The 352,695-nt window shown below is 56.5% G+C and carries 343 protein-coding genes, 6 tRNA genes, 1 other RNA gene and 3 pseudogenes (1 of these 353 running past the window's edge); 178 read left to right on the plus strand and 175 right to left on the minus strand.

The genetic code is table 11. The features are described 5' to 3' along the window. The 5 genes from AC2FLO_RS10565 to AC2FLO_RS10585 form a co-directional block, all read right to left on the minus strand. On the minus strand, window positions 1-1,087 hold the 5' portion of the coding sequence (locus tag AC2FLO_RS10565; RefSeq protein WP_496752856.1) for an HlyD family secretion protein. Its footprint begins 59 nt before the window's first position; the window shows 1,087 of its 1,146 coding nt (coding positions 1-1,087); it begins with the start codon at window positions 1,085-1,087; the stop codon falls past the left edge of the window. Window positions 1,088-1,108: 21 nt separating this feature from the next. Next, window positions 1,109-1,471, minus strand: coding sequence for a DUF3302 domain-containing protein (locus AC2FLO_RS10570; protein ID WP_480485873.1), 363 nt, complete (start codon window positions 1,469-1,471; stop codon window positions 1,109-1,111). A 35-nt stretch (window positions 1,472-1,506) separates the two neighbouring features. Further along, window positions 1,507-2,076 carry a disulfide bond formation protein B gene (locus AC2FLO_RS10575; protein WP_480583845.1) on the minus strand — a complete coding sequence of 190 codons (570 nt, stop codon included), beginning with the start codon at window positions 2,074-2,076 and terminating at the stop codon, window positions 1,507-1,509. 10 nt (window positions 2,077-2,086) lie between these two features. Continuing rightward, entirely contained in the window at window positions 2,087-2,242 is a 156-nt protein-coding gene (locus AC2FLO_RS10580) for a DUF5993 family protein (protein ID WP_480583848.1), read from the minus strand. A 107-nt stretch (window positions 2,243-2,349) separates the two neighbouring features. Beyond that, on the minus strand, window positions 2,350-3,111 hold the full coding sequence (locus AC2FLO_RS10585; RefSeq protein ID WP_496752855.1) for a DeoR/GlpR family DNA-binding transcription regulator: 762 nt from the start codon (window positions 3,109-3,111) through the stop codon (window positions 2,350-2,352). 179 nt (window positions 3,112-3,290) lie between these two features. Between AC2FLO_RS10585 and glpD the strand changes: the two genes are divergently transcribed. Next, a complete protein-coding gene (glpD, locus tag AC2FLO_RS10590; protein WP_496752854.1) occupies window positions 3,291-4,877 on the plus strand; it encodes a glycerol-3-phosphate dehydrogenase in 1,587 nt (528 codons plus the stop codon). Window positions 4,878-5,072: 195 nt separating this feature from the next. After that, window positions 5,073-5,618, plus strand: a complete 546-nt coding sequence (locus tag AC2FLO_RS10595; protein WP_496752853.1) for a DUF2087 domain-containing protein — start codon at window positions 5,073-5,075, stop codon at window positions 5,616-5,618. Window positions 5,619-5,661: 43 nt separating this feature from the next. Here AC2FLO_RS10595 and AC2FLO_RS10600 read toward each other — a convergent pair whose 3' ends face one another. The 11 genes from AC2FLO_RS10600 to AC2FLO_RS10650 all read right to left on the minus strand — a co-directional run bounded on the left by AC2FLO_RS10600 (window position 5,662) and on the right by AC2FLO_RS10650 (window position 19,455). Next, entirely contained in the window at window positions 5,662-8,799 is a 3,138-nt protein-coding gene (locus tag AC2FLO_RS10600) for an efflux RND transporter permease subunit (protein ID WP_496752852.1), read from the minus strand. Between the two features lie 3 nt (window positions 8,800-8,802). Continuing rightward, window positions 8,803-9,960 carry an efflux RND transporter periplasmic adaptor subunit gene (locus tag AC2FLO_RS10605; RefSeq protein WP_496752851.1) on the minus strand — a complete coding sequence of 386 codons (1,158 nt, stop codon included), beginning with the start codon at window positions 9,958-9,960 and terminating at the stop codon, window positions 8,803-8,805. A 249-nt stretch (window positions 9,961-10,209) separates the two neighbouring features. After that, window positions 10,210-11,928, minus strand: a complete 1,719-nt coding sequence (gene metG / locus AC2FLO_RS10610; protein ID WP_496811675.1) for a methionine--tRNA ligase — start codon at window positions 11,926-11,928, stop codon at window positions 10,210-10,212. Window positions 11,929-12,134: 206 nt separating this feature from the next. Then, window positions 12,135-13,355, minus strand: coding sequence for an MFS transporter (locus tag AC2FLO_RS10615; RefSeq protein WP_496752849.1), 1,221 nt, complete (start codon window positions 13,353-13,355; stop codon window positions 12,135-12,137). An 80-nt stretch (window positions 13,356-13,435) separates the two neighbouring features. After that, window positions 13,436-14,032 (minus strand): YceI family protein, encoded by a 597-nt coding sequence (locus tag AC2FLO_RS10620; protein WP_496752848.1) that lies wholly within the window; start codon window positions 14,030-14,032, stop codon window positions 13,436-13,438. Beyond that, window positions 14,029-15,243: an MFS transporter gene (locus tag AC2FLO_RS10625; protein WP_496752847.1), complete on the minus strand. Its 1,215-nt coding sequence runs from the start codon at window positions 15,241-15,243 to the stop codon at window positions 14,029-14,031. The genes AC2FLO_RS10620 and AC2FLO_RS10625 overlap by 4 nt, the downstream gene beginning before the upstream one ends. Window positions 15,244-15,305: 62 nt before the next feature. Then, complete coding sequence (locus tag AC2FLO_RS10630; RefSeq protein ID WP_267364161.1) at window positions 15,306-15,926, minus strand: ImuA family protein; 621 nt, start codon at window positions 15,924-15,926, stop codon at window positions 15,306-15,308. A gap of 48 nt (window positions 15,927-15,974) precedes the next feature. Beyond that, window positions 15,975-16,556, minus strand: coding sequence for a retropepsin-like aspartic protease family protein (locus AC2FLO_RS10635; protein WP_480583877.1), 582 nt, complete (start codon window positions 16,554-16,556; stop codon window positions 15,975-15,977). A gap of 42 nt (window positions 16,557-16,598) precedes the next feature. Further along, on the minus strand, window positions 16,599-17,219 hold the full coding sequence (locus AC2FLO_RS10640; RefSeq protein ID WP_209504138.1) for a MarC family protein: 621 nt from the start codon (window positions 17,217-17,219) through the stop codon (window positions 16,599-16,601). Next, a complete protein-coding gene (locus tag AC2FLO_RS10645; RefSeq protein ID WP_496752846.1) occupies window positions 17,216-17,608 on the minus strand; it encodes an ACT domain-containing protein in 393 nt (130 codons plus the stop codon). Before AC2FLO_RS10645 ends, AC2FLO_RS10640 begins: the two co-directional genes overlap by 4 nt. After that, window positions 17,605-19,455, minus strand: coding sequence for an ABC-F family ATP-binding cassette domain-containing protein (locus AC2FLO_RS10650; RefSeq protein WP_496752845.1), 1,851 nt, complete (start codon window positions 19,453-19,455; stop codon window positions 17,605-17,607). The genes AC2FLO_RS10645 and AC2FLO_RS10650 overlap by 4 nt, the downstream gene beginning before the upstream one ends. Window positions 19,456-19,562: 107 nt before the next feature. Between AC2FLO_RS10650 and AC2FLO_RS10655 the strand changes: the two genes are divergently transcribed. Both AC2FLO_RS10655 and ndk read left to right on the plus strand, forming a co-directional pair. Then, entirely contained in the window at window positions 19,563-20,765 is a 1,203-nt protein-coding gene (locus tag AC2FLO_RS10655) for a multidrug effflux MFS transporter (RefSeq protein WP_496752844.1), read from the plus strand. A gap of 115 nt (window positions 20,766-20,880) precedes the next feature. After that, window positions 20,881-21,303, plus strand: coding sequence for a nucleoside-diphosphate kinase (gene ndk / locus AC2FLO_RS10660; RefSeq protein ID WP_008757405.1), 423 nt, complete (start codon window positions 20,881-20,883; stop codon window positions 21,301-21,303). Between the two features lie 59 nt (window positions 21,304-21,362). Here ndk and AC2FLO_RS10665 read toward each other — a convergent pair whose 3' ends face one another. Next, window positions 21,363-21,710, minus strand: a complete 348-nt coding sequence (locus tag AC2FLO_RS10665) for a TfoX/Sxy family protein (protein WP_209504134.1) — start codon at window positions 21,708-21,710, stop codon at window positions 21,363-21,365. 573 nt (window positions 21,711-22,283) lie between these two features. Between AC2FLO_RS10665 and AC2FLO_RS10670 the strand changes: the two genes are divergently transcribed. Genes AC2FLO_RS10670 through AC2FLO_RS10680 form a run of 3 tightly spaced genes read left to right on the plus strand, consistent with a single transcriptional unit; the run spans window position 22,284 to window position 24,290 of the window. Then, window positions 22,284-23,444 carry a CHAD domain-containing protein gene (locus AC2FLO_RS10670; protein ID WP_496752843.1) on the plus strand — a complete coding sequence of 387 codons (1,161 nt, stop codon included), beginning with the start codon at window positions 22,284-22,286 and terminating at the stop codon, window positions 23,442-23,444. A 3-nt stretch (window positions 23,445-23,447) separates the two neighbouring features. Then, window positions 23,448-23,795 (plus strand): AAA family ATPase, encoded by a 348-nt coding sequence (locus tag AC2FLO_RS10675; protein ID WP_496752842.1) that lies wholly within the window; start codon window positions 23,448-23,450, stop codon window positions 23,793-23,795. A gap of 27 nt (window positions 23,796-23,822) precedes the next feature. Beyond that, window positions 23,823-24,290, plus strand: coding sequence for a CYTH domain-containing protein (locus AC2FLO_RS10680; protein WP_496752841.1), 468 nt, complete (start codon window positions 23,823-23,825; stop codon window positions 24,288-24,290). Here AC2FLO_RS10680 and AC2FLO_RS10685 read toward each other — a convergent pair. The 9 genes from AC2FLO_RS10685 to AC2FLO_RS10725 all read right to left on the minus strand — a co-directional run bounded on the left by AC2FLO_RS10685 (window position 24,287) and on the right by AC2FLO_RS10725 (window position 35,832). Further along, on the minus strand, window positions 24,287-25,657 hold the full coding sequence (locus AC2FLO_RS10685; protein WP_480565059.1) for a sensor histidine kinase: 1,371 nt from the start codon (window positions 25,655-25,657) through the stop codon (window positions 24,287-24,289). The two genes, AC2FLO_RS10680 and AC2FLO_RS10685, sit on opposite strands and share 4 nt — an antisense overlap. Beyond that, window positions 25,650-26,330, minus strand: coding sequence for a response regulator transcription factor (locus AC2FLO_RS10690; protein ID WP_496752840.1), 681 nt, complete (start codon window positions 26,328-26,330; stop codon window positions 25,650-25,652). The genes AC2FLO_RS10685 and AC2FLO_RS10690 overlap by 8 nt, the downstream gene beginning before the upstream one ends. Window positions 26,331-26,511: 181 nt before the next feature. Continuing rightward, complete coding sequence (locus tag AC2FLO_RS10695) at window positions 26,512-27,948, minus strand: DegQ family serine endoprotease (protein WP_496752839.1); 1,437 nt, start codon at window positions 27,946-27,948, stop codon at window positions 26,512-26,514. A gap of 749 nt (window positions 27,949-28,697) precedes the next feature. Further along, window positions 28,698-29,297 (minus strand): nucleotidyltransferase family protein, encoded by a 600-nt coding sequence (locus AC2FLO_RS10700; RefSeq protein ID WP_496752838.1) that lies wholly within the window; start codon window positions 29,295-29,297, stop codon window positions 28,698-28,700. 31 nt (window positions 29,298-29,328) lie between these two features. Further along, on the minus strand, window positions 29,329-31,746 hold the full coding sequence (locus tag AC2FLO_RS10705) for a GcvT family protein (RefSeq protein WP_496752837.1): 2,418 nt from the start codon (window positions 31,744-31,746) through the stop codon (window positions 29,329-29,331). 96 nt (window positions 31,747-31,842) lie between these two features. Next, on the minus strand, window positions 31,843-33,150 hold the full coding sequence (locus AC2FLO_RS10710) for an HlyC/CorC family transporter (RefSeq protein ID WP_480505427.1): 1,308 nt from the start codon (window positions 33,148-33,150) through the stop codon (window positions 31,843-31,845). 63 nt (window positions 33,151-33,213) lie between these two features. Next, entirely contained in the window at window positions 33,214-34,170 is a 957-nt protein-coding gene (locus AC2FLO_RS10715) for a site-specific tyrosine recombinase XerD (RefSeq protein WP_496752836.1), read from the minus strand. Window positions 34,171-34,172: 2 nt separating this feature from the next. Then, window positions 34,173-35,693 (minus strand): hypothetical protein, encoded by a 1,521-nt coding sequence (locus tag AC2FLO_RS10720; RefSeq protein ID WP_496752835.1) that lies wholly within the window; start codon window positions 35,691-35,693, stop codon window positions 34,173-34,175. Continuing rightward, the gene (locus AC2FLO_RS10725) at window positions 35,683-35,832 is read right to left on the minus strand and encodes a hypothetical protein (RefSeq protein ID WP_267363898.1); all 150 of its coding nucleotides are present in this window, start codon (window positions 35,830-35,832) and stop codon (window positions 35,683-35,685) included. Before AC2FLO_RS10725 ends, AC2FLO_RS10720 begins: the two co-directional genes overlap by 11 nt. Window positions 35,833-35,911: 79 nt before the next feature. Here AC2FLO_RS10725 and AC2FLO_RS10730 point away from each other — a divergent pair, with 79 nt between their 5' ends. Next, window positions 35,912-36,499 (plus strand): shikimate kinase, encoded by a 588-nt coding sequence (locus tag AC2FLO_RS10730; protein ID WP_480565040.1) that lies wholly within the window; start codon window positions 35,912-35,914, stop codon window positions 36,497-36,499. Continuing rightward, window positions 36,499-37,611, plus strand: coding sequence for a 3-dehydroquinate synthase (aroB, locus tag AC2FLO_RS10735; RefSeq protein WP_496752834.1), 1,113 nt, complete (start codon window positions 36,499-36,501; stop codon window positions 37,609-37,611). The genes AC2FLO_RS10730 and aroB overlap by 1 nt, the downstream gene beginning before the upstream one ends. 9 nt (window positions 37,612-37,620) lie before the next feature. Here the strand turns inward: aroB and AC2FLO_RS10740 are convergent, their stop codons facing one another. Together AC2FLO_RS10740 and ssb are read right to left on the minus strand one after the other, a co-directional pair. Then, a complete protein-coding gene (locus AC2FLO_RS10740; RefSeq protein ID WP_496752833.1) occupies window positions 37,621-38,691 on the minus strand; it encodes a site-2 protease family protein in 1,071 nt (356 codons plus the stop codon). A gap of 18 nt (window positions 38,692-38,709) precedes the next feature. Continuing rightward, entirely contained in the window at window positions 38,710-39,198 is a 489-nt protein-coding gene (gene ssb / locus AC2FLO_RS10745; protein ID WP_209504119.1) for a single-stranded DNA-binding protein, read from the minus strand. Window positions 39,199-39,400: 202 nt separating this feature from the next. On the opposite strand from ssb, the gene AC2FLO_RS10750 reads away from it, so the two are divergent. From AC2FLO_RS10750 to AC2FLO_RS10760, 3 genes are all read left to right on the plus strand, one after another. Then, the gene (locus AC2FLO_RS10750) at window positions 39,401-39,979 is read left to right on the plus strand and encodes a lytic transglycosylase domain-containing protein (RefSeq protein WP_496752832.1); all 579 of its coding nucleotides are present in this window, start codon (window positions 39,401-39,403) and stop codon (window positions 39,977-39,979) included. A gap of 96 nt (window positions 39,980-40,075) precedes the next feature. Then, the gene (locus tag AC2FLO_RS10755) at window positions 40,076-41,038 is read left to right on the plus strand and encodes a LuxR C-terminal-related transcriptional regulator (protein ID WP_267363905.1); all 963 of its coding nucleotides are present in this window, start codon (window positions 40,076-40,078) and stop codon (window positions 41,036-41,038) included. A 130-nt stretch (window positions 41,039-41,168) separates the two neighbouring features. Further along, entirely contained in the window at window positions 41,169-42,155 is a 987-nt protein-coding gene (locus tag AC2FLO_RS10760; RefSeq protein WP_496752831.1) for an MBL fold metallo-hydrolase, read from the plus strand. A 111-nt stretch (window positions 42,156-42,266) separates the two neighbouring features. On the opposite strand, the gene AC2FLO_RS10765 is transcribed toward AC2FLO_RS10760, so the two are convergent. From AC2FLO_RS10765 to miaA, 5 genes are all read right to left on the minus strand, one after another. Continuing rightward, window positions 42,267-44,354, minus strand: coding sequence for a dipeptide ABC transporter ATP-binding protein (locus AC2FLO_RS10765; protein WP_496752830.1), 2,088 nt, complete (start codon window positions 44,352-44,354; stop codon window positions 42,267-42,269). 94 nt (window positions 44,355-44,448) lie between these two features. Beyond that, window positions 44,449-45,912: an ABC transporter permease gene (locus AC2FLO_RS10770; RefSeq protein WP_496752829.1), complete on the minus strand. Its 1,464-nt coding sequence runs from the start codon at window positions 45,910-45,912 to the stop codon at window positions 44,449-44,451. 13 nt (window positions 45,913-45,925) lie between these two features. Continuing rightward, window positions 45,926-46,972, minus strand: a complete 1,047-nt coding sequence (locus tag AC2FLO_RS10775; RefSeq protein ID WP_209504113.1) for an ABC transporter permease — start codon at window positions 46,970-46,972, stop codon at window positions 45,926-45,928. Window positions 46,973-47,095: 123 nt separating this feature from the next. Next, entirely contained in the window at window positions 47,096-48,766 is a 1,671-nt protein-coding gene (locus AC2FLO_RS10780) for an ABC transporter substrate-binding protein (RefSeq protein ID WP_480583928.1), read from the minus strand. Between the two features lie 352 nt (window positions 48,767-49,118). Next, the gene (gene miaA, locus AC2FLO_RS10785) at window positions 49,119-50,012 is read right to left on the minus strand and encodes a tRNA (adenosine(37)-N6)-dimethylallyltransferase MiaA (protein ID WP_496752828.1); all 894 of its coding nucleotides are present in this window, start codon (window positions 50,010-50,012) and stop codon (window positions 49,119-49,121) included. A gap of 97 nt (window positions 50,013-50,109) precedes the next feature. Between miaA and pyrH the strand changes: the two genes are divergently transcribed. The 11 genes from pyrH (at window position 50,110) to AC2FLO_RS10840 (ending at window position 62,122) form a co-directional block, all read left to right on the plus strand. After that, window positions 50,110-50,862: a UMP kinase gene (gene pyrH, locus AC2FLO_RS10790; RefSeq protein ID WP_209504110.1), complete on the plus strand. Its 753-nt coding sequence runs from the start codon at window positions 50,110-50,112 to the stop codon at window positions 50,860-50,862. Between the two features lie 262 nt (window positions 50,863-51,124). Beyond that, complete coding sequence (locus tag AC2FLO_RS10795) at window positions 51,125-52,351, plus strand: aminotransferase class V-fold PLP-dependent enzyme (RefSeq protein ID WP_496752827.1); 1,227 nt, start codon at window positions 51,125-51,127, stop codon at window positions 52,349-52,351. 48 nt (window positions 52,352-52,399) lie between these two features. Continuing rightward, on the plus strand, window positions 52,400-53,824 hold the full coding sequence (locus AC2FLO_RS10800) for a cryptochrome/photolyase family protein (protein WP_496752826.1): 1,425 nt from the start codon (window positions 52,400-52,402) through the stop codon (window positions 53,822-53,824). A 69-nt stretch (window positions 53,825-53,893) separates the two neighbouring features. Next, window positions 53,894-55,105, plus strand: a complete 1,212-nt coding sequence (locus AC2FLO_RS10805; RefSeq protein ID WP_496752825.1) for a class I SAM-dependent methyltransferase — start codon at window positions 53,894-53,896, stop codon at window positions 55,103-55,105. 11 nt (window positions 55,106-55,116) lie between these two features. Next, window positions 55,117-55,557, plus strand: a complete 441-nt coding sequence (locus AC2FLO_RS10810; protein ID WP_480485825.1) for a TrgA family protein — start codon at window positions 55,117-55,119, stop codon at window positions 55,555-55,557. A gap of 27 nt (window positions 55,558-55,584) precedes the next feature. After that, window positions 55,585-56,700 carry an NUDIX domain-containing protein gene (locus AC2FLO_RS10815; protein ID WP_496752824.1) on the plus strand — a complete coding sequence of 372 codons (1,116 nt, stop codon included), beginning with the start codon at window positions 55,585-55,587 and terminating at the stop codon, window positions 56,698-56,700. Between the two features lie 68 nt (window positions 56,701-56,768). After that, window positions 56,769-57,803 carry a cysteine synthase A gene (locus AC2FLO_RS10820; protein ID WP_480583940.1) on the plus strand — a complete coding sequence of 345 codons (1,035 nt, stop codon included), beginning with the start codon at window positions 56,769-56,771 and terminating at the stop codon, window positions 57,801-57,803. Beyond that, the gene (locus tag AC2FLO_RS10825) at window positions 57,803-60,229 is read left to right on the plus strand and encodes a DUF3772 domain-containing protein (protein ID WP_480583943.1); all 2,427 of its coding nucleotides are present in this window, start codon (window positions 57,803-57,805) and stop codon (window positions 60,227-60,229) included. The genes AC2FLO_RS10820 and AC2FLO_RS10825 overlap by 1 nt, the downstream gene beginning before the upstream one ends. Window positions 60,230-60,372: 143 nt before the next feature. Further along, a tRNA-Ser gene (locus AC2FLO_RS10830) sits at window positions 60,373-60,462 on the plus strand. Window positions 60,463-60,698: 236 nt separating this feature from the next. After that, on the plus strand, window positions 60,699-61,067 hold the full coding sequence (locus AC2FLO_RS10835) for a group I truncated hemoglobin (RefSeq protein WP_209596705.1): 369 nt from the start codon (window positions 60,699-60,701) through the stop codon (window positions 61,065-61,067). Beyond that, window positions 61,064-62,122 carry an adenylate/guanylate cyclase domain-containing protein gene (locus AC2FLO_RS10840; protein ID WP_480583946.1) on the plus strand — a complete coding sequence of 353 codons (1,059 nt, stop codon included), beginning with the start codon at window positions 61,064-61,066 and terminating at the stop codon, window positions 62,120-62,122. The genes AC2FLO_RS10835 and AC2FLO_RS10840 overlap by 4 nt, the downstream gene beginning before the upstream one ends. Before the next feature lie 6 nt (window positions 62,123-62,128). Here AC2FLO_RS10840 and AC2FLO_RS10845 read toward each other — a convergent pair whose 3' ends face one another. The 9 genes from AC2FLO_RS10845 to guaA all read right to left on the minus strand — a co-directional run bounded on the left by AC2FLO_RS10845 (window position 62,129) and on the right by guaA (window position 71,551). Beyond that, window positions 62,129-62,743 (minus strand): TetR/AcrR family transcriptional regulator, encoded by a 615-nt coding sequence (locus tag AC2FLO_RS10845; RefSeq protein WP_209504101.1) that lies wholly within the window; start codon window positions 62,741-62,743, stop codon window positions 62,129-62,131. A 113-nt stretch (window positions 62,744-62,856) separates the two neighbouring features. Beyond that, on the minus strand, window positions 62,857-63,726 hold the full coding sequence (gene ppk2, locus AC2FLO_RS10850; RefSeq protein ID WP_480583952.1) for a polyphosphate kinase 2: 870 nt from the start codon (window positions 63,724-63,726) through the stop codon (window positions 62,857-62,859). Between the two features lie 49 nt (window positions 63,727-63,775). Further along, window positions 63,776-64,729: an alpha/beta fold hydrolase gene (locus AC2FLO_RS10855; RefSeq protein WP_496752823.1), complete on the minus strand. Its 954-nt coding sequence runs from the start codon at window positions 64,727-64,729 to the stop codon at window positions 63,776-63,778. Then, on the minus strand, window positions 64,719-65,636 hold the full coding sequence (metA, locus tag AC2FLO_RS10860) for a homoserine O-acetyltransferase MetA (protein ID WP_480583957.1): 918 nt from the start codon (window positions 65,634-65,636) through the stop codon (window positions 64,719-64,721). Before metA ends, AC2FLO_RS10855 begins: the two co-directional genes overlap by 11 nt. Before the next feature lie 36 nt (window positions 65,637-65,672). Continuing rightward, window positions 65,673-66,545 (minus strand): ATPase, encoded by an 873-nt coding sequence (locus tag AC2FLO_RS10865; protein WP_480583960.1) that lies wholly within the window; start codon window positions 66,543-66,545, stop codon window positions 65,673-65,675. Between the two features lie 46 nt (window positions 66,546-66,591). Then, window positions 66,592-67,488: a DMT family transporter gene (locus tag AC2FLO_RS10870; RefSeq protein WP_496752822.1), complete on the minus strand. Its 897-nt coding sequence runs from the start codon at window positions 67,486-67,488 to the stop codon at window positions 66,592-66,594. A gap of 99 nt (window positions 67,489-67,587) precedes the next feature. Then, window positions 67,588-68,751, minus strand: coding sequence for an OmpP1/FadL family transporter (locus AC2FLO_RS10875; protein ID WP_496752821.1), 1,164 nt, complete (start codon window positions 68,749-68,751; stop codon window positions 67,588-67,590). Between the two features lie 156 nt (window positions 68,752-68,907). Then, on the minus strand, window positions 68,908-69,780 hold the full coding sequence (locus AC2FLO_RS10880; protein ID WP_496752820.1) for a DMT family transporter: 873 nt from the start codon (window positions 69,778-69,780) through the stop codon (window positions 68,908-68,910). A 211-nt stretch (window positions 69,781-69,991) separates the two neighbouring features. Next, window positions 69,992-71,551: a glutamine-hydrolyzing GMP synthase gene (guaA, locus tag AC2FLO_RS10885; protein WP_267366260.1), complete on the minus strand. Its 1,560-nt coding sequence runs from the start codon at window positions 71,549-71,551 to the stop codon at window positions 69,992-69,994. A gap of 306 nt (window positions 71,552-71,857) precedes the next feature. Here guaA and AC2FLO_RS10890 point away from each other — a divergent pair, with 306 nt between their 5' ends. Continuing rightward, complete coding sequence (locus tag AC2FLO_RS10890; protein WP_496752819.1) at window positions 71,858-73,402, plus strand: trimethylamine methyltransferase family protein; 1,545 nt, start codon at window positions 71,858-71,860, stop codon at window positions 73,400-73,402. Here AC2FLO_RS10890 and AC2FLO_RS10895 read toward each other — a convergent pair whose 3' ends face one another. After that, window positions 73,403-73,702 (minus strand): DUF6477 family protein, encoded by a 300-nt coding sequence (locus tag AC2FLO_RS10895; protein WP_480583969.1) that lies wholly within the window; start codon window positions 73,700-73,702, stop codon window positions 73,403-73,405. It abuts the gene before it with no gap. A 241-nt stretch (window positions 73,703-73,943) separates the two neighbouring features. On the opposite strand from AC2FLO_RS10895, the gene AC2FLO_RS10900 reads away from it, so the two are divergent. Further along, window positions 73,944-75,026, plus strand: coding sequence for a DUF6456 domain-containing protein (locus AC2FLO_RS10900; protein ID WP_496752818.1), 1,083 nt, complete (start codon window positions 73,944-73,946; stop codon window positions 75,024-75,026). Between the two features lie 50 nt (window positions 75,027-75,076). Here AC2FLO_RS10900 and AC2FLO_RS10905 read toward each other — a convergent pair whose 3' ends face one another. Further along, window positions 75,077-75,625, minus strand: coding sequence for a peroxiredoxin (locus AC2FLO_RS10905; protein WP_496752817.1), 549 nt, complete (start codon window positions 75,623-75,625; stop codon window positions 75,077-75,079). Between the two features lie 260 nt (window positions 75,626-75,885). Between AC2FLO_RS10905 and lipA the strand changes: the two genes are divergently transcribed. Continuing rightward, a complete protein-coding gene (lipA, locus tag AC2FLO_RS10910; protein ID WP_496752816.1) occupies window positions 75,886-76,836 on the plus strand; it encodes a lipoyl synthase in 951 nt (316 codons plus the stop codon). Then, a complete protein-coding gene (locus tag AC2FLO_RS10915; RefSeq protein ID WP_496752815.1) occupies window positions 76,833-77,984 on the plus strand; it encodes an amidohydrolase in 1,152 nt (383 codons plus the stop codon). Before lipA ends, AC2FLO_RS10915 begins: the two co-directional genes overlap by 4 nt. An 11-nt stretch (window positions 77,985-77,995) precedes the next feature. On the opposite strand, the gene AC2FLO_RS10920 is transcribed toward AC2FLO_RS10915, so the two are convergent. Both AC2FLO_RS10920 and hpt read right to left on the minus strand, forming a co-directional pair. Continuing rightward, the gene (locus AC2FLO_RS10920; protein ID WP_496811676.1) at window positions 77,996-78,355 is read right to left on the minus strand and encodes a hypothetical protein; all 360 of its coding nucleotides are present in this window, start codon (window positions 78,353-78,355) and stop codon (window positions 77,996-77,998) included. A 117-nt stretch (window positions 78,356-78,472) separates the two neighbouring features. Continuing rightward, window positions 78,473-79,015 carry a hypoxanthine phosphoribosyltransferase gene (gene hpt / locus AC2FLO_RS10925; RefSeq protein ID WP_267365856.1) on the minus strand — a complete coding sequence of 181 codons (543 nt, stop codon included), beginning with the start codon at window positions 79,013-79,015 and terminating at the stop codon, window positions 78,473-78,475. A gap of 72 nt (window positions 79,016-79,087) precedes the next feature. On the opposite strand from hpt, the gene AC2FLO_RS10930 reads away from it, so the two are divergent. Further along, window positions 79,088-79,534, plus strand: coding sequence for a type II toxin-antitoxin system RatA family toxin (locus AC2FLO_RS10930; protein ID WP_496752814.1), 447 nt, complete (start codon window positions 79,088-79,090; stop codon window positions 79,532-79,534). 37 nt (window positions 79,535-79,571) lie between these two features. Further along, window positions 79,572-80,864, plus strand: a complete 1,293-nt coding sequence (locus AC2FLO_RS10935) for an MmgE/PrpD family protein (RefSeq protein WP_496752813.1) — start codon at window positions 79,572-79,574, stop codon at window positions 80,862-80,864. Here the strand turns inward: AC2FLO_RS10935 and pyrC are convergent. Beyond that, a complete protein-coding gene (pyrC, locus tag AC2FLO_RS10940; protein WP_267365858.1) occupies window positions 80,861-81,898 on the minus strand; it encodes a dihydroorotase in 1,038 nt (345 codons plus the stop codon). The genes AC2FLO_RS10935 and pyrC overlap by 4 nt on opposite strands. Before the next feature lie 163 nt (window positions 81,899-82,061). Between pyrC and AC2FLO_RS10945 the strand changes: the two genes are divergently transcribed. Continuing rightward, the gene (locus AC2FLO_RS10945) at window positions 82,062-82,970 is read left to right on the plus strand and encodes an AAA family ATPase (protein ID WP_480583993.1); all 909 of its coding nucleotides are present in this window, start codon (window positions 82,062-82,064) and stop codon (window positions 82,968-82,970) included. Window positions 82,971-83,028: 58 nt separating this feature from the next. Further along, window positions 83,029-84,288, plus strand: coding sequence for a vWA domain-containing protein (locus tag AC2FLO_RS10950; RefSeq protein WP_496752812.1), 1,260 nt, complete (start codon window positions 83,029-83,031; stop codon window positions 84,286-84,288). 4 nt (window positions 84,289-84,292) lie between these two features. On the opposite strand, the gene AC2FLO_RS10955 is transcribed toward AC2FLO_RS10950, so the two are convergent. Then, a complete protein-coding gene (locus AC2FLO_RS10955; protein ID WP_480481159.1) occupies window positions 84,293-84,799 on the minus strand; it encodes a hypothetical protein in 507 nt (168 codons plus the stop codon). A 224-nt stretch (window positions 84,800-85,023) separates the two neighbouring features. Between AC2FLO_RS10955 and AC2FLO_RS10960 the strand changes: the two genes are divergently transcribed. Both AC2FLO_RS10960 and AC2FLO_RS10965 read left to right on the plus strand, forming a co-directional pair. Next, complete coding sequence (locus AC2FLO_RS10960) at window positions 85,024-85,992, plus strand: XdhC family protein (protein ID WP_496752811.1); 969 nt, start codon at window positions 85,024-85,026, stop codon at window positions 85,990-85,992. Further along, complete coding sequence (locus AC2FLO_RS10965; RefSeq protein ID WP_496752810.1) at window positions 85,989-86,990, plus strand: molybdopterin-binding protein; 1,002 nt, start codon at window positions 85,989-85,991, stop codon at window positions 86,988-86,990. The genes AC2FLO_RS10960 and AC2FLO_RS10965 overlap by 4 nt, the downstream gene beginning before the upstream one ends. Window positions 86,991-87,033: 43 nt before the next feature. Here the strand turns inward: AC2FLO_RS10965 and AC2FLO_RS10970 are convergent, their stop codons facing one another. Continuing rightward, window positions 87,034-87,948, minus strand: a complete 915-nt coding sequence (locus AC2FLO_RS10970) for a MurR/RpiR family transcriptional regulator (RefSeq protein WP_496806708.1) — start codon at window positions 87,946-87,948, stop codon at window positions 87,034-87,036. A 71-nt stretch (window positions 87,949-88,019) separates the two neighbouring features. Here AC2FLO_RS10970 and AC2FLO_RS10975 point away from each other — a divergent pair, with 71 nt between their 5' ends. The 3 genes from AC2FLO_RS10975 to AC2FLO_RS10985 are packed head-to-tail and all read left to right on the plus strand — an operon-like array spanning window position 88,020 to window position 90,572. Then, on the plus strand, window positions 88,020-88,793 hold the full coding sequence (locus tag AC2FLO_RS10975) for a beta-keto acid cleavage family enzyme (protein ID WP_496752808.1): 774 nt from the start codon (window positions 88,020-88,022) through the stop codon (window positions 88,791-88,793). After that, a complete protein-coding gene (locus AC2FLO_RS10980) occupies window positions 88,790-90,106 on the plus strand; it encodes an aspartate aminotransferase family protein (RefSeq protein ID WP_480584013.1) in 1,317 nt (438 codons plus the stop codon). The genes AC2FLO_RS10975 and AC2FLO_RS10980 overlap by 4 nt, the downstream gene beginning before the upstream one ends. 7 nt (window positions 90,107-90,113) lie before the next feature. Further along, entirely contained in the window at window positions 90,114-90,572 is a 459-nt protein-coding gene (locus tag AC2FLO_RS10985) for a hypothetical protein (protein WP_496752807.1), read from the plus strand. A 57-nt stretch (window positions 90,573-90,629) separates the two neighbouring features. Here the strand turns inward: AC2FLO_RS10985 and infC are convergent, their stop codons facing one another. The 7 genes and pseudogenes from infC to cobA form a co-directional block, all read right to left on the minus strand. Then, window positions 90,630-91,220 carry a translation initiation factor IF-3 gene (gene infC, locus AC2FLO_RS10990; RefSeq protein ID WP_480492811.1) on the minus strand — a complete coding sequence of 197 codons (591 nt, stop codon included), beginning with the start codon at window positions 91,218-91,220 and terminating at the stop codon, window positions 90,630-90,632. 116 nt (window positions 91,221-91,336) lie between these two features. After that, window positions 91,337-92,170: a ferredoxin--NADP reductase gene (locus AC2FLO_RS10995; RefSeq protein ID WP_480537754.1), complete on the minus strand. Its 834-nt coding sequence runs from the start codon at window positions 92,168-92,170 to the stop codon at window positions 91,337-91,339. A 107-nt stretch (window positions 92,171-92,277) separates the two neighbouring features. Continuing rightward, window positions 92,278-92,685, minus strand: a complete 408-nt coding sequence (locus AC2FLO_RS11000) for a DUF934 domain-containing protein (RefSeq protein WP_267365587.1) — start codon at window positions 92,683-92,685, stop codon at window positions 92,278-92,280. Continuing rightward, entirely contained in the window at window positions 92,682-93,443 is a 762-nt protein-coding gene (locus AC2FLO_RS11005) for a phosphoadenylyl-sulfate reductase (protein ID WP_267365586.1), read from the minus strand. Before AC2FLO_RS11005 ends, AC2FLO_RS11000 begins: the two co-directional genes overlap by 4 nt. Continuing rightward, a complete protein-coding gene (locus tag AC2FLO_RS11010) occupies window positions 93,433-95,097 on the minus strand; it encodes a nitrite/sulfite reductase (protein WP_496752806.1) in 1,665 nt (554 codons plus the stop codon). The genes AC2FLO_RS11005 and AC2FLO_RS11010 overlap by 11 nt, the downstream gene beginning before the upstream one ends. Before the next feature lie 65 nt (window positions 95,098-95,162). Beyond that, the gene (locus AC2FLO_RS11015; protein ID WP_496752805.1) at window positions 95,163-95,477 is read right to left on the minus strand and encodes a DUF2849 domain-containing protein; all 315 of its coding nucleotides are present in this window, start codon (window positions 95,475-95,477) and stop codon (window positions 95,163-95,165) included. After that, window positions 95,477-96,223 (minus strand): annotated as a pseudogene (gene cobA, locus AC2FLO_RS11020) (uroporphyrinogen-III C-methyltransferase); the annotation flags it as partial. The gene AC2FLO_RS11015 and the pseudogene cobA, both read right to left, overlap by 1 nt. A gap of 174 nt (window positions 96,224-96,397) precedes the next feature. Here cobA and AC2FLO_RS11025 point away from each other — a divergent pair. Continuing rightward, window positions 96,398-96,880 carry an Lrp/AsnC family transcriptional regulator gene (locus tag AC2FLO_RS11025; RefSeq protein ID WP_267365581.1) on the plus strand — a complete coding sequence of 161 codons (483 nt, stop codon included), beginning with the start codon at window positions 96,398-96,400 and terminating at the stop codon, window positions 96,878-96,880. A 45-nt stretch (window positions 96,881-96,925) separates the two neighbouring features. Here the strand turns inward: AC2FLO_RS11025 and AC2FLO_RS11030 are convergent, their stop codons facing one another. Next, on the minus strand, window positions 96,926-98,107 hold the full coding sequence (locus AC2FLO_RS11030; RefSeq protein ID WP_496752804.1) for a cytochrome P450: 1,182 nt from the start codon (window positions 98,105-98,107) through the stop codon (window positions 96,926-96,928). Here AC2FLO_RS11030 and AC2FLO_RS11035 point away from each other — a divergent pair. From AC2FLO_RS11035 to AC2FLO_RS11065, 7 genes are all read left to right on the plus strand, one after another. Next, entirely contained in the window at window positions 98,106-99,887 is a 1,782-nt protein-coding gene (locus AC2FLO_RS11035) for a sensor histidine kinase (RefSeq protein ID WP_496806709.1), read from the plus strand. The genes AC2FLO_RS11030 and AC2FLO_RS11035 overlap by 2 nt on opposite strands. Beyond that, a complete protein-coding gene (locus AC2FLO_RS11040) occupies window positions 99,884-101,113 on the plus strand; it encodes a sigma-54-dependent transcriptional regulator (RefSeq protein WP_496752803.1) in 1,230 nt (409 codons plus the stop codon). The genes AC2FLO_RS11035 and AC2FLO_RS11040 overlap by 4 nt, the downstream gene beginning before the upstream one ends. Window positions 101,114-101,399: 286 nt before the next feature. Then, window positions 101,400-102,401: a DctP family TRAP transporter solute-binding subunit gene (locus AC2FLO_RS11045; RefSeq protein WP_209504066.1), complete on the plus strand. Its 1,002-nt coding sequence runs from the start codon at window positions 101,400-101,402 to the stop codon at window positions 102,399-102,401. Between the two features lie 116 nt (window positions 102,402-102,517). Then, a complete protein-coding gene (locus tag AC2FLO_RS11050; protein ID WP_496752802.1) occupies window positions 102,518-103,195 on the plus strand; it encodes a TRAP transporter small permease in 678 nt (225 codons plus the stop codon). Further along, window positions 103,195-104,571: a TRAP transporter large permease gene (locus tag AC2FLO_RS11055; protein WP_496752801.1), complete on the plus strand. Its 1,377-nt coding sequence runs from the start codon at window positions 103,195-103,197 to the stop codon at window positions 104,569-104,571. Before AC2FLO_RS11050 ends, AC2FLO_RS11055 begins: the two co-directional genes overlap by 1 nt. Before the next feature lie 153 nt (window positions 104,572-104,724). Beyond that, window positions 104,725-105,036 (plus strand): DMT family transporter, encoded by a 312-nt coding sequence (locus tag AC2FLO_RS11060; RefSeq protein WP_480481130.1) that lies wholly within the window; start codon window positions 104,725-104,727, stop codon window positions 105,034-105,036. Further along, window positions 105,033-105,548: a nucleoside deaminase gene (locus tag AC2FLO_RS11065; protein WP_496752800.1), complete on the plus strand. Its 516-nt coding sequence runs from the start codon at window positions 105,033-105,035 to the stop codon at window positions 105,546-105,548. The genes AC2FLO_RS11060 and AC2FLO_RS11065 overlap by 4 nt, the downstream gene beginning before the upstream one ends. A 9-nt stretch (window positions 105,549-105,557) precedes the next feature. Here AC2FLO_RS11065 and tpiA read toward each other — a convergent pair whose 3' ends face one another. Both tpiA and AC2FLO_RS11075 read right to left on the minus strand, forming a co-directional pair. Then, window positions 105,558-106,307 carry a triose-phosphate isomerase gene (gene tpiA, locus AC2FLO_RS11070; RefSeq protein WP_496752799.1) on the minus strand — a complete coding sequence of 250 codons (750 nt, stop codon included), beginning with the start codon at window positions 106,305-106,307 and terminating at the stop codon, window positions 105,558-105,560. Window positions 106,308-106,456: 149 nt separating this feature from the next. Beyond that, window positions 106,457-106,822, minus strand: coding sequence for a HesB/IscA family protein (locus AC2FLO_RS11075; protein ID WP_496752798.1), 366 nt, complete (start codon window positions 106,820-106,822; stop codon window positions 106,457-106,459). A gap of 217 nt (window positions 106,823-107,039) precedes the next feature. On the opposite strand from AC2FLO_RS11075, the gene AC2FLO_RS11080 reads away from it, so the two are divergent. Beyond that, window positions 107,040-107,228 carry a hypothetical protein gene (locus tag AC2FLO_RS11080; RefSeq protein WP_496804324.1) on the plus strand — a complete coding sequence of 63 codons (189 nt, stop codon included), beginning with the start codon at window positions 107,040-107,042 and terminating at the stop codon, window positions 107,226-107,228. Window positions 107,229-107,612: 384 nt separating this feature from the next. On the opposite strand, the gene AC2FLO_RS11085 is transcribed toward AC2FLO_RS11080, so the two are convergent. The 3 genes from AC2FLO_RS11085 to AC2FLO_RS11095 form a co-directional block, all read right to left on the minus strand. Beyond that, complete coding sequence (locus tag AC2FLO_RS11085; protein WP_267364500.1) at window positions 107,613-107,975, minus strand: SUF system Fe-S cluster assembly protein; 363 nt, start codon at window positions 107,973-107,975, stop codon at window positions 107,613-107,615. A gap of 94 nt (window positions 107,976-108,069) precedes the next feature. After that, on the minus strand, window positions 108,070-108,348 hold the full coding sequence (locus AC2FLO_RS11090) for an NfeD family protein (protein ID WP_480831017.1): 279 nt from the start codon (window positions 108,346-108,348) through the stop codon (window positions 108,070-108,072). Beyond that, complete coding sequence (locus AC2FLO_RS11095) at window positions 108,348-109,238, minus strand: SPFH domain-containing protein (RefSeq protein WP_496811677.1); 891 nt, start codon at window positions 109,236-109,238, stop codon at window positions 108,348-108,350. The genes AC2FLO_RS11090 and AC2FLO_RS11095 overlap by 1 nt, the downstream gene beginning before the upstream one ends. Window positions 109,239-109,413: 175 nt before the next feature. Between AC2FLO_RS11095 and AC2FLO_RS11100 the strand changes: the two genes are divergently transcribed. From AC2FLO_RS11100 to lon, 3 genes are all read left to right on the plus strand, one after another. Then, on the plus strand, window positions 109,414-110,325 hold the full coding sequence (locus AC2FLO_RS11100; RefSeq protein WP_496752795.1) for a nucleoside hydrolase: 912 nt from the start codon (window positions 109,414-109,416) through the stop codon (window positions 110,323-110,325). 63 nt (window positions 110,326-110,388) lie between these two features. Then, window positions 110,389-111,519, plus strand: a complete 1,131-nt coding sequence (gene tgt / locus AC2FLO_RS11105) for a tRNA guanosine(34) transglycosylase Tgt (protein WP_496752794.1) — start codon at window positions 110,389-110,391, stop codon at window positions 111,517-111,519. A gap of 279 nt (window positions 111,520-111,798) precedes the next feature. Next, on the plus strand, window positions 111,799-114,207 hold the full coding sequence (lon, locus tag AC2FLO_RS11110; protein WP_480485761.1) for an endopeptidase La: 2,409 nt from the start codon (window positions 111,799-111,801) through the stop codon (window positions 114,205-114,207). A gap of 97 nt (window positions 114,208-114,304) precedes the next feature. Here the strand turns inward: lon and AC2FLO_RS11115 are convergent. Further along, a tRNA-Val gene (locus tag AC2FLO_RS11115) sits at window positions 114,305-114,379 on the minus strand. A 181-nt stretch (window positions 114,380-114,560) separates the two neighbouring features. Here AC2FLO_RS11115 and AC2FLO_RS11120 point away from each other — a divergent pair. From AC2FLO_RS11120 to uvrA, 3 genes are all read left to right on the plus strand, one after another. Continuing rightward, window positions 114,561-114,637, plus strand: a tRNA-Asp gene (locus AC2FLO_RS11120). A gap of 45 nt (window positions 114,638-114,682) precedes the next feature. After that, window positions 114,683-114,759, plus strand: a tRNA-Asp gene (locus AC2FLO_RS11125). 177 nt (window positions 114,760-114,936) lie between these two features. Beyond that, window positions 114,937-117,795: an excinuclease ABC subunit UvrA gene (gene uvrA / locus AC2FLO_RS11130; RefSeq protein WP_496751948.1), complete on the plus strand. Its 2,859-nt coding sequence runs from the start codon at window positions 114,937-114,939 to the stop codon at window positions 117,793-117,795. 16 nt (window positions 117,796-117,811) lie between these two features. Here uvrA and AC2FLO_RS11135 read toward each other — a convergent pair whose 3' ends face one another. The 5 genes from AC2FLO_RS11135 to AC2FLO_RS11155 all read right to left on the minus strand — a co-directional run bounded on the left by AC2FLO_RS11135 (window position 117,812) and on the right by AC2FLO_RS11155 (window position 122,536). After that, on the minus strand, window positions 117,812-118,135 hold the full coding sequence (locus tag AC2FLO_RS11135) for a hypothetical protein (RefSeq protein ID WP_209504052.1): 324 nt from the start codon (window positions 118,133-118,135) through the stop codon (window positions 117,812-117,814). A 108-nt stretch (window positions 118,136-118,243) separates the two neighbouring features. Next, on the minus strand, window positions 118,244-119,116 hold the full coding sequence (gene mmsB, locus AC2FLO_RS11140; protein WP_496751947.1) for a 3-hydroxyisobutyrate dehydrogenase: 873 nt from the start codon (window positions 119,114-119,116) through the stop codon (window positions 118,244-118,246). A gap of 3 nt (window positions 119,117-119,119) precedes the next feature. Further along, window positions 119,120-120,160: a 3-hydroxyisobutyryl-CoA hydrolase gene (locus tag AC2FLO_RS11145; RefSeq protein WP_496751946.1), complete on the minus strand. Its 1,041-nt coding sequence runs from the start codon at window positions 120,158-120,160 to the stop codon at window positions 119,120-119,122. 7 nt (window positions 120,161-120,167) lie between these two features. Next, complete coding sequence (locus AC2FLO_RS11150; RefSeq protein ID WP_496751945.1) at window positions 120,168-121,310, minus strand: acyl-CoA dehydrogenase family protein; 1,143 nt, start codon at window positions 121,308-121,310, stop codon at window positions 120,168-120,170. 110 nt (window positions 121,311-121,420) lie between these two features. Beyond that, window positions 121,421-122,536: a carboxylate-amine ligase gene (locus tag AC2FLO_RS11155; protein ID WP_267363447.1), complete on the minus strand. Its 1,116-nt coding sequence runs from the start codon at window positions 122,534-122,536 to the stop codon at window positions 121,421-121,423. Window positions 122,537-122,673: 137 nt separating this feature from the next. Between AC2FLO_RS11155 and AC2FLO_RS11160 the strand changes: the two genes are divergently transcribed. Both AC2FLO_RS11160 and AC2FLO_RS11165 read left to right on the plus strand, forming a co-directional pair. Further along, window positions 122,674-123,525 carry a class I SAM-dependent methyltransferase gene (locus tag AC2FLO_RS11160; protein WP_496751942.1) on the plus strand — a complete coding sequence of 284 codons (852 nt, stop codon included), beginning with the start codon at window positions 122,674-122,676 and terminating at the stop codon, window positions 123,523-123,525. A gap of 71 nt (window positions 123,526-123,596) precedes the next feature. After that, complete coding sequence (locus AC2FLO_RS11165; protein ID WP_480485754.1) at window positions 123,597-124,073, plus strand: fasciclin domain-containing protein; 477 nt, start codon at window positions 123,597-123,599, stop codon at window positions 124,071-124,073. A 68-nt stretch (window positions 124,074-124,141) separates the two neighbouring features. Here the strand turns inward: AC2FLO_RS11165 and AC2FLO_RS11170 are convergent, their stop codons facing one another. Together AC2FLO_RS11170 and AC2FLO_RS11175 are read right to left on the minus strand one after the other, a co-directional pair. Then, complete coding sequence (locus tag AC2FLO_RS11170; RefSeq protein WP_496751990.1) at window positions 124,142-124,687, minus strand: L,D-transpeptidase; 546 nt, start codon at window positions 124,685-124,687, stop codon at window positions 124,142-124,144. A 239-nt stretch (window positions 124,688-124,926) separates the two neighbouring features. Beyond that, a complete protein-coding gene (locus AC2FLO_RS11175; protein ID WP_496751940.1) occupies window positions 124,927-126,426 on the minus strand; it encodes a CoA-acylating methylmalonate-semialdehyde dehydrogenase in 1,500 nt (499 codons plus the stop codon). Between the two features lie 125 nt (window positions 126,427-126,551). Between AC2FLO_RS11175 and AC2FLO_RS11180 the strand changes: the two genes are divergently transcribed. The 3 genes from AC2FLO_RS11180 to coaD all read left to right on the plus strand — a co-directional run bounded on the left by AC2FLO_RS11180 (window position 126,552) and on the right by coaD (window position 128,508). Beyond that, window positions 126,552-127,433, plus strand: coding sequence for a LysR family transcriptional regulator (locus AC2FLO_RS11180; protein ID WP_496751988.1), 882 nt, complete (start codon window positions 126,552-126,554; stop codon window positions 127,431-127,433). Between the two features lie 60 nt (window positions 127,434-127,493). After that, the gene (locus tag AC2FLO_RS11185; RefSeq protein WP_267363439.1) at window positions 127,494-127,931 is read left to right on the plus strand and encodes a CBS domain-containing protein; all 438 of its coding nucleotides are present in this window, start codon (window positions 127,494-127,496) and stop codon (window positions 127,929-127,931) included. An 85-nt stretch (window positions 127,932-128,016) separates the two neighbouring features. Next, window positions 128,017-128,508, plus strand: coding sequence for a pantetheine-phosphate adenylyltransferase (coaD, locus tag AC2FLO_RS11190; RefSeq protein WP_496751938.1), 492 nt, complete (start codon window positions 128,017-128,019; stop codon window positions 128,506-128,508). Here coaD and gap (AC2FLO_RS11195) read toward each other — a convergent pair. The 3 genes from gap (AC2FLO_RS11195) to gap (AC2FLO_RS11205) form a co-directional block, all read right to left on the minus strand. Further along, the gene (gene gap / locus AC2FLO_RS11195) at window positions 128,500-129,504 is read right to left on the minus strand and encodes a type I glyceraldehyde-3-phosphate dehydrogenase (protein ID WP_496751936.1); all 1,005 of its coding nucleotides are present in this window, start codon (window positions 129,502-129,504) and stop codon (window positions 128,500-128,502) included. The two genes, coaD and gap (AC2FLO_RS11195), sit on opposite strands and share 9 nt — an antisense overlap. Before the next feature lie 82 nt (window positions 129,505-129,586). Further along, a complete protein-coding gene (locus AC2FLO_RS11200) occupies window positions 129,587-129,730 on the minus strand; it encodes a hypothetical protein (RefSeq protein WP_209596120.1) in 144 nt (47 codons plus the stop codon). A gap of 71 nt (window positions 129,731-129,801) precedes the next feature. Continuing rightward, on the minus strand, window positions 129,802-130,803 hold the full coding sequence (gap, locus tag AC2FLO_RS11205) for a type I glyceraldehyde-3-phosphate dehydrogenase (RefSeq protein ID WP_267363431.1): 1,002 nt from the start codon (window positions 130,801-130,803) through the stop codon (window positions 129,802-129,804). 181 nt (window positions 130,804-130,984) lie between these two features. Here gap (AC2FLO_RS11205) and AC2FLO_RS11210 point away from each other — a divergent pair, with 181 nt between their 5' ends. Next, complete coding sequence (locus AC2FLO_RS11210) at window positions 130,985-131,944, plus strand: DUF808 domain-containing protein (RefSeq protein WP_496751934.1); 960 nt, start codon at window positions 130,985-130,987, stop codon at window positions 131,942-131,944. Window positions 131,945-132,001: 57 nt separating this feature from the next. Here AC2FLO_RS11210 and tkt read toward each other — a convergent pair whose 3' ends face one another. After that, complete coding sequence (tkt, locus tag AC2FLO_RS11215) at window positions 132,002-134,026, minus strand: transketolase (protein ID WP_496751932.1); 2,025 nt, start codon at window positions 134,024-134,026, stop codon at window positions 132,002-132,004. 236 nt (window positions 134,027-134,262) lie between these two features. Between tkt and AC2FLO_RS11220 the strand changes: the two genes are divergently transcribed. The 3 genes from AC2FLO_RS11220 to AC2FLO_RS11230 are packed head-to-tail and all read left to right on the plus strand — an operon-like array spanning window position 134,263 to window position 135,745. After that, a complete protein-coding gene (locus AC2FLO_RS11220) occupies window positions 134,263-135,006 on the plus strand; it encodes a coiled-coil domain-containing protein (protein ID WP_480481109.1) in 744 nt (247 codons plus the stop codon). Then, window positions 135,006-135,401 carry a cell division protein ZapA gene (locus tag AC2FLO_RS11225; RefSeq protein ID WP_480481107.1) on the plus strand — a complete coding sequence of 132 codons (396 nt, stop codon included), beginning with the start codon at window positions 135,006-135,008 and terminating at the stop codon, window positions 135,399-135,401. Before AC2FLO_RS11220 ends, AC2FLO_RS11225 begins: the two co-directional genes overlap by 1 nt. Further along, window positions 135,398-135,745 carry an MliC family protein gene (locus AC2FLO_RS11230; RefSeq protein ID WP_480481105.1) on the plus strand — a complete coding sequence of 116 codons (348 nt, stop codon included), beginning with the start codon at window positions 135,398-135,400 and terminating at the stop codon, window positions 135,743-135,745. The genes AC2FLO_RS11225 and AC2FLO_RS11230 overlap by 4 nt, the downstream gene beginning before the upstream one ends. Window positions 135,746-135,751: 6 nt before the next feature. Here AC2FLO_RS11230 and grxD read toward each other — a convergent pair whose 3' ends face one another. From grxD to AC2FLO_RS11260, 6 genes are all read right to left on the minus strand, one after another. Continuing rightward, window positions 135,752-136,114: a Grx4 family monothiol glutaredoxin gene (gene grxD, locus AC2FLO_RS11235; protein ID WP_209596128.1), complete on the minus strand. Its 363-nt coding sequence runs from the start codon at window positions 136,112-136,114 to the stop codon at window positions 135,752-135,754. Then, complete coding sequence (locus tag AC2FLO_RS11240; protein ID WP_496751929.1) at window positions 136,101-136,391, minus strand: hypothetical protein; 291 nt, start codon at window positions 136,389-136,391, stop codon at window positions 136,101-136,103. The genes grxD and AC2FLO_RS11240 overlap by 14 nt, the downstream gene beginning before the upstream one ends. Window positions 136,392-136,626: 235 nt before the next feature. Beyond that, window positions 136,627-136,863, minus strand: a complete 237-nt coding sequence (locus tag AC2FLO_RS11245) for a BolA/IbaG family iron-sulfur metabolism protein (RefSeq protein WP_267363417.1) — start codon at window positions 136,861-136,863, stop codon at window positions 136,627-136,629. 135 nt (window positions 136,864-136,998) lie between these two features. Then, the gene (purL, locus tag AC2FLO_RS11250) at window positions 136,999-139,158 is read right to left on the minus strand and encodes a phosphoribosylformylglycinamidine synthase subunit PurL (RefSeq protein ID WP_496751925.1); all 2,160 of its coding nucleotides are present in this window, start codon (window positions 139,156-139,158) and stop codon (window positions 136,999-137,001) included. A 180-nt stretch (window positions 139,159-139,338) separates the two neighbouring features. Next, window positions 139,339-141,585, minus strand: coding sequence for a mechanosensitive ion channel family protein (locus AC2FLO_RS11255; RefSeq protein WP_496751923.1), 2,247 nt, complete (start codon window positions 141,583-141,585; stop codon window positions 139,339-139,341). Between the two features lie 272 nt (window positions 141,586-141,857). Then, entirely contained in the window at window positions 141,858-142,766 is a 909-nt protein-coding gene (locus AC2FLO_RS11260) for a LysR family transcriptional regulator (RefSeq protein ID WP_480481095.1), read from the minus strand. A 169-nt stretch (window positions 142,767-142,935) separates the two neighbouring features. On the opposite strand from AC2FLO_RS11260, the gene AC2FLO_RS11265 reads away from it, so the two are divergent. The 10 genes from AC2FLO_RS11265 to AC2FLO_RS11310 all read left to right on the plus strand — a co-directional run bounded on the left by AC2FLO_RS11265 (window position 142,936) and on the right by AC2FLO_RS11310 (window position 154,349). After that, window positions 142,936-146,355 (plus strand): indolepyruvate ferredoxin oxidoreductase family protein, encoded by a 3,420-nt coding sequence (locus AC2FLO_RS11265; RefSeq protein ID WP_496751921.1) that lies wholly within the window; start codon window positions 142,936-142,938, stop codon window positions 146,353-146,355. 78 nt (window positions 146,356-146,433) lie between these two features. Then, window positions 146,434-147,312: a lysophospholipid acyltransferase family protein gene (locus tag AC2FLO_RS11270; RefSeq protein WP_496751919.1), complete on the plus strand. Its 879-nt coding sequence runs from the start codon at window positions 146,434-146,436 to the stop codon at window positions 147,310-147,312. An 8-nt stretch (window positions 147,313-147,320) separates the two neighbouring features. Next, window positions 147,321-148,130, plus strand: a complete 810-nt coding sequence (murI, locus tag AC2FLO_RS11275; RefSeq protein ID WP_209596136.1) for a glutamate racemase — start codon at window positions 147,321-147,323, stop codon at window positions 148,128-148,130. A 94-nt stretch (window positions 148,131-148,224) separates the two neighbouring features. Then, window positions 148,225-149,253 (plus strand): N-acetyl-gamma-glutamyl-phosphate reductase, encoded by a 1,029-nt coding sequence (argC, locus tag AC2FLO_RS11280; protein ID WP_480584115.1) that lies wholly within the window; start codon window positions 148,225-148,227, stop codon window positions 149,251-149,253. 7 nt (window positions 149,254-149,260) lie between these two features. Beyond that, window positions 149,261-149,707 (plus strand): cytochrome c maturation protein CcmE, encoded by a 447-nt coding sequence (gene ccmE, locus AC2FLO_RS11285; RefSeq protein ID WP_209504023.1) that lies wholly within the window; start codon window positions 149,261-149,263, stop codon window positions 149,705-149,707. Window positions 149,708-149,823: 116 nt separating this feature from the next. After that, complete coding sequence (locus AC2FLO_RS11290) at window positions 149,824-150,435, plus strand: holin-associated N-acetylmuramidase (RefSeq protein ID WP_496751917.1); 612 nt, start codon at window positions 149,824-149,826, stop codon at window positions 150,433-150,435. Then, window positions 150,426-151,004: a holin family protein gene (locus AC2FLO_RS11295; RefSeq protein ID WP_496751915.1), complete on the plus strand. Its 579-nt coding sequence runs from the start codon at window positions 150,426-150,428 to the stop codon at window positions 151,002-151,004. Before AC2FLO_RS11290 ends, AC2FLO_RS11295 begins: the two co-directional genes overlap by 10 nt. 75 nt (window positions 151,005-151,079) lie before the next feature. Beyond that, a complete protein-coding gene (locus AC2FLO_RS11300; RefSeq protein ID WP_496751913.1) occupies window positions 151,080-153,044 on the plus strand; it encodes a heme lyase CcmF/NrfE family subunit in 1,965 nt (654 codons plus the stop codon). Continuing rightward, window positions 153,041-153,496, plus strand: a complete 456-nt coding sequence (locus tag AC2FLO_RS11305; protein WP_480481083.1) for a cytochrome c-type biogenesis protein — start codon at window positions 153,041-153,043, stop codon at window positions 153,494-153,496. The genes AC2FLO_RS11300 and AC2FLO_RS11305 overlap by 4 nt, the downstream gene beginning before the upstream one ends. Before the next feature lie 76 nt (window positions 153,497-153,572). Beyond that, window positions 153,573-154,349 carry an enoyl-CoA hydratase-related protein gene (locus AC2FLO_RS11310; protein WP_496751911.1) on the plus strand — a complete coding sequence of 259 codons (777 nt, stop codon included), beginning with the start codon at window positions 153,573-153,575 and terminating at the stop codon, window positions 154,347-154,349. A 6-nt stretch (window positions 154,350-154,355) separates the two neighbouring features. On the opposite strand, the gene bmt is transcribed toward AC2FLO_RS11310, so the two are convergent. Beyond that, a complete protein-coding gene (gene bmt, locus AC2FLO_RS11315) occupies window positions 154,356-155,369 on the minus strand; it encodes a betaine--homocysteine S-methyltransferase (protein ID WP_496751909.1) in 1,014 nt (337 codons plus the stop codon). Window positions 155,370-155,493: 124 nt separating this feature from the next. Beyond that, the gene (locus AC2FLO_RS11320) at window positions 155,494-155,814 is read right to left on the minus strand and encodes a DUF1476 domain-containing protein (RefSeq protein ID WP_267364605.1); all 321 of its coding nucleotides are present in this window, start codon (window positions 155,812-155,814) and stop codon (window positions 155,494-155,496) included. Window positions 155,815-156,000: 186 nt separating this feature from the next. On the opposite strand from AC2FLO_RS11320, the gene purC reads away from it, so the two are divergent. The 7 genes from purC (at window position 156,001) to AC2FLO_RS11355 (ending at window position 165,457) form a co-directional block, all read left to right on the plus strand. After that, complete coding sequence (gene purC, locus AC2FLO_RS11325; RefSeq protein ID WP_209504015.1) at window positions 156,001-156,756, plus strand: phosphoribosylaminoimidazolesuccinocarboxamide synthase; 756 nt, start codon at window positions 156,001-156,003, stop codon at window positions 156,754-156,756. 285 nt (window positions 156,757-157,041) lie between these two features. Next, window positions 157,042-157,272 carry a phosphoribosylformylglycinamidine synthase subunit PurS gene (gene purS / locus AC2FLO_RS11330; protein ID WP_117872765.1) on the plus strand — a complete coding sequence of 77 codons (231 nt, stop codon included), beginning with the start codon at window positions 157,042-157,044 and terminating at the stop codon, window positions 157,270-157,272. Between the two features lie 3 nt (window positions 157,273-157,275). Beyond that, on the plus strand, window positions 157,276-158,319 hold the full coding sequence (locus AC2FLO_RS11335; RefSeq protein ID WP_496751907.1) for a zinc-dependent alcohol dehydrogenase family protein: 1,044 nt from the start codon (window positions 157,276-157,278) through the stop codon (window positions 158,317-158,319). Between the two features lie 11 nt (window positions 158,320-158,330). After that, complete coding sequence (purQ, locus tag AC2FLO_RS11340) at window positions 158,331-158,999, plus strand: phosphoribosylformylglycinamidine synthase subunit PurQ (RefSeq protein ID WP_480505287.1); 669 nt, start codon at window positions 158,331-158,333, stop codon at window positions 158,997-158,999. Window positions 159,000-159,068: 69 nt separating this feature from the next. Next, complete coding sequence (locus tag AC2FLO_RS11345; protein ID WP_496751986.1) at window positions 159,069-160,814, plus strand: sensor histidine kinase; 1,746 nt, start codon at window positions 159,069-159,071, stop codon at window positions 160,812-160,814. Window positions 160,815-160,826: 12 nt separating this feature from the next. Then, entirely contained in the window at window positions 160,827-162,161 is a 1,335-nt protein-coding gene (locus AC2FLO_RS11350; protein WP_267364599.1) for a sigma-54-dependent transcriptional regulator, read from the plus strand. Window positions 162,162-162,664: 503 nt separating this feature from the next. Continuing rightward, window positions 162,665-165,457 (plus strand): Rne/Rng family ribonuclease, encoded by a 2,793-nt coding sequence (locus AC2FLO_RS11355; protein ID WP_496751906.1) that lies wholly within the window; start codon window positions 162,665-162,667, stop codon window positions 165,455-165,457. A gap of 43 nt (window positions 165,458-165,500) precedes the next feature. Here AC2FLO_RS11355 and AC2FLO_RS11360 read toward each other — a convergent pair whose 3' ends face one another. Beyond that, window positions 165,501-165,734 (minus strand): sulfurtransferase TusA family protein, encoded by a 234-nt coding sequence (locus tag AC2FLO_RS11360; protein WP_480481072.1) that lies wholly within the window; start codon window positions 165,732-165,734, stop codon window positions 165,501-165,503. A 106-nt stretch (window positions 165,735-165,840) separates the two neighbouring features. Between AC2FLO_RS11360 and AC2FLO_RS11365 the strand changes: the two genes are divergently transcribed. The 4 genes from AC2FLO_RS11365 (at window position 165,841) to AC2FLO_RS11380 (ending at window position 170,159) form a co-directional block, all read left to right on the plus strand. Then, window positions 165,841-166,593: a cytochrome c biogenesis CcdA family protein gene (locus AC2FLO_RS11365; RefSeq protein ID WP_496751904.1), complete on the plus strand. Its 753-nt coding sequence runs from the start codon at window positions 165,841-165,843 to the stop codon at window positions 166,591-166,593. 62 nt (window positions 166,594-166,655) lie between these two features. Then, window positions 166,656-167,858 (plus strand): hypothetical protein, encoded by a 1,203-nt coding sequence (locus tag AC2FLO_RS11370; RefSeq protein ID WP_496751903.1) that lies wholly within the window; start codon window positions 166,656-166,658, stop codon window positions 167,856-167,858. Further along, window positions 167,855-169,204: a cytochrome P450 gene (locus tag AC2FLO_RS11375; protein WP_496751901.1), complete on the plus strand. Its 1,350-nt coding sequence runs from the start codon at window positions 167,855-167,857 to the stop codon at window positions 169,202-169,204. Before AC2FLO_RS11370 ends, AC2FLO_RS11375 begins: the two co-directional genes overlap by 4 nt. 73 nt (window positions 169,205-169,277) lie before the next feature. Beyond that, the gene (locus tag AC2FLO_RS11380; RefSeq protein WP_496751900.1) at window positions 169,278-170,159 is read left to right on the plus strand and encodes a fructose bisphosphate aldolase; all 882 of its coding nucleotides are present in this window, start codon (window positions 169,278-169,280) and stop codon (window positions 170,157-170,159) included. Window positions 170,160-170,162: 3 nt separating this feature from the next. Here the strand turns inward: AC2FLO_RS11380 and AC2FLO_RS11385 are convergent, their stop codons facing one another. Genes AC2FLO_RS11385 through fumC form a run of 4 tightly spaced genes read right to left on the minus strand, consistent with a single transcriptional unit; the run spans window position 170,163 to window position 172,613 of the window. After that, entirely contained in the window at window positions 170,163-170,765 is a 603-nt protein-coding gene (locus AC2FLO_RS11385; protein WP_496751898.1) for a DNA-3-methyladenine glycosylase I, read from the minus strand. Window positions 170,766-170,824: 59 nt separating this feature from the next. Beyond that, a complete protein-coding gene (locus tag AC2FLO_RS11390; protein ID WP_267364385.1) occupies window positions 170,825-171,046 on the minus strand; it encodes a ribbon-helix-helix domain-containing protein in 222 nt (73 codons plus the stop codon). Continuing rightward, a complete protein-coding gene (locus tag AC2FLO_RS11395) occupies window positions 171,043-171,219 on the minus strand; it encodes a DUF4169 family protein (protein WP_496751896.1) in 177 nt (58 codons plus the stop codon). The genes AC2FLO_RS11390 and AC2FLO_RS11395 overlap by 4 nt, the downstream gene beginning before the upstream one ends. Further along, a complete protein-coding gene (gene fumC / locus AC2FLO_RS11400; RefSeq protein ID WP_496751894.1) occupies window positions 171,219-172,613 on the minus strand; it encodes a class II fumarate hydratase in 1,395 nt (464 codons plus the stop codon). Before fumC ends, AC2FLO_RS11395 begins: the two co-directional genes overlap by 1 nt. A 206-nt stretch (window positions 172,614-172,819) precedes the next feature. Between fumC and AC2FLO_RS11405 the strand changes: the two genes are divergently transcribed. Beyond that, window positions 172,820-173,383: a hypothetical protein gene (locus AC2FLO_RS11405; RefSeq protein WP_480919515.1), complete on the plus strand. Its 564-nt coding sequence runs from the start codon at window positions 172,820-172,822 to the stop codon at window positions 173,381-173,383. 27 nt (window positions 173,384-173,410) lie between these two features. Here the strand turns inward: AC2FLO_RS11405 and AC2FLO_RS11410 are convergent, their stop codons facing one another. The 9 genes and pseudogenes from AC2FLO_RS11410 to AC2FLO_RS11450 form a co-directional block, all read right to left on the minus strand. Next, entirely contained in the window at window positions 173,411-173,872 is a 462-nt protein-coding gene (locus AC2FLO_RS11410) for an SspB family protein (protein WP_480481054.1), read from the minus strand. Between the two features lie 76 nt (window positions 173,873-173,948). Next, a pseudogene (gene chrA / locus AC2FLO_RS11415) lies at window positions 173,949-175,201 on the minus strand (chromate efflux transporter). Further along, window positions 175,198-176,013: a chromate resistance protein ChrB domain-containing protein gene (locus AC2FLO_RS11420; protein ID WP_496751890.1), complete on the minus strand. Its 816-nt coding sequence runs from the start codon at window positions 176,011-176,013 to the stop codon at window positions 175,198-175,200. Before AC2FLO_RS11420 ends, chrA begins: the two are co-directional and overlap by 4 nt. Before the next feature lie 131 nt (window positions 176,014-176,144). Next, the gene (locus AC2FLO_RS11425; RefSeq protein WP_267364373.1) at window positions 176,145-176,576 is read right to left on the minus strand and encodes an ester cyclase; all 432 of its coding nucleotides are present in this window, start codon (window positions 176,574-176,576) and stop codon (window positions 176,145-176,147) included. A 99-nt stretch (window positions 176,577-176,675) separates the two neighbouring features. Beyond that, window positions 176,676-177,022: a transfer-messenger RNA gene (gene ssrA / locus AC2FLO_RS11430) on the minus strand. Window positions 177,023-177,058: 36 nt separating this feature from the next. Beyond that, window positions 177,059-177,421, minus strand: coding sequence for a DUF4345 family protein (locus AC2FLO_RS11435; protein WP_480537818.1), 363 nt, complete (start codon window positions 177,419-177,421; stop codon window positions 177,059-177,061). A 65-nt stretch (window positions 177,422-177,486) separates the two neighbouring features. Next, window positions 177,487-178,137: a hypothetical protein gene (locus AC2FLO_RS11440; RefSeq protein WP_496751889.1), complete on the minus strand. Its 651-nt coding sequence runs from the start codon at window positions 178,135-178,137 to the stop codon at window positions 177,487-177,489. Window positions 178,138-178,150: 13 nt separating this feature from the next. Further along, window positions 178,151-179,551: a selenium-binding protein SBP56-related protein gene (locus tag AC2FLO_RS11445; protein ID WP_496751888.1), complete on the minus strand. Its 1,401-nt coding sequence runs from the start codon at window positions 179,549-179,551 to the stop codon at window positions 178,151-178,153. 115 nt (window positions 179,552-179,666) lie between these two features. Continuing rightward, complete coding sequence (locus AC2FLO_RS11450; RefSeq protein ID WP_267364368.1) at window positions 179,667-180,398, minus strand: FadR/GntR family transcriptional regulator; 732 nt, start codon at window positions 180,396-180,398, stop codon at window positions 179,667-179,669. Between the two features lie 115 nt (window positions 180,399-180,513). Between AC2FLO_RS11450 and AC2FLO_RS11455 the strand changes: the two genes are divergently transcribed. The 19 genes from AC2FLO_RS11455 (at window position 180,514) to AC2FLO_RS11545 (ending at window position 197,042) form a co-directional block, all read left to right on the plus strand. Then, a complete protein-coding gene (locus AC2FLO_RS11455; RefSeq protein ID WP_496751984.1) occupies window positions 180,514-181,278 on the plus strand; it encodes a DUF2182 domain-containing protein in 765 nt (254 codons plus the stop codon). Window positions 181,279-181,282: 4 nt separating this feature from the next. Continuing rightward, window positions 181,283-181,987 carry a DUF1326 domain-containing protein gene (locus tag AC2FLO_RS11460; protein ID WP_496751887.1) on the plus strand — a complete coding sequence of 235 codons (705 nt, stop codon included), beginning with the start codon at window positions 181,283-181,285 and terminating at the stop codon, window positions 181,985-181,987. Between the two features lie 132 nt (window positions 181,988-182,119). Next, window positions 182,120-182,254, plus strand: coding sequence for a hypothetical protein (locus AC2FLO_RS11465; protein ID WP_480869273.1), 135 nt, complete (start codon window positions 182,120-182,122; stop codon window positions 182,252-182,254). Beyond that, complete coding sequence (locus tag AC2FLO_RS11470) at window positions 182,255-183,358, plus strand: dimethylsulfoniopropionate demethylase (RefSeq protein ID WP_496751885.1); 1,104 nt, start codon at window positions 182,255-182,257, stop codon at window positions 183,356-183,358. 106 nt (window positions 183,359-183,464) lie between these two features. Beyond that, complete coding sequence (acuI, locus tag AC2FLO_RS11475; RefSeq protein WP_496751883.1) at window positions 183,465-184,460, plus strand: acryloyl-CoA reductase; 996 nt, start codon at window positions 183,465-183,467, stop codon at window positions 184,458-184,460. Window positions 184,461-184,641: 181 nt separating this feature from the next. Further along, window positions 184,642-185,205 (plus strand): ribosome recycling factor, encoded by a 564-nt coding sequence (gene frr, locus AC2FLO_RS11480; RefSeq protein WP_480481034.1) that lies wholly within the window; start codon window positions 184,642-184,644, stop codon window positions 185,203-185,205. Window positions 185,206-185,214: 9 nt separating this feature from the next. Next, complete coding sequence (gene uppS / locus AC2FLO_RS11485; protein WP_480505250.1) at window positions 185,215-185,946, plus strand: undecaprenyl pyrophosphate synthase; 732 nt, start codon at window positions 185,215-185,217, stop codon at window positions 185,944-185,946. Further along, window positions 185,943-186,725, plus strand: coding sequence for a phosphatidate cytidylyltransferase (locus AC2FLO_RS11490; protein ID WP_496751880.1), 783 nt, complete (start codon window positions 185,943-185,945; stop codon window positions 186,723-186,725). The genes uppS and AC2FLO_RS11490 overlap by 4 nt, the downstream gene beginning before the upstream one ends. Next, the gene (gene dxr / locus AC2FLO_RS11495; RefSeq protein WP_496751878.1) at window positions 186,725-187,897 is read left to right on the plus strand and encodes a 1-deoxy-D-xylulose-5-phosphate reductoisomerase; all 1,173 of its coding nucleotides are present in this window, start codon (window positions 186,725-186,727) and stop codon (window positions 187,895-187,897) included. The genes AC2FLO_RS11490 and dxr overlap by 1 nt, the downstream gene beginning before the upstream one ends. 4 nt (window positions 187,898-187,901) lie before the next feature. Beyond that, the gene (gene rseP / locus AC2FLO_RS11500; RefSeq protein WP_480584175.1) at window positions 187,902-189,254 is read left to right on the plus strand and encodes an RIP metalloprotease RseP; all 1,353 of its coding nucleotides are present in this window, start codon (window positions 187,902-187,904) and stop codon (window positions 189,252-189,254) included. 79 nt (window positions 189,255-189,333) lie between these two features. Beyond that, window positions 189,334-189,462, plus strand: a complete 129-nt coding sequence (locus tag AC2FLO_RS11505; protein ID WP_267364732.1) for a hypothetical protein — start codon at window positions 189,334-189,336, stop codon at window positions 189,460-189,462. A 128-nt stretch (window positions 189,463-189,590) separates the two neighbouring features. After that, window positions 189,591-191,951, plus strand: coding sequence for an outer membrane protein assembly factor BamA (gene bamA, locus AC2FLO_RS11510; RefSeq protein ID WP_480584177.1), 2,361 nt, complete (start codon window positions 189,591-189,593; stop codon window positions 191,949-191,951). 6 nt (window positions 191,952-191,957) lie between these two features. Beyond that, window positions 191,958-192,536, plus strand: a complete 579-nt coding sequence (locus AC2FLO_RS11515) for an OmpH/Skp family outer membrane protein (RefSeq protein WP_496751876.1) — start codon at window positions 191,958-191,960, stop codon at window positions 192,534-192,536. 73 nt (window positions 192,537-192,609) lie between these two features. Further along, window positions 192,610-193,083: a 3-hydroxyacyl-ACP dehydratase FabZ gene (fabZ, locus tag AC2FLO_RS11520; protein ID WP_480481024.1), complete on the plus strand. Its 474-nt coding sequence runs from the start codon at window positions 192,610-192,612 to the stop codon at window positions 193,081-193,083. Further along, the gene (gene lpxA / locus AC2FLO_RS11525; protein WP_480584182.1) at window positions 193,080-193,865 is read left to right on the plus strand and encodes an acyl-ACP--UDP-N-acetylglucosamine O-acyltransferase; all 786 of its coding nucleotides are present in this window, start codon (window positions 193,080-193,082) and stop codon (window positions 193,863-193,865) included. The genes fabZ and lpxA overlap by 4 nt, the downstream gene beginning before the upstream one ends. A gap of 4 nt (window positions 193,866-193,869) precedes the next feature. Then, entirely contained in the window at window positions 193,870-194,664 is a 795-nt protein-coding gene (locus tag AC2FLO_RS11530; RefSeq protein ID WP_480584184.1) for an LpxI family protein, read from the plus strand. Further along, the gene (lpxB, locus tag AC2FLO_RS11535) at window positions 194,664-195,830 is read left to right on the plus strand and encodes a lipid-A-disaccharide synthase (protein ID WP_496751873.1); all 1,167 of its coding nucleotides are present in this window, start codon (window positions 194,664-194,666) and stop codon (window positions 195,828-195,830) included. Before AC2FLO_RS11530 ends, lpxB begins: the two co-directional genes overlap by 1 nt. Next, the gene (locus AC2FLO_RS11540; RefSeq protein WP_496751871.1) at window positions 195,823-196,398 is read left to right on the plus strand and encodes a hypothetical protein; all 576 of its coding nucleotides are present in this window, start codon (window positions 195,823-195,825) and stop codon (window positions 196,396-196,398) included. The genes lpxB and AC2FLO_RS11540 overlap by 8 nt, the downstream gene beginning before the upstream one ends. A 98-nt stretch (window positions 196,399-196,496) precedes the next feature. Further along, on the plus strand, window positions 196,497-197,042 hold the full coding sequence (locus tag AC2FLO_RS11545; protein WP_496751869.1) for a carboxymuconolactone decarboxylase family protein: 546 nt from the start codon (window positions 196,497-196,499) through the stop codon (window positions 197,040-197,042). On the opposite strand, the gene mnmA is transcribed toward AC2FLO_RS11545, so the two are convergent. Then, window positions 197,039-198,184, minus strand: coding sequence for a tRNA 2-thiouridine(34) synthase MnmA (gene mnmA, locus AC2FLO_RS11550; protein WP_496751867.1), 1,146 nt, complete (start codon window positions 198,182-198,184; stop codon window positions 197,039-197,041). The two genes, AC2FLO_RS11545 and mnmA, sit on opposite strands and share 4 nt — an antisense overlap. Before the next feature lie 128 nt (window positions 198,185-198,312). On the opposite strand from mnmA, the gene sciP reads away from it, so the two are divergent. The 5 genes from sciP to AC2FLO_RS11575 all read left to right on the plus strand — a co-directional run bounded on the left by sciP (window position 198,313) and on the right by AC2FLO_RS11575 (window position 204,106). After that, complete coding sequence (gene sciP, locus AC2FLO_RS11555) at window positions 198,313-198,600, plus strand: CtrA inhibitor SciP (protein WP_480472681.1); 288 nt, start codon at window positions 198,313-198,315, stop codon at window positions 198,598-198,600. A 91-nt stretch (window positions 198,601-198,691) separates the two neighbouring features. Further along, complete coding sequence (ctrA, locus tag AC2FLO_RS11560) at window positions 198,692-199,408, plus strand: response regulator transcription factor CtrA (protein ID WP_480584195.1); 717 nt, start codon at window positions 198,692-198,694, stop codon at window positions 199,406-199,408. A 123-nt stretch (window positions 199,409-199,531) separates the two neighbouring features. Then, window positions 199,532-201,784: an NAD-dependent DNA ligase LigA gene (ligA, locus tag AC2FLO_RS11565; protein WP_496751865.1), complete on the plus strand. Its 2,253-nt coding sequence runs from the start codon at window positions 199,532-199,534 to the stop codon at window positions 201,782-201,784. After that, the gene (recG, locus tag AC2FLO_RS11570; RefSeq protein WP_496751863.1) at window positions 201,781-203,871 is read left to right on the plus strand and encodes an ATP-dependent DNA helicase RecG; all 2,091 of its coding nucleotides are present in this window, start codon (window positions 201,781-201,783) and stop codon (window positions 203,869-203,871) included. Before ligA ends, recG begins: the two co-directional genes overlap by 4 nt. Window positions 203,872-203,983: 112 nt before the next feature. Next, on the plus strand, window positions 203,984-204,106 hold the full coding sequence (locus AC2FLO_RS11575) for a hypothetical protein (RefSeq protein WP_267366389.1): 123 nt from the start codon (window positions 203,984-203,986) through the stop codon (window positions 204,104-204,106). A 184-nt stretch (window positions 204,107-204,290) separates the two neighbouring features. On the opposite strand, the gene AC2FLO_RS11580 is transcribed toward AC2FLO_RS11575, so the two are convergent. Next, window positions 204,291-204,929 (minus strand): MarC family protein, encoded by a 639-nt coding sequence (locus AC2FLO_RS11580; protein WP_496751861.1) that lies wholly within the window; start codon window positions 204,927-204,929, stop codon window positions 204,291-204,293. 58 nt (window positions 204,930-204,987) lie between these two features. Further along, window positions 204,988-205,440, minus strand: a complete 453-nt coding sequence (locus AC2FLO_RS11585; protein WP_480584200.1) for an iron-sulfur cluster assembly scaffold protein — start codon at window positions 205,438-205,440, stop codon at window positions 204,988-204,990. 48 nt (window positions 205,441-205,488) lie between these two features. On the opposite strand from AC2FLO_RS11585, the gene hisI reads away from it, so the two are divergent. Beyond that, window positions 205,489-205,878, plus strand: a complete 390-nt coding sequence (gene hisI / locus AC2FLO_RS11590) for a phosphoribosyl-AMP cyclohydrolase (protein ID WP_496751859.1) — start codon at window positions 205,489-205,491, stop codon at window positions 205,876-205,878. A 3-nt stretch (window positions 205,879-205,881) separates the two neighbouring features. On the opposite strand, the gene gluQRS is transcribed toward hisI, so the two are convergent. The 4 genes from gluQRS to AC2FLO_RS11610 all read right to left on the minus strand — a co-directional run bounded on the left by gluQRS (window position 205,882) and on the right by AC2FLO_RS11610 (window position 209,793). Continuing rightward, the gene (gluQRS, locus tag AC2FLO_RS11595) at window positions 205,882-206,763 is read right to left on the minus strand and encodes a tRNA glutamyl-Q(34) synthetase GluQRS (RefSeq protein WP_496751857.1); all 882 of its coding nucleotides are present in this window, start codon (window positions 206,761-206,763) and stop codon (window positions 205,882-205,884) included. Continuing rightward, a complete protein-coding gene (locus AC2FLO_RS11600) occupies window positions 206,760-207,374 on the minus strand; it encodes a class I SAM-dependent DNA methyltransferase (protein ID WP_480505215.1) in 615 nt (204 codons plus the stop codon). Before AC2FLO_RS11600 ends, gluQRS begins: the two co-directional genes overlap by 4 nt. A 37-nt stretch (window positions 207,375-207,411) precedes the next feature. Continuing rightward, entirely contained in the window at window positions 207,412-208,752 is a 1,341-nt protein-coding gene (gene trmFO, locus AC2FLO_RS11605) for a methylenetetrahydrofolate--tRNA-(uracil(54)-C(5))-methyltransferase (FADH(2)-oxidizing) TrmFO (RefSeq protein ID WP_496751855.1), read from the minus strand. A gap of 255 nt (window positions 208,753-209,007) precedes the next feature. Next, the gene (locus AC2FLO_RS11610) at window positions 209,008-209,793 is read right to left on the minus strand and encodes an enoyl-CoA hydratase (protein WP_496751853.1); all 786 of its coding nucleotides are present in this window, start codon (window positions 209,791-209,793) and stop codon (window positions 209,008-209,010) included. 58 nt (window positions 209,794-209,851) lie between these two features. On the opposite strand from AC2FLO_RS11610, the gene AC2FLO_RS11615 reads away from it, so the two are divergent. Beyond that, window positions 209,852-210,295 (plus strand): PaaI family thioesterase, encoded by a 444-nt coding sequence (locus AC2FLO_RS11615; RefSeq protein WP_496751851.1) that lies wholly within the window; start codon window positions 209,852-209,854, stop codon window positions 210,293-210,295. Between the two features lie 60 nt (window positions 210,296-210,355). Here the strand turns inward: AC2FLO_RS11615 and AC2FLO_RS11620 are convergent, their stop codons facing one another. Beyond that, window positions 210,356-210,583 (minus strand): DUF1127 domain-containing protein, encoded by a 228-nt coding sequence (locus AC2FLO_RS11620; protein ID WP_496751849.1) that lies wholly within the window; start codon window positions 210,581-210,583, stop codon window positions 210,356-210,358. A gap of 99 nt (window positions 210,584-210,682) precedes the next feature. Here AC2FLO_RS11620 and AC2FLO_RS11625 point away from each other — a divergent pair, with 99 nt between their 5' ends. The 5 genes from AC2FLO_RS11625 (at window position 210,683) to AC2FLO_RS11645 (ending at window position 215,506) form a co-directional block, all read left to right on the plus strand. Further along, a complete protein-coding gene (locus AC2FLO_RS11625; protein WP_496751847.1) occupies window positions 210,683-212,086 on the plus strand; it encodes an aminotransferase-like domain-containing protein in 1,404 nt (467 codons plus the stop codon). Between the two features lie 161 nt (window positions 212,087-212,247). Then, window positions 212,248-212,706 carry a 50S ribosomal protein L13 gene (rplM, locus tag AC2FLO_RS11630; protein WP_209503960.1) on the plus strand — a complete coding sequence of 153 codons (459 nt, stop codon included), beginning with the start codon at window positions 212,248-212,250 and terminating at the stop codon, window positions 212,704-212,706. 6 nt (window positions 212,707-212,712) lie between these two features. Continuing rightward, a complete protein-coding gene (gene rpsI, locus AC2FLO_RS11635) occupies window positions 212,713-213,198 on the plus strand; it encodes a 30S ribosomal protein S9 (RefSeq protein WP_209503959.1) in 486 nt (161 codons plus the stop codon). Between the two features lie 167 nt (window positions 213,199-213,365). Then, window positions 213,366-214,001, plus strand: a complete 636-nt coding sequence (locus tag AC2FLO_RS11640; RefSeq protein ID WP_496811678.1) for a GIY-YIG nuclease family protein — start codon at window positions 213,366-213,368, stop codon at window positions 213,999-214,001. A gap of 5 nt (window positions 214,002-214,006) precedes the next feature. Continuing rightward, window positions 214,007-215,506: a tyrosine-type recombinase/integrase gene (locus AC2FLO_RS11645; protein WP_496811679.1), complete on the plus strand. Its 1,500-nt coding sequence runs from the start codon at window positions 214,007-214,009 to the stop codon at window positions 215,504-215,506. A 639-nt stretch (window positions 215,507-216,145) separates the two neighbouring features. Here the strand turns inward: AC2FLO_RS11645 and AC2FLO_RS11650 are convergent. The 3 genes from AC2FLO_RS11650 to AC2FLO_RS11660 form a co-directional block, all read right to left on the minus strand. Then, window positions 216,146-216,718 (minus strand): tyrosine-type recombinase/integrase, encoded by a 573-nt coding sequence (locus AC2FLO_RS11650; RefSeq protein WP_496811680.1) that lies wholly within the window; start codon window positions 216,716-216,718, stop codon window positions 216,146-216,148. A 134-nt stretch (window positions 216,719-216,852) separates the two neighbouring features. Beyond that, window positions 216,853-217,194 carry a DUF6626 family protein gene (locus AC2FLO_RS11655; protein WP_496811681.1) on the minus strand — a complete coding sequence of 114 codons (342 nt, stop codon included), beginning with the start codon at window positions 217,192-217,194 and terminating at the stop codon, window positions 216,853-216,855. Window positions 217,195-217,208: 14 nt separating this feature from the next. Next, on the minus strand, window positions 217,209-217,484 hold the full coding sequence (locus AC2FLO_RS11660; protein ID WP_496811682.1) for a hypothetical protein: 276 nt from the start codon (window positions 217,482-217,484) through the stop codon (window positions 217,209-217,211). Window positions 217,485-217,681: 197 nt separating this feature from the next. Here AC2FLO_RS11660 and AC2FLO_RS11665 point away from each other — a divergent pair, with 197 nt between their 5' ends. The 4 genes from AC2FLO_RS11665 to AC2FLO_RS11680 are packed head-to-tail and all read left to right on the plus strand — an operon-like array spanning window position 217,682 to window position 224,304. Continuing rightward, window positions 217,682-219,169 (plus strand): type I restriction-modification system subunit M, encoded by a 1,488-nt coding sequence (locus tag AC2FLO_RS11665; protein ID WP_496811683.1) that lies wholly within the window; start codon window positions 217,682-217,684, stop codon window positions 219,167-219,169. Then, window positions 219,159-220,361, plus strand: coding sequence for a restriction endonuclease subunit S (locus AC2FLO_RS11670; protein WP_496811684.1), 1,203 nt, complete (start codon window positions 219,159-219,161; stop codon window positions 220,359-220,361). Before AC2FLO_RS11665 ends, AC2FLO_RS11670 begins: the two co-directional genes overlap by 11 nt. Beyond that, the gene (locus tag AC2FLO_RS11675) at window positions 220,361-223,498 is read left to right on the plus strand and encodes a type I restriction endonuclease subunit R (protein WP_496811685.1); all 3,138 of its coding nucleotides are present in this window, start codon (window positions 220,361-220,363) and stop codon (window positions 223,496-223,498) included. The genes AC2FLO_RS11670 and AC2FLO_RS11675 overlap by 1 nt, the downstream gene beginning before the upstream one ends. Beyond that, on the plus strand, window positions 223,495-224,304 hold the full coding sequence (locus AC2FLO_RS11680; RefSeq protein ID WP_496811686.1) for a M48 family metallopeptidase: 810 nt from the start codon (window positions 223,495-223,497) through the stop codon (window positions 224,302-224,304). Before AC2FLO_RS11675 ends, AC2FLO_RS11680 begins: the two co-directional genes overlap by 4 nt. A 3-nt stretch (window positions 224,305-224,307) precedes the next feature. On the opposite strand, the gene AC2FLO_RS11685 is transcribed toward AC2FLO_RS11680, so the two are convergent. Then, a complete protein-coding gene (locus tag AC2FLO_RS11685) occupies window positions 224,308-225,198 on the minus strand; it encodes a hypothetical protein (RefSeq protein WP_496811687.1) in 891 nt (296 codons plus the stop codon). Between the two features lie 160 nt (window positions 225,199-225,358). Here AC2FLO_RS11685 and AC2FLO_RS11690 point away from each other — a divergent pair, with 160 nt between their 5' ends. The 3 genes from AC2FLO_RS11690 to AC2FLO_RS11700 all read left to right on the plus strand — a co-directional run bounded on the left by AC2FLO_RS11690 (window position 225,359) and on the right by AC2FLO_RS11700 (window position 227,439). Next, entirely contained in the window at window positions 225,359-226,159 is an 801-nt protein-coding gene (locus AC2FLO_RS11690) for a hypothetical protein (RefSeq protein ID WP_496811688.1), read from the plus strand. Continuing rightward, window positions 226,159-226,896: an ATP-binding protein gene (locus AC2FLO_RS11695; protein ID WP_496811689.1), complete on the plus strand. Its 738-nt coding sequence runs from the start codon at window positions 226,159-226,161 to the stop codon at window positions 226,894-226,896. The genes AC2FLO_RS11690 and AC2FLO_RS11695 overlap by 1 nt, the downstream gene beginning before the upstream one ends. Window positions 226,897-227,010: 114 nt before the next feature. Continuing rightward, window positions 227,011-227,439 carry a hypothetical protein gene (locus AC2FLO_RS11700; protein WP_496811690.1) on the plus strand — a complete coding sequence of 143 codons (429 nt, stop codon included), beginning with the start codon at window positions 227,011-227,013 and terminating at the stop codon, window positions 227,437-227,439. Window positions 227,440-227,609: 170 nt separating this feature from the next. Here AC2FLO_RS11700 and AC2FLO_RS11705 read toward each other — a convergent pair whose 3' ends face one another. The 9 genes from AC2FLO_RS11705 to AC2FLO_RS11745 all read right to left on the minus strand — a co-directional run bounded on the left by AC2FLO_RS11705 (window position 227,610) and on the right by AC2FLO_RS11745 (window position 236,400). Beyond that, window positions 227,610-228,770: an ABC transporter substrate-binding protein gene (locus AC2FLO_RS11705; RefSeq protein WP_496751845.1), complete on the minus strand. Its 1,161-nt coding sequence runs from the start codon at window positions 228,768-228,770 to the stop codon at window positions 227,610-227,612. Window positions 228,771-228,795: 25 nt separating this feature from the next. After that, the gene (locus AC2FLO_RS11710) at window positions 228,796-230,682 is read right to left on the minus strand and encodes an AMP-dependent synthetase/ligase (RefSeq protein ID WP_496751843.1); all 1,887 of its coding nucleotides are present in this window, start codon (window positions 230,680-230,682) and stop codon (window positions 228,796-228,798) included. Between the two features lie 5 nt (window positions 230,683-230,687). Beyond that, the gene (locus tag AC2FLO_RS11715) at window positions 230,688-231,461 is read right to left on the minus strand and encodes an ABC transporter ATP-binding protein (protein WP_496751841.1); all 774 of its coding nucleotides are present in this window, start codon (window positions 231,459-231,461) and stop codon (window positions 230,688-230,690) included. After that, window positions 231,458-232,222, minus strand: coding sequence for an ABC transporter ATP-binding protein (locus AC2FLO_RS11720; protein WP_496751839.1), 765 nt, complete (start codon window positions 232,220-232,222; stop codon window positions 231,458-231,460). The genes AC2FLO_RS11715 and AC2FLO_RS11720 overlap by 4 nt, the downstream gene beginning before the upstream one ends. Next, the gene (locus AC2FLO_RS11725) at window positions 232,219-233,316 is read right to left on the minus strand and encodes a branched-chain amino acid ABC transporter permease (protein WP_496751837.1); all 1,098 of its coding nucleotides are present in this window, start codon (window positions 233,314-233,316) and stop codon (window positions 232,219-232,221) included. The genes AC2FLO_RS11720 and AC2FLO_RS11725 overlap by 4 nt, the downstream gene beginning before the upstream one ends. Window positions 233,317-233,319: 3 nt before the next feature. Then, the gene (locus AC2FLO_RS11730; RefSeq protein WP_496751835.1) at window positions 233,320-234,195 is read right to left on the minus strand and encodes a branched-chain amino acid ABC transporter permease; all 876 of its coding nucleotides are present in this window, start codon (window positions 234,193-234,195) and stop codon (window positions 233,320-233,322) included. Window positions 234,196-234,270: 75 nt separating this feature from the next. Continuing rightward, the gene (locus AC2FLO_RS11735; RefSeq protein ID WP_496751833.1) at window positions 234,271-235,299 is read right to left on the minus strand and encodes an alcohol dehydrogenase catalytic domain-containing protein; all 1,029 of its coding nucleotides are present in this window, start codon (window positions 235,297-235,299) and stop codon (window positions 234,271-234,273) included. A gap of 207 nt (window positions 235,300-235,506) precedes the next feature. Continuing rightward, window positions 235,507-236,061: a hypothetical protein gene (locus tag AC2FLO_RS11740; protein WP_480545581.1), complete on the minus strand. Its 555-nt coding sequence runs from the start codon at window positions 236,059-236,061 to the stop codon at window positions 235,507-235,509. 249 nt (window positions 236,062-236,310) lie between these two features. Next, window positions 236,311-236,400, minus strand: a tRNA-Ser gene (locus tag AC2FLO_RS11745). Window positions 236,401-236,523: 123 nt separating this feature from the next. On the opposite strand from AC2FLO_RS11745, the gene AC2FLO_RS11750 reads away from it, so the two are divergent. From AC2FLO_RS11750 to AC2FLO_RS11790, 9 genes are all read left to right on the plus strand, one after another. Continuing rightward, entirely contained in the window at window positions 236,524-237,366 is an 843-nt protein-coding gene (locus AC2FLO_RS11750; RefSeq protein ID WP_496751831.1) for a DUF2059 domain-containing protein, read from the plus strand. After that, window positions 237,366-238,169, plus strand: a complete 804-nt coding sequence (locus AC2FLO_RS11755; RefSeq protein ID WP_496751829.1) for a DUF2059 domain-containing protein — start codon at window positions 237,366-237,368, stop codon at window positions 238,167-238,169. Before AC2FLO_RS11750 ends, AC2FLO_RS11755 begins: the two co-directional genes overlap by 1 nt. Before the next feature lie 219 nt (window positions 238,170-238,388). Continuing rightward, window positions 238,389-239,000, plus strand: a complete 612-nt coding sequence (locus AC2FLO_RS11760) for a 50S ribosomal protein L21 (protein ID WP_496751828.1) — start codon at window positions 238,389-238,391, stop codon at window positions 238,998-239,000. 11 nt (window positions 239,001-239,011) lie between these two features. Continuing rightward, a complete protein-coding gene (gene rpmA, locus AC2FLO_RS11765) occupies window positions 239,012-239,281 on the plus strand; it encodes a 50S ribosomal protein L27 (RefSeq protein WP_050602452.1) in 270 nt (89 codons plus the stop codon). Between the two features lie 96 nt (window positions 239,282-239,377). Beyond that, a complete protein-coding gene (locus AC2FLO_RS11770) occupies window positions 239,378-239,986 on the plus strand; it encodes a LysE family translocator (RefSeq protein WP_480584225.1) in 609 nt (202 codons plus the stop codon). Beyond that, the gene (locus AC2FLO_RS11775; RefSeq protein WP_480472732.1) at window positions 239,983-240,519 is read left to right on the plus strand and encodes a GNAT family N-acetyltransferase; all 537 of its coding nucleotides are present in this window, start codon (window positions 239,983-239,985) and stop codon (window positions 240,517-240,519) included. Before AC2FLO_RS11770 ends, AC2FLO_RS11775 begins: the two co-directional genes overlap by 4 nt. 37 nt (window positions 240,520-240,556) lie before the next feature. Then, the gene (obgE, locus tag AC2FLO_RS11780) at window positions 240,557-241,591 is read left to right on the plus strand and encodes a GTPase ObgE (RefSeq protein ID WP_496751826.1); all 1,035 of its coding nucleotides are present in this window, start codon (window positions 240,557-240,559) and stop codon (window positions 241,589-241,591) included. Further along, on the plus strand, window positions 241,579-242,685 hold the full coding sequence (gene proB, locus AC2FLO_RS11785; RefSeq protein WP_496751824.1) for a glutamate 5-kinase: 1,107 nt from the start codon (window positions 241,579-241,581) through the stop codon (window positions 242,683-242,685). The genes obgE and proB overlap by 13 nt, the downstream gene beginning before the upstream one ends. 32 nt (window positions 242,686-242,717) lie before the next feature. Next, window positions 242,718-243,980 (plus strand): glutamate-5-semialdehyde dehydrogenase, encoded by a 1,263-nt coding sequence (locus tag AC2FLO_RS11790; protein ID WP_496751822.1) that lies wholly within the window; start codon window positions 242,718-242,720, stop codon window positions 243,978-243,980. Here the strand turns inward: AC2FLO_RS11790 and AC2FLO_RS11795 are convergent. Then, window positions 243,977-244,573 (minus strand): histidine phosphotransferase family protein, encoded by a 597-nt coding sequence (locus AC2FLO_RS11795; protein WP_496751820.1) that lies wholly within the window; start codon window positions 244,571-244,573, stop codon window positions 243,977-243,979. The two genes, AC2FLO_RS11790 and AC2FLO_RS11795, sit on opposite strands and share 4 nt — an antisense overlap. A 42-nt stretch (window positions 244,574-244,615) precedes the next feature. Between AC2FLO_RS11795 and AC2FLO_RS11800 the strand changes: the two genes are divergently transcribed. The 5 genes from AC2FLO_RS11800 to tsf all read left to right on the plus strand — a co-directional run bounded on the left by AC2FLO_RS11800 (window position 244,616) and on the right by tsf (window position 248,399). Continuing rightward, window positions 244,616-244,798, plus strand: a complete 183-nt coding sequence (locus AC2FLO_RS11800; protein WP_267364751.1) for a DUF3553 domain-containing protein — start codon at window positions 244,616-244,618, stop codon at window positions 244,796-244,798. A gap of 102 nt (window positions 244,799-244,900) precedes the next feature. After that, window positions 244,901-245,656 carry an L-ornithine N(alpha)-acyltransferase gene (olsB, locus tag AC2FLO_RS11805; RefSeq protein ID WP_496751818.1) on the plus strand — a complete coding sequence of 252 codons (756 nt, stop codon included), beginning with the start codon at window positions 244,901-244,903 and terminating at the stop codon, window positions 245,654-245,656. Beyond that, complete coding sequence (olsA, locus tag AC2FLO_RS11810) at window positions 245,622-246,497, plus strand: lyso-ornithine lipid O-acyltransferase (protein WP_496751817.1); 876 nt, start codon at window positions 245,622-245,624, stop codon at window positions 246,495-246,497. The genes olsB and olsA overlap by 35 nt, the downstream gene beginning before the upstream one ends. A 166-nt stretch (window positions 246,498-246,663) precedes the next feature. Continuing rightward, window positions 246,664-247,446 (plus strand): 30S ribosomal protein S2, encoded by a 783-nt coding sequence (gene rpsB, locus AC2FLO_RS11815; protein ID WP_209503940.1) that lies wholly within the window; start codon window positions 246,664-246,666, stop codon window positions 247,444-247,446. 77 nt (window positions 247,447-247,523) lie between these two features. Then, a complete protein-coding gene (gene tsf / locus AC2FLO_RS11820) occupies window positions 247,524-248,399 on the plus strand; it encodes a translation elongation factor Ts (protein ID WP_496751815.1) in 876 nt (291 codons plus the stop codon). A 354-nt stretch (window positions 248,400-248,753) separates the two neighbouring features. Here tsf and AC2FLO_RS11825 read toward each other — a convergent pair whose 3' ends face one another. The 3 genes from AC2FLO_RS11825 to AC2FLO_RS11835 form a co-directional block, all read right to left on the minus strand. Next, window positions 248,754-249,509 carry an autoinducer binding domain-containing protein gene (locus tag AC2FLO_RS11825; protein WP_496751813.1) on the minus strand — a complete coding sequence of 252 codons (756 nt, stop codon included), beginning with the start codon at window positions 249,507-249,509 and terminating at the stop codon, window positions 248,754-248,756. Next, a complete protein-coding gene (gene aroQ / locus AC2FLO_RS11830; RefSeq protein WP_496751811.1) occupies window positions 249,506-249,955 on the minus strand; it encodes a type II 3-dehydroquinate dehydratase in 450 nt (149 codons plus the stop codon). Before aroQ ends, AC2FLO_RS11825 begins: the two co-directional genes overlap by 4 nt. A 123-nt stretch (window positions 249,956-250,078) precedes the next feature. Continuing rightward, complete coding sequence (locus AC2FLO_RS11835) at window positions 250,079-251,080, minus strand: NADPH:quinone oxidoreductase family protein (protein WP_496751810.1); 1,002 nt, start codon at window positions 251,078-251,080, stop codon at window positions 250,079-250,081. 151 nt (window positions 251,081-251,231) lie between these two features. On the opposite strand from AC2FLO_RS11835, the gene AC2FLO_RS11840 reads away from it, so the two are divergent. Next, window positions 251,232-252,050: an SDR family NAD(P)-dependent oxidoreductase gene (locus AC2FLO_RS11840; protein ID WP_496751808.1), complete on the plus strand. Its 819-nt coding sequence runs from the start codon at window positions 251,232-251,234 to the stop codon at window positions 252,048-252,050. A gap of 14 nt (window positions 252,051-252,064) precedes the next feature. Then, on the plus strand, window positions 252,065-253,099 hold the full coding sequence (locus tag AC2FLO_RS11845; protein WP_496751806.1) for a phosphotransferase family protein: 1,035 nt from the start codon (window positions 252,065-252,067) through the stop codon (window positions 253,097-253,099). A gap of 7 nt (window positions 253,100-253,106) precedes the next feature. On the opposite strand, the gene AC2FLO_RS11850 is transcribed toward AC2FLO_RS11845, so the two are convergent. Then, complete coding sequence (locus AC2FLO_RS11850) at window positions 253,107-253,730, minus strand: 2-hydroxychromene-2-carboxylate isomerase (RefSeq protein ID WP_496751804.1); 624 nt, start codon at window positions 253,728-253,730, stop codon at window positions 253,107-253,109. Window positions 253,731-253,947: 217 nt separating this feature from the next. Between AC2FLO_RS11850 and AC2FLO_RS11855 the strand changes: the two genes are divergently transcribed. Both AC2FLO_RS11855 and AC2FLO_RS11860 read left to right on the plus strand, forming a co-directional pair. Continuing rightward, window positions 253,948-255,162 carry a serine hydrolase domain-containing protein gene (locus AC2FLO_RS11855; protein WP_496806644.1) on the plus strand — a complete coding sequence of 405 codons (1,215 nt, stop codon included), beginning with the start codon at window positions 253,948-253,950 and terminating at the stop codon, window positions 255,160-255,162. Between the two features lie 51 nt (window positions 255,163-255,213). Continuing rightward, window positions 255,214-256,083, plus strand: coding sequence for an acyl-CoA thioesterase (locus AC2FLO_RS11860; RefSeq protein WP_496751982.1), 870 nt, complete (start codon window positions 255,214-255,216; stop codon window positions 256,081-256,083). Here the strand turns inward: AC2FLO_RS11860 and AC2FLO_RS11865 are convergent. The 11 genes from AC2FLO_RS11865 to AC2FLO_RS11915 all read right to left on the minus strand — a co-directional run bounded on the left by AC2FLO_RS11865 (window position 256,080) and on the right by AC2FLO_RS11915 (window position 266,516). Continuing rightward, window positions 256,080-256,847, minus strand: coding sequence for an SDR family oxidoreductase (locus AC2FLO_RS11865; RefSeq protein ID WP_496751801.1), 768 nt, complete (start codon window positions 256,845-256,847; stop codon window positions 256,080-256,082). The genes AC2FLO_RS11860 and AC2FLO_RS11865 overlap by 4 nt on opposite strands. A 178-nt stretch (window positions 256,848-257,025) precedes the next feature. Next, a complete protein-coding gene (gene phoB / locus AC2FLO_RS11870; protein WP_496751799.1) occupies window positions 257,026-257,715 on the minus strand; it encodes a phosphate regulon transcriptional regulator PhoB in 690 nt (229 codons plus the stop codon). A gap of 12 nt (window positions 257,716-257,727) precedes the next feature. Beyond that, window positions 257,728-258,429, minus strand: coding sequence for a phosphate signaling complex protein PhoU (gene phoU, locus AC2FLO_RS11875; RefSeq protein WP_496751797.1), 702 nt, complete (start codon window positions 258,427-258,429; stop codon window positions 257,728-257,730). Window positions 258,430-258,445: 16 nt separating this feature from the next. Beyond that, window positions 258,446-259,243, minus strand: a complete 798-nt coding sequence (gene pstB / locus AC2FLO_RS11880; protein WP_480584246.1) for a phosphate ABC transporter ATP-binding protein PstB — start codon at window positions 259,241-259,243, stop codon at window positions 258,446-258,448. A 12-nt stretch (window positions 259,244-259,255) separates the two neighbouring features. Further along, window positions 259,256-260,587 (minus strand): phosphate ABC transporter permease PstA, encoded by a 1,332-nt coding sequence (gene pstA, locus AC2FLO_RS11885; RefSeq protein ID WP_267366511.1) that lies wholly within the window; start codon window positions 260,585-260,587, stop codon window positions 259,256-259,258. Continuing rightward, on the minus strand, window positions 260,584-262,056 hold the full coding sequence (gene pstC / locus AC2FLO_RS11890; RefSeq protein WP_496751794.1) for a phosphate ABC transporter permease subunit PstC: 1,473 nt from the start codon (window positions 262,054-262,056) through the stop codon (window positions 260,584-260,586). Before pstC ends, pstA begins: the two co-directional genes overlap by 4 nt. An 88-nt stretch (window positions 262,057-262,144) precedes the next feature. Next, entirely contained in the window at window positions 262,145-263,185 is a 1,041-nt protein-coding gene (locus AC2FLO_RS11895) for a substrate-binding domain-containing protein (protein WP_496751792.1), read from the minus strand. 185 nt (window positions 263,186-263,370) lie between these two features. After that, a complete protein-coding gene (locus AC2FLO_RS11900) occupies window positions 263,371-264,417 on the minus strand; it encodes an ATP-binding protein (RefSeq protein WP_496751790.1) in 1,047 nt (348 codons plus the stop codon). Between the two features lie 28 nt (window positions 264,418-264,445). Continuing rightward, a complete protein-coding gene (locus AC2FLO_RS11905) occupies window positions 264,446-264,970 on the minus strand; it encodes a gamma carbonic anhydrase family protein (RefSeq protein ID WP_267365705.1) in 525 nt (174 codons plus the stop codon). Beyond that, window positions 264,967-265,608: a guanylate kinase gene (gene gmk / locus AC2FLO_RS11910; RefSeq protein ID WP_480584254.1), complete on the minus strand. Its 642-nt coding sequence runs from the start codon at window positions 265,606-265,608 to the stop codon at window positions 264,967-264,969. Before gmk ends, AC2FLO_RS11905 begins: the two co-directional genes overlap by 4 nt. A 17-nt stretch (window positions 265,609-265,625) precedes the next feature. Next, window positions 265,626-266,516, minus strand: a complete 891-nt coding sequence (locus AC2FLO_RS11915) for a YicC/YloC family endoribonuclease (protein ID WP_496751789.1) — start codon at window positions 266,514-266,516, stop codon at window positions 265,626-265,628. 245 nt (window positions 266,517-266,761) lie between these two features. Here AC2FLO_RS11915 and AC2FLO_RS11920 point away from each other — a divergent pair, with 245 nt between their 5' ends. Then, the gene (locus tag AC2FLO_RS11920) at window positions 266,762-267,436 is read left to right on the plus strand and encodes a PAS domain-containing protein (RefSeq protein ID WP_496804223.1); all 675 of its coding nucleotides are present in this window, start codon (window positions 266,762-266,764) and stop codon (window positions 267,434-267,436) included. 70 nt (window positions 267,437-267,506) lie between these two features. Here AC2FLO_RS11920 and AC2FLO_RS11925 read toward each other — a convergent pair whose 3' ends face one another. Then, on the minus strand, window positions 267,507-268,877 hold the full coding sequence (locus tag AC2FLO_RS11925) for a class II 3-deoxy-7-phosphoheptulonate synthase (protein WP_496751787.1): 1,371 nt from the start codon (window positions 268,875-268,877) through the stop codon (window positions 267,507-267,509). 169 nt (window positions 268,878-269,046) lie between these two features. On the opposite strand from AC2FLO_RS11925, the gene AC2FLO_RS11930 reads away from it, so the two are divergent. After that, entirely contained in the window at window positions 269,047-270,051 is a 1,005-nt protein-coding gene (locus AC2FLO_RS11930; RefSeq protein WP_267365697.1) for a GlxA family transcriptional regulator, read from the plus strand. Between the two features lie 2 nt (window positions 270,052-270,053). Here AC2FLO_RS11930 and AC2FLO_RS11935 read toward each other — a convergent pair whose 3' ends face one another. Continuing rightward, window positions 270,054-271,151: a PQQ-dependent sugar dehydrogenase gene (locus tag AC2FLO_RS11935; protein WP_496751786.1), complete on the minus strand. Its 1,098-nt coding sequence runs from the start codon at window positions 271,149-271,151 to the stop codon at window positions 270,054-270,056. A gap of 154 nt (window positions 271,152-271,305) precedes the next feature. Here AC2FLO_RS11935 and AC2FLO_RS11940 point away from each other — a divergent pair, with 154 nt between their 5' ends. The 7 genes from AC2FLO_RS11940 (at window position 271,306) to AC2FLO_RS11970 (ending at window position 278,220) form a co-directional block, all read left to right on the plus strand. Beyond that, entirely contained in the window at window positions 271,306-272,487 is a 1,182-nt protein-coding gene (locus AC2FLO_RS11940; RefSeq protein ID WP_209503916.1) for an ABC transporter substrate-binding protein, read from the plus strand. 106 nt (window positions 272,488-272,593) lie between these two features. Next, window positions 272,594-273,382 carry an ABC transporter ATP-binding protein gene (locus tag AC2FLO_RS11945; RefSeq protein ID WP_209596275.1) on the plus strand — a complete coding sequence of 263 codons (789 nt, stop codon included), beginning with the start codon at window positions 272,594-272,596 and terminating at the stop codon, window positions 273,380-273,382. Between the two features lie 8 nt (window positions 273,383-273,390). Beyond that, window positions 273,391-274,221, plus strand: a complete 831-nt coding sequence (locus AC2FLO_RS11950; RefSeq protein WP_267366696.1) for an ABC transporter ATP-binding protein — start codon at window positions 273,391-273,393, stop codon at window positions 274,219-274,221. 705 nt (window positions 274,222-274,926) lie between these two features. Further along, window positions 274,927-275,256: a hypothetical protein gene (locus AC2FLO_RS11955; RefSeq protein WP_480584262.1), complete on the plus strand. Its 330-nt coding sequence runs from the start codon at window positions 274,927-274,929 to the stop codon at window positions 275,254-275,256. A 207-nt stretch (window positions 275,257-275,463) separates the two neighbouring features. Beyond that, window positions 275,464-276,474 (plus strand): branched-chain amino acid ABC transporter permease, encoded by a 1,011-nt coding sequence (locus tag AC2FLO_RS11960; RefSeq protein WP_496751785.1) that lies wholly within the window; start codon window positions 275,464-275,466, stop codon window positions 276,472-276,474. After that, complete coding sequence (locus AC2FLO_RS11965; RefSeq protein WP_480919563.1) at window positions 276,471-277,784, plus strand: branched-chain amino acid ABC transporter permease; 1,314 nt, start codon at window positions 276,471-276,473, stop codon at window positions 277,782-277,784. The genes AC2FLO_RS11960 and AC2FLO_RS11965 overlap by 4 nt, the downstream gene beginning before the upstream one ends. A gap of 181 nt (window positions 277,785-277,965) precedes the next feature. Then, window positions 277,966-278,220 carry a hypothetical protein gene (locus tag AC2FLO_RS11970; protein ID WP_209503910.1) on the plus strand — a complete coding sequence of 85 codons (255 nt, stop codon included), beginning with the start codon at window positions 277,966-277,968 and terminating at the stop codon, window positions 278,218-278,220. Between the two features lie 32 nt (window positions 278,221-278,252). Here AC2FLO_RS11970 and AC2FLO_RS11975 read toward each other — a convergent pair whose 3' ends face one another. Continuing rightward, window positions 278,253-279,800: a helicase HerA-like domain-containing protein gene (locus AC2FLO_RS11975; RefSeq protein ID WP_496751784.1), complete on the minus strand. Its 1,548-nt coding sequence runs from the start codon at window positions 279,798-279,800 to the stop codon at window positions 278,253-278,255. Between the two features lie 431 nt (window positions 279,801-280,231). Here AC2FLO_RS11975 and AC2FLO_RS11980 point away from each other — a divergent pair, with 431 nt between their 5' ends. Further along, window positions 280,232-280,810: an invasion associated locus B family protein gene (locus tag AC2FLO_RS11980; protein WP_496751783.1), complete on the plus strand. Its 579-nt coding sequence runs from the start codon at window positions 280,232-280,234 to the stop codon at window positions 280,808-280,810. Between the two features lie 48 nt (window positions 280,811-280,858). Here the strand turns inward: AC2FLO_RS11980 and AC2FLO_RS11985 are convergent, their stop codons facing one another. Genes AC2FLO_RS11985 through AC2FLO_RS12000 form a run of 4 tightly spaced genes read right to left on the minus strand, consistent with a single transcriptional unit; the run spans window position 280,859 to window position 285,100 of the window. Further along, window positions 280,859-282,067, minus strand: coding sequence for a beta-ketoacyl-[acyl-carrier-protein] synthase family protein (locus AC2FLO_RS11985; protein WP_267366704.1), 1,209 nt, complete (start codon window positions 282,065-282,067; stop codon window positions 280,859-280,861). 9 nt (window positions 282,068-282,076) lie between these two features. Further along, window positions 282,077-282,334, minus strand: coding sequence for an acyl carrier protein (locus AC2FLO_RS11990; protein WP_171723262.1), 258 nt, complete (start codon window positions 282,332-282,334; stop codon window positions 282,077-282,079). Between the two features lie 32 nt (window positions 282,335-282,366). Beyond that, window positions 282,367-283,458 carry a UDP-3-O-(3-hydroxymyristoyl)glucosamine N-acyltransferase gene (locus AC2FLO_RS11995; RefSeq protein WP_496751781.1) on the minus strand — a complete coding sequence of 364 codons (1,092 nt, stop codon included), beginning with the start codon at window positions 283,456-283,458 and terminating at the stop codon, window positions 282,367-282,369. A gap of 34 nt (window positions 283,459-283,492) precedes the next feature. Next, window positions 283,493-285,100, minus strand: a complete 1,608-nt coding sequence (locus AC2FLO_RS12000) for a L,D-transpeptidase family protein (RefSeq protein WP_496751779.1) — start codon at window positions 285,098-285,100, stop codon at window positions 283,493-283,495. A gap of 353 nt (window positions 285,101-285,453) precedes the next feature. Between AC2FLO_RS12000 and mepK the strand changes: the two genes are divergently transcribed. Beyond that, a complete protein-coding gene (gene mepK, locus AC2FLO_RS12005; RefSeq protein WP_480584274.1) occupies window positions 285,454-286,023 on the plus strand; it encodes a peptidoglycan L,D-endopeptidase MepK in 570 nt (189 codons plus the stop codon). A 275-nt stretch (window positions 286,024-286,298) separates the two neighbouring features. On the opposite strand, the gene AC2FLO_RS12010 is transcribed toward mepK, so the two are convergent. The 10 genes from AC2FLO_RS12010 to iscR form a co-directional block, all read right to left on the minus strand. Continuing rightward, window positions 286,299-286,375, minus strand: a tRNA-Arg gene (locus AC2FLO_RS12010). A 77-nt stretch (window positions 286,376-286,452) separates the two neighbouring features. Then, complete coding sequence (locus AC2FLO_RS12015) at window positions 286,453-287,673, minus strand: cysteine desulfurase (RefSeq protein ID WP_480584276.1); 1,221 nt, start codon at window positions 287,671-287,673, stop codon at window positions 286,453-286,455. 13 nt (window positions 287,674-287,686) lie between these two features. Next, complete coding sequence (locus tag AC2FLO_RS12020; protein ID WP_496751776.1) at window positions 287,687-288,253, minus strand: YIP1 family protein; 567 nt, start codon at window positions 288,251-288,253, stop codon at window positions 287,687-287,689. Continuing rightward, the gene (locus AC2FLO_RS12025; RefSeq protein WP_496751774.1) at window positions 288,253-288,735 is read right to left on the minus strand and encodes a YIP1 family protein; all 483 of its coding nucleotides are present in this window, start codon (window positions 288,733-288,735) and stop codon (window positions 288,253-288,255) included. Before AC2FLO_RS12025 ends, AC2FLO_RS12020 begins: the two co-directional genes overlap by 1 nt. Then, window positions 288,735-290,015 (minus strand): Fe-S cluster assembly protein SufD, encoded by a 1,281-nt coding sequence (gene sufD / locus AC2FLO_RS12030; protein ID WP_496751772.1) that lies wholly within the window; start codon window positions 290,013-290,015, stop codon window positions 288,735-288,737. The genes AC2FLO_RS12025 and sufD overlap by 1 nt, the downstream gene beginning before the upstream one ends. Further along, on the minus strand, window positions 290,015-290,770 hold the full coding sequence (gene sufC, locus AC2FLO_RS12035) for a Fe-S cluster assembly ATPase SufC (RefSeq protein ID WP_267365769.1): 756 nt from the start codon (window positions 290,768-290,770) through the stop codon (window positions 290,015-290,017). Before sufC ends, sufD begins: the two co-directional genes overlap by 1 nt. A gap of 48 nt (window positions 290,771-290,818) precedes the next feature. Continuing rightward, entirely contained in the window at window positions 290,819-291,022 is a 204-nt protein-coding gene (locus AC2FLO_RS12040; protein WP_267365771.1) for a hypothetical protein, read from the minus strand. Then, window positions 291,022-292,542, minus strand: a complete 1,521-nt coding sequence (gene sufB / locus AC2FLO_RS12045) for a Fe-S cluster assembly protein SufB (protein ID WP_267365773.1) — start codon at window positions 292,540-292,542, stop codon at window positions 291,022-291,024. The genes AC2FLO_RS12040 and sufB overlap by 1 nt, the downstream gene beginning before the upstream one ends. An 18-nt stretch (window positions 292,543-292,560) precedes the next feature. Further along, on the minus strand, window positions 292,561-293,640 hold the full coding sequence (locus AC2FLO_RS12050; RefSeq protein WP_496751770.1) for a cysteine desulfurase family protein: 1,080 nt from the start codon (window positions 293,638-293,640) through the stop codon (window positions 292,561-292,563). 51 nt (window positions 293,641-293,691) lie between these two features. Then, complete coding sequence (gene iscR / locus AC2FLO_RS12055) at window positions 293,692-294,150, minus strand: Fe-S cluster assembly transcriptional regulator IscR (protein ID WP_209596301.1); 459 nt, start codon at window positions 294,148-294,150, stop codon at window positions 293,692-293,694. A gap of 179 nt (window positions 294,151-294,329) precedes the next feature. Between iscR and AC2FLO_RS12060 the strand changes: the two genes are divergently transcribed. From AC2FLO_RS12060 to AC2FLO_RS12085, 6 genes are all read left to right on the plus strand, one after another. After that, window positions 294,330-294,983: an alpha/beta hydrolase gene (locus AC2FLO_RS12060; RefSeq protein ID WP_170424714.1), complete on the plus strand. Its 654-nt coding sequence runs from the start codon at window positions 294,330-294,332 to the stop codon at window positions 294,981-294,983. Then, window positions 294,983-295,228, plus strand: coding sequence for a hypothetical protein (locus AC2FLO_RS12065; RefSeq protein WP_267366187.1), 246 nt, complete (start codon window positions 294,983-294,985; stop codon window positions 295,226-295,228). The genes AC2FLO_RS12060 and AC2FLO_RS12065 overlap by 1 nt, the downstream gene beginning before the upstream one ends. Further along, complete coding sequence (locus tag AC2FLO_RS12070) at window positions 295,225-296,394, plus strand: HD domain-containing protein (protein ID WP_496751767.1); 1,170 nt, start codon at window positions 295,225-295,227, stop codon at window positions 296,392-296,394. The genes AC2FLO_RS12065 and AC2FLO_RS12070 overlap by 4 nt, the downstream gene beginning before the upstream one ends. 362 nt (window positions 296,395-296,756) lie before the next feature. After that, on the plus strand, window positions 296,757-297,092 hold the full coding sequence (locus AC2FLO_RS12075; RefSeq protein ID WP_267366185.1) for an SMR family transporter: 336 nt from the start codon (window positions 296,757-296,759) through the stop codon (window positions 297,090-297,092). A gap of 76 nt (window positions 297,093-297,168) precedes the next feature. Beyond that, window positions 297,169-298,986, plus strand: coding sequence for a translational GTPase TypA (typA, locus tag AC2FLO_RS12080; protein WP_496751765.1), 1,818 nt, complete (start codon window positions 297,169-297,171; stop codon window positions 298,984-298,986). Window positions 298,987-299,621: 635 nt separating this feature from the next. After that, on the plus strand, window positions 299,622-299,984 hold the full coding sequence (locus tag AC2FLO_RS12085; protein WP_496811692.1) for a hypothetical protein: 363 nt from the start codon (window positions 299,622-299,624) through the stop codon (window positions 299,982-299,984). 159 nt (window positions 299,985-300,143) lie between these two features. Here AC2FLO_RS12085 and AC2FLO_RS12090 read toward each other — a convergent pair whose 3' ends face one another. The 4 genes from AC2FLO_RS12090 to recA all read right to left on the minus strand — a co-directional run bounded on the left by AC2FLO_RS12090 (window position 300,144) and on the right by recA (window position 305,337). Continuing rightward, window positions 300,144-300,728 (minus strand): transglutaminase-like cysteine peptidase, encoded by a 585-nt coding sequence (locus tag AC2FLO_RS12090; protein ID WP_496751761.1) that lies wholly within the window; start codon window positions 300,726-300,728, stop codon window positions 300,144-300,146. 410 nt (window positions 300,729-301,138) lie between these two features. Continuing rightward, a complete protein-coding gene (locus tag AC2FLO_RS12095) occupies window positions 301,139-301,426 on the minus strand; it encodes a DUF1330 domain-containing protein (protein WP_480485606.1) in 288 nt (95 codons plus the stop codon). Between the two features lies 1 nt (window position 301,427). Beyond that, a complete protein-coding gene (alaS, locus tag AC2FLO_RS12100; protein WP_496751759.1) occupies window positions 301,428-304,100 on the minus strand; it encodes an alanine--tRNA ligase in 2,673 nt (890 codons plus the stop codon). 169 nt (window positions 304,101-304,269) lie between these two features. Next, entirely contained in the window at window positions 304,270-305,337 is a 1,068-nt protein-coding gene (gene recA, locus AC2FLO_RS12105) for a recombinase RecA (RefSeq protein ID WP_267366220.1), read from the minus strand. 192 nt (window positions 305,338-305,529) lie between these two features. Here recA and AC2FLO_RS12110 point away from each other — a divergent pair, with 192 nt between their 5' ends. Further along, a complete protein-coding gene (locus tag AC2FLO_RS12110; RefSeq protein ID WP_496751757.1) occupies window positions 305,530-306,123 on the plus strand; it encodes a sulfotransferase family protein in 594 nt (197 codons plus the stop codon). A gap of 4 nt (window positions 306,124-306,127) precedes the next feature. Here AC2FLO_RS12110 and AC2FLO_RS12115 read toward each other — a convergent pair whose 3' ends face one another. The 3 genes from AC2FLO_RS12115 to guaB form a co-directional block, all read right to left on the minus strand. Next, window positions 306,128-308,419 carry an ATP-binding protein gene (locus tag AC2FLO_RS12115; protein ID WP_496751755.1) on the minus strand — a complete coding sequence of 764 codons (2,292 nt, stop codon included), beginning with the start codon at window positions 308,417-308,419 and terminating at the stop codon, window positions 306,128-306,130. 108 nt (window positions 308,420-308,527) lie between these two features. Beyond that, complete coding sequence (locus AC2FLO_RS12120; protein ID WP_496751754.1) at window positions 308,528-309,685, minus strand: RsmB/NOP family class I SAM-dependent RNA methyltransferase; 1,158 nt, start codon at window positions 309,683-309,685, stop codon at window positions 308,528-308,530. A gap of 93 nt (window positions 309,686-309,778) precedes the next feature. Next, window positions 309,779-311,227, minus strand: a complete 1,449-nt coding sequence (guaB, locus tag AC2FLO_RS12125; RefSeq protein ID WP_496751752.1) for an IMP dehydrogenase — start codon at window positions 311,225-311,227, stop codon at window positions 309,779-309,781. A 217-nt stretch (window positions 311,228-311,444) separates the two neighbouring features. Between guaB and AC2FLO_RS12130 the strand changes: the two genes are divergently transcribed. Continuing rightward, the gene (locus AC2FLO_RS12130; protein WP_496751750.1) at window positions 311,445-313,490 is read left to right on the plus strand and encodes an ASKHA domain-containing protein; all 2,046 of its coding nucleotides are present in this window, start codon (window positions 311,445-311,447) and stop codon (window positions 313,488-313,490) included. Window positions 313,491-313,543: 53 nt separating this feature from the next. Here the strand turns inward: AC2FLO_RS12130 and AC2FLO_RS12135 are convergent, their stop codons facing one another. The 11 genes from AC2FLO_RS12135 to AC2FLO_RS12185 all read right to left on the minus strand — a co-directional run bounded on the left by AC2FLO_RS12135 (window position 313,544) and on the right by AC2FLO_RS12185 (window position 322,554). Next, window positions 313,544-314,650: an alpha-hydroxy acid oxidase gene (locus AC2FLO_RS12135; RefSeq protein WP_496751749.1), complete on the minus strand. Its 1,107-nt coding sequence runs from the start codon at window positions 314,648-314,650 to the stop codon at window positions 313,544-313,546. After that, window positions 314,650-315,204, minus strand: a complete 555-nt coding sequence (gene comE / locus AC2FLO_RS12140) for a sulfopyruvate decarboxylase subunit beta (RefSeq protein WP_209503877.1) — start codon at window positions 315,202-315,204, stop codon at window positions 314,650-314,652. The genes AC2FLO_RS12135 and comE overlap by 1 nt, the downstream gene beginning before the upstream one ends. Then, window positions 315,201-315,707, minus strand: a complete 507-nt coding sequence (gene comD, locus AC2FLO_RS12145) for a sulfopyruvate decarboxylase subunit alpha (RefSeq protein WP_480517090.1) — start codon at window positions 315,705-315,707, stop codon at window positions 315,201-315,203. Before comD ends, comE begins: the two co-directional genes overlap by 4 nt. Window positions 315,708-315,753: 46 nt before the next feature. Continuing rightward, window positions 315,754-316,164: a universal stress protein gene (locus AC2FLO_RS12150; RefSeq protein WP_480505127.1), complete on the minus strand. Its 411-nt coding sequence runs from the start codon at window positions 316,162-316,164 to the stop codon at window positions 315,754-315,756. Between the two features lie 23 nt (window positions 316,165-316,187). Further along, window positions 316,188-317,168: an alcohol dehydrogenase catalytic domain-containing protein gene (locus AC2FLO_RS12155; protein ID WP_496751747.1), complete on the minus strand. Its 981-nt coding sequence runs from the start codon at window positions 317,166-317,168 to the stop codon at window positions 316,188-316,190. Beyond that, window positions 317,165-317,926: an SDR family NAD(P)-dependent oxidoreductase gene (locus tag AC2FLO_RS12160; protein WP_480472860.1), complete on the minus strand. Its 762-nt coding sequence runs from the start codon at window positions 317,924-317,926 to the stop codon at window positions 317,165-317,167. Before AC2FLO_RS12160 ends, AC2FLO_RS12155 begins: the two co-directional genes overlap by 4 nt. After that, a complete protein-coding gene (gene hisD / locus AC2FLO_RS12165) occupies window positions 317,919-319,226 on the minus strand; it encodes a histidinol dehydrogenase (protein ID WP_209503872.1) in 1,308 nt (435 codons plus the stop codon). Before hisD ends, AC2FLO_RS12160 begins: the two co-directional genes overlap by 8 nt. Before the next feature lie 12 nt (window positions 319,227-319,238). Continuing rightward, a complete protein-coding gene (locus AC2FLO_RS12170) occupies window positions 319,239-320,567 on the minus strand; it encodes a TRAP transporter large permease (protein WP_267366028.1) in 1,329 nt (442 codons plus the stop codon). A gap of 11 nt (window positions 320,568-320,578) precedes the next feature. After that, the gene (locus tag AC2FLO_RS12175; RefSeq protein ID WP_209503870.1) at window positions 320,579-321,091 is read right to left on the minus strand and encodes a TRAP transporter small permease; all 513 of its coding nucleotides are present in this window, start codon (window positions 321,089-321,091) and stop codon (window positions 320,579-320,581) included. A 108-nt stretch (window positions 321,092-321,199) separates the two neighbouring features. Further along, window positions 321,200-322,345: a TRAP transporter substrate-binding protein gene (locus AC2FLO_RS12180; RefSeq protein WP_267366029.1), complete on the minus strand. Its 1,146-nt coding sequence runs from the start codon at window positions 322,343-322,345 to the stop codon at window positions 321,200-321,202. 23 nt (window positions 322,346-322,368) lie between these two features. Then, window positions 322,369-322,554 (minus strand): hypothetical protein, encoded by a 186-nt coding sequence (locus AC2FLO_RS12185; protein ID WP_267366030.1) that lies wholly within the window; start codon window positions 322,552-322,554, stop codon window positions 322,369-322,371. A 134-nt stretch (window positions 322,555-322,688) separates the two neighbouring features. Here AC2FLO_RS12185 and AC2FLO_RS12190 point away from each other — a divergent pair, with 134 nt between their 5' ends. The 3 genes from AC2FLO_RS12190 to AC2FLO_RS12200 all read left to right on the plus strand — a co-directional run bounded on the left by AC2FLO_RS12190 (window position 322,689) and on the right by AC2FLO_RS12200 (window position 326,967). Then, window positions 322,689-323,711, plus strand: a complete 1,023-nt coding sequence (locus AC2FLO_RS12190) for a LacI family DNA-binding transcriptional regulator (RefSeq protein WP_480480847.1) — start codon at window positions 322,689-322,691, stop codon at window positions 323,709-323,711. Window positions 323,712-324,081: 370 nt separating this feature from the next. Further along, window positions 324,082-325,302, plus strand: coding sequence for an APC family permease (locus AC2FLO_RS12195; RefSeq protein WP_496751743.1), 1,221 nt, complete (start codon window positions 324,082-324,084; stop codon window positions 325,300-325,302). Window positions 325,303-325,350: 48 nt separating this feature from the next. Next, a complete protein-coding gene (locus AC2FLO_RS12200) occupies window positions 325,351-326,967 on the plus strand; it encodes an MFS transporter (protein ID WP_496751741.1) in 1,617 nt (538 codons plus the stop codon). Here AC2FLO_RS12200 and AC2FLO_RS12205 read toward each other — a convergent pair whose 3' ends face one another. Then, complete coding sequence (locus AC2FLO_RS12205; RefSeq protein WP_496751739.1) at window positions 326,968-328,560, minus strand: trypsin-like peptidase domain-containing protein; 1,593 nt, start codon at window positions 328,558-328,560, stop codon at window positions 326,968-326,970. 336 nt (window positions 328,561-328,896) lie between these two features. Here AC2FLO_RS12205 and AC2FLO_RS12210 point away from each other — a divergent pair, with 336 nt between their 5' ends. The 3 genes from AC2FLO_RS12210 to AC2FLO_RS12220 all read left to right on the plus strand — a co-directional run bounded on the left by AC2FLO_RS12210 (window position 328,897) and on the right by AC2FLO_RS12220 (window position 332,849). Next, window positions 328,897-330,096 (plus strand): tyrosine-type recombinase/integrase, encoded by a 1,200-nt coding sequence (locus tag AC2FLO_RS12210; RefSeq protein WP_496811691.1) that lies wholly within the window; start codon window positions 328,897-328,899, stop codon window positions 330,094-330,096. 384 nt (window positions 330,097-330,480) lie between these two features. Then, window positions 330,481-332,391 (plus strand): BTAD domain-containing putative transcriptional regulator, encoded by a 1,911-nt coding sequence (locus AC2FLO_RS12215; RefSeq protein WP_496806668.1) that lies wholly within the window; start codon window positions 330,481-330,483, stop codon window positions 332,389-332,391. Window positions 332,392-332,480: 89 nt separating this feature from the next. Then, entirely contained in the window at window positions 332,481-332,849 is a 369-nt protein-coding gene (locus tag AC2FLO_RS12220) for a nuclear transport factor 2 family protein (RefSeq protein WP_496751734.1), read from the plus strand. 457 nt (window positions 332,850-333,306) lie between these two features. On the opposite strand, the gene AC2FLO_RS12225 is transcribed toward AC2FLO_RS12220, so the two are convergent. Then, on the minus strand, window positions 333,307-333,993 hold the full coding sequence (locus AC2FLO_RS12225; RefSeq protein ID WP_496751732.1) for a FadR/GntR family transcriptional regulator: 687 nt from the start codon (window positions 333,991-333,993) through the stop codon (window positions 333,307-333,309). Window positions 333,994-334,217: 224 nt separating this feature from the next. Here AC2FLO_RS12225 and AC2FLO_RS12230 point away from each other — a divergent pair, with 224 nt between their 5' ends. The 11 genes from AC2FLO_RS12230 (at window position 334,218) to AC2FLO_RS12280 (ending at window position 344,913) form a co-directional block, all read left to right on the plus strand. After that, window positions 334,218-335,606, plus strand: a complete 1,389-nt coding sequence (locus tag AC2FLO_RS12230; RefSeq protein ID WP_496804196.1) for an ABC transporter substrate-binding protein — start codon at window positions 334,218-334,220, stop codon at window positions 335,604-335,606. Window positions 335,607-335,697: 91 nt separating this feature from the next. After that, window positions 335,698-336,576, plus strand: a complete 879-nt coding sequence (locus AC2FLO_RS12235) for a carbohydrate ABC transporter permease (protein ID WP_496804195.1) — start codon at window positions 335,698-335,700, stop codon at window positions 336,574-336,576. Further along, complete coding sequence (locus AC2FLO_RS12240; protein ID WP_496751726.1) at window positions 336,576-337,433, plus strand: carbohydrate ABC transporter permease; 858 nt, start codon at window positions 336,576-336,578, stop codon at window positions 337,431-337,433. The genes AC2FLO_RS12235 and AC2FLO_RS12240 overlap by 1 nt, the downstream gene beginning before the upstream one ends. Window positions 337,434-337,440: 7 nt before the next feature. After that, complete coding sequence (locus tag AC2FLO_RS12245; RefSeq protein WP_496751725.1) at window positions 337,441-338,484, plus strand: iron-containing alcohol dehydrogenase; 1,044 nt, start codon at window positions 337,441-337,443, stop codon at window positions 338,482-338,484. Further along, window positions 338,481-338,996 (plus strand): RidA family protein, encoded by a 516-nt coding sequence (locus tag AC2FLO_RS12250; RefSeq protein WP_496751723.1) that lies wholly within the window; start codon window positions 338,481-338,483, stop codon window positions 338,994-338,996. Before AC2FLO_RS12245 ends, AC2FLO_RS12250 begins: the two co-directional genes overlap by 4 nt. Then, window positions 338,993-340,045 (plus strand): ABC transporter ATP-binding protein, encoded by a 1,053-nt coding sequence (locus AC2FLO_RS12255; protein ID WP_496751721.1) that lies wholly within the window; start codon window positions 338,993-338,995, stop codon window positions 340,043-340,045. Before AC2FLO_RS12250 ends, AC2FLO_RS12255 begins: the two co-directional genes overlap by 4 nt. Beyond that, the gene (locus AC2FLO_RS12260; protein WP_496751720.1) at window positions 340,042-341,250 is read left to right on the plus strand and encodes an aminotransferase class V-fold PLP-dependent enzyme; all 1,209 of its coding nucleotides are present in this window, start codon (window positions 340,042-340,044) and stop codon (window positions 341,248-341,250) included. The genes AC2FLO_RS12255 and AC2FLO_RS12260 overlap by 4 nt, the downstream gene beginning before the upstream one ends. Beyond that, window positions 341,240-342,010, plus strand: coding sequence for an SDR family NAD(P)-dependent oxidoreductase (locus tag AC2FLO_RS12265; RefSeq protein WP_496804194.1), 771 nt, complete (start codon window positions 341,240-341,242; stop codon window positions 342,008-342,010). Before AC2FLO_RS12260 ends, AC2FLO_RS12265 begins: the two co-directional genes overlap by 11 nt. Before the next feature lie 23 nt (window positions 342,011-342,033). After that, entirely contained in the window at window positions 342,034-342,879 is an 846-nt protein-coding gene (locus AC2FLO_RS12270) for an SMP-30/gluconolactonase/LRE family protein (RefSeq protein ID WP_496751716.1), read from the plus strand. Window position 342,880: 1 nt separating this feature from the next. Further along, window positions 342,881-343,957: an iron-containing alcohol dehydrogenase gene (locus tag AC2FLO_RS12275; protein ID WP_496751715.1), complete on the plus strand. Its 1,077-nt coding sequence runs from the start codon at window positions 342,881-342,883 to the stop codon at window positions 343,955-343,957. Window positions 343,958-343,962: 5 nt separating this feature from the next. Beyond that, entirely contained in the window at window positions 343,963-344,913 is a 951-nt protein-coding gene (locus AC2FLO_RS12280; RefSeq protein ID WP_496751713.1) for a sugar kinase, read from the plus strand. Window positions 344,914-345,547: 634 nt separating this feature from the next. Here the strand turns inward: AC2FLO_RS12280 and AC2FLO_RS12285 are convergent. Next, window positions 345,548-346,717 (minus strand): alpha/beta hydrolase, encoded by a 1,170-nt coding sequence (locus AC2FLO_RS12285; protein ID WP_480608711.1) that lies wholly within the window; start codon window positions 346,715-346,717, stop codon window positions 345,548-345,550. Window positions 346,718-346,854: 137 nt separating this feature from the next. Here AC2FLO_RS12285 and AC2FLO_RS12290 point away from each other — a divergent pair, with 137 nt between their 5' ends. Further along, window positions 346,855-347,055 (plus strand): hypothetical protein, encoded by a 201-nt coding sequence (locus AC2FLO_RS12290; protein WP_170609149.1) that lies wholly within the window; start codon window positions 346,855-346,857, stop codon window positions 347,053-347,055. A gap of 176 nt (window positions 347,056-347,231) precedes the next feature. Here the strand turns inward: AC2FLO_RS12290 and AC2FLO_RS12295 are convergent, their stop codons facing one another. Beyond that, complete coding sequence (locus tag AC2FLO_RS12295) at window positions 347,232-348,098, minus strand: DMT family transporter (protein ID WP_496751711.1); 867 nt, start codon at window positions 348,096-348,098, stop codon at window positions 347,232-347,234. A gap of 388 nt (window positions 348,099-348,486) precedes the next feature. On the opposite strand from AC2FLO_RS12295, the gene AC2FLO_RS12300 reads away from it, so the two are divergent. From AC2FLO_RS12300 to AC2FLO_RS12310, 3 genes are all read left to right on the plus strand, one after another. Continuing rightward, window positions 348,487-349,395 (plus strand): DMT family transporter, encoded by a 909-nt coding sequence (locus tag AC2FLO_RS12300; protein WP_496751709.1) that lies wholly within the window; start codon window positions 348,487-348,489, stop codon window positions 349,393-349,395. Window positions 349,396-349,539: 144 nt separating this feature from the next. After that, window positions 349,540-350,070: a DUF6512 family protein gene (locus AC2FLO_RS12305; protein ID WP_496751707.1), complete on the plus strand. Its 531-nt coding sequence runs from the start codon at window positions 349,540-349,542 to the stop codon at window positions 350,068-350,070. Between the two features lie 301 nt (window positions 350,071-350,371). After that, window positions 350,372-351,217 (plus strand): universal stress protein, encoded by an 846-nt coding sequence (locus AC2FLO_RS12310; protein WP_496751705.1) that lies wholly within the window; start codon window positions 350,372-350,374, stop codon window positions 351,215-351,217. A gap of 60 nt (window positions 351,218-351,277) precedes the next feature. Here the strand turns inward: AC2FLO_RS12310 and AC2FLO_RS12315 are convergent, their stop codons facing one another. The 3 genes and pseudogenes from AC2FLO_RS12315 to AC2FLO_RS12325 all read right to left on the minus strand — a co-directional run bounded on the left by AC2FLO_RS12315 (window position 351,278) and on the right by AC2FLO_RS12325 (window position 352,209). Beyond that, window positions 351,278-351,631 carry a thioredoxin family protein gene (locus AC2FLO_RS12315; RefSeq protein ID WP_496806682.1) on the minus strand — a complete coding sequence of 118 codons (354 nt, stop codon included), beginning with the start codon at window positions 351,629-351,631 and terminating at the stop codon, window positions 351,278-351,280. 21 nt (window positions 351,632-351,652) lie between these two features. Continuing rightward, window positions 351,653-351,733 (minus strand): annotated as a pseudogene (locus AC2FLO_RS12320) (thiol reductase thioredoxin); the annotation flags it as partial. Between the two features lie 62 nt (window positions 351,734-351,795). Next, a complete protein-coding gene (locus AC2FLO_RS12325; protein ID WP_496751701.1) occupies window positions 351,796-352,209 on the minus strand; it encodes a c-type cytochrome in 414 nt (137 codons plus the stop codon). Window positions 352,210-352,695 lie beyond the last annotated feature (486 nt).

Below are 352,695 nucleotides of genomic sequence, written 5' to 3' on the forward strand. Positions count from 1 at the left end.
TCAGAAACTCAAAACTCTTGCCTTGACCTGTATAGATCGCCACAGCGGCATGGCCGCCCGCTGGGAAAATGTGGTCTTCCGGCACATCGACGGTGATCTGAACCGCAATCCGACCGGGCAGTTTGGGCAGCTCGAAACCGGGCAGGCGGCCCGACGGGATGAGTTGCCCTTGCCGGGTGGCCCACCAGATCGCTTCGACCTTGCCCGTCAGGATTTCGCCGGGATAAAGATCAAGCGCGACTTCGACCTCTTGTCCCGGTTCGACAAATTTCAGGTTCTGCTGGCGGAATGTGGCAAGGATATAAGGGCTTTCATCAGTCACAAAGCTGGCGATCGCACCCAACCGGACGTCACCGACCACCAATCCGGGGCGGGCCTGCTGTGAGACGATCATGCCATTTTCAGGCGCATAGATTGTTGTGTTTTCCAGAAAATACTCGGCCTCGGCCAATTGCGCCTGCGCCTGAAGGATGCCGGTGTTCACGCCGTCAATCTGCGATTCCAGCGCCAGTTGAGCCTTGGTCAGGTTGGCCCCAGCCTGTTTGACGGCGGCCTGGTCTTCGGTCACCTGTTCGTTCCATCGATCCAGATCGTCCTGACGGGCGCCTCCGGCCGGAACAAGATTCTCATACCGCGCCTGTTGGGTTTGCGCATAGGCCAATTGCGCATTGGCCCGTTCGACAGCTTCGGTCGACGCAATGACATCCTGTTCAAGGATTTTAGCATTCTGCTGTGCCGCCACCAACTGGGCCTGCGCATTATCGACCGCCAGCGAAAACACCGTGTCATCGAACCGATACAGCGGATCGCCCTTTGTGACCGGTGTATTTGGTTCGACAAGCACCTCGGACAGGATCGTTGGCTGTGTCAGCTTGGGGATGATCTGTATGGTCGAGCGTACCACGTGGCTGTCTGCCGAAAATGGTTGAAAGAAGCGAAGCGCCACAAGGAAGATCAGCAGCAGATGTGCACCCACCCAGAACGAAACAATGCCCCAGGCAATGTTGAACTTCAGCCATTCCAGCTTGAAGAAAATGAGCCAGACGAAAATGATGTAGAACAGCGTGATGCCGAGGGCGACGAACATAGGTATTAGGGTCCTTCGGTCTTAACTGGGTTGTGTGTCGTCTGTGTCCAGACGATCCTGGTATTCGGGTTTGACCTTGCCGCCCAGGCGTTTAATTTCATCTCGAATGGCATCTTTTTCCTCGTCCGGGCCCCGGCGAATATCGACCGTGACGCCATCGTGGAAAGCCCACATGAAGGCGTGAACCCAAGGCACGACAGCCAAAAACCCCATCCATCCCATGATCTTTACGGCTTCGGCATGGGGATGATTACGTTTGATCGCGATCCGCCCCGGAAGGCCCATAATGAACAGGAACAGCGCCATAACTGCTGCAAGCAGCAGGATCAGCGCGACCAATGTCAGATAGTCATAATAGCCCAGCGGCTGGCCCAATAGTCCCATGTGCGTGCCTCCATCAGGGGAAGGTTAGGGTATCCTCAATCATTCGTTTTCAGTTCGTCAATCAACTTGTAGTCCGTTGGCGGGTCATCACAAATGCCCGGTCCGCATTCCAGCAGAGTTGAACCGGCGTTCAGTACGGCAAGTGCCAGCATGACAAAGAAGGCGGTTTTGGCCAGCTTGTTTCCCCCAAAACGTACCTCGCTGGCCGCGCCCGAGTCATATTGGCGATCAAACAGCAGCATGAACGACGTACCCAGCAGGACAAGGAAAAAGGCGATGCCCGCCCAAGTGTAATAATGCAGCCCCAGAACGGGCGATCCGTAGTGGCCGGTTCCAGGCACAATGTGCAACAGGATTTGCCGGATCGAAACACTGCCGCCATACAAAGCGGCAATCAGCATGATGGCATAGTGCTGCGGTCGCGCGCCATAAAGCAGGTTCAGGCCCAGCCCGACGCCGACGGCTACAAAGCCGACACGCTGCAACAGGCAAAGCGGACAGGGCAGTTCGTAAAGGACAAGTTGATAGAAGAATGCCAGCGCCAGAACGAGACTGACGGCCAGCATTCCGATCGCGTTTAGTGTACGTGACAGTTCGGGTGTCATGATGAGGCCCTCAAAGCTGAATTGTCAGCTGACTGGTGGCGTGGAATTTCAACCAGTAGATACTGAGGGCAATTGTAAGGAAGAACAGCGCTTTGCCTGCCTTTGTCATGTTGAAATAGTTGAGCCCCATCGTGGCGGTAAGTAGTGCAAATAAAAGCGCAATCATGGCCCGGTGCTCCCCTCCCGTGCACATATCTTTATGAAGACGATAGTGTCAGGCCGGGTGGCATCTGGCAAGCGACGCGGTAATTTGGGGACTATTCTTAATGTCCGCTAGTTACACAGGACGATGTCCGTTTGCCATTCCTGACTGCGCAGGTGCAGATCGCCTGGTAACGGCGCATCCGTGTAAATTGCGTCGATTTCTGCCAAAGAAGTGATGCGGGCCGGGGCCGAGCGGTGAAACTTGGAATAGTCGGCAACCAGAAATGTGCGGCGTGCCTGCGCAATGATGGTCTGGCTGACTTGTACCTCCTGAAAGTCGAAGTCCAGAAGATCTCCGTCAGTGTCCAAAGCTGAACAGCCGATTACGGCAAGGTCAAATTTGAATTGCCGAATGGTCGAAACAGTCAGGTTCCCGATCAACCCGCCGTCGGTGCGCCGCAGAACGCCACCGGCCATGACGACCTCACAATCCGGGTTCTCAATCAGAATGTTTGCGACATTCATGTTGTTGGTCACAACCATCAGATTCTTGTGGTTCAGCAATTGCCGCGCCACGGCCTCGGTCGAGGTTCCGATGTTCATGAAGATCGATGCGCCGTCGGGGATATCGGTGGCGCAAGCCTTTGCAATACGGGTCTTGGCGTCGGCGTTCAGGGCACGGCGGTCTTCATATCCGATGTTGGACACGCCCGAGCGCAGCACCGCGCCGCCATGCACCCGATCCAGTTTACCTGCCTCGGCCAGCTCGGTCAGGTCGCGCCGGATCGTCTGGACCGTGACACCAAATCTTTCGGCCAACCCGTCAACGGTGACGCGGCCTTCGGCCCCGGCAATGTCCAGAATGTCAGATTGGCGAAAAGACAGGGACATGGTGTTTCCAAACTTGAAGTGCTTCTTTCGTTTTTGTTCTTTTTGGCCGGTTTTGCAAGGAAGGTGTTAGAAAATTTCAGGTTACTGTTACAAATCGAAAAAATTCGAACAAAAACATTGACCATACGAAGGATGTTCTGGCAAATGCCTGTCATCCATCCTGACAAGGAATCATTGGTATGCGGTCAGCGGACGTTCAGACAACGGACCTTTTTATCATCGGTGGCGGGATCAATGGTTGCGGCATCGCTCGGGATGCTGCTGGTCGCGGGCTGTCAGTTACATTGGCAGAGATGAATGATCTGGCCTCGGCCACGTCATCAGCCTCGACGAAATTGTTTCATGGCGGTTTGCGCTATCTGGAGTATTTCGAAATCCGTCTGGTCCGTGAGGCCCTGATCGAGCGTGAAACCCTGTTGCGCGCGATGCCGCATATCAGCTGGCCGATGCGCTTTGTGCTGCCATACCACAAGGACATGCGGTTTGACTCGGAAACGCCGACCTCTCGGCTGCTCAGTACGGTCATGCCGTGGATGCGCGGGCGGCGTCCGGCTTGGCTGATCCGGTTGGGTTTATTCATGTATGACAATCTGGGTGGTCGCAAAATTCTGCCGGGCACCACGTCGCTGAACCTGCGATCGGCTCCGGAAGGCGTCCCGTTACAGGACAAGTTCGAAACGGCTTATGAATATTCTGATTGCTGGATCGAAGACTCGCGGTTGGTGGTTCTGAATGCCCGCGACGCCGAGGCGCGCGGTGCGCAGATCATGGTGCGAACCGAGGTGATTTCGGCCGAGCGGGTGGACGACCTTTGGCAGGTATCGATTCGTGATCGCAGCAGCGGCGAAACCCGTCTTGTTCGGGCCAGAATGCTGATCAATGCGGGTGGCCCTTGGGTCGGGGACATCATCCAGACCAAGATCCGTGTGAACTCACGCGAGGGTGTTCGGCTTGTTCGGGGCAGCCATATTGTGACATCCCGGCTGTATGACCACGACAAGTGCTATTTCTTTCAGGGCGAAGACGGCCGCATCATTTTCGCCATTCCATATGAGCAGGACTTTACCCTGATCGGCACAACGGATCAGGATCACCCGGACCCTGACACGAAACCCGTCTGTACCGAGGCCGAGCAGGAGTATCTGTGCGCCTTCGCATCGAAGTATTTCAAGCGCGCTGTGACCCGCGAAGATGTTGTGTGGACCTATTCTGGTGTGCGGCCGCTTTATGACGACGGTGCCAGCAGTGCCACCGCAGCAACGCGAGATTACACGCTGAAAGTCGATGCGCAGGGTGGGGCGCCTGTATTGAACGTGTTTGGCGGCAAGATCACCACCTATCGCAGGCTCGCGGAAAGTGCTCTGGAGAAGGTTGGTGAATTCTTTCCAAATATGCCGGGCCCCTGGACCGCTGGTGTGGCGTTGCCGGGCGGTGACTTTCCGGTTGACGCTGTTGAAGCCCTGACTGACCAGCTTCAGGCCGCGTATCCGTTTCTGGGTGCCGCCTGGGCTGCACGCCTGATCAGGGCCTATGGAACCGAAGCAACAGATGTCCTTGGGGATGCGCAACAGCTGTCTGATCTGGGTGAGGATTTTGGCGCAACCCTGACCGCGCGGGAAGTCGCGTGGCTGATCGACAAGGAATATGCACGGACCGCCGAAGATGTCGTCTGGCGGCGCAACAAGCTGGGCCTGCGACTGAATGCCGAGCAGATCGCGCGGATCGACGGCTGGATGGCTGAACGGCTGGCCCCCGGCTCGACCTGATCCATCTTTCTATCCTCTTGGCGGGTGATGAGTGTTGTGCTAGCCGTTGGATACGGTCGGCAGACACCGAGGCGTCGCTGCTCTTACCCAGAGTGCTAAACCTGCCAGTGTATGTGAAACTATCGCAACCATCAGGGCGTTGTTTCGTCAAGTCAGCGACCAACGATCGCGCAAAACGCCCGATATGGATTTGTGATGAGCAAAACTCCTGTACCCTTGCACGCCGATGATCTGACCGGATTCGTGCGTATCCTGTCCCAACAACTTGGCGACTCCAGCCCGTCGCACCTGACCCTGATGAATATGGTCGCTCGTGCCGCCGGGTTTCAGAACGTGCAACATATGCGCGCCACCAGTGCCGCTGCCAGGCGGATCGAGGCTCGCCCGAAACAACCAGTTGCTGACATGCGCACGGTTGAGCGCACACTGCACCTGTTCGACGGGCAGGGCAGACTTCGGCAATGGCCGTCAAAACGATCGGTGCAGACTTTGTCTTTGTGGGGGCTCTGGTCTGCGGTACCGGCAGCCGTGGCGCTGCAAGAAGGTGCGGTCAACGTGTGCCTCAATGCCGAACATTGTTTTGATGACCCTGCAACCCTGCGCCGGACCATGATTTCCTGTGGGCTGCTGACACGGAACCGGGATGGATCGGATTATCGCCGGGTCGAGCAGGCGCCGACACCAGAGGCAAAGGTGGTGATCCGCGAACTCTCTGAACGGCGGCGGGAAAGATCAGACTGACACCAGAAAAAAAGCCCCGCTGATGGGCGGGGCTTTGATCGGATCAGGCCGCTTCTTCTGAAGGGCCGGGATCGTTTTTACTGCCTTTCAGCCACTCGCGCATGCTTTGCATCAGAGCGTAGAGGACAGGCACCACGATTACGCCAACCAGCGTCGCGGCCAACATGCCACCGAACACGGCGACACCGATGGCTTTTTGGCTGGCCGCACCCGCACCATTGGCAGCCAGCAGCGGTACGACTCCCAGCAGGAAAGACAGGGCGGTCATCATGACAGCGCGGAACCGCTGATGAGCTGCCTCGACGGCAGCTTCCTTGATCGAAAGACCCTTGGCGCGCTGTTCCATTGCAAACTCGACGATCAGAATTCCGTTCTTCGAAGCCAGACCCACCAGCATGATCATCCCGATCTGCGTATAGAGGTTTATGTCACTGCCAACGATGGCAACTGCCGCCACCGCCCCGAACAGGGCCACGACCACAGACAGCAAGATCGAGACCGGCATAGTCCAGCTTTCATACTGTCCAACCAGAAACAGGTAACCGAATAGGATAGCCAGCCCCAGAATGATGATCACGAGGCTGCCGGACGCCAATTGTTGTTGGGCCGTCCCCGTCCATTCGAACGAGTATCCCGGCGGCAGAGCCGAAGCAGAGACCTCTGTCATCGCTGTGATCGCATCGCCGCTGGACAGGCCCGGCGCTGGCACCGCTGTCACCGTTGCCGACCGGAACAGGTTATGCCGTTTCAGCAGAACCGGCCCCAAAACGTTTTCCACGTCAATCAGGGTACCCAGTGGCACCATGTCGCCCTTCTGTGAACGCACATAGAGGCTGGCAATGTCATCGACATTGTCGCGATAGCTGCCTTCCGCCTGGATCATTACGCGATAGACGCGACCAAACAGGTTGAAGTCGTTGACATAATACGACCCCAGCTGGGCTTGCATGGTCTGGAAAATCTCAGCCACCGAGACGTCCAGTGTCTTGGCTTTCTCGCGGTCCAGATCCACGAACAGCTGCGGAACGTTGGCACGGAATGTCGTATAGGCTTGCCCGATCTCGGGTCGTTGGTTGGCCGAATAGACAAACGACCCCACAGCCGATGCCAGATCCTGCGGTGAACCGCCACCGGTTTGCTGCACCTCCATCTCAACCCCGGCAGACATGCCGAGACCCTGAATTGGTGGCGGGTTGAAGGCAACGGTCGAGGCTGCGGTCTCATTATTCGCGATGGCCAGCACCTTGGCTAAAATGGCTTCGGCGCTCAGGTCTTCTTCCTGCCGTTCGCTCCAGTTGTCGAGGTTCACGAAGATCGCAGCGCCGTTGGTGATTGTGCCGTTCAGCAATGAGAAGCCATTGATCAGAACGGTGCTGGACACACCCGGGATCTCGCGTATCTGGTCATCGAGGCGCTTTGTCACGGCCTCGGTCCGTTCCAGCGTCGCGGCGTCAGGCAGTTGCACGTCGACAAAGAGATAGCCATTGTCTTCCAGCGGGATAAACCCGGCGGACGTGTTTGACATGATTGCCCCTGTTCCCATGCCGAGCCCAACCACGATGGCCAGCGCGATAGCCGGAAATACAAGCAGTTTGCGAACAATGGCGACATAGCCGTTGCGAACGCCACCAATGAAGTTTTCGAACAGTGCAAGCAGCCCTTTGGGCGGCCCTGAGCGGGCCTTAAGGACCAGCCCACACAGCGCGGGCGACAGTGTTAGCGCGTTGATCGACGAGATCACAACAGCGGTCGAGATCGTGACAGCGAACTGAGAGTACAGCCGCCCTGAGATGCCCGGCATGAAGGTCACGGGCACGAATACCGCCAGCAATACCAGCGTGGTCGCGATGACCGGGCCTGTGATCTGCCCCATCGCCTTACGGGTGGCTTCGGCTGGGGGCAGCCCCTCATCAGCGATGATGCGCTCGACGTTTTCGACCACGACGATGGCGTCATCAACCACGATCCCAATGGCCAGTACCAGCGCGAACAGCGAGATCGTGTTCAACGACATGCCGAAGGCCAGCAAGAAAGCAAACGTGCCGATCAGTGAGACCGGGATGGCAACCGCGGGGATGATCGTCGCACGCCAACTTCCCAGGAACACAAAAACGACCGAGATCACGAGGGTGAAGGTCAGGATCAGTGTCGATACGACGTCATTCAAAGAGGCTTCGACAAAGTCTGTTGTGTTGAAGGGTACTTCATATTCGACATCCGTCGGGAATGCGCGGGACAGCCGCTCCAGTTCCGCCTGCACGCGCTCTGAAACGGCCAGGGCGTTTGCGCCTGGGGCTTGATAGATGCCGATGACGGTGGCAGGCACGGCCTGAAAATAGCCGGATGCCGAGTAGAATTCTGCACCAAGCTCAACTCGGGCGATGTCCCTTACGCGGATAATTGCGCCAGCATCTCCGGTACGGATCACGATATCGCCAAATTCTTCGGCGGATGTCAGTCGCCCTTTGGACTTGATCGTGTATTGAAAGGTCTGGCCTTCGGGAACAGGTGGCGCACCGATCGAACCGGCGGACACTTCGATATTCTGTTCGCGGATCGCGTTGATCACGTCGCCTGGCGTGATGGAAAGGGCCGCCATCTTGTCAGGGTCCATCCAGACCCGCATGGCGTATTCCAAGTTGGTCAGAACATCAGCTTTACCCACGCCCTGCACACGCGCCAGCGCATCGCGCAGGTTGATCGAGGCATAGTTGGAAAGAAACACGCTGTCATAGGTGCCGTTGGGCGAGGTCAGCGTGACCAGCATCAGCATGTTGGTCGACGATTTTTGTGTGACAACGCCCGAAGATGTCACTTCGGAGGGCAACGACGACATTGCCTGTGCCACCCGGTTCTGAACGTTGACCGAGGCGATATCAGGGTCGGTGCCAACTTCGAAAGTTACGTCCAACGAATACGAGCCGTTGTCAGACGATCTGGACGTCATGTAGATCATGTCGTCCACGCCGTTTACCTGCGCCTCGATCGGAGCGGCAACGGTGTTTTCCACTGTTTCCGCATTTGCTCCGGTGTATTTGGTGGATACGTTGACCACGGGCGGAGTAATGTCGGGGAACTGCGCGACCGGCAGCACCAAATAGCCGATGCCACCCATGATGGTCAGCACAAGCGAAATGACTAACGCCAGCTTCGGCCGGCTGATGAACAGGGCTGAGAACATCGATTACTCTCCCGGCTGTTCAGAGGCGACGACCGCGTCAACAGCCACACCGGGACGGACCCGTTGCAGGCCCTCGACAATCACGCTTTCGCCCTCACGCAAGCCTTCGGTAACGATGATGGCGGTACCTTCTGTGTTGCCTGTGGTGATGTATCGCTGCTCCACCATCTGCTTGTCGTTTACAACCAGAACAAAATCACCACGCTGATCGCGTTGCAGCGCAGCTTGCGGCACCAGAACTTGCAAGGTCGGTTGCAACGCTTCGATCTGCACATTCACGAATGCACCGTCCAGGATCAAACGGTCGGCATTTTCGAACTGGGCGCGCATTGTGATCGCGCCGGTCAACGGGTCGATACGATTGTCAACGAATACGATCCTGCCCGTTTCATCCAACTTGGTTCCATTTGGCAGCGTGATATGCACATTGGGGCCTTGCGGGCTGTCCGCAAGAGAAGCTGAATTTGCGCCAACTGCCTGAAGAACCGAAGTGAAAAGTTTTTCGTTCAGAGAGAAATTCACATAGATCGGCGTCTCGCTGACAATGTTCACCAGCGGCGGGTTGGTCGGGCCTACCACATCGCCGACGCTGGTGGTGATGCTGCCGATACGCCCATCAAAAGGTGCGTGGATCTGCGTATAGCTCAGGTCCAGTTCGGCCTGCTGGATCGCCGCATTTGCGGCCTTGACCTCAGCCTCGGCGACCAGTTCGTTGGCCCGCGCGATGTCGCGTTCGGATTCAGGTGTCGCGTCGCGTTTGTAAAGCTCTTCCTTTCGCGCCAGATCGACTTTGGCCAGCTCAAGGTTCGCCTCGGCCCGGTTTAGATCAGCTTTTCGGGCCTCCAATGTCGCCTCGTAAAGGTCCGGCTCGATGGTGAACAACAGGTCTCCTTCCTTGACCGTAGCCCCATCCTCTACATTCCGGCTGTTGAGAAAACCGTTCACGCGGGCGACGATGTCGACCTTATTGATCGCCTGAGCGCGCCCTATGAAGGAAGCCTCGTCGGTGATTTCTTCGGTGTAGGCGGCCGCAATCGTAACTTTCGGTGCCGCTCCTTCGTCCTGTGCAGTTGCAGGTTGGGCCAGTCCCAGGGAAATCAGCAATAGTGCGGTGGCTATTGGATTGCGGGCCTGAGTTGGAAAAGGGAAAACTTGGGACATGGCGAAAGCCTCGTGCATTTCAGAAACAATTGGTGTCCATCCCGGCGGTCACAATCGCGCGAGTCGACAAAACTTGTTTGCAGGATGGCTTGTTTGCCACGAATTCTCAAGCGCGATGAGTCCCGCTGTGGTTTGCGATGACGCCAAAAATTTCAGCAACTAAGCTGGTTTAGGTGTTGGTCCGTTCCGAGGTGCCGAACGAAAACAGGGGCCAACGGCCCCCGTTTGAGCTGACGAATGTCAGGGTGGTCAGCTGCGTTTGCCGGCGAATTTTGCCTGCCATTCTTCGCGCTGTTCGTCTGTGATCTTGGCAAACAGAACGTCAGGAACGACAAAGTCGTGACCCGCTGGCAGGGCGTTCAACGCTGCGGCCACGTCCTTGGGCCAGCTGGTATCAAGCGTGTTCATGGCGCTTAGCATCTTGGCTGAGGTATCAGGGATGAACGGCGCGCTGAGCACGGCATAGAACCGGATCAGGTTCAGGCCCAGACGCACCTGCGCAGCGGCCCCTTCGGGGTCTTCCTTGAAGGTTGACCACGGCGCTGCAGCTTGCAGGTATTCATTGCCAGCCACCCAGATGGCCCGCAGTTCCTGAGCCGACTTGCGGACGTCCATTGCTTCCATATGCGCCTCATAAGCGCGGACGCGTTTGGTGAGTTCATCGATCAGAGCGTTCTCACGCTCGCCAAACTCACCGCCTTCGGGCACCACCTCACCAAATTTCGAGCGACAGAACTTGGTGATGCGGCTGACGAAGTTGCCCAGAACATCGGCCAGATCCTTATTCACGGATTGTTGGAAGTTATCCCACGTGAACTCGCTGTCGCTGCTTTCCGGCGCATGGCTCAGCAGCCACCACCGCCAGTAGTCAGCTGGCAGAATCTCGAGCGCCTGATCCATAAAGACGCCACGCCCCTGCGAGGTCGAGAACTGGCCGCCGTCGTAATTCAGGTAGTTGAAGGATTTCAGATGGTCGACCATCTTCCACGGCTCGCCCGACCCCAGAATAGTAGCGGGGAAAGAAAGCGTGTGAAATGGCACGTTGTCCTTGCCCATGAACTGGACATAACGCACATCGTCCGCACCCTTATCGGTGCGCCACCAGCGTTCCCATTCGGAATCGGGTTTCCCGGTCGAATCCGCCCATTCCTTGGCGCAGGCGATGTATTCAATCGGCGCATCGAACCAGACATAGAACACCTTGCCTTCCATACCGGGCCAGTCCTGTTCGCCTTTCTTGACCGGAACGCCCCAGTCCAGATCGCGGGTGATCCCCCGGTCTTGCAGCCCGTCGCCATCATGCAGCCATTTCTTGGCAATGGATGTGGTCAGGATCGGCCAGTCAGTTTTGCTGTCAATCCAGGCATCCAGCTGATCCTTCATCGCCGATTGGCGCAGATAGAGGTGCTTGGTCTCACGCACTTCCAGATCGGTCGAGCCCGAAATGGCCGAGCGCGGTTCAATCAGGTCGGTCGGATCCAACTGCTTGGTGCAGTTTTCACACTGGTCGCCACGTGCGTTCTCATACCCGCAATTGGGGCAGGTGCCCTCGATATAGCGGTCGGGAAGAAAGCGACCATCCGCGTTGGAATAGATTTGCTTTTCCGTGACCTCACGGATCAACCCGGCCGCATCCAGTTTTCCGGCGAAATGTTGGGTCAGCTTTTTGTTCTGATCGCTGGATGAGCGGCCAAAGTGGTCAAAGCTCATCCCAAAACGCTTGGCGATGTCGGCCTGAATTTCGTACATGTCCGCGCAATACTCGGCCACCGGCTTTCCAGCTTTGGCAGCGGCCAGTTCGGCCGGGGTGCCGTGTTCGTCGGTGGCACACAGGAACATGACCTCGTTCCCCCGGCCACGCTGGTAGCGTGCATACAAGTCGGCAGGCAGTTGCGAGCCGATCAGATTGCCGAGATGCTTGATCCCATTGATGTAAGGGATCGCCGAGGTGATGAGAATCCGAGCCATATTCCGTTTCCGCATATCTAACTGCGCGTTCGTCTAACCTAAGTCACTGCTCAGCAAAAGCCCGGTTTCGTAGATGACTGGAATAACTCTGATTTGTAACGCGCGCCTGATGGGACGACCAAGTCACCGATGGCCGTTGTAAACCGGTCAGAATGTGGTCAGTCAATATGCAGACTCTGCGCAATGCAGGGCTGCGGGTCCGCTATTCATTCCTCGCGGGCGCGTTTCAGCAACCTTCCGACCGTAAAGGATGTACGTGGTGCGTAGACGTAATTGGTTCTTTCCGCGGGTGTCGGACGCGACCGCATCCGGGCCAGGCCGAAACCGATCAGGAACACATGCCCAACCGCGACAAATGCAAACAGCGCGCTGGGTCCAAAATCCTGGATCAGTGTTGACGTGATATAGGGTGACGCAATAGCCCCCAGCGCGTACCAGAACATCAAGGCGGCAGATAACTCGACCCTTTGTTCGGTTGTCGCAAAATCGTTGGCATGTGCGGATGATACTGAAAAGATCGGGAATGTCGTGAACCCAAAAAGCGCCGCTGCAAGCATGACACCTACAGTTCCCGTGTCGCTTACCGCCATTGTGACCCCGCAGCTTAGTACCGCCGCGACCGAAAGCCAGATCAAGACCCAGCGCCGGTCGTATTTGTCCGCGAGCCATCCCATCGGATACTGCGCCAGCGCCCCGCCCAGAACGAAAGAGGCGAGGAAGAAGGCGATTTGATCCACTCCCAATCCGACTTCCTGACCGTAGACGGGCCCGACCATTCGGAAAGACGCTGAACTGAGTGCCGAAACAATGACACCCGCTACGGCCAACGGCGAACTGTGCCATGCCAGTTTCGGGCGCAGGCGGGGGGCGTCGGGCGTCTTCGGCTGACTTGCGCGTGTCAGTGTCAGCGGCAGCAATGAGGCGCAGCAAAGGATCGCCAAGAGGTTATAGGAAACATACGAGGCGGGTGGCAGGACGGCGATGATCAACTGAGCACTCAGCGAGGCACCCATATCGACGATGCGATAGGTGCCCATGGCTCGTCCACGTGTCTCATTGGTCACTTTTGCATTCAGCCACGCTTCGATGACAGTGTAACTACCTGCCACACATGTGCCCGAGGCGATGCGCAACGCCGCCCATACATAAGGATTGTCTGTCAGGGTGTGCCCGATCAACCCCATCGCGCCCAGCGCTGTGCATACGGCAAATGCGCGGGAATGCCCGACACTGCCCATCAGACGCGGCGCCCACCAGCAACCTATGAAAAAGCCAAGGAAATGCGCTGAACCCAGCATACCGATCTGTTCGGTCGAAAAGCTTAAGGTGATCCCGGAAATGGCATCAAGTGGCCCGACGCCGCCCGTTGAAAGCTGAAGCAGAATGACCGAAAGAAACAGGGCGGCAAATGAAATGATCGTGCGCATGGTTTTCTCAGATAGGCGGCGTCACCGGACAATGCGCGCAACTATTCGACTTTATCCAGTCGTTTTTTGCTTTTTGTCGATTAGGTTGCACGAATGATCTCGGCACGTATGTCCAGTCCGACGTTTTGTCCTACCAGATCGGGATAACCCGAGGCACCGAAATCGTGCCGGTTCAATGTCCCGGTCAAACCTATGGACAGGCGATTGAGGTCGTTCGCGGCTGTTCCGGGCTGGCGGTATAGGTTGGCATCCAAAGTTATGGGGTGCGTCACATCTCGGATACTCAGTTCCCCCGTGACACGAGCACCATTCGATATGCGCCCATCCGCCCCCAATTGAATGTCAGTCGATACGAATTGAATTATCGGGTAGGTTTCGGCGCCCAAAACACCGGGGCCGAGCATCGGCATGCGGGCAAAGGGCAAGCGTGTTCTGGCCTTGTTGACATCCAGCACCACCGTGACCCGGCTATTTTGCAGGCGGTGCATGTCAATCTGTACGTCCGCCTGCCGGATCGGCATTGATCCGGTCTGAGGGATACCTGACAGATCAAAGGTAAAACCAACCACGGTGGTTTTCGTTGACAAAATGTATGGCTGCAACGCGGCCTGCACCGTACGGGCCAAAGGCAGAGCCACCATCCCTGCAAGCACCAAGCGGCGGGTTAGGTGTGTCATGCCATGACCGTGTCCCGTCTGGGGCGGGATCTTTTGATCAACATCAGAACGATGGCAATGTTCAGACCGTTCCAAAGAATTCCGTTGACGAAGGCCAGTTGGTAACTTCCGGTGACATCGTAAATCCAGCCTGACATCCAGCCGCCAAGCGCCATGCCAAGGATGGTCATCATCAAGACGAATCCGACCCGCGCCCCGGCGTCCTGCGGCGGCATGTATTCACGGACAACCAAAGCGTAGCTGGGCACGATGCCACCCTGCGCCAGACCGAACAGAAAGCTGATCACATAAAGTGAGACCATCCCGTCATATGGCAGGAACAGGAACAGGGCGATGCACTGCAAGACTGAGCCGATCAAGAGCGTCATGACGCCGCCCAGACGGTCGGCCAACAGGCCCGAGAGAATACGGCTGGCGACGCCACCTAGCAGCATCAGCGATAGCATTTCAGCCCCCACTGCGGGGCCGTATCCCAGCCCGACGCAATACGACACGATATGGACCTGTGGCATGGACATCGCTACGCAGCATCCAATACCAGCCAGGCCAAGGATGTACTGTAACACGCGTGGTGAAACGCCGACAGTGCGCGCGTTGATCTGGGCTGTGGCCGCGGCTGTGCTGTGTGCTTCGACCGGGACCTGACGACGCAACAGCAAGGACAGGGGGATGACAATCAGCAGCGTCAATAGCGCCAATGTCAGGTAGACCTGTTGCCAGCCATCCCGTAACAGAATGCCGGACAGCAGGGTGGGCCAGATTGCGCCAGAGATATAGTTTCCGCTGGCCACCAATGCGACGGCGAACCCACGCCGCTTCATGAACCAGTGCGAGATATCGGCGATCAAGGGGCCAAACCCGATCGATGTTCCCAGCCCGACCAGCAGATGCGCCGCAGATAGTAGTGTTATATTCGGGGCCAGCGTTGCCAATAGATAGCTGAAGGCGCTTAATACAGCGGCGCCGATCAGGGCGCGTGTCACGCCCAGCCGGTCCACCAGTTGTCCTAGCCACATATTGCCCAGCGCAAATCCGATCATCGTAAGCGTATATGGCATCGAGGCTTCGGCGCGACTGGCGCCGAATTCTGCTTCGACAGTAGGCATGACCACGATGACCGCCCACATCCCTACATTCGCCACAGTTGCGATGGCGAGCGTGATCAGAAGGCGAATCCAGGAATAGCGGCTGTCATGGATCGGATGGCTCATGCGGCGACGCTAGGGTGCGATCCGGAGTTTGGCGAGTCACATCTTGCGTGATCCTTGCGGCTTCACGTCAGAATGTCCTCTGTTTCAATGCGTTTCAGGTGCAGACCGGTGCGGGCAGCGGTCTGAGTGGCCTGCCAGCTGACCGGGGGCAGGGCGCGGGCGCGGCGGCGGGTCAGGGTCCAGTGCCTGGCATCCCCCTGATGGGCGGCGGCCATGTGCCAGCGTGTCTCAACCCCTTGTGCGCCGCCATCACCGGGCGTCAGCAGCAAGCCAAGCGGGGCTTGGCCCATCGTACCGCCTTGTTCTGCGGCCAGATGCATCCGCCGCACCGGCGTCAGCCCCGGCGCGCCGGGCAGGTCGCCTATGATCAGCGGGATGGCCCCGCTGCGCAGCGCCTCTTCAATACACCATAGCAGATCTTCGGCGCGGGTGGGGTGGACGAACAGAAAACGCGCCGGATCAGCAAAGGCCATAATTCCGTCGGGGTTCAGTTGAGCGGGCTCCCACGCGGGGGAAATCCACAGCACGGGACCCTGTGTCTGACCGGCCAGCCAGATGGCAAAGCTGCGTCGGGCGGGTCCGCAAGCTTCATGCACGCGACCCGGTTGCAGGGTGATCTGGGAATGGAGATTTACCCCCGGGACCTGACGTGCAGGTTTGGGACCAAGAAGCTGAGCAGACATGCCCGCAAGCTATCATGTTCCACTTTTGTTCTCAAGAGGTGAGAGGCATCAACGGGACAGGATCAGCTTGCCATCCGCAAACTGAATGCTTGAAAAACGGTGCAGATATTCCATCCCCAAAAGCGATTTATCCAGCTCACCCTCGTTGACCCAGGCCGAAACGTTCTGATCCGTAATGGGTCCTATCGTCAGGGTCTCAAGCCGCACCGGCGCGGTACGCACCTCACCGTTTGCAGTCAAGGCGCGCCCGAAATAGTTCAGCTGATCGGGATCAATGCCTGCCCGTTTGGCATCCCGCGCGTTCAACACGATCTGGCTGGCACCGGTGTCGACAAGAAAGGTGATCAGCTCACCATTCACCAGAACCGGAAGGTAATAATGGCCATCATAAGCGCGGGGAACCTCAACCGAGTTACCGGTGACACTCATCTGCGGCGCGGGAGTGACCGAGGAACGAATATCCTCCCACAGACCGACCAGTGCAATGACCCCGACAAAAATGAACACCCATGCCATGACCTGCTGCAATGTCTTGCCAAGCGACTGCCGATTATGCGTGACAAACCACATCAGCAGCGCCGCCCCCAGCAGGGCCAGATAGATCAGGCGTCCAATATCGAAACTGTCCATGCGGTTACCCGGAAATCCCCTCAACCTTGTGAATATGGGGATTTAAGATGCGAATCCAAAGGCCTTGAGGCCATCAAGAATAAACTGAACAGACAATGCAGCCAGCAGCATCCCAAGAAGCCGGGTCAACACGTTCAGCCCGGTTTTCCCCAAAAGCCGTGCCACGGCCCCTGATGAAAGATACATCACAAAAACCATTGCCAGAACGACCAGCATAACGCCGATGACCACCGCCAGACCCTGAATGCCGGGATGTTGACCGGCCAGCAGGATCATGGTGGCAATCGCACCGGGTCCTGCAATCAGTGGGATGCCCAGCGGAAACACCGACGGGTCCGGATGTTCTTCTTCTTCGGCGCTGTTTTCACGACGTTTGGTCCGGCGTTCAAACAGCATGTCGAGCGCGGTCAGAAACAGAAGAACACCTCCCGCAACGCGAAACGCCTCCATCGAGATGCCGACAAAACCCAGCAACGCTTCGCCAAAGGCCGCGAACATGGCCAGAATGCCGCCTGCCGTCAGGCATGCGCGTATCGCGACAGAGCGGCGCGTGTGCCAATCCATGTTCTGGGTCAGGGCCACAAAAATCGGAGTTTGCGCCGGTGGATCAAGAACCACGAAAAGCGTTGTGAACGCAGTGATCAGAAATGCGGTGTCAATCACTCTTTGCTACTCTGTTGCAGATGTTTCAAAATTTTTAGGGCGTCTTCGGCCCGTCCGGAGGGAACATAAACATGATCGTGGTGATAGCCCGCAACCATGTTCGCCGGAATTCCGGCCTGTGCCAACACCCCCGAGACCGCGGCGGTCAGACCCACGCCTTCGAGCGAGGAGTGCACTTGAAGCGTGATACAACGCATAGCAACCGCCTCTTTTGGCGCGCAATTGATCGGAACGATTAAAGACAGCCCTTCGGCCTCGACGCAACTGGCGCGTGTCCCGTCGGGCCAGTCCATATCTTCGGGCCAGACCACAAATGCGAATTCGTCGGGTTGAATTTCGGGGTGCATTCCCGCGATCATCGCTTTGGTTTCAACAACGGGATCGCTCATACCGTTTCTGCCTGTTCCAGTCGCTCGGCAGCGGCGATCCAAAGCGCTTCTGCTTTTTGCATGGCCTCGACCACCTCGGCGAATTTGCGGTTCCAGGTTTCCAGATCGTTGATCTTGTCGTCTTCGTAAAGCGCCGGGTCGGCCAGTTTTGCCGCGAGCTTGTCGTGCATCTCTGTCAGTTTCTCGACCCGGTCCTCGCATTTGCGCAGGTCCGCCCGCAATGCCAGCATGGTATCGCGCGAGGCGCGTTTGGGCTTCTCTGTTTGCGGCTTTTCTTTCACCGGTTTGTCACGCGCCAGCAAAAGGGCCCGGTAGGATTCAAGGTCACCGTCATAAGATTTGACCGTACCGTCCGAGACCAGCCACAACCGATCGGCAACAAGCGACAGAAGGTGCATGTCGTGGCTGACCAGCACGACAGCGCCGGAATAGGCGGTCAGTGCTTCGACCAGCGCCTCACGGCTTTCGATATCCAGATGGTTCGTCGGTTCATCGAGGATCAGCATATGCGGTGCGTCGATGGTGGCCAGCAGCAGTGACAGGCGTGCTTTTTGCCCACCCGACAGGCGGCCAACCTCGGTTTCCGCCTGAGCCGCATTCAGGCCGAACCCCGCCAAACGCGAGCGCCACTTGCCTGGCGCCTCGTCCGGGCGCAGGCGGCGCAGGTGGTCCAGTGGCGTTTCGTTCACATAAAGCTCGTCCACCTGATGCTGAGCGAAATACCCGATGCGCAGCTTGTTGCTGCGGGCCATCTTACCCGCCATGAGGGGCAGGCGGTCTGACAACAGTTTGGACAGGGTAGATTTGCCCTGACCGTTCTTGCCCAACAGCGCGATACGGTCATCCTGATCGATGCGCAGATGCAGGCGGCGCAGTACTTCGATCTCGCCATAGCCGGTGACACCACCTTCGATCTGGATGATCGGCGGCGACAGTTCCTCGGGTTCGGGGAAGGAAAACGCGCGCAGCGCGGCCTCTTGCGGGGTTGAGACCAACTGGATGCGTTCGATCATTTTCAGGCGCGATTGGGCCTGAACGGCCTTGGATGCCTTATATCGAAACCGATCCACGAAGCTCTGCAAATGAGCGATGCGGGCCTTTGCCTTTGCATTCTCTGATTCCGCCTGCGCTAGACGTTCCGCCCGCCGTTCGGCGAATTTGTCATAAGGCACGGCGTAATAGGTGAGTTTGCGATCCTCCAGATGCAGGATCGACCCTACGGCACGGTTCAGCAAGTCCCGGTCATGGCTGATGATTATGACCGTGTGCGGATATTTCGCCAGATAGCTTTCCAGCCATAGCGCGCCTTCGAGGTCCAGATAGTTGGTCGGTTCGTCCAACAGCAACAAATCCGGTTGAGAGAACAAAACTGCCGCCAAGGCCACGCGCATCCGCCAACCGCCCGAGAAATCCGAGCAGGGGCGCAACTGGTCTGCGTCGTCAAACCCCAACCCCTTGAGGATCGAGGCCGCGCGGGCCTCGGCCGACCAGGCGTCGATATCGGCCAGCCGCGTCTGGATTTCGGCAATTCGCGTGGGATCTGTTGCGTTGCCAGCCTCGGCCATCAGGGCGCTGCGTTCGGTATCAGCGGCCAGAACAGTGTCGATCAGCGAAACGTTGGACGAGGGGACCTCTTGCGCGACCCCGCCAATGCGGGCGCGCTTGGGGACCGAAATATTGCCCGATTCCAGCGCCAGCTCCCCGCGGATCAGGCGAAAAAGCGTGGTCTTTCCCGTGCCATTCCGGCCCACAAGGCCAACCTTGTGACCGTCTGGTATGGTTGCACTGGCGCCATCAAACAATGGGCGGCCTTCAACGGCATAGGTGATGTCTTCGATCCGTAACATGGAGCGCTCTTAGCAGAGGTGTGATGCCGCCGCCAGCGGCTTGGCATTTTCAAGTGTCAAGCAATGTGTTAGCGCTGTCTCGTTTGCTTTTTGAAACGGTTTTCCACATGCGCGCGGCCCGGACGCCTCCATCCCTGATCACGTTGATCTATGCTACGGCGCTGTCTGTACTGACGCTCAACATGTTCCTGCCGTCGCTGGCACATATGAGTGAAGATTTCGCTGTGGATTACGGTCTGATGAACCTGTCGGTCGCGGGGTATCTGGCGGTTTCAGCAGTATTGCAACTGATTATGGGCCCTTTATCGGATCGCTTTGGTCGCAGACCTATCCTTTTGATTTGTATATCAATATTTGCCCTTGCGTCGATCGGATGCACGCTGGCTGGATCGATCTGGGTTTTTCTTGGCTTCCGTCTGCTTCAGGCTGCTGTTGTCGCGGGCTCGGTCCTGTCCAGCGCGTCGATCAGAGACCGTTACGCACCGAATGAGGCGGCAAGCAAACTCGGTTACGTCGCGATGGCTATGGCTTTGGCCCCGATGCTTGGGCCGATGTTGGGTGGGGCGCTGGATATGCTTTTCGGTTGGCGCTCGGGGTTTGTCCTGTACTCGTTGCTTGGGGCAGGGTTGCTGGTGCTGCTTTGGTTCGACATGGGCGAGACCAACACCAACCGCTCTTCCACATTTGGTGCCCAACTGCGCGAGTATCCACACCTGTTCCGTGCCCGCAGGTTCTGGGGTTACGCCTTATGCGCGGCGTTTTCGATTGGGGGGTTCTACAGCTTTATCACCGGTGCGCCGCTGGTTGCCGCAGCGTGGTTCGACCTGAGCCCAGCAACGCTGGGGCTGGGGATTGGCATCATCACCGGCGGGTTCATGGTTGGCAATTTTGTCACCGGTCGGATTGCGGCCCGGACGCGGCTGACGACGATGATCTTGTCGGGGCGGATCGTGGCCTCGACCGGGCCGTTTTGCGGATTGATGCTGTTTCTCGCTGATCAGGGATCGGTCTGGGTCTTCTTCGGCTCGGCAATCTGTGTCGGCTTTGGCAACGGTTTGACCAATGCCAATGCCGCGGCCGGTGTCATGTCGGTACGCCCCGGACTGGCAGGAAGCGCGGCAGGGCTGTCGGGGGCAATGATCGTGGCTTTGGGCGCTGTTCTGACCTCAATGACCGGCGCGTTCGTTAGCCCCGAAAATGGGCCGTATCTGGTACTGGGCATGATGTGGGCCTGTAGCTTTGCTGGCTTGCTGGCGGTGCTTTACGTCCGTCGACTGGACCGCGTCGACCCTTTGCCGGACACAATCTGAACTGCAAAGCCACGGGCAAGGCATCATTACACTTTTCATGGGCCAAAGTCCGTGATACCCGGCGCGCGATGGATTTCGGCGCGGGTCCCGCGTCACATTATAAGGAGAGGCCGACATGGCACTGGAACGCACATTCTCGATCATCAAACCCGATGCAACCCGCCGCAACCTGACCGGCAAGATCAACGCCAAGTTCGAAGAAGCTGGCCTGCGCATTGTGGCGCAAAAGCGCATTCACATGACCAAAGCTCAGGCTGGCAAGTTCTATGACGTTCATGCCGAACGTCCGTTCTATGACGAACTGTGCGAATTCATGTCGTCGGCTCCGGTTGTTGTTCAGGTTCTGGAAGGCGAAGGTGCCATTGCAAAGAACCGTGAAGTCATGGGCGCAACCAACCCTGCGGACGCAGCCCCCGGCACCATTCGCGCCGAGTTCGCGGAATCGGTCGGTGAAAACTCGGTCCACGGTTCGGACGCTCCGGAAACCGCAGCGGTTGAAATCGCATATTTCTTCTCGGGCATTGAGCTGGTCGGCTAAGCCACAGCCATTGCTGACAGATTGGGGCCGCATCCTTGGTTGGGTGCGGCCTCATTCGTTCAGACCTGCTTTAGGTCCTTTGGTGCAACACGAACTCCGATAGCGTCCAGATCTGCAATCATCTGATTTTCCGGAGCAGCCCCGTTACCGGCTTTGATTGCGTCGAACCTTTCGCGCAGAGCTTTTTTCTCGTCGCCCTTGCAGTCGTTCCACGGGCGGCCCTGCAATCCCATCACCAAAACATAGTATCCGATGAAATGTGCCCTGGTGCCGGCGCGCAACAGGCGAGCATAGGCTTCGTCCGGCCCCAGTTCACGCAGCGCCTCGGCCGAATGAATACCAGCGCGGGCGCAGGCCTGTTCAAAGGCGGGGCCAAGGTTTCGGATTGAAGATACTGGTTCGCTCATAGCGGTGTCTTACTTCGGCGCCCGGGGCCTGTCACCCCGTGAATACACTCGGTCGCAGTCATAATGCCTTGATGTCCTTTCGGGTTCCGCCGAGACTGAACAAGAAAACCCTGAATTGCGTTGGGGCAGCCCACCAAACAAAGGGGCGGGCGCGCAAATGACCGTTGAGAAACCTGTAAAGGGGTTTCTGAATTTGAACTGGAAAGGCCTATCATGACCAGATCGTCAGGCGATCAGTTCATTTTCCCAGCGAAGATTGACGAAACGGCACTGGAAAGTGCCATTGCCGGGTTTTCCCCAAAAGCTTCACCCGATAGCCCCGTCAAAGCTTTCGCATTGCTGGATTGTCACGATCAGTCATTGCGTGCCTCCGGTCGTGCTTTGATCCATACCAGCGGGGTGTTGCACCTGCTGCGGAAGAATCATGGCCCTTTGTCTCAGCAATACTCGGGGTATCTGCGGTTTGCGCGGGACTTGCCAGTAGGACCTGTGCAGAAGGCGCTAAGCGACTTTCCTGAACTACGGGCGCTGACGCAGATCGGTGTTGGAGAGATCGAGGCAAAGACCCTTGCCGTGCTTGATGATCAGCAAAAGATTCAAGTCAGGGGAACTTTAACGTACATGTCAACGCAATCAGGGCAGGCGACCATTGTACGAATTCAGCAGTTGCGCGGGTATAAGAAGGCCTATCAGTTGGTCCGTTCTGCTCTCGCCAACATTTCGGGCGGTGTTCGTGACATTGAAACCGTCTATTCCAGTCTGTTTCCAGACATGGTTCCCTATCAGGCCAAGCCTGAAATGAAGATTGGTCAAGCAGAACCTTCCTGCGAAGTCGCTGCAAAAATCATTCAAACATATCTGCGGGTTGCGCGGCAAAACGAAGAAGGCGTGATCGCTGATATCGACACTGAGTTTTTGCACGATTACCGGGTATCGTTGCGCAAGATCAGGTCAGTGATCAGCCTGTTCAAGGGTGTGTTGTCTGTAGCCCAGACGGCCGAGCTGAAGCGGGTCTTTTCCGACCTCATGACCTGTACTGGACCTCTGCGTGATTTGGATGTCTACCTTCTGGAAAAAGACAAGTATTTCAATCTTATCCCGCCGAACCTTCACTCAGGACTGTCCGAGATGTTTGATCAGTTTCAAACGGAACGTACACAAGAGCAATTGCGCCTGTCACGCTGGTTGCGCAGCGCCGACTACACGACGTCCATGACCGACCTGACCGCAATGTTTGCAAGTTCAGATCACTTGGACCTTGGGCCAAACGCGCATCTCGGTGCGTATGACTATGCCTGCGCGCTGATCTGGAAGCGCTATCGCAAGGTGTGCAAACTGGCGCGCGGCATAAGCGACGATAAACCAGACAGGACGGTGCATGACCTTCGTATCGAATGCAAAAAACTAAGATATCTGATGGAATTGTTTGCCCCACTATTCGACGGGAATGGATTTAGAGTGATCCTTAAGCCGTTGAAAAAACTTCAGGATAGTCTTGGTTTGTTCAACGACTATTCTGTTCAGCAAGATGCGTTGTTGACCTTTGTAGCGTCTCGCGCCGATACGCAAGGCCGCGTAAACGCGCAGATCGGTTTGTCCGTGGGCGGCCTAATCGCTGTGCTTGATCAACGCCAAAAGACGGAAAGAAAGCGCGTTGTCGCAAGTTTCCATCAGTTCGACGGGCAAGAAATCCGGCACATGTTCCGCAGTCTGTTTCACCACAAAAAGGAGTAAGGAATGAAGATCATTTCCTTTTACAGCAATAAGGGCGGTGTTGGACACACCGCGACTTCCGTGAACCTGGCCTATGTCTGTGTGCAAACCGGACGGCAGGTTTTGCTGTGTGATCTCGATTCTGGGGGTGCGTCTGGGGTCTATTCTCGAGCCGCCGATGAAATCCTTGTTCCTGCCATTCCCACAACCCTGTTCGAGCGGTTATTTGGTCAACTGATTAGCATTTCCGACAAACACAATATGCATCAGAAAAGCTGCGGGCGTTCTTTTCAATGGCGCAGCATCGGGCCTTTGCCAATACTTACGCAGGTCGCGGCGCGGCTGGCAAGCATACCGGGCGCTGTTCGATGAGCTGGAAGAAAGAGTGGGGGCGCTCCGGTGAGTACAGAAATTGAGCGCAAGTTTTTGGTGGCAAATTTACCGGACTTGAGCCGCGCAGAAAAAGCAATGGTGCGTCAGGGTTATCTTACCTCTCCGGAGGATTCGACCGAATTGCGCCTGCGGCAAAGGAACGATGTGTTTTTCCTGACCTTGAAAGGGGGAGGTGATCTTGTACGTGTTGAGCGTGAGACAGAGATAACCCGAGACCAGTTCGAAACTTTCTGGCCGGAAACCCAAGGACGCCGGGTCGAGAAGGTACGTTACACGGATCAAATGCCGGACGGCCACCAGTTCGAGCTGGATATTTTCTCAGGCGGCCTGGAACCCCTGCGTTTGGTTGAGGTTGAATTCCATACCAGTGAAGCCGCAAATGCTTATGTCCCACCGGATTGGTTCGGTGCGGAAGTTACAGGCGATAAACGGTATAAAAACACGATATTGGCGGTAAACGGACTGCCGGATTAACTCTGAATTGCCAGATTGATCGTGGTTTCCAGACCCGGGTCGCAGTTTCGGGCTGCGAATGTCCCGCCATGCATATGGGAAATCGCGGCAACCAGTGCGAGCCCCAATCCCGCGTTGCGTTCCGTCCGCGCCGGATCAAGCGTAACGAAGGGAAGCTGAAGGCGATCCAACTCTCCGGGCGGAACACCCGGACCACGGTCCCGAACCCGCAATTGGGCAAATCCGCCTTGGGTACCGATTGAGATCGTGATTGCGGTATCTGCCGGTGCATAGCGCATAGCGTTTTCCAGCAGATTGGAAAGAGCCTGCGAGAGGAGGGGCCGGTGCCCCTGAATAGCTGGGGCAGAGCCCGTAACCTCAAGACGGATGTCCTGATCCGCGGCTACCGGATCGTAAAGCTCTACGACATCGCCAACCAGTTGCTGCAAGTCAATGTCTTCGAATTGCTCGCGACCCAGACCAGCCTCGGCCCGCGAAATTTCGGTAAGCTGTCCCAAGACCCGCAAAACATGGTCGATTTCTCCCGTTGCCCGCGCAATGTCGATTTCGCGGTCCAGATCGCTTTTGCCGGGCTCGGAAAGGGACTCGACACGTTGACGAAGGCGGGACAAAGGAGAGCGCAAATCATGTGCGATCGAGTTCGAGGTGGTGCGCAGATTACTGACCAGCTCTTCGATCCTGTCGAGCATGTTGTTCAGCGTTCCAGAGACCTGATCGAACTCGTCCCCGGTTCCGCGCAGGGGCATCCTTTTGGAAAGATCGCCGGAAACGATGTTTTCGGCTGTGCTTGCAATGTCCGACAGGCGTGAAAACACCAGGCGTGTGAACAGCCAGCCGGTGATCACGCTCAGAACAAATGCTATCCCTAGCGCCAGTGCCAGAGATCGGAACAATACACGGTCGAATTGTTGACGGGCCGCCGCATCCCGTCCCACCAGAAGGCGTTCGCCACCGGGCAGGCGGATCGATGCCGCCGAGATAGGCACCAGTTGGTCATTGTCAGCCCTGCGCAACTCAAGGTCGACCCAACCGCTTCCGGCGGTCACATTGACCGGCCAGGTTTTCAGGTTACCCACAAGCTTGACGCCTTGCCGATCCGCCAGAAGATACAGCGCGTCTCGGTCGGGCGCGCTTGGAAGACGGCGTTCGATCGCTGTGATCAGCCCGATCAGCCCGCGCCGTTCATATTCATCTGCAAGCCCGGTCAGTTCGGCGGACACGACTGATCGGGTCTCGGATTCGATGCTTCTGTTGGCCGTCACATAGACCAATGCCAGCACGGACGCGGTCAGGAACGTGCTTAGCACCATGCTGGTGGCGACAAGTCTTGTTCGTGAATTATTAAGGGAAAGCCGAAGGTTATCCATCGGACATCATGTAACCTGCTCCGCGAACAGTTTCAATCAAAGGTGTGTCTCCGCCTTCATCCAACTGGCGGCGCAGCTTTGAGATGTGAACATCCACAACGTTGGTGTTCGGGTCGAAATGATAATCCCAGACGCCCTCAAGCAGCATGGTACGCGACACGACACGGTTCTTGCGGCGCAGAAAGAATTCAAGGATCTGGAATTCACGGGGCGTCAGCGTGATCTCATGGCCGTCCCGCGTAACCTTGCGGGTCAGAAGATCCATTTCAAGATCCCTGCAGGTCAGAGTCGGCGTTTCCTCGGATTCCTGCGGACGTCGCAACAGGGCTTCGATCCGTGCATGAAGTTCCTGAAACGAGAAGGGCTTGACCAGATAATCGTCGGCGCCTGATCGCAATCCTTTGACGCGCTCGTCTACTGCGCTCATGGCCGTCAACATCAAGACCGGTGTTTTCAACCCCGCCGCGCGGAGGGATTTGATCAGCGACAGCCCGTCCAGACTGGGAAGCATCCTGTCCAGCACAATGGCGTCAAACCCGCCATCCGTTGCATGGTACAATCCCTCTCGGCCATCAGCAGCCGTTTCGACCACATAGCCTTCTTCGCCAAACCCCTTGGCAATGAAATCCCTGGTGTCAGCGTCATCTTCGACGATCAACAGACGGCGGCTCATGATCTGGCTCCTTTTCCCTTGGGATTTAAACACATTATCCAAACAAAGCCCATGGAATGCAGAATATCTTGCCGGGTGCTGGGCACGCACCCGGCAAGCCCGACGGACAGCGGACAACTCAGGTCCGCCGGGTGAGGCGCGCGCCGGATCTCCCCATCAAGCGGCGCGCGCATAGTGTTGGTCAGACCAGTTCGACGGCAACGAAGATCTGGCTGCCGGCCCGATTGATCAATACCAGTGCCGGGTCTGTCTTTTCGCTGTCCAGTGCCGCCTTCAGCGCTTCGGGTGTGAACGTGTCTTGGTTGCCCAGTTTGACGATCACATCACCACGTTGCAGACCCGCCTGAGCCGCAGGGCTGTCCGGTTGCAGGTCTGTGACGACCACACCTTCGACGGCTTTAGCGATACCTGCCTCGGCCCGCACCTTTTCAGTCAGCGGGGTCACGGTGACACCAAGCGACGTGCCTGCCGCCTCGGATTCGACAGGGGTGTCGGACTGAGCCGCCGCTGCCTGATGCTGGCCAACGGTCAAAGTGACCGTTTCCTGTTTGCCATCGCGCAGAATGGTCAAATTACTGGCGGTGCCGACCTTGGTTGTGCCCACCAGAATGGGCAGGTCACCACTGGAGTCTACGGCTTCGCCGTTGAAGGACAGGATGACATCGCCTTGTTCCAGAACTCCGTCAGCGGGGCTGTCGGCGACAACATCTGCCACCAGTGCGCCCGAGGAGGCATCAATTCCCAGTGCCGCCGCAAGCTGCGGGCTGATATTCTGGATAGATACACCCAGCCACCCACGGCTGACCTGCCCGTCATCCTGCAGATCGGCCGCAATATGCTCAACGATGTTCGAGGTTACGGCAAATCCCAGTCCGACAGATCCGCCACTGGGGGAATATATGGCCGAGTTCACGCCAATCACTTCGCCGTCCATGTTGAAAAGCGGGCCACCGGAGTTGCCCTTGTTGATGGCGGCGTCCGTTTGAATGAACTCGGCATAAGGCCCGTCCGAGATATTGCGCCCTTTGGCCGATACAATGCCGGTAGTAACTGTCGAGCTCAAACCAAACGGGTTGCCGATCGCAACGACATCTTCGCCAACGCGGATTGCATCGCTGTCACCCAGTTCGACGGCTTGCAGACCCGGGCCTGCATCGATCTTCAAGACTGCGATGTCTGTCAGCGGGTCGGTGCCAACTACCTCGGCCTCAAATGTCCGGTCATCACTTAGGCGAACGGTTACAGTCGCGGCATTGTCCACCACATGGTGATTGGTGACGATATAACCGGCTTCATCCAGTACAAACCCTGACCCGAGCCCTTGTGCCGGCCCGCGTTGAGGCATGTTGAACCCTTCAGGCCCACCAAAGCGCTTGAAGAATTCCCCAAACGGATGACCGTCGAAATCATAATTCTGCCCCTGTGCGGGGCTTGGGCCGGCCTTTTGCTCGGCAATGATGGTTACAACCGAAGGGGAAACGGATTCGACAAGATCGGCAAGCGCCTCATCCGCCTTCGAAGGTAAAGCGGTTGTGGCCAGCATAGCTGCGCCCAATGCGCTGACCCCCATCCAGTTGGATGTGCGGGGAAGTAAAAGCGAAGATTTTCGGATGCTCATTTCTGTCTCCTGGTTTGATCACGCAATTTCCGTTGCGCGTTGAGACATGAGATGCACTGGCAGGATTGGGGTTTCCTGACTGATCAATTAATAAATCTTAATTTTGCCACAAAGCGGGTGTTTTGTGGCGAAGGACGTTGATCAGGATTCGCTGATTTAACCGGGTAGGTCGAAGGCGAATCGGAGGATTGTTGCCAAAACGGACGTCAAACTTTCAAAAAAGTTGAATTTTCTTTGTTTTGTTGACAATGCTTTCACTGAATAGTGGGGAAAAGTGCTGCTCTTCCAATGGTTGTGGGCGAGTCCGGGAGTCATCGGACTTGACGCTGTAACTTTGCTGACAGGCAGCTGAATGGGTGCATAAGTTTGCGCTTAATCCCGAATCGTTGATATGCGCACCGGACTTGGATCGCCTATAGGTTGAGCAGGCCGTGGAGCTATGTTGCCTAAAAGCCAAATCGAGGTGCGCGAAATTAACCTATTCTTCCAATTTTACGTTGTTTCTAAGGATCGGATAAGTGAGGATGAAATTGCCCAAGTGAGGGGAAGCCAAAAGCGCTAGGGGGCGCTGGCGGCTAACTCAGTTACCGGAAGTTTTAGCGGCGTGTTAACGAGGGGGTCTTGTTTAGGTTTAGCGGCTAGGGAACCAGAGCGTCTTTAAGACCTATTGGTCAAACTTTTGGAATTGTGGAAAGTGGTAGTCCTGTATTGGGCACCGGCCCGGTCGATATCGACCGGGCCGTGTTTATTCAAGAAGTGCGCTTCTTGCACCAAGCATCCCAATCTTCCGGCGTATCCAAATCCAAAACCGCGTTTTGACCGGGTAGGGCTTGCAGGAATACGCCACCCTGTTGTGACCGAACCACCGTCTGCGCGCCGTGATCGCCGTGCAATGCCAAGAGCTGACTGAAAAGCGTCCGATCGAAGATCACCGGGTGCCCGGGCTTTCCATCTGCGGTTGTTCCGCGCCAGATTACATTGTCGGGATGTAATTGACGTGCATTCAAGATCGTTCTCAGATCAGCCTGGGTCAGGTCAGGTAAGTCGGCCAGCAAAACCATGACTGCGGGTGCGTCTACAGGAAGGTATTCTATGGCGGTGCGCAAACTGGCGTTCATTCCCTCTGCCGCGTCCGGAACCGGAACGGTCTGAACATCCAGTCCCGCAAGTGCATCATATCTTGGGTGTGGACGCGGTGGCAGGGCGACAAGGACACGCGCCACACCACGCGCAAGGGTCGCAGTGCGGGTCAGCAGTGGAATGCCATCGATTTGCTGCAAAAGCTTGTCCAACCCGCCCATACGACTGGATTGACCGGCGGCAAGCAGGATGATTGGGATTTCGGTCATTGTGCCTCACTGCCGTCAGTCATGTGTGCTGTCATCCCCTCATGCGTGTGCCATCTGGGTCAAACAAAGGTGTCGAGATAACCTTCGCTTTGCGCATCTGCCCCAGAATCTCGATTTCAACCCCCAGACCATCTTCTATGCGCCCGGACGGCAGAAAGCCCATGGCGACGGATTTTTGCGCAAAATGAGAATAGCCGCCGGAGGTACAGAACCCGACAACCGAACCATCCAGCCAGATCGGTTCATAGGCGTTGACGTCTGCATCGTCTGTTTCAACCTCGAAGGCTGCCAGCTGGCGGGTGGTTCCGTTGGCCCGTTCTGATTCCGCTGTATCGCGGCCGATGAAACGGGTGTTTTTGTTGAAAGCAATGAACCGGTCCAACCCCGTTTCTGCGGCGGTGTAATCTGGCGAATATTCCCGCATCCATGAGCCAAAGAACTTGTCTAGCCGCAGGCTCATCATTGCGCGCATTCCGAACGGAACAATGCCGTGGGGTTGTCCGGCCTCCCACAGCGTCCACCAAAGCTGACGCTGCGCTAAGGGGTCGCAATAGATTTCATAACCAAGATCACCCGTATAGCTGACACGCTGAACGATACAGTCGGTCATGCCGACAGTCATCCGGCGCACGTTCAGGAAGTTGAAATCGGCCAAGTCGTCTCGGGTGCAGGCTGCCAGAACTTGCGTTGCCTTCGGGCCGGCAATCTGGAAGCCGTTCAACCGGTCGCTGACGTTTTCAATTCTCACGCCGTCCTGAGCGTTTTGCTGGAACCACCGCATGTGGAAGGCCTGACTGCCATAAGACGCCGTAAGCTGGAACTCGGTGTCAGTCAGGCAGGAAACGGTGAAATCACCGATTAGCTTGCCCTTGTGCGACAGCATCGGGGCCAAAGACAGCCGACCGGGTTTCGGAATGCGGCCAGCCATGATCCGGTCCAGCCAGTTCCGAGCATCGGGTCCGGTGATGCGGTATTTGCCGAAATTGTGGACTTCGTTGATACCCACAGCTTCACGCACCGCCCGCACTTCGCGCCCTGTCGCCGCGAACGCGTTCGAGCGGCGGAAGGATGGCGTTTCAAACCCCGGCTCATTTTCCTGAGCAAAATAGTTTGGGACCTCAAGGCCGTATTGCTGCCCCCAGACCGCGCCCAGCTCGCTGAAGATGTCATACATTGGTGTTGTGCGGTTGGGGCGCGCGGCAGGTAGTTCTTCGTTCGGATAGGCGACGCTGAAGCGTTTCTGATAATTCTCGATGACTTTGGGGCGGGTGTAACCTGGGCTGATCCAGTCTCCGAAGCGGGCAACATCCATGGCAAACACATCGCGCTCGGGCTCGCCTTCGATCATCCACTGCGCCAGCGTCAGGCCAACGCCGCCACCCTGACTGAACCCGGCCATGACACCGCAGGCCGACCAGTAGTTGCGCATTCCGGGTACAGGGCCGACCAGCGGGTTGCCATCAGGGGCAAAGGTAAACGGCCCGTGGATCACCGATTTTATCCCAGCCTCAGCCAGCACGGGAAAGCGGCGATATGCGAATTCGATACTGTCGGTGATCTTGTCATAGTCATCGGGCAGCAACTCGTGCCCGAAATCCCACGGGGTGCCGTCTACTGCCCAGGGCTTGCAGGGCTGTTCGTAGAACCCGATGCACAGGCCACGCCCTTCCTGCCTTAAATAGCTTTCACCTGCCGGATCCATGACATGCGGATGCTCGCCACCCGCATCGATAATTGCTTCGATCTGTGGGATCGCGTCGGTGACAAGATATTGATGCTCCATCGGGTGCAGGGGAAAATAGACACCGGCCATGGCGCCAACTTCACGTGCCCAAAGCCCGCCTGCATTAACAATGTGTTCGGCATGGATTGTGCCCTTGTCGGTGACGACATCCCAGCTTCCATCGGGGCGCTGGTTGGTTTCACGCACCATACAATGAGTTTCAATTGTGGCACCGCCCATTCGCGCGGCCTTGGCATAGGCATGGGTGGTGCCTGAGGGGTCCAAATGTCCATCCAGCGGATCATAAAGAGCACCGATAATTCCGTCGATATTTGTAATGGGCGCGATCTTTTTGATTTCTTCCGGGCCGACGATTTCTGTCTCAAGCCCCATGAACCGATGCTTGGCGCGTTCCGCCAGCAGCATATCAAACCGGTCCTGATTGTCGGCAAGTGTCACACCGCCCACGTGGTGCAGGCCACAGGACATGCCGGTGATCTGTTCCAGTTCTTTATACAGCCTGATCGTGTATCCCTGTAGCGCCGCCATGTTGGTGTCGCCGTTGAGGGTGTGAAACCCGCCTGCCGCATGCCAGGTCGATCCGCTGGTCAGTTCGGACCGTTCCAGCAACATGACGTCCGACCACCCGAGCTTGGTCAGGTGATAAAGAACCGAACATCCGACAACACCGCCACCAATGACGACCACCTGGCATGTGTTTTTCATCCGCTCCTCCTTTTCTGGTAGGACGGTGCAGATCAATGGCAAAGCATTCTGTCAAACGAGCGACAGAGCGCGTCGTTTTTGTCTAGCGTCCAAACCCTATAAGGGCCGCACTTTCAGGGCTGTGATACGATTGCCTTCGCGTGCTGTAACCTCGAACCGGAAGCCATGGAACGAGAACACTTGCCCAACAACCGGGATCATCTGGGCTTCGTGGATGACCAGACCAGCAAGAGTGTTGGCTTCTTCATCCGGTAGCGACCAGTCCAGCGCACGATTGACATCGCGAATGGTCATAGCACCTTCGACAAGGAATTGGCCATCATCCGTCCGCACGACCGGCACCTCTTCGGCGATATCGAACTCATCGGCGATTTCGCCCACGATTTCTTCCAGAATATCCTCAAGCGTGATCAGTCCACGCAATGAGCCGTATTCGTCCACCACCAGCGCAAAATGACCATGCATCCTCAGAAACTCGCGCATCTGGTCATCCAGAGTTGTGGTCTCTGGAACGAAGTAGGGGGCATTTGCGACCTTGCCGATGTCGAAGCTGGCCAGCCGGTCGGTGCCGCCATCGCTGCTGCCAGCCTGTGCATACATCGCGCGGAACAAGTCCTTGGCGTGAACAACGCCAACAATGTTCTCCTGCTCGTCCCTGAAAACAGGCAGACGAGTGTGAGGGCTTTCAAGGCATTGCCTCAGGATAGCTTCGGGTGGGGCGTTCGCATCTATCATCTCGATGTTGGAACGGTGGAGCATGATCTCTTCCACCGTGCGGTCGCCCAGGTCCAGCGCGCCGAGGATGCGGTCGCGATCTTCTTTTTCGACAACCCCTTCCGAATGGCCCAGTTGCAGGGCGCCTGCGATTTCTTCGCGCACGGCCAGAATATTGCTGTCAGGATCGATCTGAACTCCGAACAGGCGCAATACGCCACGCACCAACAATCGTACGGCCGCGACGACAGGTGAAAACACCGTCACGACCACGCTGATGATCGGCGCAACGGCCGCAGCGGCCTTTTCGGAATTGGTGATGGCGTATGTCTTGGGCAGCACTTCGGCAAAGATCAACACCAGAAAGGTCATGACCAGCGTTGCCAATGCCACGCCGCTTTCGCCAAAAAGACGTGTGAACAACGCCGTCGCCAGTGACGCGGCCAGAATGTTGACGAGGTTGTTGCCCAGCAGAACCGACCCGATCAGACGTTCGTTGTCGTCGGTGATTTCCAGAGCCTTTTTAGCCCCGCGCGATCCCTTGTCGGCCTGAGCGCGCAGTTTCCCCCTAGATGAGGCGGTCAGCGCCGTTTCCGAGCCCGAGAAAAATCCGGACAGGATAAGCAGGAACAGGATAGCGCCGGTCGTAAACCAGAATGCGCCGTCGATCATAGAAGGTAAGGGTTCCATTGGTCCTTGATAGGTTTGTGTACTGCATCCGTTATGGGGACGTCGCCCCGCTGGATCAAGGTCTTAGCCCTTGTCTCCATTGCGGTCTTTGCTCAGCGGGTGATGTTGCAACACCAGTTCCGCCAGACGTTCATCCAGAACATGCGTATAGATTTCTGTCGTCGCTACGTCTGCATGGCCCAATAACGTCTGGATCGATCTCAGATCAGCGCCGTTGGCCAGCAGATGCGTAGCGAATGCATGGCGCAGCGTGTGTGGTGTGACTTTTTCAGAAGAAACACCGCCGCGTACAGCCAGCTCTTTCACCAGCAAAAAGAACCTGTGCCGTGTCAGATGACCGGACTTGCCGCGTGATGGGAACAGAAAGCGCGAGCGCTGAGCGCCTTTTTCCGCGGCCAGGTCCTCGGCCTCGTCCCGCGCGGTCAACCAAGCGGCCAAAGCATCCCGGGCCGGCGGCGACAAGGGGACCATTCGCTCCTTCCCCCCTTTTCCCAGCACCAGCAGCATCCGGGGGTCGCCACGGGCCGAGGAGACGGGCAGGGAGACAAGTTCAGTCACCCGCATTCCGGTAGCGTACAAAACCTCCATCAGGCAGGTGTTCCTCAGCCTGTCAGATTCGGTTCGCCCGGTTTTTCGGGCAGCCTCCAGCAAACGATCAACTTCGGGCACATCCAGCGTCTTGGGCAGTCGTTTCTGCCGGCTGGGACCTTTGATCTGAATGGCCGGATTGGTCGCGCGCCAGCCTTCTTCGAAGGCAAACCGGTACAGCTGTTTGATAGCAGACAAACGCCGCGCGCGGGTTGAACGTGACAAGCCCTGTGCATCGCACTCGATCAGGTAGGCTTCGATCAGGTCGCGATCTGCCTGATCAAATCCGGATTTCTTGCGGTCCAGCCATTCGGCAAAATCTTTCAGGTCGCGCCCATAAGCCAGCAGCGTATTGGTCGCAGCGCCAAGCTCTGCCGCCTGCGCCTGCAAGAACGTTGAAATCCACAGCGAATCTAATGCCGGAGAGCCCATGATCAACGCTTTTGCAGGATCAAAAGGGACAGGGCCGCACGTCGCGCGGTGTCTTCCAGCCCAACGCGCCGGAATGTTGCAATTGCCGCTGTCAGGTCCACCAGATTGCCCCGTGCGCCATGTGCAAACAGTTGCATGGCTTCAATAATGGCTTCGCCCAATTGACCGTTGGCCAGCAGCGCATCAATGTCGCCCGGCACAGGCGCTGCCCATTCAAACCCCTGAGCGATAGCATCAGCCAAAGGGGACGGGGACACCGCGCGCCCGGGGTCACCTTGTGCCAAAGCGGCAAGAAATCGGGTTTCGTTGGATGTGTCGGGCGCTGCCAAGGCGGCCTGTTCGTAAAGCCCGGACAGCATCAGAATACGCCAGCGCAGGTTTTCGGTGGCGGCAACTGGCAATGTGAAAAGTGACAAGCGCTCGGCGAAAAGTTCGGCAAACGGAACCTCAAGCCCGACACCGCGCATCTGTTGCCAGACCGGCTGCAAAGTCTTTCCGATCGCTTCCGCATTCCCGGTTTCCAACGCGCTTTCAAAACGCTGAACGGCGGCCACCCGATCCCAGACAGCACCTGAGGCTGCCGGATCACGCTCGGTATAGAGGCCCAGCAGCTGATTGGGGGTTAATGCGCCAATACGGGTAAGCCGTTCCGCTGCTTCGATCTGTGCCTTCCAACCCGCGACATCGCGCAGATCCGCATTGGCAAACGCCCGCGGCAGCGGAGCGGAAGGAAGCCGTTCGCCAATTGCCTCAAACAAACGGAACGTCAGGGGATCAGGGTTTTCCGGCTGCGGCAGGTAAGCTGCGCCTTCATACAGTTCCGGGCTGAGGAAACGGTCCAGAACCGCCAGATCCTCGGGTGGAAGGATTTCAAGCGCATGTGCCGCCTCAAGCGTCAGCGCAGCCGAAGCCCAATCCCCGCGGCGGGCCTTGCAGAAGATCTGAGCCGCATAGTCCCGCGAAAGATACGGTTCGGCAATAAGGGCGGTACAACTGCGATCCTCATCCCCGGTCAAGAGCGTCGCATCGAACCAGCGCTTGAACCGGTCCTGCGTGTCAGTGGGTCCGGCCAGTTGAACAAGCGATTGTGCCGGATCAGCGGCACCCAGTTGCATCAACCGATCCAGTCGGGCCAGCAAAAGGGTTTCTTCGGCCAGTGGCCCCGACGGCGCGCGGGTTTCAGACAAGAGCAACGTGAACAACAAACGCTGCATGGCCGGGTTGTCACGCACGTGGACGTCGGCGATCAGTTCGGCCAGGCGATCCGCCTCGCTGCCCTGCCAAAGGTCGACGGGCAGACCGGTGACAGAGGACGAAACAAGGCCCAACGGCTGCGACAGTGCCTCAAGCGAAGTCACTTCAATTTCCGGCAATGCGCCATCTTGCGTAACCGGTGGTTCCAGCAGAACGGTTCCCGGCAGGTTTTCCGGCGGGTCTGTCAGCCATTCAATGGCGGATAAGGGTTCCTGCGCATGTGCCGACCCGGCCAGTGTGACTGCCAAAAGCAGTTGCTTAGTTGACATCCAGTACAACCGGCTCGCGAATTTCACTTTGAGGCGCAGAGAAATCCACACCAAAGAATGGACCGACATAGGCATAGGCAACCAGCCCGATGAATGTCAGGCACAGAACATATATCAGGAATTTGATCAGACGGCTCATGGCGTCACGCTGCCTCAATTTTTGATTTTGACCAAGTTATAACTGGCATTTTTCCCAAGATCACGTCATTCACGGTGAAATGAGCGAAATTAAGCATAACACGCATTCAGCGGACGCGCAGACCCGATTTGATCTGCACAAAACCGTGGTTTTGGTGGGCATGATGGGGGCCGGCAAGACGGCCGTGGGCCGCGCTTTGGCCGCGCGTCTGGGTGTTCCCTTTCTGGATAGTGATGCCGAAATCGAATCAGCCGCCAACATGACCATTCCCGAAATCTTTGAGCGGGACGGGGAGCCGTTTTTTCGCACCAAGGAAACACAGGTCATCAGCCGCCTGCTGGACGAAAAAAAAGGCATCCTTTCAACGGGTGGCGGGGCGTTTCTTCAACCCGACAACCGGCGTTTGATCACCTTGCGTGGGGCGTCTGTCTGGTTGCGGGCAGACCTGAAAGTTTTGTGGAGCCGAGTTCGCCACAAGGACACGCGCCCACTGCTGCGCACCGTTGATCCGTATGCGACATTGAAAGCCCTCTACGAGGCGCGTGTTCCGGTTTACGCCGAGGCAGATTTGATCGTGGATTCGGACGGCGAAACGTCGATCGAGAATATGGTGGACCGGGTTGTCGACGCCTTGTTGGCGCGCCCTGATGTTTTGGAAATCAGATAATGCATCAAACAGTACATGTGGAACTGGGTGACCGGTCGTATGACGTTGAGATCGGTCCGGATCTTCTGGCGCGAGCGGGCGAATGGATTGCACCACTATTGGCGCGCCCCAAGGTGGCCGTCCTGACAGATGAGAACGTTGCTGACCTACATCTGGACGCGCTGTGTGCAGGTCTGAAAGTCGCCGGAATCGAAATGTCCGCGCTGGCCTTGCCCGCCGGCGAGGCGACCAAAAGCTGGCCTCATTTCGAACGCGCGGTTGAGTGGCTGTTGGCTGAAAAGGTTGAACGTAGGGACGTTGTTGTGGCCCTTGGTGGCGGGGTAATTGGTGATCTTGCTGGCTTTGCCGCAGCCGTCCTGCGCCGAGGTGTTCGGTTCGTACAAATCCCCACGTCTTTGCTGGCGCAGGTCGACAGCTCTGTCGGAGGGAAAACAGGGATCAACGCCCCTCAGGGGAAGAACCTGATCGGCGCTTTTCATCAGCCATCGCTGGTTCTGGCAGATACATCTGTCTTGCAGTCCATGACCCAGAGGGACTTTCTTTCAGGGTATGGCGAGGTGGTGAAATACGGCTTGCTTGGGGATGCGGAATTCTTTGAATGGCTTGAGGTGAACGGGCAAAGCGTCTCCTCGGGCGACATGGCCGCACGTGTGCGTGCGGTAACCCGCTCGGTTCAGATGAAAGCCGATATCGTGGCCCGGGATGAAACCGAACAAGGTGACCGCGCCCTGCTGAATCTGGGGCACACCTTCTGCCATGCCTTGGAGGCCGCCACAGGTTATTCGAACCGTCTTTTGCATGGCGAGGGCGTGGCCATTGGCTGTGCACTTGCGTTCGAGCTTTCGTCCCGCCTTGGCCTGTGTTCGCAAGAAGACCCAAGCCGGGTACGCGCGCATCTGCGGGCGATGGGCATGAAAACGGACCTGGCTGATATTCCCGGTGACTTGCCAAGTGCCGAGGCGCTGGTGGATCTGATGGGGCAGGACAAAAAGGTTGTGGACGGCCAGCTGCGGTTTATCCTGGCCCGCGGAATTGGTCAGGCTTTTGTGACCTCGGATGTGCCGAAGGATGCGGTCTTGTCGGTTCTGTCGGACGCGCTGGCCCCGGTGTGACGCAGGGGATTAACGGCCCTGAATAACCATCAGCTCGCCAATGTTTTCGCGGGTTATGTAACCGATCATGTGACCGCCATGGGTCAGAACTGCAATGGCCGGAGCCCCATTGTGCAGGTGTTCCAGCACGTCCTCAAGGCCGGTTGTCAGCAAGACTGCGGGAACGTTGGCATCCATGATCGAGGTCGCGGGCGAAGTTCTGGGCTGGTCGCTTGCCAGGGCAGTGAACAGGCGATCGCGTGTCACAAAACCCAGCAAAGTGTGATTTGAGTCTAGTATCGGAAATTCGTGCTGCGTGGTGTGAATGACGGCTTGCGCAGCTGTGCTCAGCGTATCGCTGGGGGATAGGGCATGAAATTCGGTGATCATCGCGTCCCGGGCCAGAACGCGGCGGACCGCGGATCGCAAAGCGACTTCCTGGCTTTCTGCATTGGCCGCAAAGAACACAAATACGGCGATCAATACCAGAATTGGATTGCCAGAGCTCAGCCCTAGAAATCCAAACCCGATGGCGACAACCTGGCCACCAACGGCTGCAATTCGGGTGGCTTTGACACGATTCATGCGTAAACACAGAAGGGCGCGAAAGACGCGGCCTCCGTCCATTGGGAATGCCGGGATCAAGTTGAAGATGGCCAAAAGCAGATTGATATAGGCCAGCTTGTCCACAATCCTCACATTTGGTGACTCCAATTGCGCGAGGGTCTCAAGCGGCATCCCAGCGCCAAGCACGGCAAGGCCAATAAAGATTGCGATATTCACTGCCGGACCCGCAAGCGCCACCAGAACCTCTTGCATCGGTTTTTCCGGCATTCTCTCAAGCCGGGCCAGGCCGCCGATGGGCAGAAGGGTGATGTCGGGGGTTTTGATACCATAACGCCGCGCCATAAGGGCGTGACCGAACTCATGAGCGACAACGCAGGCAAACAGCGCCAGAACAAAGAGAAGGTTTTCTGTCGCGGCTGGCAGGCCACCGGCTGAGAATGCGGCAAAACCGACCCAAGCGAGCAGCAGAAAAAAGGTGACATGGACCCTCAATTCGGACCCGAGCAATCGGCCGAGAGAGAAGGACCATGTCATGTTGTTTCTCCGTTTTACTTAGAACGGAATCTCGTCGTCGTCGATTCCGCCCGATGCAGGCGCCGGAGAGCTGGATGGACCGCCATAGGGGTCACCGTAACCGCCACCGGCCTGGCCGCCACCATACCCGCCGCCGCTGCCGCCACCGCCTTCACTACGACCGTCCAACAGGGTCAGTTCCCCGCGATAGGGGCGCAGGACAACCTCGGTCGTATAACGATCCTGACCGGACTGATCCTGCCATTTGCGGGTTTCCAGCTGGCCTTCGATATAAACCTTGCTGCCCTTGCGCAGATATTGCTCGGCGATGCGGGCCAGCGGTTCCGAGAAGATGGCAACCGAATGCCACTCTGTCCGTTCACGACGTTCACCCGTGTTGCGGTCTTTCCAGTTTTCCGAGGTGGCAATGCGCAGGTTGCACACTTTGCCACCGTTCTGGAACGACCGGACTTCGGGGTCGCGGCCAAGATTTCCCACCAGAATGACCTTGTTGACTGAACCCGCCATGTAAATCCTCGTTCTGTTCTGCGTAAATGCGCCGAATCTGGCGCAATGAGTTTCGTGAGACCCTATACGGCCTGCATCATGGTTGAAAACAGTTGATACAACACTGTCGAACAAGAGTCTTACTGTACTATTTACCAAGCTTTCATTTTTTGCGGGAATACCTATACTCCCACTGGTTTTTGATCGAGCAGGATAAGCAAAGATGCGTTCTTGGGTTGCTGGGTTTTCTGTTGCCTGCCTAGTATTGGCCGTTGCGCCGGTGCAAGCACAAACCTTGTCCAGCAAAAGCCGCAAGGATATTTTCCTGAAACAGGCGAAGATTCTGGATTCTCGTGCGGCAACCCAGTACCGCGACTCGGCCCGGCTGAAACCCAAAACAACGCGCGATCAGGTCAGCAAACGATATTCAGGAAAATATCGCGGAGAATATCTGGAAATCGCGCGGCGCGTTGCCCGCCTTCACAACATCCCAGAAGATCTGTTTTTGCGTCTCGTGCAGCAGGAAAGTGGATGGAACCCTCAGGCGAAGTCACATAAAGGTGCGTTGGGATTGGCGCAGCTTATGCCACAAACGGCTGAGCTTTTGGGCGTAAACCCGCATGATCCCAAGCAGAACCTCGAAGGCGGTGCCAGATATCTGTCCTGGCAGTACCGCAAGTTCAAATCGTGGCCTTTGGCGTTGGCGGCCTATAACGCGGGGCCTGATGCGGTTGAAAAGCATGGTGGTATCCCGCCGTACAAGGAAACCCAGAACTACGTGAAGGTTATCTGGGGCGGCTGAAACTGATGCTGCGCCGCAGAGTGTCGTATTCTTGATTCAGTGTAACGCCTCCAACTAACCTGACAGGGTATCGCCCAGTAACTGGTGAGGCCCCTTATGCCTGCTGATCATCCGCAGATTCCCAAAGAAACGCTGGCAAACTGGCAGCAACTTGTTGATCTGGTCGCAGAACTGGCCGACGTGCCCGCAAGCCTGATCATGAAAACCGACGCGCCGGATCATGCGGTTTTGATCACATCCGATCACCCCGAGAATCCATATCCGGTCGGTCTGAGTTTCCAGTTGAACCCCAAGCTATATTGCCAGGGTGTTCTGGAGCGTGACGGAGAATTGGTGGTCGAGGACGCCAAATGTGATCCGGTTTGGGCGGACAACGACGACCTGGAACACGGAATGACCTTTTACATCGGCTTACCGCTGAAATGGCCCGACGGCTCGGTGTTCGGCACAATCTGTGTTCTGGACCGTAAACAGAACCGGCGGGCCTTGTTGTTCCGAGAGGGGCTGGCGCAGTTCGCGCGCATGGTCGAGTCGGATTTGGCTTTGTTGCAAGAGGTTTATCTGAGACGCGCGTTGGAGGAGAAACTGAACGAAACACTTGCCCAGCTTGAAACGCGTGTTTCGGATCGAACCCGAGAGTTGCAGGAGACGAACACAGCGTTGCGCGTATTGCTCTCAAGTCTCGACGATGACCGCAAGAACCGGGATCACGAAATCGTCGAGCAGGTTCGAAGCAGAGTTTTGCCGTATCTTGAAAAGGTTCGGGCGCAGCTTTCCGGCGACGAGGCGCAATTTGTCTATCTTGAGCTGGCCGAAAAGAACCTGAACGAGATCACGTCTTCGCTGTCTGACAAGTTGACGGATGCCTTCGCGGCAATGACCCCGACCGAAATGGAAATTGCACAGATGGTCATGTTTGGGAAAACCACGAAGGACATTGCCAAGGCCCTGTCCCGAGAGACGTCGACAATCGATTTTCACCGCAACAACATTCGTCGAAAACTAGGACTTGAGGGAAGGGATCAAAACCTGCGCAGTCATTTGCTCTCGATTTCGTGAATGTTGAATATGGGGAATGCCCCCATATTCCACCCCCATTTTTTCGGTCTGAGCTGATGTGCTTTGGCTTGCTACCCTCTGGGATGAGGTGCCGAAAAACGGCGCACGTCCAACAGAGAGGTACATAGATATGGATCGCAAGGATCTGAAACCGACCATCCTGAAAGGGGACAAGGATCATCTGGCACCGGGGTTGTCTCGGCGGTCATTTTTCATGGCGGCAGGTGCCGCCGGTGTTGGCGCGACAGCTTCAGTGCTTGGCGCGAAACCTGCCGAGGCGCAATCGCAGGCGTGGTTGCAACCAGGGAACAATAACCATGTGATCGACCTGCAGGGATCGACGGGGCAGGCCAGTGCCGGAGTTGTCAGTATCGACTATTATGGCCATTGCGCCATCAAGATCACCTCGCCCAACGGCGCAACGGTCCTGTTCGACCCCTGGCGTGATGACCCGTCGGGCGCGTGGGGGCTTTGGTTCCGCAATGAATTCCCCCAGATCCCGGTGGACATTACCTTGTCGACACATGCGCATTTCGATCACGACGCGATCGAACGACCAAGCTCGACCATGGTGCTGGACAGGATGGTGGGCAATTTCGAGTTCTCCGATATCAAGATCACTGGTTTTGCAGATAAACATGCCTGCGTGGCGCCGGGGTGGTACAACTGGACCAATGCACTGGCCGAGTTTGGGGTCGAAGCCTGCCCACCGAACAATGTGGGTCATATGGATATGGTGGTCTATCTGGTGGAAACAGGCGGCATTCGTACGCTGATCTGGGGTGATAATCGCCACAATCCGCCTCAGGAGTTTTGGGACGCCGTCGGACAGGTCGATGTTCTGACCCTACCGGTAGACGGGTCGCAACATATCCTGAGCTTCGATCAGGGTAATGACATCGTGGCCAAGCTAAAGCCCAAGATCATTATCCCAACTCATTACCTGAACGAAGTCACGTCTTATACGCTGACCACGCTGCAATCAGCAGACGAGTGGGTAAAGGGACAGCAAAGCTATCAGATGCTTGACAGCGCCAGCCTGAAACTGGAGGCTGGAGAGATTGCTGGTATGAACCAGGAGTTCATGCATTTCGGCAATAATGTCATGACCGGCTGAGAGTCTTACAGGGAACCACCACTCACAGGCGCCGCCAGTTTCCTCGTGAAACGCGGCGCTCACAGAAAGGGCCGGTCAACGACCGGCCCTTTCCAGTGAAGATCCGCAAACCTACTCGGCCGCGACTTTGATAACGGGTTGCATCCGTGCCAGCACCTCTTCGGACAAGTGGCACTTCACCTGATGACCCTCGGCCAATGTCTGCACCGGTGGCACATGTGACTCGCAACGGCCGTCAGGCACTTCGGATTTCCAGCGACACCGTGTCTGGAACGGGCATCCCGGTGGCGGGTTCATGGCTGAAGGAATATCACCCTCCAGTACGATGTGCTGCTTTTCGACCGATGTATCGGCGATGGGAACAGCACTCAGAAGCGCTTCGGTATAAGGGTGGTAGGGGGGTGCAAAAACCTGATCAGTAGTGCCCAGCTCGACCACGTGGCCCAGATACATCACCATCACACGGTCGCTGAGGTATCGCACGATGGAAAGGTCATGGCTGATGAACAGCAACGTGGTTTTGTGCTCGCGCTGAATTTCCATCAGCAGGTCGGTCACCGCAGCTTGCACCGAAACGTCCAGCGCCGATACGGGCTCGTCGGCTACCACGATGCGCGCATCGCCAGCAAAGGCGCGCGCGATACCTACGCGCTGCTTCTGGCCACCCGACAGCTGACGCGGCATCCTGTCGGCAAAGGCGCGCGGCAGTTTTACCAGATCCAGCAGCTCCAGCATCCGCTTCTTGCGCTCGGCCTCAGAATTGCCAACACCGAAGATTTCCAATGCCCGGATGATCTGGCGCCCAACGGTCATCGACGGGTTCAGCGTGTCGAACGGGTTCTGAAACACCATCTGAACTTCACCAACGGTCTTTGCGTCGCGCTCTTCTATGGGCACTTGTTCGATATTGCGGTTGTCCAGCAGAATCTGCCCGTCCGTGGCCGTCTCAAGACCCATCAAAACCTTGGCGAACGTGGACTTGCCGCAACCGGATTCACCCACGATGGCCAACGTCTCGGATTCATGCGCCTCGAAACTGAGCGTTTCGTTTGCCTTCACAACCTTCTTTTCGCCACCGCCGAACAGGGCATTTGCTGCAACCTCATAGTATTTCTTGAGGTTGTCCATCTTCAGAACGACCCTGCCGATCTCACCTTTCTCTTTCTGTTCACCCACCGTGATTGGTGCGTTCCAGTCAATCTCTTTGAATTTAAGGCAACGGGTATGGTGCCGGTCATTTCCGGGCACCGCCTCCATCAGGATGTCCTTGGCGTCACAGCGACCCTCTTCGAAATAGTCGCAGCGCGGACCAAAGTTACAACCATGGGGTCGCTCATGGGGTAGGGGAAAGTTCCCCGGTATAGCCACCAGCGGGCGCGAATTCTTGTCGGCCCCCGGCAGCGGGATCGACCGGAACAGGGCCTGCGTGTAAGGATGCTGCATCTCGTCAAACACATCCTTGATCGAGCCGCGCTCGACCGCCTCACCCGAATACATCACGCAAAGCCGGTCACAGGTTTCCAGAACCAGCCCGAGGTTGTGCGAAATGAACAGCATCGAGGTGCCGTATTTCTTGCCCAGATCCTTCACCAGCTCGACCACGGCAGCCTCAACCGTCACGTCAAGTGCCGTTGTTGGTTCGTCAAGGATCAGCAGCGCCGGTTTCGACATCAAGGCCATCGCGATCACGATGCGCTGCTGTTGACCGCCTGATAGCTGGTGCGGGAACGAGTTGAGCATTCGCTCGGGGTCCGGCAGGCGCACATCGGTGACAACTTCAAGCGCGCGCGAATACGCTTCTTCCGCGCTGACGCCCTCGTGAATCATGGGCACTTCCATCAGCTGCTTACCGATCTTCATTGCCGGGTTCAGTGAGGCCATCGGCTCCTGATAGATCATCGCGATCTCATTGCCGCGTATGTCGCGCAATTCATCTGAACTCATTTCCGCCAGATCACGCCCTTTGAACTTGATCGTACCACCAACGATGCGACCGTTCTTGCCAAGGTCCTGCATGACACCCAGCGCCACCGTGGATTTGCCGCAACCGGATTCACCGACCAGACCAACAGCTTCACCGGGTTGCACACTGACAGAGAAATCCATCACGGCCGGAATTTCCCGCAGGCGGGTAAAGAAGGAAATCGACAGCTTGTCGATCTCAAGGATCGGGCCGTCATAATCCGCCATCTTGCTCATCTTGTATCTCCTCACCAGATCGAGGGGATCCTCTTCATCTGGCTAAAAATATCTCGGGGGGTCCGGGGGGGCTGGCCCCCCGGTTGTTTTCACGTCAGTCTTTCAGGCTTTCTTCGCGCAACCCGTCGGCCAGCAGGTTCAGACCCAGAACCAGCGTCAACAAGGCCAGCGCGGGTGGCAGAGCAGGGTGCAAGTAGATCGACAAAAGCTTGCGCCCCTCGTTGATCGTCGACCCCCAGTCCGGGCTTTCAGGTGGCAGACCCAGACCAAAGAACCCTAAGGTTCCCAGAAGGATGGTGGTATAGCCAATGCGCAGGCAGAAATCGACAATCAGCGGGCCACGCGCGTTGGGCAGGATTTCCCACAGCATGATGTACCACGGACCCTCGCCACGGGTTTGTGCTGCCGCTACGTAGTCCCGTGTTTTGATGTCCAGTGCCAGTCCGCGCACGATGCGGAAAACGGTGGGCGAATTCACAAAGACCACCGAGACAAAGACCACCAGAATACCGCCTGGGATATCGAACAGATCCAGATAGGTTGGCAGCCCCCAGATACGATAGGCGTCGGTATTGATGATGTAGCCACCGGTCGAAATCAGAGACAGGTAGAACCAACCCGCTACTCCCAAAACTCCGATCAGCAGCGGTGTTCGGAAGTTCGGTCTGGTATAGTAGCGTGAGTTCAACAGCACGCCGAGGAATATGATCGGGAATACGAACAAGACGGCCGCCATGTAGTTCGGTACACCGGTCGCAACGATCTCGGGCGTGACCAGCAGATAGAACAGCAGGATCACCGGGAAGGCCAGGATCAGGTTCGCAAGGAACGACAGCAAAGTATCCAGCCGACCACCATAATAGCCTGCCGGCAGACCCAGCGTGATTCCAACCATGAACGCAAACATCGTGGCAAGCGGGGCGATCTGAACAACAATCCATGCACCTTTGACCATGCGGCTGAACACATCGCGGGCCAGATTGTCGCCACCCAGCAGATACCAGGCGTATTGACCGTCCTCCAGATTTGAAAGTGGCGTACCTGGCACTTTGTTCTTCATGCCCGAAATCTGCGACAGCGGGTCATGCGTGACGATCAAATCCATCGCGCCGAATACCCCGGTGAAAACCCAGAACATCACAAGGCCAAAGCCAATCATGCCGATGGGGCTGTCAAACAGTTTGCCGTAGAGGCCAAGCTTGCGTTTGAAGGCTATCGACATGGCATAAAGGATGATTAACGACACCCATACGGGCAAAAACTGCTGGGACATGGCGCCAATAATCCCGGCGCTGGTGCCCATTAGTACGCCCAGTACGATATAGGCGAGTGCGATTCCGACACTGGCCAAGAAACTGTAGCGCAGTGCAAGTTGTATCAGTGTCCGCAGGCCCGAGCTTGAGCTCAACGTACCGTCCGGGTTCACCGTCATCTGGTCTTCAGGCAGCACGATGCTGGCCAGCATCCAGATGGCAATGGACAAGACCATTAGCGCAAGGCCAAGGGCAAAAAGCGGGTTCAGGAAGGCGATAGAGCCGGTCCAGGTAAGTGGTTCCATGATCTAACCCTCCTTAAGAAATGCGGATGCGCGGGTTGAGGTAGACATAGCCGATATCCGAAATCAGCTGGGTCACCAGCACCACAAAGACCGAAACGACCGAAATCGCCAGCAACAGCTGAATGTCGTTATTGCCCGCGGCCTGAACCAGCGCCCAGCCGAAGCCCTTGTAGTTGAACAGTGTCTCGACGATCACTACACCATTCAGCAACCAGGGGAACTGCAGCATGATGACGGTGAACGGTGCAATCAGCGCGTTACGCAACGCATGCTTCATGACGATATTCGGGAACGAAACACCCTTCAGGCGCGCGGTGCGGATATATTGCGCGGTCATCACTTCGGTCATCGAGGCGCGGGTCATCCGTGCAATATAGCCCATCCCATAAAGCGCAATGGTCAGGACCGGCAGAAAGAAGTTCTCAAAGGTCGGGTTCTCCATCGCTTGCGTGGCCGTACCTTTAAACCACTTCAAACCAACTGCGGATGAGGTGAAGATGGCGATAAAGATCACGCCCGAGACGTATTCCGGTGTTGCTGTCGTTGTGATGGCGAAAGTCGACAACGTCCTGTCAGTGGCAGATCCTTCTTTCATTCCTGCCAAAACACCAAGGATCAACGCAGACGGAACCATCAGTAGCATGACCCAGAGCATCAGACGACCAGTCAGAGCCAACCGGTTCCCAACAACAGTCGAAACCTCTTCCTTGAAGACAGTCGAATAGCCCCAATACCCCTGCAGGATTCCGCAGAAATTCGGGGATTCTTCGGCGGTTTTGCCCGGCAGGATGCATCTTCCCTGAACGGTTCCGTCTTCATTCGTGTACCGATACGAGGGCAGGACACCCAGCCATTCGCCGTATTTTATCGGAGTGGATTGGAGGTAACCATTTTTGCTCAGGTAGCTCTCAACCTGTTCATCCGACATCCGAAAGTTGCCCTGCGTTTTCGCCAGCTTCTCGAGGTTCGGATAGAGGTTAGTTAAGAAGAAAACCAGGAATGTCAGACACAATGCCGTCAACAGCATGATGCCAACCCGCCTTAGAATGAAAAGTCCCATATTTGCCCCTGTGGGTCGGCTAGCGCGGGTTTCATGGAACGCCACGCTTAGCTGTTATTACTTGTTCGTCGCGTTCAGGACGAAGAGGCCGCGCCAGGGTGGCGCGGCCTTTTGCGTTTTGGCTCAGGACGTAAAGCCGAACTTATAAAGCTGCGGCAAGTCAGCGATATGCTTTTCAACACCCACCAAATTGTCGCGGTGATGGCGCATCGCTGTCCGCCAATAAGGCTGGATCGTGACACCTTCGTCGATCATGATCCCCTGCAGTTTGGCCATCACTTCACGACGTTTGTCGACATCTGCGATCGAGTTCGCCTCGGCCAGCAACGCATCAAACTCTGCATTGGCGAAACCGGATTCGTTCCACGCGACTCCCGATTTATAGGCCAGTGCCAGCACCTGAGTGCCCAATGGGCGGTGGTTCCAGTTCGTCGACGAGAAGGCGTATTTCGTCCAGTCGTTCCAGAAGGTCGATCCCGGCAGAACTGTGTGCTTGGCCTTGATACCCGCGTCGTTCAGCTGCGCTACAACCGCGGCCGTGGTGTTACGGCGCCAGTCATCGTCGATTGATTGCACTTCGTGCTCAAAATCACCCATACCCGCTTCGTCCATCAGGGCTTTCGCCCCGGCAGGATCATATGGGATACGAGTCACGGCCGAGTCATGTTCAGGGTGCATCGGCCCGACGTGGCAGTTGTCAGCCGGAATGCCGTAGCCCGACATGCCCAGCTCCAGGCACACTTCGTTGTCCACCGCCATGGCCAAAGCCTGACGAACGCGCTTGTCGCCGTAGATCTTGTTGCCGTTTTCGTCTTCGGCCAACTGGTTCGGTCGGATAACGATGGTAAAGCCCGACGGGATTTCCGAGCGCACAAGTCCAATGCCGTCAAAGATGTCGACGAATTCGCCAACAGATTCCCAGTTCATGTCGATCTCTTCGGCCTCATAAGCTGCAAGGAATGCAGCCGGGTCAGTGCCGTAGTCGATGAACTCGATGCGGTCGATATAGCCGCCTTTGCCAGCCTCATATCCCCACCAGTCGAAACCTTCGTTGCGCACCAGCACGCCTTTGACGCCAACTTCGTGGCTGTCAGGCAGCATGAAGCCCGTGCCGACAGGGTTTGAAAGCATGTCGTTTGCATCGAAGCTGCTGTGCACGATTGCGGCGGGATAGTCCGCCATACCCGGGATGATCGTGATGTCAGGCGCGTTGCACTTTAGTTTGACAGTATGGGAGTCAACCACAGTGATTGCACCGTCCGCAGCTTGCTGAGTGCTTTCGTCGATAAGCGACGCCATACGCGATGCCATCGAGTTGCCTTCCAGGCCAGCGTCACACCACCCTGCAATGTTACGGGCCACGTCTTCGGCCGTGAAATCGTCGCCATTGTTCCACTTTACGCCCTTGCGAACGTTCAATGTGTATTCAGTGGCGTCGTCATTGGCTTCCCAGCTTTCCAGCAGCATCGGCTTGAACGAGCCGTCGTTGTTGTATTCAACGAGGTACTCCAGCCAGCCTGCTGTGAAAGTGGCAATTTGCGTCCAGTCATAAGTTCGCGGATCTTTAAGCGCGCGCACTTCCATCTGATAGCGGATGGTACCACCGCGCTGCGGTTCTTGTGCCGCCGCAGGCGATTGCAGACCGATCAAACCATAGGCCGTCGGTACCGCGACACCCAGCGCCGTCGCGCGGACCAGAAATTCCCGGCGGCTAAGCTTGCCGTCACGGTATTCCTGCGCGTGCATCTCGGCCGCCCAGTGCACCTTGTCTGTGGTGATTGCCGTATTGGTCATAAATGTCTCCCTGTGACATTGATTTTGTTGATTTGTTCTTGTTCTAAGCGACACGGGTTAGTCGTGTCGAAAGAAAGAAGGATTCCGTTTTTTGGACTCTGTGCATCCCCATGCCGCCATTCGGCACCAGAAATCACTCAACGTCAACGTTCGGAATCGACATAAAATGCACAAAAGCGACGTTCCCGCAGTGTTGATATTTCGGTACGGATTTTGTCATTTGGCGCTCCTTCAGGAGAAATCCTTGCGGAGATTCTGCGTCAAATTACTGATAACAGACGAAAAACCAGTTAGTTTCCGTTGATCTGTTTGCTTTCGGTGTCAAATCCTGTGGAATGAACAACACCAGATATCACTTTGAGAAATAAACGTGATTCCATGTTTTCATTCTGGCCCGAAACCACGTGCGTTGACGTTTGGCAAATTGCCGGGTCGAGATTGTGGCCCGTTCACGGGCCTGATCCAAAGTCAGTGTTCCATCCAGATAGGCCATAAGCTCTGGCACACCAATGGCTTTACAGGCGGGAAGAGCGGGGTCGAAACGATCCCGCATGGCGCGTACTTCGTCGATTGCGCCCAGCTCCAGCATCTGATCAAAACGGCGTTCAATCCGATCCAGAAGCCACGTTTTGTCGACGTCAAAAACGATAGGAACCGCATCATCCAGCCGTAAAATTGGCGGTGGCGTATCGGCCTGCCAGGACAATAGGCTGCGACCAGTGGCGCGCTGCACTTCCCAAGCGCGCTGCACGCGCGCGCGGTTCTGTATATCCAGGCCTGACAGTGTCTGTTCGTCGACCCCGGCGACCAGCTCAGATACGGTCAGCAAGTCTGCTTCGGCCCGCACCTGCGCTGGGGTCGCAGGAATTTCGGCCATGCCTTCGGTCAGGGCCGTGAAATATAAACCGGTCCCGCCGACGATGATTGGCCGCTGGCCCCCGGTCAGCAGTGGCACCACTTCGCGCAGCCAGTGACCGGCTGAATATTCCTGATCATAGGCGATGTGACCATAGAGCAGATGCGGCGCGCGTGTATCTTCTTCGACAGATGGTCGGGCCGAGATCACTCGCCAGCAGTCATAGACCTGACTTGCGTCTGCATTGACGATGACGCCGCCATGCTGCTCGGCGATCTCCAGCGCCAGTGCTGACTTCCCGGATGCCGTCGGCCCTGCAATCAGGACAGGTATGTCATCGGGAATAGGGGGCAATTGCTGAAATATCGCGTCTGTTGATCGCTGGGTCATAGGCGGTTGCCTCAATCCTCACCAACCGCATTGAACCTGCGGAGCTTTTGCTTCATTTTGCGCCGGAAATTAACCCCGTGCCAGCCCGGAGCGCAACATGAGCCTTTCCCCGTCTTCTGAAACTGCCGAAACCCCGAAAACCACATACAAACGTGTCATGTTGAAAATTTCAGGAGAGGCATTGATGGGGGATCAGGGCTTTGGCCTGCACCCGCCAACCGTTCAGCGCATCGCGCAAGAGGTGAAATCGGTTCACGATCTGGGCGTTGAGATCTGCATGGTTATCGGTGGCGGAAACATTTTCCGGGGCCTGAGTGGGTCTGCTCAGGGTATGGAGCGGACCACAGCAGACTATATGGGGATGTTGGCCACGGTGATGAACGCACTGGGTATGCAATCTGCCCTGGAAGAAATTGGGGTGTTCACCCGGGTCATTTCGGCCATTCGCATGGATGAAGTGTGCGAGCCTTATATCCGCCGCCGCGCCGTACGGCACCTTGAAAAGAAAAGGGTTTGCATCTTTGCGGCCGGTACCGGCAACCCGTATTTCACCACCGACACCGCGGCGACCTTGCGCGCCAATGAAATGGCGTGTGAGGCGATTTTCATGGGCAAGAACGGTGTCGACGGCGTTTACGACAAGGATCCCAAACAACATGCCGACGCGGTGCGTTATGACACGGTCACCTATGACGACGTTCTAGCCAAGCGGTTGCGGGTCATGGATGCGTCAGCCATCGCGCTGGCGCGTGACAACAACCTGCCTCTGATCGTCTTTGGTCTGGATGAGCCCGGTGGTTTCCGTGGAATTCTTGCAGGCGAGGGGACATATACCAAAGTTCAGGGTTGAGGCCCGAACGAGACCCGCCCCAGAGTGTTGGAAATTCAGCCCCGGCAACCCCGCCGGGCTTTTTCTTTTGCTTCAGCTTGACGGTCGCGGATGGTGCTGTCTAAGTAGCGTTGTCCTTCCGAAGTGAAGGGCTGCCCGGTGTTTCGTCAGCTCATGGCGCGAGCACAGGCTGGGCTGGAAGACCTGCCATGATTTCTGAGATGTCCGGAAACATGAGCGGGCATCTTGTTGATATGGCAGCACAACTAAGGAGCAATGAGGCATGAGCCCTCTGGATATCGATTTCGTTCGGGCACAGTTTCCGGCTTTTTCCGAACCCAGCCTGAATGGACAGGCATTTTTTGAGAATGCGGGCGGGTCTTATACCTGCAAGCCGGTGATCGACCGGTTGACGCGGTTCTATACGCAGCGAAAGGTTCAGCCCTACGCCCCTTATGAGGCCAGCCGTCTTGCAGGTGCCGAGATGGATGAGGCACGCGCGCGCATGGCCGCCATCCTGGGTGTTGAGACCGATGAGCTGAGCTTTGGCCCTTCGACGACACAGAATACCTATGTTTTGGCACAGGCGTTCAGGCAATGGATGAAACCTGGCGGGGCGATTGTCGTGACCAATCAGGATCACGAGGCAAATTCGGGCCCATGGCGTCGTCTGGCCGAGGCAGGGATTGAGGTGCGGGAGTGGCAGATCGATCCTGAAACCGGATCACTGAACCCGCAGGATCTGGAAAACATGCTGGACGAAAAAGTGCGTCTGGTCTGTTTCCCGCATTGTTCCAATGTCGTGGGCGAGATTAACCCGGTCACCGAGATCACTGCGATTGCCCACGCGGCTGGTGCATTTGTCTGCGTGGACGGCGTATCTTACGCCCCGCATGGGTTTCCGAATGTTGGCGATCTGGGGCCGGATATCTATCTGTTTTCAGCCTATAAAACTTACGGCCCGCATCAAGGCTGCATGGTCATTCGCCGAACACTGGGAGAGTTGCTGCCCAACCAAGCGCACTACTTCAACGCCGACGTTCTTTACAAGCGCTTTACCCCGGCAGGCCCGGATCATGCTCAGATTGCGGCAAGTGCAGGTATGGCCGATTACGTCGAGCTCCTTTGCACGCATCACGGTGGGCCTGACGCCGGCGCAGCAGAGCAGGGTGCCTTTGCCCATGACCTGATGCGCGCGCATGAGGTGTCCTTACTTCAACCGGTTCTGGACGCGGTTAAAGACCGCAACGCGGTACGTCTGATCGGCACTTCAGATGCCACCCGGCGTGCGCCGACGGTAGCGCTGTCGCTGAACCGTCCCGCTGAGTCAGTTGCAGCAGAACTGGCGCAATACGATGTTATGGCGGGGGGAGGCGACTTTTATGCTGTGCGCCCATTGCAAGCGATGGGCGTGGATCCGGCACAGGGCGTTTTGCGGGTCAGCTTTACGCATTATACCTCGCAGCAGGAGATTGATCAGCTTTTGGAGGCGCTTGAACGCGTTTTGTGATCCACTCTGCTTGGGGCTTCGTAGACCGAAGAAAACCTCAGGGTGGATATGGAAAACGAGCCGTCTCCGATCATCTTATGGTTCCGACGGGATCTGCGCCTGTCGGACCATTCGGCATTGACTGCTGCTGTTGCAAGCGGCCGTCCGATCATACCAGTCTTTGTTCATGACCCTCTTGTGCAACACCTTGGCGCGGCCCCGAAATGGCGGTTGGGGTTGGGTCTGGAGGTCTTTTGCGACGCTCTGACGAGGCTTGGTAGCCGTCTGATCCTGCGGCGTGGCGATGCGCTTGAGCAATTGCGGACACTTGTCAAAGAGACGGGCGCAAAGGCTGTCTATTGGTCGCGGGTCTATGATCCAGCGTCGATCAGACGCGATACACAGATCAAAACGGCGCTGACCGAACTGGGTGTAAGCGCAAAGTCGTTTCCTGGTCATTTGCTTTTTGAACCCTGGACAGTAGCAACAAAGCAGGGCCAGCCGTTTCGTGTCTACACCCCTATGTGGCGCGCGGTTCAGCGGCGGGACGTGCCAGCGCCGGATGCGTTGGTGTCACGCTTGGCGGGGCCTGCAACCTGGCCTTCCAGTGATAAACTGAGCACCTGGCATATGGGTGCGGACATGTACCGAGGCGCTGCAATCGTGCGCCCCTATGTCCAACCCGGCGAGAAGGCCGCCCGCGATCGACTTGAGCACTTTCTCGACCAAGTCCCCCGTTATTCCAATGACCGTGACCGGTTGGATCTGGACGGAACATCAAACCTGTCAGAATACCTTTCATTGGGCGAGATCGGGCCACGCACGGTCTGGCACAGGGTTCAACAGGCTGCGATGACGGGAACCCCCGGCGCCGAGGCATTTCTGCGGCAGTTGGTCTGGCGTGAGTTTGCCTATCACCTGATGTATCACTCACCGCATCTGCTGACTGATAACTGGAAAGCGGAATGGGATGATTTCCCGTGGAATATCGATCCAGACCACCCTGAAGTTGCCGCCTGGAGGCAGGCCCGAACCGGAATTCCTGTCGTCGATGCTGGCCTGCGGCAGATGTATGTGACAGGCCGTATGCATAACCGGGCCCGGATGATTGTTGCCAGTTACCTGACCAAACATCTGATGACACACTGGAAAATCGGGATGAACTGGTTCGAGGATTGCCTGATTGACTGGGACCCAGCCTGTAACGCCATGGGCTGGCAGTGGGTTGCGGGATCAGGCCCGGATGCGTCGCCCTTCTTTCGTATATTCAACCCCGAAACGCAGGCGGAAAAGTTTGATCCGCAGGGGGCTTACATGCGGCGCTGGATCGCCGAAGGCCAGACGAAACCCAGTGACGTTGCACTTTCCTATTTCGCTGCGGTTCCCGGTTCATGGAACCTGTGTCCGCAGGCGGATTATCCCGAACCTGTCGTGAAACTGGCGGATGGACGAAACCGCGCCTTGCGTGCGTATGAAAGCCGAAAATCCCACTAAGGAACTGAAAACTTGCCAGAAACAAAATCGCGGCCTAGCCTGATACCTGTGCCGCAGAGGGGAGAGCGGATGGTGCTGACGACGATAGAGGGGCAGTCGGATCTGCCCAGGTATTTCGCCCAGGTCTTCAAGATGCTGGCCCGAATGGAGTCGGGGCGACTAGACATAACATTGCCTGATGGCCGCATCTTTCGCGCAGAGGGGCCAAAGGCAGGGCCTGTTGCTCAGATCGATATCCACGACGGAGATGTTTTTGCCCGTCTGATCCGCGAAGGCGAGCTGGGGTTTTCTGATGCCTACCTTGAAGGACATTGGAGCACGGCTGATCTGCGCTCATTCATGGATCTTGTCCATCTGGGGTCCGAAACCGTCTATGACGGGTTTACTGGAAAGTTCCTTGTCCAGGCCTATGAACGGCTGCGGTTCTGGCTTCATCGCAATAACCGGACGCAGGCGAAAAAGAATATCTCTTACCACTATGATCTGGGTAACGACTTCTACGGCTTGTGGCTGGATGACACGATGACTTATTCCAGCGCCATTTTTGAGACCGGGCAAGAAAGTCTTGAGAAGGCGCAAACTGCCAAATATGCCAGCCTTGTCGATGAAATGGGGGCCAAACCCGGTGACCACATTCTGGAAATCGGATGCGGTTGGGGCGGTTTTGCCGAATATGCCGCGAAAGAGCGGGGTTTGCATGTAACCGGCCTTACGATTAGTGAGGAACAGTTCAAGTTTGCTAATGAACGTATTGAAAAAGCAGGGCTTTCAGATCAAGTGACATTCAAGTTGCAGGACTATCGCGACGAGCGTGGACAATATGATGGCATAGCCTCAATCGAGATGTTCGAGGCGGTGGGTCAAAAATACTGGCCGGTTTATTTTGAAACCGTTCGTGAGAGGCTGAAGCCGGGGGCGCAAGCGACCTTGCAAATCATAACCGTAGGTGACCACCGCTGGGATTATTACAAGAACGGTGTTGATTTCATTCAGAAATACATATTTCCGGGTGGAATGCTTCCGTCGCCCACGATCCTACGGCAGCAGATCAATCAGGCGGGTTTGAATGTGGTGAAGTCGAAAGAATTCGGCAAAAGTTACGACCTGACGCTGCGGCGGTGGTATGAGACGTTCAATGCAAAATGGGAACAGATCGCAGACCTCGGCTTTGATGAGCGTTTTCGCCGCATGTGGAATTATTATTTGACTGCCTGTGGCGCAGCCTTTGACACGCGCAATTGCGATGTGACACAGATCACCGTATCAAAGCAAGTTAACTGACGGACCGTAACATGCCCACTGCCTCGCGTCTTGTAGCCGCCGTTTGTCTCATCGTGCTGGCATTCATTGTCTCTGGCATGATTATCGAAAACGGTGAAGAAGGTAAGGATTACGGGTACTTTACCCTGGTTAACATGGGCCTTGGCGCGGTTTGCGGGTGGGGAATCATGGGCAAGCGTGCAGGGCGCGGCTGGACTGCTGGGATCAATAACGGTCTGACTGGTGTCGCCTCGCTGATTTTCTGGGCGTTGTTCGTGCAGGGCTGTTACGAAATGTTCCGGCTTGCCATGCGCAATCGTTACGGTGGCCCATTTGAGGCCATTCTGGCCATTTTCAAGATCGGGATTGAGTACGGTAAGCTGTTGATTTACCCGGAAATCCTGATTGCATTCCTAATTGGGGCTGTTGTATCGGGACTGGCCACAGAACAGGCCGCCCGATCATGGCGCTGATCCGTTTCCCGACAAGAGAGATCGACTTTGTCTGATCTGTTTTTTTATGGAACGCTGCGACACTTGCCGTTGTTGGAACGCGTTCTTGGTCATCCTCTGAGCAAAACCAAAGCGCGGCCCGCCCAACTTCGAGGCCATGCTGTCCATTCTGTTCAGGGGCAGGATTTCCCAATGATCCTGGAAATGGAAGGTGCCAGTGCCGAAGGTGTACTGGTGCAGGAATTGTCGTCTGTGGATCTGGCCAGGCTTGATTATTACGAAGGGTCATTCGACTATGATCTGAAGCCGTTGAAGGTCGAATTGGAAGATGGGACCAATGCCCAAGCTCAGGTCTTTTTTCCTGCCCCCGGTGCCTGGAGGCCGGGTGATTTGTGGTCGCTTCAGGAATGGGCGGACAGATTGGGCGAACTTACAACGCTCGCCGCAGAGGAAGAGATGGCCTATTTCGGGAAGGTCGATCCCCGAGTCATGGCCCGCAGTGTTCGCGCCACTCAAACGCGTGCCTGGTCAAAGATTATGGCCGGGCAGCGGAGAACCGGTGATCCGCGGGACATTGCAAAAGATGTGATCGTGCATCGCCATGACCGGGTGTATCTTGATTATTTCGGGATGGAGGAAATCGACCTGCAACACCGGCGGCATGACGGCAGCATGGGTCCGGTGTTGCGCCGTGGAAGCTTGTTGCAGGGCAGTGCCGTTGGCGTTCTGCCCTATGATCCCGTCCGTGATACTGTTTTGATCGTGGAACAGTTCAGACCGCCGGTTTTCCTGAACAACGATCCGGAACCCTGGCTTTGGGAAGCGGTGGCCGGGATGATTGATCCGGGCGAGACACCCGAACAGGCCGCGCATCGCGAGGCGATGGAGGAGGCAGGTATTCGTTTTGACAGGCTGGAATATGCTGGCGGTGCCTACACCTCGAGCGGATCTTCCACCGGGTTCATGTATCTTTATGTTGGTCTTGGTGAGTTGACACACACCACAATCACCGGTGGCCTGGACACAGAAGGTGAAGACATCCGCAGTCAAATCTTGCCGTTCGACGAATTCATAGACATGACGGATCGCCATGTTTTCAAGGATCTACAATTGGTGTCTCTGGCTTATTGGCTGGCCCGCCACCGGGACAGATTGCGCGGGTGACTATCCCGCTTGTGGTCGCGGCGGTGCGGCTGTAAATCTTCGATGGTACAAAACGACAAGGGGCCATCATGCGCATTGCACGAGATCTTGCTGACGCAGTAGGAAAAACACCACTGATCCGGCTGCGCCGCATCAGTGAAGAAACTGGTTGCGAAATTCTCGGCAAAGCCGAATTCATGAACCCCGGTCAATCCGTCAAGGACCGTGCTGCACTCTATATTATCCGTGATGCCATTGCGCGGGGCGATTTGAAGCCCGGTGGCACCATTGTGGAAGGAACCGCAGGCAATACTGGTATAGGTCTGGCGCTAGTGGGTGCGTCAATGGGGTTCAAGACCGTGATTGTGATCCCGGAAACCCAGTCGGAAGAAAAGAAAGACATGCTGCGGCTGGCCGGTGCTCAACTGGTTCAAGTTCCGGCCGCACCTTATCGCAACCCCAATAATTTCGTGCATTATTCCCGGCGTTTGGCCGAGGAATTGGCGCAGACGGAACCCAATGGGGCAATCTGGGCCAACCAGTTCGACAACGTGGCGAACCGTCAGGCCCACGTTGAAACTACAGGACCCGAAATCTGGGAACAAACAGACGGTAAGGTCGACGGGTTTATCTGTGCTGTCGGGTCGGGCGGTACATTGGCCGGGGTTGCCGAAGCGCTGCGGCCCAAGGGTGTAAAAATCGGTTTGGCCGATCCCATGGGTGCGGGTCTCTATTCATATTACACCACCGGTGAAATCGCGATGGAGGGCGGATCGATTGCTGAAGGTATCGGACAGGTGCGGATAACAAAGAATCTGGAAGGGTTCACGCCGGATCATTCCTATCAGATCACTGACACCGAGGCGTTGCCCTATATCTTTGACCTGCTCCGCGAAGAGGGGCTGGTTATGGGCGGGTCAACCGCGATCAACATGGCGGGCGCCGTGCGTCTGGCCAAGGAAATGGGGCCGGGCCACACCATTGTGACTGTCCTTTGCGACTATGGCACACGGTATCAGTCCAAGCTTTTCAACCCGGATTTCCTGCGCGAAAAAGACCTGCCGGTACCGAATTGGATGACCGAAGCACCGCGCAGCATTCCTGGCGTTTTTGAGGACGTGTGATGCCTAAGCAGGTTCGCCTGTTTCTGACACTGGTTTTCCTGTGTCTTGTCGGGGTCGCAGGCGGTGCTGTTGCGCAGCTGACCGACAGGCAAAGTGAGTATTACCGGGGCTGGATAAAAACGGCGGACCGTGCCGAGTCGGTGATCGAAGCAAACCGTGCGTCAAACGCTGCGTTTGAGAATTTACGTTCTGAAATAAACGGTTACCGAGAGGACTTTAACAAGGCGCGAAGCGCCAACACGGATCGCATCGCAACGCTGGAAAGCCAGATCAAGGCGCTTGGTCCGAAACCCGAAGGGGACGCGACCGAACCTGAAGACATCGCTAAGTTGCGAACTCATCTTAATGATCAGCTCAACAGTTTGCGCGTGCCCCGCATCATTTCCGAAGAAGCGTATAGCCGCGCAAACGGATTGATCAGTGAAATCGATCGGATCATCCGGGCGCGGCAGACAAAACAATTCTTTGAGCGCGGTCCGTCACCGATCAACCCCGTATATTGGGGACCTGCATGGCAAGACGTAAAAGAGGCGCTTCTGAGCCTGACAAATGAAACACTTACCAACCTGCGTTCGGACGTAGTGAAAGAGCGTATCCGTGATCGTGGCTTGGGAATCCTGTTTCTCGTGAGTCTAGCGGCGGTTTTATTGATCTTCGGCAAACGTTGGTCCGAGCGGGGCGGCGACTATCTAAGATTGCTGGGCGGAGCGGGCACTGGTGTTTGGTCCTTCATCATTTCTCTGCTGCGGATTCTGTTGCCATGGATCGGTGTCGTTGCCGCCATCGCCGCGATCAGCCTGTCGGGTGTTCCGGGTCTGCGAGGCAGTTTGTTGCTGGAAAAAATCCCCTACTGGGCGGCAATTGCCTTCTTCTACGACTGGATTGGCCGACAGATTTACGTGATTGGTGCTTCACAAGGATTCAAGCGCCTGTCTGCTGCTCGGATTACCGAATTGCGGATACACATTGATCTGTTGGCTTTGATGTTGATCCTGCACGAACTGGCGCTTCTGTTCCAGCAGATCGAAAACGTTTCGGATGCGACCCGTGCGGTTATCAGCTTTCCAGTGATTGTCGGAACGGCATTGCTTTTGCTCCGCGTGCGGCAGATCCGGACGAACGACCGCCTGCTGGACCAGACGACGTCTACCCGGGCCGCTGGATTCAGCCAGTTGGTAGAATTCCTGCGCAAGGCCATGTTCCTGCTGGGGATCGCAACACCCGTACTGGCACTGGTTGGCTATACTAATGCGGCCGAAGCGATTGTGTTTCCGGCGGTAAAAACACTGGTTCTGATTGCCGCACTGGCAATTTTTCAACGGTTCGTCAGTCAGATATACGGATGGATCACAGGGCAGGGCGACGCTGCGCGCGACTCTCTTTTTTCAGTCTTGGTGGGCTTTGCACTGGCCATCGTCGCGCTGCCTGTTCTGGCGATATACTGGGGCGCGCGCGAAACGGATCTGCTTGAAGTATGGTCACGCCTGTTGCTTGGCTTTGACATCGGTGGTGTCACGATCTCACCCAGCAATTTCCTGACATTTATCGCCGTTTTCGCAATCGGTTATACGCTGACGCGGTTGTTGCAAAGCGGGCTGCGCAACTCGCTGTTACCCAAAACCAGTATCGATCCGGGCGGGCAGAACGCGATTGTCGCTGGCTCGGGGTATATCGGGATATTTCTGGCCGCGCTGGTCGCGATCATGGTCGCGGGGTTTGATCTGTCGTCTCTGGCAATTGTCGCAGGTGCACTGTCTGTCGGTATTGGCTTTGGCCTGCAAACGATTGTGTCTAATTTCGTGTCCGGCATCATCCTTCTGGTCGAACGGCCGATCTCTAAGGGTGACTGGATCGATGTGAACGGGATGATGGGCTACGTGCGTGACATTTCCGTTCGCTCGACCCGTATCGAGACGTTCGACAGAACGGATGTGATCATTCCAAACTCGGACCTGATCAGCGGCGTCGTCACCAACTACACACGTGGCAATACCATCGGCAGGGTGATTGTACCGGTCGGTGTCGCCTACGGAACAGATACACGGCTGGTCGAGACCATTCTGGGCGAGGTCGCAAACAACCACCCGATGGTTCTGGCCAACCCGGCGCCCAGTGTAGTGTTTCAGGGGTTTGGAGCGGATGCGTTGGATTTCGAGATCAGAGCGATCCTACGGGATGTGAACTGGGTTTTATCCGTCAAATCCGACATGAACCACGAGATCAATCGGCGCTTTCTGGAAGCGGGTATCGAGGTGCCGTTTGCACAGCGTGATATCTGGTTGCGCAATCCCGAAGCTTTGCAGACCTCGAACAAGGTTAAAGAGGCAGGCCTTGCGCCCAAACAAAACACAACCGATTCAACGGCAGGAAAGCCAGTTGAACTGACAGAATCTGATCTGGACCCTGACGCGGGCGATGAAATCTGACGACCAGTCCGACAGCTGAAAGGTCGCGTTTCTGGTTGCTTGACGCTCTGGGTAGACTACCGGATTTAATTGATCCTTTCCGGTGATTTCACCGAATTGGGGCCTTGCAAATCTCATGACATTGGTCCAAACATCGCCGGCACGGAGAGGTGGCCGAGTGGTCGAAGGCGCACGCCTGGAAAGTGTGTAGGCGGGGAACCGTCTCCAGGGTTCGAATCCCTGTCTCTCCGCCATTACCCCCTGAGACAGAAACCCAAACCAGCCCCGGCGTCTTGGCTGTGTACAACTTGGTTTCGTGTACCACGCCGGGTCTTCGAAAGCGCAGGATTTTAAATCCCGGACACTTTTGCTTGTCCTAAAATGAACGCGCGTTAAGCCGGAAAACGAAAAAAATACCATAAACATTAACAAAAATGTCCATTTGATATAGAATTACAGTGTTTTTGTTCGGTAACTCTTGGGTTTTCGTGTGGCGCAAACGCTTTATGATAAATACGGTGGCTTCAAAACGATCAGCCGTGTCGTGATGACCTTCTATGAAATGGCGTTGGATTCGGATGACATCGGCCATTATTTTGAAGATATAGATATGCCGCGGCTGATTGATCATCAGACGAAGTTTGTATCGTCCCTGATCGGCGGACCGGCGTCATTCAGTGATGACAGGATCGAAGCCGTACACAGGCATCTGAGTATCTCACATGACGAATTTGATGTGATGGCTGAGCTGTTTGGCGAAGCGCTGAGCGTGCATGGTATGTCCGATCAGGATATCAAAACCGCGCTGGCCGCAATTGAAGGGAAGCGTTCAATTATCGTCGCCCGAAACGCGGCATGAGCATTCATGCAATAAACGAACAGCTGTTACGCGCCATCGGTGTCGGCATTGCCGTGGTGCGCGCCTCGGATCTTCAGTTCGTTTTTCATAACGGACCTTTCGCAGAGTGGTTTGGAACTCCCGAGAACGGCAGTACTCTTACGGACATTCTGCCGGCCCTTGATCCCAAAGAATTGGAAGACGTCAAGCAATCGGGCTTGAGATATTCGGTTGAATTGCAAATCAAGCCGAAGCGGCGGACCTTGATCTTTGCAGTCGCAGTTTCGTTGGCCAAAGGGCTGTCCGAGCAGGTTCTGATTGTCGAATGCCAGAACATCACGCGCATTCGCGAGCTGGAAAGCATGATTGACAGCTATTCCACCATGGTCGAACGCAACACGCGAGAACTGGAGCGCGAGAAAGAACGGGTTGAACGGCTGCTTTTGAACCTGATGCCACGGGCCGTTTATGAAGAGTTCAAAACCTTCGGTGTTGTCACTCCGCAGCTCTACAAGCAGGTATCTGTTGTTATGCTGGACTTTGTGGGTTTCACGGATTTTGCAGCCAAGACCGACCCGACAGTGACCCTGAGTGAGTTGAACGACATTTTCACAGCGTTTGACAGGATCGTTGAGCAATTCGGGTGTGAAAGGATCAAAACAATTGGTGACGCATATCTTGCGGTCTCAGGCATGCCTGACCCGACACCCGATCACGCGACTGCAGTGGCCCATTGCGCGGTACGTTTCCTGCGTTATCTCGAACGCCGGAACGAAAGCCACCCGCACAAATGGCAGGCCCGGATCGGTTTGGGCATGGGGGCCGCGGTCGGGTCTGTCGTGGGTATTCAGAAATACGTCTACGACGTTTTCGGTCCGGCGGTAAATATCGCGTCCCGACTGCAAATTTTTGCCAATCCTATGAAAATCGTTGCGCCGGAAGAGATGAAATACGCCCTGATTGACGAATTTCAGGTCTCGGACTTGGGACGTGTTGACATAAAGGGAATGGGCGAGATGAATCTGATCAACGTAACGTCCGGGCTGAGCTTACCGCAAAGCAGCAGAACTTTTTGACAGGTGTCAATCGTCCTGCGGGATCAGGCCCAGCCCTCGCAGGTAGATTCCAATGCCGCTTTCCAGCAGGTCTTCCGGGGGGAAGGGAGACGTCGCGCCGGTATTGCGCGCGTATAATTCAACCACACCATGGCTCATCGCCCAGATATGTGCGCTGAACATCGACGCGGGCGGGCGCTTTTCTGGTGGAATATGTTGCGACAGGTCGTCGGCGGCTTTTTCAAGAACCGATTTGGCCCGATTGGCGGCCATTGATAGTTCGGGGGTGCGATTCAACGATATTCCACTTTCGAACATGGCGATGTAATGGCCGGGGTTCTTCCGCGCAAAAGCCAGATAGGCCCGCCCGGTTGCCTCGAAGGCCGCCAGGGCAGAGGGTTGGCCCTTGTCATAAGCGTATTGCATAAGGTCCGCGAACATCTCGAATCCCTGCCGTGCAGCTTCGGCGATAAGGTCTTCGCGCCCTTCAAAGTGGCGATAGACTGCGGCGGGTGTTACGCCAGCGGTTTTGGCGGCTTCAGATAACGTAAAACCTGTCGGCCCCTTTTCTTCGATCAGGGACAAGGCTGCCTCGATCAGGGCTTGCTTTAGGTTTCCGTGATGATAACCGCGTTTCGACATCCCGGCCTCAGGTTCTTTGATTAGGTATTGGAAGACAAGGGGATAGACCAAATACACACGGTCGTCCAACGCTTGCCCTTGAAATCCTTGGCCGGGCAGGGTGAAAACGCAACCTAGGCTTCCCAGACATCCGGACCACCGCAGATCAGGGGATCAATGTCGCCAATGCTTTTTGCGTCCTTCTCATCATAGTCCAGCGTGTGCAGAACCGTTTGAATTGCTGCAAGACGGGCGCGTTTCTTGTCGTCCGACCGGACAATTGTCCAAGGAGATACGTCTGAATGTGACCGGGTCAGAGTTTCTGAAATCGATTGTGTGTATTCGTCCCACTTGTCCAACCCAGCCACGTCAATCGGGCTGAGTTTCCATTGCTTTAACGGGTCGGTTTCACGGGCCAGAAAGCGATTCAGCTGCTCAGCCCGCCCGACATTGAGCCAGTACTTGAAGAGTTTGATGCCATCGTTGACCAAACCCGTTTCAAGCGGCAGAACCTGACGAAAGAACCGCTCGCGCTCTTCCTGGGTGCAGAAACCAAAGACGTTCTCGACCACGCCGCGATTGTACCAACTGCGGTCAAAGAACACGATCTCGCCAGCGGCAGGCAGGTGAGGGATGTAGCGCTGGAAGTACCATTGACTGCGTTCAGTTTCTGAGGGTTTGCTGAGCGCCACATTGCGCGCGCCGCGTGGGTTCAGGTTTTCGCGAAACCGTTTGATCGTTCCGCCCTTACCGGCGGCATCGCGGCCTTCGAAGATGATGGCGATCCGTTGCGCCGTGTCCTTGACCCAAGACTGCATTTTGACCAACTCGATCTGGAGCAGTTCCATCTGCTCATCATAGTCCTTGGTCTTCATCTTCTCGCTATACGGGTAGGTCGGGTTCAGGATTTCGCCTTTCTTCGAATTCTCTATCTCATCCCGCACAGCTTTGGGCGCGCTTTCCTGAAAATACTTCTCGATAGAACCTTTTTCGGTCCGGGCCATATGTCACCTCGCGATAAAACCCATATCCGACTATGGATTAGAGCTTGGATTAACGCAAACCTGCACGCCTCGCTGCACGATCAATTGCGGCGGCAACCTCGGGCGCTGCGACAACCTGCGGCATGTGACCGATCCCCGGTAACGCGACTAGTTCGGCCTGCGGGATTTGCTGGATCAGACGTTGGGAATGCCACTCGAGGCCGACAGTGTCGTCGGCGGTGCCGTGAACGATTTCGGTTGGCACTGAAATCTCACCGTATTTTGGCTGCAATTGGGTTATCTCATCCAATAGATTGGCCCGTTGCTTGGCATTTGCATGCATGGAACTGCGCCGGATGGTCAGGCCGGGTCCGAAATGCTGGGCATATCCAGCGGGGGCCGATTGGGGCGCAAATACAGTGTCCAATGTCCGTGTCACGTACCAATCGGGCACGAAGGAAGAGATCAGGGGCAGGGCGAGCGCGTTGCCGAGCGTGGTAGACGCCAATTGGTTAAACCCATCCAGCGGCGTTTCCCACGGAATGGCAGCAGGTGCGATCAAAACAAGCGCCGAGAGATCCTCGGGCCTTGTGACCGCCCATGCAAGTGCCACTGAACCACCATAGCTTTGGCCCGCAACGACAGGCTTTTCCGCCCCAAGTTGGGCAGCAGCTTTTTGCAGGATATCCGCTTGTTCCGTGATCGTTTCACCGTCTGGGTTGAAACTTTCTGAAAACCCCAGGCCGGGCCGGTCAAAAACGATGACGCGGTAGTTTTCCGCCAGAGTGGGTGCCAGCGCAAAGGTCATGTCGCGGGTGTTGCCGCTTGAGCCGTGAAGGAGGACCACATCTGGCCCTTTCCCCATGACAACCGCATGAACGGCGATCCCGTCGACATCAAGAATCTGGCCTTCGGGTGGGAAAGCCGCTTCTGCCTGTGCTTCATTTCGGGCGCTGCGCCACGCAGTCACAGCGGCAAGGCCCAGAACGATGAGGCCAAAGGATATCAATGTTTTAGCGGCCAATTTCGCTCATATCAAAAGGCGTCGTCTGATAGATTTCGTTTATCCAGTTCCCGTAAAGAAGATGCGCGTGGCTGCGCCAACGGTTTTGAGGTGTCTTGGATGGGTCATCATCCGGATAGTAGTTGATCGGCACGTTGATGGGCGTGTCATTGGCGACGTCGCGGTCGTACTCCTGTTTCAGCGTGTCGCTGTCGTATTCAAAATGGTTGAAGATATACAGCGCGCGATGGCTGGTATCTTCGACCAGACAAGGGCCCACATCATCGCTGCCAAGCAGGGTGGTCAAACCCTGCGCGGCGTCGATCTCATCTTGTTTCATTTCCGTCCAGCGGCTGACCGGGATAACGCAATCGTCAGAGAACCCACGTAAGAAAGGTGATGCAGGGTTCAGATTGCGGTGACGGAAACAGCCAAAGGCCTTGGCATCCAGCATGTGTTTTCGGACACCATGAAAATGGTTGATCATCGCCATCCCGCCCCAGCAAACGCCAAAGGTTGAATGAACGTTTGTCTGGGTCCAGTCGAAGACTTCGCTGATTTCATCCCAATAGGTGACGTCACCGAATTCCAGATGCTCGATCGGCGCACCAGTGATGATCAGGCCGTCGAATTTCTGGTCCTTAACCTCCTGAAAAGGCAGGTAGAACTCTGACATATGCTCGGCGGCGGTGGTTTTTGTCTGGTGTTCCGTCATACGGATCAAAGACAGTTCGATCTGCAACGGAGTTGCGCCGATCAGACGTGCGAACTGGTTTTCCGTCTGGATCTTCTTCGGCATCAGATTCAGCAGCCCAATGCGCAGGGGGCGAATATCCTGACGCATTGCCTGATCCTCGGACATGACCATAACGCCCTCTTTGTTCAGGACGTCGAAAGCGGGCAGATCTGAGGGGATTTTGATGGGCATGTGTCTGACTTCGAAGAGATTAGGGAAAACTGGTAGTTAGGCGTTATTGCGACTGGCCTCAAGGGTGCGTTCGATCAACTCGTCGAAATCAGCCGCATCGCGGATCTTGCCGATGTCGTTGGCATCAATCGTCACGCCCCAGTTCTTTGCCATCGCCTCGTACCGGGGCTGACGATGGGCCAGGGCTTGCGCATAGGTCCAGCGGACAAAATCATCGGGGTTGACCTCGGTCTCGGCACAGCCGTGTTGATCCAGATACTCTGTCCAGGAACGGGTCAGGAAATCGGCCTGATAGGACATGGGTTTCGGGGATTTGTCGAAACGGCGCACAAGATCGACCGTGTGACCCTCGTCACCCTTTAGCCAGATCATGAGGGTATGCCGTGCGAGTTCGGACAAAACCTGATCTCTTGGGTCTTCGGGGTCTACCCATTCGCAGATCGACCCACCCGTATCACAGATAAAATGGGGATATTTATATAAACGCTCGGCGCGGTCGATGAAGTATTCGGTGTCCAGCAGCGCATGAATTTCGGCCAAGCGAAACTGTTCCTGCCTGCGGCGGTATTCCGGCATGTCCAAGCCGCCCAGATCGGGGTTTCCCGGCTTGCCCAGATAAGCAGCAACAGGTGTCAGATTGGCGAATGAAATATTCGAACCGATATAGATCGAATCCGACAACAGCAGTTCACGCAAGAACGGAACTTTCATGGCCTCGGCCTTGGCATTGTCGGTGATGTACTCGCCCATATAGCGCGTTCCGATCCGGTAATCGATCGAGTAGTGGAACCAGTTCCCGGAATCTCTGAGGATGTTGGATACGTAGGTCTTGCCTAATCCTGACATGCCAAAGAACAGCACTTTCTTGCGGCTTGCGGTGCGCCAGTCATTGGCTGAGGTGTAGATCATTTTGCGCTGTCCTTTTTGCCCTAGCTAAATCGGGCAGCGCACGGCGTCAATTGGGCCGGGACGAACGATTCAGAACCAAAAGGCCAATCGCCAGAACGGCAAAGCCCAGAAAGGCGTTTGGGGACAGGGACTCTTCGCGCAGCAATGCGCCCAGAACAATAGCGACCGGGGGTATGACAAGCGTCACCAGCATAAGATTACCACTGCCGGCCATTGCCAAAACCCGATAGTAAAGCAGATATGCGCCGGCCGTTGCGACGATCGCATAGTACCCGATGGCCGCCCAGGTTATTGCGGGTAGCGCCAAGCTGGGTACTCCATCAACTGCAAGTGTTATTGGCAATACCAGCACTGTCGAAGCCGTCAGCATACCGGCGGCGGCAATCACCGGGGAAAGGTGCGATAACGTTTGCCTCGCCCAACCTGCGGCACATGCGTAGGAAACTGTTCCTGCCAACACTGCAAGCTGAGCGGTGCTTTGCAGTCTGAAACTCAAGAAATTCTGGACTCCGATCGCGATTGAGACACCAAGAAAGCCCAAGCAGACACCCAGTAGCCGGGTTTTTGTCAATCGTTCGTCGCGAAAAAACAGTGCTGCTATCAGAACGCCGAAGACCGCAGTCGCCGCGTTCAGGATCGCCGTCAGACCCGTGTCAATGTAAAGCTGCCCCCAAGCCATCAGGCTGAAGGGGATGACGTTGTTCAACAGCCCCATGGCCAGAAAAGCGCCCCAGATACGGGGCGAGTGCGGCACCTTGATCCCCTTGATCCAAGTCACCAGCCATAAGACCAGCATGGCCCAGAATGTGCGGTGCAAAACCGACGTCATCACGGGAAGTGTGTCCAGAGCGACCCGGATGGAAACAAAGGAGGCGCCCCAGATCAGTCCAAGCAACAAAAGCTCGGTCCACCCGCGGAGAGAGAGTTGTTTTTGTTCGTTCATGCGGGCACTGTTTCATTGAAGTTAACCAACGGTGACCCGGTTCATGCGAAAAAGCCCCGCAGAAACAGCGGGGCTTTGTGGGAACATATGATACTCAGATCAGTTCAGAGCGTATGTGATCTGGAAACCAACGCTCCAGGCGCTGTTGCCTGTGAACGTGCCACGTGCCGCTGGACCAGCGCCATTCGCGGTGGCATCTCCGATATCCGTGTAACGCACACCACCGGAAATTTTGGCATTCTCAAGAGAATAGGTGCCACCCAGACCGATGCTCCAGAACCCATCTGTCGGGCCGAGGTTCGACACCGGCGTACCTTGGGAAGATTCGTAGCCAAGTGTCACAGCACCAGAGAACTCTTCCGAGAACTGATAGCCCAAACCCAGCGAGTAGGTGAACGTGGCTTCGTCATAGTCAACCAGGTTGCTGGTCGCCGGATAGTTTGGCGGGTTATACACAAGCTGTGGCCAGTCGACCCAACGGATCGAGCCGAACAACAATGTCTTGGGCGCCACACCAGTCTGGAAATCCAAGTTGATTGACTGGGGCGTTTCAATCTCACTTGTTGTGTTGAACGTTGCAACAGTCCCCGGCGGAATTGGTGGGATAGGAGGCGGATTGAGCGATTCTGTCTGCGAAAGGTCGTGGCTGATCTTGGAGTTGTAAGTCAGCGATACACGTGCGGCGATTTCGGGTTTTTCCCACGCGACGCCAACGACATACCCAAATGCGGTATCAGCGCTGGTATCCACCTGATAGCCTGCGGTAATAGGAACAGTTATCGAAGCCTCGACGCGTTGCGCGCGAATACCGCCGATGGCACTGAATCCGCCATCGAATTTGTAGCGCAGCAGCGCAGTGATGGCATCTGTATCCGCTGTCGCCCTCAGGCTGTCGGTCCGACCGCCGGGAATTGGGTTGAAAGACAGGGGATACGTGCTCGCGTACTGAATATCGGCACCGTAGGGTTGATCATAGATCAGCGCGAAATCAAGCTTTTCCGTAAGCGCCGTTTTGTACCCCAAGTGTGGCGTAAAAAAATCGTTTGCAACTTCGCCGGAAGCAACGGGTTGGCCGCCGTTTGTACCAAAAATGTCTGGCATCGTGCCGGTCACGCTTGGGTCGGTGTACCCCAACCGAAACTGAACTGCAGAGCCTTCTTCAAAGATCAGGTTGATACCCTGACCGCTGCGGTCTAGGCCGCCTGCAAAACCAGCCGTTGCTCCAACGCACAAAGCGCACGTTGCGAGTAGTGTTGTTTTCATTCTGTCCTCCCGAACTTTTTCGAGTATTTGCCTGGCGAAGAATTGAGTGAGTCCAGCGCCAACTCGTGTGTAATGCGCGATACTTTCTTTTCAGTTAGTTTAAGGTCAACTGGTGACGGTGCGTTACTTGTTGCCACTACAGTTCTGAACTGTTGCTCAACTGTTACGATTTTCGGACCAGATGTTCAGGAAAATGCCTGCAAAGATGATAGCGGCGCCGATCAGCACCCAATGGTCGATGGGCTCGTGATAGAGGATCATTCCGATCACCGCGATTGTCGGAAGGCGTGCAAAATCAAAGGGAATGACGACGGTTGCCGGGGCGATAGACAGGGCATTGGTAATGCAAAAATGCGCCAACAACCCCGCCAACCCAACCAGAATCAAGTAGGGCGCGGTTTGCATTGTCGGAAGCACAATCTGACCGTCGATGCCAGCGGCTGTGGCCCCAAGGACCGCTTGCATTGCGGTCAGCCAGAAAACGATACACCCAATACTGACAAATCGCGTAAGCTTCTTGGTGGTAATCGTTGTAAACGCAAAGAAAACCGCTGATGCCGCTGCTGTTATTAAGCCGGGGCTCAGGGGGGCAGCGCCTGGGCGTGTGACGATCAGAACCCCTGAAAATCCAATTAGCGCCGCAATCAACTTGAGCGGCGTCAACCGTTCGTTCAGAAACAGCGGCGAAAGCAGGATCACCCAAAGCGGTTGAGTGAACTCCAGCGCGAAAACCTGTGCCAAAGGAGCCACTGCCACGGCGTAGAACCAGAGATTTTGCCCTGTAAAGTGTAAGGTGTTTCGTAAAGCATGCAATCCCAGCCGTTCGGCTGAAACCTGCTGCCAGTTGCGCGTTAAAGTCAGGACTGTTGCAACAACAACGAACCCCACGATGCTGCGATACATCATGATTTCAAAGGTATCATGCGCAGAACTCAGCTCACGCCCTGCAACCGCCATGGATGAGAATGAGGCGATCGCACCTGTCATCCATAGACCGGCCTTCAACACGTCTTTCTGCGCATGGCTCATTTCGGGCGTCCCTCAGGTTCGTCGCGTAGCCGCGCGGCCAAAAGACCGCAAGGCCAAGAGCTTATGATAAGCAGGCTAGGTTTGCCCGGCTATTCAAACGTCCAAGGTGCACCAGATTCAAGATCGTATAGGTGACTGCCCCGAACAAAGGCTTGAACGAGAAGGACGTTTTGCAGCTCAATCAGTTAAGTTTTACGCAGACACGCACCGGTTATTCCCACTCGATGGTGCCGGGTGGTTTCGATGTGATGTCATAGGTGCACCGGTTGATGCCCTTGACTTCATTGATGATCCGCGTTGCCGTTTCGCCCAGGAACTCATGGCTGAACGGGTAGTAGTCCGCGGTCATGCCATCGACGGATGTTACGGCCCGCAGCGCACAGGCATAGTCATAGGTGCGTCCATCACCCATGACGCCTACCGTGCGCACTGGCAAGATGGCGACAAAAGCCTGCCAGATGTCGTCATAGAGGCCGTGTTTACGGATCTGGTCGATATAGATTGCATCCGCTTCCCGCAAAATACCCAGTTTCTCACGTGTGATTTCACCGGGGCAGCGGATTGCCAGACCGGGGCCGGGGAAGGGGTGGCGTCCGATGAAGCTCTGCGGAAGGCCAAGTTCGCGGCCAAGCGCGCGAACCTCATCCTTGAACAGCTCTCGCAGGGGTTCGACCAGTTTCAGGCCCATCTTTTCAGGCAAGCCACCGACATTGTGGTGCGATTTGATGGTTACAGAAGGACCGCCCGAGAATGACACCGATTCGATTACATCCGGATAAAGCGTTCCCTGGGCCAGGAACTCGGCCCCTTCAATGGTGTCGGCGTGTTTCTGGAAGACGTCGATGAACAGCTTGCCGATGATCTTGCGTTTGGTCTCCGGGTCGCTTTGCCCTTCAAGCTCGCCAAGGAACAGTTCAGATTCGTCCGCGTGGACCAGTTGGATGTTGTAGTTGTCGCGGAACATGCCGACGACTTCTGTCGCCTCGTTCTTGCGCAACAGCCCGTGGTCGACGAAGACGCAGGTCAACTGGTCTCCAATCGCCTCGTGGATCAAGATTGCCGCGACCGAGCTGTCAACGCCGCCCGACAAACCGCAGATGACCTTCTTGTCGCCAACCTGCTCGCGGATCTTGCGGATCATCTCTTCGCGATAGGCCCCCATGGTCCAGTCGCCCTTGAAACCGGCCAGCTTGACGAAGTTCTCGTACAGCTTCGCGCCCTTGGGCGTGTGGTGCACCTCGGGGTGGAACTGCACGGCATAGAAATGGCGCGCTGGATCGGCTGTGATCGCAAAGGGCGCGTTGGGCGATGTGCCAAAGACCTGAAATCCCGGCGCGATTTCACTGACGTGGTCACCGTGGCTCATCCAGACCTGTTCATCCCCGTCGTCAAACCAGCCCTTCAGAATTTCCAGTTCGTCTTTTGGCGTGACAAAAGCCCGACCGAACTCGGCGGTGCCATGGCCACTTTCGACCTTGCCGCCAAGCTGGTGCATCATCACTTGCTGGCCATAACAGATGCCCAGAATCGGCACGCCGTAGTCAAAAATCTCTTGCGGAGCACGGGGCGACCCTTCGCGTGTCACACTGTCCGGCCCGCCCGAGAAGATCACGGCGCGCGGGGCCATTTCCCGCACGAAATCCATCGTGACATTCTGGTAGGGGTGAATTTCGCAATAGACATTCAGTTCGCGCAGGCGGCGGGCAATAAGCTGCGTAACCTGGCTGCCGAAGTCGATGATCAGAAGGCGGTCGTGGGATGTCTGGGTCATGTCAGCGCCTTAGGGCAAGCCTGCACATTTCGCAAGAGCGAGGTCCGATTCCGGCGCGGGATTAGATGAAGATCGCCACACAGGCCTTCGGCACTCGCGTTTCCCGCCGTTCGTGATCCGAAGTAGACAGGTGCGGTAACAATTGGGCCGCACTTTCCAAAATCCGATTATCCCCAATGGCAGCTCGTTGGCGGGATTGCAGAACGGCAATGTCGCTTTTTCCCCCAACGTGCCGCAATCCCTATGCTTGCGTTCCGGCAAACCTGTATCAAACGCTCAATCTAACCAACAACACGGGATCTTCTCATGACCGAGGCAAACACCCGGCGCAGGGCGAGAGGTGGCGGTGGCGCTGCCCGCCGTGCCGAGCGGACTGCAGTTCGTATCGAGACCGCGAAATACATCGAACGCAACATTCCGAACTTCGAAATCCTCAATGAAGAGGCACTGGAGATCATCGAAAACAATGCGGAAACCGTGTTGGAAGAGATCGGTGTTAACTTTGTTGATAATCCGGCTGCTCTGGAACGTTGGCGCGACGCCGGTGCGGATATCGACGGTGAACGCGTGCGCATTCCGCGTGGCCTGGCTCGCGAGCTGATCAAAACAGCGCCCAGCGAGTTTACCCAACATGCCCGCAACCCCGAGAAATCGGTCGTAATCGGTGGCCGAAACATGGTCCTGGCCCCGGTTTACGGCCCTCCTTTCGTGCGCGATGCACAGGGCGGTCGTCGTTACGCGACGATGGACGACTTCAACAAGTTCGTGAAACTCGCCTATATGTCCAAGTGGTTGCACCATTCGGGCGGCACGGTGTGTGAACCGACCGACATTCCGGTGAACAAGCGCCATCTGGACATGTTGAAGGCGCACATGACGCTGTCGGACAAGCCTTTCATGGGTTCTGTGACCGATCCCAGCCGGGCTCAGGATTCGATTGAGATGTGTGAAATCTTGTTCGGCAAGGAGTTCGTTCAGCAAAACACGGTGATGACTTCGCTGACCAACATCAACTCGCCGATGACATTCGACGATGTGATGATGGGCTCGCTGGAAGTCTATGCACGTAACAATCAGGCCTGCATCATCTCGCCCTTTATTGTGGGCGGCGCGATGGCGCCGGTCTCGGTGGCCGGTACTTTGACACAGGTTCTGGCCGAGGTTCTTGCCGGTGTGGCGTACAGCCAGATCGTCCGTCCCGGTGCACCCGCGATCTTTGGTGCATTCGTGACTTCGATCGACATGAATTCAGGTGCGCCGACTTTCGGAACACCAGAAGCTGCGCATATCACCTATGGCGCGGGTCAACTGGCGCGGCGTCTGAACTTGCCCTATCGGTCCGCAGGATCGTTCTGTGGCTCGAAACTTCCGGATGCGCAGGCGGCTTATGAAACAGCGAACTCGCTGAATATGGGACTATTGGCTGGCGTGAACTTCATGTTGCATGCCTGCGGCTGGCTGGAAGGTGGTCTAGTGGCCGACTTCGAGAAATTCGTTATGGATGCCGACCAGTTGGGTGTTTTGCATTCGCTGGCCAAGGGCGTGGCCTATGATGAAAACGCGCAGGCCATGGATGCGATCCGGGAAGTTGGCCCGGGCGGGCATTACCTAGGATGTGCCCACACGCAGGCGAACTTCAAGGAATCGTTCTGGAAGTCCGATCTGCTGGACTACAAGCCATATGAAACCTGGCAGGAAGAAGGCGCACGTGATACGCGGGCTCTGGCCTCTGCGCGGGTTGAAAACCTGCTGGCTAATTACCAGCAACCGCATATGGAACCGGATACAGCCGCAGCGTTGGAAGCCTATATCGCCGAGAAAAAGGCCTCCATGCCGGATGCGTTCTCCTGATTAATGAAGGACCGAGGCGCGGCTGGCCTGATACAGCCGCGCCTCACCCAACAGCGCGATAAGAATGTCGAGATGCCGGACCAGAGAGTATGCGGCATCATCTTCTTTGCGCAGTTCATTTACCTCTTTTTCCATCTCCATCAGTCGCAGCAGGGCCTGACCTGAACCCGGCAATGACCCGTATCCCAGAATACGTTGCAGATGCCTGTCCCGGTTGTACTCTCTCGCTCCGAAATTGGCGGCTCTTGCCAACGTGCGTGGGCGATGAAGCGTTGAGATCATTGTCATCAGGTCCTGCATCTTATGTGTCCTGTGTCTGAGGGTTTACGGGACCACTTAATGCACAACCTAAGCGGGTGTTGCCTGCGTGACAGCCTCTCCGAACGATGGTTTCACGACTGTTTATCTTTTTGAATCAAATCTGGTTCGTGCCTTGTGAGGTTAACGAACGAGTAACGAATGGACTTCTAGTTAGATTTGGTTAACCCGCAATCCGAGGGCGAAAAGTGACATCTTGTTTTGTCGACGAGGGCAAATAATCATGGAAAACAACATGGCTTTCACCATTCCGGCATGGGTTCCAGAGGGGGCGCAAAGATACCTTGCTCATACCGAAACCGGACGCTCGATCCGCGATATTGCGAGATCGGCAGGCTGCCATGCGTCAACCATCCTCCGGCAAATCCGGCGTATCGAGATGCGCCGGGACGACCCATTGGTGGATGCTGCTTTGCAATCGCTGGCAGAAACACATTTTTCCATGTCCGACGACGCAGGCGACGCGGTCGTGGTCGCGGATGAAGCTGCCCAGGAAGAAGCGTTCGAAAGAGAAGCATTGCGCATTTTGCGCCGCCTGAGTGAAACCGGTTCGGTTCTTGCCGTGGCTGAAGAAATGGACAAAGCGGTAGTCGTTCGCGACACCGGCAACGCCGGAGCGACCAGAACCGCGGTCGTCGATTGCGAGATCGCTCAGGCTCTGGCCTTAAAGGACTGGATTTCCTGCGATAACCCCGGTCGTATTTCACGGTATCGGATTTCTGCAGCTGGCCGAACGGCCCTGAGCCACCTGATTGCGAAAGCGGAAAACAAGGCGCGGGTGGGGACCGAATTTGGATTTGCCGAAGCCCAGTCGTTGTTTCAGTCTAAGACGTCGGCCGGGGCGGCTGACCGGATCAAGCGCATTCGCTATAGCGCCACGGAAAGCCCGTTGGTTGCCCTTGCACGCAGGCGTGACCGCGATGGCAAGCCTTTTCTGGATGAATCGCTTGTCAGCGCCGGAGAGCGTTTGCGCGAAGATTTCGAATTGGCGCAGATTGGCCCACAGGTTTCACAGAACTGGGACCGGTTTCTAACGGCTGGTGGCCGTGGCTGTTATGACAGTGAAAGCCACGGAGGAAAGGGGTCATCCGATGCGCGGGACCGCGTGGCGCGGGCCTTGTCTGATCTTGGCCCCGGGTTAAGTGACGTTGCCCTGCGGTGTTGTTGCTATCTCGAAGGGTTGGAACTGGCGGAAAAGCGTATGGGCTGGTCCGCACGATCCGGCAAGATTGTTCTGCGGATTGCGTTACAGCGTCTGAAACGCCACTATCAGGATCAGGCTGAACGCGACCGCATGATTGGCTGAAGGCACAAAAAAGGCCCGTCAAAACGGGCCTTTATTCGTCTTGTTAATACTCAGGCCAGTTCGGGCTCTGCCGTTGCCTGAAGATGTTTCATCAGGTTTTCAGGCGAAGACACGCCATAGGGATCTTCTGGGCAGTTATCCATCAGGCCAGGTTCTTCGAACCAGGCTTCGACAACGCCGTCGTTTACGATGGCCGCATAGCGCCATGACCGCATGCCAAAGCCCAGATTATCCTTGTCAACCAGCATACCCATTTTGCGGGTGAACTCGCCCGATCCATCCGGAATGACCTTGACGTTGGTCAGGCCCTGATCTTGCGCCCATTTGTTCATCACAAAGCTGTCGTTGACAGACATGCAGTAGATTTCATCGACACCCCGGGCAATGAAATCGCTATACCCGTTTTCAAAGCCGGGCAGTTGATATGTCGAGCAGGTGGGCGTGAACGCGCCGGGCAACGAGAACAGGATCACGCGTTTTCCGGCAAAATAGTCAGCGGTGGTCTTGTCTTCCCAACGGAATGGGTTTGCTCCTTCGATTGAGTCATCACGGACACGGGTGTGAAAGGTCACGTTGGGCAGAATTGCGCCGGATTTCATGGTCAAGCTCCTGTGATTCACTGGTGATTTTGTTGTGACTTAAAACAGTTCTAAACTACCTTCAATCGACGAAACGCCGCATTTTGAACTAATAACCTCTTCTCATTAGCATTGAAAACATGTGGTAAAACGGGAATTTTCAATCGCGCTCCTGCTTATGCACGACGGTGTTGCATAGCGGCTATGCGCCGCTGGTGTAACACTGCGCATCTGTCTATGTTATGAGCGACAGGATTGACCCAAAGTCAGGAAAATTGCCCGTGCGAGATCTGAAGATCCCCGAACAGCGCCACCCGGAAAAAGCGCACCGCCTGGATAATGCGCAGCCCAAGAAACCGAACTGGATCAGGGTCAAGGCACCCGGCGGCAAAGGTTATGCAGATACGCGCCGGATCATGCGCGACAACAATCTGGTCACCGTCTGCGAAGAGGCAGGATGCCCCAATGTCGGCGAATGCTGGAGCCAGGGTCACGCCACCATGATGATCATGGGCGAGATTTGTACCCGTGGCTGCACATTCTGCAATATCGCTACCGGTCGCCCAGACGACCTTGACGCCTTTGAACCCGGCCGGGTGGCACATGCAGTCGAAAAACTTGGCCTGAACCATGTGGTTATCACCTCTGTCGACCGGGATGATCTGAGCGATGGAGGAGCCGAGCATTTTGCGCAGACCATCCGCGCGGTGCGGCACCGCTCTCCCAAAACCACGATCGAGATTCTGACACCCGATTTTCTGAAATGCGATGCGGATGTTCTGGAAATTGTGGTTCAGGCGAAGCCGGATGTCTTCAATCACAATCTGGAAACCGTACCGGGTTTGTACCCCGAGGTTCGCCCCGGTGCGCGGTACTTCCATTCCCTGCGTCTTTTGCAGCGGGTGAAAGAACTTGATCCGTCGATCTTTACCAAGTCTGGCATCATGGTTGGGCTTGGCGAAAACGAACAGCAGGTGCGCCAGGTCATGGATGATATGCGCGCGGCGGATATCGATTTTTTAACGATTGGCCAGTATCTGCAACCAACGCCGAAACACCACGGCGTTGATCGTTTCGTTACACCCGACGAGTTCGCGTCATACGAAAAGGCGGCATACGGCAAAGGCTTTCTGATGGTATCTGCGACACCTTTGACCCGGTCTTCTTATCACGCTGGTGACGATTTCACCCGACTGCGCGCGGCGCGTCTAGAAAAGCTACAAAAAGCGTGACACCGGATAAGATCGCGCGACTGACTCGTCTGCGCCACGAGCTGCATCAACACCCCGAACTTTCGGGACAAGAAAAGAAAACCGCGGCGCGGGTGGCTGAATTTCTGCGCGACGCTGGTGCTGACCATGTTATGACCGGAATAGGTCGGCACGGGATCGCTGCTGTTTTCGAAAGTGGCCAACCCGGTCCCACGCTGGGCATTCGCTGCGAACTGGATGGGCTGCCGATCCAGGAGTTGGCGAACCATTCCCATGTATCACAGGTCGCGGGCAAAGGGCATTTGTGCGGCCACGACGGGCATATGACAATGGTTCTGGGCGTGGCAGACGTGTTGAATCATCAACGCCCCAAGAAGGGCCGCGTCGTATTGATCTTCCAGCCAGCCGAAGAGACCGGCCATGGTGCAGTCGCTTTCCGAGCTGATCCCCAATACGCCGAGGTTGCGCCCGACCTGGTGTTGTCTTTGCACAACTTACCGGGATTGGAGTTGGGGGCGGTCGAAATTTGCAGCGGTTCTGCCAATTGTGCCTCACGCGGGATGCAGATTGTTCTGACCGGAAAGACGTCACATGCTGCCGCTCCGCAAGATGGGGTGTCACCTGCCGGTGCGCTGGCACGCCTGATGCCGGCTTTGACCGTGTTAGGGGACGGCGGGGATCTGAATGACGGCTACGCGTTGACGACCGTCACACATGCCACGTTGGGTGAGCGCACAGTCGGAGTAGCACCGGGGCGGGCCGAGCTGTGGGTGACGCTTCGCACCGTCACGGACGCGAGAATGGCGCAACTGATCAGCGACGCTGAGTCGCTGGTCCGCGAAACGGCCAAAGCCGAAGGGCTGGCGGTCGAAATCAGTTATGACGAAGTGTTTGAGGCTTGTGCCAATCACCCGGAAGCAGTTTCGATCCTATCCAAGGCCTGCACGGAGCAGGGCGTTTCTTGCAGGTTGACCGATCAGCCACAGCGTTTTTCAGAAGATTTCGGCGAGTTTGGAAAAAGCGCGAAAACCGCCATGTTCTGGTTGGGGTCGGGGAGCGACCATCCCCAGTTGCACAACCCGGACTATGACTTCCCGGATGCGCTTATTCCGATTGGGACCGGGATATTTTTGAAGGCCATCGACGCTGTGTTAGGCCGCGACTGCTAGGACCGAGGCTTTCAGTTCATCAGATCGCCAACGATTCCAACAGCTTCTATTACAGTCTTCGTATCATCCGATATCGAGATTATTTCGTCGTCGACCCGAATATACCGTTGCCCTGGCTTCAGCGGTTTGAGCTTCCAGTTGTCGAGGTCGTCAATATAATCAAAACGCAGGTCGTTCGGCAATTTCTGACCTCGGGTGTATCGTTTGATTTGACCGGGCGGAACAGCTTTGCCGTTTGACTTAATGGATTTCTCTACTTTGGTTTTGTTGGCACCTTGCCCTTTGCCCTTGTTGTCTTTTGCATAAGACGCACCTGCAAGGGACACGATCACTAAAAAGACGCCCGCTATCGCGAAAAACCGCTTCATCATCAATACTCCTGCTATTTCCTGAAAGGTAAAGCGACGAGGCGATGATTGTCCAATGATATTCTAAAAATAGAATTTTTAAACGGGTCTGAGCACGTGATCTGTAAATTGCCCGCTCAGCTATTCGTCTGTAAAGCGGACTTTGCCAATATAGGGCAGGTTGCGATTGCGTTGGGCGTAGTCAATTCCATATCCCACGACAAATTCGTCTGGAATCTCAAACCCGATCCAGTCTGATCGGAAATCCACTTCACGGCGGCTCGGCTTGTCCAGCAGGGCAATGGATTTCAGGCGCGCGGGGTTACGGCTTTGCAGCAACTTGGTGACATGGTTCAACGTATGACCGGTGTCAACGATATCCTCGACAACCAGCACGTCGCGCCCTTCAATTGCGCCACGCAAGTCTTTGAGAATACGAACTTCCCGGCTGCTCTCCATCGCGTCTCCGTAAGAAGAAGCTTCAAGGAAATCCACTTCGATCGGAAGGTCAAGTTCGCGCACAAGGTCGGCGATGAATACAAAGCTGCCGCGCAGCAGACCCACGACCACCAGCTTGTCGGTGTCTTTGAACTCTGCCGAAATGTCGCGACACAGCTCCTCGATTCGAGCAGCGATGGCCTTTGCCGAGATCATCTCATCTATCACATATGCGCGGTCAGTCATCGCAGCCCCCTTGATCTTTGGCGCGCAACATACGACATGACGCGCCATTGTCACCTGCAAATACCGGACGTCATGCCTATCCATTCGGAAACCCGCCACCTGCCTTATACTGCCCAGCAGATGTACGACTTGGTTGCCGACGTGGCCAAGTACCCGCAATTTCTGCCGTGGTGCGCTGCTGCCCGCATTCGTAAGAACTATGCGCTGGAAGAGGCTGAGGTGATGGAGGCGGATCTGGTCATCTCGTTCAAGGTTTTCCGGGAACGATTTGGCAGCAAGGTAACCCTGTTTGCGGATCAAAGGAAAATCGACACCGAATACCTGGACGGCCCCTTCAAATACATGAAATCCGACTGGCAGTTCGAGGACGCGCCTGATGGGGGCTGCAACGTCTCGTTCCATGTGGACTTCGAATTCAAGAATGCCATCCTGCAAGGGATTATCGGCGTGGTATTCAACGAAGCCATGCATCGGATCGTGCGCGCGTTCGAGGCGCGTGCGCAACAACTCTACAGCTAGGTCTTTACCCTTGTCAGGCGCACGCTAGACTACGCGCATGACGGAATTTACAGTATCATTGGCCGCTTTTGCGGCAGGCCCGGTTTCTACGTCGTCTCAGGCAAGAATCGTCACGTCGCTTTCTGTTCTTGACTGGGTCGCTGTGGGCCGGGCAGGCGTGCGCGAACCCGTCTCAGCCACGGTTCGCGACATGATACTGTCCGAGGGCGGGAATCCTCAGGCACATCTCTTTGGCGGCGACTCGGCACCGCTGCGCGGTGCGGCTTTGGTCAACGGCACGGTGTCCCACGCGCTGGATTACGATGACACGCATTTCGCCCATATCGGGCATCCTTCCGTCGCCATTTTGCCCGCAGCCCTTGCTGTGGCCGAATGGGATGACCGTATTCTAGTCGACATGCTCGAAGCCGCTTTGGTGGGTATGGAAACCTCAATCCGAATTGGCTTGTGGCTGGGACGCGGCCACTATCAGGCAGGGTTTCATCAGACGGCAACATCCGGTGCCTTCGGGGCGGCAGTTGCTGTTGGCCGTTTGCTGGGGTTTAACGCAAACCAGATGCGAATGGTTCTGGGTCTGACGGCAACGCGTGCGGCGGGGCTGAAGGCGCAGTTCGGAACCATGGGCAAGCCGTATAACGCCGGACTTGCCGCCTCGGCAGGGGTCGAGACCGCCTTGCTGGTGCAGCGCGGTTTTCAGGCCAACGCCGACGCGCTGGAAGGTCCTTTTGGGTTTGGCGCAACGCATCAAGGCGCAGCAGACCAAACTGCTCTGGATGGGTTGGGCGATGAATGGCTGTTTGAAACGGTCAGCCACAAGTTTCACGCCTGTTGCCACGGTCTTCACGCCGCGCTGGAAGCTGCGCGGGAGTTGGACATAGCAGAACCCGAGGTCGCCGAGATCCAGATAAAAACGCATCCGCGCTGGATGAGTGTGTGCAATCAGCTGTCGCCGACAACCGGACTGGGAGCCAAGTTTTCCTATCGGACAGTGATCGCGATGCAGGCGCTGGGATATGATACGGCTTTGCCTGGCAGTTTCACTGACAAGGTCTGCCTTGACCCGCGTGTTACGTCTTTGCGCGACCGCATCACGGTCGAGGCAGATGACAGCCTGTCAGAAACGCAGGCGCATCTGTCCCTGTTGCGTCGCGATGGCATTCGCCGCGAAGCAACGCATGATCTGCTGAACCCGATGTCGCTGTCTGACCGCGAGGATCGCGTGCGCGACAAAGCGACCAAGCTGATCGGCGCGGATGAGGCGGACACGATCTGGTCGATGCTGCGCACCGGGGGGCGTGCCCGCGATCTGGCCAAACGAATGGCGGGTTAAGCCACGCGCCAGTGCAACGGAAAGCCCGGGTCAAACACAGTGACCGGTCCATCGCCTGTGTCAATCTTTGAGGGATACGAAACGGGCTCACCCTTGGTCAGGGTGATCATATCCTGGTTCACCGGCAAGCGATAGAAACCTGGCCCGTTGAGCGACACAAAGCCTTCCAGCTTGTCCAATGCATCTTCCCGGTCAAACATTTCGGCGACCAAAGACATGGTGTTGGTCGCTGTGAAACAACCGGCACAGCCGCAAGCCATTTCCTTGTTGGCATCCGTGTGCGGGGCGCTGTCCGTGCCCAGAAAAAACCGCGCATCGCCCGATGTCGCGGCGGATAGCAGGGCCAGACGGTGTTCTTCGCGCTTGGCAACAGGAAGGCAATAGTAATGCGGTTTGATGCCGCCAACCAGGATATGGTTGCGGTTGATAATCAGGTGATGCGCCGTGATCGTTGCACCCAGATCAACCGCGTTGGCTTTGACATAATCCACACCATTTGACGTGGTGATATGTTCCATCACCACACGCAGGCCTGGTGTCGATCTGCGGATTGGATCAAGAACACGGTCGATGAACACGGCTTCGCGGTCAAATATGTCGATCTCGGGATCCGTCACCTCGCCATGTACGCACATGGGCAAGCCGATTTCGGCCATCTTCTCAAGCACCGGGCGCACTTTGTCGAAATCGCACACACCCGAGGCAGAGTTGGTCGTTGCCCCGGCAGGGTACAGCTTGACGGCTTTGATCAGACCGCTGGCATGGGCTGCAGCGACATCTTCGGCATCTGTATCCTCGGTCAGATACAGGGTCATCAGCGGCTCGAACGTCATACCGTCGGGCAGGGCCGCCAGAATGCGGTCTCGATAGGCAGCGGCCTGGTCGCCGCGCACAACCGGCGGCACCAGGTTCGGCATAATGATCGCACGGGCGAAATGGCGCGCGGTTTCGGGCAGGACGGCCTGTAGCATCGCGCCATCGCGCAGATGCAGGTGCCAGTCGTCGGGGCGGCGGAGCGTAAGGGTGTCGGTCATGGCCTTCCGCTAGCATAGCTGTTGCGAAAGACCAACTGCGTCCGCGCAAGCCACAAAGAAAATCTTGTCAACCGACCTGAACGTCGTAGCTCTGACCAAGGTTGAGGCCTTGACGGCCAGACGGTTGCATGACCTGTTTATCCCTAAAGCAGAGAGGGGTTCCATGACACAGCCAGTTTCCATCGATGCCGTGCAGCAGATGCTGGGTCGTCAGGGCTATGTCTGCGGTCGCGCCCTTGCGACGGTTGTGTTCCTGTCGCTGAAACTTGGACGCCCGTTGTTTCTGGAAGGCGAGGCAGGGGTGGGAAAGACCGAGATCGCCAAGGCTCTGGCATCCGGGTTGAACCGGCGCCTGATCCGTCTGCAATGCTACGAAGGTCTGGATGCGTCTTCTGCCGTTTACGAATGGAACTTTCCGGCGCAGATGGTCGCGATCCGAACGGCCGAGGCCGCAGGTGGGGCCGACCGGGGCGCGTTGCAGACTGAACTGTTCTCGGACGAATACTTGATCGAACGCCCCTTGCTGCAGGCAATGCGCCCGGACGAAAACGGAGCGCCAGTTCTGCTGATCGACGAACTGGATCGGACCGATGAGCCGTTTGAAGCGTTTCTGCTTGAAGCGCTTAGTGACTTTCAAGTCACCATCCCCGAACTTGGCACGATAAAAGCCCCCGAACCGCCCATCGTGATCGTCACCTCGAACCGGACGCGGGAAGTGCACGATGCGCTCAAGCGCCGTTGCCTCTATCACTGGGTCGATTACCCCAACTTCGAGCGGGAGATCGAAATCCTGCACGCCCGTGCGCCTGAAGCCGCGGAAGCACTCAGTCGCGAGGTTGTAGCCTTCGTTCAACGTTTGCGCACCGAGGATCTGTTCAAGAAACCCGGCGTGGCCGAGACCATTGACTGGGCGAAATGTTTGTTGGCGCTGGATGTGATGAACCTGAGCCCCGAGGTAATCGGGGATACGCTGGGTGCGATCCTGAAATATCAGGACGACATTCAAAAACTTCAGGGGTCCGAGGCAAAACGCATCCTCGACGAGGCCAAGGCCACGCTCGAACCGGTTTGATGTTTCACCTTTTTTCAAATACTCCGGGGGTATGGGGGCAGAGCCCCCATAACGTCTGATGGCCGAACAACTTCCGCTGGATATCCCGGACAACCCAAAGCTGGCGCACAACATCACCCATTTTGCCCGCGCACTCAGAAAGGCTGGGCTGCCAATCGGACCCGGTCGTGTGATCGACGCAATTCGTGCCGTGCAGGCGGCAGGTTTTTCCGAGAAACAGGATTTCTATTGGACCTTACACGCCTGTTTCGTGAACCGCCCGGAACACCGCGTGGTTTTCGCGCAAGTCTTCCGAATGTACTGGCGAGATCCGCGTTACATGGAACACATGATGGCGATGATGCTTCCTGCAATTCGCGGCGTTCAGGAAGAACGCAATGCCGATGCCGGTGAAAAGCGCGCAGCTGAGGCGCTGCTGGACGGGGTTGAGCGTGATTTGCCGGACGCTGCAGGACAAGAGGAAGACGAAACCGAGATCGAAATCGACGCAACCCAGACCGCATCGTCCGAGGAGCGGCTGCGCAATCTGGACTTCGAGCAGATGAGCACGGCCGAAATCGCGCAGGCCAAGCGCGTTTTGGCGCGGATGACACTGCCAGTAAAGCCAATTGAATCACGCCGCGGGCAGACCAGTCATCTGGGGCACCGCATCGACCGTGCCCGCACCTTGCGCGCGGCCATGCGGCAAGGGGGTGAGTTGCGCGATATTGCCAGGCTACAACCCAAACCGCGCTGGCCAAATCTTGTCGCACTTTGCGATATTTCCGGCTCGATGAGCCAGTACAGTCGGATCATCCTGCATTTCCTGCACACGGTATCTAACGCCAAGGGTGCAGGTTGGGCCAAGGTCCATGCCTTCACATTCGGCACACGCCTGACCAACATAACGCGCCACCTGCACCAACGGGATGTAGACGCGGCACTTGCCGCCGCAGGGACCGAGGCACAGGATTGGGAGGGCGGCACTCGTATCGGCGAGTGCCTGCATCAGTTCAATCGGGACTGGTCACGCCGGGTGATGGGGCAAGGTGCGGTTGTTCTGCTGATCACCGACGGGCTCGAGCGAGGTGATCCCGAGCTCCTCAGGAAAGAGATTGAGCGTCTGCACCTGTCCTCAAAATGCCTGATCTGGCTGAATCCCTTGTTGCGTTGGGACGGGTTTGCGCCCAGGGCGCAAGGGGTTGCCGCGATGCTGCCGCATGTTGACAGTTTTCGCGCAGGGCATTCGATTGCCTCACTCGAAGACTTGGCCACAGCGATTTCACAACCCGACGACCAGGGGCAGAAAGCGCGGCTGATGGCCGCGCTTTCCGACTAGCAGCTTACGACAGCTGTTCTTCATTGCATTTGCGGGCCATCTCCATGGCTTTGTAAGTGCCTGTCAGATCGACCGTGAAGGCATAGGTTGTCTCGGGGAAAACGATCATGACCTTTTTCTTGGCCAGATCATCCGCGAACTGAGGGCTGTCCGACAGGACATATCCACCGGAATAGCCTTTGGTGATGTTACCTTTCATGCCGGTCGCTTCACCCAGATAGATGTTGTCGCCCAGCAGGATAGCAACTTCTTGCGTCTCGCCACGTTTGATATCGGTTTCAGCCTTGGTGAACACGCCGACATATCCGACACCGCGATCTTCTGTCAGGCCCATCTGAACGACGTTTTCCGCATCATCAACGGCCTCGATCAGGCAGGATTTCTTTTCATTGTCGATGAAGACTTTCCAGCCTTCAACCTCTCCATAGCGTTGGAATGTGTCAGCCCACGCTGCGGTTGAAGTCAAAAGACCAACTGCCGCGCCCAGTGCAAGAATTCGTTTCAACTGCATGTCTCCGATCTATGAATTGTTTGTTATGCAAGCCAGACCTGATGTCGGTTACCCGCACAGGCTAGAACTCGGGTCACAAACAATCAATGCTATGATTTGTTGAATATCTTTCAGGCCGTGGCGTTGCCTTATGGGGTTCAATATAGACCTTTTGGTAAGCTTGGTGCGCTTTTCATCCCGCAAATCCCGCTTATGTTGGTGTCATAGGTCATCCGGAGGTTCCGATGGAGCGATTCGACAACAGTCCTGAAACGGCGCTTGACTGGCACCGCAGCGGGCGCGGCGCGGCGCTTGCTACAGTTGTCGAAACCTGGGGCAGTGCGCCGCGGCGGGTGGGATCCCAATTGGTGATTGGCGGCGATGGTCGGATAGAAGGCTCTGTTTCTGGTGGATGTGTCGAAGGTGCTGTTATCGTCGAGGCGCTTGAAGCCATTGATGAAGGCGAAGCGCGTTTGCTTGAATTCGGGGTCAGTGACGACGATGCCTTCGCGGTTGGTTTGGCCTGTGGGGGGACCATACGCATTCTTGTCGAACCCATAGGACAAGTTCTGCCCGAACCTATGTTGGCGGAACTGGTTGCCGCTCGGGCCGCTCGTGCACCCATTGCCTACGAAGTCAATGTCGAGACCGGGCGCAAGGCGTTGCGCCGCAATGCTTATGCCGACAGGCTGCGCATGGATCGGTCAGGGTTCGAAGAAGATGGCCAGACCTTTGTCGCAGTGCACAACCCGCCGCTGAGGTTGCTGGTCGTTGGGGCGGTTCACATTGCGCAGGCTCTGGTGCCGATGGCGCGGATTGCGGGCTACGATCCAACCATCATCGACCCACGTGACGCCTTCGCGTCCAGTGCGCGTTTTCCCGGCGAAACGATCCTGACGGATTGGCCGGATGAAGCCGTTGCGAAGCTGGGACTGGACGCGCGGACCGCGATTGTCTTGCTGACACATGACCCAAAACTTGATGATCCGGCGCTACAAGCCGCATTGGACGCCGATGTGTTCTATATCGGTGCATTGGGGTCAACACGCACCCATGCCAAGCGCATTGAGCGTATGAAAGCGGCCGGTTTCACCGATGCGCAAATCTCAAGCATTCATGGGCCCATTGGCCTGGATATCGGGGCCGCCGGTCCCTCGGAAATCGCGGTTGCGATACTGGCGCAGATCACTGCAGTTCTTCGAGGGAAAGCATGAAATTTGGGCCTGTACCGGTGTCCCGGGCAGAGGGGGCCATTCTGGCGCATTCGGTTACAGCGGATGGGCGAAAGCTTCGCAAAGGGCTTGAATTGCGCTCGGAACATTTGGCGCAACTGGAAAAGGCTGGTTTAAGCGAGGTCATTGTTGCCCGGCTGGATACCGGTGATTGCCATGAAGATCAGGCGGCACGCAAACTGGCGTCTGCGCTGGCACCTGATCCAGCTTCAGCCAACTTGCGGGTAACCGAGGCATTTACCGGGCGGGTAAATCTTTTGGCCGATGGGCCCGGGGTTGCCGTGCTTGATGTTCACGCACTTGAAATGTTCAATCAGGTCAATCCGATGATTACCGTTGCGACCGTTCCCCAGTACCAGCAAATGGGGGCGAACGGCATGGTGGCGACCATTAAGGTCATCTCATATGCCGTGCCAGAGGCTGATGTTCAGCGCGCCGCCGGGCTGGCACAAGGAGCTGTGCGTTTGGCGCGGCCAGTTCATCGGACAGCCGGTCTTGTTGTCTCAGAGATACCCGGTGGGCCACCGAACGAAAAGGGGATTGCCGCCATTCGGGGACGGGTCGAGGCATTGGGAATGGAGCTTTCGGAGGTGCAGATTGTTCCGCATCGAACAGATTCCTTGACCAGCGCGATTTCTAAGGGGAAGGGTGATCTGCTAATGATATTGACGGGTTCGGCCACCTCGGACCCGAACGATGTCGCACCGTCGGCCGTTCGGCAGGCCGGTGGGACGATTGATCGCTTTGGTATGCCGGTTGATCCGGGAAACCTGCTGTTTCTGGGGGACCTGCAAGGCCGACCTGTGATCGGTTTGCCGGGATGCGCCCGCTCTCCAGCGTTGAATGGGGCGGATTGGGTGCTGTCGCGTGTCGCATGCGGGATTGAAACAACAGGCGCAGATATTGCCGGAATGGGTGTTGGCGGATTGCTGAAGGAAATCCCAACCAGACCCCAGCCGCGGGCGAAACGAAACGACTGACCGCCGCCAAGGTCCGCGATATTGCGTATGTACTATTGATATTCTAGGGTTTTCTCATCCTTGGCAAAACGCCGGGCCGCCAATACGCGCCGGTGTCCTCCCGCGCTTTTTGAAACTGTTCGACCCTATCCCGTGCAGCTTCGCCCCCTGCATCAAAGAGATGACCGAGCAGGCATTCCAGAACCGCCATCGCGCCGGAAAAGCTTGAAAACGGATGTAATGTGCGGGTGCTGACGGGCAGAACCACATCCGGGTTGACGCCGGGGGCAATCACCTCGCTATCCGACAGCAGTACAATCTTTATGGCCCTGTCGCGGGCAAAGCGCATCGACTGGATCGTATCTGCGGAGTAAGGATGGACCGTGATGGCAAACAAACAATCCTCGGACGTGGCCTCGACCAGGTCATCGATGGCCGAGCCCATGTGCCGAGGTATCAGCTGTAATCCGGGATGGGCCATGCGCCCCGCGTAGTGAAAATAATAGGCCAGCGCATGACTGGACCTTGTGGCGGTCACATAACAGTGACGTGCAGACACCATGTATTCAACGGCACGCTTGGCCAAATTCGGCTCCATCAGACGCAGTGAGCGGGACACAACATTCATCTCATTGCGCGCGAATCTGGCCTGTGCGCCGTGGAAAGGGTCTTGGCCGAGTGATGTGGTTAGCCACCCATGACCTATCCTGTCTTCGCTGTCTGTTGTGAGGGCAAGGCGAAATGGGTGGCGGAAGGCGTCAAAACTGTCGAAACCCATACGCTGCGCCAGTCGAACAAGAACACTGGTGCTGATGCCGATCCGGTTAGCGGTCACCCGGACCGGGTTCAGGCCGAAATCACCGGGATGGTCGATGATATATTTCGCCGCGACTTGCATCTGCGCAGGCATCTCGTCGATCTCGCGCCGAATTTGGCTGGTCAAGGCTGCAAGGGTGGGTGCCATACCAAAAAGAAACATATGTTTTCTTTAGTGTAAATTGAAAACGTCATCCAGCGAATCTAACTGAAGGCAAAGACTTGGGTGGTGCTATGACATCAAAAACAACTGACAGCTTGGACAGGCCCTACATTCTGGTTGCGCCAAACGGTGCCCGGCGGAACGCGTTGGATCATCCCGCCTTGCCGCTCAGGATTGACCAGATCGTCATATCTGCACGGGATTGCCATGCCGCAGGTGCGGACGGGTTGCATCTGCATATTCGGGATGCAGATGGACGGCATTCACTGGACGCCGGATTGTACCGGGAAACGCTTGCGGAATTGCAGCGCGAGGTTCCAGGAATGGAGCTACAGATCACGACCGAAGCCGTTGGGCAGTTCGACGTAGCATCGCAACTGGACTGTCTGCAAAAGGTGCAACCTGAATGGGCCTCAATCTCGGTGCGTGAAATCGCCCGCGACCTTAACCTTGCACCCAGGGTCTATGCACAATGCGCGGATCAGGGCACACGGGTTCAGCACATTTTGTATGATGCAGAGGACGCACGATTACTGGACCGTTGGCACGTTCAGGGCATCGTACAGGCGGATCAGACAGACCGTTTGCTTGTTCTGGGGCGATACAGGGATGGCCAGCAATCTATGCCATCCGATCTGGGTGCCTTCCCAGAAAGCCCGGCCCGTTGGATGGTGTGCGCTTTTGGTGCGCAAGAACATGCCTGTCTAGCCGAGGCTGCGCGACGCGGTGGTGACGTGCGGGTTGGGTTTGAAAACAGTCTGACCGGGCCGGATGGCAGACCGTGGGCAGATAACGCGGCTTCGGTCGCAGCATTAGTTGAATTGCTTGGAAGGGCAAAGAAATGAGTCATGTTTTCCCACGTCACACGAAATCGGACCTCCCCGTCGCGGTTGGCGGCGATGGCTGTTATCTGATTGATACAGAGGGCAAGCGATACCTGGATTGCGGTGATGCCGCAGTATCATGTCTGGGTCATTCGAATCAGGCTGTGATCCAAGCGGTACAGCAGCAGGTGGAACAGATCGCCTTTGCACATACCGGGTTCATGACATCGGAACCGGCCGAGGCTTTGGCCGAATTGTTGATCCGGCATGCACCGGGGGATCTGGACCGTGTGTATTTTGTTTCGGGCGGGTCCGAAGCGACCGAAGCGGCAATCAAACTGGCGCGCCAATATTTCCTTGAAATCGGACAACCTGAACGCCGTCACGTTATCGCGCGAAAGCAAAGCTATCACGGCAACACTTTGGGGGCTTTGTCCGCAGGGGGTAACGCATGGAGACGGGCACAATTCGCCCCGATGCTGATCGAGATGACCCATATCTCTGCCTGCTACGAATATGCTGAAAAACCGGAAGACGAGAGCAGTTTTGACTACGGCCAGCGTGTGGCGAATGAACTGGAAACCGAAATTCTGCGGCTGGGTCCCGATACGGTCATGGCATTTATGGCCGAACCAGTGGTCGGGGCCACCCTTGGCGCAGTTCCTGCGGTTGAAGGATATTTCAAGCGTATTCGCGAGATTTGCGACCACTATGGTGTGTTGCTGATCTTGGATGAGGTGATGTGCGGTATGGGCCGAACCGGTCACATGTTTGCCTGCGATCATGACGGCATTGCGCCAGATATTTTGTGTATCGCCAAGGGGTTGGGGGCTGGATATCAACCAATCGGGGCCATGCTGTGCACCGGCAAGATCTATGACGCGATCAGCGACGGATCAGGGTTTTTCCAGCATGGGCACACCTATGTCGGTCATCCGGTCGCCACAGCCGCCGCATTGGCGGTGGTCCGTGAGTTGACCGAACGGGATTTACCTGCGCGTGCCGGGGTCATGGGCAACAAGCTGCAATCCGCCCTTGAGGCAGCATTCGGACAGCACCCGAACGTGGGAGATATCCGTGGTCGTGGGTTGTTCCGAGGTATTGAACTGGTCGTTGACCGTGACACCAAGGAACCTTTTGATCCATCACGTGGCATCGCAGGTAAGGTGAAAAAGGCAGCACTGGCTGAAGGGTTGATTTGCTATCCCATGGCAGGCACGCGGGATGGCCGGAACGGCGATCATGTCCTGCTGGCGCCGCCTTTTATCATCGAAGAGGAACAGATAGGCGAACTCGTCAGCAAACTGGAACGCGCCATTTCCGCCGTGCTTTGACATTACCGTGAGCGCACTGTTCGCCCGCAGCTTATTTGTTAGTGTCGCGGGAGAAGTATCTAAAAAAGCGAAATCAATGGTGCTGGATATTTGGCGCAGTTTCCGCGCGCTTCCCCTTTGGGTGCAGATCTGGGTGGCCGTAATATTGGTGCCGGTTAATTTGGTTCCGCTTGCTTTCCTTGATCAGCCGCAGGGGATGCTCATCGCTGTTCTGGCGATGACCGGTATGGCGCTGAACATACCCATCATGGCGGTTGCGCGCGGGATGAGCGGCGCGATGGCTTTGCCGCACATTCTGTGCTGGGTTCCACTGGTTGTCATCGTAACGCTTTTGTTGTTTTCCGATGCGACCCTGAGCATTGCCTTTATCAAGTTTCTTTGGGTGCTTCTGATCATTGACATAGTTTCCTTGCTTTTCGACTTCAGAGATGCGGTCAACTGGTTACGAAGCAGACGCGCGACCTGAACAAAAAAGCCCCTTCGGCAGCGAAGGGGCTTTGATCGTTTCTGTCTTTTAAGCAGATTACTTATGCGGAAGCGGGCCGATCATCATGACCATCTGACGGCCTTCCATCTTCGGCATGTTTTCGATCTTGCCGACCTCTTTGATGTCTTCGGCCACACGTTCCAGCAATTCGCGACCCAGGTTCTGGTGCGCCATTTCACGGCCACGAAAGCGCAGGGTGACTTTGACCTTGTCGCCCTTTTCCAGAAACTTAAAGACGTTCTTCATTTTGACGTCATAGTCATGCGTATCGGTGTTCGGTCGGAACTTGACCTCTTTCACTTCGATGACTTTTTGTTTTTTGCGCGCTTCGTTTTCGCGTTTTTGCGTTTCGTACTTGTACTTGCCGAAATCCATGATCTTGCAGACCGGTGGGTTCGCATTGGGCGAGATTTCGACCAGATCAAGACCTGCATCTGCGGCCATCTGCATGGCTTTGGCGGGATGAACCACCCCGACGTTTTCACCTTCGGCGCCAATCAGGCGAATTTCGGGGGCACGGATCTTATCATTGACGCGCGGGCCGGTGTCTCTCTGTGGCGGCGCGTTGTGAGGTCTGCGAGCTATGGGTTCATTCCTTTGATGATTGCAGAATTTCGAGCCCGGAATTTAAACCGGGCAGAGCCGCACTTCAAGCGGCATAAATACAGGGTAATGCGAAAAAACTTGTTTTCTGCCGGTGTTTTTTGCGTTCAGGGTGGCAAAGCCCTGAACGCAGGGTTGCTTTAGCCGACAAAGGCTTTTTCGATCACGAACTCCTTGGGTTCCGAGTTGGCACCTTCACGCAATCCAAACCCTTCGAGGATTTCCTTGATATCCAGGTTGAAAGCCAACGAACCGCAAACCATTGCACGGTCGGTTTCGGGCTTGATGCCACCGTCAATACCCAAGTCGGAAAACACGGTGCCGTCCTGAAGCAAAGTGGTGATGCGACCCATCTTTGGGCTCTCTTCCCGTGTGGTGGTCGGGTAATAGCGGATCTTGTCGGCAAATCCTTCACCAATCAGTTCGGCCAACAGTTCGTCCTGACGGATGCTGTCGATCAGCTGGCGGCCATATTCCAGCTCTGCCACTTCGCGACAGGTGTGGGTGATGATGACCTCGTCATAGTCCTCATAGGTCTGCGGTTCACGCAGCAGCGAGGCAAAAGGCGCAAAGCCGGTGCCGGTCGCAAAAAACCACAGGCGCTTGCCGGGCAGCAGGGCGTCATGCACCAATGTGCCAACCGGTTTGGGACGCAGGATGATCTGGTCACCCGGTTTGATATGTTGCAATTTCGAGGTCAGCGGGCCGTTCTGAACCTTGATCGAATAAAACTCCAGCTCTTCATCCCACGAGGGCGAGGCGATGGAATAGGCGCGCAGCAACGGCTTGCCGTTGTCACCCAGCAGACCAATCATCACAAACTCGCCCGAACGGAAACGCAGCGAGGCCGGGCGAGACACCTTGAATGAAAACAGGCTGTCGGTCCAGTGTTTGACTTCGGTTACAGTTTGCGCATCCGGAAGGACGGGGACTTTTACGGCGGTTGCTTCGCTCACGGGCTTCATCTCTGTCATCGTTTACCTGCCGGTCTGCTAAACCGACATCTCCGTTTAATCTTTGATCCAAGTCAGGAAAAGGGGACAGATTGCCCCCTTTGCGTCACAGGCTGGCAATCGCGGGATCAGCCGCGCAGGCGGGCCTGATAGTTATTCTCTTTCCAGTTCGCGCGGGCCAGCCACTGATCCTCGGGTTGGCGGTCTGCCAGTTCTCCGTCGATCTCGACCTCGTCAAAGCCGCTGCGGCGCGCCATGGCGTATTGATCGGCAAGCACATGCCCTTTGGCGCGCAGCCGGCCTTTGTAGCCCTTCAGGCGCAATGTGCGGGCGATGGTAAATCCGCGACCATCTGCGAAAGACGGGAAGTCTACCCGAACCAGCCTCGTGCCGCCCAACCGGTCAAACAGTTCGTCCGGGTCTGTCTCCGAGCTCACGTCTAGCGCGACCACGTCATTGGCGGCGTCATCCAGAGTGACAAAGCCGTCGGTCCAGTCATCAGGCGAAAAGCCCTCATCCGTTACGATTACGTTCATGTTTTCTCTCCGATGCGCATCATCTTGCCATCGACAAAATGGATGCCGCATTCTTCCTTGTTCTGATCGCGCCACCGTCCGGCGCGGGGATCTTCGCCCTCTTTGACAGGCGAGGTGCAGGGCGCACAGCCGATCGAAGGGTATCCTTTGGCCACCAGCGGATGCCGGGGCAGGTTGTTTTCTTCCATATAGGCCCGCACATCCTCGGGCGCCCAATGGGCAAGCGGGTTGACCTTGATCCGACCTGTTCCGTCCTCGACCTCGAAGAATTCCAGCGCAGCGCGCGTGCCTGCCTGAAACCGCTTGCGTCCGGTTATCCAGCCATCGAACCCCACCAGCGCCCTTTGCAGCGGGAAAGTCTTGCGCAGGTTACAACATGCATCGGTGTCGCGCAGGCGCAATGCGCCGTATGGGTCTTCGCGTTCAACCTCTGCATCCTCGGCCCGGATGATGCGAATGTTGGTAAGCCCCAGACGCTCGCTCACCTCCTGCTGGTATTCCAGCGTTTCGGTGAACAGCATTTGCGTGTCCACGAAAAGAACGGGCGTTGCCTTGTTCACCACCGCCGCCATGTGCAACAGAACGACGGATTCCGCACCAAAGCTAGAGACCAGAGCAAGCTCATCGATCTCATCAATCGCTCCATGCATGACATCATGGGCGCTGTGGTGCCGGAACCGGGCATTCAGGTCTTCGACACGTTCAGTCAGTTCGCGTCTGTCCCGGCCCAGTTCCGTCTGGATCAGGTCAAGCGGCATTTGCGCGGGCCTCGGGGTAGAGGGCGTCTTTGAACGGCGCCATGCCCACCCGGCGATATGTTTCCAGGAATGTCTCCTCTGCGCTTGCACGCTGGTTCAGATAGGTGTCGACAATGCGCTCCACGGCAGGAACGATTTCGTCATAGGCAAAGCCCGGACCGGTGCGATCACCAATTGCCGCAGTTTCGGTCGCATCGCCACCCAAAGTGATTTGGTAGTTTTCGACACCTGCGCGGTCCAGACCCAGAATGCCGATATGGCCGACATGGTGATGACCACAGGCGTTGATGCAGCCTGAGATCTTGATCTTCAGGTGGCCGATGTCATGCTCGAGCTTCAGGTCCTCGAACCGCGTTGCAATTTCCTGAGCAACCGGGATCGAACGCGCCGTCGCCAGCGCACAATAATCCATGCCGGGGCAGGCGATGATATCGCTGATCAGACCGATATTGGCGGTTGCCAGCTCGTATTCCTTCAGCTTGGCGTGAATTGCAGGCAAGTCCGATTTGTGGACATGCGGCAGGATCACGTTCTGCTCATGGCTAATCCGCAGCTCGTCATAGGCGAACTCTTCGGCCAGATCGGCCATAACGCGCATCTGCTCGGCAGTTGCATCGCCCGGTGTTGCCCCATGCTTCTTGATCGAGATCGTTACAATCGCGTGGTCCGCATTCTTGTGCGGCGCGATGTTGGTGTCGACCCACGAGCGGAAGACCGGATCGTTGGTATAGGCGCTTTCAAACGACGCAACCGAAGCATGGCGGAAGGCAGGCGGTGCAAAGTGGCCCTTGATCTCTTCCAGCAGGTTCATATCCGCGCCTTTGAACTGCGGGCGGACCTTCAGGAAGCGTTCGTTGACCTTGGCGCGGATAGCGTCGATGCCATGCTCGTGCACGGTGATCTTGATACGTGCCTTGTACTTGTTGTCACGGCGACCAATCTGGTTCCAAACTGAAACGGTGGCTTCCAGATAAGCCAGCAGGTCGTCAAAGGCGACAAACTCGGACAATTCCTTGCCGATCATGGGCGTACGGCCAAGGCCACCGCCAACAATGACGCGCGCGCCAAGAACGCCGTCACGCTCAACCAGTTGCAGGCCGATGTCATGCGCCTTGATCACGGCGCGGTCGTTTTCACTGCCAGTGATGGCGATCTTGAATTTGCGCGGCATGAACTGGAATTCCGGGTGGTCGGTCGACCACTGGCGCAGCAATTCGGCGTAAGGGCGGGGATCAGCGACCTCATCTGCAGCGGCACCGGCAAAGTGGTCGGCGGTCACGTTGCGAATGGTGTTGCCCGAAGTCTGGATGGCGTGCATGCCAACCTTGGCCAGCGCGTCCAGCATATCCGGCACGTCGCTCAGCTTTGGCCAGTTGTACTGGATGTTCTGACGGGTGGTGAAATGGCCATAGCCTTTGTCCCACTTCTCGGCCAGCAGCGCCAGTTGACGCATCTGTGCACTGTTCAGCGTGCCATAGGGAATGGCGACGCGCAGCATGTAGGCGTGCAGCTGCAGATACAGCCCATTCATCAGGCGCAGCGGCTTGAATTCGTCTTCGGTCAACGAGCCGTCAATGCGGCGTTCCACCTGGGCGCGGAACTGCGCGTTACGTTCTGCCAAAAATGCTGTGTCGAACTCGGAGTAGCGATACATGTCTAGCTGTCCTTGTTTGCAGCCCCGAACCTAGGGGCCTTGAAGGGGAGAGAGATGGCCAGAGGTCAGGCCCGGAGCTGCGGGGAAGTTTCCTGTTTGCCGTGGGCATAGTTGGACGGACCAGTCCGGCGGAAATCTTCCCGAAAATGGGTGGGCTCGGGGCCTTTTTTGCCCGCAACGGCATCGGCCAGATAAGCGCCCACGACTTTATTTGCCTGACGCGCCGCATCCAGCAGACGCACCTGTGCATGTGCTTCGTCAGTGATCAGTTCCGCTTGCGACAGATCACGCGTCCAACTGTCATCTTCGGTCTGGTAAATGACGTCACCTATCAGCAAATCATTTGCGGTGACGACTTTGGGGGTAAAAGCGCGGGCCATCAGGCAAGCTCCTTATTGAATTCGGTTACGGCCTGCACCGCTTCGCGCGGGGCAAGGCCATAGAATGTGAGGGCCGGTCCGTCCATTTCGGCGGTGGCCAGGTCGGCGGGCAGTTGATCCAGTGTGGTGGCCAGAATCCGCTGGTTCGGGCGCGAGGCGTTTTCGACCAGTGTGACTGGAGTGGCGCGATCGGCACCGTGCATGATCAGGCGACCCTGGATAAAGCGAGCAGATTTCTTACCCATATAAATCGCAGCAACCGAACCGGCCCGTGCCAGTGCATTCCAGTCATGATCGGCAAAACCTTTCATGTCATGCCCGGTCAGGAACCGCACCGAGGAATTCCGGCCGCGTTGAGTCAGGCTTTGGCCGATACCAGCCACCGCGGCAGAGGCCGCCGTGATACCGGGAACGATCTGCCACGTGATTCCAGCCGCCTCGACGGCCTCAATCTCTTCATCCAGACGACCAAAGACAGTGGGATCGCCGGACTTCAGGCGGACCACGCGGTTACCTTTCAGGGCATATTCGACCAAAAGAGCGTCGATATCACTTTGCTTCCAGGATGGGCCGAACCCGACTTTGCCGACATCAACCAAAGCGGCGCTTTGACCGGCTATGTCCAGAACGGGTTTACTGATAAGGCGGTCATGCAGCACAACATCAGCCTGCTCAAACGCAGTCAGCGCCTTGAGTGTCAGCAACTCGGGGTCGCCCGGACCTGCGCCGACAAAGTCGACATGCCCTTTGGTGCCTGTTGTGCGAACGTCCTGCATCGGATCATCTCGGGTGTGGTTTGACTTGACCCTCAATATAGGAAATATTCCCACCAAAGCGCCATATGGGCGCTCAAATAAGGACAAACGTTCCATCCAAGCAAAATTTTGGAACGAAAGCTTCGATGTGGAAGGAATATTGGAATGTCGGTGCGGATAGATGATACGGATCGGAAAATTCTGGCCGAGCTGCAACGTGATGCAGGGCAGTCACTGGACGAAATAGCGGCTCGGGTCGGCAGTTCAAAGACGCCTGTCTGGAATCGTATTCGTAAGCTCAAGAGTGCGGGAATCATTGGTCAGCAAACGGTTTTGCTGGATGCCGAAGCGCTTGGGTTTGAGGCGACTTTCTTTGTTTTGATCCGCACGTCGGAACACGAGGCTGAGTGGCAGCGCAAGTTCCTTAAGGCATTGCGCGAACATCCCGAAGTGCAGGAGGCGCATCGGCTGGCAGGCGACATTGATTATATTCTCAAGGTTCGGGTCAAGAACGCGCGCGCCTATGATCAATTCTACCAGTCGCTGATTTCGGAAGTACGGGTGCACAACGTGACCGCGCTTTTGTCGATGGAAGAAATCAAGTCCACAACGATGCTTCCCCTCAACGCATTGGTTGAAGGGGCTTAGAAGGCAGGTGCTGCCAGCGCCGGATCGATCCGCGCCTTATATAGGTTAGACCTGAACCATTAACCGTTCCAGACCATGGAAGTGATAGCTGTCTGAATAGGCCGGCGGATCGGCAAGCCGCAGGTTCGGGCAGCTGTTGAACAGAATGGGCAGAGCTATGCGCATTTCCAACCTTGCCAAAGGGGCGCCGACGCAAAAATGGATGCCTCCACCAAAACTTGTGTTGACCTCAATCGAGCGCGTCGGATCAAACCTTTCGGGTTCATCCCAGACGGTAGGGTCGCGGTTTGCAGCGCCAAGCAAAAGTGCGACCTGATCACCGCGTCTGAACGAATGCCCAAACATATCAACGTCTTCGTACGCATAGCGTGTGAACATGTGTAGGGGCGGGTCATAGCGCAGGATTTCTTCAATCGTTGCGTCGATCTGGTCCGGGCCTAGAACGTCGGGGCTGGTATGTGTTTGCAACAGGGTTTTCACACCGTTCGCCAGCGAATGCACCGTTGCTTCGTGACCTGCATTCAACAGCAAGATGCATGTTGCGACCAGTTCGTCGATGGACAGCTTTTCGCCTTCCTCCTCGGCGCTGATAAGCCGGGTGATCAAATCGTCACGCGGATCGTTGCGTCGCTGGTTAATGTATCCCAACAGGAAATCCGTGAACTCCTGAGAGGACTTGGCGGCCTTATCCTCGGTCGCCTGTGTCCGGTTGGCCTGATACATCGCGACCATGTCATGCGACCACTGCAACAGGTTGGGCGCCATGTCTTCGGGAACGCCCAACAGTCGGCAGATAGTTACCACCGGGACCTGAGTGCAATAAGCACTCAGCAGATCGAAAGGTGTATTCGGAAACGCCTCGACAAGACTGTGGCATAGCGATTCTATGGAAGGCTGCAACGCAGATATTTCCCGCGACGTGAAAGCGCGCATAACAAGCGCCCTTAGGCGGGTATGTCGCGGGGGTTCAGCTTCAAGCAGCGAATGGGCTTCGATAGCCAGCCAGGGGGCCAAATGGGCGGGGCCCTGTGTCGCGCATTCAGGCGGAACTTCCCGCCCAAACCGGCGGTCGCGAAGAAGAGCCCGCACAGCACGGCAAGACGTCGCAGCAACCATATCGTAGTCGCGCCAGTAGAACAGATCACCAGCAGCGCGGGCCTGATCATAGAAAGGGTAGGGGTTCTGAACGAAAACCGGGTCTGTCGGGGATTGCGAGAATGACTTCATGCGACGCACACTTGCCACGAGCCGCGTTGAATGCAAGACCCTGTCTATGCAGAGAGTTTGGATCATTGTCGGTTTTTTGTCCGCTGTCGGGCTGCTGTCAGGTTTTGTTTGGTCTTATGGCTATCGTCAGGCGCTGTCTCAGCTAAGCGACAAGGCCGAAGCCGACCTTGAACTGGCGGCGGATCGGCTCAGCACCCAGATGCAGGTCTACCAGGAACTGGCGGTTCTGATGGCGACACATCCCGCCTTGCACGCGTTGGATACACCGATACAAGTACACGACGCGCAAGCGATGTTGTTGGACGTTGCTGACAAGACAGCGGCCGTCAACATGATGTACCTGGATCGCAGCGGTCGGGTTCTGGTCGCCGCACAGCCAGTGGCACAGCGAGACATGTCCGCACATCCAGCGTTCAGGCGCGCCATGCAGGGTGCGGTGGGCACCGCGCATGAGGTGGTTCCAGACAGTGGCGACCGGATATATTCCTATGCCGCTCCGACTTTTGCCGCCTCCGGGCAAGTCGAAGGTGCAGTGATGGTGGTTGCCGATGTCCAGGACATTGAACAAACTTGGCGGGGCAGTACCGAAGCCGTTTTCTTTGTTGATTCTGACGGCGTCGTCTTCATCTCAAACCGGTCGGACTTGCTGTTTTGGAGCCGCGAGGTTGGTCAGTCCGGGCTGACACCACCAGAGGGTGCCTCGGTGGATTTTGCCGCGACGCGGGTCGGCCAGCATGAATTGTGGCGGCTGAACTGGGGGCGGTATTTGCCACGCGATGCGTTGCACCTAACGCTTGAATTGCCTGTGATCGATATGACCGCCGAGGTTTTGGTGGACGTGGCCCCGGCCCGGCGACTTGCCGGGTTGCAGGCGGCGGCGGTCGCTGCGATCTGTCTGGCGTTTGGTGCGATGCTGTATCTTGCGATGGAACGGCGACGGACGCTGGCGAATGCCAACACGGTTCTGGAAAGCCGGGTGGCGCAGCGTACCCGTGCTTTGACCCAAGCAAACACCGCATTGCGCCGCGAAGTTGCAGAACGTCAGGAGGCCGAAGCAGCACTGAAAAAAGCGCAGGCAGAGCTGGTGCAGGCAGGTAAGCTCAGCGCGTTGGGGCAGATGTCGGCGGGGATCAGCCACGAACTCAACCAACCGTTGATGGCGATCCAGCAGTTCGCCGACAATGGTACGGCCTTTCTTGAACGCGGCAAAGGTGACAGGGCCAGCGAAAACCTTGGGCGTATTTCGGAAATGGCCGCCCGCATGGCCCGGATCATCAAGAACCTGCGCGCGTTTGCCCGCAATGAAAGCGAACCGATGGGCCGGGTCGATCTGGTGCAGGTTCTGAAAACTGCCGTCGAATTGACCGAAACCCGTTTGCGTGACGATGATGTGACGCTGGAATGGGAACCGGGACAGGCTGCGGTTTATGTTTGGGGGGGTGAAGTCCGCTTGGTGCAGGTCTTTGTTAATCTGATCAATAACGCGGCGGATGCGATGCTGGGGAGACCCAAGCGGTACATTTCGATTGTGATGCACGAAGAAGACCGGTTGCGCGTTTCTGTGCAGGATACCGGACCGGGGATTGAAGACCCCGACCGGGTGTTCGAGCCGTTTTATTCGACCAAAAGCGTAGGATCATCTGAAGGTCTGGGGCTTGGTCTTTCTATATCATATGGTCTTGTTCAAAGCTTTGGGGGTGAAATCCGCGGGGCAAACACGGCTGATGGCGCAGTGTTTACCGTCGAGCTGGAGCCCTACGGAAAAGAAGAGGCAGCATGATGCGCAGGGTTCTGTTGGTCGATGATGACGCAGCTGTTCGCGAGGCATTGGCGCAAACCATTGAACTTGCAGATTACGCACCGACAACAGCCGGTTCTTTTGTGGCGGCCAAGGATAATATTCGGCGGGATTTCCCCGGTGTGATTATTTCGGACATTCGAATGCCCGGGCGGGATGGCTTCCACTTGTTGGCGTATGCTCGGGACATCGACCCCGAGCTTCCGGTGATCCTTTTGACCGGAGAAGGTGATATCCCAATGGCCGTAGAAGCCATGGGAAAAGGAGCGTTTGATTTTCTCGAAAAACCCTGCGCTGCGTCTGACCTGATGGACGTTCTTGAACGCGCATTCGCAGCCCGCACCCAAGTGTTGGAACAGCGCGCCCTGAAATCCGAACTTGAAAAGGGGGACCCGGCCGCACGTTTGCTGTTTGGCCTGTCTCCGCAAGCTGAGGCGCTGCGGGATCGCGTGCGGACCGTCGCACCGACAGGGGCCGAAGTTCTTGTTACCGGCCCGCCGGGTAGCGGCATATCCAAAGTGGCCGAAGTGGTCCACCTGATGTCGCCCGCTGGTCAGGGGCCTTTTGTCAAACGTCCGGCTTCAAGCCTAAGCCCCGATGATCTTGCCCAAAGCTGCGGCGATGCCGCGGGTGGATCCCTGTTTCTGGACGAAGTGTCCGCCATGCCCCAAGCCACGCAGTTTGCGGCGTTGGAGATCATCGAGCGCGGTCCGGGGGGGCGCATTATTGCAGGAACAACCGGTGATCTGTCTGCTTTATGCTCAGAAGGGCGGTTTAACGCTGATCTGTTCTATCGTTTGGATGTGATGCGGGTGCGTGTTCCATCATTGGCGGAACGCCCCGACGACATTCCGGTGATTTTTCGCCACTATGTGGCGCAAGCGGCCGAGCAGGCAGGCATCGCAATTCCCGAGATTTCGTCCGAACATCTCGCGGCCTTGATGGCCAGCGACTGGCCGGGCAACGCCCGTTCGCTAATGTCAGCAGCAATGCGGTTTGTTCTTGGGATGCCTGAGGAGGTTGCGCAGGCAACGGATCTGGGGTTGAGCGAACAGATGGCGCGGGTTGAACGATCTTTGTTGATTGCAGCTTTGGGCCGCCACAATGGAAAAGCGTCAGATGCGGCCAAGGCGCTGAAGCTGCCGCGCAAGACCTTTTACGACAAGCTGGCGCGCTACCAGATTCGTCCCGAGGATTACCGCAGATAAGCAGGAACCGGATTGGCGCATCTGATTCGAAGAAGTGATTCGGAAATTGTGCGGAAATCCGCACAAGCCGCTCTGAGGATGTGCGAGTTTTCGCACGGCTCGGACCTGTGAAGCGCAGAACCTGAGCCAGCAACGACGTAACACTTTGGTATTAAACAGGTAATCAGGCACTTTCCGCAATCGCAGTCAAAAGTTGTGTGCTTTACCCTGAGTCGCTTCACTGCACACCATACGGCGCTTACCCAGCGTCGACTGCAAGTTTCAAAGAACTCTGGGAGGATATCAGATGAAGCTTCTGACAACGGCAGCAACTGCGCTTGCTCTGACAGTAACCGCAACGGCTGGTATGGCTGCATGCGACGAAGGTGAAATCGTCGTTAAGTTCGCGCATGTGACGAACACCGACAAACACCCCAAAGGAATCGCGGCATCGCTTTTGGAGCAGCGGGTCAACGACGAAATGAACGGCACTATGTGTGTTGAGGTCTACCCGAACTCGACGCTCTACAACGATGACAAAGTTCTTGAAGCGATGTTGCAGGGCGACGTGCAACTGGCCGCGCCCTCGCTTTCGAAGTTCGAGAAGTTCACCAAGCAGTTCCGCCTGTTTGACCTGCCGTTCATGTTCAAGAATGTCGACGCTGTAGACGCGTTCCAGGCGTCGGCCGAGGGACAGGCGATGAAAGACAGCATGCAGCGTCGTGGCCTGCAAGGTCTGGCGTTCTGGCACAATGGCATGAAGCAGATGTCGGCCAATAAGGCTTTGGTTGATCCGTCGGATGCAAACGGTCTGAAGTTCCGCGTGCAGTCGTCAGATGTGCTGGTGGCACAGATGGAAGCCATCGGTGGTAGCCCGCAGAAAATGGCATTCTCGGAAGTGTATGGCGCGTTGCAACAGGGCGTTGTGGACGGGCAAGAGAACACCTGGTCGAACATCTACGGCAAGAAGTTCTTTGAGGTGCAGGACGGTATCACCGAAACCAACCACGGCATCATCGACTATCTGGTCGTGACATCGGTGGATTGGCTGGACAGTCTTGATCCGGCGGTGCGGGACCAGTTCCTGACTATTCTGGCCGAAGTTACCGAGACCCGGAACAAAGAAGCCTTTGCTGTGAACGAAGCGGCCAAAGCGTCGATCATCGATGCAGGCGGTGTCATCCGTGAACTGACCCCTGAACAGCGTCAGGCCTGGGTCGACGCAATGAAACCGGTTTGGGACAAATTCGCCGGTGACGTGGGTCAAGACAAGATCGACGCGGCGCAGGCCATCAACGCCGGATTCTGATCCCGTTCAAGACCGCGCGTCCGGGGACTGGGGAGTATTCGACGCGCAGGCCGGGCGGGCTGAAATGGCCCGCCCCATTCTCAACTCTCTCTTCAATAAAATGCGGGGACTGAAAGATGTCTGGTGCGAACTCCGGCCAGGGCGGGCTGATCGACCATATCGAAGAAACCCTGATCGCGTTGCTTTTGGGCCTTATGACGGTCGTTACATTTGCCAACGTGATCGCGCGGTTTGTCTTTAATTCAAATATCCTATGGGCGCTTGAGTTGACAGTGTTCACGTTTGGCTGGCTGGTGTTGCTGGGCGCGTCTTACGCGGTCAAGAAACATGCTCATCTGGGTGTGGATGCAATCCTGAACATGCTGGCGCCAGCACCGAGGTGCATTATGGCGCTGGTCTCGGTCGGGTTCTGTCTGATGTTCTCGCTGCTGATGCTCAAAGGGGCATATGACTATTGGGCCGTCTTTGCAGATCTGCCGCCAACATCGGGCCGCTGGTTCCCGACCGGGTTTGATTTCGGCGCACGCAGCCAGAGTTTCTACGAGGTAGACGACATCCCCATGGTCGCTCCGCTGCGCTTTCTGGAAGACCTGATCAACTATGGCGAGGGGTATGAAAAACTGCCCAAGGTCGTACCTTATCTGGTTCTGCCGGTGTCCATGCTGCTGCTGGTGATCCGGTTTACGCAGGTCGCCGTTCAAATTTGGCGTGGTGAGACCGATCGCCTTGTCGCCAGCCACGAAGTCGAGGACGAGATTGAAGAAGTCCGCGCACAACAAGGGGTGCATGACTGATGGACGTTATCCTTCTTTTCTCGATGGTCATCGGCCTGCTGCTGATCGGGGTTCCGATTGCGGTAGCACTTGGCCTCAGCTCGACCCTGTTCCTGCTGATCTATTCCGACAGTTCGCTGGCTTCAGTTGCAGGCACGCTGTTTGAGGCGTTCGAGGGGCATTTCACCCTGTTGGCGATCCCGTTCTTCATTCTGGCCTCGTCCTTTATGACGACAGGTGGTGTAGCGCGTCGGATCATCCGTTTCTCGATTGCTTGCGTGGGGCATCTGCCCGGCGGCCTGGCGATTGCGGGCGTGTTTGCCTGTATGCTGTTTGCCGCGCTGTCAGGATCGTCCCCGGCCACGGTTGTGGCGATCGGATCGATTGTCATCGCAGGTATGCGCCAGGTTGGGTATTCCAAAGAGTTTGCCGCTGGTGTGATCTGTAACGCGGGTACGCTGGGCATCCTGATCCCTCCGTCCATCGTGATGGTTGTGTATGCTGCCGCCGTCGAAGTTTCAGTTGGGCGCATGTTTCTGGCTGGCGTTATTCCCGGTCTGATGGCTGGCTTCATGCTGATGGTCACCATCTATGTCATGGCAAAGGTCAAGAACCTGCCCAAGGGTGAATGGAAGGGGTGGGGTGAGGTCTTTAACTCGGCCCGCGAGGCCGGTTGGGGCCTGTTCCTGATCGTTATCATTCTGGGTGGCATTTATGGGGGTATCTTTACCCCGACCGAGGCTGCCGCGGTTGCTGCCGTCTATGCCTTTTTCATCGCCAGTTTCGTCTACAAGGACATGGGTCCGCTGAGTACGGAAGGGGACGCACAGAACCTGCCGCTGCTGAAAAAGCCTTACGCGTTGGTCACGGCGTTCTTTCATCCCGATACCAAGCATACACTGTTCGAGGCGGGCAAGCTGACGGTGACACTGTTGTTCGTGATCGCCAACGCACTGATCCTTAAGCATGTTCTGACGGACGAACAGGTGCCGCAGCATATCGCCGAGGCGATGCTGACCGCAGGGCTAGGGCCGGTGGCGTTCCTGATCGTTGTGAACGTGATCCTTCTGATCGGTGGACAGTTTATGGAGCCGTCGGGCCTGTTGGTGATCGTCGCACCGCTGGTGTTCCCGATTGCCATCGAGTTGGGCATCGATCCGATCCATCTGGGCATCATCATGGTGGTGAACATGGAAATCGGAATGATCACGCCTCCGGTTGGTCTAAACCTGTTCGTAACCTCGGGCGTTGCAGGTATGCCGATGATGAGCGTTGTTAGGGCAGCGCTGCCGTTCCTCGCTGTTCTCTTCGTCTTCCTGATTATGGTGACGTATATTCCGTGGATCTCGACATTCCTGCCCAACACCTTCATGGGCCCGGAAATCATAACTAATTAAGTGGTTTGACGATGTACGTAGCCGGGCGGTTTCGACTGCCCGGTTTTTTCGCATCTTGAACCCCGGCATCAAGTGCTTAACTAGGGTTCAGAGGACGACCTCCCCATAATGGGACATCTTTCGGGACGACCCGAACGAATACGAGGTTGTCATATGCCTTGGATCTTTCTTCTTTTTGCTGGCCTGTTGGAGATCGTCTGGGCTGTAGCGATGAAGCAATCGGCTGGTTTCACCCGATTGTGGCCTACGGCCTTGATGGCTCTTTCGATGATCGGGTCTTTCGGCCTGTTGGCGCTGGCGATGCGCGACCTGCCATTAGGCACGGCTTACACCATCTGGACGGGTATCGGGGCAGTGGGGGCGTTCTGTGTCGGTATCCTGTTTCTGGGCGAAGCCCTAAGCCCTGCGCGGATTCTCGCGGCCCTTCTTATCGTGTCAGGTCTTATCTTGATGAAGCTGGCATGAGCCCTTTATTGACCAAGCTATTGCGTTTGGGCAGGGTTCAGGAAACACGGGAAATGGAGACCGGAATGCTGACCGAGACCGACAAGCGCCTGCTACGCGTTGCTTATGACGAGGCCAAAGCCGGGTTTGACGAAGGTGGATGCCCGATCGGGTCAGTTCTGGCGCGGGGTGGCGATATTGTTTCACAAGGGCGTAATCAACGTGTGCAGGGCGGGGATCCGATCGCACATGGCGAAATGGATGCCTTGCGCAAAGCGGGACGTCAGAAAACCTATCGGGATACGGTTCTTTACACGTCGTTGTCACCTTGCATGATGTGCTCGGGCACTATCGTTCAGTTTGGTATCCCGCGTGTGGTGATCGGCGATACCCAGAACTTTTGTGGCAACGAAGACTTCCTGCGCGAACGCGGTGTCGAGGTGGTGATAGCCAACGACCCTGACTGCATCGCACTGATGCAGCGGTTCATCGAAGAAAAGCCAGAGCTTTGGGCCGAAGATATTGCCGAGTAAAGGCGAATCCTAGACGCTCTCCAGCGCCTGAATAATGCCCGTGAAATCCCCGGCCTTCAGGCTGGCGCCACCCACAAGCGCACCATCGACATTTGAAACCGCAAAGATCTCCGCCGCGTTGGAGGGTTTGACCGACCCACCATACAGAAGACGGACAGAGCGGCCCACACCTTCGCCAAAGCGGCGCTCTAGCCGGGCGCGGATGAAGTCGTGAACTTCCCCAATCTCATCAAACGTCGGAACCTTGCCGGTGCCGATGGCCCAGATCGGTTCATATGCAATGATCAGGTTCTCGCCGGTTGCCTGATCCGGGATCGACTCCGACATCTGACCGCCGATTATGTCGAGCGTATTGGCCGCCTCGCGTTGTTCCAGACTTTCGCCTACGCAAATGATCGCTTTTAACCCCGCGTCCATCGCTGCACGGGCCTTGGCGCGTATATCCTCGTCATGCTCTTCATGGTCTACGCGACGTTCGGAATGACCCAGGATGACTGACGTCGCGCCCGCGTCCAGCAGCATCCCGGCGCTGATATCGCCTGTATGCGCGCCCGCGCTTGCCGCGTGACAATCCTGCCCGCCAACGGTAACCGCTGACCCGCGTACGGTGTCTGCGGCACGGCTGAGCAATGTTGCCGGAGGGCAGATGAGTATATCGACCGAAGCGTCTGGGTGAAACTTGCACAGTGCTTCAAGTTCGCTCAGCGCAGCACCGGTTCCGTTCATTTTCCAGTTTCCTGCCGCAAGCCTGCGCCGCATACCCGTATCTCCCTGATCATTCGATGATTTAGGATGCGGATAGCATTGTCGACGCGATCTTACAATTCCACGGATCGGGTGGGTTCAAGCGCTTTGATCGACAATACGGCGTTCTGTCCGGCCCGTGTCACGGGATTATCCGGCGCAAACTAGGATTGCTGCGTGATGCTTTCATCGAATTTGATGGATTCACCGCAACCGCAGGCGTCGACAACATTCGGGTTCATGAACTTGAAACCTGATTCCAGCAACGAAACCTCGTAATCGATTTCAGTCCCGAACAGGAACATCTGCGCCATTGGCGCGATCATGACGCGTGCTCCATCCTGTTCGACAACTTCATCATGCGGATCAGCCTGATCGACATATTCCATGGTGTATTCCATGCCTGCGCAGCCGCCTTTCTTGACGCCAATGCGCAAGCCAGCGTGGCCACCCGAGTTCATCAGGCGGGTGATTTGTTCTGCGGCTTTGGGCGTCATGGTCACAGCCTGTTTGCCGGGAATGCCGAACATGTAAGTCTCCGTTGTCGCGCGTTGCGTTTAATTTAGGGCTCAGGAGGTCAAGGCTCAAGACGGTGTATTATAAAGAGTTTTATCCGGATGAAACAACCCGGCATTCAGAATGGGTTCGCTGAAGATATCCAACCGTGAGACCGTGGAACTGAATGGGTTCAAGTTGGTCAGCAGTTAACTCGGTTTGCTTTGAAATACTATCAGAAAGGATAATGTTGTGAATGAGTTACAGGAGATTGTTAATTTGATCTTGATGGGCGCGGTGCTTACCATTGCAGTTCTTCTGTTTGTTCCGGATGATGCGGCGGCCACCAATGATGGAGAGAGGCATCCGGTAAACTGCGCGACCGGCGAGGGCGATCTGCGCGCCATCGCGGCCGAGAAAAAGCACGCGCAGGACCAATAGTTGGAAAGTGTTGCCGCTATTACTCCTGCCGGGGCACTTTTGGGGCTGGTCACAGGAACGGAATACAAACGGCTGCAAATGCTATCGGGCGACTACATCAATCAACTAGATGCCAGATCAGCGGAAATCAAAAAGACCTGCAATTTGAACTGATTACCCGACGTTCGGTGGTTTGGATAAGAAAAGGACCGTTCTCGGGCAAGAACGGTCCGTGTTTCTGGGCCGAAACTCGGGGGGGCGGTCAAATCATGTCTGGCCCGAGGTACGACACTGATTGGTGCCGTCCGCAGGTCTTTTCCCGCATCATTGTGACAGGGAAAGCACGAGCAGGTAACAAAACCACCAATGTTTTGTGACAAATACCCGAGAAACTGTGGCAGGTGCCTACATAAATCCCAGTTCCAGACGCGCTTCGTCTGACATCATTTCCATACCCCAGGGCGGCTCCCAGGTCAGTTCCACGTCAACCTCTTTGACGCCTGCAACAGGCTCGATCGCTTCCATGATCCATCCGGGCATGTCGCCGGCAACAGGGCAACCGGGTGCTGTCAGTGTCATGATCACCTTCACGGCGTTGTCCGAGGAAATGTCGATCGTGTAGATCAGGCCGAGGTCATAGATGTTCACCGGGATTTCCGGATCGTAGACCGTGCGACACGCCTCGACCACGGGCTCGTACAGGGGGTGCTCAATGGTTGACGGCGCAATCAGCGGTGTGCCTTCAAACTGTTCGCTCGGGTGAGTCATCTTTGCCTCGGGTCAGTTGCCTGAGCGATTATATAGGGAATAGGAGCAACAGGGTCCAGTAGGGCGGCGGCGCCGATTGGGGCGCCGCGGCAATTTAGTCGTTGATGTCGTGGTTGAAAGTTTTGACCTGACCGTTCGGCAACGCAAACAGTTTCCGCAAAACAAGCCACGCAATCAGTGACATCACTGCAAAGATCAGCGCCAATACATTCAAAGACAGAGCCATTCCGGGTACGGCAAGGATAAGCCCCGTGACTGCGGCTCCGATTGCAAAGCCCAGAAAAATGAAACCGGGCAGGAAAATCTCAAGGATACCCAGCGCCAATGCGGCGGCCAGCCAGATCCACCAGATCAACCAGAAGGGGTCTGCCATCATTTTCCTCCTTTTAACATTTTGAATGCGTCACCAAAGGCTTCCAGTGCGTTGGCAGGCACAACAATGGTCTGTTTACCAGTACCATTTCCAAGCGCGTTCAAGGCTTCAACCTGTTTCAGCGCAACCTGATACTGCGCAGCTTCGATGCCGTTATCCTGAATGGCCTTGGCGTCCACACCTGTCGCGAACGCCTCGGCTTCGGCCTGAATACGCCGCGCCTTGGCAGTTTGTTCAGCCGCGTAAAGCTCGGCGTCGGCATGCAGTTCGACAGCACGCTTCTTGCCCTCGGCTTCTGTCACCTGTGCGCGGCGGGCTCGTTCGGCGTTCAGCTGTTGCAGCATGGCGTCACGGGTGGCCTGATCCAGATTTACGTCCAGAATCTCGGCGCGGGTGACTTCGATGCCCCAGTCATCGACAGCTGTTTCAACGCTTTCCTGAATACGCGTGATCAGTTGTGACCGGTTCGACTGAACCTCATCCAGATCCATCTTACCAATCTCGGCGCGAACGATCCCGGCGACAGTGGTGGCAATCGCGCCATCTACGTCGCGAATCCGGTAAACCGTCTTTTCAGGTTCGAGAATACGGTAAAAGACCGATGTATCGATCTGCACCAGAACGTTGTCCTTGGTGATTGCGTCTTGCGTCGCGTTTGGCAGCTGGCGTTCCAGGATCGAGATCTTGTGACGCGCAACGTCCAGCAGCGGAACGATAAAGTTAATGCCGGGGCCAAGCACGGAATGCAGGCGCCCAAACCGTTCAACCACATATTTTTCGGACTGAGGCACAATCTTGATGCCCTTGAAAATGATAACAATTACCAGCACTGCAGCCAGCAGGTAAATGATGTTTGACGAAAGCAATCCGATGATTTGGTCTTCGGTCATACTGTCCTCTTGCTTTTGTGTACTATAGTATACATGTGGCGATTGAGTCGCCCGATTTCAACTCTGGTATGAGTGGAAAGCAGCCCCATGCAAATGCTCCAATAGTAGAACGCTGTATCGAAAAATAGTGCTGTGACCGCTTTGCATCCCTAATTGTTTGCGGTATCGGGCTTGGATGAAACTGATAATCGATACAGATCCTGGCATCGATGATGCCATGGCAATCGCCTATGCCGCCGCAGCGCCCGAGATCGAGCTGATCGGCTTGACCACCGTGTTCGGAAACACGCATGTTCATCAATCCAGCCGCAATGCCCGGTTCCTGCTTGATAAGCTGGGTTTGGATCTGGCTGTCGCGGAAGGGGCTGCGGTTGCCCTGGGTGCCGATACGCATTCGCCCTCCGAACATGTGCATGGTCCCGAAGGATTCGGTGACCTGACTGAAATTCCCGAAATTGGAAGCAACCACGCCCTGCCAGCTGCTGAATTTCTGGTTGAAATGGCGCGAACCCACAAGAAAGAGCTGGTGGTGTGCGCCGTGGGCCCCCTGACCAACATCGCCAACGCCATTCGTCTGGATCCGGAATTCACCGACAATCTGGGGCGTTTGGTGATCATGGGCGGGGCGGTGTACTGCCCTGGTAATATTACAGTACATGCCGAGGCCAACATCTATCATGATGCGATTGCCGCTGAAGAGGTCTTTGCCACACCGCCGGAAACCGTATTGGTCGGCTTGGATGTCACGCTGAAAACGCTCTACGAGACTGCAGATTTCGAAAGCCTGGCAATGCGATCACCTGACATGGGGTCCTTTCTGCGAGATATCTCTCGCTTTTACCTGAAGTTCTACAAGGACGTCGGTGGTCTGGAGGGCTGCGGCCTGCACGATTCGACGGCTGTGATTGCTTGTTCTCACGGTGCCATGTTTGACATGGTCGAAACGGGTCTGCGGGTCGTCACCGAAGGCGACCAGAAGGGTGCGACGCGACCTGACCCGGAACGTCCCGCAGTTCGGGTCTGCCGCGACGTGGATGGGGCAGGGGTCGTACGACTGTTTACAGACCGTGTTGCCTCGCTACCCTGACGGGTTGCAAAGACCGACCGGATCGGGCAAAGCCTGCCCGGTTCGGCGACCCGAGGCGATGACATGACCCAACAGTTTTCTTTTGATCTAAAAGCCACAGACGGCAAAGCCCGAACCGGTGTGATCAGCACACCGCGCGGCGACGTGCGAACGCCTGCCTTTATGCCGGTTGGCACTGCGGCAACGGTCAAGGCGATGATGCCGGAAAGCGTTCGCGCGACGGGGGCAGACATCCTGCTGGGGAACACCTATCACTTGATGCTGCGCCCGACCGCTGAGCGTATTGATCGACTGGGTGGACTGCACAAATTCATGAACTGGGATCGGCCTATCCTGACAGATTCCGGCGGATTTCAGGTCATGTCGCTGGCCGGTTTGCGCAAGCTGACTGAAAAGGGCGTGACCTTCAAATCCCATATTGACGGGTCAAAGCACGAATTGACGCCGGAACGGTCGATGGAGATCCAGCGCCTGTTGGGCTCGGACATTGTCATGTGTTTCGATGAATGCCCCGCACTGCCAGCGGATCGTGACCGCATTGCCGAGTCGATGCGCCTGTCGATGCGTTGGGCCGAACGGTCGCGCGATGCGTTTGGCGATCGTCCGGGGCATGCGCTGTTTGGCATCATGCAAGGTGGGCTGGAAAAAGACCTGCGCGAAGAAAGCGCCAAGGCGTTGAAATCTATTGGTTTCGAAGGCTATGCGGTTGGTGGCCTGGCCGTCGGCGAAGGGCAGGAGGCCATGTTCTCTTGCCTCGATTATGCCCCCGATTTTCTGCCATCGGACAAGCCGCGCTATCTGATGGGCGTCGGCAAACCCGACGATATCGTCGGTGCTGTTGCCCGCGGGATCGACATGATGGACTGTGTGTTGCCCTCGCGGTCTGGGCGTACAGGGCAGGTTTTCACCCGCCACGGCGTGGTGAACATCAAGAATGCCCGTCACGCAGACGATCCGCGGCCGCTGGACGAACGCTGCACTTGCCCGGCTTGTTCGAATTATTCCCGCGCTTACCTGCACCACGTGTTCCGCGCGAATGAGATGATTTCCGGCATGTTGCTGACATGGCATAACCTGCATTATTTTCAGGAGATCATGGCCGGCATGCGCGACGCGATTGCCGCGGGTGCGTTCGAAGTCTGGCAAGCCGATTTCCACGCGCAGCGCGCGCAGGGGGATATCGAACCGCTGTGATGTTTTGCCGCCTCCAAGGCGAAAACGGCCAGTTCTGCACAGCCGGGCTGTTTTCTGGCGACTGATCGCGCAAGACCGGGGCGTATTCTACTATTTTGGTGGATATGTTCCCGGCACGCCTTGCAGTCCGCCAAACCTCGGTTCATTCTGATTGGTGATACATGGCGGTAAGGTTGAAAATGGGCGATTAGGCCCCACCTTTATCGTCCAAGACAGGAGACGGTCAAATGTTGCCTCGATGAGGGACAAGTGCCGTCTTGCCAATGATAAGGATAGAGCATGCAAGAGCCTCTGAATTCCTCCTACCCCGTCCTGCCGCTGCGCGATATTGTGGTGTTCCCACATATGATCGTGCCGCTTTTCGTAGGCCGTGACAAATCGGTCCGCGCGCTGGAAGAGGTGATGCAGGATGACAAGCAAATTCTGTTGTCCAGCCAGGTCGATCCCGGCGTTGACGACCCGGATGAAGAAGGCATCTACCGCACCGGCGTTCTGGCAAATGTGCTGCAACTGCTGAAGCTGCCCGATGGCACTGTAAAAGTGCTGGTCGAAGGGCAGGCGCGCGTTCAGATCACCGAGTTTCTGGAGAACGAAGAGTTCTTCGAAGCCCGCGCGGAATACCTGACCGAAATTCCCGGCGACGTCACCACGACCGAAGCACTGTTGCGCACTGTCGCGGACGAGTTCGAGCGTTACGCCAAAGTGCGCAAGAACATCCCCGAAGAGGCACTGACCGCAGTGGGCGATACAACCGAGCCTGCGAAGCTGGCCGACCTTGTGTCGGGGCATCTGGGCATCGAAGTCGAACAAAAGCAGGAGCTTCTGGAAACCCTTAGCGTCAGTGAGCGGCTTGAGAAGGTCTATGGCCTGATGCAGGGCGAGATGTCTGTTCTGCAGGTCGAGAAGAAGATCAAGACCCGCGTCAAATCCCAGATGGAGAAGACGCAGCGTGAATACTATCTGAATGAGCAGATGAAGGCCATTCAGAAGGAACTTGGCGATGGTGAGGACGGCAGCAACGAAGTTGCTGAACTGGAAGCCAAAATCGCCGAGACCAAGCTGTCGAAAGAAGCGCGGGAAAAGGCCGAGGGTGAGCTTAAGAAGCTCAAGAACATGTCGCCCATGTCAGCCGAAGCCACAGTCGTGCGCAACTATCTGGACTGGATTCTTGCTCTGCCTTGGGGCACCAAATCCCGTGTCAAAAAGGATTTGGGCCGCGCGCAGGAGATTCTGGACGCCGACCATTATGGGCTTGAGAAGGTCAAGGAACGGATCGTTGAATACCTTGCGGTTCAACAACGTTCGAAAAAGCTGAAAGGGCCGATTCTGTGCCTTGTCGGCCCTCCGGGCGTTGGAAAAACATCGCTGGGTAAGTCGGTTGCGAAGGCAACCGGGCGCGAGTTCATTCGCATCTCACTGGGTGGCGTACGCGACGAATCCGAGATCCGGGGCCATCGTCGGACTTATATTGGCTCGATGCCCGGCAAGATCATCCAGGCGTTGAAGAAGGCGAAAACCACGAACCCGCTGATTTTGTTGGATGAAATCGACAAGATGGGGCAAGATTTCCGGGGTGACCCGGCATCAGCGATGCTTGAGGTGCTGGACCCCGAACAGAACAACACGTTCATGGACCATTATCTTGAGGTTGAATATGACCTGTCCAACGTGATGTTCCTGACCACGTCGAACAGCTACAACATGCCCGGGCCTCTGCTTGACCGGATGGAGATCATCCCGTTGGCCGGTTACACCGAGGACGAAAAGCGTGAGATCGCCAAGCAGCACCTGATCAGCAAACAGGTCAAGAACCATGGTTTGAAAGCCAAGGAGTTCGAGCTGACCGACGAAGCGCTGCAGAAGATCATCCGCACCTATACCCGTGAGGCGGGCGTACGGAACCTTGAACGTGAAATCGCCAAGGTTGCGCGCAAATCGCTGACCAAGATCATTAAGAAGGACGCGGAAACCGTTAAGGTCACACCCGAAAACCTGCAAGATTTTCTGGGTGTGCCGAAATTCCGTTATGGCCTGGCCGAGCAGGACGATCAGGTTGGTGTTGTCACCGGTCTCGCCTGGACGTCAGTGGGTGGCGACCTGTTGCATATCGAAGCGTTGAAACTGCCCGGCAAAGGGCGGATGAAGACGACCGGTAAGCTGGGCGATGTGATGAAGGAATCCATCGACGCCGCTTCGTCCTATGTGCGTTCGATTTCACCTCAGATCGGGGTAAAGCCGCCGCAGTTTGACAAGATCGACATTCACGTTCACGTGCCGGATGGCGCGACACCCAAGGATGGCCCATCGGCTGGTCTGGCCATGGTCACGTCGATTGTCTCGGTTCTGACCGGTATTCCGGTTCGGAAAGACATTGCTATGACCGGCGAAGTCTCACTGCGCGGGAATGCGATGCCGATTGGTGGTTTGAAAGAAAAACTGCTGGCCGCGCTGCGTGGTGGGATAAAGACCGTTTTGATCCCGGAAGAGAATGAAAAGGATCTGGCGGATATCCCGGACAACGTCAAAGAAGGGCTGAAGATCATCCCGGTCAAACATGTCTCGGAAGTTCTGGAACATGCTTTGGTGCGTAAACCGGAACCGATCGAATGGGACGAAGCCGCGGAAGAGGCCGCAGCAGCGGCGGCCGCGTCGCCCGGTAATACCGGACCTTCCGCGACCGCGCATTAAGTCTTTGTTGAGGGATGTAGTGAAGACCGCGCCATGCAGCGCCAAGACGCTGCATGAAACCAGCGTTTCATTTTGGGCATCGGTGTGCTTTGAAAAATGGTGGGTGATAACGGATTTGAACCGCTGACATCTTCGATGTGAACGAAGCGCTCTACCACTGAGCTAATCACCCATGGGACGGGGTGATATCTTTCCCGAAGGTTGGCTGCAAGGGAAATAGAACCCGCGGCATCCGCAAAAAATCGCGCCGTATACAAAATTCTGGAATCTGACAAAAAACTTGAAAACGCCGCTTGACGCTGCCCGAGCGTAGCCATAATACACCCAAACGTTCAGCAATGAACATGCAGCGGGCGGTTGTAGCTCAGTTGGTTAGAGTACCGGCCTGTCACGCCGGGGGTCGCGGGTTCGAGCCCCGTCAACCGCGCCACCGCTGCCAACCTTGGTCCAGGCAAAAGGCCACGAAAATAGATGCGCGGTTGTAGCTCAGTTGGTTAGAGTACCGGCCTGTCACGCCGGGGGTCGCGGGTTCGAGCCCCGTCAACCGCGCCATTTTCATCCTCAAGCAGATCAACGGTTGCGCCTTTACGGGCACCTTTTTCCAATCCATTGATCATTGCAGGTTCTAATCGGCGAAATTTCGACTGTTCACTAAATGTTCTAACTTTTCTGTTGGAGTCTTGGTCTGGCTCGCCTATCTCTTAACCACTTGTTTGTTGGGGGCCGCATATGGCTGAGCTGAAGAATATCGAGGTGCGCGGCGCGCGCGAACATAACCTCAAAGGTATAGACGTTGATATCCCTCGGGATCAGTTGGTGGTCATCACCGGACTGTCGGGTTCGGGGAAGTCCTCATTAGCGTTTGATACCATCTATGCCGAAGGCCAGCGCCGGTATGTCGAAAGCCTTTCGGCATATGCCCGGCAATTCCTGGATATGATGGAAAAGCCGGATGTTGACCATATCAGCGGCCTGTCTCCGGCGATTTCGATTGAACAAAAGACGACGTCCAAGAATCCGCGTTCAACTGTGGGCACGGTAACCGAAATCTATGACTATCTGCGTCTGTTGTTTGCGCGCGCCGGAACGCCCTACAGTCCAGCCACCGGGCAGCCGATTGAGGCGCAGCAAGTGCAGGACATGGTCGACCGGATCATGGCAATGGAAGACGGCACACGCGGCTATCTTCTGGCCCCCATCGTGCGCGACCGGAAAGGTGAGTACAAAAAAGAATTCCTGGAGCTGCGCAAACAGGGTTTCCAGCGCGTCAAGGTGGACGGAGAGTTTTACGAACTTGATCAACCGCCTGTATTGGATAAGAAATTCCGTCACAATATCGATGTGGTTGTTGATAGACTGGTTGTACGGGAAGGAATGGAAACGCGCCTGGCCGACAGCTTGCGCACCGCTCTGGACTTGGCGGACGGGATTGCCATATTGGAAACTGCCCCGCGCGAGGGTGATCCGGAACGCATCACATTCAGTGAGAATTTTGCCTGCCCGGTCAGCGGTTTCACCATACCCGAAATCGAACCACGCCTGTTTTCGTTCAACGCGCCATTCGGTGCCTGCCCGGATTGTGACGGTCTTGGGGTCGAGTTGTTTTTCGATGAACGCTTGGTGGTGCCGGACCAGACGCTGAAACTCTACGATGGTGCTTTGGCCCCATGGCGCAAGGGCAAATCTCCGTATTTCCTGCAAACCATCGAGGCCATCGCGCGCCATTACGAGTTTGACAAGAACACGCCCTGGAAAGACCTGCCTAAAAATGTGCAGGAGGTCTTTCTGCGTGGGTCCGGGGATGATGAAATTCTGTTCCGGTACGACGAAGGCGGGCGCGTCTATCAAGTGACCCGCAGTTTTGAAGGCGTGATCCCGAATATGGAACGGCGGTACCGCGAAACTGACAGCGCGTGGATTCGTGAGGAATTTGAACGATATCAAAACAATCGCCCCTGCGGCGCCTGCGAAGGCTACAGGCTGCGGGCCGAAGCGCTGGCGGTTAAGATCGCCGGGCTGCACGTGGGACAGGTGGTTCAGATGTCGATCCGTGAGGCTCTGGCGTGGATCGAAGATGCGCCCAACCACCTGAGCGCCCAGAAAAACGAAATTGCCCGCGCCATCCTCAAGGAAATTCGCGAGCGACTTGGTTTCCTGAATAACGTTGGTTTGGAATACCTTACGCTGTCCCGTTCAAGCGGAACACTGTCGGGTGGCGAAAGCCAGCGTATTCGTCTGGCCAGTCAGATCGGCTCGGGGCTGACCGGGGTTCTCTATGTGCTGGATGAGCCTTCGATCGGACTGCATCAGCGTGACAATGACCGGCTTTTAGGCACGCTCAAGAACCTGAGGGATCAGGGCAATACGGTGATCGTTGTTGAACATGACGAGGAAGCCATCCGCGAAGCTGACTATGTTTTCGACATCGGTCCGGGGGCAGGCGTACATGGCGGGCAGGTGGTCAGTCACGGAACGCCTGCGGAAATCGCGGCAGATGCGGCCTCTATTACTGGGCAGTACCTTGCGGGAACGCGGGAAATCGCGGTTCCGGTGCAGCGCCGTAAAGGCAAAAAGCAGAAAGTCACGGTGGTCAAGGCCACGGGCAACAACTTGAAGAATGTCACAGCCGAAATCCCCTTGGGCAAATTCGTTTGTGTCACTGGTGTGTCGGGCGGGGGTAAATCCACCCTCACGATCGAGACATTGTTCAAAACCGCGTCAATGCGGCTGAACGGGGCGCGACAGACACCAGCACCTTGTGAAACCATCAAGGGGCTGGAACACCTCGATAAGGTCATCGACATCGACCAGCGCCCCATTGGGCGAACGCCGCGTTCAAACCCGGCGACTTACACCGGGGCCTTCACCCCGATCCGAGATTGGTTTGCCGGCCTGCCTGAGGCTAAGGCACGCGGGTACAAACCCGGTCGCTTCAGCTTTAACGTCAAAGGCGGGCGGTGTGAGGCATGTCAGGGTGACGGTGTCATCAAGATCGAGATGCACTTTCTGCCTGACGTCTACGTGACTTGCGAAACTTGCAAGGGGGCGCGGTATAACCGCGAGACGCTTGAGATCAAGTTCAAGGGCAAATCCATCGCGGATGTGCTTGATATGACAGTGGAAGATGCGCAGGAGTTCTTCAAGGCCGTGCCCTCAATCCGGGACAAGATGGACGCCCTTGCGCGTGTAGGTCTTGGCTATATCAAGGTGGGTCAACAAGCCACGACGTTGTCAGGTGGCGAGGCGCAGCGGGTAAAGCTGTCCAAAGAGCTGTCGAAGCGTTCAACCGGACGTACGCTCTATATTCTCGACGAACCGACAACAGGTCTGCATTTCGAAGATGTGCGCAAGCTGTTGGAAGTGCTGCACGAACTTGTCGATCAAGGCAATACGGTCGTGGTGATTGAACATAATCTGGACGTGGTTAAAACTGCGGATCATATCATCGACATTGGGCCTGAAGGTGGTGATGGCGGTGGCGAAATCGTCGCCACCGGAACACCGGAAGACATAGCCGACGTTGAACGCAGCCACACCGGGCGATACCTGAAGCCGATGCTGAAAGGCGCGCGCGTCGCGGCAGAATAAGTGCCCAGACGCGGCCTCAGTTCAGGATATCTGCGATCGCGCCAATCAGGTTCAATACTTTGCGTGTCTCGGGGTCGACCCGGTACACGTAGTCACCTGCACGGACATATGAATAGTTTCGGTTCAACCCATAGCGATAGGGGTCATTGATCCAGCGGTAATCGTTGGTAATGAAGTCACCATCGCGATAGATTTTCTTTGCCTGACCCGGCGGCACACAGGGAACGGATTTCTTGGCCAGACCAGGAGGGCAATGCCCGGCCTTGTTTTTTGCAACCGCGGCAACCGGGGAAAGGGCCAAAGCCGCCAGAGTTGCCGTCGTCACCAAAAATCTCGTCATGTCGCCTTCCTTTGCGATTTGGCCAGCCGGGGCCTTTTGTTCATGACTGCCTAGATGGTCGCTTGCCCAACATCTGTCAAATCGTTGGGCAAGATGCCGCCAGTTGTCTTAGTCACGCCCGCGCTTTTCGAACCGTGGCAGCATGGCACTGAAATCGCGTCCCTTGCCATCTTCGTTCTCGACAAATTGCTCATAAAGCGCGGTGGCCACCTGACCCATCGGTGTATCTGCATCTGCACTCTCTGCCGCCTGCTGGCTGAGGCGCAGGTCCTTCAGCATCAGTTCGGCCGCGAATCCGGGGGCGTACCCATTGTCCGCAGGGCTTTGCGGGCCGACACCGGGGGCAGGGCAATAGGCGTTCATCGTCCAGCTGTATCCGGACGACGTACTTACCACGTCAAACATCTTTTGCCGGTCCAGACCCAGCTTGTCGGCCAATGCGAAGGCTTCACAGGTTGCAATCATGGTGACACCAAGGATCATGTTATTGCAGATCTTGGCAGCCTGACCGGAACCGGCCTCACCACAGTGAACAGCTTTCTGCCCCATGATGTCGAACAGAGGGGATGCCTTGGCAAACGCGGCTTCTGATCCGCCAGCCATAAAGGTCAGCGTGCCAGCCGCAGCACCACCGATGCCGCCTGAAACCGGCGCGTCTACGGACAACAGTCCGGCGTTGATGGCCTTATCGGCAACTGCACGAGCGCTTTCCACATCAACTGTCGAGCAATCGATCAGCACAGCACCTAGTGCCATTGTGGGAATGATCTGATCGGCAACGGCCCTCAGAATCGCACCGTTTGGCAGCATCGTGATGACAGCATCGGCCGTTGCAACAGCTTCCGAAGCGGTTGCGGCCTGAGTTACCCCTTCAACCGTCACGCCTGCTGTGTCAAAGCCAATAACCTGATGACCGGCTTTTGCAAGATTGGCCGCCATTGGCGCGCCCATGTTTCCCAGTCCGATGAAACCGATTTGCATCTCTTAATCCTCTTCGAAAGTCAGGGCGTCCGCACCCAGTGGCTGCAGCATTTTCGACACGGCCACCAGAGGGACGTTCATGTCAGGAAACTGCCAGTTCGGATTGCGATCCTTGTCGATGATCTGCGCGCGGATGCCTTCCAGAAAATCGCCATGCTCCATCGCGCGGTGGGTGAAACGATACTCCATCTCCAGAGCTCGGCGTATGGTCAGAGAAGGGGAGCGCAGGCGATGAAGAATCTCGATTGTGCAAGCCACGGAAAGCGGCGCGTTTTTCCTTAGCATGCCCAGAGTTTTCGCCGAAAACTCACTGTCGTCGCTGCGCAGACTGTTTAGAACGTCGCCAAGGGTTTCACCGGAAAAATGCTGATCGATTTGCGCCTGCAAGTTCGCCAATTCACCATCAGTCGGTGTATCGGCGTGGTCAGCCAACAGCTCAGCGTTTCCAGAGGCTTCGAGCAACTCGATCAGATCGGACCATTGTGATTGCGGGATGAAAAGGTCGGCAAACCCTGCATAGATCGCATCCGCAGGCCTCATCCGATAGCCCGTTGTTCCCAGAAACTCACCCGCGCGTCCAGGTGCAAGGGCCAGCATCAACGAGCCGCCGACATCCGGCACCAGTCCGATGGAGCATTCTGGCATGGCAATCTTTGCGCTTTCTCCCACAACGCGATGGCTGCCATGGCATCCGATGCCAACACCGCCGCCCATCGCGAACCCCTGAAGAAAGCTGATGACCGGTTTTGGATATTCGAAGATCAGGGCATTCAGACGGTATTCGTCACGCCAGAATTTCTGACCGTAAGAAAAATCACCCTTGGTGCCGGTTTCATAAAGTTCAGCAATATCACCACCCGCGCAGAAGGCTTTTTCCCCCTCGGCGTCCAGGATGATCAAGTCAATCTCATCGTCCTCGCGCCAGTTGCGCAGCGCTGTGTCGATAGCCATGCACATGTCATAGGTCATCGCGTTCAGCGCATGAGGACGGGTCAGGGTGATACGCCCGGCACGGCCTGTTGTGCGGATATCGATATCTGACATGGGTGCCTCAGTGATTGGCAAGCAATTGGCGTGATACAATCACACGCATGATCTCGTTCGTGCCTTCCAATATCTGGTGCACACGAAGATCACGCACAAGCTTTTCGATGCCGTAATCCGCAAGATAGCCATAACCGCCATGCAATTGCAGGCACTGGTCCACAACTTTCGATCCAGTCTCGGTAACGAACTTCTTGGCCATGGCGCAGAACTTCGTGGCATCCGGCGCGCCCTGATCCAGCTTCCAGGCTGCCTGCCGAAGGAACGTACGCGCGGCCTGCAATTCGATCTCCATATCCGCCAGACGGAATTGAAGGGCCTGAAACTGGTCGATGGACTGGCCAAAAGCCTTTCGTTCGGACATGTATTGCAGCGTCATATCCAGCCCGGCCTGAGCGGCGCCAAGCGAGCAGGCCGAGATGTTAAGCCGCCCGCCATCCAACCCCATCATCGCGTATTTGAATCCGTCACCTTCCGCGCCCACAAGGTTTCCGGCCGGTATCTTGCAATCGTCGAACTGAACTTGCGCGGTGGGTTGGCTTTTCCAGCCCATCTTCTGCTCGAGCGCGCCAAAGCTGAGGCCGGGCGTGCCGTCTTCAACGTAAACGGTCGAAATCCCTTTGGGCCCGTCCTGGCCAGTACGCACCATACAGACGTAAGCGTCGGAATATCCGCCGCCTGAAATGAAGGCCTTTGTTCCGTTCAGCGTATAGCCTTCGTTGGTCCGTTCGGCGCGTGTTTTCAGCGCTGCCGCATCCGATCCAGAACCGGGCTCGGTCAAGCAATAACTCAACACAGTTTTCAAGCTTAGAACATCGGGCATGATGCGCGCCTTGAGGTCATCGTCGGCAAAGTTGTCGAGCATCTTGGCGCACATATTATGGATCGACAGGAACGCCGCGACCGACGGGCAGGCCATCGATAGGGCCTCAAAAACCAGAGTTGCATCCAGACGGGTCAGGTTTGACCCACCGCTGGCCTCGGACACGTAAAGGGCACCGAAGCCAAGCTCTCCGATTTGGGGCCATAAGGTTTTGGGGATCGTTCCATCAGCCTCCCATTGCCGGGCAAAAGGGGCGATATGTTCCTGCCCAAAGGCATGTGCCATGTCGAAAATTGCTGTTTGTTCCTCGCTGAGTGCGAAATCCATGGCGCTCCCTCCCATCGGCAATGAATTGAACGGTTGTTTATTTCTGAATTCTTACAGAAATTTTGCAGGCTCAACAATGGCTCTGGGCAGGGGACTGTTGTCGCCAGTGTCTAAAGATCCGCGTGGAACTCTTCGATCAGGTGGCGCACGACGGCCTTGCCGGGATCTTCCCCGCGCGCGGAAGCCTCGGCATGAACGCGGCGCTGGCGTGTGGCCGAGGTGCCGTTTTCGGCGATCTGCCGCAGGCGGGCCAGTTCCGACATTGTGCCCAGTGCCTCGGCATCTTCGGCCAGCAATCCCATCAGATCACCGATCAGGTCGGACATGGGTTTGATCGAGCGATCGCCGAAATCGATCAATCCTTCGCCCACACCATATCGCTGCGCGCGCCAGCGGTTTTCACCTATCAGAAAGCGATCGTATTGCCGCCAGCGCAAGTTGCGATCTTTCAAGCGGCACAACATTCTGGTCAACGCCTGAACAAGGGCGGCCAGTGAAAGCGTGTGTTCCAACCTTGGTTGGACATCCATAATCCGCGTTTCAAGCGTTGGAAAGCGATGCGAGGGGCGCAGGTCCCACCAGATCTTAGTGGTATCTTCGATGACCCCAAGTTCAATCAAAATACCCGTGGTGCGTTCATATTCGCCCCAGCTTGCAAAGACCGGTGGCAGACCGGTACGTGGCAGATTGTCAAAGACGGTCAGACGGTACGACGACAGGCCCGTATCTTCGCCGTTCCAGAAAGGCGAGGACGTTGACAACGCCAGAAGATGCGGCAGGAAGTAAGACAATTGTGGCATCAGATCAGAACGCAAGGCTTGGTCTTCGACCCCGACATGAACATGCATGCCGCAGATCAACATCCTGCGGGCCACGCCCCCAAGCGCGTGTTGCAGCGCATCATAGCGTTCCTTTCGGGTGTGATGCTGATCCTTCCAGTTCGCAAAAGGGTGGCACGACACGGCTATTGGTGACAGGTTATAATCGGCAGCCCGTTCCGATACACAGGAGCGCAGGCGTTTCAGGTCCTCGCGCGCCGAAGCAACGGTTGCATGCGGGCGGGTGCCGACTTCTATCTGACATTGCAGGAATTCGGGGCTGACCTGTCCTTCGAAATCATTCTGACAGGCTTCCATCAGCGCTTCGGGAGCTTCGGACAATTGGAGGCTGTCGCGATCTACAAGAAGGTATTCTTCTTCGATCCCGATCGTGAATTCCTGCTGCATGGCGGCCCTCGCGGTAGTTATTTTGATCAGTGAATACGGAAATTTTCTTTTTGCCAAGGGTTTGCCCGGCTTGTCCTTGCAGAGGAACGACTAGCAAAGGTATGGAATAACGCAGCATAGACCACGGAGCCAGCGACTTGAAACCCAGAAAATTCCCGCAGATCAACGCCGCCCTGGATGAGCTGGGTGTGAAACTGGTCGACAAGGTCGCTGAACAGGATGAGCGCACACGCCTGGAAGCTTTTGAGGCTGCCGGAGGTCTGACGCGCCCCGTCTATGCTTTGTCGCCGGGAATGGATGGGTTTGATATTTCGCAACTGGTCAGTGAATACGCCGCGCATAAGCATGCGCTGGACGCGCTGAAGGATCCTGAGCGCAATCAGACCGGCTATCGTGCTGGAAACGGCTATTACGACAGCCCCGACGCGGATGCCTTGTATCTGATGATCCGACGCTTTCAACCCCGGCGGGTGATTGAGGTTGGATGCGGAAACTCGACCAGAGTAACCCGGCAGGCAGTCATTGATGGCGGGTTTGACACCACAATTACGGCAATTGATCCGTATCCCCGCGCTGACATCGCCCAAGTTGTTGATCGGTTCGAACAAAAACGGCTGGAGGACGCCGACCCGGCGCTGTTTTCAGAGCTGGAAGCCGGCGACATTCTGTTCATCGACTCCAGCCATGTTGTTCGGATGAGCAACGACGTCGCGCACTTGTTCTGCCGCATCATTCCGACACTGAAGCCCGGAGTGGTGATCCATGTGCACGATGTTTTTCTGCCCTACGAATACCCCAAGCGGTTCTTTTATGACTGTCCGGGTTGGGGCGAGCAGTACATGTTGCACGCTTTGCTGCAATCTGGCGCATATTCAATGCTTTGGCCGGGATATTACCTGCAACAGGATCGACCCGATGCCGTCGCCAATTTCCCCTTTTTGGCTGAAGGGCGCGCTCAAAGCATCTGGGTACAGCTAAAAGAAAAATGAATTCAGACTGATCCGGCGTGACGAAAGCCCCGTACCCCTTTCCATAACAAGCTGGAGAGGAGAAGACAGCCATGTTTCGTCGTACTTTTATGGGTGCCGCCGCCGCATTTGCATTTGCCATGCCGGTCAAGGCGCAGGCTGCGGATATCGTTGATACCGCTGTAGCGGCCGGATCGTTCAACACGTTGGTTGCCGCAGTTCAAGCTGCAGGTTTGGTAGATACCCTGAAAGGAAAAGGTCCATTCACCGTCTTTGCTCCAACAGACGAAGCGTTTGCCGCTTTACCCGAAGGCACGGTGGAAACGTTGTTGTTGCCGGAGAACAAAGATCAACTCGTGTCAATCCTTACGTACCATGTTGTACCAGCCAAGGTGATGTCCGGCGACATAGCTGGCAAGCGCGCGAAGGTTCTGACTGTACAGGGTGATCGGCTGAGCGTGAATGCCAAAAACGGCGTCAAAGTGAATGACGCCAAGGTCATACAGGCAGATATCGAAGCCAGCAATGGCGTGATCCACGTGGTTGACGCTGTTATCCTGCCGGAATGACGCTCTGCTCCTCAAGAAATCAAAGCCCCGGCGTATGACCGGGGCTTTTGCTTTTCTAAGCTGGTAAATTAGACCAAACGAACCTGTGTGCCGACCTTAACCAGTGGATACAATTCTTCAACGTGTTGGTTGTACAGGCCAATGCATCCTGACGAGCTCTGACGACCGATCTTGCGCGTGTCGTGCGTGCCGTGGACGAGATAAGCAGGCCAGTCCAGATACATGGCGCGGGTTCCCAGCGGGTTGCCTGGATCGCCACCTTCCATCCGCACCGGCAGAGTAGGGTCACGCTCGCGCATCGAGGCGGTCGGCGTCCAGCTTGGAAATTCGGTCTTGCGCACAACTTTTGTGTAGCCGCGTTTTGTAAGTTCTTCGCTCATGGGCACAGAGCTGGGGTATAGCTTATAGGTGCCATCCGGCGCCCAATAGTGAACCGCGCGGCTGGTAATGTCGGCCAACAGGCAGCCAACGCCCAACTCATCAAAATGGTCCTGCCAGTTTTGTTGCGCGAAGGACGATACATTGCGCCGTACCGGCAACTGTGTGCTGATCTCGTCTTCGGTTTGCGGAAACGCGTCCGTGCTTTGGGCCCGAACAAGGGCAGGGGTTGCCATCAGAGATGCCGCGCCCAGCAGGGCGGAACGACGGGTTATTCGGGAGTGGGACAAGGGTGCCTCCGGTAAATTCACTGCTCGTTGTGTAGTTGGCGGAAAGATATTTCCATTGGTCGCAATTTTCCAGAGTGACGCACCTGAATTTCTTGTGAACGTGGGGAATTTGAAAGCTGGTCGGCGGAAAGATGCAAAAACCCGGCCCTGAATAGGGCCGGGTTCCATAGTTTTGCAGGCTGAAATCAGTCCATGGCTTTGAAGTTGAACTCGCCACCTTCCTTGATGCCCGACGGCCAGCGTGCGGTTACTGTTTTGGTGCGGGTGTAGAACTTGAAGCTGTCCGGGCCATGCTGGTTCAGATCGCCAAACATGGATTTTTTCCAACCACCAAAAGTGTGATAAGCCAGCGGAACGGGGATCGGAACGTTGATACCCACCATGCCGATATTGATCCGGCTGGCAAAATCACGCGCTGTGTCACCGTCGCGGGTAAAGATCGCTGTGCCGTTGCCGTATTCGTGGTCCATCGCCAGGCCGATCGCCTCTTCGTAGGAACCTGCACGGACAGTCGACAGAACCGGGCCAAAGATCTCCTGTTTGTAGATGTCCATATCCGGAGTGACGTGGTCAAACAGGTGCGGGCCGACAAAGAAGCCGTCCTCATAACCTTGCAGGCTGAAATCACGATTATCGACGACCAGCTTTGCGCCTTGCTCGACACCCGAATTGATCAGGCCAAGGATACGCTCTTTTGCGGCGGCGGTTACTACAGGGCCCATGTCGACATCGTCACCAGCGGTGTAGGGGCCCACTTTCAGCTTTTCGACGCGCGGGATCAGCTTTTCGATCAGCTTGTCCGCGGTTTCTTCACCAACCGGAACCGCAACAGAGATTGCCATGCAGCGTTCGCCTGCTGCGCCAAACCCGGCACCGACCAGCGCGTCGGCGGCCTGATCCAGATCGGCGTCGGGCATGACGATCATGTGGTTCTTGGCACCACCAAAACACTGGGCGCGTTTGCCGTTTGCGGTGGCACGGCTGTAGATATACTGAGCGATCGGGGTAGACCCCACAAAGCTGACGCCCTGAATGATCTCGCTGTCGAGGATCGTATCAACGGCCTCTTTGTCACCATTCACGACCTGGAACACACCCTTGGGCAGACCGGCTTCGACAAACAGTTCGGCCAGCATCAGCGGAACCGAGGGGTCACGCTCGGACGGTTTCAGAACAACGGCGTTACCGCAGGCCAGTGCAGGACCGACATGCCACAGGGGCATCATCGCAGGGAAGTTAAAGGGCATGATCGAACCCACGACACCCAGCGGCTGGCGCATGGAATACATGTCGATGCCGGGGCCTGCGCTGTCGGTGAACTCGCCCTTCAGCATCTGCGGTGCACCGATGCAATATTCGATCACCTCCAGACCACGCTGCAAGTCGCCCTTGGCATCGGGAATGGTCTTGCCGTGCTCGCGGCTTAGTGCCTCGGCCAGTTTGTCCATGTCGCGGTTCATCAGGCCGACCATTGCCATCATGACACGTGCACGTTTCTGAGGGTTGGTTGCGCCCCATTCCAGCTGGGCAGCGGCTGCGGCCTCAATCGCCGCCGTGGTTTCCGCAGCACTTGCCATCGGACACTTGTATTGAACCTCGCCCGTAGCCGGGTTGTAGACGTTGTCGAAACGACCGGATGTACCGGCGACCATTTCGCCGCTCAGGAAATGGGTCAGATCTTGCATCAATAACTCCTCCGATAGATTTGTGCACACAATAGGCTTGCAGAAATCCCGCGAACAGAGGCAATGTCTCAAAAGAGTTTTGCAAAAATGCAAAAGGAAACGGTGTGACTCCAAACTGGGACGATATGCGGATCTTTCTGGCCGTGGCGCGCGAGGAAAGTCTTTCCTCCGCTGGTCGTATCCTGAAAATCGATCCCGCCACCGTGGGGCGACGTGTTGCGCGATTGGAAACGACGCTGGATTCTGCGTTGTTCACCAAGTCGCAGCAGGGCTATGTCCTGACACCGGCAGGGCAGCGCCTGTTGGAGCATGGGTTGCATGCAGAAGAGGCGATGCGCGCAGCGGCCGGAGCCGTGGCGGGATCCACGAAATCACTCAGCGGGCAAATCCGGATTGGCGCGCCAGATGGCAGCGCAAATTACCTGTTGCCCCAGGTCTGCGCCAGGATCAGTGATTCAAACCCGGAACTGGATATTCAGATTCTGGCTCTGCCGAGGGTGATCAACCTGTCCCGTCGCGAGGCCGATATGGCCGTGACCGTCAGCGCGCCAACCGCAGGGCAGCTTTTGGTCAAGAAAATCAGTGATTACAAACTGCACATGGTCGCGACCGATGAATATCTGAAACGTCACGAACCAATCCACTCGGTCGCTGACCTCAAGGGGCACCGGTTGATCGGTTACATTCCCGACATGATCTTTGACCGCGAACTGGATTACCTGAACGATATTGGGGTTGACCGTGTCGCGCTTGCATCGAACTCGGTCTCGGTGCAATTGCGGCAGGTCAGTTTGGGAACTGGCGTTTGCGTGGCACATGACTTTACGTTGCCGTTCCATACGGGACTTCGGAAAATCCTGACGGATCAAGTGAGTCTGACGCGCAGTTTCTATCTGGTTCGGCATGAAGGAGATCAGCGCAACGAACGGTTGAACCGCTTTGCCGATGCCCTGACGCGCGGCATTCGCGAGGAAGTGCTTCGATTGGAAGCAGATGCCGGTGCTTGACAGGTCGCCACAATCGCGCAACGCTTTGGAATAAGTGTTATTATTCCGGAGGAATTCTTCATGTTGGTACAGGCTATCCTGACGTCCAAAGCGACAGACGGCGTTGTAACGGTGGCGCCAATGGCGACAGTTTCAGAAGCCTCGAAGATTCTTGCGGAAAAGCGGATCGGGACGGTTGTTGTTTCTGACGATGGCGGAGAAACCGCGATTGGAATTCTGTCTGAACGCGACATCGTTCGCGAGCTTGCCGCCAGCGGTAGTGGCTGTCTCGACCAACCTGTAAAATCTTACATGACGCAGGACCTGATCACGACGACGCGCCAGGCCTCTGTTCAGGATATCATGGCCCGCATGACAGAAGGGCGCTTTCGCCATATGCCGGTTGTCGAAGACGGTAAACTGATCGGCATCGTCACACTTGGTGACGTGGTAAAGGCCCAACTGGCCGAACTGGCGATGGAAAAGGACGCCTTGGAAGGCATGATAATGGGGCACTAACAGCAAGGGGTGCCAAAGCAATCACTTGCACCTGCAGCAAAGTTGTGTTTGCTTGCGCAGAAATTTTATTGCGCAGGAGGGTGTGATGCGGGTTGGCTTGTATCCGGGAACCTTTGACCCTATCACCATAGGGCACATCGATATCATTCGCCGGGCGGCTGCATTGGTGGATAAACTGGTCATTGGCGTCGCTATCAACCGGGACAAAGGCCCCTTGTTCTCGCTGGAAGAGCGCGTCGCGATGATCGAGGCCGAATGCGCCGAACTGACTGAACAAACCGGCACTGAAATTATCGCTCATCCCTTCGAAAATCTATTGATCGATTGCGCAAGGGATGTCGGTGCGCAGATCATCGTCCGCGGTTTGCGCGCTGTCGCGGATTTCGAGTATGAGTTCCAGATGGTTGGTATGAACCGCGCACTGGACGACTCGATCGAGACTGTCTTTTTGATGGCCGAGGCACGCCATCAGGCGATTGCTTCAAAACTGGTGAAAGAAATTGCCCGCTTGAACGGAGACGTGTCGAAATTCGTCACGCCCCGTGTCAATGCCGCACTGCGTGTGCGGTTAGGCTAGGGCGCCCATCGCGGCGGCCGTATCCAGCATCCGGTTCGAAAAGCCCCATTCGTTGTCATACCAGGCCAGCACGCGAACCAGCGTACCGTCGGTGACTTTGGTTTCTGCCAGTGACACCGTCGAGCTGTGCGAGTCGTGGTTGAAATCGACCGAGACCAGAGGACGGCTTTCCGCGGCCAGAACACCGGGGATCTTTGCCGCGGCATCAATGAACAGTTGATTGACCTCATCTTCGGTCGTTGGGCGCGAAACCTCGGCAACCAGATCAACGACCGAAACGTTCGGGGTGGGTACCCGGATGGCCTGACCCGTCAGTTTGCCCTTGAGTTGCGGCAGTACCAGCCCCACAGCGGCGGCTGCACCGGTTGTGGTGGGGATCATCGACAGTCCAGCGGCGCGCGACAGGTAGGGGTCTTTTCCAACTGTGTCATGCACAGGCTGGCTGGCGGTGTAAGCGTGAACGGTGGTCATGTTGCCATGTTTGATACCAAGACCTGCGTCCAGAGCTGCGGCAACCGGAGAAAGGCAATTCGTGGTGCAGGATGCGTTCGAAACGACCAGATCTTCGGCCGTCAACTCGCTATCGTTGACACCAAAGACGATGGTTTTCACACCGCCGTCACCCCGTGCAGGGGCTGAGATTAGGACTTTCCGTGATCCGTTCTTGAAGTGACGTTCAGCCGCTTCGCGTGTGCGGAAAACCCCGGTGCATTCCAGAACAACGTCGATATCAGACCAGGGCAGGTCTTCGGGATTGCGCTCACTGCTCAGGCGGATCGGGCCGCGCCCCACATCCAGACCGGCGTCTGTAAGCGTGACAGGGTTGGGATAACGGCCATGAACGCTGTCAAACTCGAACAGATGCGCGTTCATGTCGGGCTTGCCCAAGTCGTTGATCGCGACGATCTCAACGTCTGTACGCCCGCTTTCCATCACCGCGCGCAGAACCCCGCGCCCGATCCGTCCAAATCCGTTGATCGCTAGTTTCAGGGTCATGGTTCGCTCCGTACAAATATCTCAGCCATATGAGTTAGCGCTAACAATTACAGATCAAGCGAAATGTCAAGAAAAACCTCTGTCATCGCCAAAAAGCGAGCCAGTCCAGAAAGTCGTATAGCTTCTTACCGAGGAACAACATGTGCTCGGTTCCATACAAGGCTACGTCCAGCATCATGCCCCCAAGCAGAAGGACGCCAAGCCAGATGGCAATTTGATTGTTCATGTCGGTTCCGAACGAAAATGCCCGCCCAGATAACCTGAGCGGGCATCAACGTACAAGCGAAGTCCGAAGGGTCAGTTAAGGCGTCCCATGGCGACGGCTACGTCTGCCATGCGAACCGAGAAACCCCACTCGTTGTCATACCAGGCCAGCACGCGCACCATGCGATCATCGACGACACGGGTCTGATCGGGTGCGAAGATCGAGCTTTCTTCGGTGTGGTTGAAATCGGTTGATACCAGCGGTGCGGGCTCATATCCCAGAACACGCTGCATCGGGCCTTTAGCTGCTTCTTCGACGATTGCGTTGATCTCGGCCACCGAGGTGTCACGCGACGCGCGGAAGGTCAGGTCAACCGCTGAAACGTTTGGGGTAGGGACCCGGATGGCAGACCCGTCCAGACGGCCTTTCAGGTTTGGAAGAACTTCACCCAAAGCTTTGGCAGCACCGGTTGAGGTTGGGATCATCGACATTGCGGCAGCGCGGGCGCGATAGAGGTCGCTGTGACGACGGTCCAGCGTGGGCTGGTCGCCGGTATAGGCGTGAATGGTGGTCATGATACCGTGTTCGATGCCGACGCCCTCGTCCAGCACCTTGGCCAGCGGGGCTAGGCAGTTCGTGGTGCAGGAACCGTTCGACACCATGTTGTCGTTCGCGGTCAGGGTGTTGTGGTTCACACCAAAAACGATGGTTTTGTTCACGTTCTTGCCGGGGGCGGACAACAGCACCTTACCTGCACCGCGATCCAGATGTGTTTTGGCCTTGTTGCCGTCATTGAATTTACCGGTGCACTCCAGAACGACGTCACAGCCTTCCCAGTCCAGTTCATTCATATCGTAGGTCGAAAACATCTGCATCGGGCCACGGCCCAGATCCATTGTGTTGCCTTCGATCGAAACTTCGCGCGGGAACCGACCGTGAACGCTGTCATATTTCAGCAGATGCGCAGAGGTTTCCAATGGGCCGGTTGCGTTGACTTTGATCACTTCGATGTCGTTACGCCCCGACGCGGCGATGTGCGACAGGGTGCAGCGGCCAATACGGCCAAAACCATTGATACCGACCTTGATGGTCATGTGACGTCTCCTGATGCGCTTGCGTTGAGGGCCATATAGCGGCGAAATGGGAATCTCAAAAGGGCAAAAACGGCATATTTTTAGGGTGTTAGCGCAAACCTGCGACGGTTGCGCTAACGCTTGCGCTAGCCGTTGGATCAGGTAGGGTCCAGATGCGGCAGTGATTGGGAAAGGAAACACAATGAGTGGTCTTTTGGCCTTGTTGGACGATGTGGCCGGGATCGCCAAGGTCGCGGCGACATCGGTGGACGATGTCGTGGCCGCGGCGGGCAAGGCAGGGGCCAAGACGGCCGGTGTGATCATTGACGACGCTGCGGTAACACCAAAATACGTTCAAGGCTTTGCCCCGGCGCGCGAATTGCCGATCATCTGGCGTATTGCGCGCGGTTCGGTTTTCAACAAAATCATACTCCTGTTGCCGGTAGCCTTGCTGCTGGCCAATTTCGCCCCGTGGCTGATCACCCCACTGTTGATGCTGGGTGGATCATATTTGTGTTTTGAAGGCGCCGAGAAGATTTTTCACGTTCTGTTTCCTCATGGAAGTCACGTCATAGGGGAAGACATGAAAAACCGGGATCCGGGCCATCTGGAAGAGCAGAAGGTCAAGGGCGCGATCAAAACTGATTTTATCCTCTCAGCCGAGATTATGACCATTGCACTGGCGGCGATCGAAGCGCCAAACCTTTGGATGCAGGCCGCAACTTTGGCCGTTGTGGGGATTGGCGTGACTGTGGCGGTTTATGGCTCGGTGGCGTTGATCGTGAAGATGGATGATGTTGGGCTTTATCTGGCGAGTAACGCTCCAACGCCTGTTGGTCGTGGCTTGGGTCGCGGTCTGGTCAAGGCAATGCCGGCTGTGATGAAAACCTTGTCGGTCGTCGGAACTGCGGCGATGCTTTGGGTCGGTGGCTCGATTGTCATCCACGGTCTGGAAGTGCTTGGTTTTGGTTGGCTGCAGCATCAGATCTATGACTGGGCCAAAGCGATTGCGTATTCAGCGCCCGAGGACTGGGCCGCTGCGGTGAAATGGCTGGCCAAAGCGACAATGGACGGAGTTCTGGGCCTAGCCTGGGGACTGGTTTTGATCCCAATGGCCACCAAGGTGATCATGCCTTTGTTCGGCAAGTCCAAAGCGCACTGAAAAGAAACGGAAAAGGGCGGCTGAAGCCGCCCTTTGGTTGATTGTTCTGGTATAAGCTTACAGCCCCAACAATTCCTTGACCTTGGCCACGGTTGCTTCGGAGGTGATGCCGAAATGCTTGTACAGCTCACCGGCAGGGGCCGAGGCACCAAAGCTGGACATGCCGATGAACCCGGCTTTGGCTTCGCGGCCACGTTCACCCAGCAACCAACGATCCCAGCCGCCAGCACGAACCGCGGCTTCGATACCAACGCGGACCGGACCTGCCGGAAGGACGCGCTTGCGGTAGGCTTCGTCCTGCTCTGCGAACAGCTCCATGCAGGGCATCGAGACGACGCGGGTGCCGATACCTTCGGCCTCGAGCGTCGCTTTGGCTTCCATGGCCAGCGACACTTCGGAACCTGTTGCAATCAGGATCGCCTGACGCTTACCTTCTGCTTCGGCCAGAACGTAAGCACCTTGTGCGGTCAGGTTCTTAGTCTTGTGCTCGGTACGAACCGTTGGAACACCCTGACGGGTCAGCGACAGGACCGAGGGGCTTTCCTTGAAGGTCAGCGCCAGTTCCCATGCCTCGGCGGTTTCAATGGTGTCAGCGGGGCGGAACACAAAAGTGTTCGGTGTCGCGCGCGAAATCGCCAGATGTTCAACCGGCTGGTGGGTCGGGCCATCTTCGCCCAGACCGATCGAGTCATGGGTCATCACAAAGACGCTGGGGATCTTCATCAGCGCGGCCAGACGCATGGACGGGCGGGCATAATCTGTGAAGGCCATAAATGTACCGCCATAGGGGCGGATACCACCATGCAGCGCCATACCGTTCATCGCGGCCGCCATGCCGTGTTCACGGATACCGTAATGGATGTAGCGACCCTTGCGGTTATCCGGAAGGAATACACCCATATCGGCCGATTTGGTGTTGTTCGATCCGGTCAGGTCCGCCGAACCACCAACGGTTTCGGTCATGATCGGGTTCACAACGTTCAGGACCTTCTCCGACGACGAACGGGTGGCCAGTTTCGGCTGGTCTTCGGACATCTGCTTTTTGAAGGCACGAATGGCGCCAGCCAGTCGCTTGGGGGCCTCGAACGCATAGGCGCGGGTGAACTCAGCCTGCTTACGCTCGGACAGTTGTGCGAAACGCGCTTCCCATTCCGCACGCTCGGCAGCGCCACGCGCACCGATGGCTTCCCATGCGGATTTGACATTGGCAGGCACGTCAAATGCATCATGCGCCCAGCCATAGGCCTTCTTGGCAGCCTTCAGCTGATCCGGATCGGTCAGCGCACCGTGCCCCTTTGACGTGTCCTGAGCCGCGTGGCCCAAAGCGATGTGGGTTTCGCACGCGATCATGGTCGGCTTGTTCGACTTCTTCGCCTGAACGATGGCCGCGTCGATGGCCTTGGGGTCATGACCGTCGATTTCGATCACATGCCAGCCCGAGGCCGCAAAGCGACGAACCTGATCGGTGCGGTCCGCGATGTCGACGGTGCCGTCGATGGTGATGTTGTTGTTATCCCAGAAGACGATCAGCTTGCTCAGCTCGTGACGGCCGGCCAGCGTGATTGCCTCCTGGCTTACGCCTTCCATAAGGCAACCGTCGCCCGCGATGACATAGGTATAGTGGTCAACAACCTTCTTGCCATAATGTGCACGCTGGATTTCTTCGGCTATCGCAAAGCCCACGGCGTTCGAGATACCCTGACCCAGCGGGCCGGTCGTGGTCTCAACGCCAGCGACTAGAAAGTTCTCGGGGTGGCCTGCGGTTTTTGCGCCCAACTGGCGGAAATTCTTGATCTCCTCCAGCGTCACGTCTGCATATCCCGTAAGGTACAGCAGCGAATAGACCAGCATCGAACCATGGCCGGCGGACAGGATGAAGCGGTCGCGATCCGGCCAGTTCGGGGCCGAGGCGTCAAACTTCAGATGCTTTTCGAACAGGACGGTGGCGACATCAGCCATGCCCATGGGCATACCGGAATGTCCGGAGTTTGCAGCGGCGACGGCATCAAGGGTCAATGTGCGGATGGCCGCAGCTTTGTCCCAGTGTTCGGGGTTGGCATTGCGCAGCGCAGTCAGGTCCACGGGCGTTGTTCCTTTGGATAAAAAGCAGATTGCGGGCTCAATACCACTCAGCACTCAAAGTGCAAGCAGAACCGGGGTTTATCCGCTTGGATTGCTTGAAGTGCGCGGCCCAAGTGGTTGAAAGCAAACAGTGGGTATTTTCTGTCGCATTCCGTTAGACTGGCGGCAGGCGGGATTCGATTTTGATTCGGATCGCTTCGCAACAGAATGAACCTTGATAAAGAGGTGACAGGGGCATGAGCCAACTTGAGGAATTACAGCACCGCATTATTGCGGCGATGGACCGTATCGGAGCGGGCGTCGACGCATTGGGCGGTGCGACCGTAGATGCCCGGCCAGATGACGGCCTCCAGGCAGCGCTTGAAGATGAAAAAGTTGCGAACGCGCAGCTTCAGGAACGTCTGAGAACCCTGAAGGAACAGCACGAACAGGAAGTGGACGGGTTGCGTGCCGATCTTGAGGAGTTGCGAACCGCTCCGGCCGATACAGCCGAAACAGACGCTCTGCGATCCGAGCTGGAAGAAGCCCGTGCGAAAATCGCATCGGTCGAAGCCGCGCGCGCTGAATTGGCCGAAGCCAAGGCCGCATTGGACAATAGCACCGAGCTGGAGGCGCTGAAGGCGGAAAACAGCCGTCTAAAGGAAGAACTGTCAGACACTGTCCGCGTCGACGACCTGAGCGCCGAGCTTGAGATGCTGCGCGCTGAACGGACCAGCCACGGCGCTGCAATGTCGCGGCTGGACGACGATCTGCAACGGATGCGCAAGGCAAACGAGCAGTTGCGCACTGCGATAGACGAATTGCGCGCCGCCGCCGCCGAAGGTGTCGCAGATGCCGAGCTGCTGAACCGGGCCACCGTTGCGGAACTGGAAGCAACGCGCGCGGCGCAGGCGTCAGACGCTGCTGAAGCGCAGGCTGTTCTTGCAAGGTTGGAACCTCTGCTGTCGCAGGCGAAACTTGTTGAAGGTGAGGTAGAGTAATGCCCGAAGTGACCATTCATATCGGCGGGCGCGGTTTTGACGTATCCTGCCGGGACGGGGAAGAGCCCTTTCTGCACGCTGCTGCCAAAGTGTTGGACGACGAGGCACAGGTACTGTCCGATCAGATCGGTCGTATGCCGGAATCCCGCATGTTGCTGATGGCCGGATTGATGCTGGCCGACAAGACTGCGGCGACAGAGGACAAGGTCAAATCGCTCGAAGGGAAACTGGCCGCAGCCGAAGCCGAGCTTCAGGCGCTGCGAAGCGCCCCGGCGCCCGAACCTGAGCGCATCGAAGTTGCCGTGGTTCCGCCATCCGTTACGGATACGCTGGCCGAACTGGCTGCACGGGCCGAAGCGCTGGCCGCAGTAGTTGAGGAGAAAAAGGCACGATGAGGTTCCTGCGCAAATTCATCTGTGCGGCGGCGCTGGTTACGCCCGCGACAACGGCACTGGCCGAAATCGATATTCTGTCTGTCACTTTCACCTGTGAAAACGGAATACCGCTGCCTGTTACCTATTTCAACGCGCCGGATAGTACAGGGGCAGCGGCAACCTTGGTAGACAATTCTCTGGTTGTGATGCGTCAAGTCCAAAGCGGGTCTGGTATCCGCTACGAATCCATTGGTGATGGTGGAACCTACATCCTGCGCTCGAAAGGGTGGGACGCGTCCGTAAGCTATTTGGCGGCAGGCGCCGCCGTTGAGCAGGAGATCTACCGGGGTTGTTCCAGCCGTTAGGCTGGATTACGCGTTTGCTTCGCGAATTTTGTCGGCTGCTTCCTTGTTGTAGCCGACGTTGTTTTCATCGAACAACGCATCCAGTTCACCCGACAGCGTCATCTCGGTGATGATATCGCAGCCGCCAACAAACTCGCCTTTGACATAAAGCTGGGGCACGGTCGGCCAGTCGGAATAATCCTTGATCCCCTGACGCACTTCTTCGTCGGCCAGAACGTTCACATCCGTGTATTCAACGCCCATGTAGTTCAACACCCCGGCCACGCGCGAGGAGAACCCGCATTGCGGCATTTCCTTGGTGCCTTTCATATACAGCACCACATCGTTGGCTTTGACGGTTTCGTCGATCTGGGTCTTAACGTCGGTCATCTTGTTTTTCCTTTTCATCCGCATCTGCGGGGATTGTTCCATCACTGGGCAAACTGGGTGCCCATCCTTCCGTTTCAAGCCGCCGGTGTTCGGCCTGCGCCATTTTCACCGGATCAAGCCCGTATCTCTCAAGGCCGCCCACTTTGCTGAGTTCACCCGGATCTGGACGCATGTCGGCGAGGTTGCGTTTTCTGTTCCGCTTCACATAGGCTTCGATCACTGCGGCGGCAACTATCAAAGCTGCGATTGCTGATATCCAAACCTGCCATGAACTCATTTTTTGGGAACCATCGCTTTGGCGTAGGCCTGTGGGTCTCTGGTGACCCGAGACACGGTTACATGACCACCGCCGCCTCCCAACACGGTTCCGTGGTCTATCAATTGGTCTCCGTGACCAGGTTTCACGCCCCGAATTTTGTCGGAGCGCGTATTTTTCATTGCCGATCTGACAATAAAGGCGCTGCCGACAAAGGCAATCAGTCCACAAATGCCGTATATCCAGACGGTTGCACTCACTCAGGTACTTTCGTCGTCAGCGCCAGCGCGTGCAGCTCACCATCTGGGCCATCCATCTTGCCTTTCAGCGCGGCATAAACCGCGCGTTGCTGCTGCACCCGGTTTTTGCCGCGAAAGCTCTCGTCCACCACCATGGCGGACATATGAACACCGTCGTTGCCGCCGACCTGAATATCCGCGTCAGGAAAAGCTTCTCGCAGCAGGTGTTCGATTTGATGGGCGCTCATCGGCATGTAGGTAACTCCTGAAGGTCTTTCCAAAGATGTAGAGTGCCTGAACCGGGCGCGCAAGTGCACATGAATGCGCCAAAACGACGAAACCTGCGCTTATTCAGGGCGCAGGTTTCGAGCAAGTTTTATTCAGCCTGATCAGGCGACGGCGTCGGCAAAACTGTTGCGGAAAATGGCCGTCAAGTCTTCTAACGAGGCCTCCGAGCCGCCGATCCTGATCGTATCGCCGGTGAAACGGCCAACCGAGACCAGCGGCACACCTGCCTGACCCGCCGCGATCATCAACGCCTCGGCCTGATCAAAGTTGCACGCGACCAGATACCGCGCCTGATCTTCCCCGAACAGGAAATCCGTCGGTGCATCATCCAGGCACACGCCAACCCCGGCGGCCTCGGCAAGTTCGAAGGCCGCCAGCGCAAGGCCGCCATCACTCAGGTCTGTGCAGGCCTTGATCATTCCACGATTGGCGCGAATGAAATCACCGTTGCGTTTTTCAGCGTCCAGATTCACATGCGGCGCGTCGCCATCTTCTCGGTTGAAGACTTCGGCCAGAAGGGCTGACTGACCCAGATGGCCTTTGGTTTCACCGATCACCAAAGCCACGTGACCCTCCCGCACCTCGTTGCCGATGATTTCATCGCTGTGGTTCAGCAGCCCGACAGCGCCGATTGTTGGGGTGGGCAGGATCGCCTGACCGTCGGTTTCATTATACAGCGACACGTTGCCGGACACGATCGGCATATCCAGCGCGCCGACTGCGGCGCCGATGCCCTGAACGGCGCCAACAAACTGGCCCATGATTTCGGGCTTTTCCGGGTTGCCGAAGTTCAGGTTGTCGGTGGTAGCCAACGGTTTTGCCCCAACAGCCGTCAGGTTACGGTAGGCTTCGGCCACCGCCTGTTTGCCGCCTTCAACCGGGTTGGCGCGGACATAGCGCGGGGTCACGTCAGAGGTAAACGCCAGCACCTTGTCGGTGCCGTGCACGCGCACCATACCCGCACCCAGGCCCGGTGTCCGGTTTGTATCCGCCATCACCATCGTGTCGTATTGCTCATAAACCCACTGCTTGCCCGCGTAGTTGGGCGACGATAGCAGGGCGCGCAGGCCGTCAATCGGATCGATCTGAGGCACTTCGGCCAGCTCCTCGGCTTCGGGCGTCGGCACCCAAGGGCGATCATATTCGGGCGCGGTCGAAGACAGTTTGGACAGGACGAGATCGGCCTTGACCTCACCGTTGTGCATGATCAGGAAGCGGTCTTCGGCAATGGTTTCGCCAACGATTGCGAAATCGAGATCCCATTTTTCGAACACGGCGCGGGCCTCGGCCTCAAGTTCGGGTTTGAGAACCATCAGCATGCGTTCCTGAGATTCGGACAGCATCATCTCATAGGCTGTCATGTTCTCTTCGCGTTGGGGGACGTTTTCCAGATCCAGACGTACGCCCAGACCGCCCTTATCGCCCATCTCAACGGCGGAACAGGTCAGGCCCGCAGCACCCATGTCTTGAATCGAGATCACGGCACCGGTCTGCATCAGCTCAAGCGTTGCTTCCATCAGGCGTTTTTCGGTGAAGGGATCACCCACCTGAACAGTAGGGCGTTTTTCCTCGATGGTGTCGTCAAACTCGGCCGAGGCCATCGTCGCGCCGCCAACACCGTCGCGTCCGGTCTTGGCACCCAGATAAACCACAGGCATGCCCACGCCCGACGCGGCAGAGTAGAAAATCTTGTCACTGTCGGCCAAACCGGCGGCAAAGGCGTTCACAAGGCAGTTGCCGTTGTAAGCCGGGTGAAAGCGGACCTCGCCCCCAACGCAAGGCACACCGAAACAGTTGCCATAGCCGCCAATGCCTTCGACCACGCCGTTAACCAACTGGCGGGTTTTGTGGTGGCCGGGTTCACCGAAGGACAGCGCGTTCATCGAAGCGATCGGGCGCGCACCCATGGTGAACACGTCCCGAAGGATGCCGCCGACACCCGTTGCCGCGCCCTGATAGGGCTCGATGTAAGACGGGTGATTGTGACTTTCCATCTTGAAAACAACGGCCTGACCGTCGCCGATATCCACGACACCGGCATTCTCGCCCGGTCCGCAAATGACCTGAGGTCCCGAGGTCGGAAGAGTGCGCAACCACTTCTTCGACGACTTGTAAGAACAATGTTCGTTCCACATAGCCGAGAAAATGCCAAGCTCGGTAAAGGTCGGTTCACGCCCGATGATCTCGAGGATCATGTCGTATTCCTCGGGCTTGAGCCCATGTGCGGCAATCAGATCGGGTGTGATGGCGGGCTCTTGCATCTTCTGTCCTGTGTCCAAGTGGGCCGAGATTGCGCGCCTTGTAGGGCAAGCACGCGCGTGTGGAAAGGGTCAAGTCGGCGCAGGTCGCGTCTTTCAAAGAAAAACGGAACCGGCATCACGGCCGGTTCCGAAAAACCGCACAGCAGTCCTGCTGCAAATCGCAGGCGTAAACCCCGAAGGTTACGCCGATCCCTGGTCTTTGTTGACCTCGGCAGCAGCTGCGGCGCCAACAGCAGTCTTCTGTTCGGGCGTCAGATGCTCGACCTCATCCAGCCCGGGGATTGCAACGCGCACCTCGCGGCGGGCAAAGTCGATGCCGTTGGCCTTGAACTCGGCCTTGACCTTGTTGAAGATTTCCTTGCGCAATGTGAATTGCTTGCCCGGTTTGGCCATGAATTTACCGCGAATGATCATGCCCACATCATCAAAGTCGAACACACCCTGAGACTTGAAGGGTTGCAGGAAGCCTTCTTTGTGGGTTTCGTCCTCCATCATTTCGGCCCCGATCTTCTTGAAGATTTTCTTGACCTTGTTGGGATCGGTATCGAAGGGCACGGTGAACTTCAGCTTCATGATCACCCAGTCACGGCTGTAATTCGTCAGCTTCTGGATTTCACCATAAGGGATTGTGTGCACAGGCCCCCTGTGATGACGCAGTTGCATTGAACGGATCGAGATTTTTTCGACCGTTCCGGTGGTTCCGCCCACATCGACATATTCGCCGACGCGGAAGGCATCATCGACCAGAAAGAAAACACCACCGACGATATCCGCCACCAGTTTCTGAGCACCAAAGCCGATGGCCAGACCCAGAACACCGGCACCGGCCAGAAGCGGTGTGATGTTGATACCCAGCGCACCCAAGGCCAGCAGGCCAAAGATTACCGAAATTGTGACTTGGGCCGTAATCCGCATCAGCGGCAGGACCGTCGCCAGACGAGAGCCTCCGGCACCGCCGCCTTCACCGCCGGCTTCCTCGTCGACTGCCTCAGCTGCGGTCTGTTCCTTGGCCAGCCGACGATTGATCCATAGCGAGACGACCTCGTTCAGGATATAGCCGACAGCGATGATCAGAAGGAATTCAATGACAGCGCCGCCAACTTCGGCACTAACACCGGCCGAGGCGACATTGCGCAGGTCCAGATGCCACGTGCGGGCGATCATGAAAACCACGACCAAACCCGCAATAACCCGCCCAATCCGGATATAGCTGCGCTTGGCCGCGCGATGAGCGCGTTCGGCCAGCGGGCCTTCGCCTGACATTGGCGGCTGCAAGTGGCGCACCAGCCCGCGGATCAAAGTGTCGAGGGCAGGGGCAATCAGCAACCAGAACATGGTTGTGAAATGCGCACCACCTCCAAGCAATCTGAGCGTCGATGGATCGCGTTGTGCGACCAGGAATTCGACCAGCAGCCATATTGTCACCGAAACGCCAATGGCGAAGTAGGGGTAATAATGCGCGACTTCTTCATCGAATTTTGTGCGGTCCGGGTCTGTTCCCAGCATCATCTGAGACAACCCGTCGCGCGCGGTCCAAGCGATGACGGCGATATAGACATGGATTGCCGCATTCAGCCAGAAGGCGATGCGTGTGTCGTCCCCTGTGATACCATTTAGGGCGTTGAATCGCACAACAAACAGTGTGAACCCGATCAGGATTAACAGCCCGATCAGATTGCGATGCAGATACTTTGCCCAATGGTCGTCAATACTCACCAACCGATATTTGGGCTTCTCCGGTGCCAGAACAAAACGTGAGGCCGCAGCCCCCAGGCGTGGAATCCAGATCAAATAGAAAACAAACGGAGCGGCATAGGTGATCTGTTCCGGTGTCAGAAGCCCGCGACCAATCGCGCGAATGACAACATAGAATACGATCAATCCGGCAATTTCGCGACAGAACCTGCGGAACAGGTAACTGACAGCACCCCTGAGATCGGCCTCTTCACCAACTTCGGTCGCTTCATGCCAGCGGCGGGTCAGGAAAATGAACAGTTTCTCGGCTATTAAGCCAGCAATCAACACAGAAAGAATAAGCCCAAACAGGGTAAGGACGCCGGACGTACCAAACGTGTCGCTGAAATTGCCAAACGCAGTTATCTGTGCCGTGACAATATTGGGAAGCGTGGTCAGAACATGTGTCCAGGAAGAGACCATCTCGGCCCATATCTCACTGATTTCGGTCAGCGGGTCTTCCACGTTCGCCTTCTCGGCAGCCTGCTTTTCGGCGACTGCATCAAGGCGCTCTAACAGAATGGCGCGCACCTGGTCATCTGACATGCGGGCAACCAGACCATCGACCTGCTCAGGTGTTAGATCGTCTGGAATGGTCACTGAAGAAGTTGAGCCGGTATCTTGCGCAAAAAGCGGAACCGCCAAAAATAAAGCGCAGACAATCGCCAACATAAGGCGGAATGGGTGGAACATGGATTTTCCCTCGAACACGAAATTGTATCGTTTTTTTTGGGGATCATATGCCCATGCGTCTATTTTTCCCAGAGCTTTCGCTGACTTAATACAATGCTTTGAGCAAAAAAAAGGCCGAGCAATAAGCTCGGCCATAGTCCAACAGGGAGGTATGAAGATGATGAGCGTTTCAGCATCACCGCCTTCGAGTGCTCATTTAGGGGTCAGTTTGTAAACGTTCAAGGAATTTAACCCTGAAATGTCCTCATGCCCGCTATGCTATTTGTGCATAGCTAAAGTTTTCCCATCTTTTTCAGCTGTTTGCGTTGCGCGATGATCTCGTCCTGCACAAAGTCGCGGAACGCACCGACACGTTTGGAGTGTCGGAGTTCTTCGGGATAAGCCAGATAGACCGGCACGTCAGCGGTTTCGACATCCGACAGAACCGGCACAAGATGCGGGAAATCCTGCGTGACGTAATCTGGCAGAACCCCAATACCGAGATTGTGCAACACTCCCTGAAGGACGCCGAAGTAGTTGTTTACAGTCAACAGGGATGCGGGATTGTAGGTCATAAGGTGGCGTACCATTGCCGCGCTGGCGCCCACCTGGGGTGCCGCGGGTGTTTGACAGATCAGCCGGTGATTTTGAATATCCTCCAGAGATTTCAGCATTCCGCCATGGGCTTCGATGTAGTTGTGCGTCGCGTAAAGCGCCATCTGAACCGTCATCAGGCGTTTTCGCACAAGATCTGCCTGGCTGGGTTCCTTCATGCGAATGGCGACATCCGCTTCTCGCATGGGAAGGTCCAGAACACGTTCTTCCAGCATCAGGTCGATGTTCAGATCAGGATATTGTTCATAAAGCTTGGGCAGGCGCGGCGCGAGCCACAGTGTGCCGAACCCAAAGGTCGTCGTGACCCGAAGAACGCCAAAGACCTCTTCTTCACTGTCGCGAATGCGTGCGGCAGCTGCGTCCAGCCGTTTTGACATGGCGGATGTGGCGTCGAACAACAGCTCACCCTGTTCGGTGAGAATCAGCCCCCGGGCGTGACGGTGAAAAAGGGTTGCATCCAATGACTCTTCCAGCGCACGGATCTGTCTGCTTACGGCGGATTGAGACAAATTGAGCTTGTCCCCGGCATGTGTAAGGCTGCCTGCATCGGCCACCGCGTGAAATATTCTAAGCTTGTCCCAATCCATCGCCGCAACTTTCGTTATCTTTTCGAACGCCTATATGAAACAGGTAACAAGTTCTACAATCAAAGGCCGAAAACGTTACGGTTCAGTGCATAAAGCCTATACAGGTCAGAAATTGTGACCTAAAATGCACTACGAACATGCACACTGATCTGGCGAGGGGAGACGTCTGATGAGTCAGCCACAGATTACGTTAAACGACCGGTTCGATCTTGAGAAAAGTCCCGTTCTTCTGAACGGAACACAGGCGCTTGTCCGGTTGATGCTGATGCAAAAGGCCAGAGACCGGCAGGCGGGACTGAACACGGCGGGGCTGGTGACTGGATATCGTGGCTCGCCACTTGGCGCTGTTGATCAGCAGATGATGCGGGCGCAAAGGCAGTTGTCCGAAAGCGATGTTACGTTTCAGTTCGGATTGAACGAAGATCTGGCGGCAACGGCGCTGTGGGGCAGCCAACAGGCCGGCTTGCGCGGCGACGGCAAGTTCGATGGGGTTTTTGGGCTTTGGTACGGCAAGGGGCCGGGCGTAGACCGGTCCGGTGATGTCATGCGCCACGCGAATATGGCCGGAACCGCCAAGCATGGCGGTGTGCTTATGGCGATGGGTGATGACCATACCGGCGAAAGTTCGACCGTGTTGCATCAGTCCGAATGGTCACTGGTAGATATGTATATGCCTGTCGTCAGCCCGGCGGGTGTGCAGGAAATCCTCGACTACGGAGTTTACGGCTTTGCGCTCAGCCGTTTTGCCGGGGTTTGGGTCGGGCTAAAGACCATGAAGGACACAATCGAGGTTACCTCGGTTGTGGATGGTCGCCCCGACCGAATGCAGGTCGTCGTACCTGATTTCGATATGCCGGAAGGCGGTTTGAATATCCGCCTTGGGGACACGCCGCACCTGCAAGAAACGCGCGTCATCGATTACAAAAGGTTTGCAGCCGAGACGTTTTCGCATGCCAACAAGCTGGACAAGCGGATATGGGGCAAACCGGGTGCAAAGATCGGGTTTGTTGCGGCGGGCAAGAACTGGCTGGACCTGACCCATGCGCTGTCGCTTTTGAATATCAATGAATCCGAAGCCGAACGGCTGGGGATCACGACCTACAAGGTGGGGCAGACCTTCCCGCTGGACATGGTCGGGTTCCACGACTGGGCCGAAGGGCTGGACCTGATCGTGATTGTCGAGGAAAAGCGCAAACTAATCGAGGTTCAGGTCAAAGAGGCTATCTTTGACGACCGTCGCGGCCGCCGGGTATATGGCTGGTACAAAGGCGGTGCCGGTACGTTGCACCGCGATGAACTGTTCCCGACCCGCGGCGCGCTGGACCCGATCATGATTGCCGAAAAGCTGGGTGAGATCCTGATCGAAGAAGGGCGTGAAACCGATGGTATTCGGGCCGGGCTGGCCTCTTTGTCCGAGGCACGCCGAGCCGACAATGCGCAGGAAATTGCAACGCGGCTTCCGTACTTCTGCTCGGGCTGCCCGCATAACAGTTCGACCAAAGTCCCGGATGGCAGCCGTGCCTATGCAGGGATCGGTTGTCATTACATGGTTCAGTGGATGGACCGGAACACCACGGGCTTTACCCAGATGGGCGGTGAAGGCGCGAACTGGATCGGTGAGGCCCCGTTTTCGACCACCAAACATGTGTTCCAGAACCTTGGCGATGGCACCTATAACCACTCGGGCGTTCAAGCGATCCGCGCGGCGTTGTCTGCAGGCACGAACATCACCTTCAAGATCCTGTTCAACGATGCCGTCGCCATGACGGGCGGGCAGGAGAATGAAGGCGATCTGACCGCAGAACGGATCGTTGCCGAAGTCAAAGCCATGGGTGTCCGTGAGGTTGCTCTGGTCTATGACGAAAAGGAAGACGTGAACTTCAAGGCTCTGCCGTCGAGTGTTCAGACGTTCGAGCGTGCGGAACTGATGCAGGTGCAGGAGAAGTTCCGCGAGATCGAGGGTGTTTCGGTCATTGTCTACGTTCAGACCTGTGCGGCCGAGAAGCGCCGCCGCCGCAAACGCGGCACGTTCCCGGACCCGGACAAGCGCGTCTTCATCAATACCGATGTTTGCGAGGGCTGCGGCGATTGCGGGGTGCAATCGAACTGTGTGTCGATCGTTCCCAAAGAAACAGAACTCGGGCGCAAGCGCGCCATCGATCAGTCAAGCTGCAACAAGGATTATTCCTGCCTGAACGGCTTTTGCCCTTCCTTCGTTACGCTTGAGGGGGCGAAGATCCGCAAAGAGGCAAAAACCGAAATCGACTTGCCCGATCTACCGATGCCGGTGCTGCCCAAGATCAGCGGTACGCATAACGTGGTGATCACGGGTGTCGGGGGAACCGGTGTTGTCACGCTGGGTGCGATCCTTGCGCAAGCTGCCCAGATTGACGGCAAAGGCGCGGGCATGATGGAAATGGCGGGCTTGGCGCAGAAGGGCGGCGCGGTCCACATCCATTGCCGTCTGGCCAACGCACCCGAAGACATCAGCGCCATCCGTGTCGCAACCGGCGAAGCCCATGCGCTGATCGGCGGTGATCTGGTGGTATCCGCCGGAGCCAAAACATTGGGCCTGACCCGCACTGGCCGTACAGGCGCCGTTGTGAACAGCCATGAGACGGTTACAGGCGACTTTACGCGCAATACCGAGTTCCGCATTCCCGCCGATCAATTGGAACTGGCTCTTCAAGCACGACTGAAAGAAGATGTCTCGCTGTTTGACGCGACCGAGTTGGCACGCGCCGTGATGGGCGACTCGATCTATTCCAACATGATGATCTTTGGCGCGGCCTGGCAGCGCGGGTTGTTGCCCGTCAGCCATCAGGCGATCTTTGATGCCATCGAATTGAACGGAACTACGATTGAACGGAACAAGCGTGCGTTTGATATCGGGCGTTGGGCGGTTCTTCATCCGGCAGAGGTACAGTCCATTCTGTCCCCGACCGTAACCGAGATGCCCAAATCGCTGGATCAGAAGATCGAATTCCGCGCAAGCCATCTGACCGACTACCAAAGTGCGCGGCTGGCCAAGCGGTATCGCAAGCTGGTCGACAGTGTTGAGGATGCGGATATCCGCGAAGCGGTGGCAAAAGGCTATCACAAGCTGTTGTCCTACAAGGATGAATACGAAGTCGCGCGCCTTCTTCTGACAAGCCGTGACAAAGCGGCTGCTGAGTTCGATGGCGATTTCAAGATGACATTCCATCTGGCTCCGCCCTTTTTGGGGGGATCGGGCAGCAACGGCAGACCGCGCAAACGTGCTTTCGGGGAGTCGGTCATTGGCCCATTGAAGCTTTTGACCCGGTTGAAGGCGCTGCGCGGTACGCCGCTGGATATCTTCGGCTATTCGTCGGAACGCAGGATGGAGCGTGCGTTGATCCGTCAATATGAAAAGGACATGCGCGAAGTTCTGCCGCTTGTGTCGCAGACCACGCGCGATGCGATTGCTGCCCTGGCCCGTTTGCCGCTGGATATCCGTGGATTTGGCCCGGTATTGCGCGAGAACGAGGCCAAAGCAGCCAAGCGGCGCGAGGAATTGCTGGCCGTCATTCGCGGCGGAGGGGCAGGGTTGCAGGCCGCGGCAGAATAAAACGTCACAAGCGTGTCACGATAACTAGGCAAAATTGTTACTTGCACTTATTTTGCAGGCAGCAAACCGGAGACCCATATGCCTTCTCGTCGTCATGCCGTTCGCGACATTTCCTACGCGCATTCCGCCGAAACCAAAGGCGGGCGGATGGTCATCAAGCTGATGGAGAACACCACAGGCCGTATGCGCCTGATCAAACGTGCGGACGGGTACGAGAAAGACGTTGCCAATGGGCGCGACTTTTGGGCCGTGATGGTTGAACGTTATGGGCTGACACTGGACGTGTCGGGGGGATCGCTTTCGAGTATTCCGAAAGACGGCCCTCTGATCCTGATTGCCAATCATCCCTACGGAATTCTGGATGGCCTGATGATGGGACATATCCTGTCCGAGACACGGGGTGATTTCCGCCTTCTGGCCCATCGGGTGTTTCGCAAGGCCGAAGACCTGAATCGCATCATTCTGCCAATTTCGTTTGATGAAACGAAAGAGGCGATGCAGCTGAACCTTGAGACCCGCAAAACCGCACTCACCTATCTGGGCGAAGGCGGGGCGATCGGCATTTTTCCCGGCGGGACGGTCAGCACCGGGGTTAAGCCGTTTTCCCACCCCATGGATCCGGGTTGGCGCGGGTTTACCGCGCGGATGGTGGCCAAATCGAATGCCACAGTTGTCCCGGTTTTCTTTGATGGCCACACGTCTCGTCTGTTTCAGATCGCCAGCCATCTGCACAGTACTTTGCGCATGGGCTTGCTGATCAAAGAGTTCAAAAAACGCGTTGATACACCGGTGAAAGTCGTGATCGGAGAGCCGATACGCCGTGACATTCTGGACCCGTTCAGCAAGGATACGCGCAAGATGATGGATTTCCTGCGCAAAGCCACGTATGAGCTGTCTCCAACGCCGTTGAAGTCTTATGACTACGGCTATGAGTTTGAGGAACGGCATCGCGCCTGAAGGATCTAATGGCAGTAGGTATCTTCGATTCCGGTTTGGGCGGTCTGACCGTCCTGAGTGCCGCGCAGCAACGTCTGCCGGACGTTGATTTCCTGTATTTTGCAGATAGTGCACACGCGCCATACGGTGTGCGTGATGCCGAGGATATCTATCAGCTGACCCGCAAGGCGGTTCAGGATCTGTGGTCGCGTGGCTGCAATCTGGTGATTCTGGCCTGCAACACGGCCAGCGCCGCAGCGTTGCGGCGCATGCAGGAAGAGGGCGTGCCCAGCGGCAAACGCGTTCTTGGCGTTTTTGTCCCGTTGATCGAGGCGCTGACCGAACGGCAATGGGGCGACAATTCTCCGCCGCGCGAAGTGGCCGTCAAACATGTGGCGTTGTTTGCAACGCCTGCCACCGTGTCCAGCCGGGCCTTTCAGCGTGAACTGGCATTCCGGGCCATCGGTGTGGATGTCGAGGCACAAGCCTGTGGCGGCGTTGTGGATGCCATAGAAGACGGCGACATGATCCTGGCCGAAGCCTTGGTGCGCAGCCATGTGGATGCGCTGAAACGCAAGATGCCGGAACCTCAGGCCGCTATTCTGGGCTGCACGCATTACCCGTTGATGGCCGAAGCATTTCAGGCGGCGTTGGGTGAAGATGTGCAGGTTTACAGCCAGGGTGCGCTTGTTGCTGACAGTCTGGCAGATTACCTGCAACGTCATCCCACCATGTTGGGCGAGGGCCCAAGTGGTTTCCTGACAACAGGCAAACCCAATGTTGTCAGCGACCGGGCGACGCAATTCCTCCGACGACAAATCACGTTCCAGGCTGCCTGACTTAGGTCAAGGACGCAGCCGCTCTGCTTCCCTTATTTCAAGGCCGTCGCATCGGCGGTCGAAACATGTGACACTCAAGTGAAAGAGGTCTGACATGACCCATAAAATCGCAATTCTGGGCGCTTCGGGCTATACCGGCGCTGAACTGGTGCGGCTGATCGCCGAGCACCCGAACATGGATATCGTCGCGCTGGCCGCCGAACGTAAGGCTGGCATGACCATGGCGCAGGTCTTCCCGCATCTGCGCCACATGGATCTGCCGGATCTGTGCAAAATCTCCGAGATCGACTTTGCGCAGGTCGACCTGTGTTTTTGCGCCTTGCCGCACAAAACCAGTCAGGAAGTGATCCGGGACTTGCCGAAAGACCTGAAAATCATTGACCTGTCAGCAGACTTCCGGCTGGCAGACCCCGACGAGTACGAAAAATGGTACGGCAATCCGCATATCGCGCTAAAACAGCAGGAAGAGGCGATTTATGGTCTCACCGAGTTCTACCGCGAAGACATCAAGGGGGCACGGCTTGTTGCGGGTACCGGGTGCAATGCGGCGACCGGCCAATATGTTCTGCGGCCACTGATATCTGCCGGGGTCATTGATCTGGACGATATCGTTCTTGATCTGAAATGCGCCGTATCAGGGGCAGGGCGGTCACTGAAGGAAAACCTGCTGCACGCTGAACTGAGCGAAGGCAGCAATGCCTATTCCGTCGGAGGGACACACAGGCATCTTGGCGAGTTCGATCAGGAGTTTTCGAAACTTGCCGGTCGGGCTGTGCATGTGCAGTTCACGCCTCACCTTATTCCTGCAAACAGGGGAATTCTGGCCACAACCTATGTGAAGGGTGACCCGCACAGCATCTACGAAACGCTTGCCAAAGCCTATGCGGATGAGCCGTTCATCCAGATGCTGCCGATGGGTGAGACCCCTTCGACCCACCATGTGCGGGGGTCGAATTTCTGTCACATCGGTGTTGTGGCGGATCGGATTGAGCGGCGCGCAATTGTGATTGCAGCGCTGGATAACCTGACAAAAGGTAGCAGTGGGCAAGCCTTGCAGAACGCGAACCTGATGTTAGGTGAAGATGAAACTCTGGGCCTGATGATGGCCCCGCTTTTCCCGTGAGGATGGTATGAAAACGCTCAAGAAACGTCGGCGTGTACAAGTCATTCTGGTGGCAGTTGTTGCCTTGGTGGCGGCAACTGCGTTGATTGGTTGGGCATTGCAGGACGGGATCAACTTTTTCCGCTCGCCCAGCGAGGTGATTGCAGAGCCGCCGAAACCGACCGAAGTGTTTCGGATTGGCGGCTTGGTCGAAGAAGGCTCGATCATCCGCGGACAGGGCGAAACCATCCGTTTTGTTGTAACGGATGGCGGCGAAAGCGTTCCGGTCTCGTTCACAGGTGTTCTACCTGACCTTTTCTCGGAAAATCAGGGAATGATCGGCACGGGAAGTTACGTGAACGGCGTCTTTGAAGCGACTGAAATTCTTGCCAAACATGATGAGACCTACATGCCGAAAGAGGTCATGGACGCTCTGAAAGAGCAAGGTGTCTATAAAGGCGCGGAAGAAAGCTGAAGCCGTTTGAATCTGTTACGGAGCGTTGCGTGCATGGTGCATGCAGCGCTCCGTTTCGTTTTAAATCATTAATATCTGTCGGAAACGGTGTGGCCACCTAACGTTACGAGGGTGGTATGCAAACGGTTCGGCAAATTGCCAAAGAGATTGTGGCCCGTGAAGGGGGCTTTGTTGATGACCCCGACGATCCGGGCGGGGCAACCAAGTTCGGGGTCACGATTCACACCCTGCGCAGGCTGGGTTTGGATCTGACTGGCGACGGCCGGGTTGACGAGGCTGATGTGCGCGCAGTGTCCCCTCGGCAAGCGGTCGACATCTTTGTGCAGCACTATTTCGACAAGCCGCACATTGCGGAGCTTCCCGAACCCCTGCATGCTTCTGTTTTTGACATGTATGTGAATGCCGGTGCGCAAGCGGTGAAGATCCTTCAGCGGCTGCTACAGGAAATGGGGTTTAACGTCACCGCCGACGGCGTGATCGGGCCGCAAACCGTGGCGGCCTGCGAAAGCGCGGCGCAGCCAGAGCCTGACGTCTTGCGCGACGCCTACGGAATTGCACGGCGAAACTACTATTTTCGCCTTGCTGATCGGCGGCCTGCATCCAGAAAATACGCGCGTAGCCGATCAGGCGGCAAAGGTGGCTGGATAAAACGGGCGGAAGAGTTCCTTTCGCCGCGTTATCACCTGTCGGACAGCGATTTTAATAGAAGGATCGCGGCATGGGGCTAATTTCAGGTGTGTTGGCGCTGCTGTTTGGCAACGGGCGCAACGTCTTGCAGGAAACCGCAGAACTCTATCGTGAAAACACCGAAGCAAGCGCAGTACGCGCTTACGAGGTTCAAACTCAGGCCATGGTGCAGTTCGGTAGCGAATTTCAGGCACCTCAGAAGGGTCTTTTTGACCGTGTCATGGACGGCGTGAACAGGTTACCGCGCCCGGCGCTGGCATTGGGAACGCTTGGCTTGTTTGTTGCCGCCATGGTCGACCCAATATGGTTTGCCGCACGGATGCAGGGCATAGCCTTGGTCCCAGAGCCGCTTTGGTGGTTGCTGGGCGTGATCGTATCGTTTTACTTTGGCGCGCGTCACCAAAGTAAAATGCAGGATTTTCAGCGGGATATCCGCTCAGCCATGACGCAACTGCCAACGGTCATGAGCAATATCGAGGCCTTGAGCACGATGCAGAGCGACAGCCCGGGAGTTGCTGATCCCGGTCCGGTTGCTGTGCTGAACAGCGATGTCATACGTCCCGAGGAAAACCAGGCGCTGAACGATTGGCGAAAGCTTCGCGGTATCTGACCCGCGACACTTTGTGCGTGCAGAACAAGCTAAAGGTCATGGCCCCCGGTTCCGCACCGGCGTATATTCCGGGGCATGATTACAGAACTTGGCCACTTCACCCTGATCCTAGCGTTCTTTGTCGCAATTGTGCAAAGCGTTGTTCCCCTGATCGGCGCCTCAAAACGCTGGACCGGCTGGATGGGCTTTGCAGAGCCCGCCGCGATCGTCCAGTTCCTGCTGACGGCGTTTGCATTTGGTGCATTGATCTGGGCGTTTGTAACGTCTGACTTCTCCCTCAGGATTGTGGTCGAGAATAGCCACACGGCAAAGCCGATGCTGTACAAGATCAGTGGAACATGGGGCAACCACGAAGGATCTATGCTGCTGTGGGTGCTGATTGTCACCCTGTTTGGTGCGATGGCGGCCTTCTTTGGTGGCGGCTTGCCACCGACACTCAAAGCCCGTGTTCTGGCCGTTCAATCGGCTATTGCCGTGGCGTTTTTCGGTTTTATCCTGTTCACGTCGAACCCGTTTGACCGACTTGCCATCGCTCCGTTTGACGGGCGCGACCTGAACCCGCTGCTGCAAGATCCCGGGCTGGCCTTCCACCCACCGTTTCTGTACCTTGGCTATGTCGGCTTGAGCATGGCATTCAGCTTTGCGATTGCTGCCCTGATCGAAGGGCGTATTGATGCGGCCTGGGGCCGGTGGGTACGCCCCTGGACGCTGGCGGCCTGGGTTTTCCTGACTATCGGTATCGCGCTGGGGTCCTGGTGGGCCTATTACGAATTGGGCTGGGGCGGCTTCTGGTTCTGGGACCCGGTCGAAAACGCGTCCTTCATGCCCTGGCTGCTGGCGGCGGCGCTGTTGCACTCGGCAATTGTTGTGGAAAAACGCGAAGCATTGAAAAGCTGGACCATTCTGCTGGCAATCATCGCGTTTGGATTTTCCCTCATCGGCACGTTTATCGTGCGTTCGGGGCTGCTGACCTCGGTTCACGCCTTTGCCAATGATCCGGAACGCGGTGTGTTCATCCTGATCATTCTGGTCTTCTTCATCGGCGGCGCGCTTACCTTGTTTGCCGCACGCGCGCAAGCGATGGAGGCCAAGGGCGTTTTTGGCATGGTCAGCCGCGAAAGCGCGCTGATCGTGAACAATGTCCTTCTGGCGGTCAGTTGCTTCGTCGTTTTTGTTGGGACGATGTGGCCGATGGTGGCCGAGATGATGTTTGACCGCAAACTTTCGGTTGGGGCACCGTTTTTCAACGCGGCGTTTTCTCCGTTCATGGTTTTGCTGGGGCTTATCCTGCCAATCGGGGCAATGCTGCCGTGGAAACGCGGTCGGCTGGGCAAAACGGCCTGGTCCCTGCGCTATGCCTTTGGTCTGGCGCTGGCGATTGCGCTGTTGGTTTGGGCGATGCAGACCGGTCGCAGCGCGTTAGGACCCGTAGGCTTGTTTCTGGGGGCTTGGATTACATTCGGCGCCGCCATTGATTTGTGGAGCCGGACAGGCCGCAATGGCAGCTTCAAACGTCTGATCCGACTTCCGGGCGCCGATTGGGGTAAGGCAGTTGCCCATACCGGTCTTGGGGTGACGATCTTTGCGATTGCCGGTCTGACCGCGTGGGAGGCGGAAGATATCCGTGTAGCGCAACTGAACCAGCCGTTCGAAGTGGGTCAGTTTACAATGACATTGCAGGACGTGCGACGGGTACAGGGGCCGAACTATTTTTCAACCACGGCTGATGTTCTGGTCGAAAAGGGCGGTCGCGTCATCGGAACGCTGCATCCCGAGAAACGGGATTATCCCGTTGCACGCATGCCGACGACCGAGGCCGCGATTGACTATCGTTTTCTTGGTGATCTTTACGTCGTCATCGGGGATCAGCAGGCAGATGGCGGCTGGGTCATGCGCACCTATATCAAGCCTTTGGCGAACTGGATCTGGGGTGGATGTATCCTGATGGCGCTCGGCGGTGTCCTTAGCCTGAGCGACAGGCGGTTCCGTGTCGCCGCAGGTGCGCGCAAATCCCCCGCTGGCGGAGTACCCGCAGAATGAAACGCCTTGTATTGATCCTGCTGCTGCTGGCAGCGCCGGTGTTTGCGGTACAACCTGATGAAGTTCTGGACGACCCAGTTCTGGAGCAGCGGGCGCGCGACCTGAGTGTTGGGTTGCGATGCCTGGTGTGTCGCAATGAAAGCATTGACGAAAGCAACGCTGAACTGGCACGCGATCTGCGCTTGCTTTTGCGTGAACGCTTGGTTGCGGGTGACAGCGACGAAGAGGCCGTCGCGTTTATCGTTGACCGCTACGGCGAATATGTCTTGCTCAAGCCCACCACCAGCGGCTCGAATCTGCTGTTGTGGCTCGCCGGGCCGATCATGTTGCTGATCGCTGCCGCAGTCGGGTTGAACTTTCTTCGCACACGCGCCAGGGCGCAGGTTTCAGGTGAAACCGAAGCTCTAAGCGCAGAAGAACAGGAACGCCTTCGCCAAATTCTTGAAGACTGACGTTTGGTTCTGCTTTTCCCATCCTGCCCGAACAAGTAAATGTGCTGAAACACGTGGCGCGAGGGGAAAAGTCTTCATGAATTACGAAACGGTTCTATTGGACATATCGGACGGTTTGGCAGTTCTGACCCTGAACAGACCGGACAAGATGAACGCGCTGACCACTCGGATGCGGGCAGAGATTACCCACGCGATGAAAGACGCCGCGGTTAAAGCGCGCTGTATCGTTATCACTGGGGCGGGTCCGGCATTTTGTTCCGGGCAGGATCTGGGCGATGCATCATCGACCGGCAAGATCGATCTGGAACGATCATTGCGCGACGAATACGAGCCGATGCTGGAAACCATCCACAGCAGTCCGGTTCCGACAATCGCTGCTGTAAACGGACCTGCTGCGGGGGCAGGGGCCAACCTTGCGCTGTGTGCGGATGTGGTTATTGCAACGGAGAGTGCGTATTTCCTACAGGCGTTTGCACGTATCGGCTTGCTGCCCGATGCTGGGGGCACCTGGTTCATGCCGCGCCAGATGGGCTTGGCCAAAGCGATGGGGGCCGCCTTGTTTGCTGACAAGATCAGCGCCCGGCAGGCCGAAGAATGGGGTATGATCTGGGAAGCTGTGCCCGATGATGCGTTTGCCGCACATTGGCATAAAAGGGCAGAATATCTGGCCAAAGGTCCAACTGCGGCCTATGGCGCGATCAAACGTGCCATTCGCGGGACCTACGAAAACACATTGCAGCAGCAGCTTGCGACCGAGGCGCATCTTCAAGGCGAATGTGGCCGGTCGCGGGATTTTGCTGAAGGTGTAGTGGCGTTCATGGAAAAACGCCCTCCGAAATTCGAAGGGCGTTGATAAGCGTTAGGCGCGGCGGCGGCGACGCGTGCGGCGTTCGGGGCCCGCGTCGTCCTCGGTTCCGTCCGAAGCCGACGAAAACGGCCCCAGTGCCTCGGTGATCTGATCCAGTGTCGGGCGCTCGCCGCGCGAAGTGGTATCCAGCGCTTCGCGCATTTTGCGCAGATGATCGGGCATGGTCCCGCAGCACCCGCCGATGATTGTGGCGCCCGAATCCCGCGCCATGGCAGCATACCGACCCATCAGTTCGGGTGTCCCGTCATAGTGGATATGGCCATCCACGTATTTCGGAATGCCCGCATTGCCCTTTGAGATCAGCGGGCGCTCGGTGCCTTGCGCAGCAAAACCCAGAACCGTGCGCAGGATATCCGACGCGCCGGTACCACAATTGGCCCCAAAAGCGATCGGTGGGTTTGGCAAGGTTTCAACCAAAAGCGCAAGATCGGCCGAGGTGACACCCATCATTGTGCGCCCGGCCGTGTCAAAGCTCATCGTGCCGCACCAGGGCATGTCGGCCAGCGCAAAGGCCTCGGCTGCCGCGCGGAACTCCTCGGGCGCGCTGATGGTTTCTACCCAAAGAACGTCAACCCCGCCCGCTTTCAAAGCCTCGGCCTGTTCATGGAACATTTCAACCGCGTCGGAATGCGACAGGCTGCCGACCGGCTCCATAATCTCGCCGGTGGGTCCAACCGATCCGGCCACGACAACAGGGCGCCCGGCTTTGTCTGCGACTTCACGTCCAAGTTCTGCGCCGATACGGTTCAGCTCGCCCACGCGGTTCTGCGCATCATGCAGTTTCAGACGCGCCGCAGTGCCTCCAAACGTATTGGTCAGAAACAGGTCGCTGCCCGCATCGACTGACCCCTGATACAGCGCCCTGATCTTGTCCGGAGCATCCACGTTCCACAGCTCAGGCGCATCACCTGATTGCAGACCCATGTTAAATAAGTTGGTCCCCGTTGCACCGTCCGCAAGGATGGCGTCTTTGGTGTCCAGAAGTTTGCTCAGCGCGTTTGTCATAGGGTTATTCCAGAAAAAGCGTAAAAACGCTGCAAAAAAACAGAGACGCCCCATGTCTCATGACCAGGGCGTCAAATCAAATTCATAAAACTCATGAAGATCATGAGTTTTGCATTTCAGGCAATCAATGCTCGCCTTCCGCCATCACCTGTTCTTTGGCCTCAACCAGAAGCTCGGCCATTTTCGAACGGATCGTGGCTTCATCTGCAAGATCACCCAAGTAGGCTTTGACTGCCTCGACAACATCGTCCTCGCCGACATGCTGCAGGTCGGTATGAACCAGTTCCTGGCCGTATTTCCGTGCCTGTTCAACAGTTTCGCCCTTCAGCGCAGACGCCCAGACAGCCATAAAGCGGTTGCGGCGCATCCGTGCGATGAATTGCATCTTTTCGTCATGGGCGAATTTGCTTTCAAACGCGGCTTCACGTTCGTCGAATGTGGTCATTGGTTGGGGACCCCTTGGATTACCGTTTCTCACTGATGATATGACAATAGGACACTCTGGGTGCAAGGTATTTGCGCTGCGTCAAAGGCCCTCGGGGCAGCGAACTTGCGGGAACGCAGGGCTTGCACTATGAGGACGCCAACGTGAAGGGACTCATTCCCTTTCGCCAGTCTGGAAAGGTCGCTTATGGCGCGTCGCAAGAAAATCTACGAAGGCAAGGCCAAAATTCTGTATGAAGGCCCCGAGCCGGGCACCATCGTACAGTATTTCAAGGATGACGCCACCGCATTCAACGCCGAGAAGAAGGACGTGATTGACGGTAAAGGCGTGCTGAACAACCGGTTGTCCGAGTTCTTCATGACCGGACTGACCCAGATTGGCATTCCGAACCACTTCATCCGGCGCCTTAATATGCGCGAACAACTGGTGCGCAATTGCGAGATCATTCCGCTGGAAGTGATCGTGCGCAATTACGCGGCGGGTTCGATGTCGAAACGTCTTGGCATTGCCGAAGGGACGCAATTGCCTCGTCCGATCGTTGAATACTGCTTCAAGGATGATGCCTTGGGCGATCCTCTTGTCACCGAGGAACACATCGCCGCGTTTGGCTGGGCCAGCCAGCAGGACATGGACGACATCCTCAGCCTTGCGCTGCGCGTGAACGATTTCCTGAGCGGCGTGATGCTGGCGGTGGGCATCCGTCTGGTTGACTTCAAGATCGAAATCGGGCGCGTGTTTGAAGGCGACTATCAGCGGCTGGTTGTTGCGGATGAAATCAGCCCGGACAGCTGCCGCCTGTGGGATATCAAGACCGGTCAGAAACTGGACAAGGATGTATTCCGCCGCGATCTGGGCAGTCTGACAGATGCCTATTCCGAGGTCGCCCGAAGGCTGGGTGTGCTGCCTGCCAGTAATGTCACCAAGCCGACGCTGATCAACTAAACATTCCTTCTCAGCAGCGCCGCCCCCTCAGGGCGGCGTTTTGCCTTTGCCAAGTTGTTGGCAGAGCAGGGTGTTTGCGTGTGGCCGGGCCGTTTGATCAGATGACTATTCCGAAGTTTCCAGCTGCTGCGCCAACAAAACTACTCAGGTCCAACTGACGGCGCAGGATCGTCACTCGCCTGCGGCAAACTGCGTTTGAAACAGGGTTGTCGAAACCCATCAGGCGCGCTATCCCCCGCGCAACGAAATGGGCCTTGTATGCGGCCCACAGTTGGAGTTGCCAAAATGAAAGCACGGGTTCATGTGATGCTCAAGAACGGGGTGCTGGACCCGCAGGGCGAAGCAGTACGGCACGCATTGGGTGCAATGGGCTTTGATCAGGTCGAAGGTGTACGTCAGGGCAAAGTCATCGATCTTGAGCTTGCCGATGGCGCGACCGAGGCAGACGTGACCGAGATGTGCGAAAAGCTTTTGGCCAACACCGTCATCGAACGCTACGAGATCGAACTGGTCTGATTAATGCGGGCCGCGCGTCTGATCACCTATCGTCAACCGCTTGAGGTGTCGACGATCCCCGATCCGGTTCCCACCGAAGACGGTGTTGTGGTGCGGGTGCTGGCTTGTGGCGTGTGCAGGTCCGACTGGCACGCCTGGTCGGGCTCAGACCCCGACGTTGTCCTGCCCATGACACCCGGTCACGAGTTTTGTGGCGAGGTGGTCTCGGTCGGAACGCGCGTCACACGGTGGCGTGTCGGGGACCGGGTGATTGCGCCCTTCATCCTAGCCTGTGGGCATTGTCCGGACTGCGCGCAGGGTCATCAGACAATCTGTCCGAACCAGGTCGTACCCGGCTTTACCTGTGACGGGGCCTTTGCTGAATATGTTGCCGTGGCTCATGCCGATGCCAACCTGACATCCTTGCCCGACAGCATCGCGCCTGAAATCGCCGCCGCATTGGGGTGCCGCGTAACCACGGCGTGGCAGGCGCTTGTTGGCCGGGCGCAAGTGCAGGGTGGTGAGTGGATCGCTGTCTTTGGCGGCGGCGGCGTCGGAATATCAACACTTCTTCTGGGCAAGGCGCTCGGCGCGCGTGTAATCGTTGTCGATATCGCCGAGGACAAGCTGGCCTATGCCGAAACTCTGGGCGCCGATGCGGTGGTCAACGCTGAGACATGTGATGCCCCTCTGGCGGTGAAGGACATCACCGGTGGCGGTGCCGATGTTGCGATCGAGGCACTTGGCGTCCAAGCCACGACCGTTTCCGCCATGCGATCCCTGCGCAAAATGGGGCGCATGGTGCAAATCGGAATGCCCGCAGGGGACCATGCGCAGATGTTGCTGCCGATGGATGTGCTCTATTCTGGTCAGCTCTCCGTATTTGGCACCCGCGGGATGCCAAGCTGGCGCTATCCGTCGCTGTTGTCGCTGATCGCGGGTCAAGGGGTCGACCTGAGCCCGCTGGTGACCCGGAAAATAACCCTGAACCAGGTAAGCGCCGAGCTTGCCGCTATTGACCATCCAACGCCTCCGGGTGTTGCGGTTGTCACAGATTTTGTCTCGTAGGAGGGCCCGCCATGCGTGCAGCCGTAATCGTATTCCCCGGATCCAACTGTGACCGAGATCTTGCCGTCGCCTTTGAGCAGGCCGGTTTTCAGGTCGATATGGTCTGGCACAAAGACGCGGCTTTGCCCGAAGGTATTGATATCGTGGGTGTTCCCGGCGGGTTCTCTTACGGAGATTACCTGCGTTGCGGCGCAATCGCGGCGCAATCGCCGATTTGCAAGGCCGTGGTCGAACACACGCAACGTGGCGGTTATGCCGTCGGAATTTGCAACGGTTTTCAGGTTCTAACGGAAACCGGCATCCTGCCGGGCGCGTTGCTGCGCAATGCCGGGCTGAAATATATCTGCAAGACCGTCGGCCTGAAGGTCGAAACCAGCGACAGCGCGTTTACCAGCGGTTACAACGCAGGCGATGTGATCGGTATTCCGATTGCGCACCACGATGGCAACTATTTTGCGGATGACACGACACTGGCCGCTTTGAAAGATCAGGACCGGATCGCGTTCACCTATGCCGAAAACCCGAACGGCTCGGTTGGGGATATCGCCGGGATCCTGTCGGAAAACCGCCGCGTGCTTGGAATGATGCCGCACCCCGAACGCGCAGCCGATCAGGGCCATGGCGGCACAGATGGGGTGGCGTTGTTCCGCGCATTGTCAGGTGTGTTTGAAGCGGCGTGACTTGAGGTCTCGCCCGCCGGGGCGTAACCTTTCGCCATGAACCCCGAAGTTCGATCTGGCTGGTCAAATATGTTGAAACCGTTTCGTGGTGCACCGCTGGGCTGGCGGTTGCGGCTGGCGGTTCTTGTTCTGCTGGTCGCGACAATTGCAACGGTGTGGGTCACGAACCGGCTGTTGACCGACAGGTTCACCGAATCCACGCGCAACCGGGCGGAACTGCGGCTGACGCTGTATTCGGGCAACTTGCTGAGTGAATTGCGCCGCAACTCGATTGTTCCGCAATTGCTTGCCCGCGACCCGACGTTGATTTCGGCATTGCAGTCAGGCGATTACACCCTGTCGACACAGCGCCTTATTTCATTCGTGGAAGAGATCGGCGCGGCCTCACTGGTATTGCTGGACAGCGACGGGCGCACAGTTGCCGCGACCGACCGGAACAGGTTGGGCGAGGGGCACCGAAACACGCCCTATTTTGTGGATGCGATCCGCTCGAACGCGACGATCTTCTCCGTTATTCCCAAGGATGCAGGCGGATACAGCTTTGTGTATTCGCGCCGGTTGGAGAACGGCGCCGAGTTTCTGGGGGTAATCGTCGTCGAGGTTGACCTGCAGAAGTTCGAACGCGCCTGGGCCGGTATCTCGGATGCGGTGATGGTTACCGACAGCACCGGCAACATCATTCTGTCTACGGAACCCCGGTGGCGCGGGCTGGACGAGAACACGGCGATGCTGCGCCAGCCTCCACAAGGTGCGATCCAGCGCGCCATCCGTGCAACAACCGATTGGACCGCGCTGCCGCCTGATGCCTATCTTCAGGGCGAAGCTGTGATGCGGATCGAGACGCGCATTCCGTTCCGCGGCTGGCAGATGACCTCGTTCACGACCTATGCCTCGATCCGGGAAAAGGTGAACAGCGTTCTGGCGCTGGAAATCATGGGGTTTGCGATTCTTCTGGCGCTTGCGTTCTATGCGTTGAGCCGTCGCGCCACGTTGCGCATGACCCTGTTCCAGCGCGAGTCGGCAGAGCTTCGCGCATTGAACGCACGGCTACAGCGGGAAATCGCTGAACGTGAACGGGTTGAAAAGACGCTGGATTTGGCGGAACAGACGCTTGCGCAAAGCTCGAAACTGGCCGCCCTGGGCGAGATGTCGGCGGCGGTCAGTCACGAGTTGAACCAGCCTCTGGCGGCAATGAAAACCTATCTGGCCGGGGCCCGTCTGCTGCTGCGCCGCAACCGCCCGGAAGAGGCCCTTGCCAGCTTTGGCCGCATCGATGGTCTGATCGAACGGATGGGCGCAATTACCCGGCAGCTCAAGTCTTATGCACGCAAGGGCGCGGATGCGTTTTCACCAGTAAATCTTGGTGAAGCGCTGGCCTCGTCCCTGTCGATGATGGAGCCTCAGCTGCGTCAGCGTCACGTCAAGATCACGCAGATCGTGCCAGAGGAACCCGTGATCGTGATGGGAGATCGAATGCGCATCGAGCAGGTCATGGTCAACCTCTTGCGAAACGCGCTGGACGCCACCAAATCAGTGGCGGAGCCGGATGTGGAAATCATCCTGGCAGCAGGTGATATGGCAGTGCTGACCGTACGCGACAACGGGCACGGAATCGAGGATATCGAAAACCTGTTCGAGCCGTTCTACACGACCAAACAGCCCGGAGACGGTGTTGGTCTGGGGCTTGCCATCTCGTCAGGGATCGTGAACGACCATGGGGGACGGCTGACTGCGCGCAACGGCCAATATGGCGGTGCGGTGTTTGAAATGCAGTTGCCTGCACTGGGAAGAGACGGCCTTGAAGCCGCGGAATAACGAGGAATGACTATGGCACAAGCCATGAAAATTGCCATTGTTGACGATGAACAGGACATGCGCCAGTCGATCAGCCAGTGGCTCGCTTTGTCCGGCTACGACACGGAAACCTTTGCCAGCGCGGAAGATGCGCTCAAGGTGTTGGGCCCGGATTATCCGGGGATAGTAATTTCGGACATCAAGATGCCCGGAATGGACGGCATTCAGCTTCTCAAAAAGCTGATGGGCGCTGACAGCACGTTGCCCGTGATCATGATCACCGGTCACGGCGATGTTCCGATGGCTGTCGAGGCGATGCGTGTCGGTGCATTCGACTTCCTTGAAAAACCCTTTAACCCCGACCGCATGTCCGAGCTGGCCAAAAGGGCCAGCAATGCGCGGCGTCTGACGCTGGACAACCGCGCGCTGCGCCGTGAATTGTCCGGCGGCACCCAGATCATGAACAAGCTGATCGGCGCCAGCCCGGTTATGGAACGCCTGCGCGAGGATATCCTCGATCTGGGTCAGGCGGATGGCCATGTGCTAATCGACGGTGAGACAGGAACCGGAAAGACGCTTGTTGCACACGCCCTGCACGCGGTTGGCAGCCGCGCCGGTAAGAAGTTCGTGCTGGTGTCCTGCGCGGCGCTCGAGGAAGACGCGCTGGCCAAACGTCTGTTTGGGCCGATGATGCCCGAAGATGCCCAATTGCCCGCCATCGAAGAGGCGCGGGGCGGGACGCTGGTTCTGGAAGATGTCGAGGCGCTCAGCGACTCCCTGCAAGCCAAGCTGCTCAGCGTGATGAACGAGCAGGGCACGCCGGCCGAGACACGCATCGTTGCGATCTCGAACCTGCAAGAGGCGGGAAAAACCTCCGAAGATGTCTTACGGCCGGACCTGTTCTACCGATTGGCCGCCTTGCGCATCACCATGCCACCCCTGCGCCAGAGGGGCGAGGATATTCTGACCCTGTTTACCCGTCTGAGCGAGCAGTTCGCCGAAGAATACGGCTGTGATGCGCCTCAGGTAAGTGCTCAGGAAGCGGCGCAGCTGTTACAGGCGCCCTGGCCGGGGAACGTACGTCAGTTGATCAATATTGCCGAACGCGCGGTGCTGCAATCGCGCCGCGGATCCGGAACGATCGCTTCACTGTTGATGTCGGATCACGAGGAAATGCAGCCGGTCATGACCACTGAAGGCAAGCCGCTGAAGGAATATGTCGAAGCCTTTGAACGGATGCTGATCGACAACACGATGCGGCGGCACAAAGGCTCAATCGCGTCTGTGATGGATGAGCTGTGCCTGCCGCGCCGAACGCTGAATGAAAAGATGGCTAAATACGGCCTCCAGCGGTCGGACTATCTGTAAACTTTGTGGCGGGGGCTCTGCCCCCGTCGCCTTTGGTGACTCCCCCGGGATATTTTTTGCCAGATGAAGGCGATCCCGCACGCCGTGGCAGGGGCGGTGCAGTTTGCCCATTGTCTTTTCCACAGGACTGCTTTTATTGTGTCCGGACGGGCCGGGCCAGTTTTTGTGCCCATAAGCCCCGAATCATTGAGTTTCGCTGCTTTACTGATGGTGATGACGGATTGTTCGCCGCAAAGCAGACCGATTGTGCCTCATTTGGGGCAATGTAGTACCTGAGTCCGACATGTCGGGCGAAAGGAATAATGGGCAGGCTGCGGCTAACGCGCCTGTCGGAGAAGAACCGCGATGACGCGCGCGCAACGATTGAGTGACCGGGCAGGGGGCCACAGCGCCAGACCCTGCCGCGCGCCGTCCTATATCGCCCTGACAAGACACCTCCCCAAATGTTCCTGTCCACCTGGACGGGTCAGGACAACGCGTTTGGCGCGGTGCACCAAGGACACATGGCTAAGAAAATGCTTATCGATGCCACCCACGCGGAGGAAACCCGCGTCGTGGTGGTCGACGGAAACAAGGTCGAGGAGTTCGATTTTGAATCCGAAAACAAGCGCCAGCTTGCTGGCAACATCTATCTTGCAAAAGTAACTCGGGTTGAGCCGTCGCTTCAGGCGGCCTTTGTGGATTATGGTGGGAACCGGCACGGCTTCCTGGCGTTTTCGGAAATTCACCCGGACTATTACCAGATCCCCATCGCCGACCGCGAGGCGTTGATGGAGGAAGAGCGCGCTTATGCCGAGGCCATGAAGGCGCGGGATGAGGCCGACGAGGGCAAGCCGAAAAAGCGGCGTTCTCGGTCCCGATCGAAGGCCGCGGATCTGAAGTCGGACGATTTGGTCGAAACGATGGAAGTTTCGACCGAGCCGACCGGTATGGAAACCATCGATTTTGACGAAAGTGACGAAGCGGACATGGAGGTGCCCGAGGGGACATCGCCAATGGAAGTCGTCGCTGAGACCCCTGTTGAGGAGCCTGAGGACAACGAAGCGCCGGAAGCTGTGTCAGATGACACTGTAGAGGGAACGGCTTCGGAAGACGAGGCAGAGGCTGAAACAGTTGAGTCTTCACAAGACGACGCAGCAGGGGATTCTGATGACGCGGCGGATGTTTCAAGCGCTGACGATGGCGATGAAGCGTCTGAATTGTCTGAAGATGACCAGGACGCAGATGATGGCGACGCTGATGAAGAACACGCTGACGCTGCCGCGAAAGATGACACGATTGAATCCGTGGCCGAGGAAGACGACAGCGAAGACATCCGCCCTCCGCGCAAGCCACGCCCACGCCGGTATAAGATTCAGGAAGTGATCAAAGTGCGCCAGGTGTTGCTGGTGCAGGTCGTCAAGGAAGAGCGCGGCAACAAAGGGGCAGCCCTGACGACATATCTGTCGCTGGCCGGTCGCTATTGTGTTCTGATGCCAAACACCGCCCGTGGCGGTGGGATCAGCCGCAAGATCACCAACGCGGTTGACCGCAAGAAACTGAAAGAAATCGCCGCGGATATTGATGTGCCCACGGGGGCGGGTTTGATTATCCGGACTGCGGGCGCCAAGCGCACCAAATCGGAAATCAAGCGCGACTATGAATACCTGCAACGCCTGTGGGAGCAGATCCGGGCATTGACCCTGGAATCCATCGCACCTGCGAAGATCTATGAAGAAGGCGATCTGATCAAACGGTCGATCCGGGACCTTTATAACCGCGATATCGATGAGGTTCTGGTCGAGGGCGAAGGCGGATACCGCATCGCCAAAGACTTCATGAAGATGATCATGCCGTCGCACGCCAAGAATGTGAAACGGTACGAGGACGCGCTGCCGCTGTTTGCGCGCTATCAGGTGGAAAGCTACCTGGCGGGGATGTTCAACCCGACTGTTCAGCTGAAATCTGGCGGGTATATCGTGATCGGCGTGACCGAAGCGCTGGTGGCGATCGACGTGAACTCGGGCCGGGCCACGAAAGAAGGCTCGATCGAGGAAACGGCGCTGAAAACCAACCTTGAGGCTGCGGAAGAAGTGGCCCGCCAGTTGCGTCTGCGTGACCTTGCCGGTCTGATTGTCATCGATTTCATCGATATGGACGAGCGCAAGAACAATGCGTCCGTTGAAAAGCGTCTGAAGGACAAGCTGAAAACCGACCGTGCCCGCATTCAGGTCGGCCGGATTTCGGGTTTTGGCCTTCTCGAGATGAGCCGTCAGAGGCTGCGCCCCGGTATGATCGAGGCGACCACGCAGCCATGCCCGGCATGCCACGGCACCGGCCTGATCCGTTCGGACGACAACATGGCGCTGTCGATCCTGCGTCAGATCGAAGAGGAAGGCACGCGCCGCCGCTCACGCGAGGTTCTGGTGCGCTGCCCGGTCAGTATCGCGAATTTCCTGATGAACCAGAAGCGCGAGCATATTGCACAGATCGAATCGCGCTATGGCCTGTCTGTACGGATCGAAGGCGATGTGCATCTGGTCAGCCCGGATTTCTCGATGGAGAAATTCAAGACCGCCAGCCGCATTGTTCCCGAAGCGACAGCACCTGTCGTGTCGGTCGATGCCTCGCTGATGGATCTGGTCGATTCTTCGGACGAGGAAGAAACCGAAGAGGATATCGGGCCGACCGAAGATGACACCAAACCCAAGCGCAAGCGCCGCCGTCGTCGTCGCAAGAAGGGCGGGGGCAATGGTGACGCGCCGGAACAGGGCGCGGATGACGGTGAAGGGACAGAGCAGGAGGATGCCGCAGGCGAATCCGCTGAAACCGAGACCGCTGTCGAGGCAACCGATGCCGAAGCGACGGAAGAGGAAAAACCCGCCAAGCCCAAACGCAAGCGCGCTCCGCGCCGTCGTAAGAAAGATGCGGTGGCAGAAGAGGCTTCGGAACAGACAGAAGTAACAGATGCCGATTCCGGGGCTGATGCACCGGTGGTTGAAGAGGCGGACTCAGTCGCCGAAGCCGAACCTGCCGAGGCGGCAGCCGCCGAGCAAAGCGAAGCGGCTGAGACTGCTGACGCTAAGCCGGAAGCAACAGAGGTTGCCGAGCAGACTGAGGAAGTCGCGCAAGCTGAAGCGGTCGTTGCGGTGGAGGAACCTGAAATTCAATCTGCGGATGAGCCGGTCGAAGACGCGCCCGTGGAAGAAACGCCCGTGGCAGCAGAACCTGAACCGGTGCTTGAAACTGTGGCAGATGAACCTGAGCCAAAATCCGACAGGCCCAAACGGCGCGGATGGTGGTCGTTGGGCAACTGATGAAAGGGCGGGCAGATTTGCCCGCCTTTTTTATATCATTAAGTCAGTCGGATTTTTGGATCAGATAGACCTGATGTTCGCCATCCAAATCCTGAGACAGCAATGTGTGGCCAGCTTCGGCGCAAAAATGCGGGACATCGATGATGGCTGCCGGGTCATCAGCCAGTACACGCAACACAGAACCTTGCGGCATGGATTTCAGCCGTTTGCGGGCCTTGAGGACGGGCAGCGGGCAAAGAAGGCCCAGCGCATCCAGCGTATCTGTAATCTCTGACATGATTTTCGGGATAGGGCGTAGTTGTAATATTGTCCAGATTCCAAGCACGAGGATGTGACTCATTGGCCCCGTGACGGACCGCCAATCATCACTTATGTGCTTAGACATGTTCGGAATTGAAATCATAGACGCGGGGCTGCTGCCCGCCATGTTTGTTGCCCTGCTGGGTGGCCTGATCAGCTTTCTGTCGCCTTGTGTGCTGCCCATCGTGCCGCCCTATCTGGCATATATGAGCGGTGTCACGATCAACGAAATGCAGGATGAGACCCGCGCCCGGCGCAAGGCAACCATGTCAGCGCTGTTCTTTGTGCTGGGCCTGTCGACGGTTTTTCTGCTGTTGGGCTTTACCGCATCTGCCTTTGGAGTGTTCGTGCTGCAAAATCAGGTGCTTTTTGCCAAGCTGTCCGGTGCCGTTGTCATTGTCTTTGGCCTGCATTTCCTGAATGTCTTCCGCATCCCCTTTCTGGACCGCGAAGCGCGGATCGAAACCGCTGATTCCGGTGGCTCGGTCTTTGGTGCTTATATTCTTGGATTGGCCTTCGCATTCGGCTGGACGCCCTGTATCGGGCCCCAACTGGGCGCGATCCTGTCCCTTGCGGCGAACGAGGCCTCGGTGGCGCGGGGCACGCTGTTGCTGGGTGTCTATGCAGCCGGATTGGGTATTCCGTTCCTGCTCGCAGCCATGTTCCTAAACCGCTCTATGACGGTGATGAACCGGATCAAGGCCTATATGGGTGTGATCGAAAAGGTCATGGGCGGGCTGCTGCTGTTCGTGGGCATCATGCTGGTGACAGGCCTGTTCACCCGCTTCAGCTGGTGGTTGCTGGAAACCTTCCCGGCACTTGCGAATTTCGGCTGAGCGTCTGCCCCCCTTACCTTGACCTAAAGCCTGCGTTAACCTGCGCGGCAGAAGGTAAAGGCATGAGCAGTCAGAGAAATCAGTCACAGGTGCGCAAACGCCGGGTGTTCTACATCCCTGGTTATGACCCGATGCCGCCGCGACGATATCGCGAGCTTTACCGAACCGAGTCGCAAGCGCAGGCCCGGATTTCGGGATATGAGATCGCCATGGCTCCAAAGTCCGCGGAGGGTCTGTTCGGCTGGTCCGTGACGTCCATTCAGGACGGTGCGTCCGTCGAGACTGAAATTGAAGTACTGGTCTGGTCAGACATCGTGCGCGACAGCATGTCCGCGTCGATCCCTGCCACCTATGCGCAGTTGGCCCACACGGCGTGGATATACATTTCGACCGGTGCTTTGTGGCGCCTGATGCGGTTGCGCAAAGGCCCGGTGATTGCGGCGCTCTATCCGGTGGCGATGTTGGTGTCTCAGCTGCTGGTTGCGTTTGTAGTCGCGTGGGCATGTGTGGCGATGGCTGGCTGGTGGGGTCTGTTACCGGGTATTGCCGTTGCGGTTGCGCTGATGCTGTGGTTCCGCAAGATCGACAACCGGTTGTTTGCCTACTACCTGATGCATGATTACGCCTATTCCGCACAGTTAAAGGGGGAAACTCCGCTAAAACTGAAAGACAGGCTGGCCGCATTCCGCAAAGCGATTGAGGCCGCGCTGATATCTGGTGTGGATGAGGTTCTGGTGGTGGGCCACAGTTCGGGTGCGCATCTGGGGGTGTCTGTTCTGGCCGACCTGATCCGCGACAGGGCCGTGCCGCAACAGGGGGCAGAGTTGTCGTTCCTCAGCCTGGGGCAGGTGATGCCTATGGTGTCCTTTCTGCCAAATGCGCATGGCCTTCGGTCCGACCTTCAATTCCTGTCTTCCAGTCCGGACATCACGTGGGTCGATGTCTCGGCCCCCGGGGATGGCTGCGCATTTGCGCTGTGTGATCCGGTGGCCGTTACAGGGGTGGCCGGGTCGGACAAACGCTGGCCGCTTGTCCTGTCGGCGGCCTTTACGCAAACTCTGGCGCCTGAACGTTGGAAAGCCCTGCGCTGGCGGTTCTTCCGGCTGCATTTTCAGTACCTTTGCGCATTCGATACGCCGGGTATTTACGACTATTTCCGAATAACAGCAGGCCCTTTGACGCTGAAACAGCGGTTCCGAGGACGTGCCCCCTCACGCAGCCGGATTGAGACGCCTGTGTCCAAATACACGTCGGTTCGCCCATGAACCCGCCAAAGCCCCAGCCACGCGCAGACAAGGTTTCCCTATTGCGTTACCTGAAACTGTTTCGTCAGGATCTGCTGTCTGCGCAGCCAGCGCGCCTTTATCGCGCGTGGATGGCCGAATTCAGGACACCCTTCTTTCGGTCCTTCCTGGTCAATGAACCGGACCTGATTGACATCGTCCTCAGGAAAAGCCCCGAAGATTTTCCTAAATCGGGCCGGATCAGCGAAGGCCTGCGCCCCTTGCTTGGAAATTCGGTGTTCCTAACCAATGGAGAGACGTGGAAACGTCAGCGGCGCATCATTGACCCCGCATTTGAGGGCGGGCGGCTGAAAGACACGTTTCCCGCAATGCTGGCCGCAGCAGACGCTTGTGTTGAGCGGTTGCGCCCCCATGGCGGCAAACAGATCGAAGTCGAAGAACAGACAAGCCACGCCGCAGCAGATGTGATTTTTCGCACCTTGTTTTCGGTGCCGATCGACCACGCCATAGCCAGCAAGGTGTTTGAAAAGTTCCGCAACTACCAGCGTGAACAACCTCTGCTGAACCTTGCAGCTTTCGTTCCGCTGCCCAAATGGATGCCTCGGTTCCACTCCCGGACGACACGGAAAAACGCCGAAGACATTCGTAACCTGATCACTGACCTGACCCATGAGCGGGCAGAGGCGATCAAGGCCGGAACCGCCCCCGATGATCTGGCAACCAAGATCATGACAACCGCTGACCCTGAAACCGGTCAGTTTTTCGGGCCCAAAGAAATGGTCGATCAGGTCGCGATCTTCTTTCTGGCAGGCCATGAAACCAGCGCATCGGCCCTGGCGTGGACATTGTACCTGCTGGCGCTTTATCCCGAATGGCAGGAAAGGATTGCTGACGAAGCTGCCGCTCTGGACGATCCGACCTTTGCCTCGGTTTCCAAACTCAAGATCAGCCGCGACGTGTTTCGCGAGGCACTGCGCCTGTACCCGCCGGTTCCCATGATGGTGCGAGAGGCCACGTGCCCACACCAGTTCCGAAACAGGGACGTTCCCAACGGGTCACAAATCGTAATCAGCCCCTGGCACCTGCACCGTCACGAACGGTTATGGGACAATCCCGACGGCTTTGACCCGACCCGCTGGAACAGTGAAAACGGCAAAACATGCCAGCGTAAGGCATATATCCCGTTTTCCGCAGGTCCCCGCGTCTGTACCGGGGCCGGGTTTGCCATGGTCGAAGGGCCGCTGATCCTGTCGATGCTGGTGCGGAATTTCAAATTCGAAACAATCAGCGGCAAAACGCCGGTTCCGGTGGCCCATCTGACCGTTCGATCCAGGGATGGCATATGGTTGCGGCTGGTTGAGCGCTAACAAACTACCATCGGTCCTGACTGTGATGTATGCGGGGGAAGACATCGGAATCATCATTGAACGGGAAAACATTATGGCCAAAGCAGAACAGCGCGCGCAGATGATCAACGGCGCAGGCTTTATCGCGGCATTGGATCAAAGCGGCGGCTCGACCCCGAAAGCTCTGGCGTTGTACGGCGTTGACGCATCGACCTACAGCTCGGACGCTGAGATGTTCGGCGAAATTCAAAAGATGCGCGCGCGGATCATTCTGGCAAATGACTTCACCAAAGACAAAGTCATCGGTGCGATCCTGTTCGAACGCACCCTTGGTGAAGAGATCGAGGGCCGCAAAGTCGCTGATTACCTCTGGTCAGTCAAAGGAATCGTGCCATTCCTGAAAATCGACAAGGGCCTTGATGATCAGGCCAACGGTGTTCAGTTGATGAAACCGATCCCCGGTCTGGCCGACACGCTGGCTAAGGCAGAAGGCGTGTTCGGTACCAAAGAACGTTCGGTCATCCACGAGGCCAATGCCGAAGGCATCGCGGCCGTGGTCGCCCAGCAATTCGACGTTGCCCGTGAAGTGACTGACGCCGGAATGGTCCCAATCGTCGAGCCTGAGGTCAACATTCATTCAGAAACCAAGGCCGAGGCCGAGGAGATTCTGAAAGCTGAAATCCTGAAGAACCTCGACCAGCTGGATGAGGGGCAGGAGGTCATGCTGAAGCTGACGATCCCGACACAGGCAAACCTGTATGACGAACTGGCCGACCATCCGCGCGTTCTGCGCGTTGTTGCGCTGTCAGGTGGGTATTCGACCGAAGAGGCCTGCGACCTGTTGGGGCAAAACGGCAAGATGATTGCGTCTTTCTCTCGCGCACTGACCGAAGGTCTCTCGAAACAGCAGTCGGATGCCGAATTCAACACCGCTTTGGGCGGCAATATCGACAAGATTTTCAAAGCCTCGGTCTGATCCTCAGACAGGTTTCGTGAAAGAGCGGCGCAACTGTGCCGCTTTTTTTCTGCTGATACAGCCTTCGGCATGGTCATTGACCAGCCCCATGGCCTGCATGAACGCAAACACCGTCGTGGGGCCAACAAATTTCCAGCCCCGTTTCTTGAGGTCCTTCGACATTGCCACCGACTCGGGCGATGTGGATGCCGATTGTGGCGGCGGCGGGGTTTCCGCCTCATACCGCCAGACATAAGCCGCCAGCGATCCTTCCGATGCCACCAGTTCCTGCGCGCGGCGGGCGTTGTTGATCACCGCCTCGATCTTGCCCCGGTGGCGAATGATCCCATCATTTTGCAGCAGACGTTCAATATCAACTTCAGAGAAGTCGGCCATCTTGTTGAAATCAAACCCGTAAAACGCTTCTCGGAAATTCTCGCGCTTGTTCAGGATCGTGCGCCAGCTAAGACCCGACTGAAAGCTTTCCAGGCACAGTTTCTCGAACAGTCGCCGGTCATCCGAGACCGGAAAGCCCCATTCGGTGTCATGATAGTCAAAGAATTCCGGCGCCGCCTGGCACCAGGAACACCGAGGTTGACCGTCAGGTCCCAATACCGTGCTTCCCATGAGTGTACCCTTTTTGTTCTGCGGCGAAGTTACACTCAACAACCAAGATCTGACAAGCGTTAAACCTTGTCTCGGTACCAGTTCAGAATAAACACGCGAATAGCCGAGGCCAATCCGGTTTCCGGGTCGCGGTCAACATCAATTTGCGCGGCCAGTGCATTGATTGGCTGATCTTTTTCTTTCGCAATGTCGCGAAATGCCCGCCAAAACTCATCTTCAAGCGAGACAGATGTCCGGTGTCCTTTGAGGGTCAATGAACGTTTTATCGGTCGACCGCTCATTCATCCTGCTCGTGATTGTCAAGGTCACGCCTCTGCTTGTCCTGCTGAAGCCTGACGATTGTTTTCTCGGACTTGGTGCGCCCAAAGGAGACGGCATTCTGATCTGCGCGGGCCTTCTTTTCGGCCCGCGCCTTTTTTTTTCGATACCGGTTCAGGTTGACCGGCTTGCCCATCAGTCTTTCGGGCCGATCATCTGTTCGGGGCGGACAACGGCGTCAAACGTTGCCTCGTCCACAAACCCCAGCGCAATGGCTTCTTCCTTGAGGGTTGTGCCGTTCTTATGCGCGGTCTTGGCGACCGTGGTGGCGTTGTCATAGCCGATGGTCGGGGCCAGCGCCGTCACCAGCATCAGCGATTCCTTCATCAGCTTGTCGATGCGCGGCTCATTGGCCTTGATGCCCAGCAACATCCGCTCGGTAAAGCTGTCGGCGGCGTCGCCCAGCAACTGGATGGATTGCAACAGATTGTAGGACATCATCGGGTTATAGACGTTCAGCTCGAAATGGCCCTGACTGCCTGCAAAATTCATCGCGGCGTTGTTGCCCATTACGTGCGCAGCAACCTGTGTCAGAGCCTCGGCCTGGGTCGGGTTCACCTTGCCGGGCATGATGGACGAGCCGGGCTCGTTCTCGGGCAGGATCAGTTCTCCAAGCCCCGAACGCGGGCCAGAGCCCAGGAAACGGATGTCGTTGGCAATCTTGTAACAGCTGCCTGCGATGGTCGCCAAAGCCCCGGACATAAAGACCATGGCGTCATGGGCGGCCAGCGCTTCGAATTTGTTCGGCGCAGTCACGAAGGGCAGGCCGGTGATCTGCGCCATATGGCCCGCAACCGCTTCGCCCCAACCGTTTTGGGTGTTCAGGCCGGTGCCTACGGCGGTGCCGCCCTGCGCCAGTTCGTAGATGCCGGGCAGCGCTGCGTGAACGCGTGCAATCCCCTGACGAATCTGGTGGGCATAACCGCTGAATTCCTGCCCCAGTGTCAGAGGCGTTGCATCCTGCGTATGGGTCCGGCCGATCTTGATGATGTCCTTGAACTCATCAGCCTTCTGCTCAAGACCTGAGGCCAGCTTTTCAAGCCCGGGCAGTAGGACGTCACGAACACTCATCGCTGTAGCGATGTGCATTGCGGTCGGAAAGGTGTCATTCGACGACTGACCCATGTTGCAGTGATCGTTCGGATGCACGGGGTCTTTTGAACCGATGACACCGCCCAGAATTTCGATGGCGCGGTTCGCGATGACCTCGTTCGAGTTCATGTTCGACTGGGTGCCGGAACCCGTCTGCCAAACAACCAGCGGAAAGTTTTCGTCAAACTTGCCTTCGATCACCTCACCCGCAGCCTGAATTATGGCGTCGGCAATCCTGGCATCCAGCTTGCCGGTCGCTTTGTTTTCCATCGCGCAGGCTTGCTTGATCACGCCCAGCGCACGCACAATGGCAATGGGTTGTTTTTCCCAACCGATCGGGAAGTTCATGATCGAACGCTGCGTTTGCGCGCCCCAATACTTGTCGGCAGGAACCTCGAGCGGGCCAAAGCTGTCGGATTCGGTGCGGGTCTGAGACATCTGTCACTCCGTCTGGTATGCTGTTGTATGCCGTTTAGCCGCAGCTAAGCCGTGACGCAATCGGCCAGTTGCGCGCACCTTAAACCCAAGGGCGTCAAAGGTATAGGCGCGGGGTGCGTCACTTTAATTGTAATCGTCGGGGAATGTGCCATTGTGCGCGGCCCCCTCTCAGCTACAATAGGTTCGTAGCCGCCTTGGAGGACAAGATGTCAAATTTCCATCGCATTACGCTTGAAAAAGCGATCGTGTTATTTGCTGTCTGTGCTTTGTGGCTGTCTGTTCTGGGCGCACCAGCGCGCGCCGCGGACATTACCCCGTTCCTGGGGGATTATGTGGGCTCGGCAAATGTCGTGGATGCGGACGGAACCTCAACCCCGCGGGATATGAGCGTTTCCATTTTCGAGACCAAAAACGGGTTCAACGTCAGCTGGCAAACCACGACCTACAAGCTGGACGGGCGGGTAAAAGAACAGCAGTTTTCCATCGACTTCGTGCCCTCGGACCGCCCGGATGTGTTTTCAGCCGCAATGAAACGCAACGTGTTCGGTCATGAGGTTCCGCTGGATCCGATGAAAGGTGAACCCTTCGTCTGGGGGCGTATCGAAGGCGAAACGCTGACGGTGTTTTCGTTGTTCATTGACGTTGACGGCGGATATGAATTGCAGCAGTTCGACCGAACCCTGGCCGAAGACGGGCTGAATCTGTCATTCTCGCGCTTCATAGACGGTCAGAAATCCCGATCTGTCGAAACATTTCTGATGAAACGCTGAACCCCGCGCAGGGCAGGGCTCAAAGGCTTATTTGCGGAAGCTGTCCAGCGACACGACATCGGCGTCGTGATGCGCCTGTTCTTCCTCTTCGACCTCGATCAAGTCCTCTGCAACATAATCGTCCTCATCTTCGTCGTCCGGGCTTTCGAACCGCAGTCCAAATTCCACCGATGGATCGACAAAGGTCTTGATCGCGCCATAGGGGATGTAAAGCGGTTCCGGCGCGTCTCCGAAATTAAGGGTAATGGCGAATCCGTTCTCTCCGACCTCGAGGTTTTCAAACCAGTGCTGCATGACGATTGTCATTTCTTCCGGATACCGGTCGCGCAGCCAATCGGCGATATCCACGCCATCTTCGCGTGTGTCGAAGGTAATGAAAAAGTGATGCGCTCCGGGCAGACCGGATTTCGAAACATCCGTCAGCACAGTCTTGATAAGCCCGCGCATGGCGGTGTGCATCAGGTTGCCATAGTCGATGCCTTGCGACATGTGTCATCCTCAAAAGTGGTTAAGCTCAGCATAGGGGTTTTGTTCGGAAACGAAAGGGCAGGTATGATCGGATTGATCAGATATTATGCGCAACCAGCCCTGCCAGTGACATCAGAACCAACACTGTTCCGATCCCCAATTTTAGTCGAAATATCAATATTCCAGCAATAAAGGTTAATGCAAGAGCCGGAATGTTCAGCGAAGACACTTTGGGCACGGGTATTGCCGCCGGACCCAAATTCATGTCTGGCACCGATTCGAAAAGAACATTCAGGGCAAACCACACGGAAAGGTTGAGAATCACTCCGACAACGGCGGCGGTGATACCGTGAAGGGCGGCAGACAGGCGGGGACGTGTGGCCAGACGGTCAAGGTAAGGGGCCGTCAGGAAAATCCACAAAAAGCAGGGCACAAACGTTGCCCACAACGCAACAGCGCCCGCAGCAAGCGCCAGTGAGAATCCACCGTTGATCTGTCCCGCCAGCATGGCGACAAACTGTGTAACCAGTATCAATGGCCCGGGGGTGGTTTCTGCGAGCCCCAATCCGTCAATCATCTGGTCTGCACTGATCCAGTGATACTGATCCACAACGGTTTGCGACATATAGGCGAGAACGGCATAGGCGCCGCCAAAGGTCACAACAGCCAGACGGGCAAAGAACCACCCCAGATCGCTGAGCAATTGATGGCCGCTGAGTGTCAAAGCAACAAGCGGCCCCAGCCAAAGCGGCAACCAGACCGCTATCGTCCGGGCCGAACGAGCAAAGTTCGGCGTGTCCTGAACAGCGGTTGCCCCAATGAATCCATTATAACGCAAATACCCCCACAGGGCCGCGATCAGAATGATCAGCGGGAAGGGCAGGTTGAACAGAAAGATTGACAGAAACGATAGGCCTGCGATGACACGATGTTCCGTATCCGTCAGCGCCTTACCTGACAGCTTGCGCAGGGCTTGCAGGACGATAACGATGACGGTCGCCTTGATGCCGGTAAATGCGGATTGCACCAGTGGAACGTCGCCAATGCTGAATAAAGCGCGACCAGGACAGCAATGACAAACGCCCCTGGCAAAACGAACAGGCTGCCCGCAATCAGCCCGCCCGCGACACCGCGCAAGCGCCAGCCTGCGTAGGTTGCCAATTGCATTGCCTCGGGACCGGGCAGCAACATGCACAAGGAAAGCGCACGCAGATAGGTCTGTTCATCCAGCCAGGGCCTGCGCTCGACCAGCTCCTGATGCATCAGCGAGATCTGGGCAGCCGGGCCCCCAAATGACAACAGGCCGATCCGTCCGAATACCTTGAAAAGGTCCAGTGCCGTAGGTCTCATGCGCCATGACCCGATGGCCAGTCATGCTTTTCATCAAACCCGTCGCGTGCCCAGCGGAACAGGGCATCATAAAGGTGCAACCCGGCTTCAAGCTGAGCATGATCATCGCGATACTGGCGGGACAAACCGACCGAGAACGCCAGCAACCCAGCGGCTTCCGGGGCCAGATCATTCTGGTCGGTATCCGCAGCGCGAATGATCCGGGCCATACGCTCAAGCGCCTCGGTTCGCAGGTGAAATGCCCGGATCATCGTGTCAAATGTGCAGCCGCTGTCCCGATGCGTCCAAAATGTATTCGGAACGTCAAAGGGGGTGGCACCAAAGTGATCAACGACTCCCTGAACTTCTTCCGACGCGACGAAAAGGAACCGTGCATTGCGATCGACAAACCGGCGGATCAGCCAGGGGCAGGCGATACGGTCAATTTTGGGCCTTTGGCGCGTAACCCACAATGTGCTGCCATTAATGGGCGCCGGCAGAATCGACTGTGGGACCAACGGCGCCTCGCGCTGTTCGTGCCACCCTTCAAACCCGCCTTCCAGATGTTCGGCGTTTTTGCCCATCCCGCGCAGCCAGGATGCCACCCCCTGACTCAGCTTTTTGCCTTTGTGGCAGATAATTACACAAGGGTCGTTGCCAATCAGACGACTCATCGCGTCGATTTCCGTGTGCGGGCAGCGAATTGACCCCGGAATCAGCCGCGGATCGTCGCTGAAATCCGCATCGGTGCGTATATCGATCAGAACCGGCGCCCGAGGCGTTCCGATTAACCGGCTCAATTGGGTCGGTGTGATGGCGTTAAGAGCAGCCATAGCATGTCTCCTTTAGTCGTTCGGATCCATGCGAAGCTTGGGCTGACGCCTCACGGGGTGTTCGCAAGTTGACCCCCTGTGCCAGTGCTACCGCGCAAGAACATAGGGGGTCAAGTTTGCGGTTTGTACCGTCAGGCCCAGTCGAGCCGCTGACCGGTCATGCAAACAGGAAGGGTGTCGGCGGGAAACTGGCCCATCTCCTCAAAGAACGAGATGAAATCGAAATGATTATACGCTTCGACCATCTTATTGTCTTTAAACCGGGCCATGACCTGACCGGTGACCTCCAAAGGGGCACCATTATCGGCCCGGCACGTCTGCACATGCAGGATGGCGGATACCCAATCGCCATTCTCGATGATCTTGGGCAAATCCACCTTGATATCCCCCAAGACATGACGAAAAGCCGTTACGAGGTCCCGAAAATCGTCTGCACCCACCTGCATTTCGGGGATCAGCCCCTCGGCCATGGTTTCGGGCGCAAAGAACTGATCGATTGCCTCGGTGTTTCCGTTTTCCCAAACCTCAGAATACCAGGATCTGAGTATCTCCGAATTTGTCATCCCAACGCTCCTGTCCAACTGCGAATACGATGGCAAAAAGGAATGAACAAACTCTGAATCTGCGCAAAGGCGGCATAAATATCAGACATATTGGGCGGAAGTGCAGGTTTCTGTTGCCAGGTACCTGCGAACCCCGCCTTACGCGGCTAGGCGCAAGGACTTAAGTTTCGGTCTTGTTACTGCTTACGCAGCAACTGCAACCGGAGCACGATTGTCGTTTGCAATTGTACTGTTTTCGCCGGTAACGGTGGCAGACAGCCGAGACAAAGCTTACCCCTTTAGACGTTCGTCGATCCTGTTTCGGCCCCGTGATCCTCAAACGAAGGAATTTGGTGGAGCCGCCGGGTACCGCCCCCGGGTCCGATCCGCTTATTACGAGCGCGTTTATGTCCATAGTCCCGAAGGACACCTCATATATAGGTGAGGTCAGCGGCGGATGCAAACCCGGATTGCACATCTTTGTTAGGCTTAATTACAGTGTGTTACGCGGCCCGATTGAAGTTTGCGGCGATCAACCATATCGCCAGCACCAGTTCGATTCCACCAAAGGTTGCTGCCTTCACAAAAGGCGGGTTATCCAGCGCCAGTGACAGGAAGCGGCCCAATGCGGCACCCGCATAGACTATGCCCAGCATCGTGTAGGCCATCGGAGCATTCAGCCAGATGACAGCAATGCCCGAGACCACAAACAGCCCTCCGACCGAAGCGCGCAACTCGCTCAGACCCATGGTGCTGTTGGTAGGTGCAAGATCCAGCGCGTTGGCGGTATGAACTGGCGCCAGAAAGCCGAACAGGCCAAAACCGATTGTCAGCAACGCGGCAATGACATTCAGGGTAGTGATCATCCGGGCCTCATTGAATTGTATTACTAGCACCTAAGGATAGTGTGTTGCGGCCCAAAGGAAAGCGATTAAACCGCCGACCACAGCCCCAAAAGACCAACTAAAACAAGGCTGAGCGCCCAGATGAGTTCCAAGTTGAACCAGCTGCGGGACAGGAAACGCAGCCCCAGCCAACGATAAACAGCGAAGGCCAGAAACCCTCCGCCCAGAACCATGGCGGCGGTGTGCAAGGCCGCAACTCCCAGAACCAGCAGACCGTTTGTCGTCATGATTTTGGAGATCGCCTGATGACCGGCATCCAGTTCATCCAACTGGCACAGACCAAGATAGATCGGAACCAGCATAAGGGCGGCCCCGTGGGCAAGCGCCACCAGAAACGACCACAGCGCCAGTTTGCTGGGCGGTATGCGCGACAGAAAACGGGGATGACGGCGGGTGATCACAATGTAAAGCCCCATCGCGATGACAATCAACGCAGCCCCGATGCGGATTTCCCGTTGATAATCGAGCAGAACGGCCATCAGGGCAAAGGGCAGAAGGACTCCCAGCATGGCAACAAAATGCCCGCCGGCCAAAGCCGCCAGCGCGCGCCAGAGGGCGGATTGGCGCTGCTCCATCAGCGCCGAGGAAACCGCCAGCGGCCAGCCCATCCCGGGGTTCAGCCCGTGATACGCGCCGCTCAGAACAACGGCCAGCCAAAGGCCAGCCGTTGATGTCATCATAATCTCCAATTCAGACCGAGGGGTAGCAGAAACTGTCGGTTGAGCAATCTCCGCCCTCCAGCCGGATTTGGTGGCTGCGATATCCTTTGGGGAAATCAACCCAGAATTTCTGGTCCAAAACCAGCCCGCCATTCTCACCGACATCCGCCTTGACCATGGCCGCGCCGCCTTCTTCGGGATAGAACTGATCGTCCCACGTGGAATAAAGTGAATTGGTCCAATAAACGCGTTTACCATCGCGGCTGATCTCGACCATTTGTGGCCCATAGCCAAAGGTCTGACCGTTCGGATGTTTGGTCTTTTTGACAATCCCTCCGATTTCGACCTTCCCGGCAAGGGTCGGGTTCATCGGATCGGATACATCATATTGATGCATCTCGCCGGTGCCCCAGCAAGCGACATAAAGGTATTTGTCATCCAGGCTCAGGTCGATATCGGTGACCAGTGGTGGTACGGCGGCAAACCCCTTGAGAAGATCAGGAAGATCATCAGGATCAGCGGGTTGCGGGTCGATGGTGATCGTTTTCTTGGCTTCGAACGTGCCATCTTCATTGCGCCACCACGTAAAGATTGCGCCTTGCAGGTTGGTGGTGTCGACGACAACACCACAGAACCCGTATTGTTTGACTGGATCATGCGCGGGCCGGATTTCCAGCGCCATCTGGTGGTTTTCGCCCAGATCGATGGTTTGGATATTGGTCCGGTTGCGCAGGTTCCAGAAATGGATGCGGTGACCGTATTTGTTCGAAAGCAGATCCTCGGCCACCAGCCCGTTTTCAAATTGCGGGGGAAGGCCCCATTCGGAACTTACCATGTAATCGCGCGGCAGATTCCACCAGAAATCATAGTGCTTGTCCTGCACGCCGCGCTCGATCTCATAGCGCCCGATGATCTCGAAGGTTTCACAATCCATGATGAAAATACCCGGAGGGCCATCCGTGCCGTCCTCACCGCCACCGCCCAGCGTGCTCACATAGATGCCTTCCGGCCCGCAATGGATCGTGTGTGGTCGTGAATACCCTGTTTTGTCAAAGACTTCCTCGGGTTCGATGATCTTGTGAATCTTCGCCTCAAGCGGGTTCTTTACATCGATGATGTATATCCGGCTCGACCGGATACCGGGGATTATCAGATAGCGACGTTCCAGAAACGCATGACCACTGAGCGGTGACAGCGATGAGGAACAGGCATTCCAACCAAAATGGTGAAACTCGTCGCCTTTTTCGGGCATGATCACCTGATGCACGATCTTCCCGAAATCGGCCGAGGTTGGATCGACATTCACTACTGCCAGCCCGTCGGGTTGCGAAAAATCGGGGCTGAGCATCAGCGTGAAAGCAAGCGTTTCTGCGGGGCCCTCCATCGCCAGCTTGGCCGAAGGATAAAAGGTTGGGTCCGGTCTTTTGTTCATAACGTCCTCCCGTAAATCATTGTCATTCAATTCTTATTGAGAGTTCCGGTCTTGATGCCGGATGACATTCTGCCTGCTCGACCTCTGCCTTTAAAGTATGTTTCTGTTTAAGCCTTCAGGCCGGTTTACGTTTGCGTTCGGCCACATCGTGGGCCAGTTGCTGTGTGTAATGCTCCAGATCGACCAGCGCGGCGTCGACGGTATCTGCGTCTCTGGCCTCAAGCGCGTCTGCAATTCTGGTGTGCAATGCGATGATTTCTTCGCGCGAACGTGCCGTGAAGGTAATCATGTTCATCAAAGGCTGCATCGCCTCGACCGCGCCAGCCAGTTGATAGGACAGGACCGGGTTGTCGGCCCCGTCCACCAGGGCCCTGTGGAAGGTGACGTCTGATGCACAAAACGCCTCATCCGTCAGACCGGGCTGGGACTGGCGAAAGATTTCCGCCCGCATCGTGGCAAGCTGATCCGCTGTTCGTCTCTGGGCAGACAGGGGGGCACAGGCCCGCTCCAGCGCATAGCGGGCCTCGCAGGCCGTATCAAAGCTGACAGCGTTCATCGACAGCAGCAGGGTCGAGGTTGTGATCTGCTGAGAATAGGCATCTTCGAAACTCAGACGGTTTACGAACGCACCTCCGGTTGCGCCACGCTGTGTGCGGATCAGGGATTGCGCCGCCAGTCGTTTCAAAGCCTCACGCACCGTTGGGCGCGAAACTTGAAATTGCTCGGAAAGTTCCGCTTCCGAGGGCAGACGCGCATCCACAATCAACTCGCCCGAAACAATCGCGTCCCGGATGGCTTGTGCAATCTGGGCAGACAGGTCGGCGGTTTTCCGAGGCGCTATTTTCATATTCAGAAGACCCTGAGTAAATTTTTATTTGTCTGACATTTAAAAGTCTGACATTTGAAAAGCAAGAGAGTTGAGTCGGGAGGCCGAAGTGAGTCGTACTTGGCTGCGCAGCGGAATGTGGCTGGGCTTTTATGTCCTGATCCTGTGGGCATGGTGGGTCATGTTCGCGATGGGCCGCGACATGGACTTGGACCTGATCGGTCGTCCGGGGCCTATGGGGCAGGCGATGGCTGCGATGGACCCGCGCATGGACATGTACATGCCCATGGCCGAGTTTGGCACGCTGTTCTGGATGTGGGCGATCATGATGGCCGCCATGATGCTGCCGACGCTTGTGCCAACCCTGCGCAGTTATGACGACCTGATCCGCAGTGCCAATGGCACCCGTGCCGGGTGGCTGGGTGTGCTTGCAGGGTATTCCTTGGTTTGGGTCGGGTTTGCGGCTGTGATCGCGGGAACGCAACAGGCTTTGCTGTTTGGTGGCGTGATCGACATGCTGGGCATTGCCAGATCCGGCTGGGTTGCGGGCGGGTTGATGATAGCGGTTGGCGCGTTTCAGTTCTCGCGCGTCAAAGAGGTCTGCCATGGCGTGTGCCACGCCCCGATGACCTATTTCCTGGGCCATTGGAAAACCGGATTTGCGGGCGGTGTTCGCATGGGGCTAGGCCTCGGTGTCTTCTGCGTCGGATGCTGCTGGGGTTTTATGGCGCTGGGTTTTGTGGGCGGCGTCATGAGCCTGTTGTGGATGGGTCTTGCGACCCTGTTCATGGTTTTGGAAAAACTTCCCCAGATCGGGCATGCTGTAACCCGACCGGTGGGATTTGCATTGATTGCGGGCGGTCTTTTCCTGCTCGTCTACCATATTAGCTACGGAGGATAAGCCAATGGCTAAGAACAGAAAACCAGATGCCGACCGGTTGCCCGTCAGCCAGCGTATCGACAGCCGTATGCCCAATCCCAAACGGCGCGAGATGAGTCCGACGGACTGGGCCATCAAGGGGGAGTTGATCCTGAACTGCTCGTGTGATGTGTTCTGCCCCTGCGTCGTTTCGCTGGGCGCGCACCCTCCGACCGAAGGGCATTGTCATGCCTGGATGGGTATTATCGTTGATAAGGGCCATTACGAGGGCGAGGACCTGTCGGGTCTGAATGTCGGCCTGCTGGTCGATATTCCCGGCCGGATGGGTGAAGGCCAGTGGAAAGTGGCGGCTTACGTCGATGAACGCGCCAGCGGCAAAGCCTATAACGGGCTGCTGCAAATCTTCAGCGGGCAGGCGGGCGGCACCACCGGTCTGTTCACCATGCTCGTCAGTGAAATCATCGGGGCCGAACGGGCGCCGGTTCAGATCGAGCGTGACGGCACCAAACGCCGCATCATGATAGGTCGCAAGATTCAGGGTGAGATCGAGATGCTGGCAGGCAAAGACCCCGAGCATCCCGTGATGGTTTCAAACTCAAAATACTGGATGGGTCCTGACATCATCGTGGCGCGTGGCACCAAGTCGAAAGTGCGCGACTACGGGCGCGTTTGGGATTTTGGCGGCAAGTCGGCTGAAATCTGTCCGATTGATTGGCACGGGCCCAAGTGATGATCACCGGCGCTTATGCGCAAGAGATGGCGCGCTTTAATCGCTGGCAAAGCGAGCAGTGTCATATCTGGATCTGACCCGATCCCGAGGACACCCATCTGGTGCTTCGCCGCAAAAGAGGTCGATGTCACAATGCCTTACGAAAACTATGTGATCCATTTCTTCAACCATCAGACCCACCATGGGGGTCCATTGCTCAAAGTGCTGACCGAAGTTCGGTCGCAAGCGCCCGTTAGCGACATCGTCTTTATGCCCGAGGAGGTTTGAATGCCGCAGATTTCCGCTTCGCGCCGCTTGCGGCGCACACCGTTTTCAGACGGGGTCGAAGCCGCAGGGGTCAAGGGGTACACGGTTTATAATCGTATGCTGTTGCCCACGGTCTTCGAAAGCGTCGAAGCCGATTACCGGCATCTGAAATCCCATGCACAGGTCTGGGATGTCGCGTGCGAGCGGCAGATCGAGCTGCGTGGACCGGACGCCGCGCGCCTGATGCAGATGCTGACCCCGCGCGATTTGCGGGGGATGCTGCCGGGGCAATGTTTCTATGTCCCCATCGTGGATGAAACCGGAGGCATGCTGAATGACCCGGTTGCGGTAAAACTGTCCGAAGACCGCTGGTGGATTTCTATCGCTGACAGCGATCTGTTGTTGTGGGTCAAGGGAATCGCCGTTGGATATCGTCTGGATGTGCTGGTGGACGAACCGGATGTGTCACCTCTTGCTGTTCAGGGTCCCAAAGCTGACGATCTGATGGCGCGTGTCTTTGGCGACCGGGTGCGCGACATCCGGTTCTTCAAATTCGATATGTTCCAGTTTGAAGGTCGCGATCTGGCTGTGGCGCGATCCGGTTATTCCAAACAGGGCGGGTTCGAGATTTATGTGGAAGGCAGCGATATCGGCATGCCCCTGTGGAACGCTCTGTTTGCGGCAGGGGAAGATTTGCAGGTGCGCGCCGGATGCCCGAACCTGATCGAACGGATTGAAGGCGGTCTGCTGTCCTATGGCAATGACATGACCGACGACAACACCCCGCATGAGTGCGGTCTGGGCAAGTTCTGCAACACACATACCGCGATTGGCTGTATCGGCAGGGACGCGTTGCTGCGTGTGGCCAAGGAGGGGCCCGTTCAGCAAATCCGCCCCATCGCCATTACGGGCGATCCGGTGCCTGGCTGCGACCGCCCATGGGGCCTTTACGCCGACGGCAAGCGTGTGGGGCAGGTGACCTCGGCCGCGTGGTCACCCGATTTCAACACCAACGTAGCCATTGGCATGGTACGCCTGAGCCATTGGGATGCGGGAACGGAGCTGGACGTGGAAACGCCAGATGGGATGCGCCGCGCGACCGTGCAGTCGCATTTCTGGATTTAAAGGGGGGGGATGGGGGCGCTGCCCCCGTCGCTGCGCGACTGCCCCGGGATATTTAGGGCCAGGTGAAGCAGCGGGCCGGTTACAGAAACACGAAAGGAATTGAGAGATGTTCAATGCACTTGTGATGGACAAGGACGAAGAAAGCGGTTTGGCGAGCGCGTCGGTCAGGCAGCTTACGCTGGATGATCTGCCGCATGGCGACGTCACGGTCGCGGTTGAATATTCCACAGTGAACTACAAGGATGGTTTGTGCCTGTCCCCGAAGGGGGGCGGTTTGGTGCGGGCGTATCCGCATGTTCCCGGAATTGATTACGCCGGTACCGTCGAGGCATCGACCGATGCGCGTTACAAGCCGGGTGACAAGGTTGTTCTGACCGGGTGGCGGGTAGGCGAGGCGCATTGGGGTGGATATTCGCAGAAAGCCAGTGCCAAGGCGGACTGGCTGGTGCCTCTGCCAGATAGGCTTGATGCCCGGCAGGCGATGGCCGTAGGCACCGCCGGGTTTACCGCGATGCTGGCCGTGATGGCACTGGAGGATCACGGGCTGACCCCCGATCGCGGTCCGGTTCTGGTAACCGGGGCGGCCGGTGGTGTTGGGTCGGTGGCCACTGCCATTCTGGGCCATCTCGGGTATGAGGTGGCCGCCGTGACCGGGCGACCTGAAACCGGCGATTATCTGAAATCGCTGGGCGCAACGACAATAGTGCCCCGCGATGAGCTGAATGAGACAACCAAGCGCCCACTGGAAAGTGAAACCTGGGCGGGCTGCGTGGATGCCGTGGGCGGTGCGATGCTGGCGCGTGTGCTTGGGCAAATGAAATACGGCTGTTCGGTTGCGGCCGTGGGTCTTGCGGGCGGCGCGGCGCTTCCTGCAACGGTGATTCCCTTCCTGCTGCGCGGCGTGAACCTTCTTGGCATCGACAGTGTGATGCAGCCCTATGAAAACCGGGTTCGTGCCTGGCAAAGGATCGCGACCGACCTGCCGATGGAAAAGCTTGAGGCTATGATTCAACCGGCGGTTTTGTCCGACCTTCCGCAATTGGGTGCCGATATCCTGAAAGGGCAGGTCAAAGGGCGCGTTGTTGTCGATGTGAATGCCTGAGTGCAGTTGACAGCCTAAACCCGATACGACGCCGTGTCGGGTTTTGCGGAGGCGTGTTTGGTACAAAATGATCGCAACACCTCTGGCCATTGGTACAAAACCGCCTCATGATTGCTATACATCCCAAATGTGATGGCGTAAGACCCATCCAAAGAGTACCTGAATACGGGGAGTGAGCAGCATGTCTGACGACTTCGAACTGGACACCGATGACCTGAAACGCCGTATGGATGGCGCAATGGCCAATCTGAGAACCGAATTTGCCTCGCTGAGAACCGGGCGCGCCTCGGCCTCGATGCTGGAACCTGTCATGGTCGACGCGTATGGCTCGATGACACCGATCAACCAGGTGGGCACCGTCAACGTGCCTGAGCCCCGCATGGTCACTATAAATGTGTGGGATAAGTCATTGGTCGGGAAGGTTGAAAAAGCCATTCGCGAAAGCGGCCTGGGCATCAACCCGCAGCTGAACGGCACCATCATCATGCTTCCGATTCCTGAGTTGAACGAAGAGCGTCGCCGTGAACTGGGCAAGGTCGCTGGCCAATATGCGGAAAGCGCCCGGATCGCGATCCGCAATGTGCGCCGGGATGGCATGGATCAGATCAAGAAGGCAAAAGCGGACGGTATGTCTGAAGACGACCAGAAGCTTTGGGAAAGCGAAGTGCAGGATCTCACGGATGCGATGATCAAGGCGGTCGATGCGGCGCTTGAAACCAAGCAAACTGAAATCATGCAGGTCTGATCTGGTCTGATGCCGAAAGATCCCCAAACCGATCCGGTCTGCGGCCCGCGCCATGTCGCTATCATCATGGATGGCAATGGCCGTTGGGCGCAGGCGCGTGGTCGCCCCAGGTTGTTTGGGCACCATGCCGGTGCGAGGCGTGTTCGCGAGGTTGTCGAGGCCTGCCCGCATCTGGGGATCAAGTATCTAACGGTGTTTGCATTCTCGACCGAGAACTGGAAGCGAACGCAGGTTGAGGTGGCCGGGTTGATGAGCCTGTTTCGGCGCTACATCATCAAGGAGACACGGACCCTGGCGGACAATGGCATCCGGGTTCGGTTCATAGGTGATCGGGTAAGGTTGGATTCGAAACTGACCGAATTGATGGATTCACTGGAAGAGGAAACCAAGGACAACGACCTTGTTCATCTGACGGTCGCCCTGAACTATGGCGGTCGGGACGAGGTGGCGCGCGCGACCAAACGTCTCGCGCGGGATGTGGCCGACGGGCGGCTTAAACCCGAGGATGTGGATGAAGAAACGTTACCTAAGTATCTGGATACACGCGTTCTTCCGGATCCTGACCTTGTCATTCGCACCAGTGGAGAAGCACGGATTTCGAACTTTCTGCTGTGGCAGTCCGCCTATTCCGAGTACGAATTCATAGATACCTTGTGGCCGGATTTCACCGCCGCAGAACTCGAACGGCTTTGTCGCAACTATGGGGCCAGAGAGCGTCGGTACGGGGCGGTTCTGGCATGAGTGATGGCCGGTGGTCTGATCTGACGAGCCGGGTCCTTTCTGCCGCCGTTCTGGTTGCAATAGGGGCCATCGAAGTCTGGCTTGGCGGTCTCTGGTTCGAGGTCTTCATTGCGGCTGCTTGTGGCCTGATGACCTGGGAACTGGTTCGGATGATTGACCCTGAAAGCCAGGGTGTGGCCGTCCAGTTGGGCGTTCTGACTGCGTTTGCGGTTATCCTCAGCTACCACCTGCCGGCGCTATACACGCTTCCAGTCGTGCTTGCGCCAGCTTTGGTGGGCATGGGACAGATCAGCCGTTCGAAACCCTTGTACGGAATGTTCGCGGTCTGGATTGTTGCGGCTGGTCTGGGTTTCATTTCCATTCGCGAAAACTCGGGTTTTGGCTGGATGGTCTGGCTGATCGCGGTGGTGGTTGCCACCGATGTGGCGGGCTATTTTGTGGGTAAAATGGTCGGTGGACCCAAGTTCTGGCCAAAGGTCAGCCCCAAGAAAACATGGTCGGGAACGGCAGGCGGATGGGCTGCCGCGGCCTGTGTCGGTATCGCCTTCGCAACCCACGCGGGTTTTGGATTTGCCTTTGTTGTTGTGTCCGTTCTCGCTTCAATGGCCAGTCAAGCGGGTGACATAATCGAAAGCGCGATCAAACGTAAATTCGGGGTCAAGGACAGTTCAAATCTGATCCCCGGCCATGGCGGATTTCTGGATCGGTTCGACGGCATGATGGGGGCTGCGGTGTTTGTTCTGATCGCAGGGCTTCTGTACACGCCGGGTGAGATGTAATGCGACGGATTTCCGTTCTTGGGGCCACGGGTTCGATTGGGCAAAACACGCTTGATCTGATTTCGCGTAAACCCGAAGACTATGATGTGGTGGCCCTTACAGGCGGCGCAAATATTCGACAACTTGCCGATGACGCTCGTCGGTTGCGTGCCGATCTAGCTGTCACGGCACACGAAGACAGGTTGGAGGATTTGCGTGCCGCACTGGCCGGAAGTGGGGTCGAAGTGGCGGCCGGGCCGCGTGCGATCGCCGAGGCCGCAGCGCGCCCGGCAGATTGGGTCATGTCAGCCATCGTCGGAGCAGCAGGCCTTGCGCCTGGGATCGAAACCCTGAAACAAGGGACAACACTGGCCTTGGCCAACAAGGAAACATTGGTCTGCGCAGGATCATTGGTTCTGGACACTGCAAAAAACCATGGCGCGCGTTTGCTTCCTGTCGACAGTGAACATTCGGCGGTGTTTCAGGCATTGGTTGGTGAAGATATCGACGCTGTCGAGAGGGTGATTATCACCGCAAGTGGCGGAGCGTTCCGCGATTGGCCGCTGAAAGATCTGGCAAACGCCACCGTCGAACAAGCGTCCAGCCATCCGAATTGGGATATGGGCCAGCGGATCACGATCGACAGTGCCTCGATGTTCAACAAGGCGCTGGAAGTCATAGAAACAAAAGAATATTTCGGAGTTTCCCCGGATCAGATCGAAGTTTTGGTTCATCCCGAATCCATTGTCCATGCAATGGTCGGGTTTCGGGATGGCGCGATGATGGCACATATGGGCGCCCCCGATATGCGCCACGCCATTGGGTATGCGTTGCACTGGCCCGACAGGCAGGAGCTGCCGGTTCAGCGGCTGGACCTGGCAAAGCTGGGACAGCTGCGCTTTAACGAACCGGATCTGACACGCTATCCAGCCCTGAAACTCGCCTGGGACGTAATGCAGTGTGGTGGGCTGGCTGGCGCAGTATTCAATGCCGCCAAGGAACGCGCGCTGGATCACTTCATTGCGGGCCGGATCGGCTTTCTTGATATGGCGGATACCGTTTCTGCCGTATTGGACAGGTTTGACGCAACGGGTGGCCTTATTGATGCCCCGATGACACTTGATAACGTGCAGCAAACCGACCATCTGGCACGTCAGTGGGTCGATAACACTGTGATGGAACGAGCAGGATAGAAATTTGGACGTACTTTCGCTGATCCCGCAATTCGGCAATCTGCTGTGGACGATTGTTGCCTTTGTTATTGCGCTGTCGGTCATTGTGGCCGTGCATGAATATGGCCATTACATTGTGGGCCGGTGGTCTGGTATCCATGCCGAAGTCTTTTCGCTCGGGTTTGGACCGGTGCTCTGGAGCCGCAAGGATAAACGCGGAACCAAGTGGCAGATCGCAGCGTTGCCTTTTGGTGGATACGTGAAATTTCTGGGCGACGCCAATGCGGCCTCGGGCAAGGATGAAGAGGCGATGGAAGACATCGCGACCCAAAATCCTGAGGAGTTGCGCCGCACCATGCACGGCGCTCCGCTATGGGCGCGGGCAGCAACTGTCGCGGCTGGCCCGGTCTTTAATTTCGCCATGTCCATTCTGGTTTTTGGCCTGATCTTCTGGTCACAGGGCGTTTCGCGTGAACCCCTGACCGTTGGCGCGTTGCAGCCTTTGCCAGGCACCGTGCAGGAATTGCGCGAGGGAGATGTGATCACGGCTATCGCCGGTCGTCCGACACCGGACTATGACGAAGAAGTCGCATGGAAGGAATTCATCGACCAGCTGCCTGTTCAACCGGTTCTGGATTATTCCGTGATCCGCGATGGCCAACCCCTTGAGGTTCAGGCCCCCTGGATGCTTCCGCCGCTGATCCGTCAGGTTGCCCCGCGCAGCGCGGCGATGGATATCCAGCTGAAACAAGGGGATGTCATCACCTCGGTCAATGGTGAACCGATCTTTGCCTTCGAACAGCTAAAGGATCATGTCGAAGGATCGGACGGTCGTGTCTTGCTGCTTGAAGTCTGGCGGGATGGGTCCGAGTTGGAATTTGCCCTGGCACCCCGGCGCACAGATGAACCGCAGCCTGATGGTGGTTTTGTCACCCATTGGCGCATCGGAATCGTCGGCGGCATGATGCTTGAGCCTGCAACCGTACCGGCTGGTCTTTTCGATTCCCTAAAGGGCGGTGTCATCCAGACTGGCCGCATCATCGAAGGGTCCTTATCCGGCATGTGGCACATGGTGACGGGTGCAATCAGCACCTGCAACATCTCGGGGCCAATCGGAATTGCCGAAACCTCGGGGGCGATGGCCAGCCAGGGGGCGCAGAATTTTATCTTCTTCATTGCTGTCCTGTCGACGGCGGTCGGGTTGTTGAACCTGTTTCCCATTCCGGCGCTGGATGGCGGACATCTCGTCTTCTACGCCTACGAGGCCATTGCCGGGAAACCGCCCAGCGACCGGGCGTTGCGCATACTCATGGGCATTGGAATTTCGATCATTCTGACCCTGATGCTGTTTTCGGTCAGCAACGACCTGTTCTGCTGAATGTGGCGGCTGGAGCAGATTCCAGCCGCATTACCGCCATATTTCAGCGCTACAACATTCCCGTCTAAAGGGAACAGTCATGTCCAAAACGCTGAAAAAATCGTATCAAAGCTTTAGCTTCCTGTTCATGTTGAATTGGGACGTTATGCTGAGTTTTGCCGTTACAGCGTTGGCGATGGCTGGAGCCGCCTATCTGGCGGGAATGTGATTCTCGGGAAAATCGTAGGTCTGTTGTCGCGTGGTCGTCTGCCTGACTGCTTCGATATCGCCTTTTGACAAGCTCATTCAATCCCGTTACTCAGCATTAAAGTCTCAAAATTCTGGGTAGAGCATAAAATGACTGACAGGCGAGACGCAGGCACATCCTGCGGGGGGCATATGCCGACAAACAATATTTTGTGGCAGGCGCTAACGGTTTTTTTCCTTTTTGTTGCGGTAAGTTTACTGGCGTTTCCGCATGCGGCATCGGCGCAAAACTACACAATCAACTCGTTTGATGTTGAGGGGAACCGCCGGATCGAAACCGGAACAATTATCGCTCGGACCGGAATCGAACCGGGCCAGACTGTAACTGCCGGGCAGCTTAACGATGCCTATCAGCGTTTGCTTGACAGTGGTGTATTTGAGACAGTTGAATTGACGCCGCGCGGCACGACTCTGGTCATTCAGGTCCAGGAATATCCAACGATCAACCAGATCAGCATCGAAGGGAATGCTCGCGTCAAAGACGACGTTCTTCTGGACGTGATCTCGTCGCAACCCCGCCGGGTCTTTACGCCACAGGCGGCCGAAGCAGACGCCGACACCATTGCCGAAGTGTATTCCGCCCAGGGTCGCGTCGCGGCAACCGTTATTCCTCGCATTATCCGTCGCAGCGACAACCGGGTTGATCTGGTCTTTGAAGTGGCAGAAGGCACGACCATTGAGGTCGAGCGCGTCAGCTTTGTCGGCAACCGCGCCTATTCGGACCGGAGGCTGCGCCGGGTTCTGGAAACCAAGCAGGCAACCTTCCTGCGGACATTCTTCCGCAACGACACGTTTATTGGCGACCGCATCGAATTCGACAAACAGGTCATTCGCGATTTCTACCTGTCGCGGGGCTATATCGATTTCCGTGTGAACAGCGCCAACGTCGAATTCACCCGCGAACGGGATGCGTTCTTTCTTGTGATGAACGTCACCGAAGGCCAAAAGTTCTCGTTTGGAAAGATCACGACGGTTAGTGAAATCGCCGGCGTTGATGCAGCGCCTTATCAGGATGTGCTGAAAATCAAACCGGGCGTGACGTATACGCCGACACTGGTGGAAAACTCGATCGCGCGGCAAGAACGCCTTGGGGTGAAACAGGGTGTTGATTTCCTGCGGGTTGAACCGCGTGTGACGCGCAATGACCGTGATCTTACCCTGGATATTGAATTTGTTCTGACGAAAGGTCCGCGGATTTTTGTTGAACGGATCGATATCGAAGGCAACACCACCACGCTGGACCGTGTGATCCGTCGTCAGTTCGACACCGTCGAAGGTGACCCGTTCAACCCACGTGAAATCCGTCAGGCCGCGGAACGCATCAATGCGCTTGGTTTCTTTGCAGTTGCGGAGGTCGAGCCTCGGGAGGGGTCATCACCCAGCCAGGTCATTCTGGATGTGGATGTCGAGGAACAGCCTACAGGTTCGCTGAGCCTTGGCGGCAGCTACTCGGTCACAGACGGCTTCGGGATTGCAATCGGCCTGAACGAGGCAAACTTCCTGGGACGCGGTCAGAATCTTGGTGTGTCGATCTCGACAGCACAGGATTCAGAACAGTACACGATTAACTTTACCGAACCCTATTTGCTTGGTCGCAAGCTGCGTTTCGACCTTGGTCTGGGGCTGTCGGCAACCAATTCCGGCTTTGCCAGCTACGACACGAGCTCGTTGTTCTTCACACCTCAGCTGACCTATGCAATCGGTGAACTGTCTGCTCTTCGCCTGCGCTATGGCTGGGACCGCAGCGAGATGACGCAACAAAGCAATCAGACCAATGGCGCAGTGATCGCGTCCGAGATCGCGCAAGGCAAACGGACGTCCAGTTCACTGGGACTGTCCTACATTTATGACAGCCGGATTGGTGGTCTGGACCCGAATTCTGGTGTTCTGTTCGAGGTGGGCGTCGACGCGGCAGGCCTTGGCGGTGATAACAAGTATTTCAAAACCACTGCGCGCGGCATCGCTCAAACGCGGGTCTGGAATGAAGAAGTGGTACTACGTGCCACATTGGAGTTGGGTGCGTTGAATTGGAGCGGAAATGATTTCAGCCGCACTGTCGACCGTTTTGTTTTGGGGCCTCGCACTTTCCGCGGCTTTGAACCTGCAGGTCTTGGCCCGCGTGATTTGTCCAATGGCCAGGATGATGCCATCGGCGGCAACTATTACTGGGTCGCGCGTTTTGAAACCGATTTCCCCTTGGGTCTGCCCGAGGAGCTGGGCCTGCGGGGCGGTCTGTTCTATGACGTTGGAAACCTTTACAACATCAACGATGTAAATACTGCAGGGGCAAATATCGTTGGTGCAGACGGGTCCATTCGTCACGTAATCGGCATCTCGGTCTTGTGGGAAACGCCGTTTGGACCTTTGCAGTTCAACTTCTCGAAGGCTCTGAAAAAGGAAACGTTCGACAAGGAACAGAACTTTGACCTGACCATTCAGGCCCGGTTCTGATCTGCGATGACGAACAGGTTCTTTACCTCGATACAGGGCCCGCTTTGGGCCCTGTGTGCATTTATGGTGCTGTTTCAGGCCCCTTCGGCTGATGCGCAGCAGCTGGGTGTTCCGCAAGCCAGTGTGGTTACATTGTCCGGTGAGCAGCTGTTCAAGAATTCGGCATTCGGGCAACGTGTATTGCGCGAGATCGAAAAAGAAAGCGCAATGCTTGCGGAAGAAAATGAACGGATTGTCGCGGAACTCAGCCGAGAAGAAAAAGACCTGACCGAAAAGCGCACGACCATGCCAGCAGAGGAGTTTCGCCCGCTGGCCGAAGCGTTCGATGTCAAGGTTCAGTCCCATCGAGACGGACAAAGGGCAAAGCTGGACGCGCTGGCACGTCGCAGTGAGGAAGCGCAGCAAACGTTTTTTGAAATAGTTCGCCCGATCCTTGTTGATTTGCTACGCGAATTCGGGGCCAGCGTGATCATCGAACGCTCCAATGTCGTTGTAAGCACGTCAGATATCACCGAGGCCGCGATAATCCGCGTGAACACGGCAATTGGCGATGGCAGCGGGTTGCAAAAGGACGCAAGCGAATAGGTTCGCTTGCCCTTGCGAGGCTGTATTGCTAACCACGCTGAAAAAGAAACATTCAGAACGGGATACCTGAATCATGACAACGGAACCCAAAAGCGCCGATATTCAGTTGATCCAAAGGATCCTGCCGCATCGTTATCCGTTCTTGCTGGTCGACAAGGTGGTGGACATCTCTGGCTATCAATCAGCCCGAGGCATCAAGAACGTCACCATGAACGAGCCGCATTTCCAAGGGCATTTCCCGGGAACTCCGATCATGCCAGGTGTTACCATCGTTGAGGCGATGGCGCAGACAGCAGGCGTAATGCTGGGCGTGGGTATGGATGTCATCGACACCGAGTTGCTGATCTATTTCATGAGCATCGACAAATGCAAATTCCGCAGGAAAGTTGTTCCTGGCGACGTCCTGGAAATGCATGTCGAAACGGTTCGCGGCAAGAAAGGTGGCAAGCTTTTCAAGTTCAGTGGCCGGGCAACTGTTGATGGTGAAGTGGCCGCCGAGGCAGAATTCTCGGCCTATGTCGATTGGGATATGGAAAAAACAACATGAGCGGTATCCACCCCAGCGCGATTATCGAAGACGGGGCGCAGATCGGGCAGGATTGCGTCATCGGTCCTTTCAGCTATGTGGGCGCCAATGTAAAACTGGCTGATCGGGTCGAACTGAAGTCTCATGTCGTTGTGACCGGTGACACATCGATTGGCGAAGACACCGTGATCTTTAATTTTTCGGTGATCGGTGAGATTCCGCAGGACCTGAAATTCGGCGGTGAAAACACGCGCCTTGAAATCGGTCAGCGCAACCGCATTCGCGAGCACGTGACGATCAATACCGGGACCGAAGGTGGCGGCGGTGTAACCCGGATCGGGGATGATTGCCTGCTGATGGCAGGTGTTCATGTGGCCCATGACGTGCAGATCGGCAACCGGGTTATCATGGTGAACCACGCAGGGGCAGCAGGTCACTGCATCGTCGAGGATGATGTGATCGTCGGTGGCATTTCGGGCCTGCACCAATGGGTGCGCGTTGGTCGCGGGGCGATCATCGGTGCGCTCACCATGGTGCCCAAAGACGTCATTCCCTACGGTTTGGTACAAGCGTCCCGGGGTGAGCTTGAAGGTCTGAACCTCGTGGGTCTCAAGCGTAAAGGTGTTTCGCGCGAAGACATCTCGGCGTTGCGTGCCGCGTTCAAGGAGCTGTCTGAGGGCGATGGAACGTTCATGGATCGCGCCAACCGTCTTGGTCAGGGTAACGAAAGCGACTATGTGCAGCGGATCGTTGATTTTGTCACCGGACACAGCGATCGGTCGTTCCTGACACCGAGGAAATAGGGACATGCTTGCGTTGATTGCGGGAACCGGGGCGCTGCCGACCGAATTGGTTGCCCAGCTGGCAGAACGTCCGCTGATCTGCGCGATGGAAGGGTTCCTGCCGGATGATCTGGTCGCAGATATCGTGTTTCCGCTTGAACAGCTTGGCAGTTTTATTGCCGGGCTTCAGGCGAAGGGCGTGACCGAGATTTGTATGGCCGGCGCAGTTCGGCGCCCGCAGGTTGATCCCAAACGTATTGACGCGGCAACGATGCCGTTGGTTCCGGTGATCCAGCAGGCCATGCTGTCGGGTGATGACGGAGCGTTGCGGGCTGTTATTGGCCTGCTGGAAGGCGCCGGTATGCGAGTCCGGGCAGCGCAGGAAATCGCCCCAAGCCTTTTACCGCCTTTGGGCTGTCTGACCGAAGTGCATCCATCCGAAAGTGACATGACAGATGCAGATCGTGCTGCCGGAATTCTGCGGGCCATGGGGGCTGCGGATATTGGTCAGGCCTGTGCCGTCTCAAAAGGGCAGGTTTTGGCAGTCGAGGGCATCTTTGGAACCGCCTGGATGCTTCAATCCCTGACGCAACGCCCGGACGCGGGGGGTGGCATACTGTTCAAAGGCCCAAAGCCCGATCAAGATCGGCGTGCTGATCTGCCTGCCATCGGGCCCGACACCGTCACGGATGCGGTCGCGGCAGGCTTGTCTGGCATCGTTCTGGAAAAGGGCGGTGTGCTGGTTTTGGAAAAAGAACAGGTCATCGCCGAATGTAACCGTCTTGGGCTGTTCCTGTATATTCGCGAGCGGGCGGTCTGATGCGCGTCTTTCTGGTCGCCGGTGAACCTTCGGGCGACCGGCTGGGCGGCGCGTTGATGGAGGGGCTGAAATCCCTTATCCCCGATATTGAGTTCGACGGGGTGGGCGGACCTTTGATGGCTGCTCAGGGGCTGACCAGCCGGTTTCCGATGTCGGAACTTTCGGTGATGGGTTTGATCGAGGTTCTGCCGAAGTTTTTTCAACTCAAGCGTCGGATCTCGGAGACCGCGCACGCAGTGTTGGACACGCGGCCGGATGTTCTGATCACCATCGACAGCCCCGATTTCAGCCTGCGTGTCGCCAAACTCGTCAAGTGCGCCAGTGATATTCGCACCGTGCACTACGTTGCGCCCAGTGTCTGGGCCTGGCGTCCGGGACGGGCGGACAAAATGGCAAAGGTCATCGACCATGTGCTGGCACTGCTTCCGTTCGAGCCGCCATACATGGAGCGGGCAGGGATGGAGTGCGACTTTGTCGGCCACCCTGTTGCCAGCGAACCGACGGCAACACAGGCCGAGATTGCGGCCTTCCGGAGCAGGTACGACCTAGGGGATGAACCAGTCCTGCTGGCTCTGCCCGGATCGCGACGGGGTGAGATCGAACGTCTGGCAGACACGTTCGGTGAGGCATTGCGGCTGTTTTTGACGGACCATCCCAGTTATCGTGTCGTGGTTCCAACCGTGGGTGCGACAACTGACCTGGTCAACGCTCTGACGCAAAGCTGGCCGGGCTCACCAATAGTGCTCGACCCGCGACAAATGGGGGCCGGGCAAGCCACGGTCGAAAAACGCGCGGCTTTTGGCACGGCATGTATCGCGCTGGCCGCTTCGGGTACGGTTTCTTTGGAACTGGCGGCGCAGAATACACCTATGGTGATCGCCTACAAACTCAATTGGCTGACCCAGAAAATGGCCGAACGCATGGTCAAGCTGGACACTGTTACATTGGTCAATCTGGTATCTGAAACACGCGCCGTGCCTGAATGCCTGCTGAACGATTGCCAGCCAGACAAGATCGCCAAAGCCCTGCATGACGTGACCAATGCCCCTGACACTCAGCAACTCGCGATGAACCTGACAATGGAACGGTTGGGGCGCGGAGGAGAAGCACCGGGGTTGCGGGCGGCACGAGCTGTGCTGGACAGAATGCAGATTAAGCATGCTTGATCACACGCTGTTCGCCGCTTCAGCCGGGGTTGCCATGATATCCACCAATCTGGACAATCTGGCTGTCCTACTGGGTTTGATAATGGTGATCGAGCAACGCCGCGCCATCATTGGCTTTGCCGTCGCGCAGACAATTGTTCTGACATTGGCCATGACCGTCGCATTGGGTGTTGACCAGAGCGGCGCACCGTTTTGGATCGGGTTTCTGGGTCTTGTACCACTGGCCTTTGGTTTGCGCGGAATCTGGCGGCAATTTTTTGGGGCCAATTCTGAAGGAACCGAGTTAAAAGGGGCCGTAACATCGGTGGTTACCCTGTTCCTGAGCCTGTCGATTGACAGTTTCGCGGTCATGACACCGCTATTGGCGGAGTCTGCCCCTTCATACCGTATTGCCGCCTTGATCGGCGCAGCACTGGCCGCTTCAGTTCTGGTCGTAGTTGCCGCCTGGGGCGCACCTCGGGCCAAAAGCCTTGGACCACGCGTCGCCCGTATGGATCGGATCGCCCCATATATCATGGTCTGCGCCGGGCTTTACATCCTCTTCAATTCGCCCACGGATGCCCTGTAACAGGCCTGTTTCGGCATTCCGTCTCGGGTTTGTTATCCGAGACCGTCTGTTGCAGCGGTGCGGACTTAAGATATCCTCGCTGAAAAGGAGATTTCATCATGACCCGCATCCCCCCTTTGTCAGACCCTGAGATGGCAGACGAGACACGCGCGTCACATGCGGCTTTGGGTGCTTATGGCCCGTTCGACAATTGGGCCCGGGTTGCCGCACATTGTCCACCGGTTCTGGAACATGTCGCGGGCATGTTGACGGCGTTGCGGGAACAGCAAACCTTGCCGCGTCGTGCGCTGGAACTGGCCATGGTGACGGTTTCCAAATTGAACGCCTGTGACTACTGCGTCTCGCATCATACTCCGCTGTTGACGGTTGCAGGTCTCAGCCCCGAAGGCGCGGCGCGTTTGCCAGATGTCGACAACCACCCCGAACTGGACGCGTGCGACAAGGCTGTCGTGCGATACGCCGAGGCGGTGACGACACGTTCAGGCCGCATGCGCGACGCTGAGGTTTCCAACCTACGGGACTGGTTCAGCGATGCCCAGATTGTCGAGTTAACCTGGCGCATCGCATTGTGCGGTGCATTCAACCGGTTCAACGATGCGCTTCAGATCCAGATCGAACCGGAGGTTGAACCCGTTTCAGCCTAGTATCCGCGCCAGATCCAGCCACCGCCAAAGATGCGGCTGCCTTCTGAGGCATAGAAGACGCAGGCCTGACCGGGCGAGATGCCTTCTTCGGGTGTCAGCAATTCCACCTCAGCAGCGGTGTCGGACAGCGGTCGAATAATGGCCTCGCGCGGGGGGCGGGTCGAACGGACCTTGACTGACAGGTGCCATTCTTCGCGCGATGTGAAGGCTTCATCGCCCAGCCAGTTGATCTCACGCACGGGAACGACACGCGTTGCCAGCATCTCTTTGGGGCCGACAACGACCTGTTTTTTGTCCACGTCCAGCTTGACCACATAAAGCGGCTCGCTCAGGCCGCCGATGCCCAAGCCGCGCCTTTGGCCGATCGTGTAATGGATCACCCCGTTGTGCTGTGCCAGAACGCGGCCATCGGCATGAACAATCTCACCCGGTTCCGCAGCACCGGGGCGCAGCTTTTCAATGACGTTGGCATAATTGCCGTCGGGCACAAAGCAGATGTCCTGACTGTCGGGTTTGTCCGCCACAGACAACCCATATTGAGCCGCCATTTCGCGGGTCGCGTCTTTTGACGGCAAATGACCCAACGGGAAGCGCAGGAAATCAAGCTGTTCGGGCGTTGTCGAGAACAGGAAATAGGATTGATCCCGGTTAGCGTCTTCGGCACTGTGCAGTTCCGGGCCGTGTGGCCCCATCTTGCGCTGGATATAGTGCCCGGTGGCCATACAGTCGGCCTCAAGATCCTTGGCGGTTTCCAGCAGGTCCTTGAATTTTACGCGCTCGTTGCAGCGAATGCAGGGGACGGGTGTTGCGCCTGCCAGATAGCTTTCCGCAAACTCATCGATCACCGCGTCCTTGAAGATGTTTTCATAGTCCAGAACATAGTGGGGAAACCCACGCTCTTCTGCTACGCGGCGCGCATCGTGGATATCGATCCCGGCACAGCACGCCCCTTTCTTGGCCAAAGCCGCGCCATGGTCATAGAGTTGCAGTGTCACCCCCACCACATCATAGCCCTGATCGGCCAAGTAGGCCGCGACGACGGAGCTATCGACGCCCCCTGACATGGCTACAACCACCCGCGTTTCCGAGGGCGGTTTGGCAAAGCCAAGCGAGTTCAGCGGGGTCTCGGTGTCGAGGGCCATTGGCGGTTCCTGTCCGGGTTAAGAAAGACCGGCAGAATATAGGAAAATTCTACACACTCTCAAGGGGCGGTTTCATACGACCTTAAGTAGGCTGGTGCCAGCTTTGATGCAGCAAAAAGGGTAAAGCGATGTATTTGCACAAAGTGGAAGGGCCAAGGTCTGTTTCTCTGCCGGATGGATCCATACTGACGCGCGCCGATCTGCCGCCGACAAGCACAAGGCGGTGGGTGGCCTCCCGCAAGATTCTCGTCGTGCGTGGGGTACTTTACGGGCTGATCAGCCTGTCTGAGGCAAAACAGAAATACGGCATCAGCGACGAAGAATTCAACGGCTGGGTTTCCCTGGTCGCGGAACACGGTGTCGAGGCTTTAAAAGCCACGGCCTTAAAAAAGTATCGACAACCTAAAGGAGAGTAGGAATATATGATTCAACGGTAACGTCAGATTAACTATTCTTGGTCAGGTTTAATTTTAATTGGAACTATTGACCCGAATTGGAGCAGTGAAAATGCGTATACTTCTTGTCGAGGATGATCCGACCACGTCTAAAAGCATCGAACTGATGCTGACGCATGCGAACCTAAACGTTTATGCTACGGATCTTGGCGAAGAAGGTATCGATCTGGCAAAGCTCTACGATTACGACCTGATCTTGCTGGACCTGAACCTGCCGGACATGAACGGGCATGAAGTGTTGCGCCAGCTACGGATTGCCCGTGTGGAAACACCGATCCTGATCCTTTCGGGCACAGATGATACGGACAGCAAGATCAAAGGTTTCGGGTTTGGCGCGGATGACTATCTGACCAAACCCTTCCACCGCGAAGAACTGGTGGCCCGCATTCATGCCATCATCCGCCGGTCGAAAGGGCATTCGCAGTCCATCATCCATACAGGTCGCGTGGCTGTAAATCTGGACGCCAAGACCGTTGAGGTGGACGGAAAAACCGTGCACCTGACAGGAAAAGAGTACCAGATGCTGGAATTGCTCAGCTTGCGTAAGGGTACGACTCTGACCAAGGAAATGTTTCTGAACCACTTATACGGAGGCATGGATGAACCCGAGCTGAAGATCATCGACGTCTTCATCTGCAAACTGCGCAAAAAACTCAGCAATGCAACCGGTGGTGAGAATTATATCGAAACCGTTTGGGGGCGGGGCTACGTGTTGCGCGACCCGCAAAGCAACACTCTGGACGAGACGCGAATGGCGGTCGGCCTCTGATTTGAACCGTTTGTGTCGCTGGTGGTCCAGGGCGGCACATTGCACTCACGGCTCAGCACATCTGGACCTGGCCATGGCCTCGCCCTATCACTGAGGTCCAAGAACGCGTGACAGGGCGAGGCCATGAGCAATTCCATTCCCATATCAGACCTGACGGATGATGAGGCGCGTGCCGAACTGGCGCGGTTGGCGGACTTACTGTCCCGAGCCAACACGCTGTATCACGCAGAAGATGCGCCCGAGTTGTCGGATGCGGATTATGATGCCCTCAAACGCAGAAATGCCGAGATCGAGGCGCTTTTTCCGCACCTGAAACGTGCTGACAGCCCGACAGAGCAAGTCGGGGCCAAACCGGCGGATGGGTTTTCAAAGGTTACTCATGCCGTCCGAATGATGTCACTGGGAAATGCGTTCGACGATGGGGACATTGCCGATTTCGACGCCTCGATTCGCAAATATCTGGGCTTTGATGCAGGCGCGCCGCTGGCTTTCACAGCTGAACCCAAGATTGACGGCCTTTCTTTGTCCTTGCGATATGAGAACGGACAGCTGGTTCAGGCCGCAACGCGGGGCGACGGTGAAGTTGGCGAGAACGTAACGGCCAACGCCTGCACAGTCTCTGATATTCCACAGCAGATTGGAAACGCGCCTGACGTTCTTGAGGTTCGGGGTGAGATTTACATGTCCCACTCTGATTTCGAAGCGTTGAATGAGCGGCAGACTGAACGGGGGGGCAAACCCTTTGCCAACCCGCGCAATGCGGCGGCAGGGTCACTGCGCCAGCTGGATTCGGAAATTACCCGATCCCGCCCATTGCGTTTCTTCGCCTATGCCTGGGGTGAACTGTCAGAGCCTTTGGCGGATACCCAGATGGGAGCAATTGAGCGTCTTGCGACCCTTGGGTTCCCCACGAATTCCTTGACGCGCCTATGTGCCACGACTGAGGACATGATCGCTCATTACCGGGATATCGAAGCGCAGCGTGCGACCTTGGGGTATGATATCGATGGGGTCGTCTACAAGGTAAACGATCTGTCATTGCAGGCGCGTTTGGGTTTCCGTTCGACGACGCCAAGATGGGCAATCGCACATAAGTTCCCAGCCGAACTGGCCTGGACCAGGTTGGAGGCGATTGACATTCAGGTTGGTCGAACAGGGGCGCTCAGCCCCGTGGCACGGTTGCATCCTGTAACGGTTGGCGGGGTGGTCGTCTCCAATGCCACTTTGCACAACGAGGATTACATCGCCGGGCGCGACGCCAAAGGCGGCACGATCCGTGATGGAAAAGATATCCGAGTGGGCGATTGGGTTCAGGTCTATCGCGCGGGCGACGTGATCCCCAAACTGTCGGATGTCGACTTGTCCAAACGCCCCGCCGATGCACGCCCCTTTGCCTTTCCGACACATTGCCCCGAATGCGGAAGCGATGCGATCCGTGAAGAGGGCGACGCGGTTCGACGGTGCACCGGCGGCCTGATCTGTCCTGCGCAGGCCGTTGAAAAGCTGAAACATTTCGTGTCGCGCAAAGCCTTTGATATAGAAGGGCTGGGTGCAAAACAGATTGAAATGTTCTATGGGGATCCAACCCTTCCGATCAATGCGCCAGCTGATATTTTCACGCTGGAACAGCGGGACGCAGCCAGTCTGACGCGGTTGAAAAACCGGGACGGGTGGGGCGAAACATCCGCCAGGAACCTTTTCGAAGCCATTGATGAAAAGCGGAAAATTCCTTTTGCGCGCTTGTTGTTTGCACTGGGCATTCGACATGTGGGCGAAGTCGGTGCGCGCGATCTGGCACTGTATTATCGTGATTGGGATGCGATGGCGCTCGCGTTGGACACTGCACGACCGGCTGCACTGGCGCAACGGCGGGCGGATGAGGCGGAAGACGCAGAGCGTGCGGCAGCGCAGCTTGAAGGGCGTCGCGCACGCGTGAAAGAAGTGCGGGACGCAGCCATCGCGGAGGCCAATGTCGCAGCCGATGCCAATGCCGCCTGGGCAGAGCTGATCGGCATCGACGGAATTGGCGCAACGCTTGGCCTTTCATTGTCGGACGCGTTTGCCAATGAAGAGGAACGACGGGCTTTCGACACGCTGCGCAGCGAATTGACGGTTATCGCCCCCGACGCGCCAGCCTCGGACAGTCCGGTCGCGGGTAAAACCGTAGTGTTCACCGGAACGCTGGAAAAGATGACCCGCGCCGAGGCGAAAGCGCGGGCCGAGGCGTTGGGCGCGAAGGTTTCCGGATCTGTCAGCAAGAAAACCGATATTCTGGTCGCGGGTCCCGGGGCCGGGTCAAAGGCGAAAAAGGCAGCGGAACTTGGGATCGAAACTTTGGACGAGGATGGCTGGCTTCAGCTGATAGAAGGCGCATGAGCGGACGGCCCGAACAGCTTTTCCCGCTATTTGCGGGGCTGGAAACGTTGGATGGCGTCGGCCCCAAGACAGCGCAGGCCATGGCGCAGACCGGGGTGGAATCCCCGCGCGATGTTCTGTTCAGCCTGCCTTATGCCGTGGTGGATCGGCGCAGGCGGGATTCAATACAGGGGGTGGACCTGCCGGCCACTCTGACCGTGGAAGTGACAGTTGGCCCGCACAGACCGCCCCGCAGCAAGGGGGGTGCCTATCGCGTTCATGTCGAAGACAGTCAGGCCGATTTCCAGCTGGTCTTCTTCCACGCACGTGGTGAGTATCTGAAGAAAGTGTTGCCACAAGGATCACGCCGCGTGGTTTCCGGCAAGTTGGAACTGTTCGACGGCATGGCGCAGATGGTGCATCCGGACCACATGCTGCCCGTTGAACAAGCAGGAGATATCCCGGAATTCGAACCGGTTTACCACCTGACGCAAGGGCTGACGCAGAAAACAGCGTTCAAGGCCAGCCGCAGCGCATTGGCACGCGCACCCGAACTTGAGGAATGGATCGATCCGGCGCAGGTGTCACAGCAAAACTGGCCGAGCTGGTCGGCGGCCGTTCACGCCGGTCACAATCCACGCGGCGCGGATGATGTAGCGCCGTTTGCCCCTGCGCGTCAGAGGTTGGCGTATGACGAGTTGTTTGCGCATCAGCTGACGCTCGCTCTGGCCCGGCAGCGAGAGCGCAAGTCGCGGGGAATCGTCAGCGTGGGAACCGGGGTACTGCAATCGAAGGTGCTGGCAAGCCTTCCATATCGCCCGACCGGCGCACAAACACGCGCCATTGATGAGATTTCGGCTGATATGGCATCTGACGCCCGAATGAACCGGCTGTTACAGGGCGACGTCGGCGCCGGTAAGACGCTGGTGGCCTTCATGGCCCTTCTGATCGCGGTTGAGGCAGGCGGGCAGGGCGTGATGATGGCCCCGACCGAAATTCTGGCGCGCCAGCATCTGGAAGGATTGCGCCCCCTGGCGGAGCAAGCCGGAGTGGTTCTGGAACTGCTCACCGGGCGTGACAAGGGCGCGGAGCGGCGTGCCAAGCTTGAGGCGCTTAAACAAGGCGATATTCACATACTGGTTGGCACACATGCAGTGTTTCAAAGCGATGTTGAATTCCAGGCGCTGAGATTGGCCATCGTCGACGAACAGCACCGGTTTGGCGTGCGGCAGAGGATGGAGTTGTCGGAAAAAGGCAAGGGGGCAGATGTTCTGGTAATGACTGCCACCCCCATCCCGCGCAGTCTGGCGCTGGCGCAATACGGCGACATGGATGTTTCGGTGCTGGATGAAAAGCCTCCGGGGCGAAAACCGATCAAAACGGCGATTGTCAACACACAGCGCATGGACGAAGTCATAGCCCACCTGCGGCGTGCGATTGATGAGGGGCGACAGTGTTACTGGGTGTGCCCTCTGGTCGACGAATCCGAAGTTTCGGACCTGACAGCGGCCGAGGAACGCTTCAAACGCCTGCGGGCCATTTTGGGTGAGGGCGTTGTGGGGCTGGTTCATGGTCAGATGCCACCTGCCGACAAAGACGCCGCGATGAGCGCATTTCAGAACGGGAAAACAAAGGTCCTTGTTGCCACGACGGTGATCGAGGTCGGCGTGAACGTACCCAACGCAACGATCATGGTCATTGAACGGGCCGAGATCTTTGGGCTGGCGCAATTGCACCAGTTGCGGGGGCGCGTCGGGCGCGGGGATGCGGAATCCACCTGTTTGCTGATGTATCAACCACCGCTCAGCGAGGGAGGGCGCAAGCGGCTGGAGGTTCTGCGCGAGACAGAGGATGGCTTCCGAATCTCGGAAACTGACCTTGAGATGCGAGGCGCGGGCGATCTGATCGGAACTGCGCAATCCGGGTTGCCAAAATTCCATATCGCGGATCTGGAACGTCAGGCAGGATTGATGGCCGTCGCCCAATCCGATGCGCGGGCGCTGCTAACGACCGATCCCAAACTGACTTCGGACAGGGGAAGGGCCGCACGTGTACTTTTGTGGCTGATGAAACAGGATCAGGCGATCCGTTTGATTTCAGTGGGTTAGCTGTAACGTTCCCTAAAGTTCACAAATGTTCTCAAAAAGTTCTTTACCTGTGCTTGGAAATATGAGAACAAAAGGTCAACAAAGGATTAAAACTCTGACCGGAGGTGACCCTATGCTGACCCAGATCAAGACCGCTTTCAGCCGCGCGCAATCGACCATCCTGCAGGATGCCGTTGGCGTGTTGTCTTTGGTCGTGATGCTGATGGTGGCCCTTCACCTGCCGGTTGGTTTCTAAGCCTTTCTGCCTGCGATCTCGTGCCGAAAAATCCGCGCTGTCATCCCCATTTCAGTCAAGGGTGACCTGCCTGTCCCAAACCCCTTGAGGGGCCATGCCTCGGCCCCGCGCGGTACACCGGACCCCACACGAGACACGCAATACCTGCCGCCGCCCTTTCGCCCGGAAAGCGCGGCGGCTTTTTTTACAATTGGCCGGTTTTGAAGATCTCCAACAGCGCGGACAGGACTGAGTTGGCAGCAACCGAGGCTAAAATCATCCCCATGACACGGCTGATGATTGCCGCGCCTGAATGACCGATCAGCCGAATGATGGGCTCGGCCAAAAGCATCAGTACCAACGCAACCAGCAATACGGAAAGCATGACAAGCGCTGTGATACCCTGATCCGCGATGCTGTAACGGTGGTTGTCAGTTAGGATAACAATTGCCAGCATTGCGCCGGGGGATGCCAGTGAAGGCACGGCAAGCGGGAAAATCGCCGGGTTCTGCTGATGATACGCGTCTTCACGATCTTCTTCGGCTTGCCGTTGTTCGATCTCTTGTTTGCTTTCACCAAAGATCATCGTCAGGGCAAACAGAAACAGAATAATGCCGCCAGCGACCTGAAACGAATTCAACCCGATATCCAGCGCTTCGATCAGCACCTGACCAAATACAAGGAAGAACAGCAATACGGCAGCACTTATCACGGCTGCTAACATCGCTGTCCGCCGCCGGCCTGCCGCGTCCAATCCGGCAGTAACAGCAATGAAAACGGGAATTGTTCCAATCGGGTCGATAACGACCCAAAGCGTAACGAAATGCTCGAGCAAATTATTCAAACCCATCCCTCCTGAAATCTGGGCAGAGGGTAAACGGGTTTACACCAAATAGCTATAATCAGGCGCAGTTTGCCTGTTCAGCCTGCGCCATGGCCTCAGCCGTGGCATCCAGAACCAGCAGGATCGACGCGTGGCGGTTTTTATAATCCCGTGCGGGCATAAGCACCTCAAGCCCATCAAACGGCGCATCAGGTGCAGGGCCGCCAGTCTTGAGCATGGCCGCCAACTGATCGCGCGCAGCTTCGACCTGCGCCCGCGACGCGCCAATTATCGCTTCCCCAACGACCGAGGCGGACGCTTGCCCCAAAGCGCAGGCTTTGACTTCCTGACCAAAGGCACTGATCTGACCATCGCGAACCTTGATGTCCACAGTTACAGTCGATCCGCATAAAGGTGAGCGTTTCTTGACGGTTGCATCGGGATCTTCCAGTCGCTCAAGATGCGGAATATCCGCAGCCAGCGCCAGAATGCGCCCGGAGTACAGCTTAATCAGGTCGTTCTCGCCGCTCATGGCTTTCCCTCGTCGTGTGTTACCCATACATAGTGGCGAGCCCACCGGATGCAAAAGGTTTTTGAGATGTCTGACCCAGTCGTGTTTGATCCCTCTACTTTGAGATTTAATGAGGCGGGTCTGATCCCGGCGATTGCGCAGGATGAAACATCGGGCGAGGTTCTGATGATGGCCTGGATGAATGTACAGGCAGTTGAAAAGACCCTCGAATCCAGGCGGGTGACCTATTGGTCACGCTCGCGGCAGGCTTTCTGGATCAAGGGCGAAACCTCGGGCCATGTGCAGGAATTGGTGGATCTCCGGATCGATTGCGACCGGGACTGCCTATTGGTTCTTGTCCGTCAAACCGGCGCAGCCTGTCATACCAACCGACGAACCTGTTTTTATACCGCCGTTCGGGATGGGATCGAAACTGAACTGATGGCGCCAATGGAATAGGGGTCAAAGCCCAACCATTCGGCGTATGTCATCTGGGCTGGCCCCTTCAGCCCGGTACTTTGCAATTGCGCGGGCATCGTCGCGTTTGGCCAGCCGTTTGCCTGCATCATCGCGGATCAGATCATGATGGAAATACTCGGGTGTCGGTAGGTTCAACAACGCCTGCAAAAGAACGTGGATGCGGGTTGCTTCGAACAAGTCCCGCCCTCGAACCACCTGTGTTACGCCCTGAGCAGCATCTTCAAGCACAACGGACAAGTGATACGACGTCCCCATGTCGCGGCGGGACAGAACTACATCACCTATGGTGGTGACCAACTCATCAGGCGTGAAAGTGATAATGCCGGTTTCGCCGCCCGGACCCGATCCCAACTCAAGAAATTGGTACCTGTCCGGGTTGCGGACCGCCTGACACGCCTTGACCACGTCCAATCGCAAGGGGTCCTGAGTTGGACGAGGAAGGTTCGATAAATCTTTGCCAGCAAACCTTTTTCGACAGGTTCCAGAGTACACAAGCCCGTCGGGTCCAAGCATGGGTGCGCCTTCCTGCGGCGCACTGGCTGCTGCTGCGATATCTTTGCGATTACACGTGCATGGATACAAAAGCCCCTGCGCCCATAGCTGGTCCAACGCCTTATGGTAAACGTCCATACGATCCGATTGGCGCATTACGGGTTCAGGCCATGTCAGCCCCAGCCATCTGAGGTCGCTGTATATCTGATCCTCCCATAGCTGTCGTGAGCGGGATCGATCGATATCCTCAATTCGCAGCAAGAACCGGCCGCTTTCAGATGCGGCCCTATCGCTGGCAACCAACGCAGAATACGCGTGCCCGAGATGAAGGGGGCCTGTTGGGGATGGCGCAAAGCGCGTTACAAGAGTCACGCTTTTTCTAATACATACACGTCAGAGTTAAGGTTGATTCCAGGCAGGTGGGGACCGTGTTCACGAAATAACAAACGTGCTGCCCCCATGTCGACCCAATCCGTCAGACGGCAGGTGAATTTATGGTCCGCCAACGCATGATCGTTCAGCGAAAAGCCAAGCAAACCACCCTTGGGCAGTGCGTGCATCAACAAATCCAGTGTCTCGGGCGGGGCAGCACCTTTTCCGATCACTCCTATGGCTGTGATCATCGTGTACTCCCCACGTTTCAACGGCGCGGGCTTGGCGATATCGAATCCGGTCAATGTTCGGTAAACGCCCTTGCTGGCGGCTTCCTGAAGCATGTTTTCTGTTGGGTCCATCCCATCGATGACCTCAAAGCCAACTGCGCGCAGGGCAAGCCCCGACAACCCGGTGCCGCAGCCGTAATCCAGAATGGGTGTCTGAGGCTTCGGTGCGAAAGACCACAAAGCCGCTGCTACACGGCCCGGCGTGGCGTAACCGTGTTCACCAACTTCCTTTTCATAGGTTGCAGCCCAGTTCTGATAGTGCGCTTCAGTCGCTTCAGGCGTGCCGAGATTGTATGTGCTGTTCAGAAACGTGTCGTTCATTCCAGCATGCTAGGCTGAGACCGCATTACGCGTCCAGTCAGCAATGCTCCAGCCAGGTACTCCATTCGGCTTTGGCCCGGTCGGTATAGGCCTTGTACCTGTCTTTACGACCCCGACGACCGCCTTTCAGACCATCCACGGGGCGAAACAGGCCGAAATTCACGTTCATCGGCTGAAAGGTCTTGGCCTCGGCACCGCCCGTTATGTGGTGAATCAAAGCACCCATTGCGCTGTCTTGCGGAACGGTTGGCAGGTCACGCCCCAAAATCTGAGCGGCGGCCAGCCGACCGGCCAGCAACCCCATCGCGGCGCTTTCTACATAGCCTTCGACACCCGTGATCTGTCCGGCAAACCGGATGTTGGGTTTGGATTTCAACCGCATTTGCGAATCCAAAAGCGTGGGAGAGTTGATGAACGTGTTGCGGTGGATGCCACCCAACCGGGCAAAGCTGGCATTTTCCAAACCCGGGATCATACGGAACACTTCGGTCTGGGCACCATATTTCATCTTGGTCTGGAAACCCACGATGTTGAACAAGGTGCCCAAAGCGTTATCACGGCGCAGCTGCACCACCGCATGAGGTTTCACGTCGGGCTCATGCGGGTTGGTCAGCCCGACCGGTTTCATCGGACCATGGCGCAGCGTTTCGCGACCGCGTTCGGCCATAACCTCGATGGGTAGGCAACCGTCGAAGTAACCTGCTTTCTCTCCTTCGTGAAATTCAGTTTTATCTGCTGCCAGAAGCGCGTCTACGAAGGCTTCGTACTGATCCCGGTCCATCGGACAGTTCAGATAGGCTGTGCGTTCTTCTTCGGTCTCGCCCTTGTCGTAGCGTGATTGCATCCACGCTTTGCTCATGTCGATGCTCTCGGCATAGACGATCGGTGCGATGGCGTCGAAAAAGGCAAGTGCGTCAGACCCTGTCTCGGCCTGGATGGACTGACCCAGCGTGGGTGACGTCAGAGGACCGGTCGCAAAGATCCACTGGCCTTTGTCGGGCAGGGTCGTCACTTCTTCGTCGGTTACCGTCACACGCGGGTGGGCGCGAAGTTTTGCGGTCACACTTTCTGCAAACGGGTCACGATCCACAGCCAGCGCGCCACCGGCTGGCAGGCGGTGTTCATCGGCCGTTGTCATGATCAACCCATTGGCGGCGCGCATTTCCCAATGCAGCAGGCCCACGGCATTCTGCTCATCATCATCCGAGCGGAACGAGTTCGAACAGACCATTTCCGCCAGATTGCCGGTCTGGTGTGCAAAGGTGCCGATGGTCGGACGCATTTCGTGGATCACAACATCCACGTCCATTTCAGCAGCTTGCCAGGCCGCTTCTGACCCGGCCATGCCGCCGCCTACAATATGCAAAACTTGTGTCATGCGATGCCACATATGGCAGACCACAATCGGGCGCAACTGAGGCAAAGCGGTTTCGCGAATTTTGTGGAAGGGGTCTTGGGGTCGCCGCTGCGGGATTGTCAGCGCTGGTGAGAGAAACCAGCTGGAGGGACCTTCCGCCCACGGCGACCCAAAAGTGTCCTGAGACCTTGGCCTCGACCCAGCTTTGCCACAGTGTCGCCCTTTTGGAAAGTGCAAAATTAAAAACAGTGGCGAAAAATGTGCAAAACAATTGCATTATTGGGACCAATTTGGGGGGCGTTTTTCGATAAAGGCTGAAATGCCTTCTTCTGTATCCCGGTACAGCATGTTTTGCGCCATTACGTCGCCGGTATAGGCATAGGCCTGTTCCAACGGCATCAGAAGCTGTTGATAAAACGCCTCTTTGCCTATCTTGACGGCGGCTCCCAGCTTGGAGGCAACCTGTTCTGCCAGCGCATTGGCTTCTTGTTCAAGATGCGTCATGGGGACAACGCGGTTGACCAAACCCAAATCGGCAGCACGTTCGGCTGATATGAAGTCTCCGGTTGTCAGCATCTCAAATGCCTGCTTTCTGGGGATATTGCGGCTGAGGGCCACCATTGGGGTGGAGCAGAATAAGCCGATATTAACCCCGTTCACCCCAAACCGCGTGTCTTCGGCGGCGACGGCCATGTCACAGGTGGCCACCAACTGACACCCGGCGGCGGTTGCAATGCCGTGGACCTCTGCGATGACGGGCTGGGGCAGGGACTGGATCGACATCATCACTTTCGCGCAGCGCGAAAACAGGTCATTGAAATAAGCTTTGCCGCCATCTTCGGACTGGCGTCCGGCCGTCATCTGTTTCAAATCGTGGCCAGCGCAAAATGCCTTGCCCTGACCCGCCAAGATCACTGCCCGGATCGATGCGTCTTCACGCAACGTGTCCAGTTCAGCCTGAAGCGCCGACAGCATCTCGTCACTCAGCGCGTTCAGCCTCTCTGGGGCGTTCATTGTAAGCCGCGCAACAGCGCCGGTGTCGTTACGTTCCAGAATTGCCATCTTGCCCTCCGATCCCATGTTGGGCCAACTCTAGGTCGGTATGAGCAGGAGGGAAAGCATGGCGTTGGCAATGAACCGGGACGAACTGTCACAATACCTTAAGCAGGTTTTCCCGCAGGTGCACAAAGACTTTGTCGTCGAGGACCTGACCGAAGATACAATCACCATGCGCCTTGTTGTGCAGGATCAGCATTTGCGGCCGGGGGGCACGGTTTCGGGGCCATCCATGTTTGGGTTGGCCGATATTTGTGTATACGCAATGGTTCTGGCGCGAAAAGGGCGTCAATCCCTGGCGGTCACAACGAACAGTTCCCTGGATTTTTTGCACAAACCAGAAGGCAACAAGGACATGATCGCCAAATGTCGCCTGCTGAAACTGGGCCGGACTTTGGCCGTCGGTGACGTGCTTATGTATTCCGATGGCGCAGAAGACCCAGTTGCCAGAGCGACGATGACCTATTCCCTGCCACCAGCAGGGTCTGCAGCCGCGAAATTCGGATAAAAAAGACCGGGGACAAGCCCCGGCCCAGGAAGAGGTCCCAATAATGGGACTGGGGATCAGTTAAATCTGCCAAAAATGGCGCTTTACTTCGCGGCGCGCATCATGACGGGTCAGACCGACGTCTTTCAGCAAGCGGTCATCCAGATAACTAAGATTGACGCGGCTGCGGCGACGACGCTCCCATTGAGTGACCGCTGCCGCAAACCGCACGGCCAGTGCAGCGGCCAGAGGCAGCCGGGGGCTGTCGGTCAGCAGCAGAAGGGCGGTGGTGTGCATTGTGCGTGTCATCTCGGAATTCCTTTCAAATTGTATTGACACAAATTAGCTGTACTTGGTACACATGACTGATACATTCGAAATTGTGTCAAAAGCAAAGGAAGAATTGTAATGGATACAATTTGGCCAGAGGCGCTGTCAAAAGCTAAAGGACCGAAATACACTCTGGTTGCTGACACAATTCGAAAAGCCATAGATAACAAATCTTTGGAAGTCGGTGTCAAACTCCCTCCGGTGCGCGAACTGGCGTATCGACTGCAAATAACACCTGGTACAGTCGCGCGTGCCTATACAATCCTGACAGATGAGGGGTTGTTACAAGCCGAAGTCGGACGCGGTACATTTGTTGCGCCGCCGAAATCGCCCATTCTTGACGACGTTTGGGCGCGGCAACTGCATCTTCGCGACGACAAGTACAATGCCAATGTAAGCCTGTTCAGCCCAAGGTTGGCGGATATGGGGCAGGTGTCCCTGATCCGTGAATGTTTGAAAAAAGTGTCGCAAGCCGATCCGGGTTTGTTTCTGAATTACCCGACGCGCGATGCGTACCAGCCCGTACGACAGGCGGTTGTGGACTGGTTGTCAGATCTTCCGCTGGGTGCACTGACCCATGATGATATTGTGTTGACACATGGTGGCCAGAACGGGCTTTGCGTTGTGTTTCAGACGATCCTGCGCGGGCCCAAACCTGTCGTACTGGTCGAGGACCTGTCTTATGCCGGGTTCCGTCGCGCAGGCGAACTGATGCGCGCGGAAGTGGTCGGTGTGAAGATGGACAAATGGGGTGTCGATCCCGCAGCTTTAGAGCATGTTCTGCGCCAGATCACAGCGCAGGCCGTCTGTGTGTCGCCAGAAGTACAGAACCCAACGGGAGCGCACACGCCGCTGGAGCGGAGGAAAGAGATCGTTGAGATTGCCCGTCGCTTTGATTTGCAGATCATTGAAGATGACTGCTATCGCATGGGCGAAGCCCGAGAGCCCAGCTTTCGGGCGCTGGCGCCTGAACGGGGATGGCACGTGTCATCAATCTCAAAGATTCTGACACCGGCATTGCGTGTGGGTTTTGCTATCGCCCCCAGAGAAAGAAGTGTGGATTTGCGCCGGTCCGCTGAATACGGATATTTCGGATTAGCCCAACCGTTGGCGGAATTAACCCGTCATTTGTTGTCCGATCCGCGCACGCGCCAGATCGCCAAGGATGTGCGCACGCGGATGGGGGATTATCTACGCGTTGCCGTCAATACCCTGGGTGGGTTTGATCTGAACTGGGGCCCGGACGTTCCCTTTGTCTGGCTGAGCCTTCCGTCTGGCTGGCGGTCGGCTGCATTCAGTCGCGCGGCCGAGCGGGAAGGGATACAGCTCCGATCCGCCGACGAATTCGCGCTGCGCGATGGGCGCGCGCCGAACGCGGTACGTATTGCCATGAATGGCCATGTGTCGCTGGAACGGTTCGAGGACGCGATGCAACGCCTGCGCGTACTATTGGACAATCCACCTGAACAAATCAGCGTTTGAAGGTGGGGTAAAATAATACCTATTTTTTAAGCCTTTGTTTTTACGTATATAAATAAGACAAGTGTTGCTTGACCTGCGTGCAGGCACCTCATAAAACCCGTCCATCGAATTCGGGCCGCTCCGCTGGGGCGGTCTTTCACATCAAACAGGACTATCCTGCCATGAAAACCTTTTCTGCAACACCTGCAGACATCGACAAGAAGTGGATCCTGATCGACGCCGAAGGCGTTGTTCTGGGCCGTCTTGCTTCGATCGTCGCCATGCGCCTGCGTGGCAAGCACAAAGCGTCGTTCACCCCGAACATGGACATGGGCGACAACGTCATCGTGATCAACGCTGACAAAATCCAGATGACCGGCAAGAAGCGCGAAGAAAACTTCTACTGGCACACTGGCCACCCGGGCGGCATCAAGTCGCGCACCAAACAGCAGATTTTGGAAGGTGCGCACCCCGAGCGCGTGGTCTTCCAGGCCGTCAAGCGCATGCTGCCAGGCAACCGCCTGTCGCGCCAGCAGATGACCAACCTGCGTATCTATGCCGGTGCCGAGCACCCGCACGAGGCCCAGGCCCCCGAAGTTCTGGACGTCAAGTCCATGAACAAGAAAAACACCCGGAGCTAATGACCGATGGTTGATCAGATCAATACTCTCGAAGAGCTGAGCGCCGTCGCAGGCGTTGAAACCGTGGCCGAAGAAGTCATCGTGCGTGAACCCGTACGTGACGAGCTGGGCCGCTCCTATGCCACCGGCAAGCGTAAAGACGCTGTTGCCCGCGTCTGGATCAAGCCGGGTTCCGGCAAAGTCACCGTGAACGGCAAAGATCAGGACGTCTATTTTGCACGCCCCGTTCTGCAGCTGATCCTGCGCCAGCCGTTCCAGGTTGCCGGCGTAGAAGGTGAATTCGACGTTGTTGCAACCGTCAAAGGCGGTGGCCTGACCGGTCAGGCCGGTGCGGTCAAGCACGGCATCTCGAAAGCGCTGCAACTCTATGATCCGAACCTGCGTGGTGCCCTGAAAGCCGCTGGCTTCCTGACCCGCGACAGCCGCGTTGTGGAACGTAAGAAATTCGGTAAGCGAAAAGCCCGCCGTTCGTTCCAGTTCTCGAAGCGCTAACAGCGAACGAGCATTTTGCTCAACAAAAACAAAGGGCTGCATATCCTGCAGCCCTTTTTCTTTGCGTAGCAGCTTTGCAGCAGCGCGCTGAATTCATTGACGTATTGATTTAGCGAAATTAGCATAACGATAGCGTTTGAGGCATGTGCAGCTAGGATTATTTAAGTATGGCAACAGTTTACGTTCTCACAAACCCAGCTTTCGAAAATTACGTAAAGGTGGGCAAGACGACGAACTTGGAGCAACGCCTGCGACAGCTAGACAATACCAGCGTGCCCTTGCCATTTCGCTGTGTATACGCTGTTGAAGTAGAGGATGACGCTCAAGTTGAGCGACTGGTTCACCAGGCATTTGCTGACCACAGAACCAGAACAACGCGCGAATTTTTCGAAGTTGATCCTCAACGCGTGATTGCAGCTCTTAAGCTCACACGTGGACGCGATGTAACGCCGAAAGGAGACATTGCGGAAGATGAGGAAGGCGTGAAGGCGCTTGAAAAAGCTACACGCAAGCCGCGCAAGACATACAAGTTCTCTGATGCTGGTTTGAAGGTAGGAGACGTAATCCACTACGCAAACAATGACCAAGTTGCCGCACAGGTCATAAGCGAAAAGAAGGTGCTGTTTGAGGGTGAGGAAACGAGCTTAAGCAAATCCGCGCTGACGCTGCTGCATAGGGACGGCTACACTTGGCAAACTGTAAATGGTTGGCAGTTTTGGATGTTTGAAGAGGAAACGATTGCAGAGCGACTTGAGCGGATGCTTGAGGACGCCGAAGAAGCTGACGCGGACATGGACGAGTAAGGAAGGTGGCATTTTACGAAAATAGGCGGGAACACTATGGCGGTGCGCTTGTGCTGTTTCAGCGTAATCTCGCTGTTGCCGTCCCCAACTCTAAAACGCACCGTCAGCCAACCTGGTATATGCGGCTGAAGATTGGCGGGCGCAAAGGTTACATCACGCGCAGCACCAAGCTGACTGTTTACGAGGACGCTTACGAGTATGCGAAGAGCGAGCTACTGCGTTTACAACAGGCTGCGCGGCTTGGGCACAGCTTAGACGAATACACTTTTGAGAAGCATTGGCACGATTGGTATGAGCGCAACTTGCGCAACAGCACTTGGGCTGACGAGCGTGCGCGCTGGCACAAGATGTATTTCAACCGTTATTTCAAAGACTACTTTTCCAACAGCGACGGCAGCTCAATGCTGCTCAACGACATAACCTCGCAGTATGCAGCTGGGTATTGGGATTGGCGTAAGGCATATTGGTCAAGCGAGAAGGCGACCAAGCTGCGTGACTACAATCCAAAACGACGTGGGGCGAAAACGCGTGGCACGGCAAATGCTAAACCTGCGCCCGCGTTGAAGACGCTGCAAATGGAGCAAAGCGCGCTTAATCAGATTTTCTACGACGCAATGGAACAAGGGCGCATGCAGCAGATCGTTAAGATGCGTGTTGCTGCAAAGGGGCAAACTCCAAGCAGGCGTGCTGGCTTTGACACAGGCAGCGAGTATGCGGTTCTGGTGCGGAATCTGCGCAGCTACAGGGATTGCGTGGGGCGCTTCGCAAGCGAAGGGCTGAACGCTTGGCATAAGCTTCATCGCGCGCAGTTGTCTCACTTTATCATGTTCCTACTTCACAGCGGCTTGCGCGTCGGCGAGGCGCGCGAGATGCGCTGGAGTGATGTGAAACTTGATGAAGAAGTTGAGGGCGAAGAAGAACGCATTGCGGAAGTGCATGTGAGCAAGAAGACGAAGACAGGACAAGCGCGGTTTGTCCAAACGCAACCAAGCGCGAACAGGGCTCTAAAAGAATGGCGAAAAATCTCGCCACATACAGCGAGGAACGATTGGGTTTGGTTTGGGCAGAAGCATGATGCAGACGGCAAACCGACCCAAATTGGCGATCTCAACAAGAGCTTTCAGCAATATTTGCGCGCGATTGATTTTGAGGGCAGGCAAGATGGCTTGCTTTACGACAGGGATGGGGGAAGGCGCAGCTTGTATAGTCTGCGGCACACATACGCTACGCAACGCTTAGAGAAAGGCGATGTGAGCGTGTATGACTTGAGCATAAACATGGGCTGTAAAGTGAAGCAGATCGAAACGCACTACAGCCATGTCGTTTCAAAGCAGCGCAGGCAGCAGATAACGCAAAACAAGCGAAAAAAGAACACGAAGCGAGAAGACAAAGCTGCGGCTGAAGCTGCGTCATTTTTGGCTGACGCACATCGAATGTTGCAGTTGGGACAGCTTAGTGAAGAAGCGTTCATAGCTATTGCCAGATCGACGCCAAGCGCGAACTGAACATATATTCCGGCTAGTCTTTCCAATGCATGCTAGGTCTATTCGTTGCGTAACTGCTTCGCAGTTCCACACGCACCTTCAGCTCTCTTTCGTCCTTTGCTCACGCAAAGAACTCAGAGCAGCTTTGGTGCCTTTTTTTGATATCCAATAGTTTATGATTTTATGGGGGTATTCTGTAGGTTTTGAAGCCATAGAGAGGCTTAACGCCTCTCATTGGCACGGCATTCTGTGAGGTCCGTCCACCATCTGATGCGCACAACCAGCAAAGCTGGGAGGTAGGGTTGGGCTGTTACCTTTAAGTGCGTGGAGTTGATCCCAACGCAACGCTGCGGAAGCCATCAGCCGCCGCCGCAGCACATACGAGGTGCTGATTGCTCAGCCTCTCTTCTCGTTCCATCGCATAATGTTTTTCAAGCCAGGTTGCGACTTTGCTTGTTGATCGCCTCCGCTAGCGTTCTGCGCTGACAAGTTCCGATGGCTACAGCTGATTGGCTGGCAAACTCAATGTCGTAGATGGGGCGCTATGCGCGGATGTGTGACGCGGCAGTGGGTGGCTGCTCTTGCACATGTAGCTATTTATTAGTGCGCTAAGGATCGCTGCGAAAAAGGTGCAATTTTCGCTTTTCTATGTGATGGCGACTAAATCAGCTCAATAGCGTTGCGAAGCTTGCTTTCATTGTAGTCGATGTAGCGCTGCGTGGTGCTTATATCTTTGTGGCGTGCCAGTGCTTGAATGACGCGCACGTTCACGCCCTTGTCTGCAAGCTCAGTCAAAAACTGCCGTCTTCCGCTGTGGCTGCTGGCTCCTTTTATGCCGGCAAGCGCGTAGAAGCGTGCAAACAGGTTTACAATCGTTTGAGCGCTGAAGCCGCCACGCTTTGCACTGAAAAACAGTGCTGCGTCTGGTTTGCTAACGTGGCGGGGATAAGCGGCGGCATATGCAGCAAGTGCTCTATGCAGCCGCTTGCTCACTAACACCGTGTTCGCCTCTTCACCCTTCGTCTGTCCTGCCGTCAAGTAAACCGTATCTCGCACAGCGCCGTTCGCATCGAACACGTCACCAACTTTCAGTCCAGCAATCTCGCATGCACGCAGTCCTGCAAAGAAGCTGAAAGCAAAAATTGTGCGATTGCGCGCGCTGTAGCGGTGCGCATCAACGATTGCATAGACGCGTTTTTGTTCTGCTTGTGTCAGTAGCTTTGCCTGTTTCATCTCTCACCTGAAATGTGTGTTTCTATCGTAATCCATTGTAATTCCACACATTTTGCAAAGCGACCGAAGAATGCAATCTAGCTAAGTCTTTGTATTCAAGCGAGGTTTTATGAAGATGTTAGAGATTACTATTTTCATAACAATTTGTTGGTGCGCACATCGCTTAGGGCGACTTCGGTTATCCGATGCTGTTCATGCAGAAACGCTCTCAACGCTTCCTGTATGTGATCCAACGCCAGAATCTCTGCCTCTAAGAGACCGCCCATGCGTCTCTGCCTCATGCGCAGCAGCAGCTGCTTGCGGTTCGACGTGTCCAAGCAGCTGATCGCTGCCGTTACACTGAAGTCTCGCTTGCTGTGCTTGCGCTCTGCATACCAGCTACGGCTTTTACAGCACCAATCGGTGCTAAAGTCCTCTGCCGATGCAACTAAGTCGTGTTCACACAGCAGCTCAAATACCTTTTCAATCAACAACACCTTACTCTCCAATTTCAGCGCCCATTGTATTTGGGCTTCTTTGGCTTTGAGGGTTCCGCAACAGGAACCGGCTTCACCGGCGGTTTTGGATCGACCTCAGTCTCTCGCCCCTTCGCCTTGCGCCGCTTCGCTGCCGCATCACCCTCGCGCACCTCAACGCGTAGTTGCCTGACGAAATCAGCGGCGGCGTCGAACAGCATTTGTGCCGTCTCCAACCTCTGCCGCCTGTTCATGCCGGTGTAGTCCACGCGCAGCTGACGTAGGGTCTTGTTCAAATCACTTGGGTGCATCGCATCGTCCTCCTGCCAGTATTTAGCTTTAGCGGGCTAAGGAGTTTGGAAACGCGGGCGAAAGGGGGCAGTATGGCGACATCATTAAAGTCTGCGCGCACACTTCCTTTGATAGCGCGCATTTGATATTGGTAAGCGAAGACAGAGGGTTAGCAGGCGCGCCTTCCAAATAAGAATCAAAAGAGGACGGGCAGCGGATGGCGGTCACACTATCAGAGCTTGAACAGCACCTTTGGGGCGCGGCAAACATCCTGCGTGGCAGCATCGATAGTGGCGAATACAAGAGCTACATCTTCGGTCTGCTGTTCTTCAAGCGGCTCAGCGACGTGTGGCAGGAAGAGTATGAGCAAAAGCTGGCGGAGTATGGCGACGAGGAACTTGCGGCTGACGCCGAAGAGCACCGTTTTGACATTCCACAGGGACACAACTGGTCAGAAGTGCGCAAGCATACGACCAACATCGGCGAGTATCTTAACGCTGCGTTCCAAGCGATTGAAGATGCCAACATGAAGCTGCGCGGCATCTTCCAAAGCGTCGACTTCAACAACAAAGACCGTTTCAGCGACGCCATGCTGGAACGGCTACTTCAGCATTTTGAGCGCTACGACCTGCGCAACAGCAACGTCGATGCCGATATGCTCGGCAACGCCTACGAATACCTCATCAAGCAGTTTGCCGACGATGGCGGCAAGAAAGGCGGCGAATTCTATACGCCCAAAGAGGTCGTGCGCTTGATGGTGCGTTGCTTGGAAATCGACGAGGGCATGAGTGTTTATGATCCCACATGCGGCAGCGGCGGCATGTTGCTGGAGGCTTATCGCGCTGTGGAGCAGGCGGGTAAGAATGCGCGGTCGCTAAGCTTGTATGGGCAGGAGCGGAACCTGAACACTTGGGCAATTTGCCAGATGAACCTGTTCCTGCACGACATTGACGACGCTGACGTGCGACGTGGTGATACGCTGCGCGAACCGAAGCATACGGTTGGTGAGGGGCGGGGTGCGATACGCACGTTCGACCGGGTTATCGCCAATCCGCCGTTCTCTTTGAAGGAATGGGGGCACACGGTTTGGAGCAATGGCGATCCCTATGGACGCGATGCGTATGGAACGCCGCCCAAATCGTATGGCGACCTGGCGTTCGTGCAGCACATGCTGGCAAGCTTAAATGAGAACGGCAAGCTGGCGGTTGTGGTGCCGCACGGCGTTTTGTTCCGAGCAGGGGCTGAGGGTGCGATCCGCAAGGCGTTCATCGAAAACGATCTGGTTGAAGGCGTGATCGGGCTTGCGCCCAACCTGTTCTATGGCGCGGGCATTCCCGCTGCGATCCTGTTCCTGCGCAAGAAAAAGCCTGCGCACATGCAAGGGCGTGTGATGATTGTGAATGGCGCTGTGCAGTTTGAGGAAGGGCGTGCGCAGAACTATTTGCGAGACAATCACATTGATACGCTGAGCAATGCTTATCTGGCGTTTGAAGATGCAGAGCGGCTGGCGAAGTTGGTTAGCACCGAAGAGTTGTCGGCAAATGATTACAATCTCAACATCACCCGCTATGTGAACTTGGGCGAGGAAGTCGAAGCGATTGAGGTTGCGCTAGAGGTCGAAAACCTTGCGGTATTGATCGCCGAGCGTGATGAGGCTGAAGCTAAAATGAACACATTTTTGCGGGAGCTGGGATATGTTCAGTGAGGTGCCAAACGGTTGGTTGAGAACCAGACAGGGAAATGTTGCGACTTTTTATAACGGACGAGCTTACAAGCTAAAAGAGTGGGAAAGCGAGGGGACACCCGTAATCAGATTGCAAAATCTTACGGGGAGTGGAAAAAACTATTACTACTCAAACCTTCAACTCCCGCCACACCAATACTGCGATAACGGTGATTTGCTCTTTATGTGGAGCGCTTCGTTTGGTGCATATATTTGGAAGGGTGGAAGAGCAATTTACCACTACCACATTTGGAAGGTTGAGCAAAAAACAGACAAGTTACAGAGGCAGTTCCATTATTACTTGCTCCAGCACTACACGGATGTGTGGAAACAAGGAGCGCACGGCATGGCAATGCTCCACCTTACTAAAAAAGGTATGGAGCAGCTTGAAATCACAATTCCACCCCTCAACGAACAGGAGCGCATTGCCGAAATCCTCACCAGCGTAGACGACAGTATCCGCGCAACGGAAGCGGTGATTACACAGGCTGAGCGCGTTAAGCGCGGCTTGATGGAAGACCTGCTGACCGGCGGCTTGGGCAGCGAAGCCATAGCGCGCGGCGATGTGCCGGATGGATGGAAGCCCGCGCAGTTCAAAGAAATCACAAGTAAGATAGGAAGTGGCGTCACACCGAAAGGCGGCAAGAAAGCCTATGTTTCTGAGGGTATTCCACTAATCCGCAGCCAGAATGTTGGTTGGGGCAACCTAATGCTCGAAGACGTCGCATATATTGAGCGTGAACAACATGATAAGATGAGAAATTCCAAACTCCAAACCGGCGACGTTCTGCTCAACATTACTGGAGCATCCATCGGCAGGTCAGCGGTATATTTCGGCGAGGACTTTGAAGCCAATGTTAATCAGCATGTTTGCATTATTCGTCCACTTGAAGGAGTCGATCCGAAGTTTTTGAATGCTTTCTTGCTATCTCACGTTGGGCAAAGGCAGGTTGATGAATTTCAAGCAGGCGGAAATAGGGAAGGGCTGAATTTTCAACAAATAGGATCATTCCGAATTGCGTTGCCGCCGGCGGCGGAGCAAGACAACATCAAGTCTGTGTTGGTTTCAATCGACGAAGAAATAACAAAGAACCAGGCGGTTTTGTCACAAGTGCAACGCCTCAAACGCGGTTTGATGGACGACCTTCTAACCGGTCGTGTGAGGACTGTTTGATGAAGGGGCGTGGCAGCGAATGGCGCTTGGCGGAAAAACCGACACTGCAATATTTGCAGACGCTCGGCTACGCGTTCATTGATCCGTCAGAACACGCGAGCCTGCGCGACAGTGAGAACCAAACGATCTTTCGCCCGCATCTCGTTGATGCACTCCAGCGGTTGAATGGCATCTCAGCGGCAGATGCGGAAGCAGCGGCGGCTGAACTGCTGCGCAAGGAAAACAACGAGGACTGGCTTGCAATACAGCGCGGCGATTTCAGCCGTGTTGTAGAGGGGCAATCGACGCAGAAAACGCTGCGCGTCATCGACTTCGAAAACCCAGCCAACAACACATTCGCTGTCACGCATCAGCTTTACGTTCAGGCAGAGAAAAGCCGGATACCGGATATCATTGTCTACGTGAACGGGTTGCCGATAGTGGTGATTGAAGCGAAGTCGCCGTTGAGCGGCAAGGACAAGAACGGCGAGGCGTTCGACCAGATTAAGCAGTATGAGCGCGATATCCCGCGTCTGTTCTACACCAACGCGTTCAACATCGTCACAGACGGCACGACTGTGCTCTATGGCGCGACACATGCCCCGTCTAAGTTCTACGGCTATTGGCGCGATCCGCATCCGCGTGCGGAAAGCGACTTTGCGAACGAACTAGAGAAAGGTCTGTGGAGCCTGCTTGAGCCGTCGCGCCTGCTCGACCTGCTGGCGCATTTCCTTGTGTTCGAGTTGGATGACGAGACGGGCGCAAAGATCAAAAAAATCTGCCGCTATCAGCAGTTTCGTGCAGTAAACAAGATGGTCGACCGCGTTGTGGAAGGGAAGCACAAGCGCGGTCTGATCTGGCACACGCAAGGCAGTGGCAAGTCGCTGACGATGGTGTTTGCTGCGCTCAAGCTGAAGCAGCATCGCACCATCTCATCGGACAAGCTCGATTATCTCAATCTGCTTGTGCTGACGGATCGGATCGACTTGGACGATCAGATTTCCGGCACGTTTGTTGCCACCGGTTTGCCAAACCCCATTAGCGTCGGTTCCGTTAGCGAGCTAAGGACTTTGGTCGGCAGTGGCGTGGACGGTCAAACGCTGCTGAGCACCATCTTCAAGTTCGAAGGGTCAAAGACAGCAATCCCCAACAGTGACCGCTGGATTGTGATGGTGGATGAGTGTCACCGAACGCAAGAAAAGGACTTGGGTGCAGCACTGCGCGCGACGCTGCCGGATGCAACCTTCTTTGGCTTCACTGGCACACCCATCAAAAAGAACGACAAAGACACCTACCAGAACTTTGGCGTCGTCGGTGAAGGCTACTTGGACAAGTATGGGATCGATGATGCTGTGCGCGACAGCGCGACCGTTCCGATCTACTACACCAGCCGCAAGACAGACTGGCAGATTGATGAAGCGAAGATCGACAGTCTGTTCGATATGTGGTTTGCCGATCTGAGCGACGAGCGGCTAGCAGAGATCAAAGAGCGCGGCGTAAAGATCGCCGATCTTGTAAAGCATCCAAAGCGTATCGAACTGATCGCTTTCGATATCTGGCATCATTTCAAAGATTACGCTCTGCCTGACGGCTTCAAAGCGCAGCTTGTGGCTTATGACAGAGAGGCAATCGTCCTCTACAAGCGCGCGCTCGATAAGCTGATTGCTGCAGATTACGTCAAGCAAGGTATGAGCGCAGAAGACGCCGCCAAAGCGGCTACCGCTGCCAGCGCATGTGTCTATTCGAAGTCGCAGGAAGACGACAAACCCAGTGAAGACCAATACAAGAATGCCGTCCGCTCAGACCTTGTTCGTTGGTATGTCGACAGGGATGCTGAACGGGACATTAAACGCGCATTTAACAAGCGCGGTGAGAACCCACAGATTCTGATCGTCTGCGACAAGCTGCTAACCGGGTTTGATGCTCCCGCTGAAGCGGTCATGTATTTGGACAAGCCGCTTAAGGAGCACACGCTTTTACAGGCGATTGCGCGGACAAACCGGGTATCGGATGCAAAGAAGAAGAACGGCTTGATCGTTGACTACATCGGCGTGAGCCAAAAGCTCGATGAGGCGTTGGAGAGCTACCGCGCTGAAGACGTGAAAAACGCGATGCGGGACTTGGATGGGCTACGTGCAGAACTTGCGGCGGCGCACCGTGCGCTTTTGGATTACGTGAAAGGCATCAAGCGAACCGGCAAAAACCTCAAAGCGGAATATGATGCTTTGGTCAGTGCAATTGGAACGGAAGACGAATGGATCCTGTTCCAGCGTAAAGTTCGAAACTTTGTGACGCTCTATGAGGCGCTCGCACCGGATCCCAGCGTTTTGGCAGTGACAAACGACTTGAAGTGGTTTGCTAACTTTTTGCGTTACGGAAAGCAGGTATTTGAGAAGAAAGAGGCGCTCGAACAGTTTGAATACAGCGCAAAGATACGTGAAATGCTCGAAGAGCATTTGAACGTGACTGGGCTGACGACAGTCATCAAGTTGCGAAGCGTAGTGGACGCTGAGTTTTGGGAAGACTTCGAAACTGAAGAGAAATCGGAAGACGACCTCAAAACAGCAGCCCTTCGAAAGACAACCGAACTCCGCAAAATCACAGAAGCAAAGCTGGCTGAGAACCATCATCAATACGGAAAGTTCAGTGAGAAGCTGCGTGCACTTATTGAAAAGCTGGACGATACGCAGCTGAGCTGGAGCGACAAGTTGCGCGCTGCAGAAGACTATGCGCGCGAGCTTGATGCTGAGGCTGACGCCCACAAAGGCAGTGGGTTGTCTCCTGCAGCGCATGCTGTCCTTCGGGTAATTCAGTCAGTGGAAGGAAGCGAGGCGACTGAGGGCGCATGCAAAGACCTGGCTGAACAGGTGGAGCAGCTCTACACGGATGATTTGCTAGCGCCGAAGCTTTGGCAATCAAAGGAAGGTGTGCGGAAAAACTTGCGACAGCAGGTTCGAAAAGCCGCGCATGGACTTGGCTTCAAGCAGCTAAAGAGCTTGCCGGTAGAGATTGAAGATATTGCCGTTAAGCACTATGCGCGAAGCGGCTTTGAGCATGATTGTGAATGCGTTTCCGTTGGAAAACCTCGCTGCAACCAAATCCCCTGCCGAACGACATCTGAGAGAGCGCAACGAGAAGGTTGGGGTCCGCTCGAATGACAGAGTTTAGGCTTGGCAAGCTCTGCATCCCTTACGCGTTGAAGCGCAGCGAGGCTGCCACACGACTACATATCGAAATGACACTCGACGGCATGCGTGTCACCGCACCAAAAACTGCCAGCACAGAGGCAATTGAGAATGCGCTCTATCGAAAGCGCCGGTGGATAATTGAGAGCCATGCCGACCTGCAATCCAAGCACGACATGATGTATAAGGTCGCGCGCTTCCGAACAGGTGCAAAAGTGCCGTATTGGGGAAGGCTGACTGGTTTGGAGACCAAACAAGGGGATGCGGTGACCGTAGGTTATCGCAGCGGGTTCAAAGTTGAGCTGCCGGAGCAGGTATCAGCGAAGCAGCACGACGATACCGTTGAACACGCGTTGCGTGACTGGATGCGAGATAGATTGGTTGAAGACGCTAAGCGTTTCTGTCGTCGCTATGCTGCTCGATTGAAAACCGATTTTGCAGGCTGTCGCGTTACTTCGTTAAGCACACGGTGGGGAAGTTGTGGATCAAGCGGTGTTGTCAGCTTGGATTGGCACTTGGTGTTTGGACCGAAGCGGGTGCTCGAATACGTCGTTGCACATGAGCTGTGCCATCGCGTCGAACGAAATCACAGCGATGCCTTCTGGCTGCTACTACGATCTGTTTTTGGCGACTACGAGCATGAGCACGATTGGCTCATGCGCAATGAGCACATGCTCGGCTACAAGCGGATTCCGGTGACAGAGGACAGTGCGTCAGAAGGCTGCTACAGCGCAACTTTGGCGCTGAGCACAGTTCGGACGCCCGAAAAAGCCGATTGACGCCTAGCGCGCTCGTTCTCCACGCGTCTTATAGCGTTTCGGCGCTTTGGTTCCCTCATTGCGAAGCGGAAACTGTCCCTTGCCAGCATTATCGATGTAATCTTGTGCTGCGGTCAGGTAGCGATTGACCGCCATCACTTGGCGCCGTCGAACCTCGTTCTGAACATCTTTGTAGGGCAGATCACGCCGCTTGAGCGTTTCGACAGTTTCACCGTTGACGACTCGGTTCACATAAACCCCTGCCAAGTCGGCAATCTCATACTTCTTCTTTGTTCGACCATGTTCGATCCATGCGTCCCAAACGCGAAGAGTTTGATAGAGCGAGACGAGGCGAACGGTTGCCGCAACCGGATATCGTGCGCGGCTGACCCGTCGAGCCGCTGCAACGGCATCCTTGTGCTCTTCAAGTAAGCGTCGGAAAGACCGCACGAGGTAAGCCGTGCGAACTTCAAGCGGGATTTCGACAACGAGCGTGTCTGAATGTTGGGTGTTTAACACCTTACCTGCGACTTGAACCGGACGCGCTTTTGGCTCTGCGAAGAGATACTCACCGCGCGTTTCCTTGTCGTTTACTTTCGCCGTCCACCACGCCCAAAATTCACTCTCAGTGTAGCTGTGGACGTCTCCGAAATCGGCGTAGAGCTTTTTGTAGCGCCCTTCGCCGCCGCGTTCACAGCAGTCCCTGTAGCCCTCGTGTCTGCGTAAGAACTCCCACCAAAAATAGTAGACCGAACTCTGCCAGGCTTCGGCTCCGTCGAAGGGGGGTTGGATGCGCGCAAGGCGCTTTGAGATAAACTCACCGGTCTTTTTTGAGCGTCGACCTTTGAACGGTGGCGCATGGAGGAAGAACTTGCGACCGTTTGACGGTCTATGCTCAGTAGTTATTGACTGCATATCAGTGTTTTACGTGAGAAACTATCTTATCATGTAGGTGCAATTTCATTCAGTCGCACAGCGTAGTCAACGGGGGTATCTTGTAATTGTTGCTGGTGATGACGCCGCAACAACGGGGACTAGCCCCTTAACCCAAAGTTCTGAATGAAAGGAACACACGATGACTACGAAGACTCAAAATATTGAACTGAACATCCAAATCGCAACCAAAGCCGTTGCTGACCTGAAAGTGCTGCGCAAGCAGTTCAAGTCTGCCGACAACCAGCTCATGCGTGCAAACAAAGCTGTCTACTCTGTTCTAAGCTGCGCCTTCGACGTGCTTGTAAGCCTAAAGACAGCAGATGAACCAAAGCGAGTGCGCGATGTATTTGAACAGCAGCTTGAAGCTATGAAGCGCGATGCCAAAGCCAAGCACGCCATTGCTTCGACCAGCATCGAGCTGAAAGTAATCCGTTTTGTGTGCGGTGATCTCAAGCAAAAGCGTGAAAGTTCGTATGCACGCGTGCTGCGCGTCGCGTTTGCTGAAGAAATCCATAAAAAGGACATCGATTTTGTTGAATGGATGCTTGGAGCGGGCGGCGTTGATCAAGTGCGTCGCAGTGGAAATGGCGAGCCACGCAAGGACTTTGCCGAAATTGCACGCAATTCTCTTAGGTCAGTCACGCCGCTCACCAAAGTCGCTGCCGTCCACATCAAGCGTGCTGGTGAGAAAGAAATCGCTGATGCTGAGTTCTGCGTTGCTGTTGTGCGCAAGAACACTGACGGCACTTTCAGCATTGTCACTACTGTCGATAACGCTGCGCTTACGAAACAGGCGCTGGCTCGGGCTGGCAAGCGTTTGAGCGACGAACAGCAAGTGCTGAAAGCAGCCGACGAGGCGCGCGAGCATTTGCAGGCAGCAAGCGAAGCAACGCGTGAACTAGCATCAGGTTCTGGCGCGGCACTGAAGGAGGCTGCGTGATGACCAAGCAATGGCAGCGCGATGAGCATGTGATGTTTGATGAGTGTGTCTTTGCAGATGACTTTGTCGAACAAGATGTGCGGGACTTTTTAAGTCCCGCTACCACCGACAATCTTCTGCTATGGGGTCTGCCCGGCACAGGAAAGAGCACAGTAGTGAAAGCGATTGCCTACGGGCGATACGGAGCGACAGATTTGCAAGAACAAGGTGTCGTTGTGCTGAACTGCAAAGACAAGGAGCAGGCGAAGCGATTGAATAGCAAGTGGCTGAAAAGCAGCTTCAACTTTGCAATCCACAACTCTAATTGTCCAATTTTGATCATTGATGAGCTTGATGAGTTGACCGATACGCAGCAGCGCGAACTTACAGCGTTCATTGATTTCAGCACTGGAGGACAACTGCGTAGTATGGTGCTTGCGACAACGAATGTTGACTTGCATGACCGGGCGGCAAAGGAAAAAGCCTTTTCAGGCGCCTTGCTTAGTCGCTTCAACACAAAACTTGAGATGCGCCAACAATCGCCCGAGCGATTTCTGCATTTAGCGCAGAAGAAGTTGGCTGCGGCGGGAGTGGCGCGAGCAGATGCATCATTGCTTGATGTCCTGACCAAGCACTGCGACCCAACTTCAACGACGATCGACATCAGAACAGTCCAGACAGTGGTCAACAAGTTGATACGTAGGTCGAATGAACCGCCTGATGACTTGCCAACGAAGCCCAATCTGAGGGTTGTTTGAACGAGACAAAGACCCGCGCTCAGGCGCGGGTTTTCTGTATCTATATGTCTGTTTTAGATCGCATTTTTGAAGAGAGGCAGCAGACTGATGTGTGAAACATCAGGAGCAAAAACAATGTCTCAACTATCCAAACTCAACGTCAAATCCGTTGTTCGCACCAACAAGCAAGACCCAGTTAAACAGCGCAGGCAGAAATTGATCGCTGGCATCGAAGAGCAGATGAACGTGGCGGTGGCTGCTATGAATGGCGAGAGTTACGAAGTGGCGAAGAAGACTTGGGCAAAGAACGAGCAAGGCGAGAAGGTGCTGGTTGAGCGCATGCGCAAAGTGCGTGCCTGGTTCTTTGAGCAAGACGGCGGTTGGTATGTGCAGTGCAAGTATGGGAGCAAGGCGCTGGCGCTAGGCAAGGGCAATGCTGTGTTCGTTAAGGCGCTGAAGGATGTGCAAGGCGCGCTTGGGTCATTGAAGGTAGCAGCAGAGGCTGGCGAGCTTGACGAAGCTATTGAAAACATGATGAAAAATAGAGGGAAGAAGGCTGCGTGAGCTTCTTGCTGTAGTTAGCAGTTAGTTAGCAGATATTTTGTGCTACACGTAACATGCTGATATATATGAAGGTATTATACGTTACGAATAGCGAAGCGTTAATTCGCCGGGAATACCCAAAAGAAAGGGCTCGCACTTGCGAGCCCTTTTGCTTTGCGCTGGTCAGGCATTCATTCTTCGTGAACGAGTTTCCACGCACCGTTTTCAACAACGTTGACGAACACAGTATCCGCGCCCTGATGGTCTTCAGGACCATAGGTGATGTGGTTGCCGACAAGGTCATCCTGATAATCCAGAGTTTCCATCGCCGCGATGAAACTGTCCTGCGTCAGATCGGGGCCTGCGGCCTCCAACGCCTTGACCATCATTTCAGCCGCCGAATAACCCAGCATGGCAAATCCGACCGGATCTTCGCCCGTGGCTGCCTTGTATTCCTCGATAAATGCGGCCGGGGCAGGTTGATCCGCACGCGCCCAAAGATCCTGCCACGAAGCTGCCGCGTAGAATCCATCAGTCACGCCACCGGGCACCTGCGCCACGACCGTCAGGAAACTGGCCGAGGTGCCGAGAAACTTCATATCAGTCAGGCCCATTTTCTTTGCGGTGCCCACGACGGTGATCGCCTGCCGCACCCCAAGCGCCATGGTGACGATATCGCAACCCTCTTCCTTGAGCTTGCTCAGCGATCCGACAAAGTCCGTCTCATCCGGTTTATGGGTGGTTTCTGATCCAAAAGTGATCCCGGCCTCTTCGGCTCCGGCCTTGCTGCCTTCTAGAATTTCCTCACCAAAATCTGTCGGCAGGTACATGGTGCAGACCGTCTTTGATCCAAAATCGCCTGCCAGATAGTTCACACCAACACGCGCCTGATCGAAATAGGTCGAGAAGGAGGTGAACTTGTTTCGCATGGGTTCCTGCAACATCTGACGCGCAGCTGTAAGAGGCGCTACGTTGGGAATGCCTTTGGGATCCAACAGCTTGAACCCCGCCATGTTCATCGGCGTTCCAAGCGACTGCAACATGGCAAATACCTTGTCGCGGTTCAGCAGCTTGTTATAGCCCTGCATGGCTCGCGGCATCTGATAGCCATTGTCTTCGACCACGTAACGAATTTTGCGCCCGTGCACGCCGCCAGCCGCATTCACCCGGTCGAAAACCACGTTAGCGCCCTTGGTGGCCGGAACACCCACGGCGGCAAAAATCCCGCTCAGGTCATTGACGGATCCGATGACAATCTCGTCATCGGTCACACCTTGTGTTTGCGCCCAACCAAGTGTTGCCGATGCTGTCAGCAGTGATGCAGCCGCCAGACTGTTGAGTAATTTCTTCATCTCTTTCCTCCCGTTAATCTTTTGGTCAAGTGTACATGTCTTCGATCAGATGCCCGTGTTTCTTTTCCACCAGTCCGCGCTTCAGCTTCATTGTGGCTGTAAGCTCGTCGTCTTCAGCGGTCAGCAGGACGTCAATCAGACGGAAATCCTTGATCTGCTCGACCCGCGCAAATTCTGCATTAACAGCGGCAATTTCCAAACTGATCAACTGCTTGATTTCGGGTGCCGCGCATAGCGAGGCAAAATTCGAGAAGGGGATTTTATGGCCCTGCGCGTATTTTTCGACGTTTTCCTGATCAATCATGATCAGTGCCGTCAGAAATTTGCGCCTGTCCCCGATGAGGATTGCGTCCGCGACATAGTGACTGAACTTAAGGCGGCTTTCGATCTCGGCTGGGGTGATATTCTTACCCCCCGCGGTGATGATGATGTCCTTCAGGCGGCCCGTGATAGTGACATAGCCATCCTTATCTATTGACCCCATATCCCCGGTACGCAGCCAGCCATCGGCGGTGAAGGTTTCTGCCGTCTTCGCGTTGTTGCGCCAGTATCCCTGAAAAATGTTCAGGCCCTTCAGTTGGATTTCACCATCGTCCGAGATGCGGATGTCGCACCCTTCGACGGCTTTGCCTATGGTTCCGATCTTATTGCTGCCTGTCGTGTTGAGCGTGGCAAGGCCCGAAGTTTCGGTCATCCCGAACCCTTCCACTAACGGCACGCCGATGGACCAGTACCATTTCAGCAGATCGGTCGAGATTGGGGCAGCGCCTGTTCCACCGCGTCGAAGTTTGTCCAGGCCCAGCATTCGACGCAGGTTTTTTAAAACCAGCTGATCCCAAAACCAAAATCTGGTGGCGACGCCGGTTGGAACAGGCTGGCCAGCACTTAGATATCCGGCACGGCGCGCACCAGTTTTCAATGCCAGGCCAAATGCCAGCCGCCCCAAGGGTGTGGCTTCCTGCGTCAGGATCTGGACGTGTGAGTAGATCTTTTCCCAAACCCTTGGCACCGCTGTGAAGGTTGTGGGCGAGACCTCCTGAAGGTTTGCAAAAACCGTCTCAGGGCTCTCGGCAAAATTGACAGTGCAGCGGGCCGCCAATGGGAAATAGACCGAGACATTACGTTCCAGAATGTGACACAGAGGCAGGAAACACAGCTGTTCATCGTTGGGCAGCGCTGGCAGCGCCCGTGCAGCGGATTCGATGGCGGCCAGAATGTTTTCATGGCTAAGCATCGCGCCTTTCGGCTGACCGGTTGTGCCCGACGTATAGACCAGCAAGGCAGTGTCCTGCGGTTTGGCCAATGCGATTTCCGCTTCGAAGCGCCCGGGCTCGGCCAACTCGGCCTCTTGGCCCAAGGCGAACAGTTCGTCGATCATCATGCAACGCGGATGGTTCAGGTCATGCAGCCCTTCGTCCTCGAGGATGATTACCTTGATCAGATCAGGAACCTCGGTCTCTATTCCCAGAAACTTGTCCAGATGCTCTTCGTCCTCGACAATCAGAAACCGGCTGCCGCTGTCGTTGATCAGATACTGCAACTGACTGGCGGAATCCGTCGTGTAGACGCCGGAAGCGATACCGCCAACGCCCTGAATGCCCATGTCGAGCCAAGCCCACTCCTTGCGGTCCTCGGACAGGATTGAGACCACATCGCCGCGTTCCAGTCCCAGCTTGCGCAAGGCCAGCCCGATCCATTTGGCATGATGCCAGTAATCGGCCCAGGAATAGGATTTCCAGATACCCAGGTCTTTTTCGCGATGCGCCGTTCGGCTGCCCAGTTCGTCACATCGGCTTTGGAACAACTCAGCAATGGTGATGCAGCCATCAACACGCACCGGGCGCTGTCCCGCTGTTACGTTGAACTGAACGCCGTTTATCACGACCTGTGGGGGCAGGGGCGTGGCGTCCATCCGTCTTACCTCCACGTCTTTTTCCGCTTCCAGCGGCGGCTTTCGCGCGCGCCTTCTTCTTGTTTTCCAAGATAAAAGCTTTGGATATCCTCGGATTGCAAAAGGGCATCCGCGGCCCCGTCCATGACGATGCGACCCACCTCCATGACATAGCCGCGATGGGCCAGTTCCAACGCCGCATTGGCATTCTGTTCAACCAGCAACATCGTCATATTCTGTTCTTCGTTCAGACGTTTGAGAATGCCAAAGATCTCTTGCACCAGCAGAGGGGACAGGCCCAGAGACGGCTCATCCAGCAACATGATACGAGGTCGGGCCATCAATCCGCGTCCTATGGCCAGCATCTGTTGCTGCCCGCCCGAAAGGGTTCCGGCCTCTTGCGACCGACGGCTTTTCAGAACCGGAAAATAACGAAAGACCAGCTCACGATCCTGTTCGATCTGGTCTTTGTCTTTGCGGGTGTAGGCGCCGAGGCTTAGGTTTTCATCAACCGTCAACAGAGGAAACACTTCGCGCCCTTCCGGGATCTGAACCACCCCGCGCTGGACAACCTTGTGCGGCTCCCAGCCCTGAATGTCACCGCCGTCAAAGGTAATCATTCCCTTTTCCGGGTCCATCACACCAGAGATGGTTTTCATCAATGTGGTTTTGCCCGCGCCGTTTGCACCAAGGATCGACACGATTTTTCCTTCGTGCACATCCAGAGAAACGCCCCGAATGGCCATGATCGGACCGTAGAAACTTTCGATATTGCGAACTTGCAAGATCGGAGTGTTCATGAGGCTTTTCCCAGATAAGCCTCGATCACGGCCGGGTGCGATTGCACGTCTGCCGGTGGCCCGAGGGCCAGCTTTGCCCCATCTGCCATGGCCAGGACCCGGTCGGACACGCCTGATACCAATCCCATATCGTGTTCGACCATCAGCACGGTAATTCCCATTTGCCGCCGGATATCGTCGATCCACCAACGCATATCGGTCGTCTCTTCCACCGACAGCCCCGACGCCGGTTCATCCAGCAACAGTAACTTGGGATCGGTCGCCAGGGCACGTGCCACTTCGACCACTTTGCGCACGCCGTAAGGCAGCCCTGAAATCATCTTGTCGCGATAGGCCTGCAGGTCGAGGAAATCGATGATTTTTTCAACTTTTTCCCGGTTCTCCAGCTCTTGCCGTCGGACTGCAGGGGTGAACAAAAGTTCTGAAATCAGGATCGTAGTCCGATGCCTGTGTCGTCCGACCAAAAGATTTTGCAGGACAGTTGCGTGTTCGAAGAGCTCGATGTTCTGGAAGGTCCGCGCCACACCAAAGGCGGCCACGCCAGACGGTTTGACCTGAAGGAGATCGTGACCATCAAACCGGATCGACCCTGAAAACGGTTCGTAAAAGCGCGAGATCAGATTGAAGACCGTCGATTTGCCAGCGCCATTCGGCCCGACTATGGCAAAAACTTCGCCCTTCTGAACCGCGAAGGACAAATTGTCCACGGCCGTCAGACCACCAAATTTCAGGGTAACGTTTTCAAATTCCAGCAAGCTCATCTCAGACGCTCCGTCTTGAGATAAGATTTCTGCCGTTTGAACATGTCCTTGCGATAGAAGGGAAACAATTCGAACCAGGTGCGAATCTTCAGCCAACGGCCATAGATGCCCATGGGCTCGAAAAGGATGAAGCCGATCAGGATCATGCCAAAGATGCCGAACTCCAACCCCGGAATGGCAACGGTGTTTCCGCCAATGATCGCGCCGACATATTCCTTTGAAATCGATAGAAACTGCGGCAAGAACCCGATGACGATTGCGCCCAGAAACGCGCCATGGATCGAGCCCAGCCCGCCAATAACAATCATCATCAGCAATTGGATCGAAATCAGGACGCTGAAGGTTTCATTGTTAAACGCACCAGCAAACAGACCCATCAACACGCCGGCCCAACCTGTAACCGCACAGGACAAGGCGAATGAAATCATCTTTGTTCGCGCGATATCTATACCCATCGCCTGCGCCGAAACCTCGGAGTCGCGAACGGCGATGAAGCTACGTCCTAGAGGGGCCCGCAGCAGGTTTATATATCCCAACGTGACCAGAACGGTGACGAACAGAACCAGCCAGTAAAAAAGATCAGGCGTCCCCCAGCGATCAACCGTAAGGCCAAAGATCTCGACCCCGCCGATATATTTACCCGCGACACCACCAGTGATCGGCTCGGACAGAACGATGATGTCATCCATCAGGATGGACAGCGCCATGGTAAAGATCGCCAGGTAGATACCGTGAAGCCGCAGGGCAGGGACTGCGACGGTCACACCCGCGATCCCGGTCAGAATTCCGGCCAGCGGAAACGCGACTAGAAAAGGAACGCCTGCCTCAATCAGGGCCACGTTGGCGTAACAGCCAAAGGCCAGAAAGGCCGCATGGCCCAGGCTGACTTGCCCTGTATGTCCGGTCAGGATCATCAGACCCAGACCGGCGATGGCCCAGATCAGAACGTTTGTCAGTTCACCCAGATAGAAATCGTCCAGTGCGAAAGGCGCGGCCGCGACGACAAACAGTAGAAGCAGATAAAGGCGCAGCTGGAACCCGTCTTTCCAGGGGCGAATATCCTGCATGTAGTCGGTTTTGAAAACGATCCGCATGGCTCAGACCTTCTTGACCCGGACCTGACTGAACAGCCCGTCTGGTCGGAAGATCAGGACGGCAAGCAGCAAAGCGTATGGCGCGACCTGGCTGTAACCTGCCGCAATGTACCGGCTGGCGAAGGGTTCGATAATGCCGACAATCAGCCCTCCGGCCAATGCACCCGGCAAACTGCCGAATCCGCCGATAACGGCGGCGGCAAAAGCCTTGATGCCCAGCAATCCTGTTGTCGGATCCACAGCCCCTTTTGCAGCAAAGAGAACTCCGGCAATTCCTGCAACGCCGCCGGCCAAAGCCCAGACCCATCCCTGAACACGCCTGACGGGAATGCCCATGTAATAAGCTGCCAGCTGGTTTTGCGAGGCGCCCTGCATCGCCAGACCCAGCTTGGTGCGGCTGAAGAAAACATAGAGTGCCCATGTCAGCAGCACCGTGACAACTATTATCGCGACATCCTCCATCCCCAGTACAAGACCGCCCATGCGCACTTCTTTGCCCGCAAGCGGGTTTTGCAGCGTTTGCGGCTCGTGCCCCCAGATCAGACCGGCAACGAAACGGATCACAAAGCCCAAAGCAATGGTCAGTATGACAACGGCGGTCTGACTTTCACCGAACAAGCGGCGAATGATCAGGCGATCAAGAAGAAAACCGAGCGCGCCCATTATTCCCAATGAAACAGGCAGAGCGAGCCAGAACGGCAACCCCATGTATTCGGTATTTGTCAGGCCGATGGTCACAAATGCGCCCAGCATCATGAAATCACCCTGCGCAAAATTCACCGCTTCGGTAGCCTTGTAGATCAGTACAAAGCCAAGCGCGATCAGGCCGTAGACACACCCGTTCGCCAGCCCGCTAATCAGCAGCTGCGCGTTATCCACACTGTCCTCCCTCCACCGGTTTTCCAGCGTCTTCGTCCGCCCGCGTGTATCCTCCGGTAACGCAGGTGAGTTCTACTATGGGGTGATAATCACCTTTCCGTCACTCTTTTTCAGCGCATCGGCAAGATTCGACACAAGATTTTCGAGTGTAAGGTGTTCGGAAACATCCGTTTTCCAGCGACCATCGGCAAAGCGGGCCTGAACTTCGGCCACAACCCGCATCTGGTCAGCGGGCGGTGTCGACATCATCCATTGCGTCAGCCAGAAACCTTCGATCCGTTTGCCCATGAAGATCAGCTGGCCGGTCTGAGAAAGCGTTGGCGCTTCGGTCGAAAGTTTGCCGTAGCTGACCCAGCGCGCCCGGTTGGGCATGGCGCAGAACAGTTTCTCGGACAGTTGATCCGTCACCGCATCAAGGAAGACCCGAGGCTTCAGCGTGGCGCTTATCGCGGCAAACTTCTCGCCGATTTCAGGATCGGACGTCACAAGCACTTCGGCAGCTCCAAGACTTTTCAGCGTGTCGACTGTCTCGGCCCGGCGCACCAGCGCGATGGGTTTCAACCCCAGATCACGCCCGAGGCTGCACATCAGTTTTCCCAATTGGCTGGACGCAGCGGATATCACAAATGCATCGCCGTCTTCCCTTGCCATGTCCACCATCGCCATCGCGGTGAGAGGGTTGACGATTTGCGCGGCGCCGTCATCATCTGAAATATCCGGACGCAAAGGAATACACATTTGCATCTGCGTCACGATGTATTCCGCCCAGGCGCCGGAACCTGCGGCCACGAAAGCGACGCGCTGTCCCTTCAGCGCCTCGGCACCTTTTCCGGTTGCAACGACGTCGCCACAGCCTTCGAATCCGGCCGCGGCACCTTTGACGCGCGGCTGGCCGTATTCACCCTTGATGAAGTGGAGGTCGGACGGATTGACCGACGACGCGCGCAGGCGGATCAAAACCTGACCGGGGCCGGGATTGGGAACGGGCAGTTCCGCGGCTTCAAGCCAATCAGCCGCATCCTCGATGACTGGTCCGGTCGAAGTGGCCGAGTACCCGCCGTGTTTCAGGATGGCAGCTTTCATTGTTTGGGGCAGGTCAATCATGGGATCGTCCTCAAGATGGCTTGTTCAATGCGCACACCCCTTGAACAGGAGATTGCCAACGGGCGACCTCGGGTGAGGATGTGTTGTCGGGGCAGCCAATCAAAAGCCGCACACTGGGTCAATTCAGAGAAACGATAACGTAAGGGCACGACTGGAAAATTGGCGTGAGAGGAAGGGGCCGGGAACTGGCAACCGGCCCCTTCTTTGTTATTGCTGCGTCAACAGCGCGGTCAGTTCCTGAATCTTCAAGGCGATGGTTTCAGGCGACTCTTTAATGTCATTTACAATCTTGATCGCCTGTTCTTTCAGATCCGTGGCCAATGTGCTGTCCTGAATTGAGCTCATGATGCCTTCATAGTCGAAATTGGTGGGGTCCAGCTTGCCTTCCTGAATCCAGGAGCTCAGCAATTCCTGTCCCTGACCCGCCAGCGCCGCCACCTGATCACCGGCTTGCTGTGCTGCCTCGGATGCTTGTTCCGCAACAGACGAAGCTGCCTCACTGGCTTGGTCGGCAACCGACGATGCGGCTTCCTGCGCCTGTTCGGTCAAGGATGAAGCTGCCTCGCTGGCCTGTTCTGTTGCACCTTCCAGCGCGTCAGACGCAGCTTCCTGAGCGGTTGACGCGGCATCAGCCACTGCATCGCCCGCCTCCTGCGCTGCGGATTGCACTTGTTCAGCCGGGGTTTGTTCGGACTGGTTGAGATAGTAGTAACCACCAACACCAACAGCGGCGATGATGATCAGGATAAGAATACGCGACATGTGTGTCTCCTTTAGAAAATGTGTCGCTGGGATGCGTTAAATGTAGCGGATATACAAAGGGGAATTCCTGTGAATTCTCAGCAGAATACAGGTTTGGGCCGTGCTACGCTGATTGCACCAGATTTCACGGCAAGAACACGCCGGGTGAACCAGGCCACTACAGTTTCTGACAGCGGACCACTTGCAATTTTGTTGAGAACCCAAATCAGACCGGAAGACGTTTTCTGACAGCCTTCGATATTGGGAATGTGGCGGAGAGACAGGGATTCGAACCCTGGGTGGGCTTGCACCCACAACGGTTTTCGAGACCGCCCCGTTCGACCACTCCGGCACCTCTCCGCGGGGGTCTGTGAGGGGGGGATTTAGTCAGGAACGAACGGGGGCGCAAGCAGAAAATTCCGGAAATCGTGATTGCCGGGATTTTCCGTTGCCTGCCGGCGCAAAACACCTACTCTGAATGGTATGACACAGTTTGCACACCGCATCGCCTTTTGGTTTCTCGCCCCGTTTCTGGCGCTTGTTCTGGTTCCTCTGGAGCTTTCTGCGGCGAACCGGGATCGGATTGAGGCTTTTCTGACGACGACCGGTTTTGACGTAGCTCTTGAAAGCATCGCCCTGAGCTCACGGTCCGCGCCGCAGATGTTGGGTGTTGACCCAGAGGGTTTCGGCAAGGACTGGACCCGTTTGACGGACGAGGTTTTTGAAGTCGGTGCAATGCACGACACCGCAGTTTCCATTCTGGAACAGACCCTAAGTGACGAGGCCCTGGCACACGCTGTCGAGTTTTACGCGTCTGACCTTGGTCAACGTCTGGTCGTGGCCGAAAATGCCTCACACATGCAAGAAGACGATGACGTCAAGCAATTGGCAGGTCAAAGGATCATCTCTGACCTGATCAAGAACGGGTCGAAACGGGTCGAAAGTTTTAAACGCATGAACGCCGCGATCGATTCCACAGGTACGGCGTTGCGTGCCTTGCAGGAAATTCAGGTGCGCTTCCTGCTGGCGGCCAGCGCATCGGGTGTCATCGAGCTACAGCTGGACGGGGATGAACTGCGTGAATTGATGAAGCAAAATGAACCGGCAATGCGTCAGTCACTGCAACTGTCCAATCTGGCCGGCGCTGCTTACACCTATCAGGATTTTTCCGACGCTGATGTGGATACATATGTTGACGCGCTGGAACAGCCGCTGATGCAGGAAGTCTACGAGCTATTGAACGCCATCCAATATGAGATCATGGCCATGAGGTTCGAGGTTCTGGCCGCGCGGATGGCCGAATTGCACCCGGCACAGGACATTTGATGCAGCGCGTAATTCTGGCATTTGTGGTCGCCCTGTGTTGGGCACTGCCGCTGTATGCCGATGGAAAAGTCGACCGACTGGCGAAAGCCATGCGCCTGACACAGGTGATGGAAATCCTTGTTCACGAGGGGCAGGGCCATCGCGAGACTCTTGATGATACTTTTTTGGATAACAAGGGTGGCGCTTTTTTCGAGTCGCAGGTCAATCGTATCTACGATCCCCTTTGGATGCGGGAACATCTGACGGACGCCTTCAAAGAAGGTATGTCCGATATTCAGCTTGATCAGGCCATCTTGTTTTTTGAAAGCGATCTTGGCCAGACCATCGTAACACTGGAAAACTCGGCCCGGCGCGCCATGTCGGATCAGGCAATCGAAGACATGGCCCGAGAAGCCTACAAATCCGCAGAACGCAGCACCGCTCAGTTTGCTTTGGTCAAGGAATATATCGAGGCAAATGACCTGATCGAAAAGAATGTTCAGGGGGCATTGACGTCTGACTACAGCTTCTTTCAGGGACTTGATGTTGATGCGCGGACCGATGATCAGGAACTGCTGGCAGAGCTTTTGTTGCAGAAAGAAAGCCGGGCCGAGGACACTGAGGAGTGGCTTTATTCGTTTCTTCTTATGGCCTACCGCCCGTTGGATGAGGCTCAGATGCGCGAAAATATCGCGTTTTCCAGAACCGAGACGGGACGCGCCTTGAATGAGGCCGTGTTTAACGGCTTTGATCGTATGTTCAATGATATTTCCTATCGCCTGGGGCAGGCGGTTGGACAAGCGCTGAGGGCGTCCGATCTTTGACGCCGCTTTGGTGTTGACTTTTACCTGTAATCTATGGATAAGCGCGCATCCCGGCCGGTTTTCCGCGCCGGGTATCGTTATTATTTGGCCCTCATGACGTTGTCAGGGGCCATTCACACAGCCCGAAAAGGGCACGCTGTTCGAGGTGGCTTTCAAGTTTCTTGGGGCCAAAACACCCAACCGGGGACCACAGAACGCGGGTTAGAAAAGGAAAGACGCATGTTTGCGGTCCTCAAGACTGGCGGCAAGCAGTACAAGGTTCAGGCGGGCGATATCCTCCGCGTTGAAAAACTGGCTGCCGACGCAGGTGAAAAAGTTCAATTCAACGATGTTCTGATGCTGGGCGGTGACGCTCCGGTCGTTGGCGCACCTTTCGTTGCAGGCGCAGGCGTTCAGGCCGAAGTGATCGAACAGATCAAAGGTGACAAGGTCATCAAGTTCGTCAAACGCCGTCGTAAGCACAGCTCGAAGCGTACCGTTGGCCACCGTCAGAAACTGACGCTGGTCAAAATCACCGACATTTTGGCGTCGGGCGCCGACAAATCGGGCATCAAAGCTGCAACCGGTTCCGCTCCGGCTGGCGAGGCGGCACCCGCTGCAAAGCCTGCCAAGAAAGCCGAAGCCAAGGCTGAAGCACCCGCTGCTGCCGCTGCTGACGATCTGACCCAACTGAACGGTGTCGGCCCTGCCGCCGCCAAGAAGCTGTTTGAGGCCGGTATCGAGAGCTTTGCCGCTCTGGCCGCCTTGTCGGATGAGCAGATTGCTGCTATCGAAACGGTCAAAGTGAAACCCGAATGGGTTGAGCAAGCCAAAGAATTGGCTAAAGGCTAAGGAGAGAGAGAATGGCACATAAAAAAGCTGGCGGTTCCTCCCGTAACGGTCGCGACTCAGCTGGTCGTCGCCTTGGCGTAAAACTGTATGGTGGCCAGGCCGCTATCGCAGGCAACATCATCGTGCGTCAGCGCGGCACCAAGTTCTGGCCGGGTGAAGGCGTAGGCATTGGCAAAGATCACACCATCTTTGCAACTGTCGATGGCGCCGTGAAGTTCCACAAGGGACTTAAGAACCGCACCTTTATTTCGGTCCTGCCAGTGGCGGAGGCCGCAGAGTAAGCCGAGACCCAGAAGGTTTAAGAAAAATTCATGGGGGACCGGCACAAAGTGCCGGTCCCCTTTCTCGTTTCAACGCAGTCGTGATCGAAAGAACCGATGACAGTCGCAACCACCAGTTTCCTGATCTTTGCCGCCTCTCAGGTCGGCACGCCGGGGCCGGCCAACATGGTCCTGCTGGGAACGGGTGCGCGCTATGGGTTTCGTGCCGCATTACCTTTTGTGGCCGGTGTCGTGCTTGGTAAGCAGCTGATTATCTGGCCCGTGGGCTTTGGTTTGCTGCAACTGGCGGAACAGGTTCCGACGGCCTTTGCGGCGCTGAAATATGCTTCGGCTGCATATATTTGCTGGCTGGCGTGGAAGATCGCGAATTTGCGACTGTCGCGCGAAACTGCGGTTGGTGATGTTCCGGGATTCTGGGCGGGGTTGATCGTGCATCCGCTGAATCCAAAAGCCTGGGCCATGATTGTTGCAGGTTTTACGGGCTTTGTCGCGGCGGGGACGTCCAGCTTTGACGCAACGCTCACGATCGCTCTTAGTTTGTTGATCTGCCAGATTGTTTTGCACCCGATCTGGACTTTTGCGGGGGATAGAATCGCGCATGCGGTTGAAGGTCGCCCGGCGGAAAAATATCTGATGTGGACGTTGGCGGGTCTTACGGTCGCGTCCGTACTATTCGTGTTGTTCGGAGGAGGAACACACCAATGAAGCTTGAGACAATAATAAATCAGCCGGTCATTGAAACCGAGCGGTTCGACCTGCGCCCCCTGCGCCGGTCGGATATGGGCCTTATCGAGCATTACGCAGGTGATGAGCGCGTGGCGCGGATGACCACCAGTATTGCACATCCACTGGCCCCCGGTTCGATCGAAGCCTTTGTAACCCGTTCGATGGCTGACAACCGGGACGAGGACGTCTGGGTCATGGATGCTACCAAGGACGGTGGCCCGGAACTGATCGGTGTAATTTCGCTGAAACGGCTTGATCGGAATCAGTCTGAAGTCGGCTATTGGGTCGCGCCGATCTATTGGAACACGGGCATTGCCTCGATGGCTGTGGAAGCGCTTGTTAACGCCAACCCGCTGGAAAACGCGACGATGTTTGCCAGTGTGTTTCAGGATAATCCGGCCTCGGCCCGGGTCCTGACCCATTGCGGGTTCCAGTATCTGGGCGATGCGGAAAGCTATTCGGTGGCGCGCGATGCGAATGTGCCCACCTGGACATACAGTAAAAAACTCTGACTTGTGGCCGATGGGGCCTTTGCAGTAGGGGACACACATGAAATTTCTCGATCTCGCAAAGGTCTACATCCGGTCCGGGGCCGGCGGTAGCGGCTGCGTCAGCTTCAGACGCGAAAAGTTTATCGAATACGGCGGCCCCGATGGCGGGGACGGCGGCAAAGGCGGGTCTGTCTGGGCCGAAGTTGTGGATGGGCTGAACACCCTGATCGACTTCCGCTATCAGCAACACTTCTTCGCCAAAAACGGGCAACCGGGCCGGGGGCAGCAACGCACCGGCAAGGATGGGGACGATATCGTTCTGCGTGTTCCGGTTGGCACTGAAATCCTGGACGAAGACGAAGAAACCGTCATCTGCGACCTGACCGAAGTCGGGCAACGCGTTCTGCTGGCCAAGGGCGGCAATGGCGGCTTTGGCAACCTGCATTTCAAGTCCGCCACCAATCAGGCCCCGCGCCGCGCCAATTCGGGGCAGGCGGGGATTGACCGCACAATCTGGCTGCGGCTCAAGCTGATCGCCGATGTGGGTCTTTTGGGTATGCCGAATGCAGGCAAGTCGACCTTTCTGGCGGCCACGTCGAATGCGCGGCCCAAGATTGCCGACTATCCGTTTACCACGCTGCACCCCAATCTTGGCGTTGTCGGCGTGGACAACGTCGAATTTGTTGTGGCCGATATCCCGGGCCTGATCGAAGGCGCTCATGAAGGCCGTGGCATTGGTGACCGTTTTCTGGGTCACGTGGAACGCTGTGCCGTGTTGTTGCATCTGGTCGACGGCACCTCTGCGACGGTCGCCGATGATTACCGCACGATCATTCACGAGTTGGAAGCCTATGGCGGTGAACTGGCTGAGAAGCCCCGGATCACTGTTCTGAACAAGATCGACGCGCTGGATGACGAAGAACGTGCCCTTGCCGCCGAAGAGCTTGAGGAAGCCTTGGGCGGCCCCGTCATGACCATGTCCGGTGTGGCACATCTGGGTGTAACCGAAGTTCTGCGGGCGCTGCGCAGCCAGATTGACGAAAACCGTGTGCGTCAGAAACCCGCTGAGGAGGCACAGCCTTGGCAACCCTGACCTCGTCACGCCGTCTGGTGGTAAAAATCGGGTCGGCTTTGCTGGTTGATCGCGACACTGGTTTGCTGCGTTCTGACTGGCTGCTGTCGTTGGCGCAGGATGTTTCCTGGCTCAAGGGACAAGGGAAAGATGTAATCCTTGTTTCGTCCGGTTCGATTGCACTGGGCCGCGGCGTTCTGGGACTGCCGATGGCGGCACTGCCCTTGGAACAGTCACAGGCTGCTGCTGCGGTTGGGCAAATCCGGCTTGCACGCGCTTATGAAGAAGCGTTGGCACCCCATGGGATCACCACGGCGCAGGTTCTGGTGACGCTTGAAGACAGCGAAGATCGCCGCAGGTATCTGAACTCACGCGCAACCTTGGAAACTCTGCTTGGGTTGGGCGTCGTTCCGATCGTCAATGAAAACGACACGGTTGCAACGGACGAAATCCGGTATGGCGACAATGACCGCTTGGCCGCGCAAATCGCCGTGACAGTAGGGGCCGACCAACTGATTCTGCTGTCGGATGTGGATGGCTTCTATTCGGGCAATCCTAAGGAAGACACTTCGGCGAAGCGCTTCGAGACAATCGACAGGATCACACCCCAGATTGAAGCCATGGCCGGTGATGCGGGCTCGGGCCTGTCAAAAGGCGGGATGAAGACAAAACTGTTGGCGGCCAAGATGGCAACCGCGGGCGGTTGCGCCATGGCGATTACCGAAGGGTCGGTTCTGAACCCTCTGAAAACGCTCGAAAACGGTGCCAATTCCACATGGTTTACCGCGACATTGGATCCACATGCAGCCCGCAAACGCTGGATTTCGGCGATGAAACCTCGGGGTGAGATTACCGTGGACGAGGGAGCGGCCAAGGCACTGGCCAATGGCAAAAGCCTGCTACCTGCCGGGATTGTGGAAGTGACCGGAGATTTCGGTCGTGGCGATCCTGTCGCCGTCCTTGATCTGGAATCCCGCCGTCTGGCTCAGGGGATCAGCCGGTATACGGCGCAGGAAGCCGATGCGATCAAGGGGCGTAAGTCTTCTGAGATTGAAGCGACGCTGGGCTATCCCGGTCGCGCAGCCCTGATCCACCGGGACGACCTGGCCCTTTAACCTTCAATAAGATGATCTGAAAGGCACGCGATATGAAAGACTTCGACAGCATTCCTGCTCTGATGGAAGATCTTGGGAAACGTGCCAAGGTCGCTTCGCGAGAACTGGCTTTTGCAACAGCTGAACGAAAGCACGCAGCGCTGATTGCAGCCGCAGACGCGGTTTGGGCCAATCGGGCACGGATCATCGAAGCCAATCAAAAAGATCTGGAATTCGGCCGCGACAAGGGACTGAGCCCCGCAATGATGGATCGCCTGATGCTGGGTGAGGCGCGTGTTCAGGGCATGGTAGACGGACTGAGAACCGTCGCGGAGCAGGCCGACCCGGTGGGTGAGGTTCTGTCTGAATGGAATATGCCCACGGGCCTTAACATCCAGCGCGTCCGGACACCGTTAGGGGTTATCGGCGTGATCTATGAAAGCCGACCCAACGTAACTGCGGATGCCGGGGCGCTGTGCCTGAAATCGGGCAATGCGGTAATCCTGCGTGGCGGATCCGAAAGCTTTCATTCCTCAGCCGCGATCCATGCCTGTCTGGTCGAAGGGCTGAAGGCCGCCAACCTGCCCGAAGACGCTATTCAACTGGTGCCCACACGCGACCGCGCTGCGGTGCAGGAGCTGCTGACGCTGACCGACTATGTCGACGTCATCGTTCCACGCGGAGGCAAGGGACTGGTGGGCCTTGTACAACGAGAGGCCCGTGTGCCGGTCTTTGCCCATCTCGAAGGCATCGTGCACATTTACATCGACAAGGCTGCTGATCCGCAGAAAACGCTGGAAGTTGTGCTGAATGCCAAAACCCGCCGCACTGGTATTTGCGGAGCCGCTGAATGCTTGCTGGTTCATCAGGATATCGCCGACACACTGGGGCGTGACGTGGTTGCGACACTGGTCCAGTCAGGCGTCGAGGTTCACGCCGACGGTGTTCTCGCTGGGGAGGGTACAGTTGCTGCTACGGCGGATGACTGGGGAAAAGAGTTCCTCGACAGCGTGATCGCGGCGAAGCCCGTTACCGATATTGATGCCGCGATTGCTCATATTCATCAATACGGCTCGAATCACACCGATTGCATCATGACCGAGGATGACGCAGCAGCGGCCCGTTTCTTTGAGCGTCTGGACAGCGCAATCCTCATGCACAATGCCTCGACTCAGTTTGCGGATGGTGGCGAGTTTGGCATGGGGGCAGAAATCGGAATCGCGACGGGCAAGATGCACGCGCGCGGGCCGGTTGGGGCGGCGCAATTGACCAGTTTCAAATATCTCGTGCGCGGGAACGGAACGATCCGGGCTTAAAACCGAAGTGACACGCGGGTTGCCGAGGTTTCAACGGCAACCCGCCGACCCATCGCAGCTGCCGTTTCAGGCAGCAACGCGAACTGAACGTGCGCGGGCGTGATCTTGGTGGGAAACCGACCTGTCACGACGTTCTTCCAAAGATCACCATCGACATTCAACCGGTCTGCAACCCCGGTCACTATCCAATTGTTGCCCTGATTGACGATTTCGACTGCGCCGCCCAGCGGCATGGCACTTTCGCAGCACATAAGCGCCAGAAAGGCCAGTTTGACCTGATTACGCGGCACAGGCCCGGTCAGGTTCCAGTTGACCCGTATCCGCCCGGCACGCTCGATATCTTTCAGCAGTTCGGTTACTTCGGTCCGACCAAGCGGCTGATCACTGGCCGAGCCAAAGGCAACGCGGAAAAAGCGTATACGCGCCCCGGCACTTCCGACACTGCCCGAGATCAGTTCCATCTCGGGGCCCTGTACGGCGCCCACCATATCCAACAGCTCAAGCCCGTTGGTGATCGCCCCGATCGGGCTGATCAGATCATGGCAAATCCGCGAACCGATCAATTCGGCCAGGTTGACGTTGCTCTCGCCCATGCGTACCTCCGACTGTATCTGCCGCACGTCCCGGAGGCCCCTATGACAGACATGAATGCTATACTTGCACCGGGCATGTTTGTCCGCCACCCGGATTTTCCCGAATGGGGCGTCGGACAGGTTCAGTCCAACATTGCAGGCAAGATCACCGTGAACTTTCGCGAGCAGGGAAAAGTGGTGATCGACGGAACGCGCATCGCCCTGATGCCGGTCTTTGATCTGTGAAAGTGGTTTAGGAAAGGTTAACAACGCTGACCGAAGCGGGGCTTGTTGCCTTTGGCTGAAAAACTGCGGTATCAGCAGCCAAAAGAACACGGATCACCCCATATGCCGGATACTGGCCCTTCTTTCACCGTAAAACTGGCCGAGACCGAAGCCGACCTGCAAGCAGCTCAACGCCTGCGCTATGACGTCTTCGTGCGCGAGTTGGGGGGCGGCGGAGAGATGGTCGATCACGATGCTGGCCTCGAGAAAGACCGTTTCGACCCGTATTTCGATCATATGTTGGCCTATGATGATCAAACCGGCGAAATTATTGGCGTCTACAGGATGTTACCGGGCGAACGTGCTGCGGAACTGGGGCAATTCTATTCCGAAGATGAATATGACCTGACCGTTCTCAAGAACAGCGGGCGCAAACTGCTGGAGCTGGGACGGTCGTGCCTGCACCCCGACTACCGTGGGGGTACGGCAATGTACCACCTGTGGAACGGTTTGGCCGCTTATGTAGCGGAACGTGACATTGAGGTGCTGTTCGGCGTTGCGAGTTTTCACGGAACAGACGTGACCACATTGGCGCAGCCCTTGTCGATGCTTCACCACAACCATCTGGCTCCGCCAGAGTTGCGCGTACGGGCGCAGCCCGATGTTTTTCAGTCGATGGACCTAGTGAAACCAGAGGCTTTGGACCGCCGCGCCGCCATGGTTCAGGTGCCAGCATTGATCAAAGCCTACCTGCGCTTGGGTGGTTTCGTGGGCGAGGGCGCCTTTATCGACCACACCTTCAACACAACGGATGTTTGCCTGATCCTCGACACGACGCGCATGAATGAACGGCAGCGTCGAATTTATGGCGGGGCGTGACGCTGTGAACGACCCGCTCTGGAATAGTGAAGACGCGCCCGATCCGATCGAGCTGGGCGTTATCGGATGGGTTCTGGTGATTCTGCGCGGAGTCCCGCTGGCGGCCCTTGTCTTTGGTGGCCTGGTCATCCTTCTGGCCGTTCGCCTGATCGAGTATCCGATTTTCGGCGTCCGGCGACCTGTGACGCCGTTCATCACGCAGTTTGTCTGCCGCAACGCGTTTCGAATTCTTGGCATCGGGTTCCGCACATCAGGCGCGCTGATGAAAGAGAGGGGGGCGGTGGTGGCAAACCACACGTCCTGGCTGGATATCTTTGCTCTGAACGCGCGCAAGCGGGTCTATTTTGTCTCCAAGGCAGAGGTTGCCAAATGGCCCGGTATCGGCTGGCTGGCCCGTGCGACCGGGACGCTGTTCATCGAACGGGATCGCAAGAAAGCCAAGGAACAGACCAAGCTGTTTGAAACCCGCCTGAAAGTGGGTCACAAACTGTTGTTTTTCCCCGAAGGCACCTCAACCGACGGGCTTCGCATTTTACCCTTCAAAACAACGCTTTTCGCCGCGTTCTTTGCAGATGAGTTGCGTGATTTCATGTTTATCCAACCCGTTTCTGTGGTGTTTCACGCGCCCAAAGGCCAGCCAAAACGCTTTTATGGCTGGTGGGGGGATATGGAGTTCGGGCCGCATTTGCTGAAGACCCTTGGCGCACGTCGGCAAGGAACGGTTGAACTAATATATCATGCGCCAGCGCGGGTCAGCGACTTTGAAAACCGCAAGGCTCTGGCCGCCCATTGTGAAAACGCCGTCAGGCATGCGCACGCATTGGCGCAGCTTGAAAAATAAGGGCGATTGGCCCTTGCGTAGCGCGCAAACCTGCCTTATACGCGCGCCATTCAAACCCGCAGGCGGGGTTTGGCCTTTTTGAGGGAGACATCCTCATCAAGACCGCCGGTTGGAGCGTCCGCTTCTTTCACCCCCGCCCAGGCGTAAACCGGAAAAGGAAAATAGCATGGCTCTTCCCGAGTTCACCATGCGTCAGCTGCTGGAAGCTGGCGTTCACTTTGGTCACCAGACACAGCGTTGGAACCCCCGTATGGGCCCGTTCATCTACGGCTCGCGCAATGGTATCCACATCATGGACCTGACCCAGACCGTTCCGATGCTGGATCAGGCTCTGCAGGCTGTTCGTGACACCGTCGCAAAAGGTGGCCGCATTCTGTTCGTTGGTACCAAGCGCCAGGCCGCTGGCCCGATCGCTGAAGCGGCCGAAAAGTCGGCTCAGTACTATATGAACCACCGCTGGCTGGGCGGCACGCTGACCAACTGGAAAACCGTTTCCCAGTCTATCAACCGTCTGAACCAGATCGACGAAGCCATGGAATCGGGCGCAGAAGGCCTGACCAAGAAAGAGCGTCTGGGCATGGAACGTGACCAGGGCAAACTTCAGGCATCACTGGGTGGTATCCGCGAAATGGGCGGCGTTCCGGACCTGCTGTTCGTCATCGACGTCAAGAAAGAAGCACTGGCCATCGCAGAAGCCAACAAACTGGGTATCCCGGTTGTGGCTGTTGTCGACACCAACTGCTCGCCCGATGGCGTTGACTACATCATTCCCGGCAACGACGACGCGGCACGCGCAATCGCTCTGTACTGTGATCTGGCCGCACGCGCTGCTCTGGACGGTATGACCGCGCAGATGGGCGCAGCAGGCGTTGATCTCGGCGCATTCGAAGAAGCTCCGGTTGAAGAAGCTCTTGCGGAAGAAGCCGCAGAAGCCCCTGCCGAAGCGTAAGCAGCCCGTCACGTAAATGACATATGGGGCAGGGTATGACCTGCCCCAATTCCGTTTGAATTGAGGAGAGCCAAAAGATGGCAATCACAGCAGCAATGGTTAAAGAACTGCGCGACTCGACCGGCGCAGGCATGATGGACGCAAAAAAAGCGCTGACCGAAACCGGCGGCAACATGGACGACGCCGTTGACTGGCTGCGTACCAAAGGCCTGGCCAAAGCGGCCAAGAAATCTGGCCGTACCGCGGCAGAAGGTCTGGTTGCTGTTCACGTCAACGGTGGCAACGGTGTTGCTGTCGAAGTGAACTCGGAAACCGATTTCGTTGCGAAAAACGCTGAGTTCCAGGAAATGGTCAGCAAGATTGCAAACGCTGCTGAAGGTGTGGACAACATCGAAGCACTGCTGGCCGCTGATCTGGGCGGAAAAAGCGTTGCCGACACGCTGACCGACAAGATCGCCACCATTGGCGAAAACATGTCGGTGCGCCGCATGGCCAAACTGTCGGGTGAAACAGTTGTGTCTTATGTGCACAACGCTGCGACCAACGGCATGGGCAAAATCGGTGTGCTGGTTGCACTGTCGGGTGGTGATGAAGCTATCGGCAAGCAGGTTGCGATGCACATCGCCGCTGTGAACCCGGCCGCCCTGTCTGAGGCCGACATGGACCCGGCAATTGTCGAGAAGGAAAAGCAGGTTCAGATGGACATCGCCCGCGAATCCGGCAAGCCGGAGCAGGTGATCGAAAAGATGATCGAAGGCCGCATGAAGAAATTCGTCGCTGAATCGACATTGCTGAGCCAGCAATTCGTTGTGAACCCTGATCTGACCGTTGAAGCCGCTGCAAAAGAAGCAGGCGCAACCATCACTGGCTTCGTTCGCCTGGAAGTTGGCGAAGGCATCGTTGTGGAAAAAGAAGACTTCGCTGCCGAAGTCGCAAAAGCTGCTCAGGGCTAAAGAAAGGCTCCGACAGGGGCCTTGCTGAACAAAGTGAAAGGGTTACGCGTCGCGTAGCCCTTTTTTGTTGGTGGCACATCATAGAATTGACAAAGAAGTGAAGGATTGGAGGGCCCCGCATGATGGGGATGGTCGAGGCCCCCCAAAATTCCGACACAGGTACGCGGACGAATAGGCGCCCCCTTGTCAGAGTGATTGGAGAGCTTTGAAATCGCAAAGATCCAACCGAATGTTCCCTGGCTAAAGCCACCACTCACGGAACACTCTCACTTTGCAACTTTTAGGTTAGATTTGAAAAGTAGTGATTTCCTTACCTAGGGTAAACTGACGCGGGATGGCGTCATAAAAACACTCCTAAACTTCCATAATGAACATCTGATTATGCAAAGATGCCTTCAAAACAGCCTGAGCCGTCGTTTCAACCGACAACGCCTCACGGGCGAGTCGAAGATGCTTTTCGACAGTTGCCGCTGTCAGGCCCATCAGCAGGGCTATGTCCTGCGTGGTTTTGCCGTCACCAACCCATTGCAACGCCTCGCGCTGACGCTTTGTCAGGGCCCGGTTCGGTGGGTTGAAAGGCAATGTCAGGATCTTCAGATGCGCAACGTTGTTCATCAAAAGAATGTCTTCGCCATGCTCTTGCCAGATCGCGTCAATGTCTTCCTGGCTCATCCCTTCCTTTGCGGATAGGGAAATCGCCCCTTTCGAGCGCACAGAGATCGAGTTGAAACTGATGGTGTAACCAGAAACGACGCCCATGGACTTGTTGAACTCGAAAACCTCACGCTCTTTATCGGTCATCGACCCGCGAGAGTGCATGTCCAGCAACATTTTCCAACTGGCGGCACCTTCATTGTCCAGCGCCCATTTCAACATGGGGGCGTGAAAATACAAACCGTCCTTGATGAAGCCATCCACATAGGCGCGGTTATGGTTAGTCAGAATGACAAAGTCCTCTGGATCACCCAATGAGGTTGCCGTCCTGTATTGCGTGTGGCCGTAGATAAGACGATCGAACCCGAATTCCGCCATCTGTCGGCAATGCGCATCCCACAGGTCTTCCAGGGTCTTGGCATAGCTGACAAACCGCAGATAATCCCTGAGGGTCATGCCGTGCCACCTGCTTTCAAATGTGCGGCCAGCGCGTCCAGAGCGAGAACATAGCTTTGGGCGCCAAAGCCACAGATCTGCCCCAGAGCAACAGGCGCGATATAGGACTTGTGCCGGAATAATTCCCTTGCATGGATGTTGGACAGGTGAACTTCGACAACCGGCAGTTCAACTGACGCGATGGCATCCATCAGCGCAACCGACGTGTGTGTGAATGCCCCCGCATTGATCACAAGGCCATCCTGCACACCGCGTGCGCCGTGGATCGCATCAATTAACACACCCTCATGGTTGGATTGCAGATGCGAGACTTCAAGGCCAATGGACGCGCCATGGCGCTGGCACTCCTCCTCGATCATCTTCAGAGTGGTGCTGCCGTAAACCTCGGGCTGCCGTGTGCCAAGCAGGTTGAGGTTTGGGCCATTCAATACCAAAACTTTGTGCATGTCTTCACGATCCCCATTAATGGTACATAGACGCCTAAAGGTTGGGTTGTCTACCTGCCTTTGCCGGATCGAGTACAGTCGAAAAACCGGTGTACGAAGCGGGTCGCTGTTTTGTTCACGGCTTCAACTTTCCGCCATGGTGACAACGATTTTCCCCAGAACGGATCGCTGCGACAATTGTTCAAGCGCCTCGTGCGCGCGGGCAAGCGGGAACCGCGCGCTAATTCGCGGTTTGATTTTGCCGGCTGTGTAAAGATCGAACAGGTTCTTGACGTTGTCAGCATGGCCGATTGGGTCGCGGAAAACTGACGCGCCCCAAAACACACCAACGATCTGACATCCTTTCAAAAGCGCCAGATTCAAAGGAATCCGCGGAATGCCCGCCGGAAAACCGACGACAAGGTAACGACCTTTCCAGGCTATGCTGCGCAGGGACGGTTCGGCCAGCGCACCCCCAACAGCGTCGTAGACGATGTCTACGCCGTCAAGACCGGCAAGTTTCTTAACTTCGGCTGAGAAGGCTTTTTGCGCATCCTTGTCCATGTCGCGCGGGTAAATCACCACGTCATCGGCACCAATCTGGCTACAGAATTCGGCCTTTTCAGGTGATGAAACGGCTGCAATCACCCTAGCACCCATGGCTTTGCCCAGTTCAATGGCGGCTGACCCCACACCTCCGGCGGCACCCAGTACCAACAGGGTTTCACCGGGTTGAATCTCCGCCCGATCCTTCAACGCGTGGTAGGACGTGCCGTAGGTGAAAATGAAACAGGCGGCATCTTCATAGGGCATCGCATCAGGAATTCGGATTGCAGCGTCTGCCTTGAGCGTGACATGGGTCGAAAACCCACCATGCCCGGTTAGGGCCAAAACACGGTCGCCTGGCTTAAATCCATTGACGCCTTCGCCCACAGCCAGAACTTCACCCGCAATTTCACCGCCCGGAGCAAAGGGCCGTGGCGGCTTCATCTGGTACAGATCGCGGATAATCAACGTGTCCGGAAAATTCACGCCCGCTGCTTTCACACCGATCAAAAGCTGACCTTTGCCCGGCTGCGGATCTGGTAGGGTCGTAAGCTCCAGGGTTTCGGGACCGCCCGGTGCGACGCTGAGTAATGCTTGCATACCGCCTCTGATCTGCCTGTACTTTGTGTCGAGGAAGTTTTGGTGCAGCATGGTTTTTTGTCAACGCTACGGTCCAACGCCTGCCGCGACGGCAAGAGGAACGCAATTTGTATCAGGATGAACTGGTGACAAAGAAACTGAGGAGCACAAAATGACCCCCGACACCCTCTTTTCGCTTCACGGCAAAACCGCTTTGGTAACAGGTGGAGCGACAGGTATTGGCCGCATGGCAGCCGAGGCGCTGGTTCGTGCGGGCGCGCGCGTGCTCATTGCCTCAAGAAAAGGGGACGCCTGTGCCGAGGTCGCCGCAGAACTGAACGCGCTGGACGCGCCGGGCAGCGCCGAAGGCTTTGCCGGTGACATTGGCAGCGCAGTCGGTATAGGCAAGCTGGTCTCTGACATTCAGGAGCGTACGGACAAACTGGACATCCTGATGAACAACTCGGGGGTGTCCTGGGGTGCTCCCATGGGGCAGTTTCCCTACGATGCATGGGAAAAGGTCATGTCTGTCAACGTGACAGGGATATTCGAACTGACCCAGCGGCTTTTGCCAATGCTAATGAAATCAGGCACCGCCGAAGACCCGGCGCGCATTGTCAATGTGGGGTCAGTCATGGGTGAAGTCCCAATGGGCGATGGGGCCTACAGCTATTCGGCCTCAAAGGCTGCTGTTTTGCACCTGACCAAGGTCTTGGCCAAGGAACTTTCACCGCACCACATCACGGTTAACGCACTCGCTCCGGGGCCGTTTGTGTCGCGCATGACTGCCTTTGCGACAGCCGATGAGGATACCAGAGAACGGGTTGGCAAGTCTGTACCTCTGGGTCGCGTCGGACGGGACGAGGATATTGCAGGCTGTATGTTGTTCCTGTGCGGTCGCGGCGGCAGCTATGTGACAGGCGCAGTGATCCCGGTTTCGGGTGGGATCAACGTGGTGACCGCCGGAAACATCTTTGCCGAGGCCCTGTGACGGGAAGACAGCCAATGAAAACCGAAATCAAACTGGATCTGAAGGCGGTAGATGCGTATCTGAGCGCGCATCTTTCCGGCTACAACGGGCCATTGGAGGCGAGGAAATTTGATGTCGGTCAATCCAACCCGACGTTTGAGTTACGCACACCAGAGAAAGCCTATGTGCTGCGCCGAAAGCCCGCCGGCGTATTGCTGAAATCGGCACATGCCGTTGATCGCGAATTTCGGGTTCAAAGCGCCCTTGCCGGGAGCGAGGTTCCGGTGCCCAAGATGTATCTGCTGTGTGAAGACAACAGCGTCATCGGCTCGGCCTTCTATGTGATGGAACGCTTGCAGGGCAGGGTGTTTCCGGACCCAACCCTGCCCAAAGAAAGCAACGAAACCCGCGCCGCCATCATTGACGAAATGAACAGAGTTCTTGCCCAATTGCACATGGTGGATATCGATGCCGTTGGCCTGTCTGACTATGGGCCGATTGGCAACTATTACGAGCGTCAGATCGCGCGCTGGACCAAGCAATACCGCGCGTCCGAGACCTCGGCCATTGCGGATATGGATGCGCTGGCTTCAGCGCTCGAGACCTCGGTACCGGCCGATGACGGACAGCGCACGCTAGTGCATGGGGATTACCGCATCGACAACCTGATGTTTGCGCCGAACCGGGCGGAATGTATCGGGGTGTTGGATTGGGAACTGTCGACGATCGGTCACCCTTATGCGGATCTGGCCGCAGTAATCATGCAATGGCAGTTGCCGCCGGGAAAACAGGGCCGGGGGCTGGCGGGTGTGGATCGAAACAGCCTGGGCCTGCCCAGCGATGAGGCATTCATTGCCCAATACTGCAAACGTCGAGGCCTGGATGGCATAGACAATTTCGGCTTTTATCTGGGCTTCAATTTCTTTCGTATGGCGGGCATTCTACAGGGTGTCTACAAACGCGCGTTGGATGGGAACGCGTCAGACCCCGACCGCGCAAAGGCTTTTGGCGCATATGTTCCTATATTCGCCCAGCACGGCCTGAAAGCTCTTGAGTCCACATTAGAGTGACGACCTATCAACCTGTTTTTGTGTCACTATCTTGCCTTGAAAGCTCAACTTCAAGGTTTGGCAGACTGTTCTTTCCAAAAAACAGCTCAGCCCCGGTAAACATGCTGGGAACCCCAAACACACCTCGCCGAACCGACGACTTGGTTTTCTCTTTCAGTTTCAGTTTAACGTCGGGGCTCGCCATGGCTTCGCGAATTTTGCGAACGGGCAAGTCGTTTTCATGCAGGATATCCGAAAGGACGCCGATCTCGTCCGCCTTCTGACCATGCACCCATATTGCATCAAAAACCGCGTTTATATATCCGACTTCCCAAGGTTTTCCATTGGCAAAACACGCGCCGCGCATGGCAAGTTTTGTGTTGATCGGAAAATGCGGGCTCATATGAAAGCTCAACCCACGACGGCGGGCAAACCGGTGCAGATCATGCGTCAAATAGGCTGTCTTCTGGCGGTTTTCGGAATACGCCTGAAACGGGCTTTGGTTATGCGTCGCCTTGAACACCGCAGGCAGCAGGACAGGAACATAAGTAATGCTTGCGTCATAGCGCTCGGCAAGATCGGGGAGCATCTTATGGGCGAGAAACGCGTTCGGGCTGCAAAAATCGTAAATGAAGTCTATGGTCTGCGTCATGGGGTTCCTCCCTTTCGGTCCCTTGAAATCTTGTTCATTGAACTTCAGGCGAATCTGCGTCGAAATCAGTCTAGCATTCCATTGTGAGGCACGCTGATGAAGTCAGTTCACGAATTTCTCTGCAACACGCAACTTTTTGCTGCTATTTCAGGTCACAAGCTTAAACAGTCGCAGTTTAGAACCTCACGGAAGTTCCCAAATGTCCCACAGGCAATCCATGTTTGATCAAAACCGGCTAGATCGGCTTAGCCATTGGATGGAAAACTATGTTGAGCAGCGCAAATATGCCGGATCATCCTTTTTGCTGCGCCACAAAGGGAATGTGACCTTTTTTCATGCCTGTGGTGTCAGCAGCCTCGAGACTGGCCGGCAATTCCAACGCGACACGCTGGTGCGCATTTATTCCATGACCAAACCGGTCACATCGGTCGCGTTGATGACATTGGTCGAACGCGGGCTTGTTCACCTGAACGCGCCTGTGTCTGAGTTTCTACCTGAATTCAAAGATATGCAGGCGCTGGTCCCGGGGGCGGAGAAACTGGATCAGACCGAGGCCGCACCGCCTCCAACGCTACATCAGTTACTGACGCATACCAGTGGGCTAAGCTACCCGTTCAACCCCGGGCTTTTGCCCCAAGAGATGGATGAACGGGACCTTATTTTCAAACCCAATCAGGGGCTTATGGAACATCTTGTGCGCGATCTGGCAGGGCTGCCGCTGGCGTTCCAACCCGGTGCACGCTGGGAATACTCGGTCGGGATTGACGTGCTGGGTCGAGTGATCGAGGTGGTCTCGGGCCAGTCATTGGAGCAGTTCTTTCGAAGCGAAATCCTTGAGCCGCTGGACATGAGCGAAACAGGTTTTTCCGTACCCGCTGGGGCAGGGGATCGTTTCGCATCGCTCTACACCCCATTGGCTGGCGACGCGATGGCGCTGAATTCCGCGGATCACGGTAGCGAAAGCCTGAGACTGTTCGATTCCCACATAGAATCCCCGTTCGAAAACACGACGACCTTTTCCGGCGGTGGCGGTCTGATTTCGACAATCGATGATTATGCCAAATTCGCGGACATGCTTCGAAATCGGGGGGCCGGGAAAGGGTACCGCATACTTGGCCCGAAAACCGTCGATTTCATGATGCGCAATCACCTTCCCGGGGACATTGCGTCAATGGGTCCGCAGAGTTTCGCAGAGCAACCGATGGAAGGAATGGGCTTTGGGCTAGCCGGTGCGGTTGTTCTGAATCCCGGTCTGGTAAGGGTTCCCGGCTCTATCGGGGATTTCAGCTGGGGTGGAATGGCGTCGACCTATTTCTGGATTGACTGGCAGAATGACCTGACGGCGATTTTCTTTACCCAACTGTCCCCCTCAAGTTCGTACCCATCCCGCGCCGAACTCAAGGCACTGGTTCATGCGGCCATGATTGAATGATTTCCTCAGTACTGATACCCGGTGCCGGACGACACAACTTGCGAGCAGACGATGACCGAAGCGGAACGTATCTTACTGGATCTTCTGGATATTGAACGGCTTGAGGTCGATCTGTTTCGCGGGACAGGGTCGGGCGGTGAAACGCCAACACGCATCTTTGGCGGGCAGGTCATCGCGCAAGCGCTCGCTGCGGCGTATCGGACTGTTGAAGAGCGGTTGTGCCATTCGCTACACGCCTATTTCATTCGCCCGGGAGATCCAGAGAAACCCGTTATTTATCAAGTTGATCGCGCGCGAGACGGAGGTTCGTTCACAACCCGCCGTGTGGTTGCGATTCAGCATGGAAAGCAAATCCTGAACATGTCGGCATCCTTTCATGTCCGGGACGAAGGTTGGGACCATCAGCATCCGATGCCCGTCGTGAACGCACCGGAAGCGTACCCGTCCCGATCTGAATTGCGTAAAACATATGTTGAACGTGTTCCAGAAAGGTTACGAGGCGAATTGCTGCGCGAGCGCCCGATCGAGGTTCGGGAAGTCGATCACCTGGATCCATTCACACCGAAAGTCTCTGATGATCGAAACCAGACTTGGTTCCGTATGCCCGCTGCCGCTTCCGTTGACGCCAGAACACAGCACTTACTGCTGGCTTATGCGTCTGACATGAACCTGATGTCCTCTGGATTGCGGCCACACGGTCTGAGCTGGTTTAGCGGAGAGTTCAACGGCGCAAGTCTGGACCACGCGCTATGGTTTCACGCACCGGTAAATTTTCAGAACTGGCATCTTTACGTAATGGACTCGCCGTGGACGGGGCAGGGACGCAGTTTTAACCGTGGATCGATCTATTCCGAGGACGGTACCCTTGTTGCATCTGTCGCACAGGAAGGATTGATGCGCAGAATTCGCGCGCGACCTTAAGTATTGCCTATAAATCTTTGATTTAACTTCTGCATTCCACCAAGCCACCGATCGTAATCAGCCGCTTTGAATTGCAAATAATCAGCGACTTGTGGATGAGGCAGAACCAAAAACCGTTCATTTCGAATAGCTTGCACACAGGATTCAGCCACATCTCTGGGCTCAAGCATCCCATCAATCGAAGCTACTGAGATTTCATGGCCTTCGGTCATTTTTGAACGTACTGCCTGCGGACACAGGACCGAGACTTTCAATCCTTCAGCGCCATATGTCAGCGAAAGCCATTCGGCAAATCCTACAGCCGCGTGTTTGGTAACCCCATATGGGGCTGCACCAGGTTGGTTCAGCAAACCTGCCGCAGACGCAGTTATCATTATATATCCGCCGCCGCGACGAACCATGCGTGGAACCAGATGGCGAGCAGTCCAGACATGGGACATGACATTGATCTTCCAGATCCGATCCCAATCTTCGTCCGCAACATCGAGACCACCAAGCGTCAGAATTCCGGCATTTGCGCAAAACAGGTCAATTGGACCGACAGTTTCCTCAACAAAATCAATCAGAGCTTTGATCTGCGCTTCGCTGGAAACGTCACAGGTATACGCCTGACCACCAATTTGCTTCGCGACCAAATTTGCGCCAACGATGTCGACATCCGAGCAGATTACACGTGCACCTTCATGGGAAAACCGTTCTGCAAGACCACGACCAATACCTTGGGCAGCGCCGGTGATAACGACAGTTTTGTTCTCAAGCTCCATGCGTATTCCGGGCAGGTTCGTTACAGTGTTTTCAATGTGTTGGCTTGCGTTCCGTATTACAAGTATGACTTGTTTACCATAATACCAATTACACGCTAATTGGAAGTAGCGGAGATATACTCAGATTCCATTGCAATCAGCCATCAGACCAATGCGATCAACACAGGTCTGATGCGAATTATCCCAACGCGTAACCGGCACCGCGGACTGTGCGAACCGGATCATCCCCGCCATGTTGCGTTAAGGCTTTGCGCAATCGTCCAATGTGAACATCAACGGTACGCGTATCGACATAGATGTCGCGTCCCCAGACCCGATCCAGCAATTGTTCACGGCTCCAGACCCTGCCCGGCTTTTCCATGAACGTGCTAAGAAGCCGGAATTCGGTTGGACCAAGTTTCAAGGGCTTGCTGTCACGGCTGACCTTGTGGGTTTCCGAATCCAGAATGATGTCATCGTACTCCAGTCGCAAGCCAACAGTTGCCGGTCGGACGCGGCGCAGTTGTGTTCGGACACGCGCCATCAGTTCGACGATCGAATATGGTTTGACCACATAATCGTCGGCACCAGTTTCCAGCCCGCGAACCTTGTCTACCTCTTCTGATCTGGCCGACAGCATTATTATCGGGATCGAACGTGTGTCCAGACGGCTTTTGAGCCGGCGGCAAACCTCAATCCCGCTGAGGTTGGGCATCATCCAGTCCAGAACAATGATATCCGGGCAGTCTTCGTCGACCAGCAGCATAGCTTCGTCACCGTTGGCCGCCTTTGAGACGCGAAAACCTTCGGCTTCAAGGTTGTAGGCCAGCACCTCGCGTTGGGCCAACTCATCCTCGACCACCAGAACCGTCGGTTGATCTGCGGACATCTCAAGCCTCTCCTACACTGTTTGCGACGTTATATCGGCCTTGGGCCGAGCCTCGGTCGGGCGGTCGCCTGTAACCAGATACACCACCTGCTCGGCAATCGAGGTTACATGGTCGCCCATACGCTCGATGTTCTTGGCAATGAAATGCAGGTGCATACAGGCCGAAATATTGCGCGGATCCTCGGCCATGAAAGTCAGGAATTCGCGGAACAGGCCGTTGTACATCTGATCGACATCTTCATCGCGGTTGATGACGTCGGTGGCCAGTTCCGCGTCGCGCTGAATATAGGCGTCCAACGCGTCGCGCAGCATACGCTCAACCTCGCGCGCCATGCGGCGCAAGGCAGCTGCGCTGCCGCTGATCTCGCCCGCATTGGCAAGAACGGTCGTACGCTTGGCGATGTTCTTCGCGTAATCGCCAATCCGCTCGAGATTACCGGATACTTTCAGGACCGAAAGAACCAGTCGCAGGTCACTGGCCGTGGGCGCGCGCAACGCAATCAGACGCGCGGTTTCCTCGTCGATCAGGTCTTCCAACGCGTCGATGGCCTTGTCACCTTGTCGTACTTCCTGGGCCAGCTCAACGTCACGGCTTTCAAGCGAGCGCGCCGCGCCCATGATAGCGGCCTCAACCAGACCACCCATCTTCATGATATGCGCCTGGATTGTTTCGAGGTCGCGGTCAAAAGCAGATGCAATATGTTGTTCGCTCATTGTTTGATACCTGTGCTTAGCCGATACGGCCTGTAATGTAGCTTTCCGTGCGCGGATCGACTGGATTTGTAAAAATCTGACCGGTTTCACCGAATTCCACCAGATTACCCAGGTGGAAAAAGGCCGTTTTCTGACTGACGCGCGCGGCCTGCTGCATCGAGTGGGTGACGATCACAACCGAATATCGGGAACGCAATTCGTCGATCAACTCTTCGACCTGTGCGGTTGCAATCGGGTCCAGCGCCGAGCACGGCTCGTCCATCAACAGGACTTCCGGTTCTGTTGCCACGGCGCGGGCGATACACAAACGCTGCTGTTGACCCCCTGACAAACCCGTACCGGGCGCATCCAGACGGTCCTTGACCTCATCCCAGATTGCGCCTCGACGCAATGATTTCTCAACGATATCATCCAGTTCCGCCTTATTCTTGGCCAAGCCGTGGATGCGCGGACCATAGGCCACGTTGTCGTAGATCGACTTGGGGAACGGGTTCGGTTTTTGGAACACCATGCCGACTTTGGCGCGCAACTGAACAGGGTCGACCCGCTTGTCATAAATGTCTTCGCCGTCCAGCAGGATATCACCTTCGACTCGGCAGATATCGATGGTGTCGTTCATCCGGTTCAGACACCGCAGGAAGGTCGATTTTCCACAACCCGAAGGGCCGATAAAGGCCGTGACGGTCTTGTCTTCGATCTCAACACTCACGTCCTTGATGGCGTGGGTATCACCGTAATAAACCTGAACCTTCTTCGCGTTGATCTTGATGTCTTTGGAGTCCACGGTTCTCTCCACTCGTGTCATGTCGTTCATTATTGCCCCCAGTTACCAGCGGCGTTCAAAGCGGCGGCGCAGGATGATAGCGATGATATTCATGGTCAGCAGGAACATCAAAAGGATGATGATTCCGCCCCAGGCCTTTTCGTAGAACCCGACATCAGCGCGTGCGGCCCAAGTGTAAATCTGGGCGGGCATTGCCGAGTTCGGCTCGGTAAAGCCGGCAAGGAACCCGTCGGGATATCCCCGCGCCACAAAGCCTACCATGCCGATCAGCAACAACGGCGCGGTTTCACCCAAGGCTTGTGCCAGACCGATTATGGTGCCGGTCAGAATGCCCGGCGCGGCCAAAGGCAGCACGTGGTGGAACACAGCCTGCATTTTCGAGGCCCCTACCCCCAACGCTGCATCACGGATCGACGGCGGAACCGCTTTCAGCGAGGCGCGGGTCGAGATGATGATCGTCGGCAATGTCATGAGGGTCAGAACCAGACCACCAACCAGCGGCGCCGATTGTGGCAGGTGCATGAACTGGATGAACACGGCCAGACCCAGAATACCGAACACAATCGACGGCACGGCTGCAAGGTTCGAGATGTTCACTTCAATCAGGTCGGTGAACCTGTTCTGTGGAGCGAACTCTTCAAGATAAATCGACGCTGCCACACCAATAGGCAGTGACAGGCCCAAAACCACCAGCATCATGAAAAACGACCCAATGACCGAGGCGCCGATGCCGGCACCGCCCGGGTTGTCAACGCCAGAATCCGCACCGGTGATGAACGGCCAGTTGAAAGCCTGCTTGATGATGCCCGCCTGTTCCAGCGCATCAACCAGATCCAGATCGCTAAGCTGTAGAAACCGGCTGTCCTGCAAGGTGTCACGGGACACGCGGCCTTTGAAATACCCGTCGACCCGGCTGGAGGCGGCCAGATCAAACTTGACCGGATCACCCAGCTTGCCGGGGTTATCGGCATAGTAAGTTCGGATTGTACCGCCGATTTTACCAAGAAGACGTTCGATCGCCGCTTCGTCGAAATCAACGCTGATCCCTTGGTCTTCCAGTTCCTTGCTCAACTGAGCGATGAACAGGTTGGAATAGGCCTTGGTCTTGAACAACGTACTTTCCGCCTCGTCTCGCTGCGCAGCGGACAAGGTGAAATCCACGCTGACAACAGTGCGCTGAAAGGCCGGAATACCCTGCGACAGGATTGAGGCGAACAGAACGATCAGGAAGAACAGGCCCGTTGCAATAGCGACAATCCCGTAGGCCCGAAATCGTTTCTCTGCATTTGCACGTTTTTTGGTATGTGCATCCGCTACAGTCAGCGAGACAGAGCGATGACCTGTTTCAGGGCTTTGCATACTGGCGTCGGTCATTCGTATTGCTCCCGATACTTACGCACGATGTAGAGGGCAAAGATGTTCAGCCCAAGCGTGAGGGTGAAAAGGGTCATGCCCAGTGCAAAGGCCACAAGCGCCTCGGGCGATGCGAAATCCGCGTCTCCGGTTAGCTGGCTCACGATTTTTGCGGTGACCGTCGTCATGGCTTCAAACGGGTTCAGGCTCAGCCGTGCTGCCGCCCCTGCCCCAAGGACCACGATCATAGTCTCACCGATGGCGCGCGATGCGGCCAGCAGGATCGCCCCCACGATACCCGGAAGCGCAGCTGGCAGAACGACCTGACGGATGGTTTCCGATTGCGTTGCGCCCAATCCGTAAGAACCGTCACGCATGGCCTGCGGCACCGCATTGATGATGTCATCGGACAAAGAGGACACAAACGGGATCAGCATGATGCCCATGACCAACCCAGCGGTCATGACTGCCGTGCCAGCTTTCATCCAGCCAAGCCCCTCATCCCCGAACAGGCCAAGCAAAAGCGGACCAACGGTCAGCAGCGCAAAAAGGCCGTAAACGATGGTCGGGATACCGGCCAGAATCTCGAGCAGCGGTTTTGCTACGGCGCGGACACGGGGGGAGGCGTACTCGCTAAGGTAAATCGCAGCGAACAACCCGATCGGGACAGCAACCAGAAGGGCAACGAGCGAGATATAGAATGTCCCCCACAACAAGGGAATAATCCCAAGTTCAGACGACCCGCCGCGCCCCGAAAAACTGGGGGCCCATGTCGTGCCGAAAAAGAAATCGGTAGCAGGGTAGAGCTTGAAGAATTCCCAAGTATTGAAAACCAGGGACAGGACGATCCCGACAGTGGTCAGAATTGCGATGGATGCGGCCGCCAGCAACAGAAAACGCACGCCCTGCTCGACCACATTACGCGCGCGGTATTCTGCGTGAGTTTGAAACCAGCTGGCTGCAGCACCGGCGAGTGCCGTCAGTATGACGGCGACAGTCATGACCGAATAGCCGGTCGCATTCATGATCCGATAACTTTGCGCCGCGCGCAGCACAGGTTGCGTGATATCTGACGTCACCACCTGCCCGGCATCCTTCAGACGCTGGGTCATGTCGATTACATCCGCGCGCGCGTTGCGCGCCAGTTCCTCGGGTATCTGCCCGGCGGCAACCGCGTTATCCAGACCGTAAGCGGTGCGACGGACCTCGGCCATGACCAGATTTAGGGACGAGCCGTCTTGGATGGCGGAACCCGAGATCGTTTCAGAAACCTGAGAGTTCACGTAAAGCGGTTGTACCAGCAACCAGAGGATCATAAGGCCAAATGCGGGTACGATCGTCTTGAGAGCGACATTTGCGCCATAATACGACGGCAGCGAGTGCAAAGCCCGGATATCTCCTGTGACGCTTTGCAGGGCGCGTGTGCGCCCCAACACGTAGCCGACTGAAGCAATCGCAAGCACGATCAGAACGAGCCATACTATCGGCATGAAACCCCCATTTGGTCTTGGCCGGGAAAGCTGAAAAATGTGGGGGCGACATAAATGCCGCCCCCGGTATTTCGAACCAAAGGCGGGATTAGCTGCCCGAACCCATGGTTACTTCGTTGGCGATTGCATCCTGAGTTTTTGCCAGCTCAGGGTCCGCAACCAGACCATAGTTTGCCAGAGGACCCGAAGCGCCTGCGATTTCGTCGTGGGTAAAGAACTGGGCGTATTCTTTCAGGCCGGGGATCACGCCGATATGGGCTTTCTTCACGTAGAAGAACAGCGGGCGCGAAACCGGATATTCACCGGTCGAGATGGTTTCGGTCGAAGGAGCGATACCCGACATGGTGGCCACTTTCAGCTTGTCGGTGTTGTTCTCGTAGAACGCCAGGCCGAAGATGCCGATGCCATTGGGGTTGGTGTCGATACGCGCCAGCGTTTCGGTGTAGTCACCATCGATGTCGACCGCCTTGCCGTCGGTACGTACAGCCAGACATGCATCTTCTGCGTCGTCTTCGCTCATGCCGCCAGCAATCATGGCTTCCATCGCGCCGGTCGCTTCACAACCGATCAGCAGAACTTTTTCTTCGAACACTTCACGGGTGCCGTGTTTTGTACCCGGAATAAAGCCCGCGATTTCTACATCAGGCAGTTCGGGGTTGAATTCAGCCCAGGTGGTGTAAGGGTTATCAACCACTTCGCCGTCTTTCAGAACTTTCGCGCCCAAAGCGTTAAAGATGTCGGCAGATTCAAAAGCGGTGAAGGCAGGACCGGTCTGCTGGCTTGCAAAAACGATGCCATCATAACCGATGCGGACTTCCATGATGTCAGTCACACCGTTTTCGGCGCAGGCTTTGATTTCTTTTTCACGGATCGCGCGTGATGCGTTTGCAATGTCGATGGTGTTTTCACCAACACCCTCACAGAAACGCTTCAGACCAGCTGACGAACCGCCGGATTCAACAACCGGGGTCGGGAAGTCGGTGTTCTCACCAAACAGTTCCGCGACGATCGAGGCATATGGAAGAACGGTCGACGAACCGGCAACCTGAACGTTGTCACGGGCAGCAGCGGTAGTTGCCGAGACGGTGGCGATTGCCAGCGCAGAAGCCGACAGTTTTACAAAGGACATTTCAGTCTCCTTGAAAAGGTATGATTGATCACCCCCATGATGATCCTGCGTGCACCCCTAGGGGCCGTGCGTAAGCCTTTTGTGACAAGTGTGTAACGCTTTTATGACAACCTTCGTTTATCCGGAGATTTCGGGTCAAAAAATCGTAACGAGGCAGATTTTGAAGGGCGGTAATGCGGGAAGGGCTACCGTGGTAAGATGACCGTAAAGACGGAACCTTTTCCCAACTCACTTTCCACGCGCAACCGTCCGCGGTGGCGATTGACGATGTGCTTGACGATGGCCAGACCCAGCCCCGTTCCACCCAACTGCCGGGATCTGTGATTGTCGGCGCGATAGAATCGCTCGGTCAGACGTGGCAGATGCACGGAATCAATTCCTGGCCCCTTGTCGATGACCTTCACCCGCACCCCAGGTCCACGCATCGCCGCGTCACGCTCTGATGACAGAACGCTGACTGTGACGCTGCCACCGCTGGCACCGTATTTGATTCCGTTTTCGATCAGGTTGGTGAATACCTGCCGTAACTGATCACTGTCTCCGGCCAAGGAAAGTGGGCCGTCCTGTGCGTCAAGCGTCAGCGTCACGCCCGCCTCTTCCGCCAGGGGGCGCAACGAGTTCAGGGTGGATTGCAGCAGCCCTGTCAGCTCCAGCTGTTGATTTGGTCGAACTCTTTCTTCGCTTTCCACGCGGTTCAGGGACAAAAGATCGCCAACCAGCCGGTTCATCCTGTTGGCTTCATCAGCCATGATTTGCAGGAACCGGTCACGCGCAGCCGGATCGTTGCGTGCAGGGCCACGCAAGGTTTCAATGAAGCCCATCAGTGCCGTCAAAGGCGTCCGCAATTCGTGACTGACATTGGCAACAAAGTCACGGCGCATCTGACTTGCCTGTTCCAGATGCGTGACATCTTGAAAAGTGGTCAGAACGGCCCCGCCCGACACGGCTCCGACCCCGTTCAAATACCGGCATTGCACATCAAATGTTGTGTCCTGTGCACCATCATTGGAAAGATGACGTGCCGTCTTGGTTCCCTTCGATTGAAGGCTTTGTTCAATTGCTTCAAGAACCTGTGGCTGCCGCAGGATGGTCGCAAAATGCCGCCCCACGATATTCTGCCCCAAAAGGGTTTTCGCATCCGTATTGGCGGCAACGATCCGTTCCGTCTGATCCACCATCAGCGCGGGCATAGGGATGGCCTGGACAAATCCATCAAGAAGGTCATCTGACATGCTTCAAACCCCGATCAATTCACGCGCCTTATTGAGCAGCTCTCAGGGTGTCACGAAACCTGCGCATGTTTTCCTGATAGTGCAGCGCGCTTAGGGTAATCCGTTTTGCTGCGACCTCGTCCAGCTGGCGCACCACTTTGCCCGGAGCCCCCATCACAAGGGAATTATCCGGAATCTCCTTGCCTTCCGTGATCAGGGCCCCTGCCCCGATCAGGCAATTCCGGCCGATCCGGGCACCATTCAGAACAATCGCGCCCATTCCGATCAGAGTATTTTCTCCGATCGTACACCCGTGCAGCATCACTTTGTGTCCGATGGTGCAATTCGAACCGATCGACAAAGGATACCCGGCATCGATATGCATGACGCAGTTCTCCTGAACGTTGCTGCCTGCACCAACGCGGATTTCCTCGTGATCTGCGCGTATCGTGCAGCCGAACCAAACCGAGGCGCCCTGTTCCAGCACGACCTTGCCGATTAGGTTGGCATCGGGCGCAACCCACGTGTCCTCGTGAATTTCGGGCATGTGCTCACCTAACGCGTAGATCGTCATGACAGCCCCTCGAATTCGTTTTGAAGCTTGCGCACGTGCTGTTGCAGATTTGGCTGTTGAATACGGCGCATCCGTTCGGCGCTGACAATGGTCTTCAGCTTCTTTTCGGTCGCCTCAAGATCGTCATTGATCAGGACATAATCGTAATAGCCCCAGTGGCTGATCTCGTCCCAGCTTTTGAGCATCCGCCGTGCGATAACTTCATCGCTATCCTGTCCACGCGATTCCAGACGGCGGCGCAACTCAGGGATCGACGGCGGCAGGATGAAGATCGACAGCGCGTGTTTACCCAAATCCGAATTGCGGATCTGAACCTCACCTTGCCAATCCACATCGAACAGAACGTCCTTGCCCGCGTGAATCGAGCTACGCACCGGATCAGCGGGTGAGCCGTAGAAATTGCCGAAAACATGCGCATGTTCCAGCATCTGGCCATTGGCGACCTTCTGCTTGAACTCGTCTTCTGAAAGAAAATAGTAATCCCGCCCATGTTCTTCTCCCGGACGCGGGGCGCGGGTTGTGGCCGAGACCGAAAACTCAAGGTCCTTGTCCCAGTCCATCAGCCGCTTTGCCAGGGTGGATTTGCCTGCCCCGGACGGGGAAGACAGGATGATTAAAAGGCCTCGGCGATCCGCCATATCAGTCGTTCCTATCTTTATTCTACGTTTTGCACTTGTTCGCGCATCTGATCGATCACCGCCTTCAGTTCCAGCCCGACAGCCGTTAGTTCCGTACTCTGAGCCTTGGAACACAGCGTGTTGGTTTCGCGGTTGAATTCCTGCATCAGGAAATCAAGCTTGCGTCCGACAGCCCCTTCTTGCCCAAGCAGCTCTCTTGCTGCGACGACATGTGCAGACAGGCGGTCAATCTCTTCGGTAATGTCGGCTTTGACCGCGATCAATGCCAGTTCCTGTGCGACGCGATCCGGGTCCGCGCCCTGCGCGTTGTCCAGTACGTGCGCCAGATTGTCCCGCAATGTCGCGGCCATCTTGTCCTTACGATGCACGGCCAGATCAGCGGCCTGAGCTGTCAGCGCCGCAACCTGATCCAACTGAGTATTCAGCACAGTAGCCAACGCTTCGCCCTCGGCCCGGCGCATATCGACAAAAGCGGCCAACAGGTCTTTGAAATCTTCGGTCAGGCGCGCAACCAGCGGAGCGGGATCATCCGCATCTGCGGTCGCATCCAACATGCCTTTCAGTGCCAAAATGTCCGAGGCGCGCGCCGGTTCCAGAGCGATACCGCGCGCAGCTGCCATCTTATGTGTTTGTTCCAAAGCGCTCAGGGCAGCGGCCATAGCGACCTCGTTCAATGCCAGTTCCGAGGCAGAGTCCTCGCGGGTCAGACGCATTGAAAGGGTCACATTCCCACGGCTCAGGGATTTTGACAGCGCGGCCCGAAGGGTCACCTCAAGCCCGGTCAGCCAATCAGGGACGCGCAGGCGCATATCAAGGCCTTTGCCGTTAACACTGCGCAACTCCCACGTCCAGCTGTGCGGTCCGTATTCCCCCTTCCCCGAGGCAAACCCGGTCATGGATCTGATCATGACTGTCCTTTCCTGTGACCTTACCCATTTGGATGTGTGCTGCACCTAATGCGATTGGCCGGTGCAGAGCAAGAGTTTGCTGAGGCCGCATTTGTTTGGCGTAAGTTAACCATTCGTTAAAGAATTGCTCCAAAATTGAATAAACCCGAGTCAAACTACCCCTGGTAATGGCTTGCAGGCCACAAATGCTCCGGTTGTGTTGCATTTTATGAAAATGGCGGCCAATTGACGTAAGGGTGAAGAAAATGAAAACCTTTTTCGGGACTGGTTCCGGGTCAGAATTTGGAAAGATCGTCGCAATGGATCGCTTTGACAGTGGGCGCAGCCTTACGCCGATCCGCCAGGCCGAGGCGTATTGGACTGCATTGCTGAGCGGTGACGGTGTTCCGATGCGGTCTCAGGTCGACCCGCGTGGACTGGAAAACATACTTGAATATACTTTCATTCTTGAACGGATCGCCCCCGGACTGGCCCGGTTTCGCCTTGCCGGAAGCCACTTGAACGCGCTTGCGGGGATGGAGGTTCGCGGTATGCCTGTGACAGCCTTTTTTCAACCTGATGACCGCGCCAGTCTTAAGGACGTTCTGGAGCAGGTATTTGCAGCACCCGCCGTTGCCGAACTGGGGCTGAATTCAAGCGGGATACTGGGACGTACCCGGATGCAGGCCTGCATGATCCTTTTGCCGCTCAAAAGCGATCTGGGCGACGTCAGCAGGGTTCTGGGCGTCATGGTTGCGGATGGTGCGATTGGTAAAACCCCACGCAGATTTTCGATTACGGATACGCGGATCAAATCGTTTTCGGAAGTTCAGGCACCAGTTCCTGCTGTGCCTCAAACCGTTGACGGTTTTGCCGAAGACCAAACGGATTTCAAACGCGCGGCCAAACACCTTCGTCTGGTCGTGTCGCGCGATGACTGAACCAGTTTGAACACCCGGAACAAAAAAACAGCGGACCGTTGGCCCGCTGTTTTTCCATCTTTTCGCACGCTTAACTTGCGGCGCGTTTTGATCCGTTACGGCGTAGGTTGGTCAGTTCTTCCGCCACAAGGAACGCCAGTTCCAGCGACTGAGACGCGTTCAGGCGCGGGTCGCAGGCGGTGTGGTAACGATCCGACAGATCCTCTTCGGTCACGGCCCGCACACCACCGGTGCATTCGGTAACGTCGAGACCGGTCATCTCGAAATGAACACCGCCAGGGATCGTGCCCTCGGATTGATGCACACCAAAGAAATCGCGCACCTCACGCAGGACAGAATCGAACGGGCGGGTTTTGTAGCCCGTGGCCGACTTGATGGTGTTGCCGTGCATCGGGTCGCACACCCAGGTCACCTTGGCCCCTTCTTCCTTCACGGCCTTGACCAGACGCGGAAGGTGTTCACCCGCCTTGCCTGCACCAAAGCGCGCGATCAGGGTCAGGCGGCCCTCTTCATTTTCAGGGTTCAGCTTCGACATGAGAACCTTGAGGTCTTCTGCCGTCGTCGTCGGACCACATTTCAAACCGATCGGGTTCAGAACGCCACGACAGAACTCGACATGTGCGCCGTCAGGTTGGCGTGTACGGTCGCCGATCCAGATCATGTGGCCAGACCCGGCCAGCCAGTTGCCCGAGGTCGAATCCAGACGAGTCAGCGCCTCTTCATATTCCAGTAACAGACCTTCGTGACTGGTGTAGAATTCAACAGTCGAGAATTCGTGCGTCGTGTCTGCCGTGATACCAGCCGCTTCCATGAAGTCGATGGTGTCCTGAATGCGGTCCGCAACTTCGGAATACTTCTGAACGTCCTGTTCGTCGGTAAAGCCCAGCGTCCACGAATGAACACGGCTCATGTCGGCGAAGCCACCGGTTGAGAAGGCACGCAGCAGGTTCAACGTGGCCGCCGCCTGCGTGTAGGCCTGCAACATCTTTCCGGGATTCGGAATCCGCGCTTCGGGCGTGAACGCCAGTTCGTTGATGATGTCACCCCGGTAGCTGGGCAGTTCTATACCATCCACAACCTCGGTCGGGGCGCTGCGCGGCTTTGCAAATTGACCGGCCATGCGACCGACCTTTACCACCGGCACCTTGGCACCATAGGTCAGAACCATCGCCATTTGCAGCATCACCTTGAAGGTGTCACGGATCGCATCGGCGCTGAATTGTTCAAAGCTTTCAGCACAATCCCCGCCCTGAAGCAGGAAGGCCTCGCCGCGACCGGCGGCACCAAGATGTTGCTTGAGGCGCCGCGCTTCACCGGCAAAGACCAGCGGGGGATACTGCGAAAGCTGGGCCTCGACCTTGGCCAATGCGGCCGCGTCGGTATAGTCTGGCATCTGAACCCGGGGCTTGTTGCGCCAGTTCGACTTTTGCCATTCGGTCATAGCTTTGATCTCCGCTGAAGTGTTCAGGTCGCCTCTATACAAAAAGCAATGAAGAGTGACCATATCCCATTTGCGCCTCTTGACGCCGCAAACAAGCTTTGATCATGGTGACTGCCAAATACGTCGCCGGATACTAGGTTTTCCCGCGCAGAATTAAGGACATTTTGTCATGCAAGTGCAACGCCAAGCAGTCACGGTGGAAAATGCTGGGGCCACACCCCGCCATTTCGTTTTTGTCCTGCTGGACAAGTTTTCGCTGCTGTCTTTTGCGTCGGCGCTCGACAGCCTGCGCATCGCAAACCGCATGGCCGACAAACAACTTTATACATGGACGCTTTCAGGTGAAGGCGGAGATTCGATTTCATGTTCAGCCGGAACCGAATTCAAACTGGATCGTGACCTGGACGAACTGCAACGCGACGATGTCGTTCTGATTTGCGGGGGCGTTGACGTACAAGCCGCGACCACCAAACGCATTCTGAACTGGTTGCGGCGCGAGGCACGGCGCGGATTGCGGATCGGTGGTCTGTGCACGGCTGCTTATACCTTGGCCAAGGCCGGCCTGCTGGACAACAAGCGCGCCACGATACATTGGGAAAACTCAGACAGTTTCATCGAAGAATTCGATGAGGTCGAGTTGACGAAAGCTGTCTTTCAGATTGACGGCGGTCGTATGACGACGGCTGGAGGGACCTCGTCTATCGATCTGATGCTCAAGTTGATTGCAGACGATTTCGGCGAAGACCTAGCAAATGCGGTGGCGGATCAGATGATCTATTCGTCTATCCGGACAGATCAGGACACGCAGCGCCTATCTACACCGACACGGATTGGCGTACGTCACCCCAAGCTGAGTCAGGTCATCCTGATGATGGAAAAGAACATAGAAGAGCCGATCTCACCTTCGATTCTGGCCAAGGAAGTCGGCATGTCGACCCGCCAGCTTGAGCGTCTGTTCAGGCGCTATCTCAGCCGCTCGCCCAAGCGGTACTATATGGAACTTCGCTTGCACAAGGCGCGGAACCTGCTGATGCAAACGGATATGAGCGTCATCAACGTAGCCCTGGCCTGTGGGTTCGCTTCGCCCAGCCATTTCTCAAAATGCTACCGCGCGCATTACAACACAACACCTTATCGCGAACGCGGAGCGCAAAGCGGGCGGCTATCGGTGTAAGGTCACTCCGCTGGAGATATTCTGTAAATTGCCCCCTTCCCAACCGAAATAAACCAGATCGACCCGTCTGGCGCTTCGACGATATCGCGGACACGCTCGGTTTCAGGGCTTCTGATCTGTTCGGCCTCATGCATTGGATCGCCCTGGAGTCGGGCGATATAGTCAAATTTCAAAGATCCTACGAAAACATCACCTGCCCATTGCGGCCAGAGCTTGCCGGAATAAACCAGCAGGCCGGACGGCGCGATGGAAGGATCCCAGTAGTGAGCTGGCTGTTCCAGCCCCTCTTTGGCTGTACCTTCCCCGATTTTTTCACCTGAATAATGCGTACCATAGGAGATGACGGGCCAACCATAATTCCGGCCTGCGCGGGGTTGGTTGATTTCATCTCCACCCCGCGCCCCGTGTTCCGAGGTCCAAAGTCGGCCAAGCGCGTCCAAGTCCGCGCCCTGCGGATTTCGATGGCCGTATGACCATATCTCGGGTTCGATATTCGATTGCCCGACAAAGGGGTTATCTGCCGGAACCGTCCCATCGCGGTTGATACGAATGACCGAGCCCATGGGATTGGACCGATCCTGTGCATTCTCCGCCTGCCCCCGGTCACCGAGGGTCACGAACAATGTCCCGTCCAGCGCTTCGACCACACGACTGCCAAAATGCCGACCACCCGTACCACCGGGCGATGCCTCGAAAATTACTCGGAAGTTCTGAAGGTTTTTGCCAGTCTCGGACAGGTGCGCAACCGCAACCGCAGTCCCTGCACCGTCGCCCTGAGGTTTTGCGAAGGTCAGAAAGACCTCTCGGCTTTGATTGAAATTGCGCGAAATCGTGACGTCCAGCAATCCGCCCTGCCCCAAAGCCGCAACCATTGGAACGCCTGAAACATCCCCAACTTGTCCATTTCGCACATACAGCAACCTTCCATCCCGTTCCGTGACGAGGAAGCTTTCATCGGGCAAAATGCCAACCGCCCATGGGGTCTCCAGCCCGCCGACCATTTCTTGCAGCTGGACCATCCCGGCTGAAACCGACAACGTTTGGGCTGCGGCATTCCAGGCGCAGAGTGAGAAAGACAGAATCATCGCCGTCCTGAACATTCTGGTCCCTTTCGGTGACAATCAGGGGTGAGTCCCAACAAAACAGATAGATTTTCAACCGAAAAAGACACGTTTGCGTTAGGACTTTTCTTTTCCGAACAGCTTGCCTAGGGTCGTCGCCAGAACGAATACGTTCACAACTGGGAGTAACCATATGAAAAAGCTGCTTACTGCAACTGCAGCAACTGCATTGCTGGCCGGCGCAGCCATGGCCGAAGATGTCAAACTCGGGATTTTGATCGGCTTTACCGGCCCCATAGAATCGCTGGCCCCTGCCATGGGGTCGGGTGCTGAGCTGGCAATCGCCGAAGTCAACGAATCCGGCAAGTTTATGAACGGTGCCAGCGTGGCTGGTGTACGTGCCGATACCGGCTGTATCGACAATGGTCTGTCCACCTCGAACGGCGAGCGTATGATCGCTGACGGCGTTGCAGGCATCATCGGCGGCGACTGTTCAGGTGTAACCGGCGCGATTCTGCAAAACGTTGCCATTCCAAACGGCATGGTCATGATCTCGCCTTCGGCGACCTCGCCCGGCCTGTCGACCATGGAGGACAACGGCCTGTTCTTCCGCACCGCACCGTCGGATGCGCGCGAAGGTCAGGTTATGGCTGATATCCTCAAGGATCGCGGCATCAACTCGATCGCGCTGACCTATACCAACAACGACTATGGCAAAGGTCTGGCCGATGCGATCCAGACGTCCTTCGAGGCGGTTGGCGGTGAAGTGACCATCGTTACGGCGCATGAAGACGGCAAGGCCGACTATTCGGCTGAAGTTGGCGCGCTGGCCTCGGCCGGTGGCGACATTCTGGTTGTCGCGGGTTATCTGGACCAGGGTGGTCTGGGCATCATCCAGTCGTCGCTGGACAGCGGTGCGTTTGACACCTTTGGTCTGCCCGGCGGCATGATTGGCGACTCGCTGCCCGCAAATGTCGGCCCCGACCTGAACGGCTCGTTCGGTCAGATCGCCGGGTCGGGTGGTGAAGGTGCAGAAAAGTACTTTGCACTGGCCGAAGCAGCCGGATTTGACGGTTCGTCGCCCTATTCGCCCGAATCCTATGACGCGGCAGCGCTGTTCATGTTCGCCATGCAAGCCGCCGGTTCGACCAACCCGGCAGATTACGCGGGCAAAGTTATGGACGTCGCTAACGCACCGGGTGAAAAGATCTATCCGGGTGAACTGGCTAAAGGTCTGGAACTGCTGGCCGCCGGTCAGGACATCGACTATGTCGGCGCGTCCGGTGTCGAGTTGATCGGCCCCGGCGAAAGCGCAGGTTCATACCGCGAGATCGAAGTGACCGACGGCGAAAACAAGACCGTCAACTTCCGTTGATCCCGCATATCAAACCATAAAATCAAACAGCCCGGGCCTTGTGCCCGGGCTGTTTCAATGACAAAAGGCTGCACCTCGTTTCACGGGGACAAGGCAAGGGGATACCATGATCGTCGTCGAGGACGTGCATAAGCATTTCGGCGGGTTTCACGCGGTGGACGGGGCGTCGCTGGAAATCCAAAAAGGGTCGATCACCGGCCTGATCGGGCCCAACGGGGCCGGAAAAACCACTCTGTTCAATGTAATCGCCGGTGTTTTGCCCCCGACCAGCGGCAAGGTGGTTATGGATGGTGAAGATATCACCGGCCTGCCCCCGCATGAGCTGTTTCACAAGGGTTTGCTGCGCACGTTCCAGATCGCGCATGAGTTTTCGTCGATGACCTGCCGCGAAAACCTGATGATGGTGCCCGGTGCGCAATCGGGTGAGGCGCTGTGGAATACCTGGTTCGGACGCAAGCGCATCGCTGATGAAGAGCGCGCGCTGAAAGCCAAGGCAGACGAGGTGCTGGAGTTTCTGACCATCGAACATCTGGCCGATCACAAGGCCGGTCAGGTTTCGGGCGGTCAAAAGAAACTGCTGGAACTTGGTCGTACCATGATGGTGGACGCCAAGATCGTATTTCTGGACGAGGTCGGAGCAGGCGTGAACCGCACCCTGCTGATGACCATCGCTGATACGATCCTGCGCCTGAACAAAGAGCGTGGTTATACGTTCGTCGTCATCGAGCACGACATGGATTTCATCGGCAAGATCTGCGACCCGGTCATCTGCATGGCCGAGGGTAAGGTTTTGGCCGAGGGTACTCTGGATGAGATCAAGGCAAACGAGCACGTGATCGAAGCTTATCTTGGCACCGGCCTCAAAAACAAAGACAAGCTGGAGGCCCAGACATGACCGCTGGTATGAGCGACAACCCCTATCAGGACGACAAGGGCAACAAGGACGCATCGATTACCAACACGCAAGGTATCGGAACAATGACGCCTGCCCATCGTAAAAGCGGGACGACTCATCGCGTTGAAGGCGGCCCGTTTCTGATCGGCGACACCATGACCGGCGGTTATGGCAAAGGCCCGGACATCCTGCACGACTGCACCATTGCCGTGGACAAGGGTGAGATCGCAGTCATTGTCGGCCCCAACGGTGCGGGCAAGTCAACGGCGATGAAGGCCGTGTTTGGGATGCTGGATGTGCGCGCCGGCTCTGTACGCCTGGACGGCGAGGATATCACCAGCCTCACCCCACAAGACCGCGTGATCCGCGGTATGGGCTTTGTTCCTCAGACATCGAACATTTTCACCTCGATGACTGTCGAGGAAAATCTGGAAATGGGTGCCTTTATCCGTCACGACGATTTCTCGGACACAATGGAGCAGGTCTATGATCTGTTCCCAATTCTGCGTGACAAACGCAACCAACCTGCCGGCGAACTGTCTGGCGGTCAGCGCCAACAGGTTGCCGTGGGTCGCGCGCTGATGACGCAACCCAAGGTCCTGATGCTGGACGAGCCCACCGCAGGTGTCTCACCCATCGTGATGGATGAGCTTTTTGACCGCATCATCGAGGTCGCACGCACCGGCCTGCCGATCCTGATGGTTGAACAAAACGCCCGCCAGGCACTGGAGATTGCCGATAAGGGATATGTGCTGGTTCAGGGGCGAAACGCCTATACCGGTACGGGCAAGGAATTGCTGGCTGATCCGGAAGTGAGAAAGAGTTTCTTGGGCGGTTGAGGATTAGGTTTTTTCTCGTATTTCCGATGGCTTGGCTACTCCAAGCATCCGTTCTTTGGGCAGCTTGGGACCAATACGGATTCCCGACAAATTGTAGCATGTACGCTGCGTGTGAAGAACAAGTGTGCGCGCGGGCAAGTTTGCCGCTTTCTTCGCTTTTTTTGAGCCGTGAGAACAACGACTATTTTCTGGAATAAAGTGAAGATCGACGTGTCAAACTAGGGTACTTTGAAAATTACGCTCAGGCCAAAACATACATTAAACAAAATCCTAAACCCGACTATTTTATCGTTATCGTGCCCAACGGTGAAATTGCTGACGCGTTTGGTATGAACCTCGTCCCGATAAGTAACTGGGGTCACAATGCGTTTCTGTCTAATCGAATGACAAAAATTAGTTGCAGCGCCATTCATGGGGGTTTGTACTAAGGAATTCTTCGACGTCCTTGTGACGCTCGCCAACTTCGTTCTTGTTCCCGCAATCGACTGAAGCCACCAGTCTTGCAAAACATGCAGATTGATCTCGGTATCCAACAGTCTCATGTCCTCGATCACCATCCCAACAATTCCACGCCTCGGCTGCAATCCGGTCACATTGGGCGTTTAGCGCCGGGCACTGTGAAGGAAACGGTTTCCCGGTCAAACAACTCAAGTTCCGTGAAATCAAGCGAACCTTCTGAATGAAAAACCTGTTCAGGACACAAAAATGAAAAAATGGATGTGGGTGGCCGTCGCCACTTTGTGCACAACCGCAGCAACTGCGGAAGAGCGCCACTTTGTCTGCGTTTCAGACCGCGACGGCAGTGAAGTGCGCCTCAAACGGGCGTCGGAAGGAGACAAGGGCATCATCGAAACCACACGTGTTTCTGGCGATGCGATGGTCTTCAAAGGCGTTGGCAACATGACGTTTGTCTATATCCAGGGCGATGAGGTCATGACCTTTGTCGTGAACTATGACGACATGACCTTTGATCTCTCGATCAAAGGCCCCAACGCGGGGACTGATCGCGGCGCTTGTACTGAAACAAACGCCTGAGCCTCCTTCCGACCATCTCGACCACGCACCGGAATTGACCGGTGCGTGACTGAGCCGAGCTTGATGTGGAAAGTCCGTCCTTCTTGAAAGTTTTTCTAGGGTTTTTTCGCTACCAGCAGGAAAATATCACGATAAATCGCGTGCAAAACATTGTGCCCGCGCAGACCGTTATGCCATAAGGTCGCACCCGGACAGTGAGAAGAAATAATGGACTTACTCAACGCGCTTGTTGCGCTTGCCAACTTTGTCATCGTGCCTGCGATTGCCTATGGCAGCCAGCTGGCATTGGGAGCGCTTGGCGTGACCCTGATCTACGGCATCCTGCGGTTTTCGAACTTTGCCCATGGTGACACCATGGCCTTTGGGGCGATGATCGCTGTGCTTGTCACTTGGGGCTTACAGGCCGTTGGTGTCAGCTTTGGGCCGTTGCCGACTGCCCTGCTCGCCCTGCCCTTTGCCATCCTTGGCTGCATCCTGCTGGTGTTGGTCACAGACCGGCTGGTCTACCGCTTTTACCGCGAACAAAAGGCCAAGCCGGTTATCCTTGTGATCGTATCAATGGGTGTAATGTTCATCATGAACGGTTTGGTGCGCTTTATCATCGGGCCGGATGACCAAAAGTTCTCGGATGGTGCAAGATTCCTGATTTCCGCGCGTGACTTTAAATCCATGACAGGCCTACAAGAGGGGCTGGCTATCAAGACCTCGCAAGGGATTACACTGATAGTGGCCGTTATTGCCGTGGCCTTGTTGTTCTGGTTCCTCAATAAAACACGAACCGGGAAATCGATGCGCGCCTATTCCGACAACGAGGATCTGGCGCTTTTGTCCGGCATCAACCCTGAACGTGTTGTGATGATCACCTGGATCATCGTGGCCGCCTTGGCGACCACAGCGGGTGTTCTTTACGGGTTGGACAAAAGCTTTAAACCCTTCGTCTATTTCCAGCTTCTGCTGCCGATATTCGCTTCGGCCATCGTGGGTGGCCTTGGTAACCCACTGGGCGCAATTGCAGGCGGGTTCATCATCGCGTTTTCCGAGGTGACGATCACCTATGCCTGGAAAAAAGTACTGACCTATGTAGCCCCGGAAAACCTGGAGCCGTCCGGATTGGTCCAGCTCCTGTCCACCGATTACAAATTCGCTGTCAGCTTTGTCATTCTGCTGATCGTGCTTCTGTTTAAGCCCACGGGCCTGTTCAAGGGGAAAGCAGTATGACCGAATCTGTCAAAAACACTCTGCTTTTCATAGCTGTTGGCAGTCTCATTCTGCTGACCGGTTTCACGCAAAGTTGGAACACTGCCGTTCTGATCCTGAACATGGGGCTGATCTCGGCCATTATGGCGATCGGTGTAAACCTGCAATGGGGCTTTGCGGGCCTGTTTAACGTAGGGGTCATGGGCTTCGTCGCGCTGGGCGGTCTGGCCGTGGTGCTGGTATCAACAGCGCCTACCCCGGGCGCCTGGGGCGCAGGCGGTTATGGTATCGTTCTGTCCTTGCTACTGGGGGCTGCCACCGTTGTTGCAGCCGTACTGGTGGCAACAAGAATGCCCAAAGGCCGGGTGCAAACGCTCACAATAATCACTGTCCTTATCGTCGGCTTCTTCCTCTACCGGGCCGTGTTCGACCCCAATGTTGCCGCGGTCGAGGCCATTGACCCGGCGATTGCCGGTAACATCGGTGGACTGAACCTGCCCGTTCTGCTGGCCTGGCCTGCCGGAGGTCTGCTGGCTGCCGGGGCGGCGTGGCTGATTGGCAAAACCGCGCTAGGGCTGCGGTCAGATTATCTGGCGATTGCCACTCTGGGTATCGCCGAGATTATTATCGCCGTCATGAAGAACGAGGACTGGCTGGCCCGCGGCGTGAAGAACGTCTATGGCATCCCGCGTCCCTCCCCGGTTGTCGGTTATGAAGTTGACTTGCAGCAAGATCCGGCTTTTCTTGCCCGCGCCGAATGGCTGGGGCTGGATCCGGTCACTGCATCCACCCTCTCGGTGAAACTTGGGTATTCGCTGCTGTTCATGCTGGTTCTTCTGGTGCTGCTCTGGATGGCGCAAATGGCGCTGAAAAGCCCGTGGGGCCGTATGATGCGCGCTATCCGCGACAATGAAATTGCAGCCGAAGCGATGGGCAAGGACGTCACCCGTCGCCACTTGCAGATTTTCGTATTAGGGTCGGCCATTTGCGGCATCGCAGGCGCGATGATGACCACTCTGGACGGACAGCTGACGCCGGGCACCTACAATCCGCTGCGCTTTACCTTCCTGGTTTGGGTCATGGTGATCGTTGGCGGTTCGGGCAACAACTTCGGGGCTGTTCTGGGTGCGTTCCTGATATGGTTCTTGTGGGTTCAGGTCGAACCGATTGGCTTGTGGTTGATGAGTGTGATCACTGCAGGCTTGCCGGATGGCAGCGCGCTGAAGGCACATCTTATTGATAGTGCCGCACATATGCGCCTGTTCACGATGGGCCTGATCCTGTTGATTGTTCTCAGATTCAGCCCAAGGGGTCTGATCCCCGAGAAATAGGTCCGCGCCACGTTCCAATGTGCAAAACCGCGCCACTTATCTGGCGCGGTTTCTTGATTCTTAAGGTTTTTCTGAATAAACGAACCCACCACAGTGTTTTCGATTTGCGGCAGGTTGCTGGCACTCACCCTCGCCTATGCCGTTTCAATCGATCAACAAGACGAGTAGACAAGAGTAGAAAATGAAAGCACCACATCTGAAATCACTCATTCTGTTTCCGGCTATTGCGGTCGCGGTATCCGCTTGTGTCCCCAGCCCCGAAGATCTTGAGACGACGCCCGTCAAGGTTCAGACACCTAAAGGTGTCGTGACCTGTCAGTTGTATCGTCAGGATCGCGTCACCTGGGACCGTGCAATCGACTTCCCAGCCACGAAGATGTCTGTTCCCGAGGCTGACGCCTATTGTCGCCAGGAAGGCCAACGCCGACTGAAGTAAACGCTGTAGCGCCCACCAAGGACGCTACGTTTTTACCTGTTGCGAAACAATCCGCCGAGGATACCGCGCACGATCCGGCGCCCGGTTGTGCCCTTAAGCTCTTTGATCACCGCTTCGGTCATTGCCGTGGCAAACGTGTCCTGCTTGCGCTCACCCCGGGAGGAGGACCGGCCGACCCGGCTGCCCGAATATCTGCGGGCCGAAGAGTATTCGCGTTCGATCGGCGATTGCGCTTCAAGAACTTCGTCGGACTCGGCCCGTTCCGCTGCAATGGCCGCAGCTTGGGCCCGCGCCTGAAGAATCTCGAAGGCAGATTTTCGATCTATGCTCTTGTCGTATTTCCCTGACATCGCCGAGGCGGCAAGGATATCCCGGCGTTCGGCATCTGAAATAGGCCCCAGCTGAGATCCCGGCGGCCGAATAAGTGTACGCTCGACCACGCCCGGAACACCTTTCTTTTGCAGCATGGAAGTGACGGCCTCCCCCACACCGACTTCGCGAATTGCCGTTTCCGTGTCAAAAGTCGGGTTCTCGCGATAGGTTTCAGCGGCCAGCCGTAGGTTCTTTCTGTCCCGCGCCGTGAATGCCCTTAATGCGTGCTGTATACGGTTGCCCAGCTGTCCAAGAATATCTTCCGGGATATCACCGGGGCTCTGAGTGATGAAGTATACACCCACACCCTTTGAACGGATCAGGCGGGCGACCTGTTCGACCTTGTCCACTAGAACCTTTGGCGCATCGTCGAACAACAGATGGGCTTCGTCAAAAAAGAACACCAGCTTTGGTTTTTCGGGGTCTCCGACCTCTGGCAGCTCTTCGAACAGTTCACTCAACAGCCACAACAGGAACGTTGCATATAGCCGTGGGGCTGCCATCAGCTGGTCTGATGCCAGAATGTTCACCATCCCCTGCCCGGCTTCGTCAGTTCGCATCAGATCGGCCAGATCCAGCGCCGGTTCGCCAAACAATTTTGTTCCGCCCTGATTCTCGAGGACCAACAGACGTCGCTGGATTGCCCCGATTGATGACGTGGATACATTGCCATATCGCAATGACAGTTGCGCCCGATTCTCTCCGATCCAGACCAGCAGCGCCTGTAGGTCCTTAAGGTCCAGCAACGGCATCCCTTCTTCGTCGGCCACGCGGAATGCGATATTTAGGATACCTTCCTGCGCCTCGCTCAACTCCAGTAACCGCGACAGCAACAGCGGGCCCATTTCTGTCACCGTCGTACGCACGGGATGGCCCTGTTCACCGAACAAATCCCAGAATGTCACCGGGCAGGCAGAATAGGCAAAATCCTCGAACCCGATCCGGCTGGCCCGGTCCTGAAAGGCCTGATGCAGTTTGTGGGCCTCGCTTCCGGGAAGGGCCAGACCAGACAGATCCCCTTTCACATCCGAGAGGAATACCGGGACACCCGCCTGAGAAAAACCTTCTGCAAGAATCTGCAATGTCACGGTTTTGCCGGTACCAGTTGCCCCGGCAATCAACCCGTGGCGGTTGGCATATTTCAAAGCCAGTTCCTGCGGCTGGCCATAGTTTTTACCGCCACCGCCCAAAAAGATATTCGTGCCCATTAACATTGCCTTATTGTTCACCGATCTGCCGCCAGCATACAAAGTTAACCTTTGACTGCGATAGTCTATTTGCCTTGCATTGCGGGGCAGACTTCCTCCCTGTCGACTGGCCGTGCCTGCTGGCACGGCCTTTTTGGTTTGGCCATCGGATTATTATTCTGGCGCATAGATTAAAAAATGAGGATAGCTGTTGACCCGTGTGCGCCCCTTCCGTAGGGTTTGCGCATAAATAAGTCGGCCAGTCCGACGGGGAGAAACTTATGGGGAAGGGAGCTGGTCGAACAGCTCCCTTTTTCTAACCTCCGAAGGTGCGGTTCCGACCTCAGGCAAGAATCCGTTCACGTTCGCAAAGGCTGTTCTGTTAGTGCCTGACACTGGTTCAGAAGAGTGTTAAACGAAGCAAAAAGATCAATCATCAACCCGAGGCATTCATGTTCAAGAAAATCCTCTCGTTCAACACGGTCGCCGCTGTTCTGCTATCCGGCGCAGCGTATGCACAAGACACAACCACAACCGCGCCAGACGCCGGTCTGGACCTTGGTCAGGAAGGCCCCCGGGTCGGAGAACAGTTCGTAAAGGAAGAATTCGGCGATTGGGACGTATCCTGTATCAAGGCACAGGAAGGCGAGGATCCTTGCGCCATCGTTCAGGTTCTGGAGGGTAAAAATGGTGATCCGATCGCAGAAGTATCCATCGGGAAACTGCCAGAAGGTGGTGCCGCCGTTGCTTGGGCAAATGTGATCGTACCCCTCGAAACTCTGCTGCAAGCTCAGCTGGCCCTGTCAATCGATGGCGCGCCGCGTAAATTGTACAACTATCACCAATGCGTTCCCGTGGGCTGCATCGCGCAACTGGGTCTAAGCCAAGGGGATATCGACGCGATGAAAGCTGGAACCAAAGCGACGTTTTCACTGGTTCCCGCCCGTTTCCCGGATCAGGTTCTTGAAATGGACATGTCGCTCTCCGGCTTCACATCGGGCTTTGACGTTCTGAACGTCAACACAAACTAAGAAATAACATCCGTGGAAGCCGCCGTATTATTAACGGCGGCTTTTTCACTAAACCCGCTTCAGGGCCAGTACAGCATTCAACCCACCAAAGGCGAATGCGTTGCTAAGCGCGACGTCGACCTTTGCTTCGCGTGCTTCGTTCGGTACCACGTCCAACGCGCATTCCGGGTCCGGTTCCTCATATCCAATCGTGGGTGCAATGACACCGTCCCGCAGTGCCATGATGCAGGCCAGCAATTCCACCGCGCCGGTCCCTCCAATCAAGTGGCCGTGCATGGATTTCGTGGACGAGATCATCAGATCGTCGGCGTGTGGGCCAAATACGTCGGCCACGGCTGCGCATTCGGTCTTGTCATTTGCAGCTGTTCCGGTGCCATGCGCGTTGATATAACCCACATCTTTTGCGTTCAGCTTCGCATCGGCCAAGGCACCGGCCATGGCACGCGCGGCCCCTTGTTTGCTGGGCATCACAATGTCCGAGGCATCCGATGACATGGCAAAGCCGACAACTTCGCACAGTATTTCGGCCCCTCGGGCGCGGGCGTGTTCGTATTCCTCAAAGACAAAGACGCCAGCCCCTTCGCCCTGCACCATTCCGTTGCGGTTGGCACTGAACGGGCGGCACGCGTCTTTCGACATCACGCGCAGACCTTCCCAGGCTTTTACACCGCCGAAACACAACATAGATTCGGACCCGCCCGTAACCATGACCGGAGCCGCGCCACTACGCACCATCTGAAAAGCCTGAGCCATCGCATGGTTTGATGACGCACATGCCGTCGACACGGTGAAACTGGGGCCTTTTAGGTTATGTTCCATTGAGACATGACTGGCGGCTGCATTGTTCATGAGCTTTGGAACGACAAAGGGGTGTACCCTGTTCTTCCCATCCTCATAAACAGAACGGTAATTGTCATCCCAAGTCGAAACACCACCACCCGCGGTTCCCAGAACAACACCTGATCTTGCTGCCAACTCGCCGTGAAACTCGATGCCCGACTGCTCAATCGCCTCTTTGGCTGCCGTCAGGGTGAATTGCGTGAAGCGGTCGTACAGCGACATCTGCTGTCGGTTGAACCGCCCTTCCGCCTCGAAACCCCGGACCTGTCCGCCGATCTTGATGGCCAACCGATCAACATCCCGGAATTCAAGTTCCGAAATACCACAACGACCTTCGCGCATTGCTTCCAGCGTGTCAGGGACCGAATGGCCCAGCGAATTGATCGTACCTGCTCCGGTAATGACAACGCGTTTCATGAGCGTTTGTCAGACCTTTTCCGACACAAGCTTTTCGATCCCAGAGATGATCGCGGCCACATTGGAGATATCGAAGTCATTGGCCTCGGGCTCGTTGGCATTGAAAGGAATCGAAATGTCGAACTCTTCCTCGATGGCAAATATGCTTTCGACCAGCCCTAGGCTGTCGATACCCAGATCTTCCAGCGTGCTTTCGGGCGTTACATCCGATGGCTCCAGAACGGCCTGCTCTGCAATGATCGCGATGACGCGGTCGCTGATGCTCATGTCGATCCCCTGATTATCAGTTTGAGGTTGATTTAATCGCTCGGGGTCTGTTTGAAAACAGCCTTTTTCAATGCCTCGACGTCGCGTGCCATACGGGGCAAACGCCGTTGTGCCTTGTAGATGTCAGTATGCGTTTCCATTTTGACGCCGGGATACCCCATGATCACGCGACCAGCGGGCACGTTGGACAGTATCTTAGTGCCGCCTCCGGCAATAACCCCATCCCCGATGAATATGTTGTCGACAACGCCAGTCTGACCACCCAGAACCACGTTGTTTCCGATCTCAACCGAACCCGACACACCAGTCTGACCGCACAACAGGCAGTCCTGACCGACGCGGGTGTTGTGCCCGACATGGACCAGATTATCCAACTTGGATCCGTTGCCGATAAACGTGTTTCGGATCGTGCCGTTATCGATAGTACAATTCGCACCGACTTCGACGTCATCACCGATTTCCACAGCACCCAGTGAATGAATGCGCAGCCAGCTCTGTGCTTTGGCCTCACCCTGATCGCCCATTGTCTTGCGTACATTTTCGACACCCGAGACTTCGGGTGTTACAAAACTGAACCCGTCCCCGCCGATCCGGGCACCGGGTTGCGCGATAAAACGATCTCCGATCTGCGCCCGTGCGCCAATGCTGACCATTTCGCGCAACACCGCCTGGTCGCCCAATATGGCGTCCATTCCCACCACGCACTGTGCCCCTATGACAGAGCCTGCGCCAATACGGGCGCGCGCGCCCACAACAACCAACGGACCAATCGCCACATCCAGACCAATTTCAGCGGTCGGGTCTATCACGGCCGAGGGGTGAATCCCCGGCTCGACCCCTTGCCCCCGGTCCAGCATGGAAGTGATACCAGCCATCGCCATACGGGGACGTTTTACAAAAATCGCCGCACGCAATCCCATCGCCTGCCAGTCGGCTCCCTCCCAAAGGACGGCCGCACGAGCGGCTCCGTTGGTAAGCGCCTCGGCGTATTTCGGAGACATAGCCATCGCCAGATCTGTCGGGCCTGCATCGCCCGGTTCCGCAGCGCGCACGATCGTCAGGCCGCCATCGCCATGACATTCTGCCCCCAGAGACTCGGCAATCTGTTGTACGGTAAACTGCATGGCGGGCTTCCTTTTGGCAGGATTTGCCCTGTGCTTACCCCTGAACGTCCGGCAGGGCCACCCCTGCCTTTTGCAAGGCTTCCCAAATCTTGCCGTCCCGCCCATAGACATCGCGGCGATACTGCACTTCGCCTTTGGGCCCGATGTAGGCCGTGCGGTAAATCAGATGCACCGGAACTTTCTGTTCCAAATTGACTTTGGTCTCTTTTCCGGTGTTCAGAACGCGATGGAAGAATGCCTTTGGATCTTCCTCTTGTTTGGCCAGCAAGGCGTAAGCAAATTCAAAGGGCTGGGCCAAGCGGATACACCCATGTGAAAAGGCCCGAACCTCACGCGAGAACAGGTTTTTCTGTGGAGTATCATGCAGATAGATGTTGTGCTTATTGGGGAACATGAACTTCACCAGACCCAGCGCATTGCTTTGACTGGGCGGTTGACGCATTGCGAAGGGAAAATTTCTGGTCGTGAACTGGGTAAAGTCAACCGCACCCCGATCGACCTGCCTGCCGCTTCTGTCAGTAATCAGAATATGGCCCACGGAATTCGGGTTTGATTGCAGTTTCGGCAGGTATTCCTTGGTCACAATCGAGCGGGGAACATGCCAGCTTGGGTTGATCACCATATGCTCCATCTCATCCGAAAATTCCGGACTTCTGCGATCATGCACATTTTTACCGATGACTGCGCGGGTTTCAAAAGTGACTTGCCCGTCGTCCACGATCTTGGCCGTGAAATCGGCTTGGTTCACAAGGATATGACGCGTGCCGCGTTCCCGAGGCAGCCAGCGTTCGCGTTCCAACGCAACGTAAACGGCTTTTAACCGGTCTGTGGCTGGACGGTTAATTTCGGCAATCGTCCCCTTGCCCGCCACACCATCGGTTTCAAGCCCATGCGCGGATTGAAAGGCACGAACGCCTTCAAGCAACGCGCTGTCGAAAGACGGGCTGGCGGACGGTTTCATGTAACCCATCACCACCAGACGGTCGCGCAGCTTGACAACATTCGGTCCCGTGTCGCCGTATTCCAGTTTGCTTTCGGGAACTGTTGGCCCCCATCCCCCTTGAAACACTAGCTTTTCCAAGGACAACTTCTGCTTCATCAATGCGCGGTATTGATGTGATTGCGGCGCCAAGACTGTAAAGTAGGCCGCGCCTTGAGTGCTTATTCCCTGCAAATGCTCAACAGTGCTGCGTCGTTCTACGGACCGAACCAGCCCATCATCCACACTGCCGGGCCGGATTGCGCCCGCATAAAGCGCGTCAGCATATTCGACAAAGATACGGCTAAGTTCTGCTTCAACCGCACCGAGATCGCGCGCCGAACGGGCCCTTTCCATCTTTTCCATCATGGCAGCAACAATTGGCTCGGCCTGTGGAAGGCCGTGCAGATGCCCAGTCGTAAGCGCCTTGATCAGCGCCGCCCGGCGTTGAGTGTGTTCAGGCGTATCACCGACCCAAAGCGGCGAAAATCCGTTCGCCCGGTAGAACTCAACCAGTTGCGGCGCCTGCTGAGTATGTTCAGCCATCGCCATCTGAAACGCAGTTCCTGGCGCAGCTTCGGACGACGCATTGGCGACGGATGCGGTAGCAACGAAACACGCGGCAAACAGGATGCTGGTACTGGTGCGGAGAACAGAAAACATAGGATAGCCTTGGAATTCAATAGGTTGAACTGGTGATTTATACGTCGAACAACTATGCAGTCGCGCCAGAACGCTTGTCCACTCACGATATCCTTACCAAATCGCTTCTTCGTGGGCCTGATGCGCGTTTGCATCGGCTGCGCGGCCCAAAGCCCACAACTGCGAAATATTTGTGATGCTCTGTGACAAATGCGCAAAAAACTGCCGAAAATTCCCCCTTGAAAAGGTGAAGATGAAACACTTCTTGGCCGTCGATTCCGATTGTGCCATAAATCCCGCATCTGGGATGGGAATAATTAAGACAGTGCACGTAACATCGTGTGCAGGCAGGAACAGTACGGGACGAAACCAAAATGACTGAGAGCAGTTCCTCGGGCTTGACCCGACGTGCCCTATTGGGAGCGTTTGCAGCAACGGCAGTCGCAGCAGCCCCCACCTACTCCAACGCAGCAGGCTTTTTACGCGGTGGCGGCGACATCCGTCGCATTCGTATGTATTCCGGTCGCACTGGCGAACGGTTGGATATGATCTATTGGGTCGATGGTAAGTATATCAAAGACGCTGTCAAAGAAGTGAACAACTTCATGCGTGATTGGCGCACAGATCAGGTAAAATCCATCGATTTACGCACGATTGATATCATGGCGGCATCACACAGCCTGCTGGATGTCAACGAACCCTACATGCTGTTGTCCGGCTATCGCTCACCTCAGACCAACGCAATGCTGCGTTCCCGGTCCCGCCGTGTGGCGCGCAACTCGCTTCACATGGAAGGGCAAGCAGCTGATTTGCGCCTTGCCTCCCGCTCGGTATCGCAGATGGCCAAGGCGGCGATGTCGTGCCGCGCAGGCGGTGTTGGTCAGTATTATGGATCGAACTTCGTACACATGGATTGCGGCGTGGTTCGCACCTGGCGCGGGTAAAACCTGAACACATCGGTTCTGTTTGGAACTTTTGACTGACTGAGTTTCCCACTCGGTTTTCTAACATTCGTGGCTATTGGCGGCAGAGCCGCCAAATCAGCTACTACAATAACTCCCGATACCCGACAGCGAATCCCTCCCTCAAATACTGCAACTCAGCAGAATTTTTGCACTCATGGGCCGTTGTGATGACTGCACGATCAACGCATTAAGCAATCCAATCGACAAGTCCGCTGTTCAGGGCTTCCGATTTCAATCCGACGTTGAATATTGGGTGGCGCACCTGAGAGGATTCGAACCTCTGGCCTCTGCCTTCGGAGGGCAGCGCTCTATCCAGCTGAGCTACAGGTGCCTTGGCCGTTAGCTAACCTTGTTCCAATCCGGGTGCAACTGCAAATCGCGATTGCCGCACCCTTATCGAGATCAAAATCAGGCAAACAGATCATGCGCCAATTCAAGCGCTTCGATCAGCGTATCTACTTCATCGGTAGTGTTATAGAGACCAAAACTGGCGCGGCATGTTGCCGTCACCCCCAGGTGGTCCATCAGCGGCCCTGCACAGTGGTGACCGGCACGAACCGCAACACCTTTCTTGTCGAGAATGGTAGAAACGTCGTGTGCATGGCCAGCACCGTCCAGCGTAAAGCTGAAAATCGCTGCCTTGTCCGGGCGAGTGCCCTGAACCTGCAACCAGTTCAGTCCGGTCAGACGTCGCATCGCGTAATCGCGCAAGCTGGATTCATGGGCAGCGATGTTTTCCATCCCCAAGTCCATCATATACTCCAGCGCTACGCCAAGTCCGATCGTCTGTACGATCGCCGGCGTGCCGGCCTCGAACTTCATTGGCGGGTCATTATAGATGACCTGATCCTTGCTGACCTCTTTGATCATGTCGCCGCCACCGATAAAGGGGCGCATCTCGGCCATGCGTTCGGATTTGATGAAAATCGCACCCGACCCTGACGGACCATAAAGCTTGTGGCCTGTGATTGCGTAGAAATCGCACCCAATCTCTTCAACATTTACTGGCATGTGAACGGCACCCTGACTGCCATCAACCAGAACCGGAACGCCCTTGGCATGTGCGCCGTTAGTTATGGCTTTCACATCCACGACCGTACCCAGCACATTCGAGCAGTGCGTCACAGCAACCAGCTTGGTTTTCGGCCCGATTGCATCGATTACCGCCTGAGGGTCAAGCCCGCCCTCTGCGTCGACATCGACCCATTTCAGCACAACGCCCTGTCGTTCGCGTAGGAAATGCCAGGGTACGATGTTTGCATGGTGCTCCATCACACTCAGAACGATCTCATCCCCCGCTTCTAGTCGCGGCATAGCCCAGCCATAGGCGATCAGGTTTATCCCTTCGGTGGTACCAGAGTTCAGGACGATCTCATTCTCGTTCGATGCCCCCAGAAACCGCGCGATCGTGCCACGAACGGCCTCGTATTTCTCTGTCGCAAGATTGGACAGAAAATGCAGGCCACGATGGACATTCGAATACTCCTCGGCATAGGCTCGCGTCACCGCGTCAATGACCACCTGAGGTTTCTGAGCCGAAGCACCATTGTCGAGATACGTCAAAGGCTTGCCATTCACCTGACGCGACAGGATCGGAAAGTCAGAGCGGATTTTCTGCACATCATACATAAGAGTGGTATTCCTAGACGGGCCCGGTTGGGCTTAGAAACAGAACAAAAGGGATGGCGACAAGGGCTGACAACACAATTACCGCAAAGGATTTCCAGAGCGACCCGAGCTGATGCGCTTCGTTCAGAAAATGAAGCGTGACGTAAAGGCTCAGGATTGCTGTCGCCAACAATGTCATCATCATCAGGAACGGTAGGGTCAGGCTCAAGATCAGCGTCACGACCAAGGCGGCTATTTGCAGGAATTGCAGCCAGATCGTCAGAACCATCAGATCATCGAACTTCGCCAGACCTCCAAGCATTCGCCCGACCAACAGGAACGCGACAATGCTCAGCATCATGGCCCCGGCCGAGCGCACTAAAACCATGGGAATGCTTTCGAGCGCAGGAGAGGGTTGACCTGCCGCCATTGTTATCGACAGATCAATTCCCAATTGGACAACGCAGTTCAAAACGACGGCCAGCGCAAATGCCAGCCAAAGCACTTCTCGCCCCAGCTTGAGCGCCATCAGTTGACGCGCCGCTTCGGCCGGGTTCTTGATCGTCAAGACCGCCAGATTTCCCAGAAAACACGAATTCATTAGACGGACCTTTGCACTTGTCTGAGACCTGATACCCAGAACCAGACAAAAACAGCAACCCAGGCGAGACCTACAAACGTCAAGGTAGGCCCTGGCCCGATGAACCCGGCGACAAGGCCGTTCAGCAGAACCAGCGGCGCAGAGGACAACAGCGCCCAGAACAGTGCCAGGCGCGCACCATAAGCGCTTCCCTGCCCGCCAAACAGGCGTGCCGCCCAATGAGATACCAGTGCCAGCGTGTAAAAAACCAAGGGCAGAATGAACACTGATCCAAGCAAAGCACCACCCAGAAGCATATTCAGCTCAACGCCTTCCAAATGCGCCTTGCGCGCAAGGCCAGGCATCTGGGCGATGAATGCCACCACACAAAACGCCATGACAAAGATCAGCGCCCGGTCTTCTCGTTGACCCATATCCAAAAGCCTGCGCACCACGCGCCCCGGCCCCCGGTACGTTGCCAGGATATCCGACGACAGCGCCATCAGCTTCGGCGCGCCAGCCACCCTTCCAGACGGCTTACGATTTCATCTGCCAAAGCACTGTCTTCGATTTCGTCCACCGCTTCGGCCAGGAACGCCAGCGTCAACATGTTGGTCGCGTCCTTGACCGGTACCCCCCGTGACCGAAGATAGAACAGCGCTGTTTCGTCAATCGCCCCCGAGGTTGAGCCGTGGGAACACGCCACGTCATCGGCGTAGATCTCTAGCTCCGGTTTGGCGAGGAACTGGCTGTCATCATCCAAAAGCAGCGATTGGCTGATTTGGTAGCCATCAGTTTTCTGAGCCCCTTCCTTTACAAGGATCTTGCCCTGAAACACTCCGGTCGCACCGTTGCGCAGCACTTTCTTAAAGACCTGACGGCTTTCGCAATTTACCGCGTCATGGGTGATGAACACCGTGTCATCATGGTGGAAATCACCATCCCCAACACAGGCCCCGGCCACATGCGCCACAGCATTGTCGCCGGTCAGTTCAACAACCTGTTCGTTGCGGGTGAGCACTCCATTCGCCGTCAAGGTGAAGGACTTGTAGACCGACTCTGCCCCCAAACGCGTGAACATATGGGTCGCGGCGCGACGTTCATGGTCCCTGCCCTGCGCCCGCACATGATGCAGCGTCCCCTTGTCGGCAATTTCAATTTCCATGCATTTGTTGAAACGCGACGCCGCCGGGCCGGATTCAAGAATTGTCACCTCGGCCCCGCTTTCCACGCGAATAACGTGATGGAGGATCGCATCGGATGTCGGCGAGGCATGACGATAGATCAGGTTGATCGGTTTAGAGGGTTTGCCCGTAACGTGAATGGCAACGCCGTCCGACGCAAAGGCCGTGTTCAATGCAGCCAACGGACGTTGAACCGGGGACTGGCCACGCGCTTCCAGAACGCCATACAGGTCTTTTGCCCAATGAATGTCTTTGCAGCAGATGTCTTCAATCCGGTCGATCTTGACACCATCCAGCGACAGTTCATCGGATTCCTCGGCGCTGAACACCCCGTCGACAAAGACTATTTTCAAACGGTCAAGGTCGTTAAAAAGTACCGGTTCATCATTGATAAACACCGCCGCAGGCAAAGCCTCGGCAGAAACCAGACTGTCGGGCTGAGTGTATTTCCAATACTCATCCCGGCGCCCCGGCAGCCCGGATTCCAGAACACGCGCCAAGGCGTCTTCGCGTGCACCACGGGTGCAGCCCGCGTCGGGCATGGTCAGCGCAGCCAGACGCGCCTCGGTTGCGGATTGTTTCGCTTGCGGCAAAGCCATCAGTTCACCTCGGCCAGAATGTCAGCATAACCGTTGTTTTCAACTTCAAGCGCCAGTTCAGGTCCGCCCGTCTTAACGATGCGACCATTGGCCATGATATGCACAACATCCGGTTTAATATGATCCAGAAGGCGCTGATAATGCGTGATCACCAGGAACCCGCGGCCTTCGTCCCGCAGGGCATTCACGCCTTCGGCCACCAGCTTCATCGCGTCCACATCAAGGCCCGAGTCGGTTTCGTCCATGATGCACATCTTGGGTTCAAGCATGGCCATCTGCAGGATTTCGTTACGCTTTTTCTCACCACCCGAAAAACCAACATTGACCGGACGCTTGAGCATTTCTGCGTCGATCTTCAGCGTCTTGGCCTTGGCACGCACCTCTTTCAGGAAGTCTGCGGCAGACAGTTCCTCTTCTCCACGGGCCTTGCGCTGCGCGTTTACTGCGGTGCGCAGGAACGTCATGTTGCCAACGCCGGGGATTTCAACCGGGTATTGGAAAGCAAGGAAAACACCCGCTGCCGCGCGTTCCTCCGGTTCCATCTCCAGCAGATCCTGACCGTCCAGAGTAGCCGAACCTTCAGTTACTTCGTACCCGTCGCGCCCCGACAGAACATAGCTGAGGGTCGATTTGCCCGACCCGTTCGGACCCATAATCGCGTGTACCTTGCCAGCCTCGACCGTCAGGTCCACACCTTTGAGAATCTGCTTGTCTTCTTCTTCAAGCTGTACGTGCAGATTTTTGATTTCCAGCATTTTTTGTCCTTTAGCGTATCGCAAGGGGCGCCTTGGCCCCGCATTGTTCTAGCCCAGCAATCTGCGGATCAGTCTGGCGAGGATCCAACCCAGGATCGCCCCGCCGCCTACCGCCCAAACCGGGTTGATGAATTCCATGTAATGGGTGTTGACGTAGGCCACGCCAAGCAGACCGCCCAGAACCGGCAATGCGTACCCAAGCCAGGTCAGCACATCATCCTTACGGATGCGGGTTCCGGGTGACCGCGTCATCACCCAACCGAACCTTCAAGTGAGATGGCCACCAACTGCTGTGCTTCCATCGCAAACTCCATCGGAAGCGCCTGAAGCACGTCTTTGCAGAACCCGTTGACCACCAGGGCCACGGCTTCTTCCTCGTCCATGCCGCGCTGACGGCAGTAGAACAGCTGATCGTCATCCACTTTTGACGTCGTCGCCTCGTGCTCAACGCGGCTCGAGTTGTTCTTGACCTCGATATAGGGAACCGTATGTGCGCCGCATTTGTCGCCGATCAGCAGACTGTCACACTGCGTGTAGTTCCGGCTGTCCTTGGCTTTCGGGTGCATCGACACTAGCCCACGATAGGTGTTCTGGGCCTTGCCCGCGCTGATGCCCTTGGACACGATGCGCGACTTGGTATTCCTGCCCAGATGAATCATCTTGGTGCCGGTGTCGGCCTGCTGATAATTGTTGGCTATCGCGATCGAATAGAACTCACCCTGGCTTTCATTGCCGCGCAGGATGCAGGACGGGTATTTCCATGTCACGGCCGATCCGGTTTCCACCTGTGTCCACATCACCTTGGACCGATCACCCCGGCAGTCGGCGCGTTTAGTCACGAAGTTATAGATACCGCCCTTGCCGTTTTCATCCCCCGGAAACCAGTTCTGAACGGTCGAGTATTTCACCTCGGCATCTTCTTCGACGATGATCTCGACCACAGCGGCATGCAGTTGTGCCGTGTCGCGCTGGGGTGCAGTACAGCCTTCCAGATATGAGACGTACGAGCCCTTATCAGCAATGATCAGAGTGCGTTCGAACTGACCGGTATTTTCGGCGTTGATCCGGAAATAGGTGCTCAGCTCCATCGGGCAGCGAACCCCCGGCGGGATGTAGACGAATGAGCCATCCGAGAATACGGCCGAGTTCAGTGTCGCATAGAAGTTGTCTGAAACCGGAACCACGGTTCCCAGGTACTTCTTGACCAATTCGGGATGCTCTTTGATCGCCTCAGAGATCGAGCAGAAGATCACGCCTGCTTTTTTCAGTTCGGCCTGAAAGGTGGTACCCACGGAAACCGAGTCAAACACTGCATCGACCGCTACCTTGCGGCCTTCGGCAGGTGCATCCTCAGCCCCTTCAACACCAGCCAGAATCATCTGTTCTTTCAGAGGGATACCAAGCTTTTCGTAAGTGGCGAGCAGCTTTGGATCGACCTCATCCAGAGATTTGGGCTTCTCTTCCATCGATTTGGGGCGGGCATAGTAATACTGGTTTTGAAAATCGATTGGCGGATAGTGAACCATCGCCCATTTGGGTTCTTCCATTTTGGTCCAACGCTCGAACGCGGCCAGACGCCATTCGGTCATCCACTCGGGCTCATCGTTTTTCCCCGAGATCAGACGGACGATATCCGGGTTCACGCCTTTGGGCGCGTATTCCATCTCGATATCGGTGTCCCAGCCATATTTGTATGTGCCGACCTCGCGAACCGCGTCCACGGTTTCCTGGTCGACACCTTCTTTCACCTGGGTCTGGTCCAAAGCGGCCATGACTTACCCTCCGTCAGATCACGCAGCCCGCGCGCGATGCTTTTTCTCTTTTTCAAGCCACGTTTCGGCGAAACGCAGCACATCTTCTTCAGTCGTCTCTGGCCCCAACGATACGCGGATTGCGCATGACGCCACCGTCTCATCAAATCCCATTGCCGTCAGAACCCGACTGGTTTTGACCTTGCCGCTGGAACAGGCGGATCCCGCACTGATGGCAAAGCCAGACAAATCCATCTGCATCACCTGCGTTTCGCCTTTCCAGCCGGGCGTCGCGAAACACAGGGTGTTCGGGAGTCGCTCCTGATCTTTCCCGACAAAAATAGTAGATATTGCACCAGCCTCAAGGGCGTTTTCTAGAATATTTCTAAGTTCTCTGACTTTTTCCCATACTCCATCCGCCAGATCGCGCTGAGCAGCCTCGGCAGCCGCGCCAAATCCGGCAATACCCACCACATTTTCAGTACCGGATCTTCGGCCCATTTCCTGTCCGCCACCGCTGGCCAAAGGTTCGATATCGATACCTTGCCGCAGGATCAAAGCGCCAACACCTTTTGGCCCGCCAATCTTATGCGCCGACAGGATCGCCATATCAGCGCCGCTCCAGGCGAAGGAAAATGGAATGCGTCCGACAACCTGCGTAATATCCAGCAACAGCCAGTCCGCGCGCCGCGCGCCATAGGGCCACTGGTTCTCAACTTTCTGTGGCGGCTGCGTGATGACTCCGGTTTCGGAGTTCGCAAGCCCCATCGCCAATATGTGCCCGGGGCCAAAGGGATGCTCGCTACAATGGGTCAGATCGAAATGCGACCACAGCGCATCGTGGGCAGTGCTGTCGACAAAGACGTCGCAGCCTTCGGGGCGGTTTTGCAGAACCCGCGCCGCTTCAGTCGCGCCGGAGGTAAATATGACCTCTTGCGGACGGCAACCGACGGCCTCGGCGACCTGCGCCCGTGCGCGTTCGACCAGCGCTTTTGCGGCACGTCCTTCCGCATGAACAGATGACGGGTTCCCGACCACATCCATCGCCGCGATCATCGCCTCGCGTGCTTCGGGTCGCAGCGGCGTAGTCGCGTTATAATCCAGATAAACACGTTTCATGGATACATCTTTTCCCGCGCGGATGTCATTTGCATGTTCGACTTACCCAGCTCATTCATCGACGACGGAAAACAGGCTTGGAACTGCCGGACAGGGCGCAAGGTCGTTTCTGATCACATCCGACAGGCGCGTCTGGTGCAGGAAGACATAAACATGCGCGCTCAGGCTTTCCCACAAGCGGTTCGTCAGGGATTGCGCCCTGCTACCCGATGACGCACCGGATGCTCCGGCCCCTTTTTGCAGCGCATCAACTGTCTCATCCACGGCGGCCAGAACCTCGACCACGCGAATCTCGGACGCGGGGCGTGCAAGACGATACCCCCCTCCGGGCCCACGGACAGAAGCAACCAGTTCCGCGCGACGCAGCTTGACGAAAAGCTGCTCAAGATACGGCAGAGAAATGTCCTGCCGTTCCGAGATTTCGCCCAGGGTTACCAGCCGGTCTGTTGGCTGAAGCGCAATATCCGCCAAAGCGACCATCGCGTAACGCCCTTTGGTCGAAAGCTTCATGCCCTGCCCCCTTTTAGCCGGATCTGCGCGAAATCATTGACGCCGACGCTGCCAGTGCGTATCTCCGACTGACAGCGCGATTGCGCCAAGCAATGTAATTAGAACCGTTCTAAGGTGTCCGACGATTATAGTCAAGTATATCCGGATGCCCGCACGAAAATGACAGGACCAAAGCACACATGCCCGAGGTGATTTTTCCCGGACCCGAAGGCCGCCTGGAAGGCCGTTACCACCCGCAAAAGGAAAAAGACGCACCGATCGCTATCGTGCTTCACCCGCATCCTCAGTTCGGCGGGACCATGAACAACAAGGTGGTCTATAACCTGCACTATGCCTTTTACAACATGGGCTTCACAGTGCTGCGCTTTAACTTCCGCGGCGTCGGTCGCAGCCAGGGTGAATATGATCAGGGCGTAGGCGAGCTGAGCGATGCGGCATCTGCGCTCGATTACCTGCAATCCATGAACAACAACTCGAAACACTGTTGGGTTGCGGGCTTTTCGTTTGGGGCGTGGATTGGAATGCAGTTGCTGATGCGCCGCCCCGAAATCACGGGTTTCATCAGCGTGTCGCCGCCTGCAAACATGTATGACTTTTCCTTCCTTGCGCCCTGCCCGTCTTCGGGCCTGATCATCAACGGATCGGCTGACCGAGTGGCACCACCAGCAGATACCACCGCGCTGGTCAACAAGTTGCACGAGCAAAAAGGGATCACGATCACCCATAACGAGGTTGAGGGCGCGGATCATTTCTTCCAGGATCGCCACATGGACACGCTGATCACAGATGTCAGCGACTATGTGAAACGTCGGCTGACCGAGAACACCCGCTAATGTCCGACACCATCACATCGCTCGCGGCCAAACTGGCCGAAGATACGATGAAGGTCATGGACGAAACCGGCGAAGACCGGTTCTTTGTGGAAGTGGGTGAAGTTCTTGGTGCGGCGTCTCAATCTCTGGAAGAGGCTTTCCTGACAGAAATCCGCGTGCGTCTGGCTGAACGCAAGGCCAGACAATTCGTGATCAAGCGCCTCGCTTCGCATCGCGCGAAACTCAAGGCGATTGAAAAGCAATGACCGATCGCCTGGTTGCGCAGGTCGCATTTCTGAAACGGGCCGACAATCTGAAACTGGTCGAGCGGGCAAATGTCCTGCTTGACCAGTCAAGGCCCGAAAACTCCGCCGAACACAGCTGGCACTTGGCTTTGTGGGCAATGGTCATGGCGCCGCTGGCCGGGCCGGACATCTCGGTCGACCGGGTCATCCGCATGTTGCTGCTGCATGATCTGGTCGAGATCGTGACAGGTGATCACCCGATTCACCTCAACACGGATTGGGATACCGTGGCCGAGGCTGAACAGGCCGCAGCACAGGAATTGTTTGGTCTGTTGCCCGACGAACAGGCACAGGAATTTCTTTCTCTCTGGCACGAATTCGAGGCGGACCAGACCCCGGATGCCCGGTTTGCCAAGATTCTGGATCGCTGCCAGCCGCTGTTTCAGGTCCTGTGCGCCACTGACCCGCGACACGATCATGTGGACATTGCGCGGTCGAACCTGGCGGGTGGGCGCGCAGCTTACCTGGCCCATGCGTTTCCAATGGCCCACCAGCATGCAACAAACCTCTTGACCAAGTCCGACCATCAGGATGACGCATTCACGAAACGATTGGCGTTTCTCACAGAAGCGGATCAGTTGAAATCTGTTCTGCGCGCGTCACGCCTGATGGCCAGTGACCGGTTCGAAAACTCGGCGGAACATTCGTGGCATGTCATGCTCTACGCCTGGGTATTGTCGGAATACGCGCATTCGGATGTTCAAGTGGACCGAACCCTCCAGATGTTGCTTTTGCACGATGTTGTCGAAATCGACGCGGGCGACCACCCGATCCACGGACATGTCGACCACGCGGAACAAGAAGCCAAGGAACAGGCCGCCGCCAAACGACTGTTTGGCCTTCTGCCTGACTGTCAACACAGGTCATTTACTGAACTATGGCGCGAGTTTGAGGCGGCTGAAACCCCGGAAGCCAGATTTGCAAAGGCTGTTGACCGGTTTCAAACACCCATAGCAAATCTGGAAACAGGTGGCGGATCATGGGTCGAATACAAAGTAAAATTCGATCAGATTGTAACACGTGTCCGACCAGCTATTGCAGCGGGAGCACCTCAGCTGTGGGACTGGCTGCAACCGCAACTGGTTGTGCATTTTGAACATGTCGAAACACCCGATCCTCAAACATAAAAAAAGGAGCCTGAAGGCTCCTTTTTTCTTGCTTGGTTTCTAGCGGCGTTCAAAAAACACTACTACCATCAGACTGTTGAACCAAGTTGGCTGCATTCACTTCGACGGACCCCCCGTCAGCAAGCCACCCAATCGCCACTATCAGAACCGAAGCAAATATGATTGATTTCGCAAATAACGTCATCGCTCAAAACTCTTTAACAAAAATAAAAAACATAGGGCGAATATTACATTCATTCGATTGAAAAAACAGTCAGGTATACCTGACCCAAGGTAATCTTGTAGACTGCATGGCGGTCGACGTATTTCACTCACGAAAATCGCCACCAAGCCACCGGACCCACCCTTTTCGAGGTACTCAAATGCCCCAAGCCTATCTGTATCTGTTACTGGCAGTGCTGGCGGAAACCATTGGCACGACGGCCTTGCAAGCCAGCCAGCAGTTTTCGCGGTTCTGGCCATCAGTGATCGTTGTCGTTGGGTACGCGTTTGCGTTTTACCTCATGGCACTAACGCTGAAATTCATGCCTGTCGGTATCGTTTATGCAATCTGGTCCGGTCTCGGTATATTCCTGATCGCCGTGATCGGATTCATCGTGTTCGGCCAAAGGCTGGACTGGCCTGCGATCCTGGGGCTGACGTTGATCTTGTCCGGAATCCTGATCATTCACCTCTTTTCAAAGACTGCCGGACACTGAAGGCCGGTTAGGGCTGGTATATTTTGCCGCGCCGCGTTATGCGCGCGGCAACTTCCCGTTCAAAGGCTGACCTCTCATGGACCTGCGCAACATCGCAATCATCGCTCACGTGGACCACGGCAAAACGACCCTGGTGGACGAGCTGCTCAAACAATCCGGTGCATTCCGGGAAAATCAGGCCGTCGCGGAACGCGCCATGGACAGTAACGACCTGGAGCGTGAACGCGGCATCACCATCCTGGCCAAGGCCACCTCGGTTGAGTGGAAAGACACGCGCATCAATATTGTCGACACCCCTGGCCACGCCGATTTCGGCGGCGAGGTCGAGCGCATCCTCAGCATGGTCGACGGTGTTGTTCTTTTGGTGGACGCCGCAGAAGGCCCGATGCCCCAGACCAAGTTTGTAACGTCCAAGGCACTGGCGCTGGGCCTACGCCCGATCGTGGTTCTGAACAAGGTCGACAAGCCGGATGCCGAACCGGATCGCGCGCTGGACGAATGCTTTGACCTGTTCGCCAACCTCGGCGCGGATGACGACCAGTTGGATTTCCCTTCAATGTACGCCTCGGGCCGTTCGGGCTGGGCGGATATGGAGCTGGACGGCCCCCGAAAGGACTTGAGCGCGCTATTCGACCTGATTGTCGATCATGTCCCTGCTCCGAAGCAGGTCGATCACAAAAATGAACCCTTCCGGATGCTGGCCACGACACTGGGCAGCGATCCCTTCATCGGCCGTATCCTGACCGGCCGTGTGGAAAGCGGTACGCTGAAGGCTGGCGACAGCCTCAAGGCGCTCAGCCGCGATGGTTCGGTCATCGAAAACTTCCGCGCCACGAAAATCCTGGCGTTTCGGGGACTGGCCCAGCAGCCCATTGATGTGGCCGAAGCAGGCGATATCGTGACCATCGCTGGCTTGAGCAAAGCCACCGTAGCGGATTCACTGGTTGCCCCTCAGGTCACTGAGGCCCTGCCCGCGCAGCCCATCGATCCGCCGACCATTACCGTGACCTTCGGTATCAATGATTCTCCGTTGGCAGGCCGTGATGGCAAAAAAGTTCAATCACGCGTCATTCGAGACCGCCTGATGAAGGAAGCCGAGTCGAACGTCGCCATCCGTGTCACCGACACCCCCGGCGGCGAGGCGTTCGAAGTCGCGGGCCGCGGCGAGCTGCAAATGGGCGTTCTGATCGAGAACATGCGCCGAGAAGGCTTTGAGCTTAGCATCTCGCGCCCGCAGGTTCTGTTCCGTGAGGAAGACGGGCAGCGGCTTGAGCCCATCGAAGAAGTCACCATCGACGTAGATGACGAATATTCTGGTTCCGTTATCGAAAAGATCACCGGCGCCCGCAAAGGTGAACTGGTCGAGATGCGCCCGGCTGGTACCGGCAAGACTCGGATCATCGCCCATGTCCCGTCCCGTGGTCTGATTGGTTACCACGGCGAATTTCTGACCGACACGCGCGGTACCGGAGTACTGAACCGTGTGTTCCACGATTGGGCGCCACATAAGGGGCAAATTCCGGGCCGTCGCGCAGGCGTTCTGATCTCGATGGAGAAAGGTCAGGCTGTGGCTTATGCGCTGTGGAACCTGGAAGAGCGTGGCCGTATGTTTGTTGGTCCGCAAACAGACGTATATCAGGGTATGGTGATCGGCGAACACTCGCGAGACAACGATCTGGAAGTGAACCCGCTCAAAGGCAAGAAGTTGACAAACGTGCGCGCCAGTGGATCCGACGACGCGGTCCGCCTGACGCCGCATATTCAGTTCTCACTGGAAGAGGCAATTGCCTATATCGACGATGATGAACTGGTGGAAGTCACACCAAACGCGGTGCGCCTGCGGAAGCGTTTTCTTGACCCGCACGAGCGTAAGCGGATGGCCAAATCTGCCTAGAACACCCTCAGGTTGCAAACTGACCAAACGGAAACAATGGCAATAGTGTGGCATATTTGCTTCCAATACGACAAAAGACGAAGTCAGAAAAACCGGGCTCACTGCCCGGTTTTTATTTGAAAACTAACACCTTTCTCCGCATGGTTGAAGATTTCTGACACAAACCACACCAACAAGATATTGTAGGCACCCTCGAATTATGGTCAAAACACGTCAGAAGTGTGACGTCCTTCACAAACACCGATACGGGAATGGTGCATAGAAGGACGTAGTTTAGTTATCGAGTTCCAAGGAGTTCAAAATGGGTAATAGAGCTCGCAAGTTTCCACTGTTTTTTGTTGCGACAACTTTTTTGCTTTCACCTGCCGGTGAAACCTTTGCCGCTGGGACATGTACGGTTGCAACAGCACGGCAATCCGCTGCGTCCGCTCAGGTTTTGTGCGAATGCGATGCTGTGACATCCGGCATGATCCGCTACATTCAACGCCGTCATGACTTCGATCAGATCCTGGCGCGCGTCGGTGCAGAATGCGCCCCGCTGGCAGGTCTGCTAAGTGACTTCCCGACCGCATCGATCGGTGTCTCAGACCAGAGATCCGGCGACGGACCTTCCCAGGAAAATGGCACGCCCCCCAATGGTGGCGGCGGTAACCCAACCGGTGGCGAAGAACCTGGTGGTGAAGAACCCGGTGGTGAAGAACCCGGTGGCGAAGAGCCCGGTGGCGAAGAGCCCGGTGGCGAAGAGCCCGGTGGCGAAGAGCCCGGTGGGGAAGAGCCTGGTGGTGAAGAACCCGGTGGTGAAGAGCCCGGCGGCGAAGAACCCGGTGGGGAAGAACCCGGTGGCGAAGAGCCCGGTGGTGAAGAGCCCGGCGGCGAAGAACCCGGCGGCGAAGAACCCGGTGGTGAAGAGCCCGGTGGGGAAGCGCAAGAAGAAGACCGATAGAGACGAAACCGAATACCAGCGAACCGGCCCCAGGAATGCGGAGCGTATTCGATAGAAAAAACTCTGCTGGTCGTGGCTTCGGGGCTAGAATACGTCGATACGCAAAACGTTCAGATTAATCCGTCCAAGCGACAGGACAAAGACTACTCTCTTGGGCGCAGACCAAATCTGCGTCCAAGGGCAAGATTTTGGGTATGTAAATAAACCACTGAGGTCAGCTGCGCCCGTAAACGCCGACCCATTGACTGGGCCGCTTCGGATCTTGCATGCGCAGGAACAAATAGCGCGTAGCTGTCCAGGGTTTGATCCGGTTTGTGAGATTGTCCAAGATCAGGTCGCCCTGCGCCGAGCGGTAGACCAGAACCGCATGAGGTGTCCGGCGTGTGTCCAGAACGGTGGCAATCAAAAGCTTACTTGGATCAACCCCGGCATGGATCAGATCCCTTTTCTTCAACAATGCAAAGTCTTCACAATCACCGCCTCTGGGTGTTGGCAAGGCCCATCGCTCGCGCGTTTTGTACTGGGATTGATCCGTAACTTCACGGGTCGACGCGTTTACGCGGCGATTCACCTGATTTACCACCTTCAGCTCTTGCTGGCTGGAAAGTTTGACCGAGCGTTTAGCGGCGCAAGCCCAGTCATACTGGCTGCAAAGGTTGATTGCGCCTGAAGGCGGTGGCGAAGACGCGATAAATGGAATAAAGACACCGTCGGACGCGTGGGCAGCAGGTGCTGAAGCCAAGCCACCGATGCACACGGCGCATATACCCAATAAACGCTTCGCAACCGATGCAGGCACGGAAACACACCTCTTGGCTAAATTCGCTAATGAAATCATGCGAGTTCCCCGATCCGATGTTCTTCGAACGATTGCATGTCCAACTGCACCACATTCTGTTTCTTGAAACTATCTGTGATAAGGTGTCACGCGCAATCTTTTGAGAACCTGCAAAGAAAACGGGGCAAAAATTCGTCCGAGATTCTGACAATTCCACGTAAGAAATTTGTTGGCGCGGCCACAATTCGGTCAAGAACTACCCGGATAGTTGTGCGCTTTTGGAGATAACAAATTGAAATCAATCAATTAAATAAAAAAAGCCCGCTGTCGCGGGCTGATCTTTATCAACTGAACAGGACATAAGCCGAATCTTGCCTATTCACCGTCAGTTTTCTCGGAATTATCAGCATCTTGGATACTAAACCCGAAGTTCACTCCGTGATTTCGACCACTACCAGTTCACGTTCACTTGCTCCGCGCGCGTGATTCAGGGCCTGCTGGTAGTCATCCGAGTTATAGCAATCAACCGCAGCCTCCAGCGTCGGGAAGCGGGCCACCACGTTTCGTGGACGTTCCTTGCCTTCCAGCTGAACGTACCGCGCAGCACGGGCGATAAACTCGCCCCCGTGCTTGGCGATGGCCGGTCCGGCCAGTTCAGCGTATTTGCCGTAAGCCTCGGTGTCCGTCACCGTGACATGCGCAATCCAAAGAGCAGCCATATTATCCTCCCAAAACCTGTTGTGCGGCCTTAATTGCCGCCTCTGCATTTGATGCATCCTTGCCGCCGCCCTGGGCCATGTCAGGACGGCCGCCGCCGCCTTTTCCGCCCAACTCGATCACGGCCGCTTTTACAAGATCCACCGCCGAAATTCGTCCGGTCAGATCTTCCGTCACACCAGCCGCAACGGCCGCCTTGCCGCCCGTATCCGCAATCAGCAGCACCGCACCCGATCCAAGGCGGCTTTTGTGTTCGTCGATCAACGCAGGGAGGTCCTTGCCTGAAACACCGCCAAGGGCTTGCGCCAGGAATTTCACACCATTTACGTCCCGCGCCTCGGCACCACCGCCCTGACCGGCCCCGCCAGCCATAGCCAGATCCCGGCGCAACTGAGCCACTTCGTTCTGCAAAGCCTTGCGTTCGTCCAGAAGGCTTTTCACGCGCGCCACAACGTCGTCCGGTTGCGCCTTCAGTTCTGATGCGACCTGAGCCAGACGTTGATCCTGTGCCGAAAGATAGCGGAAGGCTTCATCCCCGGTCAGCGCTTCGATCCGGCGCACACCTGCACTGCTGGCGCTGTCACCCAACACAACAAAGGTGCCGATATCACCTGTCTGGCGCACATGTGTACCGCCACAGAGTTCTATCGACCACGTATCGCCGTCATGGCCTTTGCCTGTTGGTGCCTTGCCCATGGAGACGACACGAACCTCGTCACCATATTTCTCGCCGAACAGGGCCTGCGCGCCCAATGCGCGCGCGTCGTCGGGTGTCATGACCCGGGTTTCAACAGTCGAATTCTGGCGGATGAAATCGTTCACCTCGCGTTCGACTTTTTGGATTTCCTCTAGGCTCAGCGCTTTGGAATGGCTGAAGTCGAACCGCAGACGATCCGCTGCGTTCAGCGAACCGCGTTGTGCTACGTGGTCACCTAGCGTTTCGCGCAGGGCTTCATGCAGCAGGTGCGTGGCCGAGTGATTGGCGCGAATGGCGGAACGGCGGGCGTGATCAACCTCAAGCTCTACCGCGTCGCCCTTGCAAACAACGCCGCTTTGAACCGCCACCTTATGAGCATAGACCTTGCCGTCGGCAAACTTCCTCGTGTCCTCTATGCGGCTCAGGTGATCGCGATCCTCCAGCCTACGCAACGCGCCAGTATCGCCGACCTGACCGCCGGCCTCCCCGTAGAACGGGGTCTGGTTCACGACGACCCAACCGCTGCTGCCCGCGGCGATCTTGTCAACCAGTGCGCCATCAACAACCAGGGCGACAACCTGCGCTTCGGCTTTCTCGGTATCGTAGCCCAGAAAATCCGTCGCACCGGCGGCATCCAGCACATCAAACCATACAACCTGATCCGCTGCTTCACCTGACCCGGCCCATGCGGCACGTGCCTTGGCCTTCTGTTCAGCCATCGCGGTGTCAAAACCGTCCGTGTCGACGCTCAAGCCCTTTTCACGCAGCGCATCCTGCGTAAGATCCAGTGGGAAGCCATAAGTGTCGTAAAGCTTAAATGCCGCTTCACCTGACAGGGGTGCCCCCTCAGAAAGCCCTGAAACCTCATCATCCAGCAACTTCAGACCACGGTCCAGTGTCTGCTTGAACCGGGTTTCTTCCAGCAGCAGCGTCTCTTCGATAAGCGGTTGCGCCTGTTTCAGTTCAGAATAATGCCCGCCCATCTGCTGCACCAGCGTAGGCACCAGGCGATGCATGACAGGATCCTTGGCACCCAGCAGGTGCGCATGGCGCATGGCGCGGCGCATGATCCGGCGCAGAACATATCCCCGGCCGTCATTGCTGGGCATCACACCGTCCGCAATCAGGAACGAGGTCGACCGCAAGTGATCCGCGATCACCCTGTGATGCACGTTCTGGTCGCCATAGGGGTCGACACCGGTCGCATCCGCCGAAGCCTCGATCAAGGTTTTGAACAGGTCCGTGTCGTAATTGTCATGGCTGCCCTGCAACAGCGCCCCAATCCGTTCGAGCCCCATACCTGTGTCGATCGACTGCATGTCAAGTTCGACCATCGAGCCATCTTCGAACTGCTCGTTTTGCATGAAAACGACGTTCCAGATTTCGATGAATCGGTCGCCATCCTCCTCGGGTGATCCCGGAGGGCCGCCCCAGATGTGATCGCCGTGATCATAGAAGATCTCGGTACACGGGCCGCAAGGTCCGGTCGGACCCATCTGCCAGAAATTGTCATTGGTGGCGATGCGAATGATCCGGTCCTCGGGCACACCGACCTTTTTCCAGATTTCAAAGGCTTCATCATCGGTATGATAGACGGTGGTCAACAGGCGGGTCTTGTCGATACCGAATTCCCTGGTGATCAGCTCCCAGGCAAATGGGATCGCTTCATGTTTGAAATAATCCCCGAATGAGAAGTTTCCCAGCATCTCAAAAAACGTATGGTGACGCGCCGTATAGCCAACATTGTCAAGATCGTTGTGCTTGCCGCCCGCACGCACACATTTCTGGGCCGTGGTGGCGCGTTTGTAATCGCGGGTTTCCAGACCGGTAAACAGGTTCTTGAACTGCACCATGCCTGAGTTCACGAACATTAGTGTCGGGTCATTGCGCGGCACCAGCGGGCTGGACGCGACGACCTCATGCCCTTGTTTTTCAAAGTAGTTCAGAAAAGTCGATCGGATGTCGTTCAGGGTTGGCATAGGGCTCTCTCGGCGCACATATATCTTGGTCTCCGTTGGTTTAGCCCCGTGTCAGGTGAGTGTCCACAGCAGAGGCACACAGGAACGAAACAAGGCGACCCGATCAAGCCGCCTTGTTTCAAGTGTTACAGTCTTTGCGCAGATGTCAGGGGTTACCCACCTCAGGACATCAGGCCTCCAGAATATCGTCATCCTCGGCAACGCCTGGCGACATATCGAATTCCAGCCCATGCGCCGCGCGGATCTTGTCTTCGATGTCCAGCGCCACCCGGCTGTTTTCCCGCAGGTATTGTTTGGCGTTCTCACGCCCCTGCCCGATCCGCTCATCACCATAGCTGAACCAGGACCCGGACTTTTCGACAACACCGGCTTTGACACCCAAATCCAGCAATTCGCCCATCTTCGAGATGCCTTCGCCATACATGATATCGAACTCGACCTGCTTGAACGGCGGTGCGACCTTGTTCTTCACAACTTTGACGCGGGTCTGGTTCCCGACCACTTCATCCCGGTCCTTGATCGCGCCAATCCGGCGGATATCCAGCCGAACCGAGCTGTAGAATTTCAGCGCATTGCCACCGGTTGTGGTTTCCGGGCTGCCGAACATCACGCCGATTTTCATCCGGATCTGGTTGATGAAGATGACCATGCAGTTCGAACGGCTGATCGAGCCTGTCAGTTTGCGCATTGCCTGGCTCATCAGCCGGGCCTGTACACCCACGCTGCTGTCGCCCATGTCCCCTTCGAGTTCCGATTTCGGCGTCAGGGCAGCGACCGAGTCGACAACAACCATATTGACTGCGCCCGAGCGTACCAGAGTATCTGTGATTTCAAGCGCCTGCTCACCGGTGTCAGGCTGGGAGATCAAAAGCTCATCCAGATCAACGCCCAGCTTGCGGGCATATTGCGGGTCCAGAGCGTGTTCCGCATCTACGAACGCGCAAACTCCGCCGCGCTTTTGCTGCTCAGCAATGCAATGAAGGGTCAAAGTGGTTTTGCCCGAGCTCTCAGGCCCGTAAATCTCAACGATACGCCCCATCGGCAGCCCGCCGATACCCAGCGCGATATCCAGACCCAGCGACCCGGTCGAGCTCGCCTCGATGTCCTGCCGGGCATCTTCTCCCAGCTTCATGATCGACCCCTTGCCGAACTGCCGTTCGATCTGGGCCAGCGCACTGTCGAGCGCCTTTTGCTTGTCTGCGTTTTTCTTGTCGCTCATTGTCAGAAGATCCGCCATTGTCCTGTCGCCTTCCCTTTTGTCACACCCTTAATCGGGCGGCAATCGCTGCTTTGTTCGCCTCTTGTTCCTTATGAGATCAAAAAGAGAACATTTCAACTAAAACTTACAGAAATCAGTCTTCTGCAATTGTGTTAAAGAGTCGTTTACGACAATCTGCACAAGTAACATGGCAACCTTGAGAACCGATAAATGCTTGTTTTTTATAAAGAACGACTTGCTTTTCTTTCAGTCCCCAAGACCGGAAGCACGGCTTATCACACGGCGTTGCGTGACCGGGCCGATCTCATCGTGACACATCCACCTGAGCTGAAACACGCCCCGGTGCGTCGGTATGACCGGTTTTTCCAGACCATGTTTCGAAAACTGTTTGATACCGAGATGGAAATTATGGCCGTTGTGCGCGAGCCGTTGGATTGGCTGGGCAGCTGGTACCGGTTTCGCAGTCGTGAAGACTTGATAGGTCAACCGCGCTCGACACGTGACATGAGTTTTGACGCATTCGTGCAAGCCTATTTGCTGGACACACGTCCCGAGTTCGCCAATGTCGGCAGCCAGGCGCAATTCTTCCGTACCCGCAACGACAGTTCTGGCGCTCGTCATATCTTCAAATACGAACATCAAGACAAGGTGTTAGACTTTCTGCAAGCACGTCTGGACATGCAGATTGACCTGAAGCGCGAAAACGTATCGCCTCCGGGAGATTTGCATCTGTCACCTGCTACCGAACAGAAGTTTCGAAATGCCTGCCCGGAAGAATTTGCGCTGCACAAAGCCGCATTGTGATCCATCAGTTGAGTTGTTGAAACACGGCCTCTGTCAGTTGGTTGAGGGAAAACGGTTTGGGCAGAAAGGTTGAGTTGGCAATATCCGGACCGGTATCGCCGAAAACGCCTTCGGTATACCCGGACACGAAGATCACACGCGCGTCCGGGCGCGTCTCCCTAGCCTTGCGCACCCAAGTGGGCCCGTTCATTCCTGGCATGACAACATCTGTGACGAATACATCAACACTTAACGCGGAATCTTCAAGCAGTCGAAGCGCCTCTTCCGCCGAGTCCGCCTCGAGCACGGTGTAACCTTTCAGCCGCAGGGCGCGGGTCGCAAAGGCGCGAACAGGCGCTTCATCCTCGACCAGCAGCACCACGCCTTCGCCCTGCCTGGCGCTCTGGGCTTCGGGCTGGACTGGCGATTCAGTTTCGACCTCGGACGTCGTCGCGCAAACCGGAAGAAAGACAGTGAACTCGGTGCCCCGTCCAATTGCGCTGTCGACAAAGATAAACCCACCGGTTTGCTTTACGATCCCGTAGGCCGTTGACAACCCCAACCCGGTGCCCTCACCAGTTCGTTTCGTGGTGTAGAAGGGTTCGAAAATCTTCTGCAGCTTATCTGCTGGGATACCAACACCGCCATCCACAACCTTGACTGTCACATAATCGCCCGGTTGTACGGTTGCCCTGTCCCGCATGAGAGGCTGCAAAAGTGTCAACACACTGGTTTCAATGCGAATTTCACCACCGTCCGGCATGGCATCTCGTGCGTTAACGACAAGGTTCATCAGCACCTGCTCAAGTTGACGCTTGTCCGCCCGCACGGGTTTGAGCACCGGATCGTGGCTCAGCGTCAATTGTACCTTCTCTCCAACCAAACGGTTCAGCAGGTGAATAAGGTCCGAGATCGTGTCACGCAGATCCAACACTTCCGGCCTGAGGGTCTGTTTTCGCGAAAACGCCAAAAGCTGACTGACCAGCGCGGCGGCCCGGTTGGCATTCTGATTGATCTGCACCAAATCCCCGTAATCCGGGTCATTCTGGTCGTGGCGCAACAGCAGCAGATCGCAGTGACCGGAAATGGCCGTCAGCAGGTTGTTGAAATCATGTGCAACACCTCCGGCCAATTGCCCTACGGCCTGCATCTTCTGGCCCTGAACGAATTGAGCTTCCAGAGTCTTCAGTTCAGTCGCATCGTTCAGAACCGCGATCAGGCATATCTTTCCGTCGACAAACACACGGCTCAGGGTGACTTGAACAAAGATTTCCTTGTCGTCCCTAAGGAACTGCAAAAACTCTGATCGCTGCGTTTCTTCATGCGCCTCGGTTCGTTTCAACCAATCCAGCACAGGGCCACCCATGCCCCGCATGATGTCGCTGATGTTACTGCCTTCAAGCTGCTTCTTTCCCAACAGTTTCGCCGCCAGCCGATTACTGTCCAGAATGATGCCGTCCTCGGAAAGTCTGAGGATTGGAACCGGAAGGTCAGAGAAGGACATGACCGCATCCTGTACGGGCATCTGCGTAATCGGTAACAAACAAAGGCTTCGTTCCGACCCGGATTGAGAAAATTCGGACACGGCTGCCAGAACATGACCATCGCGGGTCCTGACTGCGTTGACAGCCCCGGTCCGCGGTTCGGCTTCGCTGAAAATATCCTGCGCCCTAGCAGGGTGCGCACCAAACAAACGCTCGGCCGTGGCATTGACGCGCAATACGTCACCTGCGCGTCCAAGGGTTACGACCGGCAAGCCAAGGGTTTGCCAGCTATCCTGTTGAACACAGCTAAAGTTCCAGTAGAACAGTCCCGGCCGCAATCGGTGCACGGAAACCGAAATAGTCCGATCGCCACCGGGAAACTCGCTCTGGGCGCTTCCTGTGGATTGCGCCCGCGATTGTAGGCTCAACAAGATCGCCGAAGGGTTAGCAAACCTGGAGCGCAAACAGCGGGCTAGGTTTTCGCCTCGTATGGCCCCCAGCTTTTTGTCCGCCAGGACGTTCGCGGCCAATATGTCACCATACCCGTTTGAGATCACGACCGGAGCATCCTCGCGCTCTGCGAAAGCGGCCAAAAGGGCTGATATCTGTTGCAAATGCCTGTTCGCAATCGCCCCCTTGATCCCAAACAAAAGCGCCACAACCAAAAGGGAAATGCCTGTTGCCAGCAAACCTTTTGTCCAATCCGACGGCAGAAACCCAACCGCAGGTGCCAGGCTGATCAACAGCGCCACAAACACTAACGACCCGATCCGAAACACCGATGGAGTATTGGCGGCTGAAGGGGCTGGAACAAATTCAGTAATGTCAGGCATAAACGGCTCGGGCACAGGTTTTGCGGTAATAACAGGTAGAATTGGTTAACACTCGCCTAACGGCGTTAAAAAACAAGTTAGCTACCCAAGGTTGTATTTACCGAAAGATCAGCGCGTCAAGTGTGACGTAAAGAACCCGTCGGACCCGCGCGTTACCTGCCATGCCTGCCGGAAGGTTTCACGCCAGCCCGCATGTTGCGCCAGAAACCTGTCGACAACCGCATCGTTCTCGTCGGCAAGAACCGAACATGTTGCATATGCCAGCACTCCACCTGCTTGGACCAACGGCGTGATTTGTGCGAGAATGTCAGCTTGGATGACCGTGAGATCTTGCAAACGGTCTTCAGTCAATGCCCATTTACCTGCTGGTGCGCGCCGCCACGAACCGCTGCCGGAACACGGGGCGTCGGCCAAAATGACGTCAAAAGGCCCGTGATTGGCAAGATCTGCGCTGTTCAGGATGGTTATTCTAGCCCCTGCCCGTTCTGCCCGCGCTGGAATATCCTTCATTCGGCGTGCGTTTACATCATGAGCGTATACCTCGACACCCTTGTTGGCCGCAATCGCAAGCGACTTGCCACCGCCCCCGGCGCAGTAGTCCAAAACGCGCATTCCATAGCGCAGGTCCAAGGAAGCAACAACCGCCTGACTTGCCGCATCCTGAAGCTCGACCAAACCCTGAGCGTATGCCTGGCTTTGCGCAATCCGACGCGCGCCCTCTGTCACCTCCAGAGCGGTTTCACAAATCGGCGTTGGACGGGCTGAAATACCGTCGGTCGCCAAAGCATCAATCGCCCGGGTTACATCCGTTTTCAACAAGTTGACCCGCAGAAAAACCGGAGCGCGTTCCTGCAATGCCAATGCGCAAGGAACGGCGGCATCATTCAAGGATGCGACGAACTTTGGCCACAGCCATTCGGGAAAATCATATCTCTCGGCTTCGGATGCAAAATCCCTTGATACTTCGTCATTTTGAAGGGCTTCGGGCGCGTGGCGGGCGCCGGTAAACAACTCAACCGGATCTTCACCCGATGCGCGAATGGCGCCGATCATCAGGCCGCGACCAGTTCCGGAACCACCCAACGCAGCAAACGAGCGTTTGCACCGCAAAGCGTCAAACACATGATCGCGAATAGCTGCCCGATCCTTGGAGCCCGCAAACCTGCTGCGCCGCGCCCAGCCGGTCAGCGCCTTTTCAACCGGGGCACCGGCGAGAATTTCATCCAGAATTTCAATCGAGGCCTGAACGCGGGCAGCAGGTGTCATCACGGATTACCTTGGCTGAAAAAGGCCGTGACAGGCCAATCCAAAATCACTACGGCACCCCGTGCTAGGGTGCCGTATGTCATGCGCAACGGCTTACATCACCCGGTAGTTCGGGCTTTCACGTGTGATCTGAACATCGTGTACGTGGCTCTCTTTCAGACCTGCGCCCGTGATCTTCACGAATTGGCAGTTTCTGCGCATCTCTTCGACAGTCGCGCAGCCGGTGTATCCCATCGCAGCGCGCAAACCACCAACAAGCTGGTGGATCACTGCACTGGCTGATCCTTTGTAAGGAACCTGCCCTTCGATCCCTTCGGGTACCAGCTTGTCATTTGCCGCGTCCTTCTGGAAATACCGATCCGCCGATCCGCGCGCCATCGCGCCAAGACTGCCCATACCGCGATAGGATTTGAACGACCGGCCCTGATACAGAATGACCTCACCCGGGCTTTCGTCTGTGCCCGCGATCATCGAACCCACCATGGCGCACGACGCACCGGCGGCAATTGCCTTGGCAAAATCGCCCGAAAACTTGATGCCACCATCCGCAATGACCGGAACATCCCCCGCCGCGGCGGCACAATCACTGATCGCGGTCAACTGAGGGACACCAACGCCCGCCACCATGCGTGTTGTACAGATCGAGCCTGGGCCAATACCCACCTTGATGGCGTCAGCACCTGCGTCGATCAGCGCCTTGGTCGCCTCGCCTGTAGCAACGTTTCCGGCAATGATCTGAACCTCGTTCGACAGGGTTTTGATCCGTCTCACCGCATCTAGCACGCCCTGAGAGTGACCATGCGCCGTATCGACCACAATGATATCAACGCCCGAAGCTACCAGCTGCTCGGACCGCTCAAAACCCGCGTCTCCAACCGAAGTCGCGGCAGCCACTCGCAGGCGGCCAAGCCGGTCTTTGCACGCTGTTGGGTTCAGAACCGCCTGTTCGGTGTCTTTCAACGTTAGCAGACCTGTAAGTTTTCCCGTGCCATCAACCACAAGCAATTTTTCGATACGACGGGCCCGCATCAGGCTTTTAGCCTCTTCCAGATCGGCGGGTTCTTTCAGCATTGCCAGGTTTTCCGAGGTCATCATCGCCTTGATCGGTGTGTTGTCGGAATTGGCAAAGCGCATATCCCTGTTGGTCACGATACCAACAACGCGGCCATCCGCGTCAACTACCGGGAAACCGGTAAAATTATAGCGCTCGACCAGAGCCTTCGCATCGGCCAGGGTTTGATCCGCGCGCAAGGTAACAGGGTTGTAGACGATACCCGACTCGAACCGTTTGACGCGGCGAACTTCGCGAGACTGCTCTTCTACGGAAAGGTTCTTGTGGATGACCCCGATACCGCCTGCCTGTGCCATGGCAATGGCCATGCGCGCCTCGGTCACCGTGTCCATGGCCGAGCTCAGCAGCGGGATGTTCATGGTAATCTCACGCGTGACACGCGTGGTGGTGTCTGCTGTTGCCGGCAGCACTGAAGATGCGGCCGGAACCAGAAGAACGTCGTCAAAGGTGAGTGCCTCACGAATCTGCATCTGAATACCCCATGCAAAAGCCCGTTTGGCGGTGACCCTATTGCATGGATTGAACCAAAGGAAAAGCCCTTGGAGGCAACTCTGTGGCTCCAGGTGACTATACAGCCGAAGAAAACGACGCATGCCGTGCAAATCGTGCCGCTGATAGCCCTTTCCCTTTGCGCTCAAACCCATATCTTGCCGGGAAAACGCGCGAACACAAAAAGGCATGTCACTCATGACCAACGACCCACTTGTCGTCTTTACCCCGTCCGGCAAACGCGGGCATTTTCCTGTCGGCACGCCCATTCTGACCGCAGCCCGCCAATTGGGAGTGGATCTGGATTCGGTCTGCGGGGGCCGTGGTATCTGTTCAAAGTGTCAGATCACCCCAAGCTATGGCGAATTTCCCAAGCACGGCGTCACGGTGGCCCAGGATGCGCTGAGCGAATGGAACGCGGTCGAGCAACGTTATGACGACAAGCGCGGCCTGAAACCCGGTCGTCGTCTGGGCTGTCAGGCCTCGGTTCAGGGCGATGTCGTGATCGACGTGCCGCCGGAAAGCCAGGTGCATCGTCAGGTCGTTCGCAAGGCCGCCACGGCACGCGCCATCACCATGGATCCGGCAACGCGTCTGTATTTCGTGGTGGTGGAAGAGCCCGACATGCATTCGCCAACCGGCGATCTGGAGCGCCTTGAACGTGCGCTGCGTGAGCAATGGAAAATTGACGCGGCCACGGCGGACCTATCGCTTCTGTCCAAGCTGCAACCGGTTCTGCGCAAAGGCAAATGGGAAGTCACTGTGGCAGTTCACAAAGGCCACAAGGACAGCGTCGCACGCATTGTAGAAATCTGGCCCGGCCTGCACGAAGGCGGGCTGTATGGGCTGGCCATCGACCTCGGCTCAACTACGATTGCGGCTCATCTGACCGACTTGGAAACCGGCGAAGTCAAAGCGTCATCAGGTCTGATGAACCCGCAAATCCGCTTTGGCGAAGACCTGATGAGCCGTGTTTCATATTCCATGATGAACCCCGGCGGGGATCGGGAAATGACAAAAGCCGTGCGCGAGGCGATCAATGATCTGACCACCTCAATCGCCGAAGAAGCCGGCATTGACACCACGCTGATCGTTGAAACGGTGTTTGTCTGCAACCCGGTCATGCACCATCTGCTGCTGGGTCTGGACCCGGTCGAACTGGGTCAGGCGCCCTTTGCCTTGGCCACGTCCGAGTCGATGTCCCTGCCCGCACGCGAGATGGAACTGACCACCATGAACCCCCGCGCGCAGGTCTATATCCTGCCTTGCATCGCGGGCCATGTGGGCGCGGATTGTGCGGCGGTTGCCCTGTCCGAAGAACCCGGCAAATCCGAGGATTTGGTTCTGATCGTCGATGTGGGCACCAATGCCGAAATCCTGCTGGGCAACACCAGCCGCGTTCTGGCCTGTTCCTCACCTACCGGGCCTGCGTTTGAAGGCGCTCAGATCAGTTCTGGCCAGCGCGCAGCACCCGGCGCGATCGAGCGGATCGAAATCGATCCCCTTACCAAGGAACCCCGCTTTCGCATCATCGGGTCCGAGAAATGGTCGGACGAAGACGGCTTTGACCTTGATGTCGCCACCACTGGTATCACCGGCATCTGCGGCTCGGGCATTATCGAAGCTGTGGCCGAGATGCGTATGGCTGGCCTTCTGGATGAAAGTGGCCTGATCGGATCGGCCGAACAGACTGGAACGGCCCGCTGCATTCCTGAAGGCCGCACACACGCTTACCTGATTCACGATGCCAGCGCCGAAGGCGGCCCCCGCATCACCGTCACGCAGGGCGACATCCGCGCCATCCAGCTGGCAAAATCCGCGCTATATGCCGGTGCGCGTCTGCTGATGGACGAGATGGAAGTCGACAAGGTGGATCGTGTGGTTCTGGCCGGTGCCTTTGGAGCTCATATTTCGACCAAGCACGCCATGGTTCTGGGCATGATCCCTGATGCACCCCTAGACAAGGTCACCAGCGCGGGTAATGCCGCTGGTACAGGCGCGCGGATTGCGCTGTGCAATATCGGATCACGCGCTGAAATCGAACGCGTCGTGCGCGAGATCACCAAGATCGAAACCGCAATTGAGCCGAAGTTCCAGGATCATTTCGTGGCCGCCAACGCGATCCCGCACAAAACCGATCCATTCCCGGAACTGGCGCAGGTTGTCACGCTGCCCAATCCAAGCTTCAACACGGGCGGAGAAAGCGAAACAGGCGGTGGACGCCGTCGCAGACGTCGCGGTTAAACCAGCAAAGGAACGACTCGCAGGTACGCCTCGGGTCGTTCCCAAAACTGGTTTCAGGTTACGCGTCGCACCTCGTTAAGCGAAGAAACGCCCATCTGCGCCATGGCAATACTCATTTCATCACTCAGCACAGACCACAGCTGCTCAAGCCCTTCTTCCCCTTCTGCCGCGATTGCAAATTGCAGGATGCGGCCGAAGAAGGCAAAATCTGCCCCGTTTGCCAACGCTTTCAAAACATCCTCGCCCGAGCGCAAACCGCTGTCGTAAAACAGCGGATAATCCAGGCCGACGGCGTTCCGAATTTCTGGCAATACGGCAATCGGCGCTGGCGCACTGTCCAACTGGCGCCCACCGTGGCTTGTGACCTGAATGGCATCGACACCTGCCGACCTGAGGTTCAGCGCGTCCTCTGCATCCAGAACGCCCTTGACTACCAGTTTCCCGGTCCACTGTTCGCGCAGACGGGCCAAAGTCTCCCAAGTCGCCTTGGCTCGGCTTTCCCGTCGATCGAAATCATATCCGTCCATCAGGAAATTCGCCATTTCGGGCTTGCCCCGCAGCAGCGTCGACAGCGACCACCGCGGATGAAGGGCAAAATCAAGCACCTGTTTCGGACCCATTTTGAACGGCATCCTGAACCCATGGCGCAATTCGCGCGGGCGACGCCCCACTTCGGGCACGTCAACCGTTAGTACCAGCGTTTCGTACCCCGCAGCCTTTGCGCGCTCGACCAGCTTGAACGTGCCACTGCCATCGCCGCTGAAATACAGTTGAAACCAGGCATGTCCTTCTGCCTCGACAATCAGGTCTTCCAACGGGGTCGATGCGACGGTTGAGACCCCAAGCGGCACCTCGTACCGCGCCGCAAGACGTGCCAGCATCAGATCTGCACCGGGGGCCGACAGATTGCACATACCCATTGGTGCGATTCCAAACGGGCGTTGGGTCGACCCGCCAAAGACGGAACAAGCCAGCGACCTTTCACTAACATCTTTCAGAATCCGAGGGCGAAGGATCAGCGCATCCAGTGCAGCCCTGTTTCGGGCTGCGCCAACCTCGGCCCCGGCAGACCCATCGATATAGTCAAACACCATCCACGGCAGACGCCGCCGCGCCAGGCGGCGGGCGTCTTCGGAACTGTGGATAGCGCTGGATAGCATCAGGCCTGTACGGCCTTCATGAACCGGTCGCGGATCACCACCGGATCCATAGTGATAACAGGCATCTTGGCGTTTCCGCTTTCGCACTTGGCCACGATGATGGTCATCTGTTTCGAATCCAGCGCTTCTTGCAGCACGCGGCCGGTGTCTTCGGCCTGACATTCGATTACTCGCTCGCATCCCGCGGCTTCCGCCATTTTCGCCAGAGAGGTCTTCTGCCCGGCATAAGTCGGCTGATCCCCAGTGGACCCGTAAGAGCCGTTGTCGACGATCAACAGGATATAGTTGTCCGCCACGTTATTGGCGATGGTCGGCAAGGTACCCAGATTGGTCAGGACCGACCCGTCCCCATCGATAACGATAACCGGCTTGGGCTGCGACAAGGCTAACCCCAAGCCAATAGATGAGGCCAGCCCCATCGTGCCCAGCATATAGAAATTGGTGGGCTGGTCGTCGATGGCGTGCAGCTCCTGACTTGGAATGCCGATGTTACAAACAACAAGTTGATCTCGCAGGATCGGAGCGATTTCTTTCAGAATTTCAGAGCGGATCATTGGTCGCCATAGCCTCCCCAGAAACTGGCATCGGTCAGAATGGCGACCGGTTTGTTGCACATAAAAGTGTATTTGAGGATCGCGTCGAGTTCCTCAACATCTGACTGATGGTGGAAGTGATAAGTCGGGATATTCAGCTGAGCCAGCAGCGCTTTGGTATGCACAGCCATTTCAACCTGGCAGGCAACCGGTTCGCGCAGCTCTCCGCGATAGGAAATCAGCATCGGCAACGGCATGCGATAATACTGGATCAGTGTCGCCAGTGTGTTGATCGTCACACCGATTGCGGTGTTTTGCATGATGATCGCGGGACGCTTGCCGCCCATCCATGCCCCGGCGCATAGGCCCATCCCCTCGTCTTCCTTGTTGGACGGGATGTGATGGATGTCCTCTCGCTGGTCGATTTCAGCGATGACACCCGCAAGTTGCTTGCACGGGACGGTGGTGACGAACGAGATATCGTTGGCCACCAGATCGTCGGTTATCTTCTTGTCTATGTTCATGGTCGGGCTGTTGGTCCTGTTGGGGCGCTTGGCGCGATTAAGGAAATCAGGTTCTGCGGTGCACATGTACAGCGCAGGGGGCATGACGAACAACGCGTGACGCTGTCGATCCCAGAAAGTAGTCGCTCAGGTCCGGTTTGTGCGAACCTATAACAATGCAGTCCACATTGTTGCTGGTCGCGTAGTCAATGATGGTGCGGGCGGTGTGTCCTTTGATAATTTCGGCTTTCACACCATCCAGCCCGTCAACTTTTTGCAACAATGCCCGCCTCGCGCGTTCGAACCCTTCGGCCACTGCGGATTTGTCGAGATAGGCGCTGACCGATCCCTGTGGCATTTCGTAGACATGCAATCCGATGATCTCGGCCCCGTTTTCGGACAAGGCACGCGCGACCTCCAGCGTATGTTGTGATATGCCGTGATCCAAAGCCATCGGGACCAGAATTTTCTTATACATGGTGGCCTCCAGTTCTGTCAGGTTTATCCCCAGGGTCTCAGGATAATCTTTGGTGCGGCTACAGAGCCAGAGCGGATATCGCGAAACGCCTGCGCGCCATCGGCCAGTGCACGCTCATCAACCCAATTCAGTGCGCCAAGACGGCCGTCAAAGATCGCCTGAGCCGTGTCGCGGAAATCCTGCGCGGTGTAGGTGTAGGTTCCGATAAAGGTGATCTCCTGCAAGGTCATGCGACGCACGTCCAGACCTCCGGCATCTTCACCCAATCCGACATGCGCGATCACGCCACCCGGCGCGACCAGAGCCGAAGCGACCGACCGTGTCGCGGCATATCCAACAGCATCAATGACCAACGGGAAAGACCCATTGGGCGCATCCACAAGTGCAAAACTTTCGATTTCCGCCAGATAAGTCCGGCGCAACGCGTTTGGTTCCGCGATTGTAACGTCTTCAATACCCTGCGCCCGCAGGGCCAAGGCCGCCGCAAGGCCAATGGCCCCTCCGCCAATCACCAAGGCGCGGCGGTCCATCGCTGAATGCAGAGCCTCGATCCCCAGTCTGACTGCGTGCCAGCTTACGGCCAGAGGTTCAGCCAGCGCAGCCTTGGCGAAAGGGACATCATCGGGCACGTCGACAAGATTTCTGCCTGGCATCGAGACATATTGCGCGAACGCCCCTTCGCGCGGTGGCATCGAGATGATCTGGCGGTCCGGGCACAGATTCTCGCGACCCGCCCGACATTCCGCGCATTGGCCACAGGTTACCAGCGGGTTGATCGTCACCCGGTCACCGGCGCGGATACCATCAGCTATGACACCGGCTGCCTCGTGCCCGAGGATCAGGGGCGCTGGGCGACGTGCATCATGGCCCAGATAGGCGTGCATGTCCGATCCGCAGATGCCAACCGCCTCGACCCGGATCAGGTGTTCCGATGCGCCCGGTTCGGCATTCGGCACATCGTCAAACACCATGTGTTCAACACCTTTGTAAACCAGAGCCTTCATTTGGCAGTAAACCCTCCGTCAACCATCAGAACCTGTCCCGTGACATAGTCAGACGCCCGAGAGCATAAGAACAGGATCGGCCCGTCGATATCCTGCATCCGCCCATTGCGTCCGATACAGGTTTGCGCGGCGTTCCGTTCCGCGCGCTTGGGGTCGTCGAACACAGCCTGCGTCAGTTCGGTGGGAAAGAACCCCGGTCCGATGGCGTTGGCGTTTATGCCAAAGGGCGACCACGCCTCGGCCATGGCGCGTGTCAACTGCCCGATCCCCGCCTTGGACGCGCCATAGGCGATACCACCTGGAAATGCCCGTGTTGTTTGCAGCGAGGCGAAATTTACAATTCGCCCCCACCCCTTTTCCTTCATTGTCGGCACCATGGCTTGGCTAAGGAAGAACGGCGCGCTCAGGTTCAGGGCAAGCGTGGCATCCCACCCCTCAGGAGTAACATCATCGGCGGCCTCACGCGTGTTCAGCCCAGCCGCATGGACCAGAATGTCGGGGGGGCCAAACTTGGAAGCGACGGCCTGTGTCAACGCATCTGCCCCATCGCGATCTGCAACGTCTGCAACAACCGTTGCAGCGCGCGTGCCAATCTCTGCCTGCATCTGCGCCAATGCCTCGCCGCGCCGGGCCACGCCGACAACACGCGCACCTGCCGCGGCAAGAGTCCGTGCCACTTGCCGCCCAAGTCCCGAGCTGGCACCGGTGATACACGCCACCCGGCCAGTTAGGTCAAACAATGAGCGCGGGTCATCCATCGGCGGTCAAGTCGAACTGCTCGTCCGGGAAATACTTCGCAAGACGCACATCTGCGGCGCGGGCGTGACCTTCCATTCCTTCCAACCGCGATATCCGCGCGGTCGCTTCGGCGATGGGCTTTGACCCTTCGCGGGTGGCCCTCTGCCACGTCACGATCTTCATGTATTTATGGACACTCAGCCCGCCAGTATAGCTGGCCGCGCCCGAGGTTGGCAGAACATGGTTCGTACCGGTCGCCTTATCTCCGTATGACACGGTTGTTTCCTCGCCCAGAAACAGCGATCCGTAACAGGTAAGCCGTTCCAGCCACCAATCCAGATCCTCAGCCTGAACCGTAAGATGCTCAGGTGCGTATTCGTCGGAACAGGCGGCCATCTCTTCGCGATTGGAACAGACGATAACCTCAGCATAATCGCGCCATGCGGCCGAGGCGTTTTCGCGGTTCAATTCCGGCAGATCGGCGATCAGCGCAGGCACCAGTTCCATCACCTTTTGCGCAAGGTCGCGATCATCGGTGACCAGCCAGACCGGCGAGTTGTATCCGTGCTCTGCCTGACTGACCAAATCGGTGGCGACGACATGCGCATCGGCGGACTGATCGGCAAGGATCAAACTGTCGGTTGGACCTGCGATCATGTCGATACCAACCTTGCCGTAAAGGATGCGCTTGGCTTCGGCCACGAACTGATTGCCGGGGCCCACAAGGATGTTGGCGCGCGGTAGACCAAACAGGCCGTAGGTCATGGCGGCAACGCCCTGCACGCCCCCCATAGCCAGAATGCTGTCGGCCCCGCAGATATGCGCCGCATAAACGATGGCAGGCGCGACCCCTTCGCCGGGACGCGGGGGCGAGCACGCCGTGATGTGGCGACATCCCGCAACTTTCGCGGTGGTCACTGTCATAATCGCACTGGCGATGTGGCTGTATCGCCCCCCCGGCACGTAACACCCCGCAGCGTCCACTGGGATCGCCTTCTGCCCAGCAACGAAGCCTGGCACAATCTCGGTCTGGACGTCCGAAACGGTCGCTTTCTGCGTCTCGGCAAAGCGCCTGACATTGTCGTGAGCGAAACGGATGTCGGCCTTCAGCTTTTCGGAAACTTTTGCACAGGCGGCCTCAATCTCAGCCGGGGTCAGCAAGACATTCCCTTCGTACTTGTCGAACTTGGCGGCGTATTCTCTTGCCTTTGCATCACCGCCCGCCTCGATATCGGTCAGAATTGTCTTCACCGTATCATGCACCTCTGAGGCGTGTGATTGAGCCGTTAAAGTTGCCTTTTTCAGATATTCACGAGGCATGTTCAGCAGGTCCTATTGGTAGATTTCTGGTAGCAATGTTGTCGACACGGCTGGCACGTAGGCGATCAGGATCACCACGATCAGCATGGTCAATACGAAGGGCACGGCTCGGGCGGCAATCTTCAGAATGGATTCACCGGTAATGCCAGATACGACGAACAGGTTCAGCCCCAGCGGCGGGGTGATAAAACCCACTCCCAGCGCGGTGATCATCATGATGCAGAACTGGATCTCATTCATACCGATATTGTCCGCCAGTGGTTTCAGGATAGGTGCCAGGATGACGATATTCGGCGTCGTCTCCATGACGCAGCCCGCTGCGATCAGGATGCCGATCATCAACAGGATCAGCAGATACGGATCGTCTGTCAGCGAGGTCACCGAAGTGACAAACCCCTGAGGAACACCCATGATCGCCAGCGCCTCGGCCAGCGGAGCTGAAAACGCGATGATCGGCAGGATCACCCCGTTCACCTTTGCAGAGCTGACCAGCATCGACGGAAAATCCGCCAATGTCAGCGTACGCAGGATGAAGCCCATGATGATGGTGACGACAACAGCCGTGGCACCAGCCTCAGTCGGCGTAAGTCGGCCCGAAAAGATGCCATAAAAGATAATCCCCGGCACGATAAAGGCATACCAGCCAGACCTGAGCGCCTTGCCCAGATTGGCCAACCACTCCCCCATGGTCATCATGCCGCCGCCTTCGTATGCATAAAGGCGGTTCATGATGATGTTGGTGATCAGGATCGACACCAGGATAGCCAGACCCGGGATCAGGGCGGCCAGAAAAAGAGTCGATGCGGAAATACCCAGCACAAGGCCGATGATGATATAGGCGATCGAGGGCGGTATCAGGATGCCGGTGCAGGCACCGGCCGCGACCAGAGCACACGCGTAGGGGCGCGGATACCCGCTTTCCACCAACCGGTTGATGGTCATCCTGCCAACCGCAGCAGCCCCGGCGGCGTCCGATCCCGAAATCGCGGCAAACATTCCGCAGACCAGCACCGTGGCCGATCCGAAGCCCCCCTTGGCGAAGCATGTCAAAGCCTCGGCAACATCCAGAAACTTGCGTGACAACCCCGTCCGAACCAGAACATCCCCGGTCAGGATAAACAGGGGCACGGCAGTCAGGGCAAAAGCGTCGATGCCGGTAAACAGGCTCTCTCCGACAAGGCTGAGAGGAAGGTCACCGGACATGATCAGCATTACGATCGCAGCCGTTCCAATGGCCGCCCAAACCGGTACGGCCAAAGCGATCAGGGCAACAAACAGGATCACCGGCAGATAAAAATCCCAGCCCAGTTCAACGGTTTGATTGAGGGAGTTCCAAAGCATCCGGTCTCTCCTCAGTCAAACAGTTTGTCGCCTTCGAAGACGGGCGTGCCGTCGCGAAGGCATTTCAGATCGCGCAACAGGGATTGGATCAGCCGCCAGATCATCAGGGCAAACCCGGTCGGCACGGCCATCAGGAACCAAACCTTGGAAATCCGCAATCCGTCCGTAACGGAACCAAACTTGGCTGAAACGTGCACGGCTTCATACGACCAATAGAGTGCGATGATCGCCACCAGGAACATCACCAGATCGCCGAAGATATAAAGCAGTGCCTTGGGGCGCGGCCCGACATAGTGCATGATCACATCGATCCGGATATGAGCGCGCTCTTTCACCGCGGCAGCAGCACCGATCCAAGCCAGATAGATAAAGGAATACCGCACGATTTCCTCGCCCCAGATCGAGGAATAGGCGAATATCTCGCGCCGCAGCACCTCGATGGCCATGGTGATCACCAGCATCACGTAGAACACCAGCAGCAACCAGCGTTCGGCGTTTCGGTCAATGTTCTGAAGAACGGTCATCTGATCCTCCGACGATGGGACAGCCCAGTCCGTACCTGCCTTGACCGGCCACTGTCGGCCGCGCGGTACAAGAATCGTGGACGCCGACAGGCGCCCACGGGTTTCACCTTAGGCGTCGTGGACGTAGTATTTGCCCTGCGTACCGGCCGCTTCGACCAGCTTCTCAAAGTTGTCCATCGAACCGGCCAGTTCCGTCTTGAAAGGATCCCATTCCGAACGCTGATACCCACCGGCATCCTGCCATTCCGCCAGCTGATCATCGCTGAGTGAGTGGAATTCAACACCTGCCTTGTTTAGCTCGGACATGGCGTAAGCACGCGCCGACGGAACCTTGGACAGGTTCTGATGGCCAGTCATCTCGGCACCCCACATAATGCCTTCCTGCACGTCAGCAGGCATCGAGTTGAACCATTCCAGATTACAGGAATAAACCTGACTGTCCGGAACGGCCTGCGTGAAGGTCACATGGCTGAGGATGTCCTTGAAACCAAAGACATACAGTGCTCCAACTGACGGGTCGAGCGCGTCGGCAACACCCTGCTTGATCGCCGAAGGTGTTTCACCCCATGCCACAGGCGTCGGGTTGGCACCAACCATGCGATAGTATTGTTGCAGCATCTTCGAACCGGGAACGCGGAACTTGATCCCGCCCATGTCCCCCGGTGTTATGACCGCATTGCCACCCTGCCGGACTGCGACAACACGCGGATCGATATTCACGTAGAACAGGGCCTTGAAGCCTGCCGCCTCGACCTTGGGGTGGACTTCGCTTTTCCACGTGTCCGAATGGACAAGGTTGGTGAAGCGCTGGTTCGACCCGCACAGATACGGCATGTTGATCAGGTCGACCGTGGACGCAAAAGGCGCAAAATTCGACAGCGAGTGCTGCGCGGCCTGAATGGTTCCACCCTGTACTTTCTGCACCAGCGCACCGCCCGCGCCAAGCTGACCACCGGGGGCCAATTTGACATAGACCTTGCCGTTGGTAGCATTCTGGATGTTTTCCTTCAGATCCAGCTGCATGATCGGATAGCTGCGCGACGCACCCAGCACATAGGCTGTGGCCACCGTCATAACGTGGTCTGCGGCCTTTTCGCGCTCACTCTCTTCTTTTGCGGTTTGCGCGGCAGCCTCGGAAGACCACAAAACACCCCCTGCCCCGGCAACCAATGCGGCCGTGAACGCGCCACTCGCGCTCAGCTTCAGAAAGTTGCGACGTTCTGTTGACGCCAGTTCAATCTCGTCGTTGTTCATGAATTGCCCTCCCAAGCAAAAGTTCAGCTGCCGTCTGTTGCGTTTCGGTCAGCTTCCTTTTTCAGAATCGCGACAACGAACAAAATCGACGCCGCGAACAGAACCAACATCTCTCCTACGTCACCAAGAAACGCGCGGCCTGCAAAAGCACCCAAAGCAACGTTGGCGAAATAGATCGCGAAAACGACGACAGATGCAGCAAGGACCATTTCCGGGACTCCCGTTCAGAATCGGCTCAACACCTTTGTAAGCGCTTACATCAATATTGCAAGCGCTTACATTGGTGCTTTCATCATTTGAAAAATGCGATTAACTTAAGCCAACTGGAATTGAGAGTTCGAGAATGTCAAAACATCGGTCTGCTCCGACACTGGATGACGTTGCCAAGGCCGCGGGTGTTTCGACCGCGACAGTGTCCCGGTGTCTGAACAACCCGCAACAAGTTGTTGAAGCAACGCGCAAGCGTGTCCTGTCGACGGTCGAGGAATTGGGGTACACGCCAAATTTCGCGGCCCGCGTGATGGCGGCCAAGCGGTCATTTACCATTGGCGCCATCATCCCCACCATGGAAAACGCGATATTCGCAAGGGGGTTGCAGGCGTTTCAGGAAGAGATACATCAGCGTGGTTACACGCTGCTGGTCTCCAGTTCAGCCTATGAGCCCGAAGCGGAAAAGGATCAGATCCGAACCCTGGTCGCACGGGGTGCGGATGGGCTGTTATTGATCGGTCATGACAGGGACGCAGATATTTACGATTATCTGGACAGACGGAAAGTGCCCGCGCTGGTTGCCTGGTCCTTTCTGCCGGATAAACCTGTGCCGTCAGTTGGGTTCGACAACCGCAAGGCCATGAAAGCGCTGGCAGACCAGATCATCAGACAAGGACATACGCGTCTTGCGACGATATCGGGTATCAGTTCGGGTAATGACCGGGCGCGGCTCAGGATCGCTGGGATAAAAAGCGCCATGGCTGAACACGGCCTGCAGCCGGATGACCTAATGGTGATCGAAACCACATATGAGTTCGAGAATGGCGCGACGGCATTCAGGGATCTCATGGCGACTGACATGCCGCCGACCGCAGTTTTGTGCGGAAACGATGTTCTGGCAGTCGGCGCATTGAGGCAGGCGCAGAAAATGGGGCTCCGAGTGCCCGAAGACGTGTCGATTACAGGCTTTGACGACATCGAAATCGCGCGCATTGTCAGCCCTGCCCTGACAACGGTTCACGTGCCCCACCGTGAAATGGGTCAAAAAGCTGCGCAGGAGTTGATACGAATGATCGAAACGAACTCTGCGGGCCAGTCTTTGGAGCTTTTGACCCATTTGGTCACCCGAGACTCCTTGCTTGACCGCATTCCTTGAGGCTCAGAAAGTTCGGCGGTTCATTGCGTGTAAAAGGCGCACCGGTCTACGATTCAGTGTGACGATCCGCTTTCATTGACCTGAATCAAAGCACGCAAAGTGACCACATAGTGAAGTACGAATATATCAACGGGCCCGACGCTCACCTGCCTGACCCCAAGCAAATTTACCGGTGATCAGTACTTCAACGGCGCGAAGGTTTCACTCCACGGGCGCGGCAAATGCGAGGCGCGCTCTTCTGCCGACTACCCTCTGGCTCCTCGGAACCTAACGCACGCCAGCCACTGCATATGATCGAGGCAACTAACCAAGTACAGAAACGTCGAAGCCATTTTAAGACACGCGGAGCGAAGCAATTGGCGGATAGATGATGTCCATCGTTGACCAAAAGACACCAAAGCTGCGGCGGGCGCTGACGACCCCGCTGCTCACGCTCTATGGGCTTGGAGTTACCGTTGGAGCCGGAATTTACGTGCTTGTTGGTGCGACGGCCGGGATTGCGGGCCCGTATGCCGCTGTTTCGTTCCTAATTGCTGCGCTTGTTGTTGCGCTGACTGCCCTGTCTTACGCAGAATTGGCAACCCGATATCCTGTGAGTGCGGGTGAAGCCGCTTATGTCGAAGCAGGGTTTCAGAAAAGCTGGATGGCCGTTCTGGTCGGTCTCGCGGTGGCCGCCTCGGGCATCATCTCGGCCTCGGCCGTGGCTATCGGGGCCGCGTCGTACCTTCAAACGCTTACAGGCTTAGGCATTTCAAGTCTGACAATCGGTGTTGTTCTGGTCATGGGGCTGATCGCCCTATGGGGGATCACGCAGTCGGTAATGGTGGCGGCAGTCATTACCATCATAGAAATCAGCGGGCTACTTGTCGTTATTAGTTGGGGCCTGTCCCTTCCAGACCCTCAGGGCTATGCCCTCACCCAGATGGTTCCCGGGCTGGACCCAAACGCTTGGAGAGGGATTTTTGCCGCTTCGCTTCTGGCGTTTTTCGCCTTTGTCGGTTTCGAGGACATGGCGAATGTCGCTGAAGAAGTTAAAGACCCCGCCGGAACAATCCCGAAAGCGATCCTGTTGACGCTTATTCTGGCCACGGTCTTGTATCTTGGCACGTCCATGACTGTTCTGTATGTGGTGCCGATCAATGTCCTTTCGACGTCCGCCGCTCCGCTGGCCCTGATTTTTACGGACGCGCCCGAGGTTATCAAGCAGGGGTTTTCGGCCATTGCCATCGTAGCCACGATCAATGGTGTTCTGATCCAGATGATCATGGCATCCCGCGTGATTTACGGGCTCGCGGATCGGGATCATTTGCCTAAGTTTCTGGCTACGGTATCTCAGGTCACTCAGACGCCAACGGTAGCGACAATCATGGTCACGGCGATAATCCTGTTGCTGACCCAAACGATTCCAATCGCCATTCTAGCCGAGCGCACGTCGCAAATTGTTCTGGGGGTCTTTGTGCTGGTCAATCTTTCACTGATCCTTTTGAAGACCCGGGCTGAATTCGAAGAACCGCAGTTCCGCGTGCCACTTGTTGTTCCCCTCTTTGGGGTGGTGACCAGTTTGTTGCTTTTTGCGTTCGCGTTTCTGTAAGCCTGTATCATTGGGTCAAGGAAATCCTGCGATGCGATTTACGTGAACATGACCACTGACCAACCTTCTACAGGAGCGCAGCTTTCTGCATGGTGGCATAGAACCTTTGTTGATCTGGCGCGACAGATGCGATGGTCCTACCTGCCACCGCTCATGGTCTACTTTGCCGCCGGGGTTTCTGGCCTGACATCGGTCGTCGGCGCTTTTTTTCTTAAGGACTATCTTAACCTATCCGCTTCCTTTGTAGCCGGGTTGGCGTTTTGGGCCGGGCTTCCCTGGATCTTGAAAATGCCACTGGGTCATATCGTTGATCTGTTTTGGCGGTGGAAGTCATTGCTGATCCTATTGGGGGCAACCCTGATCACCTTGTCCCTGCTCACCATGTACGGGCTTGTAGCCTTTCCCGGACATATGGCTGATGTCATGCCGCTGGAACACTGGTATATCATTGCCCTGCTCTTGGCGCCTTCCGGCTATGCCATTCAGGATGTCGTCGCCGACGCGATGACGGTCGAGGCCGTTCCAAAGATCAACCCTGACGGGCAGCCGTTTTCGCCCGAGGAAACCCGTGCGCAGCATACAACAATGCAAACACTGGGCAGGATCGCCATTTTCTCGGGATTCGCAGCCGTAGCCGCGGTCAATATCTGGGTGTTCTCGGGAACCGAGGGCATGCAGAAATCAGACCGCCTTGCATTGTATGGCAACGTCTATCTGATCGCGCTTGTCATTCCCCTGTTGTCCGTCAGCGGTGTGGTTTTGCACGGTTTGATACAGCGTCAACGTCTTCGCCTAGGTCATCCCCCGCATACCCCTGACGAAACCACCGAGGTCAAATGGCCAATCCTGCTGGGCGGTCTCGCCTTTGTTGTACTGAGTATCGTGTTGGGAACATCGAATTTCCAACTCGCCCAGGAAACTATTTTTGTAGTCTCACTGAGTGTGATCTTGTACCTGATGTCGCGCTTGGTGAAGGAACTGAACCCAAATCAGGCAAAGGCTCTGATTGGTACGGCGATAATCATTTTCGTGTTTCGTGCGGTTCCCTTGCCCGGGCCGGGGCTGACCTGGTTCGAAATCGACGAGTTGGGGTTTGACGAGCAGTTCCTGGCAATCCTGGCGCTTCTGACGTCCCTGCTTGCACTGGTCGGGCTCATCGTCCTGAGACCGTTTATGGCCAACCGCTCGATTGCGCAGGTCGTTATCATTCTGACCATCGCGTCGGGGGTCCTCGCCCTGCCCAACCTTGCGCTGTATTACGGCGTGCATGAATGGACATCTGCGCATACCGGCGGGATCGTAGACGCAAGGTTCATTGCAATCCTCGACACCGCAGTTGAATCTCCGCTGGGTCAAATCGCGATGGTTCCGATGCTGGCCTGGATCGCACGTAATGCTCCTGTGCATCTGAAGGCAACTTTCTTTGCCGTCATGGCGTCATTCACCAACATGGCCTTGTCGGCCAGCAGTTTGGCAACGAAATACATGAACCAGATTTTCCTGGTGTCGCGCGCGGTAACCGACCCGGAAACCGGTGTCGTCACATCGATTGCCGATTACGGCCAACTTGGACACCTGTTGATCGCCGTGGCCCTGATTTCTGTGATCGTTCCGTTGACGGTCGTATTCTTTGTTCAAAAATCGCCGTTCCAGACCAGTGATTGATTACTGGCTGACAGTTTCATTCAGCAAGGTTTTCAGATGCAAAACCGGAACCCCGATGTTTGACCCCCCGAACTCTGGCAGGATCGCGGCGTTAATCGCGACCACCTCTCCCTTGCGGTTCAGGGCCGGCCCTCCGCTTCCTCCTGACGTTGTTTCTGCGTCGTAAACGACTGCACCCGGGCTTGTCTGCGCCACGATTCCTCGGCTGGCGAGAGGTTGAACCTGGTTTTGAGCAGATAACCGTGCGGCGATCGTCCAGAAATTGACGGACCCGTCTTTCTCGAGCGTTTTCAGAAATTCCGGCCCCGCCTGCGCAATTAACGCTTTCAGGCCAGTAGGATACCCCAGAAGAAAGACTTCGTCACCGCTGCGAGGAAGGTCATCGGCCAGTCGTAATCCCAGCCCTTCGACACGGCTTGGATCAACCGACAAAAGCGCCAGATCAGCGGTCTCACTGAACCGGTCCAAAGTGGCCTCGATCGGGTCGGCCTGACCTGGCAGATAGGCCAGCAACCGCAGCATCTCGGCCTCAAGACCTGCGTTTTTCAGCGCCTGAGCCTTGTCGCCGGATGTCCAGGGCAAGGCAACGTGGCGGTTGGTGGCCAACAGCGGCGTACCCTCCAGCAGAAATCCGGTGCCGGTGAACTGGAACTCTGCGGGCTCACCCGTTGCGTCCGGTTCGATCCAGGGTTGTCCGAAAGGCGTTTGCAACTTCTCTCCGTTTGGCCCCAACACATGGCGCAGCAGTTTACCGCTTTCGATATGACGCAATCCGTAGGCGCCCTGAATGAAAGCCACGGATTGAGTAGAGGCGGTGATAACCCGCGTGGACGCCCCCGCGCGCTGTTCAAGGGTACCCAACCGCTGCTCAGTTGATATCAACTGGTTCTGAAAGGCATCCCTCAACGCCACAAGGTCTTCTGGGGTCAGCACATCTTCCCGCGTCTGGCTAAGCATGGCCGCCACTGCTTCGATCTTGCGGGCTTCCTGTTGCAGGCTGTCGGCCAGTCTACGGTCGTTTTGATAAAGCAGGAACAGCAGACCTGCGATCAGCGCAATCGCTGCAACCACCGTAATCCTGAAGAACATAGTGGTTTGAGAAACAAGCCTTCGCCCACTCTCACGCAGCGCACCCGACATTCTTTGGGCAAAGGGCCGGCGACTTGACCGCGCATAAGCATAGGCGTCACTTAGGATATCCTCGACCGTGTGACGAATGGGAAACCTCTGAGTACAAATGCGGTATCGGGAGATCGGGCCCAATTCGCCAAACTCGATCATGTCGCCGTGTTTCAGCGTTGCCGACACAATCTTGTGGCCATTGACCCAGATGTCTTGCCCCGCCAGCGCGTTGAGCACATAGCCCCCCTCGGACCACTGAAGCGTTGCGATATCTTCGTCATGGGGCGGTGTGTTGTCTTTCAGGCGCAGACCTAGCGCACGGCCTTCGCCAACAGAAACAGTCAATGCGCTGTCAACAAGCCAGGAAACCGTTCCACGGGACGGGCCGGTCAGGCTCTCCAGAAAGGCATGAACATCACCTGCGCAAGGCTCTTGGGGTGTACTCGTGCCGGTCTGATCAATTTCCCGCATAGTTGGGCTCTGCTCAACAGTGATGGGGTCACTCTATCATAAGACGCCCGGAATCCTACCAATCGCGAGGGGGCTGCCCAAAACCGGAAATATCTACAGGCACAAGTCAATTTGGTGGAACGTCCCGAAACGACCCCAATTCTTGCCGGAGCAGGCCTTCACCGGAAAACGCCGTCTGACCTGAAAGTTCTGGAGCGGGTAGCGCGCACCATGTTGCTGGTGCAACATGTTTCAAATGACTTCAATCCCCTTTCCTTTGTTGCATTTTGCGAATTGCGACTGTATCCGATTGTGTAAACATGTTGCAAATGAACCCACCGCAAGTGTGGGGCAGATATGGCAAGAGGCAATAACCGTCTTTCCGCAACTCAAGTAAAGAATGCTGCTCCCGGTAGCGTCATTCAGGATGGAGGCGGTCTATTCCTGAAAAGGTCGCAGAGTGGCGGGCGCTGGTTTTATCGGTTTCAGATCAGCGGCAAACGCCGGGATATGGGTTTGGGCTCATATCCAGACATGTCCCTGTCCGATGCTCGAAAGGAGCGATCGAAGTGGGCGGCTATCGCAGCGCGCGGCGATGATCCGATAGCAGAACGTGAGCGCCAACAGATTGAAGCTGAGAACAGCCAGAACGACCCGACATTCGGGGAAATGGCTGTAATTGTGTTCGAAGGCCGAAAGGAACGGCTGCGCGGCGATGGTGAGCGCGGCATGTGGTATTCGCCCCTCAAGAACCACATCATTCCGAAGATCGGAAAGCGGCGCATCAGTACGTTGACGCAGAAGGACATTCACGACGCCCTGAAACCGATCTGGCGCACCAAGCACGAAACGGCAGACAAGGCGATGTATCGGACGCGCATGGTGCTGCGGCAGGCGAAGTTGATGGGCTATGAGGCGGAACCGTTCATCTGTGACGCGGCGCGTCACATGCTGGGCTACGTGGAGCGGGTTCAAAAGCCACTGCCCGCAACGCCTTGGAAGGAGATACCAGACCTCTATTCGCGGCTGGATCAACATCACCCCTCTTACCTGGCTCTGCGCTTCACGATCCTGACGGCAGCGCGCGGGATGCCAGTGCGCGGGGCACGATTCGATGAAATTGACGGTGACGTGTGGACGGTCCCAAAAGAGCGTATGAAAGGCCAGCGGGGCAAGGTTCAGGATTTTCGCATCCCTCTATCGACCGAGGCCATGAACGTGGTTGAGATATGCCGCGACCTGCGCCGCAATGACTTCCTGTTTCCAAGCCCGAGGACGAACAAAGGCGTCAGTGATGTTGCCATGGCGAAGGTACTGAACCACCTGAATGAAGAGGGTCGCATACACGGTTTCCGGTCGTCGTTCAGGATGTGGATTCAGGATACCAAAGCCGCCGACTACGAAACTGCCGAAACCGCCCTCGCACACGTCGTCGGAAACAAGGTCGAGCGCGCCTATGCCCGCCCTGATCTGCTCGATTGGCGGCGCATCCTCATGCAGAAATGGGCCGATTTCGTAACCCAGACCGAAAGCAAGATATTGCAGCTTCGCGGTTAGATAGGCAGCGGCTCGGTTCGTTTACGACACAATTTTTGTGTACTCTGGGGGCAAGACCTGAAAACAAGCATATTTTCAACTGCATCTTCAAACGAAATAGCGGACGTTCGTCAAAATTTGGGCTGTGACCGAGTTGCAGACCAAGCGACAGTCTAGCGCAAGGCTTGATAGGCAGTTCAGAAGGGTAAATGTGCCCGATGCAACCTTTGTGAAAGGCACAAGTGATCCACATGAAATGATCAATGGCTGCGTTCTACCAAGCACCACGCATGCCAACGTAAACCCCCCCGTTCTTTGAAAACATAATCAAAACATGATCGCTAATTTGCCAAAATGAAATGAAGAGGCGATCATCAATTGCCTAAGCGGCAAGGATCAAAGTAGGTGCCTGAGAGATTTCTATCTGCAAAATTGTGTGGGTCTCCCTCCTTCGAACGGATGGATGGCACAGCGGTGCACTTTCCGACAAAGCGCGGATTAGCGCTTTTTACATATCTTGTAGTCAGGCCCGGAGAACGTATTCCCCGCGATGCATTGGCAGACTTGCTATGGGGAGACCGCGGCCCGAGCTCTGCCAAAACAGCGCTAAGGGGCACCATCTACGAGGTCAAGAAGGCGCTCGAAACAAATGCGAGCACGGTACTGGAGGTCCATCGCAATCATCTGTGCGTCGATCCTGATACCGTCGAGTCCGACATAGTGAGCGATTTGACTCCCGCTCAGGCGGCGGCGTTTCTCTCTGGCTTCGAAATCGGATCGATCGCTTTTGACGATTGGATTTCTGAGACGCGAGTGCGACTGACCAAGGCTGCATCGGTCAAAGCAATGGATGCCGCTGAAACCGCTCTGGCCGAAGGAAACGGCGAGCGCGCACTCGAAATCGTGACAGAACTTATCGCGATAGACCCGCTCGACGAACCGGCGAACCGCTTGTCTATGAGAGCGAAAGTGGCGCTTGGTCGACGTTCCGATGCGCTTAAGGACTTTGATGACCTACAAAACCTTCTGCTCCAAGAGCTAGACGCGCAGCCTGACGATCTGACCTTGGAGCTGAATGAACATATCCGACGAGGCGAAAGGCTACTGCCGCGAGAGAAATTGGAGCGGCCTTCAGTGCCTTCGATTGCAGTCATGCCGTTCGTTGATAGAACCAGCGAGGCGCGACACAGCCACATTGTCGAGGGATTGTTTGAGACGATTGCAAGCGGCCTATCGCGCGACCGATCACTCTTTGTGATCTCGACAGCATCAACATCTCAGTATCGCTCTCTTCCAGTCAAGCCTGCGGAAGTCGCCAACGAACTTGGCGTTCGGTATCTGGTTGAGGGACGAGTGCGCATGGATCCCGCACGAATGCGCCTTGATGTCCAATTAGTCGATGGCGTCCGTGGCGCCCTTGTATGGAGTGAGACCTACGATTGCGAACGACCCGAGATGCTGGAGATACAAGATGAGATCGTCGCTCGCATTGTTGCAACGCTACGTGGCTACAAAGGCGTCATACAGCGAACTGAATTGCGAAGGGCTCGGTCGAAGTCCGAAGTTGATCTGACGGCCTACGACCTATTGATGCAAGGTATGGCCCTAAAAGAACACTTTTTGAAAGATGACATGCGCACCGCTCGTTCGTTATTTGAACGCGCGATATCGATCAGCCCGACGATGGCGGCGGCATATGGCTGGCTGGCATGGACGTGGTTTTTCGAGGTTTACATGGGTTGGACGGATGAGATCGAGGCCGCTTTGGATGAGACTTTCCGAGCCGCCCAGAAAGCCGTCGAGCTTGACCCTGACTTGGACTTCGCCCACTGGGCATTAGGTGCGGCCAACTTAGCCGCCGGTGACAATGAACAGGCATTGTCTGGCTTTCAGCGCGCTTTGGACCTGAATCCAAATAATTCCGATGCGATGGCGAACATGGCCTGGCCCCTAGTCTTTACAGGGCGGACGACCGAAGCTCTCGATAAGCTTCGTCAAGCAACGCGTCTCAATCCGTTTTATCCCGATTGGTACACTTGGGGCATTGGTATGGCCCTTTATGCACAGGGCGATTGTGTCGAAGCAGCGAACGAACTCGCGCAAATGACACAACCCAACGACCAGAGCCTTGCCTTCATGGCTGCTGCATTAGCCGAGGACGGTCAGGCTAAGAAAGCTGCAGATGCGCGGAACAAACTACTGGCTCTTGCCCCACATTTCGAGGTCAGTCGCTGTCTCGATGCGCTTCCTTTTTGCGACGCTTCAATCACCAACCGTTTTAGAGCATCCTTGGTTGGCCTTGGGTTACCCGATTGAGGAGCTAGCGGCTCCGACTGCGTTCCGACGATTTTCCGACGTTCGATTCTCAACATGGTGCTCATGGTCGACATGAGGAGTAAACAACCATGCTACAGAACGACAAAGATGCCATCCGCGGAGCAATTGGCCGCTATTTTGAAGGTATGAAAACCGCCGATGTTGCTCTGCTTAAGAGTGCTTTCCACGAACACGCTAACTTCTTCGGTGACTTTGGACCCGACCTTTGTGAAGCACCGATCCAAGGCCTGTTCGATTGGGCTTCATCGGAACTACAGCCCGGTCAAACAGGGCCCGACCATCGTATGGAGATTGACGACATTCGTGTGTTCGGCAGTGTTGCTGTCGTGCAGTGCCGTGAACTTGGATTTATGGGGGGCGACTGCGACGAGGTCTTCATGCTGGTGAAGTCTGCTGGCGGCTGGTTGATCACTAACAAATCATGGGCAGATGCTTAGACTCAGGTAATGCCTCCGCCGCTAGTATGGATCAAACCGGGCTCGCAAATGCAGTGGCTCGGTTTGGTTTCGAAAGTTAGAGCGACTTTGCTCAATCATAAAGGTCTGCTGTGGGCTCAAGGCAGTCATCTGAGTCTTTTAGTCAGATGACGGCTTAGGAACGGATAGCGGTCATTATCGGTGATCATTCCGAGAATTTTCGCCTGAAGGTCTGCATTGAACGGCAGCGGACGTTCGCTGAAACGTGCTGAACGGCAGAGTTGCGGACTAAGCCGCCAATCAGTTTGGAAGCGCATGAGACCGTAACGGCCCAATCCTGCCATTCACCAAGGCAAGTCGCTGTTGCAGCGCGGCCCGTCAAACCGGCCATTCACTGCGCCTGCAATATCGGTGATGGAACAAACTCATAGTCTGCGGGAAAAGGCAGGAGAGCTTATACACGGTTTCGCGACATGACCTAGATCATCGAGGACGCAGCCATCCCGACCAGGAAAGCCTCCACCTCGGATTTTGTGCGCTCCGGGTCCTCGTCCTTGATCGCCCGCGCGATCTTCGACAAGCGGTCATGAAAATGCTGCCGCACGAGGTTGGCCACCGGCGCCTGGTCCATCCCGCCGTCAAAGTTGTTCGAGCGTCGCGCGCTGACGATCTGCTCGAAGGTCCAGAGCAGGAAGCTGTTGCCGGCCTCCTGATAGTAGAGCCGGGCGAAGGCGTAGATCTCTTCCTTGAATTGCAGCCATGTCGGTGCGCCGAGGATACCGTCGAGCGCGGCGTCGAGGTCCTGGCAGAACCGCCGCGTCGGCGCTTCGGCGGCGCGGGCCGCAATGCTCGGTTCGATCAGGAGCCTCGCCTCCAGCGTTTCGAGGAAATCGTGCGACCGTTCCGGCGACATGTCGACGGCGGCCTCTCTCAGTTCGATGATCTGAGGCGCGCGTTCCGACAGGTAGGTGCCGCTTCCGATCTTGCGCTCCACCAGCCCTTCCTTCTGCAGCATCAGAAGCGCGTCACGGACCTGCGTGCGCGAGGCATTCTTCATCTCTGCGAGCTTGCGTTCATTCGGGATCCGGTGACCCGGAGCGATCTCGCCCGAACGGATAAGATCGCGGATTTCCTGATAAACTCGGTCCGTGACTGTCTGCGACATGGTGCGGCATCTTCTGTTTTCCGTCAAATTGGCCGACCAATCGCACATTTTGGGTTCACTTCCAAGTGTCCTGCGTGAATTGGTTGGCACTTTCGCCCTTGCCCCAGCAGGTTGGTGATTGGATTCTGCAGTTGACAAATGGTTGATCATTTGCCGATAATTGGTTGACCGATGCGTGCCGCCGCCTGCATTCGGTGAACCAATGCCCGGAAAACGGGCCTGACATGACAGACATGGAGGAAATGATGGCTTCTTCGCAGCGCAGACTGCTGACCGGCACGGCGATGCTGGCGGCGACGAGTACCTTCGCGGTCCTGGCCGGCGCCACGGCAGCGATGGCAGAGTTCTCGTGGAACCAGTTCTCGGGACAATCCATCACGGTGATGATGCCCGAACACCCGGTCACGGACGGCGTCCGTTCGGTGCTCGATCAGTTCGAGGCCGACACCGGTATCGACGTCAACCTGCAGACCATGGCCGAGGATCTTTACTTCGACCGCATGGAGGTCGCGCTGCGCGGGTCCGACGGCAACGCCCAGATGGACGTCTACTTCCTGCCGATGGATTCGACAGCCTATACCCAGCATACGAACGGCCTTATCCATTCGCTGCAGGGCTATATCGACAACCCCGACATGACGTCGGCGGACTATGATATCGCCGACATTCCGGCGGGCTTCCTCGACGCGACGAAATACGATGTGAACGGCGCCTGGGAATATCACGGCATTCCGGCCTCGTTCGAGACCTACATCCTCTTCGCCAACATGGACCACGTGAACACCTATCTCGACGGCAAGATGCCGAGGACGATGGAAGAGTTGATCGCTGCGGCGCGCGAGGTGAAGGAGGAAAGCGGTGGCGCGGTGGCGGGCGCGGTTCTGCGCGGCATCCGCTCGGACACGCTGATCGACACGGTGACCGGTTTCGTCAACACCTCCGTCGGCGCGGCCGATCGCTCGGCGCCCTACAACGTGTGGTTCGACGGCGACTGGTCGAAGCCGAAGATGGACGATCCTGACATCGTCCGCGGGCTTTCGAACTATGCCGAGTTGATGAAGGCCGGCCCGGTCAACATTCAGGCGATGGACTGGCCCGACGCCTCGCAGTTCTTCATGGCCGGCGGTGCCGCCTTCTTCATCGACGCAAGCCTCTTTGCTCCCGGTTTCGAGAATGCGGACGAAAGCCCGATTGCCGGCAAGATCGGCTATTCGGTAATCCCTGTCGACAACGATGAGGGCCAGCCCTACACCGCCCACTGGCAGTGGGGCTTCGGCATCCCGGCGCAGGCGTCGAATGCGGATGCCGGCTGGCTCTTCATCCAGTACATGTCGAACAAGGATAACGCGGTTGCCATCGGCAAACTACATGGCGGTGCGCCGCGCCTCTCGACCTGGAACGAGGCCGACTATGCGGCGAGCTTCCCCAAGGCCTATATCGACGCGGTGTCGGCGGCGATGCCGAACTCGCAGACCTCGGTCGTGCAGCGCGCCGGCTGGAGCGAGTTTGCACTGCGCATCATCGACGTGATCCAGGCCATCTACGGCGGCGAGGATCCGGCAACGGCAGGTGCGGCGGCCCAGGCCGACTTCCAGAAGATGGCCGCGAACTGATCGCGGCCTTTCCCCGGGCGGCGCCTGTCGCCCGGGGGCTGATTTCCCGCTACCGTGAACCGACCCGAATTTCCCTGACCGGAAGGCATTCATGACGTCCATGCGAAAATCCCTGTCCGAAGCCACGGAGTTCTGGTTCATCCTGCCGTGCCTTCTGGTCCTGGCTTTGACCTCGCTCTACCCGGTGGGTTTCGCTTTCGCGATGTCGCTGACCAACTGGAACTGGGGCAACCAGATGGATTTCGTCGGACTGTCGAATTATGCCGGTCTTCTGTCCGACCCGGAATTCTGGACGGTCATGAGCAACACCGTCGTCTTTGCCGTGGCGGCAACTTCTGTCGAGGTGGCGCTGGGCTTCTACCTTGCGGTGCAGGTTGACAAGTTGGCGATACCGACCGACCTGATCCGCGCGGTGCTGATGCTGCCGCTGATGGTTTCGGGCATCGTCGTGGCGCTGATGTCCAAGGTGATGTTCGACCCCTTCCTGGGCATCATCAACCACCTGATCGGCGCCTTCGGCCTTGGCCCCTCGGCCTTCTACGGCGCGGCCGGCACCGCGATGCCCTCGATCGTCGGCGTCGATGTCTGGTGGCAGACCGCCTTTGTCTTCATCATCATGCTCGCCGGCCTGCGCGGCCTGCCCAACGACCCGATCGAGGCGGCGCGGGTCGAGGGGGCGAGCGAGTTCACGATCTTCTGGAAGATCCGCTTCCCGATGCTGCGCTCGCTCCTGATCACCGTCGTGATCATCCGCGCCATCGACACGCTCAAGGTCTTCGACATCGTCTTCGGCACCACGGGCGGCGGTCCCGGCATCGCGACCGAGGTGGTCCAGACCTTCGTCTACCGTACCGCCTACAGCTACCAGCAGATCGGCAAGGCGATGGCGACGATGATCCTCTTCTCGCTTCTCATCCTCGCGATCTCGCTCGCTCTGCAGGCATTGCAGCGGCGGGGGGAGGACGCCTGATGGCCGGCGCGACGATCACCCCGACCTCCGGCCGGCTGATGGCGCGGCTGTCGACGGCCTGGGCCTATGTGTTCACGGGTGCAATGGTGCTGTTCAGCCTCTTCCCGGTCTACTGGGTGTTGACCGTATCGCTGAAGTCCAAGCGCGACAGCCTTGCTAACCCGCCGCTCTGGCTGTTCGACCCGGTGGCAGCGAATTACATCAAGCTGTGGTCGCACGACACCTTCAAGTACACGTTCTTGAACTCGGTGATCATCACGATCCTCGGCGTCGCCCTTTCGCTCGCCATCGCGATCCCGACCGCCTATGCCATCGTCCGGCTGAAGATCCGCGGTCAGAACATCGTCGGGGTCTGGCTGATCCTCGCCTACATGCTGCCGGAGTTCCTGTTCGTCCTGCCGATGTTTTCACTTTACCAGTTGACCGGGCTTTACGACACCCATGTGGGCCTGGCCCTGATGTATCAGGTCCACGTGCTGCCGCTCTCGATCTGGCTGCTGAGTTCCTTCTTCCGCGAGATCAATCCTGCCATAGACGAGGCGGCACGGATCGAGGGCTGCACGAACTGGCAGATCCTGACGAAGATTTATGTGCCTTGCACGCTGCCCGGCATGGTCGCGACCGCGATCCTGAACGCGATCTGGATCTGGAACGAACTGGCCATCGCGCTGGGCCTGACGTTTTCAAAGGCCCAGACCGTCACGCTGGGGGTGACGAGCTTCCGGGGCTACGCCGCGCTCGACTGGGGCGCGATGACCGCCGCCTCGATCATCGCCATCGTACCGATGCTGATCTTCGCCATCATCGCACAGAAACACATCGTCAAGGGTCTGACCCTCGGCGCCGTCAAGGGTTAAGGACCAGATGCCGTTTACGGAAACCGGCATACAGCAATTTCAGACGATCTTCGGGCGGAACCTTCTGGCCGAGGTCCCGGGCTTCGTCCTGCCGAAGATCCTCGTGGTGACGATGGCGGATCTCTGGCCGATCTTCCGTGGCCGGCTGCCGGCGGATGTCGAGGTCTACCTGGTGGAGTCGATGGAGCGGAGCCGACTCGAATCCGACGTTGCCCGACTGGACGGTGTCGCTTCGATCGTCGGCCTTGGCGGAGGGCAGGCCATCGACGCCGCCAAGTATTTCGCCTGGAGGCTGAACCGTCCGCTCTTCCAGTTCCCGACCTCGCTTTCGGTGGATGCCGTCTTCGGCCATCGCTCCGGTGTCCGCGAAAACAGCATCGTGAAATACGTCGGCTGGGCGGTGCCGCAGTCGGTCTATATCGACCTCGACATCATCGAGGCTGCGCCGCGTGCGCTGAATATCGGTGGGGTCGGCGACGTCTTCTGCTTCCTCACGGGTGTGATGGACTGGCGCTACGCCGACGCGAAGGGCAAATGCGAGGCACGCTGGCCCTACGATGACAGCCTCGCCACAATCTCGCTGTCCAAGGCCGAGGCGGCTCTCGCGGCGCTCGACGATATCCGCGATCTCACGCCTGACGGCATTCGCATCATGGTCGACGCGCTGAAATGGGGTGGCGCCTCGTTCCACGGCGCGGGCTGGAACCCGCGCCATATCGAAGGGGTGGAGCACTACATCTTCTACGCGCTCGAGGCGCATACGGGCAGAAAGTTCCTGCACGGTCAGGCGGTCTGCCTCGGCCTCATCCTCGGCGCGATGATGCATGGCCAGCGTGTCGAGGAGCTTCTGACTGCCGTGACCCATCTCGGCGTCGATATCCGGCCGGCGGCGATGCATGTGACTTGGGACGATGTCTTCACCGCGATGCGCGGGTTGCGGGATTTCGTCGCGCGCGAAGGGCTGGCCTACGGCATCGCCCATGATTTCGAAGTGACGGAGGACTTCCTGTCGGAGGCGCGCGACAGGATCGAAGGGGCGTTTTCGGCATGAGACAACAGGCAGGAACCGTAACGCCAGATCTTTCCGGCGCCGAGGCGCGGCTGGCGGCGCTTGGCCTCGCGCTGCCGCCGGTTCCCGCCGCCGTAGGCAATTTCGACCTCGGCTCGATCGACGGGACGACACTCTACCTGTCCGGGCAGGGGCCGCTTCTGGAGAATGGCGAGCTTGCACGCGGCAAGGTCGGGCGGGATGTCACCGCCGACGAGGCCGCGCACCACGCGATGCGCACGGGCCTCGTCCTCATCAGCGCGATGAAGGAAATTCTCGGCTCGCTCGATCATGTCGCGCAGATCCGCAAGGTCTTTGGCATGGTGAACGGCACGCCGGATTTTGCCGATCATCCGAAGGTGATCAACGGCTGTTCCGACCTCTTCTGCGCCGTCTTTGCTGAGCGTGGCCGGCACGCCCGGGCTGCCGTTGGCGTGGGGTCTCTGCCCGACAACATCACCGTCGAGATCGACGCCATCGTCTCGATCTCGCCCGACTGGAAGGCGCGCAGATGAGTGAAATACGGTTCGTCAACGCCGCCAAGCGGTACGGCGGCAATGTCGAGGTGATCCGCGACCTCAACCTGCATGTGCGCGAAGGCGAGTTCATGGTGCTTGTCGGCCCCTCGGGCTGCGCCAAGTCCACAACGCTGCGGATGATCGCCGGGCTGGAAACGGTTTCGGCGGGCGATCTGATGATCGGCGGGGTTCGGGCCAACGACCTGTCGCCGGCCGAGCGCAACATCTCGATGGTGTTTCAGTCCTACGCGCTCTTTCCGAATATGTCGGTGCGCGACAACCTCTCCTTCGGTTTGAAGATCCGCAAGACCGATCCCGCCACGGTCGGCGCGGAAGTGACCCGCGTCGCCGGTATGCTGGGTCTTGGCGAGCTTCTCGACCGCAAGCCGCGCCAGCTTTCGGGCGGTCAGGCCCAAAGAGTGGCCTTGGGCCGCGCGATGATCCGCAAGCCATCGGCTTTTCTCTTTGACGAGCCGCTTTCGAATCTGGACGCTGAGCTAAGGGTCCAGATGCGGGGAGAGATTTCCCAGATGCAGAAAGAGCTTGGAACGACCACCGTCTATGTCACCCACGATCAGGTTGAGGCCATGACCATGGGCGACCGGATCGCGGTGATGAACCGGGGCCGGGTGATGCAGGTGGGTTCGCCGATCGAGCTGTACGAAACACCGGCCAATACATTTGTCGCCGGGTTCATCGGAAGCCCCCGGATGAACATCCTGCCGGCGGCGACGCTTCTGGCCGGATCGACCGGGGTGGACCGACGGGTCGCGCCGCCGGCCGGCGCGGTGCTCGGCATCCGGCCGGAACATGTCATCATCGACCACGACGACGCCTTTGGCATCGGATCGGCGCGCGTTGACAGGATCGAGGATCTTGGCCACGAGGCCTTGGTTCACCTGACGACGGCGACCGGGGCGCCCCTGACGGCACGCGCCTCGGGCGAGATCCGCGGTGCCGTGGCAAAAGGTCAGACCGTGTCACTTGGCATCCGCCCGGACCAGCTCCACACCTTCGATGAGGCGAACGGGGAGCGTATGGCATGACTACGGACCCCTTCGCGCGCTGGAACCTGACCCCGGTGATCAATGCATCGGGTACGATGACAAGCCTCGGCGCCTCGCGCGTGGCGCCGGAAACCCGCTCACTGGTCGACGGCATTCTGGGTTCCTTCGTCGGGATGGATGAGTTGCAGGCACGGGCGGGGGCGATCATTGAACGCGTCACCGGGGCCGAGGCCGGCTGCGTCACCGCCTGTTCCGCCGCCGCGATGACGCAGGCCGTCGCGGCCTGTCTGACCGGCTCAGACCTGGCGCGGATCGAGCAACTACCGGCAACCGAAGGAGAGGCCCGGGTGATCCTGCCGATGGGTCATATGGTCAACTACGGTGCGCCGGTCGATCAGGCGATCCGCCTTGCGGGGGCGCAGCTCGTGCCCGTCGGAACGGCGGCCGCCTGCGAGACCTGGCACCTGCGCCGCGCACTGGAAGACGGTACGGCAGCGGCGATGTATGTGGTTTCGCACCATACGGTACGGGAAAACGAATTGCCGATGGACGTGTTCATCGGCCTGTGCCGCGAATACGGCGTGCCGGTCATCGTCGACATGGCATCGGAATACGACCTGACGGGCCCCATAGCGCTCGGCGCGTCGGTCGCGATCTATTCGGGACACAAGTTCCTGTCCGGCGTGACCAGCGGGATTGTTGCCGGTCGCGCCGATCTGGTGAGGGCGACATACCTCCAGCATCGCGGCATCGGCCGCACGATGAAGGCCGGCAAGGAAAGCGTCGTCGGCGCCATGGCTGCGCTGGAGCTTTGGGAAGGCCGCGACCACGAGGCAGAGCGCGCACGCGAAGAGGCGCGGGTCGATCTGTGGATGGCCGAACTTTCGGATATCCCGGGACTGCACCCTGCGCGCCACGCCGACTGGACCGGCAACCCGATCACACGGGTGAAGGTCGTCGTCGAGCCGGAAGAAGCCCGCGCCCATGCCTGGGAACTGGCCGACAGGCTCGCGTCACGGCGGCCCCGGATTGTCGTCCGCGACGATCTGATCGAACGGGGCGAGTTCTACCTCGACCCCTGCAACGTCACCGATGGCGAGGCCCGCGCCGTGGCCGGTGCCATTTCCGAGGAGGCGCGTCGGTTCCGGGAGGAGGGCGGCGGGCTGAAAAGAAGCTGGAGCGAGATGAAAAGCGCACGCGAGGCCGCCGTAGTGAGCTGGAGCGGGGGCGGCGATGCTGCTTGAGGGCAAGCGCATCCTGATCACGGGCGCAGCGCGCGGCATCGGCCTTGCCGTCGCGCGGGCCTGTCTTGCTCATGGCGGCGAGGTGATGCTGACGGATGTCGATGGCGATGCACTTCTGGCCTCGACGCAAACACTCGATGGCGAGGGTTTTGCGCCCCGACACGCCGTTCTCGACGTGGCCGACGCCGCGTCGATTTCCAGCGCCCTGGAAGGTATCGTGGACTGGCCGGCGCTAGACGTGCTGATCAACAATGCCGCGATGCTCGACATAAGTGATGCTGCCACCGTGGGTGAGGCGCGGTGGAGCCGGGTTCTCGATGTCAACCTGACCGGCGCGCTGCGGGTCACGCAGGCCGCGTTGCCGATGCTTCGGCGTTCGGTCGCCGCCGCGGTAATAAACACGGTTTCGACGCAGGCTTTCCAGGGCGTTCCGCACTCTGCCGCCTATGCCACAGCCAAGGGCGGGCTGATGATGCTGACCCGGTCAATGGCCGTGGACTTCGGGGCCGAGGGCATCCGGGTCAACGCCGTCGCGCCCGGTTTTATCGACACCCGGATGGCGCTGATGGCGGATGGAACGCATGAGCATGACATGGCCGATTTCCGCGACCACTACATCGCCGCCGGCCGCATCCCGCTGCGCCGTCCCGGTACGCCCGAGGATTGCGCCGGAGCCTTCATCTTCCTTGCCTCCGATCTCAGCCGGTACATCACCGGTCAGGCCATCTGCGTCGATGGCGGGCTGACGGCGACCTACTGATGCGGGATCCGATCAATCTTCAGGTGCTCGGAGCCGCCCGCGCCGTTCTCGGTGAAGGGATACGTTACGACGCGCCGTCGGACAGCTTCACCTGGCTTGACATTCCCACCAACCGCGGTTGGGCAGTATCGCCCGACGGCCTCGAGACGGCCCTGGACCTCGGTCCCGAGGCCGCCTTCGCCTGTCGGATGACCGATGGGCGGCTTCTGTCGGGCGGGGCGACGGGGCTTTTGGCTGATGGCCGGGCGCTTCCCGGCGGCGCGGATTGGCTGGGTTCTGACGAGGTGCTGAACGATGGGGCGGTTCACCCCTCGGGCCACTTCGTCGTTTTCGGCAGCCGGGACCGTGACGAAGCAAAACCAAGCGGTCACGCGTGGTTGCTGGGCCGCCGGCTGGTTCGGTTTCCCTGGTCCTTCACCGTCTTCAACGGCCCCGCCTTCAGCCCTTGCGGCACCCGCGTCTACTTTGCCGACTCGCCCGCCCGCATCATCTATGCGGCCCCGGTTGACGCCGCTGCGCAGACCATCGGCGAGCGCGGGGTCTTTGCGCGAGTCCCCGACGACCTTGGTTTCCCGGATGGCATGGCCTGTGACGTAGACGGCGGTCTTTGGTCGGCACATTGGGACGGCAGTTGCGTGACCCGCTACAAGCCCGATGGTGCGGTCGACGTCCGCATCGGGCTCCCGGTCATCCGGCCCACGTCGATTGCCTTTCGCGGCCGCACGATCGCCGTCACCACCGCCCAACCCGACACCCCAACGGACAGCACACCCGACGGGCACGCGCTGACCCTAGCGGTCGACCATCACGGCACGGCCAGCCCGCGCCTTTCGACTTCGATTCTGGACGCTCTTTCCAAGGATGCATGACATGCCTCATGACCACGCTCACGACCACACACATGGCACGCAGCTCGATTACGGCTTTCCGACGATCTTCGGCCGGGGTCTTATGGGGGAGTTCAAGCACTTCGTGAACCCACCCTTCCTGGTCGTGACGATGGAAGACCTCTGGCCGATCTTCGGGCACCATTTCGAAAGCGCCGACTGCCGGCCGTATTTCTGCGGCTCGATTGAGCAGGAGGATCTGAACCGCGAAGCCGCGAACCTTGGCGAGGTGCGCACCATCGTCGGGCTTGGCGGCGGGCAGGCGCTGGATGTCGCCAAGTATTTCGCCTGGCGGCTGAACCTGCCGTTCTTCCAAGCGCCAACGGCCTTGTCGGTCAACGCGGTCTATGGCCAGCGGGCGGGCGTCCGGGTCGACGGCAAGGTGCTCTATCGCGGTTGGGCAGTGCCGCAGGCGATCTATATCGACTACGATGTGCTCGCCGCCTGCCCGCCGGCGCTCAACTGGTCGGGCATCGGCGATATCCTCTGCTTCCATTCCGGCGTGCTTGACTGGCGCTATGCCGAGGCCACGGGCAAGATCGAGGCGAAGTGGCGTTATGACGAGGGGTTGGCGCGTCAATCGCTGCGAAAGGTGCGCGGCATCGTCGACAACGTCGACAACATCCGCGCGATGAACGACCGCGGCATCGAGGCGCTGGTCGACGGGCTGAAATGGGGGACGAGCTATCACGGTGCCGGCTGGTGCCCGCGACATATCGAGGGCACCGACCATTTCCTGTTCTACACGCTCGAAAAACTGACCGGGAAGAAGTTCCTGCATGGCCAGCCGGTAGGGCTCGGTGTCGTCGTCGGCTCGATGCTGCACGAAAACGGCGCCGAGGAGATGCTCGATACGATCTCAGGTATCGGGCTTGACGTGCGGCCCGAGGCAATGGGGCTTACGTGGGACCAGTTGACCGAAGGCTTGAAGACCATGAGAACCTATGTGAACGAGGTCGGGCTCTGGCATTCGATCGCCCATGACACCACCATATCGGACGGCTTCATCGCCGATCTCAGGCGTCGGCTCGACCGAGCCTACGCCCACAAGGCGGGATAGGCAGCATGCCAACGCTGGACGACCTCGCCCGGCGCGAGCATCTGCGCGTCGCCTGCATCGGCGAATGCATGTTGGAACTGTCGTCGCTCGATCTATCGGGTGGGGAGGCCAAGGTGGCGGTGGCCGGAGACACGCTCAACACCGCCATCTACTTCGCCCGTGAGTCCTCGCGTGAGAGGGTGGCGGTCAGCTATGTGACGCTGCTGGGTGAAGGGGCACTTTCGGAACAGATGGTTCGTGCCATCGCCGCCGAGGGGATCGACTGCAGCCTGATCGGCCGCCACCCCGACCGCCAACCCGGCATCTACCTTGTGGAACGCGATGTGCGGGGCGAACGGTTTTTTCGCTACTGGCGGTCCGAGTCCGCAGCGCGGCGCCTCTTCTCCGATGGCCTTCCGGCGCTCGACATGCTCGCGAATTTCGATCTCGTCTATCTCAGCGGCATCTCGTTGGCGATCCTTCCGCCGGAGCGAAGGAAAGCCCTGATCGACGCCTGCGCCGCACTGCGGTCTTCCGGTACCGTGATTACTTTCGACAGCAACCACCGGCCACGGCTGTGGGACAGCCCGGACGAGGCGTGGAACGCGATGGACGCGATGTGGCGCGTCACCGACATCGGTTTTCCGTCGCTCGAAGACTTGCGGGCCTTGCATGGCGAGATGTCGGCAGAACAAGCCCTGCGGCAGTTGTCGGAGTTGGGTGTGGGGGAGATCGTCCTCCGCGACGGCGCACGAGGAACGACGACGCGATGCAAGGGTCAGCCGGATATGCAGCTTCAGCCGATGGCGGTTGAAGTCGTCGATTCAACTGCTGCGGGTGACTCCTACAACGCGGCCTACTTGGGGTCGCGCCTGCGGGCTCAAACTGTGGCCGAAGCCATGCGCTTCGCCCAAAACCTTGCGGAACAAGTGCTTGCTTTTCGCGGCGCGATCCTCCCGCCAAGCACCTCCCGCTAAGTGTGCGGCAACCAAACCAAACTATTCCGCCTGTTAGCACCTTGCACCGAAACGCCAAGGGATCGAGCTACATCATGGTTTTTTGGAGATTGGTACCAGCCGGATCGCGATGCGTGCAGTTTGAGGTTAAGAACTGACTTGATCTAGGAAGCGGCGCACTGTGGCTGCGCCATTGCAGCCACATTGAAACCCTTATCCTTACAGACGATACAGTTGTTTCCGACTCGCATGCGAATGAACCTTTTCTGCGCTTCTCTGTTGAAAGTTTGCACTCGCAGCCAACTTCCGCTTTGCCGCCAGCTCGTCAAATCGGCGATCATGGATAGGCGAGGCGTATGAATGTCCGCTCATGCCATCGGGCGACTACCTGCTCGCACCCGCAGCGAAGTTCTGCTTCCCGCCCATTGCGATGAATGCTGCGCTAAGAAGCGAGGTCTGGGTTGGGCTCCGAGCAGACGTACACGGAATTTTGGTGAGTGTCTGCTGTGTCGCGTTTAGCAGCCGTTCGACGCCTTCGATTTGAAATTTCCAGTCCGAATGACCGGTTTCACCAGCAGCAGCCGTTCGTGAAAAATCGCCGAAGGTCCGAGTCGCGGACGAAGGAGCCATTGCCTCCAGCCGCGCGCCTTATCTGTCAGGCATCGAGAAAACCCCGGAGCGCCTGGATAAACACATCGAATGTTGGGTGGCCAGGGACAGGCAGGTGGTTCGCGCTTTCCAACACCAACAGCTCCGAGCCGGGAATGCCTGCAGCAAGTTTCTTCGCCTGCACCAAGGGATGTATTGAATCGTTACGACCTTGAATGATCAGAGTCGGGCATTCGACATTCTTCAATACATCGATGATTGATGCATTGTTGGACCGGTCGCGGTGATCGAGCATGAATTTCTGAGAGGCGCTTTCCTGCATTAGTCCCACCATTTGCCGCACGCCTTCGGCCGGACCCTCGGGAAAATAGGCCGTGAGAAAGGCAGTGGCGATCCCGCCTTCATGCTGGTCCCAACCTGCCTCCATCATAGCCTTCAAGACCTCGGGCTGGCCTTGCGCCTCACGAATCCCGCGGCCCTCTGCATACCCGCCAACCATGACAAGGTGTGTGAGCCTCTCAGGATGCGTTGCAGCGAATAGGACGGCTGGCAAACACGCACCAGATTCGCTCATGAGAGCAAATCGGTCTAACCCGGCGGCATCGGCAACGGCGACCATATCTTCGACATTCTCTTCGATGCTAAGCGCTTCATCCAACGCCTCCGACAGACCCGTTCCGGCCCAGTCCATTTGAATGAGCGTACGACCCTCTCGATAGGCATCATAGCCATCTCGCAAGATCGGTATGTGCCACGCCTTCTCCTTGCTAAGCGGCGGACCATCAAGTTGAAACAGCGGTGGCCCGGAACCGGAAACAAGATAGGCCAAAGAGTGCCCGCGCTTTGAGATCGTGTATCGCACCTTGGGAGCCATTGGTTTTTCCAAATTTGGGCGGTCGGTGGCGTCGCCGCCTGTAACAACAGCAACCATTTCCAGACCTCGCCCGTGATGTGTCCGAATTACCTTCTGCTGCTTTCCGTTGTCTCCAATCGCACGGCGTGCTGCAGCGATCCGGGCGCTGACGGCACTTTCGGAAACGACGCGTCCGCCCCAGACGGCGTCAATGATCTCATCTTTGGTCACTAATCTTGAAGGGTTCTCCGCCAGAAGCCGCAGCAAATCGAAAACTTGCGGTTCGATGGCAACTTCCAGACCGGCGCATTTCAGTCGGCGGCTGGCAGTGTCGAGTTCGCAATCTCCAAAACGGTAAAACAATGAGACAACCTTTGATCCAAGCTGATCTTTGAAATTCTAGACAAATCCAAATGAATTCACAGGGATTTCTAAGGGCTGTCTTCAAGCGAAGATCTTTTACCCCTGTCACAGTGGCAACAGGAACAAGGAGAAAGACGATGAATGCCCCTTTTGATACCGCCCTGCTCAAGCATTTGCCCGATCACCTATCCCCGCTGACCGAAGCTGATCGCGCTGCCGAAAAACTATCGCGTCCCTATCGCCCAACGTTCCATGAGTTCGCGGCGCAGGTTTTCTCCGCGGTGCCACGGCATCGAAAATCTGAGTTGCCACGAACTGCGGCAACTACGCGGCTGTGAAAATCGAAAGACCAATTTGGGCTCGACTCGGTCATCTGAGTCATTCTCTCAGGTGACTGGTTAGGCCCGCGTAGCCGACATTCACAGTAAATTTTTCGAAATTCACCTGTGAACGGCGGCTTCCACCAAGAGCAGACGCTGGCGGAAAATGTCGCAATGTCCGGCCTCCCGTGCAGCTATGGGCCCGTGATCGGAGGTGGTCTCCGGCGTTGTCCTGAGAGGGCATTTCCAGCAATCGCAGCAAGTAGGACCGCGCCTCCAATCAGTGTGTTGGCGGTAGCAGTTTCTCCCAAGAAAAGCCAAACCCAAAGCGGACCGAGTAAGACTTCAGCCAGTGAAAGTAGTGTGAGTTCTGCTGCTGGCAGACTTCTCGATCCAATGGTGTAGAGGATCAAACCCGCACCCACCTGAAAGATGCCCATGGCAAAGGCGACGCTGCCGTCATTCAAGCTTATGGCTAGCGAAAGACCCTGAAGCTGGCAGATCGCAAAGGTGATGACGACCCCGAACAACCCAGACAGAAACACGGACGGCAACATCTCTGACGTTCGCCCCCACCGCAGCGCAACGGTGAATACCGCGAAACCGAGCGCCGACCCAAGCGCCGCAAGACTGCCTTTTAGAACAACGCTTCCTGATTTATCGGCAACCATGATCGCAATGCCGCCAAGCGCGATAACGATTGCAATCCATGTCGCTCTGCGCACGGGTTCTCGTAGGACCATCCATGCCAGAATAGCCGTTAAGAACGGTGCTGTCGCAAAGAGCAACATTGCATTGGCAACTGATGTATTCTGTATCGCGTAAATCGCACCGGAGTACGCAGCCAGCAGCGACAACGCGGCGACGACGGCGGCGAAGCCGGTTCGGCGAAGCTGGACGAATGGGTTTTCACCGGACCGCAGCCGAATAACGACATAGAGGAATAGCGACATCGCCATTGAGCGGTACAATAGAATTTGCCAGACACCGGCCTCTTCTATCAAGCGAATGCCAAGACCGACCGTCGACCACAGAACGCCAGCCGCAAAAACAAAAAGCACACCGTGTTTGTGGGCGTCAGAAGAGCTCGATATGTTGACGGTTGTCGTAATGGCAAAAACTCCAGTTTACCCGCGAGCGTATTCAGGCATCCGACTGTTTTCTGCATCATTTGCGACAACGCCACGGTGAATTGTGCGAAACTTACAAGGGACGCGGTATGCATTTTTGCGCAATATCGTTGGCACTACACAACATGATGGAAATTGACGGCCCCAGTACAAAACGTATCGACTGCTGCAGGAATACTCAGGACACCAACTTTCGCCTAGCGCGATTTAGGCGATCACCTCAGGCCCCGCATCCAGCGCGATAATTTTCCCACTGGTATCGGCGTCAGTGTCGCAATGAAGACAGAAACCGGGCCGCGCCTGCGCCAATGGAGGGAGCATGTCTGTAGCTCCACCTGATCGACAGCTGCATGCAGCGGCCTTCATGATTTGTGCAATGGCGGTCATTGGCGTGATCGACAATTTCATTGCGCCGTTGTCGCGCCATATTGGGCTCTGGCAGTTCCACCTTATGCGGGCCACGATCGCGTGGCCGCTTGTGGCGGTTCTTCCGCTGCTTGGACTTGGCAGGTTGATGCCCATACGGTTTTGGGCGGTGGCGCTACGCAGTCTACTAGTGGGCATCTCGATGTTGTTCTACTTCTCGGCGTTGGCGATGATGCCGATTGCCCAAGCACTGGCCGGGCTTTTTACCTCACCGATCTTCATCCTTCTGATCTCTGCAGGCGTAATGGGACAGCGAGTGGGCATCTGGCGGATTAGCGCTGTTGCCGTTGGGTTCATTGGGATCATTCTTGTGCTGCAACCGAATCCTTCTGATTTCGATCTGACGGTTTTGATCCCTGTCTGCGCCGGGTTCTTTTATGCATTGGGCGCAATCGCCACACGTAGACTATGCGTCGGTGAAAGTACCGTGGCCCTGCTGGCGGGGATGTGGGTCACTTTGGGTTTGCTTGGAGCTGTGGGCACTGTCACGTTGATAATCTTCCCCATTTGGCAGCCAGGCGAAGAGGTACAGTTCTTCACCCGGCCGTGGGTTTGGCCTATGTGGGATGCTCTGCCGCTAATCCTACTGCAGGCCATTGGTTCAGTTTGTGGGGTGTTCATGATCATCAAAGCTTATCAGCTAGGTGAGCCATCTTATGTCTCGGTCTTCGAGTATTCGGTGATGATCTTTGGTCCACTCTTTGCGTGGTTTGCCTTTGGCCAGCCGGTCGGTGGCTGGCAAGTGCTGGGCATCATTTTTATTGCTTCGGCAGGCATTATCATCGCCCTACGGTCGCATTAAGTTTTGAAATAATCACGACGAGCCTGAGTATCGGCCCCCTTCAACCTGACTGCCATATACGAGCAGGTGCCATTGATGTTTGCGTGGAGTAAATCCGGGGGCCAACTACCCGGGGAATAAGGAGGCCCAACCATAGAGCAAAGTTTGACACGTCTTTTTCAACTTGAGGCGATTGGTGCGCTCTGCATGATCCTACTCGGGTCTGCTATGCACTTTGCATTTGCCTGGCTTGGCAACTGGACACCATTGGCCCTCGTGGCAGCCGTCAATGAGTCAATATGGGAGCACTTGAAGTTGGCTTTTTGGCCCGGACTGCTTTGGGCCTGCCTCATGCCGCTGCCGCCAAATTTAAGTCGTTGGTATGTAATGAGTTCGAAAGGCGTGAGCCTGACAATTACAGCAATGCTGATTGTCACAATCTTCACAGCTTACACGGCCATCTTGGGTCGCAACTTGCTGTTTCTGGACATCGGCACATTCGTCTTTGCCATTTGTGTTGGTCAGTTAATCTCGGCCTTACTGCTCACAAGTGGGATCAGTCAGACCAGATTCGTTTTTGTTTTGGGAACTGTTCTTCTGGCGCTCCAACTGATTGCTTACAGCCTTTTCACGTTCTTTCCTCCTGACCATTGGCTCTTTGTTGAGGCCCGTACAGGCATCAGAGGAATTCCATGACGTTTAAGCGAAATTTCCTATTGGTATGAAAGCTTACTGTTTTCGCTGGGGAATAATGTTGAGTTACGATGTTGTGCGTGTGCAGCAGAAAACTCCGAAACCGGACTTTCACAGCGCCAGTCATGTATGTCTCACTTGCGTGACTAAGCCGCCACTTTCTGTGTCGGCTACTCACGGCTGAAAAATATGCAATAATTGACAGGTTTGAATTTTATGAGACGATGAATGGTGAGTGGCCGATCTAGAGCTCATTAGACAGTTGCGGGCCTCTGACCAGCACCAAACTTCAACGGAGACACCTATGGAACGCCGCACCACACTTTTCGTTATGAATGTTCAAACCGAAGACCGCGAGATCGGTAAGGTTGCGGAAATGGCCGCAAGAGAGGACCATCATTTGCTTTGTCTTATGCTTGATATGGCCCCTGCCTTGCCTGCCTATTCCTACTCGGTTCCGCCATATGGCGGGCTGAATATTCCGGACGATTGGAAGGAGACCCTAGCCTCCGCGCAAGCTAATCTCAAATCCAGATGTGATACCATTGAACAGCTGCTCGCACAGAGAAATGCGTCGGGGGAGGTTCAGGCCGTCCTTACTGCAAGCATGGATGCCAAACATGTCGTTGCGCGATTTGCCCGTGTGAGCGATGAGGCGATCTTTTCTCAAAGTCTGCGGGAAACCCGCGATCTGATGACCGAAGCGGCATCCGGCGTTTTGTTCCACTCACCGATCGGATTCCGGATCAATGCCAACCTAGAACGCAATCCCGAATGCATATTTGTCGCCTGGGACAGCAGCGAGGCCGCGTCTGCGGCTGTTCACGCCGCCCTACCGCATCTGCTGGACGCGCGCGAGGTTATTATAGGATGTATCGACCCTGTAACCACGGTTAACCGTGACGGGCAGGATCCCGGGACCGACGTGGCAGCATGGCTCAGCCATCATGGATGCTTGGTCACCTTGTCACAGTATCCCAGCGGTGGACGCGCCGTCGCCGATGTTATTCAGGACCGCGCGGCGGAAGCCGGCTCAGATCTGATCGTGATGGGCGCATATGGTCAGGCCCGGATGATCCAGACTGTTTTGGGCGGAACGACCCGGTCGATGGTCGAGCAGACCAAGTTGCCGGTCTTCCTCGCCCACTGAAAAGCCCCTTGCCCCGCCTCAATCTAAGTTCCTCTGAAAAAACCTAGTAGGGATCATCGCTCATTGCGCATGTTTATCAAGTGTCGTGCCGGTGCTTGTTCCGACCCAGTCTGCTATGTCACTTGCGGATATCACGCCTGTCCGCCGTCCTATCTCTCTGCCACCTTGGAAGGCAATCAGAAGTGGAATGCCACGGATGCCATACCGGGCCCCGGCCGCCGGAAATGCCTCAGTATCGAGCTTGGCGAGGCGCGCGCGGCCTTTGAGCGCCTGAGCGGCCTTGGCGAACTCTGGCGCTATCATGCGGCAAGGCCCACACCATGCGGCCCAAAAGTCCACAAGCAATGGAACGTCGTCGATCCGTTCCGCCTTCTGTAAAACGTCGAGAGAGACATCGATGGGAGCCTGGGGCACGAGCAGGACACCACATTTTCCACATTTGGGAGAAGCGCGCAGACGGCCTTCCGGAACCCTGTTTCCCTGACCGCAGGCGAGACAGGCAAGCTTCAAACTCATTCCCCAATCCCCCCTACCCTTTTGTCATAAATATTTAGCCTTCCGCTCAGCTCCATATTTCTTCAGGGAAGAAAAGACTTTGGAGTGGGGTCCTGCAGTGACTCAAGGTAATTTGCGATCGCGATCAGCTTGGTGGGCATCAGGATTGGCTCACCATTGCCTGTATCGAATTCACTCATTTCATTGTCCAAAAGGTCGACGATAATCGGCATATCCTCTCGCGGGAGAATGTTGCGGGAATACCCACTCAGTATCTCCATGATCTCAAGAGCGGGCCACACCCCGTCGCGCCGCGCTGCAATTCTCGTCAAGTCTGGCGGCGGTGTGCTCAAACGCGCAGCTACAGGCCCATCGCCCTTCCCATCAACACCATGACAGGACACGCAGTTTTGCGAGTACAGCGTTTTTCCGGTGATTGTCTTTTCTATAGTGGTTCCCATCAAAAAAAGCGGAGCCAAAAGCAGCCAATACTTCATACGAGTTATCTTTCCGAAGCGGTGCAGCAAAGTTAACGTTTCTTTTCAACCATTACTTTGATCCCTGTCAATTGACTAATCATAGCTTAAGCATAGAGACTGTTGCTATTCGATTTCGACCTGACTCTTGGCGGAAACCCACGTCTTCTTCCGACATTTGCGATCAGAATTGGCGTTTCATTTTGAAGCCGCCCGTAATTCCCAGCTCAGTTTTTCCTGTCGATCACCCTTTAGTGATCCAATAATAGAACGACCGCTTTGGGCTCAAGGCAGTCATCTGAGTCTTTTAGTCAGATGACGGCTTAGGAACGGATAGCGGTCATTATCGGTGATCATTCCGAGAATTTTCGCCTGAAGGTCTGCATTGAACGGCAGCGGACGTTCGCTGAAACGTGCTGAACGGCAGAGTTGCGGACTGAGTAGACATTTGCCCCGCGTATTGACGGGCAACTCTCCTTTTAGCTATCCTCCCGGCATGATTGGCGG

The sequence above is a fragment of the Ruegeria sp. TASC047 genome, assembly GCF_059612445.1.

What these genes read in the sequence shown, in the direction of transcription:
- AC2FLO_RS10570 (WP_480485873.1), bottom strand. Translation starts at nt 1,471, where the DNA reads ATGGGACTATTGGGCCAGCCGCTGGGCTATTATGACTATCTGACATTG.
- AC2FLO_RS10575 (WP_480583845.1), bottom strand. Translation starts at nt 2,076, where the DNA reads ATGACACCCGAACTGTCACGTACACTAAACGCGATCGGAATGCTGGCC.
- AC2FLO_RS10580 (WP_480583848.1), bottom strand. Translation starts at nt 2,242, where the DNA reads ATGATTGCGCTTTTATTTGCACTACTTACCGCCACGATGGGGCTCAAC.
- AC2FLO_RS10585 (WP_496752855.1), bottom strand. Translation starts at nt 3,111, where the DNA reads ATGTCCCTGTCTTTTCGCCAATCTGACATTCTGGACATTGCCGGGGCC.
- glpD (WP_496752854.1), top strand. Translation starts at nt 3,291, where the DNA reads ATGCGGTCAGCGGACGTTCAGACAACGGACCTTTTTATCATCGGTGGC.
- AC2FLO_RS10595 (WP_496752853.1), top strand. Translation starts at nt 5,073, where the DNA reads ATGAGCAAAACTCCTGTACCCTTGCACGCCGATGATCTGACCGGATTC.
- AC2FLO_RS10600 (WP_496752852.1), bottom strand. Translation starts at nt 8,799, where the DNA reads ATGTTCTCAGCCCTGTTCATCAGCCGGCCGAAGCTGGCGTTAGTCATT.
- AC2FLO_RS10605 (WP_496752851.1), bottom strand. Translation starts at nt 9,960, where the DNA reads ATGTCCCAAGTTTTCCCTTTTCCAACTCAGGCCCGCAATCCAATAGCC.
- metG (WP_496811675.1), bottom strand. Translation starts at nt 11,928, where the DNA reads ATGGCTCGGATTCTCATCACCTCGGCGATCCCTTACATCAATGGGATC.
- AC2FLO_RS10615 (WP_496752849.1), bottom strand. Translation starts at nt 13,355, where the DNA reads ATGCGCACGATCATTTCATTTGCCGCCCTGTTTCTTTCGGTCATTCTG.
- AC2FLO_RS10620 (WP_496752848.1), bottom strand. Translation starts at nt 14,032, where the DNA reads ATGACACACCTAACCCGCCGCTTGGTGCTTGCAGGGATGGTGGCTCTG.
- AC2FLO_RS10625 (WP_496752847.1), bottom strand. Translation starts at nt 15,243, where the DNA reads ATGAGCCATCCGATCCATGACAGCCGCTATTCCTGGATTCGCCTTCTG.
- AC2FLO_RS10630 (WP_267364161.1), bottom strand. Translation starts at nt 15,926, where the DNA reads ATGTCTGCTCAGCTTCTTGGTCCCAAACCTGCACGTCAGGTCCCGGGG.
- AC2FLO_RS10635 (WP_480583877.1), bottom strand. Translation starts at nt 16,556, where the DNA reads ATGGACAGTTTCGATATTGGACGCCTGATCTATCTGGCCCTGCTGGGG.
- AC2FLO_RS10645 (WP_496752846.1), bottom strand. Translation starts at nt 17,608, where the DNA reads ATGAGCGATCCCGTTGTTGAAACCAAAGCGATGATCGCGGGAATGCAC.
- AC2FLO_RS10650 (WP_496752845.1), bottom strand. Translation starts at nt 19,455, where the DNA reads ATGTTACGGATCGAAGACATCACCTATGCCGTTGAAGGCCGCCCATTG.
- AC2FLO_RS10655 (WP_496752844.1), top strand. Translation starts at nt 19,563, where the DNA reads ATGCGCGCGGCCCGGACGCCTCCATCCCTGATCACGTTGATCTATGCT.
- ndk (WP_008757405.1), top strand. Translation starts at nt 20,881, where the DNA reads ATGGCACTGGAACGCACATTCTCGATCATCAAACCCGATGCAACCCGC.
- AC2FLO_RS10665 (WP_209504134.1), bottom strand. Translation starts at nt 21,710, where the DNA reads ATGAGCGAACCAGTATCTTCAATCCGAAACCTTGGCCCCGCCTTTGAA.
- AC2FLO_RS10675 (WP_496752842.1), top strand. Translation starts at nt 23,448, where the DNA reads ATGAAGATCATTTCCTTTTACAGCAATAAGGGCGGTGTTGGACACACC.
- AC2FLO_RS10685 (WP_480565059.1), bottom strand. Translation starts at nt 25,657, where the DNA reads ATGGATAACCTTCGGCTTTCCCTTAATAATTCACGAACAAGACTTGTC.
- AC2FLO_RS10690 (WP_496752840.1), bottom strand. Translation starts at nt 26,330, where the DNA reads ATGAGCCGCCGTCTGTTGATCGTCGAAGATGACGCTGACACCAGGGAT.
- AC2FLO_RS10695 (WP_496752839.1), bottom strand. Translation starts at nt 27,948, where the DNA reads ATGAGCATCCGAAAATCTTCGCTTTTACTTCCCCGCACATCCAACTGG.
- AC2FLO_RS10700 (WP_496752838.1), bottom strand. Translation starts at nt 29,297, where the DNA reads ATGACCGAAATCCCAATCATCCTGCTTGCCGCCGGTCAATCCAGTCGT.
- AC2FLO_RS10705 (WP_496752837.1), bottom strand. Translation starts at nt 31,746, where the DNA reads ATGAAAAACACATGCCAGGTGGTCGTCATTGGTGGCGGTGTTGTCGGA.
- AC2FLO_RS10710 (WP_480505427.1), bottom strand. Translation starts at nt 33,150, where the DNA reads ATGGAACCCTTACCTTCTATGATCGACGGCGCATTCTGGTTTACGACC.
- AC2FLO_RS10715 (WP_496752836.1), bottom strand. Translation starts at nt 34,170, where the DNA reads ATGGGCTCTCCGGCATTAGATTCGCTGTGGATTTCAACGTTCTTGCAG.
- AC2FLO_RS10720 (WP_496752835.1), bottom strand. Translation starts at nt 35,693, where the DNA reads ATGTCAACTAAGCAACTGCTTTTGGCAGTCACACTGGCCGGGTCGGCA.
- AC2FLO_RS10725 (WP_267363898.1), bottom strand. Translation starts at nt 35,832, where the DNA reads ATGAGCCGTCTGATCAAATTCCTGATATATGTTCTGTGCCTGACATTC.
- AC2FLO_RS10730 (WP_480565040.1), top strand. Translation starts at nt 35,912, where the DNA reads ATGAGCGAAATTAAGCATAACACGCATTCAGCGGACGCGCAGACCCGA.
- aroB (WP_496752834.1), top strand. Translation starts at nt 36,499, where the DNA reads ATGCATCAAACAGTACATGTGGAACTGGGTGACCGGTCGTATGACGTT.
- AC2FLO_RS10740 (WP_496752833.1), bottom strand. Translation starts at nt 38,691, where the DNA reads ATGACATGGTCCTTCTCTCTCGGCCGATTGCTCGGGTCCGAATTGAGG.
- ssb (WP_209504119.1), bottom strand. Translation starts at nt 39,198, where the DNA reads ATGGCGGGTTCAGTCAACAAGGTCATTCTGGTGGGAAATCTTGGCCGC.
- AC2FLO_RS10750 (WP_496752832.1), top strand. Translation starts at nt 39,401, where the DNA reads ATGCGTTCTTGGGTTGCTGGGTTTTCTGTTGCCTGCCTAGTATTGGCC.
- AC2FLO_RS10755 (WP_267363905.1), top strand. Translation starts at nt 40,076, where the DNA reads ATGCCTGCTGATCATCCGCAGATTCCCAAAGAAACGCTGGCAAACTGG.
- AC2FLO_RS10760 (WP_496752831.1), top strand. Translation starts at nt 41,169, where the DNA reads ATGGATCGCAAGGATCTGAAACCGACCATCCTGAAAGGGGACAAGGAT.
- AC2FLO_RS10765 (WP_496752830.1), bottom strand. Translation starts at nt 44,354, where the DNA reads ATGAGCAAGATGGCGGATTATGACGGCCCGATCCTTGAGATCGACAAG.
- AC2FLO_RS10770 (WP_496752829.1), bottom strand. Translation starts at nt 45,912, where the DNA reads ATGGAACCACTTACCTGGACCGGCTCTATCGCCTTCCTGAACCCGCTT.
- AC2FLO_RS10775 (WP_209504113.1), bottom strand. Translation starts at nt 46,972, where the DNA reads ATGGGACTTTTCATTCTAAGGCGGGTTGGCATCATGCTGTTGACGGCA.
- AC2FLO_RS10780 (WP_480583928.1), bottom strand. Translation starts at nt 48,766, where the DNA reads ATGACCAATACGGCAATCACCACAGACAAGGTGCACTGGGCGGCCGAG.
- miaA (WP_496752828.1), bottom strand. Translation starts at nt 50,012, where the DNA reads ATGACCCAGCGATCAACAGACGCGATATTTCAGCAATTGCCCCCTATT.
- pyrH (WP_209504110.1), top strand. Translation starts at nt 50,110, where the DNA reads ATGAGCCTTTCCCCGTCTTCTGAAACTGCCGAAACCCCGAAAACCACA.
- AC2FLO_RS10795 (WP_496752827.1), top strand. Translation starts at nt 51,125, where the DNA reads ATGAGCCCTCTGGATATCGATTTCGTTCGGGCACAGTTTCCGGCTTTT.
- AC2FLO_RS10800 (WP_496752826.1), top strand. Translation starts at nt 52,400, where the DNA reads ATGGAAAACGAGCCGTCTCCGATCATCTTATGGTTCCGACGGGATCTG.
- AC2FLO_RS10805 (WP_496752825.1), top strand. Translation starts at nt 53,894, where the DNA reads ATGGTGCTGACGACGATAGAGGGGCAGTCGGATCTGCCCAGGTATTTC.
- AC2FLO_RS10810 (WP_480485825.1), top strand. Translation starts at nt 55,117, where the DNA reads ATGCCCACTGCCTCGCGTCTTGTAGCCGCCGTTTGTCTCATCGTGCTG.
- AC2FLO_RS10820 (WP_480583940.1), top strand. Translation starts at nt 56,769, where the DNA reads ATGCGCATTGCACGAGATCTTGCTGACGCAGTAGGAAAAACACCACTG.
- AC2FLO_RS10825 (WP_480583943.1), top strand. Translation starts at nt 57,803, where the DNA reads ATGCCTAAGCAGGTTCGCCTGTTTCTGACACTGGTTTTCCTGTGTCTT.
- AC2FLO_RS10840 (WP_480583946.1), top strand. Translation starts at nt 61,064, where the DNA reads ATGAGCATTCATGCAATAAACGAACAGCTGTTACGCGCCATCGGTGTC.
- AC2FLO_RS10845 (WP_209504101.1), bottom strand. Translation starts at nt 62,743, where the DNA reads ATGTCGAAACGCGGTTATCATCACGGAAACCTAAAGCAAGCCCTGATC.
- ppk2 (WP_480583952.1), bottom strand. Translation starts at nt 63,726, where the DNA reads ATGGCCCGGACCGAAAAAGGTTCTATCGAGAAGTATTTTCAGGAAAGC.
- metA (WP_480583957.1), bottom strand. Translation starts at nt 65,636, where the DNA reads ATGCCCATCAAAATCCCCTCAGATCTGCCCGCTTTCGACGTCCTGAAC.
- AC2FLO_RS10865 (WP_480583960.1), bottom strand. Translation starts at nt 66,545, where the DNA reads ATGATCTACACCTCAGCCAATGACTGGCGCACCGCAAGCCGCAAGAAA.
- AC2FLO_RS10870 (WP_496752822.1), bottom strand. Translation starts at nt 67,488, where the DNA reads ATGAACGAACAAAAACAACTCTCTCTCCGCGGGTGGACCGAGCTTTTG.
- AC2FLO_RS10875 (WP_496752821.1), bottom strand. Translation starts at nt 68,751, where the DNA reads ATGAAAACAACACTACTCGCAACGTGCGCTTTGTGCGTTGGAGCAACG.
- AC2FLO_RS10880 (WP_496752820.1), bottom strand. Translation starts at nt 69,780, where the DNA reads ATGAGCCATGCGCAGAAAGACGTGTTGAAGGCCGGTCTATGGATGACA.
- guaA (WP_267366260.1), bottom strand. Translation starts at nt 71,551, where the DNA reads ATGACCCAGACATCCCACGACCGCCTTCTGATCATCGACTTCGGCAGC.
- AC2FLO_RS10890 (WP_496752819.1), top strand. Translation starts at nt 71,858, where the DNA reads ATGACCGAGGCAAACACCCGGCGCAGGGCGAGAGGTGGCGGTGGCGCT.
- AC2FLO_RS10895 (WP_480583969.1), bottom strand. Translation starts at nt 73,702, where the DNA reads ATGCAGGACCTGATGACAATGATCTCAACGCTTCATCGCCCACGCACG.
- AC2FLO_RS10900 (WP_496752818.1), top strand. Translation starts at nt 73,944, where the DNA reads ATGGAAAACAACATGGCTTTCACCATTCCGGCATGGGTTCCAGAGGGG.
- AC2FLO_RS10905 (WP_496752817.1), bottom strand. Translation starts at nt 75,625, where the DNA reads ATGAAATCCGGCGCAATTCTGCCCAACGTGACCTTTCACACCCGTGTC.
- AC2FLO_RS10920 (WP_496811676.1), bottom strand. Translation starts at nt 78,355, where the DNA reads ATGATGAAGCGGTTTTTCGCGATAGCGGGCGTCTTTTTAGTGATCGTG.
- hpt (WP_267365856.1), bottom strand. Translation starts at nt 79,015, where the DNA reads ATGACTGACCGCGCATATGTGATAGATGAGATGATCTCGGCAAAGGCC.
- AC2FLO_RS10930 (WP_496752814.1), top strand. Translation starts at nt 79,088, where the DNA reads ATGCCTATCCATTCGGAAACCCGCCACCTGCCTTATACTGCCCAGCAG.
- AC2FLO_RS10935 (WP_496752813.1), top strand. Translation starts at nt 79,572, where the DNA reads ATGACGGAATTTACAGTATCATTGGCCGCTTTTGCGGCAGGCCCGGTT.
- pyrC (WP_267365858.1), bottom strand. Translation starts at nt 81,898, where the DNA reads ATGACCGACACCCTTACGCTCCGCCGCCCCGACGACTGGCACCTGCAT.
- AC2FLO_RS10945 (WP_480583993.1), top strand. Translation starts at nt 82,062, where the DNA reads ATGACACAGCCAGTTTCCATCGATGCCGTGCAGCAGATGCTGGGTCGT.
- AC2FLO_RS10950 (WP_496752812.1), top strand. Translation starts at nt 83,029, where the DNA reads ATGGCCGAACAACTTCCGCTGGATATCCCGGACAACCCAAAGCTGGCG.
- AC2FLO_RS10955 (WP_480481159.1), bottom strand. Translation starts at nt 84,799, where the DNA reads ATGCAGTTGAAACGAATTCTTGCACTGGGCGCGGCAGTTGGTCTTTTG.
- AC2FLO_RS10960 (WP_496752811.1), top strand. Translation starts at nt 85,024, where the DNA reads ATGGAGCGATTCGACAACAGTCCTGAAACGGCGCTTGACTGGCACCGC.
- AC2FLO_RS10965 (WP_496752810.1), top strand. Translation starts at nt 85,989, where the DNA reads ATGAAATTTGGGCCTGTACCGGTGTCCCGGGCAGAGGGGGCCATTCTG.
- AC2FLO_RS10970 (WP_496806708.1), bottom strand. Translation starts at nt 87,948, where the DNA reads ATGTTTCTTTTTGGTATGGCACCCACCCTTGCAGCCTTGACCAGCCAA.
- AC2FLO_RS10975 (WP_496752808.1), top strand. Translation starts at nt 88,020, where the DNA reads ATGACATCAAAAACAACTGACAGCTTGGACAGGCCCTACATTCTGGTT.
- AC2FLO_RS10980 (WP_480584013.1), top strand. Translation starts at nt 88,790, where the DNA reads ATGAGTCATGTTTTCCCACGTCACACGAAATCGGACCTCCCCGTCGCG.
- AC2FLO_RS10995 (WP_480537754.1), bottom strand. Translation starts at nt 92,170, where the DNA reads ATGACAGAGATGAAGCCCGTGAGCGAAGCAACCGCCGTAAAAGTCCCC.
- AC2FLO_RS11000 (WP_267365587.1), bottom strand. Translation starts at nt 92,685, where the DNA reads ATGAACGTAATCGTAACGGATGAGGGCTTTTCGCCTGATGACTGGACC.
- AC2FLO_RS11005 (WP_267365586.1), bottom strand. Translation starts at nt 93,443, where the DNA reads ATGCCGCTTGACCTGATCCAGACGGAACTGGGCCGGGACAGACGCGAA.
- AC2FLO_RS11010 (WP_496752806.1), bottom strand. Translation starts at nt 95,097, where the DNA reads ATGTATCGCTACTCCGAGTTCGACACAGCATTTTTGGCAGAACGTAAC.
- AC2FLO_RS11015 (WP_496752805.1), bottom strand. Translation starts at nt 95,477, where the DNA reads ATGGCCCGCGCTTTTACCCCCAAAGTCGTCACCGCAAATGATTTGCTG.
- AC2FLO_RS11025 (WP_267365581.1), top strand. Translation starts at nt 96,398, where the DNA reads ATGTCGGTGCGGATAGATGATACGGATCGGAAAATTCTGGCCGAGCTG.
- AC2FLO_RS11035 (WP_496806709.1), top strand. Translation starts at nt 98,106, where the DNA reads ATGCGACGCACACTTGCCACGAGCCGCGTTGAATGCAAGACCCTGTCT.
- AC2FLO_RS11030 (WP_496752804.1), bottom strand. Translation starts at nt 98,107, where the DNA reads ATGAAGTCATTCTCGCAATCCCCGACAGACCCGGTTTTCGTTCAGAAC.
- AC2FLO_RS11040 (WP_496752803.1), top strand. Translation starts at nt 99,884, where the DNA reads ATGATGCGCAGGGTTCTGTTGGTCGATGATGACGCAGCTGTTCGCGAG.
- AC2FLO_RS11045 (WP_209504066.1), top strand. Translation starts at nt 101,400, where the DNA reads ATGAAGCTTCTGACAACGGCAGCAACTGCGCTTGCTCTGACAGTAACC.
- AC2FLO_RS11050 (WP_496752802.1), top strand. Translation starts at nt 102,518, where the DNA reads ATGTCTGGTGCGAACTCCGGCCAGGGCGGGCTGATCGACCATATCGAA.
- AC2FLO_RS11055 (WP_496752801.1), top strand. Translation starts at nt 103,195, where the DNA reads ATGGACGTTATCCTTCTTTTCTCGATGGTCATCGGCCTGCTGCTGATC.
- AC2FLO_RS11060 (WP_480481130.1), top strand. Translation starts at nt 104,725, where the DNA reads ATGCCTTGGATCTTTCTTCTTTTTGCTGGCCTGTTGGAGATCGTCTGG.
- AC2FLO_RS11065 (WP_496752800.1), top strand. Translation starts at nt 105,033, where the DNA reads ATGAGCCCTTTATTGACCAAGCTATTGCGTTTGGGCAGGGTTCAGGAA.
- tpiA (WP_496752799.1), bottom strand. Translation starts at nt 106,307, where the DNA reads ATGCGGCGCAGGCTTGCGGCAGGAAACTGGAAAATGAACGGAACCGGT.
- AC2FLO_RS11075 (WP_496752798.1), bottom strand. Translation starts at nt 106,822, where the DNA reads ATGTTCGGCATTCCCGGCAAACAGGCTGTGACCATGACGCCCAAAGCC.
- AC2FLO_RS11085 (WP_267364500.1), bottom strand. Translation starts at nt 107,975, where the DNA reads ATGACTCACCCGAGCGAACAGTTTGAAGGCACACCGCTGATTGCGCCG.
- AC2FLO_RS11090 (WP_480831017.1), bottom strand. Translation starts at nt 108,348, where the DNA reads ATGGCAGACCCCTTCTGGTTGATCTGGTGGATCTGGCTGGCCGCCGCA.
- AC2FLO_RS11095 (WP_496811677.1), bottom strand. Translation starts at nt 109,238, where the DNA reads ATGACCGAAGACCAAATCATCGGATTGCTTTCGTCAAACATCATTTAC.
- AC2FLO_RS11100 (WP_496752795.1), top strand. Translation starts at nt 109,414, where the DNA reads ATGAAACTGATAATCGATACAGATCCTGGCATCGATGATGCCATGGCA.
- tgt (WP_496752794.1), top strand. Translation starts at nt 110,389, where the DNA reads ATGACCCAACAGTTTTCTTTTGATCTAAAAGCCACAGACGGCAAAGCC.
- lon (WP_480485761.1), top strand. Translation starts at nt 111,799, where the DNA reads ATGCAAGAGCCTCTGAATTCCTCCTACCCCGTCCTGCCGCTGCGCGAT.
- uvrA (WP_496751948.1), top strand. Translation starts at nt 114,937, where the DNA reads ATGGCTGAGCTGAAGAATATCGAGGTGCGCGGCGCGCGCGAACATAAC.
- AC2FLO_RS11135 (WP_209504052.1), bottom strand. Translation starts at nt 118,135, where the DNA reads ATGACGAGATTTTTGGTGACGACGGCAACTCTGGCGGCTTTGGCCCTT.
- mmsB (WP_496751947.1), bottom strand. Translation starts at nt 119,116, where the DNA reads ATGCAAATCGGTTTCATCGGACTGGGAAACATGGGCGCGCCAATGGCG.
- AC2FLO_RS11145 (WP_496751946.1), bottom strand. Translation starts at nt 120,160, where the DNA reads ATGTCAGATATCGATATCCGCACAACAGGCCGTGCCGGGCGTATCACC.
- AC2FLO_RS11150 (WP_496751945.1), bottom strand. Translation starts at nt 121,310, where the DNA reads ATGGATTTCGCACTCAGCGAGGAACAAACAGCAATTTTCGACATGGCA.
- AC2FLO_RS11155 (WP_267363447.1), bottom strand. Translation starts at nt 122,536, where the DNA reads ATGCAGCAGGAATTCACGATCGGGATCGAAGAAGAATACCTTCTTGTA.
- AC2FLO_RS11165 (WP_480485754.1), top strand. Translation starts at nt 123,597, where the DNA reads ATGTTTCGTCGTACTTTTATGGGTGCCGCCGCCGCATTTGCATTTGCC.
- AC2FLO_RS11170 (WP_496751990.1), bottom strand. Translation starts at nt 124,687, where the DNA reads ATGGCAACCCCTGCCCTTGTTCGGGCCCAAAGCACGGACGCGTTTCCG.
- AC2FLO_RS11175 (WP_496751940.1), bottom strand. Translation starts at nt 126,426, where the DNA reads ATGCAAGATCTGACCCATTTCCTGAGCGGCGAAATGGTCGCCGGTACA.
- AC2FLO_RS11180 (WP_496751988.1), top strand. Translation starts at nt 126,552, where the DNA reads ATGCGGATCTTTCTGGCCGTGGCGCGCGAGGAAAGTCTTTCCTCCGCT.
- AC2FLO_RS11185 (WP_267363439.1), top strand. Translation starts at nt 127,494, where the DNA reads ATGTTGGTACAGGCTATCCTGACGTCCAAAGCGACAGACGGCGTTGTA.
- coaD (WP_496751938.1), top strand. Translation starts at nt 128,017, where the DNA reads ATGCGGGTTGGCTTGTATCCGGGAACCTTTGACCCTATCACCATAGGG.
- gap (WP_496751936.1), bottom strand. Translation starts at nt 129,504, where the DNA reads ATGACCCTGAAACTAGCGATCAACGGATTTGGACGGATCGGGCGCGGG.
- AC2FLO_RS11200 (WP_209596120.1), bottom strand. Translation starts at nt 129,730, where the DNA reads ATGAACAATCAAATTGCCATCTGGCTTGGCGTCCTTCTGCTTGGGGGC.
- gap (WP_267363431.1), bottom strand. Translation starts at nt 130,803, where the DNA reads ATGACCATCAAGGTCGGTATCAATGGTTTTGGCCGTATTGGCCGCTGC.
- AC2FLO_RS11210 (WP_496751934.1), top strand. Translation starts at nt 130,985, where the DNA reads ATGAGTGGTCTTTTGGCCTTGTTGGACGATGTGGCCGGGATCGCCAAG.
- AC2FLO_RS11220 (WP_480481109.1), top strand. Translation starts at nt 134,263, where the DNA reads ATGAGCCAACTTGAGGAATTACAGCACCGCATTATTGCGGCGATGGAC.
- AC2FLO_RS11225 (WP_480481107.1), top strand. Translation starts at nt 135,006, where the DNA reads ATGCCCGAAGTGACCATTCATATCGGCGGGCGCGGTTTTGACGTATCC.
- AC2FLO_RS11230 (WP_480481105.1), top strand. Translation starts at nt 135,398, where the DNA reads ATGAGGTTCCTGCGCAAATTCATCTGTGCGGCGGCGCTGGTTACGCCC.
- grxD (WP_209596128.1), bottom strand. Translation starts at nt 136,114, where the DNA reads ATGACCGACGTTAAGACCCAGATCGACGAAACCGTCAAAGCCAACGAT.
- AC2FLO_RS11240 (WP_496751929.1), bottom strand. Translation starts at nt 136,391, where the DNA reads ATGAGTTCATGGCAGGTTTGGATATCAGCAATCGCAGCTTTGATAGTT.
- AC2FLO_RS11245 (WP_267363417.1), bottom strand. Translation starts at nt 136,863, where the DNA reads ATGCCGATGAGCGCCCATCAAATCGAACACCTGCTGCGAGAAGCTTTT.
- purL (WP_496751925.1), bottom strand. Translation starts at nt 139,158, where the DNA reads ATGCAAGAGCCCGCCATCACACCCGATCTGATTGCCGCACATGGGCTC.
- AC2FLO_RS11255 (WP_496751923.1), bottom strand. Translation starts at nt 141,585, where the DNA reads ATGTTCCACCCATTCCGCCTTATGTTGGCGATTGTCTGCGCTTTATTT.
- AC2FLO_RS11260 (WP_480481095.1), bottom strand. Translation starts at nt 142,766, where the DNA reads ATGGATTGGGACAAGCTTAGAATATTTCACGCGGTGGCCGATGCAGGC.
- AC2FLO_RS11265 (WP_496751921.1), top strand. Translation starts at nt 142,936, where the DNA reads ATGAGTCAGCCACAGATTACGTTAAACGACCGGTTCGATCTTGAGAAA.
- AC2FLO_RS11270 (WP_496751919.1), top strand. Translation starts at nt 146,434, where the DNA reads ATGCCTTCTCGTCGTCATGCCGTTCGCGACATTTCCTACGCGCATTCC.
- murI (WP_209596136.1), top strand. Translation starts at nt 147,321, where the DNA reads ATGGCAGTAGGTATCTTCGATTCCGGTTTGGGCGGTCTGACCGTCCTG.
- argC (WP_480584115.1), top strand. Translation starts at nt 148,225, where the DNA reads ATGACCCATAAAATCGCAATTCTGGGCGCTTCGGGCTATACCGGCGCT.
- ccmE (WP_209504023.1), top strand. Translation starts at nt 149,261, where the DNA reads ATGAAAACGCTCAAGAAACGTCGGCGTGTACAAGTCATTCTGGTGGCA.
- AC2FLO_RS11290 (WP_496751917.1), top strand. Translation starts at nt 149,824, where the DNA reads ATGCAAACGGTTCGGCAAATTGCCAAAGAGATTGTGGCCCGTGAAGGG.
- AC2FLO_RS11295 (WP_496751915.1), top strand. Translation starts at nt 150,426, where the DNA reads ATGGGGCTAATTTCAGGTGTGTTGGCGCTGCTGTTTGGCAACGGGCGC.
- AC2FLO_RS11300 (WP_496751913.1), top strand. Translation starts at nt 151,080, where the DNA reads ATGATTACAGAACTTGGCCACTTCACCCTGATCCTAGCGTTCTTTGTC.
- AC2FLO_RS11305 (WP_480481083.1), top strand. Translation starts at nt 153,041, where the DNA reads ATGAAACGCCTTGTATTGATCCTGCTGCTGCTGGCAGCGCCGGTGTTT.
- AC2FLO_RS11310 (WP_496751911.1), top strand. Translation starts at nt 153,573, where the DNA reads ATGAATTACGAAACGGTTCTATTGGACATATCGGACGGTTTGGCAGTT.
- bmt (WP_496751909.1), bottom strand. Translation starts at nt 155,369, where the DNA reads ATGACAAACGCGCTGAGCAAACTTCTGGACACCAAAGACGCCATCCTT.
- AC2FLO_RS11320 (WP_267364605.1), bottom strand. Translation starts at nt 155,814, where the DNA reads ATGACCACATTCGACGAACGTGAAGCCGCGTTTGAAAGCAAATTCGCC.
- purC (WP_209504015.1), top strand. Translation starts at nt 156,001, where the DNA reads ATGGCGCGTCGCAAGAAAATCTACGAAGGCAAGGCCAAAATTCTGTAT.
- purS (WP_117872765.1), top strand. Translation starts at nt 157,042, where the DNA reads ATGAAAGCACGGGTTCATGTGATGCTCAAGAACGGGGTGCTGGACCCG.
- AC2FLO_RS11335 (WP_496751907.1), top strand. Translation starts at nt 157,276, where the DNA reads ATGCGGGCCGCGCGTCTGATCACCTATCGTCAACCGCTTGAGGTGTCG.
- purQ (WP_480505287.1), top strand. Translation starts at nt 158,331, where the DNA reads ATGCGTGCAGCCGTAATCGTATTCCCCGGATCCAACTGTGACCGAGAT.
- AC2FLO_RS11345 (WP_496751986.1), top strand. Translation starts at nt 159,069, where the DNA reads ATGTTGAAACCGTTTCGTGGTGCACCGCTGGGCTGGCGGTTGCGGCTG.
- AC2FLO_RS11350 (WP_267364599.1), top strand. Translation starts at nt 160,827, where the DNA reads ATGGCACAAGCCATGAAAATTGCCATTGTTGACGATGAACAGGACATG.
- AC2FLO_RS11355 (WP_496751906.1), top strand. Translation starts at nt 162,665, where the DNA reads ATGGCTAAGAAAATGCTTATCGATGCCACCCACGCGGAGGAAACCCGC.
- AC2FLO_RS11360 (WP_480481072.1), bottom strand. Translation starts at nt 165,734, where the DNA reads ATGTCAGAGATTACAGATACGCTGGATGCGCTGGGCCTTCTTTGCCCG.
- AC2FLO_RS11365 (WP_496751904.1), top strand. Translation starts at nt 165,841, where the DNA reads ATGTTCGGAATTGAAATCATAGACGCGGGGCTGCTGCCCGCCATGTTT.
- AC2FLO_RS11370 (WP_496751903.1), top strand. Translation starts at nt 166,656, where the DNA reads ATGAGCAGTCAGAGAAATCAGTCACAGGTGCGCAAACGCCGGGTGTTC.
- AC2FLO_RS11375 (WP_496751901.1), top strand. Translation starts at nt 167,855, where the DNA reads ATGAACCCGCCAAAGCCCCAGCCACGCGCAGACAAGGTTTCCCTATTG.
- AC2FLO_RS11380 (WP_496751900.1), top strand. Translation starts at nt 169,278, where the DNA reads ATGGCCAAAGCAGAACAGCGCGCGCAGATGATCAACGGCGCAGGCTTT.
- AC2FLO_RS11385 (WP_496751898.1), bottom strand. Translation starts at nt 170,765, where the DNA reads ATGGGAAGCACGGTATTGGGACCTGACGGTCAACCTCGGTGTTCCTGG.
- AC2FLO_RS11390 (WP_267364385.1), bottom strand. Translation starts at nt 171,046, where the DNA reads ATGAGCGGTCGACCGATAAAACGTTCATTGACCCTCAAAGGACACCGG.
- AC2FLO_RS11395 (WP_496751896.1), bottom strand. Translation starts at nt 171,219, where the DNA reads ATGGGCAAGCCGGTCAACCTGAACCGGTATCGAAAAAAAAAGGCGCGG.
- fumC (WP_496751894.1), bottom strand. Translation starts at nt 172,613, where the DNA reads ATGTCTCAGACCCGCACCGAATCCGACAGCTTTGGCCCGCTCGAGGTT.
- AC2FLO_RS11405 (WP_480919515.1), top strand. Translation starts at nt 172,820, where the DNA reads ATGTCAAATTTCCATCGCATTACGCTTGAAAAAGCGATCGTGTTATTT.
- AC2FLO_RS11410 (WP_480481054.1), bottom strand. Translation starts at nt 173,872, where the DNA reads ATGTCGCAAGGCATCGACTATGGCAACCTGATGCACACCGCCATGCGC.
- AC2FLO_RS11420 (WP_496751890.1), bottom strand. Translation starts at nt 176,013, where the DNA reads ATGGCTGCTCTTAACGCCATCACACCGACCCAATTGAGCCGGTTAATC.
- AC2FLO_RS11425 (WP_267364373.1), bottom strand. Translation starts at nt 176,576, where the DNA reads ATGACAAATTCGGAGATACTCAGATCCTGGTATTCTGAGGTTTGGGAA.
- AC2FLO_RS11435 (WP_480537818.1), bottom strand. Translation starts at nt 177,421, where the DNA reads ATGATCACTACCCTGAATGTCATTGCCGCGTTGCTGACAATCGGTTTT.
- AC2FLO_RS11440 (WP_496751889.1), bottom strand. Translation starts at nt 178,137, where the DNA reads ATGACATCAACGGCTGGCCTTTGGCTGGCCGTTGTTCTGAGCGGCGCG.
- AC2FLO_RS11445 (WP_496751888.1), bottom strand. Translation starts at nt 179,551, where the DNA reads ATGAACAAAAGACCGGACCCAACCTTTTATCCTTCGGCCAAGCTGGCG.
- AC2FLO_RS11450 (WP_267364368.1), bottom strand. Translation starts at nt 180,398, where the DNA reads ATGAAAATAGCGCCTCGGAAAACCGCCGACCTGTCTGCCCAGATTGCA.
- AC2FLO_RS11455 (WP_496751984.1), top strand. Translation starts at nt 180,514, where the DNA reads ATGTGGCTGGGCTTTTATGTCCTGATCCTGTGGGCATGGTGGGTCATG.
- AC2FLO_RS11460 (WP_496751887.1), top strand. Translation starts at nt 181,283, where the DNA reads ATGGCTAAGAACAGAAAACCAGATGCCGACCGGTTGCCCGTCAGCCAG.
- AC2FLO_RS11465 (WP_480869273.1), top strand. Translation starts at nt 182,120, where the DNA reads ATGCCTTACGAAAACTATGTGATCCATTTCTTCAACCATCAGACCCAC.
- AC2FLO_RS11470 (WP_496751885.1), top strand. Translation starts at nt 182,255, where the DNA reads ATGCCGCAGATTTCCGCTTCGCGCCGCTTGCGGCGCACACCGTTTTCA.
- acuI (WP_496751883.1), top strand. Translation starts at nt 183,465, where the DNA reads ATGTTCAATGCACTTGTGATGGACAAGGACGAAGAAAGCGGTTTGGCG.
- frr (WP_480481034.1), top strand. Translation starts at nt 184,642, where the DNA reads ATGTCTGACGACTTCGAACTGGACACCGATGACCTGAAACGCCGTATG.
- uppS (WP_480505250.1), top strand. Translation starts at nt 185,215, where the DNA reads ATGCCGAAAGATCCCCAAACCGATCCGGTCTGCGGCCCGCGCCATGTC.
- AC2FLO_RS11490 (WP_496751880.1), top strand. Translation starts at nt 185,943, where the DNA reads ATGAGTGATGGCCGGTGGTCTGATCTGACGAGCCGGGTCCTTTCTGCC.
- dxr (WP_496751878.1), top strand. Translation starts at nt 186,725, where the DNA reads ATGCGACGGATTTCCGTTCTTGGGGCCACGGGTTCGATTGGGCAAAAC.
- AC2FLO_RS11505 (WP_267364732.1), top strand. Translation starts at nt 189,334, where the DNA reads ATGTCCAAAACGCTGAAAAAATCGTATCAAAGCTTTAGCTTCCTGTTC.
- bamA (WP_480584177.1), top strand. Translation starts at nt 189,591, where the DNA reads ATGACTGACAGGCGAGACGCAGGCACATCCTGCGGGGGGCATATGCCG.
- AC2FLO_RS11515 (WP_496751876.1), top strand. Translation starts at nt 191,958, where the DNA reads ATGACGAACAGGTTCTTTACCTCGATACAGGGCCCGCTTTGGGCCCTG.
- fabZ (WP_480481024.1), top strand. Translation starts at nt 192,610, where the DNA reads ATGACAACGGAACCCAAAAGCGCCGATATTCAGTTGATCCAAAGGATC.
- lpxA (WP_480584182.1), top strand. Translation starts at nt 193,080, where the DNA reads ATGAGCGGTATCCACCCCAGCGCGATTATCGAAGACGGGGCGCAGATC.
- AC2FLO_RS11530 (WP_480584184.1), top strand. Translation starts at nt 193,870, where the DNA reads ATGCTTGCGTTGATTGCGGGAACCGGGGCGCTGCCGACCGAATTGGTT.
- lpxB (WP_496751873.1), top strand. Translation starts at nt 194,664, where the DNA reads ATGCGCGTCTTTCTGGTCGCCGGTGAACCTTCGGGCGACCGGCTGGGC.
- AC2FLO_RS11540 (WP_496751871.1), top strand. Translation starts at nt 195,823, where the DNA reads ATGCTTGATCACACGCTGTTCGCCGCTTCAGCCGGGGTTGCCATGATA.
- AC2FLO_RS11545 (WP_496751869.1), top strand. Translation starts at nt 196,497, where the DNA reads ATGACCCGCATCCCCCCTTTGTCAGACCCTGAGATGGCAGACGAGACA.
- mnmA (WP_496751867.1), bottom strand. Translation starts at nt 198,184, where the DNA reads ATGGCCCTCGACACCGAGACCCCGCTGAACTCGCTTGGCTTTGCCAAA.
- sciP (WP_480472681.1), top strand. Translation starts at nt 198,313, where the DNA reads ATGTATTTGCACAAAGTGGAAGGGCCAAGGTCTGTTTCTCTGCCGGAT.
- ctrA (WP_480584195.1), top strand. Translation starts at nt 198,692, where the DNA reads ATGCGTATACTTCTTGTCGAGGATGATCCGACCACGTCTAAAAGCATC.
- ligA (WP_496751865.1), top strand. Translation starts at nt 199,532, where the DNA reads ATGAGCAATTCCATTCCCATATCAGACCTGACGGATGATGAGGCGCGT.
- recG (WP_496751863.1), top strand. Translation starts at nt 201,781, where the DNA reads ATGAGCGGACGGCCCGAACAGCTTTTCCCGCTATTTGCGGGGCTGGAA.
- AC2FLO_RS11575 (WP_267366389.1), top strand. Translation starts at nt 203,984, where the DNA reads ATGCTGACCCAGATCAAGACCGCTTTCAGCCGCGCGCAATCGACCATC.
- AC2FLO_RS11585 (WP_480584200.1), bottom strand. Translation starts at nt 205,440, where the DNA reads ATGAGCGGCGAGAACGACCTGATTAAGCTGTACTCCGGGCGCATTCTG.
- hisI (WP_496751859.1), top strand. Translation starts at nt 205,489, where the DNA reads ATGCAAAAGGTTTTTGAGATGTCTGACCCAGTCGTGTTTGATCCCTCT.
- AC2FLO_RS11600 (WP_480505215.1), bottom strand. Translation starts at nt 207,374, where the DNA reads ATGAACGACACGTTTCTGAACAGCACATACAATCTCGGCACGCCTGAA.
- trmFO (WP_496751855.1), bottom strand. Translation starts at nt 208,752, where the DNA reads ATGACACAAGTTTTGCATATTGTAGGCGGCGGCATGGCCGGGTCAGAA.
- AC2FLO_RS11610 (WP_496751853.1), bottom strand. Translation starts at nt 209,793, where the DNA reads ATGGCAATTCTGGAACGTAACGACACCGGCGCTGTTGCGCGGCTTACA.
- AC2FLO_RS11615 (WP_496751851.1), top strand. Translation starts at nt 209,852, where the DNA reads ATGGCGTTGGCAATGAACCGGGACGAACTGTCACAATACCTTAAGCAG.
- AC2FLO_RS11620 (WP_496751849.1), bottom strand. Translation starts at nt 210,583, where the DNA reads ATGACACGCACAATGCACACCACCGCCCTTCTGCTGCTGACCGACAGC.
- AC2FLO_RS11625 (WP_496751847.1), top strand. Translation starts at nt 210,683, where the DNA reads ATGGATACAATTTGGCCAGAGGCGCTGTCAAAAGCTAAAGGACCGAAA.
- rplM (WP_209503960.1), top strand. Translation starts at nt 212,248, where the DNA reads ATGAAAACCTTTTCTGCAACACCTGCAGACATCGACAAGAAGTGGATC.
- rpsI (WP_209503959.1), top strand. Translation starts at nt 212,713, where the DNA reads ATGGTTGATCAGATCAATACTCTCGAAGAGCTGAGCGCCGTCGCAGGC.
- AC2FLO_RS11640 (WP_496811678.1), top strand. Translation starts at nt 213,366, where the DNA reads ATGGCAACAGTTTACGTTCTCACAAACCCAGCTTTCGAAAATTACGTA.
- AC2FLO_RS11650 (WP_496811680.1), bottom strand. Translation starts at nt 216,718, where the DNA reads ATGAAACAGGCAAAGCTACTGACACAAGCAGAACAAAAACGCGTCTAT.
- AC2FLO_RS11660 (WP_496811682.1), bottom strand. Translation starts at nt 217,484, where the DNA reads ATGCACCCAAGTGATTTGAACAAGACCCTACGTCAGCTGCGCGTGGAC.
- AC2FLO_RS11665 (WP_496811683.1), top strand. Translation starts at nt 217,682, where the DNA reads ATGGCGGTCACACTATCAGAGCTTGAACAGCACCTTTGGGGCGCGGCA.
- AC2FLO_RS11670 (WP_496811684.1), top strand. Translation starts at nt 219,159, where the DNA reads ATGTTCAGTGAGGTGCCAAACGGTTGGTTGAGAACCAGACAGGGAAAT.
- AC2FLO_RS11675 (WP_496811685.1), top strand. Translation starts at nt 220,361, where the DNA reads ATGAAGGGGCGTGGCAGCGAATGGCGCTTGGCGGAAAAACCGACACTG.
- AC2FLO_RS11680 (WP_496811686.1), top strand. Translation starts at nt 223,495, where the DNA reads ATGACAGAGTTTAGGCTTGGCAAGCTCTGCATCCCTTACGCGTTGAAG.
- AC2FLO_RS11685 (WP_496811687.1), bottom strand. Translation starts at nt 225,198, where the DNA reads ATGCAGTCAATAACTACTGAGCATAGACCGTCAAACGGTCGCAAGTTC.
- AC2FLO_RS11690 (WP_496811688.1), top strand. Translation starts at nt 225,359, where the DNA reads ATGACTACGAAGACTCAAAATATTGAACTGAACATCCAAATCGCAACC.
- AC2FLO_RS11695 (WP_496811689.1), top strand. Translation starts at nt 226,159, where the DNA reads ATGACCAAGCAATGGCAGCGCGATGAGCATGTGATGTTTGATGAGTGT.
- AC2FLO_RS11700 (WP_496811690.1), top strand. Translation starts at nt 227,011, where the DNA reads ATGTCTCAACTATCCAAACTCAACGTCAAATCCGTTGTTCGCACCAAC.
- AC2FLO_RS11705 (WP_496751845.1), bottom strand. Translation starts at nt 228,770, where the DNA reads ATGAAGAAATTACTCAACAGTCTGGCGGCTGCATCACTGCTGACAGCA.
- AC2FLO_RS11710 (WP_496751843.1), bottom strand. Translation starts at nt 230,682, where the DNA reads ATGGACGCCACGCCCCTGCCCCCACAGGTCGTGATAAACGGCGTTCAG.
- AC2FLO_RS11715 (WP_496751841.1), bottom strand. Translation starts at nt 231,461, where the DNA reads ATGAACACTCCGATCTTGCAAGTTCGCAATATCGAAAGTTTCTACGGT.
- AC2FLO_RS11720 (WP_496751839.1), bottom strand. Translation starts at nt 232,222, where the DNA reads ATGAGCTTGCTGGAATTTGAAAACGTTACCCTGAAATTTGGTGGTCTG.
- AC2FLO_RS11725 (WP_496751837.1), bottom strand. Translation starts at nt 233,316, where the DNA reads ATGCGGATCGTTTTCAAAACCGACTACATGCAGGATATTCGCCCCTGG.
- AC2FLO_RS11735 (WP_496751833.1), bottom strand. Translation starts at nt 235,299, where the DNA reads ATGATTGACCTGCCCCAAACAATGAAAGCTGCCATCCTGAAACACGGC.
- AC2FLO_RS11740 (WP_480545581.1), bottom strand. Translation starts at nt 236,061, where the DNA reads ATGTCGCGTATTCTTATCCTGATCATCATCGCCGCTGTTGGTGTTGGT.
- AC2FLO_RS11750 (WP_496751831.1), top strand. Translation starts at nt 236,524, where the DNA reads ATGACACAGTTTGCACACCGCATCGCCTTTTGGTTTCTCGCCCCGTTT.
- AC2FLO_RS11755 (WP_496751829.1), top strand. Translation starts at nt 237,366, where the DNA reads ATGCAGCGCGTAATTCTGGCATTTGTGGTCGCCCTGTGTTGGGCACTG.
- AC2FLO_RS11760 (WP_496751828.1), top strand. Translation starts at nt 238,389, where the DNA reads ATGTTTGCGGTCCTCAAGACTGGCGGCAAGCAGTACAAGGTTCAGGCG.
- rpmA (WP_050602452.1), top strand. Translation starts at nt 239,012, where the DNA reads ATGGCACATAAAAAAGCTGGCGGTTCCTCCCGTAACGGTCGCGACTCA.
- AC2FLO_RS11770 (WP_480584225.1), top strand. Translation starts at nt 239,378, where the DNA reads ATGACAGTCGCAACCACCAGTTTCCTGATCTTTGCCGCCTCTCAGGTC.
- AC2FLO_RS11775 (WP_480472732.1), top strand. Translation starts at nt 239,983, where the DNA reads ATGAAGCTTGAGACAATAATAAATCAGCCGGTCATTGAAACCGAGCGG.
- obgE (WP_496751826.1), top strand. Translation starts at nt 240,557, where the DNA reads ATGAAATTTCTCGATCTCGCAAAGGTCTACATCCGGTCCGGGGCCGGC.
- AC2FLO_RS11790 (WP_496751822.1), top strand. Translation starts at nt 242,718, where the DNA reads ATGAAAGACTTCGACAGCATTCCTGCTCTGATGGAAGATCTTGGGAAA.
- AC2FLO_RS11795 (WP_496751820.1), bottom strand. Translation starts at nt 244,573, where the DNA reads ATGGGCGAGAGCAACGTCAACCTGGCCGAATTGATCGGTTCGCGGATT.
- AC2FLO_RS11800 (WP_267364751.1), top strand. Translation starts at nt 244,616, where the DNA reads ATGACAGACATGAATGCTATACTTGCACCGGGCATGTTTGTCCGCCAC.
- olsB (WP_496751818.1), top strand. Translation starts at nt 244,901, where the DNA reads ATGCCGGATACTGGCCCTTCTTTCACCGTAAAACTGGCCGAGACCGAA.
- olsA (WP_496751817.1), top strand. Translation starts at nt 245,622, where the DNA reads ATGAACGGCAGCGTCGAATTTATGGCGGGGCGTGACGCTGTGAACGAC.
- rpsB (WP_209503940.1), top strand. Translation starts at nt 246,664, where the DNA reads ATGGCTCTTCCCGAGTTCACCATGCGTCAGCTGCTGGAAGCTGGCGTT.
- tsf (WP_496751815.1), top strand. Translation starts at nt 247,524, where the DNA reads ATGGCAATCACAGCAGCAATGGTTAAAGAACTGCGCGACTCGACCGGC.
- AC2FLO_RS11825 (WP_496751813.1), bottom strand. Translation starts at nt 249,509, where the DNA reads ATGACCCTCAGGGATTATCTGCGGTTTGTCAGCTATGCCAAGACCCTG.
- aroQ (WP_496751811.1), bottom strand. Translation starts at nt 249,955, where the DNA reads ATGCACAAAGTTTTGGTATTGAATGGCCCAAACCTCAACCTGCTTGGC.
- AC2FLO_RS11835 (WP_496751810.1), bottom strand. Translation starts at nt 251,080, where the DNA reads ATGCAAGCATTACTCAGCGTCGCACCGGGCGGTCCCGAAACCCTGGAG.
- AC2FLO_RS11840 (WP_496751808.1), top strand. Translation starts at nt 251,232, where the DNA reads ATGACCCCCGACACCCTCTTTTCGCTTCACGGCAAAACCGCTTTGGTA.
- AC2FLO_RS11845 (WP_496751806.1), top strand. Translation starts at nt 252,065, where the DNA reads ATGAAAACCGAAATCAAACTGGATCTGAAGGCGGTAGATGCGTATCTG.
- AC2FLO_RS11850 (WP_496751804.1), bottom strand. Translation starts at nt 253,730, where the DNA reads ATGACGCAGACCATAGACTTCATTTACGATTTTTGCAGCCCGAACGCG.
- AC2FLO_RS11855 (WP_496806644.1), top strand. Translation starts at nt 253,948, where the DNA reads ATGTTTGATCAAAACCGGCTAGATCGGCTTAGCCATTGGATGGAAAAC.
- AC2FLO_RS11860 (WP_496751982.1), top strand. Translation starts at nt 255,214, where the DNA reads ATGACCGAAGCGGAACGTATCTTACTGGATCTTCTGGATATTGAACGG.
- AC2FLO_RS11865 (WP_496751801.1), bottom strand. Translation starts at nt 256,847, where the DNA reads ATGGAGCTTGAGAACAAAACTGTCGTTATCACCGGCGCTGCCCAAGGT.
- phoB (WP_496751799.1), bottom strand. Translation starts at nt 257,715, where the DNA reads ATGTCCGCAGATCAACCGACGGTTCTGGTGGTCGAGGATGAGTTGGCC.
- phoU (WP_496751797.1), bottom strand. Translation starts at nt 258,429, where the DNA reads ATGAGCGAACAACATATTGCATCTGCTTTTGACCGCGACCTCGAAACA.
- pstB (WP_480584246.1), bottom strand. Translation starts at nt 259,243, where the DNA reads ATGAACGACATGACACGAGTGGAGAGAACCGTGGACTCCAAAGACATC.
- pstA (WP_267366511.1), bottom strand. Translation starts at nt 260,587, where the DNA reads ATGACCGACGCCAGTATGCAAAGCCCTGAAACAGGTCATCGCTCTGTC.
- pstC (WP_496751794.1), bottom strand. Translation starts at nt 262,056, where the DNA reads ATGCCGATAGTATGGCTCGTTCTGATCGTGCTTGCGATTGCTTCAGTC.
- AC2FLO_RS11895 (WP_496751792.1), bottom strand. Translation starts at nt 263,185, where the DNA reads ATGTCCTTTGTAAAACTGTCGGCTTCTGCGCTGGCAATCGCCACCGTC.
- AC2FLO_RS11900 (WP_496751790.1), bottom strand. Translation starts at nt 264,417, where the DNA reads ATGTCAGATGACCTTCTTGATGGATTTGTCCAGGCCATCCCTATGCCC.
- AC2FLO_RS11905 (WP_267365705.1), bottom strand. Translation starts at nt 264,970, where the DNA reads ATGACGATCTACGCGTTAGGTGAGCACATGCCCGAAATTCACGAGGAC.
- gmk (WP_480584254.1), bottom strand. Translation starts at nt 265,608, where the DNA reads ATGGCGGATCGCCGAGGCCTTTTAATCATCCTGTCTTCCCCGTCCGGG.
- AC2FLO_RS11915 (WP_496751789.1), bottom strand. Translation starts at nt 266,516, where the DNA reads ATGATCAGATCCATGACCGGGTTTGCCTCGGGGAAGGGGGAATACGGA.
- AC2FLO_RS11920 (WP_496804223.1), top strand. Translation starts at nt 266,762, where the DNA reads ATGAAAACCTTTTTCGGGACTGGTTCCGGGTCAGAATTTGGAAAGATC.
- AC2FLO_RS11925 (WP_496751787.1), bottom strand. Translation starts at nt 268,877, where the DNA reads ATGACCGAATGGCAAAAGTCGAACTGGCGCAACAAGCCCCGGGTTCAG.
- AC2FLO_RS11930 (WP_267365697.1), top strand. Translation starts at nt 269,047, where the DNA reads ATGCAAGTGCAACGCCAAGCAGTCACGGTGGAAAATGCTGGGGCCACA.
- AC2FLO_RS11935 (WP_496751786.1), bottom strand. Translation starts at nt 271,151, where the DNA reads ATGTTCAGGACGGCGATGATTCTGTCTTTCTCACTCTGCGCCTGGAAT.
- AC2FLO_RS11940 (WP_209503916.1), top strand. Translation starts at nt 271,306, where the DNA reads ATGAAAAAGCTGCTTACTGCAACTGCAGCAACTGCATTGCTGGCCGGC.
- AC2FLO_RS11945 (WP_209596275.1), top strand. Translation starts at nt 272,594, where the DNA reads ATGATCGTCGTCGAGGACGTGCATAAGCATTTCGGCGGGTTTCACGCG.
- AC2FLO_RS11950 (WP_267366696.1), top strand. Translation starts at nt 273,391, where the DNA reads ATGAGCGACAACCCCTATCAGGACGACAAGGGCAACAAGGACGCATCG.
- AC2FLO_RS11955 (WP_480584262.1), top strand. Translation starts at nt 274,927, where the DNA reads ATGAAAAAATGGATGTGGGTGGCCGTCGCCACTTTGTGCACAACCGCA.
- AC2FLO_RS11960 (WP_496751785.1), top strand. Translation starts at nt 275,464, where the DNA reads ATGGACTTACTCAACGCGCTTGTTGCGCTTGCCAACTTTGTCATCGTG.
- AC2FLO_RS11965 (WP_480919563.1), top strand. Translation starts at nt 276,471, where the DNA reads ATGACCGAATCTGTCAAAAACACTCTGCTTTTCATAGCTGTTGGCAGT.
- AC2FLO_RS11970 (WP_209503910.1), top strand. Translation starts at nt 277,966, where the DNA reads ATGAAAGCACCACATCTGAAATCACTCATTCTGTTTCCGGCTATTGCG.
- AC2FLO_RS11975 (WP_496751784.1), bottom strand. Translation starts at nt 279,800, where the DNA reads ATGGGCACGAATATCTTTTTGGGCGGTGGCGGTAAAAACTATGGCCAG.
- AC2FLO_RS11980 (WP_496751783.1), top strand. Translation starts at nt 280,232, where the DNA reads ATGTTCAAGAAAATCCTCTCGTTCAACACGGTCGCCGCTGTTCTGCTA.
- AC2FLO_RS11985 (WP_267366704.1), bottom strand. Translation starts at nt 282,067, where the DNA reads ATGAAACGCGTTGTCATTACCGGAGCAGGTACGATCAATTCGCTGGGC.
- AC2FLO_RS11990 (WP_171723262.1), bottom strand. Translation starts at nt 282,334, where the DNA reads ATGAGCATCAGCGACCGCGTCATCGCGATCATTGCAGAGCAGGCCGTT.
- AC2FLO_RS11995 (WP_496751781.1), bottom strand. Translation starts at nt 283,458, where the DNA reads ATGCAGTTTACCGTACAACAGATTGCCGAGTCTCTGGGGGCAGAATGT.
- AC2FLO_RS12000 (WP_496751779.1), bottom strand. Translation starts at nt 285,100, where the DNA reads ATGTTTTCTGTTCTCCGCACCAGTACCAGCATCCTGTTTGCCGCGTGT.
- mepK (WP_480584274.1), top strand. Translation starts at nt 285,454, where the DNA reads ATGACTGAGAGCAGTTCCTCGGGCTTGACCCGACGTGCCCTATTGGGA.
- AC2FLO_RS12015 (WP_480584276.1), bottom strand. Translation starts at nt 287,673, where the DNA reads ATGTATGATGTGCAGAAAATCCGCTCTGACTTTCCGATCCTGTCGCGT.
- AC2FLO_RS12020 (WP_496751776.1), bottom strand. Translation starts at nt 288,253, where the DNA reads ATGAATTCGTGTTTTCTGGGAAATCTGGCGGTCTTGACGATCAAGAAC.
- AC2FLO_RS12025 (WP_496751774.1), bottom strand. Translation starts at nt 288,735, where the DNA reads ATGGCGCTGTCGTCGGATATCCTGGCAACGTACCGGGGGCCGGGGCGC.
- sufD (WP_496751772.1), bottom strand. Translation starts at nt 290,015, where the DNA reads ATGGCTTTGCCGCAAGCGAAACAATCCGCAACCGAGGCGCGTCTGGCT.
- sufC (WP_267365769.1), bottom strand. Translation starts at nt 290,770, where the DNA reads ATGCTGGAAATCAAAAATCTGCACGTACAGCTTGAAGAAGAAGACAAG.
- AC2FLO_RS12040 (WP_267365771.1), bottom strand. Translation starts at nt 291,022, where the DNA reads ATGACGCGGTCACCCGGAACCCGCATCCGTAAGGATGATGTGCTGACC.
- sufB (WP_267365773.1), bottom strand. Translation starts at nt 292,542, where the DNA reads ATGGCCGCTTTGGACCAGACCCAGGTGAAAGAAGGTGTCGACCAGGAA.
- AC2FLO_RS12050 (WP_496751770.1), bottom strand. Translation starts at nt 293,640, where the DNA reads ATGAAACGTGTTTATCTGGATTATAACGCGACTACGCCGCTGCGACCC.
- iscR (WP_209596301.1), bottom strand. Translation starts at nt 294,150, where the DNA reads ATGAAGCTTTCGACCAAAGGGCGTTACGCGATGGTCGCTTTGGCGGAT.
- AC2FLO_RS12060 (WP_170424714.1), top strand. Translation starts at nt 294,330, where the DNA reads ATGCCCGAGGTGATTTTTCCCGGACCCGAAGGCCGCCTGGAAGGCCGT.
- AC2FLO_RS12065 (WP_267366187.1), top strand. Translation starts at nt 294,983, where the DNA reads ATGTCCGACACCATCACATCGCTCGCGGCCAAACTGGCCGAAGATACG.
- AC2FLO_RS12070 (WP_496751767.1), top strand. Translation starts at nt 295,225, where the DNA reads ATGACCGATCGCCTGGTTGCGCAGGTCGCATTTCTGAAACGGGCCGAC.
- AC2FLO_RS12075 (WP_267366185.1), top strand. Translation starts at nt 296,757, where the DNA reads ATGCCCCAAGCCTATCTGTATCTGTTACTGGCAGTGCTGGCGGAAACC.
- typA (WP_496751765.1), top strand. Translation starts at nt 297,169, where the DNA reads ATGGACCTGCGCAACATCGCAATCATCGCTCACGTGGACCACGGCAAA.
- AC2FLO_RS12085 (WP_496811692.1), top strand. Translation starts at nt 299,622, where the DNA reads ATGGTGGCGGCGGTAACCCAACCGGTGGCGAAGAACCTGGTGGTGAAG.
- AC2FLO_RS12095 (WP_480485606.1), bottom strand. Translation starts at nt 301,426, where the DNA reads ATGGCTGCTCTTTGGATTGCGCATGTCACGGTGACGGACACCGAGGCT.
- alaS (WP_496751759.1), bottom strand. Translation starts at nt 304,100, where the DNA reads ATGCCAACCCTGAACGACATCCGATCGACTTTTCTGAACTACTTTGAA.
- recA (WP_267366220.1), bottom strand. Translation starts at nt 305,337, where the DNA reads ATGGCGGATCTTCTGACAATGAGCGACAAGAAAAACGCAGACAAGCAA.
- AC2FLO_RS12110 (WP_496751757.1), top strand. Translation starts at nt 305,530, where the DNA reads ATGCTTGTTTTTTATAAAGAACGACTTGCTTTTCTTTCAGTCCCCAAG.
- AC2FLO_RS12115 (WP_496751755.1), bottom strand. Translation starts at nt 308,419, where the DNA reads ATGCCTGACATTACTGAATTTGTTCCAGCCCCTTCAGCCGCCAATACT.
- AC2FLO_RS12120 (WP_496751754.1), bottom strand. Translation starts at nt 309,685, where the DNA reads ATGACACCTGCTGCCCGCGTTCAGGCCTCGATTGAAATTCTGGATGAA.
- guaB (WP_496751752.1), bottom strand. Translation starts at nt 311,227, where the DNA reads ATGCAGATTCGTGAGGCACTCACCTTTGACGACGTTCTTCTGGTTCCG.
- AC2FLO_RS12130 (WP_496751750.1), top strand. Translation starts at nt 311,445, where the DNA reads ATGACCAACGACCCACTTGTCGTCTTTACCCCGTCCGGCAAACGCGGG.
- AC2FLO_RS12135 (WP_496751749.1), bottom strand. Translation starts at nt 314,650, where the DNA reads ATGCTATCCAGCGCTATCCACAGTTCCGAAGACGCCCGCCGCCTGGCG.
- comE (WP_209503877.1), bottom strand. Translation starts at nt 315,204, where the DNA reads ATGATCCGCTCTGAAATTCTGAAAGAAATCGCTCCGATCCTGCGAGAT.
- comD (WP_480517090.1), bottom strand. Translation starts at nt 315,707, where the DNA reads ATGAACATAGACAAGAAGATAACCGACGATCTGGTGGCCAACGATATC.
- AC2FLO_RS12150 (WP_480505127.1), bottom strand. Translation starts at nt 316,164, where the DNA reads ATGTATAAGAAAATTCTGGTCCCGATGGCTTTGGATCACGGCATATCA.
- AC2FLO_RS12155 (WP_496751747.1), bottom strand. Translation starts at nt 317,168, where the DNA reads ATGAAGGCTCTGGTTTACAAAGGTGTTGAACACATGGTGTTTGACGAT.
- AC2FLO_RS12160 (WP_480472860.1), bottom strand. Translation starts at nt 317,926, where the DNA reads ATGGATGACCCGCGCTCATTGTTTGACCTAACTGGCCGGGTGGCGTGT.
- hisD (WP_209503872.1), bottom strand. Translation starts at nt 319,226, where the DNA reads ATGCCTCGTGAATATCTGAAAAAGGCAACTTTAACGGCTCAATCACAC.
- AC2FLO_RS12170 (WP_267366028.1), bottom strand. Translation starts at nt 320,567, where the DNA reads ATGCTTTGGAACTCCCTCAATCAAACCGTTGAACTGGGCTGGGATTTT.
- AC2FLO_RS12175 (WP_209503870.1), bottom strand. Translation starts at nt 321,091, where the DNA reads ATGACCGTTCTTCAGAACATTGACCGAAACGCCGAACGCTGGTTGCTG.
- AC2FLO_RS12180 (WP_267366029.1), bottom strand. Translation starts at nt 322,345, where the DNA reads ATGAACAACGACGAGATTGAACTGGCGTCAACAGAACGTCGCAACTTT.
- AC2FLO_RS12185 (WP_267366030.1), bottom strand. Translation starts at nt 322,554, where the DNA reads ATGGTCCTTGCTGCATCTGTCGTCGTTTTCGCGATCTATTTCGCCAAC.
- AC2FLO_RS12190 (WP_480480847.1), top strand. Translation starts at nt 322,689, where the DNA reads ATGTCAAAACATCGGTCTGCTCCGACACTGGATGACGTTGCCAAGGCC.
- AC2FLO_RS12195 (WP_496751743.1), top strand. Translation starts at nt 324,082, where the DNA reads ATGTCCATCGTTGACCAAAAGACACCAAAGCTGCGGCGGGCGCTGACG.
- AC2FLO_RS12200 (WP_496751741.1), top strand. Translation starts at nt 325,351, where the DNA reads ATGACCACTGACCAACCTTCTACAGGAGCGCAGCTTTCTGCATGGTGG.
- AC2FLO_RS12205 (WP_496751739.1), bottom strand. Translation starts at nt 328,560, where the DNA reads ATGCGGGAAATTGATCAGACCGGCACGAGTACACCCCAAGAGCCTTGC.
- AC2FLO_RS12210 (WP_496811691.1), top strand. Translation starts at nt 328,897, where the DNA reads ATGGCAAGAGGCAATAACCGTCTTTCCGCAACTCAAGTAAAGAATGCT.
- AC2FLO_RS12220 (WP_496751734.1), top strand. Translation starts at nt 332,481, where the DNA reads ATGCTACAGAACGACAAAGATGCCATCCGCGGAGCAATTGGCCGCTAT.
- AC2FLO_RS12225 (WP_496751732.1), bottom strand. Translation starts at nt 333,993, where the DNA reads ATGTCGCAGACAGTCACGGACCGAGTTTATCAGGAAATCCGCGATCTT.
- AC2FLO_RS12230 (WP_496804196.1), top strand. Translation starts at nt 334,218, where the DNA reads ATGACAGACATGGAGGAAATGATGGCTTCTTCGCAGCGCAGACTGCTG.
- AC2FLO_RS12235 (WP_496804195.1), top strand. Translation starts at nt 335,698, where the DNA reads ATGACGTCCATGCGAAAATCCCTGTCCGAAGCCACGGAGTTCTGGTTC.
- AC2FLO_RS12240 (WP_496751726.1), top strand. Translation starts at nt 336,576, where the DNA reads ATGGCCGGCGCGACGATCACCCCGACCTCCGGCCGGCTGATGGCGCGG.
- AC2FLO_RS12245 (WP_496751725.1), top strand. Translation starts at nt 337,441, where the DNA reads ATGCCGTTTACGGAAACCGGCATACAGCAATTTCAGACGATCTTCGGG.
- AC2FLO_RS12250 (WP_496751723.1), top strand. Translation starts at nt 338,481, where the DNA reads ATGAGACAACAGGCAGGAACCGTAACGCCAGATCTTTCCGGCGCCGAG.
- AC2FLO_RS12255 (WP_496751721.1), top strand. Translation starts at nt 338,993, where the DNA reads ATGAGTGAAATACGGTTCGTCAACGCCGCCAAGCGGTACGGCGGCAAT.
- AC2FLO_RS12260 (WP_496751720.1), top strand. Translation starts at nt 340,042, where the DNA reads ATGACTACGGACCCCTTCGCGCGCTGGAACCTGACCCCGGTGATCAAT.
- AC2FLO_RS12265 (WP_496804194.1), top strand. Translation starts at nt 341,240, where the DNA reads ATGCTGCTTGAGGGCAAGCGCATCCTGATCACGGGCGCAGCGCGCGGC.
- AC2FLO_RS12275 (WP_496751715.1), top strand. Translation starts at nt 342,881, where the DNA reads ATGCCTCATGACCACGCTCACGACCACACACATGGCACGCAGCTCGAT.
- AC2FLO_RS12280 (WP_496751713.1), top strand. Translation starts at nt 343,963, where the DNA reads ATGCCAACGCTGGACGACCTCGCCCGGCGCGAGCATCTGCGCGTCGCC.
- AC2FLO_RS12290 (WP_170609149.1), top strand. Translation starts at nt 346,855, where the DNA reads ATGAATGCCCCTTTTGATACCGCCCTGCTCAAGCATTTGCCCGATCAC.
- AC2FLO_RS12300 (WP_496751709.1), top strand. Translation starts at nt 348,487, where the DNA reads ATGTCTGTAGCTCCACCTGATCGACAGCTGCATGCAGCGGCCTTCATG.
- AC2FLO_RS12310 (WP_496751705.1), top strand. Translation starts at nt 350,372, where the DNA reads ATGGAACGCCGCACCACACTTTTCGTTATGAATGTTCAAACCGAAGAC.
- AC2FLO_RS12325 (WP_496751701.1), bottom strand. Translation starts at nt 352,209, where the DNA reads ATGAAGTATTGGCTGCTTTTGGCTCCGCTTTTTTTGATGGGAACCACT.